General features: G+C 49.0%; 394 protein-coding genes, 12 tRNA genes, 13 pseudogenes and 1 riboswitch (1 of these 420 running past the window's edge). Of the genes and pseudogenes, 229 read left to right on the top strand and 190 right to left on the bottom strand.

What is annotated here, in order from left to right; translation table 11 throughout:
• The first annotated feature begins 1 nt into the window (after position 1).
• Positions 2 to 289, top strand: a complete 288-nt coding sequence (locus tag ACTHTS_RS03145; RefSeq protein ID WP_128582310.1) for a ComEA family DNA-binding protein — start codon at positions 2 to 4, stop codon at positions 287 to 289.
• A 266-nt stretch (positions 290 to 555) separates the two neighbouring features.
• Positions 556 to 969: a type IV pilin protein gene (locus tag ACTHTS_RS03140; RefSeq protein ID WP_440369188.1), complete on the top strand. Its 414-nt coding sequence runs from the start codon at positions 556 to 558 to the stop codon at positions 967 to 969.
• A 72-nt stretch (positions 970 to 1,041) separates the two neighbouring features.
• Here the strand turns inward: ACTHTS_RS03140 and ACTHTS_RS03135 are convergent, their stop codons facing one another.
• From ACTHTS_RS03135 to metK, 7 genes are all read right to left on the bottom strand, one after another.
• The gene (locus ACTHTS_RS03135; RefSeq protein ID WP_440369172.1) at positions 1,042 to 1,866 is read right to left on the bottom strand and encodes an undecaprenyl-diphosphate phosphatase; all 825 of its coding nucleotides are present in this window, start codon (positions 1,864 to 1,866) and stop codon (positions 1,042 to 1,044) included.
• A 44-nt stretch (positions 1,867 to 1,910) separates the two neighbouring features.
• Positions 1,911 to 2,552: a thiol:disulfide interchange protein DsbA/DsbL gene (locus tag ACTHTS_RS03130; RefSeq protein ID WP_440369171.1), complete on the bottom strand. Its 642-nt coding sequence runs from the start codon at positions 2,550 to 2,552 to the stop codon at positions 1,911 to 1,913.
• An 11-nt stretch (positions 2,553 to 2,563) separates the two neighbouring features.
• The gene (locus ACTHTS_RS03125) at positions 2,564 to 3,670 is read right to left on the bottom strand and encodes an SPOR domain-containing protein (protein ID WP_440369170.1); all 1,107 of its coding nucleotides are present in this window, start codon (positions 3,668 to 3,670) and stop codon (positions 2,564 to 2,566) included.
• A 154-nt stretch (positions 3,671 to 3,824) separates the two neighbouring features.
• On the bottom strand, positions 3,825 to 5,321 hold the full coding sequence (locus ACTHTS_RS03120) for a YifB family Mg chelatase-like AAA ATPase (RefSeq protein WP_440369169.1): 1,497 nt from the start codon (positions 5,319 to 5,321) through the stop codon (positions 3,825 to 3,827).
• 13 nt (positions 5,322 to 5,334) lie between these two features.
• Positions 5,335 to 5,655 (bottom strand): accessory factor UbiK family protein, encoded by a 321-nt coding sequence (locus tag ACTHTS_RS03115; protein WP_003684455.1) that lies wholly within the window; start codon positions 5,653 to 5,655, stop codon positions 5,335 to 5,337.
• A 124-nt stretch (positions 5,656 to 5,779) separates the two neighbouring features.
• On the bottom strand, positions 5,780 to 6,844 hold the full coding sequence (locus tag ACTHTS_RS03110) for a DUF1176 domain-containing protein (RefSeq protein WP_440369168.1): 1,065 nt from the start codon (positions 6,842 to 6,844) through the stop codon (positions 5,780 to 5,782).
• Positions 6,845 to 7,015: 171 nt separating this feature from the next.
• On the bottom strand, positions 7,016 to 8,185 hold the full coding sequence (gene metK / locus ACTHTS_RS03105) for a methionine adenosyltransferase (RefSeq protein WP_440369167.1): 1,170 nt from the start codon (positions 8,183 to 8,185) through the stop codon (positions 7,016 to 7,018).
• A 173-nt stretch (positions 8,186 to 8,358) separates the two neighbouring features.
• A riboswitch (SAM-I-IV-variant riboswitch) is annotated at positions 8,359 to 8,469 on the bottom strand.
• A gap of 108 nt (positions 8,470 to 8,577) precedes the next feature.
• Between metK and ACTHTS_RS03100 the strand changes: the two genes are divergently transcribed.
• Positions 8,578 to 9,459: a lysophospholipid acyltransferase family protein gene (locus ACTHTS_RS03100; protein WP_440369166.1), complete on the top strand. Its 882-nt coding sequence runs from the start codon at positions 8,578 to 8,580 to the stop codon at positions 9,457 to 9,459.
• Positions 9,460 to 9,508: 49 nt separating this feature from the next.
• On the opposite strand, the gene ACTHTS_RS03095 is transcribed toward ACTHTS_RS03100, so the two are convergent.
• Positions 9,509 to 9,585, bottom strand: a tRNA-Pro gene (locus tag ACTHTS_RS03095).
• Positions 9,586 to 9,784: 199 nt separating this feature from the next.
• Between ACTHTS_RS03095 and recC the strand changes: the two genes are divergently transcribed.
• Complete coding sequence (gene recC / locus ACTHTS_RS03090; protein ID WP_440369165.1) at positions 9,785 to 13,078, top strand: exodeoxyribonuclease V subunit gamma; 3,294 nt, start codon at positions 9,785 to 9,787, stop codon at positions 13,076 to 13,078.
• Between the two features lie 9 nt (positions 13,079 to 13,087).
• A complete protein-coding gene (locus ACTHTS_RS03085) occupies positions 13,088 to 13,594 on the top strand; it encodes a thioredoxin family protein (protein WP_440369164.1) in 507 nt (168 codons plus the stop codon).
• A 116-nt stretch (positions 13,595 to 13,710) separates the two neighbouring features.
• Here ACTHTS_RS03085 and lapB read toward each other — a convergent pair whose 3' ends face one another.
• Together lapB and ACTHTS_RS03075 are read right to left on the bottom strand one after the other, a co-directional pair.
• Complete coding sequence (lapB, locus tag ACTHTS_RS03080) at positions 13,711 to 14,880, bottom strand: lipopolysaccharide assembly protein LapB (RefSeq protein ID WP_003684462.1); 1,170 nt, start codon at positions 14,878 to 14,880, stop codon at positions 13,711 to 13,713.
• 25 nt (positions 14,881 to 14,905) lie between these two features.
• Positions 14,906 to 15,229, bottom strand: a complete 324-nt coding sequence (locus tag ACTHTS_RS03075; protein ID WP_070583678.1) for a LapA family protein — start codon at positions 15,227 to 15,229, stop codon at positions 14,906 to 14,908.
• Between the two features lie 213 nt (positions 15,230 to 15,442).
• On the opposite strand from ACTHTS_RS03075, the gene ilvE reads away from it, so the two are divergent.
• Positions 15,443 to 16,441: a branched-chain-amino-acid transaminase gene (gene ilvE, locus ACTHTS_RS03070; RefSeq protein ID WP_049323817.1), complete on the top strand. Its 999-nt coding sequence runs from the start codon at positions 15,443 to 15,445 to the stop codon at positions 16,439 to 16,441.
• A 1,092-nt stretch (positions 16,442 to 17,533) separates the two neighbouring features.
• Entirely contained in the window at positions 17,534 to 19,774 is a 2,241-nt protein-coding gene (locus ACTHTS_RS03065; protein WP_440369187.1) for a right-handed parallel beta-helix repeat-containing protein, read from the top strand.
• A gap of 92 nt (positions 19,775 to 19,866) precedes the next feature.
• On the opposite strand, the gene metE is transcribed toward ACTHTS_RS03065, so the two are convergent.
• From metE to iscX, 3 genes are all read right to left on the bottom strand, one after another.
• Positions 19,867 to 22,143 (bottom strand): 5-methyltetrahydropteroyltriglutamate--homocysteine S-methyltransferase, encoded by a 2,277-nt coding sequence (gene metE, locus ACTHTS_RS03060; protein WP_070583672.1) that lies wholly within the window; start codon positions 22,141 to 22,143, stop codon positions 19,867 to 19,869.
• Positions 22,144 to 22,232: 89 nt separating this feature from the next.
• Positions 22,233 to 23,114: a methylenetetrahydrofolate reductase gene (gene metF / locus ACTHTS_RS03055; protein ID WP_070838637.1), complete on the bottom strand. Its 882-nt coding sequence runs from the start codon at positions 23,112 to 23,114 to the stop codon at positions 22,233 to 22,235.
• A gap of 170 nt (positions 23,115 to 23,284) precedes the next feature.
• Positions 23,285 to 23,482 (bottom strand): Fe-S cluster assembly protein IscX, encoded by a 198-nt coding sequence (iscX, locus tag ACTHTS_RS03050; RefSeq protein ID WP_003682097.1) that lies wholly within the window; start codon positions 23,480 to 23,482, stop codon positions 23,285 to 23,287.
• A 300-nt stretch (positions 23,483 to 23,782) separates the two neighbouring features.
• Between iscX and ACTHTS_RS03045 the strand changes: the two genes are divergently transcribed.
• On the top strand, positions 23,783 to 24,403 hold the full coding sequence (locus ACTHTS_RS03045) for a hypothetical protein (protein WP_440369163.1): 621 nt from the start codon (positions 23,783 to 23,785) through the stop codon (positions 24,401 to 24,403).
• A gap of 76 nt (positions 24,404 to 24,479) precedes the next feature.
• On the opposite strand, the gene fdx is transcribed toward ACTHTS_RS03045, so the two are convergent.
• The 4 genes from fdx to hscA all read right to left on the bottom strand — a co-directional run bounded on the left by fdx (position 24,480) and on the right by hscA (position 27,839).
• Complete coding sequence (gene fdx, locus ACTHTS_RS03040) at positions 24,480 to 24,821, bottom strand: ISC system 2Fe-2S type ferredoxin (RefSeq protein WP_003686005.1); 342 nt, start codon at positions 24,819 to 24,821, stop codon at positions 24,480 to 24,482.
• 92 nt (positions 24,822 to 24,913) lie between these two features.
• Entirely contained in the window at positions 24,914 to 25,276 is a 363-nt protein-coding gene (locus ACTHTS_RS03035) for a TIGR02328 family protein (protein ID WP_440369162.1), read from the bottom strand.
• A gap of 61 nt (positions 25,277 to 25,337) precedes the next feature.
• Positions 25,338 to 25,913 carry a hypothetical protein gene (locus tag ACTHTS_RS03030; protein WP_440369161.1) on the bottom strand — a complete coding sequence of 192 codons (576 nt, stop codon included), beginning with the start codon at positions 25,911 to 25,913 and terminating at the stop codon, positions 25,338 to 25,340.
• Between the two features lie 66 nt (positions 25,914 to 25,979).
• Positions 25,980 to 27,839, bottom strand: a complete 1,860-nt coding sequence (hscA, locus tag ACTHTS_RS03025; protein WP_440369160.1) for a Fe-S protein assembly chaperone HscA — start codon at positions 27,837 to 27,839, stop codon at positions 25,980 to 25,982.
• Between the two features lie 245 nt (positions 27,840 to 28,084).
• Between hscA and rpsF the strand changes: the two genes are divergently transcribed.
• The 5 genes from rpsF (at position 28,085) to mltB (ending at position 30,749) form a co-directional block, all read left to right on the top strand.
• Entirely contained in the window at positions 28,085 to 28,456 is a 372-nt protein-coding gene (gene rpsF / locus ACTHTS_RS03020; RefSeq protein WP_003686150.1) for a 30S ribosomal protein S6, read from the top strand.
• On the top strand, positions 28,453 to 28,755 hold the full coding sequence (gene priB, locus ACTHTS_RS03015) for a primosomal replication protein N (protein ID WP_180947864.1): 303 nt from the start codon (positions 28,453 to 28,455) through the stop codon (positions 28,753 to 28,755). Before rpsF ends, priB begins: the two co-directional genes overlap by 4 nt.
• 6 nt (positions 28,756 to 28,761) lie before the next feature.
• Positions 28,762 to 28,992, top strand: a complete 231-nt coding sequence (rpsR, locus tag ACTHTS_RS03010) for a 30S ribosomal protein S18 (protein WP_003678863.1) — start codon at positions 28,762 to 28,764, stop codon at positions 28,990 to 28,992.
• Between the two features lie 16 nt (positions 28,993 to 29,008).
• Positions 29,009 to 29,461: a 50S ribosomal protein L9 gene (rplI, locus tag ACTHTS_RS03005; protein WP_003678862.1), complete on the top strand. Its 453-nt coding sequence runs from the start codon at positions 29,009 to 29,011 to the stop codon at positions 29,459 to 29,461.
• Between the two features lie 208 nt (positions 29,462 to 29,669).
• Positions 29,670 to 30,749 carry a lytic murein transglycosylase B gene (mltB, locus tag ACTHTS_RS03000; protein ID WP_440369159.1) on the top strand — a complete coding sequence of 360 codons (1,080 nt, stop codon included), beginning with the start codon at positions 29,670 to 29,672 and terminating at the stop codon, positions 30,747 to 30,749.
• Between the two features lie 57 nt (positions 30,750 to 30,806).
• Here mltB and ACTHTS_RS02995 read toward each other — a convergent pair whose 3' ends face one another.
• Positions 30,807 to 31,520 (bottom strand): aldose epimerase family protein, encoded by a 714-nt coding sequence (locus tag ACTHTS_RS02995; RefSeq protein ID WP_254321551.1) that lies wholly within the window; start codon positions 31,518 to 31,520, stop codon positions 30,807 to 30,809.
• A 198-nt stretch (positions 31,521 to 31,718) separates the two neighbouring features.
• Between ACTHTS_RS02995 and dnaX the strand changes: the two genes are divergently transcribed.
• From dnaX to ACTHTS_RS02975, 4 genes are all read left to right on the top strand, one after another.
• Entirely contained in the window at positions 31,719 to 33,722 is a 2,004-nt protein-coding gene (gene dnaX / locus ACTHTS_RS02990; protein WP_128581495.1) for a DNA polymerase III subunit gamma/tau, read from the top strand.
• A gap of 90 nt (positions 33,723 to 33,812) precedes the next feature.
• On the top strand, positions 33,813 to 34,148 hold the full coding sequence (locus tag ACTHTS_RS02985) for a YbaB/EbfC family nucleoid-associated protein (protein ID WP_003678854.1): 336 nt from the start codon (positions 33,813 to 33,815) through the stop codon (positions 34,146 to 34,148).
• Positions 34,149 to 34,440: 292 nt separating this feature from the next.
• Positions 34,441 to 35,007, top strand: a complete 567-nt coding sequence (locus tag ACTHTS_RS02980) for a hypothetical protein (RefSeq protein WP_440369158.1) — start codon at positions 34,441 to 34,443, stop codon at positions 35,005 to 35,007.
• 35 nt (positions 35,008 to 35,042) lie between these two features.
• On the top strand, positions 35,043 to 35,234 hold the full coding sequence (locus ACTHTS_RS02975; protein ID WP_440369157.1) for a hypothetical protein: 192 nt from the start codon (positions 35,043 to 35,045) through the stop codon (positions 35,232 to 35,234).
• Positions 35,235 to 35,268: 34 nt separating this feature from the next.
• On the opposite strand, the gene ACTHTS_RS02970 is transcribed toward ACTHTS_RS02975, so the two are convergent.
• Both ACTHTS_RS02970 and ACTHTS_RS02965 read right to left on the bottom strand, forming a co-directional pair.
• Positions 35,269 to 35,344 (bottom strand) — tRNA-Asn (locus ACTHTS_RS02970).
• Between the two features lie 139 nt (positions 35,345 to 35,483).
• Complete coding sequence (locus ACTHTS_RS02965) at positions 35,484 to 35,969, bottom strand: NemA protein (protein ID WP_070583654.1); 486 nt, start codon at positions 35,967 to 35,969, stop codon at positions 35,484 to 35,486.
• 180 nt (positions 35,970 to 36,149) lie between these two features.
• Between ACTHTS_RS02965 and dapF the strand changes: the two genes are divergently transcribed.
• The 4 genes from dapF (at position 36,150) to ACTHTS_RS02945 (ending at position 39,294) form a co-directional block, all read left to right on the top strand.
• Positions 36,150 to 37,001 (top strand): diaminopimelate epimerase, encoded by an 852-nt coding sequence (gene dapF, locus ACTHTS_RS02960; protein WP_440369156.1) that lies wholly within the window; start codon positions 36,150 to 36,152, stop codon positions 36,999 to 37,001.
• Positions 36,998 to 37,600, top strand: coding sequence for a hypothetical protein (locus tag ACTHTS_RS02955; protein ID WP_070461321.1), 603 nt, complete (start codon positions 36,998 to 37,000; stop codon positions 37,598 to 37,600). Before dapF ends, ACTHTS_RS02955 begins: the two co-directional genes overlap by 4 nt.
• A 106-nt stretch (positions 37,601 to 37,706) precedes the next feature.
• The gene (gene cysK / locus ACTHTS_RS02950; RefSeq protein ID WP_156474253.1) at positions 37,707 to 38,639 is read left to right on the top strand and encodes a cysteine synthase A; all 933 of its coding nucleotides are present in this window, start codon (positions 37,707 to 37,709) and stop codon (positions 38,637 to 38,639) included.
• 154 nt (positions 38,640 to 38,793) lie between these two features.
• Positions 38,794 to 39,294, top strand: a complete 501-nt coding sequence (locus ACTHTS_RS02945; RefSeq protein WP_440369155.1) for a membrane lipoprotein lipid attachment site-containing protein — start codon at positions 38,794 to 38,796, stop codon at positions 39,292 to 39,294.
• A gap of 822 nt (positions 39,295 to 40,116) precedes the next feature.
• Here ACTHTS_RS02945 and ACTHTS_RS02940 read toward each other — a convergent pair.
• Positions 40,117 to 40,500, bottom strand: coding sequence for a YkvA family protein (locus ACTHTS_RS02940; RefSeq protein WP_049329785.1), 384 nt, complete (start codon positions 40,498 to 40,500; stop codon positions 40,117 to 40,119).
• A gap of 462 nt (positions 40,501 to 40,962) precedes the next feature.
• On the opposite strand from ACTHTS_RS02940, the gene sdhC reads away from it, so the two are divergent.
• From sdhC to ACTHTS_RS02860, 16 genes are all read left to right on the top strand, one after another.
• Positions 40,963 to 41,340, top strand: a complete 378-nt coding sequence (sdhC, locus tag ACTHTS_RS02935; protein ID WP_003686156.1) for a succinate dehydrogenase, cytochrome b556 subunit — start codon at positions 40,963 to 40,965, stop codon at positions 41,338 to 41,340.
• Complete coding sequence (sdhD, locus tag ACTHTS_RS02930) at positions 41,334 to 41,675, top strand: succinate dehydrogenase, hydrophobic membrane anchor protein (RefSeq protein ID WP_004519264.1); 342 nt, start codon at positions 41,334 to 41,336, stop codon at positions 41,673 to 41,675. Before sdhC ends, sdhD begins: the two co-directional genes overlap by 7 nt.
• A 2-nt stretch (positions 41,676 to 41,677) precedes the next feature.
• Complete coding sequence (gene sdhA / locus ACTHTS_RS02925; RefSeq protein ID WP_440369154.1) at positions 41,678 to 43,441, top strand: succinate dehydrogenase flavoprotein subunit; 1,764 nt, start codon at positions 41,678 to 41,680, stop codon at positions 43,439 to 43,441.
• Between the two features lie 119 nt (positions 43,442 to 43,560).
• Complete coding sequence (locus ACTHTS_RS02920) at positions 43,561 to 44,268, top strand: succinate dehydrogenase iron-sulfur subunit (RefSeq protein ID WP_003678833.1); 708 nt, start codon at positions 43,561 to 43,563, stop codon at positions 44,266 to 44,268.
• 3 nt (positions 44,269 to 44,271) lie between these two features.
• Positions 44,272 to 44,520: an FAD assembly factor SdhE gene (locus tag ACTHTS_RS02915; protein ID WP_003678830.1), complete on the top strand. Its 249-nt coding sequence runs from the start codon at positions 44,272 to 44,274 to the stop codon at positions 44,518 to 44,520.
• A 122-nt stretch (positions 44,521 to 44,642) separates the two neighbouring features.
• Positions 44,643 to 45,926 carry a citrate synthase gene (gene gltA, locus ACTHTS_RS02910; RefSeq protein WP_440369153.1) on the top strand — a complete coding sequence of 428 codons (1,284 nt, stop codon included), beginning with the start codon at positions 44,643 to 44,645 and terminating at the stop codon, positions 45,924 to 45,926.
• 209 nt (positions 45,927 to 46,135) lie between these two features.
• The gene (locus ACTHTS_RS02905) at positions 46,136 to 48,964 is read left to right on the top strand and encodes a 2-oxoglutarate dehydrogenase E1 component (protein WP_440369152.1); all 2,829 of its coding nucleotides are present in this window, start codon (positions 46,136 to 46,138) and stop codon (positions 48,962 to 48,964) included.
• Between the two features lie 99 nt (positions 48,965 to 49,063).
• Positions 49,064 to 50,245, top strand: coding sequence for a 2-oxoglutarate dehydrogenase complex dihydrolipoyllysine-residue succinyltransferase (gene odhB, locus ACTHTS_RS02900; RefSeq protein WP_002217383.1), 1,182 nt, complete (start codon positions 49,064 to 49,066; stop codon positions 50,243 to 50,245).
• 257 nt (positions 50,246 to 50,502) lie between these two features.
• A complete protein-coding gene (gene lpdA / locus ACTHTS_RS02895; protein WP_440369151.1) occupies positions 50,503 to 51,936 on the top strand; it encodes a dihydrolipoyl dehydrogenase in 1,434 nt (477 codons plus the stop codon).
• Positions 51,937 to 52,060: 124 nt separating this feature from the next.
• Positions 52,061 to 52,348 carry a hypothetical protein gene (locus ACTHTS_RS02890; RefSeq protein ID WP_004519272.1) on the top strand — a complete coding sequence of 96 codons (288 nt, stop codon included), beginning with the start codon at positions 52,061 to 52,063 and terminating at the stop codon, positions 52,346 to 52,348.
• A 71-nt stretch (positions 52,349 to 52,419) separates the two neighbouring features.
• Positions 52,420 to 53,586: an ADP-forming succinate--CoA ligase subunit beta gene (gene sucC / locus ACTHTS_RS02885; protein ID WP_003675098.1), complete on the top strand. Its 1,167-nt coding sequence runs from the start codon at positions 52,420 to 52,422 to the stop codon at positions 53,584 to 53,586.
• A 10-nt stretch (positions 53,587 to 53,596) separates the two neighbouring features.
• Complete coding sequence (gene sucD / locus ACTHTS_RS02880; protein ID WP_440369150.1) at positions 53,597 to 54,487, top strand: succinate--CoA ligase subunit alpha; 891 nt, start codon at positions 53,597 to 53,599, stop codon at positions 54,485 to 54,487.
• A gap of 188 nt (positions 54,488 to 54,675) precedes the next feature.
• Positions 54,676 to 55,044 carry a DUF883 family protein gene (locus tag ACTHTS_RS02875; RefSeq protein WP_070583639.1) on the top strand — a complete coding sequence of 123 codons (369 nt, stop codon included), beginning with the start codon at positions 54,676 to 54,678 and terminating at the stop codon, positions 55,042 to 55,044.
• A gap of 110 nt (positions 55,045 to 55,154) precedes the next feature.
• Complete coding sequence (locus ACTHTS_RS02870) at positions 55,155 to 55,568, top strand: phage holin family protein (RefSeq protein WP_070461328.1); 414 nt, start codon at positions 55,155 to 55,157, stop codon at positions 55,566 to 55,568.
• Positions 55,549 to 55,815, top strand: coding sequence for a hypothetical protein (locus ACTHTS_RS02865; protein WP_049330958.1), 267 nt, complete (start codon positions 55,549 to 55,551; stop codon positions 55,813 to 55,815). Before ACTHTS_RS02870 ends, ACTHTS_RS02865 begins: the two co-directional genes overlap by 20 nt.
• 225 nt (positions 55,816 to 56,040) lie before the next feature.
• Positions 56,041 to 56,853, top strand: a complete 813-nt coding sequence (locus ACTHTS_RS02860) for a phosphatidylserine decarboxylase (protein WP_070583637.1) — start codon at positions 56,041 to 56,043, stop codon at positions 56,851 to 56,853.
• Positions 56,854 to 56,937: 84 nt separating this feature from the next.
• Here the strand turns inward: ACTHTS_RS02860 and znuD are convergent, their stop codons facing one another.
• From znuD to ACTHTS_RS02845, 3 genes are all read right to left on the bottom strand, one after another.
• Positions 56,938 to 59,226, bottom strand: coding sequence for a TonB-dependent zinc receptor ZnuD (gene znuD, locus ACTHTS_RS02855; RefSeq protein ID WP_440369149.1), 2,289 nt, complete (start codon positions 59,224 to 59,226; stop codon positions 56,938 to 56,940).
• A gap of 219 nt (positions 59,227 to 59,445) precedes the next feature.
• Positions 59,446 to 59,928, bottom strand: coding sequence for a cupin domain-containing protein (locus tag ACTHTS_RS02850; protein ID WP_440369148.1), 483 nt, complete (start codon positions 59,926 to 59,928; stop codon positions 59,446 to 59,448).
• A gap of 99 nt (positions 59,929 to 60,027) precedes the next feature.
• Positions 60,028 to 61,437, bottom strand: coding sequence for a leucyl aminopeptidase (locus tag ACTHTS_RS02845; RefSeq protein WP_440369147.1), 1,410 nt, complete (start codon positions 61,435 to 61,437; stop codon positions 60,028 to 60,030).
• 157 nt (positions 61,438 to 61,594) lie between these two features.
• Between ACTHTS_RS02845 and lptF the strand changes: the two genes are divergently transcribed.
• The 4 genes from lptF (at position 61,595) to hflX (ending at position 66,321) form a co-directional block, all read left to right on the top strand.
• The gene (lptF, locus tag ACTHTS_RS02840) at positions 61,595 to 62,710 is read left to right on the top strand and encodes an LPS export ABC transporter permease LptF (RefSeq protein WP_004519285.1); all 1,116 of its coding nucleotides are present in this window, start codon (positions 61,595 to 61,597) and stop codon (positions 62,708 to 62,710) included.
• On the top strand, positions 62,707 to 63,777 hold the full coding sequence (gene lptG / locus ACTHTS_RS02835) for an LPS export ABC transporter permease LptG (protein WP_063075941.1): 1,071 nt from the start codon (positions 62,707 to 62,709) through the stop codon (positions 63,775 to 63,777). The genes lptF and lptG overlap by 4 nt, the downstream gene beginning before the upstream one ends.
• 118 nt (positions 63,778 to 63,895) lie before the next feature.
• Complete coding sequence (locus ACTHTS_RS02830; RefSeq protein WP_239661346.1) at positions 63,896 to 65,116, top strand: glycosyltransferase; 1,221 nt, start codon at positions 63,896 to 63,898, stop codon at positions 65,114 to 65,116.
• Between the two features lie 44 nt (positions 65,117 to 65,160).
• On the top strand, positions 65,161 to 66,321 hold the full coding sequence (gene hflX / locus ACTHTS_RS02825; protein WP_440369146.1) for a GTPase HflX: 1,161 nt from the start codon (positions 65,161 to 65,163) through the stop codon (positions 66,319 to 66,321).
• Positions 66,322 to 66,389: 68 nt separating this feature from the next.
• Here hflX and ACTHTS_RS02820 read toward each other — a convergent pair whose 3' ends face one another.
• A complete protein-coding gene (locus ACTHTS_RS02820; protein WP_003678791.1) occupies positions 66,390 to 66,515 on the bottom strand; it encodes a hypothetical protein in 126 nt (41 codons plus the stop codon).
• Between the two features lie 361 nt (positions 66,516 to 66,876).
• On the opposite strand from ACTHTS_RS02820, the gene ACTHTS_RS02815 reads away from it, so the two are divergent.
• Both ACTHTS_RS02815 and ACTHTS_RS02810 read left to right on the top strand, forming a co-directional pair.
• Positions 66,877 to 69,363, top strand: a complete 2,487-nt coding sequence (locus tag ACTHTS_RS02815) for a heavy metal translocating P-type ATPase (RefSeq protein WP_440369145.1) — start codon at positions 66,877 to 66,879, stop codon at positions 69,361 to 69,363.
• A gap of 36 nt (positions 69,364 to 69,399) precedes the next feature.
• Positions 69,400 to 69,840, top strand: coding sequence for a DNA polymerase III subunit chi (locus ACTHTS_RS02810; protein WP_440369144.1), 441 nt, complete (start codon positions 69,400 to 69,402; stop codon positions 69,838 to 69,840).
• Between the two features lie 76 nt (positions 69,841 to 69,916).
• On the opposite strand, the gene ACTHTS_RS02805 is transcribed toward ACTHTS_RS02810, so the two are convergent.
• The 7 genes from ACTHTS_RS02805 to rph all read right to left on the bottom strand — a co-directional run bounded on the left by ACTHTS_RS02805 (position 69,917) and on the right by rph (position 74,949).
• Entirely contained in the window at positions 69,917 to 70,351 is a 435-nt protein-coding gene (locus tag ACTHTS_RS02805; protein ID WP_440369143.1) for a hypothetical protein, read from the bottom strand.
• A 187-nt stretch (positions 70,352 to 70,538) separates the two neighbouring features.
• Complete coding sequence (locus tag ACTHTS_RS02800; protein WP_440369142.1) at positions 70,539 to 70,949, bottom strand: hypothetical protein; 411 nt, start codon at positions 70,947 to 70,949, stop codon at positions 70,539 to 70,541.
• Between the two features lie 93 nt (positions 70,950 to 71,042).
• Positions 71,043 to 71,366 (bottom strand): dimethyl sulfoxide reductase, encoded by a 324-nt coding sequence (locus ACTHTS_RS02795; protein ID WP_440369141.1) that lies wholly within the window; start codon positions 71,364 to 71,366, stop codon positions 71,043 to 71,045.
• Between the two features lie 69 nt (positions 71,367 to 71,435).
• The gene (locus ACTHTS_RS02790; RefSeq protein WP_223168895.1) at positions 71,436 to 71,762 is read right to left on the bottom strand and encodes a purine permease; all 327 of its coding nucleotides are present in this window, start codon (positions 71,760 to 71,762) and stop codon (positions 71,436 to 71,438) included.
• Positions 71,763 to 71,841: 79 nt separating this feature from the next.
• Entirely contained in the window at positions 71,842 to 72,492 is a 651-nt protein-coding gene (locus tag ACTHTS_RS02785; RefSeq protein ID WP_440369140.1) for a hypothetical protein, read from the bottom strand.
• 336 nt (positions 72,493 to 72,828) lie between these two features.
• The gene (locus tag ACTHTS_RS02780) at positions 72,829 to 74,049 is read right to left on the bottom strand and encodes an aspartate kinase (RefSeq protein ID WP_004519299.1); all 1,221 of its coding nucleotides are present in this window, start codon (positions 74,047 to 74,049) and stop codon (positions 72,829 to 72,831) included.
• Between the two features lie 171 nt (positions 74,050 to 74,220).
• Complete coding sequence (gene rph, locus ACTHTS_RS02775) at positions 74,221 to 74,949, bottom strand: ribonuclease PH (RefSeq protein WP_440369139.1); 729 nt, start codon at positions 74,947 to 74,949, stop codon at positions 74,221 to 74,223.
• Positions 74,950 to 75,087: 138 nt separating this feature from the next.
• Here rph and ACTHTS_RS02770 point away from each other — a divergent pair, with 138 nt between their 5' ends.
• Entirely contained in the window at positions 75,088 to 75,975 is an 888-nt protein-coding gene (locus ACTHTS_RS02770; protein WP_440369138.1) for a YicC/YloC family endoribonuclease, read from the top strand.
• A 206-nt stretch (positions 75,976 to 76,181) separates the two neighbouring features.
• A complete protein-coding gene (locus ACTHTS_RS02765) occupies positions 76,182 to 77,132 on the top strand; it encodes a bile acid:sodium symporter family protein (RefSeq protein WP_070583619.1) in 951 nt (316 codons plus the stop codon).
• A gap of 69 nt (positions 77,133 to 77,201) precedes the next feature.
• Here the strand turns inward: ACTHTS_RS02765 and ACTHTS_RS02760 are convergent, their stop codons facing one another.
• A complete protein-coding gene (locus tag ACTHTS_RS02760) occupies positions 77,202 to 77,747 on the bottom strand; it encodes a TIGR00645 family protein (protein WP_308887660.1) in 546 nt (181 codons plus the stop codon).
• A 196-nt stretch (positions 77,748 to 77,943) separates the two neighbouring features.
• Here ACTHTS_RS02760 and ACTHTS_RS02755 point away from each other — a divergent pair, with 196 nt between their 5' ends.
• The gene (locus ACTHTS_RS02755) at positions 77,944 to 78,714 is read left to right on the top strand and encodes a sulfite exporter TauE/SafE family protein (RefSeq protein ID WP_440369137.1); all 771 of its coding nucleotides are present in this window, start codon (positions 77,944 to 77,946) and stop codon (positions 78,712 to 78,714) included.
• Between the two features lie 138 nt (positions 78,715 to 78,852).
• Positions 78,853 to 78,963 (top strand): annotated as a pseudogene (locus tag ACTHTS_RS02750) (IS3 family transposase); the annotation flags it as partial.
• 24 nt (positions 78,964 to 78,987) lie between these two features.
• On the opposite strand, the gene copM reads toward ACTHTS_RS02750, so the two are convergent.
• The 5 genes from copM to ACTHTS_RS02725 form a co-directional block, all read right to left on the bottom strand.
• The gene (gene copM / locus ACTHTS_RS02745; protein ID WP_070843383.1) at positions 78,988 to 79,371 is read right to left on the bottom strand and encodes a CopM family metallochaperone; all 384 of its coding nucleotides are present in this window, start codon (positions 79,369 to 79,371) and stop codon (positions 78,988 to 78,990) included.
• 241 nt (positions 79,372 to 79,612) lie between these two features.
• Entirely contained in the window at positions 79,613 to 81,208 is a 1,596-nt protein-coding gene (locus ACTHTS_RS02740) for a peptide chain release factor 3 (protein ID WP_440369136.1), read from the bottom strand.
• 212 nt (positions 81,209 to 81,420) lie between these two features.
• Positions 81,421 to 82,563: an NADH-dependent flavin oxidoreductase gene (locus ACTHTS_RS02735; RefSeq protein WP_440369135.1), complete on the bottom strand. Its 1,143-nt coding sequence runs from the start codon at positions 82,561 to 82,563 to the stop codon at positions 81,421 to 81,423.
• 118 nt (positions 82,564 to 82,681) lie between these two features.
• Positions 82,682 to 83,746 carry a 2,3-butanediol dehydrogenase gene (locus tag ACTHTS_RS02730; RefSeq protein WP_003745670.1) on the bottom strand — a complete coding sequence of 355 codons (1,065 nt, stop codon included), beginning with the start codon at positions 83,744 to 83,746 and terminating at the stop codon, positions 82,682 to 82,684.
• A 233-nt stretch (positions 83,747 to 83,979) separates the two neighbouring features.
• On the bottom strand, positions 83,980 to 85,038 hold the full coding sequence (locus ACTHTS_RS02725) for a histone deacetylase family protein (RefSeq protein WP_440345733.1): 1,059 nt from the start codon (positions 85,036 to 85,038) through the stop codon (positions 83,980 to 83,982).
• Positions 85,039 to 85,215: 177 nt separating this feature from the next.
• On the opposite strand from ACTHTS_RS02725, the gene yajC reads away from it, so the two are divergent.
• The 4 genes from yajC (at position 85,216) to ACTHTS_RS02705 (ending at position 89,557) form a co-directional block, all read left to right on the top strand.
• A complete protein-coding gene (yajC, locus tag ACTHTS_RS02720; protein ID WP_003675720.1) occupies positions 85,216 to 85,482 on the top strand; it encodes a preprotein translocase subunit YajC in 267 nt (88 codons plus the stop codon).
• Positions 85,483 to 85,557: 75 nt separating this feature from the next.
• Complete coding sequence (gene secD, locus ACTHTS_RS02715) at positions 85,558 to 87,411, top strand: protein translocase subunit SecD (protein ID WP_440369134.1); 1,854 nt, start codon at positions 85,558 to 85,560, stop codon at positions 87,409 to 87,411.
• 3 nt (positions 87,412 to 87,414) lie between these two features.
• A complete protein-coding gene (gene secF, locus ACTHTS_RS02710) occupies positions 87,415 to 88,350 on the top strand; it encodes a protein translocase subunit SecF (protein ID WP_188213765.1) in 936 nt (311 codons plus the stop codon).
• A gap of 325 nt (positions 88,351 to 88,675) precedes the next feature.
• Positions 88,676 to 89,557: a carbohydrate kinase family protein gene (locus tag ACTHTS_RS02705; RefSeq protein WP_440369133.1), complete on the top strand. Its 882-nt coding sequence runs from the start codon at positions 88,676 to 88,678 to the stop codon at positions 89,555 to 89,557.
• A gap of 78 nt (positions 89,558 to 89,635) precedes the next feature.
• Here ACTHTS_RS02705 and ACTHTS_RS02700 read toward each other — a convergent pair whose 3' ends face one another.
• The 5 genes from ACTHTS_RS02700 to rimP all read right to left on the bottom strand — a co-directional run bounded on the left by ACTHTS_RS02700 (position 89,636) and on the right by rimP (position 98,245).
• A complete protein-coding gene (locus tag ACTHTS_RS02700; RefSeq protein ID WP_440369132.1) occupies positions 89,636 to 90,193 on the bottom strand; it encodes a nitroreductase family protein in 558 nt (185 codons plus the stop codon).
• Between the two features lie 110 nt (positions 90,194 to 90,303).
• Positions 90,304 to 93,042 (bottom strand): calcium-binding protein, encoded by a 2,739-nt coding sequence (locus ACTHTS_RS02695; protein ID WP_440369131.1) that lies wholly within the window; start codon positions 93,040 to 93,042, stop codon positions 90,304 to 90,306.
• A gap of 350 nt (positions 93,043 to 93,392) precedes the next feature.
• A complete protein-coding gene (gene infB, locus ACTHTS_RS02690; RefSeq protein ID WP_440369130.1) occupies positions 93,393 to 96,269 on the bottom strand; it encodes a translation initiation factor IF-2 in 2,877 nt (958 codons plus the stop codon).
• An 11-nt stretch (positions 96,270 to 96,280) separates the two neighbouring features.
• Positions 96,281 to 97,786 carry a transcription termination factor NusA gene (gene nusA / locus ACTHTS_RS02685; RefSeq protein WP_070713315.1) on the bottom strand — a complete coding sequence of 502 codons (1,506 nt, stop codon included), beginning with the start codon at positions 97,784 to 97,786 and terminating at the stop codon, positions 96,281 to 96,283.
• Between the two features lie 27 nt (positions 97,787 to 97,813).
• Positions 97,814 to 98,245 carry a ribosome maturation factor RimP gene (gene rimP, locus ACTHTS_RS02680; protein ID WP_003685973.1) on the bottom strand — a complete coding sequence of 144 codons (432 nt, stop codon included), beginning with the start codon at positions 98,243 to 98,245 and terminating at the stop codon, positions 97,814 to 97,816.
• Between the two features lie 343 nt (positions 98,246 to 98,588).
• Between rimP and serC the strand changes: the two genes are divergently transcribed.
• Positions 98,589 to 99,695 carry a phosphoserine transaminase gene (gene serC, locus ACTHTS_RS02675; protein ID WP_440369129.1) on the top strand — a complete coding sequence of 369 codons (1,107 nt, stop codon included), beginning with the start codon at positions 98,589 to 98,591 and terminating at the stop codon, positions 99,693 to 99,695.
• A gap of 63 nt (positions 99,696 to 99,758) precedes the next feature.
• Here the strand turns inward: serC and ACTHTS_RS02670 are convergent, their stop codons facing one another.
• The 4 genes from ACTHTS_RS02670 to rnhA all read right to left on the bottom strand — a co-directional run bounded on the left by ACTHTS_RS02670 (position 99,759) and on the right by rnhA (position 102,184).
• A complete protein-coding gene (locus tag ACTHTS_RS02670; RefSeq protein ID WP_440369128.1) occupies positions 99,759 to 100,952 on the bottom strand; it encodes an LD-carboxypeptidase in 1,194 nt (397 codons plus the stop codon).
• Between the two features lie 74 nt (positions 100,953 to 101,026).
• Positions 101,027 to 101,425 carry an HIT family protein gene (locus ACTHTS_RS02665; RefSeq protein WP_003686086.1) on the bottom strand — a complete coding sequence of 133 codons (399 nt, stop codon included), beginning with the start codon at positions 101,423 to 101,425 and terminating at the stop codon, positions 101,027 to 101,029.
• Positions 101,422 to 101,736: a hypothetical protein gene (locus ACTHTS_RS02660; protein WP_070765124.1), complete on the bottom strand. Its 315-nt coding sequence runs from the start codon at positions 101,734 to 101,736 to the stop codon at positions 101,422 to 101,424. Before ACTHTS_RS02660 ends, ACTHTS_RS02665 begins: the two co-directional genes overlap by 4 nt.
• A gap of 10 nt (positions 101,737 to 101,746) precedes the next feature.
• Positions 101,747 to 102,184 (bottom strand): ribonuclease HI, encoded by a 438-nt coding sequence (gene rnhA / locus ACTHTS_RS02655; RefSeq protein WP_036473212.1) that lies wholly within the window; start codon positions 102,182 to 102,184, stop codon positions 101,747 to 101,749.
• Between the two features lie 119 nt (positions 102,185 to 102,303).
• Between rnhA and ACTHTS_RS02650 the strand changes: the two genes are divergently transcribed.
• Together ACTHTS_RS02650 and tehB are read left to right on the top strand one after the other, a co-directional pair.
• Positions 102,304 to 102,693: a PH domain-containing protein gene (locus ACTHTS_RS02650; RefSeq protein WP_049323867.1), complete on the top strand. Its 390-nt coding sequence runs from the start codon at positions 102,304 to 102,306 to the stop codon at positions 102,691 to 102,693.
• 12 nt (positions 102,694 to 102,705) lie between these two features.
• Positions 102,706 to 103,575, top strand: a complete 870-nt coding sequence (tehB, locus tag ACTHTS_RS02645; protein WP_063075963.1) for an SAM-dependent methyltransferase TehB — start codon at positions 102,706 to 102,708, stop codon at positions 103,573 to 103,575.
• A 56-nt stretch (positions 103,576 to 103,631) separates the two neighbouring features.
• Here the strand turns inward: tehB and ACTHTS_RS02640 are convergent, their stop codons facing one another.
• Both ACTHTS_RS02640 and ACTHTS_RS02635 read right to left on the bottom strand, forming a co-directional pair.
• Positions 103,632 to 104,132, bottom strand: a complete 501-nt coding sequence (locus ACTHTS_RS02640; protein WP_440369127.1) for an N-acetyltransferase family protein — start codon at positions 104,130 to 104,132, stop codon at positions 103,632 to 103,634.
• 13 nt (positions 104,133 to 104,145) lie between these two features.
• On the bottom strand, positions 104,146 to 104,682 hold the full coding sequence (locus ACTHTS_RS02635) for an isochorismatase family protein (RefSeq protein ID WP_440369126.1): 537 nt from the start codon (positions 104,680 to 104,682) through the stop codon (positions 104,146 to 104,148).
• Between the two features lie 153 nt (positions 104,683 to 104,835).
• Here ACTHTS_RS02635 and argS point away from each other — a divergent pair, with 153 nt between their 5' ends.
• Positions 104,836 to 106,554, top strand: a complete 1,719-nt coding sequence (gene argS, locus ACTHTS_RS02630; protein ID WP_440369125.1) for an arginine--tRNA ligase — start codon at positions 104,836 to 104,838, stop codon at positions 106,552 to 106,554.
• A 157-nt stretch (positions 106,555 to 106,711) separates the two neighbouring features.
• Here the strand turns inward: argS and ACTHTS_RS02625 are convergent, their stop codons facing one another.
• Together ACTHTS_RS02625 and ACTHTS_RS02620 are read right to left on the bottom strand one after the other, a co-directional pair.
• Entirely contained in the window at positions 106,712 to 107,068 is a 357-nt protein-coding gene (locus ACTHTS_RS02625; protein ID WP_063067994.1) for an STAS/SEC14 domain-containing protein, read from the bottom strand.
• 18 nt (positions 107,069 to 107,086) lie between these two features.
• The gene (locus ACTHTS_RS02620; protein WP_440369124.1) at positions 107,087 to 107,977 is read right to left on the bottom strand and encodes a DMT family transporter; all 891 of its coding nucleotides are present in this window, start codon (positions 107,975 to 107,977) and stop codon (positions 107,087 to 107,089) included.
• A 175-nt stretch (positions 107,978 to 108,152) separates the two neighbouring features.
• Here ACTHTS_RS02620 and ACTHTS_RS02615 point away from each other — a divergent pair, with 175 nt between their 5' ends.
• On the top strand, positions 108,153 to 108,500 hold the full coding sequence (locus tag ACTHTS_RS02615) for a hypothetical protein (RefSeq protein ID WP_003686176.1): 348 nt from the start codon (positions 108,153 to 108,155) through the stop codon (positions 108,498 to 108,500).
• A gap of 73 nt (positions 108,501 to 108,573) precedes the next feature.
• Here the strand turns inward: ACTHTS_RS02615 and ACTHTS_RS02610 are convergent, their stop codons facing one another.
• Positions 108,574 to 109,326: a CPBP family glutamic-type intramembrane protease gene (locus tag ACTHTS_RS02610; protein WP_440369123.1), complete on the bottom strand. Its 753-nt coding sequence runs from the start codon at positions 109,324 to 109,326 to the stop codon at positions 108,574 to 108,576.
• 206 nt (positions 109,327 to 109,532) lie between these two features.
• Here ACTHTS_RS02610 and ACTHTS_RS02605 point away from each other — a divergent pair, with 206 nt between their 5' ends.
• The 9 genes and pseudogenes from ACTHTS_RS02605 (at position 109,533) to ACTHTS_RS02565 (ending at position 117,814) form a co-directional block, all read left to right on the top strand.
• Entirely contained in the window at positions 109,533 to 109,931 is a 399-nt protein-coding gene (locus ACTHTS_RS02605; protein ID WP_039861961.1) for a DUF350 domain-containing protein, read from the top strand.
• Between the two features lie 50 nt (positions 109,932 to 109,981).
• Positions 109,982 to 110,995 carry an SPFH domain-containing protein gene (locus ACTHTS_RS02600; protein ID WP_070838552.1) on the top strand — a complete coding sequence of 338 codons (1,014 nt, stop codon included), beginning with the start codon at positions 109,982 to 109,984 and terminating at the stop codon, positions 110,993 to 110,995.
• A gap of 162 nt (positions 110,996 to 111,157) precedes the next feature.
• Positions 111,158 to 112,675, top strand: a pseudogene (locus ACTHTS_RS02595) (DUF4178 domain-containing protein); the annotation flags it as partial.
• Positions 112,676 to 112,679: 4 nt separating this feature from the next.
• Entirely contained in the window at positions 112,680 to 112,826 is a 147-nt protein-coding gene (locus tag ACTHTS_RS02590; protein WP_004519337.1) for a hypothetical protein, read from the top strand.
• On the top strand, positions 112,823 to 113,206 hold the full coding sequence (gene speD / locus ACTHTS_RS02585; protein ID WP_070849336.1) for an adenosylmethionine decarboxylase: 384 nt from the start codon (positions 112,823 to 112,825) through the stop codon (positions 113,204 to 113,206). The genes ACTHTS_RS02590 and speD overlap by 4 nt, the downstream gene beginning before the upstream one ends.
• Before the next feature lie 167 nt (positions 113,207 to 113,373).
• Positions 113,374 to 113,814 (top strand): hypothetical protein, encoded by a 441-nt coding sequence (locus ACTHTS_RS02580; protein WP_440369122.1) that lies wholly within the window; start codon positions 113,374 to 113,376, stop codon positions 113,812 to 113,814.
• Positions 113,815 to 113,984: 170 nt separating this feature from the next.
• Positions 113,985 to 115,700 (top strand): DUF4178 domain-containing protein, encoded by a 1,716-nt coding sequence (locus ACTHTS_RS02575; protein ID WP_440369121.1) that lies wholly within the window; start codon positions 113,985 to 113,987, stop codon positions 115,698 to 115,700.
• Between the two features lie 66 nt (positions 115,701 to 115,766).
• Positions 115,767 to 117,377 (top strand): NAD(P)-binding protein, encoded by a 1,611-nt coding sequence (locus ACTHTS_RS02570; RefSeq protein ID WP_188211399.1) that lies wholly within the window; start codon positions 115,767 to 115,769, stop codon positions 117,375 to 117,377.
• 68 nt (positions 117,378 to 117,445) lie between these two features.
• The gene (locus ACTHTS_RS02565) at positions 117,446 to 117,814 is read left to right on the top strand and encodes a hypothetical protein (RefSeq protein WP_107723591.1); all 369 of its coding nucleotides are present in this window, start codon (positions 117,446 to 117,448) and stop codon (positions 117,812 to 117,814) included.
• Between the two features lie 104 nt (positions 117,815 to 117,918).
• On the opposite strand, the gene ACTHTS_RS02560 is transcribed toward ACTHTS_RS02565, so the two are convergent.
• Entirely contained in the window at positions 117,919 to 118,557 is a 639-nt protein-coding gene (locus ACTHTS_RS02560; protein WP_107858278.1) for a bifunctional 4-hydroxy-2-oxoglutarate aldolase/2-dehydro-3-deoxy-phosphogluconate aldolase, read from the bottom strand.
• A 90-nt stretch (positions 118,558 to 118,647) separates the two neighbouring features.
• Positions 118,648 to 120,483, bottom strand: coding sequence for a phosphogluconate dehydratase (gene edd / locus ACTHTS_RS02555; RefSeq protein ID WP_254342805.1), 1,836 nt, complete (start codon positions 120,481 to 120,483; stop codon positions 118,648 to 118,650).
• A gap of 481 nt (positions 120,484 to 120,964) precedes the next feature.
• Between edd and zwf the strand changes: the two genes are divergently transcribed.
• From zwf to pgi, 5 genes are all read left to right on the top strand, one after another.
• On the top strand, positions 120,965 to 122,410 hold the full coding sequence (gene zwf / locus ACTHTS_RS02550; RefSeq protein ID WP_036491638.1) for a glucose-6-phosphate dehydrogenase: 1,446 nt from the start codon (positions 120,965 to 120,967) through the stop codon (positions 122,408 to 122,410).
• 63 nt (positions 122,411 to 122,473) lie between these two features.
• Positions 122,474 to 123,169: a 6-phosphogluconolactonase gene (pgl, locus tag ACTHTS_RS02545; protein ID WP_036491640.1), complete on the top strand. Its 696-nt coding sequence runs from the start codon at positions 122,474 to 122,476 to the stop codon at positions 123,167 to 123,169.
• A complete protein-coding gene (locus tag ACTHTS_RS02540) occupies positions 123,150 to 124,130 on the top strand; it encodes a glucokinase (RefSeq protein WP_039861966.1) in 981 nt (326 codons plus the stop codon). The genes pgl and ACTHTS_RS02540 overlap by 20 nt, the downstream gene beginning before the upstream one ends.
• A 77-nt stretch (positions 124,131 to 124,207) precedes the next feature.
• Positions 124,208 to 125,056: a DNA-binding transcriptional regulator HexR gene (hexR, locus tag ACTHTS_RS02535; RefSeq protein WP_004519348.1), complete on the top strand. Its 849-nt coding sequence runs from the start codon at positions 124,208 to 124,210 to the stop codon at positions 125,054 to 125,056.
• A 143-nt stretch (positions 125,057 to 125,199) separates the two neighbouring features.
• Positions 125,200 to 126,843 carry a glucose-6-phosphate isomerase gene (gene pgi / locus ACTHTS_RS02530; protein WP_049344390.1) on the top strand — a complete coding sequence of 548 codons (1,644 nt, stop codon included), beginning with the start codon at positions 125,200 to 125,202 and terminating at the stop codon, positions 126,841 to 126,843.
• A gap of 51 nt (positions 126,844 to 126,894) precedes the next feature.
• Here pgi and ACTHTS_RS02525 read toward each other — a convergent pair whose 3' ends face one another.
• The 7 genes from ACTHTS_RS02525 to ACTHTS_RS02495 form a co-directional block, all read right to left on the bottom strand.
• Positions 126,895 to 127,992 (bottom strand): NnrS family protein, encoded by a 1,098-nt coding sequence (locus ACTHTS_RS02525; RefSeq protein WP_440369120.1) that lies wholly within the window; start codon positions 127,990 to 127,992, stop codon positions 126,895 to 126,897.
• A 295-nt stretch (positions 127,993 to 128,287) separates the two neighbouring features.
• Positions 128,288 to 128,902, bottom strand: a complete 615-nt coding sequence (locus ACTHTS_RS02520) for a CadD family cadmium resistance transporter (protein WP_036491903.1) — start codon at positions 128,900 to 128,902, stop codon at positions 128,288 to 128,290.
• 309 nt (positions 128,903 to 129,211) lie between these two features.
• Complete coding sequence (locus ACTHTS_RS02515) at positions 129,212 to 129,904, bottom strand: ATP-binding cassette domain-containing protein (RefSeq protein WP_440369119.1); 693 nt, start codon at positions 129,902 to 129,904, stop codon at positions 129,212 to 129,214.
• Positions 129,904 to 130,701, bottom strand: coding sequence for an ABC transporter permease (locus tag ACTHTS_RS02510; RefSeq protein WP_440369118.1), 798 nt, complete (start codon positions 130,699 to 130,701; stop codon positions 129,904 to 129,906). The genes ACTHTS_RS02515 and ACTHTS_RS02510 overlap by 1 nt, the downstream gene beginning before the upstream one ends.
• A gap of 103 nt (positions 130,702 to 130,804) precedes the next feature.
• The gene (locus ACTHTS_RS02505; RefSeq protein WP_107723584.1) at positions 130,805 to 131,647 is read right to left on the bottom strand and encodes a GIY-YIG nuclease family protein; all 843 of its coding nucleotides are present in this window, start codon (positions 131,645 to 131,647) and stop codon (positions 130,805 to 130,807) included.
• A gap of 147 nt (positions 131,648 to 131,794) precedes the next feature.
• The gene (locus ACTHTS_RS02500) at positions 131,795 to 132,772 is read right to left on the bottom strand and encodes an ABC transporter substrate-binding protein (protein ID WP_440369117.1); all 978 of its coding nucleotides are present in this window, start codon (positions 132,770 to 132,772) and stop codon (positions 131,795 to 131,797) included.
• A gap of 58 nt (positions 132,773 to 132,830) precedes the next feature.
• Positions 132,831 to 134,750 carry a TonB-dependent receptor gene (locus ACTHTS_RS02495; protein WP_440369116.1) on the bottom strand — a complete coding sequence of 640 codons (1,920 nt, stop codon included), beginning with the start codon at positions 134,748 to 134,750 and terminating at the stop codon, positions 132,831 to 132,833.
• A gap of 323 nt (positions 134,751 to 135,073) precedes the next feature.
• Between ACTHTS_RS02495 and fumC the strand changes: the two genes are divergently transcribed.
• Positions 135,074 to 136,462 carry a class II fumarate hydratase gene (fumC, locus tag ACTHTS_RS02490; RefSeq protein WP_070823307.1) on the top strand — a complete coding sequence of 463 codons (1,389 nt, stop codon included), beginning with the start codon at positions 135,074 to 135,076 and terminating at the stop codon, positions 136,460 to 136,462.
• Between the two features lie 50 nt (positions 136,463 to 136,512).
• Here fumC and ACTHTS_RS02485 read toward each other — a convergent pair whose 3' ends face one another.
• Together ACTHTS_RS02485 and argH are read right to left on the bottom strand one after the other, a co-directional pair.
• Positions 136,513 to 137,037 (bottom strand): hypothetical protein, encoded by a 525-nt coding sequence (locus ACTHTS_RS02485; protein WP_440369115.1) that lies wholly within the window; start codon positions 137,035 to 137,037, stop codon positions 136,513 to 136,515.
• A 167-nt stretch (positions 137,038 to 137,204) separates the two neighbouring features.
• Positions 137,205 to 138,584 carry an argininosuccinate lyase gene (gene argH, locus ACTHTS_RS02480; RefSeq protein WP_440369114.1) on the bottom strand — a complete coding sequence of 460 codons (1,380 nt, stop codon included), beginning with the start codon at positions 138,582 to 138,584 and terminating at the stop codon, positions 137,205 to 137,207.
• A 93-nt stretch (positions 138,585 to 138,677) separates the two neighbouring features.
• Between argH and ACTHTS_RS02475 the strand changes: the two genes are divergently transcribed.
• Together ACTHTS_RS02475 and acnB are read left to right on the top strand one after the other, a co-directional pair.
• Positions 138,678 to 139,715 carry a sensor histidine kinase gene (locus ACTHTS_RS02475; protein ID WP_107723579.1) on the top strand — a complete coding sequence of 346 codons (1,038 nt, stop codon included), beginning with the start codon at positions 138,678 to 138,680 and terminating at the stop codon, positions 139,713 to 139,715.
• Positions 139,716 to 139,915: 200 nt separating this feature from the next.
• Positions 139,916 to 142,501 carry a bifunctional aconitate hydratase 2/2-methylisocitrate dehydratase gene (gene acnB, locus ACTHTS_RS02470; RefSeq protein WP_440369113.1) on the top strand — a complete coding sequence of 862 codons (2,586 nt, stop codon included), beginning with the start codon at positions 139,916 to 139,918 and terminating at the stop codon, positions 142,499 to 142,501.
• 180 nt (positions 142,502 to 142,681) lie between these two features.
• Here acnB and ACTHTS_RS02465 read toward each other — a convergent pair whose 3' ends face one another.
• Positions 142,682 to 144,076, bottom strand: a complete 1,395-nt coding sequence (locus ACTHTS_RS02465; protein ID WP_440369186.1) for a DEAD/DEAH box helicase — start codon at positions 144,074 to 144,076, stop codon at positions 142,682 to 142,684.
• Positions 144,077 to 144,506: 430 nt separating this feature from the next.
• Between ACTHTS_RS02465 and ACTHTS_RS02460 the strand changes: the two genes are divergently transcribed.
• Positions 144,507 to 144,857 (top strand): hypothetical protein, encoded by a 351-nt coding sequence (locus tag ACTHTS_RS02460; RefSeq protein WP_440369112.1) that lies wholly within the window; start codon positions 144,507 to 144,509, stop codon positions 144,855 to 144,857.
• Positions 144,858 to 145,066: 209 nt separating this feature from the next.
• On the opposite strand, the gene clpX is transcribed toward ACTHTS_RS02460, so the two are convergent.
• Entirely contained in the window at positions 145,067 to 146,332 is a 1,266-nt protein-coding gene (gene clpX, locus ACTHTS_RS02455) for an ATP-dependent Clp protease ATP-binding subunit ClpX (protein ID WP_440369111.1), read from the bottom strand.
• Positions 146,333 to 146,645: 313 nt separating this feature from the next.
• On the opposite strand from clpX, the gene ACTHTS_RS02450 reads away from it, so the two are divergent.
• Both ACTHTS_RS02450 and ACTHTS_RS02445 read left to right on the top strand, forming a co-directional pair.
• Positions 146,646 to 147,554: a serine hydrolase gene (locus ACTHTS_RS02450; RefSeq protein WP_371440889.1), complete on the top strand. Its 909-nt coding sequence runs from the start codon at positions 146,646 to 146,648 to the stop codon at positions 147,552 to 147,554.
• A gap of 109 nt (positions 147,555 to 147,663) precedes the next feature.
• Entirely contained in the window at positions 147,664 to 148,437 is a 774-nt protein-coding gene (locus tag ACTHTS_RS02445) for a M48 family metallopeptidase (RefSeq protein WP_371493198.1), read from the top strand.
• Positions 148,438 to 148,500: 63 nt separating this feature from the next.
• Here the strand turns inward: ACTHTS_RS02445 and ACTHTS_RS02440 are convergent, their stop codons facing one another.
• Entirely contained in the window at positions 148,501 to 148,995 is a 495-nt protein-coding gene (locus ACTHTS_RS02440) for a DMP19 family protein (RefSeq protein WP_440369185.1), read from the bottom strand.
• Positions 148,996 to 149,107: 112 nt separating this feature from the next.
• On the opposite strand from ACTHTS_RS02440, the gene ACTHTS_RS02435 reads away from it, so the two are divergent.
• On the top strand, positions 149,108 to 149,305 hold the full coding sequence (locus tag ACTHTS_RS02435) for a zinc-finger domain-containing protein (protein ID WP_003745781.1): 198 nt from the start codon (positions 149,108 to 149,110) through the stop codon (positions 149,303 to 149,305).
• Between the two features lie 3 nt (positions 149,306 to 149,308).
• The gene (locus ACTHTS_RS02430) at positions 149,309 to 149,665 is read left to right on the top strand and encodes a hypothetical protein (protein WP_036473192.1); all 357 of its coding nucleotides are present in this window, start codon (positions 149,309 to 149,311) and stop codon (positions 149,663 to 149,665) included.
• Positions 149,666 to 149,671: 6 nt separating this feature from the next.
• Here the strand turns inward: ACTHTS_RS02430 and mutY are convergent, their stop codons facing one another.
• A complete protein-coding gene (gene mutY / locus ACTHTS_RS02425) occupies positions 149,672 to 150,706 on the bottom strand; it encodes an A/G-specific adenine glycosylase (RefSeq protein WP_440369110.1) in 1,035 nt (344 codons plus the stop codon).
• Between the two features lie 162 nt (positions 150,707 to 150,868).
• Here mutY and ACTHTS_RS02420 point away from each other — a divergent pair, with 162 nt between their 5' ends.
• Positions 150,869 to 151,909, top strand: a complete 1,041-nt coding sequence (locus tag ACTHTS_RS02420) for a zinc-dependent alcohol dehydrogenase family protein (RefSeq protein WP_107858123.1) — start codon at positions 150,869 to 150,871, stop codon at positions 151,907 to 151,909.
• A gap of 69 nt (positions 151,910 to 151,978) precedes the next feature.
• Here the strand turns inward: ACTHTS_RS02420 and trmA are convergent, their stop codons facing one another.
• From trmA to ACTHTS_RS02385, 7 genes are all read right to left on the bottom strand, one after another.
• A complete protein-coding gene (trmA, locus tag ACTHTS_RS02415) occupies positions 151,979 to 153,061 on the bottom strand; it encodes a tRNA (uridine(54)-C5)-methyltransferase TrmA (protein WP_440369109.1) in 1,083 nt (360 codons plus the stop codon).
• Positions 153,062 to 153,178: 117 nt separating this feature from the next.
• Positions 153,179 to 154,681 (bottom strand): phosphate acetyltransferase, encoded by a 1,503-nt coding sequence (gene pta, locus ACTHTS_RS02410; RefSeq protein WP_440369108.1) that lies wholly within the window; start codon positions 154,679 to 154,681, stop codon positions 153,179 to 153,181.
• A 149-nt stretch (positions 154,682 to 154,830) separates the two neighbouring features.
• On the bottom strand, positions 154,831 to 155,907 hold the full coding sequence (gene prfA, locus ACTHTS_RS02405; protein ID WP_440366160.1) for a peptide chain release factor 1: 1,077 nt from the start codon (positions 155,905 to 155,907) through the stop codon (positions 154,831 to 154,833).
• A gap of 156 nt (positions 155,908 to 156,063) precedes the next feature.
• The gene (locus ACTHTS_RS02400; protein ID WP_440369107.1) at positions 156,064 to 157,332 is read right to left on the bottom strand and encodes an Nramp family divalent metal transporter; all 1,269 of its coding nucleotides are present in this window, start codon (positions 157,330 to 157,332) and stop codon (positions 156,064 to 156,066) included.
• A gap of 287 nt (positions 157,333 to 157,619) precedes the next feature.
• Positions 157,620 to 158,387 (bottom strand): TatD family hydrolase, encoded by a 768-nt coding sequence (locus ACTHTS_RS02395; RefSeq protein ID WP_440369106.1) that lies wholly within the window; start codon positions 158,385 to 158,387, stop codon positions 157,620 to 157,622.
• 13 nt (positions 158,388 to 158,400) lie between these two features.
• Positions 158,401 to 159,384 carry an asparaginase gene (locus ACTHTS_RS02390; protein WP_440369105.1) on the bottom strand — a complete coding sequence of 328 codons (984 nt, stop codon included), beginning with the start codon at positions 159,382 to 159,384 and terminating at the stop codon, positions 158,401 to 158,403.
• Between the two features lie 66 nt (positions 159,385 to 159,450).
• Positions 159,451 to 160,113 carry a DedA family protein gene (locus tag ACTHTS_RS02385; RefSeq protein ID WP_296117197.1) on the bottom strand — a complete coding sequence of 221 codons (663 nt, stop codon included), beginning with the start codon at positions 160,111 to 160,113 and terminating at the stop codon, positions 159,451 to 159,453.
• 249 nt (positions 160,114 to 160,362) lie between these two features.
• Between ACTHTS_RS02385 and ubiD the strand changes: the two genes are divergently transcribed.
• Entirely contained in the window at positions 160,363 to 161,841 is a 1,479-nt protein-coding gene (gene ubiD, locus ACTHTS_RS02380) for a 4-hydroxy-3-polyprenylbenzoate decarboxylase (RefSeq protein ID WP_440369104.1), read from the top strand.
• Between the two features lie 267 nt (positions 161,842 to 162,108).
• Here the strand turns inward: ubiD and ACTHTS_RS02375 are convergent, their stop codons facing one another.
• The 4 genes from ACTHTS_RS02375 to nirK all read right to left on the bottom strand — a co-directional run bounded on the left by ACTHTS_RS02375 (position 162,109) and on the right by nirK (position 166,956).
• Positions 162,109 to 164,202 (bottom strand): AsmA family protein, encoded by a 2,094-nt coding sequence (locus ACTHTS_RS02375; RefSeq protein WP_440369184.1) that lies wholly within the window; start codon positions 164,200 to 164,202, stop codon positions 162,109 to 162,111.
• A gap of 176 nt (positions 164,203 to 164,378) precedes the next feature.
• Positions 164,379 to 164,648 (bottom strand): 30S ribosomal protein S15, encoded by a 270-nt coding sequence (gene rpsO, locus ACTHTS_RS02370; RefSeq protein WP_036491726.1) that lies wholly within the window; start codon positions 164,646 to 164,648, stop codon positions 164,379 to 164,381.
• 209 nt (positions 164,649 to 164,857) lie between these two features.
• Positions 164,858 to 165,613, bottom strand: a complete 756-nt coding sequence (locus ACTHTS_RS02365) for a formylglycine-generating enzyme family protein (RefSeq protein WP_003745813.1) — start codon at positions 165,611 to 165,613, stop codon at positions 164,858 to 164,860.
• Positions 165,614 to 165,786: 173 nt separating this feature from the next.
• Entirely contained in the window at positions 165,787 to 166,956 is a 1,170-nt protein-coding gene (gene nirK, locus ACTHTS_RS02360; RefSeq protein ID WP_440369103.1) for a copper-containing nitrite reductase, read from the bottom strand.
• Positions 166,957 to 167,355: 399 nt separating this feature from the next.
• Here nirK and ACTHTS_RS02355 point away from each other — a divergent pair, with 399 nt between their 5' ends.
• The 3 genes from ACTHTS_RS02355 to ACTHTS_RS02345 all read left to right on the top strand — a co-directional run bounded on the left by ACTHTS_RS02355 (position 167,356) and on the right by ACTHTS_RS02345 (position 171,569).
• Positions 167,356 to 169,611 carry a nitric-oxide reductase large subunit gene (locus tag ACTHTS_RS02355; protein WP_063067952.1) on the top strand — a complete coding sequence of 752 codons (2,256 nt, stop codon included), beginning with the start codon at positions 167,356 to 167,358 and terminating at the stop codon, positions 169,609 to 169,611.
• A 95-nt stretch (positions 169,612 to 169,706) separates the two neighbouring features.
• A complete protein-coding gene (gene prmB / locus ACTHTS_RS02350; protein WP_440369102.1) occupies positions 169,707 to 170,606 on the top strand; it encodes a 50S ribosomal protein L3 N(5)-glutamine methyltransferase in 900 nt (299 codons plus the stop codon).
• A 225-nt stretch (positions 170,607 to 170,831) separates the two neighbouring features.
• Positions 170,832 to 171,569: a toxin-antitoxin system YwqK family antitoxin gene (locus tag ACTHTS_RS02345; protein ID WP_003686026.1), complete on the top strand. Its 738-nt coding sequence runs from the start codon at positions 170,832 to 170,834 to the stop codon at positions 171,567 to 171,569.
• Positions 171,570 to 171,614: 45 nt separating this feature from the next.
• Here the strand turns inward: ACTHTS_RS02345 and ACTHTS_RS02340 are convergent, their stop codons facing one another.
• Positions 171,615 to 172,175: an adenine phosphoribosyltransferase gene (locus tag ACTHTS_RS02340; protein WP_003682296.1), complete on the bottom strand. Its 561-nt coding sequence runs from the start codon at positions 172,173 to 172,175 to the stop codon at positions 171,615 to 171,617.
• 168 nt (positions 172,176 to 172,343) lie between these two features.
• Between ACTHTS_RS02340 and gmk the strand changes: the two genes are divergently transcribed.
• From gmk to ACTHTS_RS02325, 3 genes are all read left to right on the top strand, one after another.
• Positions 172,344 to 172,961, top strand: coding sequence for a guanylate kinase (gene gmk, locus ACTHTS_RS02335; protein ID WP_440369101.1), 618 nt, complete (start codon positions 172,344 to 172,346; stop codon positions 172,959 to 172,961).
• A gap of 53 nt (positions 172,962 to 173,014) precedes the next feature.
• Positions 173,015 to 173,221 carry a DNA-directed RNA polymerase subunit omega gene (gene rpoZ, locus ACTHTS_RS02330; protein ID WP_003682294.1) on the top strand — a complete coding sequence of 69 codons (207 nt, stop codon included), beginning with the start codon at positions 173,015 to 173,017 and terminating at the stop codon, positions 173,219 to 173,221.
• A 104-nt stretch (positions 173,222 to 173,325) separates the two neighbouring features.
• Positions 173,326 to 175,482, top strand: a complete 2,157-nt coding sequence (locus ACTHTS_RS02325; RefSeq protein WP_440369100.1) for a RelA/SpoT family protein — start codon at positions 173,326 to 173,328, stop codon at positions 175,480 to 175,482.
• A 117-nt stretch (positions 175,483 to 175,599) separates the two neighbouring features.
• Here ACTHTS_RS02325 and ACTHTS_RS02320 read toward each other — a convergent pair whose 3' ends face one another.
• The 3 genes from ACTHTS_RS02320 to ACTHTS_RS02310 form a co-directional block, all read right to left on the bottom strand.
• Positions 175,600 to 175,761 (bottom strand): hypothetical protein, encoded by a 162-nt coding sequence (locus tag ACTHTS_RS02320; RefSeq protein WP_308904055.1) that lies wholly within the window; start codon positions 175,759 to 175,761, stop codon positions 175,600 to 175,602.
• A gap of 75 nt (positions 175,762 to 175,836) precedes the next feature.
• Positions 175,837 to 176,298 carry a recombination regulator RecX gene (gene recX, locus ACTHTS_RS02315; protein WP_440369099.1) on the bottom strand — a complete coding sequence of 154 codons (462 nt, stop codon included), beginning with the start codon at positions 176,296 to 176,298 and terminating at the stop codon, positions 175,837 to 175,839.
• A 100-nt stretch (positions 176,299 to 176,398) separates the two neighbouring features.
• Positions 176,399 to 177,112 carry a phosphoglycolate phosphatase gene (locus ACTHTS_RS02310; protein ID WP_440369098.1) on the bottom strand — a complete coding sequence of 238 codons (714 nt, stop codon included), beginning with the start codon at positions 177,110 to 177,112 and terminating at the stop codon, positions 176,399 to 176,401.
• Between the two features lie 421 nt (positions 177,113 to 177,533).
• On the opposite strand from ACTHTS_RS02310, the gene ACTHTS_RS02305 reads away from it, so the two are divergent.
• From ACTHTS_RS02305 to ACTHTS_RS02290, 4 genes are all read left to right on the top strand, one after another.
• Positions 177,534 to 178,799 carry a Glu/Leu/Phe/Val family dehydrogenase gene (locus ACTHTS_RS02305; RefSeq protein WP_070504425.1) on the top strand — a complete coding sequence of 422 codons (1,266 nt, stop codon included), beginning with the start codon at positions 177,534 to 177,536 and terminating at the stop codon, positions 178,797 to 178,799.
• Between the two features lie 160 nt (positions 178,800 to 178,959).
• Positions 178,960 to 179,775 (top strand): FKBP-type peptidyl-prolyl cis-trans isomerase, encoded by an 816-nt coding sequence (locus ACTHTS_RS02300; protein ID WP_070504422.1) that lies wholly within the window; start codon positions 178,960 to 178,962, stop codon positions 179,773 to 179,775.
• A gap of 96 nt (positions 179,776 to 179,871) precedes the next feature.
• Positions 179,872 to 180,498: a phosphoribosylglycinamide formyltransferase gene (purN, locus tag ACTHTS_RS02295; protein WP_440369097.1), complete on the top strand. Its 627-nt coding sequence runs from the start codon at positions 179,872 to 179,874 to the stop codon at positions 180,496 to 180,498.
• A gap of 28 nt (positions 180,499 to 180,526) precedes the next feature.
• The gene (locus tag ACTHTS_RS02290) at positions 180,527 to 181,195 is read left to right on the top strand and encodes a DUF3108 domain-containing protein (RefSeq protein WP_440369096.1); all 669 of its coding nucleotides are present in this window, start codon (positions 180,527 to 180,529) and stop codon (positions 181,193 to 181,195) included.
• Between the two features lie 55 nt (positions 181,196 to 181,250).
• Here the strand turns inward: ACTHTS_RS02290 and ACTHTS_RS02285 are convergent, their stop codons facing one another.
• Positions 181,251 to 182,744: an Rne/Rng family ribonuclease gene (locus ACTHTS_RS02285; protein WP_107858142.1), complete on the bottom strand. Its 1,494-nt coding sequence runs from the start codon at positions 182,742 to 182,744 to the stop codon at positions 181,251 to 181,253.
• Between the two features lie 237 nt (positions 182,745 to 182,981).
• Here ACTHTS_RS02285 and grxC point away from each other — a divergent pair, with 237 nt between their 5' ends.
• The 3 genes from grxC to recG all read left to right on the top strand — a co-directional run bounded on the left by grxC (position 182,982) and on the right by recG (position 185,836).
• A complete protein-coding gene (grxC, locus tag ACTHTS_RS02280) occupies positions 182,982 to 183,239 on the top strand; it encodes a glutaredoxin 3 (protein ID WP_003684090.1) in 258 nt (85 codons plus the stop codon).
• Positions 183,240 to 183,260: 21 nt separating this feature from the next.
• Positions 183,261 to 183,695 (top strand): protein-export chaperone SecB, encoded by a 435-nt coding sequence (gene secB, locus ACTHTS_RS02275; RefSeq protein ID WP_003745844.1) that lies wholly within the window; start codon positions 183,261 to 183,263, stop codon positions 183,693 to 183,695.
• 101 nt (positions 183,696 to 183,796) lie between these two features.
• Complete coding sequence (gene recG, locus ACTHTS_RS02270; protein ID WP_440369095.1) at positions 183,797 to 185,836, top strand: ATP-dependent DNA helicase RecG; 2,040 nt, start codon at positions 183,797 to 183,799, stop codon at positions 185,834 to 185,836.
• Positions 185,837 to 185,900: 64 nt separating this feature from the next.
• Here recG and gdhA read toward each other — a convergent pair whose 3' ends face one another.
• A complete protein-coding gene (gdhA, locus tag ACTHTS_RS02265) occupies positions 185,901 to 187,235 on the bottom strand; it encodes an NADP-specific glutamate dehydrogenase (RefSeq protein ID WP_440369094.1) in 1,335 nt (444 codons plus the stop codon).
• Between the two features lie 414 nt (positions 187,236 to 187,649).
• Here gdhA and ACTHTS_RS02260 point away from each other — a divergent pair, with 414 nt between their 5' ends.
• The gene (locus tag ACTHTS_RS02260) at positions 187,650 to 188,444 is read left to right on the top strand and encodes a thymidylate synthase (RefSeq protein WP_440369093.1); all 795 of its coding nucleotides are present in this window, start codon (positions 187,650 to 187,652) and stop codon (positions 188,442 to 188,444) included.
• A gap of 59 nt (positions 188,445 to 188,503) precedes the next feature.
• Here the strand turns inward: ACTHTS_RS02260 and ACTHTS_RS02255 are convergent, their stop codons facing one another.
• Complete coding sequence (locus ACTHTS_RS02255; protein WP_440369092.1) at positions 188,504 to 189,943, bottom strand: transferrin-binding protein-like solute binding protein; 1,440 nt, start codon at positions 189,941 to 189,943, stop codon at positions 188,504 to 188,506.
• Between the two features lie 362 nt (positions 189,944 to 190,305).
• On the opposite strand from ACTHTS_RS02255, the pseudogene ACTHTS_RS02250 reads away from it, so the two are divergent.
• The 3 genes and pseudogenes from ACTHTS_RS02250 to smc form a co-directional block, all read left to right on the top strand.
• Positions 190,306 to 190,680: pseudogene (locus tag ACTHTS_RS02250) on the top strand (AAA family ATPase); the annotation flags it as partial.
• 459 nt (positions 190,681 to 191,139) lie between these two features.
• On the top strand, positions 191,140 to 193,893 hold the full coding sequence (locus ACTHTS_RS02245; protein ID WP_440369091.1) for an autotransporter domain-containing protein: 2,754 nt from the start codon (positions 191,140 to 191,142) through the stop codon (positions 193,891 to 193,893).
• 377 nt (positions 193,894 to 194,270) lie between these two features.
• Positions 194,271 to 197,756: a chromosome segregation protein SMC gene (smc, locus tag ACTHTS_RS02240; RefSeq protein WP_440369090.1), complete on the top strand. Its 3,486-nt coding sequence runs from the start codon at positions 194,271 to 194,273 to the stop codon at positions 197,754 to 197,756.
• Positions 197,757 to 197,849: 93 nt separating this feature from the next.
• Here smc and ACTHTS_RS02235 read toward each other — a convergent pair whose 3' ends face one another.
• From ACTHTS_RS02235 to pmbA, 3 genes are all read right to left on the bottom strand, one after another.
• Entirely contained in the window at positions 197,850 to 198,359 is a 510-nt protein-coding gene (locus ACTHTS_RS02235) for a cold-shock protein (RefSeq protein WP_440369089.1), read from the bottom strand.
• A gap of 154 nt (positions 198,360 to 198,513) precedes the next feature.
• Entirely contained in the window at positions 198,514 to 199,683 is a 1,170-nt protein-coding gene (locus tag ACTHTS_RS02230; RefSeq protein WP_440369088.1) for a glycosyltransferase, read from the bottom strand.
• An 87-nt stretch (positions 199,684 to 199,770) separates the two neighbouring features.
• Positions 199,771 to 201,102, bottom strand: a complete 1,332-nt coding sequence (pmbA, locus tag ACTHTS_RS02225) for a metalloprotease PmbA (protein WP_128580838.1) — start codon at positions 201,100 to 201,102, stop codon at positions 199,771 to 199,773.
• 124 nt (positions 201,103 to 201,226) lie between these two features.
• On the opposite strand from pmbA, the gene yjgA reads away from it, so the two are divergent.
• From yjgA to ACTHTS_RS02205, 4 genes are all read left to right on the top strand, one after another.
• Positions 201,227 to 201,760 carry a ribosome biogenesis factor YjgA gene (yjgA, locus tag ACTHTS_RS02220; RefSeq protein WP_440369087.1) on the top strand — a complete coding sequence of 178 codons (534 nt, stop codon included), beginning with the start codon at positions 201,227 to 201,229 and terminating at the stop codon, positions 201,758 to 201,760.
• Positions 201,761 to 201,831: 71 nt separating this feature from the next.
• Positions 201,832 to 202,542 (top strand): hypothetical protein, encoded by a 711-nt coding sequence (locus tag ACTHTS_RS02215; protein ID WP_440369086.1) that lies wholly within the window; start codon positions 201,832 to 201,834, stop codon positions 202,540 to 202,542.
• A 102-nt stretch (positions 202,543 to 202,644) separates the two neighbouring features.
• Positions 202,645 to 204,345, top strand: coding sequence for a single-stranded-DNA-specific exonuclease RecJ (recJ, locus tag ACTHTS_RS02210; protein WP_440369085.1), 1,701 nt, complete (start codon positions 202,645 to 202,647; stop codon positions 204,343 to 204,345).
• 18 nt (positions 204,346 to 204,363) lie between these two features.
• The gene (locus ACTHTS_RS02205; protein WP_440369084.1) at positions 204,364 to 205,299 is read left to right on the top strand and encodes a DMT family transporter; all 936 of its coding nucleotides are present in this window, start codon (positions 204,364 to 204,366) and stop codon (positions 205,297 to 205,299) included.
• Positions 205,300 to 205,394: 95 nt separating this feature from the next.
• On the opposite strand, the gene ACTHTS_RS02200 is transcribed toward ACTHTS_RS02205, so the two are convergent.
• Positions 205,395 to 206,873, bottom strand: a complete 1,479-nt coding sequence (locus tag ACTHTS_RS02200; RefSeq protein ID WP_070584307.1) for an aldehyde dehydrogenase family protein — start codon at positions 206,871 to 206,873, stop codon at positions 205,395 to 205,397.
• Between the two features lie 340 nt (positions 206,874 to 207,213).
• On the opposite strand from ACTHTS_RS02200, the gene adhP reads away from it, so the two are divergent.
• Entirely contained in the window at positions 207,214 to 208,257 is a 1,044-nt protein-coding gene (gene adhP / locus ACTHTS_RS02195; RefSeq protein WP_003681279.1) for an alcohol dehydrogenase AdhP, read from the top strand.
• 69 nt (positions 208,258 to 208,326) lie between these two features.
• Here adhP and ACTHTS_RS02190 read toward each other — a convergent pair whose 3' ends face one another.
• Positions 208,327 to 209,250: an RluA family pseudouridine synthase gene (locus tag ACTHTS_RS02190; protein ID WP_440369083.1), complete on the bottom strand. Its 924-nt coding sequence runs from the start codon at positions 209,248 to 209,250 to the stop codon at positions 208,327 to 208,329.
• A 239-nt stretch (positions 209,251 to 209,489) separates the two neighbouring features.
• Here ACTHTS_RS02190 and ACTHTS_RS02185 point away from each other — a divergent pair, with 239 nt between their 5' ends.
• From ACTHTS_RS02185 to ACTHTS_RS02065, 25 genes are all read left to right on the top strand, one after another.
• Positions 209,490 to 210,143 carry a hypothetical protein gene (locus tag ACTHTS_RS02185; RefSeq protein ID WP_440369082.1) on the top strand — a complete coding sequence of 218 codons (654 nt, stop codon included), beginning with the start codon at positions 209,490 to 209,492 and terminating at the stop codon, positions 210,141 to 210,143.
• Between the two features lie 179 nt (positions 210,144 to 210,322).
• On the top strand, positions 210,323 to 210,976 hold the full coding sequence (locus ACTHTS_RS02180) for a hypothetical protein (protein ID WP_440369081.1): 654 nt from the start codon (positions 210,323 to 210,325) through the stop codon (positions 210,974 to 210,976).
• A 179-nt stretch (positions 210,977 to 211,155) separates the two neighbouring features.
• A complete protein-coding gene (locus ACTHTS_RS02175) occupies positions 211,156 to 211,809 on the top strand; it encodes a hypothetical protein (RefSeq protein WP_440369080.1) in 654 nt (217 codons plus the stop codon).
• Complete coding sequence (locus ACTHTS_RS02170) at positions 211,806 to 213,083, top strand: lipase (RefSeq protein WP_440369079.1); 1,278 nt, start codon at positions 211,806 to 211,808, stop codon at positions 213,081 to 213,083. The genes ACTHTS_RS02175 and ACTHTS_RS02170 overlap by 4 nt, the downstream gene beginning before the upstream one ends.
• 142 nt (positions 213,084 to 213,225) lie before the next feature.
• Positions 213,226 to 214,521 carry a histidine--tRNA ligase gene (hisS, locus tag ACTHTS_RS02165; protein ID WP_440369078.1) on the top strand — a complete coding sequence of 432 codons (1,296 nt, stop codon included), beginning with the start codon at positions 213,226 to 213,228 and terminating at the stop codon, positions 214,519 to 214,521.
• A complete protein-coding gene (locus tag ACTHTS_RS02160; RefSeq protein WP_070461416.1) occupies positions 214,522 to 215,151 on the top strand; it encodes a YfgM family protein in 630 nt (209 codons plus the stop codon).
• A 141-nt stretch (positions 215,152 to 215,292) separates the two neighbouring features.
• The gene (gene der, locus ACTHTS_RS02155) at positions 215,293 to 216,750 is read left to right on the top strand and encodes a ribosome biogenesis GTPase Der (RefSeq protein WP_049331367.1); all 1,458 of its coding nucleotides are present in this window, start codon (positions 215,293 to 215,295) and stop codon (positions 216,748 to 216,750) included.
• A 296-nt stretch (positions 216,751 to 217,046) separates the two neighbouring features.
• A complete protein-coding gene (gene hfq / locus ACTHTS_RS02150) occupies positions 217,047 to 217,343 on the top strand; it encodes an RNA chaperone Hfq (RefSeq protein ID WP_036493792.1) in 297 nt (98 codons plus the stop codon).
• A gap of 78 nt (positions 217,344 to 217,421) precedes the next feature.
• Complete coding sequence (locus tag ACTHTS_RS02145; RefSeq protein ID WP_440369077.1) at positions 217,422 to 217,991, top strand: tRNA (mnm(5)s(2)U34)-methyltransferase; 570 nt, start codon at positions 217,422 to 217,424, stop codon at positions 217,989 to 217,991.
• A 55-nt stretch (positions 217,992 to 218,046) separates the two neighbouring features.
• Positions 218,047 to 218,421, top strand: coding sequence for a SirB2 family protein (locus ACTHTS_RS02140; RefSeq protein WP_313971638.1), 375 nt, complete (start codon positions 218,047 to 218,049; stop codon positions 218,419 to 218,421).
• A 15-nt stretch (positions 218,422 to 218,436) separates the two neighbouring features.
• Positions 218,437 to 218,925, top strand: a complete 489-nt coding sequence (gene folK, locus ACTHTS_RS02135) for a 2-amino-4-hydroxy-6-hydroxymethyldihydropteridine diphosphokinase (protein WP_440369076.1) — start codon at positions 218,437 to 218,439, stop codon at positions 218,923 to 218,925.
• A gap of 97 nt (positions 218,926 to 219,022) precedes the next feature.
• Positions 219,023 to 219,658, top strand: coding sequence for a deoxynucleoside kinase (locus ACTHTS_RS02130; RefSeq protein WP_440369075.1), 636 nt, complete (start codon positions 219,023 to 219,025; stop codon positions 219,656 to 219,658).
• Between the two features lie 36 nt (positions 219,659 to 219,694).
• Entirely contained in the window at positions 219,695 to 220,138 is a 444-nt protein-coding gene (locus tag ACTHTS_RS02125; protein WP_003683206.1) for a peroxiredoxin, read from the top strand.
• 76 nt (positions 220,139 to 220,214) lie between these two features.
• Positions 220,215 to 221,093: a site-specific tyrosine recombinase XerD gene (xerD, locus tag ACTHTS_RS02120; protein ID WP_440369074.1), complete on the top strand. Its 879-nt coding sequence runs from the start codon at positions 220,215 to 220,217 to the stop codon at positions 221,091 to 221,093.
• Positions 221,094 to 221,320: 227 nt separating this feature from the next.
• Complete coding sequence (locus tag ACTHTS_RS02115; RefSeq protein ID WP_003681978.1) at positions 221,321 to 221,521, top strand: (2Fe-2S)-binding protein; 201 nt, start codon at positions 221,321 to 221,323, stop codon at positions 221,519 to 221,521.
• A 131-nt stretch (positions 221,522 to 221,652) separates the two neighbouring features.
• On the top strand, positions 221,653 to 221,886 hold the full coding sequence (locus ACTHTS_RS02110) for a glutaredoxin family protein (RefSeq protein WP_036472354.1): 234 nt from the start codon (positions 221,653 to 221,655) through the stop codon (positions 221,884 to 221,886).
• 69 nt (positions 221,887 to 221,955) lie between these two features.
• On the top strand, positions 221,956 to 222,564 hold the full coding sequence (scpB, locus tag ACTHTS_RS02105; protein ID WP_004519443.1) for an SMC-Scp complex subunit ScpB: 609 nt from the start codon (positions 221,956 to 221,958) through the stop codon (positions 222,562 to 222,564).
• A gap of 250 nt (positions 222,565 to 222,814) precedes the next feature.
• On the top strand, positions 222,815 to 224,830 hold the full coding sequence (locus ACTHTS_RS02100) for a BCCT family transporter (protein ID WP_039861995.1): 2,016 nt from the start codon (positions 222,815 to 222,817) through the stop codon (positions 224,828 to 224,830).
• A 199-nt stretch (positions 224,831 to 225,029) separates the two neighbouring features.
• Positions 225,030 to 226,691 (top strand): DNA repair protein RecN, encoded by a 1,662-nt coding sequence (gene recN / locus ACTHTS_RS02095; protein WP_440369073.1) that lies wholly within the window; start codon positions 225,030 to 225,032, stop codon positions 226,689 to 226,691.
• A gap of 115 nt (positions 226,692 to 226,806) precedes the next feature.
• Positions 226,807 to 227,763 carry a glutathione synthase gene (gene gshB / locus ACTHTS_RS02090; protein ID WP_440369072.1) on the top strand — a complete coding sequence of 319 codons (957 nt, stop codon included), beginning with the start codon at positions 226,807 to 226,809 and terminating at the stop codon, positions 227,761 to 227,763.
• 68 nt (positions 227,764 to 227,831) lie between these two features.
• The gene (locus tag ACTHTS_RS02085) at positions 227,832 to 228,215 is read left to right on the top strand and encodes a diacylglycerol kinase (RefSeq protein WP_440369183.1); all 384 of its coding nucleotides are present in this window, start codon (positions 227,832 to 227,834) and stop codon (positions 228,213 to 228,215) included.
• A gap of 131 nt (positions 228,216 to 228,346) precedes the next feature.
• Positions 228,347 to 228,829 (top strand): copper chaperone PCu(A)C, encoded by a 483-nt coding sequence (locus ACTHTS_RS02080; protein WP_049348010.1) that lies wholly within the window; start codon positions 228,347 to 228,349, stop codon positions 228,827 to 228,829.
• 126 nt (positions 228,830 to 228,955) lie between these two features.
• Positions 228,956 to 230,059 carry a tRNA 2-thiouridine(34) synthase MnmA gene (mnmA, locus tag ACTHTS_RS02075; RefSeq protein ID WP_440369071.1) on the top strand — a complete coding sequence of 368 codons (1,104 nt, stop codon included), beginning with the start codon at positions 228,956 to 228,958 and terminating at the stop codon, positions 230,057 to 230,059.
• A gap of 93 nt (positions 230,060 to 230,152) precedes the next feature.
• Entirely contained in the window at positions 230,153 to 231,808 is a 1,656-nt protein-coding gene (locus ACTHTS_RS02070; RefSeq protein ID WP_049331343.1) for an AMP-binding protein, read from the top strand.
• A 124-nt stretch (positions 231,809 to 231,932) separates the two neighbouring features.
• The gene (locus tag ACTHTS_RS02065; protein WP_004519451.1) at positions 231,933 to 233,567 is read left to right on the top strand and encodes a CTP synthase; all 1,635 of its coding nucleotides are present in this window, start codon (positions 231,933 to 231,935) and stop codon (positions 233,565 to 233,567) included.
• A gap of 63 nt (positions 233,568 to 233,630) precedes the next feature.
• Here ACTHTS_RS02065 and ACTHTS_RS02060 read toward each other — a convergent pair whose 3' ends face one another.
• Complete coding sequence (locus tag ACTHTS_RS02060; protein WP_440369070.1) at positions 233,631 to 234,377, bottom strand: carbonic anhydrase; 747 nt, start codon at positions 234,375 to 234,377, stop codon at positions 233,631 to 233,633.
• A 387-nt stretch (positions 234,378 to 234,764) separates the two neighbouring features.
• Here ACTHTS_RS02060 and ACTHTS_RS02055 point away from each other — a divergent pair, with 387 nt between their 5' ends.
• The gene (locus ACTHTS_RS02055) at positions 234,765 to 235,880 is read left to right on the top strand and encodes a porin (RefSeq protein ID WP_128580860.1); all 1,116 of its coding nucleotides are present in this window, start codon (positions 234,765 to 234,767) and stop codon (positions 235,878 to 235,880) included.
• 63 nt (positions 235,881 to 235,943) lie between these two features.
• Here ACTHTS_RS02055 and ACTHTS_RS02050 read toward each other — a convergent pair whose 3' ends face one another.
• Positions 235,944 to 236,555, bottom strand: coding sequence for a CNP1-like family protein (locus ACTHTS_RS02050; protein WP_440369069.1), 612 nt, complete (start codon positions 236,553 to 236,555; stop codon positions 235,944 to 235,946).
• 109 nt (positions 236,556 to 236,664) lie between these two features.
• On the opposite strand from ACTHTS_RS02050, the gene ACTHTS_RS02045 reads away from it, so the two are divergent.
• From ACTHTS_RS02045 to pyrC, 3 genes are all read left to right on the top strand, one after another.
• Entirely contained in the window at positions 236,665 to 236,889 is a 225-nt protein-coding gene (locus ACTHTS_RS02045; RefSeq protein ID WP_003681929.1) for a sulfurtransferase TusA family protein, read from the top strand.
• Between the two features lie 12 nt (positions 236,890 to 236,901).
• A complete protein-coding gene (locus ACTHTS_RS02040; RefSeq protein WP_440369068.1) occupies positions 236,902 to 237,495 on the top strand; it encodes an NMCC_0638 family (lipo)protein in 594 nt (197 codons plus the stop codon).
• A gap of 99 nt (positions 237,496 to 237,594) precedes the next feature.
• Positions 237,595 to 238,629, top strand: a complete 1,035-nt coding sequence (pyrC, locus tag ACTHTS_RS02035; protein ID WP_371459372.1) for a dihydroorotase — start codon at positions 237,595 to 237,597, stop codon at positions 238,627 to 238,629.
• A gap of 131 nt (positions 238,630 to 238,760) precedes the next feature.
• Here pyrC and ACTHTS_RS02030 read toward each other — a convergent pair whose 3' ends face one another.
• The gene (locus tag ACTHTS_RS02030) at positions 238,761 to 239,324 is read right to left on the bottom strand and encodes an RBBP9/YdeN family alpha/beta hydrolase (protein ID WP_440369067.1); all 564 of its coding nucleotides are present in this window, start codon (positions 239,322 to 239,324) and stop codon (positions 238,761 to 238,763) included.
• 232 nt (positions 239,325 to 239,556) lie between these two features.
• Positions 239,557 to 240,498: a sulfate adenylyltransferase subunit CysD gene (gene cysD, locus ACTHTS_RS02025; RefSeq protein ID WP_440369182.1), complete on the bottom strand. Its 942-nt coding sequence runs from the start codon at positions 240,496 to 240,498 to the stop codon at positions 239,557 to 239,559.
• A gap of 189 nt (positions 240,499 to 240,687) precedes the next feature.
• On the opposite strand from cysD, the gene trhA reads away from it, so the two are divergent.
• Entirely contained in the window at positions 240,688 to 241,314 is a 627-nt protein-coding gene (trhA, locus tag ACTHTS_RS02020) for a PAQR family membrane homeostasis protein TrhA (RefSeq protein ID WP_440369066.1), read from the top strand.
• A 59-nt stretch (positions 241,315 to 241,373) separates the two neighbouring features.
• Here the strand turns inward: trhA and ACTHTS_RS02015 are convergent, their stop codons facing one another.
• On the bottom strand, positions 241,374 to 242,804 hold the full coding sequence (locus ACTHTS_RS02015; protein ID WP_440361813.1) for an alanine/glycine:cation symporter family protein: 1,431 nt from the start codon (positions 242,802 to 242,804) through the stop codon (positions 241,374 to 241,376).
• Positions 242,805 to 243,169: 365 nt separating this feature from the next.
• Between ACTHTS_RS02015 and ACTHTS_RS02010 the strand changes: the two genes are divergently transcribed.
• Complete coding sequence (locus ACTHTS_RS02010) at positions 243,170 to 243,898, top strand: YebC/PmpR family DNA-binding transcriptional regulator (protein WP_003745951.1); 729 nt, start codon at positions 243,170 to 243,172, stop codon at positions 243,896 to 243,898.
• Positions 243,899 to 243,958: 60 nt separating this feature from the next.
• Here ACTHTS_RS02010 and ACTHTS_RS02005 read toward each other — a convergent pair whose 3' ends face one another.
• From ACTHTS_RS02005 to tgt, 4 genes are all read right to left on the bottom strand, one after another.
• Positions 243,959 to 244,450 (bottom strand): disulfide bond formation protein B, encoded by a 492-nt coding sequence (locus ACTHTS_RS02005; protein WP_440369065.1) that lies wholly within the window; start codon positions 244,448 to 244,450, stop codon positions 243,959 to 243,961.
• A 203-nt stretch (positions 244,451 to 244,653) separates the two neighbouring features.
• Complete coding sequence (locus tag ACTHTS_RS02000; RefSeq protein WP_308881436.1) at positions 244,654 to 245,052, bottom strand: c-type cytochrome; 399 nt, start codon at positions 245,050 to 245,052, stop codon at positions 244,654 to 244,656.
• Positions 245,053 to 245,172: 120 nt separating this feature from the next.
• Positions 245,173 to 246,183, bottom strand: coding sequence for a ferrochelatase (gene hemH / locus ACTHTS_RS01995; protein ID WP_440369064.1), 1,011 nt, complete (start codon positions 246,181 to 246,183; stop codon positions 245,173 to 245,175).
• Positions 246,184 to 246,268: 85 nt separating this feature from the next.
• The gene (gene tgt, locus ACTHTS_RS01990) at positions 246,269 to 247,384 is read right to left on the bottom strand and encodes a tRNA guanosine(34) transglycosylase Tgt (protein ID WP_063067901.1); all 1,116 of its coding nucleotides are present in this window, start codon (positions 247,382 to 247,384) and stop codon (positions 246,269 to 246,271) included.
• Positions 247,385 to 247,618: 234 nt separating this feature from the next.
• Here tgt and ACTHTS_RS01985 point away from each other — a divergent pair.
• The 11 genes from ACTHTS_RS01985 (at position 247,619) to accD (ending at position 257,421) form a co-directional block, all read left to right on the top strand.
• Positions 247,619 to 247,695: transfer RNA gene (locus ACTHTS_RS01985), tRNA-Val, on the top strand.
• A gap of 52 nt (positions 247,696 to 247,747) precedes the next feature.
• The gene (gene thrS, locus ACTHTS_RS01980; protein WP_070838676.1) at positions 247,748 to 249,661 is read left to right on the top strand and encodes a threonine--tRNA ligase; all 1,914 of its coding nucleotides are present in this window, start codon (positions 247,748 to 247,750) and stop codon (positions 249,659 to 249,661) included.
• 17 nt (positions 249,662 to 249,678) lie between these two features.
• On the top strand, positions 249,679 to 250,200 hold the full coding sequence (gene infC, locus ACTHTS_RS01975) for a translation initiation factor IF-3 (RefSeq protein ID WP_079453677.1): 522 nt from the start codon (positions 249,679 to 249,681) through the stop codon (positions 250,198 to 250,200).
• A gap of 142 nt (positions 250,201 to 250,342) precedes the next feature.
• Positions 250,343 to 250,540: a 50S ribosomal protein L35 gene (gene rpmI / locus ACTHTS_RS01970; protein ID WP_003675505.1), complete on the top strand. Its 198-nt coding sequence runs from the start codon at positions 250,343 to 250,345 to the stop codon at positions 250,538 to 250,540.
• Between the two features lie 12 nt (positions 250,541 to 250,552).
• Positions 250,553 to 250,912 carry a 50S ribosomal protein L20 gene (gene rplT, locus ACTHTS_RS01965; protein ID WP_003675502.1) on the top strand — a complete coding sequence of 120 codons (360 nt, stop codon included), beginning with the start codon at positions 250,553 to 250,555 and terminating at the stop codon, positions 250,910 to 250,912.
• 248 nt (positions 250,913 to 251,160) lie between these two features.
• Positions 251,161 to 252,150 carry a phenylalanine--tRNA ligase subunit alpha gene (pheS, locus tag ACTHTS_RS01960; RefSeq protein ID WP_063067900.1) on the top strand — a complete coding sequence of 330 codons (990 nt, stop codon included), beginning with the start codon at positions 251,161 to 251,163 and terminating at the stop codon, positions 252,148 to 252,150.
• 104 nt (positions 252,151 to 252,254) lie between these two features.
• The gene (gene pheT / locus ACTHTS_RS01955) at positions 252,255 to 254,618 is read left to right on the top strand and encodes a phenylalanine--tRNA ligase subunit beta (RefSeq protein ID WP_063067899.1); all 2,364 of its coding nucleotides are present in this window, start codon (positions 252,255 to 252,257) and stop codon (positions 254,616 to 254,618) included.
• A gap of 115 nt (positions 254,619 to 254,733) precedes the next feature.
• Positions 254,734 to 255,036, top strand: coding sequence for an integration host factor subunit alpha (locus ACTHTS_RS01950; protein ID WP_003680933.1), 303 nt, complete (start codon positions 254,734 to 254,736; stop codon positions 255,034 to 255,036).
• Positions 255,020 to 255,367, top strand: a complete 348-nt coding sequence (locus tag ACTHTS_RS01945; protein WP_004519475.1) for a hypothetical protein — start codon at positions 255,020 to 255,022, stop codon at positions 255,365 to 255,367. Before ACTHTS_RS01950 ends, ACTHTS_RS01945 begins: the two co-directional genes overlap by 17 nt.
• Before the next feature lie 326 nt (positions 255,368 to 255,693).
• Complete coding sequence (trpA, locus tag ACTHTS_RS01940) at positions 255,694 to 256,479, top strand: tryptophan synthase subunit alpha (protein ID WP_063067898.1); 786 nt, start codon at positions 255,694 to 255,696, stop codon at positions 256,477 to 256,479.
• Between the two features lie 75 nt (positions 256,480 to 256,554).
• The gene (gene accD / locus ACTHTS_RS01935) at positions 256,555 to 257,421 is read left to right on the top strand and encodes an acetyl-CoA carboxylase, carboxyltransferase subunit beta (RefSeq protein WP_049331298.1); all 867 of its coding nucleotides are present in this window, start codon (positions 256,555 to 256,557) and stop codon (positions 257,419 to 257,421) included.
• A gap of 63 nt (positions 257,422 to 257,484) precedes the next feature.
• Here accD and ACTHTS_RS01930 read toward each other — a convergent pair whose 3' ends face one another.
• The 6 genes from ACTHTS_RS01930 to ACTHTS_RS01905 all read right to left on the bottom strand — a co-directional run bounded on the left by ACTHTS_RS01930 (position 257,485) and on the right by ACTHTS_RS01905 (position 263,898).
• The gene (locus ACTHTS_RS01930) at positions 257,485 to 257,931 is read right to left on the bottom strand and encodes a GatB/YqeY domain-containing protein (protein WP_049331296.1); all 447 of its coding nucleotides are present in this window, start codon (positions 257,929 to 257,931) and stop codon (positions 257,485 to 257,487) included.
• Positions 257,932 to 258,033: 102 nt separating this feature from the next.
• Positions 258,034 to 258,246: a 30S ribosomal protein S21 gene (rpsU, locus tag ACTHTS_RS01925; protein WP_003680926.1), complete on the bottom strand. Its 213-nt coding sequence runs from the start codon at positions 258,244 to 258,246 to the stop codon at positions 258,034 to 258,036.
• A 276-nt stretch (positions 258,247 to 258,522) separates the two neighbouring features.
• Complete coding sequence (locus tag ACTHTS_RS01920) at positions 258,523 to 260,370, bottom strand: transglycosylase SLT domain-containing protein (RefSeq protein WP_440369063.1); 1,848 nt, start codon at positions 260,368 to 260,370, stop codon at positions 258,523 to 258,525.
• A gap of 178 nt (positions 260,371 to 260,548) precedes the next feature.
• Positions 260,549 to 261,016, bottom strand: coding sequence for an FxsA family protein (locus tag ACTHTS_RS01915; RefSeq protein ID WP_440369062.1), 468 nt, complete (start codon positions 261,014 to 261,016; stop codon positions 260,549 to 260,551).
• Positions 261,017 to 261,182: 166 nt separating this feature from the next.
• A complete protein-coding gene (locus ACTHTS_RS01910) occupies positions 261,183 to 262,700 on the bottom strand; it encodes a polyamine aminopropyltransferase (protein WP_440369181.1) in 1,518 nt (505 codons plus the stop codon).
• A gap of 124 nt (positions 262,701 to 262,824) precedes the next feature.
• Positions 262,825 to 263,898 (bottom strand): porin, encoded by a 1,074-nt coding sequence (locus ACTHTS_RS01905; protein ID WP_440369061.1) that lies wholly within the window; start codon positions 263,896 to 263,898, stop codon positions 262,825 to 262,827.
• 329 nt (positions 263,899 to 264,227) lie between these two features.
• Here ACTHTS_RS01905 and ACTHTS_RS01900 point away from each other — a divergent pair, with 329 nt between their 5' ends.
• The 5 genes from ACTHTS_RS01900 (at position 264,228) to ACTHTS_RS01880 (ending at position 271,481) form a co-directional block, all read left to right on the top strand.
• Complete coding sequence (locus ACTHTS_RS01900; RefSeq protein WP_063068242.1) at positions 264,228 to 265,847, top strand: ABC transporter substrate-binding protein; 1,620 nt, start codon at positions 264,228 to 264,230, stop codon at positions 265,845 to 265,847.
• Positions 265,848 to 265,922: 75 nt separating this feature from the next.
• A complete protein-coding gene (locus tag ACTHTS_RS01895) occupies positions 265,923 to 267,719 on the top strand; it encodes an aminopeptidase P family protein (protein ID WP_440369060.1) in 1,797 nt (598 codons plus the stop codon).
• A 231-nt stretch (positions 267,720 to 267,950) separates the two neighbouring features.
• Positions 267,951 to 268,871 carry an oligopeptide ABC transporter permease OppB gene (oppB, locus tag ACTHTS_RS01890; protein ID WP_036490316.1) on the top strand — a complete coding sequence of 307 codons (921 nt, stop codon included), beginning with the start codon at positions 267,951 to 267,953 and terminating at the stop codon, positions 268,869 to 268,871.
• Positions 268,872 to 268,943: 72 nt separating this feature from the next.
• Positions 268,944 to 269,852, top strand: a complete 909-nt coding sequence (oppC, locus tag ACTHTS_RS01885; RefSeq protein WP_003683112.1) for an oligopeptide ABC transporter permease OppC — start codon at positions 268,944 to 268,946, stop codon at positions 269,850 to 269,852.
• A 24-nt stretch (positions 269,853 to 269,876) separates the two neighbouring features.
• Entirely contained in the window at positions 269,877 to 271,481 is a 1,605-nt protein-coding gene (locus ACTHTS_RS01880) for an ABC transporter ATP-binding protein (protein WP_440369059.1), read from the top strand.
• Between the two features lie 145 nt (positions 271,482 to 271,626).
• Here the strand turns inward: ACTHTS_RS01880 and ACTHTS_RS01875 are convergent.
• Together ACTHTS_RS01875 and yaaA are read right to left on the bottom strand one after the other, a co-directional pair.
• A tRNA-Ser gene (locus tag ACTHTS_RS01875) sits at positions 271,627 to 271,717 on the bottom strand.
• A gap of 79 nt (positions 271,718 to 271,796) precedes the next feature.
• Positions 271,797 to 272,576: a peroxide stress protein YaaA gene (gene yaaA / locus ACTHTS_RS01870; protein WP_440369058.1), complete on the bottom strand. Its 780-nt coding sequence runs from the start codon at positions 272,574 to 272,576 to the stop codon at positions 271,797 to 271,799.
• Between the two features lie 170 nt (positions 272,577 to 272,746).
• Here yaaA and ACTHTS_RS01865 point away from each other — a divergent pair, with 170 nt between their 5' ends.
• Entirely contained in the window at positions 272,747 to 273,136 is a 390-nt protein-coding gene (locus tag ACTHTS_RS01865) for a RidA family protein (RefSeq protein ID WP_440369057.1), read from the top strand.
• A gap of 70 nt (positions 273,137 to 273,206) precedes the next feature.
• Positions 273,207 to 274,037 (top strand): symmetrical bis(5'-nucleosyl)-tetraphosphatase, encoded by an 831-nt coding sequence (locus ACTHTS_RS01860; protein ID WP_107848823.1) that lies wholly within the window; start codon positions 273,207 to 273,209, stop codon positions 274,035 to 274,037.
• Between the two features lie 53 nt (positions 274,038 to 274,090).
• Here ACTHTS_RS01860 and ACTHTS_RS01855 read toward each other — a convergent pair whose 3' ends face one another.
• Positions 274,091 to 275,464 (bottom strand): FAD-binding oxidoreductase, encoded by a 1,374-nt coding sequence (locus ACTHTS_RS01855; RefSeq protein WP_440369056.1) that lies wholly within the window; start codon positions 275,462 to 275,464, stop codon positions 274,091 to 274,093.
• Between the two features lie 95 nt (positions 275,465 to 275,559).
• Positions 275,560 to 275,817 (bottom strand): hypothetical protein, encoded by a 258-nt coding sequence (locus tag ACTHTS_RS01850; RefSeq protein WP_440369055.1) that lies wholly within the window; start codon positions 275,815 to 275,817, stop codon positions 275,560 to 275,562.
• A gap of 508 nt (positions 275,818 to 276,325) precedes the next feature.
• Here ACTHTS_RS01850 and ACTHTS_RS01845 point away from each other — a divergent pair.
• The 4 genes from ACTHTS_RS01845 (at position 276,326) to ACTHTS_RS01830 (ending at position 286,238) form a co-directional block, all read left to right on the top strand.
• On the top strand, positions 276,326 to 276,808 hold the full coding sequence (locus ACTHTS_RS01845; RefSeq protein WP_440369054.1) for an FKBP-type peptidyl-prolyl cis-trans isomerase: 483 nt from the start codon (positions 276,326 to 276,328) through the stop codon (positions 276,806 to 276,808).
• Between the two features lie 217 nt (positions 276,809 to 277,025).
• Positions 277,026 to 281,312, top strand: a complete 4,287-nt coding sequence (gene glgB / locus ACTHTS_RS01840) for a 1,4-alpha-glucan branching protein GlgB (protein ID WP_440369053.1) — start codon at positions 277,026 to 277,028, stop codon at positions 281,310 to 281,312.
• Between the two features lie 145 nt (positions 281,313 to 281,457).
• Positions 281,458 to 283,443, top strand: a complete 1,986-nt coding sequence (gene glgX / locus ACTHTS_RS01835; RefSeq protein WP_440369052.1) for a glycogen debranching protein GlgX — start codon at positions 281,458 to 281,460, stop codon at positions 283,441 to 283,443.
• Positions 283,444 to 283,757: 314 nt separating this feature from the next.
• A complete protein-coding gene (locus ACTHTS_RS01830; protein ID WP_049335548.1) occupies positions 283,758 to 286,238 on the top strand; it encodes a glycogen/starch/alpha-glucan phosphorylase in 2,481 nt (826 codons plus the stop codon).
• 154 nt (positions 286,239 to 286,392) lie between these two features.
• Here the strand turns inward: ACTHTS_RS01830 and ribBA are convergent, their stop codons facing one another.
• Positions 286,393 to 287,733, bottom strand: coding sequence for a bifunctional 3,4-dihydroxy-2-butanone-4-phosphate synthase/GTP cyclohydrolase II (gene ribBA / locus ACTHTS_RS01825; protein WP_440369051.1), 1,341 nt, complete (start codon positions 287,731 to 287,733; stop codon positions 286,393 to 286,395).
• Positions 287,734 to 287,931: 198 nt separating this feature from the next.
• On the opposite strand from ribBA, the gene ACTHTS_RS01820 reads away from it, so the two are divergent.
• The gene (locus ACTHTS_RS01820; protein WP_440369050.1) at positions 287,932 to 288,531 is read left to right on the top strand and encodes a DUF4230 domain-containing protein; all 600 of its coding nucleotides are present in this window, start codon (positions 287,932 to 287,934) and stop codon (positions 288,529 to 288,531) included.
• A 65-nt stretch (positions 288,532 to 288,596) separates the two neighbouring features.
• On the opposite strand, the gene ACTHTS_RS01815 is transcribed toward ACTHTS_RS01820, so the two are convergent.
• Both ACTHTS_RS01815 and tsaE read right to left on the bottom strand, forming a co-directional pair.
• Positions 288,597 to 289,844, bottom strand: coding sequence for an N-acetylmuramoyl-L-alanine amidase (locus ACTHTS_RS01815; RefSeq protein WP_440369049.1), 1,248 nt, complete (start codon positions 289,842 to 289,844; stop codon positions 288,597 to 288,599).
• Positions 289,832 to 290,302 (bottom strand): tRNA (adenosine(37)-N6)-threonylcarbamoyltransferase complex ATPase subunit type 1 TsaE, encoded by a 471-nt coding sequence (tsaE, locus tag ACTHTS_RS01810; protein WP_440369048.1) that lies wholly within the window; start codon positions 290,300 to 290,302, stop codon positions 289,832 to 289,834. Before tsaE ends, ACTHTS_RS01815 begins: the two co-directional genes overlap by 13 nt.
• 171 nt (positions 290,303 to 290,473) lie before the next feature.
• Between tsaE and pheA the strand changes: the two genes are divergently transcribed.
• The 3 genes and pseudogenes from pheA to ACTHTS_RS01795 all read left to right on the top strand — a co-directional run.
• On the top strand, positions 290,474 to 291,562 hold the full coding sequence (gene pheA, locus ACTHTS_RS01805; protein WP_440369047.1) for a prephenate dehydratase: 1,089 nt from the start codon (positions 290,474 to 290,476) through the stop codon (positions 291,560 to 291,562).
• A 397-nt stretch (positions 291,563 to 291,959) separates the two neighbouring features.
• Positions 291,960 to 293,093 carry an RNA ligase RtcB family protein gene (locus tag ACTHTS_RS01800; RefSeq protein WP_440369046.1) on the top strand — a complete coding sequence of 378 codons (1,134 nt, stop codon included), beginning with the start codon at positions 291,960 to 291,962 and terminating at the stop codon, positions 293,091 to 293,093.
• A gap of 2 nt (positions 293,094 to 293,095) precedes the next feature.
• Positions 293,096 to 293,437 (top strand): annotated as a pseudogene (locus ACTHTS_RS01795) (peptide chain release factor H); the annotation flags it as partial.
• 136 nt (positions 293,438 to 293,573) lie between these two features.
• On the opposite strand, the gene ACTHTS_RS01790 reads toward ACTHTS_RS01795, so the two are convergent.
• The 6 genes from ACTHTS_RS01790 to ACTHTS_RS01765 form a co-directional block, all read right to left on the bottom strand.
• The gene (locus tag ACTHTS_RS01790; protein ID WP_440369045.1) at positions 293,574 to 294,803 is read right to left on the bottom strand and encodes an HlyD family type I secretion periplasmic adaptor subunit; all 1,230 of its coding nucleotides are present in this window, start codon (positions 294,801 to 294,803) and stop codon (positions 293,574 to 293,576) included.
• An 89-nt stretch (positions 294,804 to 294,892) separates the two neighbouring features.
• Positions 294,893 to 297,106 (bottom strand): type I secretion system permease/ATPase, encoded by a 2,214-nt coding sequence (locus ACTHTS_RS01785; protein WP_440369044.1) that lies wholly within the window; start codon positions 297,104 to 297,106, stop codon positions 294,893 to 294,895.
• A gap of 43 nt (positions 297,107 to 297,149) precedes the next feature.
• Positions 297,150 to 298,379, bottom strand: coding sequence for a TolC family protein (locus ACTHTS_RS01780; protein ID WP_440369043.1), 1,230 nt, complete (start codon positions 298,377 to 298,379; stop codon positions 297,150 to 297,152).
• Between the two features lie 304 nt (positions 298,380 to 298,683).
• Complete coding sequence (locus tag ACTHTS_RS01775; protein ID WP_440369042.1) at positions 298,684 to 299,943, bottom strand: RsmB/NOP family class I SAM-dependent RNA methyltransferase; 1,260 nt, start codon at positions 299,941 to 299,943, stop codon at positions 298,684 to 298,686.
• A gap of 35 nt (positions 299,944 to 299,978) precedes the next feature.
• Positions 299,979 to 300,848 carry a DUF1853 family protein gene (locus ACTHTS_RS01770; protein ID WP_440369041.1) on the bottom strand — a complete coding sequence of 290 codons (870 nt, stop codon included), beginning with the start codon at positions 300,846 to 300,848 and terminating at the stop codon, positions 299,979 to 299,981.
• Positions 300,849 to 300,887: 39 nt separating this feature from the next.
• Entirely contained in the window at positions 300,888 to 301,703 is an 816-nt protein-coding gene (locus tag ACTHTS_RS01765; protein ID WP_440369040.1) for an RNA methyltransferase, read from the bottom strand.
• 175 nt (positions 301,704 to 301,878) lie between these two features.
• Between ACTHTS_RS01765 and ACTHTS_RS01760 the strand changes: the two genes are divergently transcribed.
• The 6 genes from ACTHTS_RS01760 to ACTHTS_RS01735 all read left to right on the top strand — a co-directional run bounded on the left by ACTHTS_RS01760 (position 301,879) and on the right by ACTHTS_RS01735 (position 306,579).
• Complete coding sequence (locus ACTHTS_RS01760; RefSeq protein WP_036490235.1) at positions 301,879 to 302,664, top strand: inositol monophosphatase family protein; 786 nt, start codon at positions 301,879 to 301,881, stop codon at positions 302,662 to 302,664.
• A gap of 263 nt (positions 302,665 to 302,927) precedes the next feature.
• The gene (proB, locus tag ACTHTS_RS01755) at positions 302,928 to 303,731 is read left to right on the top strand and encodes a glutamate 5-kinase (RefSeq protein ID WP_440369039.1); all 804 of its coding nucleotides are present in this window, start codon (positions 302,928 to 302,930) and stop codon (positions 303,729 to 303,731) included.
• 9 nt (positions 303,732 to 303,740) lie between these two features.
• Positions 303,741 to 304,991 carry a glutamate-5-semialdehyde dehydrogenase gene (locus ACTHTS_RS01750; RefSeq protein WP_440369038.1) on the top strand — a complete coding sequence of 417 codons (1,251 nt, stop codon included), beginning with the start codon at positions 303,741 to 303,743 and terminating at the stop codon, positions 304,989 to 304,991.
• Between the two features lie 88 nt (positions 304,992 to 305,079).
• Complete coding sequence (gene grxD, locus ACTHTS_RS01745) at positions 305,080 to 305,391, top strand: Grx4 family monothiol glutaredoxin (RefSeq protein WP_003681608.1); 312 nt, start codon at positions 305,080 to 305,082, stop codon at positions 305,389 to 305,391.
• A gap of 146 nt (positions 305,392 to 305,537) precedes the next feature.
• Complete coding sequence (gene upp / locus ACTHTS_RS01740) at positions 305,538 to 306,164, top strand: uracil phosphoribosyltransferase (protein ID WP_440369037.1); 627 nt, start codon at positions 305,538 to 305,540, stop codon at positions 306,162 to 306,164.
• Between the two features lie 97 nt (positions 306,165 to 306,261).
• Positions 306,262 to 306,579 carry a DUF2322 family protein gene (locus ACTHTS_RS01735; protein ID WP_440369036.1) on the top strand — a complete coding sequence of 106 codons (318 nt, stop codon included), beginning with the start codon at positions 306,262 to 306,264 and terminating at the stop codon, positions 306,577 to 306,579.
• 62 nt (positions 306,580 to 306,641) lie between these two features.
• Here ACTHTS_RS01735 and trxA read toward each other — a convergent pair whose 3' ends face one another.
• The 9 genes from trxA to ACTHTS_RS01690 all read right to left on the bottom strand — a co-directional run bounded on the left by trxA (position 306,642) and on the right by ACTHTS_RS01690 (position 314,884).
• Positions 306,642 to 306,974 carry a thioredoxin TrxA gene (gene trxA, locus ACTHTS_RS01730; protein WP_004520846.1) on the bottom strand — a complete coding sequence of 111 codons (333 nt, stop codon included), beginning with the start codon at positions 306,972 to 306,974 and terminating at the stop codon, positions 306,642 to 306,644.
• 126 nt (positions 306,975 to 307,100) lie between these two features.
• Positions 307,101 to 308,666 carry an ABC transporter ATP-binding protein gene (locus ACTHTS_RS01725; protein ID WP_440369035.1) on the bottom strand — a complete coding sequence of 522 codons (1,566 nt, stop codon included), beginning with the start codon at positions 308,664 to 308,666 and terminating at the stop codon, positions 307,101 to 307,103.
• Positions 308,667 to 308,747: 81 nt separating this feature from the next.
• Positions 308,748 to 310,301: a fatty acid--CoA ligase gene (locus ACTHTS_RS01720; RefSeq protein WP_440369034.1), complete on the bottom strand. Its 1,554-nt coding sequence runs from the start codon at positions 310,299 to 310,301 to the stop codon at positions 308,748 to 308,750.
• Positions 310,302 to 310,620: 319 nt separating this feature from the next.
• Positions 310,621 to 311,406, bottom strand: a complete 786-nt coding sequence (locus tag ACTHTS_RS01715; RefSeq protein ID WP_049335570.1) for a TatD family hydrolase — start codon at positions 311,404 to 311,406, stop codon at positions 310,621 to 310,623.
• Positions 311,407 to 311,410: 4 nt separating this feature from the next.
• Complete coding sequence (locus ACTHTS_RS01710; protein WP_003682949.1) at positions 311,411 to 311,764, bottom strand: PilZ domain-containing protein; 354 nt, start codon at positions 311,762 to 311,764, stop codon at positions 311,411 to 311,413.
• A 10-nt stretch (positions 311,765 to 311,774) separates the two neighbouring features.
• A complete protein-coding gene (locus ACTHTS_RS01705; RefSeq protein WP_440369033.1) occupies positions 311,775 to 312,755 on the bottom strand; it encodes a DNA polymerase III subunit delta' in 981 nt (326 codons plus the stop codon).
• A gap of 322 nt (positions 312,756 to 313,077) precedes the next feature.
• A complete protein-coding gene (locus ACTHTS_RS01700; protein WP_440369032.1) occupies positions 313,078 to 314,394 on the bottom strand; it encodes an MFS transporter in 1,317 nt (438 codons plus the stop codon).
• A complete protein-coding gene (gene ccoS / locus ACTHTS_RS01695; protein WP_003681462.1) occupies positions 314,391 to 314,579 on the bottom strand; it encodes a cbb3-type cytochrome oxidase assembly protein CcoS in 189 nt (62 codons plus the stop codon). Before ccoS ends, ACTHTS_RS01700 begins: the two co-directional genes overlap by 4 nt.
• Positions 314,579 to 314,884 (bottom strand): HLGFF motif protein, encoded by a 306-nt coding sequence (locus ACTHTS_RS01690; RefSeq protein ID WP_254323827.1) that lies wholly within the window; start codon positions 314,882 to 314,884, stop codon positions 314,579 to 314,581. The genes ccoS and ACTHTS_RS01690 overlap by 1 nt, the downstream gene beginning before the upstream one ends.
• 234 nt (positions 314,885 to 315,118) lie before the next feature.
• Between ACTHTS_RS01690 and ACTHTS_RS01685 the strand changes: the two genes are divergently transcribed.
• Positions 315,119 to 316,315: an acetate kinase gene (locus ACTHTS_RS01685; protein ID WP_440369031.1), complete on the top strand. Its 1,197-nt coding sequence runs from the start codon at positions 315,119 to 315,121 to the stop codon at positions 316,313 to 316,315.
• Between the two features lie 264 nt (positions 316,316 to 316,579).
• Here the strand turns inward: ACTHTS_RS01685 and ACTHTS_RS01680 are convergent.
• Both ACTHTS_RS01680 and ACTHTS_RS01675 read right to left on the bottom strand, forming a co-directional pair.
• Positions 316,580 to 317,599, bottom strand: a pseudogene (locus ACTHTS_RS01680) (IS5 family transposase).
• Positions 317,600 to 317,682: 83 nt separating this feature from the next.
• Complete coding sequence (locus ACTHTS_RS01675) at positions 317,683 to 318,144, bottom strand: c-type cytochrome (protein ID WP_440369030.1); 462 nt, start codon at positions 318,142 to 318,144, stop codon at positions 317,683 to 317,685.
• A gap of 132 nt (positions 318,145 to 318,276) precedes the next feature.
• On the opposite strand from ACTHTS_RS01675, the gene ACTHTS_RS01670 reads away from it, so the two are divergent.
• The 6 genes from ACTHTS_RS01670 to ACTHTS_RS01645 all read left to right on the top strand — a co-directional run bounded on the left by ACTHTS_RS01670 (position 318,277) and on the right by ACTHTS_RS01645 (position 323,628).
• Positions 318,277 to 319,101, top strand: coding sequence for an SDR family oxidoreductase (locus ACTHTS_RS01670; protein WP_440369029.1), 825 nt, complete (start codon positions 318,277 to 318,279; stop codon positions 319,099 to 319,101).
• A gap of 113 nt (positions 319,102 to 319,214) precedes the next feature.
• Entirely contained in the window at positions 319,215 to 319,688 is a 474-nt protein-coding gene (locus ACTHTS_RS01665; protein WP_049329244.1) for a Fur family transcriptional regulator, read from the top strand.
• Positions 319,676 to 320,605 carry a CobW family GTP-binding protein gene (locus ACTHTS_RS01660; RefSeq protein ID WP_003682934.1) on the top strand — a complete coding sequence of 310 codons (930 nt, stop codon included), beginning with the start codon at positions 319,676 to 319,678 and terminating at the stop codon, positions 320,603 to 320,605. The genes ACTHTS_RS01665 and ACTHTS_RS01660 overlap by 13 nt, the downstream gene beginning before the upstream one ends.
• Positions 320,606 to 320,704: 99 nt before the next feature.
• Positions 320,705 to 321,760, top strand: coding sequence for an ABC transporter permease subunit (locus tag ACTHTS_RS01655; protein WP_003746080.1), 1,056 nt, complete (start codon positions 320,705 to 320,707; stop codon positions 321,758 to 321,760).
• 36 nt (positions 321,761 to 321,796) lie between these two features.
• Positions 321,797 to 322,837, top strand: coding sequence for an ABC transporter permease (locus ACTHTS_RS01650; protein ID WP_049333261.1), 1,041 nt, complete (start codon positions 321,797 to 321,799; stop codon positions 322,835 to 322,837).
• A 110-nt stretch (positions 322,838 to 322,947) separates the two neighbouring features.
• Positions 322,948 to 323,628: a sulfite exporter TauE/SafE family protein gene (locus tag ACTHTS_RS01645; RefSeq protein WP_295861832.1), complete on the top strand. Its 681-nt coding sequence runs from the start codon at positions 322,948 to 322,950 to the stop codon at positions 323,626 to 323,628.
• 85 nt (positions 323,629 to 323,713) lie between these two features.
• On the opposite strand, the gene ACTHTS_RS01640 is transcribed toward ACTHTS_RS01645, so the two are convergent.
• From ACTHTS_RS01640 to xseA, 3 genes are all read right to left on the bottom strand, one after another.
• Positions 323,714 to 324,523: a sulfite exporter TauE/SafE family protein gene (locus ACTHTS_RS01640; RefSeq protein WP_440369028.1), complete on the bottom strand. Its 810-nt coding sequence runs from the start codon at positions 324,521 to 324,523 to the stop codon at positions 323,714 to 323,716.
• Position 324,524: 1 nt separating this feature from the next.
• Positions 324,525 to 325,301, bottom strand: coding sequence for a CDP-diacylglycerol--serine O-phosphatidyltransferase (gene pssA, locus ACTHTS_RS01635; RefSeq protein ID WP_440369027.1), 777 nt, complete (start codon positions 325,299 to 325,301; stop codon positions 324,525 to 324,527).
• 123 nt (positions 325,302 to 325,424) lie between these two features.
• The gene (xseA, locus tag ACTHTS_RS01630) at positions 325,425 to 326,774 is read right to left on the bottom strand and encodes an exodeoxyribonuclease VII large subunit (RefSeq protein ID WP_440369026.1); all 1,350 of its coding nucleotides are present in this window, start codon (positions 326,772 to 326,774) and stop codon (positions 325,425 to 325,427) included.
• A 182-nt stretch (positions 326,775 to 326,956) separates the two neighbouring features.
• On the opposite strand from xseA, the gene lpxK reads away from it, so the two are divergent.
• The 11 genes from lpxK to rfaD all read left to right on the top strand — a co-directional run bounded on the left by lpxK (position 326,957) and on the right by rfaD (position 335,282).
• Positions 326,957 to 327,967 (top strand): tetraacyldisaccharide 4'-kinase, encoded by a 1,011-nt coding sequence (gene lpxK / locus ACTHTS_RS01625; protein WP_440369180.1) that lies wholly within the window; start codon positions 326,957 to 326,959, stop codon positions 327,965 to 327,967.
• A 64-nt stretch (positions 327,968 to 328,031) separates the two neighbouring features.
• Positions 328,032 to 328,697, top strand: a complete 666-nt coding sequence (locus ACTHTS_RS01620) for a hypothetical protein (protein WP_440369025.1) — start codon at positions 328,032 to 328,034, stop codon at positions 328,695 to 328,697.
• A gap of 49 nt (positions 328,698 to 328,746) precedes the next feature.
• Positions 328,747 to 329,322, top strand: a complete 576-nt coding sequence (locus tag ACTHTS_RS01615; RefSeq protein ID WP_440369024.1) for a DUF2059 domain-containing protein — start codon at positions 328,747 to 328,749, stop codon at positions 329,320 to 329,322.
• Positions 329,323 to 329,416: 94 nt separating this feature from the next.
• Complete coding sequence (locus ACTHTS_RS01610) at positions 329,417 to 329,599, top strand: Trm112 family protein (protein WP_002238882.1); 183 nt, start codon at positions 329,417 to 329,419, stop codon at positions 329,597 to 329,599.
• Positions 329,596 to 330,357: a 3-deoxy-manno-octulosonate cytidylyltransferase gene (kdsB, locus tag ACTHTS_RS01605; RefSeq protein WP_440369023.1), complete on the top strand. Its 762-nt coding sequence runs from the start codon at positions 329,596 to 329,598 to the stop codon at positions 330,355 to 330,357. The genes ACTHTS_RS01610 and kdsB overlap by 4 nt, the downstream gene beginning before the upstream one ends.
• 11 nt (positions 330,358 to 330,368) lie before the next feature.
• Positions 330,369 to 330,887 carry a 3-deoxy-manno-octulosonate cytidylyltransferase gene (locus tag ACTHTS_RS01600; RefSeq protein WP_440369022.1) on the top strand — a complete coding sequence of 173 codons (519 nt, stop codon included), beginning with the start codon at positions 330,369 to 330,371 and terminating at the stop codon, positions 330,885 to 330,887.
• A gap of 71 nt (positions 330,888 to 330,958) precedes the next feature.
• On the top strand, positions 330,959 to 331,606 hold the full coding sequence (gene adk, locus ACTHTS_RS01595; protein ID WP_003746105.1) for an adenylate kinase: 648 nt from the start codon (positions 330,959 to 330,961) through the stop codon (positions 331,604 to 331,606).
• A 111-nt stretch (positions 331,607 to 331,717) separates the two neighbouring features.
• Positions 331,718 to 332,449 carry an orotidine-5'-phosphate decarboxylase gene (gene pyrF, locus ACTHTS_RS01590; protein WP_440369021.1) on the top strand — a complete coding sequence of 244 codons (732 nt, stop codon included), beginning with the start codon at positions 331,718 to 331,720 and terminating at the stop codon, positions 332,447 to 332,449.
• A 13-nt stretch (positions 332,450 to 332,462) separates the two neighbouring features.
• The gene (locus ACTHTS_RS01585; protein ID WP_440369020.1) at positions 332,463 to 333,134 is read left to right on the top strand and encodes an NAD(P)H-binding protein; all 672 of its coding nucleotides are present in this window, start codon (positions 332,463 to 332,465) and stop codon (positions 333,132 to 333,134) included.
• Between the two features lie 41 nt (positions 333,135 to 333,175).
• A complete protein-coding gene (rfaE1, locus tag ACTHTS_RS01580; protein WP_440369019.1) occupies positions 333,176 to 334,138 on the top strand; it encodes a D-glycero-beta-D-manno-heptose-7-phosphate kinase in 963 nt (320 codons plus the stop codon).
• Between the two features lie 139 nt (positions 334,139 to 334,277).
• Positions 334,278 to 335,282 carry an ADP-glyceromanno-heptose 6-epimerase gene (gene rfaD / locus ACTHTS_RS01575; RefSeq protein ID WP_440369018.1) on the top strand — a complete coding sequence of 335 codons (1,005 nt, stop codon included), beginning with the start codon at positions 334,278 to 334,280 and terminating at the stop codon, positions 335,280 to 335,282.
• A gap of 196 nt (positions 335,283 to 335,478) precedes the next feature.
• On the opposite strand, the pseudogene ACTHTS_RS01570 reads toward rfaD, so the two are convergent.
• From ACTHTS_RS01570 to ACTHTS_RS01540, 7 genes and pseudogenes are all read right to left on the bottom strand, one after another.
• A pseudogene (locus tag ACTHTS_RS01570) lies at positions 335,479 to 335,718 on the bottom strand (transposase); the annotation flags it as partial.
• 125 nt (positions 335,719 to 335,843) lie between these two features.
• Positions 335,844 to 336,008: a hypothetical protein gene (locus ACTHTS_RS01565; protein ID WP_440369017.1), complete on the bottom strand. Its 165-nt coding sequence runs from the start codon at positions 336,006 to 336,008 to the stop codon at positions 335,844 to 335,846.
• Positions 336,005 to 336,391, bottom strand: a pseudogene (locus ACTHTS_RS01560) (N-acetylmuramoyl-L-alanine amidase); the annotation flags it as partial. The pseudogene ACTHTS_RS01560 and the gene ACTHTS_RS01565, both read right to left, overlap by 4 nt.
• Before the next feature lie 340 nt (positions 336,392 to 336,731).
• The gene (locus tag ACTHTS_RS01555; protein WP_049358176.1) at positions 336,732 to 337,451 is read right to left on the bottom strand and encodes an AAA family ATPase; all 720 of its coding nucleotides are present in this window, start codon (positions 337,449 to 337,451) and stop codon (positions 336,732 to 336,734) included.
• A gap of 62 nt (positions 337,452 to 337,513) precedes the next feature.
• Positions 337,514 to 339,106: a Mu transposase C-terminal domain-containing protein gene (locus ACTHTS_RS01550; RefSeq protein WP_440369016.1), complete on the bottom strand. Its 1,593-nt coding sequence runs from the start codon at positions 339,104 to 339,106 to the stop codon at positions 337,514 to 337,516.
• Positions 339,107 to 339,711: 605 nt separating this feature from the next.
• Entirely contained in the window at positions 339,712 to 339,969 is a 258-nt protein-coding gene (locus ACTHTS_RS01545; RefSeq protein ID WP_049352586.1) for a helix-turn-helix domain-containing protein, read from the bottom strand.
• Between the two features lie 63 nt (positions 339,970 to 340,032).
• Complete coding sequence (locus ACTHTS_RS01540; protein ID WP_049352588.1) at positions 340,033 to 340,245, bottom strand: hypothetical protein; 213 nt, start codon at positions 340,243 to 340,245, stop codon at positions 340,033 to 340,035.
• 323 nt (positions 340,246 to 340,568) lie between these two features.
• On the opposite strand from ACTHTS_RS01540, the gene ACTHTS_RS01535 reads away from it, so the two are divergent.
• Complete coding sequence (locus ACTHTS_RS01535; protein WP_440369015.1) at positions 340,569 to 341,333, top strand: S24 family peptidase; 765 nt, start codon at positions 340,569 to 340,571, stop codon at positions 341,331 to 341,333.
• Positions 341,334 to 341,510: 177 nt separating this feature from the next.
• Here the strand turns inward: ACTHTS_RS01535 and ACTHTS_RS01530 are convergent.
• The 13 genes and pseudogenes from ACTHTS_RS01530 to ccoG all read right to left on the bottom strand — a co-directional run.
• Positions 341,511 to 342,191: pseudogene (locus tag ACTHTS_RS01530) on the bottom strand (IS5 family transposase); the annotation flags it as partial.
• Positions 342,192 to 342,281: 90 nt separating this feature from the next.
• The gene (locus ACTHTS_RS01525) at positions 342,282 to 344,291 is read right to left on the bottom strand and encodes an LTA synthase family protein (RefSeq protein ID WP_440369014.1); all 2,010 of its coding nucleotides are present in this window, start codon (positions 344,289 to 344,291) and stop codon (positions 342,282 to 342,284) included.
• 439 nt (positions 344,292 to 344,730) lie between these two features.
• Complete coding sequence (locus tag ACTHTS_RS01520) at positions 344,731 to 345,396, bottom strand: SAP domain-containing protein (RefSeq protein WP_440369013.1); 666 nt, start codon at positions 345,394 to 345,396, stop codon at positions 344,731 to 344,733.
• Between the two features lie 128 nt (positions 345,397 to 345,524).
• A tRNA-Leu gene (locus ACTHTS_RS01515) sits at positions 345,525 to 345,614 on the bottom strand.
• Positions 345,615 to 345,635: 21 nt separating this feature from the next.
• A tRNA-Cys gene (locus tag ACTHTS_RS01510) sits at positions 345,636 to 345,713 on the bottom strand.
• A gap of 10 nt (positions 345,714 to 345,723) precedes the next feature.
• Positions 345,724 to 345,797 (bottom strand) — tRNA-Cys (locus tag ACTHTS_RS01505).
• Between the two features lie 31 nt (positions 345,798 to 345,828).
• A tRNA-Gly gene (locus tag ACTHTS_RS01500) sits at positions 345,829 to 345,904 on the bottom strand.
• A gap of 21 nt (positions 345,905 to 345,925) precedes the next feature.
• A tRNA-Gly gene (locus ACTHTS_RS01495) sits at positions 345,926 to 346,001 on the bottom strand.
• A 24-nt stretch (positions 346,002 to 346,025) separates the two neighbouring features.
• Positions 346,026 to 346,101, bottom strand: a tRNA-Gly gene (locus tag ACTHTS_RS01490).
• Positions 346,102 to 346,135: 34 nt separating this feature from the next.
• Positions 346,136 to 346,211 (bottom strand) — tRNA-Gly (locus ACTHTS_RS01485).
• Between the two features lie 96 nt (positions 346,212 to 346,307).
• Positions 346,308 to 346,868, bottom strand: a complete 561-nt coding sequence (gene pgsA, locus ACTHTS_RS01480) for a CDP-diacylglycerol--glycerol-3-phosphate 3-phosphatidyltransferase (RefSeq protein WP_003679552.1) — start codon at positions 346,866 to 346,868, stop codon at positions 346,308 to 346,310.
• 676 nt (positions 346,869 to 347,544) lie between these two features.
• Positions 347,545 to 348,111: a FixH family protein gene (locus ACTHTS_RS01475; protein WP_003746123.1), complete on the bottom strand. Its 567-nt coding sequence runs from the start codon at positions 348,109 to 348,111 to the stop codon at positions 347,545 to 347,547.
• 3 nt (positions 348,112 to 348,114) lie between these two features.
• A complete protein-coding gene (gene ccoG / locus ACTHTS_RS01470) occupies positions 348,115 to 349,599 on the bottom strand; it encodes a cytochrome c oxidase accessory protein CcoG (protein WP_440369012.1) in 1,485 nt (494 codons plus the stop codon).
• 443 nt (positions 349,600 to 350,042) lie between these two features.
• On the opposite strand from ccoG, the gene tkt reads away from it, so the two are divergent.
• Complete coding sequence (gene tkt, locus ACTHTS_RS01465) at positions 350,043 to 352,022, top strand: transketolase (RefSeq protein WP_440369011.1); 1,980 nt, start codon at positions 350,043 to 350,045, stop codon at positions 352,020 to 352,022.
• A 264-nt stretch (positions 352,023 to 352,286) separates the two neighbouring features.
• Here tkt and ACTHTS_RS01460 read toward each other — a convergent pair whose 3' ends face one another.
• The 3 genes from ACTHTS_RS01460 to ACTHTS_RS01450 all read right to left on the bottom strand — a co-directional run bounded on the left by ACTHTS_RS01460 (position 352,287) and on the right by ACTHTS_RS01450 (position 355,055).
• Entirely contained in the window at positions 352,287 to 353,708 is a 1,422-nt protein-coding gene (locus ACTHTS_RS01460) for a surface lipoprotein assembly modifier (protein ID WP_440369010.1), read from the bottom strand.
• Positions 353,709 to 353,829: 121 nt separating this feature from the next.
• Positions 353,830 to 354,687, bottom strand: a complete 858-nt coding sequence (locus ACTHTS_RS01455; RefSeq protein WP_371492418.1) for a factor H binding protein domain-containing protein — start codon at positions 354,685 to 354,687, stop codon at positions 353,830 to 353,832.
• Positions 354,688 to 354,884: 197 nt separating this feature from the next.
• A complete protein-coding gene (locus tag ACTHTS_RS01450) occupies positions 354,885 to 355,055 on the bottom strand; it encodes a YegP family protein (RefSeq protein WP_049332664.1) in 171 nt (56 codons plus the stop codon).
• Positions 355,056 to 355,067: 12 nt separating this feature from the next.
• On the opposite strand from ACTHTS_RS01450, the gene ACTHTS_RS01445 reads away from it, so the two are divergent.
• Positions 355,068 to 355,286 (top strand): hypothetical protein, encoded by a 219-nt coding sequence (locus ACTHTS_RS01445; RefSeq protein ID WP_440369009.1) that lies wholly within the window; start codon positions 355,068 to 355,070, stop codon positions 355,284 to 355,286.
• A 165-nt stretch (positions 355,287 to 355,451) separates the two neighbouring features.
• Here ACTHTS_RS01445 and clpA read toward each other — a convergent pair whose 3' ends face one another.
• Positions 355,452 to 357,731 (bottom strand): ATP-dependent Clp protease ATP-binding subunit ClpA, encoded by a 2,280-nt coding sequence (clpA, locus tag ACTHTS_RS01440; RefSeq protein WP_440369008.1) that lies wholly within the window; start codon positions 357,729 to 357,731, stop codon positions 355,452 to 355,454.
• A 3-nt stretch (positions 357,732 to 357,734) separates the two neighbouring features.
• Positions 357,735 to 358,046: an ATP-dependent Clp protease adapter ClpS gene (gene clpS, locus ACTHTS_RS01435; protein WP_063067889.1), complete on the bottom strand. Its 312-nt coding sequence runs from the start codon at positions 358,044 to 358,046 to the stop codon at positions 357,735 to 357,737.
• A 257-nt stretch (positions 358,047 to 358,303) separates the two neighbouring features.
• Between clpS and ACTHTS_RS01430 the strand changes: the two genes are divergently transcribed.
• The 4 genes from ACTHTS_RS01430 (at position 358,304) to ACTHTS_RS01415 (ending at position 359,801) form a co-directional block, all read left to right on the top strand.
• The gene (locus ACTHTS_RS01430) at positions 358,304 to 358,507 is read left to right on the top strand and encodes a cold-shock protein (RefSeq protein WP_002217533.1); all 204 of its coding nucleotides are present in this window, start codon (positions 358,304 to 358,306) and stop codon (positions 358,505 to 358,507) included.
• Positions 358,508 to 358,582: 75 nt separating this feature from the next.
• On the top strand, positions 358,583 to 358,798 hold the full coding sequence (locus ACTHTS_RS01425; protein WP_063067888.1) for a hypothetical protein: 216 nt from the start codon (positions 358,583 to 358,585) through the stop codon (positions 358,796 to 358,798).
• Positions 358,799 to 358,882: 84 nt separating this feature from the next.
• Complete coding sequence (gene smpB, locus ACTHTS_RS01420; RefSeq protein WP_440369007.1) at positions 358,883 to 359,329, top strand: SsrA-binding protein SmpB; 447 nt, start codon at positions 358,883 to 358,885, stop codon at positions 359,327 to 359,329.
• Positions 359,330 to 359,408: 79 nt separating this feature from the next.
• Complete coding sequence (locus tag ACTHTS_RS01415) at positions 359,409 to 359,801, top strand: hypothetical protein (protein ID WP_440369006.1); 393 nt, start codon at positions 359,409 to 359,411, stop codon at positions 359,799 to 359,801.
• Positions 359,802 to 359,873: 72 nt separating this feature from the next.
• Here the strand turns inward: ACTHTS_RS01415 and ACTHTS_RS01410 are convergent, their stop codons facing one another.
• From ACTHTS_RS01410 to ACTHTS_RS01385, 6 genes are all read right to left on the bottom strand, one after another.
• Positions 359,874 to 360,359 carry a DUF4189 domain-containing protein gene (locus ACTHTS_RS01410; RefSeq protein WP_440369005.1) on the bottom strand — a complete coding sequence of 162 codons (486 nt, stop codon included), beginning with the start codon at positions 360,357 to 360,359 and terminating at the stop codon, positions 359,874 to 359,876.
• A gap of 171 nt (positions 360,360 to 360,530) precedes the next feature.
• A complete protein-coding gene (gene trxB / locus ACTHTS_RS01405; RefSeq protein ID WP_440369004.1) occupies positions 360,531 to 361,481 on the bottom strand; it encodes a thioredoxin-disulfide reductase in 951 nt (316 codons plus the stop codon).
• Positions 361,482 to 361,589: 108 nt separating this feature from the next.
• A complete protein-coding gene (locus ACTHTS_RS01400) occupies positions 361,590 to 362,885 on the bottom strand; it encodes an NAD(P)/FAD-dependent oxidoreductase (protein WP_440369003.1) in 1,296 nt (431 codons plus the stop codon).
• Between the two features lie 148 nt (positions 362,886 to 363,033).
• Positions 363,034 to 363,921, bottom strand: coding sequence for an ABC transporter permease subunit (locus ACTHTS_RS01395; RefSeq protein ID WP_003679574.1), 888 nt, complete (start codon positions 363,919 to 363,921; stop codon positions 363,034 to 363,036).
• Positions 363,921 to 364,886 (bottom strand): ABC transporter permease subunit, encoded by a 966-nt coding sequence (locus tag ACTHTS_RS01390; RefSeq protein WP_049335897.1) that lies wholly within the window; start codon positions 364,884 to 364,886, stop codon positions 363,921 to 363,923. Before ACTHTS_RS01390 ends, ACTHTS_RS01395 begins: the two co-directional genes overlap by 1 nt.
• 15 nt (positions 364,887 to 364,901) lie before the next feature.
• Entirely contained in the window at positions 364,902 to 366,026 is a 1,125-nt protein-coding gene (locus ACTHTS_RS01385; protein WP_070823535.1) for an ABC transporter ATP-binding protein, read from the bottom strand.
• Positions 366,027 to 366,501: 475 nt separating this feature from the next.
• Here ACTHTS_RS01385 and radC point away from each other — a divergent pair, with 475 nt between their 5' ends.
• Positions 366,502 to 367,176, top strand: a complete 675-nt coding sequence (gene radC, locus ACTHTS_RS01380) for a RadC family protein (RefSeq protein ID WP_440369002.1) — start codon at positions 366,502 to 366,504, stop codon at positions 367,174 to 367,176.
• 59 nt (positions 367,177 to 367,235) lie between these two features.
• On the opposite strand, the gene ACTHTS_RS01375 is transcribed toward radC, so the two are convergent.
• The 4 genes from ACTHTS_RS01375 to ACTHTS_RS01360 all read right to left on the bottom strand — a co-directional run bounded on the left by ACTHTS_RS01375 (position 367,236) and on the right by ACTHTS_RS01360 (position 372,067).
• Positions 367,236 to 367,514: an NF038104 family lipoprotein gene (locus tag ACTHTS_RS01375; RefSeq protein ID WP_440369001.1), complete on the bottom strand. Its 279-nt coding sequence runs from the start codon at positions 367,512 to 367,514 to the stop codon at positions 367,236 to 367,238.
• Positions 367,502 to 367,834, bottom strand: a complete 333-nt coding sequence (locus ACTHTS_RS01370; RefSeq protein ID WP_004520787.1) for a hypothetical protein — start codon at positions 367,832 to 367,834, stop codon at positions 367,502 to 367,504. Before ACTHTS_RS01370 ends, ACTHTS_RS01375 begins: the two co-directional genes overlap by 13 nt.
• Before the next feature lie 148 nt (positions 367,835 to 367,982).
• A complete protein-coding gene (aqpZ, locus tag ACTHTS_RS01365) occupies positions 367,983 to 368,678 on the bottom strand; it encodes an aquaporin Z (RefSeq protein ID WP_063067881.1) in 696 nt (231 codons plus the stop codon).
• A gap of 338 nt (positions 368,679 to 369,016) precedes the next feature.
• The gene (locus ACTHTS_RS01360; RefSeq protein ID WP_440369000.1) at positions 369,017 to 372,067 is read right to left on the bottom strand and encodes a DNA translocase FtsK; all 3,051 of its coding nucleotides are present in this window, start codon (positions 372,065 to 372,067) and stop codon (positions 369,017 to 369,019) included.
• 164 nt (positions 372,068 to 372,231) lie between these two features.
• Between ACTHTS_RS01360 and ACTHTS_RS01355 the strand changes: the two genes are divergently transcribed.
• Positions 372,232 to 372,909 (top strand): energy-coupling factor ABC transporter permease, encoded by a 678-nt coding sequence (locus tag ACTHTS_RS01355; protein ID WP_440368999.1) that lies wholly within the window; start codon positions 372,232 to 372,234, stop codon positions 372,907 to 372,909.
• Between the two features lie 81 nt (positions 372,910 to 372,990).
• On the top strand, positions 372,991 to 373,350 hold the full coding sequence (locus ACTHTS_RS01350) for a CrcB family protein (RefSeq protein ID WP_003679592.1): 360 nt from the start codon (positions 372,991 to 372,993) through the stop codon (positions 373,348 to 373,350).
• A 76-nt stretch (positions 373,351 to 373,426) separates the two neighbouring features.
• On the opposite strand, the gene ACTHTS_RS01345 is transcribed toward ACTHTS_RS01350, so the two are convergent.
• From ACTHTS_RS01345 to ppx, 6 genes are all read right to left on the bottom strand, one after another.
• Positions 373,427 to 374,116, bottom strand: a complete 690-nt coding sequence (locus ACTHTS_RS01345; RefSeq protein ID WP_107857188.1) for a suppressor of fused domain protein — start codon at positions 374,114 to 374,116, stop codon at positions 373,427 to 373,429.
• Between the two features lie 112 nt (positions 374,117 to 374,228).
• Positions 374,229 to 374,855 carry an NAD(P)H-hydrate epimerase gene (locus tag ACTHTS_RS01340; protein ID WP_440368998.1) on the bottom strand — a complete coding sequence of 209 codons (627 nt, stop codon included), beginning with the start codon at positions 374,853 to 374,855 and terminating at the stop codon, positions 374,229 to 374,231.
• A 22-nt stretch (positions 374,856 to 374,877) separates the two neighbouring features.
• The gene (gene truB / locus ACTHTS_RS01335) at positions 374,878 to 375,792 is read right to left on the bottom strand and encodes a tRNA pseudouridine(55) synthase TruB (RefSeq protein ID WP_440368997.1); all 915 of its coding nucleotides are present in this window, start codon (positions 375,790 to 375,792) and stop codon (positions 374,878 to 374,880) included.
• Positions 375,793 to 375,857: 65 nt separating this feature from the next.
• On the bottom strand, positions 375,858 to 376,721 hold the full coding sequence (locus ACTHTS_RS01330) for a hypothetical protein (protein ID WP_440368996.1): 864 nt from the start codon (positions 376,719 to 376,721) through the stop codon (positions 375,858 to 375,860).
• Between the two features lie 10 nt (positions 376,722 to 376,731).
• Positions 376,732 to 377,103, bottom strand: coding sequence for a 30S ribosome-binding factor RbfA (gene rbfA, locus ACTHTS_RS01325; RefSeq protein ID WP_003685554.1), 372 nt, complete (start codon positions 377,101 to 377,103; stop codon positions 376,732 to 376,734).
• An 87-nt stretch (positions 377,104 to 377,190) separates the two neighbouring features.
• Positions 377,191 to 378,699 carry an exopolyphosphatase gene (gene ppx / locus ACTHTS_RS01320; protein WP_440368995.1) on the bottom strand — a complete coding sequence of 503 codons (1,509 nt, stop codon included), beginning with the start codon at positions 378,697 to 378,699 and terminating at the stop codon, positions 377,191 to 377,193.
• A 173-nt stretch (positions 378,700 to 378,872) separates the two neighbouring features.
• Between ppx and ACTHTS_RS01315 the strand changes: the two genes are divergently transcribed.
• The 16 genes and pseudogenes from ACTHTS_RS01315 (at position 378,873) to ACTHTS_RS01240 (ending at position 398,767) form a co-directional block, all read left to right on the top strand.
• Complete coding sequence (locus ACTHTS_RS01315; RefSeq protein ID WP_039863563.1) at positions 378,873 to 379,496, top strand: lytic transglycosylase domain-containing protein; 624 nt, start codon at positions 378,873 to 378,875, stop codon at positions 379,494 to 379,496.
• Positions 379,497 to 379,697: 201 nt separating this feature from the next.
• Entirely contained in the window at positions 379,698 to 381,080 is a 1,383-nt protein-coding gene (locus ACTHTS_RS01310) for an MFS transporter (protein ID WP_440368994.1), read from the top strand.
• A 1-nt stretch (position 381,081) separates the two neighbouring features.
• Entirely contained in the window at positions 381,082 to 381,609 is a 528-nt protein-coding gene (locus tag ACTHTS_RS01305) for a single-stranded DNA-binding protein (RefSeq protein ID WP_254323803.1), read from the top strand.
• 471 nt (positions 381,610 to 382,080) lie between these two features.
• On the top strand, positions 382,081 to 383,031 hold the full coding sequence (locus tag ACTHTS_RS01300) for a site-specific integrase (RefSeq protein ID WP_440368993.1): 951 nt from the start codon (positions 382,081 to 382,083) through the stop codon (positions 383,029 to 383,031).
• A 144-nt stretch (positions 383,032 to 383,175) separates the two neighbouring features.
• A complete protein-coding gene (locus ACTHTS_RS01295) occupies positions 383,176 to 384,537 on the top strand; it encodes a site-specific integrase (RefSeq protein WP_440369179.1) in 1,362 nt (453 codons plus the stop codon).
• Between the two features lie 2 nt (positions 384,538 to 384,539).
• A complete protein-coding gene (locus ACTHTS_RS01290) occupies positions 384,540 to 386,579 on the top strand; it encodes an integrase (RefSeq protein ID WP_440368992.1) in 2,040 nt (679 codons plus the stop codon).
• 1 nt (position 386,580) lies between these two features.
• Positions 386,581 to 386,991: a hypothetical protein gene (locus tag ACTHTS_RS01285; RefSeq protein ID WP_064087667.1), complete on the top strand. Its 411-nt coding sequence runs from the start codon at positions 386,581 to 386,583 to the stop codon at positions 386,989 to 386,991.
• Positions 386,992 to 387,555: 564 nt separating this feature from the next.
• Positions 387,556 to 388,338, top strand: a complete 783-nt coding sequence (locus tag ACTHTS_RS01280) for a hypothetical protein (protein ID WP_440369178.1) — start codon at positions 387,556 to 387,558, stop codon at positions 388,336 to 388,338.
• 112 nt (positions 388,339 to 388,450) lie between these two features.
• A pseudogene (locus tag ACTHTS_RS01275) lies at positions 388,451 to 388,639 on the top strand (phosphoesterase); the annotation flags it as partial.
• Between the two features lie 79 nt (positions 388,640 to 388,718).
• Positions 388,719 to 388,931, top strand: a pseudogene (locus ACTHTS_RS01270) (IS5/IS1182 family transposase); the annotation flags it as partial.
• 14 nt (positions 388,932 to 388,945) lie between these two features.
• Positions 388,946 to 389,197, top strand: coding sequence for a hypothetical protein (locus tag ACTHTS_RS01265; protein ID WP_440368991.1), 252 nt, complete (start codon positions 388,946 to 388,948; stop codon positions 389,195 to 389,197).
• A gap of 212 nt (positions 389,198 to 389,409) precedes the next feature.
• On the top strand, positions 389,410 to 389,613 hold the full coding sequence (locus ACTHTS_RS01260) for a helix-turn-helix domain-containing protein (protein WP_440368990.1): 204 nt from the start codon (positions 389,410 to 389,412) through the stop codon (positions 389,611 to 389,613).
• Positions 389,613 to 392,903: a helicase-related protein gene (locus ACTHTS_RS01255; RefSeq protein WP_440368989.1), complete on the top strand. Its 3,291-nt coding sequence runs from the start codon at positions 389,613 to 389,615 to the stop codon at positions 392,901 to 392,903. Before ACTHTS_RS01260 ends, ACTHTS_RS01255 begins: the two co-directional genes overlap by 1 nt.
• Positions 392,900 to 393,598: a DUF4391 domain-containing protein gene (locus ACTHTS_RS01250; protein WP_440368988.1), complete on the top strand. Its 699-nt coding sequence runs from the start codon at positions 392,900 to 392,902 to the stop codon at positions 393,596 to 393,598. The genes ACTHTS_RS01255 and ACTHTS_RS01250 overlap by 4 nt, the downstream gene beginning before the upstream one ends.
• A gap of 38 nt (positions 393,599 to 393,636) precedes the next feature.
• Entirely contained in the window at positions 393,637 to 395,649 is a 2,013-nt protein-coding gene (locus ACTHTS_RS01245) for a site-specific DNA-methyltransferase (RefSeq protein WP_440368987.1), read from the top strand.
• Between the two features lie 10 nt (positions 395,650 to 395,659).
• The gene (locus tag ACTHTS_RS01240; RefSeq protein WP_440368986.1) at positions 395,660 to 398,767 is read left to right on the top strand and encodes a type III restriction-modification system endonuclease; all 3,108 of its coding nucleotides are present in this window, start codon (positions 395,660 to 395,662) and stop codon (positions 398,765 to 398,767) included.
• Positions 398,768 to 398,824: 57 nt separating this feature from the next.
• Here ACTHTS_RS01240 and ACTHTS_RS01235 read toward each other — a convergent pair whose 3' ends face one another.
• The 4 genes and pseudogenes from ACTHTS_RS01235 to ACTHTS_RS01220 form a co-directional block, all read right to left on the bottom strand.
• The gene (locus ACTHTS_RS01235) at positions 398,825 to 399,565 is read right to left on the bottom strand and encodes a hypothetical protein (protein WP_440368985.1); all 741 of its coding nucleotides are present in this window, start codon (positions 399,563 to 399,565) and stop codon (positions 398,825 to 398,827) included.
• 132 nt (positions 399,566 to 399,697) lie between these two features.
• A complete protein-coding gene (locus ACTHTS_RS01230) occupies positions 399,698 to 399,934 on the bottom strand; it encodes a DUF2924 domain-containing protein (RefSeq protein ID WP_152984993.1) in 237 nt (78 codons plus the stop codon).
• Positions 399,935 to 400,034: 100 nt separating this feature from the next.
• Positions 400,035 to 400,160, bottom strand: a complete 126-nt coding sequence (locus ACTHTS_RS01225; protein ID WP_440368984.1) for a hypothetical protein — start codon at positions 400,158 to 400,160, stop codon at positions 400,035 to 400,037.
• A gap of 13 nt (positions 400,161 to 400,173) precedes the next feature.
• Positions 400,174 to 400,305: pseudogene (locus ACTHTS_RS01220) on the bottom strand (lysozyme); the annotation flags it as partial.
• A 236-nt stretch (positions 400,306 to 400,541) separates the two neighbouring features.
• Between ACTHTS_RS01220 and ACTHTS_RS01215 the strand changes: the two are divergent.
• The 4 genes and pseudogenes from ACTHTS_RS01215 (at position 400,542) to ACTHTS_RS01200 (ending at position 402,449) form a co-directional block, all read left to right on the top strand.
• On the top strand, positions 400,542 to 400,865 hold the full coding sequence (locus ACTHTS_RS01215) for a hypothetical protein (protein WP_440368983.1): 324 nt from the start codon (positions 400,542 to 400,544) through the stop codon (positions 400,863 to 400,865).
• 31 nt (positions 400,866 to 400,896) lie between these two features.
• A pseudogene (locus ACTHTS_RS01210) lies at positions 400,897 to 401,253 on the top strand (transposase); the annotation flags it as partial.
• A gap of 48 nt (positions 401,254 to 401,301) precedes the next feature.
• A pseudogene (locus tag ACTHTS_RS01205) lies at positions 401,302 to 401,968 on the top strand (IS630 family transposase); the annotation flags it as partial.
• A gap of 199 nt (positions 401,969 to 402,167) precedes the next feature.
• Positions 402,168 to 402,449, top strand: coding sequence for a carboxylesterase family protein (locus ACTHTS_RS01200; RefSeq protein ID WP_440368982.1), 282 nt, complete (start codon positions 402,168 to 402,170; stop codon positions 402,447 to 402,449).
• A 195-nt stretch (positions 402,450 to 402,644) separates the two neighbouring features.
• Here the strand turns inward: ACTHTS_RS01200 and ACTHTS_RS01195 are convergent, their stop codons facing one another.
• Positions 402,645 to 402,986 carry a hypothetical protein gene (locus ACTHTS_RS01195; RefSeq protein ID WP_440368981.1) on the bottom strand — a complete coding sequence of 114 codons (342 nt, stop codon included), beginning with the start codon at positions 402,984 to 402,986 and terminating at the stop codon, positions 402,645 to 402,647.
• 55 nt (positions 402,987 to 403,041) lie between these two features.
• On the opposite strand from ACTHTS_RS01195, the gene ACTHTS_RS01190 reads away from it, so the two are divergent.
• From ACTHTS_RS01190 to ACTHTS_RS01175, 4 genes are all read left to right on the top strand, one after another.
• On the top strand, positions 403,042 to 404,607 hold the full coding sequence (locus ACTHTS_RS01190; protein WP_440368980.1) for a recombinase family protein: 1,566 nt from the start codon (positions 403,042 to 403,044) through the stop codon (positions 404,605 to 404,607).
• Positions 404,608 to 404,609: 2 nt separating this feature from the next.
• The gene (locus tag ACTHTS_RS01185; protein ID WP_440368979.1) at positions 404,610 to 405,497 is read left to right on the top strand and encodes a plasmid partitioning protein RepB C-terminal domain-containing protein; all 888 of its coding nucleotides are present in this window, start codon (positions 404,610 to 404,612) and stop codon (positions 405,495 to 405,497) included.
• Positions 405,484 to 406,383, top strand: coding sequence for a plasmid partitioning protein RepB C-terminal domain-containing protein (locus tag ACTHTS_RS01180; protein ID WP_049260830.1), 900 nt, complete (start codon positions 405,484 to 405,486; stop codon positions 406,381 to 406,383). Before ACTHTS_RS01185 ends, ACTHTS_RS01180 begins: the two co-directional genes overlap by 14 nt.
• A gap of 146 nt (positions 406,384 to 406,529) precedes the next feature.
• Positions 406,530 to 406,616: a helix-turn-helix domain-containing protein gene (locus ACTHTS_RS01175; RefSeq protein ID WP_420898803.1), complete on the top strand. Its 87-nt coding sequence runs from the start codon at positions 406,530 to 406,532 to the stop codon at positions 406,614 to 406,616.
• A 477-nt stretch (positions 406,617 to 407,093) separates the two neighbouring features.
• On the opposite strand, the gene ACTHTS_RS01170 is transcribed toward ACTHTS_RS01175, so the two are convergent.
• From ACTHTS_RS01170 to argB, 5 genes are all read right to left on the bottom strand, one after another.
• The gene (locus ACTHTS_RS01170) at positions 407,094 to 407,801 is read right to left on the bottom strand and encodes an SIMPL domain-containing protein (protein WP_440368978.1); all 708 of its coding nucleotides are present in this window, start codon (positions 407,799 to 407,801) and stop codon (positions 407,094 to 407,096) included.
• Between the two features lie 112 nt (positions 407,802 to 407,913).
• The gene (locus tag ACTHTS_RS01165) at positions 407,914 to 408,405 is read right to left on the bottom strand and encodes a DUF1841 family protein (protein ID WP_440368977.1); all 492 of its coding nucleotides are present in this window, start codon (positions 408,403 to 408,405) and stop codon (positions 407,914 to 407,916) included.
• 101 nt (positions 408,406 to 408,506) lie between these two features.
• Complete coding sequence (gene ftsB, locus ACTHTS_RS01160) at positions 408,507 to 408,782, bottom strand: cell division protein FtsB (RefSeq protein WP_254342362.1); 276 nt, start codon at positions 408,780 to 408,782, stop codon at positions 408,507 to 408,509.
• A 23-nt stretch (positions 408,783 to 408,805) separates the two neighbouring features.
• Positions 408,806 to 410,092 (bottom strand): phosphopyruvate hydratase, encoded by a 1,287-nt coding sequence (eno, locus tag ACTHTS_RS01155; protein ID WP_440368976.1) that lies wholly within the window; start codon positions 410,090 to 410,092, stop codon positions 408,806 to 408,808.
• Positions 410,093 to 410,353: 261 nt separating this feature from the next.
• Positions 410,354 to 411,241, bottom strand: coding sequence for an acetylglutamate kinase (gene argB, locus ACTHTS_RS01150; RefSeq protein WP_049332715.1), 888 nt, complete (start codon positions 411,239 to 411,241; stop codon positions 410,354 to 410,356).
• 174 nt (positions 411,242 to 411,415) lie between these two features.
• Here argB and ACTHTS_RS01145 point away from each other — a divergent pair, with 174 nt between their 5' ends.
• Both ACTHTS_RS01145 and lgt read left to right on the top strand, forming a co-directional pair.
• Positions 411,416 to 412,546, top strand: coding sequence for a M14 family metallopeptidase (locus ACTHTS_RS01145; protein ID WP_440368975.1), 1,131 nt, complete (start codon positions 411,416 to 411,418; stop codon positions 412,544 to 412,546).
• A gap of 74 nt (positions 412,547 to 412,620) precedes the next feature.
• Complete coding sequence (gene lgt, locus ACTHTS_RS01140) at positions 412,621 to 413,481, top strand: prolipoprotein diacylglyceryl transferase (protein WP_004520768.1); 861 nt, start codon at positions 412,621 to 412,623, stop codon at positions 413,479 to 413,481.
• A gap of 77 nt (positions 413,482 to 413,558) precedes the next feature.
• Here lgt and trkA read toward each other — a convergent pair whose 3' ends face one another.
• From trkA to ACTHTS_RS01115, 5 genes are all read right to left on the bottom strand, one after another.
• Positions 413,559 to 414,971: a Trk system potassium transporter TrkA gene (trkA, locus tag ACTHTS_RS01135; RefSeq protein WP_440368974.1), complete on the bottom strand. Its 1,413-nt coding sequence runs from the start codon at positions 414,969 to 414,971 to the stop codon at positions 413,559 to 413,561.
• Between the two features lie 94 nt (positions 414,972 to 415,065).
• Positions 415,066 to 416,517, bottom strand: a complete 1,452-nt coding sequence (locus ACTHTS_RS01130) for a DASS family sodium-coupled anion symporter (protein WP_107857577.1) — start codon at positions 416,515 to 416,517, stop codon at positions 415,066 to 415,068.
• A gap of 212 nt (positions 416,518 to 416,729) precedes the next feature.
• Positions 416,730 to 417,983 carry a complex I 51 kDa subunit family protein gene (locus ACTHTS_RS01125; protein WP_440368973.1) on the bottom strand — a complete coding sequence of 418 codons (1,254 nt, stop codon included), beginning with the start codon at positions 417,981 to 417,983 and terminating at the stop codon, positions 416,730 to 416,732.
• Positions 417,980 to 419,608: an FAD-binding protein gene (locus ACTHTS_RS01120; RefSeq protein WP_440368972.1), complete on the bottom strand. Its 1,629-nt coding sequence runs from the start codon at positions 419,606 to 419,608 to the stop codon at positions 417,980 to 417,982. Before ACTHTS_RS01120 ends, ACTHTS_RS01125 begins: the two co-directional genes overlap by 4 nt.
• Positions 419,608 to 420,246, bottom strand: coding sequence for a 2Fe-2S iron-sulfur cluster-binding protein (locus ACTHTS_RS01115; protein WP_070608671.1), 639 nt, complete (start codon positions 420,244 to 420,246; stop codon positions 419,608 to 419,610). The genes ACTHTS_RS01120 and ACTHTS_RS01115 overlap by 1 nt, the downstream gene beginning before the upstream one ends.
• Before the next feature lie 852 nt (positions 420,247 to 421,098).
• Between ACTHTS_RS01115 and ACTHTS_RS01110 the strand changes: the two genes are divergently transcribed.
• Together ACTHTS_RS01110 and ACTHTS_RS01105 are read left to right on the top strand one after the other, a co-directional pair.
• Positions 421,099 to 422,622: a fumarate hydratase gene (locus ACTHTS_RS01110; RefSeq protein ID WP_440368971.1), complete on the top strand. Its 1,524-nt coding sequence runs from the start codon at positions 421,099 to 421,101 to the stop codon at positions 422,620 to 422,622.
• Positions 422,623 to 422,776: 154 nt separating this feature from the next.
• Positions 422,777 to 422,853, top strand: a tRNA-Pro gene (locus tag ACTHTS_RS01105).
• 154 nt (positions 422,854 to 423,007) lie between these two features.
• Here the strand turns inward: ACTHTS_RS01105 and ACTHTS_RS01100 are convergent.
• Entirely contained in the window at positions 423,008 to 423,799 is a 792-nt protein-coding gene (locus ACTHTS_RS01100; RefSeq protein ID WP_440368970.1) for a formate/nitrite transporter family protein, read from the bottom strand.
• Between the two features lie 244 nt (positions 423,800 to 424,043).
• Positions 424,044 to 424,478 (bottom strand): acyl-CoA thioester hydrolase YciA, encoded by a 435-nt coding sequence (gene yciA, locus ACTHTS_RS01095; RefSeq protein ID WP_004520760.1) that lies wholly within the window; start codon positions 424,476 to 424,478, stop codon positions 424,044 to 424,046.
• Between the two features lie 124 nt (positions 424,479 to 424,602).
• On the opposite strand from yciA, the gene pip reads away from it, so the two are divergent.
• The 8 genes from pip to cas1c all read left to right on the top strand — a co-directional run.
• Positions 424,603 to 425,532: a prolyl aminopeptidase gene (gene pip, locus ACTHTS_RS01090; RefSeq protein WP_440368969.1), complete on the top strand. Its 930-nt coding sequence runs from the start codon at positions 424,603 to 424,605 to the stop codon at positions 425,530 to 425,532.
• A 153-nt stretch (positions 425,533 to 425,685) separates the two neighbouring features.
• The gene (cas3, locus tag ACTHTS_RS01085; protein WP_440368968.1) at positions 425,686 to 428,157 is read left to right on the top strand and encodes a CRISPR-associated helicase Cas3'; all 2,472 of its coding nucleotides are present in this window, start codon (positions 425,686 to 425,688) and stop codon (positions 428,155 to 428,157) included.
• A 7-nt stretch (positions 428,158 to 428,164) separates the two neighbouring features.
• Positions 428,165 to 428,887, top strand: a complete 723-nt coding sequence (gene cas5c, locus ACTHTS_RS01080; RefSeq protein WP_440368967.1) for a type I-C CRISPR-associated protein Cas5c — start codon at positions 428,165 to 428,167, stop codon at positions 428,885 to 428,887.
• Entirely contained in the window at positions 428,884 to 430,884 is a 2,001-nt protein-coding gene (gene cas8c, locus ACTHTS_RS01075; protein ID WP_440368966.1) for a type I-C CRISPR-associated protein Cas8c/Csd1, read from the top strand. The genes cas5c and cas8c overlap by 4 nt, the downstream gene beginning before the upstream one ends.
• A 22-nt stretch (positions 430,885 to 430,906) precedes the next feature.
• Positions 430,907 to 431,800, top strand: a complete 894-nt coding sequence (gene cas7c, locus ACTHTS_RS01070; protein WP_440368965.1) for a type I-C CRISPR-associated protein Cas7/Csd2 — start codon at positions 430,907 to 430,909, stop codon at positions 431,798 to 431,800.
• Between the two features lie 21 nt (positions 431,801 to 431,821).
• Positions 431,822 to 432,472 (top strand): CRISPR-associated protein Cas4, encoded by a 651-nt coding sequence (gene cas4 / locus ACTHTS_RS01065; protein WP_440368964.1) that lies wholly within the window; start codon positions 431,822 to 431,824, stop codon positions 432,470 to 432,472.
• 85 nt (positions 432,473 to 432,557) lie between these two features.
• Entirely contained in the window at positions 432,558 to 433,433 is an 876-nt protein-coding gene (locus ACTHTS_RS01060; protein ID WP_440368963.1) for a toll/interleukin-1 receptor domain-containing protein, read from the top strand.
• A 167-nt stretch (positions 433,434 to 433,600) separates the two neighbouring features.
• Positions 433,601 to 433,857, top strand: partial view of a type I-C CRISPR-associated endonuclease Cas1c gene (gene cas1c / locus ACTHTS_RS01055; protein WP_440368962.1) — the 5' portion only. Its footprint extends 757 nt past the window's final position; only the first 257 of its 1,014 coding nucleotides appear in the window; its start codon is at positions 433,601 to 433,603; its stop codon lies beyond the right edge, outside the window.

Below are 433,857 nucleotides of genomic sequence, written 5' to 3'. Positions count from 1 at the left end.
GATGAAGAAATTTTTATTTGGTGCGTTTGCCGCCATCTGTGCGGCGTTCTCTTTAGCTGCCGTGAACATCAATACCGCGTCTTCTGCCGAACTGGAGGCATTGCCGGGTATCGGTCCGGCTAAGGCGAAGGCGATTGTGGAATACCGTCAGAAGAACGGTGCGTTCAAATCGGTGGAGGAACTGAAAAACGTGAAGGGCATCGGTGATGCGGTGCTGAATAAGTTGAAGGCGGAGGCGACGGTTTCTTCTGCCGCGCCTAAGGCCGCCCAGCCTGCCGTGAAAAAATAAGTCTGACGGACGTTTGTGCCGTATATGCCGCCCCGAGGCCGAACCGTTTGCCGGTTCGGGCTGACGGGCGGCTTTGTATGGGCAGTGGCAATAAAACTTGGGCTAATGGGGCTTTCATTGGGTAAAGGGATAAACGGATAGCCTCTTGTCGGATAGGGGATATAAAAGATAAAGGGAATAAAGATATGTACTCAAAGGCATTTAACGGAAAACGGAATAGGGCAACTGTGCAGAGGGGGTATTCTTTGATACAGCTGTTGGTGGTGATGCTGTTGGTTTCGATATTGGCGACGGCTGCCTTTACGGTCTATCGGGAATCGGTCCGCTCGGCCAACCTGCGTGCAGCGCATGCCGCGCTGCTGGAAAATGCGCGCTTTATGGAGCAGTTCTACGCGAAAAAGGGCAGCTTTAAGCTGACGTCGACGAAGTGGCCGGAACTGCCGGTGAAGGAGGCGGGCGGTTTCTGTATCAGGATGAGCGGTCAGGCTAAGGGCATCCTGGAGGGTAAGTTTACCTTGAAGGCGGTGGCGCTGGATAGGGAAGCGGAGCCGAGGGTGCTGCGTTTGAACGAGTCGCTGACGGCGGTGGTGTGCGGGAAGATGAAGGGGAAGGGCAGTTGTACGGACGGTGAGGAGATATTTAGGGGTAATGATGCGGAGTGCCGGCCTTTTATGGGGTAGAAATCTGATCTAAAGGGAGGAAGCGGATAAAGAAAAAAGGACGTGCACAGGCACGTCCTTTGGGGAAAGGGGTTATTCGCTCCAGCTGACCCAGCCCAGTATCCAAGTAAGGAGAATCAGACCACCAAATACAATACGGTAGTAGGCAAAAGGCACATAGTTTTTACTGGAGACAAATTTCAGCAAAGCTTTTACTGCCAATAAACCGGCGATAAATGCAGCGATAAAACCGATGGCAATTTGTCCGACATCTTGCAAGGTAAAGAGTTTGTAGTTTTTTAAGATGTCGTAACCTGTTGCCGCAATCATCATCGGTACAGCAAGGAAAAATGAGAATTCGGTAGCCGTTTTACGTTCCAGCCCCCACAACATACCGCCCATGATGGTACTGCCTGAACGTGATGTGCCAGGGATAAGGGCGCAGATTTGGGCACATCCTACAACAAATGCGTCGATTGGGCGCATATCATCTACATGGTTGACTTTAGGTTTGACTGTTGTTTGGCGTTTTTCAACCCATAAAATGAAGAAGCCACCGAGTACCAGCATGGTAGCAACAGTAATCGGGTTGAAAAGGTGTAATTTAATTTGTTTGCTGAATAATAGACCCACAATTGCGGCAGGTATGAAGGCAATAAATAAATTCAGTACAAAGCGATTGGCTGTCCGTTCTTTACCGAGTCCTTTTATAATATGGGTAAATCGTTGGCGGTATTCGAATACGACGGCTAATACGGCACCGAGCTGGATGGCAATTTCGAATACTTTACCGTTACTTTGGAAATTCATTAAGTCGCCGAATACGATCAAGTGACCGGTACTGGAAATAGGGAGGAACTCGGTTAAACCTTCGATAATACCGAGAATAAGTGCTTTAAATAAAATCAGAATGTCCATAAGTTTTCAGACGGCCTTGAGGCCGTCTTTCTTTTGTTGAATAGTTAAAGTGGTTTTGAGGATTGTTCGCGACGGACTTTGACGATGAGGTCATCTATGGTTTTCATACCGACTTTCCAGTCGCTACCATTGAAATTGACTTTGTATTTACCACCGACAATGACAGTTGGTGTGTTTTCAATTCGATAAGTTTCCGTCAATTGCTGCATTTTTGCAGCAGTCGACGCGGCAGCAGGGCTATTGTAGGCTTGAAGCAGTTTTTGACTGTCAAAACTTGTCTGTTTGCCGACCCATGATCGGAATACATTTGCATCAGCCAGGTTGATTTTTTGTTCGTAAACTGCTTTGAAGATGACTGGATTGGCTTGATATTTCAAACCTGAAAGATTGACGGCTGCGGCAACCTTGGCCAAGCCTAACATTTCAGGCATCCAAACGACGTGTTCTGTCCGTAAGGAAACATCTTTGGCAAAGGTTTTGCTGTGTTGCAACAAAACGGGATCGAGATGGTAACAATGGACGCAGAAGTAGCCGAAAAATTCTAGCACTTCAATTTTTCCGGCTTGTTGCTGCGGAATAGGGCGACTGAGGACAGTATAGTCCACGCCCTCGGTAGCAGCCTGCGCACTCAGACTGAGCAGGCTCAGGCTGAGTGCGGCAATGGTTTGTTTTATATGCTGCTTCATCAGTGATTCCATTATTTGCTAGAACGAATCAAGCTGTTGATATTATGGCCTTGCAGGTTTTTTTGCAGTTTCACAGCGGCTTCCTGCGGCATGGTGTTACTTTGAACTCGGTAAATGGTTTTGTCGCCGTTTTGCGATTCAACCACTCTGGAAGAAACACCTAAAATAGCCAATTTCGCACGTTGTGAATCTGCGCTGGAACGGTCTGCATATGAACCAAGTTGCAGGAATGCCTTTTTACCGCTATTGGCAGTCGCTTCGGCTTTTTCTGCTGACTGTTTACTTGCAGTGTTGCTGCTTTCTTTTGTTGCAGAGGCATTTGCTACTTTACGTGCTTTTTCGATGCTGCCGCTGTTGAGGATTTGCTCAGGTGTCGGCTTGTTTTGTTTTTTGGCTTCGGCTGCTTTTTTCTCAGCCAATTTGCGCTCGGCACGCTCTTTTTGTTTGTCGGTCAGTTGGTCGGCTGCTTTTTTATCTTTTGCAGTTTTATCAGTAGCTTCTTTTTCAGCTTTGGCTTTTTCTGCGCGTTTTTTCTCTAATTCGGCTTTTTTCTCGGCCAGTTTTTTCTTGGCGGCCTCTTTTTCTGCTTCCGTTTTTGCGGCTTTTTCTTTGGCTTCACGTTCGGCTTTATCGGCGGCAGTTTTGTCTGCTCTTTCTTTGGTTTCGCGTTCAGCTTTGTCGGCGGCGGCTTTTTCAGCTTTTTCTGCTTCAGCTTTATCCGCTTTTTCTTTGGCTTCACGTTCTGCTTGTTCAGCTTTTTCCTGAGCTTCTTTTTCCGTTTGAGCTTTTTCTTCAGCTTCTTTGGCAGCCTTTTCAGCCTCTTCTTTAGTTTTGGCTTCTTTCTCTGCTGCTTCTTTTTCAGCAGCTTCTTTTTCTGCTTTGGCTTTTTCTTCATCTGCTTGGGTAGATGAAGTGTCGGTAGCTAGGCGTTTCTCTGCTTTGTCTTGAGGTTTCAGGATTTCAGGTTCTTCGCTTTGTTTAGACTGAGTCAGCTCTTTGAAAACGTTTTGGTTGCCTTGGTTCAAGAAGAACAAAATACCGGCAATAATACCTGTTGCCAGTATCAGGCCGAAAAAGAAACCGGCCAAGCCTTTGCCATATTGTGTAGATTTTTTCATGACTTACCTTGTAATAATGGGTTCAGACGGCCTGAAGGGAGACTGTCTGAGTTTGGATTCGATATTTTATCAATAACCGTTATAGACGGCAAAATCCTGATGCTTTGTTTACTCTAGTTTTACTTAAACATAAAGATTCAGGTCGTCTGAAAAGTTAAAGGGCGCGACGGAAGCCGATGGCTTTCATCACATGGGTTTTGCTGACTTCTTCGTCGCCTGCCAAATCGGCCAGTGTACGGGCGACGCGCATGATGCGGTGGAAACTTCGAGCGGAAAGAGACAGTTTTTCAAGCATGGTTCCCAAGGCTTCTTGCGCTTCTTTTTGGATACGGGCTTTACCATCGAGCTCGCTGACACTCAGGTCGGCATTGACTTTGCCTTGTCGGTTATATTGGATTTTGCGCGCGGCGGTAACGCGTTCTAATACGGCGGCACTGGATTCTCCGGCTTCTTGTTGCATCAGCTCGGCGGCGGAAAGGCTGGGTACTTCGATGGTTAAGTCAATACGGTCGAGCAATGGCCCTGAAATTTTGTTGCGGTAGCGGGCAACGCTTTCAGGCGTGCAGCGGCAAGGTTTGGATGGATGGCCAAGATAGCCGCAAGGGCAGGGGTTCATGGCGGCGACAAGTTGGAACTTTGCCGGATAAACTGCTTGGCGTGCGGCGCGAGAAATATGGATTTCGCCGTTTTCCAAAGGTTCGCGCAACACTTCTAATACTTTACGGTCAAACTCGGGTAATTCGTCTAAAAACAACACACCATGGTGCGCCAATGAAATTTCGCCCGGACGTGGGTCTGAACCGCCACCTACCATGGCTGCCGAGCTGGCACTGTGATGAGGGCTGCGGAAAGGACGGTTGTTGTCGAGTTGCTGTTGATGGTTGGGCAGGAGCGAACGCAATGCCCATACTTCGACTAATTCGTCTTCGGTCAAAGGCGGAAGGATGCCAGGCAAACGTTGCGAAAGCATGGATTTGCCCGTACCCGGAGGACCCATCATCAGCAGGCTGTGTCCGCCTGCCGCTGTGATTTCCAAAGCAAGGCGAGCGGTATGCTGGCCTTTAACATCAGCTAAATCAGGAATTTTACTTTGTTCAGACGGCCTTTGTGGCAGTTTGCATTCGGTTTGTGTCAACGGTTCGATGCCGTTTAAATGGGCGGCCACTTCGCCCAAAGAACGCGCTCCATAAACCGCGATACCGCGCATGACGGCAGCCTGGTCAGCATTTTCTTGTGGCAATACGAACGAACGGCCTGCCTGCATTCCCTGCCATGCCATGGCCAGCGCGCCGCGTACGGGACGCAGCAGGCCGGACAGTGCTAATTCTCCGGCAAACTCATATTGCGCGAGCTTTTCAGGATTGATTTGTCCCGAAGCGGCAAGAATGCCTAAGGCAATCGGTAAATCGAAACGGCCGGATTCTTTTGGGAGGTCGGCCGGTGCGAGGTTGACGGTAATTTTCTTGGCGGGAAAGTCGAAGCCGCTTTGGATGATGGCGGCACGCACACGATCGCGGCTTTCTTTGACTTCAGTATCGGGCAAACCGACGATATTGAAATGTGGCAAGCCGTTGGCAAGGTGGGCTTCCACTTCGACCAACGGCGCATTCATGCCGCTTAAGGCGCGGCTGTAAACCAAAGCAAGCGACATGTTTCAGACGGCCTTATTCGGCAGCTTCAGTTTGTTGTTTGATTTCGGCAACAGCTTCTTCAGCAGCGGCTTCGGCAGCTTTCAAAGCCGCTTCTTCAGGCTCTTGAGCAGCTTCGAGTTTGGCCAAACGGGCTTCCAATTCGGCCAGTTTGGTACGGGTTTTAATCAAAACCTGTTGTTGGATGTCGAATTCTTCGCGGGTCACCAAATCCATGCGGTTGAACGCGCTGCCGAGCATGGCTTTAACGTTTTTTTCCATGTCTTTGGCAGGGCTGTTGGCGATGGTTTCGCTGATTTTGGAGCTGACTTCTTCAAAAAGTTGTTTGCCGAACATAATCCGTATCCTTTATTCAGAATGTATATAGAAATTCAAGTGGCTATTGTATAAGGAAAAAGGCCGTCTGAAAACGGGAATTTTGAGACGGCCTTTGCTTTCTATCGTAAATATTCCGTGTATTTTAACGTTCAACACGGGCTTCAAAAATAGGCATCAGCCACGCGCCGCCTGTGAAGCCTTTGCATGAACCGGTGGTGTGTTCCTCACTGCGGACAAACGTTTTACCGTCCCACACTGCGGCATTGCCCGACCAGCAGTCGCCGATTCCTCGGCCTTTGAAGCTGCCGCTAAGGGTGGCTGTTTTCTCATCGAATCCGCCGTGTCCGCCGTATGTCATTGGTGGCAGCACTTGTTCGATTTTGGTTAATTTTTTGTCGGCAATGACATAGTAGCCGCTGGTTTGATAGGCTCCGCCGATACAGACGGCCTCCACTAAAACTTGTTGTTTGTTGAGCGGATAAATATTTAGGCTGCGGTTCCAATCCATTTGCTCTTTATTGTGCAGGGCGTAACAGTAATTATTGTCGCCTTCGGAAACGCGGTTGCTGTCGCTCAAGAGCTTCATGACGGCGCTGTGGCGCGGTGTGCCTTGTTCCAGCATATCGCCCTCTTTTTTCGGCACGGCAACGGCGCGGATGACGGGTTTGGGCTGCGGGCTGAGGACTGCCTGACTGCTGCCACCTTTGCGAATCAGCGCGGAAGGCGTATTCAGACGACCTTGGAATTCGTCCGCTTTCAACATTGCCGCCGCCGCGCCTTTATCGGACAAGTGCCATTCATATTTTCCCGCGCGGATGCTGATTTTGCTTTCTTTTTTCAACGCTTCGAGCAAGGCGTTGGTTTGCGCGCTGCTCAATTTGCCTGTGCCTTTTTTGTTCAACGCCAATTTGCCCAGTGATTTGCCGTTCAGCATCAATTCGCTGCGGGCTGCCACGCGGGCGAGTTGGAGGTCATCGTCGTTAAATGGCAGCAGGGAAACTTCGCCAATTACGGCGGCATTCGCCCCTGCTTGTCGGGTAAACAGGATAGAAACCGGCGGTTCTATTTCATCTGCTTGGTATCCGGCAAGACGGCAGGTGCCGGTATTGTCGCAAGCAATGTCCCAGTCTTTGTAATTTTGATAAAAGCCTTGAGGCGGAGCAGCCAGTGCGGTGGCAGGCAAAACAGCCAGCAGCCATTTTTTCATGATGCATTCTTTCAATTTTATTTGGTAGCTTCACAAAAACATTACGGCAATCCAAAATTTCGTTGCGCTGTTTTTGTGAAAATACGATGTGTCGTTCGTAAAAAGGTTTTGAATGTTTAGATGTAAAAAGGCCGTCTGAAACTCCCGTTCAGACGACCTTTATTATTTTTTTTATACGCCTGCGGCTGCTTTCAATGCGCCTGCTTTGTCAGTGCGCTCCCAAGTAAATTCAGGCTCCTCGCGGCCGAAGTGGCCGTAGGCAGCGGATTTACTGTAAATCGGGCGCAGCAGGTCGAGCATTTGGACGATGCCTTTAGGGCGCAGGTCGAAATGTTCGCGAACCAGGGCAATCAGTTTTTCTTCGCTGATTTTGCCGGTGCCGAAAGTATCGATGGAAATCGAAGTCGGTTCGGCAACACCGATGGCGTAGGAAACTTGGATTTGGCATTGGGTTGCCAAACCGGCGGCGACGATGTTTTTTGCAACATAGCGGCAGGCGTAAGCGGCGGAACGGTCCACTTTGGACGGGTCTTTGCCGGAGAATGCGCCGCCGCCGTGCGGAGCTGCGCCGCCGTAGGTATCGACGATGATTTTACGGCCGGTCAAACCGCAGTCGCCTTGCGGGCCGCCGATAACGAAGCGGCCGGTCGGGTTGATCAGGTATTTGGTTTCGTCGGTCAGCAGTTCAGACGGCAGAACCGGTTTGATGATGTGTTCGATAACAGCGTTTTTCAGCTCTTCGTAACCGATAGATGGATCGTGCTGGGTAGACAGGACGACGGTGTCGATGCGTTTTACTTTGCCGGTTTCGCTGTCGTAAACCACGGTCAGTTGGGCTTTGGCATCAGGGCGCAGCCAAGGCAGGCGGCCGTCTTTGCGCAATTCGCTTTGGCGTTGCATCAGGCGGTGGCTGTAATAGATGGCAAACGGCATCAGGGTAGGGGTTTCGTCGCAGGCATAGCCGAACATCAAACCTTGGTCGCCTGCGCCTTGGTTCAAGTCGATGCCTTCGCCTTCGTTCACGCCTTGGGCAATGTCCGGAGATTGTTGGTCGTAGTACACGCCGACCGCGCAGCCGTTGGCATCAAAGCCCAGCTCGGAGGAGTTGTAGCCGATGCGTTTGATGGTTTCGCGTGCGACTTTGATGTAGTCCACTTGGGCAGTAGTAGTAATTTCGCCTGCCAATACGCACAAGCCTGTGTTGACCAAGGTTTCCGCGGCGACACGTGCTTTGGGGTCTTGCGCCAAGATGGCATCCAAAATCGCATCGGATACTTGGTCGGCAACTTTATCCGGATGGCCTTCGGATACCGATTCGGAAGTAAACAGATATTCGCTCATTGCTATTCTTTCATTAAAAACAGGCTGCTGTGTTTTCAGACGGCCTTTTATTTCGGACAGCGGAAATCATAACAAAAACTCCGCTTTTTCTCTATACAAGTGAGAAACATTCGCACTTGCCTGCTGTTTCGGAATCCTGTTGCACGTTTCTTACAGGCAAAAAAATTCCCGCATTAAGCGGGTTTGGATTGCTCTGGCGAGCCACATCGGTTTTTCAACCGTCCACCTTACCTTTCCGTTTGAAAAGCAGGTTGGCATGGAATTCCCAACTCTTAATGCAGCGCGGATAGTAGCAGAAAAGCAGGTGTGCCGCAATATATTTGCCCGAAGTCTGTTTTGTTCAGACGGCCTGTTTCGTTTACAATCTGCTCACTTCATTTTGGTAAAACCTTATGCAAACGCTTGTTACCTTTGTTTTTAAATTTTTGGCCGCGCTGCCTTTGGCTTGGTTGCACAAATTAGGCAACCTGCTCGGCAGTTTGGGTTTCCGCGTGTTGTTGAAAGATCGCCGAAGGGTATTTGAAAACATGACACTTGCCGGCTTGAACCCGACGGACGAGGCAGTGAAAAAAGTTTTCCGTGAAACGGCAAAAGGCGGCTTGGAATTGCCGGTGGCGTTTTCCAGACGGCCTGAGGAAATTGAAAACCTGTTTGTCAGCGTCAACGGTTGGGAACATGTTCAGACGGCCTTGAATGCGGGTGAAGGTTTGCTGTTTATCACGCCGCACATCGGCAGCTATGATTTGGCGGGCCGCTACATCAGCCAGCAACTGCCGTTTCCGCTGACGGCGATGTACAAGCCGCCGAAAATCAAGGCTTTTGATGCGGTGATGCAGGCAGGGCGCGTGCGCGGCAAGGGTAAGACTGCGCCAACCAGTATTCAGGGCGTCAAACAAATCATCAAGGCCCTGCGCGGCGGAGAAGCGACCATTGTGTTGCCGGACCATGTACCGTCTCCGGAAGAAGGGGGTGACGGCGTGTGGGTGGACTTTTTCGGCAAACCTGCCTACACCATGACGTTGGCAGGCAAGCTGGCGCAAGTCAAAGGCGTAAAGGCTTTGTTTTTTTGCGGTGAGCGTTTGCCCGACGGTAAAGGCTTTGTCTTGCATATAGAGCCTTTGCGCGGCGAGTTGAACGGCGATAAGGAGCACGACGCGCGTGTGATCAATGAAAATACCGAATATTGGATACGCCGTTTTTCGGAACAATATTTGTTTATGTACAACCGCTACAAACATCCCGAAGGCGCGCCTTTCCCTCCGCCGGAAGTATAGGCTTGCCGAATGTAAAAAAACCTGCTTGGACTCAAGCAGGTTTTGTATTTGGTCGGAATGAGAGGATTCGAACCTCCGACCCCTTCGTCCCGAACGAAGTGCGCTACCGGGCTGCGCTACATTCCGAATGTGGGAAATTATAGGATAGGAGAAGCCGGTTTGTACAGGGGTCGATAAATAATTAATAATTGGCTGTCGATGAGTTTGTTTTAGGCCGTCTGAAGCGATGTGTTTCAGACGGCCTGTGTTTTTGTTTGCTGCTTCTGCTGAAGCATTTGTCCTAATGGCATTATAATGTGGGCAATTGTTTTTTAGATTGTCTGCTATGTTTTATCTTTATCAGTCCGACCGTTTGGAAGCGCTTGCCGAAATGTGCGCGCATATTCATCAGGCCTTGCCTTTGGATGCTGTATTGGCACAGGAAGAAGTGGTGGTGCAGAGCCAGGGGATGCGGCGTTATCTGAATGTGTTTTTCGCGCGCAAACTCGGCGTGGCGGCGAATTTGAAGTTCAGCCTGCCGGCCGGTTTGGCGTGGCAGCTGATGCGTAAATTGGTTCCCGATGTGCCGCCGCTCAGTCCGTTTTCGCCTGAAGTCATGCGTTGGCGTTTGCTGGATTTGTTCCGCAGCGAAGCGTTTCAGACGGCCCCAGAATACGAAAACGTGCGCTTGAAGTTGGAAAGTTATTTGCACAGCTCGGCATCGGCGGATTATCAGCTTGCCGGACAGATGGCGGATATTTTCGACCAATATTTGGTGTACCGTCCGGATTGGATTGATGCGTGGCAGGCTGGGAAGCTGCTGGGTTTGGGCGATGATGAGGATTGGCAGGCGCGGCTGTGGCGTTATTTGGACGATGGCAGCCAATCTGCGCCGCACCGCGTGGCCTTGTGGGAAAAGCTGTTGGCGCAGTTGGATAAATCGGTCTTGCCGCAAAGGTTGTTCGTATTCGGCATTTCGACAATGGCGCCGATGTATCTGCAACTGCTGCACCAAATTTCCAAGCATTGCGATGTGTTTGTGTTTGCGCTTAACCCGAGCAGCCAATATTGGGGCGAGGTCATCGACGAGGCGCAGATTTTGAAAAGGGGCGATGAGGCGGATTTGTCGCAGGCAGGGCATCCGCTGTTGGCTTCTTTGGGCAAGCAGGGGCGCGATTTCTTTGATTTTCTGTCGGAAGTGGAAACCGAGCAGGATATTCAGGTTTATGAAGAGGGAAAAGACGATACCTTGTTGCATTGCCTGCAAAACGATATCCAAAACTTGATCATGCCGTCTGAACGCTTATATCAACAGGAAGAAGGCGAAGCAGGCGCGCAGCCGGCTTTGGTTCAGGTTCACGATGCGGACGGCAATCCAGTGTGTGTCGAGCCGGACAAGCTGTTGAATGACGGCTCCGTCAAAATCGTTGCGGCACACAGCCCTTTGCGCGAATTGCAGATTTTGAAAGAAGAGCTGTCGCTGGTGTTGCAAAATAATCCCGATTGGCAACCGCACGATATTGCCGTGTTAACACCGAACATCGAGCCGTACAGTCCGTTTATCGAAGCCGTTTTTGGACAGGAGCAGGAAGGCAGCCAGGCTTTGCCGTATTCGATTTCGGATGTGAAGCTCAGCCGCCGTCAGCCGTTGCTGTATGCTTTGGCGCAAACGTTGGACTTGCTGGAAAGCCGGTTTGAAGTGGACAAGGTTTTACCTTTGCTGGAAAGCCGGTTGGTGCTGCAACGCTTCGGTTTGAGCGAGGAAGATGTGCCGCTGCTGCATGAGGCTGTTGCCGGATTGAATGTGCATTGGGGTTTGGATCAAACCATGCGCGAGGGCAAAGACAACCTCTTTACTTGGCAGCAGGCGATAGAGCGTTTGACCTTGGGCTGGATGCTGCCTGAAGGCAGCAACGGCATGTGGCAGGGCGTGAGTGCGTGGCATAGCAACGTCAACCAGTTGGACGTGTTCAGCGGTTTTGCCGAATTTATCCGTACTTTGGCCGATATGGCGGCGCAATGGCAAGAGCCTGCCGATGTGGAAGGCTGGGTGCAGCGTTGCCGCGATTTGCTGGAGAAACTGTTTGCTCCGGATACGGACGACCAATACGCCAAGCAGCAGTTCGAGCAGTCTTTGGCGAAATGGCAGGAAGAGGCGCAGTTGGCCGAATTTGACGGATTGTTGCCGTGTGAAACCGTTATCCGCCATATCCGCCGCTTCTTGGACAGCGAAAGCCAAGCCGGATTTTTGAGCGGCGGCATCACTTTTTGCAGTATGGTGCCGATGCGCAGCCTGCCGTTTAAAATGGTTTGCCTGTTGGGTTTGAATGACGGCGATTTTCCGCGCAATACCAAAGCGGCTGTGTTCGACCTGATTGCCAAACATCCGAAAAAAGGCGACCGCGCCCGCCGCGACGACGACCGTTATCTATTCCTCGAAGCCTTAATCAGCGCGCGCGAAATGCTGTATTTGTCTTATATCGGCCGCGATATACGCAATGATGCTGAGTTTGCGCCGTCTTCGTTAATCAGCGAGCTGCTGGATACCATTGCCGCCATGACGGGGAAAAGCGGGCGTGAGTTGTCGGAGAAATGGGTGAAACATCATCCTTTGCAGGCGTTTTCGCGCCGTTATTTCCAAAAGGACGCGTTTTCAGACGGCCTCTTCAGTACGCGCCAAGATTACGCTGATGCGCTGAACCAACCGCCAGCGGAAGCGCAGCCGTTTTTCCGTGAGGCTTTAAGTCAGGAAGAGCCGGGTAAAACCATTCAACAGGGCGAGCTTGTCAGTTTTTGGCGCAACCCTGTCAAAGTTTGGCTGAAGAGAAATTTAAGCTGGGATCAGCCGTATTTGGACGACGCATGGGAATCTGCCGAACCGTTTGAGCCGCAACATGAGGGCCGGATTGCCGATGCCTATTTGGATGCGCGGCGCGCAGGGGAAGATTTTGAAGATACGGCCATTCGGCTGAATGCAGAAAGCCTGATGCCGGTGGGCGAGTTGGGCGGCTTGTGGCAGAAGCAGTATCAGATATCTGCGAAAAATGTGGATGCCGGGTTGATACGCAGTAACAAAAGGCCGTCTGAACCTTATGAAGAACACTTTGACGATTTGGTTTTACAAGGCACCATCGGCAATCTTTATGAATGCGGCCGCATTGTGTTCCAAAACCAAAAAGACAATGCGCCCAACCGTGTTGCCCGTTTATTGGAGCATTTGATTTTTTGCGCCGTCGCCCCTCAATCCGTTGAAAACCGACAAACCCATATTGTCAGCTTGGGGCAGACCGAAACCTATGCCGCCATCGGGCAAGAGGCGGCGAGGGAGCTTTTGAAAGAATGGCTGGTATATTTCCGAATCGGACAAAATACCCCTTTGCCGTTTTTCGCCAAAACCAGCCTTGCCGCTGCGGAGGAGTACAGCAAGAAAGAGGATTGGGATGCCGCCTTGAGAAAAGCCCATGAGGTTTTTAACGGCAATAAAATGAGTAAAGGGCAGAAAGAATATACCGAAGTGAAGCTGGTGTTTGGCCATTCGGACGAATCGCCGCTTGATGAGCCGTTATTTGAAAACCTCGTCGTCAATCTGCTTGTTCCGCTTTTGACCGGCGTGGCAGGGAAAACCGATACAACAGAATAGGAGTAAAGCATGGCCGCTTATGCAGAATATTTGGATTTTGATACCGAAGAAGACAAATTGAAACAGCAGCAGCTCTATCAGGCAACCGAGCTGTCGGCGCAAACGGTAGCGGCGGTCAAAAAGATCAGCCGTCCGCAAAACTGGCTGCTTGCCGCTGCGCCATATTGCCCTGATTGCTGCGTATTTGTGCCGTTTATTCAAAAAATGGCGGAGTTGAACCCCAATATCCGCGTCAACTATATTGCTCGCAACGATTTTGACGACAGCAGCCGTTTCGATAATCCGAGCCAACAGGAAATCGTCCGCGCCAATCAAAAAATCCCTGCGCTGTTTTTGATGGGTCATGAAGAGGCCGGGCCTGTGTTTAATGAGTTTCCGCAAGTGGTGTTAAACCAAATTGCGGCAGATGAAACCCGTCGCACAGAATTGCGCGATGCGTACCGTGCCGGCGAGTTTAATGCCGATATTGAGGCTCAGATTGTAGCGGCGTTGGTATGGGCAGAGCAGCGTTGTTGAGCAAACATTGCTGGTGTGTACAGCCATGTTTTGAAGCGCTTTGATATTTTGCTTTGTAATAAAAAGGCCGTCTGAAAAGATTTCAGACGGCCTTTTTTTTAATGCTTAACGCTTTATCAAATCTCGATTTTATTCGGCGTAAAGGTTTGCCATTTGTTGCAGGCTGGGCAGTGCCAGAAGAAGACTTGGGATTTGAAGTGGCAGTTGCGGCAGCGGTACATGACGCTTTTTTGCAGCTGGCGGCCGATAATGGAACGAATCATATCGGTGTCGGCTTTCCACTCCGGATTCATACTGCTGAGTTTCAAGCCAAGCAGGCGGTACACGCCGTTGAGGTCGGGTTTTTGGCGGACAAGTTCGACAGCGATTTGCGCCGCTTCGGTTTCGCCTTTGAGCAGCAGGGCCTTCTCGTAGATGACGTTGATCAGGTCAAGATCGGGGAAGGTTTGCATATAGCCGATCAGGCGGTTGAGACCTTCTTCCTGTTTGCCTTGCGCGGCATAGGCTTCATAGAGTTTTTCGCCGACCATGCTCAGATAGGCGTGGTTTTGCTGCTCGATGGCGGAATACGCTTCCACTGCAGCAGGGAAGTTGCCCTGACGGTATTCAATGTCGCCGAGAATGATGTTGGCGCGCGTACATTTCTTGTTGGCTTCGAGTGCTTTGCCGATGTTGTAGCGAGCGGCATCGAAGTTGGATTTGAACAGTGCGGCTTGGGCGATTTCGCAATAGAACTGGGCGATTTCAAACTGGTAGGTTTGTTCGTCATGGCTCAAGAGCTGCGCCATTTCGATGGCCTTTTCCCAGTCGCGGTCTTGTTGGTAGATGCTCAAAAGGTGTTGGCGGGCTTCGCGTGCCATATCGCCTTCCTGCAAACCGAGGAAGATTTGTTCGGCGCGGTCAACCAAGCCTGCACTTTGGTAGTTTTGCGCCAATTCAAAAAGCACGCGCGCGCGTTTTTCGTTGACAGTGTCGGGCGAATCGAGCAGGGCGCGGTGCATATTGATGGCTTTGTCGTTTTCGCCGCGTTGGCGGTAGAGCTTGCCTAGGGTCAGGTTTAGGTCGTATGACTGCGGCTGTTGGTCAATCACTTCCGCCAATTCGCGCGCGGCGCGGCCGCTGTTGCGGTCAACGAGGGCGTCAAGGCTTTTGTAAAAGCCGGCCGGTATGCTTTTGGCCTGTTTCAGAACGGTCTTCATATCGACGCGCGCAGCAAACCAGCCCATAGCGAAGAAAACGGGGAGGAGGACGATGGGCAGTAAGATGACCCACAATTCGTTGTCCATGGTATTCCTTTATTGATTGGTGGCGTTACGCTTTGGGAGTGGCTTCGGAAGTCGTTGCCGGTGTTTCGGTTTTGACCGGGGTCAGGTCTTTTTCGGAAAGGTGGGCGTATTTTTTCACTTCGGCACGCAGGCGGTTGTTTTCGCTGCGCAGGGACAGCAGACGGCCGAAGAGGGCAAACATACCGAACACGATGCCGATAATAAAGGCACCGAAAAGCACGACAATCAGTGGCAGATTGACGTTTTGGCCGGGCAGGTAGAAGAAGGATACGGTGTGGGTATTGGTGATGGCCAGCAGGAGGAAAACAAGAAGAATCAGGATTTTGATGATGGTAGAGATGAGTTTCATGGGTTGCTCCGGGTGGGCCGCGGTTGGGGCAGGCCGTCTGAAAAATGGTATCAGTTTAAACGATTTGCCGGATTTCGGATAGGACGGCATGTTTCAGACGGCATGGGAAGGGTATCTTTAATGCTGACGGGTACTTGTCAAACCCATATTGAAAGGCGTATTGTTCAGTCTTTAGTTATTATCTTACAAATCAGAATAAGAAAGGCAATCATCATGAGCAGACCAGTCCCAGCCGTATTCGGCAGCGTTTTCCACGCTGAAATGCCCGTTATCGCTTATCGTGAAGGTAAATGGCAACCGGTAGAATGGCAATCTTCCAAAGACCTGACACTCGCCCCCGGCGCACATGCTTTGCATTACGGCAGTGAATGTTTTGAAGGTTTGAAGGCATTCCGTCAGGCAAACGGCAAAATCGTGATGTTCCGCCCGACCGCCAACATTGCGCGTATGCAGCAAAGCGCAGATATTCTGCACCTGCCGCGTCCTGAGACAGAGGCTTATTTGAATGCTTTGATCGAATTGGTCAAACGTTCCGCCGAGGAAATCCCTGATGCGCCTGCCGCTTTGTACCTGCGTCCGACTTTGATCGGTACCGACCCTGTGATCGGTAAAGCCGGTTCTCCTTCCGAAACTGCTTTGCTGTACATTCTGGCTTCTCCTGTCGGCGACTATTTCAAAGCCGGTTCGCCCGTTAAAATCTTGGTGGAAACCGAACACATCCGTTGCGCCCCACATATGGGTCGTGTGAAATGCGGCGGCAACTACGCTTCCGCCATGCCTTGGGTATTGAAAGCCAAAGCCGAATATGGTGCAAACCAAGTGTTGTTCTGTCCGAATGGCGACGTTCAGGAAACCGGCGCGTCTAACTTTATCCTGATTAACGGTGATGAAATCATTACCAAACCGTTGACAGACGAATTCCTGCACGGCGTTACCCGTGATTCCGTACTGACAGTTGCCAAAGATTTGGGCTACACCGTTACCGAGCGCAACTTTACTGTCGATGAGCTGAAAGCAGCTGTGGAAAATGGTGCAGAGGCGATTCTGACCGGTACGGCTGCTGTCATTTCTCCGGTAACTTCTTTCGTGATTGATGGCAAAGAAATCGAAGTGAAGAGCCAAGAGCGCGGTTACGCAATCCGTAAGGCGATTACCGACATTCAATACGGTTTGACAGAAGACAAACACGGTTGGTTGGTCGAAGTTTGTTAAATAGAGCGTATTTAATAAAAAAGGCCGTCTGAAATATTTTTTCAGACGGCCTTTTTTTATTGGATTTTAGATAGGGAAAACAATAATAAAATGCTAAATTTTACAAACAAACGGTAGCGTTTTAAGATAATCGGTATATAATGCGCAATTATGTTGTAAAAATACACATTGAAAATATCGAATTTTATTGATTTTTCGATGAACTTAAAAACATTTATAGATATTTATTTTGTATATTTTGTAAATTTAGTTAAATAGGGAATGCTAAAAACATATCGTGTTAGAATTCCCCTCCTTTTTGGCTTCGCGGGATTAACTCTGTCACGCCAAAAAAGAAAAACAATGCAAGATAAAACCATTTTTATTTTGCTATAAAAATCAAAAATAACTTAACTTTGGATGAACTAATCAATTAAAAAGGGACTCTGATACATTTCCGTCAAAAATAACCGGATACATGGTGCGCGGACAGATTGCCTATAAAAGTCATCCAAGGGTTCTGTCTAAACACCATTACCGTTTCTAATTAGAAAACCGGCAGAAGGGGAAACGCTGCCGAGTTTCTCAAAGTGGCCAGCTTCAGTTTGGCCTTTATACAGGCAATTGCTGTTACGACAGAATCCGTCTTACCTCTTTATTCAATCGAACTTTTTTGTTGCACGCTTGTGCGGTGGGAAAGGACGATATTTGATACAAGGAAATACGCTGATTATGTCACATAAACTTGCTCCTCTTGGTCGTACCCATATCCGTCACGGCTCCTCAACTCCTGAAACCACTTCCAAATCATCTTCTCCGCTAAAAGAATGGATACACACTCAAAATTGGGGGGATAGTCCGTCGGTTTTTCCAGAACCCAAGCGATTAAGCGGTAAAAATACTGTAACGAGAGAGGCGGTTCATGTAGCTGAGGCAGAAAGATTGGACAGCACTTCATCATCTTCAGACGGTCTTGTGACAAAAATGCATGTCGCACGGGCCAGCGTTGCTTCTGTAAGCAGCGTTTCCAGTAAAAACACCATTGCGCCTAAAGTAACAAATAAACCTGCCGCTACCGATAAAGCAACGGCAGCCAAACCAGTCAATAAATCGATGGAAAAAGTCCTGGCTGAAAGGCAAAAAATTTACGAAGAGGCTAAAGCAAAAAAAATAGCCGAAGCCGCCGCAGCTAAAGCAAAGGCGGTTGAGCGCGCAAAAGAAGCGCATAAAGCGGCAGTCGAAAAAGCGATTGAAGAGCGTAAAGCCAAACAAGAAGCCGCCCGCAAAGAGAAAGAGGCAGAAGACAGAATTGCCGAAGGAAAAGAAACAGTCGAAATTACCCATAAAAAGAGTTTGAACGATTCAGACGGTCATCATAAAGTTACGAGCGTTTCTTTCGGCAAAAAAACAGCCATGAGTCACGATAGCCACCTCAGCTCAAGCAAAGAAAACAAAATTGACGATCATGCCGAAAGCAGGGCCGGTGTATCTGGAAAATACCGCGTGTATCAATCTAAAGAGTACGGCAATTATGTTCGTGTGAATGATTTTGGTGCCGATGCGCAGGGTAAAAAAGACAGCCTTCAGGCATTTAAAGCGGCTTTAGAGGCGGCTCATAAAGAAAAAGCCATGGTCTTTTTGGATGGTACTTACTATATTTCCAACCAGATTGTGATGGATAAAACCGTTTCCGGCGCGCGTGGTTTGTTTGGTTCGGGGATGGGTAAAACCAAAGTAACGTTTGATAAGGCGCAGACGGGCGTGTTCAATCCGGACACCAACCATGATGATATTCGCCAATTTGCCGGTATTTTAGTCGATGGACAAAACAATAAAACCATTGCCGACTTGTCGGTTCAATATACCAACCCTGATTTTTACCGAAAAGGCTTAAGCTATTTTGGCAAGGTAAACGGCATTTTGGTGAACGATGCGGACAATACTTTAATCAGCAAAGTAGAGGTTTCCGGTGCCAACCGCGCTGGTGTGATGTTTACGTCGACCGCTTCTTTGGAAACGGAAAAAGGGCATAAGTTGACCTTTAAAGCGCGCGTACAAAGCGGCGAAATTGATGAAACATACGAAGCGCTGCCTTTGGGTGAAAACAACCGTATTATCGATTCGTATTTACACCACAACCGCGTTGCCGGTGCGCTGATCGGTTTTCAACAAAACTTTATCGGCGAGGGCAACCGCTTGGATTGGAACGGCCACGAAGCGGATGGCGGTACCGGCTACGGTATGGCTGTGGCTGCCGGAAGCTACAATTACGGCATCACATACCGTAAAAACACGACCGACCACAACTACCGCAAAGGTTTGGATGTGCATGATGGTACAGGTATTGTTATTGAAGACAATGTGTTAACGGGTGACCGGCTGTATGGCATTGCTGCCTACAACCGCCAGTTTTCTATGGATAAAGTCAAAATTACGGGCAATACCATTATCCAAGACCCGAGCTTCCGTTTAAATGTTGATGATGACTTGGGTAAGTACTACCACATGTATTCAGGTATCCAGGTGCAAACCAATACCCAATACAAAGATTTGCACTCGGCTGACAAAGGCTATTTCGATATCAGCAATAATGTCATTAAAAATCTGACGGTTTATCAAAACAATATTCAGACTTACGCGATTGAGTTCCGTAACCATGAAAGCAAAATGGATTACACGCTCAATATGGCAAACAACAAGATCAGCGGCGAATCTACAAAATATCTAATTGCCGTCATCAACGATACTTACGACCGCGTTTTATCTAAAAACGGCATTGGTAGCGGTACCATTACCATCAGCGGCAATGATGCCGATATCGGCAAGATTATGAAAGGCGCAGTACCGGTTTATGTGGAAGAACACCATGGTAATGTCGCTATGCATGGTGCGGTGACCATTCACAACAACAAAATTTCCGTGCGTGAAAAATCTGACGGCTATGTCGAATTTGCTTATTTGAAAAGCAATGCCAAAGAGTACAACATCACCAATAACACATTGAAGCTTGGTGGTGCTCTGGATGATGTTTTGGTAGACGTACACAGTACCAACCCTAAGGGCAAGGCATCTTTAAATGTAGCTAACAATAAAATCATGACGGACATTAAAGGTGAACTGTATGATTCATGGCTGCGCTTTGAAAATAACATCAAAACGTATTCAGAAGGCAATAGCCATAACGGCGAAGCACAGAAAAAGGTGAATACGACCGGCAGTAAAGTTGCATTGAGTGATATCTTGTCAGAAGCCAACCATATTGTTGAAACGACTAAAGAGACTGTGTATCACCATACTAAGAACGTGTATACATCAGGAGTGGAAGAACATCATACAACGACAGGGATTTTGTAAGCTGTTGAAGTCGTAATCTTTATAGTTTAAATATCGATAAATAAAAAAAGGCCGTCTGAAAATTTTCAGACGGCCTTTTCATCTAACTCACATTATTTAGCCAGTTCGGCACGCAGTTTGTGGGTTACGTTCATCATCACTTGGAGTTGTTCCAGAGTTTCTTTCCAACCACGTGTTTTCAGGCCGCAGTCTGGGTTCACCCACAGACGTTCAACCGGTACAACCTCGATGGCTTTGCGCAACAGGTGCTCAACTTCAGCTTCAGTCGGTACGCGTGGGCTGTGGATGTCGTAAACACCTGGGCCGATGTCGTTCGGGTATTTGAATTCGCCGAACGCAGTCAAGAGCTCCATATCGGAACGTGAAGTTTCGATCGTGATGACGTCAGCGTCCATAGCGGCGATGGCTGGCAGGATGTCGTTGAACTCGGAGTAGCACATGTGAGTGTGGATTTGAGTGCTGTCTTCGCAACCGGTAGAGGACAGGCGGAAAGATTCACCGGCCCAGTTCAGGTAGGCGTCCCAATCGGCACGTTTCAAAGGCAGACCTTCGCGGATGGCAGGTTCGTCAATTTGGATGACTTTGATGCCGGCTTTTTCCAGATCCAATACTTCGTCGTTTAAAGCCAGTGCGATTTGTTTGCACACGGTAGAGCGAGGAATATCGTTGCGGACGAAAGACCATTGCAGAATGGTTACAGGGCCGGTCAACATACCTTTCATCGGGCGTTTGGTCAGGCTTTGTGCGTAAGTAGACCAAGCCACGGTCATGGCTTCAGGACGGCTTACGTCACCGAAGATGATAGGTGGTTTAACGCAGCGTGAGCCGTAGCTTTGTACCCAGCCGTATTGGGTGAATGCAAAACCGCTCAACAGTTCGCCGAAGTATTCAACCATGTCGTTACGCTCGGCTTCGCCGTGTACCAGTACGTCCAAGTCCAGTTTTTCTTGCTCTTCAACCACCAAGGCGATTTCTTTTTTCATCGCGGCTTCGTAATCGGCGGCAGACAGTTCGCCTTTTTTAAAGGCTGCACGTGCTTGGCGGATTTCGGTAGTTTGTGGGAAAGAACCGATGTTGGTAGTCGGCAGCAGAGGCAGGTTCAACCATGCTTGTTGCGCTTTGATACGGTCGGCAAATGGAGATTTGCGTTGGTCTGCGTTGGCAGGCAAATCGGCCAGGCGTTTGGCAACGTCTGCACGGTGGATTTCGCTGCTGTTGGCACGGGAGTCGGCAGCAGCTTGGCTGGCAGCCAGTTCTTCTGCAACAGAATCACGGCCTTCGTTCAATGCGGCTTTCAGAACGCGCAATTCTTGAGTTTTTTGCAGGGTGAATGCCAACCAAGAGTACAGGTCAGGTTTGTTGGCTTTCAGTTTTTCTTCAACTGACAAGTCAAATGGAGTGTGCAGCAGAGAGCAAGAGCTGGAGATCCACAAACGGTCGCCCAGTTTGGCTTGCAGAGGCTCGACAGTTTCCAAAACTTTGTTCAGGTTGGCGCGCCAAATGTTGCGGCCGTCGATAACGCCGGCAGACAGAACCTTGTCGTAGTCGGCAAATGCGTCCAGTTGCTCAGGGGCGCGTACCAAGTCGATGTGCAGGCCGTCAACAGGCAGGGATTTCAGCAAAGCAGCGTGTTCGGCAACAGAACCAAAGTAAGTGCTCAGCAGGATTTTGGCGCTTACTTTGCTCAAAGTAGCGTAAACGTCTTTGTATGCTTCTACCCATTCTTTAGGGAGGTCAACAGTCAAAGCAGGTTCGTCGATTTGAATCCACTCGGCACCGGCTTCAACCAAAGCAGTCAGGATTTCAACGTAAACAGGCAACAGTTTAGGCAACAGGCTCAGACGGTCGAATTCAACAGCGCCTTTTTCTTTACCAACCCACAGGAAAGTCAACGGACCAACAACGGTCGGTTTGGCTTTCAGACCCAAAGCTTGGGCTTCTTGCAGTTGTTGAACGTAGTGTTTGGCGTTCGCTTTGAATTCGGTATCGGCGTGGAATTCAGGCACCAAGTAGTGGTAGTTGGTGTCGAACCATTTGGTCATTTCGATAGCGAATTGGTCTTTGTTACCACGGGCCAGTTGGAAGAATTGTTCCAAAGACAGGTTTTGGCTGTCGAAGCCGAAGCGGGCAGGGATGGCACCGGTAGCAACTTGCAGGTCGAGTATGTGATCGTAGAAAGTGAAATCGCCTACAGCAACGTAATCAGCGTTGGCAGCAGCTTGGTGTTTCCAGTTTTTCTCGCGCAAGTCTTTAGCAACAGCCAGCAATTCTTGCTCGCTGATTTCTTTGCGCCAGTATTTTTCTTGTGCGAATTTCAATTCGCGGAAGGCACCGACGCGCGGGAAGCCTGAAAAATGTAATGTTGTCATGTTAACTCTCCTAGTTGGAATTTTGAATCAGGCCGGTATGGTCTGAATGTTCGATATTGTAAATCAGAATGGGGAGGCCGTCTGTTTTATTAACGGGGGCGTACACCCAAAATATGGCAGATGGCGTAAGTCAGTTCGCTGCGGTTGAGGGTGTAGAAGTGGAAGTCTTTGACACCTTCACGCGAGAGGACTTTGACCATGTCGATGGCGATGCTGGCGGCAACAAGGTTGCGCGTGCCTTGGTCGTCATCCAAACCTTCGTACATTTTAGACAGCCAGCTTGGGATTTTGACGTTGGTCACTTGAGCCATTTTGGTCAATTGTTTGAAATTGGTTACAGGCAGGATGCCGGGAACGATTTCAACGTCAATGCCCATCATCACGCAACGGTCGCGGAAGCGCAGATAGCTTTCCACGTCGAAGAAGAATTGGGTAATAACGTGGTTTGCACCCGCATCAATTTTGCGTTTCAGATTGATTAAGTCGGCTTGTGCGGATTTGGCTTCCGGGTGCACCTCTGGATAGGCCGCTACGGAAATATCAAAGTCGGCCACGGAGCGCAACAGTTTGACCAAATCTTCGGCATAGAAAGGTTTTTTCTCGTAGCCAGGCGGCTCGTCGCCACGCAGGGCAACAATGCGGCGGATACCGTTGTCCCAATAGTCTTTGGCGATTTGGCGCAACTCGTCAGGGCTGGCATCGATACCTGTCAGGTGGGGGGCGGCGTCAAGGCCGGTTTCTTGTTTGATGCGTTTGACGATGCTGTGTGTGCGGTCGCGTTCGCCGGAGTTTGCACCGTAGGTTACGGAAACGAATTTCGGATGCAAAGTTTGCAGGCGATGGATGGAATCCCATAGCATGGTTTCCATTTGTTCGTTTTTCGGCGGGAAAAATTCGAATGAAACATTGATGTCGCCTTTCAAATCAGAAAGGCTGTTGTTTAAAGCGGCGATTTCTCGAGCGTGATTCATGGTTATGCACCTTCTGCATATCTTTTATTTGTTGTCAGACTGCATAATAAATTTGAGGTTAACATGAGTCAATTTCGAAATTTTCCGAAATTGTATGAATAGATTTAATAAAGACCTCAGGCCGTCTGAAAAACAGCCTGAGGTCTTGTTTGATAGGGAAGGGAGAAAGATTATTCTGCTTCATCTATCCATGCTTGTTGCACGGCTTCGAGAATACGCTCGCCGCAACGCGCCGGATCATCGTCAAATTCAGGCAGAGCCATAATCAAATCACGTAGTTGGGTGAAACGCACGGTTTTCGGATCGATGCTGTCGCCGTGTAAGTCGTAGAGTTCTTCGGCGATGCGTTGGGTATCTGTCCATTTCATGATGTGTTCCTTTATTGGGTTTGGGCTATTAGTAATTATTTTAATCAAGAAGAAGTCGGACTGCCAGATTGTTTTACGGAAGATGGGCAGATAAATGATGGCGCTATTTTTTAACAAAATAGCATAGTTGCGTTAAAATACGGCAAGACACTTAAAATTCACGGCAATCTGCCGTTTTATACTTTCTATTCCGCTTTGTATGATTTGGTTTTCATACAAAATTTACATTTTGTTATGCAACCAAATTTTTTGGAATGGCTCTTAAGAAAATCCATCGCTTAAAAATAAAAGGAAAAAAAGATGAATAACGCACTCAACGCCAAGCTGTCCAAACTGATTTACGCGCTTGCTTCCGATGATCCGGAGTATCTGTCTAAAGCAGGCGCATTTGACCGTTTGCTGTTGTTGGTTCGCGAATTTTATCGGATGCTGGATGAAACAGAAGGTTTGAAGCAGCTGGTGTTCCGTCTGTATTACGGCAAGCATTATGGTTTGATTAAACTGGATGCCGCTTCACCCAATGACGATGCAGGCGCGTTGAGGCTGAAACGTTGGATGGTTTATTCGCGTATCGCCGAGCGTATCGAAAATTGCGGCAAACATTTGTCGGTCGTACTTGAGGATGTGGTGTTGGAAAATGGCGCAAACAAATCTCATTATATAGATGAAGCCAATGCCATTATCGAGCGTTTCGGTTTGGTAAGGGATGAGGCTGCACTCTCGGCCATCAAGGCAGAGGAAGCGTTGAAAGCAGAGGCTGAACTGCCGACCGTAAACAAATCTCAGAATGCTGCTCCCCGTTATAACGGCAATATGCATCAAATCAGAATGCAAGAAAAAATTGAAAATTATTCCGCTACGCAGAAAGTGGCCTCCATGCAGATTTCGCGTATGCGTTTTATTTTTCCTCATATCAAATAATTTGCTGTATCACCAAAAGGCCGTCTGAAAACCATGAATTTGTGGTTTCAGACGGCCTTTTTCATTAAGCCTTGTTTTAGTGGTCTTCACGCGCGTGGTTGATCGTATATTTAGGAATTTCTACGACCAAATCTTCATCGGCAACGACTGCCTGACAGCTCAAGCGTGAATCGGCTTCCAAGCCCCATGCTTGGTCGAGCAGGTCTTCTTCCAATTCGGTTGGTTCTTCCAAGCTGTCAAAACCTTTGCGGATAATCACGTGGCAGGTTGTGCAGGCACAGGATTTTTCACAGGCGTGATCGACTTCGATATCGTGGTCGAGCAGTACGTCAAGGACGGTTTGGCCTTCCGGTGCGTCTTCGATAACCGCGCCTTCGGGGCATAATGTCGCGTGTGGGAGTACGGTAATTTTTGGCATTTTTATTGTCTCAGTTGTTTAAGAGTGGTTGTGGTTAAAGCGGTTTCAGACGGCCTTGGATATTCAATATTCAGGCCGTCTGAAAAATGGGTTTATAACATGATGCCTTTACTTTTTAAATTTTCCAGGCATTCGTCCAAGTAGGCATCATCATGTTCGGTATAAATCGGCGAAGTAGCTGTTTCAGCCGCGTGCGAATGGTATGGGGCAACGGCTTTACCACGATATAGCGGGTCTTTCCATAAGGCATCGGGTTTGTAACCGCGCTTTTTCATCTCTTCCATAATCAACGCGTGATATAGATAGAGTTTGTAGGGCGAATGGGTAAAAACGTAATTAACCGTCGCATGCGGCCTGCCCCAGCCTGCTCCGCGTAAAGCGGCGCATTCGCGGTGTTGCCCCAAAAGCTGGGCTCGGGGGAGTAGGGGGATAAGGGTTTGGTGCCAGAGTCTCATGTTTCGCGGAGTGGTTAAAGTGTCTCAATGGTCAACGGAAGTAGGGTAAAGTCTAGGGCGATCAGTTTTTACGTTGTTTAGTTATTCTCGCTTGCTTGGCTGCTGCCTGAATTTCTCTGTCGCGTCGCCACAGGCGGTAAAAAAGAGGCGCCAAGGTCAGAAGCAGGGTAATTAAGGCTGCTTTTAGTCCTGCTGATAATCGTCGGATAAGTGAATTTGAGGTAAAAGACAAAGGTTCTACACGACCTTCCGTTAAACGATAATGACTGGTTCTCGTTTCTGCGATGATGGGGTCAATATAGATGAGTTCGTATTCTTCAGTACGTATGCGTTTTAAACTGCAAGTGGTTTTCAAAGGTGCGATGCAATTATCGTTATTAGAGATTGATGTACACACTTTGTCCTTCTTAGCATCGAACTGATTCCATAGTTTCATGGTACAACTACTATTGTCGGTTGTGAGAATGGCGATTTGAAACGAGGCATTTACTTTATTACCTTGGGTGTAAGTTTCGTGTTCAGGTGGTAAAAAATGAGATACGGCGTCTCCAATTAGAATGGATACGGTCAGTCGCCAAACGAGAAACCAAACGACACTCAGTATTTTCAGTATTATTAGTCGAAATCGATTGGACATTTTTTACTATTCTTTCTTTTTCAGACGACCTCTCTATTTCCAAAGGCCGTCTGAAACCATTTGCCGTCAAATATTATCAACACTTTGACCTGTCAGCGCACGTTGGATGTTACGGTTCATGCGCTTGGCGGCGAAGTTGTCGGTGCTGTGGCTGAGTTTGGCAACGGCGGCACGGATGTCTTCGGCTTTGCCGTCTTTCAGACGGCCTTGCAAGTTGGCGATGTCTTGTTGAATCTGTTGCAATTCTTCGGCTTCCAACAAGTCGCTATCCAACTCAAGGGCGGCGTTGACAGCGTCGGTCAGGCTTTCGGCTTCGACGACGGCTTCGGCGCGTGCGCGTGCGGCCATGTCTTCGGCGGCGTTGCTCATGCTGTCTTTGAGCATTTGGGTGATGGTGCTATCGTCCAAGCCGTAGGAAGGTTTGACTTCGATTTGCGCCTGTACGCCGGTGCTTTGTTCTTGGGCGGAAACGGACAGCAATCCGTCGGCGTCAACTTGGAAGGTCACGCGGATACGCGCTGCGCCTGCTGCCATGGGTGGAATGCCGCGCAGGGTAAATTTGGCAAGGCTGCGGCAGTCGGAAACGAGTTCGCGCTCGCCTTGCACGACGTGTATCGTCATAGCGGTTTGACCGTCTTTGAAGGTGGTGAAGTCCTGCGCGCGCGCGGTAGGAATGGTGGAGTTGCGAGGAATGATTTTCTCGGCAAGACCGCCGTAGGTTTCCAATCCGAGCGACAAAGGTGTAACGTCAAGCAGCAGCCATTCGCCGTCGGTTTTGTTGCCGGCAAGGACGTTTGCCTGTATGGCGGCACCGAGTGCAACCACTTCGTCGGGGTTGAGGTTGTTCAGCGGAGTCTGACCAAAGAAGGTGGCAACTGCTTGTTGAACGTGCAACATGCGGGTAGAGCCGCCAACCATAATCACGCCCTTGACATCGGCCTTGGTTACGCCGGCATCTTTCAAAGCCTGTTTGACGGGCTCGATGGTTTTTTGTACCAGATTTTGGGTCAGATTGTGAAACTCTTGGCGGGTAATGACGGTATGAACTTTATGGCCGTCTGAAAGTGTGGCCTCGATGACGGCTTCGGTTTGAGTGGTCAGTTTTTCTTTGGCAGTACGGACAAGGGAAAGCAGAAGTTGGCTGTCTTGTTCGTTGAGTTTGGAAAGGTCGTTTTGTTCGAGCAGGTGGCAGAACAAACGATGGTCGAAGTCATCGCCGCCCAATGCGCTGTTGCCGCCGGTGGCTTTAACTTCAAACAGGCCTTTGGTCAGTTGCAATACGGATACGTCGAATGTGCCGCCACCCAAGTCGTAAACGACAAACGTGCCTTCTGATGCGTTGTCCAGTCCGTAGGCGATTGCGGCGGCGGTCGGCTCGTTGAGGAGGCGCAATACATTCAAGCCTGCCAAACGCGCAGCATCTTTGGTGGCTTGACGTTGGGCATCGTCAAAATAAGCGGGTACGGTAATGACGGCACCGACCAAATCTCCGCCCAATGATTCTTCAGCACGCGATTTGAGGGCTTTGAGGATTTCTGCCGATACTTCGATAGGCGTTTTGGCACCTTGACGGGTGTTTAACTCGACCACGCGCTCATTGGGTGTAAATCGATAGGGCAGGTATTGCGCCTCTTGTGCGAGGTCGGTAAGGGTGCGGCCGATTAGGCGTTTGGCGGAGCTGACTGTATTTAGCGGATCGGTTTTTTGGGCAGAAAGGGCGTTTTTGCCGACTTCAACTTCGCCATCTAAATAACGGACAACCGAAGGCAGGGTGGCGCGGCCGTCTGAATCGGGCAGGCAGACTGCGCTACCGCTGCGGACGGTGGCAACCAAGCTGTTGGTTGTACCTAAATCAATGCCTACGGCGAGGCGGTGTTGATGGGGGGCGGCGGACATGCCGGGTTCTGAAATCTGCAAAAGAGCCATGATTGTGTGCCTTCTGATGCTGTATTTATTAGGATGGGGCAGATTTTAGCAGATTTTTGGCAGATAGTTGAGTGGTTTGCTAGGAAATAACCATAAGGCCTAATGTTGTTTTTTAATTGAAAAGAAAGTGGATTTTGAATTCAGACTTGTATTTTTTAAGAAATGCGGATAAAATTCGACCTCTTTGCCTTGCCTTTTACTTCGCATGGTGAAAGGCTGTTTTTAATCATCCATAAGGAGATAACATGCGTCATTACGAGATCGTGTTTATCGTTCATCCTGATCAAAGCGAGCAAGTGCCTGCTATGGTTGAGCGTTACAAAACCATGATTACTGAAGCCAGCGGTAAAATCCACCGTTTGGAAGACTGGGGCCGTCGTCAATTGGCTTACCCAATCAACAAAATCCACAAAGCACACTATGTTTTGATGAATATCGAAACTACTCCTGAAGTGGTTGAAGAGCTGGAAACTGCTTTCCGCTTCAATGATGCCGTACTGCGTCACCTGACCATCAAAACAAAACACGCTGTAACTGAAGCTTCCCCAATGCTGGGCGGCGAAAAAGCAAAAAACTTGCTGAACGGTGCAGCTGAAGAAGTTGCAGCAGCTGAATAAGATTGAACAATCTGATTAAGCTTACCGCCCGTATCTTGCAGGTTCAGCCCTTGAGATATACGCCGGCAGGAATTCCTGTTTTAGATATTGTGTTGCAACATGAGTCTTGGCAGGAAGAAAACGGACAGAAATGTCTGGTCAAGTTTGAAATCCCTGCGCGGATTTTAGGTAAGCAGGCTGAGGAATGGCAGTATCGGCAAGATGCCGTCATCGAATCGGAAGGTTTTTTGGCGCAACGCAGCCAACGCTTCCCCAAGCCGGTACTACGCATACAGAACATTAAAGAATATAAAGGTTAAACGACAATGGCTCGTCAATCATTCAAACGTAGAAAATTCTGCCGCTTTACGGCTGAAAAAATCCAAGAAGTTGATTACAAACAAGTTGATTTGTTGAAAGACTTCATCTCTGAAAACGGCAAAATCATCCCTGCTCGCATTACTGGTACTAAAGCACACTACCAACGTCAGTTGGCTACTGCTGTGAAACGTGCCCGTTTCCTGGCTCTGTTGCCTTACACCGATCAACACAAATAATTTTGGAGTTTAAATCATGCAAATTATTCTGTTAGAAAAAATCGGCGGTCTGGGTAACTTGGGTGACATCGTTACCGTTAAAAACGGTTACGCACGCAACTTCCTGATCCCTGCCGGTAAAGCAAAACGTGCAACCGAAGCCAACATGAAAGAATTCGAAGCACGCCGCGCTGAATTGGAAGCCAAACAAGCTGAAATCTTGGCTGATGCTAAAGCCCGTCAAGAAAAACTGGAAGGCCAAACCATTACTGTTGCTCAAAAAGCCGGTGTTGATGGTCGTCTGTTCGGTTCTGTTACCAATGCCGACATCGCTGAAGCGATTGTTGCTGCCGGTATCCAAGCTGCTAAAGCAAACGTACGTCTGCCTAACGGTCCTTTGAAAGCTGTTGGCGAATACGAAGTTGAAGTGGCTCTGCACACTGACGCTGTTGCTAAAATTACCGTTGCTGTTGTTGCAGCCGCTGAGTAATTGATTCATTCAAGGCCGTCTGAAAATCAAGGGTTTCCTTGGATTTCAGACGGCCTTGTTTATGTGCTTGAGCCGAAGCAAATCGATGTCGAGTTGCCTATATTTTTGGCTGATTAAAAAGTATGGCGGTTGGCATAGAGAGATGATGTGTTGGACGAATATTCTTTCGTATTCGGATTTGTCATGGTGTTTAATAAAGAGATTATTTATGAATAAAATCAAAATCTTTGGGATGGGTCTGGCTGCTTTGGCTCTGGCTTCATGTAGTACCCCACAAAAGCCTGCTGTTGATACGGCAAAACCTGTCGAGCCTGTTTCCTCTGTAAAACGCCCTGTATTTGATGCAGCGGCTGAATCTGTTGCCAGCAGCGGTTTTAATGAAAACGTCAATGTTCAGCAGTTTATCCAATATGAAGTGAAAAACCGTCGTTTTAGTGCGGAAGAATTGCGTAACTTCTTCAATGGCGTGGTGTATAAAGGCAATATTATTACCATTATGTACCGCCCAAGCACTTCGCGTCCGTGGTATGAATTCCGTACCGGTAACTCCGGTGCAGTCAAATTTAACGGCGGCAGACAATTCTATGCGGCAAACCGTGCCGTAATCGATGATGTGGCGCGCAAATACGGCGTACCTGCCGAATTGATTGTGGCGATTCTCGGTATTGAAACCAATTACGGCAAAAATACGGGCAGCTTCCGCGTTGCCGATGCCTTGAGTACATTGGCCTTTGATTATCCCCGCCGTGCCGAATTTTTCCAAAACGAATTGAGCGAACTTTTGCTGATGGCAAAAGAAGAAAAAGAAAATATTTTTGACTTCAAAGGCAGCTATGCTGGCGCGATGGGCATGCCGCAATTTATGCCTTCAAGCTACCGTAAATGGGCGGTGGACTATGATGGTGATGGTCATCGCGATATTTGGAATAATGTCGGCGATGTGGCAGCTTCTGTCGCCAATTATATGAAACAGCATGGTTGGCAGACCGGCGGTAAGATGGTTGTGCCGGTAAGTCTGACGATTACCCCACACTTGCAGGCGATTATCGATGAGAAAACTGCCTTGACGCGCACTGTCGCAGATTTCAAAGCTTTGGGTGTCGTGCCTCAAGCTGCTGTTGCGGATAATGAAAAGGCTGTATTGTATGCTTTGGAGACCAGCCCGGGCGTATTTGAATACTATTTGGGCCTGAATAACTTCTACACAGTATGGCAATACAACCACAGCCGCATGTATGTAACAGCGGTACGCGATATTGCGAATGCAATCAATAACAATGGACTGTAAGCTATAAGAAAACCACCCTTTGGGGTGGTTTTTAAATATTGAGGATTTGTAAGGGGGTTAAGCCATCAGTCTGATTTTCATGGCGTAACGTTTTTTACTGTGTCCTGAAACAAACTGTCCTCCTCGGGCAGGGGATAAAAACGCATTGCCTTCTGCGGTTGGCTCTGCACAAGTATATTGGCCGTTTCGATCGCTCCAGAGTGCGTACACAGGCAGATTGTGGGTGCGGATATCTAGTTTCAAGCCGTCAAATGCAACGTGTGCATCCTGGTCGGAGGAAACAAATTCGGTATGGGAGATATAGTCGGCATCGTATGGTGCGCCGTTGAAATCAAATTGTGTGCCGGCAGCGGTAAAGTAGGGGTGGAATCCCGGAGACGTGCGGACGGGCGATTCGCCGTAATTGCAGACGGTCAGGATGGCAATGGCTTCATTTTCGTTAGGTAGGCTGTAATCGAGCAACCATTCGACGTGTTCATAGCCTTTTTCTGTGCTGATTAATTTCAAGCCGATATCCGATTCATTTTGATGACGGATTTCCCAGTCTGAAGTTCTGCCGAAACCATGTTGGGCCAGATGATTTTTGCTGTCCGGTCCGAATTGGGGTAAGCAAACGTGCATGCCGCCGCGTAATTTTGTATCATCGCCCACGTGGACGCTGGTTTTCGGAAATAAGACTTCCCGTCCTTTTAGAATCAGGGAGTCAATATATCCGCCTATTGTATTGACTTGCATAGTGGCTGATTTGTTGTGTAGTATGATTTCAGTCATAATGATTTGAGTTTCAAATTGTTTATCATTTATGTAGTATTATAACATTGCGATGACATGCTGTCGCTGTCGGCTTGATAGAAAATCCTTAATAAAAATCAAAAAAATGCTAGAATATATGCCATTTTCTGAGGCCGTCTGAAAAGCGGATAATTCTTTTCAGACGGCCTTCCGATTTATTTCCCGTAGAGAAACAACATGGCTTATCAAGTTCTTGCACGAAAATGGCGCCCGAAAACCTTTGCCGATTTGGTCGGTCAGGAACACGTCGTCAAAGCCCTGCGCAACGCGCTGGACGAAGGCCGTCTGCACCATGCCTATCTGCTGACAGGGACGCGCGGTGTGGGTAAAACCACGATTGCCAGGATTTTGGCCAAGAGTTTGAACTGCGAAAATGCCGTGCATGGCGAACCATGCGGTCAGTGTGAAAGCTGTACGCAAATCGACAGCGGCCGTTATGTGGATTTATTGGAAATCGACGCGGCATCGAATACCGGTATCGATAATATCCGCGAAGTGTTGGAAAACGCCCAATACGCGCCGACAGCGGGTAAATACAAAGTCTATATCATCGACGAAGTGCATATGCTTTCCAAAAGCGCGTTCAATGCCATGCTGAAGACTTTGGAAGAACCGCCTGAACACGTTAAATTTATTTTGGCGACCACCGATCCGCATAAAGTCCCCATTACCGTATTGAGCCGCTGTTTGCAGTTTGTTTTGCGCAACATGACAACCCAGCAGGTTGCGGAGCATTTGGCGCATGTCTTGGATCGTGAAAACGTTCCTTATCAGCCGCAGGCTTTGCAGCTTTTAGGACGTGCCGCCGCCGGTTCGATGCGCGATGCGCTGAGCCTTTTGGATCAGGCGATTGCCATGGGTTCGGGTAAAGTGGCCGAACAAGATGTCCGCCAGATGATCGGAGCGGTCGATAAACAATACTTGTTTGAATTGCTTGAAGGAATCATCAATCAAAACGGTGAGGCCTTGCTGGAAAAAGCTCAGGAAATGTCCGCCAGAGCGATTGGTTTTGACAGCGCATTGGCAGAATTGGCCATGCTGTTGCAACGTTTGGCTTTGATTCAAACCATTCCTTCCGCCTTGGCGAATGACGACCCTGAACGTGAAACTTTGCTGCGATTAAGTCAGGCTTTGAGTGGCGAGCAGATTCAGCTTTATTATCAATGTGCTATTCATGGTAAACAGGATTTGCCGCTGGCTCCGGATGAGTATGCCGGTTTTGTCATGACGCTTTTGCGCATGCTTGCATTTGCGCCGTTGGCTGCTTCGGGTTGCGATACGCAAAGTCAGATTGAACACACGAATTTGCATTCCGACCATCAGAAAGCTGAGGCCGAAAAAAAGCCTTTTCAGCTGCTGAAATCTGAGCCGATAGCAGCACCGGCGGTTGAGAAAGAGGCTGTTTCTGCCAAGCAGGATACCGTTGAAAGGCCGTCTGAAGAAACGGTTCAGCCTGTTCAGCAACAACAGGCGGATGTGCCGCCTTGGGAAGATATGCCGAGCCAAGTATCGGCTGAGCCGCCTCAAACACAAACGGCGCAGATGCAAGAAACTGCGGAGCCATTGCCTGTTGCAAAAGTTCAGACGGCCCCTGAGCCGGAAGCATATCCGCACATGGATGATGAAATTCCGCCTCCGTATTTTGATGAAGCATATGCATATGAAGATTCACACCGTGCTGATGTGATAGAAGTGCCGCAGCCGGTTGTGTCTGCTGAGTCTGAAGAAGAGGAGGGGGATGAAGAAGAGCTTCAGTTCGCTCCTTTGCCTGAGTTTAAAACTGAGAATTGGCACAGCATTATCGAACGCTTCGCCCGTAAATTAGGCGCAGCGCAGATGTTGGCACAAAATGCGGCATGGACGAGTTATGATGCGGAAGCAGGTTTAATCATGCTGTCGTTGACGGATGAGGCCAAAGCCACCGCTAATAAAGAGCGCTTGGACAAAATCTGCCAGACATTGAGCGAGGCCTACCATCTTGGTAATTTAAGGTTGCAAACCGAGCCTTGGCAGGATGATAAAGGCTGGGAAACGCCGGTGATGCGCCGCAAACGTATTCAAGAAGAAGGACGGCAGCAGGCGCAAGATTTGCTGGAAGCGGATACAACGGCGCAGAAAATTTTGCAAACCTTTGAAGCGCAATGGCTGCCGGATTCTTTAGAATTAGCAGGACATTCTTAAAATACTGACATACAAGGCCGTCTGAAAGGCAATAGTGTTTTTCAGACGGCATGAGTGAAACCCATTTATTCAAACCCATAGGAGTAAAACATGTTCGGAAAAGCCGGATTAGGCGGCCTGATGAAACAGGCTCAACAAATGCAGGAAAACATGAAAAAGGCACAAGCCAAGCTGGCTGAAACCGAAGTTGAAGGTGAAGCAGGCAATGGTTTGGTGAAAGTTGTGATGACGTGTTCGCATGTTGTCCGCAAACTTGAAATCAGCCCTGATTTGATTCAAGAAGCCGCTGACGACAAAGAAATGCTGGAAGATTTGGTATTGGCCGCTATCAATGCCGCTTCTGAAAAAGCCGAAGAAACCACCAACAAAACCATGGGTGCATTCACCCAAGGCCTGCCGGCAGGTATGGGCGACTTCTTCCGCTAAACCCGCTCCGCAAAGCAAACAAAGGTCGTCTGAAACGCCAAAAATCAGTTTCAGGCGGCCTTTGGATTATCTGTTTTGCAGATTGAAATCAACATATCGGCAGTTATTCCGCCGAAGGTATATTGAGTGTTTATTGCATTCAAACCCGCTCAATCAATATTATAGTGGATTAACTTTAAACCAGTACGGCGTTGCCTCGCCTTGCCGTACTATCTGTACTGTCTGCGGCTTCGTCGCCTTGTCCTGATTTAAATTTAATCCACTATAAAAACCAACCGATACACTAAACAAAATGAAACCGTCCCTTCCCATCCGCTCACTTCTTTTAAGCTGTATGTTCGCCTCTGCAAGCGCAAACAGCCTTGCTAGCGAAACCGTCATTACTTCTCCGGACAAGCAGTTCAGCGTCAGAAAAATCTGCAACCACAAAACCCAAGAATGCTCTTTCTTTGCAGGCAAAAAAGCCATCGAAAAAAATCTTCCCGAAGACAGGACAAGTCATGAATGGCTTGGCAATACCTTCGCATTAAGAATCAGCTTCGGATCGTATGATTCCTACACCACCTTCGCCGACCGTACCCATAAGCCCCATACGCTTTCCTCCGTCATCGCCACTGACAGCAAAACGCAATGCGCAGTGACCGCAGATAATAAAGGCGTTTCTTTCTATTCGTTATTTCATGAAAAACCGGTCAAATTTATTGCCGTAAACGACAAAAAATTCGGCTTTCCCCAAGATGTTGTCACGCTGGAATCTGTCGTTGAAGCAGAGTTCAAAGGCAAGAAAGTCCACATGACTTATATGAACAAAGCCGAACGCAATGTCTCGGTCGTTTTAGACAATCCGTGTGTGAAATGATGTGCCAAGTTTGATGGACAAGGCCGTCTGAAAAGATGCCGTTCATTCAAAAAAACGAAACAGCCCGAAACCTGATTGAAAAAGGTTTCGGGCTGTTTGCACCTGTTCGCCAGATGAAGCGGGTAGGGCGTAAGGTTGCCAGTTTGGCAGATAGAGACTTTTACAAAGGTCTCATGAGGATTCATGGGCTTTCTTTGGGAAAGAACAAGCGTTTCTTATTGATGTAAAGAAGCCTGAACAGAAGTTCAGGCTTTTTAAATTTGGCTCCCCGACCTGGGCTCGAACCAGGGACCTGCGGATTAACAGTCCGTCGCTCTACCGACTGAGCTATCGGGGAATGGGGCGTATTATAATGGCTGGAAAAAATGTGTCAATCAATATTTTCAAGAAAATGGTGCAGAATATTTCAAATATTTGAATGTTAAAAATATTTTGTAATCAAGTTTCACATGCTTTCCAGCCGTTTCAGACGGCCTTTAGTATTTGGCGTTAACCAATTTGCCGTTTTGGAACACTTGCTGCTGCATTACCGTACCGTTGTAGGCGTAAGTGGTTAATGAGCCGTTGCTTGGCGTGGCGCGGAACTGCATTAGTTGGTTGCGGCTGAGGACGTAGGGGTCCGTGCGTTTTTGGCTGTTGTCGCTGTAAAAGTCTTGGACGACATATTCGTTGTTGCGTTTGCTGATCAGTTGGCGATGGAAGCCGCCTTTGACTGCGCTATTGCTGGGTGTGCCGTGTGCATCAAAATAGGTCACGATTTGTTCTTCTGAGATACGGATGCCGTCTGAATCCGTGCCTTTGGTGGTTTTGTCCAAGCCGACAGGGATGTTGATGGATGTACCCAGGCCGACATGGCGGCCGATGCTGGTGCCGACGCCTAAGCCGACGGAAACGCCGGGCGTGCCGACTGTACATGCGCTGAGTGAAGCGGCCAAAAGGGCAGGTAAGAGAACTTTTTTCATAATGTGTATCCTTGTAATAAGAAATGTTTGTAATGTGGGAAGTATAGTATTTTTGCGGGGTGGCTGGTGTTAGTATTGGTAAAAGGGCGCAAGGCCGTCTGAAAAACAAGATAGAAACGAATATATCATTCTGGTGTAGAATGTGCCGAAATAATGATTTAATAAGAATGTGAATGAATAATGAAAACTTTGAAATTTACGAAGATGCACGGCTTGGGCAATGATTTTATGGTGGTCAATGCCATCGAACAGGATTTTGATCCATTGGCTGCGCCGCTTGCCCAATGGGCAGACCGCTATCGCGGCGTGGGTTTTGATCAGTTTTTGGTAGTGGAGAAGCCTTCTTCCGATGCGGTCGATTTTCGGTACCGCATTTTCAATGCCGATGGTCGGGAAGTAGAGCAGTGCGGCAATGGAGCGCGTTGTTTTGCGCGTTTTGTCGCGGATAAGGGTTTGACGAATAAAACGGAAATTTTAGTCGAAACGGCCAAAGGGATTATTGTGCCGAAGCTGTTGGATAACGGTTTGGTTACCGTCAATATGGGTAAACCGCGTTTCATGCCGTCTGAAATTCCGTTTGTGCCTGCACATGGTGAAAATGAAGATGCGCTGACACATATTGTCTTAGTCGGTTTGGAATCTGTACCGATAAGCTGCGTGAATATGGGTAATCCGCATGCGGTGATTTTGGTTGATGATGTGGAGGCTGCACCGGTGGAGTATTGGGGCAGTGCCATTGAATCGCACGAGCAGTTTCCTGAACGGGTCAATGTCGGCTTTTTGCAGGTTGAAGATGAACTGTCAGTCCGCCTGCGCGTGTTTGAACGCGGGGTGGGGGAAACTCAGGCTTGCGGCACTGGAGCGTGTGCGGCAGTGGTGGCAGGCGTGCGCAATGGCTTGCTGAAAGCGGGTGCGCCTGTGCGTGTTACTCTGCCTGGCGGCGAATTGTTTATCAGTTGGGAAGAAGGTGGCGATGTGCAAATGACCGGCCCTGCTGAAACCGTTTTTGAAGGCGAGTTGCAGTATTCATGATGGTTTCTTTGGATTTTTGGTTTGCCGTCGCGTATGCTGCGGTATCGTTGGCATTTATTTTTCGTGCGCAGCGGTTTCAATGGCTTTGGGCTACGGTGTTATTGTGGCTGGGGATTTCGGCACTGGGCGCACGCTTGTTGCCCGGGATGTGGGGCTTTACGCATACGGGCCCTTTGTTTATCCCTCATTTTTATCTGACAATCGCCAGTATTTTCTTCTTTATTGATGACTGCAGTAAAACGGAAGACAAAAAGTTTTGGTCGGCAGGCGAATATGCCGGTTTGACCTTATTTGCGGTTTCCAATGTCGTCATGACTTTGGCTTTTGTTTTCTTGGCAGGCGTGGTTTATTTCATCTTGCCGCTGGCAGGCTCGGTTTTTGCATGGGTGGCCTTACTGAAAATTTATGCTTTGAAACCCATTTATTGGTTTGTCTTGCAGGGCGTGTTGATGCTGGTGTTTTATCTGCACCGTGTGGTTGTTTGCAAGCAGTCTGCCTCTCTTTTCAGTATGCGGCAGATGTGGGCAGGCTGGATGGTTGCCGTCGTGATGCAGGCTGTGGTTGCCGTTACATTGATTTTTGAGCGCAGTGGATATTGACCGCGCTTGAACCAAAAGTTATAAAGAAAGAAATTTTCGATATTGGTTTTTCAGACGGCCTGAGTTTAATATGCAGGCTGTATTACATCTAAATCAGGAGCAGGAAATGAAAATTGCAAATAATATTACCGAGCTGATCGGCAACACACCTCTGGTGAAACTGAACCGCCTGACCGAAGGTTTAAAAGCGCAAATCGCCGTTAAACTTGAATTTTTCAATCCGGGCAGCAGTGTAAAAGACCGTATTGCCGAAGCCATGATTGAAGCGGCCGAGCAAGCCGGTAAAATCAATAAAGATACCGTTATCGTTGAGGCGACCAGCGGCAATACCGGTATCGGTTTGGCAATGGTGTGTGCGGCCCGCGGTTATAAATTGGCGATTACTATGCCTGAAAGCATGAGTAAAGAACGCAAAATGCTGCTGCGTGCGTTTGGTGCAGAATTGATTTTGACTCCTGCTGCCGAAGGTATGGCAGGCGCTATCGCTAAAGCCCAGTCTTTGGTGGACGAACATCCAGATACTTATTTCATGCCGCGCCAATTTGATAACGAGGCCAATCCTGAAGTTCACCGCAAAACCACTGCCGAAGAAATTTGGCGTGATACAGACGGCCAAGTTGATATTTTCGTGGCCGGTGTGGGTACTGGCGGCACGATTACCGGCGTGGGCGAAGTATTGAAAAAACACAAGCCCGAAGTTCAAATCGTGGCTGTCGAGCCTGAAGCTTCCCCGGTATTGAGTGGTGGCGAAAAAGGCCCGCATCCGATTCAAGGTTTGGGCGCAGGCTTTATCCCTAGCGTTTTGAATACGACTGTTTACGACAGTATTGTCAAAGTACCTAACGAAGCAGCGTTTGAAACTGCGCGCGCTATGGCTGAAAAAGAAGGTATTTTGGTAGGTATTTCTTCCGGTGCCGCGGTATGGAGTGCATTGCAACTGGCTAAAAAACCTGAAAACGAAGGCAAGCTGATTGTTGTCTTGTTGCCATCGTATGGTGAGCGCTATCTTTCTACGCCTCTGTTTGCCGATTTGGCATAATATAGGATTGTTGTTAAAAGGCCGTTTTCAGACGGCCTTTTTTGTGTATAGGCTTGAGATATCATATGAAATCTGTTGTAATTCAGTTAATGAGCTTTGAATACCGTTATTCAAAAGTTGGTTTCTTCAACGAATCATGCTTATAATGCGCATTATGAAAAAATACATTCTTCCTATCCTTGCTGTGGCGGCACTTGCCGGTTGTGAATCGATTTATGTTCCAACATTGAAAGAAGTGCCAGTTCGACCAACCAACGTCAAGAAGCCTAAGGCTGATTCACAAGTTTCAGCTGCCGGTTATCATTTGGCTCCTTCGCATTGGGCAGATGTTTCCAAGATTCATGATGAAGCACGTCGCTTGAGTACACAAGTGAGCCAAGGTAGTCTGACCAAAGTTCAGGCTGCCCAATATTTGAACCGCTTCCGTATCCAACAAGTAGGACGCAACTCCGTCGATGACAGTATGTACGAAGTTTATCTGCGCTCTGCCGTTGACAGCCAACGTGGTGAAATTACTACCGAGCAATCCAAACAGTACATCCAAAGTGCTTTGCGCGGATGGCAGCAACGTTGGAAAAACATGGATACCAAGCCAAGCAATCCTGCGTTTACCAATTTCCTGATGGAAGTTATGGGTATGCAACCTTTGAAATAAAAAAAGTCATAAACTGAGAAGGCCGTCTGAATATTCAGGCAGCCTTCTTTTTATATGTATGTGTGTCGTTGAATTCTATTTAATATTATGTTTTTAAAATTTCAAAACAAACAACAGCGTTTTTTCTATTTATTGACTACGGCTGTTTTTATTTCGGTCGTTATGGTTATATGGTCTTATGCATGGTCGAAATATTTTGATTTAGGAGCGAATGAGTCAAGAGAGGCTGTAGAGATTGCAGGATTGAGTCTGTTATTGCAGTTTTTTTATGCCTACCCTATTTTTGTTTCAAGAGATATATTTTTACTTCTCTTGCGATTACATCGATTATTAATGGAGTATATCTGTATTCGTATTGGACGTTTTCTACACCCCCTTGTTGCGGAGATATGGGGCAGGGTTTGATTACTATGCTATATATGTTTATTTCAGGTGTATATTTCGTTGTTTCATGTGGGATTATTATTGACTATTTGTATTCTAAGAAGGTTCAAAAAAATAGGAAGTCATCATAAGTTGAGATATGATGGAGAAAAGGCCGTCAGAAACCTAGATTTTAGGTTTCTGACGGCCTTTTATTTTGCTGTATTGTAAACGTTGTTTGCCGATGCAACACAAGTCTGTCTGTTCTAGTGGTGCACGATATCGCCAGTAATAAGCCTATAAGGTTTTTCGAAGTGAAATTCTTACACTGCGAGAGCTAAGGTCAGGGATTTACCCTGGCTGTTGTTAAGGTAGGCAGAAAGTGCAGAGTGGTTTTTCATAGGCGATTTAGGTGTATTTGAAGAAAAAGTGTGTCCGACTTGTGGTCGGTGCGTGTAATTAAGAACCAAACAGCTTGTCAGCCGCTTGACGGGCTTTTTCTTGAATATCTTCGGTCAGATAGTTTTTCATCTGAGAATAAACCAAAGCAATGACGGCAATGTCATCACTGAAGCCAAATGGAATCAAAAGGTCGGGAATGCTGTCGATAGGGCTGAGAAAATAAACCAGTGCACCGACAATAATCATTTTAGCCCGTTTGGGCGTGTGTTCGGATTCCCAAAGGTAATAAAGTGCATAAAGCTGTCGGACGACAGGTTTGCCCAGGCGGCCGGCAAAGCGTCCGAGTTTTTTCATAAAACCGGATGTGTCCAAGTTTCGACGGCGGAAGGAGGGGATGTAGTCTTCCGGATCGGGTGTGTTTTGATGAGGGGAGTGTGTCATGATGCAGCTTCCTTATAAGGTATGGAAACATTGTTGGTGTTGTGCCGTATTTTAGTCCATCTAGAGATGGATGAAATGTCTTTGAATGTATAACTATGTAAGAGTAGTGGTGATAATGCAATGGTAATAAGTTAAGAATGGCTTATGCCTTTGTAAAGATTAGGTATCAAGAGTGAGAATTTATCTCACAATAGATACAATTCTCAAGCAATAATGATGTTATCGTAAGTGCTTTGATGGGGAGATGGCTTAATTGCAGGAAAGTAACAAAAAAGGCTAGCCACGCAAAAAAAAATCTAAGAATGATTGTTTGATTTTATTAGTCTTTTGGTAAAAATCATTAGAGCATTCATAAATTGCACTGTTCAAAATGAGATAAAACAGGTAAATTATGGTTTATGTAGCTTATTGTAGTGCTGAGCTATAGGTTTTGAGCTGATAATAAATCTAGAGGAACTGACCATGTCCGCCAAATCACGCCCGGTATTTTTGGAAATTCCGAATATCCGATTGCCCATACCGGGGATTGTATCTATTCTTCACCGTATCAGCGGCGTCGGCTTGTTTGTGATGCTGCCTGTTCTCTTGTATTTCTTCTCTGGAACGCTGGATCGCGAAGCGTCGTTTGAAGCATATCGTTCTGCTATCTCCAATCCGTTTGTGAAGCTGATCCTTATCGGTCTGTTGTGGGCATATCTGCACCACTTTTTCGCCGGTATCCGCTTTCTGTTTTTGGATGTACACAAAGGCTTGGAATTAAATACTGCCCGTGCTACTGCTAAAGTTGTATTTGCTTCTGCTTTGATTCTGACCGTCGTTTTGGGAGCTTTGTTATGGTAGAACGTAAATTGACAGGTGCGCATTACGGTTTGCGCGATTGGGCAATGCAACGTGCAACTGCGGTCATCATGTTGGTGTATACCGTAGTTCTTTTGGTTGTTTTGTTTACATTGCCTAAAGAGTATTCGGCATGGCAGGCATTTTTTGATCAGACTTGGGTGAAAGTATTTACCCAAGTGAGCTTCTTGGCCGTATTCCTGCATGCGTGGGTAGGTATCCGCGATTTGTGGATGGACTACATTAAGCCTTTCGGCGTGCGTTTGTTTTTGCAAGTTGCCACCATCGTTTGGTTGGTCGGCTGCTTGGTATATTCAGTTAAAGTAATCTGGGGGTAAATATGAGTTTTCCTGTTCGCAAGTTTGATGCCGTGATTGTTGGCGGTGGTGGTGCAGGTTTACGCGCAGCCCTCCAGTTGTCTAAATCCGGTCTGAATTGTGCTGTTTTGTCTAAAGTATTCCCAACCCGTTCTCATACTGTAGCGGCTCAAGGCGGTATTTCTGCTTCATTGGGTAATGTGCAGGAAGACCGTTGGGATTGGCACATGTACGATACCGTGAAAGGTTCCGACTGGTTGGGAGACCAAGATGCGATTGAATTTATGTGTCGCGCAGCGCCTGAAGCCGTAATTGAGTTGGAACACATGGGTATGCCTTTTGACCGTGTGGAAAGTGGTAAAATCTACCAACGTCCTTTCGGTGGCCATACTGCCGAACACGGTAAACGTGCGGTAGAACGTGCATGTGCGGTTGCTGACCGTACCGGTCATGCGATGTTGCATACTTTGTACCAACAAAACGTCCGTACCAATACACAATTCTTTGTGGAATGGACGGCGCAAGATTTGATTCGTGATGAAAACGGCGACGTAGTCGGTGTAACTGCCATGGAAATGGAAACCGGCGAAGTTTATATTTTCCACGCTAAAGCTGTGATGTTTGCTACCGGTGGTGGCGGTCGTATTTATGCTTCTTCTACCAATGCTTATATGAATACCGGTGACGGTTTGGGTATTTGTGCTCGTGCGGGTATTCCGTTGGAAGACATGGAATTCTGGCAATTCCACCCGACCGGTGTGGCCGGTGCCGGTGTATTGATTACCGAGGGTGTACGTGGTGAGGGTGGTATTCTGTTGAATGCCGACGGCGAACGCTTTATGGAACGTTACGCTCCAACCGTAAAAGACTTGGCTTCCCGTGACGTGGTTTCCCGTGCGATGGCGATGGAAATCTACGAAGGTCGCGGTTGCGGTAAAAACAAAGACCACGTATTGTTGAAAATCGACCATATCGGCGCAGAAAAAATTATGGAAAAACTGCCGGGCATCCGCGAGATTTCCATTCAGTTTGCCGGTATCGACCCGATTAAAGACCCGATTCCTGTTGTGCCGACTACCCACTACATGATGGGTGGTATTCCGACTAACTACCATGGCGAAGTTGTCGTTCCGCACGGTGAAGATTACGAAGTGCCTGTAAAAGGTCTGTATGCGGCAGGTGAGTGCGCTTGTGCTTCTGTGCACGGTGCGAACCGCTTGGGTACCAACTCCCTGTTGGACTTGGTGGTATTCGGTAAAGCTGCCGGCGACAGCATGATTAAATTCATCAAAGAGCAAAGCGACTGGAAACCTCTGCCTGCTAATGCCGGTGAGTTGACCCACCAACGTATCGAGCGTTTGGATAACCAAACCGATGGTGAAAACGTTGATGCATTGCGTCGCGAACTGCAACGCTCTGTACAACTGCACGCCGGTGTGTTCCGTACCGATGAGATTCTGAGCAAAGGCGTTCGAGAAATCATGGAGATTGCCGAGCGCGTGAAACGTACTGAAATCAAAGACAAGAGCAAAGTGTGGAATACTGCACGTATCGAGGCTTTGGAATTGGATAACCTGATTGAAGTGGCGAAAGCGACTTTGGTGTCTGCCGAAGCGCGTAAAGAATCGCGCGGCGCACACGCTTCAGATGACCATCCTGAGCGCGATGACGAAAACTGGATGAAACATACCCTGTATCATTCAGATACCAATACTTTGTCTTACAAACCGGTACATACCAAGCCTTTGAGCGTGGAATACATCAAACCGGCTAAACGCGTTTATTGATGAGTTTTCAGACGGCCTTTACCTTAAAGGCCGTCTGAAACCTAACCATACCCACATTGAACTGCTTGAATTCATAATACAAAATCATTGAGCAGTTTATGAGAAAAGGAACACTTCTCATGGAAAAAATGAGTTTTGAAATTTACCGTTACAACCCGGACGTTGATGCCAAACCTTATATGCAACGTTACGAGTTGGAATTGGAACCAACCGACGTTAAGCTTTTGGACGCTTTAGTGCGCCTGAAAGCACAAGACGATACATTGTCTTTCCGCCGTTCTTGCCGCGAAGGTATTTGCGGTTCTGACGGTATGAACATCAACGGTAAAAACGGCTTGGCATGTCTGACCGATCTGCGCAGCCTGAAACAGCCGGTTAAAATCCGCCCTCTGCCAGGTCTGCCTGTTATCCGCGACCTGATTGTGGATATGACCCAGTTCTTCAAACAATATCACTCAATCAAACCTTACGTTGTCAACGACAACCCTATCGATGCGGACAAAGAGCGTCTGCAAACTCAGGAAGAGCGTAAAGAGTTGGACGGTTTGTACGAATGTATTTTGTGCGCCTGCTGTTCGACTGCCTGCCCGTCATTCTGGTGGAACCCTGATAAATTCGTTGGCCCGTCCGGTTTGCTGAATGCTTACCGTTTCATTGCGGATAGCCGTGATACCATTACTAATGAGCGTTTGGATAATCTGAACGACCCATACCGTTTGTTCCGTTGCCACACCATTATGAACTGCGTAGACGTATGTCCTAAACACTTGAATCCGACCCGAGCCATCGGTAAGATTAAAGAAATTATGTTGAAACGAGCCGTTTAAGAAATGATGGTTTTTGACGATATTGCCAAACGGAAAATCCGTTTTCAAACTCGCCGAGGATTGTTGGAATTAGACTTAATCTTCGGCAGGTTTATGGAAAAAGAATTCGAGCACCTGAGTGATCAGGAGTTGTCCGAATTTTCCGAAATCCTCGAATTTCAAGACCAAGAATTGCTTGCCTTGATTAACGGACATTCGGCGACGGACAAGAAGCACCTGATTCCCATGCTTGAAAAAATCAGACAGGCATGATGTGTTATAGAGCTTGTTTGCGATACCGATCCGAACAAGCTCTTTCCATACGGAGGCCGTCTGAAAAAAGACCGTGCCGCTTAGACGGCAACGAAAGCCCCAACCTACAAAGGAGTTTAAGAATGTCTAAATCAGTCAAGCTCACCACCCCAAATCAAGAGGCTTTGGAGCTGCCAGTATTGGAAGCAAGTATCGGCCATGATGTGGTTGACATCCGTGCGTTGACAAAAAATACAGGTCTGTTTTCATTCGACCCAGGATTCGTGTCCACTGCAAGTTGCGAATCCAAAATCACTTATATTGACGGCGATAAAGGTCTGTTATATTACCGTGGTTATCCTATCGAGCAGTTGGCCGAAAAATCCGATTACTTGGAAGTTTGCTACCTGTTGATCTACGGCGAGCTGCCTACGCCCGAACAGAAAAAAGAATTTGATGCTACAGTCAGCCACCATACTATGGTGCATGAACAGTTGACTTGGTTCTTCCGCGGTTTCCGTCGCGATGCGCACCCGATGGCGATGATGGTGGGTGTGGTTGGCGCTTTGTCTGCTTTCTATCAAGACAGCTTGGATATTACCAATCCTGAACACCGCAAAATCGCGATTTACCGCTTAATCTCCAAAATTCCGACCATTGCGGCAATGTGTTACCGTTATTCCAACGGTTTGCCGTTCAATTATCCAAAAAATAACCTTTCCTATGCTGAAAACTTCTTGCACATGATGTTTGCCACACCGTGTGAAGAATACAAACCTAATCCAGTCTTGGCCCGCGCGCTCGACCGCATCTTTATTTTGCATGCTGATCACGAGCAAAACGCGTCAACTTCAACCGTGCGTTTGGCCGGTTCTTCCGGCGCGAACCCGTTTGCCTGTATCGCTGCCGGTATCGCCTGTCTGTGGGGTGCTTCACACGGCGGTGCAAACGAAGCTGTGTTGAAAATGTTGGATGAAATTGGCGATGTGTCTAATGTTGCTGCATACATGGAAGGTGTGAAACAACGCAAATACCGTCTGATGGGCTTCGGTCACCGCGTATACCGCAATATGGACCCACGAGCCAGCATCATGCGCGAAACCTGTTATGAAGTCTTGAAAGAATTGGGCTTGGAAGACAGTCCTAAATTCAAGCTGGCGATGGAATTGGAACAAATTGCACTGAAAGATCCATTCTTTGTTGAGCGCAAGCTGTATCCAAACGTCGATTTCTACTCCGGTATCGTCTTGTCCGCATTGGGCATTCCAACTGAAATGTTTACCGTTATCTTCGCATTGTCGCGCAGTGTAGGTTGGATTTCTCATTGGCATGAAATGATTAGCGATCCGGCACTGAAAATCGGTCGCCCACGTCAACTGTATACCGGTGCAGAACGTCGCGATTACGTTCCGGTAGATAAACGCTAATAGACAATACATTAATATATTGTTGAAAAGTCGTTTGAAAAAATCGAATTGCCGTTTTCAATGAGGTTGGTCGTAATTAATTAAGTTGATAGCAGGTAATTTGATTTGAAATAGGGTAGAATAAAGTGTCATTTCAGACGGCCTGAATTCCGTTCGGAGAACACGGGATTCTACCCTTTGTTTATATTTTAAAGAAAAGAGCTCACGCCATGATGGACGAAAAACTCAATTTCTCTTATCTGTTTGGTTCTAATGCGCCATACATCGAGGAGTTGTATGAAAAGTTTCTGGATAATCCGGAATCTGTCGATGAAAAATGGAAACAGTACTTTACCGATTTGAGTAAACAGCCGGGCGCAGTCGCTGTCGATGTTGCCCATACACCGATTCGTGAATCATTTGCCACTTTGGCTAAAAAGAAAATTGCCGCAGCCGTCGCAGGCGGTGTGGATGAGGCAATGATGAAAAAGCAAGTCAGCGTTTTGCGACTGATTTCTGCCTATCGTATCCAAGGCGTGGGTGCAGCCCAACTTGATCCGCTCAAACGTATCCCTCCTCAAAATATCGAAGCTCTCGATCCTAAATTCCACGGTCTGTCAGATGCCGATATGGCGCTTCAGTTCAATATGGGTGAGGGCGATTTTTCCGGTCAGAGCAAACTGCCTCTGTCCCAAATCATCAGCAACCTCAAACAAACCTACTGCGGCCATATTGCGGTAGAGTACATCTACATTCCAAATACCGAAGAGCGCCGCTGGGTTCGCAATTATTTTGAAAGCGTACTGTCTACGCCAAGCTACAACGTTGAACAAAAACGCCGTATCTTGAAAGAAATGACTGCTGCCGAAACTCTGGAACGCTACCTGCATACCAAATATGTCGGTCAAAAACGCTTTGGTGTAGAAGGCGGCGAAAGCGCGATTGCCGGTTTGAATTACCTGATTCAAAACGCCGGTAAAGACGGTGTGGAAGAAGTCATCATCGGTATGGCACACCGTGGCCGTCTGAATGTTTTGGTTAACATTTTGGGCAAAAAACCGGCTGATTTGTTTGCTGAATTTGAAGGCCGTGCCGAAATCAAATTGCCTAGTGGTGACGTGAAATACCATATGGGCTTCAGCTCCGACATCGCTACGCCACACGGCCCAATGCACGTTTCTTTGGCATTCAACCCATCACACTTGGAAATTGTTAACCCAGTAGTGGAAGGTTCTGCGCGCGCTAAACAAAAACGTTTGGGCGAAAACGGCCGCGATAAAGTTTTGCCGGTATTGATTCACGGTGACTCTGCATTTATCGGTTTGGGTGTTAACCAAGCAACATTCAACCTGTCTAAAACACGCGGTTATACCACCGGCGGTACTGTTCACATCGTGATCAACAACCAAATCGGCTTTACGACTTCCGATACCCGCGATACCCGTTCAACCGTACACTGTACCGATATCGCGAAAATGGTTTCCGCTCCGGTTATCCACGTGAACGGCGATGACCCTGAACGCGTTTGCTTTGCTATCCAAGCCGCTTTGGATTACCGCAAAAAATTCCATAAAGACATCGTGATCGACGTTGTCTGCTACCGTAAATGGGGCCACAACGAGGGCGATGATCCGACCCTGACCCAACCGATGATGTACAAAAAAGTATCGCAACACCCGGGTGCGCGTGCTTTGTACACCGAACAACTGATTGCCGAAGGCGTGGTAACTCAAGCTGAGGCTGACGGCTACATCCAAGCTTACCGTGATGCTTTGGACAAAGGTGAACATGTTGAACAAACAACTTTGAGCAACTTCCAACGCACACAAATCGATTGGAGCAAATACCAAGGTAAAGATTGGCGCGAACACATCGAAACCGGTTTGCCTGCCGCGGATATTGAGCGCCTTACCGAGAAGTTTACCGCTGTACCGGAAGGCTTTGCCCTGCATCCGACTGCAAAACGTGTGATTGAAGCGCGTAAAGCAATGGCATCCGGCAAACAAGCCATTGACTGGGGTATGGCCGAAACCTTGGCATACGCAAGCCTGCTGACTAAAGGTCATGGCGTGCGTATCTCCGGTGAGGACTCCGGCCGCGGTACATTCTCACACCGTCATGCAGTATTGCACGATCAAAACCGTGAAAAATGGGACGACGGTACTTATGTTCCTCTGCGCCATATGGGCGAAGGCATGGGCGAGTTCCTGGTTATCGACTCCATTTTGAACGAAGAAGCCGTGATGGCGTTCGAGTACGGCTTTGCCTGCTCAGCTCCTGACAAGCTGACCATTTGGGAAGCTCAATTCGGTGACTTCGCCAACGGCGCGCAAGTGACTATCGACCAATTCCTGTCTTCAGGTGAAACCAAGTGGGGTCGTTTGTGCGGCCTGACCACCATCCTGCCGCACGGCTACGACGGTCAAGGCCCTGAGCACTCTTCTGCACGCGTGGAACGTTGGTTGCAACTGTGTTCTGAGAACAATATGCAAGTCATCATGCCGTCTGAAGCGTCGCAAATGTTCCACCTCTTGCAACGTCAAGTCTTGGGTTCATACCGCAAACCGCTGGTGATTTTCATGTCCAAACGCCTGTTGCGCTTCAAAGGTGCAATGAGCCCGCTGGAAAACTTCATCGAAGGTTCGACTTTCCGTCCGGTTATCGGCGATACCGCAGAACGCGCAAGCAACGACAGCGTGAAACGCGTAGTATTGTGTGCCGGTCAGGTTTACTATGACTTGGAAGCAGGCCGTGCCGAGCGTAAACTGGAAGATGATGTCGCTATCGTCCGCGTTGAGCAGCTGTATCCGTTCCCATACGAGGAGGTTAAAGCTGAACTGGCGAAATATCCGAACGCAAAATCTGTGGTTTGGGCACAAGAAGAGCCGAAAAACCAAGGTGCGTTCTACCAAATCCGCCACCGCATTGAAGACGTTATCAGCGAAGAGCAAAAACTGTCTTATGCCGGTCGTCCAAGCAGCGCATCGCCTGCAGTGGGCTACTCAAGCAAACACATTGCTCAATTGAAACAATTGGTTGAAGACGCTTTGGCGTTGTAAGCCTAGTGGCATTCCGTTTGAAATTGTTCAGGCGGAATGCCCATATGCAGAATTAAAAACACACAACAGGCCGTCTGAAAGGGCCATTGGAGACACAAAATGATTATTGATGTAAAAGTACCTATGCTGTCTGAAAGCGTATCTGAAGGCACGCTCTTGGAATGGAAGAAAAAAGTTGGCGAAGCCGTTGCCCGTGACGAAATCCTGATCGATATCGAAACTGACAAAGTGGTTTTGGAAGTACCTTCTCCACAAGCCGGCGTATTGGTTGAAATCGTAGCTCAAGACGGTGAAACCGTTGTTGCCGACCAAGTTTTGGCACGCATCGATACAGCTGCTACTGCCGCTGCTGAAGCCCCAGCCGCCGCGCCTGCCGAAGCTGCCCCAGCCGCCGCTCCTGCTGCTGCACAAAACAACGCCGCTATGCCTGCTGCCGCCAAATTGGCTGCCGAGACCGGTGTTGACGTAAACGCATTGCAAGGTTCCGGCCGTGACGGTCGCGTATTGAAAGAAGACGTACAAAATGCCGCTGCCAAACCTGCCGCAGCCGCTGCTCCTGCTGTTGCACTTCCTGCCGGCGCACGTCCTGAAGAACGCGTACCAATGAGCCGCCTGCGTGCCCGTGTTGCAGAACGCCTCCTGGCTTCTCAACAAGAAAACGCCATTTTGACTACATTCAATGAAGTCAACATGAAACCGATCATGGACTTGCGTGCGAAGTACAAAGAAAAATTCGAGAAAGAACACGGCGTGAAACTGGGCTTTATGTCCTTCTTCGTTAAAGCCGCTGTTGCCGCCCTGAAAAAATACCCGGTTGTGAATGCTTCTGTTGACGGCAAAGACATCGTGTACCACGGCTACTTCGACATCGGTATCGCAATTGGCAGCCCACGCGGTTTGGTTGTACCAATCCTGCGCGATGCCGACCAAATGAGCATTGCCGACATCGAACAAGCAATTGTTGATTACGCGAAAAAAGCAAAAGACGGCAAAATCGCTATCGAAGATCTGACCGGCGGTACATTCAGTATTACCAACGGTGGTACTTTCGGTTCTATGATGTCTACCCCGATCATCAACCCGCCTCAATCTGCGATTTTGGGTATGCACGCTACTAAAGAGCGCGCTGTGGTTGAAAACGGTCAAGTTGTTGTCCGTCCAATGATGTATCTGGCTCTGTCTTACGACCACCGTATCATTGACGGCCGCGAAGCCGTATTGACCTTGGTAGCCATTAAAGACGCGTTGGAAGACCCAGCCCGCCTGTTGTTGGATCTGTAATCGTTTCAGACGGCCTTTTATTTATTAATGAAAAGGCCGTCTGAATTTTTATTTAGATGTAGCGTAATGTAGTATCGTGCTACAATAGGCTCAACGAACGATTGAGGCCGTCTGAAACATTTGATTCGAATGAATCGACAGATATGGACTTTCAGACGGCCTTTTCTTAAAACCATCAAAAGCAGTCATTCAAAATAAAAAAGAAACAAAAAGTATCGTTTTTATTTTGAGATACTGCAAAAACAAAGGATGACACGATGTCTCAATATGATGTAGTAGTGATTGGTGCAGGCCCGGGCGGATACGTTGCCGCCATCCGTGCAGCGCAACTGGGTTTCAAAACCGCTTGCGTTGACGCAGGCGTTAACAAAGCAGGCAATGCCCCTGCATTGGGCGGTACTTGCTTGAACGTAGGTTGCATCCCTTCCAAAGCCCTGTTGCAATCCAGCGAACATTTCCATGCTGCGCAACACGATTTTGCTGAACACGGTATCACTGTCGGCGACGTAAAATTCGACGCGGCCAAAATGATTGAGCGAAAAGATGCCATCGTGACCAAGCTGACCGGCGGCGTGAAATTCCTGTTCCAAAAAAATAAAGTAACCAGCCTGTTCGGTACTGCTTCTTTTGCCGGTAAAAATGGCGATGCTTACCAAATCGAAGTCGACAACAAAGGCGAGAAAACCGTTATCGAAGCCAAACACGTCATCGTAGCCACCGGTTCCGTACCGCGTCCGCTGCCACAAGTCGCTATCGACAACGTGAACGTATTGGATAACGAAGGCGCATTGAACCTGACTGAAGTACCTGCCAAACTCGGCGTGATCGGTTCCGGCGTGATTGGTTTGGAAATGGGTTCCGTATGGAATCGTGTGGGTGCAGAAGTTACCATTCTTGAAGCTGCGCCGACCTTCCTGGCTGCCGCCGACCAGCAAATCGCCAAAGAAGCCTTCAAATACTTCACCAAAGAGCAAGGCTTGAGCATCGAATTGGGCGTGAAAATCGGTGACATCAAGTCTGAAGGCAAAGGCGTTTCCGTTGCTTACGAAACTGCTGCCGGCGAAGCCAAAACCGAAGTATTCGACAAACTGATCGTTGCCATCGGCCGTATTCCAAACACCAAAGGCCTGAACGCGGAAGCCGTAGGCTTGGAAAAAGATGAGCGCGGCTTTATCAAAGTGGACGGCGAATGCCGTACCAACCTGCCTAACGTATGGGCAATCGGCGACGTGGTTCGCGGCCCGATGTTGGCACACAAAGCCAGCGATGAAGGCGTTGCCGTTGCAGAGCGCATTGCCGGTCAAAAACCGCATATCGACTTCAACAACGTACCGTTCGTGATTTACACCGACCCTGAAATCGCTTGGGTAGGTAAAACCGAAGAGCAGCTCAAAGCCGAAGGCGTGGAGTACAAAAAAGGTACTTCAGGTTTCGGTGCAAACGGTCGCGCATTGGCCATGGGCAAAGCCAAAGGTACGGTTAAAGTATTGGCAGATGCCAAAACCGACCGCATCTTGGGCGTACACATGATTGGCCCGGTTGTCAGCGAATTGATTACCGAAGGCGTGACTGCGCTCGAATTCTTCGCCAGCAGCGAAGACATCGCCCGCATTATCCATGCCCACCCAACCTTGTCCGAAGTGGTTCACGAAGCTGCATTAGCGGCCGACAAACGCGCTTTGCACGGTTGATAGACATTAAGGCCGTCTGAAATTTTTCAGACGGCCTTAAGGCCTTCGACAAATTGAATGTTCCGAGAGCTTCGTTTTCTGATTTATAATTCCGTCAGACAAACAAACAGTATTTACATTCATTATGAACAAAGAAATAGTCGGTATTTTCTTTATACCGATGGGCATCATCAGCATGTGTATGGCCGCATTGTGGCAGATGTATGTGATGATGACCGAAACTTATACGCTCAACCGTTTCAAAGATAAAGAATTGGTTTGGCGCGTGGCATTGTTGTTTATCAGTTTCAGCCTTGCCGTTTATCTGCTCTGCCCGAATTCGCGTAAAAAAGGCATTGTCTTTTTTATTCTCGGAGGAGGCGGCGCAACCATGTATCTGCTGGCGCGGATGTGGTTGCCCTTCAGTAAATAGTAGGGCCGTCTGAAAATATGGGATTGGCCGCAGGGCGATTCCTAAAACCCACTCACCTTAAGGAGAAATCCATGAATTTACACGAGTATCAGGCTAAAGAACTGCTGGCTAGCTACGGTTTGCCCGTACAAGGCGGTATTTTGGCACACAACGGCGAAGAAGCCGCTGCAGCTTACGACAAATTGGGCGGCAAATTCGCTGTTGTCAAAGCACAAGTACACGCCGGCGGCCGCGGTAAAGCGGGAGGCGTAAAAGTCGTTAAAAGCCGCGAAGAAGCTAAAGAAGTGGCTGAAAGCCTGATTGGCACCAACTTGGTAACTTACCAAACCGATGCCAACGGCCAACCTGTCAACAGCGTTTTGGTTTGCGAAGATATGTATCCTGTTCAAACCGAGCTGTATTTGGGCGCAGTGGTTGACCGTTCTACCCGCCGCGTTACATTCATGGCTTCTACCGAAGGCGGCGTGGAAATTGAAAAAGTTGCTGCCGAAACTCCAGAAAAAATCTTCAAAGTAACCGTTGATCCGCTGGTCGGCCTGCAACCTTGCCAAGCTCGCGAAGTTGCCTTCCAACTGGGCTTGAAAGACAAACAAATCAACGAGTTCGTCAAACTGATGACTGGCGCGTACAAAGCGTTTATCGAAAACGACTTCGCCCTGTTTGAAGTAAACCCATTGGCAGTTCGCGAAAACGGTGCACTGGCTTGCGTGGACGGCAAAATCGGTATCGACAGCAATGCGCTCTACCGCCTGCCAAAAATCGCTGAATTGCGCGACAAATCTCAAGAAAACGAACGTGAGCTGAAAGCTTCTGAATTCGACCTGAACTATGTTGCCCTGGAAGGCAACATCGGCTGTATGGTTAACGGTGCCGGTTTGGCGATGGCCACTATGGACATCATCAAACTCAAAGGCGGCCAACCTGCCAACTTCTTGGACGTTGGTGGCGGCGCAACCAAAGACCGCGTGGTTGAAGCGTTCAAACTGATTCTGGAAGACAAATCCGTTAAAGGCGTATTGATCAACATCTTCGGCGGTATCGTACGTTGCGACATGATTGCGGAAGCCATCGTGGCAGCCGTGAAAGAAATCAACGTCAACGTTCCTGTCGTTGTTCGTTTGGAAGGTAACAATGCCGAACTCGGCGCGAAAATCCTGAACGAATCAGGTCTGAAACTGACTTCTGCAGACGGCCTGAATGACGCAGCCGAAAAAATTGTTGCAGCCGTAAACGCCTAAGGAGAAAAGAATGAGCGTATTGATTAATAAAGACACCAAAGTATTGGTTCAAGGTTTCACCGGTAAAAACGGTACTTTCCACTCCGAACAAGCTCTGGCTTACGGCACTAAAGTTGTCGGCGGCGTTACCCCGGGCAAAGGCGGTCAAACCCACCTGAACCTGCCCGTGTTCAACACCATGAAAGAAGCCGTTAAAGAAACCAGCGCAGACGCATCTGTAATTTACGTTCCAGCTCCGTTTGTATTGGACTCTATCGTTGAAGCAGTTGATTCAGGCGTAGGCTTGGTCGTTGTGATTACCGAAGGCGTGCCTACTTTGGACATGCTCAAAGCCAAACGTTACTTGGAAACCAACGGCAACGGTACTCGCTTGGTCGGCCCTAACTGCCCGGGCGTGATTACTCCAGGTGAGTGCAAAATCGGCATTATGCCGGGCCATATCCACCAACCTGGCCGCATCGGTATTATTTCCCGTTCCGGTACATTGACTTACGAAGCCGTGGCACAAACCACCAAACTGGGCTTGGGTCAATCAACCTGTATCGGTATCGGCGGTGACCCGATTCCTGGTATGAACCAAATCGACGCACTGAAACTCTTCCAAGAAGACCCAGATACTGACGCCATCATCATGATCGGTGAAATCGGCGGTACTGCGGAAGAAGAAGCAGCCGAATACATCCAATCCAACGTAACCAAACCTGTTGTAGGTTACATTGCTGGTGTTACCGCTCCTAAAGGCAAACGCATGGGCCACGCCGGTGCGATTATCTCCGGTGGTAAAGGTACTGCCGAAGAAAAATTCGCCGCTTTCGAAAAAGCCGGTATCGCTTACACCCGCAGCCCTGCCGAGTTGGGCACTACCATGCTGGAAGTGTTGAAAGCAAAAGGTTTGGCATAAGACTCAAGTCTTTAAGCTGAATTGAAAAGGCCGTCTGAAGTTTTCAGACGGCCTTTTTTAATTTCATTGGGTTGCTTTCGTTATAGGAACTTAATTTAATTTAAATTAACGTTTATTTGGAAATAAATGGTTATAATACTATTAACAGATAAACAATCTGTGATCATATCAATCTATAGGAGAGTAGTATGAAAAAACATAATTTTGAAAAACGTCGTGATGCTTTGTTGGAAGATATCCGAGAAGTAATGGATGATGTGGATGAACTGTACCGCAATGGTGTTGAAGCCGGTTCGGAAGAGGGTAGTAAAATTCGCGCTAAATTGGAAGCAAAATTGGCAGAAGCCAAAGAGCGTTTTAGCAGCTTCGAAGAAGAAATTAGCGAACGATTTAAAGATGGTAAAGAGCTTTTTTCCGATTTAGAATCAGATGCTGGTGCACGCTTGAAACGCGGTGCCAAACAAGCTGATGAAGCGGTACATGAAAAACCATATTATGCAATGGGTTTTGCCGCATTGGCCGGTTTGGTTGTCGGTGTGTTGTTGAACCGCCGTTAATGCGAATATGTTAAGGCCGTCTGAACAGGCGTGTACATGAAATCATGGATTTCATTGCGCCGTACAGACGGCCTCTGCCTTATGTTTTCCTGAAAAAAAGGATAGTTAAGATGGGAATTCGCCAGCGTTTTGAACATGGCAAGGCTTTGTTGAATCAGGGCGCGGATTTGCTGTTGCTGCGTTTGCAGGTATTGAGCTTGGATTTGACACGTCAGGCTGAGAATGTGTTCCGTTTAGCGATATGGCTGGTGTTGTCCGGCGCGCTGTTGATGGTGGGCTTGGTCGGTTTGCTGTTTGGCTTGAACCGCATGCTGTCGGATGTGGCCGCTTTGTGGGTATTTTTCGGCATTTTCTTTGTAAGCCTGCTGATTATTGCCGTATTGTTCCGCAAAGTATCGGCGGACTATCGGGAGCAGGGCAGTCGTGTGGCTGAAACCTTGCAGGATATTCGATCGGATATTGCGTATTTGCGCGGTGAGGGTGAGATAGATAAGGATGCGGACGATGAAGCAACAGGAGTATGAAGAAGAGCGTGAGCTGCTGCTTTTAGAGGCTAAGCTGGTGCGGCTGCGGATTGAAGCGGAAAATTTGAAACTGCGTAAAGTGGAAGAAAGCAAAACACGACAGGGCAATCAGTTGATTAAGCTCGCAGATGTGGCGTATCAGTTGAGCCAAACGCGTTTGCTGTCTCAACGCTCTTTGTTCTCTACATCGCGCCGTCGGCATTGGATTTGGCTGGTATTGGCGGTCATACTGGGCTTGTCGAGATAATCGAGGGAAGAGGTTTGGTCAAAATGATATTTGCGCCGAGTTGTTGTCTCGTGTGAGCCGCTTGTTGAGGACGCTGCGTCATTGTGTTGCCGAAACTGAAACTTTATCTATGTTGAGTATTTTTTACAAAAGACACCGGCCGTCTGAACATTTCAGACGGCCTCAATGTTTGGAGTTTCAGATATAATGGCGGCAATTTTGAAATTATTAAATGAAGGATAAGTGATGAACCGTTTGTATCCCCACCCGATTATCGCCCGTGAGGGCTGGCCGATTATCGGCGGCGGTTTGGCTTTGAGCCTGCTGGTGTCGATGTGCTGCGGCTGGTGGTCTTTGCCGTTTTGGGTGTTTACTGTATTTGCTTTGCAGTTTTTCCGTGACCCTGCGCGTGAGATTCCGCAAAATCCTGAAGCGGTGTTGAGCCCGGTTGACGGCCGTATCGTGGTGGTTGAGCGTGCACGCGATCCGTATCGTGATGTCGATGCTTTGAAAATCAGTATTTTTATGAACGTGTTCAACGTGCATTCGCAAAAATCGCCTGCTGATTGTACGGTAACGAAAGTGGTCTATAACAAAGGCAAATTCGTGAATGCGGATTTGGATAAGGCCAGCATGGAAAATGAACGTAATGCGGTTTTGGCGATTACGGCTTCTGGTCGTGAAATTACTTTTGTTCAAGTGGCCGGTTTGGTGGCGCGCCGTATTTTGTGCTACACCCAAGCCGGTGCGAAACTGTCCCGTGGCGAACGCTATGGCTTTATCCGCTTTGGTTCGCGCGTGGATATGTATCTGCCTGTCGATGCGCAGGCGCAAGTGGCGATTGGCGATAAAGTTACCGGCGTCAGCACTGTATTGGCGCGTTTGCCGCTGACTGCGCCGCAAACTGAATCTGAGCCTAAAGCCGCAGCTCCACAAGCCGCGCCTGCTTCTCAAGCAGCCCCGGTTGAAACAGTGGCAAACCCATCTACCGAACAGCAGCAAATCGAAGCAGCGGCGGCTAAGATTCAAGCGGCTGCGCAAGATGTGTTGAAAGATTAATAGTCAGTTTTAAATGATTGGTTAAAACAAGAAAAAGGTTTTCAGACGGCCGTCTGAAAACCTTTTTTGTTTGTCTATCTGATTTTAAAACTTCACGTTCACACCGCCGGTAAAGCTGCGGCCCATTTGCGGCGTATCAGAGAGGAAGCTGCTGTGGGCGTAAACGGATTGGTTGAGCAGATTGTCGGCTTTGACGTACCAATTCCACTCGCCATAGCGCGTATTGCGGCGGTAGTTTGCGCCGAGGTTGAGCATATGGTGTCCGGGTGTGCGCGTTTCGTAGCGGGCGAGTTTGTTTTGGGCGAACACGCGGTAGTAGTCCAAATTGGCATCGATGCGGTCGGTCAGCGCGGCTTTTAGGTGGACACCGAGGCGCGCAGCCGGAACGCGGGGGGCGTTTTGGTCGTCCTGTGCGATGAAAGGACGGTTGCCGTAGGCATCTTCCCTGCCGGGTAGGGACGGCAGGTTTTTCAGACGGCCTCGAACATAGTCGCCGGAAACGCCGATGCGGTAGCGCGGTGTCGGTTTGAAGTAGATTTCGCCTTCTGCGCCGTAGAAGTCCGCGCCGGATTGGTTGTAGCGCACGAGCTTCATTTCGCTGTCGTCTTCGATGGATTTGGGGCCCCGTCCGTCGTTTAAGGTTTGGGCGTAGATGTAGTTGCCGAAGCGGTTGCGGTAGAGTGCCAGATTGTATTGCCAGCGGTCGCCTTCGTAGCCCAGCGCGAGTTCGATGTTGTTGGAACGCTCTTTGTTGAGGTGTTTGTTGCCGACTTCAAAGGTATTGGTGGCGACGTGTTTGCCGTGTGCGTACAGCTCTTGCGTTGACGGCAGGCGTTCTTGATGGGAGGCGGTCAGGCTGAGTTTGTGTTGTGGCGTGAAATACCAGTTGCCAGAAAGCGCGAACGAGCGGGCGGTTTGGCGGTGCGCGCCGAGGTCGGGCAGGGGCTGGTTGTAGTAGTTTTCCCGATCAATCAATGCTTTGTCGTACTGGATGGAGGCTTTTTGTTTTTCCACGCGTACGCCGCCTTCAAGCGTGAAGTTGTCCCAGTTTGCTTGTTCTACACCGAAAAAGCTGTAATGACGCACATTGTTGTCAATCAACATCGGTTGTTGGACGGTTTCGGGAATGGCGGAAAGCGCGCTGGATTTTTGTCCCAAATATTGCACGCCCCAGCTGCCTTTCAGACGGCCTATGGGTTGATGGCGCAACTCGATACGGGCGTTGTGTGTTTTGTCGTTGAAGAAGTTTTCTACTGCATCGCCTGCTTTTTCGTCGTGGTGGTAGTCGTTGCGGTTCAGATGTACGCGCAGGGCTTCAAAACCGGGGAATGGCTGTTTCCATTCGGCGCGGAGTTCGTAGCGTTTGTTGCGCAGGTCTATCCAAGGTTTGCCGTTGTGGGCATGGGCGTGTGCATTATCGTCGTCGTGGAAGCCGCAGCTCAAGCCCGGATTGTCGTAATCAACATCTTCTTCGGTCAACAAGTGCGGATAAAGCTGCAAATAGCGTTTGTTAATCAAGCTCTTTTGCCAGATGATGTCGGCGTGGCAGTCGTCGTAGAGATGGCTGTGGGCAGGCAGGCCGTAGCGGTCGCGACGGTCGCTGTACGCCACGCCGAGGAAACCTTTATCCCCCACCCAAGACAGGCCGATGCTGCCGGTTTTTGAATCGGCATGGCTGTCGGGCAGTCGTTTCAGACGGCCTTCTTCTTTTTGATAGCGCGGTACGGCATAATCGCCCGATTTACGGTACAAGCCTTCGGTATGCAGCAAGAAGTTGTTGCCCAGTCCGATATTGATGCCTGCGGATGTCAGTTTTTCCAAATTGCCGCTGCTCAAACGTAATCCGGCTTCGCCCGATACGCCGTTTTCAGGCATTTTTTCGGGGATTTTGCCATCGGCAACATCGACCAAACCGGCTACATTGCCCGAGCTGTACAAGAGCGTAACCGGACCGCGTAGGATTTCGACCTGTTGCGACAAGGCGCTGTCCACCATCAAGGCATGGTCGGGAGAGAAGTCCGCCATGTCGCCCGTTTCGCCATGATGGTTCAATACTTTAATCCGTCTGCCTGTTTGACCGCGAATAACGGGAGCGGATGCGCCGCCGCCGTATTGCGAGGCATGAATGCCCGGTACGCCGTCCAAAGCATCGCCCAAGTTGACGGCTTTTTGGCGCAATGTATCGCCGGAGATGATTTTGTCGGAGGCAGTCGAAGTGTGCAACAGCCCCGAAGTGGCGCGCGGACGGCTTTTACCGACGACGGTAACCTCTTCTAAGTCAAACGACTGCTCGGTTTCATGCGCTTGAGAGAGGATAGGGGTGCTGATTAAAAGAATAGATAAAACAATGGGCTTGAGTGTGGTTTGTGTCATTTTAGTTTCTCATCATATTTTGAAAGGCTGTTATTATATAACATTTCATTATTTATATGATAAGATTTTTGAGAAAAAAAGGCCGTCTGAAAACGAAGCGTGGTTTTCAGACGGCCTTTAGCTTGTATGTAGGTTTAAATGAAAACGGAACAGTCTCTCTGCTGCCGGATTTGGGTAAGGCAGAAAATCACGGCAGATTATTTGTTTTCATTGAAAGCATTACTTGGTTTCGGCGGCTTTAGCGCCAGCAGTCTCTGCAATCAAATCTAAGAATACCAACGGCTTTTTGCCGATATTTTTGAGTGCGTGGGACTGGCCGGGGCGGGCGATGGTAATGTCGCCGGCGCCGACTTCGGTTTGTTTGCCTTCGCTGTCGGTAAACAGGCCTTTGCCGGATACGATGATGTAAACGTCTTCATTGCCGGTATGTTTGTGCTGACCGATGTAAGCACCCGGCGGTAATGTGAGCCAGCCGATTTCTTTGAATGCGTCTTGGTCGGCGGTTTGATGGCGCGTGAAGGCAAAGCTGCCGAGCAACGGGCCTTGGCCTCCGGCTGCATTTTCGCGGTTCCATTCTGCTAAGTCGGCTTTTTTGTACACTTGGATGTTGCGGTCGGTGGGGGTGGTTTGTTCGGCAGCTTGAGCGCTTATGGATGTGCCGAGCAGAAAGGCGACAGATAATGCGGCAAATAGTGGTTTCATGGTGGTTCTCCGTTTGTCAGGTTGAGTCAGATAATGCGGATTCCGTTTTCAGACGGCCTGCAGGGTTGAAACGATTAACCCCGCAGGCTTCCCCAAGATTTATTTCACATTGCGCAGATAGTTCAACAATAAAGGAACAGGGCGGCCGGTCGCACCTTTTTCACCGCCGGATTTCCATGCGGTACCTGCGATATCGAGGTGTGCCCATGGATAGTCTTCGGTAAAGTAAGACAGGAATGTTGCGGCGGTAATCGTGCCTGCACCCGGCGTGCCGATGTTTGGAATGTCGGCAAAGTTGGATTTGAGTTGGTCTTTGTAGGTCTCAAAGAGCGGCAGTTGCCATGCTTTGTCGTCCACATTGCGGGAAGCGGCCAGCAGGCTGTCGACCAAATCTTGATTGTTGCCCATCACGCCGCTGACGTCATGACCCAAGGCGATAATGCACGCGCCGGTCAGGGTGGCGACGTCGATAACGGCTTTGGGTTTGAATTGTTCGGCGTAAGTGAGCGCGTCGCACAAAATCAGACGGCCTTCGGCATCGGTGTTCAACACTTCGATGGTCAAGCCTTTCATGCTTTTCACGACGTCGCCCGGTTTGTTTGCCGCGCCGGAAGGCATGTTTTCACAAGTGGCGACGACGGCGATGAGGTTGATCGGCAGTTGCAGTTTGACGGCGGCGCAGAAGGTGCTGATGACGGTTGCCGCGCCGCACATGTCAAACTTCATTTCGTCCATGTTCAGGCCGGGTTTGAGGGAGATGCCGCCGGTGTCGAAGGTAATGCCTTTGCCGACCAATACCACAGGCGCGGCTTCTTTGTCGGCCGCACCGAAATAGCTCAATTCGACCAAATATGGGTCTTCGACGCTGCCTTTGGCGACAGACCAGAACGAACCCATGTTTTCTTTGATGTAGTCTTTTTCGATGATTTTAGCGTGTGCGCCCAATTTTTCGGCTTCGGCTTTGGCGGTACGCGCGAGGAATTCAGGCGTGCATTCGTTTGGTGCGGCATTGCCCAAGTCGCGGCAGAGGCTTTGTCCGTAAACTTGCGCTTCGGCAATGCGCAGGGCTTCTTTGACGGCGGCTTCGTGCGCGCTGTGGAACACGGCTTCTGCAAATTTGGCCGGTTTGGCTTCTTTTTTGTAGCGGTCGAAACGGTAGGCGGCATTGCCGAAAGCAATCGCAAACGCTTCGGCAATGGCTGCTGCTTGCGCTTCTTCAAAGGCGTGAACGTCCACATTGACCGTTTCTTGGTTTTGCGCCCATTTGGCGGCTTCGGCTGCGGCTTTGTTCAATGTGGCGCGGTCGGTTTTTTCGAGGCGGGCAACGGCAATGGCTTGCAAACCGTTGTCCGTCGGGATTTTGGTGTCGGCGAAATTTTGACCTTCTTCAAGGGAAGCGAAGAGGGCGAGGGCAGTCGGGTTGCTCAGTTGCGATGCGTCGGCGCAGACAAATAATTGCGCACCTGCCTGTTGAGCCTGCAAAGTTTCGGCTTTTGTGCTAAATTTCACGTTTATTCTCCTGATTGGAACGGTTGTCGGTTGTTCAGACGGCCTGTGACCAACCGTCCGAACAGATGAAAATCATTGTACTCCATTTGTGTCATGCCGTCTGAAGCCTTATTAATAAATATAGGTTTCCCATAAACCGTATACCACGCTCAATCTTATGATTTACCAAAGAAACTTTATTAAAGAACTTTCCTTTACCGCCGTCGGCATCTTTGTCGTCCTCTTGGCGGTATTGGTGTCCACGCAGGCCATCAACCTGCTTGGCCGCGCAGCCGACGGGCGTGTCGCCATCGATGCCGTGTTGGCCTTAGTCGGCTTCTGGGTAATCGGCATGACACCGCTTTTGCTGGTGTTGACCGCATTTATCAGTACGTTGACCGTATTGACCCGCTACTGGCGCGACAGTGAGATGTCGGTTTGGCTTTCCTGCGGATTGGCATTGAAACAATGGATACGCCCGGTCATGCAGTTTGCCGTGCCGTTTGCCATTTTGATTGCCGTCATGCAGCTTTGGGTGATGCCGTGGGCAGAGTTGCGCAGCCGCGAATATGCCGAAATCTTGAAGCAGAAGCAGGAATTGTCTTTGGTGGAAGCCGGCGAGTTTAATAGCTTGGGTAAGCGTAACGGCAGGGTTTATTTTGTCGAAACCTTCGATACCGAATCCGGCATCATGAAAAACCTGTTCCTGCGCGAGCAGGACAAAAACGGCAACGACAACATCGTTTTTGCCAAAGAGGGCAATTTTTCGCTGACCGACAACAAACGTACGCTTGAATTGCGCGACGGCTACCGTTACAGCGGTACGCCCGGCAAAGCCGATTACAACCGCGTTTCTTTCCAACACCTCAGCCTGATTATCAGCACTACGCCGAAACTCATCGACCCTGTATCACACCGCCGTACCATTCCGACAGCCCAACTGATTGGCAGCAGCAATCCCCAGCACCAAGCGGAATTGATGTGGCGTATTTCCTTGACCGTCAGCGTTTTGTTGCTGTGCCTGCTCGCCGTGCCGCTTTCCTATTTCAATCCGCGCAGCGGCCACACCTACAATATCTTGATTGCCATCGGTTTGTTTTTGGTTTACCAAAACGGGCTGACCTTCCTGCGTAACGCCGTGGAAGATGGCAAAATCCATTTTTGGCTCGGACTGCTGCCTATGCACATCATCATGTTTGTGATTGCCGTCGTCCTGCTGCGCGTGCGCAGTATGCCTAGCCAACCCTTCTGGCAGGCGGTTGCCAAAAGTCTGACATTGAAAGGCGGAAAATGAACCTGATTTCACGTTACATCATCCGTCAAATGGCGGTTATGGCGGTTTACGCCCTCCTTGCCTTCCTTGCTTTGTACAGCTTTTTTGAAATCATCAACGAAGTCGGCGATCTTGGAAAAGGCAGCTATAACGGCGCAAAATTGGGGCAGTATGTTTTAATGCAGATGCCTGCGCGCGCATATGAACTGATGCCGCTTGCCGTTTTGATCGGCGGCCTAATTTCTCTCAGCCAACTGGCTTCGGGCAGCGAGCTGACCGTTATCAAAGCCAGCGGCATGAGTACCAAAAAGCTGCTGTTGATTCTGTCGCAGTTCGGTTTGATTTTCGCCATTGCCACCGTTGCGCTTGGCGAATGGGTTGCACCCACGCTGAGCCAAAAAGCTGAAAACATCAAAGCTGCCGCCATCAACGGCAAAATCAGTACCGGCAATACCGGCCTTTGGCTGAAAGAAAAAAACAGCATTATCAACGTGCGCGAAATGCTGCCCGACCATACGCTTTTGGGCATTAAAATTTGGCAGCGTAATGATAAAAACGAACTGATCCAAGCGGCAGAAGCCGAATCAGCCGTTTTGAATCCTGACGGCAGCTGGCAGCTGAAAAATATCCGCCGCAGCATATTGGGCGAAGATAAAGTCGAGGTTTCTACTGCTGCCGAAGAAAACTGGCCGATTTCCGTCAAGCGCAACCTGATGGATGTATTGCTCGTCAAGCCCGATCAAATGTCTGTCGGCGAATTGACTACCTACATCGACCATCTGGAAAAAAACAACCAAAATACCCAAGTCTATGCCATCGCATGGTGGCGCAAGCTGGTGTATCCCGTAGCCGCATGGGTGATGGCGCTTGTTGCCTTCGCCTTTACGCCGCAAACCACGCGCCACGGCAATATGGGTTTGAAACTTTTCGGCGGTATCTGCCTCGGGTTGCTGTTCCACTTTGCCGGACGGCTCTTCGGTTTTACCAGCCAGTTGTACGGCGTGCCGCCGTTTTTGGCCGGTGCATTGCCGACGGTTTTGTTTGCACTGTTGGCGGTGTATCTGATACGTCGTCAGGAAAAAAGATAAGCAAAATAAACTTTAGGCCGTCTGAAAGGCAATCTTCAGACGGCCTGAGTATTTTGTGTGCAAAAAACAAAATGCTAAAGTAAAATAATACCTTTCCAAACCAATGCGGCTATTGAAAATGTCCCAAACCATCTGCTTGAATATGATTGTCAAAAACGAAGCGGCAATCATCGAAGAAACACTGGCCAACATCACCGACCACATCAAACTTGACTACTACGTCATCAGCGACACCGGTTCGACCGATGATACCGTCGGCGTGATCCGCCGCTTTTTCGATGCAAAGGGTATCGCGGGTGAGATTCATCATGATGGTTGGCAAAATTTTGCATACAACCGCAATCAGGCATTGAAACATGCAAAAGGCAAAACCGATTACGTGTTGATTTTTGATGCGGACGACCGCTTTGAAGGTAAATTGGAATTGCCCGAGCTGACCGCCGACCGTTACCGCCTCCGCATGAGAAATGCCATGGGCAGCGTGGTTTATTACCGTCCGCTGTTGTTGCGCAATGACGGCACATTCTACTGGCGCGGCGTGTTGCACGAGTTTATCGAAACCGACAAACAAGATACCAGCGAAGCCACACTTCATGGCGACTATACGGTTCTCAGCGGCCGTTTCGGCGCACGCAGCAATATGGCGAACAAATACCTGCTTGACGCCGTTTCTTTGGAAAAAGCGTTTTACAGTCCTGAAGATGAAGACCTGAAACCGCGTTACGCCTTTTACGCGGCGCGTTCTTATTGGGATTCTGATATGCCCGAGCGTGCGAGCGAATGGTTTAAAAAACGCATCGAGTTGGGCGGTTGGATCGAGGAAGTGTCGGTTTCTTACCAACAGCTGGGCGAGTGCTACAAATTAATGGGCAAACGCGATGAAGCCTTGGCGACTTGGTTGGCAGGCTACGATTACAATCCGCGCCGTGCCGAGTGTCTCTACCTTGCGCAAACCATGCTGCGTCAGGAGGGAAAATACCGTATTTCCCATGCAATCGGTCTGATGGCGAAACGGATTCCGTTTCCGAACGACGATATTCTTTTTGTCCAAAGCAATGTTTATCAGTTGGACATCGACTATGAATTGTCGGTTACCGCCTATGCGGCCGGCGATTTGCGTCAAGGCTATGAGTCTTGCCGACACTTGCTCTTGCTGAATGTACGCGAGGAATTGACCACGGTGACCATGCAAAATATGTGGCTCTACCGCGAACACGCGCAAACCGAAACGCGCGAAGTATTGGAGCAGCTGGTGGCCGTCATGCAGCCTTATGCCGAGCAGGGTGGACGTTTGGCGGAAGTGACCGAATATTTTGCCGATATTTTGAAAAACCGTTAATCAGCACTTTGACCCAGCCGTCAGGCCGTCTGAAAGGAAATTTTTTGAGCAAGCGCAATCTGTTTTCCGTCGATAAATCTTTGGAAAAGCCCGAACGCGTCCTCTTGGTCGGCGTGATGCTGACGGCGGACTATTCCGGCGCAAACGAAACGCGCGAGCGCAGCTTTCAGACGGCCTTGACCGAAGCGGCAGAATTGGTGGGCGCGGCCGGCGGCGATTTGGTTTTTATCGAAACTTCACGCCGCGACAAACTGCATCCCGCTTTGTTTGTCGGTACGGGCAAGGCGGAAGAGTTGGCGGCAGTGGTTAAGCAGCATGATGTCGGGTTGGTTGTGTTCAACCACGAACTCACGCCGACACAAGAGCGTAATCTGGAAAAAGAGCTTCAATGCCGCGTCCTCGATAGAGTGGGTTTGATTTTGGCGATTTTTGCCAAACGCGCCCAATCGCAGGAAGGTAAGTTGCAGGTGGAGCTGGCTCAGTTGAACCATTTAAGCGGACGGCTGGTACGCGGTTATGGGCATTTGCAAAGTCAGAAGGGCGGTATCGGCTTGAAAGGGCCAGGCGAAACCCAGCTGGAAACCGACCGCCGTTTAATCGGACAAAAAATCACGGCATTGAAAAAACAGCTTGCCGATGTCCGCAAACAACGCGCCACGCGCCGCAAATCGCGCATGAGCGGCCGTCTGAAAACCTTTGCCATTGTCGGTTATACCAATGCCGGAAAATCCAGCCTGTTCAACCGTTTGACTAAAGCGGACGTATTGGCGAAAGACCAGTTGTTCGCCACTTTGGATACCACTGCGCGCCGGCTTTTCCTGTCGCATGAGGCGAGCGTGATTTTGACCGATACCGTCGGCTTCGTCCGCGATTTGCCGCACAAGCTGGTGTCGGCGTTTTCCGCTACTTTGGAAGAGACGGCGATGGCGGATGTGCTATTGCACGTCGTTGATGCGTCCAATCCCGATTTTGAACGGCAGATGGACGATGTCAACGAGGTCTTGGAAGAAATCGGCGCGCATGAAATTCCGCAATTGGTGGTGTACAACAAAATCGATTTGCTGCCGTCGGGTATGCGTGAAGCAGGCATTTTGCGCGACAATTCCGGACAGGCGGTCGGCATGAATGTTTCCGTTGCCGAAAGTTTGGGCTTGGACGGTTTGCGCGAAGCAATGATTGAATTGGCCGTACAGCCGAATGCTTGATAGTATGGAATGAAACAAGGCCGTCTGAATGTTCAGACGGCCTTACCGTAAAATTCTAAATCTGAGGATTATGCCGATAGAGGGCTTTTCTTTTTGAACACGCTTTCGTAAAGCATCCAAGCGGCGAGGCTCAGGTATACGGTGCTGGACAAAATGCCGATAACGGCGAAGATAGGCATAAGGCGATCAATCATGGTGAGGTTTCCCAATAAGTTAGTTTTATAAGTAAATGTGTGTTTTTTGATTTCCGTCTTCGCGGAATGCCTAAAGTATGCTGCTTAAATGGGCTGAGGTCAACAAAGAATGTATCGGAATTTTTAAAAAAGTTCCATTTTTACATTAAAATAATCGGAAGTTTTTAAAGATAAACGGTATTTATATGTTACCGTTCATCGTTTGATGAACGGTCAATACTTTGTTTTCCATATTTTTTACAAAGTCCGACAGCCTGTTAATTCAAAATTGAATGAAAAGAGGCGGAAAAACGCTTTTTGCTAAAATGTAACACCCTGGGACGGTTGTTTCAGGCCGTCTGAAAAATAAATCGAACACATTATGACATCTTCCACACATCCCCAAAAAAACTGTTTCCATTGCGGACTTGAAGTCCCGGAGCATCTGCATCTGACGGTTCGTTTTGAAGACGAAGAACACGAAACCTGCTGTGCCGGTTGTCAAGCAGTGGCGCAGAGTATCATCGATGCAGGTTTGGGCAATTATTACAAACAGCGTACCGCAGACGCGGAAAAATCCGAATTGCCGCCACCGGAAGTGTTGTCGCAATTAAAGCTATACGATTTGCCCGAAGTGCAGGCGGATTTTGTCGAGGTCGGCGCAGGGGATGAACGCGAGGCGGTGTTGATGCTGGGCGGCATTACCTGCGCCGCGTGCGTGTGGCTGATTGAGCAGCAGTTGTTGCGCATGAAGGGCGTAGTGCGCGTGGATTTGAATTACAGCACCCACCGCTGCCGCGTGGTGTGGGACAGCGCCCACATCGAATTGTCGGACATTTTGCTTAAAATCCGCCAAACCGGTTATACCGCTGCGCCTTATGATGCGCAAAAAATCGAAGTGCAGGCGCAGAAGGAACGCAAACAGTTTATCGTCAGATTGGCCGTGGCCGGTCTGGGTATGATGCAGACGATGATGTTTGCCCTGCCGACTTATTTTTACGGCGGCGACATCGAGCCGCTTTATTTGGAAATCCTGCATTGGGGCGGCTTTTTGATGGTGTTGCCCGTTGTGTTTTACAGCGCGTTGCCGTTTTACCGCGGCGCATGGCGTGACTGGAAAAACCGCCGTGTCGGCATGGATACGCCGATTGCCATTGCCATTGTGATGACCTTTATCGCCGGTATTTACAGCCTGGCTACCAACGCAGGGCAGGGTATGTATTTTGAATCCATCGCCATGCTGCTGTTTTTCCTGTTGGGCGGGCGTTTTATGGAACAGATTGCCCGACGCAAAGCAGGCGATGCGGCGGAGCGGTTGGTCAAACTGGTTCCGGCATTCTGCCACCGTTTGCCGGCTTATCCGGAAAGCGAAGCCATCGAGGAAGCCGCGGTCGTCCGCCTCAATATCGGCGATACGATTGTTGTGAAACCCGGCGAAGTTATTCCGGTGGACGGTACGGTTTTGTCCGGCGAGAGTGAGGTTAACGAAGCCATGTTAACCGGCGAAAGCCTGCCCATTGTGAAAAGGCCGTCTGAAAAAGTAACCGCCGGCACGCTTAACACCAGCAGCCCTTTAATCATCCGCACCGATCATACCGGCGGCAACACGCGCCTGTCCCATATCGTCAAACTACTCGACCGTGCATTGGCGCAAAAACCGCGTGCCGCCGAGTTGGCCGAAAAATATGCGTCCAGTTTTGTGTTTGGCGAACTCTTGCTTGCAATTCCTGTTTTTATCGGCTGGGCTTGGTATGCAGACGCACACACCGCCTTGTGGATTACCGTTGCCCTGCTGGTCATTACCTGCCCGTGTGCCTTGTCGCTCGCTACTCCGACCGCGCTGGCCGCTTCGACCGGTGCGCTTGCCAAAGACGGCATTCTTATCAGCGGCAAACAAAGCCTGGAAACGCTTGCCCAAATTGACGATGTCGTGTTTGACAAAACCGGTACGCTGACCAAAGGACAGCTCTCCGTCAGCCGTATGTTGTCCGCAGGCCGTCTGAACGAAGTCCAAGCCCTTACTATCGCCCAAGCATTGGAACAGCAATCCGAACACCCCATTGCCCGTGCCATTTTGAACCATACGCTTTCAGATGGCCCTGTATCCGCGCTTGATGTAAAAGTGCAGCAACGGGTCAACCGTATCGGACACGGCGTCAGCGCGCAAATCGAATTTGATGGCGAAACCCAAGTTTGGGCTTTGGGCAAAGCAGCGTTTGTCTCGGAAATTGCCGGTAATCTTCCCGAAGCATTTGCCCATATCGACCACACCGGCGGCATTATTTTCTTGGGCAATCAAAGCGGTTTTCAGACGGCCTTTTTGTTGGAAGACCAAATCAAAGACAGCGCCGCTGAAATGTTGCAAAACCTGAAACAACATGGCATCCGTCTGCACCTTTTAAGCGGCGACCGTCAGGCTGCCGTAGCCCAAGTCGCGCAAGAGCTGGGTTTGGATGCTTATTGCGCCGAAGCCACGCCTGAAGACAAGCTGGCTTATGTGGAAAATCTGCAAAAACAAGGACGTAAAGTCATGATGATCGGCGACGGTATCAACGATGCCCCCGTCCTTGCCCAAGCCGACGTGTCGGCCGCCGTGGCAACGAGTGCCGATGTGGCGCGAGACGGTGCCGATGTGGTTTTACTCAATGATGATTTGAACGTTTTGCCCGTGATGATGGAACAGGCACGCCGCACCCATCAAATCATCCGCCAAAATCTGACTTGGGCGAGCGCATACAATCTGGTTGCCGTTCCATTGGCCGTGTTTGGTTACGTTACCCCATGGATCGCCGCGCTCGGCATGAGTTTCAGCTCGCTGCTGGTGTTGGGCAATGCCTTGAGATTGTTGAAAACCAAAAAGGCCGTCTGAAAACGGCAATCCATTGCTCAAACGAAAGAATACACCATGCCTAAAGCCACTTTTTATACACACGTCGCCCAACCGGCCGCCTTTGCCTGCCGCCTGATTGCGCGCGCCATACGCGATGGCGGGCAGATTTTGGTGTGGTCGGATTCTTCTGCGGCAGTGCAGCAACTCGACGTTGATTTATGGCAGCAGATTCCCGAAAGCTTTATTCCGCATGAAGTTTGGCTGCCTACCGACCCCATGCCGTCTGAAACGCCGGTATTGCTTGCGTTTGGAAATACATTGCCGAATATTCCGCAGGATTGGACAGTTTTGAACCTGTCTGCCGATTTCTGGAGCCAAGCCCCGGCCATTCCAAACCGTATCCTTGAAATTGTGGGCAACAGCTTAGAAGATTTGGCCGAAGCCCGAGACCGTTTCCGAGCTTATCGTCAGAGCGGATTTGAGATTGAGCATTTTTCGAGAGAAGGGAAGGATTGAGTATTGAAGATATTCAAGGCCGTCTGAATATAAACAAAGGGACATTTTGATGATGTCCCTTTATTTTTTAGATTGATTATCGGAAGGCTTCGTGCCATATGCCATAAAATATGAGGCAACAGCAGAAAGAGTAGAAATAGTGGAAAAAGCGTTCAAAAAGGGAGGTGTTGGCAAGATACCATTGAACAGACTGATGGTGGTGTTGGGGATTTTTGAGGATTAAGTTGGGGAAACGGACAATCGAAGGTACGGCAAGCAAGTCAAATAGATTGAGGAAGACTGTAACCAATAATGAAAAACCGATTGTCTCATGAAATACGTCGAATGGCTGCAATGACAGGGTGTGTGCAAATAGGGAGGTCAGGGTAGATTTGTTGGACATCCATAAATAAAACAGCCCACCGATAGATAGGTAAAGCGCTAGACGAATCCATATGGATAGTTTGCGTGGCAAATAAAGGATGAAGAATAAGTTGAGCAGGATAAAGAAAATAGGAAAAACTGATTTCATGGGTTTGTTTGCTTACAGTTTGGTATTTAAAGCTGCTAAAGGAAACGCATTATTGCTTGTATGAAGGGCTGCCTTAGGAAAAGACAGTCTGAAAAGGCCATTCTATTTTAGGCCGTCTGAAAAAGATTTGCGTAAGGGCAAGGGTTTCAGACGGCCTTAAGTTTTTTTGAAGTCAAAATCCGATGGTTCAGGATTCGGTTTTTGAAGCCGAGTTGGCGAAATAGCGGTTGGATACCGGATTGAAGATAAGGAGCAGCAAAACAGGGTGGAGAATGGATTGAATAATGATTTGTTGAGAACTATAGCTCGCCATATCGCTATACACCATGATTAGCGAAGCGGCCGCCAGCACAATAGCCAGCCAACGGGTAGAACGGTTGCCTGAAAGCAGGCCGACAGCAATAAATACCGGCAAGGAAAGGAGGATGAAGTATAGGGGCATAGACAGCCACCAAGGCAGGAAAGGGAATGCCAAGGCTGCAACCTCTATCAGTAAATCGCCCGAATAAATCGCAAGAGCAACAGTGGTAAAACAGACAAGGGCAGTTAGGATGAAATAGAGAGCTGCGGCGATGGTAACAGGGACTGGACGTTTCATGTAATAAAAGCCTTGGAGGGAATATTGGGGATAAGGATTAAAATCGGTATTGGCCAAACCTTGTCATTAAAGGCGATGGCCGTCTGAAACAGGCTATTCGTCTTTCTCAAATGAAGAAAGCTTGATAATGGCAGGCTGGAAGACAGCAACCAAATAAATCACGATAGGGAGGATGAGATACGCAAAAGGAATATCCGCGCGAAATAGTGCAATCAGAAAGGCAAGGTATAAGGTAAGCAGGGCGATGAAAATAACGCTCTTTTTCCATGTCGCTTGGCGGATTTCTTTTGCAGTCGGCTGCTTATAGCGGACTTTTTTGTGGCAGGTCGGGCACTCTTTAATGCTTTTCAGTCCTTTGAATGCACTACCCCGAATCGGATTGGAACAATGAGGACAAGAAAATGGGGACGATTTCATTATTTTTTTATTGGGCCGTATAAGGTATTGCCCATCCGGTAAAGTAGATTGGATGGGCAACGTATATGTTTATTCGTCTTTTTCAAAAGATGAAAGTTTGTTTTGAATCGGGATAATGTAGTAGACAAGAAAGCCTATAACTAATGCCGTACTGATATATGGGGGAAATGTACCAAACAGGCTGATCAGTATTGCCGCTACGATGCAGACAACTACTACAAAAATAGCAAAAGGCTTCAGTAAAGCTTTGAAATATTCGCCAACAGGCGGCTTTTTGAATTTGACTTTTTTATGGCAGGAAGGGCATTCTTTGACTGCGGCCAATCCTTTAACCAATCCGCCTTGGATCGGGGCATGGCAATGTGGGCAGGGGAGTGAAGGATTAAGATTATTCATTGTATTCGGCCTGACTTAGGGTTTGGAAAGGTGGTATCGATATTACCGATACCACCGCTATTTATCGGAAACAATAGGCTTATTGGGAATATTTTTTGCCTAAAGCTTCGGCAGCTTTTTGTACTTCTTGATTGGCTGCACGCAGGGTTTCTTGCAATTTTTGAGATTTTTCTTGGAAATCATTGGCAAATTTGAGCGAATCTTTATCTTTGCCGTTGATAGTCAGCTCAGAAGCATGTTTGCCTGCATAAATCATCATGTTGTTGGCAGCACTGCTGACTTGTAATGCACGATCCAGAACTGCTTTGATTTCAGGATCTTTGATGTCGAGGGCAGCTGCGCTCTGATGGAATTGTTCCAGTGCGGCCGTCAGTTTGTTCATCTGCTCCAAAGCTTCTTTTTCTTTATTTTGGTTAGCCAAGTTTTGCAATTCTAGGCCTAGCTGAGTAATTTTTTGAGCTTCTTCACCAGTGGTAAAGTGAATGAATTTTTGCAATTCGGCAAGACCGTCTGGAGATTTTTTATCGGAAATGACGATAGGTTCGGCCAGTTTAGGATCTGCTTCCGGGAATTCGCTCAGGGCTTTTTCGTATTTGTTGGCCGGGCTAGATTCGCTTTGGGCAACTTGTTCTGCCGGTTTGTCGCTGCTGCCTTTATTACCGGAGTCGCCGCAGGCTGCCAGCAGGGAAGCGGTCAAGATTAGCATACCGAATTTGTTTAATACGTTCATATTAGGATTCCTTCTTAAGTTAGGAGAAAATTGGGGGAAATTTGTTTTTATTGATGAGCGTAGATAATTGTTTGTACTTTTGTTCTATTTTATTACAGATTTGTGTATTTTTCATAAATTAGGTTAAGTGGTATGTTTTTGGAATTAAACGGCGAAGGTGGATGGTTGTAAAATATTGAACATATAATGAAATTAACAAGGGTAACAGTAAGCCAGGATACGCTGTTTTGAGCTAAAGTAGATTTTTTTATTAAGATGTTTTTGATTAATGCGAAAGGAATAAAAAAGGCCGTCTGAAACAATAAAGTTTCAGACGGCCTTTTTGATTGGCTGGAATTAGTTGCCTAAGTCGAATGCTTTATGTAGAACTCGGGTGGCCAGTTCCATGTATTTTTCGTCAATCAGGACGGATACTTTGATTTCGGAAGTTGAAATCATTTGGATGTTGATACCTTCTTCTGCGAGGGTGCGGAAGATTTTGGCGGCCACGCCGACGTGTGAACGCATGCCCAAGCCGACTGCGGAGACTTTGCATACGGTGTCGTCGCCGTCGATGTAGGCGGCACCGATGCTGTCCTGGCGTTGTTGCAGCAGTTCGATGGTTTGTTTGTAGTCGCCGCGTGGAACGGTGAAGGAGAAGTCGGTTGTGCCTTCGCTGCCAACATTTTGGATGATCATGTCGACTTCGATGTTGGCATCGGCAACTGCGCCGAGGATTTGGTAGGCAACGCCGGGTTTGTCAGGTACGCCGCGTACGTTGATGCGTGCTTGGTTTTTGTCGAATGCGATACCGGTTACGGCTGCTCTTTCCATGTTGTCGTCCTCTTCAAAGGTAATCAGGGTGCCGTTGCCGCCATCTTGCAGGCTGCTGAGTACGCGCAGGCGTACTTTGTATTTTCCGGCGAATTCTACGGAGCGGATTTGTAAAACTTTTGAGCCGAGACTGGCCAATTCGATCATTTCTTCAAAAGTGATCGTGTCCATGCGGCGCGCTTCGGGTACGACGCGTGGGTCGGTGGTGTAAACGCCGTCTACGTCGGTATAAATTTGGCATTCGTCAGCCTTGAGGGCTGCGGCAATGGCAACGGCGGAGGTGTCGGAACCGCCACGACCGAGGGTTGAGATATTGCCTTCGCTGCTGATGCCTTGGAAACCGGCTACGATAACGACTTTACCGGCGGCCAAATCGGCACGCATTCTTTCGTCGTCGATGTTTTCGATGCGGGCTTTGGTGTGGGAAGTGTCGGTTTGGAGGGCGACTTGCCAGCCGGTGTAGCTTTTGGCGTCAACGCCGATGTCTTTCAGCGCCATGGCCAGCAGGCCGATGGTCACTTGTTCGCCGGTGGCAAGGACGACGTCCAGCTCGCGCGGATCGGGATGTTCTTGCATTTCGTGCGCCAGGGCGACCAGTCGGTTGGTTTCGCCGCTCATGGCAGATACGACGACTACGATGTCGTGTCCTTCGGCGCGGGCTTTGGCGACACGTTTGGCTACGTTTTTGATGCGTTCGGGCGAGCCTACTGATGTGCCGCCGTATTTATGTACGATTAACGCCATGTTTCGTGCTTTCTTGTGGGGGTTGTCGGGCAGCTTGGTTTGCTGGAAAAAGGGTTATTATTACTATTTTTTACATGGAATTCAAGGATAGAACGCGCTTTTTTGAGTAAATGCGCATAAATGGACGGGGTTAAAAAAGGCCGCCTGAAATCTTTCAGACGGCCTTGCTGCTTATCGGGACAAAAGGGCGGCCTGCTGGTGTTGCACCAATTCGGTAATACCTTTGTGCGCCAAGGCAATCAGCTTGCCCAATTCTTCGATGGTAAACGGCGCGCCTTCGGCCGTACCTTGGATTTCGATAATTTTGCCGGATGCGGTCATGATGATGTTAACGTCGCTCTCGCAGCCTGAATCTTCGGGATAGTCCAAGTCCAAAAGCGGTACACCGCCCACCACGCCGGCGGAAACGGCAGCAACGGCTTCACGGATCGGGTTTTCGCTGATAAGGCCGTCTGAAAGCAGTTTGTCCACAGCGATTTGCAGGGCAACGTAGGCGCCGGTAATGGAGGCGGTACGCGTGCCGCCGTCGGCTTGGATGACGTCGCAGTCAATCAGGATTTGGCGTTCGCCGAGTTTTTCCATATCGACGACGGCGCGCAGCGAGCGGCCAATCAGGCGTTGGATTTCTTGTGTGCGGCCGGACTGTTTGCCTGCGGCGGCTTCACGACGCATACGGGAGGCGGTAGAAGCCGGCAACATGCCGTATTCGGCCGTTACCCAGCCTTGTTCTTTACCACGCAGGAACGGTGGGACATTTTCGTCGATGGAGGCAGTGCAAATCACTTTGGTGTTGCCACACTCGATAAGGCAGGAGCCGTCGGCGTGTGGCAGGAAATTGGGCGTAATTTTGATGTTGCGCAGGCTGTCGGCGGCGCGGCCGGTGCGGGTGTAGTCGCTCATGATGGTCCTTTGGGGGAAATAAAAAACAGGTTGCCTTGAATTATAGAGGAATTTGGCACCAAAGGCCGTCTGAAAATCGTCGGTCGGGTGTGTTATAGTATCCGTACTTTCACTCGTATTTGGAAACGGAGTAAAACCATGGCTACAAGACGAACTATTCAAATCCACAGCATGACCGGCTTTGCCAATGCCGCAGGCGAATGCGGAGGCAAACGGATTAATTTGGAAATCCGCGCGGTCAACCATCGTTATTTGGATGTCCAATTCCGTATGCCGGAAGAGTTGCGCTATTTGGAAGGAGCGTTGCGCGAGCAGATTGCCGCGGCCGTGGCACGCGGTAAATTGGAATGCCGCATCCAGCTGCAGGATGCCTCCTCGGGCGGGCAGACTTTGGAAGTCAATCAGGATTTGGTCGCACAGCTGGCGCATTTGAACAAAGAATGGCGCAAGGAACACAATTTCGGCAAGCTGAGCGTGGCCGACGTTTTGCGTTTCCCCGGCGTTTTGGCCGGACAGAGCGAAGATTCGGAAGCTTTGGCGAAAGGTGTCAAAGATTTATTGACCGGCGCGTTGAAAGAGTTTACCGCCGCCCGCAAACGCGAAGGCAAAAAACTGGGCGAACATTTATTGCAACGTCTGACCGCTATGGAAGAGATTGTGGATGCTTTGAACGAGCTGTTCCCAAGCCTTTTGCAGGCGCATATGGACAAAGTCAAAGCCCGTTTGTCAGAAGCCGTCGGCAATATCGACAACGACCGCCTGCAACAGGAATTTGCTTTGTTTATTCAAAAATCCGATGTGGATGAAGAATTCAGCCGTTTACGCACCCATATCGCCGAGGTACGCCGTATCGTTACCGAAGGCAAGGGCAGCGCAGGCAAACGTTTGGATTTCTTGATGCAGGAACTCAACCGCGAGGCCAATACATTGGGCAGCAAAGCCATTGCTGCCGAATGCACGCAAGCGTCGGTTGAACTGAAAGTCTTAATCGAACAAATGCGCGAACAGGTTCAAAATATCGAATAAATCGATAACGAACAGATAAAACAAGGCCGTCTGAAAAAGTTTCAGACGGCCTTTGTGTTGATATTGGGTGGAGTTAGTGTGGTTTGTTTTTAAACATTATTGGATGATGGATTTCCTGTTTCGTTACTGTAATTGCGCATAAGAGTTAACATGTGTTAAATTATGGCAATTATTGTCATGATAAGAACATACAAAGGAGTAAAAACATGAACTTTCTGACCGCTATCAGTCGGCAAATGACCCGCTTCACCGCCCTGATTATCGTCCTTGCCTCCATCATAGCCTTTATTGAGCCTGCCACTTTTTCATGGGTAAAAGGCGATACGCAAGTCGTTGTGCTCGGCATCATCATGCTCGGCATGGGCATGACTTTGGGTAAAGAAGATTATCAAATTCTGGCACAACGTCCGCTCGATATTTTTATCGGCGCCATCGCCCAATACACGATTATGCCCCTGCTTGCTATCGGTATTGCCAAAGCCTTTGACCTTTCGCCCGGATTGACGCTAGGTCTGGTTTTGGTCGGTACCTGCCCGGGCGGCGTTTCGTCCAATATCATGAGTTTTTTGGCTAAAGGCGATGTGGCCTTTTCGGTCGGCATGACCACGGTTTCCACCGTCCTCGCGCCTGTGATGACGCCGCTGTGGATGACTTATTTGGTCGGACAAACCGTCGAAATGGACGGCTGGGGTATGTTCAAATTTATGCTGCTCGTTACCCTGTTGCCTGTCGTTATCGGTTCTGTCGCCAATATATTGCTGCATAAAAAACATTGGTTTGAAGACGTGCGCGCGATTATGCCAGCCGTTGCCGTTGTCGCGTTTGCCTGCATCGTTGGTGGCGTTGCTGCCGTTCATGGCCACCGCTTTGCTGAATCCGCCTTCGTGATGGTACTCGCCATCGCTGCCCACAACATTGGCGGCTACATCCTTGGCTATTACAGCGGCGCACTGACCGGCATGAACACCGCCAAAAAACGCACCCTTGCCATCGAAGTCGGCGTACAAAATGCCGGACTTGCCACCGGTTTGAGCGCTAAATTCTTCCCCGGTAATGCCGAGTCTGCCGTTGCCGCCGCCGTTGCCTGCGTTTGGCACTCTGTATCGGGAACGGTTTTGGGTAACTTGTTTGCTTGGTGGGACAAGCGTAAGCAATAAGCCGGTAAACATTGCCAGATAACAAAAGGCCGTCTGAAATATTTCAGACGGCCTTTTGATTGCTTTTTATCAATGCGCTTTATGCGTCGTGCTGTACACGATTTTGTCCGTTAAAGCCATGGCGAGGGCGGAAATCAGGAAACAGATGTGGGTAATACATTGCCACATGATTTGTTTTTCCGACAGATTGGCGGCGTTGAGGAAGGTTTGCAGCAGATGGATGGAGGAAATGCTGATGATGGACATCGACAGCTTAACCTTCAAAACCGAAGCATTGACATGGCTGAGCCATTCGGGCTGGTCGGGATGTTCGTCAACGTGGAGGCGGGAAACGAAGGTCTCGTAGCCGCCGACAATGACCATGGTCAGCAGGTTGGCAATCATCACGACATCAATCAGGTTCAATACGGCGATCATGATGGTGTTTTCATCCATAATGCTGAAATTGGATACCAAGTGCCACAATGATTTGAGGAACTTACAGGCATAAATGACTTGGGCGATAATCAAGCCTATATAAATCGGCAGTTGCAGCCAGCGGCTGGCGAAAATGAAATGCGCGAAGATGCCCATTCGGTCGTGGGCTGTGCGTTTGGTCGGGGAGGAATGTTCCATAAAATGTGTTGTGTGTAGGAAAGATAAGGGGCGGCATTTTAATGGAAAAATTTTTAAGCTGCAATTTGAGCGGCTGAATTTAAAAAGAAAGGCCGTCTGAAAACAGAATATCGTTCCTTGTTTTTCAGACGGCCTTGTAGGTTGTCAGGACAGGCAAACATGCGCAAAATCGCTTTGCTTTTTAGAGATGGACATCATGCTTGCAGATTCGTTTTTTTATTATCTGGTATTGGTCGGCTTTGCCGCTGGGTTGATGGATGCGGCGGTTGGTGGCGGCGGGCTGTTGCAGATTCCCGGATTGTTCAACCTATTGCCAAACGCTACGCCTGTGGCCTCGGTGATGGGTGTCAATAAATTTGCTTCCTGCTGCGGCACGTTGACCGCGACGGGGCAATATCTGCGCCGAATCCCCGTACCGTGGAAAATGCTGCTGCCTGCCGCGGCGTTGGCATTTGCCGCTTCATATTTGGGCGCGAAAACGGTGGTGTATTTCCCTGTGCAATACATGAAACCGGCAATGTTGGTCATCATGATTGCCATGTGTTTGTACACTTTTTTGAAAAAAGACTTGGGGCAGACGGTGCGCACTGAAAAGCTGACGCGCCGCGAAACTTTATGGGGCTTATTTTTCGGCGCGTTAATCGGGTTTTACGACGGCGTGTTCGGGCCGGGAACGGGCAGCTTGTTGGCTTTTGTGTTTGTCCGCTTTTACGGCTATGATTTTTTAGCGGCCAACGCCTCGGCAAAGGTCATCAATTCGACCACCAATCTTGCCGCGCTGACGTTTTTTATTCCGCAAGGCCATGTTGTGTGGGCATGGGCGATACCGTTGGCGGTGGCGAATTTATGCCGCGGCGTGGTCGGCGCGCGCTTGGCAATACGCGGCGGCACCAAGCTGCTACGTTATGGATTTATGTTGCTGCTGTGCCTGACCATTGGGAAGTTTGCTTGGGATTTATTGGGTTGATATCGAATGAAAAAAAGGCCGTCTGAAAGTTTCAGACGGCCTTTGCATTTTACAGTTTAACCGAATGCTCGCGTGTTTCGTGGAATACGATATCCGGCCAGCGTTCTTGTGTCAGATTAATGATTTGAGACGTTCTAACAACTGGAAAAAACGATTCATGAGTACATTCATTATTACAACCATGAGCGCATTCAGGGGAAACTAAAAGGACTGAGCTCTGTGAATTACAGAACTCAGTCCTTGAACTAAATCAGTCTAACTTTTGGGGTCAGATCATTTTACGGAGCTTTTTTTGTTGTGTGCTTTAAGCCATTTTTGCATTTGTTCAATTTCCGCTTGTTGTGCGTTAATAATATCCTCAGCAAGCTTACGCATCTCAGGATCCTTTCCGTATTTTAATTCAACTTCCGCCATTTTTACTGCGCCAATATGGTGTGGCAACATACCTGCTGCAAAAGCAACATCAGGATCTTTATATTGCGCAGCTGCCATCATGTCTTGATTCATTTGATCCATACCTTGCATTAATTCTTGTTGCATTGCAGAATCTGCCGACATTGACATATTCATGTGTGCTTGATGAGGTTGTCCATTAGCTTGGGCATAATTTGAAATTGCAATAGCGCTAAGTGTGATAAAAGTCATAAGTTTTTTCATGTTTTTAGCCTATGTGATAACTGAAGGAGCACAAATTATGAACTTTGACCTAAGGTTAAAGTCAACATTTATTCCGAAAATGTTTGGTGAGGTACTAAAAGCTAAAATAAGACAATATTTGAGCTGCGTTACGGATTTATGTTGCTGCTGTGCCTGACCATTGGGAAGTTTGCTTGGGATTTATTGGGTTGATATCGAATGAAAAAAAGGCCGTCTGAAAGTTTCAGACGGCCTTTGCGTTTTACAGTTTAACCGAATGTTCGCGTGTTTCGTGGAACACGATATCCGGCCAGCGTTCTTGCGTCAGGTTCAGGTTGACGCGGTTAGGCGCGAGGTAGGCGAGGTTGCCGCCAGCGTCTATCGAAAGGTTGCCTGCGTTGGCTTTTTCAAATTCCGCCAGTTTTTTCTTGTCTTCGCACGATACCCAGCGCGCCGACCAGATGGATGCGCTGTCGAACACGGCTTCTACGCCGTATTCGTTAGCGAGGCGCGAGGTAACGACTTCAAACTGCAATACGCCGACCGCGCCCAAAATCAAATCCGCGCCGCTCATCGGTTTGAAAACCTGTACCGCGCCTTCTTCGCCAAGCTGTTGCAAGCCTTTTTGCAGTTGTTTGATTTTCAGTGGGTTTTTGATGCGGACGCTGCGGAACAATTCGGGCGCGAAGAATGGGATGCCGGTAAATGCCAGTTGTTCGCCTTCGGAGAAGCTGTCGCCGATTTGGATGTTGCCGTGGTTCGGGATACCGATAATATCGCCGGCGTAGGCTTCTTCCACCAGCTCACGGTCGTGCGACATGAAGGTTACCACGCTGGAGGCGGCGATTTCGCGGTTGATACGCAGGTGTTTCATCTTCATGCCGCGCTCGAATTTACCGGAGCAGACGCGCAAGAAGGCGATACGGTCGCGGTGTTTCGGGTCCATATTGGCTTGGATTTTGAAGATAAATCCGGAAAATTTCGGCTCGTCCGGCTCGACCATGCGTACGGTCGCGTCGCGCGGTTTCGGCGCAGGCGCCCATTCAATCAATGAGTTGAGGATTTCCTGAATACCGAAGTTGTTAATTGCCGAACCGAAGAATACGGGTGTGAGTTCGCCGGCAAGGAATTCGTCGAGATTAAATTCGTTGGAAGCCGCCTGCACCAATTCGATTTCGTCGCGCAACTGTTGGATTTCCAATGGAAAGCGTTGTTCCAATTCAGGATTATCTATGCCTTTGATGATGTCAAACTCGTGCGGCAGGCGCTCGCCACCTGCGTTGAAGAGATAGATTTCATCGTTCAGGATGTGGTACACGCCCTTGAAGTTTTTGCCCATGCCGATCGGCCAGGTTACGGGTGCGCAGCGGATTTGCAGGATGTTTTCCACTTCATCCAGCAATTCCAGAGAATCGCGCACTTCGCGGTCGTATTTGTTCATGAACGTAACAATCGGCGTATTGCGCAGGCGGCAGACGTTCAAGAGTTTGATGGTTTGCGCTTCCACACCTTTTGCCGCGTCGATGACCATCAAGGCGCTGTCCACGGCGGTCAATACGCGGTAGGTATCTTCGGAGAAGTCTTGGTGTCCCGGTGTGTCCAAGAGGTTGACGGTATGGTCTTTGTAGTCGAACTGCATCACGGATGAAGCCACGGAAATGCCGCGCTGCTTCTCGATGTCCATCCAGTCGGAGGTGGCGAATTTGCCGGTTTTCTTGCCTTTTACCGTACCCGCGCTTTGAATCGCACCTGAAAACAGCAGCAGTTTTTCGGTCAGCGTGGTTTTACCCGCGTCAGGGTGGGAGATGATGGCAAACGTGCGGCGGCGGCGCACTTGGTCGAGGATTTCTTGGGACATGGTTTTCTTTGCAAAAAGTTTCAGGCCGCTTTTTCAGACGGCCTGAAGGATATGGGTGTTGGAAAACAGGCTAAAATAAGGGGTGTGCAACACGCCCTGCAATAGATTGAAAGATGCGGAATTGTACAAAAAAATGCTTGATAATTCAATGTTTGCACTAAGACAAAGGCCGTCTGAAAAGTTTCAGACGGCCTTATGCTATGAATCGATGATTAAATATCCATCGGTTTCCATTCTGCGCCTTTTACCGGCGGCAGCCATGATTGCGTACCGCTGGAGGCAAATCCCCACAAGGTGTCGGGTAAGCCGTAATGGTCGGCGCGTGTCGGGTCGAGTTGCGTTTCGATTTCATCTTCGCGGCCTTCACGGATTTGCGTGGCGATGTGCGGATTAATCATCACGGTTTTGCCCAATGCGATAAATTCTGCCCAGCCGGTTTCATAAGCGGCCAAAATTTGGTCGGCGGTAAACAGGTTGCCCACGCCGATAAGCGGCAGTTTGCCGTTGATGCGTTCGTGGATGAACTGCATACGGGTTTGGGCGGTATCGCCGCCGCGACGGATTTTTTTATCAAATTCCCACAAGGAAACGTGCAGATATTGCAGCGGTTTTTGTACCAATGCGTCAATCAGTGCGCCGGTTTCGATCATGGTTAAGCCGTTGTCGCCCGGTTCTTCAGGGGAGAAGCGGTAGCCGATAATGAAGTCGTCGCGCTGGTGTTTTTCACGGACGGCAACCACGGCATCGATAACGGCCAGAGGGAAGCGCATTCTGTTTTCCAAGCTGCCGCCCCATTGGTCGTTGCGGCGGTTGCTTTGGGCAGAGTAAAACTGTTGGATCAGATAGGTATTGGCACCGTGGATTTCCACGCCGTCAAAACCGGCACGAAGCGCCAAATCGGCGGCTTGTGCATAAGAAGCGATGAGTGCTTCGACTTCTTCTGCGGTCGCTTCGCGTGCGTGTTCGGCTTCGCTGGCGGAAGCGCTGATTTTGTCGAGACCGTCCAAAAGGTCATCAATGGCTTTGGAGCCGCCGTGATGGATTTGCAAAATCGCTTTTGCGCCTTGTTGTTGCAGGATTTGTGCGGTTTTTTTCAGGCTGTCGAGGCAGTGTTCTCCTGTGGCTTCAGGTTGGCCGTGAAAGGCTTTGCCGTCTTTTTGAACCAAAGTGGCGGCAGTGATAAACATGCCCATATCGCCTGCGCGGTTGCTGAGGAAGGTACGCTCTTGGTCGCTGATCAAACCGTCGGCTTGTGAGCCGAAATGGGTCATGGGGGCGACGACAAGGCGGTTTTTGATGGTTACGCCGTTATTGAGGGTGTATGTTTGAAAGAGTGGGGCGTATTTTGGATTCATGAGATTTTGCTCTTGATAAGTGAATGGTTGGCAGAGGATTGGGCCATTCGGGAATTTATCAAGTAAACAGGCCGTCTGAAAAGTTTCAGACGGCCTGTTTATTCTTTAAGCCTTAGGATTAAAGATTAGGATTGACAATGATTTTTACTGCGGATTCGTTGTTGTGGATCAAGCGCTCGAAGCCTTCGGAAATTAATTCGTCCAGTTTGATGCGTTGGGTGATGAAAGGCTCAAGGTTGATTTTGCCTTCTTCAACCAATTTGATGGTTTCGGCGTGGTCGTTGCAGTAGGCAATGGTGCCGCGCACGTCCAACTCTTTCATCACAACGCTGTGGACGTTGATGGTAGCGGGGTGGCTCCAAATGGATACGATGACGACTTTCGCAGTCGGACGGCACGCTTCGACCATGGTGTCCAGCACTTTGTTGACGCTGGTGCATTCGAATGCAACGTCTACGCCTTCGCCGTTGGTCAGTTTTTTCACTTCTTCAACGACATCGACTTCGGATGGGTCGAGGATGTAGTCGGCCACACCGGCTTCGCGTGCTTTGTCTTTACGTGCTTTGCTCAATTCGGTGATGATGACTTTGATGCCTTTGGCTTTCAGTACGGCAGCCAACAGCAAACCGATTGGGCCTGCGCCGCCAACTAATGCGACATCACCTTCTTTCGCGCCACTGCGTACATAAGCATGGTGGCCGACAGACAGAGGCTCAATCAAAGCAGCTTGGTCTAATGGGATTTTGTCGGAAATAGGGTGTACCCAACGGCGTTTAACGGCAATTTTTTCAGACAAGCCGCCACCGCAGCCGCCCAAGCCGATGAAGTTCATGTCTTTGGAGAGGTGGTAGTTGCTGCCTTCGCCGGTCGGTACGTCGTCGCGGATGATGTATGGTTCAACGACAACGTGTTGGCCGACTTTGATGTCGTCCACGCCTTCGCCTACGGCATAAACCACGCCGGAGAACTCGTGACCCATGGTTACAGGGGCTGACTCGCCGGAGATTGGGTGTGGATGACCGCAAGGCGGAATGAAAATCGGGCCTTCCATGAATTCGTGCAGGTCGGTACCGCAGATACCGCACCACGCAACATTGATGCCGACAGTACCCGGAGCTACGGTTGGCTCGGGAATGTCTTCGATGCGGATGTCGCCTTTGTTGTAAAAACGTGCTGCTTTCATTGTAACGCTCCTTTTTTTAAGTGGAGGCCGTCTGAAAAAGACGGTCAATTGGGGAAAGGGAAGCAGTGTGGCGTGTGAAATGTTTTTATTGATATGTTTTATGTTTGTTATTTTACTACTGATAATATGGAAATGGTTTGTCTTTGCTCAAATTAAAGTTTGTAAATGAAAAAAAAGGCCGTCTGAAATGGATAATCTGTTTTCAGACGGCCTGGGGCAATAGTTTGAATGCGTTATGGTGTAGGATTGTTACTTTTGCCGCGCTTCAGATGCTTTTGGTAGGCGATGACGTAGTCGGCCTTGCTTAAGCCAGCCAATACGCGGATGTGGGCGGCGGCGGATTTAGACATGGATTCCAAGGTATATCCGCCCTCCAGTACGGAAACGACACGTCCTTGACAGCTTGCCGTTGCTTGGACGATTTTGTGTGTCAGCCAGGCAAAATCGGCTTCATGCAGGTTCAGACGGCCTGTTTCGTCTTGTTTGTGCCCGTCAAAACCTGCCGAAAGCAACACCAACTCGGGGCGGAAGGCCGTGAGCTTGGGCAGCCATTGTTCGCGGATGGTCGTGCGGAAGATACGGCTGCCTGTGCCCGGTTTGAGGGGCGTATGCAGCATATTTTTATTGCCGGCGTATTGTTCCGCCTGAGGGAAGGGGAAGATGTCGGTTTCAAACAGGTTGAAAAACATCACGCGCGGATCGTCTTGGAGAATCTCCGCCGTACCATCGCCGAAGTGGACGTCGAAATCGATGACGGCGATGCGTTGCAAGCGGTATTGGGCAATGGCGTGCATCACGCCGGCGGCAACGTTGTTGATCAGGCAAAATCCGCCGGCGCTGTTGCTGTGGGCATGGTGACCTGGCGGGCGGATGGCGCAAAAAGCATGCCAGGCTTTTTTATTCATCACCATATCGACTGCCTTGACAACGGCTCCGGCCGCAAAACGGGCGGCTTGAAGGGAGTCGTGGCAGATGACCGTATCGTCATCGATGCGGTGGATTTTGCCGGGGAGCGGCTGGGCGGCTTCCAACTCGTGCAGATAGTTGCGCGAGTGGACCAATGCCAGCTGCGCATCTTTGATTTCCGGTGCTTCGGTGGTTTGCAGGCGACGCCAAATGCCTTCTTGTTTTAAGGCGGTTTGAATGGCGCTGATGCGTTCGGGCCTGTCGGGATGGTTGGACCCCGGCTGGTGCTGTAGGAATATCGGATGCGAAATCCATACGGTGCGGGCGTTTTTGCCAAACAAACGGCGTAGGCGGGTGCTGATGCGCCAAAGGATTTTTTTGAACATGGAACAGTATGTGTCGGACAAGTCGTAAAGACTGCTAAATATGGTTAATAAATACGGAAATACTTGGAAATTTTTCAGACGGCCTTTAGAATAGCTCAATTTTGCAGTCCAACCAATGTATTTGATTGCAGTGTGCAGTTTTTTACTTAATCTAAAACTTGAAAGAACGGATATATTATGAATCAAGCAGTGGCTCAATTTGCCCCTTTAGTGCTGATCATGGTGGTGTTCTACTTCCTGATTATGCGTCCTCAACAAAAGAAATTCAAAGCGCACCAAGCGATGTTGGCCGCTTTGAAAGTCGGCGATAAAGTCGTTTTGGCAGCAGGTTTCAAAGGCCGTGTGACCAAAGTCGGCGAGCAATTCTACACTGTCGACATCGGTCAAGGTGCGAAAATCGAAGTGGAAGTTGAGCGCAACGCGATTGCCGCGAAAGCCGAATAATCCGTTTTTTTGCAAAAAGCCGCCTCATTTTCCGAGCGCGGCTGTTTGCCTTTATAAATAAAGCAAAGGTTTACCATGAACCGTTATCCTTTATGGAAATACCTGCTGATTGCGTTCACGATTGTGGTTGCGGCTGTTTACTCGCTGCCCAACCTTTTCGGTGAAACGCCTGCCGTACAGGTATCGACCAACCGACAAGCCATCGTGATCAACGATCAAACCCAGTCTAAAGTGGATGCCGCGCTGAAACAGGCAGGTATTCAGACTGATGGTATGTTCATCGTCGACAACTCGCTGAAAGTGCGTTTCAAAGATACCGAAACGCAATTGAAAGCGCGCGACGTCATCGAAAATACTTTGGGCGAGGGCTATATTACCGCGCTCAACCTGTTGGCAGACAGTCCTGAGTGGATGGCGAAAATCAAAGCCAATCCGATGTTCCTGGGTCTGGACTTGCGTGGCGGCGTGCATTTCACCATGCAGGTGGACATGAAAGCCGCGATGCAGAAAACGTTTGAACGTTATTCCGGCGATATCCGCCGCGAATTGCGCCGCGAAAAAATCCGTACCGGCACGGTGCATCAGACTGAAAACGGTCTGACCGTGCCTTTGCAAGATGCTGCCGATGTACAAAAAGCCTTGCCTCAGTTGCAAAAATTGTTCCCTGAAGCCACTTTAGTTGCAGACGGCAACAATATCGTGCTGACTTTGTCTGAAGAGGCAATCAATAAAGTACGTTCTGATGCAGTTAAACAAAACATCAATACGTTGCACAACCGTGTGAACGAATTGGGCGTAGCCGAACCGGTTATCCAACAATCCGGCCTGGACCGTATTGTCGTACAGCTGCCGGGCGTGCAAGATACTGCCAAAGCCAAAGACATTATCGGCCGTACCGCGACTTTGGAAGTACGCATGGTGGAAGACGATCCGATCAAATTGCAAGAAGCTTTGAACGGCAATGTGCCGACCGGTTACGAATTGCTGTCAAGCGGTGGCGATCATCCGGAAACTATCTTGGTCAACAAACAAGTTGAACTGACCGGCGACAATATCAACGATGCGCAACCTAGCTTTGACCAAATGGGTGCGCCTGCCGTGAGCCTGAGCCTGGACAGCGCAGGTGGCAGCATTTTTGGCGAATTGACTTCGGCCAATGTGGGTAAACGTATGGCTATGGTGTTGATCGACCAAGGTAAATCCGAAGTCGTGACCGCGCCTGTCATCCGTGCCGCCATTACCGGCGGCCGCGTGGAGATTTCCGGCAGCATGACGACAGCCGAAGCCAACGATACTTCATTGTTGCTGCGTGCCGGTTCGCTGGCCGCGCCGATGCAGATTGTCGAAGAACGTACCATCGGCCCGTCTTTGGGTAAAGAAAACATTGAAAAAGGTTTCCACTCTACCTTGTGGGGCTTTGCCGCTGTTGCTGCATTCATGGTGATTTACTATCGCTTGATGGGTTTCTTCTCTACCATTGCCTTGAGTACCAATATCTTGTTTTTGGTGGGTATTTTGTCTGCCATGCAGGCAACGCTGACCTTGCCGGGTATTGCCGCCTTGGCTTTGACCTTGGGTATGGCGATTGACTCCAACGTGTTGATTAATGAACGTATCCGTGAGGAACTGCGTGCCGGTGTCGCACCGCAGCAGGCCATCAACCTCGGTTTCCAACACGCTTGGGCAACCATTGTCGACTCCAACTTGACCTCCCTGATTGCCGGTATCGCTTTGTTGGTATTCGGTTCCGGTCCTGTACGCGGTTTTGCCGTTGTACACTGTATCGGTATTCTGACCTCGATGTATTCATCTGTGGTCGTGTTCCGTGCTTTGGTTAACCTGTGGTACGGCCGCCGTCGCAAATTGCGGAATATTTCCATTGGTTCGGTATGGAAGCCGAAAGCTGAAATGGCAGAAGGCAAGGAGTAAAACATGGAATTATTTAAAATCAAACGCGATATTCCGTTTATGAGCTACGGCAAACTGACGACCTTTATTTCGTTGGTTACGTTTATCGCCGCCGTGTTCTTTTTGGTAACCAAAGGCCTGAATTTCTCCGTCGAATTTACCGGCGGTACGGTAATGGAAGTCCAATATCAGCAGGGCGTGGATGTGAATAAAACGCGCGAACGCCTCGATACGCTGAAAATGGGTGATGTACAGGTTCAGGCATTGGGTACGAACAAACACATCATGATTCGCCTGCCGAACAAAGAAGGTGTAACGTCAGCCCAGCTGTCCAACCAAGTGATGGATTTGCTGAAAAAAGACAATCCTGACGTTACTTTGCGCCAAGTTGAATTTATCGGCCCTCAGGTTGGTGAAGAATTGGTTACCAATGGTTTGATGGCATTGAGCTTCGTGGTGGCAGGTATTATTATTTACTTGTCCATGCGTTTTGAGTGGCGTTTTGCAGTGTCCGCGATTATTGCGAATATGCACGATATCGTGATTATTCTCGGCTGTTTCGCCTTCTTCCAATGGGAATTCTCTCTGACTGTCTTGGCAGGTATTTTGGCAGTTTTGGGTTACTCCGTGAACGAATCTGTGGTTGTGTTTGACCGTATTCGTGAAAACTTCCGTAAGCCGCATATGCGCGGTCACACTGTGCCGGAAGTCATTGACAACGCGATTACTGCAACCATGAGCCGTACTATCATTACCCACGGTTCGACCGAGGCAATGGTTGTTTCTATGCTGGTGTTCGGTGGTGCAGCCTTGCACGGTTTCTCTATGGCGCTGACCATCGGTATCGTGTTCGGTATTTACTCTTCCGTATTGGTTGCCAGCCCGCTCTTGCTGATGTTTGGCTTGAGTCGTGAGAACATTGCCAAAGAAGTGAAGAAAAAAGAAGAAGTTGTAGTCTAAACATTGCAATAATTCGATAAAGGCCGTCTGAAAATTGATTGAATCAGTTTTCAGACGGCCTTTTGTATTTAAATTTCAGAATATTTTGTTTTAATGAAATGAGAGGGGATAAATGTGACAGAAAAAGAAAAAAATAGGAACAATATAATTTTGTGATGAATCAAGTTTATTGTCTGATATCCCCTTAATTGCTTGTCAGTCACAATATTTTAAAACATAATACTTTTGCCCCCGATACTGGAGTTTTACTACAAGAACATGATTTGCAAAAAATCTGTCGGGTGTGCAGACCCTGCCAATCAACCTCAAAAAAGGAAGGCCAAGAATGAAAGTAACCAGTTTCGGCGAAGTGCTGTGGGACGATTTTCCAAATGGAAAGGTATTGGGTGGTGCACCCCTGAATGTTACCGTTCGTTTGCAGTCTTTGGGTATTGATACTGCCATCATCAGCCGTCGTGGCGATGATGCCGATGGTGAAGAATTGCTACGCCAGATTCAAAGTAAAAACGTCAATACTGATTATTTGCAGGTTTGCCATGAATGTGCGACCAGCTTGGTGAAAGTACACTTGGACAAGTATGGCAGTGCGTCTTATGAGATTGTTTACCCTTGCGCGTGGGACAGGATTGCGGTTGATGATGCGGCAATCAAACGTGTGGCAGAGTCCGATGCTTTCGTTTTTGGCAGCTTGGCAACCCGTGATGAAATTTCGCGTAAAAGCTTGGCTATTTTGCTGAAAGAAGCCAAATTCAAAATTTTTGACGTTAATCTACGCAAGCCTCATTACGATATTGACCGCTTGTTAGAGACCATGAAACAGTCCGATATGGTCAAACTCAATGATGATGAGTTGTATGAATTGGCTGCGGCTTATGGCTCTCCTTATCACAGTATCGAGCAAAATATCGGCTACCTCGTTGAGCTGACCGGCGTCAAAATCTTGTGTGTGACTTTGGGTAGTCATGGCGCGGTTTTGTATAAGGACGGCGAGGTGTACCGCCATTGCGGTTTCCGCGTCAAAGTGGTGGATACTGTCGGCTCCGGCGACAGCTTTCTTGGCGGTTTGACTTACAAGCTGCTCAATAATGCGCCTCCTCAAGAAGCCATTACTTTTGCTTGTGCGCTGGGTGCATTGGTTGCTTCGCGTCATGGTGCAACGGCGGATATTTCTTTGGAAGAAGTTGAAGCGTTTATGAATCCGGCTTGATATTTTGACAAGAGACATAAAAAGGCCGTCTGAAAACCATTAAATCAGGTTTTCAGACGGCCTGAGTGTTTTTAGGCTTTACCAATAAGTGGTAAAACATTCCAAGTTGGTATTTTTTGGGCCGCTGCCTTCTTCAGTCGGCGAACCAATCATAATCAGGCCGATGATTTTGTCTTTGTCGGCACACTCAAATGCTTCGCGCAACAATGGGCTGTTGACCCACATGCCCGTAATCCAAACATTGTCGAAGCCTTGAGCAGAAGCAGCCAGTTGTAAAGCATAGGCGGCGCAGCCGGCAGTCAGCATTTGCTCCCATTCAGGTTTGGGTTTTGCCACTTCACGGTTCGGCGCGAATGTAACGCCGATAATCATAGGCGCCATGTTGCCGACACGTTCGGCTTTTTTCATGGCATCATCGCCGAAGTTGAGTTCGGTAACGGTCTTGCTCAAAAGCTCACGGAAACGTTGTAAACCGGCTTCGCTTTGAATAACGGTAAAGCGGAAAGGGCGCATATTGCCGTGATCGGGTACTTGTGTTGCCGCTTGCAGCATTTGTTCCAGTTGCTCGGCATTGGGTGCCGGAGCAGCCAGTTTTTTGGAAGATCGACGCGTGGTGAGGAGATTTAAGGCATCCATTTTTATTCTTTCTTGTGAATTCGAATGAGAATAATTATATAACAGAACGATAAATAAATCAGCAAAGGACTAAGGCCGTCTGAATTAAGGTTTCAGACGGCCTTTGGGTTTTACAGGATACCGTTGTTTTGTGTATTTTCAGTAATCAGTGCTTTGCTGATTTCGTCGGTGGTGTAGCTCTTACCGTTTCCGAATACAAAGCTGTCAACATTATTGTTGGCAATGTCATGGATGGTCAGGGTGTCGCCTGTATCTTTGATGGTTAAGACCCAATCATCGCCGGTTTTCAACTGTAAATCTTTCAGTGTCAGCCTTTCTTTGAAAAGGACTTGGGTATCGCTGCCACCATACGGATTGAAGGTGTCGTTGCCGCTGTTTCTGCCAAACATGATAACGGTGTTGTCGGCACCCGGGTCGGTAATGGTATCGTTGCCGCCGGCCGTATCAACGATGTTGATGCCTCGGCCCAAAGTAATGGTTTCATCGCTGCGATTGCCCCTGTATTCGACAACAGAAGTGTAACGCGACAAATCTAAATCGCTGTTGTCGCTATCGGCGTGGATGGTGTGGTTGAAGTTGTTGTACACATCACGGTTGAGTTCTTCAACGGGTTGGCCGGTGTATTGGGCGATGTTTGTGTTACCGATCATGTGCGGGATAGACAGTTTGAAGTGGTTGATTACCTCTCCCGTGCTGTATGAGGTATTGCCGTCAAACTGAAACTCGGAAATCGCACCATAAATACCGCTTTGGTTTTTGATGGTTAAAACATCGTCTGTGCCTTTAATGCGGATATGCCATGTGTCGCCATCCAACAGGGGATTGGATACAAATTGGTTGCTGTCGGGCATGTCGGCAATCCCGGTTTTGTCGTAACCTTTTTCAATGGTAATTTCAAGGTCGTCAAGAGTAATGCCGCCGGTAAATTTCACGACGTTGGCGTTGAGCGTGTGCAGGCCGGCCTCGCTGTCGAAACCAAAGTTGTAGTCGAAAATGGTGTCGTGACCGTAACCTTTGCCGAAGATATAGGTATCGTTGTGTTCGCCGCCTTCCAGATAATCATTGCCTGCGCCGCCGTCAAGCAGGTCGGCACCTACATGGGCATAGAGTTTGTCATTGCCATTGCCACCATAAAGTTTATCGTCGGAATCCGGCTCAGTGCTGTAATAGGTTGCACTGTGTTCGCGCAAGATGTCATCGCCATCGTGGCCATAAAGGGTGTCATGGCCGTCGTTGCCGCCGTCGATTTCATTGTTGCCTGCATTGCCATGCAAGGTATCGTCGCCGTTTGTGCCGGCAAATTTAATGGCTTCGACCTTCAGCGCTTGGAAGACTTGTTGGAATTGTGCGGCAGTGTAAGTTTTGTCGCTGAACTGGAAACGGTCGATGGAAATACTGCCATCCGCGCCGATTTGGTTTTGAATCAAGGCTGAACTTTGCTCCGAAGTAATTTCCCAGCTTTGGCTGCCATCGTCGTTATGAATGGTCTTCAGGTTGAGCTTGGCATTGTTCAGGCCGTCTGAAAACTTGAGGGTATTGATGCCTTGGTTATCGATAATGGTATCGTTGTCGCCGTAGATATAGGTATCGTTTCCAGCGCCGCCTTTCAGAATGTCTTTGCCGTTGCCGCCCACCAAAACATCGTTGCCTGCATCACCGTTGATGAGATCGTTACCGTCGCCGCCATCTAGATAATCGTTGCCATCGCCGCCGTTTAGGCTGTCGTTGCCGCCCATGCCGTAAACGGTATCATTACCGCGTCCGCTATTGAGGCGGTTGCGGCCTTCGTTGCCGGTCAGGATGTTATTGCTGTTGTTGCCGGCGGCAAAAATATTGGCCGAGCCGGTCAAGGTAACATTTTCGACGTGGGTAGCGGCAGTATGGGAAATGCTGCTGAATACGGTATCTTCGCCGCCGCCAGCTTGTTCAATCACCACGTCTTTTACATCATCAACGTAGTAAGTGTCATTGCCGTCTCCGCCTTCCATAATGTCGGCACCAGCCTTGCCGTCGATAATATCATCGCCGGATGTGCCGATCAGGTGGTCATTGTCGTCGCTGCCATCGATGGTCTGGCCGTTTTCGGTATGTTCAGTCAGGGAAATATCGAAATATTTGGCAAAGCTGTTTACATCCAGTTTTTGTGTGCCGATGATGAATTGGGAGACTGCCGGTGTTGTACCGTTTTGAGTGTATTGGTTTTTGATGGTTAAAACGGCGTTGCTGTTTTTCACGGCGATCAGCCAGTCTTGACCGCCGGTTTCGTTGTTTCGGGCTTCAACGGTCAAATCGTTAAGGCTTAGGTCGGTATGAAAGCGGATGCTGTTGTGACCTTGATTGTCGATGATGGTGTCTTGCTCACTTTTGGCAGAAAAAAGATAGGTGTCGTCACCTTCTCCACCTTCAAGCACATCATTGCCTGCTTCGCCGTTGAGGGTGTCATTGCCTGTTTCGCCGAAAAGACGGTCGTTGCCTTCGCCGCTGTTGATGAAATCGTTGCCGCCACCGCCGTAAACAATGTCGTCACCGCGGCCGCTGTTGAGGCGGTTGCGGCCTTCATTGCCGATGAGGATGTTGTTGCTGTTGTTGCCTGCGCCGAAGATGTCGGCTGTACCAGTCAAAACAAGATTTTCAACGTGGTTTGGAAGGGTATAGCTGACGTTGCTGTAAACCGTATCATCGCCTCCATTTGGGTTTTCAATGATTTTATCGTCGCTGCGGGTTACATAATAAACGTCATCTCTCGAAGTACCTGTTGTTGCTTGTGCAAGGGGAGATGGCTGCAATTGCTCTAAATGTCGTAATTCAAATTGCGCATTGCGGATGCGCATTGCTTTTTCGATTGTCATGATATTTTCTTTAGATATTGATGAGAGTAACAAGGAAGTAAACGTATCCGGCATATGGCCGGTATTGCTTAATTTGTATTGTGTTTAGGCTGTATATACTAGTGCCGAAATTTGAGAAAAACAACAGAAACGTTAAGATATGACAATATATAGAGAGCCTTATCAGGCTTAGTTTGCCGTCTATTCTTTTGCCAAATGGCTTTGCCTTGTGCGGCTGTTTTGTTTCTTACATACCACACATCAATTTCCATAGTTTCAAACTATGAATGGTTGTAAAAAGGCCGTCTGAAAAAAAGAAGCAGGTTTCGCATTGCAAAACCTGCTTCTGATTTTTCAGACGGCCTGTCTGATTACAGAGTACGGGCAACTTCGACGATGTCGAAACATTCGAGTTGGTCGCCTTCCATAATCTCGTTGTAGCCTTTGAGCATCAGACCACACTCGAAGCCCATACGGACTTCTTTGACGTCGTCTTTGTAGCGCTTCAAAGAAGACAGCTCGCCGGTATGGATAACCACGTTGTTGCGGATGAGGCGGACATGGGAATCGCGTTTGACCACACCGTCGGTAACCATACAGCCTGCAATATTGCCGACTTTGGAAACGGAGATAACCTGACGGATTTCGACCGTGCCGGTTACTTGCTCTTTCTCTTCCGGAGAGAGCATACCGCTCATGGCGGCTTTCACGTCGTCGATGGCATCGTAAATGATGTTGTAGTAACGGATTTCCACGTTTTCATTCTCAGCCAGTTTGCGTGCGGAAGCATCTGCACGGACGTTAAAGCCGATGATGAATGCGCCGGAAGCGATGGCCAAGTTGACATCAGATTCGGTAATGCCGCCAACGCCGCTGTGCAACACGTTCACTTTCACTTCGTCTGTGGACAGTTTTTTCAGGCTGCCCGCCAAAGCTTCGTAAGAACCTTGTACGTCTGCTTTGATGATGACAGACAAGGATTGGGCTTGGTTTTCGCCCATGTTGTTGAACATGTTTTCCAGTTTTGCGGCCTGTTGTTTGGCCAAGCGTACATCGCGATATTTGCCTTGACGGAAGAGGGCGATTTCGCGCGCTTTTTTCTCGTCGGCCAATACCATTGCATCTTCGCCTGCGTTCGGAACGTCGGACAAGCCGAGGATTTCGACAGGGATAGACGGGCCGGCTTCATTGATGGCTTTGCCGTTTTCGTCAACCATTGCACGGATTTTACCGAATGCAGTACCGGCCAGCAGCATATCGCCTTTTTTCAGCGTACCGCTTTGAACCAGTAATGTGGCAACCGCGCCGCGGCCTTTGTCCAAACGTGCCTCAACAATGATACCTTTGGCAGGTGCATCGACTGGGGCAGTCAGTTCCAAAACTTCAGCTTCGAGCAAGACGGCTTCGAGCAATGCATCGATGTTCAGGCCTTTTTTAGCGGAAACGTCGATAAACTGTACATCGCCGCCCCATTCGTCAGGCACAACTTCGTGTGCAGTTAGCTCTTGGCGGATACGCTCTGGGTTGGCGGCTTCTTTATCGATTTTGTTGACGGCAACCACCATCGGTACACCCGCGGCTTTAGCGTGGGCAATTGCCTCGATGGTTTGCGGCATCACGCCGTCGTCGGCTGCAACCACAAGAATCACGATATCGGTTGCTTTCGCACCGCGCGCACGCATGGCAGTAAACGCTTCGTGACCCGGAGTATCCAAGAAGGTAATCACGCCGCGTGGGGTTTCAACGTGGTATGCACCGATGTGTTGGGTAATGCCGCCTGCTTCGCCTTGTACCACTTTGGCGCGGCGGATGTAGTCCAGCAGGGAAGTTTTACCGTGGTCAACGTGACCCATCACGGTAACAACCGGTGGACGCGGCAATGCTTCGGCTTCTACTGCTTCAACGCCTTCATCCAAGAATGCTTCAGGATCGTCGGCGGCTGCAGGTTTACCGATGTGGCCGAGTTCTTCCACCACAATCAGAGCAGTGTCTTGGTCGATAGATTGGTTGATGGTTACCATCATGCCCATTTTCATCAGGGCTTTCACCACTTCGACGCCTTTAACGGCCATTTTGTGTGCCAAGTCGGCAACGGTAATGGTTTCAGGTACCAAAACTTCGTGTACGACAGGTTCGGTCGGCGCTTGGAAGGCGTGTTGGTTTGGCTCAAGTTTGAGTTTTTTGCCTTTTTTACCGCCGCGTACGCGCTCGTCGTCGCCATTGCGTGCATTATTGCGGTCACGGCCGCCTTTGCCGCCTTTGCCTTTGGCGTTACGGCCTTGGTTTTCTTCGTCACGGTCACGACGGTCTTCTTTTTTACCGCGCGCGTTGTGTTCGGATTTGCCTTCGCCGGATGCCGCTTTTGCTTTCTCGGCAGGTTTGTTGCGTTCGCCTAATTTGGCTTCTTTCGTAGGTTTTGAGTCTTGATCGGCCTGTTGTTTCATGGCTTCACGGCGTGCTTGACGCTCTTGTTTTTCTTTCAACAAAGCTTCTTGATGCGCACGCAGGGCGGCGGCACGACGGGCCTCTTCATCGCGTTGAGCCTGTTCTTCCACGCTGACGACAGGTTGCGGTACGGCAGGAGCGGCAGGTTTGGCTGCCTTTTTCGCTTCTTTGCCTTTGCTGCCTTTGTCTTGTTTGGCTTTGGCAGGTTTTTTGGCTTCAACGGATTTTTCAGACGGCTTGTTGTCTGCTTTAGCCTCAACTTTTGCTTCGACCTTAGCTTCTACGGCTTCAACCGGTTTGGCTTCTTCTTTTTTGGCTTCGGCAGGTTTGCCTTCCGCTTTGGGTGCGGTTTTGGCTGCTTTCAGTCTGGCTGCTTCGGCCTCTGCTTTGGCACGGGCTTCGGCTTTGGCGGCAGCTTCTGCTTCAGCTTTGGCTTTTTCTTTGGCAGCTTGGGCGGTTGCTTTTTCTGCTTCGGCTTTTTGGTTTTCCGCTGCTACTTTGGCTTTGGCTTCCGCTGCCAATTCTTCGGAAGAAGGAATGGTAACGGCACGGCTGCGGCGGCGTGTTTCCACTTTTACGCCGTCAACGGTGCTGACTTCGGTTTTTTTGCGGCGGATGCTGATGGTGCCACTGTTGCTGCCGTTTTTCTTTTGCAGGTAAGCGGTCAGCAATTGTTTGTCGTCAGTGGTTATGCTGTCATTACCGCTGTTTTTATTGACCCCGGCTTCTTTCAATTGTTTAAGCAAATCATCGACGGGGCGGTTTAGTTCGGCGGCAAATTGCGCTACGGTTGTATTACTCATTCAGTACCCCCTTAGTTGTTTTCTTCAGTAAACCAGTGTTCGCGTGCAGCCAAAATCACTTTTTTGGCTTCTTCTTCGTCAATACCGGTAATTTCGACCAATTCGTCAACAGACAATTCGGCCAGATCGTCGCGTTGGGTAACGCCGGCTTCGGCCAGTTTGCGCAACATGTCGGAATCTACGCCGTCCAAATTGCGCATGTCTTCAGACACTTCACCCAGTTTTTCTTCTGCGGCGATGGTAATGGTCAGGATCGCATCGCGTGCGCGATTGCGCAGGGTTTCAACGATTTCTTCGTCAAAACCGTCAATCGAGAGCAATTCTGCCGCTGGAACGTAAGCAACTTCTTCCAAAGTGGCAAAGCCTTCTTCCACCAAGATATCGGCGGTTTCGTCGTCGATGTTCAAGTGGGTGGTGAAGAGGTTGCGGATAACCGCATCTTCGGCGGCATTGCGCTCATCAGCTTCTTCAACGGTCATAATGTTCAGCTGCCATCCGGTCAGGATGGAAGCCAGACGGACGTTTTGACCGCCGCGGCCGATGGCCAGCGCCAGTTGGTTTTCGTCAACGATTACATCAACCGCGTGTTTGTCTTCGTCAATCACGATGCGGCTCACTTCGGCAGGAGACAGCGCGTTCATCACGAATTGGGCAGGCTCAGGAGACCACAATACGATGTCGATGCGTTCGCCGGACAATTCGTTGCTCACGGCGTTAACACGGGAACCGCGCACGCCGATACAAGTACCTTGTGGGTCGATGCGTTGGTCGTTGGCTTTAACGGCAACTTTGGCGCGTTGGCCGGGGTCGCGTGCTACTTCGCGGATTTCCAACAGGCCGTCTGCAATTTCAGGTACTTCGTTGGCGTAGAGTTTAGCCAAGAAGTCGCCGCTGGTACGGCTCAAAATGACTTGTTTGCGGCCGGTATTGCCGATTTCATCCACACGCAGGAAGAGGGCGCGGATGCGGTCGCCGCTGCGGAAGTTTTCGCGCGGAATCATTTCTTCGCGCGGAATCAGGGCGTCAAGTTTGCCCGCGACGACTTCAACGATGATGCCGTGGCGCTCGACACGTTTTACCGTACCGGAAACGATGTCTTCTTTAGAAGCGAGGAACTCGTTCAGGTTTTGCTCGCGCTCTGCATCGCGAATGCGTTGCAGGATGATTTGTTTGGCAGTTTGCGCGGCTTGGCGGCCGAAGCCTTCGTTTGGCAGCTGCTCTTCGTAGTATTCGCCGATTTGGATGGTTGTGCCGGGAATTTCTTCTTGGATTTCCTCGATGGTTTTTTCTACGTCGGGGTAGGTGTAGTCTTCATCGGCAACAATCAGCCAGCGGCGGAAGGTTTGGTATTCGCCGGTATCGCGGTCGATTTCGACGCGCACGTCCATGTGCTCGCGGTCGGCTTTTTTCTTGGCAGCAGTAGAGAGGGCGAATTCAAGGGCTTTGAATACGACTTCCGTTTCAACGTTTTTTTCACTTGCCAGCGCTTCGGCCAGCTGTAACATTTCGCGACTCATTTTCTAGAATCTCCAAGTAATCGGTTTTTAAAATTTAAATTCGGGGCGCAAACGGGCTTTGTCGATGTTGCTCAATTCGATTTGGGCAGTTTTGCCGTCGAAAGAGACGGTAACGATGTCGTTTTCGCAAGATTCGATGCGGCCGATGAAGTTTTTCTGACCGTCAATCGGCAGGCGTGTTTTGATTTTGGCATTCTGGCCGGCAAAGCGCACGAAGTCGGCGGCTTTTTTCAACGGACGGTCAAGGCCCGGGCTGGAGATTTCCAAACGTTTGTAGTCGATGTCTTCAACCATAAACACGCGGCTCAGATGGTTGCTGACAGTGGCGCAGTCTTCGACGGTGATGCCGCCTTCTTTATCGATGAAAACGCGCAAATCGCCTTGTGCGGTCAGTTCGAAATCGACCAGCTCGTAGCCCAAGCCGGGCAGGGTTTTATCAAGAATGCTTTGAATATCCATGCTTCTCCAGAAGTACATAAACAAAAAAATGGCCGCGCGGCCATTTTTCGTGTGATTTGAAAAATTGGCCTATTATAACTGTTTTCAAGATAAAAGAAAAGTGTTGATTTGGCGTGGATTTTTTGAAGTGATTGCTTAAATGTAAAGGGGAGGGTTGAGGCCGTCTGAAAAGGAAATTGTTGACAAGTTTTGGTGTGGTGTTTCTTAAATTAGTTTGGAAAACAAATAATTGGTATTGCTTTGTTTTCAGACGGCCTTGGATTTTCTGATTTTTCGTGCTTGCACAATGTGCAAGGCGGTTCTACAATTTCTTCATACCCACCGAATAAGAAAGAAGGCCGCCATGTCCGCACACCCGATTTACAATTTTTCCGCCGGTCCTGCCGTATTGCCGGAAGCGGTATTGCGTACCGCGCAACAGGAAATGCTCGACTACAACGGTACGGGCTTTCCCGTGATGGCGATGAGCCACCGTTCGGATATGTTTTTGAGTATTCTGCATCATGCCGAACAAGACTTGCGTCAGCTTTTGAATATTCCGTCCAACTATAAAATCCTATTTTTACAGGGCGGTGCGACCACGCAATTCAATATGGTGGCCATGAATTTGGCGCATGGTTTTGCGACTGCCGACGCGGTGGTAACGGGCAACTGGAGCCGCATTGCCTATGAACAGATGAGCCGTTTGAGCAATGCTGAAATCCGTTTGGCCGCGCATGGCGGCGAGCAATATGCCTATAAAAACCTGCCTGCGGTTGAGGATTGGGATGTCAACCCGAATTCTGCGTTTGTTCATTTTGCGATTAATGAAACCGTAAACGGCTTGCAGTATCAAAACGTCCCCAAACTTTCAGACGGCCTGCCGCCGTTGGTATGCGATATGTCGAGCGAGATTTTGTCGCGTGAGTTTAATGTGTCTGATTACGGCTTGATTTATGCCGGCGCGCAAAAAAATATCGGCCCTGCCGGTGCGACCGTGGTCATTATCCGCGAGGATTTGCTGGAGCGTTGTCCAAAAGATATTCCCGATGTGTTCAACTACCGTTCGCACATCAACCGCGACGGTATGTACAACACGCCTTCCACTTATGCGATTTATATGTCGGGTTTGGTGTTCCGCTGGCTGCAAACGCAGGGCGGTGTGAAAAAAATTGAAGCGGTCAATCGAATAAAGGCGCACACCTTGTATGAGACGATAGACGGCAGCGGCGGTTTTTACATCAACGATATCCATCCTGATGCACGCTCCAAAATGAACGTGGTCTTCAAAACCGCAAGCGAAGACTTGGACCGCCGCTTTGTGTTGGAAGCCGAGTTGCAGGGCTTGTGCCTGCTCAAGGGTTATAAAACCGTCGGCGGTATGCGTGCCAGCATTTATAACGCGATGCCGCTTGAAGGTGTGAACGCGTTGGCCGACTTTATGAAAGATTTCCAACGACGTTACGGTTAAGATGAAGATATAAAAAGGCCGTCTGAAACTGGGTTTCAGACGGCCTTTTGATTTGAACAAGCCTTATTCGGTGACTTCTTCAGTGATGCTGTCGCGGTAGATGGTGCTGTCGTAAGTCGGAACAGGAGGCGGCAGCAGGCTGTCGAGTGTCAGCGCGGACGGGTTCAGCGTAGGATAGCCGCTGAAGGTTACGGAATAACCGCCGTTGCCGGTACTGCGGACTTTGGCATGCGCGCCCAAAGGGAAAGTGGTTTTATTGGTGATGTGGCCGAATGGGAAGCCGGTCAACACAGGAATCTTGGCGGTGCGCGAAATGTGGTTGACGACGGCGGAGAAATCGTAGCTGGAGTCGTACACGTCGCGGATGGTGCCCATGCGGAAATCGCCGAAGATGATGGCGCGTTGTTTTTGCAAAACACCTGACAGATAAAGCGTGTTGAGCATGCGCTCGATGCGGTAGGGTTGCTCGCTGACGTCTTCGATAAAGAGGATGCCGCCTTGAATATCGGGCATGTAAGGCGTACCGGCGAGGGAGGCGAGAACGCTGAGGTTGCCGCCCCACAATGTGCCTTCTACGTTGACATCGGCGCGTTGGATGGTTGGAACATCAACGATGTTGACGTTGTTGGTTGTGCCGCGGATGAAAGAATCCATGGTAAAGACGCTGGGGTCTGCTTTGCCGAATTCGCTGTACACCATCGGGCCTGCAAAGCTCATCATATTGCCTTTGGCCAACAGGGCGAGTTGGACGGCGCATACGTCGCTGAAACCGAAGAACAATGTGCCGCGTTCGCGCATTCTTGCGCCGAGTGAGGCAAAGTCGATTTGCGGTAGGATGCGTGCCGCGCCGTAGCCGCCACGCAGGCCCATCAAGACTTTGGGCGTTTCGATACGGCCGCTGGCAACTTCTTGAAAGTCGGCGGCGCGTTGGGAATCGCTACCGGCAAAGCGTTGGTAACGGCGGCTGCCTGCCTGTTGGTTGGTCACGGTAAAGCCTGCGTTGTAGAGGCGGGTCAGGCCGGTGGTCACGCGGTTGGGGTCTTCGGCGAAGCCTGACGGCGCAACAACGCGTAGGAGGTTGTCGCCGGAACGTGGCGGATGGGGTTGCTTAGGTTGCACGGTTTTGGCTTTCGCGGTGGTAGATGTGGTTTTGGTTTGCGGCGTGGTGGTCGTGCCGGTGCCGCAGGCTTGCAACAATCCTGCACCTGCCGCGGCAGAGCAGGTACGCAGGAAATGGCGGCGCGTGGTGGAGTTCATTGAGGTTTTCCTTTCGTTATATGTTCAGACGGCCTGAAGCTTGGTGTGTCGGACCTTACAGGCCGTCTGAAAGTTTAAGCAATTAAGTTTTTGATTTGTTGCGGCCAATTTTCAGGCAAGGCCATACCGTGTTCGCGTACGGGCGCGGCCCAAATCGGCGCAGGAAAGTTGGCGTCGTTTTCAAAACGGGCGATGACGTGCCAATGCAGGTGGGGCACAACATTGCCGAGACTGGCCAGATTGATTTTGGCCGGGCGGAAGACTTGGCGCATTGCGGCTTCAACCTGATACACCATTTCCATGATTTCGTTGCGTTCGGCAGGGGAAAGGTCGGTCATCTCGGAAACATGGTCATTCCAAATAACGCGGCAGAATGCCGGTGCGCCGGCTTCGTTGTGGACGGCGATAACGCGCAGATTGGGCGTTTGCAGCAAAATGTCTTCGTTGTCGGCAGTGCAGATGGGGCAGGTCATGGGTTTTTCTTTCTCAGTCTGAATAGGAATCGGATGATTTCAATCAGGATTTTTAGAATGAGGTAAATAGCAGTCAGCGTGATGAATGCGAAAAGCCACGGTTTGGGTATAAACCACCAAAATAAATAGGAAGGCGTGATTAAGTCGTCACATTCTTCGGCACTCTCAATGTGATCGCACAATCCAAAGTTAAAATAATCATTGACATCATGAAAGGGCGAATAGGCGAACATAAGCGCTATGGGCGTCACACAAATCAATGCAATGATGGCAATCCAAAAGAATGGTTTGAGATATTTGAGTACAGTCATGGGTGAAGTGTTATGCAAATTTTGCCGCCCCTTGATTAGCGAGTTCGTCGGCTTTTTCGTTTTCAGGGTGTCCGGCGTGGCCTTTTACCCACGTCCAGCGGACATCGTGTTGTTGAACCAAACTATCCAGCTCTTTCCATAAATCGTCGTTTTTAACCGGTTTTTTGGCGGCGGTTTTCCAGCCGTTTTTTTTCCAGCCGTGTATCCAGCTTTCCATGCCGTTTTTGACGTATTGCGAGTCGGTGCAGATGACGACTTGGCAGCGGCGTTTTAAGGATTTTAGGCCTTCGATGACGGCGGTCAGCTCCATGCGGTTGTTGGTGGTTTCGGCTTCTCCGCCAAACAATTCTTTTTCGTGTGTGCCGTAGCGCATAAATACACCCCAGCCGCCTGCGCCGGGGTTGCCTTTGCATGCGCCGTCTGTGTAGAGGTAAACGGGTTTATCCATGGGCATGTCTTTGTCGAATAAGGCGGTATCATAACATAAGGCCGTCTGAAATATCGGCAAATACGGTTTGCGCGTGTAAAATACCCTGCACTTATCACTCGTATAGAAAGCAGGCAGATATGGGATTATTCAGCGGCCTTTTGGGCAATGCTTCGCAAAAAGACGCCGATGCGGTGGAACGCGATTTGGCGAATATCCTGATTGATGGCGAACAGGTAAAAATGGCATTCAGCCTGGTGCGCGATTTGATTGTGTTTACCGAATATCGGCTGGTGTTGGTGGACAAGCAGGGTTTGACCGGCAAGAAAGTGTCTTACCGTTCGATTCCGTACCGTTCAGTATCGCGCTTTTCGGTGGAAACCTCGGGTCATTTCGATTTGGATGCTGAGCTGAAGATTTGGGTTTCTTCCAGCGAAGTGCCGACTGAAACCTTGCAGTTTAAAAGCGACAAGAGCGTGATTGCCATTCAAAAAGCCTTGGCAGAAGCCGTGTTGAAACCGTCAAAATAGAAAGGAAACATGATGAGCGAACAGCAAGAATTGTTTTGTTACAAACAGATGCCGGTGTGGACGGCGGATGAGATTCCCGAAGCCTTGTTGTCCAAACACAATACCGCTGCCGGTACTTGGGGCTGCCTCAATGTCCTCCAAGGCCGTCTGAACTTCAATGAAGTGGACGAGGCGGGCAATGTTACGGCCACGCACGAGCTGACGCCTGAAAGCGATGATTGGATTATCCATCCGCAAGCATGGCACTTTATCGCGCCGCAAACGCAAGACACGGAAATCCAACTGTCGTTTTATTGCGAGGCGGCGGACTATTTCAATAAGAAATACGGCATGAGCGCGACACATTCGGCCGTCCGCGCCGCCGAAGGCATCGTGCCTGTCGGCAAGGTTTTGGATATGGGCTGCGGTCAGGGCCGCAATGCGCTGTATCTGGGTTTGAAAGGTTTTGACGTTACCGCTGTCGATAATAATCCGAACGCGGTGCAAAACGTGGAAGAGCTGGCGCGTATCGAAGAACTGAATGTCCGCGCGTTTGAATACGACCTCAACGCCGCCAATATTCAGGAAAACTTCGATTATATGGTGGCGACCGTGGTGTTTATGTTCCTGATGCCGCGTTACGTTCCTGACGTGATTGCCAATATGAAGGAACACACCAACCCCGGCGGCTACAACCTGATCGTGTCTGCGATGGATACGGAAGATTTCCCTTGCCCGATGCCGTTCCCGTTCAAATTCAGCGAGGGCGAGTTGCGCGAATACTATAAGGATTGGGAATTGGTAGAATACAAGGAAGAGCTGGGCTCGATGCACGCGAAAGACGAATTCGGCAATCCGATTCAGTTTAAATTCGTCACCATGCTGGCGAAGAAACCGGAATAAAGGTTTTACCGTAAAAAGGCCGTCTGAATTCAGTTTTCAGACGGCCTTTGTCGTAATCAATCCACAATCTTTTTACCTAAAATCACGACGTCTGCCAACATGGTGTCCAAATCGCAGACTTGCGGCAGCCGCCCCCATTCTTCAAAACCGAAACGGTGAAACAGGTTCAGGCTCGGATAGTTGTGGCCGAACACAAGCGCGATGACGTTGCGGATGCCTAAGGACGGCGCGCGTTCGAGCATGTGCCGCAACAGGATTTTGCCCACGCCTGCGCCGCGCATATCGTGGCGGACATAAATGCTGACTTCCGCGCTGATGTGGTAGGCGTAGCGCGGATGGTAGTCGCTGAAACTGCCCCAGGCCAATACGGTGCCGTCGGCATCGTAAAGGGCGTAGATCGGGCGTTTGTCCGTGTGCGCGGCAAACCACATTTCGCGTTCGGCAACCGTGGTCGGCAACAAATCGGCGGTGGATTGGCGCGTGGACACGGTGCTGTTGTAAATATCGACGATGGCGGGCAAGTCTTGGCGCAGGGCAGGGCGGATGGTGTATTGCATTTCAGACGGCCTGTTATTGAATCAGTTTGGAGATAGTCTTAAAGGCCGGATGTTTGGCATCGCCGAGCAGTTGGAACAAAATACTTTCGACATTGGAAATGATAATGCCCTGACGGCTCAGTTGCGCCAAACCATTGTCGCGGTTGGCCGTTGTGCGCGAGGCGGTGCATTCAAAAGGCAGGGATACGGCGTAACCTTGTGCTTTCAAATCCAAGGCCGTCTGAAGCATACAGATATGCGCTTCTGCACCCACCAAAATAACGCTTTTAATGTTGTTTTTGCGTAAGATTTCCTGAATTTCGGGTAAAAATGCCGAAAATCGGGTTTTCTCGACAACAGGCGTACCTTCGGGCAACAGCAGCGATACGGCGGACACAGTGTTGCCCAAACCTTTCGGATATTGTTCGGTTACGGCAAAGGGTACGTCCAAAGCTGTCAAGCCTTGAATCAACAGGCGGCAGCGTTCCAACATTTCGTCCGCGCCGGAGAGGGCGGGCAGTAGGCGTTCTTGAATATCGACAATCAGACAAAGCGTATTTTTTGGGTTCATGGCTTTTCCTTTCAGACGGCCTTTACAGCAAAATCGTTGAATCAGAATGCAATCATATAACAAGCCGCTGGAAAAGTATTGCAGCTTGCCCTGTTTTAAAGCCCGAAATTCTTTTAAAATACCGCCTGATTTGAATTGATAGAGACCGATAACATGAATTTATACCAAACCGTCGAACGTGAAGCCCAAGCAGCCTTTGCCGCTGCCGGTTTGTCCGACAGCCCCGTCGTATTGCAGGCGGCGAAAAATCCCGATTTCGGCGATTTCCAAATCAACGGCGTGATGGGTGCGGCGAAAAAAGCCAAACAAAATCCGCGCGAGTTGGCGCAAAAAGTGGCCGAAGCATTGGCCGACAATGCCGTGATTGAAAGCGCGGAAGTAGCCGGCCCGGGCTTTATCAACCTGCGCCTACGTCCTGATTTCCTCGCCCAAAACATTCAGACGGCCTTGAACGACGCGCGTTTCGGCGTAGCAAAAACTGATAAACCGCAAACCGTCGTTATCGACTATTCTTCGCCTAATCTGGCCAAAGAAATGCACGTCGGCCACCTGCGTTCCAGCATCATCGGCGACAGCATTTCACGCGTGTTGGAATTTATGGGCAACACCGTCGTCCGTCAAAACCACGTCGGCGACTGGGGTACGCAGTTCGGCATGTTGGTCGCTTATTTGGTTGAGCAGCAAAAAGACAATGCCGCGTTTGAGCTGGCGGATTTGGAGCAATTCTACCGCGCCGCCAAAGTACGTTTTGACGAAGATCCTGCCTTCGCCGACACCGCACGCGAATACGTTGTGAAGCTGCAAGGCGGCGATGAAACCGTATTGGCATTGTGGAAACAGTTTGTCGATATTTCGCTCTCGCACGCCCAAGCCGTTTATGACACGCTGGGCTTGAAACTGCGTCCTGAAGACGTGGCAGGCGAATCGAAATACAACGACGATTTGCAACCCGTAGTCGATGATTTGGTCGAAAAAGGTTTGGCAGTCGAAGACGACGGCGCGAAAGTCGTGTTCTTGGACGAGTTCAAAAACAAAGACGGCGAACCTGCCGCATTTATCGTGCAAAAACAAGGCGGCGGCTTCCTTTATGCTTCCACCGACTTGGCATGTTTGCGCTACCGTGTCGGCACGCTTCATGCAGACCGCTTGCTGTACGTCGTCGACCACCGCCAAGCCCTGCACTTTGAGCAACTCTTTACCACTTCCCGCAAAGCAGGCTATCTGCCGGAAGATGTAAAAGCCGAGTTTATCGGCTTCGGCACCATGATGGGCAAAGATGGCAAGCCGTTCAAAACACGCAGCGGCGACACCGTGAAACTGGTTGACCTGCTGACCGAAGCAGTTGAGCGCGCTACTGCTTTGGTAAAAGAGAAAAATCCTGAATTGGGCGCGGACGAAGCCGCTAAAATCGGCAAAACCGTCGGCATCGGCGCAGTCAAATACGCTGATTTGAGCAAAAACCGCACCAGCGATTATGTGTTCGACTGGGACGCCATGCTTTCGTTTGAGGGCAATACCGCCCCTTACCTGCAATACGCCTACACACGCGTACAAAGCGTGTTCCGCAAAGCAGGCGAATGGGACGCAACCGCGCCAACTGTTTTGACCGAACCTTTGGAAAAACAACTGGCCGCCGAGTTGCTGAAATTTGAAGACGTATTGCAAAGCGTGGCAGATACCACGTATCCGCACTACCTCGCTGCCTACCTCTATCAAATCGCTACCTTGTTCAGCCGCTTCTATGAGGCCTGCCCAATCCTGAAATCAGAAGGTGCAACTCGTAACAGCCGCCTGCAACTGGCGAAGCTGACCGGCGACACGCTGAAACAAGGCTTGGAGTTGTTGGGCATTGATGTATTGAGTGTTATGTAAGTTTTTGAATAAAAACGATGAAAGGCCGTCTGAAGCTTTGTAGATTACAAGGTTTCAGACGGCCTTTTTTATGCTTTGAAAAATATTGTGATACCGTTGATTTTGAGCCTAAGCAGCTTTGAATTTGCTTAGGTAATGTGTTCAGACGGCCTTGTCTTTATTTCAAATTGCTTGCCAACAACCAAGCCTGTGCTTCGGCAGCGTCGCTGAAATATTTGGGATGTTGGTTGGTCAGGAGGCTGGAAAGGCGCGCGCCGAGTTTGATCCAAATGTCGTCGGTAATGACGGCAACGCGGCCAAAGTCGGTTTCATGTTGGTTGAGGAATTTGATTTGTTCGACCGCCATATCGATGGTGAAGTCTTTCAGCATGGATAAATCCAGCAGGATGTCGGGCAGATGGATTTTTTGTTTTGCGGCCAATAAGGCTTCTTCCAATTGGCGGAAATCGTCCAAAGTGAACTCGTTGTACAGCGCTACGTTTAAGCCGTAAGATTGTTCGCGGATGGAAATCATGGTGTTCTCCTTGTTAAATTATTGCTTCATCAGAAATTTTTTGATTGAGGCCGGAGTAAAACTGCTGAACACGCCGCCTGCAACAATGATAACCATGCCGGCGGCTTCCTGCCAAGTGATTTTATCGCCGAAAAGCAGTACGCCGGATAGGGCGGAGAAAACGACGGTCAGATAGGAAAGCGAGGCAACGGTAAATTTCTTGCCGACCTTGTAGGCGCGGGTCATGGCTAGTTGGGCAATCATGGCGGAGATGCCGATGCTGGCCAGATAGGGTAGGGAAGAGATGGTCAGCGGATGCCAGCCTGTGATGGTGCTCCAGACTGCGCCCATAATCAGGCCGGTAAGCGAGAGGTAAAACACCACGCGCCAGCCCGGTTCGCCCAAAAGCGAGAGTTCGCGCACCTGCAAATATGCCCAGCCCGACATGGCGCCGCCTGCCAAACTGACCAGCGCGGCAAATTCCTGCCCGCCTTGAAAAGATGGGTTGAGCAAGAGGATAACGCCGATAAAGCCCATAACCAAGATGGCTTGGGTATAAAGCGTAATTCGTTCTTTTAAAATGAAAAATGAAAAAATGGCAAGCCAGATGGAGGACGTGTAGTTGAGTGTGACGCCTGTTGCCAGCGGCAGGTGCATGACGGAATAAAATGTGCACATCATGGCAAGCGTGCCGATGACGCTGCGGTTGAGATGGGTTTTCCAATGCGGCGTGGAAAACGTGTTGCCTTGCGCTTTGGCCATGATGCCTAAGAACAGGGTGGAGACCAGCATGCGCCAAAAGACCAGCTCGCCGCTGGAAAAGCCGAAATGTGTAGAGGCGGCTTTGACGGAGAGGTTCATGACGGTAAAGCCGAGCGCGGCAATAACCATCCATGCCGAGCCGAGCGGATCTTTTCTGACGGTTTCCATTTGATGGGTATGTAAAGCGATTTTATTAATAAGAAAATATTATACAGGTCAATCAGGCCGTCTGAAAAATATCGTTGGGTTTCAGACGGCCTTTTTATTGGAAAATGAGAATTATTATTGAACAATGAAGTGGGTTTTTATAGAATGGGGGTTCTGTTTTTAAGAAAGGCTTATCATGAAAGTTTCCAATATTTCTGCCGTATTGCTGTCCGCTTTGTTTTCCGTTGCCGTTTCTGCCGCGCCTTTGGGAGAGGTTTCTTCCGAAAACGGTAAGATTTTCAGCGGCGAAAATTACATGGTCGTTAAGAAAGACATGAAGAAAGGGGAGCAGATTAAGCCGCACGATCATCCGGGTTTTAAAACGTTGATTTTTGCCGTTGGAAAAGGAAGCTTTGACGTGACGTTGAATCAGACTGAAAAACATACGGTCGGCGCAGGATCGGTGTTGCGTTTTGGCGGCGATGCAGTGATTGAGGCAGTTGCAACCGAAGATGCCGATGTAGCAATTACTTTGATTAAGTAAACCGATAGAGGATAAAAGGCCGTCTGAAAAATGATGTTTCAGACGGCCTTGTTTATTCATCCAACCGTTGCTATTAAGCGCAAATCAAATAGATGAAGCCGGAGCCGAAGATATCTGCCAAGGCGTGAATCAGGAAAAACGGCAGCAGGTTTTTAACTTTGTATTTGTAGAAGAAGTAGTACATCAAGCCGAAAACAACGCCGATAACGGTCGCCCAAAGCATACCTTGATAAGTATGGAAGGAGATGCGCACCAAGGTCGAATAGGCCAATGCCTGCCATTTGTATTTGTCTTCCACGCAGGTCAAGAGGCCGAGGAAACAGAATTCTTCGTAAAAGCCGTTTAAAAGGCCGTAGAGGATGGCCATCGGCGCAAGGGCGGCGAATTTATCGAAGATGGATAATGGTTTGATGTATTGGAAGATTTCAGTGGTAAAGTAATTGTAGCCGCCGCTTAATGAAGTTACCGCATCGGCGGTCAGACCCATCAGGATAAAAATCACAGGCGTCCAAAACAATACGCCTAAATTAAAGCGAATCGGCAACTGTTTGAAGTCGAAACGGCGGATAATGAGGTAGACCAGAGCAATAGCAAGCAGAGTCAACTGCAGGCTCATGTTTTCAGAATAAGCCACGCCGGTTACCGCAGTATCGCGAGCCTCTTCGGCAACGGCGGCTGTTTCTACTTGCGGCATCAGGCTGGCGATATAAAGTTGGGTAGAACGGTAGGCAAATTGACCGAACAGGATAGCGGTCACAATTAGCATGTCAAACCAGCGCAGATGGCGCAAAGGCTCTTTAGGGCGGATAGCGGCAAGTATGTTCATATTCTTACTCTTTGCTCTAATAAATAGCGGTGCGCAATAGTTACATAAACATACAAAAATCGTCAACAATTATCACAATAAAACATGAATTAAAAATCAGACCGTTTCAGACGGCCTGAAGCGCTTCTAAAAATGCCATATTTTCCGAAGGGTTTATCTTCAAAAATATGGCATAATCACTTTATTGCAAACCAAGGAATCTTATCGTGAGTATTTCTCTGTCCCAATATCTGCTCTACCTGCAATACATGTTGGCAGGTATCGCCATGACCGTTGTTTTTGCTGCCGTATATCTGCGGATTACACCCGTTGAAGAATTGCGCCTGATTAAAAACGGCAACCTTGCCTGCGCCTTATCATTTGGCGGCGCGTTGGTCGGTTTTTGTCTGACACTGGCTTCAAGTATTGCCCACAGCGTCAGCTTCATCGATTTTATCCTGTGGGCCCTTGCCGCAGCCGTAATTCAGATTTTTGTCTATTTCGCTGCGACAATGATGATTAAAGGCGCTACCGCAGAACTCATCGGCAACAATGTTGCCGTCGGCGCGTTATTTGGCGCAGTGTCCATCTCGATCGGCATTTTGAATGCTGCTTGCTTGACTTGAATACCCATACCTTGAATTTTGTATCCCTATTTATTTTATAAGGAGTTGAAATGTTCAACTTTATCAAGAAACAGTTTATCGACGTCATTCAATGGCCGAATCCCGATGACAGCCTGCTGATGTGGCGTTTTCCGATTGCCGATGAGGAGATCCAAAACGGTGCAAGCCTGACTGTGCGTGAGGCGCAGATGGCGATGTTTGTCGATGAAGGCGTAACCGCCGACGTGTTCGGGCCGGGGCGTTACACGCTCAATACGCAAACGCTGCCAGTGCTGACCAACTTGAAAAACTGGGACAAGCTTTTTGAATCCCCGTTTAAATCGGATGTTTATTTTTTCAATACCAAACAACAGCTTGCACGAAAATGGGGGACGTCTCAACCTGTTACCGTACGCGATGCCGAGTTTGGCGCGGTGCAACTGCGTTCATTCGGTATGTATTCTTACCGTATCAGCGATCCGGCAAAATTCTTCAAAGAAGTCAGCGGCGTGGCGGCGCAATACAGCGGCGTAGACTTGGAAAACCAACTGCGCAATATTGCAGTCACCCAGTTGGCGGCAGCGTTTGGCAGCTCCGGTATCCCATTCTTGGATATGGCGGCGAACCAAGTTTTGTTGTCGCAAAAAATCGGCGAATTGCTCGGTGCGGAATTTGCCAAGCTGGGTTTGGCGCTAGAAAACTTCACTGTTGAAAGCATTACCTTGCCTGCGTCTATTCAGGCTGCGTTGGATAAGAAAATTTCGATGGGCGTTATCGGCGATTTGGGACGCTACACCCAATATCAAACCGCCGAATCCATCCCGCTTGCGGCACAAAATGAAGGCGGACTTGCCGGAATCGGTGCCGGTTTGGGCGTAGGTGCCGGTATTGGTCAGGCGATGGCGGGTGCTATGTCAGGCATGATGCAGCCGAATGCGCAACAGGCTCAGCAAAATGTTCAGCCGGCTGCCGAAGATCCGCAGGCGAAATTGGTGAAACTCAAGTCTTTGCTGGATGGCGGTTTGATTTCGCAAGAAGATTTTGATAAAGCCAAGGCTGAGGTGTTGAAGCAGCTGATTGGTTAATCAATTGAAGGCCGTCTGAAAAATATCATTCAAAAGAAGCATTGAGCTGCTTCTGTGGAAAAGGTTTCAGACGGCCTTTCGAATGATTTGATTAAGCCTGTCCGACTTCAAAAACGTTAAGGCCGTCTGAAACATCCCAACCCATTCTGAAAAAGCAAACCCATGTCTCAAACCCCTTTCTTCAAAACCGACTGCCCAAGCTGCGGCGCGCCTGTCGAAGCGCATTCTGCTTCCGCCGTGACGCTGGTGTGCGGCTATTGCAACAGCATGCTGGTGCGGCAAGATAACGGCGTTGTCGACTCCGGCCGCGATTCCGCGTTGCTGGAAGATTTTAGTCCGCTGCAAATCGGAACCAGCGGCACATTTGTCGCACAACGCTTTACCTTGGTCGGACGGCTTCAGGTGCAATACGACGATGGCGCGTGGAACGAATGGTATGCGCTGTTTGACGACGGCAGGGCCGGTTGGCTTTCTGAGGCGGGCGATTTGTATGTGATGACCATGCCGGTCGAAATCGATAATCCGCCGAGATTTGAAGACACGCGAGCAGGGTTTAGCGAGCTGATTTTTCAAGATAAACGCTATATTGCCTCCGATGTCCGCAACATCAGCTTGAAACATGCGGCCGCGCAGGGTGAGTTGCCGTTTGTTTTGAAAGAGGATACAGAAAATCGGGTTTCCGACTGGCGTTGCGAAAACCTTTTCATCACGCTCGATTACAGCAGCGAAACACCTGAAGCCTTCTTCGGGCGGATGGTAAACCTAGATGATTTGAAGCTGGAAAACACCCGCAGCGAAGACGAAATCAAAGAAAGCGCAGGCCGTCTGAAAGGCAGTATTTCCTCAGAAAACTGTCCCAACTGCGGCTCGTCCGTCCACTGGGTCAACGGCCTCACCGCCCATCTCAACTGCCCAAGCTGCGGCAGCGAATTGGCAATCGGCAAAGACAAAGCCGAACTCATTACCGCCAACGCCATGCGAACGGCGCAGCAAAGCCTGTTTACCCTGCCCGTCGGCAGACAAGGCCGTCTGAAAAATCGCGAATTTTACGTTATGGGCGCAGTCAGATACGCCGAAACCGACGCACAGGAAACATTCGAAAACCTGTTCAGCGGCCTCAACCGTACGCTCACTCCCGAAGGACAATGGACGGAGTATCTGCTTTACAACCCTACACAGGGTTTCTTATGGTTGGTTGAAGCTGATGAAGGTTGGAATATTTCCGAAACCTTGAACGATTGGCCGCGCCTCGACCGCAACCACCAACCGCAAGGCTATGGCAAACTTTATGACTATGGCGGACAGGTTAAGGTTGCCAGCGGAGCGTTTTATTGGCGTGTCCGAAACGGTGATTTGAACTATTACAGCGATTACCGAGACGGACAAAGCCGTAAGATTGGCTCCGAACTAAACAGTCACGAAATGGCATGGACTAGAAGTGCCCCAATTGCTTATCGGGAGATTGCAGATGCGTTTAATCTGACCAGCCAAGCTCCGCATTACACTGCAAACATGGCGGCGGACGGCATTGATAAATCATTAAGAATCATAATGACCGCCATCTTGGTTGTCGTCAATCTCCCTGCGCTGCTGACAGGCGACAGTTCTGCTGCACTTACCGTCATCTTTATAGGATGCTGGTTATTGTGGAGCATGGGCAAAAAAGACGAGGACGAGGATTAATATGTCAAGAATCACTTACATCATTTTCAGCACCATCATCATCGTCATCTCCATGATCATCAGCTACGGCTCTTCCGACTCCGACGGCTCGCGTATGCACTCCGGCGGCTATTACGGCGGCAGCGGTTTCTCCGGAGGCCATAAATGACCCATGCGCCCGGTAATCATGGCCTATTGGACTTATACGGTTGCGATGAAGCCATCTTAAAAGATGAAGGCCGTCTGAAAACCGCTTTGGCAGCTGCCGCACAAGCCGCAGAAGCCACCATATTGACCGAACACTTCCACACCTTCGGCGGCGCAGGCGGCGTAACCGGCGTTTTACTGCTCGCCGAGTCTCATATCAGTATCCACACTTGGCCGGAACACCGTTTTGCCGCCATTGACGCATTTATTTGCGGCGGTATGAAATTGGAAAAAGTGAAGGAAGTGTTGTGCAGGGAATTGGCGGTGGAACGGGTAGTTTGGACGGTTGCGCAACGTGGCGAAGGTATACTGGACGATATACAACCATCGGTTGAACAATAAAATCTGTCAGGCCGTCTGAAAAAAATCGGCTGATAGCAAATTAGATAACAAATTTAGTATAAGAAGGCTTTTAAACAAAATGCTTAAAATAAAAAATTGGAATAGAAACAGAAGTTTACCATTGGTTATTTACTTGCTTGCAGGTTTGTTTTTGCTTGGAGTGGAAAGTGCCGAAGCAAAAAAAATTAACACATGAACGTACTGAGTATTGCCGTAATCAAGTTTATGTCAGTAATAACCAAGGCACATCCCTACAAGTTCAGCCAGGCGATAAGGCATCTTCAATCGCTCAATTGCACTATATGCAATACCTTTGCGTTGTCGGTAATGACAGCAAAAATACCGAAGAAGGATACTCTTGGATAAAAGTAAAAAAAGTACCTTTGGCAATCAAAGAAAACCAAATCAGTTGCCATGATATGAGCCTACCTGACAACTGCACCAAACCTACCGATTTCCCGACTGAATGGAAAATCAAACCGCCTAAAGGTAAAAAATGCCGTCTTTCCACTCATGTTGATGATGAAGGTCAGTTGCTTATTGTCGCAAAAGGCGTTTGCCCGACCGGATGGGTAAAAGAAAGAGATATACAATTTTTTGCCGATTAATAAACTTGGCTTTAGTTAAAGAAAAAAACAGAGTTCATCATATAGCAGAACAATCAAGAAAAAAGATTTAACGTATTCTTTATTAAAAGACAGGCCGTCTGAAAGCATATTCGATCCGTTTTCAGACGGCCTTAAACCTTGTGCTGCTTAAACTGAAATATTGACGTTATATGGAAAAAACGCCTTTTTTTAAAACCGATTGTCCAAGCTGTGGTGCGCCTGTTGAGGCGTATTCCGCTACTGCCGTGACGCTGGTGTGTGGCCATTGTCACAGTATGCTGGTAGTTAGAAAAGGAAAGAAAAAAAGCGGGAGCATTGTCTCATATTCGGAGCGGGATTCTGCGCTCTTGGAGGATTTCAGTCCGTTGCAAATCGGTACGAGAGGTGTTTTTGCGCATCGGAATTTTACGCTGATCGGAAGATTGCAGGTGCATTACGATGTCGGCGTATGGAACGAATGGTATGCTTTGTTCGATGATGGTCTGACCGGTTGGCTGTCTGAAGTTGGTGATTTATATGCTATGACCTGTGAGGCTTCAGGCAAGGCAAAAGGGTTGCCGACAACTTTTGAGTCAGTTCGCCTTGGGCAGAGCTCTTTCGAGTTGGACGGTAAAACTTTTGTCGTTTCAGACGCACGCGCCATCCATTACTGCAATACTGATGCACAAGGAGAGTTACCGTTTAACCTGACCGCAAAAAAGGCGACAGGTAAGGTTTGTGATTTTCGTTGTGGCAAGCTGTTTCTGACCATAGATTTTACAGTATCGCCACTCACCATTTATCTTGGCCGCGTTGTCAGTTTGAATAGCCTGAAGCTGGAAAACTTACGCAGCGATGATGAGATCCAGGCAAGTGCAGGTCGTCTGAAAGGAGAAATTCACGCCGAAGCCTGCCCTAATTGTGGCGCATCGGTTCATTGGCCAAGTGGCGTAACTTCTTTTCTTCTTTGTTCCTCTTGCGGCAGCAGTCTGAATACGACGAAAGATACTGTCGAATTGATGAAGGAAAATACAGCACGGCAGGAACAGCAGAACTTGTTTACGCTGAATATTGGCACAGTAGGCCGTCTGAACGATACGGAATATCGGGTGATTGGCGCCGTACAATATGCCGAAATCCCTTTCGGCAGTATTACCCGTAACTATGTTGTCAAGGAAGAGCGGTTTGGGAAGTGGACGGAATACCTGCTTTACAATGCGCAGCAGGGCTTTGCTTGGTTGGTAGAATCGGGAAATAGCTGGCGGTTTTCGGAAACTTTGCAAGCATGGCCGGAGTTTGATGTCAACGGCAACCCTATCGATGAGAAGGTGGTTGATCGTTACGGTGGGCGGGTTGAAACAGCAGCGGGAGCGTTTTATTGGTGTGTCAAAAGCGGGGATTTGATTGACTATACCGAATACCGTTCAGCAACAGATTATTCTGACAATTCCAGATTGTGTGCCGAACAGGACAAGGATGAAACGGTTTGGAGCAGAAGCAAACCTATTCCTTACAGCCAAATGAGAAAGGCATTCGACCTGCCGCGTGATTCGGTAGGTGCGTTTGGCTTATGGCTGACAAACGAAGAGAGGCGTCCTGAAGATCGTGATGACAGAATCCGTGCTTTTGCTACGTTGATTCTCATCGTTATCAATCTTCCAGCGTGGTTGTCTCCAGATTTGTTGAGCTTTGAAGGCATTGGGGTTAGTTTGTTTACATTGGGGTGGATATGGATAGCGGAGAGATTTAAAGATGATGACGATTATGAAGAAGAGAGGGGTATTATGATTCTTGGTTTCTTCTTTCTGATTTTTATTGCTACATTATTCAACTATTTTCTCGTAGCCGAAGGAGATTCGTCTTATTCGGGCAGCGGCTACAGTGGTTATTCTGGTGGACATAAATAGTACGAAGTGCACTTAAACTAAAGCAACCGCTATCTCATTTTTTTCAGACGACCTTTTTTATAAAACATGCTAACTCGCCGTCAATTTCTCAGCTATACCGCCGCGCTTGGCGCTGCCTCTGCTTTTTCTTGGCAAACTTACCAATATCTCAACCGCAAACCGCCGGTTTCTATTAACCGTGTCGGCTTACCGTTGGGGCATTTGTTGCGCGATGGGGAATTGCTCAGTCCGCCGACCCGTCGTTATGAATGCAATACGTTGATACTCGGCGGCGGTGCGGCGGGTTTGGGGGCGTTGTGGTATTTGGCGAAGCATAATCACCGCGATGTATTGTTGGCAGAAGGGTTTGAGCGTAATGGCAACAATGCCGCCTATACGTCTTCAGACGGCCTGAAAGCGCCGAGTGGTGCACATTATTTGGCTTTGCCGTCGAAAGAAAGCGTGTATGTGCGCGAGATGTTGGCGGATTTCGGTATTTTGCAGTCGGATGGCAGCTTTAGGGAAACCGATTTGGTCTATGCGCCCGAATCGCGCCTCTTATATCAGGATAAATGGGTGGAACATTTATTGCCGAAAGAAGATGCGGATTCCAAACGGTTTTTTGATTTGATAGGCCGTCTGAAACAGGCTTACGGCGATGACGGTAAGAAAATTTTTGCTATTCCGATTGCGCTGTCATCGGCAGATGAGACATGGCGAAAGCTCGATCATCTGACGTTTCAACAATGGCTTGAGCAAGAAGGTTACCACTCGCCCGAGCTTTTTTGGTATCTCGATTATTGTTGCCGCGACGATTACGGACAGGGCATCGCGCAAGTGTCTGCCTTTGCCGGACTGCATTATTTTGCCGCCCGCAACAATGCAGAAACCGTCCTCACTTGGCCCGAAGGTTTGGCACATCTTTCTGAAAGCCTGCGCCGTCATGCCGGTTTGCAGGAAGGCTGGCAATGGCTGTCTGAAAATAGTATCCGTTTGGAGAAACCTGCTTCAATTAATGCTTCCGCCGTCAAAATCAAACCGCTTTCAGACGGCTGGATTGAAGTGTGGCTGCGTGAAAATGCAAAAGGGGAAACCGTTGCCGTTACCTCGCAACACGTTATCTCCGCCATGCCGCTGATGGTTGCCGCCCGCGTTATTGAATCTCCTGAACAATTTGGTCTGGACATCCCCGAATACGCGCCATGGCTGGTTTCCAATTTTGAACTGCACAGTTTCCCGAAAGAAAAAAACAACAGCGAACTTGCGTGGGACAATGTGGTTTACGGCAGTCAAGGGCTAGGCTATGTTGTTGCGACCAACCAGTTTATCCGGGTTGCCCGTCCTGAACGTACGATTTTTACCGCCTACGCCGCGCTCAATCACGATACGCCACAAGCCGTCCGCCGCCAGCTGCTTGAAGCAAGCGACGAAGAGCTGCTCCAGCTTGCCGCTCAAGATCTGCTTACCGCTTACGGCGAAGGCTTTTGGCGGCACGTTTCCCATGTTGACATTACCGTCCGCGGGCATGGCATGAGCGTGCCGAAACCCGGCTATTTAAGCGATGAGGCTTTATTAAAAATCAGAAACCGAAATGGAGGATTGCTGTTCGCACACAGTGATTTAAGCAGTTATTCGGTATTTGAAGAGGCTTTGTATTGGGGTGTGGAAGCGGCACGGAAAGTGTTGGGAAAAGGATAATTAGAATGAGGCGTATATTCGGCTAAATTTCTGTTTACATTCAAATTTCAATTTTAAAAGGAAACTATATGAAATATTTGAGCTTTTCTCTGATTGTTGCCTTAGGGTTAGGGAGCGCGGCATTTGCCTCTGCTGAAAAAATGCTGCCTCTGAACGAAACAGGCTGCATTGACCAACCCTTACAGGTTAAACGTGGCCAAGTGTATGGTTTTAATAGTTCGGCAGATGCCGGTTTAGTGCTTTCATTCGCGCCTGTCAGTCCCGGTGTCGTTGTGAAAGACCCGAAAGGCAAACGGATTGCTTTGGAAGTAGGGGCTGATGGTGATGCGCCTGAAAACCGCTTCAGCTTTGCCGAAATCGATCAAAAAGGACGTTACACCATCCGCTTCCCGAGAGCAGGTAAGATTGAATCTTTGTGTGTTAATGCTGCCAGTTAGGATAAATATTAAGCCGAATAATGCTTGATTCGTATGCTTGCAGTAAAAAAAGGCCGTCTGAAATCATATTCAGACGGCCTTTCTTTTTTAACCTTATAACCTAATTAGGCTTTTGGTTTCAAAGCGGCAGCTTCGCGAGCCAGACGGGTGATGGTATCCCAGTCTTTGTTTTTGATGGCTTCTTTCGGAGTCAGCCATGAGCCGCCGACGCACAAGACATTAGGCAGTGCCAAGTATTCGGGAGCAGTTGCCAGGCTGATGCCGCCGGTCGGGCAGAAGCGCACGTCGGCGTAAGGGCCGTAGAGGGCTTTGAGCATGGCTTTGCCGCCAACGACTTCGGCAGGAAAGAGTTTGAGTGTGTCGATGCCGTGTTCCAAAGCCAGTTGGACTTCGCCCGGAGTGGCAACGCCGGGAATCAGGGGGATGCCGCTGTCGTGGCTGGCTTTGGCGAGGGATTCGTGCAAACCTGGGCTGATGGCGAAAACCGCACCTGCGTCTTCGACGGCTTTGAGCTGCTCGGGATTGGTTACCGTACCTGCGCCGACGATGGCGTTGGGCACTTCTTTGGCAATCAGACGGATGGCGTCGAGGCCAACAGGGGTGCGCAGGGTGATTTCGAGGGTGGGAATGCCGCCTTCGACAAGGGCGTGGGACAAATCGACGGCAGTACTCAAGTCGTCAATCGCCATTACCGGCACAACTGCGCCGGCAGTCAGAATTTCACGAGGGGTCAGTTTAGACATTTTAGGTCTCCGTTGGGGACTGTATCGTAATAGGGTCGTTAACATGGTTTCAGACGACCTGATTGTTTTAAGAGGCCGTCTGAAAAGGGTTTAGGCAAATTCGCCGCCGAAGCTCATGGCACCGGTTTCTGCGCTGCTGGTCATGCTGCGGAAGTTGGCGAAGAGTTCGCGGCCGCAGCCTTGTTGGTTGGCGCTTAAGTCGATGCGTTCAACTTCGCGGGCGTTCCATTCGGCTTCGTTAATCAGGACGTTGAGTTCGCCGGTAACGGAGTCGAAGCGGATCAAGTCGCCGGTACGGATTTTGGCGATGTTGCCGCCCATCAAGGCTTCGGGCGTCATGTGGATGGAGGCCGGAACTTTGCCGGACGCGCCGGACATACGGCCGTCAGTCAGCAGCGCCACTTTGAAGCCGCGGTCTTGCAGAATGCCCAAAGGCGGGGTCAGTTTGTGCAATTCGGGCATACCGTTGGCACGCGGGCCTTGGTAGCGGACAACACAGACGAAATCACGTTCCAACTCGCCGCGTTCAAATGCAGCCAATACTTCGCGCTGGTCGTTGAACACGATGGCAGGCGCTTCAATAATGCGGCAGCCTTCGCGCACGGCGGATACTTTAATCACGCCGCGACCGATGTTGCCTTTCATCAGGCGCAAACCGCCGTCTGGGGAGAATGGGTTGTCGGCTTTGCGAAGGATGTCTTCATTACCGCTGGTTTCAGGGGCTTCGCGCCATTCGAGTTTGCCGTCGATGAGGAAAGGCTCTTTGGTGTAGTGGCGCATACCGTGTCCGACAACGGTATCAACATCGTCGTGCAACAGGCCTGCGTCCAGCAATTCGCGGATAACGAAAGGCAGGCCGCCGGCAGCAGTAAAGTGGTTTACGTCGGCTTTGCCGTTTGGATACACACGGATCAGCAATGGGATGATGGAGGAAATTTCGTCGAAGTCGTCCCAGTTCAAAATCACGCCTGCGGCACGCGCCATGGCGACGAGGTGCATGGTGTGGTTGGTCGAGCCGCCGGTTGCCATCAGACCGATCAGGGCGTTGATGAAGGATTTTTCGGTCAACATTTCGCCCAATGGTTTGATGGTGCCGTTTTTAATGCCGCGTGCAAGGTGTCCGGCTGCGTAGCGGGTCAGAGCTTCGCGCAGGTCGGTATAGGGATGGACGAAGGCGGCGGCAGGAAGGTGTACACCCATCATTTCCATCATCATTTGGTTGGAGTTGGCGGTGCCGTAGAAAGTACAAGTACCCGGGCTGTGGTAAGAGCCCATTTCGCTTTCAAGCAAGGCATCGCGACCGACTTTACCTTCGGCAAAAAGCTGGCGGGTACGGGCTTTTTCTTTATTGCCGATACCGCTGGACATCGGGCCTGCCGGAACGAAGATGCCTGGAATATGGCCGAAAGACAACGCACCGATCATCAGGCCGGGAACAATTTTGTCGCACACGCCCATAAACAGGCTGCCGTCAAACATTTGATGCGACAGACCGATGGCGGTACTCATGGCAATCACGTCGCGGGAAAACAGCGACAATTCCATACCGGCATAACCTTGCGTGATGCCGTCGCACATGGCGGGTGTGCCGCCGGCGACTTGCGCGGTCGCACCGTTTTTCTGCGCTTCGTCTTTAATTTGGTCGGGGAAGTCTTTAAACGGCTGGTGTGCGGAAACCATGTCGTTGTAGGCAGTGATGATGCCTAAGTTGGGAACGGTGTCCTGAAGCATTTCGATTTTGATGCTTTTGGGCATGGAGGCGTAGCCGTGCGCCAAGTTGCTGCAGCCGAGTTGGTTGCGCTCTAAGCGTCCCATCTGTTTGGCGCTGCGGATTTTCGCCAGATACTTTTCACGCGTCGGGCGGCTGCGCTCGATGATGCGCTCGGTAATTTCGGCGAGTTTCGGGTGAATAGGAGTGGGGTTCATGTGCGGTCTCCTGTCTAAACGATATGATAGGGATTTTGTTTGCGCGTTTCTGATTTTTGTATTGGGTATGTTTCAGACGGCCTTGAGCTGTGGGAATAAATAATGAGTGCAGTCTGAAATGTTGAAGATTTCTCTTCGAAGCGTCTGCGTATTATAGTACAAATTCTGTAATTTTGTTACAAAATAATTTACTAAGTGGAAGAAATTTGATTTAAATCGAGGTATGGTCAATTCGTAAAACGATGGGCTGCAAAAGTCATCAAACTTTTATGTTAAATCAAACAATTCGTAAAAATGAGAATAGACAAAATCTGTAGCCATGTGTAGTATTACTACTCATTAGCTCGCTTGTTTGAAATTTTGGTGCAGGCGATTGGTTTTTTACTGCTTGTTGCTTAAAGGCTTTTGATTTTAATCGATTTTTATAGATGACGACAGTCCAAAAGTTTTGAAGCAAGCTTCCTCAACGAGAGATGAAACGATGAGTACACAGACAAATTTTGATTTGGTGTTGTTTGGCGCGACCGGCGATTTGGCAATGCGTAAACTTTTGCCTTGCCTGTATCAGGCGCATGTAGCCGGTTTGCTTCATCCCGAAGGTCGTATTTTGGGCGTAAGCCGTAGCGAATTGGATACCGCCGGCTTTTTGGCCAAAGTGGAAACGAATTCTAAAATCCATGTCAAACAAAACTTCTCAGATGAAGCGTGGGCATCGTTTATCCAACGTCTTGAGTATTTGAAAGTCGATGTGACAAAGAAAGGCGATTTCATTGCCTTGGGCGACTTGGTAAAAGCACGAAAGAATACTGAAAATGTCGTGATCTACCTCTCAACTGCGCCGAAATTCTTTGCGCAAGCCTGTGAAAACCTTGCCGAAATCGGTTTGAATGCCGATAACGTACGCGTGGTTTTGGAAAAACCATTGGGTACGGACTTGGCTTCTTCTCAACAAATCAATACCGATGTGGCCCGTTATTTCAAAGAAGAACAAATCTACCGTATCGACCATTATTTAGGTAAAGAAAGCCTGCAAAACCTGCTGGCCTTGCGTTTTGCCAATGTGATGTTCGAGCCTTTGTGGAACAACAAATATATTGAGAGCGTACAGCTGACCATCGCCGAGCAGTTGGGCGTGGAAGAACGCGGCGAGTTTTACGACATTACCGGCGCGTTGCGCGATATGGTGCAAAACCACTTGATGCAAATGCTTTGTATGACTGCAATGGAAGCACCGGCAAGCTTGGATGCCGATGCCGTACGCGACGAGAAAGTGAAAGTCATCAAATCGCTGAAACCGCTGACCATCGAATCCGTCAACGAAAATGTTATTCGCGGCCAATATGTTGCAGCAAACGGCATGAACGGCTATCTAGAAGAAGTCGATGTACCGAAAGACAGTTTCACTGAAACCTATGTCGCCATCAAAGCCGAAATCGAAAACGAGCGTTGGAAAGGCGTACCTTTCTACCTGCGTACCGGTAAACGCATGGCAGGCAAAGTGGCGGAAATCGTGTTGAACTTCCGTCCGCTGCAAAACCATATTTTTGACAACAGCCAACCTGCGCCGAATCGTTTGGTTATTGAACTACAACCGACCGAATCCGTCCGCCTTTACACTCAAGTAAAAACCCCGGGTGCAGGCAACAAAGTCGAAGTGACACCGATTGGCGTGGACTTGGGCACAGCCGTAGAGGGTCGCCGTGCCGAGGCTTATGAGCGCCTGCTGCTGGATGTGATTAACGGCAAACTCGCTTTGTTCAACCGTCGTGACGAACTTGAAGCCGCTTGGGAATATGTGATGCCGATTTTGGAAAACTGGGCGAACAATACAACGCCTCCGCATGCTTACGAAGCCCATTCTTGGGGCCCTGAAGCTGCGCGCGTGCTGTTGGCCCGTGACGGCAACAAGTGGCACGAAGAGCAATAATATTTCTTTCAGACGGCCTTGTTTTCCAACAAAAGGCCGTCTGAAACCATGAAAGGACGAAACATGTTTGTTTGGCACGAACAAGAAAATGCTGCAACTGCTGCGCAAGCTCTCGCCGATGCCGTTGCCGCCGCATTGCAAGCCGCGTTGAATGAGAAAGGCCATGCGGTTTTGGCCGTTTCTGGCGGCCGTTCGCCGATTGCGTTTTTCGAGGCTTTGTCGCAAAAAGATTTAAATTGGCAAAACGTCGGCATTACTTTGGTGGACGAGCGTATTGTCCCGACTACGCATGCCGACAGCAATACAGGCTTGGTACGCGAATATCTGCTCAAAAATAACGCGGCCGTTGCTACATGGATTCCTGTTGTTGAAGACGGAAAGTCTGAAACTGAATTACAACCTGAAGTTGTCGTTGCTTATGCATTGAAACATTACAAGCAACCTGACGTGCTGGTGTTGGGCATGGGGTCAGACGGGCATACAGCGTCGTTGTTCCCTCAAGCGCCTCAATTACAGGCAGCAATCAATGAAGCCAATGACCCGACATTGATTCATACTACGCCGGTTACCGCGCCGCATGAGCGTGTGAGCATGACTTTGGGTGCGATTGCCAAAACGCCGAATGTGTTTTTGGCTATTCAAGGCGCAGAGAAAAAAGCAGTATTTGATAAAGCCGCCGCAAGGGCCGATACCGAATATCCGACCAGTCTGATTCTCAATCACCAAGGAATTAACTGCCATGTCTACTATGCACACTGAAGCTTATCCTCGTTTGGTCGCCGATATCGGCGGTACGAATGCCCGTTTTGCACTTGAAACTGCACCACAGGTCATTGAAAAGGCTGAAGTCTTGCCTTGCCAGGATTACGACACCATTGTCGATGCCGCCAAAACTTATTTGGAACGCGCAGGCAGTCCGAAAGTCTTGCACGCCGCCTTTGCGATTGCCAATCCGATTTTGGGCGACTGGGTGCAGATGACCAACCACCACTGGGCATTCTCCATCGAAACCACCCGCCAGGCTTTGGGTTTTGAAACGTTGATTCTGTTGAACGACTTTACTGCCCAGGCTTTGGCGGTAACAAAAACCGATAAGAAAGACTTGATACAAATCGGCGGTCAAAAACCCATCGAATTTGCGCCTAAAGCCGTTATCGGTCCGGGTACCGGTTTGGGTGTCAGCGGTTTGGTGCACAGCGCTGCCGGCTGGGTGGCGTTGGCAGGCGAGGGCGGCCATACCAGCTTCCCGCCGTTTGACGATATGGAAGTATTGATTTGGCAATACGCTAAAAACAAATACGGCCATGTTTCTGCCGAGCGTTTCTTGAGCGGCGCAGGTTTGAGCCTGATTTACGAAGCATTGGCCAAACGCGACAACATCAAACAATGCCGTCTGAAGCCTTCTGAAATCACCGATAAGACATTGAGCGGAACATCGCCGATTTGCCGTCAGACTTTGGATATTTTCTGCGCCATGCTGGGTACGGTTGCTTCCAATTTGGCTTTGTCATTGGGTGCGCGCGGCGGCGTGTATTTGTGCGGCGGCATTATCCCGCGCGTGTTGGATTACTTTAAAACGTCTCCATTCCGCAGCCGCTTTGAAAACAAAGGCCGCTTTGAAGCTTATCTTGCCGCTATTCCCGTGTATGTCGTATTGAGCGAATTTCCGGGCATCGTCGGCGCGGCGGTCGCATTAGACAATCATTTAAATAACGTTTAAACACACAAACGGCGGTGCAGAGCAGGGGGTGGAAAAAACCCTTGTCCTGAACGTCAAAAAATCAAAGGGTAGAGTATATGTTAAGCAAAATCAGCGAATCATTGTCCAACCTCTCCGGCGCGGAACGCAAAGTTGCCGAATCTGCGCTGGCCGAGCCGAAATGGTTCGTTCATGCCGCCGTGGCGGAAATCGCCGAGCGTGCATCCGTCAGTCAGCCGACTGTAATCCGTTTCTGCCGCAGCTTGGGTTACAAAGGCTTGCCTGAGTTCAAACTCGCTTTGTCTGCCAGCATCGGCCACGAAGGCATGCCTTACGTTCATGAAGAATTAAACGCCGATGACAACATGGGCAGCGTGGTCGAAAAAGTATTGGGCAATGCCGCAGCCTCCCTTTTGGGCGAGCGCCGCTTCCTGAAAGAATCCGAGCTTGAAAACGCGATTGCCATTCTGATGCACGCGCGACGCGTTGAGTTTTATGGTGTCGGCAACTCCGGCATCGTTGCCCAAGATGCGCAACACAAATTCTTCCGCTTCGGTATGTCCACCGTTGCCTATGTTGATACGCATACCCAGCTGATGGCGGCTTCCGTATTGACCGAGCAGGATGTGTTGGTGGCGATTTCCAATACCGGCTCATCTATCGAATTGTTAGACGCGGCCAGTATCGCCAAAGAAAACGGCGCAGCCGTTATCGCGCTCACCCGTAATGATTCGCCGTTGGCTCAAATGGCCGACTGCGTATTGAGCATTGCCACTCAGGAAAATGCCGAGCTTTATACGCCTATGGTGTCCCGTCTTCTGCAGCTGGCCGTTATCGACATTCTTGCCATCGGCTTGGCCTTGCGTTTGGGCGATACCGCCAGCACGCAACTGCAGAAAAGTAAAAAAAGCATACATAACAAACACATCGAATACGATAAAGATTGATTCTTCACTGACATTTTCAGACGGCCCCAACCCACATCAAGGCCGTCTGAAACCTCAAAAAACGGAAACCACCCCGTTCCCGTTTCAGACGACCTCACGGCCGTTTTCTCAACAAAACTGTCCACTATCCAGGAGAGCATCCGATGAAACACCTTCACGATTTACCAGCTTGGTCAAAATTATGGATACATTTTGACGAAACCAAAGAACAACACATGCGCGAAATGTTCGAGCAAGATCCCGAACGTGCCGAGCGCTACTGGCTGCAGGTTGGCGGCCTGACTTTGGATTATTCTAAAAACCGTATCAACGACGAAACCATGTCGCTTTTGTTCGAGTTGGCGCGTGAAGCAGGCGTACCGGAGCGGATGCAGCAAATGTTCCACGGCGAAAAAATCAATACGACAGAAAACCGTGCCGTACTCCACGTTGCCCTGCGCAACCGTACCAACGCCCCTATCGTCGTGGATGGCGAAGATGTCATGCCTAAGGTCAACCATGTCCTGCAACGCATGGGCGAGTTCGCGCATGAAGTCCGCAGCGGCAGCTGGTTGGGCTATACCAATCAAGTCATTACCGACGTCGTCAACATCGGTATCGGCGGCTCTGACCTCGGCCCTCTGATGATGTGTACCGCGCTCAAGCCTTTCGGCCATCCGCGTTTGAACATGCACTTCGTCTCCAATGTGGACGGCTCCCAACTGCGCGACGTATTGTCCAAAGTCCACCCTGAAACTACGCTGTTCATCATTGCGTCCAAAACCTTTACCACCCAAGAAACCCTGACCAACGCCCTGACCGCGCGTAAATGGTTCTTGGATCATGCAGGCGATGAAAGCGCCGTGGCCAAACACTTCGTTGCCGTATCGACCAACCAAAAAGCCGTTGCCGAATTCGGTATCGATACCGCCAATATGTTTGAATTTTGGGACTGGGTCGGCGGACGATACAGCCTCTGGTCAGCCATCGGCCTGCCGATTATGCTGTATCTCGGCGAAGAAAACTTCATCGAAATGCTCAACGGTGCGCACCTGATGGACCAACACTTCATCAACACGCCGCTAGAGCGCAACATGCCCGTCATCCTCGCCCTTATCGGCATCTGGTACATCAACTACTACGGCGGTGGCAGCCACGTTATCGCGCCTTACGACCAACATCTCCACCGTCTGCCTAAATTCATCCAGCAGCTCGATATGGAGAGCAACGGCAAACAAGTTACCCTTGACGGTAAACCGGTCGGTTACGAAACTTCCCCGATTATTTGGGGCGAAACCGGTATCAACGGCCAGCACGCCTTCTTCCAACTGCTGCACCAAGGTACGCACATCACACCGATTGACCTCATCGCCTCTCTTGAAAAACGCAGCAATTTGCAAGGCCATCACGAAATCCTGTTGGCCAACGTCTTTGCCCAAGCCGAAGCCTTTATGCGCGGCAAAACGCCTGACGAAGTACGCGCCGAGCTTCAAGCCCAAGGCATGGAAGCAGAGCGTATCGAAGAGCTGGTTCCGCATAAAACCTTCTCCGGGAACCGTCCGACCAACCTTATCCTCATGGACAAAATCAACCCGCGCAATATGGGCAGCCTAATTGCCATGTACGAACACAAAACCTTCGTACAAGGCATTATTTGGGGCATCAACAGCTTTGACCAATGGGGCGTAGAACTCGGCAAACAACTAGCCAAAACCATTCTTGCCGAATTGACCGGCGAGACCGAAGTGCAAAAACACGACAGCTCCACTACACGCCTAATTAATCTTTATTTGAACGCCAACAAATAAAGCATTTATTTAAAGCAAAGGCCGTCTGAAAGTTTCAGACGGCCTTTTGTGTTATTCCGGATCATCCGTAAACGCATTTTCCCGAAATATTGGTACAAAAGTGAAAAGATACAGTACGAACACGGCGATGGTCAGAAGCGCGGGGACGGTGATGAAAAATATCGGGTTCACGTTCATCAAGAAAGCGCGCGAGACGGCAGCCATAAAGAGCAGGGGGACGGCAATGCGGCAGAGCTTGGGGTAGTCGAGCTTGGTAAAGCCGCTGTGCCACAGTCCTGCGGTCAGCCACACCATCATCACGCCGCCCATCATGCCGCCGAGGGTAATCAAATGCAGGGGGGCAGAGGAGGGCAGATTTTGCAGTTTCTCCACGCCTGCCCACAGATAGCCTGCGGCGGCAAAGAGCTGGAGCAGGTAATAAGTGCAGACGTAGTGTTTGCGCAGGAGTTCGTGATGGTGGAGCTCACGCAGCTTGGCGAGCAGGATGAATCCGACGGCAAGCGCGGTAAAACCGGCGGTTTGCGCGGGCAGCCAAAGTTCGGCGGCGGCGTGCAAGAGCAGGAAAGTAATGGCGATGTTTTTATAAACGATATTTGGAATAAAAACAGGGTCTTTCAGACGGCATTCTTTAAGGGCTTCCGCGCCCAAAAGAATACTGACGCGGACGGATACAAACATGACCGCCGCCATGTTCAGATGTACTTGCGCGCGCAACAGGTTCAAATCACCGCTGACGGCATAGGCCGTCTGAAAAACGGTGAACGCGGCAAGTAACATTAGCAGGGCAAAGTTGTCGGTGTTGCGGTCGAGCCAAATCAGCCAGGCGCAGAACAGCAGCAACACCAGCCAATAGGCGGCGACGAAAAACGAGGCAGTTTGCGGCGAAAAGGGCAGTATGGCAGATGCGGCGAGCAGTAATGCCGCCATCAAAGTAGCGACAGGTTTCAGACGACCTTTATAACCCGTCCATTCGAGCATGGCTGCAGTCAGGAAGCCGCTGTATGCCGCAGGCAGCATGAGTTCTAAGAAGATTTGGCGGTGCAAAATGACAGCACCGGGGCTGATGAAAAACACCAACGCGCCGAGTATGGCAAGCACCGCCGCGCCGACGAAAAACGGCCGCATGGGGTGGGTGAAAAACTTATTCATGGTTTGGCTTGATTCTGCATGAAGATGCTTTCGGATATAGATTTATTGGGAGGACAGGGTTGTATCTTGTATTGAAGAAGCAAACCTTCGGCTTGCTTGCCCTCTCCCTAACCCTCTCCTACGGGGAGAGGGGATTAAGCTGTCGAGCCCGAACATTTTTAGGTTTACCTGCCATCTAATTCCCTATCCTGCAGTCTCTGATTTCCAGCAACTTGATCCCCTCTCCCCGTAGGAGAGGGTTAGGGAGAGGGCAACGAACCGCAAGGTTTGTCAGATACTCAAATGCCCGTATCATTCATATTATTGATATTATTGTTTGAATTGTATTATTTTCAATAATAATAAATAATCCTAAACCAATATAAATAACAGCCATTATCCAACGACTAAACTTCTCTACAATTTCACCAACACCTGAAATATTAGCCAATCTTTGTGCTGTATATACTAAAACAAAAATCAATATTAAAAATACAAGAAGAGTAACTAATAAGTCGACAAGATCTAAAGTCACAAAGTAAGGAACAAAAAGTCCAATATTATCTGCACCACAACTAGCAACTGTAACCAAAGCAACAATACCGACTAATTTTGACAACCCTTTTTCATCCAATTCTTTTTTAGCTCTTTTTTCGCCCTCACAATCGTCGTAAATAGCAACTTTAATACCTAAGTAAATCGGTATTAAACCTAATAAACCCAACACCCATTTTTCCGGAACATAATGCAAAACAAAAGCTAGAAATAAACTAACTAATATTAAAATTACAGAACCTAAATATTGTCCGATATAAATATCTCGATATTCTTTTCTAGTATTTGCTCTAGCAAAAAATATTAATAGTATTACCAACAAATCTACTGCTGTAGCAATATATAAAACAGCAGCAGTAATCACAGTCGAAAACATAAAGCACCTCATAATGAATCCCCTGCCCCCTTGGCACCACGGCTTTTTCAAAAACCGAATCGCGTTCGGATAACAGATTCGTATCTTTCGCTAAAGAGTCAAGCCTGCGGCTTGCTTACCCTCTCCCTAGCCCTCTCCCACGGGGAGAAGGAATTGGGCTGTCGAGCCTGAACATTTTCAGGTTTACCTGACATCTGATTCCCAATTCTACGGCTCTCTGATTTTGAGAAACCTGATCCCCTTTCCCCGTGGGAGAGGGTTAGGGAGAGGGCAACGAACCGCAAGGTTTGTCAGAAATTTAAATTCCTATCACTCATAATAATGAATCCCCTGAAACTCTCTTGCCACCACGGCTTCTTCAAAAGCCGAATCGCGTTCGGACAGCGGCGTAGGCAGGGTAATCACGTTTTGCACGTTCATGCCCTTAGTGGAAAGCAGCATGATTTCATGGCTCAGGCGTGCGGCTTCGAAGCGGTCGTGCGTTACCAGCATACACGCCATGCCCTGCCGCTCGATTTTTTCCACCAGCATGGCGACCAAAATATCGCGCAAATCGCGGTCCAAACCGACGAACGGCTCGTCCAGCAAGGCAAGGTCGCAGCCGCACAGCAGCAGGCGCAAAAATGCTACCCGTTTCGCCATGCCGCCGGACAATTCGGTCGGATATTTGTTCAAATCGCCCGCAGTCAGCCCGACTTTCGCCGCCAGCGCGATGATTTCGCCTTCATCGGGTTTGTCCATAAAAATAGCGATATTCTGCATCGCGGTCAAGTTTTCCGGCAGGCGGTTTTCCTGAAACAGAAAACCCGTTTTGCGGAAAGTATTGCGTAACGTGCCCGATTTTGGCGTTTCCAAGCCCGCGATCAACCGCAAAACCGTCGTCTTACCGCAGCCGCTCGGCCCGAACAAAGCTTTCACTTCGCCATGTTGCAGGTTCAAACTGAAATCGCGCACGATGGAGTCGCGGAGAATTTCAAAACGCATGTTTTCAAGACAGAGCATCATCTTCTCCACGGCATAAATAAAATTTCCAAAGGCTTGGTAATCAGGTATTCAAACAGCGACACAAACACGATAACCAGCACCACATAAGCCATCACCGTCGAAGTCTCCAGCATCGCCCTTGCGTCTGCAATCCGCGCGCCCACGCCTTCGCTCGCGCCCAAGAGTTCCGCCATAATGACCACCTTCACTCCCATCGCCACCGCAACACCAATACTGGAAATCACATAGCCCGTCAGATGCGGGATATACAGATAACGGATTTTTTTCAGACGGCCTAATTTATAAGCGTCAAACAACTCCTCATGCTGCCTGTTCACGCTCGCCATCCCGACCGCCGCACTCGCAAACGTCAGCGGCGCAACCAACACAATGATGGTAAACAACACGCTCGGATTGCCGAAACCAAACCAAAACAACGCCATCACTACCCAAATAATCGGCGGCATCGCCAACAAAATCGTAATCACAGGCTTGAGCAACGCCATCGCCGTCTTAAAACTGCCCGCCACCAGCCCTGCCGCCAATCCCGCTACCAAAGCAACCGAAATCCCCGCCACAGACCGCCACAGCGAAATCCCGATTTCGTTTTCCTGAAAATGTTTCAATAAATCCAATGATTTTTGAAATACCTCCACCGGCGCAGGCAGCATAAACTCGCCGAACACGGCACTACCCCACGCCCACAACGCCACCACCACCATCGCCACGCTCAGCCCGGCAAAGCCGCTCCAAAGGTAGTCGATGATGTAAAACACCGCAGGCTGCGGTTTGCGTATTTTGTCGGTTTTAATCATGGTTTGAGTGTTGGTTTGTATTTTGAAATCAGCAGGTTGGGTATGTGGATGCTTTAATCCAATTTTCAGATTATTAGTGTTATTTTCAGGTAGTCAACAGTAACTACGGTGTACTGCAAATTGTATTGAGTTTTGCAATGGCGTTATAGTTATGGAAACGTGCATAAACACTGCATTTGTTGCTGTCTTTCAAATTAAATAAAGAGTCATACCAATAAGCAATTAATGCACGTCTGACCCCATCTTTTTTTAAAAAATCTAGCGCGATATCAAAGGTACCATTTAAAAAAATGGAAACCGCTCTCGGTAAAACTGTTTTGTAATAACTCTTTTCAATATATCCATGTTGTTCAATCCAAGAAATTGTTTCTGGAAAATCTAAAATTAATTTATCTAACAATATCATATGGGTGCTTTGTGTATTCTTTCTATTTAAGGTACTAAAAGCTACCTCATGAGACCCGATATTCAACGTAAAATATCTGCCGCCATTTGTTGACGGGAAAAGTGAAAATGTCCATACCCCTTGGTATTCCAACCAGTGTACTAATCCAGACAATATGAATAAATTCTTTAGATAAGAACATAAATATTCATCTTGAAACATCCTATCTACTTTGGGTTTGTGAATAATCAGGTTTTCATCCAAATCATTCAAAGCATCAGATGCTTCTTTAACGCTTAAATAAAAAAGCTCCTTTTGGTTAGCCTGATTTGTATTTAGACAGCTTCTAAATCGATAATGCAAATAATGTTCTACTTTCCGCCAATTATTTACTTGTCTAAAATCTGCCAGTTCCCATTTTCCTAATTTTTTATAAGGTTCAGTTTGGTTGATTTCTTTAATACGCTTAATCGGTGGATAATTACTACCTCCAATTTTTACACTATCACAATTTTTAGAAGTCAAAATATAGACATATCCTATAGATTCAGTATCAAACATAATTTAAAGCACGCTTCTTCAAAATATATTTCTTTTATATTCATAATAGCAAATTGGGTTATGACCAAACATCTTATTATATCCGTTTGATGTTGTTAGTTTTAAAGCACCAAACTTTGGTGGGCGGGGATGCCCACCCTGAGGTTTTTAAGCCAAGAAGAACCCATTATCCGGCAGCTTGCCGCCCAAAAGTTTCGGGTTAAACTGCATTAGGATTTCGTAAAACTTCAAAATCTCGTTCTTCACTTCGCTGCCTTTAGTTACTGTCAGCCGCGCGCCGTCCAAGCCCATGACTAGGGCGGGTTCGGGGGCGGGGAGGTAGTTTTTGCCGATTTTCGCCGCGCTTTGGCGGTTGGCAAGTATCCAGTTGAGCGCGTTTTTCAAATCCTGATGGAAGATGTCGAACTGCGCCTTGTGTGCGTGGAAATATTCTTCGTTGGCGATGATGCCCGCCATCGGAATCAGCGGTTTGGTGTCAAACGCCTGTCCCCATGCTTTCACCAAGTCAAAACCGCGCACGACGTTTACGCCCATGGTTTTGCCTTTCAGTAGGCTGGCGGTTGCCATCGGTTCAGGCAGGATGGCGGCGTGGTAGTCCTTGCTCAAAAACAGTCCCACCGCTTCGGGCGGCGTGGCGGTGTAAGTGATGCCGACTTTGTGCGTGTCGATTTTCAGTTTTTTCAGCAAGGCTTGCAGTACGATGTCGGGCATATCGTTTTTAAACGGTACGAGGATTTTTTTGCCGACCAAATCCTGCGGTGAGGTAATCGCGCTGCCTTTGCACATCAGCTGCGTGATGCCGTTGGTCAAAATATTGACCATGCCGACTTTCTGCCCTTGGTTGCGCAGGTTTACGCCGACATTGCTCGGACTCATCATTACTTTAAATTGTCCGCTCGCTACGCCTGCGCGCAGTTGGTCGGGCGAACGCCAGATTTTCAGCGATACATCCGCCTGCTTCGCCAGCTTGCCTTGCAACGCCGCTACGGCAATGGTTACGCTGGGCATTGCCGGTGCGCCGTACACTGTAAATTGTTCTTTACCGGCAGCCAACAATGAAGGCGAAACGCCTGCCGCTGCCAGAGCGGCGGTCATTTTTAAGAAATCGCGTCTTTTCAGTTCCATTTTTTTATCTCCTAATTCTTAATAAGCCAGTGTAGGCATTCTTTCAGACGGCCTGATTTTAAAATGCCGCATGCAAACTCAACCAATATGTCCTGCCTGGTGCATATACTACACTGGGCGACAGGGCGAGGACGTGGTCGCCGCTGATGTGTTCGGCGTATTTTTTGTTGAACACGTTGTTCACGCCCAAGCGTAAGCCGTATTTGTCTTTGATGTTTACGCCTGCGTACACGTCGGCAACGGTAAAGCCTTTGGCGGCTTCGCGTTTGTCTATGCCCAGACCGCTTGCCGCGTCAAAATCGCCGCGCGTTTGTTCGGCGACAAAGCGTGTTGCGGCGCCGATGTTGTAGCTGCCGTGGGCAAAGTAGTTTTTGTAGTCGGCTTGGACGGCGGCTTCAAACGGACGGATTTGATAGAGCGGCCTGCCGTCGGTTTCATTGTGTCCGTAGTTGTAGGCGGCTTTGATGCCTGCCGCCCAATGCGGATTGAAGTTGTAACGCGCGTAGGCCTGCGCGGTAAACAATCGTGCGTCCACATTGCGTGTGATGATGCCGCCGCCTTTGGAAGCCGTGCCGCTTTGTCCGTGTGCGCGGTCAAAAATAATCAGATCTTTGACTTTGTCCGCCACAAGCGTGCCGCCCACGTTCCAGCCTGCGCCTGCCAACGAGTTCATGTAGCCGTTGTAGTAGTCGTTGCGGCTGTCGGCGGTGAGCTTGATACGGTTGTGTTTTTCGGTTTTCAGCAGGGGATTGCCTGCGATGGCGGCGGCTGGGTTTGGGTTCATCATCATGCCGTTCATACGGTTTTGCACGATGGCGGCAAGCGAGTTGAAGCGTTCGGTGTTGTCGCCGATGCGTTCTAAGTGAGCAAGGGAAACGCTGTATTTTTGCGTTTCAGACGGCGTGAAATCGTATTTGAGTTCGCCTGAGAAGGCATGACGGCGCACTTTGCCGTTGAAGTCGTAGCCGTAATGGGTTTTCCAGATTTGTTGTGATGAGGCGAAGGCAAGGTTGCGGTTTATCGGATGGGCGGGCTGCGCCGTATTTTTGCGTACGTCCGCTTCGTTGATTTCGTAGCTTAAGCCCAAGCCCAGTTTGTGTCGGTCGTCAAACTTGTAAGACAGGGTATCGGCAATGCGCCAGCGGTCGAGGTGTACATCGGCGAAACGGTAGCCGTTGAGGAAGTCGCGCATGGTGGTGTGGGCGTTGCGCTCGCCGTTTTGGCTGTCGTTACGGTAGCTGACGGCGGCATTGTTGTGGAACTTGCCGAAATCCGCGTCATGTTTGAGCGAGAAGTCGTACACTTTGCGGTCAAGCTCTACGAACACTTGCTGCGGCGTGTTGTTTGGGCGCAGGGAGTAATTGTCGGCATGGCGTTTGAGTTTGATGACACCAGCTTCTGCGCTGACCGTATTGCTTAAATCGGCATTGCCCCAACGCGCGTTGAGTTTGGCGATGTGGCGTTCGGTGTCCAATGCATCGTTGACGAACTGCGGTTGGCGGTCGTTGTCGATGTCGTCGTGTAGGTAGGTAAGGCGGTATTCCTGGTTTTCAGACGGCACGAAACCGAGTACCAAAGCTTGATTAAAACGGCTGTATTTCCAATCGGTCTGATTGCCGTCGCCGTCTTTATAGCCGTTGGCCTTGGTGTGATTGAGGTTGGCCACGCCGTACACCTTTGCCCCGCGCGCTTGAGCGGTAACGGAGTTGTAAAAGCTTTTGCCGTAAAAGCCGCTGTTTGCTTTCAACGGACGTAAGGCTTGGTCTATGTTTTCGGTAACAAAGTAATGATCGCTGCGGTCGGTGCGGTCGAATTGGTTTTCGGGGAAATAGCCTTGTGCTGCGGTCGGTGCAATCGGTTTGGGAGGGGAGAAGGTTTTGACAGGCTGGATTTCATCAGGGTCTGCCAAGGTTTCGGCAAAGCCGTTTGCAGCGGCAAAACTGCTCATTAATAAGCAAATCAAATGGTTTTGTTTCATGATCTATATCCTGATAATCATTTTTATTTATTATGCTCTTAGAGAGAAGCAAAGTAAAGAAACGATAAAGTGTCTGAAGCCGATAAAACTTTATTGTCGGCAAGGAAAGCTTTAGCCTTGAACACAAGCCGATACGGACTAAAAACTTTTAGAAGAGGGGAGTGGTAGCGAGGTTTGCATTTGAGTTTCATCTTGCGTTAGTGTTTTCCGTTTATAAAGCAGATAGGCCGTCTGAAAAAATATCTCTCTTTTCAGACAGCCTATTGCTGGTTATAATAATTTTACGAATCATTATTATTTTTATTCAAGTATAGGAGAAACGCATGAGTACCCGTACCGAACACGACACCATGGGCAATGTCGAAGTCCCATCCGAAGCCTATTGGGGCGCGCAGACCCAGCGTAGCCGCAACAATTTCAAAATCGGCGGCGAAACCCTGCCGCAGCCGTTGATTTACGCTTTGGCGCTGGTGAAAAAAGCCGCTGCCGCCACCAATGTTTCCCTTGGCAGGATTAAGCCCGAACAGGCGGATTTGATTACGCAGGCGGCGGACGACGTGTTGAACGGCAAGCTCGACGGGCAGTTCCCATTGGTGGTGTGGCAGACCGGCTCCGGCACGCAGTCCAATATGAACATGAACGAAGTGCTGGCAAACCGCGCCAACGAAATTGCCGGTACAGGTTTGGCGGCGTATCAGCCCGTCCATCCCAACGACCATGTGAACCACGCGCAATCGACCAACGACGCGTTCCCGACCGCCATCCACGTCGCCGCCGCGATTGAAATCAACCGCCACCTTATTCCGGCGGTAAAAGCCTTGCGCGATACATTGGACAAAAAAGCCAAAGAATTCGCCCCCATCGTCAAAATCGGCCGCACCCACTTGCAAGATGCGACGCCGCTGACTTTGGGTCAAGAATTTTCCGGCTACGTTTCCCAGCTCGATCATGGCTTAGGTCGTCTGAACGATGCGCTTAAAGACTTATATGAACTCGCTTTGGGCGGCACGGCGGTCGGTACGGGTTTGAACAGCCATCCCGAATACGCCGAAAAAGCCGCTGCCAAACTCGCCGAATTGTCCGGCTTGCCGTTTGTCAGCGCGCCGAATAAATTTGAAGCCTTGGGCGGACGCGATGCTGCCGTTGCCGCTTCGGGTGCATTGAAAACACTTGCAGCAAGCCTGAACAAAATCGCCAACGACATCCGCTGGCTGGCAAGCGGCCCGCGTTGCGGTTTGGGCGAAATAAAAATCCCTGAAAACGAGCCGGGTTCGTCCATCATGCCGGGCAAAGTCAACCCAACCCAATGCGAAGCGATGACCATGGTGTGCTGCCAAGTGTTCGGCAACGACGTTACCATCGGCATGGCAGGCGCATCGGGCAACTTTGAGCTGAACGTCTATATGCCCGTTATCGCCTACAACCTCTTGCAATCCATCCGTCTGTTGGGCGATGCGTGCAACAGCTTCAACGAACACTGCGCCGTCGGCATCGAACCCGTACCGGAAAAAATCGACTATTTCCTGCACCATTCCCTGATGTTGGTTACTGCGTTAAACCGTAAAATCGGCTATGAAAACGCCGCCAAGGTCGCCAAAACCGCCTATAAAAACGACAAATCGTTGCGCGAAACCGCCATCGAATTGGGCTTGCTGACAGGCGAAGAGTTTGACGAATTGGTCGTTCCTGCCGATATGGTTCATCCGCGTTAAGCTTTAATAATGAAACATGCCGTCTGAAAATGTTTTCAGACGGCATGTTTTTATGCTGCGGTTGTTTTTTCCTCGAATAGGGTAAAAATCATTGGCGTCAGATTGACGACCATTAGAAACATTATTGAGCTCAAAAATGTACGCCAGGCATAATGCCACGCTTCCGTTCTGTCTGCTTGGGGGAGGAGCGATGCAGTATAGTGGTTGTGTAGGGTTTTTGCGGTGTCATTGTTTTCCAAATAGTCCAACGAAAGTACCAATAATTTGCCCGTGTCTTTGTGTTGCAAGAATTTGGCATGTTCAACCCAGATTCCTGGCTTGGCGTGTTCGCATAAAGATTCAATGCCGACGCAAGAGGCTAAGCTGTTTTGGTTGTTTTGCAAAATCGACAGCTCGTTTTTTTCAGCCTGCATGGCTGCGGGGGAGGTTTGATGAAGGTATACGCTCATGCCGTTGCTCTCTATTGCTTGAAAATCATGGAGCTGGCTGAATCCGCCATTTTCCCAGGCAACGAATACGGCATAGCATCCGCAGCATAAGCAGATCATGATCAATTTTAAGACAATGTTTTTCATCCTTGCTCCTTTAGTATGAAGATGGCGGCAAAGTCAGGAGGCGTGTTTTCTCGTTTGAAGGTAAGTTTAGGTTTATCTGTTTTTATTGTGCGGTTGAGTGTAACACAGGTAATCAAAAGGCCGTCTGAAAATTTTCAGACGGCCTTTTATTATGTGTTTAGATGGGTTTAAGCCAATAATTCACGCCAGCGTTTCACTTGGAAACGGACTTGTTCAGGCGCAGTGCCGCCCAAGTGGTTGCGTGCGTTTAAGCTGCCTTCGGGTGTCAGCACGCTGTAAACGTCGTCGGCAATCAAATCGCTGAAACCTTGCAGGACTTCAAGCGACAATTCGCTCAAATCAACGCCAGCTTCATCGGCATGGCGCACGGCTTGGGCAACGACTTCATGGCTGTCACGGAAGGGCATGCCTTTTTTCACCAAGTAATCCGCCAAGTCGGTAGCCGTTGCAAAACCCTGCATTACGGCGGCGCGCATATTGTCGGGTTTGACGGTCACGCCGCGCATCATGTCGGCGTAAATGCGCAGGGTGTCGATAAGCGTGTCGGCAGTGTCAAACAAAGGCTCTTTGTCTTCCTGATTGTCTTTGTTGTATGCCAAAGGTTGCGATTTCATCAGGGTAACCAGGCCGATCAGGTGGCCAATCACGCGACCGGACTTGCCGCGTACGAGTTCGGGTACATCGGGGTTTTTCTTTTGCGGCATGATGGACGAGCCGGTGCAGAAACGGTCGGCAATATCGATAAAGCCGAAACGCGGGCTCATCCACAAAATCAATTCTTCGGAAAGACGGCTCAGATGAACCATAATCAGGGAAGCGGCGGCCGTGAACTCAATGGCAAAATCGCGGTCAGATACGGCATCGAGCGAGTTTTGGCAGATTTGCTCAAATCCCAACAGCTCGGCGGTAATTTTGCGTTGAATCGGGTAGGTGGTACCGGCCAGTGCGGCAGCGCCGAGCGGCATACGGTTGACGCGTTTGCGGCAGTCGGCCATGCGCTCGAAATCGCGGCCGAGCATTTCAACATAGGCGAGCATGTGATGCCCGAAGCTGACTGGCTGGGCAACTTGCAGATGGGTAAAGCCGGGCATGACGGTTTCCGCGTGTTGTTCCGCCAAATCAATCAAGGCCGTCTGAAGGTTTTGAATCAGGCTTTGAATAACGGTAATTTGATCGCGCAGCCACAGGCGGATGTCGGTAGCGACTTGGTCGTTGCGGCTGCGGCCGGTGTGCAGGCGTTTGCCGGCATCGCCGATTTTGTCGGTGAGGCGGCGTTCGATGTTCATGTGGACATCTTCCAAATCCAGAGACCAGGAAATCGTTCCTTCTTTGATTTCTGCTATAATCTCGGCCATGCCCTGACGGATGGCGGAGAGGTCGTCTTCGCTCAAAACGCCTGACTGTGTCAGCATTTGCGCGTGTGCTAGCGAGCCTTGGATGTCCCATTCTGCCAGTCGTTTGTCAAAATCAATCGAGCCGGTATATTTTTTGACCAGCTCGGAAACAGGTTCGTTAAAACGGCCTGACCAGGTTTTGTCCTTGCTCATATCAGCATCCTTAAAATATAAATAAAAAAACAGGGTCTACGTCTTCAATATAGCAGACCCGTCTATACATTATGAAAGAAAACGGTTGAAATTATGTCTATTATACGTCAAATAAACCAGAATTTCGCAGTGCCGGATTTGCGTAATTCCGCAACTCTGGTGCGCCTGCTCATTGTTTTGTTAATCAGTTTGTTTATCTTTCCGTTGATGACGGTATCGGGCGTGCCTTATCCGGAACAGATTTTCCAACATTTTTCATGGGCTTGCCCCGTCATCCTCTTAATTTTACTCAAGGTCTATTTCTTACAGGCATTTGCGCCGTCCCTGCTTCGCTCGCAGTACAGCGTTGTGGTTTCCTACGTCTCCAATCTGCTGATTTTCTTGTTTGTCGATTTAGTGATTTTGAAGACAGAGATTTGGCCGCTGATTCAACACTTCTTCTTGCTGACCTTTTTTTGTTTCAGTTTCATGTACATCGAAGCATCCCGTCGCAACAGCCTTGCGCCTTCCATTTCCGAAGCCAGATTGAGCGCGTTGACGGCGCGTATCCGTCCGCATTTCTTGTTTAACAGCCTGAATGCCGCCATCAGCTTAATCCGTCTACGTCCATATGACGCGGAAACTTTGCTGGAAAATCTGGCCAACCTGTTCCGCGCGCAACTGCGCGATGGTAGTCAAAACAGTACCTTAGGGCAGGAGATTGAATGGGCGCAGGAATATATTGCCATCGAACAAATCCGCATGGGACATATGCGTGTACAGGTTATGTGGCAGCATCATGCGCCCGATGATGCCGAAACGCCACATCTGTTGTTGCAACCGCTTTTAGAAAATGCCGTATTTCATGGTGTCGAATCCATCCACCGTCCAGGGATAATTACGGTATTAACAAAATTGGAAAAATCATCTATTTTCATCAGTATCGAAAATCCGTGCGGAACAGAACCTAACGAAAATACCAAGCCGCATAAAGGCAATTCTATGGCCTTACGCAATCTGAAAGAGCGCTTGACTTTGATGTATGACACCGACGCGAAAATCAGATATATCCAATCAGACGGCCTGTTCCGCGTTGAAATCATATTGCCGTACCGTAAAAAATCAGCCGAAGTTTCCCGTCTGTTTGGCTAAAACGCCTAGAAGAGGGCGGCTTTAGATAGTTTGAACTATTAATACATTAAACAAAATAGTTTAAATTTATTACATTCAGCAACATAACTGTTCCCATTTTTTGAAAACTGGTCTATGATGGTCAAAAGGATTGTTCACAATCCTTAATTGCAAATCATTTGCAACTGCCCAGAAGAAAAAACAGAAAAAGGAACAAAGAGATGTTAGAAGCCTATCGTAAAGCCGCCGCCGAGCGCGCCGCCCTTGGTATTCCCGCCCTTCCTCTGACTGCTCAGCAGACTGCTGATTTGGTTGAGCTGCTGAAAAATCCACCTGCCGGTGAAGGCGAATTCTTGGTTGAGCTGTTGGCTCACCGCGTACCACCCGGTGTGGATGATGCCGCCAAAGTTAAAGCCTCATTTTTGGCAGCCGTTGCCGAAGGTAGCGCATCCAGTCCGCTGATTTCCCCTGAGTATGCTACCGAGCTGTTGGGTACCATGCTTGGCGGTTACAACATTCATGCACTCATCGAACTCTTGGACAACGACAAACTTGCGCCTATCGCTGCAAATGGTCTGAAACACACTCTGTTGATGTTTGACTCTTTCCACGATGTTCAAGAAAAAGCCGAAAAAGGCAACAAATACGCGCAAGAAGTATTGCAATCTTGGGCAGATGCCGAATGGTTCACCTCACGCGCCAAAGTTCCAGAAAAAATCACTGTTACCGTCTTCAAAGTCGACGGCGAAACCAATACAGACGACCTCTCTCCTGCACCTGACGCATGGAGCCGTCCTGATATCCCTCTGCACGCGCTGGCGATGTTGAAAAACCCGCGCGACGGCATCAATCCTGACAAACCGGGCGAAGTCGGTCCGATTAAATTGTTGGAAGAACTCAAAACCAAAGGTTATCCTGTTGCTTACGTTGGCGACGTGGTCGGTACCGGTTCTTCACGTAAATCTGCTACCAACTCCGTGATTTGGCATACAGGCGAAGATATTCCGTTCGTACCGAATAAGCGTTTCGGCGGTGTGTGCTTGGGTGGCAAAATTGCTCCTATTTTCTTCAATACTCAAGAAGACTCCGGCGCATTGCCGATTGAAGTCGATGTATCTGCTCTGAAAATGGGCGATGTCGTCGATATCCTGCCATATGAAGGCAAAATCGTGAAAAACGGCGAAACCGTTGCCGAGTTCAGCCTGAAATCACAAGTATTGCTGGACGAAGTGCAAGCCGGTGGCCGTATTAACCTGATTATCGGTCGCGGTTTGACTGCCAAAGCGCGCGAAGCACTGAAATTGCCTGCTTCTACTGAGTTTCGTCTGCCTCAAGCGCCAGCTGAAAGCAAAGCCGGTTTCACATTGGCTCAAAAAATGGTTGGTCGCGCCTGCGGTTTGCCGGAAGGCAAAGGCGTGCGTCCGGGTACTTACTGCGAACCACGCATGACTACTGTCGGCTCGCAAGATACTACCGGCCCGATGACTCGCGACGAATTGAAAGACCTGGCTTGCTTGGGCTTCTCAGCAGATATGGTGATGCAGTCTTTCTGTCACACCGCGGCTTATCCAAAACCTGTCGATGTGAGAACTCATAAAGAATTGCCTGCTTTCATCTCTACCCGTGGCGGTGTATCCCTGCGTCCGGGTGATGGCGTGATTCACTCATGGCTCAACCGTCTGCTGTTGCCTGATTCAGTTGGTACAGGCGGCGACAGCCACACCCGTTTCCCTATCGGTATTTCTTTCCCTGCCGGCTCCGGCTTGGTTGCTTTCGCAGCAGCTACTGGTGTGATGCCGCTCGATATGCCTGAGTCCGTATTGGTACGCTTCAGCGGCAAACTGCAACCGGGTGTAACCCTGCGTGACTTGGTGAACGCCATTCCGTTGTACGCGATTAAACAAGGTTTGCTGACTGTTGCTAAAGCTGGTAAGAAAAACATCTTCTCCGGCCGCATCCTCGAAATCGAAGGCCTGCCTGATTTGAAAGTGGAACAAGCTTTTGAATTGACTGACGCATCTGCCGAACGCTCCGCCGCAGGCTGTACTGTGAAGCTCAACAAAGAGCCGATTATCGAGTACATGAAATCCAACATTGTGTTGATGAAAAACATGATTGCCAACGGCTATCAAGATTCGCGCACTTTGGAACGCCGTATCAAAGCCATGGAAGCATGGTTGGCAAATCCTGAATTGCTCGAAGCGGATAAAGATGCCGAATACGCCGCCGTGATTGAAATCAACATGGACGACATTAAAGAGCCAATTATTGCCTGCCCGAACGACCCTGACGACGTGTGCTTCATGTCTGAACGCTCCGGCACCAAAATCGACGAAGTGTTCATTGGTTCTTGTATGACCAACATCGGCCACTTCCGCGCAGCTTCCAAACTCTTGGAAGGTAAAACCGACATCCCGGTGCGTCTGTGGATGGCGCCTCCAACCAAAATGGATGCGAAAGAGTTGTCTGACGAAGGTCACTACGGCGTACTCGGCCGTGCAGGTGCGCGTATGGAAATGCCGGGTTGCTCATTGTGTATGGGTAACCAAGCACAAGTACACGAAGGCGCGACTGTAATGTCCACTTCTACCCGTAACTTCCCGAACCGCTTGGGTAAAAACACCTTCGTTTACCTCGGCTCAGCTGAGTTGGCGGCGATCTGCTCTAAACTGGGTAAAATCCCGACTGTTGAAGAATACCAAGCCAATATCGGTATCATCAACGAGCAGGGCGACCAAATCTACCGCTACATGAATTTCAACGAAATCGACAGCTACAACGAAGTAGCCGAAACCGTGAATGTTTAATATAGCAAGGTAAACCGATTTTCAGACGGCCTTAAATAATAAAGGCCGTCTGAAACGGAAAAATAAAGGACGTGTTCATCACGTCCTTTATTTTTAGTTTAATAAAAGGCCGTCTGAAAGATAAGTTTCAGACGGCCTTTGTTAGGATAAATAATCAGAAAACCGATTAATCAGCGTTGTTTACTTTACGCCAAAACCAGGTTGGAGCAGGGCGCAAGGCTGACGCTCGTGACGGCTGCGGCGTGTTCTGCCGGCAATTTTGCCGCAGACAATACCTGGATCGTTTTTCTCTTCTGCTTTTTTCGAGTTTTTGTCTGACTTGCTCGCGTATTCGTTGCGTTTGTTTCTATCATCGCGCCGAGAGCGACTGTCGTTGTGCTGAACCGGTTGTGCTTCGGCTTCATCTTGATTGTCGGTACCCCACCAGTGCGGCTCAAAGCCTTCGATGCGTTCCACATTCAAATCGCTGCCGGTCAGCTCTTTAATGGATTCAAACATTTTCTGTTCGGTTTTATCCATCAAGGAAATGGCAACGCCGTCAGCACCGGCCCGGCCGGTGCGTCCGATGCGGTGGACGTAGTCTTCAGGTTGGGTTGGCAGCTCGTAGTTGATGACGAAAGGCAACTCGGCAATATCCAGACCGCGTGCGGCAACGTCGGTGGCCACCAAAACGCGTAATGTACCTTCTTTAAAGGCGTTAAGGGTTTCCAGTCGGCTTTGTTGGGATTTGTCGCCGTGGATGGATTGGGCGGCAATGTTGCGGCGGACGAGGTCGCGGGTAACTTGATCGACGCTTTGTTTGGTTTTGCAGAATACAATGACTTGATTCATATGCAAATCAACAATCAGACGTTCGAGCAGGTTGCGTTTTTTGAGCGCATCAACGGCAATGATGTGTTGCTCGACATTGGCGTTGGTGGTGTTTTGCGCGGCCACCTCGACCATTTCAGGCGTGTGCATAAAATCTTGCGCAAGCTTGCGGATAGGCGGTGAGAAAGTGGCGGAAAAAAGCAGGGTTTGTCGCTGTTTGGGCAACATCTGCATGATTTTGCGGATATCGTCGATGAAACCCATATCAAGCATACGGTCGGCTTCATCGAGTACGACGATTTCAACTTTGTTTAAATTAATGTTTTTTTGTTTGACGTGGTCGAGCAGTCGGCCAACCGTAGCGACAACGATTTCACAACCAGCGCGCAAGTCGGCAGTTTGTTTGTCCATATTGACGCCGCCGAAGAGGACGGTATGGCGCAAAGGAAGATTTTTAATGTATGCCTGCACGTTTTGATCGATTTGATCGGCCAGTTCGCGGGTAGGGGTTAATACCAACATGCGGACAGGGTGCATGGCAGGGGAGGTGCTGGATGTGGCGTAGCGTTTCAGGCGTTCGAGGCTGGGCAGCATAAAGGCGGCGGTTTTACCTGTGCCGGTTTGTGCTGCGGCCAAAAGATCGTGTCCCGCCAAGGCTTTAGGAATCGCTGCGGCTTGGATAGGCGTCGGGTTTTCATACCCTTGATCGGTCAGGGCAGAGACTAATTCGCTGCCTAAACCGAGTGAAGAGAAAGGATTCATGATGGTGGCTTTCTGTTCAGACGGCTTTTTGAATGGTGAGGCCGTCTGAAAAATCTGATTCTGAAATGGATAAACCGCAGTATGATTTTGATTCTGCGGTTTGAAAAAAATGGGGAGCGGAATAATCCGTCAAGTAGCCCATTATGCCATAAAAAGAGGGACTCCCCAAATGATGGTTGCGGCTAGAATTGACCAAGTTTTGATATTTTTACAGTTCAAAAACAGAAAAATTTACTGGCCTGCAAGGTTTTGAGTTTATTGAGGATTAAGCATTTGTCTTAACGTCAATAGAATTAATTTATCAAAAACTTACAGGCTGAAATGAAACTAAATTGTACTCACGTACTCAATATTGAGGTGCAGAGCTTGTTTTGTAGCCTGTATCTCCCGTTTAACGGTAAACCATAAAATCAAAATTTAGGAATATACAATTATGAAAACTTTATTGATCGCTCTTGCAACCGGTAGCCTGATGTTGGCAGCTTGTTCTTCTTCCAAACCTGCTGAAGAAGCGGCAGCGCCACGCGTCACTGTTGAAGAAGCAATGACCCAATGCCAACAGGCATCTGGTGAAAATGCTGACCGCGCTGTGTTTGACGCCTGCATGAAAGACAAAGGCTATCAACGTACCGCTGAATCAGCTGCTTCCGAGCCTGCTGCCTCTGAACCTGTAGCAGCGCCTGAGGCTGTTACTCCTGAAGCTGCCGCATCCGAGCCTGCTGCTAAAGCTGCTCCTGCTAAAGCCGCTCCTGCAAAAAAAGCTGCTAAAAAAGCAAAAAAATAAGCTTCATAAAATTCAAGGAAGTCACTCTCATCAATACTCCGGATGAAGACAGACTTAGAGCAACTTGAAAACAAAGGCCGTCTGAATATGTTTCAGACGGCCTTTGTTTTTTTTATGTATAAGGATATTATTAGAAAATATGGTTTTGGTTTTATTAAGAAAATAAAAAAGACGTGTAACGGGTACACGTCTTTTTCGGAGAATAAATCTTATTGCTTATATTCGCTGCCATCTTCTCGGAAAAGTTTTGGTTGATCGCCTTTTTCAACAACCTCTTTATTGATGACAACTTTTGCTACGTCTTTCAAATCTGGCAGAGTGTACATGGTGTCCAAGAGGCAACGTTCGACGATAGAGCGCAGGCCGCGCGCACCGGTTTTACGTTCCATCGCCAGTTTGGCGATGCTGCGCAAGGCGTCTTCTTCAAACTCAAGGCCGACATTTTCCATTTCAAACAAAGTTTGATATTGTTTGACCAAGGCATTTTTCGGTTCGGTCAAAATGTTGACCAAAGCATCTTCGTCCAATTCTGCCAGTGTGGCAATCACAGGCAGACGGCCGATAAGCTCGGGAATCAAGCCGAATTTAATCAAGTCTTCAGGCTCGACTGTTTCAAACAGGGCTGAAATATCGGCGTTTTCATCTTTGCTGTGTACCGCCGCACCAAAGCCGATACCGCCTTTTTCAGTACGTTGACGGATGACTTTTTCCAAGCCGGCAAATGCACCGCCGCAGATAAAGAGGATGTTGGTGGTATCAACGTTGATGAATTCTTGGTTCGGATGTTTGCGGCCTCCTTGAGGGGGAACGCTGGCTACCGTGCCTTCAATCAGTTTCAGCAGGGCTTGTTGCACGCCTTCGCCGGATACGTCGCGCGTGATGGACGGATTGTCGCTTTTACGTGAAATTTTATCGATTTCATCGATATAAACGATGCCGCGCTGGGCTTTTTCAACGTCAAAATCACATTTGCCCAAAAGTTTGGTAATGATTTGTTCGACGTCTTCACCAACATAACCGGCTTCGGTCAAAGTTGTGGCATCCGCCATGACAAAAGGTACATCCAGTTTGCGCGCCAAAGATTGCGCCAACAGGGTTTTACCTGAACCGGTAGGGCCGATGAGCAGGATATTGGATTTGGACAATTCAACTTTGCCCTCTGCTTTCGGATGGCGCAGGCGTTTGTAGTGGTTGTAAACCGATACTGCCAACGCTTTTTTTGCGTGTTCCTGACCGATAACGTGGTCGTTGAGGTTGGCAACGATTTCGGCCGGGGTAGGCAGTTTTTTTTCGGCGTTTTCTTCTTTCGCTTTGACAAGCTCGTTTTCAATCTCGCCTGATTCGTTGTCTTGCAGCATCATGCCGCAAGTTTCTACACATTCGTTGCAGATGAAGGCGTGTTCGCCTTCGATCAGGTTTTTAACGTCGTTTTCGGACTTCCCGCAGAATGAACAGGTGCGTTTTTCTTCAGACATAATAATTTCTTCGTATGGTTGTATGGAGGCTGTGTTGTAAAGGGGGAACAGATATTTCGGGCGTATTGCCGGATTGAGGGAATGCCTCTGACAAAGGAGTCTAAGTATAATGACTATCTTGTGTTTTTTCAAATCAGAGCAGGCATTGTGCCGTATCGTCTAAGAAACAGATGAGGGCGCTGGATTTGAATATCTCGCAAACAAACGCAAAGTTTTCTCAACTCGCTTTACAATTGTCGAAAAATTTAACAGAATGTTGAATTAAATGTATTTTTTTGAATTGGCAGATATGAAAATCTATAAAACTTTAGGAATGGTATGGACAGGTGTGGCATTGGCCTTTGCTTCTGCGCCTGCCGTTGCCGATGATATGGATGTGTTGGGACAATTTTTGGAGCAAAATTTCCCAGTTCAAAATGACCCGATGGAAGCTTTTGCGTTGAGTCATGCCGACCAAGTCGAAGCTCAGGCCGCTTTGGCAGGTCCTCTGCTTTCTTCGCAATCTGCTTTGATTTTCAATAATAAAACCGGTGAAGTGCTGTATCAGAAAAACCCTGATCGTGTCATGCCGATTGCCTCTATTTCTAAATTGATGAGTGCGATGGTGGTGTTGGATGCGCATCTCGATATGAACGAGCCGATTACGATTACCGAGGCTGAAATCGACCGCCTGAAAGGTACGGGCAGCCGTTTGAGCATCGGCACGACGCTGACACGCGGCGAACTGTTGCACCTGAGCTTGATGAGCAGTGAAAACCGTGCCACTCATGCGTTGGGCCGTACCTATCCGGGCGGTATGAGCGCGTTCGTTGCGGCCATGAATGCCAAAGCGCAAAGCTTGGGCATGACCAGCAGCCGTTTCTATGAGCCTACCGGTTTGAATTTCCAAAACGTTTCAACCGCACGCGATTTGAACCGCATGGTTGCGGCAGCAAGCAAATATCCGCTGATCCGTAAAAATTCTACTTCAAATTACGGCTCGGTTTGGACGGCAAATGGTCGTCAAAACTACAAAAACTCCAATGCCTTGGTGCGTGAGGGCAGCTGGAATATCGAATTGCAGAAAACAGGCTATATCCGCGAGGCAGGACGTTCTATGGTGGTTAAAGCCAATGTACAGAATCAGCCGATCACCATTGTATTGCTCAACTCTCCGTCTTCCACAACCCGCGTGAACGATGCGCGTAAGATTGAGTCTTGGATGTTGCAGCGCCGTTCTTAAAATATTACGCTTAAAGGCCGTCTGAAACCGTTCAGACGGCCTTTTGTGTAAAGTGTATTAAATTTGGGTACAATGTCGTTACATTAACTTAAAAACACAGAGAGAAAACATGTTGGGAAAATTAAATAAAAAATATTTATTTAGTATTTGTGCAATTTTGACTTTGGCTGGTTGTAGTTCAGTAGCAAATATGGTTGGCTATGACACTGCAACAATGAACGAAAGCGCGGCACAAAATTACTCTCAAATCATTCAACAAGTACATGATCAAAAAGCTTTGGATGTTGCATCTCCAACTGCACAACGAGTTCACCGTGTATTCTCACAACTGCTTCCTTATGCTGATAGTGCCAACAAAACCGGCATACCTTTTAATTGGCAGATGAATGTTATTCGCAGTGATGAGATGAATGCGTGGGCAATGCCGGGCGGTAAAATGGCTGTATACACCGGTATGGTGGAAAAATTGAAGCTGACTGATGCTGAAATTGCCGCTGTTATCAGTCATGAAATGACCCATGCTTTGTTGGAACACGGTAAAAAAGCCTTGGGTGGGCAAGTATTGACTGATTTTGGTGGGATAGTTTTAACCAAAGTAATGGGTATGAATAGAAATTTAGTTGGTGTAGGTGCAGAATTATTATCAATCAAACCGTTTTCACGTCGTCAAGAAAGTGAAGCGGATGCCGGTGGTGTGCGTTTGATGGCTGCAGCTGGATACAACCCTGAGGCTGCGATAAGTGTTTGGGAAAAAATGAATAAATTAGAAAGCGGTAGTCAAATGACTCTTCTGTCGACCCACCCGACCAATCAGGCGCGTATCAATGCAATCCGCAAAATGTTGCCTGAAGTGATGCCGATTTATCAGAAAAACAAACGTTAATTTGACGTATTGATGATTTTGCCGGTTTGAACAGATGATTCAAACCAGCAAAGTTTTATGGTTTCAATCTGACAGTTTGGCAAATTTATCCCAATTTACCTGAACATACGCTGCTGCGGTTTCCAAGTCTTCGTCGGCAACGTCATAATAATCGCCGTCAAGCTCTTCAAAATCGGGAAAAGTTTTGCGGATTTCATCGAAATCCCTCTGCTCGTCTGCCATTTTTTCAATGGCTTCGCCGTGTTTTTCGTACAGGGCTTTGGCTTTGTCTAAGATTTTCGGTGTAGGCTTGATGCGCCAGCGGCGCAGGCTGTCGGCAACCGGATTGCCGAAGATGTATTCTCCGTATCCTGAAGCGATAAGCTGTACGAAGCCGCCTTCTTGAACTTGGCTGTCGAGATAGCAAAGGGCGGTCAATGTATGCTGTTCGTCGTTGAGGCCGGACATTTCCTCATCTCCTGCCTGTTCGGTGTGATCCAAATAGGCTGCGCTGAGTGTATAAAGAAATGAAGCGGAATCGGAAGTATCGAAATCTTGAAGGCGGAGCGAGATAGTCATCATCATCAAAGGCCGTCTGAAAAAAGTGATTATATAATGTTTTCAGTCGAACCTAGCGGCCATTTTGCTTTACAATATCGGAAGATAAGAAAACATAGTGAGGAACCAAACCATGAGTACACAGTCTGAAAAAAACGTTGTAGTCATCAAGCCGCAGGATTTGCCGCTGCATTGCTCCGGCCCTAATCATGAAACATGGAACGGCCATCCGCGTGTGTTCCTGCCGATTCAGTCCAATAGTGAGATTGAATGCCCGTATTGCGGCACTTATTACCGTCTTGATGGCGAGATTCCGCATCATCATTACTAATCTATGCCTATGTTGAACAAAATCATCTGCGCTTTGTGCGTGAGTTTGTGCGCTGCGTGCGGTTCGTATAAGGCCGTGCGTCCAGACGCGCCGTTACCGGTCATTGCACAGGCGCAGACGTATTCTGTCCGTTATCAATCCGCACAAGGTCGGACGATTACTGCAATTTATATCAACAGCCACAGCCCGATGATGGTTGAGTTGCGTGAAGGCAATACGGTTGAGAAACTGGTGCAAGTCCGCTTGCGCAGTCAGGGCGTCGAGTACGCCAATCCAAGCTCGCGTTGGCAGATTGGCGATGGGTTTGCCGTACTGATTCGTGGCGGAAAAGAAGTTGTATTTAAAGAGATTGTGGAATAGGGCGGTTTAGCCTTTCGCTAAATATTTGATTAAAGGTTTGGGCAAACCATAATCCGCCAACTGTTCCGCTGATATCCAAAGGCCGTCTGAAAGATGTTCAGACGGCCTTTGTTGCGTCTGAAAAGGGGTAATCATCAATAAGCGGTGGGTCAGGCGGTGGGTAAATGTGGTTTGTTCTTCAAGGCCGTCTGAAGTGATACCGAAGCGTTTGGCGTAGGCATACAAATCGTCTAATTTTTCAAAACAGGGTACGCAATACAGACCGCCCCAAATACCTTTGGCAGGGCGTTTTTCAAGCAATAATGCGCCGTCAGTGTTATGAATAATCAGCCAATAAAGTGGTAGGGTTTGCACTTCGGGAACAGTTTTTTTACGGGGCAGTTCGTCAATGCGGTTTTGTTTTTTTGCTTCGCAGATGTCTGCCATAGGGCATTGATGGCACAAAGGTTTTGTCCGTTTGCAGACGGTTGCGCCCAAATCCATCAAGCCTTGCGTGTAGGCAGGCATATCGATGTTTTCAGACGGCATCAGGCTTTCGGCAAGCGCCCAAAGCGAGTTTTCAAATTTCTTATCTTGCGGATTGCCGTCTTGAGCAAAGACACGGCAGAGAACGCGTTTGACGTTGCCGTCCAAGATGGTTTCTCGTCGGTTGAAAGCAAAGGCAGAAATGGCGGCGGCGGTACTTCTGCCTACGCCGCAGAGCGTTTCCAAGTCTTTGCGTTCGGATGGAAAGATACCGCCGAATTGTCCGACGACTTGTTGCGCGGCTTTGTGCAGGTTGCGTGCGCGGCTGTAATAGCCCAAGCCTGCCCACAAGGATAAAACCTCGTCTTGCGGCGCAGCGGCAAGCGATTGTACGGTTGGAAATTTGGCTAAGAAACGCGGATAGTAGTCCAATACGGTAGCAACCTGTGTTTGCTGGAGCATGATTTCTGAAAGCCAGACGGAATAAGGGTCTTTGACCTGCCAAGGCAAGTTGTGACGGCCATGCTGCCGTTGCCAATCGATGAGTCGTCGCGCGAAGGATGTGGGTGTGTTCATTAATATTTACTTTTTAATTATTTATTTTTAAAACAGCATGTTACACTATAGCATACAAAATAATAATCAGGATTGACTTATCTGGTGGAGGGGTATATAAATATAGTTAACGTGGATTTACGCTGTATTGTTAAAGTTTATTAACTGCTCAAGGAGATTCACATGAAAGCAATGGTTTATCATGGCGCAAACGACATCCGTTTCGAAGAAAAACCCCGCCCTCAAATTATCGATCCGACCGATGCAGTCGTCAAAATCGTTAAAACCACGATTTGCGGTACTGACTTGGGTATTTGGAAGGGAAAAAACCCTGAAGTTGCCGACGGTCGTATCCTCGGTCATGAGGGCATCGGTATTGTAGAAGAAGTCGGCGATGCTGTAAAAAACATCAAAGTCGGTGATAAAGTCATTATTTCATGTGTCAGCAAATGCTGTACTTGCGACAACTGTAAAATCCAACTTTATTCACACTGCCGCAACGGCGGTTGGATCTTGGGCTATATGATTGACGGTACTCAGGCCGAATACGTCCGTACGCCTTATGCAGACAACAGCTTGGTTCCGCTGCCTGACAACGTCAACGAAGAAGTTGCCCTGCTGTTGAGCGATGCCTTGCCGACTGCCCACGAAATCGGCGTGCAATACGGTGATGTGAAACCTGGCGATACCGTATTCATCGCCGGTGCCGGTCCTGTTGGTATGTCTGCGTTGCTGACTGCGCAACTGTATAGCCCTGCCGCCATCATCGTTTGCGATATGGACGAAAACCGCTTGAAACTGGCGAAAGAATTGGGCGCGACCCATACCATCAACCCTGCTTCCGGCGATGTAAGCAAGCAAGTTGCTGATATCGTTGGCGAAGACGGCGTAGATTGCGCCATCGAAGCGGTCGGTATCCCTGCAACTTGGAATATGTGCCAAGACATCGTGAAACCCGGCGGCCATATCGCTGTGGTTGGCGTACATGGTCAATCCGTTGATTTCAAACTGGAAAAACTGTGGATTAAAAACCTTGCCATTACTACCGGCCTGGTTAACGCCAATACCACCGAAATGCTGATGAAAGCCATTTCCAGCAGCTCAGTGGATTACACCAAAATGATGACCCACCATTTTAAATTCAGCGAATTGGAAAAAGCTTACGATGTGTTCAAACACGCTGCTGAAAACCAAGCCATGAAAGTGGTTTTGGAAGCGGATTGATTTGAAAATCGCTTAATATGCTGTTAATTAAAGGCCGTCTGAACATTCAGACGGCCTTTTTGTGTGGTTTTATTTTTTCTTCAACCAAACGCCGCTTTCGATATGGTAGGTAAATGGGAATTGGTCGAACAGGGCGGCGCGTTCGATAGTATGGGTTTGACAGAGCGTATCGAGGTTGGCGCGCAGGGTCTCAGGGTTGCAGGAAATATAGAGGACGTTGTCGAATCGGGCAACCAATTTGAGCGTCTCATCATCAACACCGGCGCGTGGAGGATCAACGAAAATGGTTGAAAAATCATAGTTTTTCAAGTCGATGCCTTGTTCTTGCAGGCGGCGGAATTCACGGTTTTGCGTGTAGGCCTCGGTAAACTCTTCCGCAGACAGACGAGCGATTTTGAGATTGGTAATTTGGTTGGCTTCAATATTCCATTGGGCGGCGTTGACGGAAGTTTTGGAAACTTCGGTTGCCAGCACCTGATTGAAATGTTGCGAAAGCGGCAGGGTGAAATTGCCGTTACCGCAGTACAGCTCAAGCAGGTCTTTGCCTAAGTTTTGCGCGGCATCACACGCCCAAGTCAGCATTTTTTGGCACACTTGGGCATTGGGTTGGGTAAAGCTGCCCTCGATTTGACGATAGCGGAAGGTCTTGCCGTTGACTTCCAATGCTTCGGTCACAAAATCTTGGCTCAATACGATTTTTTGTCCGCGGCTGCGGCCGATGATATGAATGCCCAAATTGTGCGCCAGCTCTTGCGCGGCTTGTTGCCATGCGTCGTTCAGCTTCTTGTGGTAAATCATGGTAACCAGCATTTCGCCGCTTAAAGTAGATAAAAATTCGACGGCGTACCAGCGGTTTTTCAGCTCGGGATGATTGGATGCGGCTTCAATCAGTTTCGGCATCAAGGCATTGATGGATTCGGATGCGGCAGAAAATTGGTCGCAACGGATCAGGCTTGCCCTGCTTGCCTTTTGCCCGCGCTCAAACATGGCGTAAAACATTTCGCCGCCTTCATGCCAGATGCGGAACTCGGCACGCATTCTGTAATGCTGTTCCGGAGATTTAAAGACTTCGATTTCAGGGAAATCCAGTCCTTGGAAAAGTTGCTGAAGATATTGCTTTTTGTCGGCTAGTTGTTGCTGGTAGGCAGTCATCGGGGCAGTCTTTCAGAAAATAATGGTGAATTATAATATAGTTGGCGCAAAGATATGAAAGGCCGTCTGAAACATCGGTTTCAGACGGCCTTTGATTTCAAAGCATCAGCTTGTCAATCAGCCTTGCATTTGTTTGGCTTGAACGGCAGTCAGGGCGATGGTGAAGACGATGTCTTCAATCAATGCGCCGCGGGACAAGTCGTTAACCGGTTTGCGCAAACCTTGCAACAACGGGCCTACGCTCAGGACGTTGGCGCTGCGTTGTACGGCTTTGTAAGTACAGTTGCCGGTATTGAGGTCTGGGAAAACCAAAACGGTTGCTTGACCGGCAACAGCGCTGCCCGGAGCTTTAGATTGGCCGATAGATGGAACAGTAGCCGCATCGTATTGCAACGGACCTTCGATGGCCAAATCAGGGCGTTTTTCATTAGCCAGTTTGGTTGCTTCGATTACTGCATCGACATCAGGGCCGCTGCCTGAGTTGATGGTGGAGTAGGAAATCATGGCCACTTTGGGATCGATACCGAAGGCTTTGGCGCTGTCGGCAGATTGGATGGCGATGTCGGCCAGTTGTTCAGGCGTTGGGTTCGGGTTAACCGCGCAGTCGCCGAATGCCAAAACTTGGTTAGGCAGCAACATGAAGAATACGCTGGATACGAGGCTTGCACCCGGAGCGGTTTTAATCAGTTGCAGGGCAGGACGGATGGTGTTGGCAGTAGTGTGGACTGCGCCGGAAACCAAACCGTCAACGTCGTTTTGAGCCATCATCATGGTACCGAGTACGACGGTGTCTTGCAGCTGTTTGCGTGCATCTTCAGGAGTCAGGCCTTTGGATTTACGCAATTCGCACATCGGCTCAACGTATTGTTCAACCAAAGTAGCAGGATCAATGATTTCCAAAGAATCAGGCAGGGAAATGCCGCGTTCTTTAGCAACGGCTTCAACTTCTTCGCGGGTCGCCAACAGTATGCAACGGGCGATGCCTTTTTCGTGACAGATAGCAGCGGCAGCGACGGTGCGTGGTTCGGCGCCTTCAGGCAGAACGATACGCATATCGGCTTTGCGTGCGAAATCGATCAGGTTGTAACGGAATTGAGCTGGAGACAGGCGTTTGGCTTCGCGTTTGGCCAAAGCGGAGACATCTTGCAGTTTGTCGCTGGAGCCGAAGAAAGTCAGGCCGGTTTGCTCGGCAACTTGTGCGCCTAAAGCAGCGGCTGTGCCGTCAATGATGAAACCTTCCAATAAGCCCGGGGAGTTGGTGTAGAGCTGTTTGGTGAGGTTTAATTGTTGGGCGATGGCGGCCGCGTCAGTATTGTCGGATTTCAGCGCCAATACAACGCCTGCGTCCAAAGACAACGCCAATTCGACGTTTTTGCCTGCCAAGAACAATTTGTCTGCATCAGGAGTGATGCCTTCGATAACGAGGTTATCTGCGTTCAATGCTGCAACTTTACCGACAAGCGCGTCAAACCAGTCGTCGCTCTTGCCTTGAGCCAACAGGGCTTCTGTAGTGGAGTCAACGGCTTGGAAAACTTGCGCATTCAATGCCGCTGCAAATGCTTTTGCCGCTGCATCGGCGCTCAGGCCGGTAGATACCGGTGCGATCAGGATTTTTGCCATTTTGTGTCCTCTCTTTCGGTGATTGTAGAAGGGTGTTGCTGTTGTGCAGCTGGTGCTGCATTTTATCACTTTGGGATAACATATACACGGCCATATTGACATATGTCATCAGGCCGTCTGAAAAGTATAAACGCAATGGGCTAAATTCATCAATCCCCCATTGCCGCCAAAAGCTCGGCTTGATGCTCGGCAATCAGGGCATTGGTGATTTCTTCCAAGTCGCCGTCCATCACAAAATCCAGTTTGTGCAGGGTAAGGTTGATGCGGTGGTCGGTCACGCGGCCTTGTGGGTAGTTGTAGGTGCGGATGCGTTCGCTGCGGTCGCCGCTGCCGATGAGGGATTTGCGTTCGGCGGCTTCTTTGGCTTGGGCTTCGCGTTTTTGTGCGTCGTTTAAGCGGGCAGCGAGGACTTTCATCGCCTGCGCTTTGTTGGCGTGTTGGCTGCGGCCGTCTTGGCATTCGACTACCATGCCTGTCGGTAAGTGGGTAATGCGGACGGCGGAGTCGGTTTTGTTGATGTGCTGACCGCCTGCGCCGGATGCGCGGAAGGTGTCGATGCGCAGGTCGGCGGGGTTCAACTCGATGTCTTCCAGTTCGTCCGCTTCAGGCATGACGGCAACGGTACAGGCGGAGGTGTGGATACGACCTTGGCTTTCGGTGGCAGGAACGCGTTGTACGCGGTGGCCACCCGATTCAAATTTCAGACGGCTGTATGCGCCCAAGCCGATAATGCGGGCGATGACTTCTTTATAGCCGCCCAATTCGCTTTCGTTGGCGGAAACGATTTCAACCTGCCAGCGGTTGCGCTCGGCGTAGCGGCTGTACATACGCAGCAAATCGCCTGCAAACAGCGCGGCTTCGTCTCCACCGGTACCGGCGCGTACTTCGATAAAGATATTTTTATCGTCGTCGGCATCTTTGGGCAGCAGCAGTTTTTGCAATTCGGTATCGAGTTTGTCGATTTTGGCTTTGGCCGCTTCGATTTCTTCGGCAGCAAAGTCTTTCATTTCAGGGTCGGACAGCATTTCTTCGGCATCTGCCAAGTCGCTTTGCGCCAGCTGATAGTTTTGGAAGACTTCGACGACGGGGGTCAGTTCGGCGTGTTCGCGTGTGAGTTTGCGGTAGTTGTCCATGTCGGACGTGGCTTCAGGCTGACCGAGCAGATGCGTGACTTCTTCCAGTCGGTCGCTGAGTTGTTGTAGTTTTTCTAAGATAGACGGCTTCATAAATTTTCCAAAATACGGATGCCGTCGAGTGGTCTGCAACGGCGAAATAAGGAGTCATTATAATGGGTTTGAATGAAAATTCAAAAAGATATGATGGATTGGAAAGGCCGTCTGAAACCTGTTTTTAAGTTTCAGACGGCCTTTTTTTATATGTGCTTATTTAGGCGCAGCCAAGATGCCTGTTTGGTTCAGCAGGAACAAAACGGTAAAGCTAGTCAAATAAATCAAACCGATAATGGCGAGGAAGTTCATGCCCATGGTCAGTTTGTGACGTTTATCGCCTTTGACGAGGCGGTAGTTCAACCAAGCGAACACTGGGGCGGCAACGAAAGCGGTGATCATGGCGAATTTGAGCAGCTCTGCCATCGCGCTGTTGAACCAGAAAATTACGGCCAAGCCTGAGCCTGCAACCCAGACGTTCCAAGCAAACAGTTCGACATTGCCGGTTTTGTCTTTACCGCGCAACAGGCGTACCGGTTCGGCAATCGCGCGCGCGTAGCCGTCTACTACGGTAATGGTGGTGCCGTACATGCAGGCGAAGGCGATAAATGCCACCAGAGGACGCGACCAGTCGCCGATGGTCACGGCGTACATATTAATCAGCTGGCCGACATATTTGCCGCCCGCCATTTGTACGGCTTCGCCGTTGCCGTATTGGACATATGCACCCAAGGCCAAGAAGACGACCGCCAACACTGCGCTGGTGATGTAGCCGACGTTGAAGTCGAAAATGCCGTCTCGGTAGCTGGAAGGGTTGATGCGTTGTTTTTCGGTAACCCACAAAGAGTTGATGGCGGAAATTTCAATCGGTGCAGGCATCCAGCCCATCAGCGCGATGAGGAAGCCCAAGCCTGCCAGTGTCCACGGGGTAGGCTCGATAAAGTCAGGTTTCATCTGCATGCCGCGAGACATGGCCACGGCTGCTGCGGCGACGGTGGCGATGGTCAGGCTGACGATGATGATTTTGGAAACGTTGTCCAATGCTTTATAGCGGCCGCTTGCCAAAATCAGTAGGCAGGAAACCATAATCATGACGGACACCATGCCGGCATCGAAAGTCAGCGATGGGATCGCCATTTTGACGATGGCGGCGGTAACGATGGCGACTGCACCGGCATTAATCGTTGCCGATGCAATACACAAAATCAAAAATACCCACAAATAAACGCGGCTTTTTTCGGCATAGCCCTCAATCAGGCTTTTGCCCGTGTCCAGCGTGTAATGTGCGCTGAAGCGGAAAAAAGGGTATTTGAACAGGTTGGTCAGAATGATAATCAGCGCAAGCTGCCAGCCGTAAAGTGCGCCTGCCTGCGTGGAGGCAATCAGGTGCGAGCCGCCGACTGCCGCCGAAGCCATCATGATACCCGGGCCGAGAGCATTGATTTTGCTCTTCCAGGTGGAAGCGTGTGTATGTTGTTCAGCCATAATTAGTTTCCGCCTTTTTCAGACGGCCTTATTATCAAAAAAAGGCATATTTTAACGTAAATAAAAAGTTTGCCCAATAATATGCGTAATACTTTTTATCAATCAAAGGGAAAATACGGTGTTAAAAAGCCGAGATGACGGAGTGAACGATATTTTGTGCCAAAAACATTTTTTCAGACGGCCTTGTATCGCTTTTTATTCATGAATATGGGGTAGGGAGGGCAGAGTGTGTCGGTTTGGAAACGAAATGGCCGGGCAAGGCTTTTTGATGCCTTGAGGTCGGCATATCAAGGGGAAGTATGGAGCAGGGAATCCACGTTTTGCTCGGTTATTTCAGCCAGTTGCGCCAGCGGTATGCCGCGCAGTTCGGCTGCAATTTCGGCGATACGGCGGATGTTGGCTGGTGTATTGGTTTCATGGCCGAGCATAAAAGGGCTGTCGGTTTCGAGAACAAAATCCGTGTCATCTAAGGCTTGTAAGGCGGCACGGACTTTTTTGGCATTGGGATTGAGCAGTAGCGAGCCTATGCCGATTTTGAAGCCGAGTTTCACCAAAATCCGCGCTTCTTCTACGCTGCCGGAGAAAGCGTGAACGATACCGCCTCGTGTGAAACCGGCGGTTTTGACGGCGGCGGCAATGGCGGCGGTAGCTTTCAGATTATGGATGATGACGCGGCGGTTGAGGTTTTGGGCGAGGGTGAGTTGGCGGATAAAGACGTCGGTCTGCGTGTCGCGTTGCGCTTGGGTTTGCTCTTTGCCATAAAAATCCAAGCCGATTTCGCCAACCCATGCTTGCGGATGCCGGATTAATTCTTTCTCTAACTCTTGGAATGCCGCTTCGTTGAGGCCGTCTGAAAACCATGGATGAATGCCCAAAGCAATATGGATGTTTTCAGACGGCCTTTCCAACTGCGCAACGGAATGCCAATCCTTGGGGGACGTAGCCGGTACGATAAAACGCGCTACGCCGGCGGCTTGCGCTTCGGCAAGCACGGCAGGCAGCGTGTCGGCAAGTTTGGGGTCGGCAAGATGGCAGTGGGTGTCGGTAAAAGTCATATTAAATAGTGGTTTACAGTAGATTTAATTGTTGCAATTCTTGTTGCACCTTATCCGCATTCCAGTCATGAGATACGGCAAGGGTCATCAGCGCGGTGGCCGTTTCGAGATTGCATTTGCCGCTGTTGATAATACCTGCCTGACGCAAAGCATCGCCTTGGGCATAGACGGCGGCGGCACAACCTTGCGGCACTTGGCTGATGTTGAGCAGCAACTTGCCTTGTTGTGTAAAGGTTTGGACGGCTCGTACAAACGCATCGTTACTCGGCGCATTGCCGTGGCCGTAGCTTTGCAGAATCAGGGCTTGAGCGCAAAGGTTGGGCAGGCCGTCTGAAAGTTCTTGCGCGGCATAACCGGGAATCAGCGTGCGGACGGAAACTTTGGCTTCAGGATTGGGAAGACGCGGTTTGAGGCCGTCTGAATGTTGGGTCGGGGTGGTACGGATATTGTGCCAACCTTTATTTTCATCCCATTCGGCGAGTGCGCCAAAATGCAGGTTGTCGAAACCTGCGGCGGTCTCGGTGCTGACCTTGCTGCTGCCGACAGCGGGGAAGAGTTTGCCGTCAAAGGCAATCGCCACTTGTTTGAGCTTGAGCGAGAAAGCGGAAACGGCGGTGGCCAGGTTGCGCGGCGCATCGCTGTTGGCGGCATCGTAAGGCCATTGCGAGCCGGTCAGGATAACGGGTTTGTCCAAACCTTGCAGCGAGAGGGCGAAGAGGTTGGCGGTGTATGCCATGGTATCCGTGCCGTGCAACACCAAAATGCCGTCATAGTCAGGCAGCTTGGCGATAATAAGCTCCAGCCAGTCGCGTTGGTTTTGCAGCGTTACCGCGGAAGAATCGATGAGCGGCTGGCAAACGTGCCATTCGAAATCAAGGCCGTCTGAAAAGGGGGCGAGGGCTTTATCGACGAGAGCGGTATCGGGACGCAGGCCAGTGCTGCTTTGGGTCATGCCGATGGTGCCGCCTGTGTAGAGGACAAAGATTTTTTGTTTCATGGTGTTTCTGATGAATGATTGAGGCCGTCTGAAAGAGGGGAAGTGTTTCAGACGGCCTGGAATGGTTTATTGATTGGTTTGTTTTTTGGCTTTTGCCGCGCGTTTTTCGTGCAGTTTCTCGCGGAAGAAGGTGTGGCGGCGGTGTTTTTTCCACCAAATCCAGCCGACAATGACTGCGCCGATGCCCAGTACGATAAAGATACCGGATTGCAGGCTGTGCATTTTTTTCATCAGCCAGTCGGTATTGCGTGCGCCGTATTCACCCAAATAAATCCAAACCGGAACGGAAATCAGCGCGGCCAAACCGTCCATCAGGATGAAGCGCAGGTAGGAAACCTTGCGGCTGATGCCTGCGGTCACGAAAACTGCAGTACGCAGGCCGGGCAGGAAACGGGCGACGAATAAAACCCAGTTGCCGTATTTGTCGAATTTTTCCTGTACTTGGGCGTAGCGTTTGGGCGTCATCACGCGTGCAATCGGTTTGAATTTAAGGATTTTTTGCCCCCAAATCCGGCCGGCCGCAAACATAAAGCCGTCGCCTGCCAATACGCCGAGCATACCGACAAGAAACATAAGATGAGGGTTGGTATAACCCAAGCCGGAAATCACACCGCCGGTTACCAGCGTCAAATCTTCAGGAATCGGCACGCCGAAGCCGCAAATAACCAAAACGAAAAACACGGCCGCATAGCCGTATTCAACGAAAAAAGATTCTAAAAATGCAAACATGGCCGCCGTCCCACGATAGATATTGATTGATGACTGGATTAAGTTGGAATTCTACCAAAGATAAGGCCGTCTGAAAGCAATCACAAGCAGATATTGTTCAAATTTGACGGTAGTTTGCAAAAAATATGGAAATTCGGACGTGGAAAGTTGGGATTTGAACAGATTTGGCAGGTACAATAGCCGCTGGTTTATCTTTCAAACCCGAAATGGCGGTCTGCTTTCAGACGGCCTGTTCAGGAAAATGAAATCATGAAATACAGAGATCTGCGAGAATTTATCGCCGGATTGGAAGCCGATGGCAAACTCAAGCGCATTCAGCATCCGGTGTCGCCGCATTTGGAAATGACCGAAATCGCCGACCGCGTGCTGCGCGCCGAAGGGCCGGCGTTGTTGTTTGAAAACCCGATTAAGCCCGACGGTACGCGCTACGATTATCCCGTGTTGGCGAATCTGTTTGGCACGCCCGAACGCGTGGCGCTGGGCATGGGCGCGGACAGTGTGTCCAAGCTGCGCGAAATCGGACAGACGCTGGCGTATCTGAAAGAACCTGAACCGCCCAAAGGCATTAAAGACGCGTTTTCCAAACTGCCGTTGTTGAAAGATATTTGGAGCATGGCGCCGAACGTAGTGAAAAACGCGCCGTGTCAGGAAATCGTGTGGGAAGGTGAAGACGTTGATTTATATAAACTTCCGATTCAGCATTGCTGGCCGGAAGACGTTGCGCCTCTGGTCACATGGGGCTTGACCGTCACGCGCGGACCAAACAAAAAACGCCAAAATCTCGGCATTTACCGTCAGCAATTAATCGGCAAAAACAAGCTGATTATGCGCTGGCTGTCGCATCGCGGCGGCGCGTTGGATTATCAGGAATTCCGCAAACTCAATCCTGATACGCCGTATCCCGTCGCCGTCGTGCTCGGCTGCGACCCTGCCACCATTTTGGGCGCGGTAACGCCCGTTCCCGATACCTTGAGCGAATACCAGTTTGCCGGACTGCTGCGCGGTTCGCGGACGGAACTGGTGAAATGTATCGGCAACGATTTGCAAGTGCCTGCCCGTGCCGAAATTGTATTGGAAGGCGTGATTCATCCGAACGAAACCGCGCTGGAAGGCCCATACGGCGACCACACGGGCTATTACAACGAGCAGGACCATTTCCCCGTATTCACGGTCGAACGCATCACCATGCGTGAAAACCCGATTTACCACTCCACCTACACAGGCAAACCGCCCGATGAGCCTGCCGTTTTGGGCGTGGCGTTGAACGAAGTGTTCGTGCCGCTCTTGCAAAAGCAGTTCCCCGAAATCACCGATTTCTACCTGCCGCCCGAAGGCTGCTCCTACCGCATGGCGGTGGTCAGCATGAAAAAACAGTACGCCGGACACGCTAAGCGCGTGATGATGGGCTGCTGGTCGTTCCTGCGCCAGTTTATGTACACCAAATTCATCATCGTGGTGGATGACGATGTGAACGTGCGCGACTGGAAAGAAGTCATCTGGGCGGTAACCACGCGTATGGATCCAGTACGCGATACCGTTTTGATGGAAAACACGCCTATCGACTACCTCGACTTCGCCAGCCCCGTCAGCGGACTCGGCGGCAAAATGGGCTTGGACGCGACCAACAAATGGCCGGGCGAAACCGACCGCGAATGGGGTCGTGTGATCAAAAAAGACCCTGCCGTTACGGCCAAAATCGATGAGATTTGGGAGCGTTTGGGTTTGTAGATGTCATTTCTATTGGAATTTATACTTCAAATCGTGATGGAAATGATTGGGTCTATGTTGGAAGGTACGATAGAAATATTGAGGCTCGATTGGAGAAAAAGAAAACTTTCCAAAAAAGGCTTGATAATGTTGGCGATATGGTTTGCCATCATTGTTGCACTGATTGTGTATATAGTTATTCCTAAGTAAACATCTTATTCTGACAATGTATCTGTTAAAAGGCCGTCTGAAACTTTTTGGGTTTCAGACGGCCTTTGATTTGAAAACCTAGCGTGGTTTGAGCCACTTCCATTGTTCTTGTATGGTTTCTTGCAGGGCTTTTTGTTTTTCTGCAGACGTGTTCATGCCATTGGTCAAGCGGCTGTAGTCAAGGGTAATGGACGGGTTTTGTACGGTTCCGCCGATTTTGAGGGGAATCGGTTTGTTTTTGGGTTGCAGTACGTTGCTGATAAGCAGGTTTTCGGACAGCTTTTGGGTATTCAAATCGGTATAGCCGCTGCTGACAACGTGCAGGCTGTCGGAAAACAGTTCGGTATTGATATGATGGCTGATGCCTTTCTCGATTTCGCTATTGAGAATGAAATGATGGAAAGGGGTTTTGAGGTTGCTGTTGTCAATTTTTTCCGAAGAGATGCCGTTTTTCAGAATGCTGTCCATATCGATGCCGTGCCATGCGCCGTTGGTAATATCGAGGAGCAGGCTGCCGTTTAGGGCTTGTATCATTTGGGCACGGTCGTTGCCGGAAGTTTGAATGTCGATAACGGCATCGCCGCTGCCGCTGAAGCTGTGGAAGCCGAACAGGTCTTGCAGCAGCGGCTGAATTTGTATGCCTTTTGCGTTTTGCTGAAGGTGGTAAGAAGCGGGTTGGGTGGCCGCAATACTCAGTCCGCCCTCTGTTTTGCCGCCATAAAGCCCGGCTTTGAAACGGTGCAGGGCGATATGTTCTTTATCTGCGGTAAGCAGGGATTCGACGTTTTCAAGTTGCAGGCCGGCAGTTTGAATGGTGCCGATTTGGAGGTTGGCCTCAATGTCGGGCAGCCAGGATTTGGCCAGCAGGGAAGGGAGATTGAGTGACGGCTGGGTTTTCAGGTCTTCTAAGTAAGGGGTTAGATTAAGTTTTTGTAAGGCGATACCGGCGTCAAGGTGCGGACGCGGTTGGGCATCACGTTGGTATTTAAAGGCTAAGGCGAGGGCTTGTCTGTCAAATGCGCCTTTCAGACGGCCTTCCCATGTATTCAGGCTGAAGTTGGCCTGCCCTTCGAGTGTGCTGATGAAGCGTGGACGGGGAAGGCGGTTGATGGTGTCTTGCAGGGTACTGAGGTGCAGTTTGGGCGCATCGATGCCTTTGCCTTTTTGCCAAACCAACGGGCTGGAAAAGGTAAAGTTGGTTTGGAGGCGGTCGTTTTTATGGCTGCCTTTGAGTTCAAAATTGGCGGCGGTTAAAACGGTTGCGTAGAGGTTGGCTTTGTCCAGTTTGAATGAGCCGTCCCATTGGTTGTTTTCGCTGCCGGCAGTCAATGCGCCGTTTAGTGTATTAAGGTGTAAATAGCCGTTTTTGAATTGCAATAGGGGAGAACGTGCGTTGATATGCAAGTTTTGAAAGCCGCTTTCGGCTTGCAGATTAAAGTCGCGGAGTAGGGCGGTTTGGTTTTGCCAATTAAGGCTGCCTGCGATTTGGGCATCCAGCTTGTTTTTGAGTAATACGGTTTGCAGGTTCAGCTTAAGGGTGGGAACACTCCAACCGGCATTGTTGGGTACCAGATAGCCTGCACCCTGCCAACTGATGGGGTTACCGATGTTTTGCAGTGTGCCGCTGATGTCGAAGGGGCGGCCGTCTGAATCGGTTTGCTGCAGGGAAAATTGCAGATTGTTTAAGGCAATATTTTGCTCTTTAGTGTGATAACGGATGTTGCCGTTATTGATGATGATGCGGTTGAGCTGGAAACTTTCTTTTGACGAAGGGTCTTGTTGCAGGCAGGCGGGCAGGTGGTGTTTTGAGTCCAGTGTCAGTGTCGGGTTTAAAAGAATCCATTTCTCAAGTATGGGGGCATCCGACCATAGGCTGCTCCAGCCAAAGCCCATTTTGGATTCGGCGATGTTCAGCGTCGGTGTGTCAGGTTCGGAAGAGGAAAGGCTGAGGTCTTTTAAGATTAGCGTGGGACGCGGCAGCCATTTTCTGCCGATAGTGGCGTTGTATTTGATTTGGCAGCCATGGGCGGAAAAGTTTTTTTGTATGAATACGTCTATGTTTTCTGTATTGAATATGCGGAACATTAAGGCACTCAATACCGCCGCGAGGCATAAAAGCGCGGTAATGCTGAAAACCAGGGTTTTCAGCCAAAATTTTCCTGAGTGCAACATCGAATGAACAGACAATTCAGATTCTCGCTTTGATGGGAGCTTTAAGGAGTGATTGGGAGTTTAAGCCTTGCTGCTTAAGCGTGTGGAAGTATAACACAGAGTGGGCCTGTGTTTCAGACGGCATGGGCATATGAATAAAAACACCGCCCAAAGGCGGTGTTGATTTTAAGCATAAATTATTTACGCAGACCCAGGCGGGTAATCAGTGAACGGTAAGTATCAGGCTGAGTACGGCGCAGGTAAGACAGCAGGCGACGACGTTGGCTAACCATTTTCAACAGGCCGCGACGGCTGTGGTGGTCTTTAGGGTTGGCTTTGAAGTGAGGAGTCAGGTCGTTGATGCGGAAAGTCAACAGAGCGACTTGTACTTCAGAAGAACCGGTATCGCCTTCTTTGCGTTGGAAATCTTTAACAATTTGTGCTTTTTGTTCTACGGTCAATGCCATGATGGATAACTCCGAAAATAAAAGAACCTTTTCAGGTTCGGACAAGTTTGCCAAGCCAAACGACCTAAGCAAACTCCTAAATATCTTTTTATAAAGACGGGCGGATTATGCCACAATTTGTCTTTGTGTGCCACATCTTTTCAGACGGCCAAAAAAAGCGGCGATACCTTTCAGTACCGCCAAAGCTGCTTTGGTGATAAAACTAAACTTTATTTGCTTGCGCAGCGGAAGCCCAAGTTATTTAAAACATATTTGGACTGCAGGCTGGTGCGGATGCCGTAGCGTAAGAATGCCGCATAGTTAGACGGGTCGCTTGAGCCTACGGATGCGCCGCTACAGAACATTTGTGTGTTGGACGAGCCGGCTGAGAGTTGGCTGCTGTTGAAGTCTTCAGTCCATTCCCAAATCAGGCCGTGCATATCGTATACGCCCCAGTAGTTGGGTTTGTTTTTACCGATGTCGTGCAGGCCGTTGCGGCCGCCGTCTGCATACCAATCCAAGATGGTGCGGTTGTAGCCGGGTTCGGCAGAGCCGTCTTTTTGAGTGGCAGAGGCCAAACCTGCAAATTCCCACTCGTCAATAGTCGGCAGGCGTTTGCCTTTGGAAACGCAGTAGGCATTGGCGGCAAACCATGAAACATTGGTTACCGGATGTTTGAGTTCGCTGGCTTTAGGCGCATAACTGTTGCTGCCGTTTTTTACCCAATGTTTCAGGTAAGCTTTTTCAGCTTGTTTGGAGCTGATTTTGTCTTTTTGCCATTGTGGATGTGTTTTCAAAAATTCGGCAAATTCGGCATTGGTTACCGGATATTTGTCAAGCTGGAAGGGTTTGACTTTAATAAGGGAAGTCTCTTTTTTGAGATAGAGAGGGCGATAGCTGCCTCCTTCGATTTTTACCATTTCGGCTGCAAATGTATTGCCGCAGATTAAGGCACTGCCTAAGAGGAGGAGTCGTATGAGTTTCATGGTACGCCCTTATTATCGTTTGAAAACAGAAAATTCATTTTTGAGATAGCCTAATCATAACAAGGCCGTCTGAAAAATCAATCTGTCTGATTGAATAGGAAGATTAATTGTGATGGAAGCCACTGCGACTCTAAGAGAAGAGTAGCAGTGGCTTGGCGTATTAAACCGAGGGATTATTTAGCGGCTTCAGAAGCAGCAGGTGCGGCAGACGCAGCGGCTGGGGCAGAAGCGGCAGCACCGGCAGGTTGGTAAGCGGTGTCGCTCAGTTTTTTGGTCATGATTTCAGGGTTTTCGTTACCCTCAACTTTCAATTGACCCAAAGCACCTTTGTTGAACGCACGGAAGATAGAGTGGTCAACTATAGTGTAGCTGCCTGGAATATCGACTTTGAATTCGATCATGGCGGCGCCACCGGCAGGAATCAGAGTACTTTGTACGTTTTCGTTAATCAGTTTACCACCTTCAACATATACTTTGTCGAAGATTTCGCCGATAACGTGGAAAGAAGATACCAAGTTAGGACCACCGTTACCAACGTACATACGAACAGTTTCACCAGCTTTGGCTTTCAGGGCGTTGTCACCGGCGATAGAGCCTACGTGACCGTTGAATACAACGTATTCAGGTTGTTCGGCAATTGCTTTGTCCATATCGAAAGGTTGCAGGCCTTGAGCGCCTTTTTTACCTTTAGTATAGAAGTCGCCTTGTACGATGTAGAACTCTTTATCTACTTTAGGCAGGCCTTCTTTAGGTTCAACCAAGATCAAACCGTACATACCGTTGGCGATGTGCATACCTACAGGAGCAACGGCACAGTGGTAAATGTACAAACCGGCTTGCAGAGCTTTAAAGCTGAAAGTAGAAGTGTGGCCTGGGGCAGTGAAAGAAGCTTCTGCACCACCGCCTTGACCGGTAGCAGCGTGGAAGTCAACGTTGTGAGGAACAGTAGAAGAAGGATTGTTAGAGAATTCTACTTCTACGGTATCGCCTTCGCGTACACGAATCATTTGGCCCGGAACGTCGCCGTTGAATGTCCAGTAGTGGTATTCAACACCGTCTTCCATAGTCATGGTTTTTTCGACGGTTTCCATTTTAACGCGTACTTTAGCCGGATGATCGCGATCGATTGCAGGTGGAACTTCCGGAGCGTGAGTCATGATGGCATCGACTACAGGCAATTCTGAAGAAGGAGTCTCGGCAGCAGCTTGTGAGTCAGAAGCAGCAGCAGGAGCTTCGGCAGAAGCGGTGGCAGCCGGAGTTTCAGCTGGTTTAGCAGCTTGTTCGCCGCATGCGGCCAGTGCAAATACAGAAGCGATAAGTGCAGCTAAGGTTTGGCGTTTCATGTTTAAAGTTTCCTTATTGTAAGAAAAGTTAAGTATCCTGATAGGATGGTTTGAAATTTTGTATGATTATGTAGGCGCTTGTTTGGGTGTATTTTGACATAAATCAAATTGTTCAATGAATATGAATCTTTTAATCCTTAAATACTCCTTTAGTAGTATAAAAAACTAAACCGAAAAGTTTATTTTTGTGTGAAAATGTTAGTGTGGGCTTAACACAAAATATAACAAAGGAGGAGTTATACAAGATAATAGGAATCAATATCATGTAAGTTAATGGTTTTAAAGGAATATTATTGACAAAATATTTCTTTACTTTTAAAACCGTGATACAATCTTTAACATTCATATTTGATGAATTAATACCCAACCACTTTTTACCAAAATCAAGGAGTACTCAAAATGGGACAGTACAAGAAGCTTTGGTACTTGCTGTTTGCCGTACTGGCAGTATGCTTTACCATTCTTGGTTATATGGGTAGCGAGGTCTATAAAAAGGCTCCGCCATACCCTGAACAAGTCGTTTCTGCATCCGGCAAAGTCCTGATGACCAAAGACGATATTTTGGCAGGTCAATCTGCATGGCAAACTACCGGCGGTATGGAAGTTGGCTCTGTATTGGGTCACGGTGCATACCAAGCTCCGGACTGGACTGCCGACTGGCTGCACCGCGAGCTGGTTGCATGGTTGGATCTGACTGCGCAAGAAACTTACGGCAAAAAATTTGACGAAGTTTCTCCTGAGGAACAAGCTGTTCTGAAAACCCGTTTGGCTGACGAATACCGCAACCAAAGCCGTATTAAGGAAGACGGTTCTGTCGTTATCAGCGATACCCGCGTGAAAGCGATCGAAAGCATTCTGCCTTACTACCACGGTGTGTACAGCGACGATCCTAAGTTCCAAACCACTCGCGAACACTTTGCAATGAAAAACAACACATTGCCAAGCCAAGAAGCGCGTGAAAAACTGTTCAACTTCTTCTTCTGGACTTCTTGGTCTGCTTCGGCCAACCGTCCTGACGAGAACTTCACTTACACCAACAACTGGCCGCACGAGCCTTTGATCAACAACGTACCGACTACTGAAAACTACATGTGGTCCTTCACCAGCGTGGTATTGTTGCTGATGGGTATCGGCTTGCTGATGTGGGGTTACTCTTTCTTGACCAAACATGAAGAGGTTGAAGTACCTACTGAAGATCCTATCTCTAAAGTACAACTGACTCCTTCTCAAAAAGCGTTGGGCAAATATGTATTCCTGACTGTTGCGCTGTTTGTCGTACAAGTACTGTTGGGTGGTTTGACCGCTCACTATACTGTCGAAGGTCAAGGCTTCTACGGTATCGATACCGCACTGGGCTTTGAAATGGCCGACTGGTTCCCATATGCGCTGACCCGTACTTGGCACATCCAATCCGCTATTTTCTGGATTGCAACCGGCTTCCTGACAGCAGGTCTGTTCTTGGCTCCGATTGTGAACGGCGGTAAAGATCCTAAATTCCAACGTGCCGGTGTGAACTTCCTGTACATCGCCCTGTTCATCGTAGTCGGCGGTTCTTACGCAGGTAACTTCTTTGCTTTGACTCACATCATTCCGCCTGAGCTGAACTTCTGGTTCGGTCACCAAGGTTACGAATACTTGGATTTGGGTCGCTTCTGGCAACTTCTGCTGATGGTCGGCTTGCTGTTGTGGCTGTTCTTGATGTTGCGTTGCACCATTTCTGCCTTTAAAGAAAAAGGTACAGACAAAAACCTGTTGGCTATCTTTGTAGCTTCTATGGTTGGTGTGGGTGTGTTCTACGCTCCTGGCCTGTTCTACGGTGAGAAATCTCCAATCGCTGTGATGGAATACTGGCGTTGGTGGGTGGTTCACCTGTGGGTAGAAGGCTTCTTCGAAGTGTTCGCTACTGCTGCCTTCGCATTCATCTTCTACAACATGGGCTTTGTTCGCCGTAGTACTGCTACTGCTTCTACTCTGGCCGCTGCTGCAATCTTCATGTTGGGTGGTATTCCAGGTACATTGCACCACTTGTACTTCTCTGGCTCTACCTCTGCCTCTATGGCAATCGGTGCATGTTTCTCTGCTTTGGAAGTTGTACCTTTGATTCTGCTGGGTCGTGAAGCTTACGAACACTGGTCTTACCAACACCTGTCCGACTGGGCGAAACGTCTGCGTTGGCCTCTGATGTGCTTCGTAGCAGTTGCCTTCTGGAACATGATCGGTGCCGGCGTATTCGGCTTCCTGATTAACCCGCCGATTTCCCTGTTCTACATCCAAGGTCTGAACACTACTGCAGTTCACGCTCACGCGGCTCTGTTTGGTGTGTACGGTTTCTTGGCTCTGGGCTTTGTATTGCTGGTTGCACGTTACCTGAAACCTAATGTTCAATTTGACGACAAACTGATGACTTGGGGCTTCTGGCTGCTGAACGGCGGTCTGGTCGGTATGATTGCCATCAGCCTGTTGCCGGTCGGCGTGATCCAAGCTTACGCTTCTATCACTCATGGTCTGTGGTATGCTCGTAGCGAAGAATTCCTGCAAATGGAAATTCTGGATACCCTGCGTTGGGTTCGTACCGCTGCTGACTTGATCTTTATCGGTGGTGCTGTCTGCGTTGCTATCCAAGCTACTAAAATCGTATTCAGCCGCGATAAATAATCTTAAGCTGAATTAAATCGAAGGCCGTCTGAAAAGTTTTCAGACGGCCTTTCTGTTATAATTTCAATATTCTTAAATCGACAAGACAAAACATTATGTTCAACCAAGCTGCTCAAGAGCTGACCACTGTTCGCGATTTATTGCGTTTCGCCGTCAGCCGTTTTAATGATGCCGGACTGTTTTTCGGACACGGAAGTGATAATGCCCATGACGAGGCAGCCTATCTGATTTTGCACACTTTGAACCTGCCTTTGGATACGTTGGAGCCTTATTTGGATGCCAAATTGTTGCAAAGTGAGAAGGAGGAAGTGTTGTCGATTATCGAACGCCGCGCAGTTGAGCATATTCCTGCCGCGTATCTGACGCATCAGGCATGGCAGGGCGAGTTTGATTTTTATGTCGATGAGCGCGTTATCGTGCCTCGTTCTTTCATTTACGAATTGCTGGGCGACGGTATCCGTCCTTGGATTGAACACGATGAGTTGGTGCATCGAGCTTTGGATTTGTGTACCGGTAGCGGCTGTTTGGCCATTCAAATGGCGCACCACTATCCCGATGCACAAATCGATGCCGTTGATTTAAGCCTGGATGCGTTGGAAGTGGCCGCCATCAATATCGAAGATTATGGCTTGGAAGACCGCATCAGCTTGGTGCATACCGATTTGTTCGAAGGTTTGGATGAAACCTACGACTTAATTGTTTCCAATCCGCCTTATGTCGATGCGGAATCTGTGGAAGCATTGCCTGATGAATACCTGCACGAGCCCGAATTGGCTTTGGGCAGTGGCGAAGATGGTTTGGACGCTACACGTCAAATCATTCTGCAAGCGGCGAAATATTTGAATCCGAAAGGTATATTGCTGGTTGAAATTGGTCACAATCGTGAAGTATTGGAGGCTGCTTATCCCGAATTACCGTTTACTTGGTTGGAAACCAGCGGTGGCGATGGGTTTGTATTCTTGTTGACCCGTGAGCAATTATTGGGTGAAGAGTAGTTTATTTTGATATAAATAAAACAAAGGCCGTCTGAAAAAGTTTCAGACGGCCTTTGTTTTGTATAACCTTTAATATTTTAAGAAAATACAAATGCCTATGGTATGCCGAATATGAAATCCAAGCAGGCTTTGAAACTATGGCTTATAATATTTGCCATAGTTTTTAATGTCAGTGGATTCTTATTACTGACTGTTTGTAGAACATATACTGCCAAACTCTATATTATGAATAATTATTTAAAATCAGGCCTGTTGGCTGCTGCCTTGTTCAGTATGCCCGTTGCCGCCTTTGCCCAGCAACATACCGTTTATTTCAATCAAAACGGTAAACTGACGGCGACCATGCCTTCGGTTGCTTACGTCCGCCAATACAAGATTGAGGCAGGCAAGGCGCAAGTGCAGGATTTTTACTATCCATCGATGAAAAAATATTCTGATCCTTATGAAGTACCTGCCGGTCAGATTAAGGTTTTTGTGCCGGCGTTGGATAATGGTACGCTGACCCTGTGGCATTTCAACGGTCAGAAAAAGATGGTTGGCAGCTATCGCAACGGCAAACCGCATGGCGAATGGGTCAACTGGTATCCAAACGGCAAAAAATCTGCGGTGATGCCTTATCAAAATGGCCTGAGTGAGGGCGTGGGTTCCCGCTATTACCGAAATGGTGTGAAAGAAAGCGAAATCCAATTTAAGCACGATAAAGCCAATGGTCATTGGAAACAATGGTATTCAGACGGCAGTCCGAAAACTGAAATGATGATGAGCAATGACAAACCGACGGAGATCATCAGTTGGGATGAAAATGGCCGCATCGTGTCTGAATTGAGTATTCGCAACGGTAAACGTAGCGGCATTATTTTGGATTGGTATGATGATGGTGCGAAGAAATCCGAGTTGGTTTATAAAGACGACCAGTTGGTGAAAAAAACTTTCTGGGATACAGACGGATACGTCCTTGAATAATTTTGATTATAAAAAACCGCAGGCTGATCAGCTTGCGGTTTTTTATTACATACAGCCTTTGTTTTGACATAGGGTAAATAACGGAGCGCCGCTTTCACGGATTTTTTTGCCGCCGTCCAAGTCGGTAAATTCCAAAATGGCAGCCGCTTCGATTACTTCGCCGCCCAATTTGCGGATCAGCTCGACACCTGCCAGCATTGTGCCGCCGGTTGCTACCAAATCATCTACCAACAAAACGCGTGCGCCCGGCTTGATGGCGTCGGTATGGATTTCTACCGTTGCTTCGCCATATTCCAAAGCGTAACTTTGAGAAACCGTATCAAACGGCAGTTTGCCTTTTTTGCGGATGGGGACAAAGCCGACGTTCAGCTGATAGGCCAAAGCTGCGCCAATGATGAAGCCGCGCGCATCCAAGCCCGCAACGACATCAACTTTTTGCCCCATATAGCGGTAAACCAGTAAATCGACCAGCAGGCGGAAATATTCTGCGCTTTGCAAAACGGGAGTAATGTCATGAAACAAAATCCCTTTTTGCGGCCAGTTTTCAATTTTACGGATTTTGTCCGCCAAAGCTTCTACGCCCATTACTTCAGGATGAATCAACATCTCGACATTCCGAAATCAAAAAGTTTTTAACACGATATTGTAGCGGTCATATGCGGACTTGCCAAATTAATCGATACAATAGCCAAATTTTGCAACATGCCGTCTGAAATTCCGAGAAACATTGTGTTGTGTTATAATTTACAGATACATACCATCGGCTGAACCACCATGCAAAATCATAAAAAAGGCAATATTTACATCATTTCTGCCGCTTCCGGCACAGGTAAAACGACCTTGGTGTCGCGCCTGTTGAAAAATCATGACGACATTCGTGTTTCCATTTCTCATACTACGCGCCAGCCGCGTGAGGGTGAGGCACATGGTGTGCATTACCACTTTGTTCCCAAAGAAGAATTTGAATCGCTGATTGATCAAAGAGCCTTTTTGGAACACGCCAATGTATTCGGCAATTATTACGGCACCAGCATCGCCGGCGTAAATTCGTTGAGCGAAGAGGGCTATGACGTAATTTTGGAAATTGATGTGCAAGGTGCGGCGCAAGTGCGTAAATCGTTGCCTGAAGCCAGTAGTATTTTTATCCTGCCGCCTTCCTTTGAAATTTTAGCGCAACGTTTGATCGGCCGTGGTACAGACAGCGAAGAAGTTATTCAAACACGCCTTTCAAAAGCCCGTCATGAGATTGAGCAATCCGTTTTGTTCGATTACGTTGTCGTGAATGACGATTTGGATCGTGCCGAAGCCGATTTGTTCCACATTATTAAAGCAGGCCGTCTGAAAAAATCCTCTCAACAGGGGTTTATCTCAAACCTGTTGGAAAATTCGTAAAAAACAGCGAAAATAACCGTTTTATTTGAAACATAGAAAGAAAGCAAGCAAACATGGCCCGTATTACTACTGAAGATTGCACAGGTAAAATCCCTAACCATTTCGACCTTACACTTGTTGCCGCCCGTCGCGCACGCCAATTAGAAAACGGCAATACGCCTTTGGTTGACGACATCCGCAACAACAAACCAACCGTAACCGCCCTGCGCGAAATCGCTGCCGGACAAATCGGAACCGAGCTGCTGACCCGCAATAAATAAACCAACCGGCAAACCGATAAAACCGCCGCGCGGACTGTATCGGTGCGATATCACAACCGATACAGTCTGACGGCTTAAAAATAGCCATAAAAGGCCGTCTGAAAATGCCAGCCCCACTGCCTACCGCCCCCTATGATCCGTTGACAGCAGAAGCGCGCGAGCTTCTGTTTCGCACCGCATCCTATCTCAATACCAATGAGCAGGCCGAGCTTGAAAGAGCCGTTGCCTACGCTTTCCACGCCCATGACGGACAAACCCGTAAAAGCGGCGAACCCTACATCACCCATCCCCTTGCCGTTGCCACGCAGCTTGCGATTTGGCACATGGATGTTCAAGGCCTCTGCGCGGGCGTTATGCATGATGTATTGGAAGATACGGGTGTAACCAAAGTCGAAATGGCAGCAGAATTCGGCGATACCATTGCCGAAATGGTAGACGGCCTCTCCAAACTGGAAAAGCTCAAATTCGAAGATCATGCCGAGCATCAGGCGGAAAGTTTCCGCAAGCTTATCCTCGCCATGACTAAAGATGTTCGCGTCATCGTCGTCAAACTTGCCGACCGATTGCACAATATGCGCACCCTTGGCTCTATGCGTCCGGAAAAACGCCGCCGCATCGCCAAAGAAACCCTCGAAATCTATGCTCAAATCGCCAACCGCATTGGCCTGAACAATGCGTATCAAGAGCTTCAAGACTTATCGTTCCAAAACCTCCACCCAAGACGCTACGAAACCCTAAAAAAAGCCATGGACAACAGCCGCAAAAATCGCCGCGATGTTGTCGGCAAAGTGTTGCGTGCATTCAGTCAGCGTTTGGTCGGTATCAATATTGAAGCCAAAATCAAAGGCCGTGAGAAAAACTTGTACAGCATTCATCAAAAAATGCTGGCTAAAAAGCTGCGTTTTGCCGAAGTGATGGATATTTACGGCTTTAGGGTCATTGTAAACAGCATTCCTGCCTGTTATGCCGCGTTGGGTGCATTGCATAATTTATACCACCCCAAGCCCGGCCGTTTCAAAGACTATATCGCTATTCCGAAAAGCAACGGCTACCAAAGCCTGCACACGACCTTGGTCGGCCCTTACGGTTTGCCGATTGAAGTGCAAATCCGTACGCGTGAAATGGATGCTGTGGCTGAGGGCGGTATTGCCGGCCATTGGATTTACAAATCCGGTGAAAATACTCCGGACCAAGCCGTCCTCCATATGAACCGATGGATGAAAAATATTCTTGACCTGCAAGCCAGCAGCTCAAATGCCATCGAGTTTCTGGAGCATGTCAAAGTCGATTTGTTCCCCAACGAAGTCTATATTGTTACCCCGAAAGGCGATATCCTTACCTTGCCTAAAGGAGCGACGCCGATTGACTTTGCCTATGCCGTTCACACCAATATCGGTCATAAAACTGTTGCTGCGCGTATCAATAACGTCATGATGCCGTTGCGCACCAAGCTGAAAACCGGTGACACGGTAGAAATCATTACTTCCGAACACGCCAAACCTAATGTGGCATGGCTGAACTTTACCGTTTCCAGCCGTGCGCGCAGTGCCATCCGCCAATACATTAAAAATCTGAATCGTCACGATGCCGTTGTTTTGGGTGAGAACCTGCTGCAAAAAGCTTTATCCAGCCTGCTGCCTAAAGATGTTTTGCTTTCAGACGACCTCAAAGAAAAATACCTTGCCGATTTGAATACCAAACAAACCTCGTTTGAAGAGGTTCTCTACAATGTCGGTATGGGACATACTTTGCCGGTACACGTTGCCATGCACATTGCCGAGTTGGCTGGCCAACATTTTGGTAGCGCGGTCAAACTCAGCCCGATCAAAGTCAACGATCAGGAAACCGGCCGGATTCATTTTGCCGAATGTTGCCATCCGATTCCAGGTGATGCGATCCGCGCTCTATTGGTCAAAGACAAGGGTATGATTATCCACCGTGATACCTGTCAAACTTTGGTCAAAGCCGATCCGGAAGAGCAACTTGATGCGGGTTGGGACAGTTTGCGCAATCAAACGTATCGTACCATCCTCAATGTCAAATCCGAAGATGCGCATGGTTTGCTGGCTTCAATGGCGCAAGCGATTTCCAATTCCGGTGCGGATATCGAATCTGTCGATACGCCAACCAAAGCGCAAGCAGGAACGGAAGGTTTTGTGGAATTTAAATTCACAATTAAAGTCAAAGACTTGGATCAGGTTAATCAGATTATTCATGCAATGCATGCCAATCCGAATATCCGCAAAGTGATTCGAGGATAATCTCGTTATAAGCAAAGGCCGTCTGAAAGTGTTTTCAGACGGCCTTTTTGATGTTTATAAATAAAAGCTGTTGGCTTTTTTAAGAGGGTTTATGGCTTTTTTGTAATTGGATTGGGTTTAATTCAACCAAAAACGGAAAACCAAGAAGAAAACCAAGGCCAAAACGCCGGCCCAAACCAGCAACATGAACCCGGCTACTGCCTGACCCAAGCGGTAAACAGGGTTTTTGCGTTCGTCTTCGAGTAGGGGATTGGATGTATCGTGTGGTTTGTCGGACATAATGAAGCTCTGATTGAATTATTGAATAAAAGTGTAAGGTTACGCCGATAGAAGCAAAGATTCAAGTGGGAATGATTATTGATAGAAGTCTTCGTCTTCATTCCACGCGGTTTTTAAGGCCGTCTGAATGGTGTCGGCACCAAAGCCGCGATAGGCAAGGAAACGCGCTTGTTTTTGTTTTTCTTTCAAATCTTGGGCTTCTTGCTTGAATTTTTTACGCAAGACCGAAATGGCGGTTTGCAACTCGTCCTCCCTGTCGGGTAGGAACTCCCGACAGTCGTCTGCATCGATACCTTGTTGCGCCAAGGCTTGCTTGAGGCGGAGCGTGCCATAACGGTTGCTCTTACTGTGAATATAGGCTTCTGCGTAACGTTGGTCGGATTGCCAATTCCGTTCGGCAAATTCGTCCAAAACCTTTTCCAATTCTTCTTCGCTTTCAGCGTGCGGAGCCAGTTTGCGTTTCAAGCCGACACGGCTGACTTCCTGACGAGAAAGAATATCCAAGGCGTGGGCGCGTAAGGTTTTGGGAGGTTTCATGGGGATATGGAAGAGGAGGGAGTTTAACTACATTGAATTACATTTCAGACGGCCTGATTAGGTGAAAGCACCGAAAAGGCCGTCTGAAAATAAAGCCGAACTATTCTTCGTCTTTGTTCTTTTGTGGTTGTAGATTTTCGTAGATTTCAGGCAGGGCTCGAATCAACAAATCAGGTTTGGTCGCTTTGTCTTGAGAGAGTAAGGTCATGTCGCCGTAGCCGAATGTTACGCCGACACTGAAGCAACCGGCCGCTTTGGCGGCAATAATGTCATTTTTGGAGTCGCCCACCATCAGCATATTGGCAACGTCGATGCCCAAAACTTCGGCCGCATGTTGAAGCGGCAATGGGCTGGGTTTTTTCTCAGTCAGGCTGTCTCCGCCGAGAACCAAGCTGAAATAGCCGTCGAGATTGAGCTGCTTCAGCAACTCAGCAGCTAGAATTTCATTTTTATTGGTAATGACAACCAATGGAATACCCAAGGACTTGAGCAGGCCGAGACCGGCTTCGGTTTCAGGGTAGGGGCGGGTAAAGTCGCTCAAGTGTTCGCGATAATATTTCATAAAGAACACAAAACCTTTTTCCCAGATTTCAGGATTGGCTTCTTTTTCACGATCATTGCTAATGACGCGATGAACCAACTTGCTGATGCCGTCGCCGACATAACTTTCAACCGTTTGGGTAGGCAAAACAGGTAAACCCAAGTGCGCACACATGGCTTGGGCTGCTGCGGCCAAATCAGGAACGGAATCACATAAGGTACCGTCCAAATCAAAGGCAACGGCTTGAACGTGTTCTAAAGCAGCAGTGGTCATTGAGTAGCTTTCTGTCATATTATTTAAGTGGTTATTTTAACATTGTTTGCCTGATTTGCCGATGTTTTGCTGATTCTTTAAAGGGATATTTGTTTAAATTGTTAACAATTTTTGCTGGTGTGAGGCTGTTAGCCTATTTGGAATATGGAAGGGATTTTGTCAACAAAAAGGGTGGTTTGGTAGGCATTAAAAAACAAAGGGTTTGTGTGTTTTTTTGAATGGTTTGATGAGCATTTATACTAGGCCGTCTGAAAATTTTTTGGTCGGCATGCCGATATTTTCAGACGGCCTCAAACTAAATTTATATATAAATGAATGGATTTGCTTTTTATCGACTACATGCTATTACATTTTTTCCTGTTTTTGTATATAGTAACAAGTATGGCTCTCGTCTAATCATGTGTATGAAAAGGAAAAATACATGTCCGCATCTGCTGTTAAAGAAACACTGAATCCGTTTGAAATTGCACAAAAACAAGTAAAAATTGCCTGCGATCGCCTGAATGCCGACCCGGCAGTATTTGAAATCTTGAAAAAGCCGCAACGTGTTTTGGAAGTCAACTTCCCTGTCAAACTCGACAACGGTACAGTAGAAAACTTCACCGGCTATCGTTCACAACACAATAATGCCGTCGGCCCTTACAAAGGCGGCGTGCGCTTCCATCCCAATGTAAATCTGGACGAAGTCAAAGCACTGTCTATTTGGATGACCATCAAATGCTGCGTGGCCGGTATTCCTTACGGCGGCGGTAAAGGCGGTATTACTTTGGATCCGCGTAACTATTCCGAAGCGGAATTGGAACGCATTGCTCGCGCTTATTCCGAAGCCATTTCTCCGCTGATCGGCGAGAAAATCGATATTCCTGCCCCTGATGTGAACACCAACGGCAAAATCATGTCTTGGATGGTTGATGCCTATGAAAACGTGGTGAAACATTCCGCGCCGGGCGTATTTACCGGCAAACCGGTTGAGTTTGGCGGCTCCTTGGCGCGTACCGAAGCCACCGGTTATGGTGTAAACTTCGCCGCCGTCCAAGCTTTGGAAAAACTGGGCAAAGACGTGAAGGGTGCCACTTACGCCATTCAAGGTTTCGGTAATGTGGGTTACCACACCGGTTACTATGCACACAAAGCCGGTGCGAAAATCGTTGCTGTATCTACTGTTGACGTTGCCATCTACAATGAAAACGGCTTGGATATGGAAGCAATCATCAAAGAATTCCAAACCAAAGGTTTCATCACCAACGAAGCCGGCTACGGCAAAGAAATCAGCAATGCCGAACTTTTGGCTTTGGATGTGGACGTACTCGCCCCTTGCGCGCTGGAAAACCAACTGACTTCTGAAAACGCCGGTAAAGTCCGCGCGAAAATCGTGGTTGAAGGCGCAAACGGCCCGACTACTCCTGAAGCAGACGTTATCCTGCGTCAAAACGGCGTATTGGTTGTTCCTGATATTTTGGCAAACTGCGGCGGCGTGGTGGTATCCTATTTTGAATGGGTACAAAACCTGCAAGGCTACTACTGGGAGTTTGACGAAGTTCAAGAGAAAGAAACCGTTGTCCTGCGCCGTGCGTTCCGCGATATTTGGAACTTGGCTCAAGAATACGATGTCGACCTGCGTACCGCTTCTTACATGATGAGTATCCGTCGTGTTGAAAAAGCAATGAAACTGCGCGGCTGGTATTAATCGTTTGAGCGATAGCTAAGAGTAGGCCGTCTGAAACCTGTTTTCAGACGGCCTTAATGTTTTTGATAAGAGCCTTTACAAATTTTAATCCACCTTGATTCCATTTCAATCAAACTCAGCTATAATCCCCTTTTTTGACCTTTCCGGAAAAGACATAATCATGAACAAAACTTTCAAATTCAGCGCATTGGCTTTGTCTGCTTTGTTGGCACTGACTGCTTGCAACCAAAAAGACACTGCCGCTAAAGATGCTCCTGCTGCTTCCGCAGCTTCAAATGCGACTGCAGATGCTTCCGCCATCGGTTCTACTGCCCAACAAGCCAGCTACGCAATGGGTGTGGACATCGGCCGTTCATTGAAACAAATGAAAGACCAAGGTACAGAAATCGATTTGAAAGTCTTCACCGAAGCCATGGAAGCCATGTTTGAAGGCAAAGAAGTTAAAATGACTGAAGCCCAAGCTCAGGAAGTGATGATGAAGTTCCTGCAAGAGCAACAAGAAAAAGCGGCTGCCAAACGTGCTGAAGATGCCAAAGTAAACTTGGAAAAAGGCGAAGCGTTCTTGAAAGAAAACGCGACTAAAGAAGGCGTGAAAACCAGCGCTTCCGGTCTGCAATATAAAATCACCAAAGAAGGCGAAGGCAAAAAACCGACTAAAGACGATATGGTTACCGTTGAATATGAAGGCCGTCTGATTGATGGTACCGTATTTGACAGCAGCAAAGCCAACGGCGGCCCTGTAAGCTTCCCTGTAAGCCAAGTGATTCCAGGTTGGACTGAAGGTATCCAACTCTTGAAAGAAGGCGGTGAAGCAACATTCTATATCCCTGCTAAATTGGCTTACCGCGAAGTGGGTGCCGGCGATAAAATCGGCCCGAACGCTACTTTGGTATTTGACGTGAAACTGGTTAAAGTCGGCGCGCCTGATGCTGCTGCGCAACAACCTGTACAAGTTGACGTACAAAAAGTTCAATAATCCGAATCAAGGCTTACGCCCTTAAACAACGGATAAAAGGCCGTCTGAAAAATTCCGTTTCAGACGGCCTTTGTTCCAAACCAACAAGGAATTATGATGAAAAATATCGTCATCCTTATTTCCGGACGCGGCAGCAATATGCAGGCGATTGTGAATGCTAATATTCCTGATGTCAACATTGCAGCCGTATTGAGTAACAGCGAGACCGCAGTCGGATTGGCATGGGCGGCAGAGCGCGGTATTGCCACCGACAGTTTGAACCATAAAAATTTTAACTCGCGCCTGGCATTCGATCAGGCCATGATGGAAAAAATCGATGCCTATCAGCCGGATTTGGTGGTGTTGGCGGGTTTTATGCGCATTTTGACTCCGGAATTCTGCGCCCATTATGAAAACCGCCTGATCAATATCCATCCGTCCATCCTGCCTTCCTTTACCGGTTTGCATACCCATGAGCGCGCATTGGAAGCAGGTTGCCGAGTGGCAGGCTGCACCATCCATTTCGTAACCCCTGAGCTGGATTGCGGCCCGATTATTTCGCAAGGCATTGTGCCTATTTTGGACGGCGATACTGCCGACGACGTTGCCGCACGCGTGCTGACGGTTGAACACCAGCTTTTTCCGCAAGCCGTTGCTGATTTCGTTGCAGGCCGTCTGAAAATTGAAGGCAACCGCGTTTTGAATGCACAACGCAATGCCACTGGTCAAAGCCTGTTGGCTTAATTAACACTATACACACAAGGAAAACATCATGAATCCGATTAAAACGACCTTATTGACACTTTCCTTACTCACTGCCTCTATCGGCGCACAAGCCGCTAAATTGCCGCAATCTGCCGTTTTGCAATACTCAGGCAGCTACGATATTCCTGCGACCATGACTTTCACCCGCAGCGGCAGCCAATACAAAATCGTTTCTACCATCAAAGTACCGCTTTACAATATCCGCTTTGAATCCGGCGGCAGTATCAACGGCACGACCTTGTATCCGTCTTACTACAAAGATGTACGCGGCGGTGAATTGTATGCCGAGGCCAAATTTTCTGGCGGTAACATTACTTACGGCAAAGCAGGTAATTTGAAAACCAAAAAATCCGGTCCGGCCATGGACTTGTTCACTTTGGCATGGCAACTGGCCGCAAATGACGTGCGTCTGCCGTCAGGTTTAAAGATTACCAACGGTAAAAAACTGTACACTCTTGGCAGCATGAACAAAATCGGCAGTGAAAGCTATAAACTGAACGGCGACACAACGCCTGTGAGCAAATATCGCGTTCGCCGTGGCGATGATACCGTTACTTACTCTTTTGCTTCCGATATCAACAATATCCCTGCGCAAATCAGTTATACCGATGACGGTAAAACCTACAACCTGAAACTGACTTCCGTCAAAATCAACGGTAAAGTAGTGAAACCGTAATCTTTATTTGCTCAAACAAGAAGGCCGTCTGAAAAGTTTTCAGACGGCCTTATCTTTACAGCAACACAATATCGTATTGTTCCTGCGTGTAGGCGGTTTCGACTGCCAGCGAAATCGGCTTGCCGATAAAGTCTATCAACATCGCCAGCGATTGTGATTCTTCGTCTAGGAACAAGTCGATGACATTCGGAGCGGCCAAAATGCGGAAGGCTTGGACATCGTAGCGGCGCGCTTCGCGGACGATTTCGCGTTGGATTTCGTAGCACACGGTTTGCGGCGTTTTCAGACGGCCCCGGCCTTGGCAGGAAGGGCAGGGTTCGCAGAGGATTTGGCTTAAGTTTTCACGCGAGCGTTTGCGGGTCAGTTCGACAAGGCCCAGACTGGTAAAGCCGTTGAGGGTGACGCGGGTGCGGTCGAAACTGAGGGCTTTGGCAAGCTCTTGCAGGACGGCTTCGCGGTGGACTTCCTGCGCCATATCGATGAAGTCGATGATGATGATGCCGCCGAGATTACGCAGGCGAAGTTCGCGGGCGATGGTGTGGCAGGCTTCGAGGTTGGTGCGGAAGATGGTTTCATCAAAATTGCGCGCTCCGACAAAGCCGCCGGTGTTGACATCGATGGTGGTCATGGCTTCGGTGGACTCGATGATGAGGTAGCTGCCGAAGTTGAGATTGACGCGCGGTTGCAGGGCGCGGGCGATTTCCTGCTCGATGTTGTGGGTTTCAAATAGGGGGCGTTCGCCTTTGAACAGCTCGATTCTGCCCAATGCGCCTTGAACGTATTGTTCGGCAAACTGGGTCATGCGGCGGTGGTTTTCAGTCGAGTCGACCAGGATTTTGTGCGTATCGAGGCTGAACATATCGCGCAAAACACGCAGGCTCAATGGCAAATCTTGATAGAGCAGGGTTTCAGGCGGTTGGATTTTCGCCTGTTTTTGAATGTGTTCCCACACTTTGGTCAGATAGTTGATGTCTGATTGTAGTTGGTCATCGGAGGCGTTTTCGGCGTTGGTACGGATGATGTAGCCGTGGCAGGCGTTTTCGGGCAGCAGGTTGTTGAGGCGCTCCCTCAAACTGCTGCGTTCGGCATCATCCTCGATGCGTTGGGAAATGCCGATGTGGTCTTCTTGCGGAAGATGGACGAGGAAACGGCCGGCCAATGAGATTTGGGTGGACAGGCGCGCGCCTTTGGTGTTGATGGGGTCTTTAATGACCTGAACCAAGACAGACTGGCCTTCAAAGAGCATGTGTTCGATGCGTTGGGTTTCGTCCGGATTGCGGCGTTGTTCGAGGACGTCGACGATATGCAGAAACGCGGCGCGCTCCAAGCCGATATCGATGAACGCGCTTTGCATGCCGGGAAGGACGCGTTTGACGACGCCTAAATAAATATTGCCGACCAAGCTATGGCCGCTGTTGCGCTCGATGTGCAGCTCGCAGATATTGTTCTCTTCCAAAACAGCCACACGCGTTTCTTGCGGAGTGATGTTGACGAGGACGGTTTCGGACGGACGCACGGCGTCCTTGGGGATGGGAATTCCTGAAAGCATGGGGATACCTGATTTTGAATAGAAAAACTTTTGCGATGTGTTCTTCTCCAAAAAACAAATGGCAAAAGTCATTCTGCGAAAGCGCTTATCATACTTTAATTATGGTTTTTCCGCATCTGCACAAATGTTTATAGCTAAGAGGCCGTCTGAATGTTTTTTACAACCGTACGGCGGGAACACTTGTAAAATAGCACCTATGCCCATATAGTCATGAACATTGGTATTTTGGAAGAAATCATGCAAACCGTTACTGTTTATACCGGTCCATATTGCCCGTACTGCACCATGGCGAAAAGGCTGTTGCAGGCGGTGGGTGTGAAAGAAATCAACGAAATCCGCATCGACGGCAATCCGGAAGTTTTTGCCGAAATGCAGCAGCTTTCCGGCCAGCGCAGCGTGCCGCAGATTTTTATCGGCGACACCCATGTCGGTGGCTTTACCGATTTGTACCGCTTGCAGCAGGAAGGCAAGTTGGACGAATTACTGAATCCTTAACCCTTAACTTAGGAAAATAAAATGAGCGAAGAATTGCAACCCGTATTCAGCGTTGAGCGTCTGTATGTAAAAGACTTGTCTTTGGAAGTGCCTCACGCACCACAAATCTTCTTGGAACAAGGCGAGCCTGAAGTCGATATGCGCGTTTCTACCGGCAACACCAAACTGGAAGACGGTTTCTACAGCGTTGACGTTACCGTTACCGTGACTGCCAAACTGAACGAAGAGCGCACCATGTTCTTGAACGAAGTTACCCAAAGCGGCATCTTCCGTTTGGAAAACATTCCTGAAGAAGACGTACAACTGCTGCTGGGCGTTGCTTGTCCGAACATCCTGTTCCCTTACGCACGCGAAGCCATTTCCAACAGCGTAACCCGCGCAGGCTTCCCGCCTGTACTGCTTGCCCCGATCAACTTCGAAGCCATCTACCAACAACAACAGGAAGCTAACGCTTAATCGCGTTATACCTAAATTAAGGCCGTCTGAAACATTGCGTTCAGACGGCCTTTTTGTTTTCGGATAAAATACAGCAAACTTTAAATCAGCTGCCTTTTAAGATGACGCCCGAAACCCAAAAACAGCTCAAAATTACCGATGTTTCCGCCAAGAAGCTTGAAAAACTCAACCTCCATACTGCATGGGATTTGGTGTTGCACCTGCCGTTGCGTTACGAGGACGAGACGCACATCATGCCGATTAAGGATGCACCGATCGGTGTGCCGTGTCAGGTCGAGGGAGAAGTTATTCATCAGGAAGTGACATTTAAACCGCGCAAGCAGCTGATTGTCCAAATCGCCGACGGTTCCGGCAGCATCCTTTTTCTGCGCTTCATCCACTTTTACGCCAGCAATCAGAAACAGATGGCGGTCGGCAAACGCATCCGCGCTGTGGGCGAAATCAAACACGGGTTTCATGGCGACGAGATGATTCACCCTAAAATCCGCGATGCAGAGAGCAGCGGTTTGGCAGAAAGCCTCACGCCGATTTATCCGACCGTAAACGGTTTAAACCAACCTACTTTGCGCCGCATTATTCAGACGGCCTTGGATGTTACGCCGCTGCACGACACCTTGCCTGATGCTTTATTAGGCCGTCTGAAACTGCCACACCTCGCCGAAAGTCTGCGCCTTTTGCACTCGCCGCCGCCGAGTTTCACTATTCATCAACTTTCAGACGGCACGCTGCCTGCATGGCAACGGCTCAAATTTGACGAACTTTTGGCGCAACAGCTTTCCATGCGCTTGGCGCGGCAAAAGCGTGTCAGCGGCTCGGCCACAGCATTGGGCGGCGACGGCACATTGACTCAAGCCCTGCGCAACGCCTTGCCGTTTGCCCTGACCGATGCGCAAGAAAAAGTTGTTTCCGAAATCTGCCGTGATATGGCGCAAACCCACCCCATGCACCGCCTGCTGCAAGGCGATGTCGGCAGCGGCAAAACCATTGTGGCGGCTTTGTCTGCGTTGACGGCTATCGAATCTGGCGCGCAGGTGGCTGTAATGGCGCCGACCGAAATCCTTGCCGAACAGCATTTCATCAAGTTCAAACAATGGCTTGAGCCTTTAGGCCTTGAAGTCGTCTGGCTTTCCGGCAGTCAGCGCAAAAAAGCCAAAGACGAAGCCAAAGCCAAACTGGCTGACGGCTCTGTCAAAATCGCCGTTGGTACGCACGCCCTGTTTTCAGACGACGTCGAGTTTCAAAATCTCGGCTTGGTGATTGTAGACGAACAACACCGCTTCGGCGTCGCCCAACGCCTCGCCCTTAAAAACAAAGGGCGCGACGTCCATCAATTGATGATGTCCGCCACGCCCATCCCGCGCACGCTCGCCATGAGTTTCTTTGCCGACTTGGACGTGTCCGTCATCGACGAATTGCCGCCTGGGCGCAGCCCGATTAAAACCCGCCTCGTCAACAACGTCCGCCGCGCCGAAGTCGAAGGCTTCGTCCTCAACATCTGCCGCAAAGGGCAGCAGGCATACTGGGTCTGTCCGCTGATTGAAGAAAGCGAAACCCTGCAACTGCAAACCGCCACCGAAACCCTCGAGCAGCTTCAGACGGCCTTGCCCGAACTCAGCATCGGCTTGGTACACGGGCGCATGAAAGCCGCCGAAAAAGCCGAAGTCATGGCGGAATTTGCCGCAGGCCGTCTGAACGTATTGGTAGCCACCACCGTCATCGAAGTCGGCGTAGATGTGCCCAACGCGGCCCTGATGGTGATCGAACACGCCGAACGCATGGGCTTGGCGCAGCTGCACCAATTACGCGGGCGGGTAGGGCGCGGCGCGGCAGAAAGCGTGTGTGTCCTCCTGTTTGCTGAACCCTTGAGCGAACTCGCCAAAGCGCGGCTGAAAGTCATCTACGAACACACCGACGGCTTTGAAATCGCCCGTCAAGACCTCAACATCCGCGGCCCCGGTGAATTTCTCGGTGCGCGTCAAAGCGGCGTTCCCATGCTGCGCTTCGCCAACCTTGAAGAAGACTTACACCTTTTGGAACAAGCGCGCGAAATCGCCCCTTTGCTGATTGAACAAAACCCTGAAATCGTCGAAGCGCATTTGGCAAGATGGCTTTCCAGTAGGGAAGGTTATTTGGGCGTATAAAATTTGCATGAAAAGAAAAAGGCCGTCTGAAAACAGACGGCCTTTAGTTTGGCTGGATAGGGGTTTAGAAACCTTGCGCCAACATGGCATCGGCAACTTTGACGAAACCGGCAATGTTCGCACCATTGACGTAGTTTACTGTGTCGCCGACTTTGCCGTATTTCAGGCAGGATTCGTGGATGTTGTGCATGATGTCGAACAGGCGTTGGTCGACTTCTTCGCGTGTCCAAGACAGGCGGATGGCGTTTTGACTCATTTCCAAACCTGAAGTTGCTACGCCGCCGGCGTTGGAGGCTTTGCCCGGAGCGTAGAGGATGCCGGCTTTGATAAATTGTTCGACTGCGCCCAAAGTTGACGGCATGTTCGCACCTTCTGCAACCACATAGCAACCGTTTGCCAACAGGATTTTGGCAGCATCTGCATCCAATTCGTTTTGGGTGGCGCAAGGCAGGGCGACTTCGGCCGCGATGTTCCACGGTTTTTGGTTTTCAAAGTATTGCAGGCCTTGTTCTTTGGCGTAAGTGGCCACGCGTTCGCGGCGTACTTCTTTCAGCTCGATCAAAGCGGCCAGTTGTGCTTCGGTCATACCGCTGTCAGGGAAGAGGACAAAGCCGTTGGAATCGGAAACGGTCAATACTTTTGCACCCAGTTGGATGGCTTTTTCGGCAGCGTATTGCGCCACATTGCCGGAGCCGGAAATCAACACGCGTTTGCCTTCGATGCTGTCGTTGCGGGTTTCCAACATGGCTTGGGCAAAATACACGCAGCCGTAGCCGGTGGCTTCAGGGCGAATCAGGCTACCGCCCCATTCGAGACCTTTGCCGGTCAGGACTGAAGCAAATTCGTTGCGGATTTTTTTGTATTGGCCGAACAGATAGCCGATTTCGCGGCCGCCTACGCCGATGTCGCCGGCAGGAACGTCAGTATCGGCGCCAATGTGGCGGTAGAGTTCGGTCATAAAGGCTTGGCAGAAACGCATTACTTCGGCATCTGATTTGCCTTTAGGATCAAAGTCGGAACCGCCTTTGCCGCCGCCCATAGGCAGGGTGGTCAGCGCATTTTTGAACACTTGTTCAAAGGCGAGGAATTTCAATACGCCCAAATCGACGGTCGGGTGGAAACGTAAACCGCCTTTGTAAGGGCCGATGGCGGAACTCATTTGAATGCGGTAGCCACGGTTGACTTGGACTTGGCCTTTGTCGTCCATCCAAGTGACGCGGAACATGATCACGCGCTCCGGTTCAACAATACGCTCAAGCAGGCTTTGTTGGGTGTATTTTGGGTTTTTCGCCAAAAACGGATCCAAACTCATGAACACTTCTTCAACGGCTTGATGGAAGGGTTCTTGGTTGGGGTTGCGTTGTTTGAGATTGGTAAATAGAGTGTTCAGATCGGTCATTTTTCTACTCCTATTGAGTGAGATATTTCAATATTTATGTTTTGAAATATAGCCGTAAAAATTTTACTTGCCAAGAAAAATTTTGCCTAGATTGTTGACATTATTTTTTTACCAATTTGTAAAAATAGAATTATATTTCAAATTTAATCAAAAATATTTAAAAATATTTTATTAAATATATTATAATAAAAATAAAATGCTTAGTAATTAAACTAGAAAATATTGAAAATTTTTTTGTAAAAATTTCATTCAGCTCAAAAATTTGTGTAAATCGGTGCTGAATTGTCAACATTGTTAATGAGTGTATTACGCGAATATGGGGAAGGTCGCCCCATTGAAGACAGAGAGGCAGGCCGCCTGAAAATTCGGTACAATACACACGAAATTCCCACAACACATACATTAAGGAAACACATGAAAGCCTATCACGACCTTATGCGCCATGTTCTCGACAATGGTATCGACAAATCCGACCGTACCGGCACCGGCACGCGTTCCGTGTTCGGTTACCAAATGCGTTTTGATTTGAGTGAAGGCTTTCCGCTGTTGACCACCAAAAAACTGCATCTGCGCTCGATTATTCATGAGCTGCTTTGGTTTCTCAAAGGCGATACCAACATCAAATACCTGAAAGACAACAACGTTTCCATTTGGGACGAATGGGCGGACAAAAACGGCGATTTAGGCCCGGTTTACGGCTACCAATGGCGCAGCTGGCCTGCACCCGACGGCCGCCATATCGACCAAATTGCCAACGTGGTGGAACAAATCAAGAAAAATCCCGACTCGCGCCGTCTGATTGTATCGGCATGGAATCCGGCTTTGGTCGACGAAATGGCCTTACCACCTTGCCACGCGCTGTTTCAGTTTTACGTTGCCAACGGCAAACTGTCTTGCCAGCTTTACCAACGCAGCGCCGATATTTTTCTTGGCGTACCGTTCAACATCGCCAGCTACGCATTGTTGACCATGATGATGGCGCAAGTGTGCGGACTGGAAGCCGGTGAGTTTATCCATACGTTCGGCGATGCCCATTTGTACAGCAACCATATCGAGCAGGCCCAACTGCAATTAAGCCGCGATTTCCGAAGCCTGCCAACCATGAAAATCAACCCTGAAGTCAAAGACTTGTTTGCCTTCAAATTTGAAGACTTTGAGCTTGAAGGCTATGATCCGCATCCGCACATCAAAGCAGCCGTATCGGTGTAATTCAAGTTAAAAATAAAAAGGCCGTCTGAAACTTCAGACGGCCTTTTGTTTAGGCAGGGTTATTGACGTTTCGCGCCATAGCCACCGATTAAGTGTTCGGTTGCATCTTTGTTTTTTAAGCCGTAAGTGCCGCCGATTTCAGCAGCATTGGGGCCATAGAATTTGCCGTTCAGGTTGCCGCTTAATTTGTCATCAGCCGTGCTGACTTTACCGGAGAAGAGGTTGCCGTCTTTCCAGCTTGCCGTACCTTTGAAATCGTAGTTTTTATCTGCTTTGGATACGCGCTTACCATTTTCCAAAGTATGGAAGTGTGAGTTTGACGTTTCAAAACGGACACCTTTGAGGCCGAAATCAACGATAGCCATGACATTGGAAGTCAACTGACGATTGTTATTGTCGGTAACCACATAGGCAGTGGAAATACCTTTATAGGTGGCTGTACCTTTAGCAGGCAGGGTCGTGAAGACAGTTTCATCGCCCAAGCTTTGATAGCCTTGATATACATGTCCTTTAGGGTCGGTGTAATGTGCGAAGGTTTGATATGTCCAGCCGGCCGCAGAAGGATCATGCAACACAATTTTGGTGCCGTCATCAAAATTGATGACATAGACACCGTCGAATTGTTTGTCAAAAACTAAGCCGTTTTTATCGGTGCGGAAGTAGGCTAAATTATCGCTGTCAATTTTATTAAAGGTTGCCAGATTAGTGCGATGTTGCAGATTTTTTTTGTATAAAGCGTCTAAGTCTCTAATTTTAGCTTCAATTTCCTTTATTTTGTCATGATCAATTTGGCCAGACTCTGAGTTTTGTTCTTTTTTTAGATTTTCTTCTTCGGCTTTTAACTTTTTATAAAGTTCAACAATACGTTCATCCAAAGTTGATTTACCGTATGCGAATTCGGTATTTTTCTCTTTGCCTGTTTGTTCGCTGACATCAGTTTGAGTATTGCCTTTTGAATATACTTTGGCAATAACAGAAGCATAGCTTGTCCATGTAGGTTGGGTTGCGTTGCCATCAGTGGTCTTGTTAAATAACACAACGCCGTCCATTTTGACTTCATCATTGCTGTTAAAGTCAATAGAACTGATCAGGCCATTTTGGTTGCGGTCTTGATTGTCCGTTTGGAACATTTTGCCTGCGGCATCTCTGCGGATTTGTACGTTGGGGTTGGATTGCTGCGCACCTTTGGAGGAGATGAAATGTGTGTGCAAAGGCTGGCTAACGTTGGCCGGATCGATTGGAGCTTCATCGGTCAGTTCGGCAAGCTTGTCGGCACTGTTGGTGAGCGTAGTAGACGGCGCTTTCGGAGTGTTGGCATTGCTGTTATTGTTGGTAGGATTACCATTGTTGCTAGCAGAGTTGCCGGTATTATTGGTAGGGGTCGAGCCGGTGCTTAAAGCAGATGAACCGCCGCCTCCGCCACCACCGCATGCGGACAAGATGGCTGCGCTGGTGGCTGTAAAAACGATGGTTTTAAGTTTGGTTTGGATGTTTGACATGAGATTCCCTGTATAGTTATTCGCTTGATGAAAAGGTCGGAGAGATCGTTTATCTGATTTTTAAACCTTTAATGCCCGATAATAACCATAAATCATAAAAAAATAAACAGTTTGTTTTCATTTCTGTACAAAAATTAATCAAAGGGAAGGTGGTTGGGTGGGTGTTTTTTTAGTTAATTGTTTTATATGGATTTATTTTGAATATTTTAGTGAGTTCGATAGCTGGTCTGTTTCTTTTTAACAAACTTTTCAGACGGCCTTTTGAAGATAAAAAAGCAGTCGGACTTTATGGATGCTTTTCTCTCAACGGATAAGCGTATTTCCGTTAAAATACGCCTTCTTTTCCGATTCGAAACATTGCCATGCGCCTTACCCACATCAAACTCTCCGGCTTCAAATCTTTTACCGACCCGACCACGATTCATGTGCCAGGGCAGCTTGTTGCGGTCATCGGGCCGAACGGCTGCGGCAAGTCGAATGTGATTGACGCGGTGCGTTGGGTGTTGGGCGAGGCTTCGGCGAAGCAGCTTCGCGGCGAGAGTATGCAGGACGTGATTTTTAACGGTGCGGCGACGCGCCGTCCTGCGCCGAGGGCTTCGGTGGAGCTGGTGTTTGACAACAGCGATCACAGTTTGCAGGGGGCGTGGGGGCAGTATGCCGAGGTGAGCATCAAGCAGCAGCTGACGCGTCAGGGCGAATCGACATATTTCATCAACAATCAGGCCGTGCGCCGCCGCGTATAGAAACAAAGTAGTACAAAATTAATCAATAATAATATCATTGCTTTGAAACTTAGTTAAAATGAGGCAACACTACGAATATCATAAGATTGTATAAATCTTTGAATTTTAAGTGGAGTGTAAATGGTATATTTCCATAGAATTTTCAAAGAAAGCAGGATTTGTTGTAGTTAAAGAATACTTCTAACAAACCACTGAAGATAATAAATGTACCGATAATCTAAAAAATCACACCGCTTGATAAATTGTTATAAACTTATTATGATAAACCAGTAGTTTGAAATAAAAATAGCAAAGCGATACGCTTTGGTATAGCACAAAGATTTATTATTAAGGTGGTAATCAATTTGCTGTGGATATTTCAGAGATCTTTCCCCTTAGGCTTACGGTAACGCAGTAATTTTTTATTTAAGTCGTATTCTTCACATTTGCCATCAATTTCTAAAGGAACAAAACATGCGTATTAAAAAAACTAACTCGATTATGACAAAAAACAATAATCATCAATTGAGTACAGCATTAACTACTCTTACTTGTATGTTGGCAGGTATGTTTCCGATATATACCCAGGCAGCATCGATTTATGGATGTAGTGAAAGTTTTTTTAGCAATGAAAATGCCAACGGTTGCTCTGCATCAGTAGGACTAAGACAGAAATTAGATGGTGATGTTATTGGTGGTAGTGCCTACAAAGGCTCTGCTAATAAGAATCGTGTCAATATTGCACACAAAGCCCATGTTTCAGGCGCTGTTATTGGCGGAAGCTCCACTCGGAAAGAAGCTAATCACAATGAAGTGGTGATAGGAAACAATGTCCAAATTGGTACGGAAAAAGATAATGGATTTGTTGAGGGCGGTTCATCGAACGAATCCAGTGCTATTTTCAATGCTGTGCGTATTGGAGCTAATGCAATAATAAATGGTTTTGTTGAAGGTGGTTCTGCTAGTCCCGTAAAGACAGATGAAGCCGGCCTCAAAAATATTGAAATAGATTCCTCCAGCAACAGTGTTCATATTGGAGATAATTCGGTTGTAACAGGAAGTGTCTCTGGCGGTTCGGATGGGATGCTATCTTCCTTCAACGAAGTCTATATCGGTAACAATGTCAGGGTGGGTCCGAAACTTCCCGACGATCAGTTGATACTTGGTGGAATTGTTACAGGCGGCAGCGCAGGACATCAAACTGATTATGTTCCTGTTGTCACTAACTCCAATATCGTTCATATCGGAGATGATTTTTATGCCGCACAGGTATTGGGTGGTAGTTCAGGCAAAGAATCCAGTGTCATCCCTGATAATACAGAAAACGAAAACCGCGTGACTATCGGAGACCGTAGCAGAATATTTAATGTTGTTGCGGGTAATGGCACAGAGAAAGCTATTGTAAACAAAAATGAACTCAGAATCGGCAAAGATGCAAATATTAATAGGATACGTGGCGGTTACGCTTGGAATGGCAGCAATGTTTCTGAAAATTTGGTAACGATAGGTGCAAACCTGACTGCTGATGAGGTTATGGGCGGTCAAGCTGGCTTGGAGAGCGAGGCAAACAACAATACTGTTATGCTCGGCCGTAATGCGACAGTGAGAGATAAGCTTGTCGGAGGGGTGGCAGTCACACGTGCAAATGGCAATAAAGTTCTGCTTAATAGAGATTTCAAGATTGCCAACCTCTTAGGAGGGGGGGCAACAGAAGAAGCTAATAATAATATCGTTACGCTTTTGGGCAGAGGCGAAGTTTCCGGTAAGCTCTATGGTGGTGTCAGCAATAATAAAAGTGTCGGTAATACGTTGAATTTGGGTAACATCAACGAACCGATAGAAATGAACAGCATATCTGCTGGTAAAGTTGGATATTTCAATACCTACAATTTTTATCTGCCCAACAATACCCGTAATCAAGATATCGCATTGAAACTGTTAGGTATTGAAGGGGATTTTGATTCAGTTATAGATTTGGGTAATGCTACCGTTAACAGCTATGTGCCGGGAGATACTGCTTTGAAAGCAGGAGATATTGTACATTTGATACAGGTAGATCCCACCAGGGAAATCGCATGGAAAGGGCAAGGAAAGGTATATCAAGGCGTTACTCTGACTCATGATTTGGCAGATATTAGAGTGGACGAGCAGTCAAGAAACCTAGATTTAGTATTCCAAAAAAATAATATTAAGGACAGCATAAACGTTCCAGCTAACAACAATGGCTCTGTGAATAATACTGGTACAGGGGATAAGAACAATGCCTCCAACAATACTGACACCACAATGCCATCTGCTAACGTCAACCCAAAAACCAAATCTTTGTTGCAAGGTCGTTTGGTTGCGCCAGCATTGATTAATGGTGGTTCAGCTTACCTTTTGGAAGGCGGTTTGGAATCATTCTATCAAAATACCAATGTAGATAAAAACAAAGCAAATACCGGTTCTAATGGCTTTGCTAATGTCCGTGCTGATAACCGTGAAGTAACGACAGGCAGTCATGTAAAACTGAAAGGTATGACATTTGATGCAGGTTATGCATGGAATAAACCTTTAGGCTTGGGTAATCTAACATATGGTATCGCTGCTGAATACGGTTATACTCGTTATACATCACATTTGGACGACGGTACCAGAGGTAAGGGTAAAGCTTGGTACTTAGGTGCAAATACATTTGGGAATTACTTGTGGAACAATGGCTTGTATATACAAGGCAGCCTTCGTATCGGCCGTGTTTCAGGAGACTACCGCAGTAACGATTTCGTGCATGCTAATGGCAACCAGGTCAACTATGACAGCAAATCCAATTACATAGCGGGCCATATCGGTGCAGGTAAGATTTGGCAGCTAGGCAGTCTAAATTCATTAGACACTTATATTAAATACTTTGACTCCCATACATCTAGTGATAAAGCTAAGTTGAATTCAGGCGAAACGTATCATTTTTCTTCAGTTCGTTCTCAAAGAGGCCGTATTGGTGTGCAATATAACCATCAGTTAGCCAAAACAAAATTGCATTTTGGTTTAGCTCATGAACGAGAATGGAGTGGTCATGTACGCGCTCAATATCAAGGCTTATCCTTACCTAGTCCGACTATGAAAGGAGGGACCACTTTGGGTGAAGCAGGAGTAAATTACCAATTGGGCGGTAAACAATTGAATACGGCCTTGCAGGTTTACGGCGGTCGCCAACGAGGTGCAGGTCTTCATTTGGGCGTTAAATTCTGATTAATTCATGGAATTGATACTTATTTGAAACAATCTGCAACGGTTTCGTCAACGACGTTCTACGCAGATAATCTTCAAACTATATCTTTCCAGATGACATTAAAACCTGAATCCAGTGAAAACTGGACTCAGGTTTTTTCATTTTTGATTTTTAAATTTCCATCTTTATATCTCTCATTAATAAAATAAGAATATAATATTTATGCATTAAATAAACTCAAGATGCAAAAATCAAAATGCAAAGCGTACTAAGCATGCACTTCGTAAGCTAGAGCGTAATTTCGTTTTACAGGCATAATACTTCCATGATTGAATTGTCGGTTTCTTCTACTGTTTTAGTATAAAATCCCACTTTATTTTTTTCCCGTCCTTATCTCATGCGCCTTACCCACATCAAACTCTCCGGCTTCAAATCTTTTACCGACCCGACCACGATTCATGTGCCGGGGCAGCTTGTTGCGGTCATCGGGCCGAACGGCTGCGGCAAGTCGAATGTGATTGACGCGGTACGCTGGGTATTGGGCGAGGCTTCGGCGAAGCAGCTTCGCGGCGAGAGTATGCAGGACGTGATTTTTAACGGTGCGGCGACGCGCCGTCCTGCGCCGAGGGCTTCGGTGGAGCTGGTGTTTGACAACAGCGACCACAGTTTGCAGGGGGCGTGGGGGCAGTATGCCGAGGTGAGCATCAAGCGGCAGCTGACGCGGCAGGGCGAATCGACTTATTTCATCAACAATCAGACCGTGCGCCGCCGTGACATTACCGATTTGTTTTTGGGTACAGGCGTGGGTGCGCGCGGTTATGCCGTTATCGAGCAGGGGATGATTTCGCGCATCATCGAAGCGCGGCCGGAGGAGTTGCGCGCCTATATAGAAGAGGCGGCGGGCGTGTCCAAATATAAGGAACGCCGCAAGGAGACGGAAGGCCGTCTGAAAGACACGCGCGAGCATTTGCAGCGTTTGGGCGATTTGCAGAACGAATTGGCGCGTCAGGTGGAAAAGCTGGAAAAACAAGCCGAAACCGCCGAACGCTACAAATCCCTGACCGCACAGCTGAACCAGCAACAGGATTTGCTCGATTACGCCCAATGGCAGCAATCGCTTGCCGCCGCCGACAAAGCGACCGCGCAGCATCAGTCTTTGCAGGCGCAGCAGGACGAAACCGCCGCGCAGGTTCAGGCGTTAAATGACGAAGTACACGCCTTGCAGACCGCCGAACAGTCGCAGCAACAGGCGGTACACGAATTGAGCAACAAACGCGGCGTGTTGCGCGAGCAGATTGCCCGTTTGGAAGAGCAAATCCGCCATCAGCAAAACCTGCACCAACGCATCGAGCGCGACAAGCAGGCGGCGCAGGCGCAGTTGCAGCGCATCCATCAAGAACAGCAGCAAATCCGCGTCAAGCTGGAAGAAAACGAGTTATACGTCGAAGAAAAGCAAACCGAATTGGCGGAATGGGCGATGCAGGTTGCTGAACACGAAGAGCGTCTACCCGAATTGGAAGAAGCCCAAGCCACGCTTAACGCCGCCTTCCAAACCCAGCAGGACGAGGCAAACCGCATCCGCCGCGAACTGGCGTTGAAGCAGCAGCAGCTTGCCCATGCTGAACAAACCGTTGCCAAGCACGAAGAGCGCAAAGGCCGTCTGAAGCAGGAAAACCAAGCCCTGAATCTGCCCGATGAGGCCGAAACCGCCGCCGTGCAGGAAGCCGCCGCTTTGTTGCAAAGCCAGCAAGAGTATTACGAAGAACAAATCATCGCCGCCGAAGAAGCCTTACACGCCGCCCGCGAGGCGTTTCAGACGGCCTCAAACCGCTTCCAAAGCCTGAAGCAGCAACACATTACCTTGCAGGCGCAGCAGCAGGCGTTGTCGCAAATCCTGTCGCAACAGCAGGAAGCCGCCGACTTCTGGCAGGCAACCGACCACGCCGCCGCGCCGCAACTGTGGCAACACATCACCGCGCCCGCCGAGTGGCAGCACGCCTTGTCCGTCATCCTTGCCGAACGCCTGCACGCCCGCGCCGTGCCGCACGGCTTCGTGCCCCCCGCGCCTTTGCCGCAAGGGCAGGCAGCATGGCTTTCAGACGACCTCTCCGGCGGCATCAAAAAATCCCTACCCGTACAGGCATTGCTGAACCAAATCCAAGCGCAGCCGCCGTTTCAGACGGCATTGCATCACTGGCTCGACGGCGTATTGTGCGCCCCCAATTTGAATTACGCCCTCGCGCATCAAAGCGATTTGGGTGTACACCAAATCTGGCTTACGCCCGAAGGCCATCAGGTCGATAAAGCCAGCGTCCTGCTCTATGCCAAACCCGCGCAGGAAAGCCTGATTGCCCAAAAAGCGCGCCTCGACGGCATCGCATCCGAACTGGAAAACCTAGCCCCCGAACTCTCCACCGCCGAAGCCGCGTTCAAACAGGCGGAAGCCGCCGTGCGCTCGTCCGAAGTGCAGCACAAAAACCTGATGCAGCAGCAACAGCAGCACACGCGCCAATACAGCCAAGCGCAGCAACGCGCCGCCGAACTTCTGGCGCGCACCAACCAAGGGCAAATCCGCCGTGAACACATTGAGCGTGAACTGGCGCAGTTGGCGGAAGAGCAGACCGTGTTGAAACATACTTCAGACGGCCTCGCAGACGACATCGCTACTTTGCAGGAAGCCGCCGCCGAACTCGAACACCAACAGCAAACCGCCGCACACAGCCGCCAAGAACAGCAAGGCCGTCTGAAACAGGCGCAGCTTGCCCTGTTGGAAGCCAACCGCCAATACGGATTGGCTGAAGTCACCGTTCACAAGCTCAACCAACAAAAACAAAACTACCAGCAGCAAATCGCCCGGCTTGAGCAGCAAACCCTCGACTGGCAGGAACGCCAGCAAGAGCTTGCCCTCGCCTATGAAACCGAGTTCCAAAACGACGAGCAGCACATCAAGCTCGACGAGCTGACCGAAGCCGTACACACGCTGGACGAAGAATACATCGTCGTGCAGGACAAACTCGCGCAGATTCAGGAGCAGGGCAGGGAGCAATACGCTAAAGTGCAAGCCCTGCAAACCAAGCTGCCGCAGCTTCAGGCCGCCACCCAAACTGCCCTGTTGCAGCAGCAGGAAGCCCTGATTAACGCCAAACGCTACCATCAAAATCTGACCGAACGCGCCGCCGATCTGGACGCGCTCGAAGCGTTGGCGAAAGAATCGCCGAAAGTATTGAACAGCAGCATCGGCAGCCTCACCCAGCAAATTGAAGCCCTCGGTGCCGTCAACCTCGCCGCCCTGCAAGAACTCGAAGAAGCGCGCGAACGCGACGGCTACTACCGCAGCCAGAGCGAAGACGTGCAGGCCGCCATCACCCTTTTGGAAGAAGCCATCGCCCAAATCGACGACAAAACCAAAGCGCGTTTCAAAGAAACCTTCGACGCCGTCAACGGAAAAGTCCAAACCTTCTTCCCGACCCTGTTCGGCGGCGGCGAAGCCACCCTCAAAATGATAGGCGACGACCTCCTGACCGCCGGCGTGTCCATCATGGCGCGTCCGCCCGGCAAGAAAAACAGCACCATCCACCTGCTCTCTGGCGGCGAAAAAGCCCTCACCGCCATGAGCCTCGTGTTCGCCCTGTTCAGCCTCAACCCCGCCCCCTTCTGCCTTTTGGACGAAGTCGACGCTCCGCTGGACGACACCAACACCTCGCGTTTCTGCAACCTGGTCAAAGAAATGTCGGCGCAAACCCAGTTCCTCTACATCTCCCACAACCGCCTGACCATGGAAATGGCAGAGCAGCTCGTCGGCGTAACCATGCAGGAAAAAGGCGTCTCGCGCGTCGTCGCCGTGGACATCAAACAAGCGTTGGAAATGGCGGAGCAGAATTGAGGCAAGAACAAAGGCCGTCTGAAAGAATGAGGAAGAAATCTATAATTTCATCTTCCTATTTTTTCAGACGGCCTTTTTGTATTGGATAAAGCGTTATTGTTTTGACGCATCATCTTTGGCTCGTTGGGGCTGCCCCGAGCGTTGGTTGCTGCCATTGACGGCATCGCGCCATGCTTTGCGTTCGGCTTCGATTTTGGCGGCTACTTCGTGAACCATGGTTTCTTGTTTTTTGACGGCCGGCTCTTCCGGTGTGTTGTCGGAAAAGTGGAGGCCGTACCACAAGGCGGCGAAAATGCTGCAGACGAAGATAACGGCGATCAGGCCGATGATGGCCTGTTTGCCGGCAAGGGGTTTTTCAGGGGGAGGGACGAGGACATCGAAGCAGTCGGCGCAATCGAGGGCGAAGCAGACGTTTTCGGCTTCTTTGCGGCCGCGTCGGCCTTCTGTGATGTTGAAGGAGATGTGTTGCCCTTCGGCCGGAAGGCGGGTAAGGGTGGTGAAGGCGGCAAGGGCAAGAAAGATTTCTTGGCCTGTGTCTTCTATGGTAGCGGCGCCGAAGCCGCGCTTGCTGTTCCAGCGAGTAATCGTTCCGTAATAGCGCATAATGTATGTGGGGATATTATTATAGGTAACAATTTTTCCTTGGACTGATTTTAAATCAAAAAGTTTAGTTATTGTCTTAATTTTACACTAGATTTGTCTTGTTGGAAGCAGGCAGGCCGTCTGAAGGATTTCAGACGGCCTGTATGGTTTATGCCTACTTATTAAGCACTTTTTGGAAGGTATCGATCAGGTGTTGTGCAATGGCACGGCTGCCGAATTGTTGCAGGCAATCTTGGCGCAAGCGGACGGGATCGTATTGTGCATGGTTTTCGTAGAGGGTGAGCAATGCTTTGGTCAGCTCCGGTATGTTTTCGATTGGTACCAGCAGGCCGTTGTTGGAAGTGACGATGGATTCGGGGCCGCCGCAACGTGTGGCGATAACGGGCAAACCTTGCGACAGTGCTTCGATATAGACGACGCCGAAGGTCTCGGTACGGCTGGCGAGGACGAATGCGTTGCTGTGGCGCATGAGGTCTAGGGTTTGGTCGGTGGTTAATGCGCCGGTAAAGGTAACGGCGTGGTTGATGCCTAAGTCGCTTGCCAGTTGTTTCAGACGGCCTTCTTCTGCGCCGCTACCGCCGATTTTGAGTTTGAGCTGCGGATAGGTTTTGAGTGCTTCGGCAAAAGCAGGCAGGAGCAGGTCGTGGCCTTTGAGGTGGCGCAGATGGGAGACGCTGCAGAAGGTGAAGTCTTGATTGTTTTTTTCGGGGAACTCGAAATCCTGTTCAAAATTGCCGCCTAGCATATTGGGCAGGTATTGCCAGTCTGTACCGGCGTAGGTTTTTTCGAGAATATGGCAGAAATCACGGCTGACGGCGAACCGGGCCGCGCTGTGGCGCACGGCTTCGTGCATGGACGGCCATTGGTTTTTGCGGACAAGGCCGCGTGAAATGGCGCTGCTGTGTTCGGTAATCACATAGGGAATGCCGTATTTTTTGAAGATGGCGCAGGCCAAAATGGCGGCATAGTTGACGCAATGGGCGTGAATTACGTCGGGTTTACCGTTGTCTGCGATATAGGCTTCAAAAGCTTTCATGCCTGCGTTGACCCAGCGGATGCGGTCGATATCGACAACAGGGCAGCGCGGGAAGAAATACATGCTGTCGTAGGCGTAAGTATTGAGTCCGCCTTGCTGATGGCGGCGCAGGCCGTAGAAGCGCGAGAAGATGGTTTTCGGCTGGCTTCTCAAATAGCGGAACATGGGTACGACCATGCCGATTTTCATGCCTTCGCGTTGCAGGGCTTGGGCTTGGAGGCGGAAAAAGATTCCGTCCACGTCGGTTTCGGAAGAAGGATACCAAGAGGGGATAACGACAATATGCATGATGTGTTTTTTATGGAAGTAGGTAACGGCGAGGCCGTCTGAAAAGAAAAGATATCTTTCAGACGGCCTTTTGTATATTTAGTTCAATCAGTTGCCGGCAACCGTCATTTTGGAAACCAAGATGGAGCCGATTTGGTTGGACGAACGGCGTAATGCGTCGTCTGCCACGCCGGTGATGTCGCGGTACATATCCTGCAAACGACCGGCAATGGTGATTTCCTGAACCGGATAGGCAATGACGCCGTTTTCCACCCAAAAACCGGCCGCGCCGCGCGAGTAGTCGCCGGTAATGCCGTTGACACCTTGTCCCATCAATTCGGTAACCAGCAAACCTGTTCCCATTTCTTTCAACAGGTCGGCCTGCGTGGCGTGGGTGTGGTTCAGATACAGATTGTGCGCGCCGCCGGCATTGCCCGTTGTCTGCATACCGAGTTTTTTCGCGCTATAACTGCTGAGGAAATAGCCTTCGACTATGCCGTCTTTCACTACAAAACGCGGCTGCGTGGACACGCCCTCGGCATCGAAATAAGTGCTGCGAAACGAGCGCAGGATATGCGGTTCTTCGCGAAGGCTGAGAAATTCGGGAAGCACTTGTTTGCCGATGCTGTCAATCAGGAAGCTGCTTTGACGGTAAAGCGCACCGCCGCTGAGTGCGCCGATAAGGTGGCCGATTAAACCGACGGCGACAGTGGTGTCAAACAGTACAGGATAGCTGCCGGTCGGAACGCTGCGGCTGTTCAGACGGCGTAAAGTCCGTTCGGCTGCAGTTTGGCCGATGAGTTCGGGCGCGTCCATGTCTTCGTGACGGCAGGAAGAATCATACCAATAGTCGCGCTGCATGCCGTGTTCGTCGCTGGCAACCACGCTGCAAGAAATGCTGTGGTGCGTGCTTTGCTGGTGTGCCGCAAAGCCGTGGGTGTTGCCGTAAACATATTGGTAATGGCCGGTATGAACCGATGCGCCTTCGGAATTTTCAATGCGTTTGTCCGTTGACAGAGCGGCCTGTTCGCATTGCTTGGCCAAATCAATGGCGGATTCGGTACTCAAATCCCATTCGTGGTAGCGGTCGAGGTCGCCGATATGGGTTGCCATTAGGGCAGCATCAGCAAGGCCGGCGCAATCGTCTTCGGCGGTATAGCGTGCAATATCGATGGCAGCTTTGACCGTATCTTGCAGTGCGCGTTCGGAGAAGTCGGCAGTGCTGGCACGGCCTTTGCGTTGGCCGACATAGACCGTAATGTCTAAAGATTTGTCTTGTTGGAACTCGATTTGTTCGATTTCGCCCAAGCGCACGCTGACGCTTTGACCGAGCGACTCGCTGAAATCGGCTTCGGCCGAGGTAGCGCCGGATTGTTTGGCCAAATCCAGCGTGTGTCCGCACAAGCGCAACAGCTCGTCCGGTGTGTGGTTAAACAGCATAAAAAGGTTTCCTGACAGGGTTTTGCGGCATTTTAACCGTTTCAGACGGCCTCTGCAAAAATCGCACGGAAAGGCCGTCTGAAAACTGATAAAATAGGCAGATTCAGAAAATCAGGGAAACACAATGTTTGAACAAGAAGACGAATGGGTCAGCAAAACCCAAATGAAAAAGCAGATGAACGATTTGCAGGCTTTGGGTATGGAATTGACCAAACTCTCCAGCGATACGTTGAAAAAAATCGGCTTGGACGAAGAGCTGTTCGAGGCCATCGTTACCTATAAAAAAATCACGTCCAACAGCGCGCTCAAACGCCAAGCTCAATTTATCGGCCGCCTGATGCGCGATACCGACCCCGCACCCATCGAAGCCTATTTGGCCAAACTGCGCGGCGACAATACGGCGCACAATGCCTTTTTGCAACGCGTCGAGCAGGCGCGTACCCGACTGTTGGTAGACGATGGCGCGATTACCCAATTTATGGCCGATTTTCCGCAAGCCGACGCCGGTAAATTACGCACCTTGATCCGCAACACCAAAAAAGAGCAGGAACAAAACAAGCCGCCTAAAAACTTCCGCGCGCTGTTCCAAGAAATTAAAGCAGTGATGGAGGCCGGTCAATCCGACGCTTCAGAAGAAGGGCAGGATTGGGAAGAATAAACCTTAAGGCCGTCTGAAAACGGATTGCGGTTTTCAGACGGCCTGTATCGTAATATCGAAGGAGGATGACCATGAAATTTCGCCGCTTTGTACCTGCCTTGTTAATTAGTGCACTAACCCTGAATGGTTGTACTGTCTTTCTTTGGGGAGAGAACAACCCGTTCCATAAAACCACAACCGAAAAAACCGTTGCCAAAGACAATATTCAAGCATTTGGCGTGGTTGCCAAAGACAATACGCAACTGGAAACAGGCAGCCTGGTCATGATGGGCAAAAAATATTGGTTTGTCGTTAATCCTAAAGATTCGGCCAAGTTGAAGGCGGTCTTAGATGTTAAATTGGATAAACAGTTTCAAATGGTTCAGCAAAACCCAAGATATGCGTATAAGGCTTTGCCGGTCGAATTGAAATCCCCTGAAGCGCAAACTTTCCGCTCAAAATTCTGCCTGCGTTACGATACTCAAAAAGTTGCCGAGATTGCCAAGTTGAAACAGTTGGCGTTTAAGCCGGTTGAGCTCGATGACAAAACTGTCTACACGCGGTGTATTTCTACCGAAGGTCATTATTATGCGACGCCGAAAAATGTTGCCGAAGACCGCCGTTTTGACACTGCCGTCCCGGTCAGAATTTATTATACGGAAACCAAAAAAAGCACTGACGTTCAGAAGTTGACGGAGAATATCCTGCAAACGCCATTTACATTGGCTTTGGACGCAGTCGGCGCAGTGATAGCAATCCCCTATGTCGTAGTCAGTGAAATTATCGATGCTTCACGCAAATAATATCCAAGGCCGTCTGAAAACGGATTGCAGGTTTCAGACGGCCTCCACCTTAAAATAAACGCTTCAAAAAGATTAATCTTCTTTCTTTAAACCCCACACACCATGTCCGTCAAAATCCAAACACGTTCCATTAATCCGACTGTTTTCAACGACTTGCTCACTGCCGGTACCGATCCTTTGATTGCGCGGCTGTGTGCTGCGCGTGATGTGCAAAGTCCGGCCGAGTTGGACGACAAGCTTGCAGCGCTTTTGCCGTATCAAACGCTGACAAACTGCGAAGCCGCCGCCGGACGTTTGGCGGATGCGATTGAGCGTCAGGAAAAAATCCTGATTGTCGCCGACTATGACGCCGACGGTGCGACGGCGTGTTCCGTCGGTATGAGCGGTTTGGCAGCGATGGGGGCGAAAGTGGATTTCCTTGTGCCCAACCGCTTTGAACACGGCTACGGCTTAACGCCCGAATTGGCCGAAATCGCTGCCGAGCAAGGTGTGGATTTATTGGTGACGGTGGATAACGGTATTGCCAGCATTGCAGGCGTGGCGCGTGCGCAGGATTTGGGCTTGGATGTGATTGTGACCGACCACCATCTGCCTGCCGAGACCGTGCCCGACTGCATCATCGTCAATCCAAACCAAAAAGGCTGCGGTTTCCAAAGCAAAAGCTTGGCGGGCGTGGGCGTGATTTTTTATGTATTGATGGCTTTGCGTGCCGAACTGCGCCGCCGCAATTATTTTTCAGACGGCCTGAAAGAGCCGAATTTGGGCGACCTCTTGGATTTGGTTGCACTCGGTACCGTCGCTGACGTCGTCACTCTAGACCACAACAACCGTATCCTCGTGTCTCAAGGTTTGAAACGGATGCGTTTGGGCAAGATGCGACCCGGCATCCGCGCCTTGTTTGAAGTAGCGCGGCGCGACTGGCGCAAAGCGCAGCCATTTGATATGGGTTTTGCGTTGGGGCCGCGCATCAATGCGGCCGGACGGCTGGACGATATGTCGGTCGGTATTGCCTGTCTGTTGGCACGAGATGATGCCGAGGCGCAGGAACTGGCGGCCCAGTTAAACAACCTCAATATCGAGCGCCGTGAAATCGAGCAGTCTATGCTGCAAGACGCGCTGAATGATTTTCCCGAAACCCTGCCTTCAGGTCAGACGACGTTGGTGGCGTATCGCGACGATTTCCATCAAGGCGTGGTCGGCATCGTTGCCAGCCGCCTCAAAGACCGTTTTTATCGTCCGACCATCGTGTTTGCGCCTGCCGACAACGGCGAAGTGCGCGGTTCGGGACGCTCCATTCCCAATCTGCACCTGCGCGATGCTTTGGACTTGGTGTCCAAACGCCATCCCGATTTGATTTTGAAATTCGGCGGACACGCGATGGCGGCGGGTTTGAGCATACTTGAACACAATATCCCCTCATTTCAGACGGCCTTTGAAGAAGCCGTGCGCGAGATGGTGTGCGAAGACGATTTGTCGCAAACCTATATTACTGACGGCAGCCTGCCTGCACGCGACATTACGCTGGAACAGGCGCAAAACCTTGCTAAACACGTTTGGGGGCAGGGTTTCGCGCCACCGAGTTTTACCGACGAATTTCATGTTGTCCGCCAGCAGCCTTTGGGCGCGGAGGGTAAACACAAAAAAGTCTGGCTGCAAAAAGACGGCTATGAATTTGAAGCCATGTTTTGGCGTTGCAGCGAAGACATTCCCAAATACATCCGCACGGTGTACCGCCCCGTTGCCAACGAATGGCGGAATAATCTCGAATTACAGCTTTATATCGACTACTGGGAAGCCGCGTAAACAAAGGCCATCTGAAAAATGAAGAAACAAAAACCTTGGCTCGGCTTTTCATTGGCGCTGCTTGCCACCATGACTTGGGGCTCGCTGCCGGTTATCGCCCAACAGGCCTTAAAAGCCGTCGATGCGCCCACGCTGGTGTGGATACGCTTTTTAGTGGCTTCGCTGGTGTTGTTTGTGCTGTTGGGTTTGACCGGCAAGCTGCCGAGGCCGTCGGAATTTTCTAAGCAAACCTTGTTTTTATTGGTGTTGGGCATTATCGGCATTTCTGCCAACTTCGTTCTTGTTGCCATGGGTTTGCACTATATTTCTCCGACAACCACGCAGGTGTTGTGGCAGCTCTCGCCCTTTACCATGATTTTGGTCGGCGTAGGCGTGTTTAAAGAAGCCTTTACGCACTGGCAAAAAATCGGCTTGATGCTTTTGTTGACGGGTTTGGTCATGTTTTTCAACGACAAATTCGGCGAATTTTTCAGCTTGGGCGGCTATGCGGTCGGCGTGATGATGGCGGCTTCGGGCAGCATGATTTGGGTGTGCTACGGTGTGGCGCAAAAACTCTTGTCCAAACATTTCAATTCTCAACAAATCCTGTTGATGATTTATTTTTGCAGCAGCTTTGTTTTCCTGCCGTTTGCCGAACCGTCGCAAATCGCCCATATCAGTAATCTGTTTTTATGGAGCTGCTTTATCTATTGCTGCCTGAACACGCTGATCGGCTACGGTTCATTCGGCGAAGCGCTCAACCATTGGGACGCTTCAAAAGTCAGTATCGTCACCACGCTGATTCCTGTATTCACCATGATATTTTCCACCATCGGCCATCATCTCACCCCCGATTATTTTGCCGCTTCGGATATGAATATTGTCAGCTATGTGGGTGCCATGGTGGTTGTGACCGGAGCATTGCTGGCTGTGGCCGGAGAGAAAGTGATGGGGCTTTTTTTGAGAAAGATATGAAGCATTTATTGCAAAACAGAATAAAACAAGGCCGTCTGAAACAGGTTTCAGACGGCCTTTATATTTTCTAAATCAGATTAATGTGAAACGGCAAATCAATAGAAGCCTTCGCGTTCTTCACGGGTGCTGATGTAGATGTTTTTCACTTGGGTGTAGGCGGCGAGCATCATTTTGTGGGTCTCGCGGCCGATACCCGAAGTTTTGTAGCCGCCAAACGGCGCGCCGGCAGGCAGGCGGTTGTAGCAGTTTACCCAAACGCGGCCGGTTTCCAATGCGTTGGAAACGCGCAGGCAGCGGTTGATGTCGGTACTCCACACTGCGCCGCCCAAGCCGTATTCGCTGTCGTTGGCCATTTTGATGACTTCTTCTTCGGTTTTGAATTTAATCACGGTGGCAACCGGGCCGAAGATTTCTTCTTGGGAAACACGGGCTTCGTTGCTGGCCTCAATCAAAGTAGGTTCGACAAATTCGCCTTTGCCCAATTCGCCTTCGATTTTTTTACCGCCGGTAATGATGCGGCAGCCTTCTTGTTCGCCGATTTTGACGTATTTCAAAATGGTCTCGAGTTGACCGGCATTGACTTGAGAACCCATTTGGGTGTCGTCTTCCCAAGGTAGGCCGACTTTGATTTTTTTGAATTCTTCAGCCAAAGCATTGACGAATTTGTCGTAAATGCCTTCTTGTACAAAAATGCGCGAACCGGCGCAGCACACTTGGCCTTGGTTGAACAAAATACCTTTTTGCGCGCCTTCGAGTGCTTTGTCGAAAGGCATATCGTCGAAGAAGATGTTGGCAGATTTGCCGCCCAATTCCAAAGTGGACGGAATCAGCAATTCGGCGGCGGCGATGCCGACGCGGCGGCCGACTTCGGTTGAGCCGGTAAAGGCCAGTTTGTTGAAGCCTTTGTGGTGCAGCATGTATTCGCCGGATTTAGAACCGCGGCCGGTAATCACGTTCAACACGCCTTTAGGCAGCAAGTGGTTGATTTTTTGAGCGAGGGACAACAGGCTCAATGAAGTGCTGGAAGAAGGGTGGATGACGATGGTACAACCTGCGGCCAATGCCGGAGCGATTTTCCATGCGGCCATCAAGAATGGGAAGTTCCAAGGAATGATTTGGCCGACAACGCCGATCGGTTCGCGCAAAACGATGGACAGGTCTTCGGCGTCAAGCTGGGTCGCAGTGCCTTCTTCGCCGCGGATCACGCTGGCGAAATAGCGGAAATGGTCGGAAGCCAAAGGCACGTCGGCGGCACGGGTTTCGCGGATCGGTTTGCCGTTGTCCAAGGTTTCTTGCAGGGCAAACAATTCGGCGTTTTCATCAATCACATCGGCGATTTTGTTCAAAATGGCCGCGCGTTCGGCAGTCGTGGTTTTGCGCCATGTTTTGAATGCTTCTTGTGCAGCGGCTACGGCAGCATCGACATCAGCATCGGTTGCGTCTGTGAACTTGGCCAACTCATCGCCATTGGCAGGGTTGTAAGAGGATAAAAGTTTGCCTTCGCTACCTTTCGTCCATTCGCCGTTGATTAAAAGACCATATTCTTTATCAAACACATTTAAATCTTTTGCCATAATGCTGTCTCCTTAATGAATGGGAATAGGTGGTTCAACACCATGAAAGCAGCTTATGCTTTTTTCTTTTTAAGTTCAAGTACTAAAAATGAGAATGTTCTTAAAATTTACATTTGCAATGTTGTTTCATGTAGCAGGCCGTCTGAAAAATTAAGGATTTGATTGAAATGAAAGTGCATTTGTTAATATATTTAAAGATTCAGGCGACCTGAATAGGATTTGTTATGGTATAACATCATAACTCGTTGTTTTGAAAAAGATTATGGGTTGACGGCTTAGGGTATGGGGAGTATTCTCATTCATAGCTAAACAGTTTTTCAACACCCTAGGAGACTCTCTCATGAAAATGCATGCTGTGGTAGTAAATAAAGATGTAGCAGGTGATGTAGAAGTTGTTGAACGCGAACTGCGTCCGCTGGAATACGGTGAGGCGTTGGTGGAAGTCGAGTATTGCGGCGTGTGCCACACCGACTTGCACGTTGCGGCAGGCGATTACGGCGACAAACCGGGTCGCGTATTGGGACACGAAGGCATCGGTTTGGTTAAAGAAGTTGCCGACGGTGTGAAAAATCTGAAAGTCGGCGACCGTGTCAGCATCGCATGGCTGTTCCAAAGCTGCGGTTCTTGCGAATACTGTAATACCGGCCGCGAAACCTTGTGCCGCTCTGTATTGAACGCAGGCTATACTGCCGACGGCGGCATGGCGACCCACTGTATCGTGAGTGCCGATTATGCGGTCAAAGTTCCTGAAGGCTTGGATCCTGCGCAAGCTTCCAGTATCACTTGTGCCGGCGTAACTACTTATAAAGCCATTAAAGTTTCCGGCGTCCGTCCGGGCCAATGGATTGCGATTTACGGCGCAGGCGGTTTGGGCAACTTGGCGGTTCAATACGCGAAAAAAGTGTTTGGCGCGCACGTTGTTGCCATTGATGTTAATGACGACAAACTGGCTTTTGCCAAAGAAACCGGTGCGGATTTGGTAATCAATGCTGCCAAAGAAGATGCGGCTCAAGTCATCCAAGAGAAAACCGGTGGCGCACACGCAGCCGTTGTAACAGCCGTATCCGCTGCTGCTTTCAATTCAGGTGTTAACTGCGTCCGCGCAGGCGGCCGTGTCGTTGCAGTCGGCTTGCCACCTGAGTCTATGGACTTGTCTATCCCACGCTTGGTATTGGACGGCATCGAAGTGGTCGGTTCTCTGGTCGGTACCCGCAAAGATTTGGAAGAAGCATTCCAATTCGGTGCAGAAGGTTTGGTTGTGCCTAAAGTCGAATTGCGTGCTTTGGATGAAGCGCCTGCCATCTTCCAAGAAATGCGCGAAGGTAAAATTACCGGCCGTATGGTGATTGATATGAACAAAGAGTGCAGCTGCATTCATCACTAATCAAATGATTCCGTGACAAAAAGGCCGTCTGAAAAATTTCAGACGGCCTTTTTTATTGGATTGGATAACTTAAAGCGCAAAATCGCTTTCAAATACGCGGATTTCTCCGCTGACAGGATCGGTAAACTCAATTCTTTTGGCCAGAAGTTTTAAAGGTTTGTCGTAGTCTTCATCACCGGCCGCCAATGGGGTAGGGTAAAGCGCATCGTTCATCAGCGGCATATTCAAACTCATCATATGCACGCGGAGCTGGTGTTTCTTTCCGGTATGCGGCGTGAGGCGGTAGAGGCTGAATGCGCCGCGGTTTTCGATAAGTTCGATAGTCGTGTGGGCGTTGGGTTCTCCTTCCGTTTCCCGCGTGAGAAAGAATTTTTCGCCGCGTTCCATTCGGGATGAAATATCCAGCGGATAGTCCAAATCCGTCCGCGTCGGCGCCACCGCTTCATAAGTTTTTTGTACAGTTTTTTCTTGGAACATGGTCTGATAATCGCGACGCGTGGCAGGGTTGAGTGAAAGCAGCATAACGCCTGCCGTATCTTTATCCAAGCGATGAATCGGCGTAATGTCTTCAACATTCAAATGCTGCAACTCAGGCCGCAAACGCAGGCGCGTGAGCAGGGTTTCCCGCAAAAACCTGCCGCTGGGGATGACGGGCAGAAAATGCGGTTTGTCCACCACAATCAAATGCTCGTCAATATGCAAAATCTTTTCTTCAAACGGAATACGCGGCTCGCTCTCACGGCTGGTTTCACGGTAATAAAACATCGTCTTGCCGGGTTCGAACAAGGTATTTTCATCAAACGGCACACCATCCGCGCCCACCACAAAACCGCTGTTCAGCCGCCGCCGCCAGTTTTCTTCGCCGACAAAGGGAAAATGAGCGCATAAAAAATGCAGCAGCGGCAAGCCGTAAAACTGCTTTTCATGCGGCAAAACCAAGTAGCTGGGTTTGACACCGTCTAAAAGGGGTAGGGGATTGGTACGTTTTTTCATGTGGCGGATTGTACTCGGTTTTTAGGATTTTTTCAGATGGTGTTTCGGATTGAGAAAGTGCGGCAGATCATCATTTATGTCTAATGTTTATATGGTCTATCGAACATAAGTGCTTGTACAATGTGGAAACTACCGTTTGTATGCCAGTAAATCCGCTTATACATCACTTCTGCTATAATTAAGGCCGTCTGAAACCTGTTTTTCAGACGACCTTTTGCCAGTCCAAGAAGGGGAAACCGATGAAACCGATGAACGCCTTAATGACCGCTGCCGTATTTTCAGTACTCAGCCTGAATGCCTGCGGCAGCTCGGAGAAAAGCATGAGTATTCAGGAAAAAACCGAAGCAAGATTTCAGCTAAACCCCCATCCCAAACAGGCATACCGCCTTAAAATCAAAATTAACGATGCACCCGGACCGTTGAAGTTGATGGGGAGTATGAGTGTAGGTTATGGAGCAAGGAATTGCTCGTATATTATTAATCGCATTGAAGGAGTGGCTGCCAATCCGGAAAAAGATTTGGAAATTGAAGTTCGCCAGCTAGGGGAGTTTGAATACGAAGCCATTGTCTATACTGATGCAATGCAGGATGAAAATTACTTTAATGAAGGTGTCTGCCATTGGCAGATAGAGGGATTCGGCTTGGGTTTTAAAGCAACAGGAGAGCCATCAGAGACTAGATTTAGTTTTGGAAATATTTTCAATGATTTGATAGAGAAAAAAACATTAACCAAATATTATTGGAAATGGTCATATCCTTATTTTACACGGGAAGATGGTTCCATTTCTCCGGATTTTGTCAATTTCGGCATTACCTCTCCTGAATTGTATAGTGCCGAAGAACATAAAGAAATGTTTACCATAACTGTAACCTTTGAGGAAATTCAATCATGAGTAATATTACTAGACAGCAGCAGGCCAATCTTGCAGTAGACGCCTGCAATACCTGTGCCTTTACCGTTAATCTGTCGACAAATTCGCTTATACATAACTTCCGCTATAATTGAGGCCGTCTGAAAACCTTTTGTATTTGGTTTTCAGACGGCCTTTGCCAGCCCAAGAAGGGAAACCCGATGAAACCGATGAACGCATTAATGACCGCTGCCGTATTTTCAGTCCTTAGCCTGAATGCCTGCGGCGGTTCGGAGAAAAGCATGAGTATTCAGGAACAAACCGAAGCAAGATTCCAGCTAAATCCCCATCCCAAACAGGCTTACCGTCTTAGAATCAAAATCAACGATGCGCCGGGGCCGTTAAAACTGATAGGTAAATTTGGGGTTGGCTATAAAGCCGAAAATTGTACGTACATCATCAATAAAATCGAAGGAGCCCCTGCAAAACCTGAAAAGAACTTACAGACCGATATCCGCCAGCTTGGGGAGTTTGAATATGAAACTGTGGTTTATGCTGACGCATTGTTGGATGAAGACTATTTCGGAGAAGGCGTCTGCCACTGGCAGCCTGAAGGCTTCGGTTTTTCGCTGAAGGAAACAGGAAGTCCTGAAGAAACAGAGTTTAATTTCAGCGATATAATGAAATATTTATTAGAAAAAAAGACGCTGACTAATTATTATTGGAAATGGTCATATCCTTATTCTAGAAAAGAAGATGGTACTCTTTACACCGATTCCGTTGATTTTGGAATTGAATCGCCCGAAATTTATAGTGCCGAAGAACATAAAGAAATGTTTACCATAACTGTAACCCTTGAGGAAATTCAATCATGAGTAATATTACTAGACAGCAGCAGGCCGATCTTGCAGTAGACGCCTGCAATACCTGTGCCTTTACCGTTAATCTGTCGACAAATTCGCTTATACATAACTTCCGCTATAATTGAGGCCGTCTGAAAACCTTTTGTATTTGGTTTTCAGACGGCCTTTGCCAGCCCAAGAAGGGAAACCCGATGAAACCGATGACCGCATTAATGACCGCCGCCGTATTTTCAGTCCTTAGCCTGAATGCCTGCGGCAGCTCGGAGAAAAGCATGAGTATTCAGGAACAAACCGAAGCAAGATTCCAGCTAAATCCCCATCCCAAACAGACATACCGCCTCAGAATCAAAATCAACGACGCACCGGGGCCGCTGAAACTGATAGGTAAATTTGGGGTCGGCTATAAAGCCGAAAATTGTACGTACATCATCAATCAAATCGAAGGTGCACCAGCTAAACCTGAAAAGGATTTACAAACCGATATCCGCCAGCTTGGGGATTTTGAATATGAAACTGTGGTTTATGCAGACGCATTATTGGATGAAGACTACTTCGGGGAAGGAATCTGTCACTGGCAGCTTGAAGGTTTTGGAGTTTCATTGAAAGCTACAGGAAGTCCTGAAGAAACAGAATTCAATTTCAGCGATATAATGAAACACTTATTAGAAGAAAAGACACTGACCAAATATTATTGGAAATGGTCATATCCTTATTTTACACGGGAAGATGGTTCCATTTCTCCGGATTTTGTCAATTTCGGCATTACCTCTCCTGAACTGTATAGTGCCGAAGAACATAAAGAAATGTTTACCATAACTGTAACCCTTGAGGAGGCTAAACCATGAGCAATATTAGCAGGCAGCAGCAGGCCGATCTTGCAGTAGATGCCTACAACACCCGTACAGTAACCAAAGGAAATAAAACCATCACTATTGGAAACAATGAATATAAAGTTCTAGCCGTCCGCAACAACCCTGTAACAGGTTATCAAGGAACGGTGTACCAAGATGTCCGAACCAATGAAATTGTCGTTGCCCACCGAGGAACGGCCAGCGTTACGGATGGTATCATTGACCTTGCGATGGTAACCAGTTGGGCAAATCTTCAGGCTGCTGATGCGGAAAAGCTGACTCGTAAGGCGATCAAGCTAGCTAATGACATACATCGAAACGATCCTCAAATTCCCATCCCAAAAATCACTCATACAGGTCATTCCCTCGGCGGTGCACATGTCGAAATCCAAGCCCACCGTTTCGGGCATGAAGGCGCAACCTTCAACGGCTACGGCGCGGTCGGAATGCACGGCGTTCCCAAAGGCGGCAGCACGGTAACCAACTATGTAAAAGCTGCGGATACGGTTTCCGCCGCCTCCGCCCATTACGGCAAGGTCATCGTATTGGCCGGACAAGACGACATCGCGCTGTTGCAAAAATTCGGTTACAACAATCAAAGCAATACCAGAGCCTATAAAGCCGTCGGCGTAGCGGCCCGTTCTATCAAAGTTCATTCTTCCGACAACTTCGTGGGCAAAAACTCCATCCTCTCCGAACGCAATTTCAACCAGGCACTTCAACTCGCCGAATCGAATAAAAACATGATTCAGGATTACCGAGGCGATGTAGCGGTAAGTAAAGCAGCCATTTCGATTGCCGCTTTCGGCGCTGCACCGCTGGCAGAAAAAGTCCGTATCCTCAGTAACCATCCGCATAGGCAAAAAGATGAACAAGCGGAAAAAATCCAAGAAATCATCAACAGTGTACCGCCGCCGAAATCCCTGTTCGACAACAGGATGTTTATGATGCAGAACGACGGCACACGTCCCGATGCAGGGAAGGAGGCCTATGCCGACGCAGGCAAACCCGACATCAGCAAACCCTTAGTCAAAAACGCTTCTGCCAACGAATTCCGCGAATACGGTTTTGCAGCCTTGCTGTCAGATGACGATAACAAAAGGTATGCCGCTTTGGATAGCATGCTGGATTCTAATGTCGGACGCGGTTTGCGGCAAAACGTAGACAAGGTTTATGCTACGCAGGAACGCGAGCAGGAAATGGCGCGCTTGGCGGAAGAGCAGGTGCGGCAGGTTGATGCGCCTGTGATGCGGATGGGCCGCGGTTAGTAGGTTGGATAAATAAAAGCGTTAATCGATCAAAGGCTGTCTGAAACTTTCAGACGGCCTTTTGATTTGTTCCCAACCTCACAAGCCCTTAAAAATCAGCTATAATGCCCAACTATTTGATTTTCGCTTATCCCATATTAAAATGGCACAAAAAATTCAATCTGTAAAAGGTATGAACGACCTTTTACCTGTCGAACAAAAAGATTTCAAACTGACGGCTGCGTTTTGGCAGGCGTTTGAAGATACGGTCGGCCGTTGGACACGCGCTTACGGCTATCAGCAAATCCGTACGCCGATTGTCGAGCAAACCGGTTTGTTTGTCCGCTCCATCGGCGAGGAAACCGATGTGGTCGGCAAGGAAATGTACACCTTCTCCGATTCAAACGATTCTTTGAGTTTGAGCCTGCGTCCTGAAGGTACGGCTTCTTGTTTGCGTGCGGTGGTCGAACACAACCTTCTGTACAACAGCCCGCAAAAGCTGTGGTATATGGGGCCGATGTTCCGCCGCGAGCGTCCGCAAAAAGGCCGTTATCGTCAGTTCCATCAGGTCGGTATCGAGGCTTTGGGTTTTGAAGGGCCGGATATTGATGCGGAAATCATCGCGATGTCTGCCGACTTGTGGGAAAAATTGGGTATTCGCGAATACCTGACTTTGGAAATCAACAGCTTGGGCAACCGTGAGGAACGCGCGGCACACCGTGCGGCATTGGTTGAATATCTGACCCGTTATGAAGATAAATTGGACGAAGACAGCAAACGCCGTCTGAAAACCAATCCTTTGCGCGTTTTGGATACGAAAAACCCTGATTTGCAGGAAATCTGCAACGCGGCGCCGCGTCTGGTGGATTATTTGGGCGAGGCTTCGCAAAACCACTATGCACGCTTCAAGGCGATGTTGGACGGTTTGGGTATTCAGTATATTGAAAATCCGCGCTTGGTCCGCGGTTTGGATTACTACAATCAGACGGTTTTTGAGTGGACGACCGACAAACTCGGCGCGCAGGCGACTGTGTGCGGCGGCGGCCGTTACGATGGTTTGATTGAAGAGCTTGGCGGCAAACCTGCGCCGTCTATCGGCTTTGCGATGGGTATTGAGCGCCTGCTGCTTTTGGTGAGCGAATACGGCTCATTGGAAGTGAACGCTGCGCCTGATGTCTATGCAATGCACCAAGGCGAAGGTGCGGACTTGCAGGTGATGAAATACGCACAAGCCTTACGCGCTCAAGGCTTCAATGTGATGCAGCATTCCGGCTATCAGAGCCTGAAAGCGCAAATGAAAAAAGCAGACAACAGTGGCGCAAGCTTTGCCCTGATTGTGGCTCAGGATGAGCTGGCAAACGGTACGGTTACCCTGAAAGATATGCAGGGCAAACATGAACAACAAACCGTTGCCGCCGCTGATTTGACAGACACTTTACAACAATGGAAGAACGCATAAATGGCAGCCCATTTGGAAGAACAACAAGAGTTAGACAACTTTAAATATTTTTGGAAAAAAACAGGCCGTTGGATCTTTGCCTTGCTGATCGTGGCGGCTTTGGGGTATTTGGGTTACACCATTTACCAAGGCCAAAAAGCTTCAAAAGATCAGGAAGCTGCCGCCGTGTTGGCGCAAATGGTGGAAAAGGCGCAGCAAAAAACCGACCAAAAAGCCATCAACGCCGATTTGGCCGAATTGCAAAAAAACTATCCTGATTCCATTTCGACAGCCCAAGCTACTTTGATGGTAGCGGCGACCGAGTTTGATGCCGGCCGTTATGATGTGGCGGAAGGTCATTTGAATTGGGTGCTGAAAAACCAAAACGCACCGTTGGTTCAAGCTTTGGCAGCGCAGCGTTTGGGCGTTGTCCTGTTGCAACAGAAAAAATACGATGCCGCCATCAATGCCCTGAATACTCAGGTTGAGGCTGATTTCGAGCCTTTGATGCTGGAAACCAAAGGCGATGTTTACGTTGCCCAAAATAAAACCAAAGAAGCCGTACAAAGTTACGAAGCTGCTTTGAGCAAAATGCCGCAAACCGCAGTAGGCCGAGAATTGCTGCAAATGAAAATCGACAGCTTGAAATAAGTTTGTTTAAAATCAAGGCCGTCTGAAGTTGCAATGACTTTTCAGACGGCCTACACTTATCCTTATCAACCGTGTTTTTAAAACACCTGCTTGTGTTCCGCTCCCGTTTTTAGGCGGCACTTGACACAGAAAGACTCCATCATGAAACCAACCATCGCGCTTGTCGGCCGCCCCAATGTCGGCAAATCTACTTTATTCAACCGTTTGACGCGCACCAAAGACGCGCTCGTGCATGACTTGCCCGGCCTGACGCGTGACCGACATTACGGTCATGGCAAAGTCGGCAGCAAACCTTATTTGGTCATCGATACCGGCGGTTTTGAGCCAGTTGTGGACAGCGGCATTTTGCACGAAATGGCAAAACAAACCTTGCAGGCTGTCGATGAAGCCGATGCAGTGGTGTTTTTGGTGGACGGCCGCACCGGTTTGACGCCGCAAGACAAAATCATTGCCGACCGTTTGCGCCAAAGTCCGCGTCCCGTTTATTTGGCCGTGAATAAAGGCGAAGGCGGCAATAGGGCCGTACTTGCCGCCGAGTTCTACGAACTTGCTTTGGGCGACCCTTATGTTATTTCAGGTGCGCACGGCGATGGCGTGTATTATCTGATTGAAGATATTTTGGAAACCTTCCCTGAGCCTGAAAAGGAAGAGGAAGAAGCGAAACATCCTGTTTTTGCTGTAATCGGCCGTCCAAATGTCGGTAAATCGACCTTGGTAAACGCCATCCTCGGCGAAGAACGCGTGATTGCTTTCGATATGGCAGGCACGACGCGCGACAGTATCCATATCGATTTTGAACGTGAAGGCAAGCCGTTTACCATCATTGATACCGCAGGTGTGCGCCGTCGCGGCAAAGTGGATGAAGCGGTGGAAAAGTTCTCCGTTATCAAAGCCATGCAGGCGGTTGAGGCGGCAAACGTTGCAGTTTTGGTATTGGATGCGCAACAAGATATCGCTGACCAAGATGCGACGATTGCAGGTTTTGCTTTGGAAGCAGGCCGTGCCTTGGTGGTGGCGGTCAATAAGTGGGACGGCATCAGCGAAGAGCGTCGCGAGCAAGTGAAACGCGATATCAACCGCAAACTGTATTTCCTTGATTTTGCTAAGTTCCACTTTATTTCTGCGTTGAAAGAACGCGGTATAGACGGTTTGTTTGAAAGCATTCAGGCTGCCTACAACGCGGCGATGATTAAGATGCCGACGCCGAAAATCACGCGCGTATTGCAAAGCGCGATCGAGCGTCAACAGCCTCCGCGTGCTGGCTTGGTGCGTCCGAAAATGCGTTATGCCCACCAGGGTGGCATGAATCCGCCGGTGATTGTAGTACACGGCAATTCGTTGCACGCCATTTCTGACAGCTACACACGCTATCTGACACAAACGTTCCGCAAAGCCTTTAATCTTCAAGGTACACCGCTCAGAATTCAATACAATGTTTCGGAAAACCCGTATGAAAATGCGGAAGACAAACCGAAGAAAAAACCGCTGCGCCGTGTCAGCCTGAGCAACCGTATTGAGAAACGCGAAGGCCGCAAGGAAGAGAAAAACCGCTTCAAGAAGAAAACCAAAGTCAGCGTGAAAAAACAATTCAGCAAATAAGCACAAAGGCCGTCTGAACAATTTTAGACGGCCTTTTTATAATAAAAAACAGCTCATTAGAGCTTCATGGCATATTTTCGATAGGGTTTGCCGAATTTAAAAAACATCAAATTTGAATTTGGAATTGTTGTGAATATGAAAATGAAACAGTCGGTTTGATGGGAGGTTCCCTTATTGCTGGATTCCTAAACGGTGTGATAGAAAAAAATAGTTGGTAATTTATCCTATTCGGGGCTACAATCCCATCAAACGCCGATTTTGGCGTCTTTACAATCATAATAATGGAGCTCAAGAATATGACAGCTAAAGGACAAATGTTACAAGATCCTTTTTTGAATGCGTTGCGTAAAGAGCACGTTCCGGTTTCAATCTACTTGGTAAACGGCATCAAGCTGCAAGGTCAAGTGGAATCATTCGACCAGTACGTTGTTCTGCTGCGTAATACTTCCGTCACTCAAATGGTTTACAAACACGCTATCTCAACAATCGTTCCTGCACGCGCAGTCAGCCTGCAACACGAAAACAAGCAACCTCAAGCCGCTGCTGCAGCTGCTCCGGTTCAAGTTGAGACTGTGCAACAACCTGCCGAATAAATGATGTAACGCATTCCTGTTTTTCAATACCTTACCGCTTTTGCGGTAGGGTATTTTTATTTTCAGACGACCTTTATCATGCTGCTTGAAAACATTCTTCCTTTTGCACATTCCCTGTTACGACAAGCCTTAAAATCAGGCGGCCGCGCTTTGGATGCGACGGCCGGAAACGGGCATGATACTTTGCTGTTGGCGCAGTCGGTTGGCGAGACGGGTAGGGTGTGGGCGTTTGATGTGCAATCCAAAGCATTAATGCAGACTCAAGGCCGTCTGAAAGAAAACGGCGTAGATGGCCGGGTAGCCCTGATACATGACGGCCATGAAAACCTTTTGTCTTATATTGACGAGCCTTTAGATGCCGCAGTATTTAATTTTGGTTGGCTGCCGGGAGGCGATAAAAGCTGCACGACTGAAGCGGTAAGCAGTATCCGTGCGCTGACGGATACTTTAGGTTTGCTGAAAGAGGACGGGCTTGCCGTGGCGGTATTGTATCCGGGGCATGAAGCCGGCCGAATAGAGGCTGAAGCGATTGTGCAATGGGCGGAAACTTTGCCGCAGGAAGCCTTTGCCGTGTTACGCTATGGCTTTGTCAACCGCCGCAATGCGCCTCCCTATCTGCTGGCGATTGAAAAGTTGCGTCAGAAATAGATGTTTGCGGTAAAATAGCTGCTTTGTTTTTCAACCCTTAACATAAGAAACTGCCATGCAATATCTGTTTGTAAAATACAGCCATCAGATTTTCGTTGCCATTACCATCCTGTTGTTCAACATACGTTTTTTCCTGCTCTGGCGTCATCCTGAGAAGCCATTGGCTGGCATTTGGAAAGCCATGCCGCATTTGAACGACACCATGTTGCTGTTTACCGGCTTGTGGCTGATGAAGATTACCCATTTTTCGCCGTTCAATGCGCCGTGGCTCGGCATGAAAATCCTGCTGTTGCTGGTTTATATTGTGTTGGGCATGATTATGATGCGTTCGCATCCGCGTTCGCCGAAATTCTATATCGTCTATGTTTTGGCCATGTCGTGTGTTGCCACGATTGTTTTCCTTGCCAAAACCAAAACGCTGCCGTTTTAAAAGAGGCCGTCTGAAATGTATCCTCATTTTGCCGTTATCGCTTTGGGCAGCAATCTCGCTAATCCTGCCGAACAGGTTCGCGCTGCTTTGGCCGAATTGGCCGCGCATCCGCATATCCGGCTTGAAAAGACTTCTTCCTTATATCTGACTGCGCCGGTCGGCTATGACGATCAGCCTGATTTTGTGAACGCCGTTTGTGCGGTGAAAACTTCATTGGACGGCGTGGCGCTGTTGGCAGAGTTAAATCGCATCGAGGCCGAATTTGGGCGCGAACGTACCTTCCGTAATGCGCCGCGCACTTTGGACTTGGATATCATCGATTTTGACGGTATCCGCAGCGATGACCCGCATCTGACCTTGCCGCATCCGCGCGCGCATGAACGCAGTTTCGTCATGTTGCCGTTGGCCGAAATCCTTCCGGATTTCGAGTTGGGCAAGCATGGCCGTGCGGCTGAGTTGGCTCAGGCTTTGGGAGGGCAGGGTATTCGCCTGTTGAAAGAATAAAGGCCGTCTGAAAAACGGACGAAAACAAGAAAGGGCGTGTTGGACACGCCTTTTTTGCTATAAAATATTGTTGGGAAACACATTACAAAGAGTTACTATGAATCCTCGTTATATTGTTGTCGAAGGCGCCATCGGTAGCGGCAAGACCGCTTTGAGCCGCCGCTTGGCAGAGCATTTCAGCGCGTTGCTGTTGTCGGAGAATCCGGATCACAATCCGTTTCTCATGAAGTTTTACAGCAATGTTTCCAATAATGGATTGGCTGCCGAACTTTTCTTCCTGACGCGCCGCGCTGAAAGCGTGAATATTATTGAAGACCAATGCGCGCAAGGTGGAATGGTGGTGACTGATTTTCTGCCGGAAAAAGACCGTATTTTTACGCCTATCGTTTTGAATGATGACGAGCAGCAGCTTTTTGCCGATATGAAGCAACGCATTCTGCCGCAATACGCGGAGCCCGATGTGGTGATTTATCTGCAAACCGCTGTCGAAAACAACCGCAAACGTCTGCAAAAACGTCACGAAGGCATCATCAGCTTGTTCCCCGAAGGCTATTTGGGACGGGTGCATGACGAATACAGCCATTTCTTCCATTTGTATCAAAGCGCGCCTTTGCTGACCGTCAATGCCGATGAGTTGGATCTGGCCGGCAATGACGACCACTTCCAGCTTTTGTTGCGCGCACTGGAAGATTTTCAAGGTACGCGCAGTTATTTGAATTTAAGCGAAAAATAAACGCAGGCTAGGTTTAGGCCGTCTGAAAGGAATAATATGTCAAAATATCAATTCACACTCCCATCTTCTTCCGGCAGCGATTTTAACTCCGCCGAACATTTGCCGTTGGTTGTCTATTTTTATCCTAAAGACAGCACGCCCGGCTGTACCACCGAAGGTTTGGATTTCAATGCCCGATTGGAGCAATTCAAAGCATTGGGCTATACCGTTGTCGGTATTTCGCGTGACGGCGTTAAATCGCATCAGAATTTCTGCGCCAAACAAGGCTTCCAGTTTGAATTATTGAGTGACAAAGAAGAAACTGTTTGCAAACTGTTTGACGTGATCAAGCTGAAAAAGCTTTACGGCAAAGAATCCCTCGGCATTGAGCGCAGCACGTTTGTGTTGGACGAAAACGGCGAAATCGCCCATGAATGGCGCAAAGTCAAAGTGGCCGGACACGCGCAGGAAGTTTTGGATACAATTTCTCAAGCCTCTTAAATAGGGCTTTGAAAACATAAGGCCGTCTGAATGGATGTAAAGTCATGCCGTTCAGACGGCCTTTCAATACAGTTTGATGAGTATGGACGATTTAATAGACAAGCTGCTTGAATCCCTTTGGCTGCAAGACAGGCTCAGCCACAATACGCTGCAAAGTTACCGCCGTGATTTGGTCAAAGTCGCCGTGCGGTTGGCTAAGGGCGGGCAGGATTGGTTGAGTGCCGATGAGTTTGCCCTGTCTGATGCCGTGTATGCGGAAGGGGAAAAAAACACGTCCCAAGCGCGGGCATTGTCGGCTTGCAAGCGCATGTACGGCTGGTTAGAAGAAACAGGGCAGAGAGCAGACAATCCCACCCGTTTTCTCAAGGCGCCGAAATCGGAACGCAAACTGCCCACGCTGATTACCGAAGCCCAAATCGACGTGCTGCTGGCTGCGCCGGATGTGGAAAAGCCGCACGGGCTGCGCGACAAAGCCTTGCTTGAAGTCATGTATGCAACAGGTTTGCGCGTGACCGAAGCCGTCAAATTGACGCTCAGCGATATCGATTTACATCGCGGCAGTATCCGTACCATAGGCAAGGGCGACAAATTGCGTCTGGTTCCGCTGGGGCAGGAAGCGGCGTATTGGGTGGAACGCTATTGCAACGAATCGCGCCCGTTGTTGCTGAAAAACAAAATCTGCGACGAAGTGTTTGTCAGCCAGAAACGCAGCGGCATCAGCCGTCAGCTTGCGTGGATGATAGTCAAAGAATATGCCGAAGCGGCCGGTATTGCTTCGCTCAGTCCGCACGGTTTGCGCCATGCTTTTGCCACGCATTTGGTCAATCACGGCGTCGATTTGCGCTCAGTCCAGATGATGTTGGGACATTCCGATATCAATACTACGCAGATTTATACCCATGTTGCCAATATTCGTTTGAAAAACATGGTCGATGAACACCATTCCCGTTCATAAATAAAGGCGGCATCTCGAAGATGCCGCTTTTTGTTATTGAGGCCGTCTGAACGGTTATAAAGTTTATTATTTATAAAATAACAATCAAAATGCAAATTTAAATAGAAAAATTTCAAAACAAAAGGACAGTGCCAATATTGCAATGCAAACCGTTTTTATTTATATTTACGTTCAAGAATAAATCCTACTCTCAATTACAGAGGGTAACAAAATTATTGGAGCACATCATGTTTGTCTGCATCTGCAACGCCATTACTGACCACGATATCAAAGAGACCATCGCCGCCGGTGCAACCACCATGAGCGATTTGCAGGCTCAATTAGGTGTGGCGACTTGTTGCGGTTGCTGCGGCGAATTGGCAGCGTCATTTTTGACAGCAAGCAGTGCCCAAAATACCGTGACTGCCGGTATTAACGTTCAGTCTTAATTTTAGAATATACACAAAGGCCGTCTGAAGGCGTCGTCTTGCGCCTGTTCAGACGGCCTTTGTCATGCCTGTATGGTTTGGAGGCATTTTGCTATACAATGGCCGCTTTTGTCCCTCCGAGAGTAACCGTCATGAAACTGACCTTGATGTTTCGGGAATATTGCAGCCTGTGCCACAAAATGCGCGAACAATTAAAGCCTTATCAGGAGCAGTTTGGATTTGAGCTGGATATTGTCGATGTTGATGAAGATCCGGTTTTAGAAGAAAAATACAATGAGTTAGTGCCTGTTTTGTTGGATGGCGATACCGAAATCTGCCATTGGTTTTTGGACGAAGAAAAACTGAAAGCGCATTTGAGCGCGTAACAAACCGTTGACCATATTATCTTTCAGACGGCCTTCGGCTGTTTATGCCGTCTGAACATTGATTTTATTATGACTGAAAAACTTTCTCCCGATGCGCTGATTGAAGCGGCGCTGTTGACGCAAGTCGAACCCTTAAACGAAAAAGCCATGCGCGAATTGTGCGTGCCGCCGTTGTCGCAAGACAAGCTGATTGATGTGTTGGCGCAACTGAAGGCCCGCTGGCAGGGCAGGGCTTTGCAACTGGTGCATACCCATGAGGGCTGGCGTTTCCAAATCGCCCAAGCCGCATTTGAACGACTGGGCAGCCTGCAAGAGCAGCGCGCGCCGCGTTATTCCCGCGCCGTGATGGAGACGCTGGCGATTATTGCCTATCAGCAACCGGTAACGCGTGGCGATATCGAAGGCATACGCGGCGTGGCGGTGTCGCAAAATGTCATGCAAACCTTGCAAGATCGGGGCTGGATTGAAGTCATCGGCCACCGTGATTCTGTCGGCCGTCCGGCTTTGTGGGCAACAACGGCAACATTCTTAAGCGATTTGCGTTTGGAAAGTTTGGAAGAATTGCCGCCGCTGACTGAATTGGGCGAGCTGGTGTTGCCTGATTTGATGGAAACGCCGCCGACAGGCGATGAAGAAGCCGAAGAAGCAGTAGAATCAGGAAGCAGACTGATTAACTGATTTGAATGTAAAGGCCGTCTGAAACAATCGTGTTTCAGACGGCTTTTATTGTTGTGTAACATTATGATTTTAAATAAAATTTTCGTTTAGTTTTGTAACTTATTGATTTTGTGATATAATTTAAAAATTATTAGAATAAATATCTCTCATTCTGTAATAGTTTGAGAAGGCATACGGAAACGTTTCCCTCTTTATCAATCGGCAGCCCGTTTGTTCTTCAAATATGCGCTGTATCAACTACGGAACCGATATGAAATTCAAACAATTCATTCAAAACAAATCTTCTTTCAACCCAAGCGTGGTCGGTATTACGCTTTTCTTCGTCCTTTTGCTTTTGTCAGCTGCTTTGGTTTGGCCTCAAAATACTGAGGCTTTGTTAAATGCCATGAAGCAGTTTATTTTTCAAAATGTCAGTTGGTTTTACATTCTGACTTTCTCTGTATTCCTTATTTTCTTATTGGCGCTTCCCATCAGCAGCTTCGGCAGTATCAGGTTGGGTACAAACGAGGATGAACCTGAGTTTTCGTTTTTATCATGGCTGGCCATGCTGTTTGCAGCCGGCATGGGCGTGGGCTTGATGTTTTTCGGTGTGGCCGAACCTTTATCGCATTTCTCTTCCCCGATTGCCAAAGGCAATGCGCAAGAGGCGATTCTGCATACGGTGTTCCACTGGGGGATTCATGCCTGGGCAATCTACGGAATCATTGCACTTGCCTTGGCGTATTTCGGTTTCCGCTATAAATTGCCGCTGGCGTTGCGCTCCTGCTTTTATCCGATTTTAAAAGACAAAATCAACGGCAAAATGGGCGATGCCATCGATGTGATGGCTTTGATTGCGACTTTGTTCGGTATTATCACAACCTTGGGATTTGGCGCGGCACAAATGGGTTCCGGTTTGCTGAAGATGGGCTGGGTGCAGGACAACAGCTATGTCTTGCAGGTCGGCATTATCGTTGTTGTGATGGCGATTGCCATATTTTCCGCAACTTCGGGCGTGGGCAAAGGCGTCAAAATTTTGAGTGAAACCAACTTGGTATTGGCACTGTCATTGCTGTTGTTTGTCTTGTTGAGTATGCCAACGACGTATTTGATTTTCGCATTCAGCGACAATTTGGGCACTTATTTGAGTAACTTCGTTTCGTTCAGCTTTAAGTCATATACCTACGAGCCTGAGCATACAAAATGGTTTACCGGCTGGACGGTGTTGTATTGGGCTTGGTGGTGTTCGTGGTCGCCTTTTGTCGGTTTGTTCATTGCCCGAATTTCGCGAGGCAGAACCATCCGCGAATTTATTTTTGGTGTATTGGCAGTGCCTAGCCTGATGAGTATTTTGTGGTTTACCGTATTTGGCAATTCAGCCTTGTGGCTGGACACGCATGTGGCAAACGGCGCCTTGTCTGCCTTGACCAACGAGCCTGAAAAATTGTTGTTTGCCTTTTTGAATTATTTGCCGTGGCCGGTTGTCAGCAGCTTGGTAGCATTGCTGGTGATTTCGCTGTTTTTTATCACTTCTGCCGACTCGGGCATTTATGTGCTGAACAATATTGCTTCGCGCGATAAAGGGCTGGCTTCGCCCAAGTGGCAATCGGTTATGTGGGGCGTGTTGATTTCGGCTGTGGCTATTGTGTTGCTGGGCGCCGGCGGTTTGCCTATCTTGCAAACCATGACCCTGATTGCGTCTCTGCCGTTTGCGGTGCTGATGATTTTTATGATGGTTTCTTTGTGGAAAGCCCTGAACAACGATGCCAACTATTTTGCAACCGCCGTCAATCCGAGCAGTATTTTCTGGTCGGGCGATCATTGGAGGGAACGCCTTGGCCAAATGATGAATCAGACGCAGGAAGTCGATATCATCAAATTTATGAAAAATACGGCGCTTCCGGCAATGCAGGAATTGAAAAACGAATTGACCGAAAAATACAATATGGACGTAGAAATCCGTTGCCTGTTGCAACAGGATGAGCCGTCGGTGGAGCTGGTGGTGCATAAAGGGACGGTAAGGGATTTTGTCTATGGGATTAAATCCGTAAAGCGGGAAATTACCGACCAGTTGATTCGTGAAGACAGCCTGCCTCATTTCAAATATGCAGCAACGTTCATACCGTTGACGTATTTTTCGGATGGGCGCGATGGATACGATGTGCAATATATGACGCAAAAAGAATTGATTGCCGATATGCTCAAGCAGTATGAGCGTTATCTGAACCTGCTTGCCGGAGTGGGGCAGGAATTGATGGGGCATGAACAAGTAGAGCTGGCAGAGTAAAGCAAATTTAGGCCGTCTGAAAATGTAGCAATATTCAGACGGCCTTTTTATTGCCTGCTTAAAAAATAATTTGTTTAAAATAAATATCTTAGATAAATCATAAGAAAAATCTGATTTAAACTATAAAAAATCTTAGTTATAATCAGCTTATCTAAAGCTATTCCGCATAGGTGCGGGTAATTTACTAAGGAATACTGCAATGCTGTTGGCACTTTCTTTACGTGATTTTGTCATTGTTGAAAACCTGAATCTTGATTTTCAAAACGGCTTTACCGTATTGACGGGCGAGACCGGCGCAGGCAAATCGATTACTCTGGATGCGATTGGCCTGTTGTTGGGCGATAAAGCCGATTACAGCCAAGTGCGCAGCGGCGCCAAAGAAGCGCAGTTGTCGGCTTTGTTCGACATCAGCGGTTTGCCTGAGCTGAAAGCGCAGCTGCAGGAACAAGGTCTTTTGGAAGAAGATGCCGAAGAGCTCAGCATCCGCCGTATTATCGATGCCAAGGGCAAAAGCCGTAGTTATATCAATAATCAGGCAGCAACATTGGCGCAGCTGAAAGCCATCGGCGAGCAGTTAATCGATATTCACGGCCAAAATGCCCATCATTCGCTGAATCAAGAGTCTGCGCAACGCGAGTTGTTGGATGCGTTTGCTGGCAGCAAAGAGCAGGCAGAAACAGTCAAGCAGCTTTATCAAAATTGGGTCAATGCAAAAAAGGCACTGCAAGAAGCGCAAGAGCAGGCAGAAACCATGGCCATCGAGCGCGAGCGTTTGGAATGGCAGTTTAATGAATTGAACCAATTGGAGCTCAAACCCAACGAATGGGAAACCTTAAGCCAAAGTCACGACAGCCTGGCGCATTCGGCCGAGTTGCTGCAAACCGCTGAGCAGGTGGGTGAAAGCATAGACGGCGACAACGGCATCCAACGTCAAATCTACCAATGCCAAAAACTGCTGGGCAATCTGCAAAACATTGAACCGCGCTTTGCCGAGAGCCTGAATATGTTGGCAAGTATTGAAGCCGAGTTGGGGGAAATCAGTGCCAATATGCGTGATGTGGCCGGTCGCAGCGACATCGATCCTAATGAATTGGCCGCACAAGAAAGCCGTATGGGCGAATTGATGAGCATAGCGCGCAAATACCGCATTGAGCCGGAAGAGTTGCCGCAAAAGCTGGCGGAAATTGATGAGCGCCTGCAAAACCTGCAAGCGGCCGCTGATTTGGAAACCTTGGAAAATACGGTTGCGCGCAATCTTGCCGAATACCACGAAGCCGCCCACGTTCTCTCCGCCATGCGCCATCAGGCGGCTGGCCGTTTGGGCGAAGAGACCACCGAGCATATGCAGCATTTGGCCATGAAGGGCGCACGTTTTGACATCGTCTTGTTGCCGTCTTCGCCGACCGCGCATGGTCTGGAGCAGGTGCAATTCCAAGTAGCAGCGAATAAAGGCAATCCGTCCCGTCCGTTGAACAAAGTGGCTTCCGGCGGCGAATTGGCGCGTATCAGCTTGGCTTTGCAAGTGGTTGCCAGCCAATACACGCAAGTGCCGACATTGATTTTTGACGAAGTGGATACCGGTATTGGTGGCGGTGTTGCTGAAATGGTCGGTAAAGCTTTGCGTGCCTTAGGTAAAAAACATCAAGTCTTGGCGGTAACCCATCTTCCTCAAGTCGCCTCTTGCGGTGAAAACCATTGGCAGGTCCGCAAGCATAGCGAAGGGGAGCAAACCGTCAGCGAAATCAGCGTCTTGAACCATCATCAGCGCATTGAGGAAATCGCGCGTATGCTGGGTGGCGAAATCATTACCGATACCACACGCAGCCATGCCGCCGAACTCTTGCATTTGGCAGCCGCCTAAAAGCTTCAAGGCCGTCTGAAAATAGGATTCAGACGGCCTTTTCTATATTTTGCCACCTTTTCAGGCAGGCAGAATACAAGGTATGATTATATCGTCTGTTTACAAGGAAATTTTGATGAAAGTCCTGTTTATCGCCGATCCAATGGCAAGTTTTAAAACCTATAAAGACACTACTTACGCCATGATGCGTGAAATGGCAAAGCGCGGTTGGCAGCTTTTTCATACCTTGAGCGGAGAATTGTCCGTCCGTGAAGGTTTGGTAGTGGCTCAGGCGGCGGCATTTGAGTTTGTCGGCGCGAAGAATGATGACGATCACGAATGGTTTAAAGCAGAGACAAAAGTTCAGACGGCCTTGAAAGATTTCGATGCGGTCATTATGCGCACTGATCCGCCGTTTGATATGCAATATCTGTACGCGACCCAGTTTTTGACGTTGGCAGAGCAGCAGGGCGCAAAAGTATTTAACAGCGGGCAGGCAATGCGCGATTTCAATGAGAAATTGGCGATTTTGAACTTCAGCCAGTTTACCGCGCCGACTTTGGTTACCACACGTTCCTCCGATGTCCGTGCCTTTTTGAAAGAATACGGCGACATCATCATCAAACCGTTGGACGGCATGGGCGGTATGGGCATTTTCCGCCTGACCGAATCCGACCCCAATATCGGCAGTATTTTGGAAACCCTGATGCAGCTTGATTCACGCACCATCATGGCGCAACGTTATATTCCTGAAATAGTACATGGCGACAAGCGCATTCTGATTATCGGCGGGGAAGTTGTTCCGTATGCTTTGGCGCGTATTCCGCAAAACGGCGAAACGCGCGGCAACTTGGCTGCCGGCGGCCGCGGCGTGGCGCAGGAGTTGAGCGAACGCGACCGTGAAATTGCAGAAACCCTTGCACCTGAATTGAAGCGCCGCGGCATCTTGCTTGCCGGTTTGGATGTCATCGGCAGCAACCTGACCGAAGTCAATGTAACCAGCCCGACCGGCTTCCAAGAAATCATGAAGCAAAAAGATTTCGACGTTGCCGCCATGTTTGCAGATGCCGTGGCATCTTGGGCAAAACAATAAACCCAAAGGCCGTCTGAAAATTGACCCGACCGTTTCTTTTCAGACGGCATTCTAATGTTGAGCATATGATGAAACCATCTTCCTACGCTTCCGAGAAAAAAGGCAAAAACGGCATCAAGCGCATCATTAATGCGTTTGGTTATTCCAAAGACGGACTGGCTGCCGCGTATCGTTATGAAAGCGCATTTCGCCAAGTTTTTTGGTTGAACCTGATTTTAATTTTTTTGGCTTTGTTCCTTGATTTCGGCCCGGTCACCAAAATGGTGCTTGTTGTCGCATCGTTTATTTCACTGATTACCGAATTGTTTAATACCGCCGTCGAGGCAGCCGTTGACCATACCTCTACTGAAAAACACGAGCTGGCCAAGCGTGCCAAAGATGCCGGTTCGGCCGCGCAATTGATGGCTTTGTTCATGTTATTTATTGTTTGGATTATTGCATTAACTGCTTAAAAATGTGGTAATATGGTAATTCGTTAGGATTAGATAGTATTAATTAATCTATATCAAAGTTTTCAGACGGCCTTTGGTTGTAAGATGAAGGCTGTATATCCCAGCCATTTGGCAAACACAAGGAGCAAAACATGAAAAAATTAATGGCAACCCTGATTCTGGCAGGCTTGGCAACTTCCGTATCTGCAGCCGGTATCCATATTGAAGATGGTTGGGCACGTGCCACTGTCGAAGGTATGAAAATGGGTGGCGCATTCATGAAAATCCAAAACGATGAAGCCAAACAAGACTTCTTGGTAGGCGGCAGCAGCCCTGTTGCAGAACGCGTTGAAGTACACACCCATATTAACGACAACGGCGTTATGCGTATGCGCGAAGTTAAAGGCGGCGTGCCTTTGGCGGCAAAAGGCGTAACCGAGCTGAAACCGGGCAGCTACCACGTTATGTTCATGGGTCTGAAAAAACAATTGAAAGAAGGCGAAAAAGTGCCTGTAACCCTGAAATTCAAAAACGCGAAACCTCAAACTGTCGAGCTGGAAGTAAAAACCGCACCACAATCCGGTATGGATCACGGTCACGACCACGGTGCTCACGGTGGCGCGCATCAGCACTAATTGATTGAATTTGCATATAAAGGCCGTCTGAAAGTCATTGGGCTTACAGACGGCCTTTTCTGTCGTCAAATCAAAATGTGCTAAAATCACGCTTTAAAAAATGTATTTGAAACCCACATTCCGCTCATGAATACTCACAACACACCAGCAAACATCATCGTCGGCCTTTCCGGCGGCGTCGATTCATCCGTTACCGCGGCCCTGCTCAAACAGCAAGGCCATCAAATCAGCGGCGTGTTCATGCAGAACTGGGAAGATGACGACAACGACGAATATTGCAGCATCAAACAAGATTCCTTTGATGCCATTGCCGTTGCCGACATCATCGGCATCGACATCGACATCGTCAATTTTGCCGCGCAATATAAAGACAACGTATTTGCTTATTTCCTCAAAGAATACAGCGCGGGCCGCACGCCGAATCCGGATGTCTTGTGCAATGCCGAAATCAAATTCAAATGCTTTTTGGACTATGCCATAGAGCAGGGTGCCAATACCATTGCCACCGGACACTATGCTCGCAAAGAAGTTCGCAACGGCGTGCATTACCTGCTAAAAGGTTTGGATCAAAACAAAGACCAAAGCTATTTCCTATACCGCCTCAAGCCTTTCCAACTCGAGCGCGCGATTTTCCCATTGGGCGAGTTGGAAAAGCCTGAAGTCCGCCGTCTTGCCGAAGAATTCAAATTACCAACTGCAACCAAAAAAGACAGTACCGGCATCTGCTTTATCGGCGAACGCCCGTTTCGCGAATTTCTGCAAAAATACCTGCCGACCAATAATGGCAAAATGGTTACCCCTGAAGGCAAAGTAGTCGGCGAACACGTCGGCTTGATGTTTTACACGCTGGGCCAACGCAAAGGATTGGGTATCGGCGGCGCAGGCGAACCATGGTTTGTCGCGGCCAAGGATTTGACCAAAAACGAACTGATTGTCGTCCAAGGCCATGACCATTCTTTGCTTTATACACAAAGCCTGATTATGAACGATTTGAGTTTCACATTGCCCGAACGTCCGAAAGAAGGCCGCTATACCTGCAAAACGCGCTACCGCATGGCTGATGCACCTTGTACGTTGCGTTACTTGGATGATGAAACCATCGAGCTTGTTTTTGACGAGCCGCAATGGGCGGTAACCCCAGGCCAATCTGCGGTACTGTACGACGGAGACGTATGCTTGGGCGGCGGTATCATCATGTCCACCGACAAGCCTGTCATTATTACAGCTTAATAAAAGGGCCGTCTGAAAACGAAGCGGTAGATTGAATAAAGCCTTTCAGACGGCCTCGATTTCAAAAAACGACTAAATAAAAGACTGATCAATATGGAAAAACTCTGGCTCAAAAGCTACGAACAAGGCGTAAACCCTGAAATCGATATTTCTCAATACAGCTCCATCAGCGACGTATTCCGTCAAAGTGTTGAGAAATTCTCGGATAAACCTGCTTTTCAAAACATGGGCAAAACGCTGACTTATGCCGAAGTGGGCAAGTTGGCGACCGATTTTGCGTCTTACCTGCAAAACGTATTGAAACTGCCGCGCGGTGAGCGTGTGGCGATTATGATGCCGAACGTTTTGCAATATCCGATTGCGCTTTTCGGTATTTTGCAGGCAGGTTTGGTGGCAGTGAATACGAATCCGCTTTATACGCCGCGCGAGTTGGAGCATCAGTTGAAAGACAGCGGCGCGACAACGATTGTCGTGTTGGAGAACTTTGCCAATACGTTGGAGTTGGTGTTGCCGCGTACGCAAATCAAACATGTGATTGTCGCGTCGGTCGGCGAGATGTTCGGCATGATTAAGGGCGCGTTGATGAACTTCGTCATCCGCAAAGTGAAAAAAATGGTGCCGGAATACCGCATTCCCAATACCGTGACTTTTCAGACGGCCTTGAAGCAAGGTGCAGCAAATACGTTCAAACCAGTCGAGTTGACACGCGACGATACTGCCTTGTTGCAATATACAGGCGGCACGACCGGTTTAGCAAAAGGCGCCGTCCTCAGTCACGGCAATATCTGCGCCAATATGTTGCAGGCAAAAGAATGGATTAAAAACAGCCTGCACGAAGGCAAAGAAACGGTTATTGCCGCGTTGCCGCTTTATCATATCTTTGCCTTGACGGTAAACCTGATGATTTTCGCCAATACCGGTTCTAAAATCATCCTGATTACCAACCCTCGCGATATGAAAGGATTTATCGGTGAATTGAAAAAAGAGCCGATTAGCGTGTTCATCGGTGTGAATACCTTGTTTAATGCGATGGTCAACCGTCCGGATTTCGCCGAAGTCGATTTTTCCCGTTTGAAGCTGACTTTGGGCGGCGGTATGGCAACGCAAAAAGCCGTGGCGGAAAAATGGAAAAAAATCACCGGTACGCCGATTGTGGAAGCTTACGGCTTGACCGAAGCCAGCCCGGGCGTATGTTGCAATCCTTTGAATATCGAGGCTTACAGCGGCGGTATCGGTTTGCCGGTTCCTTCGACCGAAGTCGAATTGCGCGATGCGGACGGCAAAGAAGTGCCTATCGGACAGCCGGGCGAATTGTGGGTACGCGGTCCGCAAGTGATGAAAGGCTATTGGAACCGTCCTGAAGAAACCGCCAAAGCAATCGATGCACGCGGCTTTTTAGAGACCGGCGACATTGCCGTGATGGATGAAAAAGGCTGGCTGAAGTTGGTGGACCGCAAAAAAGATTTGATTGTGGTATCCGGTTTCAATGTATATCCGAACGAAATCGAAGAAGTGGTGGCCAGCAACGACAAAGTCTTGGAAGTCGCCTGTATTGGCGTGGCAAGCGAGAAAACCGGTGAAGCGATTAAGGTCTTCGTCGTACGCAAAGACCCGTCTTTGACCAAGGAAGAGCTAATCGATTTCTGCCGCAAAGAACTGACTGCTTATAAAGTGCCGAAAGACATCGAATTCCGCGACGAGTTGCCAAAATCCAACGTTGGCAAAATCCTGCGCCGCGAGCTGCGCTGATACATAAAATCAGTATGATAAGGCCGTCTGAAAACGCTATTTTCAGACGGCCTGAAGCTTTTGCCGTTTGCCAGAATATGCTGCTTCAAGTTAAAATCACACATTCCAACATGGGTATCACATCATGACTAAATTTATTTTCGTAACCGGCGGCGTTGTATCTTCTTTGGGTAAAGGTATCGCCGCCGCTTCTATTGCTACTATTCTCGAGTCGCGTGGCTTGAACGTGACCATGCTTAAGCTCGACCCGTATATCAACGTTGACCCGGGTACCATGAGCCCGTTTCAACACGGTGAAGTATTCGTGACCGATGACGGCGCGGAAACCGACCTCGACCTCGGTCACTACGAGCGTTTCATTAACGCCACCATGACCCGCCGCAACAGCTTCAGTACCGGCCAAGTCTATGAAAACGTGATTGCTAAAGAGCGTCGCGGCGACTATTTGGGCGGTACTGTACAAGTGATTCCGCACATTACCGATGAAATCAAACGCCGTATCCATGAAGGCGCGGCCGGTTATGATGTGGCGATTGTCGAAATCGGCGGTACAGTCGGCGATATCGAATCGTTGCCTTTCTTGGAAGCCATCCGTCAAATGCGCAGCCAGCTCGGCCGCAACAATACATTGTTTGCCCACCTGAGCTATGTTCCTTACATTGCCGCTGCCGGCGAAATCAAAACCAAACCGACCCAGCATACCGTTAAAGAAATGTTGAGCATTGGTTTGCAACCGGACATCCTAATCTGCCGTATGGACAGAGAAATGCCTGCGGACGAGCGCCGTAAGATTGCTTTGTTCTGTAACGTTGAAGAACGTGCCATCGTGGGCAGCTACGATGTGGACAGCATTTACGAATGCCCTGAAATGCTGCACAACCAAGGTATCGACAGCATTATTACCGAGCAGCTTCAACTGAATGTCAAACAAGCCGATTTGACCGAATGGAAGAAAATCGTTCACGCGATTCAAAATCCGAAACACACCGTCAAAATCGCAATGGTCGGCAAATACGTTGATTTGACCGAGTCCTACAAATCGCTGATCGAAGCCCTGAAACACGCCGGTATTCATACTGAAACCGACGTACAAATTACCTTTGTCGACAGTGAAAGCATCGAGAAGGGCAATGGCGACGTTTCCATGCTCAAAGACATGGATGCGATTTTGGTGCCGGGCGGCTTCGGTTCACGCGGCGTAGAAGGCAAAATTGCCGCCGTACGTTATGCACGTGAAAACAACGTACCATACTTGGGCATCTGCTTGGGCATGCAAATTGCCCTGATCGAATACGCCCGCGATGTTGCAGGCTTGAAAGGTGCGAACTCTACCGAGTTTGACTTGAAATGCGCCGCGCCTGTCGTTGCCCTGATTGACGAATGGCAAACTGCCGACGGCAGCGTAGAAACCCGTGACGAATCTGCCGATTTGGGCGGTACCATGCGTTTGGGTGCGCAAGAAGTTGACCTCAAACCGGGCAGCCTTGCCGCAAAAATCTACGGCAGCGAACATATCCGCGAACGTCATCGCCACCGCTACGAAGTCAACAACAACTATGTGCCTCAGTTGGAAAAAGCCGGTTTGGTCATTGGCGGCGTATCCGCAGGCCGCGAGCGTTTGGTTGAAACCATCGAATTGCCAAATCATCCTTGGTTCTTCGCGTGTCAGTTCCATCCGGAATTTACTTCCAATCCGCGCAAAGGCCATCCTTTGTTTAGCGCGTTTGTGAAAGCCGCGTTGGGTAACAAAAAAGCCTGATTGATGTGATTGAAAAAGCACCCGTTATCCGGGTGCTTTTTTGTTTTCAGACGGCCTTAGAAGTTATTTGTCTTCATTGACTTCGCGGTCGTTCAAAGGTTGTACGGGACGGTTGTTTTCGCCGCCGATAATGTCGCGCATGGCTTTAAACTGCGCCGCATCTGCTTGAACCGGAGTTTTTAAGACAACCCAAGTCACGTTTTCGCTGCAAGGCGGCGTTGTCAGCGATCCTTTCAGTTGGAAGGACTTGCTATCTTTAGGCAGCAGGGCTTGGATGTTCAAGTTTTTCAACGTTACGGATTCGCCCACTTTCAGTTTTTTTGCAGTGAGTGCAGACAAGGCAGGGTTGTTTTTGCCCGGTTTAAATACAGAGCCGATGACCGCCAAAGTGCCGTCTTCGGATTGATGGACAAAATGCGCTTCCATCGGGAAATGTTTGCCTTTGAAAGTATGTTCGCTCGGCGTATGGAAGTGGAATTGTTTGAAGGTATAGGTTTTACCGTTGATCACGATGGTTTGGGCCTTGCCTTGCGGCGTGGCTTGAAGGGTATGGCCGTTATTTTCTACTTTGTAGTCGGCGACGTTGTAACGGTATGCCAGTTGTTTGCCTTTTACTGCTTTTGTTGTGGAGAAGTCCACTGGAGATTGCTGTTTGCCTGTTTTGCAGACGGCAAAGTCTTCACTCAAATCGCCCCAGTGTGCAGCATCGTTTTCACCTGTGTAAGACCAATGTGCATGATGGGTTTCGGCGGATACCGTTGCAGTAGAGACAGCCATTAGCAAAGATAAAAAGAGATGTTTGTTCGACATAAGGACTCCTATTTATTTATATTAGGTAAAAGGAAAATTTATACCAAATAAATTGTTGATATAAAAAAGCTTCTTCATAATAAGAAAGTTAATGATAGTGGCAATTTGGGAATATTAGGTTGATATATGGCAAACATTTATCAAGCAATCATTTTTGATTAAATGATTACAATAATAGGGATGATTGTCCTTGCTATGATTTTGAATGGGAGAGGCCGTCTGAAATTTCTTTCAGATGGCCTGTTTTATTTGAAAATGTTGTAAAAAGTCTAAACTCTAATGAATAAAAGTATCTATCAAGATGAAAGTAGTTGTTTGTAGCGTTGGAAAACATTAATATTGCTAAACGTGTTTTCACGAGATTTTAACTTTGTTTTGGAGAGAATAATGAAAAAATCGATTATCGCTTTGGTTATTGCCGGTTTGCCGCTGGCTGCATCTGCAGAAGTGATTCTGTATGGTCAAATCAAAAGCAGCGTGACCGTCGGTCAAGTAAAAATCAAAGGTGATGCAGGTTCTGAAACCAGCTCTACCGCAACCAGCATCAATGACAATACTTCCCGTATCGGTTTCAAAGGCAGCGAGAACTTGGGCGGCGATTTGAAAGCCATCTGGCAGGTAGAACAAAAAACGGCCATTACCGGCGGTTCCCAAGGTTTTGCCACTCGGGACTCCTTCATCGGTCTGCAAGGTAACTTCGGTAAGATTCGCGCCGGTAAACTCAGCAATATGCTGAACGAAATGGACACCATCGATCCATGGATGTACAAAACCAATGCCGCAGGCTTGGGCATCTTTACCCGTACCGGCAACCGCAACGCCGCTGTACGCTACGACAGCCCGGATTTCGGCGGATTCAAATTCAACGTGTCTTACGCACCGCGCGACAACCGCAATCCTTCAGACAAATACACGCACAGCAAACCGGCCAAAGACCAATACACCGGCGGCGTGAGTTTCTCTAAAAACGGCTTTACCGCCAATGCGGCTTACGGTCACTACAACGGCGCGTACACCGACAAATCAGGCAAAGTCAAAGCGGCGCAAATCGCCAAAGTCGAAACTTATTACGATAAAGACAATCTCTTTGTCGGCGGCGGCGTACACTATGCCAAAGGCCATGAGACAGGCAACGAATATTTAGGCTATTTCACCGATGGTTTTAATGAGTACAAGGGTAGTGACATTACTGTCGATACAGGCAAATCTGAAGCCGTAAAAGTAGTTGATGCAGCGGTAACAGTCGGCTACAAATTCGGCAACGTGACCCCACGCATTACTTACGCACACGGCTGGCCTGCCAAGGGCGTGAACAGCGGCGAGAAATTGGTGGATAAATTCGACCAAGTCGTTGTCGGCGGCCAATACACCTTCAGCAAACGCACCGGCATCAATGCCCAACTGGCGTATCTGAAAGTCGGCAACAAAACCCGTCTGACTGCAGCCAACAAAGGCGGCGTTGAACAAAAAGCCGCTTCTGTGGGCCTGTATCACAAATTCTAAGCCGTCTTGAAAGACAAGGCCGTCTGAAAAATTTCAGACGGCCTTTTTCTTGATTAAAGCAGTTTATTTGTCGTGGTTGGTCAGCGTTGTACCGTGACGGCCGCCGCGTTCTTTCAAACGTTGTACCAAGCCTTCGACCGTTGTCGGCATGCCGTCGATACAGAATGCCTGATACAGGGCGGTGTGCAGGGCATCATTGCGGCTGAATGTATTGCCGATCAGCTTCCAATCGCCTTTACGCGGCTCGATCCAGCGGTGGTTTACTGTGTCGCCGTAAGCGAATATTTTGTAAGAAGAACGCTTGTCGTTGCTGTAAGTAAAGGACGTACGGGCGCAATAGAGGCCTTCGACGGAGAGGTTGTCGTAGCCTTTGTCGGAGCGCACGTTCAAGACGTAGCGGATGCTGTTGTCCGGCTCAGGCATGATTTGCAGGCTGCTGAGCAGGATTTTGGGCTGCTTGCCGTAAGTTTCGTTAACGTAGAGGTCGAACCAATCGCCCGATTGGGTATCGGGCAGGGGCGGCAACTCGGCTTTGTGTTCTTTAAATTCGCGTGCGGCAACTTCTTCAGGGCTTTCCTGATAACGCGTGTTGGTCAGCGTATCCTTTTGGCTGAAACCCAAAGCAAATGCTTGAGTCGCGGCAAGGCTGAGAGCGAGAAGGGCAAAACGGCGCATAGACAGCTCCAAAGTGAAAAACGGCTTTATTTTATGGGCTTGCAGGGTGGGGTGCAAGTAAGTGCGGTATAATTGACGTTAATTCTGATTAATATGACGAGTTTTCATCATGAATACACAAACTCTGGATGTCATTGGTTTGAAATGCCCTCTGCCGATTTTGCGTGCTAAAAAAGCTTTGGCGCAAATGCAGGAAGGCGAAGTGCTGACCGTATTGGCTACCGATGGTGGCGCGCCCGGCGATTTTGAAGCGTTTTGCCGTCAGACCGGACATGTCTTGTTGGAATCGAGCGAGGCCGACGGCGTGTTCAAGCTGGTGTTGAAACACAAATAAAGGCCGTCTGAAATGTCTAAAGCCGTCGCGTTGTCTGCCGCTGTATTGGCCGTCTGCCTGAGTGCATGCGGCAATGAAGGCGTTTCACCGCAGAACGCTGCCGATTATGCCCAAAATGTAACCGACTTGTTCCGCCAAAGCTGCGTAGCCGCAGACGGCGATGCTGCCCTTGTCGGCGAGTTTGCCAATGCCAACAAACTGGTTTTATTGTCGAAAAAAGATATTGCCGATTTGCCTGCCGGAATGATGGATTTGGAGGCATTAAGCATTTGGAAGAAAACGGTAAACGGCGCAGATTATTATTTGAGCCTGACTGAAGACAGTTGCAGTGTGCGTACGGCCAAAGCCGACGATCATCTGATTTTCAAACAATTTTTGGCTTTGGCAGAAAATCCGCCGCAAGGTTTGAACGCTGAGTTGCGTGCCGATAATTTGTCGGAAGCCCCGTTGCCTATGCGCCAGATTTCCTACGCATGGCGCGCGTCCGGCAGTCCGAAAGAAACCTTGCTGACCGTCAAAACAACGTCGTCCGAGCATTTTCCGGTACAGGCTGTTTTTTATTTGACCCATCATTCTTACGACAATAAGGCCGCCGTTTTGCCTTAGGCCGGTTGACGATTAAAAAACATCAAATCGATAGAAACCGTTACCGCCGAATAGAGGCCGTCTGAAACATTATCAAACCAAACCACTCGAAAGTAAGCTATGCAAACCCTGACCATCATCCGCCCCGACGATATGCACTTACACCTGCGCGACGGCGACGCGCTCAAAGCCGTTGCCCCGTACACCGCCCGGCAAATGGGCCGCGCGGTTATCATGCCCAACCTGAAGCCGCCCGTTGTCAGCGTTGCCGATGCCCAAGCATACAAAGAGCGCATTATGGCTGCCCTGCCAGAAGGCAGCGCCTTCCAGCCGTTGATGACGCTTTATTTGACCGACAACGCCACTCCCGAACTCGTGCGTGAAGCCAAGGCTGCCGGTATTGTGGCTTTCAAACTTTATCCTGCAGGCGCGACCACCAATTCCGATTCCGGCGTGACCGACTTGTTCAAACTGATTCCCGTGTTGGAAGAAATGGCGAAACAGGGCATTTTGTTCTTGGTTCACGGCGAAGTGACCGATGCTGAAATCGATATTTTCGACCGCGAAGCCGCCTTTATCGAGCGCGTGATGAAGCCGGTTTTGGCGCAAGTGCCCAACCTCAAAGTCGTGTTTGAACACATCACCACTGCCGAAGCAGCCCGACTGGTATTGGAAGCAGGTGATAATGTGGCCGCGTCCGTGACGCCGCAACACTTGCTGCTCAACCGCAACGACCTTTTGGTCGGCGGCGTGCGCCCTCATCATTTCTGCCTGCCTGTACTCAAACGTGAAACCCACCGTCAGGCTTTGGTTGCCGCCGTTACCGGCGATAAGGCGCACAAATTCTTTCTCGGCACGGACTCTGCGCCACATGCTAAAACCGCCAAAGAAAATGCTTGCGGTTGCGCCGGTATGTTCAGCGCGATGACTGCCATTGAGCTTTATGCTGAAGTGTTTGAGAAAGCAGGCGCGTTGGATAAACTGGAAGCCTTTGCTTCTAAAAACGGCCCACGTTTCTACGGTCTGCCTGAAAATTCCGATACCATCACATTGCTTAAACAAACGCAAACCGTACCTGCCAGCGTACCTTACGGCGATGGCGAGCTTGTGCCGATGAGGGCCGGCGGTGAGATTGAATGGACGGTGCAATATTAAATTTGTTGTCAATAAGGCATAAAAAGAAACAACCTGCTTGAAAGGGCAGGTTGTTTTTTATTGTCGTTCAGACGGCCTGTCATGGAGAGGGAGGCAGACAAGGCCGTCTGAAAACTGGATTAGATGTGTGTTTATTCAGTCAACATGGATTTCAGTGCTTCCCAAGCCTGTGGCAGTTGGGTAAAGCCGTCCGAAGCCATCAAATGGCCGCCTTCGGGAATATGGGTAACAGGACTTTTGAGTTTGGCCGCCATGTCCAAAGTCAGTTCGGGCGGAACATGGGTATCGTTGTCGGAAACTAGACAGTGTTTGGGCATGTCGATTTTGCGCAGGATGTCGAAATCGGGGGACGCTGCTTTGATGTAGGCATCGAGTGCGGGCAGGGGAGGCAACGTATCGGCAAAACCTGCGGCAAGCAGCAGACCGCCGATTTTTTGCGGCTGTTGGCGGCTGAGGAAGTGAAGGAGGGTAATGCAACCGAGGCTGTGGCCGACTAGGAAGGTATGGGCATCGGGCTTGCCAATGTGCTGGTCAAGGGTAAACTGCCACGCGGTCGTGCTTGGTTTGTCGGGATTGGGCATGGCGAGGGAGATTGCTTGTGCGCCGGTGCTTTTGACTTGGGCGCAAAGCCAGTCAAACCAGTTGCCGTGCGGATTGCCTTCAAAGCCATGTACGATATAAACGCGTCGATTCATGTTTTTCCTCCTTCAGACGGCCTGAGACTTTTGTCTAAATCTCTGCCTGTAAACATTCATTATACCATGTTTGTTTATGTTTTATTGTTTGTCGCTTAGTAAGGATTTTTGATTAAGCTTTTGTTGTTAAATGATATTTGCAAGAATAATAAAGCAAACAACACGGCAGGGGCGGATGGTTTTACCGTGTTGTTCGGGTTTGAAATATATATGTGCCGTCTGAAAAAACAGTTTAGAAATAGCCTTGTTTTTTGCGCTCTTCCATTGCCGCTTCTGATACGCGGTCGTCCATGCGTGTGGCGCTGCGTTCGGAAATGGTTGCGGCGGCGGTTTCGGCAATGATGTCTTCGGGCGTGGCGGCGGTACTGGCAACAGGGCAGGTGCAGGAAATATCGCCGACGGTGCGGAAACGGACATCGCGGATTTGGGCAACTTCGCCTTCGCGTTTTGGGGTCAACGGGGTAACGGGAACGAGCAGGCCGTTGCGTTCGACGACTTCGCGTTTGTGGGTGTAATAAATCGGCGGCAGGGCGAGTTTTTCGCGTGTGATGTATTGCCAGATGTCCAATTCCGTCCAGTTGGAAATCGGGAACACGCGCATGTTTTCGCCTTGGAATAGGCGCGTATTGTAGAGCGACCATAATTCGGGACGTTGGTTTTTAGGATCCCATTGGCCGAACTCGTCGCGGAAAGAGAAGATGCGTTCTTTGGCGCGCGCTTTTTCTTCATCGCGGCGTGCACCGCCCATTAGCGCATCAAAGCCTTGTTCTTCGATGGTTTCAACCAGTGTAACGGCTTGGGCGGCGTTGCGCGAATCGGTTTCGCGGCGCAAGACGATGCTGCCTTTGCGGATGGATTCTTCTACGCTGCCGACCACAAGTTGTACGCCGGTACGCGCGACCGTATCGTCGCGGAACCGAATCACTTCGGGGTAGTTGTGGCCGGTATCGACGTGCAGGAGTTTGAACGGCAGCTTCAGCGGACGGCCTTCGATTTGGAAGGCTTTGGCGGCAAGCGCCAGCAATACGACGGAGTCTTTACCGCCGGAAAACAGCAAGGCCGGATTTTGGGCATTGGCAATCACTTCGCGGATGATGTAGATAGACTCGGCTTCGAGCCAGTCGAGGTGGTGGTTTTGGATAGACATTTTTTCTCTCTTTGCAACCTTGGCGATAGCCGATACTTTAGTGAGGCCGTCTGAAAAAGGGAAAGAATGGTTTGTTTGTTGCAAAGATGTTTTTGTTATATTGCAAGGCCGTGTTTTTCAGACGGCCTTTGCGCTTTAACTTATTTTTAACCCGATTTCTCTGACGAAGCGCCTGTCTTAGCGTACACTTTGGTTTTTTATAAATGAGAATGGTTTATGTATCACGGCGAGAGATTTAATGCGTACAGCCATTTGGCCGGTTTCTTGTTGGCAGTGGCGGCGTTGGTGCTGATGCTGGTGAAAGCGGTGGAATCGGCGGACGGCTATCGGATTGCCGGTGCACTGACTTACGGAGTTTGCCTGCTGCTTCTGTATTTGGGCTCAACCTTATACCACAGCATTCCGCAGCCGAAGGCCAAGGCGATTTTGCAAAAGGTCGATCATTGTATGATTTATCTTTTGATTGCGGGCAGCTATACGCCGTTTACGCTGATTACCCTTCACGGTGGCTGGGGCTGGTCGCTTTTCGGCGTGTCGTGGGGCCTGGCTTTAGTGGGTATCATTCAAGAGCTGACGGTTGGGCGCAAAAGCGAGAAGCGGCTGCTGTCGATGGTGATTTATGTGTTGATGGGCTGGCTGATTGTGGTGGCGGTATGGCCGCTGATACAGTCGCTTTCGGCCGGTGGATTATTTTGGCTGGTGTTGGGCGGCGTATTGTATAGCGCGGGGATTTATTGGTTTATCAACGATACGAAAATCCGCCACGGCCACGGTATCTGGCACTTGTTTGTCTTAGCAGGCAGTTTGACGCAATTTATCAGCATTTATTTTTATGTGTTGTAGTTTCAGACGGCCTGAAATAAAAAAACCTCTCAGTTTGACTGAGAGGTTTTTGTTTGTCGCTAACCTGGGTTTTTGTCGTGAAATTCGTGGAATTCATAGTTGTAGGTCAGCTCTTTGCCGGCTTTGGTTTGCGCCAGATAATCGTCGTAAACCGCACGGATTTCCTTACGCAGCAGGAAGAGGGCGATTAAGTTCGGCAAGACCATAAAACCATTGAACATATCGGACATGCTCCAAACCAAATCCACTTTGCCCAATGTACCCAATACGATGGCCACCAAAACCAGTGCGCGGTAGATGCCCAAGTGTTTGCCGCGGAACAGGAAGCGGATATTGGATTCGCCGAAGTAGTACCAGCCGATGATGGTGGTAAAGGCGAAGAAGGTCAGACAGACGGCGAGCAGTTGCGAACCGAAACCCGGGAAGGCCTTGTTAAAAGCCAGTTGGGTAACTGCCGCACCAGTTTCGCCGGACAGGTTGGCGTCGGTCAGCAGGATAATCAACGCAGTTGCCGTGCAGACCATCAGCGTATCGATAAAGATACCGATAAACGCGGCCATACCTTGTTGAACAGGGTGTTTGACGTTGGCAGTCGCATGAGCGTGCGGGGTAGAACCCATACCGGCTTCATTGGAAAACAGGCCGCGTGCCACACCGAAGCGGACGGCCTCGCGCATACCGATACCGGCCGCACCGCCCAATACCGCTTCAGGATTGAAGGCGGCGACAAAGATACTGTGGAACATCGGGATGATGTGGTCGGAGAATTTGAACAAAATAATTACGGCACACAAGATGTAAATCACCGCCATAAACGGCACGACAAATTGCGCGATACCGGCAATACGGTTGATGCCGCCGATAATGATCAGGCCGGCGAATACTGCCAAAGCAATGCCGACAGCCATCGGAGGAATATCGAAAGCCAAATTCATGGCCGAGGCGATAGAGTTGGACTGGGTCGCGTTACCGATGAAACCCAGCGCGATAATCAAGGCGATGGAGAAAAAGCCGGACAGGAAACGCGCCGCGCCACGGCCGATTTTCGGGGTCAGGCCGTGCGTGATGTAAAACGCAGGGCCGCCGATGTATTTGCCGTGGCTGACCACACGGTATTTTTGCGCCAAAACAGCTTCTGCAAAAATGGTAGACATGCCCAGAATGGCAGACAACCACATCCAAAAAATGGCACCCGGGCCGCCGGCAGTAATCGCAGTGGCGACGCCGGCCACGTTACCAGTACCGATTTGTGCGGAAATCGCCACGGCAAGCGCTTGAAATTGAGACAGGGATTTGCCTTCGTGGTCTTTGTCTTTTTTGCTGAACAAGCCGCCGAAAACGGATTTGAAACCCGTCCCCAATTTGGTCACTTGCGGCGCGCCCAAGTACAGGGTAAAGAACAGGCCAATACCGATTAAGGCATAAATCAGCAGGTAGTCCCAAAGAACCTGATTGACTGCACCCACCAGAGCAGACAATATTTCTTCCATAATAAAACCTTTAATAAAAACAATAAAAATAAAATGATACGGGTAACTACTCCCACTCATTTTTCATGGTTGGCAACATCGGCGAGCAGGCCGTTTTGCCATTCGATACCGGTTAAGTTGTTAACAATTTTGACCGATTTTGTCATCATACCGTAAACCTTCGTGAATTAAAACGAAAAACTGACAAAGGTTTGCCGCAAATGTGCTTCTTTATTTAAAAAAGGTTTCTTTGTTTTCAGACGGCCTTTTTTTGTAAATGTTTGGGCCGTTCGAATATTTTGGGTAAAGGCAACTTATGATAAAATGCACGCCTTACAAATGAAGCAAATTCCGCCTCAACGCGTGAAAAAACGAAAGGAATCAACATGGCAGGCCATAGTAAGTGGGCAAATATCCAACACAAAAAAGCCCGACAAGATGCCAAACGCGGCAAAATCTTTACCCGTCTGATTAAAGAAATTACCGTTGCTGCTCGCATGGGCGGCGGCGACCCCGGCGCGAACCCGCGCCTACGCCTGGCTTTGGAAAAAGCCGCTGAAAACAATATGCCTAAAGACAACGTGCAACGTGCCATCGATAAAGGTACGGGCAATCTGGAAGGCGTGGAATACATCGAGTTGCGTTACGAAGGCTACGGCATAGGCGGCGCGGCTTTGATGGTGGACTGTCTGACCGACAACAAAACCCGTACCGTTGCCGATGTACGCCATGCGTTCACTAAAAACGGCGGTAACTTGGGTACCGACGGTTGCGTAGCGTTCAACTTCGTTCATCAAGGCTATTTGGTGTTTGAACCGGGCGTTGACGAAGATGCGCTGATGGAAGCAGCTTTGGAAGCTGGTGCGGAAGACGTCATCACCAACGACGACGGCTCCATCGAAGTGATTACCGCGCCGAACGACTGGGCAGGCGTGAAAGCGGCATTGGAAGCCGCAGGTTATAAATCTGTTGACGGCGACGTTACCATGCGCGCCCAAAACGAAACCGAGTTGAGCGGCGAAGATGCGGTTAAGATGCAAAAACTGATTGATGCATTGGAAGATTTAGACGACGTACAAGACGTTTACACTTCTGCTGTGTTGAATCTGGACTAAACAGTTTAAAGAACAAAAGGCCGTCTGAAATTTCAGACGGCCTTTTTATATCGAAACCAATCAGATTTTTCTGGTTTTCAACCAAGCCCAAAGCAGCAGCAATACGACGAAGCTGAAATACAAAATACTCCATACCGGCAGGGCGATGCCGAATAGATAGTCCGGCTCGGCGCAGTTGCCAAAGCCACGGACGATGGGTTCAAACCAATCGAACAAAGGCCAGTCGCGCAGGCGGAAGGTCCAAGGTGCGCCGCAAGAAGGGGCGGTGCCGGGCGGCAGGCTTTGCAGCCAAATTTGATAGGCGGCGACACCTGCGCCGTAAACGGCCGGGGCGGCAATCAACAATGCTGAGAGCGAGCGGGCAAATTTGGAAGATTGAGAACTGAATGCCGTAACAATGGCCAACAGTCCGACAGCCAATACGCACAAGCGTTGCAGGATGCACAATACGCACGGGTTCATGCCCAAAACGTATTGGGAAATAAAGGAGCCGCAGGCGGCAAATATGGAGAGGACGACTAAAAATAAAACAGTCTTGCGGAAAAAGTTCATAATATAAAACCTTTCATACGGCCTGGACGCAAAACAGCCGATAAATAATGTTTACTTTAACACAAAACGCATATGCTTTTTTTGGTTTGACGGTTTTTTGCGTATGTTTGTTGATGTTGCGTAACCATAAATATAGAAACAAGAATGTGTCGTACAGAAAAGGCCGTCTGAAATATTCAGACGGCCTTTAGGGGAGAGACGTTTTATTTTTTCCCGTGAGATTTTTTGACATCTGCTTCAGTAATCGTACCGCCGCCATTATTGAAGGCGTTCATGATGTAAGTGGCAACGGCGGCAACATCGGCATCGTTGATGGCGGTAGAAGGCATAAAGCCGTTGTAGGATTTGCCGTTTACTTTAATCGGGCCGTTGATGCCTTTGGTCATGCTTTGCAACAGCACTTGCGGTTTTTTATTGATATAGTCGGACTGGAATAAAGGTGGGAACATGGCACCCCGGCCTTCGCCTTTTTTCCCGTGGCAGGCAGCGCAGTTGGTTTCGTAAATTTTTTGTCCTTTGCTCATCAACGCAGCATCAGCGGCAAAAGCGGTTGGGATGCTGAATGCGGTCAGAAGGAGCAGGATAGGGCGGAGTGCAGTCATGATGTGTTCCTTTTTGAGTGGTATTTTTGATGGCCACACGCTTGGTTTGCGTTTTAATAGCTTGATGATAACGCTAAAGGCCGTCTGAAAGTAGATTTTTCAGACGGCCTTTGGTTTAGGTCAAATCCAGCCTTGCAGATTAGCCCGACTTAATTGTGCAAGTGCGGCAATCCAGTCGGCGGAATCGTTGAGGCAGGGGATGTAACGGTATTCTTTGCCGCCTGCGGCGTGGAATTGTTCGCGTCCCATAATGGCGATTTCTTCCATGGTTTCGAGGCAGTCGGCCAGGAAGCCGGGGCAGAATACATCGAGTTTGGCTGTGCCTTGTTTCGGCAGCTGATCAAACAGGGCTTGCGTACTGGGCTTGACCCATTGGGATTTGCCAAACTGGCTTTGGAAAGAAACGATATATTCTTGTTCGGACAAGCCCAATGCCTGCGCCAGCAGTTTGGCAGTATGGTGGCACTCGTCAGGATAAGGGTCGCCGTCGTCGTGATGCTTTTGCGGAATACCGTGGAAACTCAACATCAGTTTTTCGCTGCGTCCGTTTTGGGCCCAATAGGCTTCAATATGCTGCTTCATGGCTTGAATATAGGCGGCATCGTCGTAATAACGGGAGACAGTGCGGACGCTCATTTGGTTGCGTTGCAGCAATAACTCTTGGAACACTTTATCCAAAGCCGCGCCGGTAGACGAGCCGGCATATTGCGGATAGAGCGGAATGACCAGCAATTTGCCCACGCCTTGGGCTTTAAGTTCCGCCAAAACATCGGCAACGCTTGGATTGCCGTAAGTCATGGCATGACGGACGATGACATCGGGCAAGTGTTTAGCCAGGGCTTCTGCTTGGCGGCGCGTGTAAACCTCAAGCGGCGAACCTTCTTTAAACCAAACTTTTTCATAGGCATGCGCGCTTTTTTTCGGACGAAAAGTCAATACCAAGCCGCGCAATATCGGTTGCCATAAGAGCTTGGGCAGTTCGACAACACGTTGATCGGACAGAAACTCTTTCAAGTAAGGCTTGACTGCGGCAGCCGTCGGCGCGTCAGGCGTGCCAAGGTTGAGCAGCAGGACGGCGGTACGGTTTTGTGCGGTGTAGGCTAAGGGAGGTTCGGTATGGAAACGGGACATGATTGTGCTTTATTAATTAAGAATATTGAGGCCGTCTGAAAAGCAGTTTGAATTAAAACCTGATTTCAGACGGCCTTTAAAAGGATTAATCCACACCGCGGGCGCGGTTTTCATTGAATTGCGCCTGCCAATCGGCAAATTTGCCTTGTTCGATGGCTTCGCGCATTTCTGCCATGATGACTTGGTAGAAGTGCAGATTGTGGATGGTGTTGAGCTGTGCGCCCAAGATTTCGCCGACACGGTGCAGATGGTGCAGGTAGGAGCGGCTGAAATTCTGACAGGCGTAGCAGGTGCAGCTTTCATCGATCGGACGCTTGTCGAGTTTGTGTTTGGCGTTTTTGATCTTCAAATCGCCAAAACGGGTAAACAGCCAGCCGTTACGCGCATTGCGGGTGGGCATGACGCAGTCGAACATATCCACGCCGTGTGCCACGCCGTACACCAAGTCTTCAGGCGTGCCGACGCCCATCAAATAATGAGGTTTGTGTTCCGGCAGGATAGGGCCGACGGCGCGCAACATACGGTACATTTCGGGCTTAGGTTCGCCAACGGACAAGCCGCCGATGGCCAAGCCGGGAAAGTCGAGTTCTTCCAAACCTTTCAGCGACTCTTCGCGCAAATCTTCATACATCGCACCTTGGACAATACCAAACAGCGCATTTGGGTTTTTCAGGTCTTCAAAAGCCTTTTTGCTGCGTTCCGCCCAGCGCAGGCTCATTTGCAGCGATTTTTGCGCTTGGCTGTGCGTTGCTTCGCCAGGGGTGCATTCGTCTAACTGCATCACAATGTCGGAATTCAACACAGTTTGGATTTTCATCGACACTTCGGGCGAGAGGAACAGTTTGTCGCCGTTGATCGGGCTTTGGAATGTACAGCCTTCTTCGGTCAGCTTACGCATATCGGACAACGAAAATACTTGGAAACCGCCTGAGTCGGTCAAAATCGGCTTATCCCAGCCGATAAATTCGTGCAGGCCGCCGAATTGTTCGATGACTTCCAAACCGGGGCGCAGCCACAGATGGTAAGTGTTGCCTAAGATGATTTGTGCTTTGATGTCATGCAGGTTTTGTGGGTTCATCGCTTTGACCGAACCGTAAGTGCCGACCGGCATAAATACCGGCGTTTCGATTTTGCCGTGGTTCAGTTCCAAAGTGCCGCGTCGGGCATGACCGTCTTTTTTGTGTAAGGTAAATTTGAGCATAGTAATAGATTGGACGTTCACGTGTGTGCGAAATGAAAGGGCAGATTATAAAGGATTTTTCGTTGGTTGACGGCTGGATTTTATCTTTGTCAAAACAATGCTTCAGGCGGCCTGAATGATGGAGGAAATAAAAAATGAGGTATAAATCAAACAAAAATATTCAGGCCGTCTGAAAAGTATTTACAGATGCTTGCAAAAGGGAACACGCTTCGTTACAATAAGCGACTTAGATGAAGGCACATAGCTCAGTTGGTTAGAGCACCACCTTGACATGGTGGGGGTCGTTGGTTCGAGTCCAATTGTGCCTACCAAATTTCCATAACGGCTTTATGCCGTTATTTTTTAATGTTTTGGAGCTTTCTAATGTTGAACATTACCTTGCCGGACGGTTCGGTCCGCCAATATGAATCACCCGTTACCGTGGCGCAAATCGCAGCGTCTATCGGTGCAGGTCTGGCAAAGGCAACGGTAGCGGGCAAGGTTAACGGTAAATTGGTGGATGCTTGCGATCCGATTACCGAAGATGCCCATGTTCAAATCATTACGCCTAAAGACAAAGAAGGCGTGGAAATTATCCGCCACTCCTGCGCGCACTTGGTTGGTCATGCGGTCAAGCAGCTCTACCCAGATGCCAAAATGGTTATCGGCCCGGTGATTGAAGACGGGTTCTATTACGATATTGCGACTGAAAAACCGTTTACGCCTGATGATGTGGCCGCCATCGAAGCGCGCATGAAAGAGTTGATTGCACAAGACTATGACGTCATTAAAGTGATGACGCCCCGTGCAGAAACCATCAAAATTTTCCAAGATCGCGGCGAAGAGTACAAATTGCGTCTGATTGAAGACATGCCTGAAGTGGAAGCAATGGGTATGTATCATCATCAGGAATACGTCGATATGTGCCGCGGTCCTCACGTTCCCAATACCCGTTTCTTGAAAAACTTCAAGCTGACCAAACTGGCAGGCGCATACTGGCGCGGCGACAGCAATAATGAAATGTTGCAACGTATTTACGGTACGGCTTGGGCAAGTAAAGACGAATTGAAAGCCTATATCCAACGCATCGAGGAAGCAGAAAAACGCGACCACCGTAAGCTGGGTAAACAATTGGATTTGTTCCACCTGCAAGATGAAGCGCCGGGTATGGTGTTCTGGCATCCTAAAGGCTGGGCTTTGTGGCAGGTGATTGAGCAGCATATGCGCAAAGAGTTGAATGCTGCCGGTTATAAAGAGGTGAAAACGCCTCAGATTATGGATAAAACCTTCTGGGAAAAATCTGGCCACTGGGAAAACTATAAAGACAATATGTTCGTGACCAGTTCAGAAAAACGCGAATACGCGGTTAAACCGATGAACTGTCCGGGTCATGTACAAATTTTTAATAACGGCCTGCGCTCATATCGCGATTTACCAATGCGTTTGGCTGAGTTTGGTTCTTGCCACCGCAATGAACCAAGCGGTGCATTGCATGGTCTGATGCGTGTTCGCGGTTTTGTGCAAGATGATGCGCATATCTTCTGTACCGAAGATCAAATCGTTGATGAAGCACGTGCATTCAATGAATTGCTGGTTCGCATTTACAAACAATTCGGTTTCCATGATGTTGCTGTGAAGCTGTCCCTCCGCCCTGAACAACGTGCAGGTTCTGACGAAGTTTGGGATAAAGCCGAACAAGGTCTGCGTGATGCATTGACCGCTTGCGGCGTAGAATGGGAAGAGTTGCCTGGCGAAGGCGCATTCTACGGTCCTAAGATTGAGTATCATGTCAAAGATGCCTTGGGTCGCTCTTGGCAGTGCGGTACCCTGCAGTTGGACTTTGTATTGCCGGAGCGTTTGAATGCAGAATATGTAACTGAAAACAACGACCGTGCGCGTCCTGTAATGTTGCACCGTGCTATTTTGGGTTCGTTGGAGCGCTTCATCGGTATTCTGATTGAAAACCATGCAGGCTCATTCCCATTGTGGCTTGCGCCGGTTCAAATGGTGATTATGAATATCACCGAGAACCAAGCAGATTATTGTCGTGAAGTGGCTGCCAAATTGCAGGCGGCAGGCTTCCGTGTCGAATTGGATTTACGTAACGAAAAAATCGGTTACAAAATCCGCGACAACAGCCAATACCGTTTCCCTTATCAAATCGTCGTCGGCGATAAAGAGAAACAAGAAAACAAAGTTGCGGTACGCCGCAAAGCAGAAGACTTGGGTTCTTTGAATGTAGATGATTTTATTGCGCAATTACAGCAAGAAATCACTGATGCCCTCGTCAATCATTAATTTTTATAGGAGTATTCATCATCGCTCAAGAACGCGAAGCACGAATCAATGGTGAAATTACCGCCAAAGAAGTGCGATTAATCAGTGAGTCAGGCGATCAGCTTGGTGTCGTTTCAGTTCGTGAAGCTCTGGCTATGGCCGAAGAGCAAGATGTCGATTTGGTAGAAATTTCCCCGACTGCCAAACCGCCCGTATGCAAACTGATGGATTACGGTAAATACAAATACCAACAAGCCAAGAAGCGCGACGAAGCCAAGAAAAACCAAAAGCAGGTACAAATCAAGGAAATTAAATTCCGTCCGGGTACTGATGAAGGCGACTATCAAATCAAGATGCGCAACATCAACCGCTTCCTCGCCGATGGTGACAAAGTCAAAGTGACATTGCGTTTCCGCGGTCGTGAGATGGCCCACCAACAATTGGGTGCCCAACTGCTTGAACGCGTAAAAGAAGAGTTGGCTGAAGTGGCACAAATCGAATCCTTCCCTAAAATGGAAGGCCGCCAAATGGTGATGATGATTGCACCTAAGAAAAAATAAAGCTATAATGCAAGGCTTATTTCGATTGCCGCTCGAAATAAGGTTTAATTAGCGGCAAAAACCGTGGTATTTTGGGATCCAAGTGTTTGAAATTTATTTCAAAACCCCTTATACCTTATCTAATAACGAATGGAGTTTTCCAATGCCTAAAATGAAAACCAAGTCTAGCGCGAAAAAACGCTTTAAAGTACTGGGTAACGGTGGTGTAAAACGCGGTCATGCGTTCAAAAGTCACATCCTGACCAAAAAAACCACTAAAACTAAACGTCAATTGCGCGGCACCGCTATGGTGGATTCACGCGATTTGGCTTCTGTTGCTAAAATGTTGCCCTACGCTTAAGGAGTTTAGAATATGCCACGCGTAAAACGCGGTGTTACCGCTCGTGCTCGTCACCAAAAAGTCTTCGCGTTAGCCAAAGGCTACCGCGGTCGTCGTAAAAACGTTTACCGTGTTGCCAAACAAGCGGTAATGAAAGCCGGTCAATACGCATACCGTGACCGTCGCCAACGCAAACGTCAATTCCGTCAACTGTGGATCGTTCGTATCAATGCAGGTGCCCGTGAAAATGGTCTGTCTTACAGCAAATTCATGAATGGCCTGAAACGCGCTGCTATCGAAATCGACCGTAAAGTATTGGCTGATTTGGCTGTATTCGACAAAGCTGCATTTGCACAATTGGTTGAAAAAGCTAAAGCTGCTTTGGCTGCTTAATTCGATAAGATTATTTAAAAAGGAAGCTTATGCTTCCTTTTTTCTTTTCTTAAAGAAATCCTATGTAGTTGATTTTCTTTCTTTAAACTCTATTTTTTTATACTAATTTGCGATAAAATAGGCCACTCTTATCAAACGGATTGGCCGCAGTAAGACAAAAGGCCGTCTGAACGGGTTTGCAATCAAATCCAACAGACGGCTTTGTTGTTTCAGACGGCCTGCCATCAACAAACAGACGATAAACCACTATGGAAAATGTAAACCGTATCGTTGCAGAAGGTATTGCCGCTATTGAAGCCGCGCAAGACTTCAATGCCTTAGAACAAATTAAAGCACGCTATCTTGGTAAAACTGGCGAATTGACCGGACTTTTGAAAACTTTGGGTCAAATGTCTCCTGAAGAGCGTAAAACCATAGGCGCGCACATCAACGAATGCAAAAATCAGTTTCAGACGGCTTTTAATGCCAAACGCGATGCCCTGAATGAAGCCAAGTTGCAGGCTCAATTGGCTGCAGAAGCCTTGGATATTACGTTGCCGGGCCGTGCACAAGAGCATGGCGGTTTGCATCCGGTTACTTTGACTTTGCAACGTGTGGTTGAGCTGTTTCACGGTATGGGTTTTGAAGTGGCGGACGGCCCTGAAATCGAAGACGATTTCCATAATTTCCAAGCCTTGAATATTCCTGCAAATCACCCAGCGCGTGCGATGCAAGATACTTTCTACGTTGAAAACGGCGACGTTTTGCGTACACACACTTCGCCTATTCAAATCCGCTATATGCTCGACAAAAAAGAGCCGCCTATCCGCATTATTGCCCCTGGCCGCGTTTACCGTGTGGACAGTGATGCCACTCACTCGCCTATGTTCCATCAGGCCGAAGGTTTGTGGGTGGAAGAGGGTGTCACTTTTGCCGACTTGAAAGCAGTGTTCACTGATTTTATCCGTCGCTTCTTTGAACGTGATGACCTGCAAGTGCGTTTCCGTCCGTCTTTCTTCCCGTTCACCGAGCCTTCTGCCGAAATTGACATTATGGGCGAAAACGGCAAATGGTTGGAAGTAGGCGGTTGCGGTATGGTACATCCTAACGTATTGAAAAACGTTAATATCGACTCTGAAAAATATACCGGTTTCGCTTTTGGTATTGGTCTCGACCGCTTTGCCATGTTGCGTTACAACGTCAATGACCTGCGCTTGTTCTTCGATAACGATTTGAACTTCTTGAAGCAGTTTAAATAAATTTCAGATGGTCTTTTGATAGGCCGTCTGAAAAAGCGAATAGATATTACTGATTTCGTCTGATAAAAATTTGTTTCAGACGGCCTGATAGTAGAGAAAATAATATGCAATTTCCTTATTCATGGCTGAGAACCCAAGCCAATCCTGATCTTTCTGCCGATAAACTGGAACATCTTTTGACCATGGCCGGTTTGGAAGTGGAAGAAATCGATACTGCTGCCCCTGCTTTCAGTGGCGTGGTTGTTGCCGAAGTAAAATCCGTTGAAAAACATCCTGATGCAGACCGTTTGAACGTTACCCAAGTTGATGTCGGTACGGGCGAGTTGGTTCAGATTGTTTGTGGTGCGCCGAATGTCAAGCTGGGTATTAAAGTCCCATGTTCGTTGCCGGGTGCCGTTTTGCCGGGCAATTTCAAAATTAAGCCGACTAAAATGCGTGGCGTACCATCAAACGGTATGCTGTGTTCGACCAACGAACTGGGTTTGCCTGATGATGGTGTAGACGGTCTGCACATTCTGCCTAAAGATGCGCCTGTCGGTACCAATATCCGCGAATACTTGGATTTGGACGATACGCTGTTTACGTTGAAAATTACGCCTAACCGCGCTGATTGCTTGAGTGTTAAGGGTATTGCGCGTGAGGTTTCTGCGTTGACTCAATGTGCGTTTACGCCTGTTGAAATTCAGACGGCCTCTATCGACAGTGAGAAAAAACAGGCTGTCCGTATTGATGCACCGACCGATTGCGGTCGTTTTATCAGCCGCGTTATTGAAAATGTCAATGCGAAAGCGGCTACTCCCGATTGGATGAAACAACGTTTGGAACGCAGCGGTATCTGCAGCATTTCCGCATTGGTGGACATTGGTAACTATGTGATGCTGGAAATCGGTCAGCCTATGCATGTTTTCGATGCTGACAAGCTGTCAGGCAGTTTGATTGTCCGCCGTGCTCAAAATGGCGAGACTTTGGCGTGTCTGAATGAGAAGACGGTTACTTTGGCTGACAATACACTGGTGGTCGCTGATGAAAAAGGTGCGTTGAGCTTGGCCGGCTTGATGGGCGGCGAGGCAAGCGCGGTTTCTGATGAGACACAAAATATTGTGTTGGAAGCTGCTTGGTTTGCTCCGGAGATTATTGCAGGTAAATCCCGTCAATACGGTTTTGGTTCGGATTCTTCTTTCCGTTTTGAGCGTGGTGTGGATTACCGCTTGCAAGCTGATGCCATTGAGCGTGCTACCGAATTGGTGTTGCAGATTTGCGGTGGTGCGGCCGGTGAAATGGTTGAAGCACAAGGTAAATTGCCTGAGACAAAACAGGTTGAATTGCGTTTAGGCCGTCTGAAAACGGTATTGGGCGTTGAAATCCCTGCCGAGCAAGTTGAAATTATCTTGCAACACTTGGGTTTACAGCCTGAGAAAACCGAAGAAGGCTTCCGTGTCACTTCTCCTAGCTTCCGTTTCGATATCGAGATCGAAGCCGATTTGATTGAAGAAATCGGCCGCGTTTACGGTTATGAAAATATTCCCGACGACTATACTTCAGGCCGTCTGAAAATGTTGGCATTGCCTGAAACCAAACGCCCGCGTTTTGCGGTTTATAACGAAATGGCGGCTCGCGGTTACCGCGAAGTGGTCAGCTATGCGTTTGTGGATGAGCAATGGGAGCAAGACTTTGCTGCCAATACCAATCCTATCCGTCTGCAAAATCCGTTGGCGGCGCAGTATGCCGTTATGCGTTCTACGCTTATCGGCGGTTTGGTGGAAGTTTTGCAAAACAATTTGAACCGCAAGCAAAACCGAGTACGCGTATTTGAAATTGCCCGTGTGTTCAGCAAAGATTCGGCTGATCAATTTGTTCAAAACGAACGTATCGGCGGTTTGTGGTATGGCTCTGTGCTGCCTGAGCAATGGGGTGAGAAAACACGCAACGTAGATTTCTACGATATGAAAGCCGATGTTGAGAGTCTTTTGAAAAACAAGGAAGTATCCTTTGTTAAGACCGAACATCCGGCATTGCATCCTGGACGTGCCGCCAATATTGTTTCAGACGGCAAAGTAGTTGGTTTTGTTGGCGAGTTGCATCCGAAATGGCTGCAAAAATATGACTTGCCACAAGCGCCGCTGGTATTTGAAATCGATATGGATGCGGTATTGGGTCGTGAGAAAACCCGTTATCAGTCTGTATCCAAATTCCAACCTGCGCGCCGAGATTTGGCATTTGTAATGCCTGAGGCTGTGACGCATGATGATTTGTTAAATGCCCTGAAAGCGGCAGCAAACAAGCTGGTTCAAGAAATCAGCGTGTTTGACGTTTACCGCGGTACGGGCGTGCCTGAAGGCATGAAGAGCGTTGCCGTCAAAATCATTTTGCAAGATATGGAAAACACGCTGACAGATGAAGTCATCGAGCCTTTGGTTGCGAAAATGATTAAAGCGGCAGCCGAAAAAGACGCACAGCTTCGCGCTTAAAATTAAGATAAAAGTTGTCGCCAAAAATCACCAATAATGTTTGATTTTTTGGTGAGGACTTGATTTTTAAAAGAATTTTGGTAATAATTGCACCAGTTTGAATAAAGGTAAACACATGACACTAACTAAAGCAGAATTGGCTGATATTTTGGTCGACAAAGTCAGCAACGTCACCAAGAATGATGCCAAAGAAATCGTCGAGCTCTTTTTTGAAGAAATCCGTAGCACTTTGGCGCGTGGTGAAGAAATTAAAATTTCCGGTTTCGGCAATTTCCAATTGCGCGACAAACCTCAACGCCCTGGCCGTAACCCTAAAACAGGCGAAGAAGTGCCGATTACCGCACGCCGTGTGGTAACTTTCCATGCCAGCCAAAAACTCAAAGGCATGGTGGAGCATTACTATGACAAACAACAATAATCCGGTTATTCCTGCCAAGCGTTATTTTACGTTGGATGAGATGTGCCAATTGGTGCAAATCAGCCCGGCTCAGTTTGCCCAATGGCAGCATGAAAATAATGTTGTGATTGGATACGGTGGCGATAGATATACGCGCTCAGATGTGGTTAAGTTGTTGAAACTTAAAGATACGTTTGAACCGTATATCGATACGTTCAGCCGTGGTGCTTTGGATGCAAACGGCAATCCTGCCGCTAATGCGGAAGAAGTCCGTCATGGTCTGACGCAGATTTTGTCTGATTTGGAGCGTCATCTAGGTTCTGAACAACAAAACCATCATGTTGAGCTGTAATCGATAGGGAAACTCTGATCAAAAGTGCGAAGGCATACAAAGATTTGCATAATTGATTCTAATAAAGGCTGTTTGAATGATTTTCAGACGGCCTTTATTGTTTTATATTGCTTTCAAAATATCAGAATCTTGATTGCAAATGATTCTATGAAATAGCCGTAAATGTTATACTTAGCCTCTTGTTTGCCGATTGGGAAGAAACAGTCATTAGATAATGCGGATAGATACCGCCTTTTCATGGCAGACTGAGGTTTTTAAAACAAATGTAACGGCAGAATAAACAGGCTGCCGGACAACATTCAAATCGATGAAATGGATAGCAGAAAATGAGCAGAATCCAACAAACTTTCTCAGCGCTCAATGGCGCAAAAGCACTGATTCCTTATATTACGGTGGGTGATCCCAGCCTTGAGACAACCTTGGTATTGATGCATAGCCTGGTGGCTAATGGTGCTGATATTTTGGAACTGGGTGTGCCGTTTTCTGACCCGATGGCGGATGGTCCGACCATTCAGCGTGCGGCCGAAAGGGCGTTGGCAAATCATGTTTCTTTGCACAACGTATTGGAAACAGTACGTTTGTTCCGCCAAACCAATGATAAAACGCCGATTGTGTTAATGGGTTATTTGAACCCAGTACATAAAATGGGTTATCAAGCATTTGCACAAGCGGCTGCCGACGCGGGCGTGGATGGCGTATTGACTGTGGATTCTCCGGTAGAAACCATTACCCCGCTGCATGACTCGTTGAAAGCGCAAGGTATTGATTGTATTTTCCTTATTGCGCCAACAACAACTGAGGAGCGTATTCAAACGATTGCCAAAGTAGCCGGCGGTTTTGTGTATTATGTATCGCTCAAAGGTGTAACCGGTGCTGCAAGTTTGGATACTGAAGAAGTTTCGCGTAAAATAGAGCTTTTGCGCAAATACATCGATATTCCGATTGGTGTCGGCTTCGGCATCAATAATGCGGAGAATGCGCGTAAAATTGGTGCGGTAGCGGATGCCGTTATTGTCGGCAGCCGTATCGTCAAAGAGATTGAAAGCCACGCAGGTAGCGAGGCCGAAGCGGTAGGCGTGTTGGTTAAAGAGTTGAAAGACGCGATTCGCTAATATTTTTTATTCCATTATTTCAGACGGCCTTACGTTCAACAGGCCGTCTGAATTCTGAATTCCAAGGAGTCATTCATGAGCTGGCTAGATAAAATTCTTCCTCCGAAAATTAAAAACCGAAGCAGTTCGTCCAGCGTCCCTGAAGGCCTGTGGCACAAATGTCCGTCTTGTTCGGCAACGGTTTACTCAACCGAGTTAAAACAAAACAGCGAAGTCTGCCCGAAATGTAATCACCACAATCCGCTTTCTGCGCGCGAACGTTTGAATCTACTTTTGGATGAAGAAGGCCGTGAAGAGATTGCAGCCAATATTAAACCGACCGACCCGCTGAAATTCAAAGACAGCAAAAAATATCCTGACCGCCTCGCGGCTGCGCGTAAAGCAACCGGCGAAGACGATGCATTGGTTGTTATGAAAGGCACCATGAACGGCCTGCCTGTCGTTGTGGCTGCGTTTGAATTCCGTTTTATCGGCGGCTCTATGGGTTCGGTCGTGGGTGAGCGTTTCGTTCAGGGTGTACGTCGTGCCGTTGCAGATAATTGTTCGTTTATTTGCGTGGCGGCTTCCGGTGGTGCGCGTATGCAGGAAGGGATTAACTCTTTGATGCAGATGACGAAGACCAGCGCGGCTTTGCATTTGCTGACTGAAAAACGTCTGCCGTTTATTTCCGTATTGACTGACCCGACCATGGGCGGCGTGTCTGCCAGCTTTGCCTTCTTGGGCGATGTGGTTTTGGCAGAACCGAATGCGCTGATTGGTTTTGCCGGTCCGCGCGTTATCGAGCAGACTGTACGTGAAACCTTGCCGGAAGGTTTCCAACGTGCAGAATTCTTGTTGGAGAAGGGGGCAATCGACCAAATCGTCGATCGCCGTTCCATGAAAAAACGTATCAGCGATTTGATTACTTTGTTGCGTCATGAAGGTAAAGTAACTGCTGCTTGATTGGCACAATAAGAAAGGCCGTCTGAAAATAATATTTCAGACGGCCTTTTTGATTATTGATGATTAAGCAGTCAATGCGGCTTTCAAAACCTTGTTGACTTCGCCCATGTCGGCTTTGCCGGCCAGGCGGGTTTTCAGTACACCCATGACTTTGCCCATATCTGCCATGCCTGATGCACCGGTTTCTGCAATGGCTGCTTCAACGACAGTCTTGATTTCTTCTGCAGACATCATCTGCGGCAGGTAGCGGTTGAGGATTTCGATTTCCGCGTTTTCTTTGTCAGCCAAATCTTGGCGACCGGCTTCGGTGTAGATTTTGGCGCTGTCTTTGCGCTGTTTTACCATTTTGGTTAGGATAGAGATGACTTTTGCGTCATCGGCTTCGGTGCGCTCATCTACTTCAAATTGTTTGATGGCGGCATTAATCAGGCGGATGGTGCTTAAAGACACTTGGTCTTTGGCACGCATGGCGGTTTTCATGTCTTCGGTTAATTGTGTTTTTAGGCTCATAATGTTCTCACTTTATATCAATAAAAAGGTGCCGTCTGAAAAACAAAACACACCGCAAAGCTGCCCTTGCGGTGTGTCGTTTATCACAGGGCAGGCCTGTAATTAGTACATTTTAGGAGGCAGTTGTTGGCTGCGCAGACGTTTTTGCAGACGTTTGGCTGCAGCAGCTTTTTTGCGTTTGCGTTCAGTAGTTGGTTTTTCGTACGCTTCACGGGCGCGCAACTCAGTCAACAGACCGGTTTTTTCTACGGCACGTTTGAAACGACGCATAGCAACTTCAAATGGTTCATTCTCTTTAACACGAATAGCAGGCATTTTATTTCCTTTAAATTTTGTTCAATCAAACCGTTTTAAGAAATAGAGGACGGTTTGTCATAATAGGGGAGTTGTTGTATCGCTGGTTTGCCTAGGGCAGGGCGGGATACGCGCCGTGATGTAAACATCACCTCCTAACAAGTCGGCTTTTGCCGTGCAAGTGACCTTTTCGGTCAGAAACAATCGGGCGATTATCTTATAAACCCGATAGTCTGTCAAGGTTGCAGGCCGTCTGAACGTTTGATTCTGTCTCACTTTTCAGACGGCCTATCGGGATTAATAACGGCCGGGAACCGTACCCATACGTTGTTTCAACGAAGTTTGCGGTTCGTTGAACAATGACGCGTAATAAGTCGCGTTGGTCATGACTTTTTTCACGTAATCGCGGGTTTCGGTAAATGGGATGGTCTCGGCGTAGATGGCGCCTTCCAAAGGAGAAGAAGCCTGCCAGTTGCGGGCGCGGCCGGGGCCGGCGTTGTAGCCTGCGGTGGCCATCACTTCGTTATTTTGCAGGCGGCGTTTGGCATCTGCCATGTACCAAGTACCCATGCGGATATTGCCATCCATGGTGTAGAGTTCGCTGCTGCTCATGCCGATTTTGCCGGCGATTTCGCGGGCGGTTGCAGGCATGACCTGCATCAGGCCTTGTGCGCCGACGCTGGATTGCGCACCCATGACAAAGCGGCTCTCTTGGCGAATCAAACCGTAAACCCATGCCGGGTCAACGCCTGCCTGTGCGGCATAGCGGACGGTCAGGTCTTTAAACGGAGAGAGATAGCGTAGCTTGTAGTTGAGTTTTTGGTCGGTACGGTCTGCGCTGTTGATTGCCATGTCGTAGAACTGGTTGTCAAAAGCGACTTGCGCGGCAGTCAGCAGGTTGTCTTCGTTGAAGTCGCGAGTGGCAAAACGCCATTCCGCCTGTGCCTGACGGCGCATTTTGGAGTCACCGTTGCTTTGGCTGTTTTTAAACAGAACCAATGCGCGTTTGATGGCACCGTCCTCGCTCATGCGGCGGACGTCTCTGGCATCAGCATCGGAAACGTTGTTGCGCGTATTGATGCGGCGACCCAATTCTTCACCTGCCATTACGGCGTAGAAATTGCGGCCGGAGGCGGCGGTTTTTTCATACATTTCTTTGGCTTGGCCGCTTTTGCCTTGTGCGGCAAAGCTGCGGCCCAGCCAATATTGCCATGTCGGGTCTTTTTGCAGTTTTTCAGGCATATGCTGAATCACGCTTGCCAATTCGTCCCAACGTTGCAGGCGCAAAGCGGCGCGTGCGTACCATTCCAATTGTTCGTCGGTCAGTTGTTTGCGGTCGGAAACGCGGCCGTAGTAGCTCAAAGCGGTCGGCATATTTTGGCTTTGTGCATGGTAGTGGCCCAATACGCCCCATGCGAAGCTGCGTTGTTCGCGGCTGAGGCCTGATTCCATGTCGGACAGGGTAGCGGCGGCAGAAGCGGATTTGCGTGCATCTTTGCCGATTACGCTCAACAGGCTGTATTCGGTTGCGCCTTGCGCGCCACCTTCAAAGGGGCTGCCCAATGCGGCGGCGAGGTTGCGTGCATCTGTGGTTTGGCTGTTGCTCAATAAGCCGCGTACGCGACGCCATGCATCGTTGGCGTTCAGACGGCCTGAAGCTGCCGCGCTTTCAACCAAGCGGGTACAGCCGGCAGGCAGTTTGCCGGTAACGCGAACCAGCTCGGCGGCTTTGCTGTAATTGCCGCTGCTCAAATCGGCATAACATTGCACTTCTTGTGCGACGCCGGCGGCGTTCAATTTGCCGAATTCTTGACGGAACAAATCCCATTGGCCGCGCGCGCCCAAGGTTTTCAGCCATTCGTTGCGGACATTTTCAGCCATTGCGCTGTCGCTGGCTTGGGATAAAAATTGTTGTACCCAAGCATCGTCACCGCGTTTGGCGGTATCGATGGCGCTTTGGTATTGGCTGTAATCGGACAGGACTTTGGATTCACTGTCGGCGCGGCGTGAAGGAATAGAAGTAGATTTAGGCTGAACGACGGTTTCGGTTTTCGAAGCAGTCGGTGTGTTTTGGGTGGCGCACGCCGATAAAACAGCGGCGGTAATCAAGCTGAGGGAGAGAGGGAAAAGACGTTGAACGTTCATTGGGTACCGTGTCGTTTTTAGAATCAAAATAACTGCTTATTTTAAATGATTTATGCGGAATAACCGAATTACAAACCGATATTTACATTTTCAAAGCCTGGAGATGACTAAGGCCGTCTGAAATATGAAACACTTTTGAGGTATTTTTATTTCAGACGGCCTTTTATGAAGGAAGTCGTCAATCGGGTTTGTGTTCGATATAGTCTTGCGGCTTGTCGGCTTTGCTGGTGCGCGTAACCGTATATTCACCTTCGATAATGTCTTCATCATCTTTGGCAGAGCTGTAAGTCTGGCGGCTTTGGAAAGACTGCGTAGAAGAAACGGCCGTGTTGCCTTTAAACGGAATCAGCAAGAGCAGGGCAACGGCGGTTGAAATAAAACCGGGGCTGAGCAGGAAAACCGCGGCGGCAGTATAGCGAATCGGCCACAGCATCTGATAGAGGGAAATATTTTGGCCGCTGCGGACGGCTGCGCCTGCGAGCAAAAGGCCGGAAATGCCGGTATGGCGCAGCATAAAGATACCGCTGATAAAGCTGAGAGCCATCACAAACAGCGTCCAGCCGCCACCTATCCAGTCGGCAACCCAGACGATGGACATGATTTCCAAAAAGATTAAAACCAAAAAACCGATTCCAAAATACTGCATAAGTGTTTGTTCCTTCATTCAACGGATAGTGTCGATTGTGTTTTATCTAGATAAAGATAAACCTTATTTTTTCAAGCAAATGCTGTGTGAAAAAGGGTAAACAGGCGATGAGGCCGTCTGAACGGAGATAAAAGAAGACAGATGTTTCAGACGGCCTTTAGATATTTTATCGCATCACATTGTTCCAATCGCTTTCAAAATAACTGACGAGAATTTGGTTGTTCAAATAATTTGCTTCCACCTTGCGCCTTGCCATATCGGGCGGAAAGCGGAACATTTCGGCGACGGTCTGAGCATTGAGATAGCGGGTGGGTACGTCGAATTTTTGCGGAATGGGGAAGTTTTGGTCAAGCCCTGCCAACACAAATCCCCATTCGCCAAATGAGGGGACGTAAACATGATAGGGCGCGGTATTCAACTTGGCCGCTTCGAGGGTGGCAACGACCGACCAGTAGGCATTGGGTGCGAAATAAGGCGAAGTGGATTGCACAACAATCTTGCCATGCGGTTCAAGATGGCGGGCAACGAGGCGGTACATGGGGACGGAGTAGAGTTTGCCCAGCGAGAAATTGGAAGGGTCGGGCAGGTCGATGATGATAACGTCGAATTTTTCAGACGACCCTTCCAGCCATTTAGCGGCATCGTCGTTGACAACGTGCATTTTGGGATGGGACAGCGAGCCTTGGTTGAGTGCGCTCAAGGTGGCAGAGGTTTTAAAAGTGGCGGTCATGTCGGGGTCGAGATCGACCAAAGTAACATTTTTGACCTGCGGATATTTTAAGACTTCGCGTGCCGCTAATCCGTCGCCGCCGCCGAGAATCAGGACGCGTTCGGCATTGGGAACCATCTGCATGGCAGGCAGGACAAGTGCTTCATGGTAACGGGCTTCGTCGCGTGAGGAGAATTGCAGGTTACCATTGATGTAGAGGCGGGTGTCGTCTTTCCAGCGTGTAACGACCAGCCGTTGGTAGGGAGAATGGCTTTGATAGACGACGGGATCGCCGAAATAGCTTTGTTCGGCTTTAAAGGAAATACGGTCGGCGTAGACGAAGAGCGTAATGAGCGCGGTCAATACGATAAACGCACGCGTACGGATGGCGTGATAGCGGGGTAATTCGGATTTGAATACGCGGGCGGTCAGATAGGCGACGGCGGCGTTGAAGATGCCAAACAACAAGGCGGAACGCGCCATGCCGAGTTTGGGGGCGAGCAGGAGCGGAAATAATAACGAGACGGCAAGTGCGCCCAAGTAGTCGAAGGTCAATACTTTAGAAACGAGTTCTTTAAATTCCGCCCCTTTTTGGTTTAACACGCGCATGACCAAAGGAATTTCCATGCCGACAACCATGCCGACAATCAGTACAAAAGCGTAGAGCAGGGTGCGGAACGGGGCGGCGGATAAACCGAAGGCCACAAATAATGCCAGCGCGGAAATACCGCCAATGATGCCGACCAAAAGTTCGATTTCGATAAAGCGGTGCAACACGTCTTTATCTTTGATGTATTGGGTCAGGTGGGCACCGATACCCATTGAAAACAGATAAAGCCCGATGACGGAGGAAAACTGCAAAATACTGTCGCCCAAAAGATAGCTTGCGAGCGCAGCGATGATGAGCTCGTAAGCGAGGCCGCAGCTGGCGACGATAAAAACGGAGATGATGAGGGTGCGGTGGGCGTTCATGATGACGTTTTTGTTGCTTGAGTGTGGGCAATGTAATGATTTTTAAGGTGGGCTGCAAGTTTAATTATAGGATGTAGAAAAGGCCGTCTGAACAAATTGTTTCAGACGGCCTTTAATCTGTCAGGCATTAATAGCGGTGTTTGAATACCATGCCTACGGCGTAAGAAGATTTTTTCGGCAAATCTTCGTCGTATTTCGGATTGACGTTTTCTTTCAACCAGCCGGCGCCGAGTGTGGCGGTCGTCCGTTTGGAGAAGCTGTAATCGGTGCTGACGGCGACGTGTTTGTAGTCTTCGCCGATAGAGCTTTTACCGTAGGCGAAGCCGATTTGAGGTTTGAAATTGCCTACTTTGTATGAGCCGGACACCATAAATTCTTTGGTGTTGTTGATTTCTTTGTCTTCGTGTTTTATTTTTATACCATTCTTCTCCTCCTCCCATGGCCCCCAGCAGCTGAAGCCGTCGCAAGTGTTTTTGGCGTATTGGAACGCGGCATCGACGGAGATTTTGTCTTTGCTGTATCCGGCCATGAATGCATGGGCTTGGAAGTCTTTGGTTTCGGTCGGAGAGTCGTTGGGTGCGTATTCGGCAGCGTAGTGCGCGTTAAAGCCGTTGCTTGGGTGGTAGTAGTCCATGCCCCAGCCGAAGACCCAGTCGCCGTCACGTTTTTTATCCGGCTTCCAGCCGTTGTTGTTACGCGGAGCATTGGAACCTGGGGAAACGTTGAATTTGAATTGGAAACCGTTTTTCCAAGGAGACTCATAAGCCATAGAAACGCGACGTTGGCCGAAGCGAGAAATTTTGCCGAATTCCAAAATCGAGCTGTTGGTGTCGAACGGGTTCAGATAAATGCTGTTCATGGGTGTACTGATGTAGCCCATTTTGACGGTGCCAAGGTTTTTGTAGCTGTTGAGTGCGACGTATGAGTCGGCAGAGCCCCAGCCGCTCCAGCTGTCTGAATCGAAGTAAATAAAGGAGCCAAGTTGCCATTTCAGCCATAAGTCGTTGTTGAGTCGTACTTCATCGGAGAGATAAAGACTGGAACTTTTATCGGAAATGGTTGTATTGGTTACGCCGGTTTTATTGTTGTGTTCGACCTCGGTCATGAGGTAGATGGTACCGCTCATTTTAGGTTCGGCGTGGGCGATGCTTATGGAAGAGCCTATGAGGGTGGTGGCAATAAAGTAAGATAACTTCTTCATTTGATTCTCCTTTTTATGTCTTTTTCTTGCTTATGGCGAAAGAGTTCGGATAATCTTATTTGACAAATCATAAAAAATCAATACATTTGTAACTTATCGTAGGATAAATTGAAAAATAGTTTTCAGTTACGTATTTTTGTGTTAATTTGCCGACAATCTTGGATGGCTCATTATTATTCTGATGGAATATGCAGTTTAAAACACTATTTTCATGACTTGAAATAGACGATTTAACTGCATTGGAAAAATTCTAACTAAATGTAGTCGAGTGTAGTTTGAATAATCAGGCCGTCTGAAAAAGAAGAATACCCAAAAAGAAGGAATGAAATATGGCCGGAAAAACCTATCCGCTGTTGGCTGCATCATTGGCTGCCGTATTCGCGTTGTCGGCGTGCAGCCGCGATGTTAAGCCTGCTCCTGAGTTTAAACGTACCGATTATGAGCGTGTAGTGGTCAGCAACGGCGTTGAGCCGGGTACGCTGGATCCTCAGATGAGCGGCGATATGGCGGCTGGTGCGATTATCCGTCAGTTGATGGATGGTTTGGTCGGTACGGATGCCGAAGGCAAAACCATTCCTGCTTTGGCGGAAAAATGGGAGAGCGAGGGCGAGCGTATTTGGACCTTCCATCTGCGTGATGCTAAATGGAGCAATGGCGATCCGATTACTGCCGAAGATTTTGTATACAGCTTCCGTCGTCTTGCCGATCCGGCCACTGGCGCACCTTTCGGCAGCTATTTGGTCGATGCACAAGTGGAAAATGCGGAAGATATATTAAACGGCAAAGCCAAGCCTGAGACATTGGGCGTCAAGGCGTTGGACGCGAAGACCCTGCAATTTACGCTGATTGCGCCCGTGCCTTATTTCCCCGATATGCTGATTCAGCAATTCACATTTCCGGTTCACCGCGCCACTGTTGAAAAATACGGCAATAAGTGGACGCAGCCCGGTCATTATGTTTCCAGTGGCGCTTATCTGTTAACGGATTGGAAAGTCAACAGCCACATTAATATGGAACGCAATCCCAATTATTACGATAAAGACAAAGTAGCCATTCCGAAGGCGGTTTTCTTGTCAGGCAGCGGCGAGTACAACCGTTATCGCGCCAATGAAATTGATGTGACCTACGGTATTCCCAGTGATCAGGTCAAAGTGGCGGATATTGAGTTTCCGGGACAAGTGAAACGTACAACTTCTTTATGTAGCTGGTATTTGGAGCCGAACCACGAAGCAGCGCCGTTTAACGATCCGCGCGTCCGCAAGGCGCTCAATATGCTGACGCGCCGCGACATCGTCGTCAAAGTGGGCGGTCGTGGCGATACGCCTGCGTTCCAATTGACACCACCGCAAATGCAGGGCGTGATTCCTGTTTATCCTGAGTGGAAAGAGTGGACGCCTGAAAAACGCATCGAAACCGCACGCAAACTGTTGAACGAAGCAGGCTACAACGATGACCATCCGCTTGAGTTTGATATTTTGTACAGCACCAGCGAAGCGTCCAAAAAACAAATTACTGCCGTGCAGTCGGTGTGGAAAGCCGCCATTCCGTTTATCCGTCCGACTTTGTCCAACGAGGAATGGAAAACTTATTTGGATACGCGCGCGCAAGGCAATTTCAAGGTTTCGTTCAGTGGCTGGTGTTCTGATTTTAACGACCCGGCGGGCATGCTCAATATCTTGAAATCCAACAACTCAAACAATGCATTCCGCTACAAAAGCGCGGCGTTTGATACATTTATGAACAATACGCTGAAAGATGGTGTCAGCAAGGAAGCGCGCAGCCAGCTCTATGCCGATGCGGAGAAGCAGCTTCAAGAAGACGCTGCACTGATTCCGCTGTATCATCAGGTTGAAGTGCGTATGGTCAAACCCGATATTATCGGCTATTCCGACAAAGACCCTTTGCGGAACTATACGGTCAAGAGCTGGTCGTTCGCACCGAAAAAATAGATTGATTATAGATAGCACAAGTTTTCAGACGGCCTTAATGACAGAGGCCGTCTGAAACAACAGGAGACATAACACATGAAATCTGTACAACAACGTTTGTCCGCTTTGCGCGAAGCCATGAAAAAACATGGTGTGGACGCGTTTGTCATTCCTTCCGCCGATCCGCACCTTTCCGAATACCTGCCCGAGCATTGGCAGGCACGCCGCGATTTTTCCGGCTTTACCGGTTCGGCCGGCACTTTGGTGGTGACCGCCGATAAAGCAGGCGTGTGGACGGACAGCCGCTATTGGGAACAGGCAGGCCAACAGCTTGCGCCAAACGGCATCGAGCTGCAAAAAATGGGCGTTGATGCGCCTTATACCGAGTGGTTGGCACAAAATCTGCCCGAGGGTGCAGTGGTCGGTGCGCCTGCCGATATGTTCGCACTCAGCGGCGAGCGCGGTTTGAAACAGGCACTTGCCGCCAAAAACATCCGCCTCGAATATCCTGAAACCTTGTTGGACGAAGTGTGGGACGACCGTCCTGCATTGCCGACTCCGGAAATCTACGTCCACCATCCCGACTATGTTTCCGAAACGGCGGCCGAAAAACTGGCCCGTATCCGTGCGGCCATGAAAGAGCAGGGCGCAGAGGCGCATTTGGTTTCTTCTTTGGACGACATCGCTTGGATTACCAATCTGCGCGGCGATGATGTACCGTTCAACCCCGTGTTCTTGTCCCATCTGTTTATCAGCCAAGACAAAGCCGTATTGTTTACCGATGCAGGCCGTCTGAAAGCCGAATCTGCCGAAGCTTTGAAAGCGGCAGGTTTTGAAGTATTGCCTTATGCGCAAGCGGCGGACTATTTGGCAGGCGTTAACGGCGCATTGCTGATTGATCCGAACAAAACTGCTGTCGGTACTTTGCGCCGCCTGCCTGAAGACGTCCGTTTGATTGAAGCCATTCACCCAAGCACATTCTTCAAATCTGTTAAATCCGATGCCGACATCGCCCATATCCGCAATACCATGGCGGAAGACGGCGCGGCATTGTGCGGCTTCTTTGCCGAGTTTGAACAAATCTTGGCAGACGGCGGCGAATTGAGCGAGCTGGACATCGACGGCATGCTCTATAAATACCGCAGTCAACGTCCCGGCTTTATTTCGCCAAGTTTCGACACCATTGCCGGCTACAATGCCAATGCCGCCTTGCCTCATTACAGCGCGACGCCGGAAAACAACAGCAAAATCAAAGGCGACGGTATGCTGCTGATTGATTCCGGCGGCCAATACTGGGGCGGTACGACCGACATCACGCGCGTGGTGCCTGTCGGCAATCCGAGTGCGGCCATGAAGCGCGATTACACTTTGGTGTTGAAGGCGCATATTTCTCTGGCGGAGACCATTTTCCCTGAAAACATCAAAGGCCCGATGATTGATGCCATCTGCCGCAAATCGCTCTGGCAGGCGCAATGCGATTACGGTCACGGTACAGGCCATGGCGTGGGCTATTTCCTCAATGTGCATGAAGGTCCGCAAAGCATTGCCGTTGCTGCCGTGCCGCAACCGCATCACGGGATGAAGTCAGGCATGCTGACTTCTAACGAGCCGGGTCTTTACCGTCCGGGCAAATGGGGTATCCGTATCGAAAGTCTGGTAATCAACCGTCCGGTTGAAAACCCAGAGGAAACCGAGTTCGGCAAATTCCTGTATTTTGAAACCGTTACCCTCTGCCCAATCGATACGCGCCTCATCGATACCAAACTGATGACCGGTAGCGAAATCGAATGGCTGAACCAATATCACGCTGAAGTACGCCGCCGTCTTGAGCCTTTGACAGAAGGCGCGGCCAAAGCATGGCTGATTGAACGCACCAAACCTTTGGCGCGTTAACGTGAAAGGCCGTCTGAAACGGCGGATACAAAGTTTCAGACGGCCTTATAACAACAATTATCTAAAAACTAAAAAACCTTACCCGACTCCGAATAAAAACAATAACCCGGTCGGAATAGAGAGAGAAACCGGCGCGGCGACGTTACAGATGCCTGCTGCCATTCATCCGATTTCCGCTTCAGGTCAGCTTGTTTTCACGAGTCCGGTATGTTCAGACAGGACAGCCTGATTATGTTGAAATTCATCATCAAACGGATATGTGCTTCCATCCCGACCATGCTGGTGTTGATTACCGTATCTTTTTTCCTGATGCGGCTTGCACCGGGTAGCCCGTTCACAGGTGAGCGCAATTTGCCGCCTGCGGTCATGGCCAACATTGAAGCCAAATATCACCTCAATGATCCGATGTACCTCCAATATTTCCACTACCTCAAGCAGTTGGCGCAGGGGGATTTAGGACCGTCGTTCAAATATAAAGATTTCAGCGTTAATGAGTTGCTTGCCCAATCCCTGCCGGTATCGGCAGAACTCGGCTTCTACGCCTTTTTGATTGCCGCTATCTTCGGCATGTTTATCGGCATTATCGCTGCCTTAAAACAAAACAGCTGGCTGGATTATGCGCTGATGAGCGGTGCGATGACCGGTATCGTCGTTCCCAGCTTTGTGATGGCGCCGGTATTGGTGCTGGTGTTTGCCGTCAGACTGCAATGGCTGCCTGCGGGCGGTTGGAACGATGGCGCACTGATGAACTTGATTTTGCCCGTCGTTACTTTGTCCATCGGTTATGTATCCAGTATCGCGCGGATTACGCGCGGCGCGATGATTGAAGTATTGAACAGCCCCTTTATCCGCACGGCACGCGCCAAAGGCCTGCCTATGAGCCGCATCATCCTGCGCCATGCGCTGCGTCCCGCCATGCTGCCGATTGTTTCTTTCTTAGGCCCGGCATTCGTCGGCATCATTACCGGCTCCATTGTGATTGAAAACGTGTTCGGTATTCCCGGCGTCGGACAATTATTTGTCAACGGCGCGCTCAACCGCGACTACGGCATGATTTTGGGTTTGACGATTTTGGTCGGCATCATGACCATTTTGTTCAACGCCATCCTCGATATTCTGTATGCCATTATTGACCCGAAAATCCGTTATTAATCCCATTTGCGCAAAGGCCGTCTGAAACGTTCAGACGGCCTGAAGAAAGAATAAAAAGCGAGAGAGAATATTATGTTATTCAAAAAGAAGCAGACTCAGGCCCTCGCAGAGGCAGCAGAATACGCCCAAGTACACGGCAAAAGCCTGTGGAGCGACGCATGGCGGCGTTTTAAACAGAACAAAGCGGCGGTGTACAGCATTATCATCCTGTTGCTGATCAGCATTTTTGTGATTGTGGCGCCATGGATTGTCCGCTACACCTACGACTTCACCGACTGGGACAATATGCAGATTCCGCCGTCCTTTTCTACCCATCACTATCTGGGTACGGATTTGCTCGGCCGCGATTTGCTGTCGCGTGCGGCAACCGGCGGACGTATTTCCTTGCTGGTCGGTGTGGCCGGCGCATTGGTGGCCGTTGTCATCGGTACGCTTTATGGCGCGATTGCCGGCTTTATCGGCGGTAAGCTCGATTCGCTGATGATGCGCTTTTTGGAAATTTTGAACGCATTTCCGTTTATGTTTTTCGTGATTCTGCTGACCACGTTCTTCGGCCGTAATCTGCTTTTGATTTTTGCCGCCGTGGGTTTAGTGTCTTGGCTGGACGTGGCACGTATTGTGCGCGGCCAAACCTTGAGCTTGAAGCATAAAGAGTTTGTCGAAGCGGCGCGTGTGAGCGGCGTGGCAAAACGTAAAATCGTAACGCGCCACATTATTCCGAATGTTTTGGGCGTGGTGATGGTGTATGCCTCTTTGTTGGTGCCGGGCATGATTATGTTTGAATCCTTCTTGAGCTTCTTGGGCTTGGGCGTGCAAGAGCCGATGACCAGTTGGGGTTCGATGTTGCAAGAAGGCGCGATTTCGATGGAAGCCGCACCTTGGCAGCTGCTCGTGCCAAGTTTCTTCTTGGTAACCACCTTGTTCTGTTTCAACTTTATCGGCGACGGCCTGCGCGATGCGCTCGACCCGAAAGACCGCTAAACCACAACCAAAAGGATAATCAAAATGACAAAACAGTTACTGGTTGTAGAAAATCTGGACATCAATTTTGAATTGCATGAAAAGAACGTGCACGCCGTGCGTAATGTCAGCTTTAAAGTGGCAGAGGGCGAAACATTGGCTTTGGTCGGCGAGTCCGGTTCGGGCAAGTCTGTAACATCTATGTCCGTTATGCGCCTGCTACCTGAGAAATTTGCCCGATACAGCAAAGATTCGCGCATTACTTTTGACGGCATTTCCATTTTGGATGCTGATGAGAAAACCCTGCGTGATTTGCGCGGCAACCGCATCAGCGTGATTTTCCAAGAGCCGATGACCTCGCTCAATCCGTTTATGCGTATCGGTATGCAACTGATTGAAGCGGCACGTGTGCACAATAAAAAGCTTGGCAAAAAAGAAGCAGGGCAGAAAGCATTGGCATTGTTGGAACGTGTGGGCATTAAAGAAGCCGAACGCCGCATGAAGCAGTATCCGCATGAGTTTTCCGGTGGTCAGCTGCAACGCATCATGATTGCCATGGCGCTCATCAATGAACCTGACTTGCTGATTGCCGACGAACCGACCACGGCTTTGGATGTGACCATTCAAGCCGAGATTCTTGATTTGCTCCACGATTTGCAACAGCAAATGGGCATGGCGATTATCTTCATTACCCACGATTTGGGTTTGGCGGAACACTATTCCAAAACCGTCTGCGTCATGCGTAACGGCGAAATTGTCGAGCGCGGCAAAATCAAAGAAGTATTTGCCCATCCGAAACACGAATATACCACCGAACTCATCAATGCCATTCCCAAGGGCATGAAAGAGCCGGAAGAAACCAGCGCCGGAGTGTTAATCGATGCCGATAATGTCAATGTTTCTTTCGTATTGAAGCAAAACTTTTTCGGCAAGCCGCTCAAAACTTTTGACGCCGTCAAAGGCATCAGCCTCAAAATTAAAGAAGGCGAAACATTGGGCGTCGTCGGCGAGTCCGGTTCCGGCAAATCTACGCTGGGCAAAGCCGTCATGCAGATGCTGCCTTATACCGGCCATATCTCCTTTGAAGGCAAAGACCTGAAAAACTATACCGCCGAAGAAGCACGCCGTCTGAAATCGCAACGGCAAATTGTGTTCCAAGATCCGTTCGGTTCGCTTTCTCCGCGTTTGACCGTTGGAGAAATTATTGGCGAAGGTTTGACGGTTCATCATCCTGAAATGACCAAAAAAGAACGTATCCAGCGCGTTTTGGAAGTCATGAAGGAAGTGTCCCTGCCGCTTGACGCGCTCAACCGTTATCCGCATGAGTTCTCCGGCGGCCAGCGTCAGCGTATCGCCATTGCACGCGCCGTTATCCTGCGCCCTAAATTCATCCTTTTGGATGAGCCGACTTCTGCACTTGACCGCTCCGTGCAATCCAAAGTAGTCGAACTTTTGCGCGATTTGCAAAAGAAATACGGCCTGACTTATATGTTCATTAGTCATGATTTGTCTGTCGTGCGCGCTGTCAGCGACAATGTAATTGTGATGAAGCAGGGCGAAATGGTTGAGTACGGCAGCGCGGATCAGATTTTCCACCATCCGCAAAACGATTACACCAAACGTTTGATTAACGCCGCATTTGATTTGTAGAAAAGGAAAAGGCCGTCTGAAAAGAAATTTTCAGACGGCCTTTGGTTTATCGATAATGTTGACCTGTCAAAATAAACTTAAATTTCAAAAGGACAAAAATAAAAAAAGACTTGAATCAATCAAGTCTTTATATCCTTATCAAGAATGGCGGAAGCGGTGAGATTCGAACTCACGGAGGGCTATCAACCCTCGACGGTTTTCAAGACCGTTGCATTAAACCGCTCTGCCACGCTTCCATTCTTGAAGCCGTAATATTAATGGAACTTACGGCCTTTGCCAAGTGGTATTTTAGGGAAAATATCTAGTATTTTGTTTTTATTTGGATTGTTTTTCACGCATGAATACCCATTCGGCTTCGTTTGAAGCTGCTTCATTGAATGAATAGCCCTCGTAGTCGAAATTTTTGAGCATTTCAGGCTCGGTAATGCTGTGTTCTGCCGCGTAGCGCACCATCAAACCGCGCGCACGCTTGGCGTAGAAGCTGATGATTTTGTATTTGCCGTTTTTCTCGTCTTTAAAAATCGGCGTAATCAGGCGTGCGTTGAGTTTTTTGGTGTTGACGGATTTAAAATATTCTTGTGAGGCGAGGTTGATTAAAACGTCGCTGCCGGCCTGCTTCAGTGTTTGGTTGAGCAGGTCGGTAATTTTGTCGCCCCAAAATTCGTAGAGGTTTTTGCCGCGTGTGTTGGCAAAGGCTGTGCCCATTTCCAAGCGGTAGGGCTGCATCAAGTCGAGTGGGCGCAGTACGCCGTATAGGCCGGAGAGCAGGCGGACGTGTTGTTGCAGGTAGTCGATTTGTTCCGGTTTGAGCGTATCGGCGGCGATGCCTTCATAGACGTCGCCGTTGAACATAAATACGGCTTGTTTGGCGTTTTCAGGCGTAAACGGCGTGTGCCATGCGGCATTGCGTTCGGCATTGAGCAGGGCGATTTTATCGGAAACATGCATCAGCTCGGCGATTTGTTGGGGGGCAAGCTGGCGCAACTCCTGCATCAGGATTTCTGCTTCGGGCAGAAGGTCGGGCAGGGTAAAGCTGCTGACGGGTGAGGAGTCTTTTTCGTTGAGGTTTTTGGCTGGGGATAAGACAAAAAACATGATAATTTCGGCTTTGAAATGAATAATGTGTGGGATTGTAGGTTTAAAATCGGGGAAGAACAAGACGGGATAAACGCATTAATTGAATGCTTTTATTGAAACGTATTTCTGTTGAAAGTAAAATTCGAAGCTTCCACCTGATTCTGACATTTCTATTTGAGGAGAATATCATGTCTAAAACCATTATCCATACCGACAAAGCCCCTGCCGCGATTGGCGCATACAGCCAAGCAGTCCGCGCAGGCGATACGGTTTATATGAGCGGTCAGATTCCTTTGGATCCGGCTACGATGACCGTGGTCGGCGATGGCAACTTCCGCGCCGAAGCAGTGCAAGTATTTAAAAACCTGCGAGCCGTAGCCGAAGCAGCCGGCGGTTCTTTAAACGATATCGTCAAACTCAATGCTTATTTGACTGATTTGGCCAACTTTGCCGTGTTCAATGAAGTGATGGCTGAATTTATCGAACAACCTTTCCCTGCGCGCGCGGCGGTTGGCGTGGCCAGCCTGCCTAAAGGCGTTCAGGTTGAAGCAGAGGCTGTATTGGTTTTAAATGCATAATTGATGTTTTCAGACGGCCTGGGCTGGTCTTGAGGCCGTCTGAAAAGAATAACAACGGAAAACAATAATAATGGCACATTACGCAATCGGAGACATTCAAGGCTGTTTTGACGAGCTGACTTTGTTGCTTGCCAAAATCGGCTTTAATCATGGTACGGACACCCTTTGGCTGGTCGGCGATATTGTTAATCGCGGCCCGAAGTCCTTGGAAACCCTGAGATTTGCCAAAGAGCATGACAGCAGCGTGCAAATGGTTTTGGGTAATCATGATTTACATCTTTTGGCAGTCGGTTGCGGTGAAGGAACGCTCAAGCGTAGTGATACGGTTGAGCCGATTTTGACCCATCCCGATAGTCATGCCATGCTTGACTGGCTGCGTCATCAACCGCTTTTGGTACGCGGCGACAGGCATGTGATGGTGCATGCTGGTATTTTGCCGCAATGGTCTGTTAATAAAGCCGAAAGCCTTGCCCGTGAAGCTGAGGATGAATTGCAAGGTAAAAAGTACAGGAAATTTTTTGGCAAAATGTACGGCAACAAGCCGACCGAGTGGACGGACGATTTGACAGGCTACGAGCGCCTACGCATGATTATCAACGTCTTTACCCGTATGCGTGCACTGACGTACAAAGGCGAATTGGATTACGAATATAAATCCACTTTGAAAAAAATGCCGCTTTACCTGCGCCCTTGGTTTAAAGCACCCGATAGGCAGAATTTGGATTATATTACCGTGTTCGGACATTGGTCGTCATTGGGCTACGTTAATACCGATCAGGTTATCGCTTTGGATACCGGCGCGTTGTGGGGCGGAGAGCTGACAGCGGTCAATTTGGATACCAATGAAGTGATACAGGTACCGTCGTTGGGCGGATTGGATTGGAAAACGGCATTGAAATAGTTTGGATAAGATAAAAGGCCGTCTGAAATGTTTCAGACGGCCTTTTGTATTGGTTAATCCAAAGAAGGCAGGAGTTTGTCCGGATTCATAATGCTATAAGGGTCAAGCTGATTTTTGATGGCATGCATCAGAACGAGTTCGGCCTGCGTACGTACACGGGGCAGCCAATGTTTTTTGATGATGCCTACGCCGTGTTCGGCGGCAATCGTACCGTGGCAGGCAAGGATGTTTTCATAAACGATGGTATTGACGGCGTCTTCGTATTGGTAGGCTTCGTTGCTCAATACGTTGGGCAGGAATGTATTGTAATGCAGGCTGCCGTCGCCTAAATGTCCGAAGCAGACAATTTGTATGCCGGGGAAACGGGTTTCCAAGGTAGGGGCGCATTGGCGGACAAAGGCGGCCACTTGGGCGATAGGGACGGCAATGTCGTGTTTGATGCTGGTGCCGAGTTTGCGTTGGGAAGCGGAAATATTTTCACGCAAGATCCATAAGTCGGAGCGCTCTTGCTCGGATTGCGCCAAGATACTGTTTTCCCATCCGTTTTGATAGAGAAATTCAGCAAGCTTTTCATCCAGTCCGGCATCGGGAACGGAATCTGCGAGTTCAATCAAAATATGCCATTCCGCGTCGGCAGGCTTTTTGAGTTGGCTGAATTCTGAAGATAAATCGAGGGCAAAGCGGCTGATCAGCTCGAAGCTGGTCAAGCGTTCGGCAAAATGGCCTTGCACCGCAGTTAAAAGCGAGACGGCGGATTCAATATCGTCTAAACCTACCCATGCGGTCGCTTTGGTTTTGGGCTGGGCAAAGAGTTTGAGTGTGGCGGCGGTAATGATGCCCAATGTTCCTTCGCTGCCGATAAAAAGATGGCGCAAATCGTAGCCGGTCGTGTTTTTGTGTAGGGGCTGAAGGTGGGAAACCAGTTCGCCGTTTGGTAAAACGACTTCCAAACCCAATACCAAATCACGCATGCTGCCATAACGCAAGACATTCAAACCGCCGGCATTACAGGCGATATTGCCGCCGATTTGGCAAGAGCCTTCGCTGGCAAGGCTGAGCGGAAACAGTCGACCGGCTTCGGCTGCTGCCTTTTGAGCATTCTGCAAAATTACGCCAGCTTCAACCGTCATGCTGTTGTCGGCAAGGTTGATATCGCGGATGCGGTTGAGCTTGGAGAGGTTGAGCAGTACGCCCTCAGTGGTTACCGTTGCGCCGCATAATCCTGTATTGCCGCCTTGCGGGGTTACACAGATGCGGTTTTCAAAACAGAAACGCATGATTTTCTGCACGCTCTCGACAGAGTTCGGCTGTAAGACAATATCCGGCGAAGAAACAAAGCGGCGGCGTTGGTCGTTTAACAAGGCCGGAGTGGCTTCGATGATTTCAGAGGCGGAAAGAAACTCAGTAAAACGGTCGTGAAGGTGCATGGCAGTCAGGCGAAAAAGTCGGGAAGGGGAGTGTGAGGAATGTAAAAAAGCAGGATACGCAATGGTATCCTGCTTTTCTTATATTCAAAAGAATATTATTTAGCAGCTTCAGAAGCAGCAGCTTCAGTAGCAGAAGCAGCAGCTTCAGTAGCTTCGGTAGCAGCAGAAGCAGCAGCTTCAGTAGCTTCGGTAGCAGCAGAAGCGGCAGCTTCAGTAGCAGATGCAGCAGCTTCAGTAGCAGATGCAGCGGCTTCAGAAGCAGCAGAAGCAGCAGTTTCAGCAGCTTTATCAGCACCGCCACAAGCGGCCAAAGCTAAAGACAACAAAGCAGCAGCAAACAGAGATTTTTTCATTTTTAAGAACCTTTTTTAAATCGATTTAAACTAAAAATAGCCGTCAAACGGCCTATACAGTAGAAATTCATTGCTGAATTTTTCAATATTATGCCCCACGGGATAGGTCAATGCAACGTTGCGTAACCGTTTGCCGGCTAAAATCAATACGAAAATAGTGAAAATAATGTAAATCATATTGGCGCGCGAAAAATCATCTGAAAATATTCATTATTAATGAAGATTTTAAAAATGTATTGTATTCAATGGGTTGTATATTTTTATTTGTTATTGGTTTTAAGGGTTCGGAATGTTTTTGCTTTGGGGAAGTTTTTTGTAATTTAATCACTTTGTGTTGTGAAAAAGCAACTTCTGCGTATTGAAATCATTTGATTTTGCTTTTTTATATAGGCTTTTATCTTTTTATCGTATTTGCACAAGGTATTTATTAAAGCAAGCCGATTGTTTGGTTGCGACTATGATAGAATAACCGTAGCGTAACTTTTAAATATTGATTAAGGACGGCATGATGTCTATTGTTAAAAATTCCGTAGTTTCCCTGCATTATGAAATGTACGATGCAAACAACCAGCTGCTGGACAAAACCGAAGAGCCGATTGCTTACCTGCATGGCGGTTATGACGGTATTTTCCCTTTGGTGGAAGAAGCGTTGCACGGCAAAAATGTAGGCGATACCGTTGAAGTGGCTTTGTCGCCTGATGATGCTTTCGGCGAGCAAGATCCTGAGTTGGTGCGCATTGAAGATGTAAGTGTGTTCCCTGTTGAAGTTGAAGTCGGCATGATGTTTGAAGCCGATGATCCGGAAACAGGAGATGTATTGATTTATCGTGTAACCGATGTTGCCGACGGTAAAGCCGTAGTAGACGGCAACCATCCTTTGGCCGGTATGAAAGTATTGTTCAAAGCGACCGTTGAAGATGTACGCGATGCGACTGAGGAAGAAATTGCCCACGGTCACGTACATGGCCCGCACGGTCATCATCACCACTAATCAGGCTTGAAGCATGATAAAGGCCGTCTGAAAAGGAATGAAACCTTCCTTTTCAGACGGCCTTTAAGTTTTTACAAGACAGATAAATAGGAAATTTTGGCGCAGGTCAAATCAAACAGGGAAATATGGATTTTGTTAGAGACTACAATGAATTACATGTAACGGTGCGACAAAATCTGTATTAAGATTCAGATATTGGTAAAACAGGCAGAATGCAATGAGTGAGACATTGGAGCAGCAGGCTGTAGAGACCGGTATTGATTTAGGCTACCACGACATCAACGGGACATATCATGCGACCAAACCTGAAGTTTTGGAATCGATCGTTGCTGTTTTGGATAAAAGCAAACCGGATTCAGACGGCCTTTATCTGAATACGATGGTCGCGCATGAAAACGGCGAAGAATCTTTACAGATGCCGTCTGAATTTCATGGTGCGGAAGCGGTCGTATTGATTGATGAGGCGGATGAGTGCCAGACCTTGACTTTATATCCGGGCGACAACGATACGCTTTGGATTAAGCTGCCCCAACTGGCTTGTGGTTATTACACTTTGTCGGCTGAGACCGGCGGCAAATGTCACCTTGTACGCCTGATTGTTGCTCCTGAATCGGTTTACCAACCCAAACTGCTTGCCAATGGCGGTCGGATGAATGGTTTGACCATGCATTTGTACAGCCTGCGTTCCAAGCGCAACTGGGGCATAGGCGACTTTACCGATTTGCTGAACCTGATGAAATACGCGGCGGATAAAAAGCTGGATTTTGTTGGTATCAACCCTTTGCACGCCTTGTTTACCAGTAAGCCTGCCTTTGCCAGCCCGTATAGCCCTTCTTCGCGCGAATGGCTCAATCCGATTTATTTAGATATTAAGAAAGTGGGCGCATTTACTTATAACGAGCAACTGAAAAACTGGCTGGCACAACCGAAAATCCGTCAGCGCATTGCCGCTTTGCGTGTTACGGAAACAGTGACTTATACGGCGGTTTGGGCATGCAAGCGTGATGCGCTGCAAATGGCGTTTAATGCATTTGAACAAGATACTTGTGAAGCCGCGGAAAATGAGCGCGCTGCATTTGAATCGTTTGTGATGGAAAAAGGCAAAGCCTTACAGGGCTTCGGTTTGTTTGAGGCTTTGGACCAGTATTACAGCCGTCCCGGACAAGTGGGCTGGCAGTCGTGGCCGTCTGAATTTCATCAACCTGATGGCGAAGCAGTAGAAAAATTCGCGCGCAGCCATGAACGTGAAATCCGTTTTTATATGTGGCTGCAATGGCTTTGTGCGGAGCAATTGCAAGAAGTCAACCAAGCCGCTGCCGAATACGGTGTCAAACTCGGCATTTACGGCGATTTAGCGGTCGGCGTGGCGCGCGGCAGTGCGGATACTTGGTTAAACCGTCAAGATTATTGTATGGACGTATCGGTCGGTGCGCCGCCCGATCCTTTAGGGCCGACAGGGCAGAATTGGGATTTGCCGCCGCTTAATCCGTCGATGTTGAAGCATACGGGCTATGAGAAGTTTGCCCATTTGTTGCGCGAAAACATGCGCCTGTATGGAGTATTGCGGATTGACCATGTGATGGCATTGTGTCGTTTGTGGTGGGTTTTAAACGATAAAACAGCGGATTTCGGCGCATATGTGCATTACGACGCCGAAGTGACTTTTGCCATATTGGCATTGGAAAGCCAGCGCAACCGTTGCGTCATTATCGGCGAGGATTTGGGAACGGTACCCGATCAAGCGCGTTATCTGCTCAACCGCTATCAAGTGTTCTCCTACAAAGTGATGTATTTCAGCAAGGGCTGGAACGGTTTCCAATTGCCTGAAGAATACCCCGAGCAGGCGATTACAGTTATCAGCACCCATGATGTCGCGCCCTTGGCAGGTTATTGGATAGGCAAAGATTTGGATACGATGTTCAAACTCGGTACTTTGCCTGATGCAGCCGCTTTTCAGACGGCCTTGGACGAGCGCGAACACGATAAAGCCGATTTACTGGACAAATTGAAATATACCGGCTGTCTGAGTGCGGACGTACAAATGCCGGCAAAAGCCAATGAAACCTTGCTGGCGGCTTTGCACAAATACGGTGCATTGAGCCGCAGCAAGCTTTACGCCGTGCAACTGGAAAACCTGCTGGGCGTCATTGACAATTTGAATGTCCCCGGCGTAACGGACGGCTATCCGAACTGGGCGCAAAAAATGCCGGTTTCTTTGGAAGATTTCCTACAACACCGCCTCATGGGCGGCCAACTTGCCATTATTGACGAGGTACGCATGAAAAAAAACAGCCAAATCAAGGCTTATCATGAACTTGACCAAATCGAGCGCGATACGGTCGAAAGCCTGTTTCTTGCCACCCACAGCGACTTGTTCGCTTATCTGGGACGACACCGCCTTGCAGAGGGCGATGAAGTGGTGCGCGTTTTGATTCCCGGCGCAGTAAGCGTGGATATTGTGAACCGCCGCAGCGGCGAACTCATCGTGCCGTCTGAAAAAGTTGATGAACGCGGTTTCTTTGTGGCTGTTTTGCCCGATGATGCGCCCGATTACGCTTTGAGTATCCGTTATACCGAAGACTCCGAGCCTGTGATTGAAGAAGACCCTTATCATTTCAGCTCCGCGTTGCAAGACATGGATTCCTGGCTGTTGGCCGAAGGCAAACACCTGCGTCCTTATGAGACTTTAGGCGCGCATTTTGCTGAGTTGGACGGTGTGAAGGGCGTACGCTTTGTCGTCTGGGCGCCAAATGCGCAACGCGTTTCCGTCATCGGTGAGTTCAACAACTGGGACGGCCGCCGTCATGTGATGCGTTTCCACTGCGACAACGGCATTTGGGACATCTTCATCCCTGCTGTCAAACTCAATGCCTTATACAAATTTGAAATCCGCGATGCCAACGGTAATGTACGTGAAAAAGCCGACCCGTATGCTTTCGGTGCGGAACTGCGTCCAACCACGGCATCTATCGTGCGCGGTTTGCCTGACGAAGTGGAAGAACCGGCCTTCCGCGCCCGTGCCAACGCCATTGATGCGCCCATCAGCATTTATGAAGTGCATTTGGGTTCGTGGAAGCGTAATCCGGAAAACAATTTTTGGCTGACTTATGAAGAGTTGGCCAAAGAATTGGTCGCATACGTCAAAGACATGGGCTTTACCCATATTGAATTTCTGCCTGTTTCCGAATATCCGTTTGACGGCTCATGGGGCTATCAGGCAACCGGTTTGTATGCGCCGACCAGCCGTTTCGGTTCTCCGGAAGAATTGCGCGCCCTGATTAAAGCCGCGCACGACGAGGGTATCAGCGTTATCCTCGACTGGGTGGTCGGACACTTCCCAACCGATGACCACGGGCTTGCCAAATTCGACGGCACCGCGCTGTATGAACACGCCGATCCGCGCGAAGGCTATCATCAAGACTGGAACACTTTGATTTACAACTTCGGCAGAAACGAAGTGAAAAACTTCCTGCAAGGCAATGCTTTGTATTGGATAGAACGTTTTGGCTTTGACGGTATCCGCGTTGACGCGGTGGCTTCGATGATTTACCGCAACTATTCGCGCAAAGATGGCGAGTGGATTCCGAACCAATACGGCGGCCATGAAAACCTTGAAGCCATCGCTTTCCTGCGCGATACCAACACCATGTTGAAAGAGGAAGTTCCGGCTGCGACTGAAATTGCTGAAGAGTCTACTTCATTCGCCAATGTAACCCGTCAAGAAGGTTTGAACTTCAGCTTCAAATGGAATATGGGCTGGATGAACGATACCTTGCGTTACATGATGGAAGACCCCATCAACCGCAAATATCACCACAACAAAATGACCTTCGGCATGATGTACCAGTACAGCGAAAACTTCGTCCTGCCACTTTCACACGATGAAGTCGTGCACGGCAAACGCTCGCTGCTCGGACGGATGCCCGGCGACTGCTGGCAACAATTTGCCAACCTGCGCGCCTACTACGGCTTTATGTACGGCTTCCCCGGCAAAAAACTTTTGTTTATGGGCAGCGAGTTTGCACAAGGTCGCGAGTGGAACTACAACGAAGGACTGGATTGGTTCCTGCTGGAGCAAGAGGGCGGCTGGCACAAAGGCGTGCAAGACTTTGTGCGCGAGTTGAACCATGTCTATAAAGACACTGCGCCGCTTTACCAATTAGACCAATGGCCTGAAGGCTTTGAGTGGCTGGTTGCTGATGACGGCGACAATTCCGTATTCGTCTTCGAGCGACGCGACTGCGAAGGCAACCGCGTTATCGTCATCAGCAACTTCACGCCAGTAGTACGCGAAGGCTACCGTTTCGGCGTGAACTCTGCCGGCGAATACCGCGAAATCCTCAATTCAGACGACCTGCATTACAAAGGTAGCGGCGTTTCTGCCGGCACAACGGTGGAGACAGAAGAAGTTTGGTCGCATGGCAAACCAAATTCCCTGTCTGTTACCGTACCGCCGTTGGCAACCGTTTACCTGTATCAGGCGGCAGTCAAAGAAGAAGCGTAAATCAACTTTGAGGGTGGGCATCATGCCTGCCTCATCAGCTGAAAATTAAAAGATAGTGATATCAATATGACTCAAGGCCGTCTGAAAGATTTTCAGACGGCCTTATATTGGACACGAAACCAAATACATACCAAGGAATCATTCTATGACTGCCAAATCATGGCATATCGAGGAAGGCAAGCCTTATCCCATGGGTGCGACCCTGACGAGCAAGGGCGCGAATTTCACCTTGTTTTCCATCAATGCCGAAAAGGTCGAATTGTGTCTGTTTGATAAGGATAAAGAAACCCGTTTGGAGATGCCTTCGCGGCGCGGTTCGGTATTTTACGGATTTGTGCCGGACGTTAAGGCAGGGCAGCGATACGGTTTTCGTGTGTATGGACGCGAAAACGCAGAATACGGCTCATGTTTTAATCCCAACAAATTGCTGATTGATCCGTATTCCAAAAAAATTGACGGCAAACCAAGCTACCGTACCGCCGAAGAAATGGCATGGTTCAGGCCGGAAGATGAGCGCGACAATGCCACCGTTGCACCGAAAAGCGTCGTGGTCGGACGCAGCCGATTCAATTGGGCCAAAGATTGCCGTCCGGAAATACCGTGGGGCAAAACTGTTATTTATGAAGCCCATGTCAAAGGGTTGACCAAGCAATTCCCCGATTTGAAATATGCAGGCACTTATAAGGCCTTGTGCGATAAACGGGTTTTAGCCTATTTGCAAGAGTTGGGGGTAACAACGGTCGAGCTGCTGCCGATTCATTATCATCTGGACGAATACCATCTTCAGCAGATGGGCTTGAGCAATTATTGGGGCTACAACACTTATTCTCATTTTGCCGTCGAGCCGTCTTATGCCGACAATCCCGAGCGTGCGGCGGCGGAGTTTAAACAAGCGGTCAAAGCCCTGCATCAGGCAGGTTTGGAAGTGATTTTGGATGTCGTGTACAACCACACGGCAGAACAGGATGACAAAGGCCCGATGCTGTGTCAGCGCGGTATCGACAACACCTTATGGTATTGGCACACCCCTTACGGCAATTATGAAAACTGGTCGGGTTGCGGCAATACGCTCAATATTGTCCGGCGCGACGTTACCCGTTGGGCGGCAGATAGCCTGCGCTATTGGGCTGAAGAGTTTCATATTGACGGCTTCCGTTTCGATTTGGGAACCGTATTGGGACGCGAACCCGATTTCCAATCGTACGGCCGTTTTTTCCAAGTCTTGTATCAAGACCCGGTTTTGGCCGGTTTGAAACTGATTGTCGAAGCATGGGACATCGGCGAGGGCGGCTATCACTTGGGCAATTTCCCGCAACCTTTTGCCGAATGGAACGGCCGTTTCCGCGATGATATGCGCGCGTTTTGGTCATGGGAAAGCGGCAATTTGGGCGCATTTGCCGAACGCTTGGCCGGGTCGTCCGATATTTTCAACCACAGCGGCCGTCACCCGTCTGCCAGCATCAACTTCATCACTGCACACGACGGCTTCACTCTGCGCGATTTGGTCAGCTATAACGAAAAACACAACGAAGCCAACGGCGAAAACAACCGCGACGGGCATAATGAAAACATCAGCTACAACCACGGCGTAGAAGGCGAAACCGATGATGAAGAAGTTTTGCTCAACCGCGAATACACTTCCAAAGCGCTGCTTGCCTCCTTGTTTTTATCCAACGGTACGCCCATGCTTTTGGCGGGCGATGAGTTTGGCAACAGTCAGCAAGGCAACAACAACAGCTACTGCCAAGATAATCCGATTACATGGTTGGATTGGCAAAATGAGCCTCATGAGTTACAAAATTACACTCAAGAGCTGATACGCGTACGCAGCCGAATCAAGTTGCTGACAGATGATTGCTGGTGGGAAAAAGAGCGTGTGCAATGGCTCAATGCCGATAGCAGCCCGATGACCGAATATTGTTGGCACAACAGGGGCAGCAAGGCGATTCAGGTTGTTTTGGATGATGAATGGCTGCTGTTGGTCAATGCCAAACGTAGTCGTCAGTTATTTAACCTGCCTCAAGGCAATTGGGAAATTTCTTGCGTACCATCTGAGAAATTTAATTACGAAGAATCAGGAAAATGTGTTGTTGAGCATATGGGGATTTGGATTTTACATAAAACAAATTAAATGAGAATCAAACTATTGGTTGATTAACTCTCTGATATTTTGTCGATATTTGTTCATTTTTGGCTTGGTGGTATAAATTGAAAATGCCGATAAGATGATGAATGGTTTAATTGTTAATTGAATGTTTTATAAAGAAAAATATATCCTTTTTTTGAATCTTTCCGCTATAATCTCCTTAGTTTGTAACAAATCTACGCACCATTCCTTTCAGACGGCCTGTTGTCGTTGTCAGGCCGTCTGAAAACCGAGTTTCGTTGTTTTTAATAAAACCATCAGGCGCGTTGTCCAGTGCCTCACGCTAGAGAAAGGCTTCCATGGCTAAGAAAAAACTCCCCATCTCCGGTTACGATTATGTAATGCCTAAACCGGACGCCGAAACCATCCGTAAATCCATCGTTTACAAGCTGATTTTCATCTTGGGCGTAGATCCGAAGGAGGCAACTTCACACCAATGGCTCAACGCCGCCATGCTTGCCGCGCGTGACCTGATTGCGGAAGATTTCCTTAAAACACGCCGTGCCCACATCGACAACAGCAAACGCATGGTTTATTACCTGTCTATGGAATTCCTGCTCGGCCGTTCGTTTGTTAACGCGCTGATTAACGAAGGCGTTTACGCCGAATTTGAAGAAGCCTTCAAGCAACTGGGCAAAGAATTTGCCGATGTCTGCGAACAAGAAGAAGATCCGGGTTTGGGTAACGGCGGTTTGGGTCGTCTGGCCGCCTGCTTCCTCGACTCTTTGGCAACCCTGCGCATTCCGGCCATGGGCTACGGCATCCGTTACCAATACGGTATGTTCAAACAAGAAATCGTGGATGGCCAACAAGTTGAAAAACCCGATTTGTGGCTCGACCAAGATTTGGCGTGGCAGTTTGCCCGTCCGAACAAACAATATTCCGTCCGTTTCGGCGGTCAAGTGTTGAACTTGGGCGACAAAAAAGAATGGCAGCCAAGCGAAGAAATTTCCGCTTGGGCATACGATGAAATCATTCCTGGCTATGGCGGCGAATGTGCCAACCCATTGCGCTTGTGGACTGCACACGCAGGCAACCTGTTTGACCTTGCCGACTTCAACCGAGGCGATTATGCCTCTGCCGTTCGCGCACAAAACAGTGACGAAAACATCTCACGCGTTCTGTATCCGAACGACTCTACCGATTCCGGCCGCGAATTGCGCCTGAAGCAAGAATACTTCTTGGTTTCCGCTTCCGTTCAAGACATCGTTGCACGTCACAAATGCCGTTTCCCAAGCATCCGCACTTTGGCGGACGAAGTCGCCATCCACTTGAACGACACCCATCCGGTGCTCGCTATTCCTGAATTGATGCGCATCCTGATTGATGAAGAGGGCATCGCATGGACTGAAGCATGGAATATGTGTTGTAAGATTTTCTCTTACACCAACCACACATTGATGAGTGAAGCCTTGGAAACTTGGCAGGTTGACCTGATGGGCCGTCTGCTGCCGCGCCACTTGGACATCATCTTTGAAATCAACGCCTACTTCCTCAATGCCTTACGTGCCATCGGCAACTTCGACGACGACTTTGTCCGCCGCGTATCCATCATTGATGAAACCCACGGCCGTCGCGTCCGCATGGCATGGCTTGCCGTGATCGGTTCGCACAAAGTCAACGGCGTGGCAAAAATCCACTCAGATTTGATGACCACATCCATCTTCGCCGACTTTGCCAAAGTGTTCCCAGAACGCTTTACCAACGTAACCAACGGCGTAACCCCGCGCCGCTGGATCAACATCGCCAACCCGGGCCTGACCAAATTCTTGGACAAACATCTGGGCGACGAAGACTGGCGTCTGCATTTGGACAACTTGACCAAGCTCAACGACAAAGTGGACGATGCCTCCGTACAGGCAGAATTCGGCGAAGTGAAAAAAGCCGCCAAAGAGCGCCTTGCCAAATACATCGAAACCGAGCTGGGCATCAAAGTTAACACCGATGCACTTTTCGACATCCAAATCAAACGTATCCACGAGTACAAACGTCAAGCATTGAACGTGATGCACATCGTCGACCGCTACAACAAAATCCTGGAAAACCCGGATTTCGATTGGCAGCCGCGTGTGTTCATCTTTGCCGGTAAAGCCGCTTCCGCCTATTACATGGCGAAGAAAATCATCCGACTGATTAACGACGTTGCCAAAGTCATCAACAACGACACCCGTATCCGCGACCTGATTAAAGTCGTTTACATCCCGAATTACAGCGTCAGCCTTGCCCAAATCATCATCCCAGCCGCCGATTTGCACGAACAGATTTCACTGGCAGGTACAGAAGCATCCGGTACCAGCAACATGAAATTCGCCCTCAACGGCGCAATCTGTATGGGTACACTGGACGGAGCGAACGTTGAGATTTTGGAAAAAGTCGGCGCGGACAACTGCTATATCTTCGGTAACACCGTCGAGCAAGTCGAAGAAATCCGCCGCAACGGTTATGACCCGTTGAGCTATATCGAGCGAGACAGCGACCTGCGCCGCGTCGTCAACCAAATCAGCCAAGGCACTTTCTCTCCGGAAGAGCCAAACCGCTACAACGACGTATTGCAACCATACGGCGACTTCTATCAACTGATGGCCGATTTCCGCAGCTACATCGACACGCAATACAAAGCGGACGAACACTACCGCAACGTATCCGCATGGCGTAAATCAGCCTTGATCAATATCGCCAACATGGGCTTCTTCTCATCCGACCGCTCCATCGCCGACTACTGCCGCGATATTTGGTACATCAAACCATTGAGCGAAAAAGAATTGCCCGGCAGAAATTAAGCGTTAAGCAGATAACGAAAGCCGATACATCGGAAAGGTGTGTCGGCTTTTTTTATATTCGCTGTTTTTGAATTGGATAATAAACTTAAAAGGCCGTCTGAAAACTTTCAGACGGCCTTTTGTTTCATTTGCTTTGAGAGATAATCAAGCAAGATTATTTTTCAGCTTCTTCAAAGCCGACGACTTCGAGGCCGAAGCCGGTGAGGCCGGTGAAGGATGAAGGCTGGCCGAGGACGCGTAGTTTTTTGACGTTGAGGCCGGCGAGGATTTGTGCGCCTATGCCGTAGCTTTTGCTGTCCCATTTGTAGGCTTGGTTTGCGCCTTTGGGCAGGGTGCGGTCGAGCAGGGTGGCGCCGTCTTCTGTGCGGTGCAGGAGGATGACTACTCCGCTTTCGGCTTGTTGGATGCGCTCAAGGGCTTTTGGCAATGACCATGAATGGCGCAGGTTGGCTTGGATGAAGTCCATGACGCTGAAGGGTTCGTGGACGCGGACGAGGGTTTCTTCGTCGGCGGTTGGTGTGCCTTTGACGAGGGCGAGGTGGGTTTCGCCGGAGAGTTTGTCGACGTAAACGTGTTGTTGGAACTCGCCCCACGGGGTTTGTACGGGTGCGTTGCCCATGTCTTCAAGCAGGCTTTCGGTACGGCTGCGGTATTCGATGAGGTCGGTAATGGTGCCGATTTTGAGATTGTGTTCTTCGGCAAATTTCATCAGTTCGGGCATACGCGCCATGGTGCCGTCGTCGTTGATGATTTCGCAGATAACGGCGGTGGGAATCAGGCCGTTCATTTGTGCCAGGTCAACGCCGGCTTCTGTGTGTCCGGCGCGGACGAGTACGCCGCCTTTTTGGGCGCGCAGTGGGAAGATGTGGCCGGGTTGGACGATGTCTTCGGGTTTGGCGGATGGGGAAACGGCGGTTTGAATGGTCAGGGCGCGGTCGGCGGCGGAAATGCCGGTGGTAATGCCGTGGGCGGCTTCGATGGAGACGGTAAAGTTGGTGCCGTATTGCGCGCCGTTTTTCTGGGTCATCATGGGTAGGCCGAGTTTTTCGACCATTTCGCCGTCCATCGGCAGGCAGACCAAGCCGCGTGCGTTTTTGATCATGAAGTTGATGGCTTCGGGGGTAACGAATTGGGCGGCCATCAGCAAGTCGCCTTCGTTTTCGCGGTCTTCGGCATCGGTGATGATGACCATTTTGCCGGCTTTGATGTCTGCTAGGATTTCAGGGATGGTGGAGATGTGGGACATGGTATTTCTTTCTTGGCTGATGGTGGGGGCGTGGCGGTCTTGGTGGTCTTGATCCAACCACATGTCAGGCATATTGGCTGCCTGCTCGATTTTTCGGGCTTTTTTCTCGCCGAAAGATTTGTTTTTCAGCAGGGCGGACAGCTCGCCTTGGTTGATGGCGATGGCTTGTGCAAACTTGGTTTGCTGGCCGTTGTGGTGTTGTGTTATCCATTGCCGTAGATTGTGGCGGCGCAGGTCGGTGGTATTCATGATGAGATGAAATTGAATTGTGTGTAATGGATTGTAGTCTTGTCTTTACCAAAAGGCAAACTTTGTTTGTGGGGATTTTTTATTACTTTTTAGTAATGAAATTTATTGTTTCAGACGGCCTGGGTATGGCTTGAAATTGACGGTTTTGGGAGAATATGGGGAATGTTTTGATGATTATTTTAACGGGGGATATTTGAAATGAAAATGTTTGGGCGCGGATTGGTCGTGCTGGTGTTGTGTGCGTTGACGGCTGCAGGCGGCTGGTATGCCCTGCATGGTCAGAACGAAGAACATCAGGTTTTGTCTCGTGAGGGGGTTTTGATGCAGATTAAGCAGATGAACCGCTTGGAAAGTACGGCATTTTATATCGATACGATTATCCGTACGGAGAAAAAAGGGGATTGGCGCAGGCTTTGGCAGGATTCTCAAAGCGGTATTTTTATTGTGCGCGGTAAGGTGTTGGCCGGTTTGGATTTGGACAAGTTAGGCGCGGACAATGTCAATATTGTGGACGACAAGGTATTGATCAGCCTGCCGGCGGTGGAAATCTTGAGCGTGGATTTGGAAAATATCGAAGTGTACGATATTCAGACCGGCTCGTTTAATTTGCTGCCTATGGATAAGTCAGTATTTAAGACGGTGCAGGAAGAGGCGAGACGGCAGGTATTGCAAAGCGCGTGCAAGGCTGAGATTTTGGAACATGCCAACCGTCAGGCGCAAATGCAGTTGGAAAACCTGTTTGCATTGACACAGACTAAGGTGTCCGTCTATCCGGCTGCGGTAGGGAAATGCGGTTAAATAGATTGCTTGAAAAGATAAGGCCGTCTGAAGAATTTTCAGACGGCCTTTGTTTCTTATAGCCATTAACCACGTCGTAAAACGGCGGTATTGATGTATTTTTGAATACCGGTGGCAATGGCTTGGGCGCATTGCTGGCGGAATGATTCGCTGCCGAGCAGCCGCTCTTCGGTAGGGTTGGAGAGGAAGGCGGTTTCCACCAAAATGGACGGAACATCCGGCGCACGGAGGACGGCGAAGTTGGCTTCATCAACGCGGCCTTTATGCAGTTGGTTGAGTTTGCCCAATTCGGTCAAGACGGAATGGCCGAGCTTGCGGCTGTCGCGCAGGGTCGCGGTTTGGGTCATGTCCAAAATAGCGTTGTCGACGTTACGGTTGCCACTGGATTGTACACCGCCGATGGCGTCGGCGTTGTTTTGGGTTTGAGCAAGGAATTTTGCCGCCGAGCTGGTCGCGCCTTTGGTATTGAGCATATATACGCCGGTACCGCGAGCGGACGGGCTGGTAAAGGCATCGGCGTGGATGGATACGAATACGTCGGCATTGCGTGCACGGCCTTTGGCAACGCGTACGCCCAATGGGATAAAGATGTCTTCGTTGCGCGTCATGAATACGTTGTAACCCAAGGCTTCGAGGCGTTTTTTGGTTTCGCGTGCGATGGAGAGTACGACGTTTTTTTCTTTGAGGCCGCTTGGGCCGATTGCACCGGGGTCTTCGCCGCCGTGACCGGGATCGATCATAATCACGGGACGGCGGTTGCCGCCGCCGCCGCGATTGTTTTTAGGGGCAGGGGTGTCGTATGCGATATTGGTATTCGGACGTTGTTTGGGAACATTGCCGTTGAGCAAGGCCATCATCGGGTCGTTGGCATCTGCGCCGTGCGGATAAAGGTCGATAACCAAGCGGTTTCTGAAATTGCCGACGGGGGCGAGCGCAAAGACTTGCGGATGGGTGCTTTGTTTGAGGTCGATGACGATACGCACGGTATTGGGCGTATTTTGACCGGCACGAATGCTGCGGATAAAAGGGTCGTTAGACAGCACTTTGCTGGAAATGCCTTGCAGGACGCTGTTGATTTCCGCTCCTTGAATATCCACGACCAACCGGCTGGGGTTGTCCAACATAAAATGTTGGTATTTCATTGAGTGGTTGCTCTCAAGGGTAACGCGTGTGTAGGCGTTCGCCGGCCAAATGCGGACGGCAAGGAATTGCGCAGGAGAGGCCGGTTTGGCCAATGCGGCACCAACGGGCGTGAGGGTGAGAAATAGTCCTGTGCCTTGACGGAGAATGTGTCTTCTAGTTAATTTGACCATGATTCTAAACTTTTTCGGCCTTGGTTTGTGTGGGCGGAAAAGGTGCAGGTTCTGCCCTTATCGGTGTACGTCAATGTAATGGTAATGTCTGCCGGAGGCGTGAATTCCCCGCCTTGCTGCGGCCATTCGATGAGGCAGATGCTGTCGGGCGCAAACAATTCGTCCAAACCGGCATCTTCCCATTCCTCTGGCATGGTAAAGCGGTAGAGGTCGAAATGGTGGAGGGTGAATGTATCCAGCGGATAAGATTCGACAATGGTGTAAGTCGGGCTTTTGACTGCGCCCGTATGTCCCAGTCCGCGCAAAATCCCGCGTGTCAGCGTAGTTTTGCCTGCACCCAGTCCACCTTCAATATAGATGGTCAGCGGAGCGGAAAGCTGCTTGCTCCATTCTTCACCCAGTTTCAGGGTTGCTTCTTCATCGGGCAGAAAACGGGTGTACAGTCCGTTTGAGTGCATGGAATAGGCCTTGTCGTTCAAAAGGCTTAATTATGATGGAATTGGCGGCGTTTGCAAACCTGATAGACGATAAAGTTAGATAAAGATAGTGTTGAGGCCGTCTGAAAACGGAATTCAGACGGCCTTTAATGTTAAAATGAAAATATCCCACACAAAATTGCGAGACAGCTTATGCCTTTATCCATAGACGAACAATTATTGCCGCACCGCAATGCCATCGACAGCATCGATGCGGAAATCCTCCGTTTGCTCAACGAGCGCGCCGGGCATGCGCATGCTATCGGCGAATTGAAAGGGACAGGCGCGGTGTACCGTCCTGAACGGGAAGTAGCCGTTTTGCGCCGGATTCAGGATTTGAACCGCGGCCCTTTGCCTGATGAATCGGTTACTCGGCTGTTTCGCGAGATTATGAGCGAATGTTTGGCGGTGGAGCGTCCGCTGACGATTGCCTATTTGGGCCCGAAGGGGACATTTACCCAGCAAGCCGCCATCAAACATTTCGGACACGCCGCACACACCATGGCGTGTACCACCATCGACAACTGCTTCAAACAAGTCGAAACGCGCCAAGCCGATTATTTGGTGGCGCCGGTAGAAAATTCGACCGAAGGCTCAGTGGGGCGCACTTTGGACTTGCTGGCCGTAACTGCGTTGAAAGCCTGCGGCGAAGTGGTTGTCCGCATTCATCACAACTTGCTGCGTAAAGACAGCCACGAAATCGGCGGCATTACCAAAGTTTTCGCCCATGCTCAAGCCTTGGCGCAATGCAACGACTGGCTCGGCCGCAACCTGCCCAATGCGGAACGTATCGCAGTAGCCAGCAATGCAGAAGCAGCGCGTTTGGTTGCCGAATCTGACAGCCCGAATGTGGCCGCCATTGCCGGACGTATCGCGGCGGAAATTTATCAGTTGAGCTTTGCTGCCGAGTGTATCGAAGACGAACCGAACAACACCACGCGCTTCTTGGTGATGGGCCATCAAGAAACCGGCCGCAGCGGCAACGATAAAACCTCTTTGGTCGTCTCCGCACCCAACCGTGCCGGTGCCGTTACTTCTTTGTTGCAACCTTTCACCGATTTGGGCATTTCCATGACCAAATTTGAAAGCCGTCCAAGCAAATCGGTTTTGTGGGAATACCTGTTCTTCATCGATATCGAAGGTCATCAAAGCGATGAAAATGTCCAAAAAGCCTTGCAGCTTTTGGGTGAACGCGCTTCCTTCGTGAAAGTTGTCGGCTCTTATCCGACCGTTGTTTTGTAAGGATTATTGGGTATCAAAGGCCGTCTGAAAAGTTTTCAGACGGCCTAAATCATGTTCTTAATAGTTGCTATTTATGCAACATCATTGGCAGATTGATGTCAGTAAGTTTGCATGATTGGAAATGAACCCTCTATAATCCGAACGTTTTTAATATTTTCATGCAAAGAAAGGAGCAAGCCATGACACGCAATACTTCAATCCGCTCAATCACATTCTTTGCAGCCCAAGCGTCGGTCTGACTTTCGGATAACGCTTTTCGCATTCCATGTCGCCCGCTTCGGGCTGCTTTCCCTACGATTATCGGCTAGAAACCAGGCCGTCTGAACATTTCGCAGACGGTGGATATTTATTGTCATCTGTTGTCGGTTTCTATCCGTTTTAAAGAAAGCATAAACACATGGGCAATTATCCCAATCATATTCAAATTATTGCCGATTCAAATACATGGATTGAAGGCAACGCTGTTGCACAGCTCGAAACCACCGCCCGATTACCGCATATGTTACGCGTTGCCGGAATGCCGGATTTACACGCAGGGCGCGGTTATCCGGTTGGTGCGGCATTTTTCAGCGACCGCCATTTTTATCCTGCCCTGATTGGGAACGACATCGGTTGCGGCATGGCGTTTTGGCAGACCAATTTACGCGCAGCCAAACTCAAACCGGCCAAACTCGCCAAACAGCTGGGTAATATCGATACGCCGCTAGACAAAGACGAACAGGTCGAATTATTAGGCGATGCTGTCGATATGTTCCCATTTTCAGACGGCCTTGCCGTAGGTACGATTGGCGGCGGCAATCATTTTGCTGAGTTGCAAACCGTTGATACCGTTTATCACGCCGATCTGCTTCCGCCCGATTTTGATGAAAACCATCTGCAACTGTTAGTACATAGCGGTTCGCGCGGATTGGGGCAGCAGATTTTGCAACGCCATATTGCCGCCTTTGGGCATCAAGGTTTGGCAGAAGGGGGCGAAGCGGCGGCAGCCTATCTTGCCGAACACCAAACAGCCCTTGAATTTGCCAGCCTTAACCGCCGTTTGATTGCGGCCAGAATGCTCGACCGTTGGCGCGCAGAAGGGACATGTCTGCTTGATGTCCATCATAATTTTTTGGAACAAACCGAGATTGACGGCACAACCGGTTGGCTGCACCGAAAAGGCGCAACGCCCACCGATAAAGGCTTGATCATGATACCCGGCTCGCGCGGCGATTACAGCTATCTGGTCCTACCTGCCGAAGACTGCCAAATTTCGTTGAATACTTTGGCTCACGGCGCAGGTCGGAAGTGGCAGCGCGGCGAATGCAAAGGCAGGCTGTCGCACAAATATACTGCCGACAGCCTGCGCCAGACAGAATTTGGCAGTGTAGTCGTCTGTCAGGATAAGGCCCTGATTTTTGAAGAAGCGCCGCAGGCTTATAAAAGCATCGACAGCGTTATTGCCGCCATGAAAAACGCTGGTTTGATTGAATTGGTTGCGCGGTTTAAACCTGTTTTGACTTATAAAACCGGCGGCGAGTGTGGAGCATAAAGATGAAACAGAATATACCAGCGGTTTATCTGAAAATTTCCACCGCGCAAGGGCCGGCAGAGTGCCGAATATTTGCCTGTTTCGTCTTGGGCAAGCTGCTTGCCGAAGCTCAAGCCAAAGGCATTGATGCCGAACTTGTTACCGAAACCGCCGATAAGCACGGCATTTTGTCGGCAACGCTCAAATTGGAAGGGCAGAAAGCCGAAAGTTTGGCACAAACTTGGCAGGGGACGCTCCAATGGATATGTCCCAGCCCTGTCCGCCCGAAACATCCGCGCAAAAATTGGTATATAGGCGTTTTCTGCCTGCCCGATATGCCGCAGATGTATGACATGCCATCTGAAATCCGAAAAGAACGTTTGTCGGATCTACGTTTAAGGAGAAATAATTTATCTGCCGGATAAGGAGGTATTTAAAACATAAACTAAAGGCCGTCTGAAAACGTTCAGACGGCCTTTTATCGTTTTATCGTTTTATCGATTAGCGTTCGCTTAGCGCTTGTTTCATACGCGTAATCGGTTTGATCAGGTATTGGAAGATGGTTTTTTCACCAGTTTTGATGTCCACCGTTGCAACCATACCCGGAATAATCGGCATAGGTTTGCCGTTTTTGTCTTTCAGTGAGTTGTTTTCGGTTTGGACGAGAACACGGTAATAGACTTGGTTAGGGTCGAGTTTCAGGTCGTTGGCACGGTTTTGCATGGAGTTGCTGACGGTATCGGCACCAACGAGGGTAACTTTGCCTTCCAAACCGCCGTAGATGGAGTAGTCGTATGCGCTGACTTTAACCAATGCAGGTTGGCCTGCGCGGATAAAGGCGATGTCTTGCGGACGGATATAGGCTTCGACCAGCAGTTTGTCGTCAACCGGGACAATTTGCATGATGTCTTCACCTGCGTTCACAACGCCGCCGATGGTCGTGACTTTTATGCCTTTGACGATGCCGCGCATAGGTGCGCGGATTTGCGAGCGTTCAACCGGATCGGCACGCATGGCAACGTTTTCTTTGGATTGAGCCAGCTCGGATTCGGCTTGCAAAAGTTCGTTGTTGGCATCGGTTTTGTAGCGGTTGCGGCGTTCGGAAATTTGGGTGGCCAAGTCGGCAGACTCACGGCGCATTCTTAAAAGTTCGACTTCGGAAACCACGCCTTCGGCAACCATGGGGGCGGTAATGGCGATTTCGCGGTCAAGTGCGGCCTTGCTTTGGGAAAGGCCGCTGACGGCGTCGGTCATGGCTTGACGGCGTGCTTTGTAGGCGGCGATTTCGCGACGGCGCAGCTCAGGGCCCACGCTGTCAGGGAAGGAGAGCTTGGTGCCGTAGGCTTCGGCTTTAAGGCGGGCAACGGTGGCTTCGAGGTTTTCGACTTTGGCTTCGCTTTCACGCAAAACGGCGGAGCTGCGCGTGTCATCGAGTTTCATCAGAATCTGATCTTTCTCGACCATATCGCCTTCTTTAACCATGATTTCGGTTACGATGCCGGGGTCGAGGCTTTGAATCACTTGCTCACGGCTGCTGGGAATGATATTGCCGTTGCCGCGGGTCACTTCTTCGACAGGGCTGTTGTATGCCCAGACGACGAAGACAACCAGGAAAAGGAAGAATAGGATGATGACCCAAAATTGGCCGCTGTGTTTTTCTTTTTGAAGGGCGGCATTGAGGTCGTTGATGAGGTGTAGGTCTTTGGATTTGACGTTGTTTTCGCGGCTCATAATCGTGTATCTATATTGTGTTTGGTGGATTTTAACCATTAGGGCAGGCCGTCTGAAAGGGTAAGTAGATTTTCAGATGGCCTTTTGCTTTATTGTGCTGCCGATTGAGGGGCTGTGGCAGCTTGTTGTTGCTGTTTGGCGGCGGCAGCTTGTTGCTGTTGTTGTTTGACGTTGGCTGCTTTGGCCTGTTCGTTTTGCATGAGTTTTTGCAATACCAGGTCGCGCGGACCGTCCATTACGACTTTACCATTGTCCATCACAATGATGCGGTTGACGATTTGCAGCACTTGCGGACGGTGGGTTACCAAAAGCATGGTGCGGTTGCGACCCCATTGGGCGATGGCATTGAGCGCCATACGTTCGGTAGCCTGGTCCAGACTGGTGGTCGGTTCGTCCAGTAGGACGACTTTCGGATTGCGCAAGGTCATGCGCGCCAGGGCGATGATTTGTTTTTGACCGCCGGACAAGCCCAAACCGTCTTCACCCAAAGGCATATCCAAACCGCGCGGATGGTTGCGGATGATTTTGTCGAGGCCGAAGCGGTTGAGCGCAGTCAGTAAGTCTTGGTCGGTAGAGTAGCTGCCGGTACGCGCCAAGTCCATGTTTTCACGCAATGTGCCGAGGAACAGGCGTGGCGATTGACTCAGCAGCAGGACTTGATCGCGCAGGAAGTTGGGGTCAAGTTGGCGCATATCGACGCCGTCAAGGGTAACGTTGCCTTTTTCAGTGTCGTACAGACCGCTGGCCAGTTTGAGCATGGTGCTTTTACCGCTGCCGATACGGCCCAAAATACCGACTTTTTCGCCCGGTTTGATGGTCAGGCGCAAGTCTTCGACCGCGCTGTTGTTGTCGGCTTGATATTTGAACGATACGTTTTCAAAGGTAATACTGCCTTGAACATTGTCCAAAGTAATGTATTTGCGTTCCGGGTTGCGCTCGATAGGGCGGGTAACGATGTCGTTTACGCCTTTGAGGGCAAGTTTGGCCTGTTGGAAGCGGGTAGCCAAACCGGCGATTTGTGCCAACGGCGCCAAGGCGCGACCGGACAGAATTACGGAGGCAATCAATGCACCCATGGTGATGCGTTCCGCATGGTTGTCGGCATGAATCAAATAGGTACCGACGACGACCAAAAAGACAGTATTGAGCTGCTGCATGGCAACGGCAAAGTTGACCATGAAGTTGCTGGTGTCTTTGACTTTGATGGAAGAGGCGGAAGTTTTGGCGGTGTATTCGTCCCAGCGTTGTTGCGCCCAAGATGTGGCGTTGTTGGTTTTCAGGGTTTCGATGCCTTCGATGGCTTCAACGGCAAGGCCGGAGCGTTGCGAACCTTCTTTCATCGATTCGTTGATGTGGCGAGAGAGTGGGCGTTGTACGACAAAACCGACAATCACGACAATCGGAATGATGGTCAGGGGAACGAGTGCCAGTTTGCCGCCAACCATGGAAATTACGAAGATAAACAGCAACAGGAAAGGCAAGTCGACGATGGTCAACAAGCTGGCACTGGTCATGAACTCGCGCACGGCTTCAAATTCGCGCAAATTGCTGGCGTATGAACCGGAGGAAGCGGGACGGTCTGCCAGACGCAATGCCATCACGCGGCGGAACAGGGCGGAGCTGATGATCAGGTCGGCTTTTTTGCCGGCAATATCGGTCAAGTGGCCGCGAATCATCTTGGCGGCAAATTCAAACAAAATCGCCAAGACCACGCCGATGCTCAATACCCACAAGGTTTCATAGGCTTGGTTGGGAATCACGCGGTCGTACACGTTCATCACATATAAAGAGCTGACGAGCGCAAGGAAGTTGATGATGATGGTGGCCAAGATGACTTGGTAGTAGTAGCTGCGGAAACGCCAAATGACTTTCCAAAACCATGCTTTGGGCAAATGGTATTCAGGCAGCTCCGAGCGCATATCGGTAGCCATTTTGGGTTTGATAAACCAGCAGTAGCCCAAATACAGGCCGGAAAGCTGTTCATGGCTGAGTTCCTGTTCCAAACCGTCAACTTGGCGGATATGGTATTTGCGCTCTTGGCCGGAGCCTTCGATTTGGGTGATGACCGCTGCTTCTTCGTTGTGCAGGATAATCATGACCGGCACGGCGAGCGAGGGGATATCTTCCAGATTGCGTTTGGATAAGGTGTTTTCAAAGCCGTGGTTGCGCAGGACTTCGACAAGTGAGTGATAGTTGACCTTGAGCTTTTTGTCGCGCACGACTTCGGCGGACAAAGCGGCTTCGGATACGGGCGCACCCAAAAGGCGGGTCACTAAAACGATGTGTTCAATGATGGCTTTCATATTTTTTCGCGTAATGTTTTTGGTTTAACCGGCGGATATGGCTTTATTTTTGTGCCAAACCGACCCAGGCGGAGATTTTGGCCTGGGTATTTAAATAGTCGAGCGCCGCATCGCGGAAATCGTTGCGGGCGGCAACGTAATCCTGTTCGATGGAGGATAACTCGCTATATGCGCTCAAAACGTCGGTCAGCGTACGTCGGGCGATTTTAAACTGCAATTCGTACACTTTGATGACTTCTTTTTGGGCGGCGATGTGTTGCGCCGTCAACGCGGTACGCTGTTCGCTTTCCTGCATATCAATGGCCGACGTTTGAACGCGTTCGTTCATATCGCGCAGGATTTGTTCGGACTTGGCTTCTGCGGCAATCAATGATTTGGCATTGCGCTCTACATTGTGTCGTGCGGCAATATCCAACATATTCCATGCAACGTTTAAATAAAGTTGTCTGGTGTTGCGCGTTGCACTGCCTTCCAAATTGAGGGCAGGCAGGCGTTCGGCTTTGGAGGCGTCCAAATCGGCACGGACACTGTCGCGCTCGGCCAATTGAGCCTGATAGGACGGATTGTTGTTGCGGTTGGGGTTGTTGAAGCGTTCGGTGATAGATTTTGCCGTGTCGTTTTTAAACGGATCTTCCAAGTCGTTGGCAGTCAGCTGGCGCGAGGTATAGCGGGACAGGCGGCTCAGTGCCAAATCCATGGTGCGGCGTTGTTGGGCAATGATGTTTGCCACTTGCAGTTGGCGTGCGCGCGCTTCAATCAGCTCGGAACGGCGGCCGGCATCATATTTGACGATGGTATCCAAGTCTTTTAAGAGGTTGTTGTGGCGCGCCAAAGTCTGTTCGTTGAGGATCAGGGTTTCTTTTGCGCGCAATGCGCTCAGGTAGAGGCGGCCGATATCGCTGCCCAGCTGCTCTTGGCTTTCGGTGTATTTGTGTTGATAGTATTCTTCGCGGCTGCGGTCGCGGCGGACGGCGGCTTCAATTGCACCCCATGAGTAGATGTTCAGGCTGCCGCGTACGCCGACGCCGTCATCCATATCGTTGCTGGTGTATTTATTGTGTTGTGCCAGTACTTTGGTGCCGGTCAGGGTAACAACGGGGTAATGGCGCGCACGCGTGGCTTTGGTCGTGCTTTGCGCTGCTTCTTGAGTGGCTTTGGCTTCACGCACAATCGGGTCGCTGATTAAAGCGTCCCTGAGGATGTCTTGCAGGCTGTATGCAGAGGCCGTCTGAAACGGCAACAGACAGCAGGCGACGGCAACGGCCGATGACAATAAACGGGGCTTTGTGGGTGAAGAATAAATATGCGACATGATTTTTAACCAAATGATTTATATATTATCGTTGTCTGTATCGGGTATCGCCTGAGGCATGACCGGGCGAATTTTGAACGAGAACACATACATTTACAAAGCATAAAGCATTTTTTCCAGCTTTTCACAATATTCTGATAAAAGGTCGAGATACATGCCTTAAAGTATATTATTGCAGAGCGCGACTATCGTATCTAATGATTTTAATGTAAAAAATCTATCAAAGAGGCCGTCTGAAAGGATTTCAGACGGCCTCTTTTCAACCTTAATTCTTACGTTGCAATACAGCGGCAAAGAAGCCGTCGGTTTGGTGTTCTCCTGAGTTGAGGCGCAGGTATTTTCCGGTATCCAAATCGATCTTCAGGCTTTGCAGCAGTTCGGCACAGTTGACGAGTTCAAACTCGGGATGCTCGGACAGGAAACGTTCGACTTGCAGCTCGTTTTCTTCCGGCAACACGCTGCAGGTGGCGTACACCAAGCGGCCTTGCGGTTTTACCAGTTTGGAGGCGGCATCGAGGATGCTGTGTTGCTGTTCCAAAAGGTTGGCCACGGTCTCGGCGGATTGGCGGTATTTGAGGTCGGGATTGCGGCGTAAAGTACCCAAACCGGAGCAGGGCGCGTCCACCAACACACGGTCGGCTTTGCCTGCCAATCGGGCGATACGGGTATCGTGTTCGCTGCTGATGCGTTCGGGATGGATGTTGGTCAGTCCGGCGCGGGTCATGCGCGGTTTGAGGTTGGCAAGGCGTTTTTCGGCGATATCGAAGGCGTAGATTCTGCCTTTGTTGGCCATTTGCGCGCCGACAGCCAAGGTTTTACCGCCGGCACCGGCACAGAAATCGACAACGATTTCGCCACGTTTTGCCCCCACCAATAAGGCAAGCAGCTGGCTGCCTTCGTCTTGGACTTCCAGCGTGCCGTCTAAAAACAGTTCGTGTTTGTTAAGCGCGATTTTGTTTTTCAGGCGGATGCCCCAAGGCGAATAAGGCGTTACCTCTGCATCGGCACTTTCAGCCTGCAACAGCGGCAGCACTTTATCTCGTTTGCCTTTCAAGGTATTGACACGGATGTCGAGCGGGGCAGGTTGGTTGATGCTGCGGCCGAAGGCGAGGATTTCTTCTTCGCTCCAATGCTGTTGCAGCTGTTCCACCAGCCATTGCGGCAATTCTGCGGCGGTATTCAGGCCGTCTGAAAACTCGGTTTTACGGGCTTTCAAATTGCCGAGAAACTCTGTTTCTTCTTCATCAAGCAGGTCTTTGATTTGGCTGATGTTGGTACTTCTGCCGAGAACCAGCGCGGCGAGAGCGGCCTTGCGCGGCTGCGCGTGCGGACGGCGCAGGGCGGTACTGATTTTTTGGTAGTGGCGCAGCGCGGCAAAGGCGGTTTCGGCGATTTCGTGGCGGTCTTGGCGGCCGAGTTTTTTGTGTTCGCGGAAATAGGCGGAGAGGACAGCATCGGAAGGCTGTTTGAAAGTCAGCATTTCAGTCAAAACTTTGGCGGTATGGTCGAGTTGTGCGGCGTTCATAATGTAATGAGTTCTCTTAAAGTTAGTAAAGGGTTTCAGACGGCCTTCATGATGCGTTCGATTTCGTGCCAAAAGCCGTCCGGCCGTAATTCCAAAACGGCAATCAAGCCTTGGTCGATACGGCGGATTTCGGTTTCGTTCAATGTTTCGGTTTCGACGACACGCGCAGGCGCAAGGTAGGCCATACGGTCGAGCAGATGGTAGCGCGCTTCTTGGCGTTCAAACCCGTATTCCGCCCAATCTTGAATATAGACGCCGCGCCAGCCGTATGGGTTAAGTGGCGGCTCAAAAGCATTGAAACCTTGTGGAAAAAAGCCGATGCCACGCATGATGGAAGCAGGGAGCGGATTTTCCGGCAGGCCTTGTGTGGCTAAGGTCGCTTTGCCTTGCGGCGTATGCAGCAGCTGGGATTGCTGCACCAGTTTGGCGGCTTTGTCCGTCAGCGTATCTTTAGGATTGAGGCCGCGCAGGTTTTGCGCTTGGTCTCCGCCGTAGTATTTACACGCCAGCTCGATATGGTAGGGCTGTTGGTTGAGGGAAACGACGAAATCCGCAGCACCTAAGGTTTGGCCGTCTGAAAAAACGGGCAGATTGTATGCGTGCAGTTTGATGTGCGGCGCGTTGGTAAACCAAAAAGCCAGCAGCTCTTCGGCATAAATGCCGAGACGGTGGCTGAACGGGGCGCGTTGGGTGAGATGCTCCTTCAGCGGCGTGGGGTCGGCATCCAATGTCAAAAGGTAACGGAAACCGAGTTCTCCCAATAGTTCGCGCACGCTCAATTCGCAACCGCTTTGCCACAAAGGTGGCGCAGTCAGCAGCGAGGCGAGGTCGCGGACGGGTTGGCTGGTGAGTTTCCACCATAATGCGTCTAGGGCGTAATTCATGCTTATCCGAATATCAGTCATGCCGTCTGAAAAGCTGGAAATGTTTTCAGACGGCCTTAATCAGTCTTTTTTATGGATACGGTGGCTGACGGTATTGAAAAAACCGCGCAGGATGTCGATGTCTTCGGTTTGCGTGTTGGCGCGTCCGAACAGGCTCTGCATACGGCGCATCAGGCGCTCGCCGTTGCGGCGGTTGAAAAAGCCGATGTCGTTCATCACGCTTTCCATGTGGGCGACCATGCCTTTGATTTGCTCGTGGGTCGCGGCGTGGTCTTCCTGTTGCAGATGGGTCATGGGCGAATCGGTTTGGCTGAAGATTTCGTAGCACACGACCTGCACGGCTTGGGCGAGGTTGAGCGAGAAATAGTCGGGATTGCCGTTGATGGTCATCAGTCGGTTGCAGGCTTGGACTTCTTCGATGCTCAAGCCGAAAGTTTCGTTGCCGAAGACCAGCGCCACTTTCTCGCCGCGGTTGGCGGCCTGCAGTAATTCGGGCACCAAATTGCGCGGCGTTTGCAGCGGCGCGGTGATTTCGCGGCGGCGGCTGGTCAGGGCGCAGGCGATGGTGGTGTCGGCAAGGGCTTCGTCCAAAGAAGCGGCAATGGTGGCATTTTCCAAAACGTCTGCCGCGCCGGAAGCGAGGATGAAGCTTTCTTCCGGTAATTTAAACAATTGCGGATGCTCCGGGTCGAACACGGGCGGATTTTCCGTCATCGGCGTTGCCATCAGATTGGGGGCGACGATGGTCAGTTTGTGCAGGCCCATTGTTTTCATGGCGCGCGCGGCGGAGCCGATATTGGCGGGATGGCTGGTGCGTGTGAGGATGATGCGGATGTTGTCCAGATAAGCGGGCAGGGCGGGTTTTTCGGAAGTCATGTTTTATTTTCTGTTTGTACGGGAATCAGGTATAATGCGCCATCTTTTTGTTTTCAGACGGCCTTTTTCCATGCCGTCTGAAATGTTCTTTAACAGCATCGGAAACGATTAACAGCCTCTTGTGTGCCTTGTTCGGCGCATTAGGGCGTATTTTACCTGAATTAGGAAGAAAACCATGAATCCGTTTTTAAATACCGCTTTCAAAGCCGCCCGTAAAGCAGGGCAAATGATGATTCGCGCCGCCGGCAATCTGGATGCCGTCAAAGTAGACAGCAAAGCATTCAACGACTTCGTTTCCGATGTTGACCGCAGCTCCGAGATGATTTTGGTGGAAGCGCTCAAAGAAGCCTATCCGCATCATAAAATCACTTGCGAAGAAGGCGGCTCCCACGGTAAAGCCACCGCCGAGTACGAATGGATTATCGACCCACTCGACGGCACAACCAACTTCCTCCACGGCCATCCTCAATACGCCATCTCTATGGCACTCCTGCACAAAGGCGTGTTGCAAGAAGCTTTGGTGTACGCACCTGAGCGCAACGACGTGTACATGGCATCCCGCGGCAAAGGCGCGTTGCTCAACGACCGCCGCATCCGCGTTTCCAACCGCATCGAATTGAACCGCTGCCTGATCGGTACCGGCTTCCCTGTTGTCGATCAAAGCATGATGGACAAGTATCTGGCGATTTTGAAAGACTTCTTGGCAAAAACCGCCGGCGGCCGTCGTGAAGGCGCGGCTTCTTTGGATTTGTGTGCCGTTGCGGCCGGCCGTTTGGACGGTTTCTTTGAGTTCAACCTTAAGCCTTGGGATATTGCCGCCGGTGCATTGATTGTCCAAGAAGCAGGCGGCATCGTTACCGATATGTCCGGCGATGAAGGCTGGTTGGAAAGCGGCGACATCGTTGCGGCCAATCCTAAGGTATTGGCGCAAATGCTGAAAATTATTTCTGATCACCAATAAGCGTTTGTAGGGAACGGTCTGTATTTATCGTGACAGGCTAGAGTTTCAACAATCGGTAAAAGGCCGTCTGAAACCTGAAATAGGGTTTCAGACGGCCTTTTGTTTTGTTGTTAACGGATTCGGATAAAAGCTGAAATACGGCTTTTAAAGGAGGAGTTTTTTAATTTTGTCTGTATTTTCTATTGCTACGCAGTTATGATGTGGATACGTTTGGCTGAAATAATGCCGCATGCAATCATAAAAATAGAAAGCAGAGGAGAATAATGAAACGAGATTTTGAAGCAGTAAAACGCATTGTCATTAAGATTGGAACCAGTTCTTTGGTGTTGCCAAACGGCAAAATCAATTTGGCAAAAATCGACCAACTGGCCTTTGTCATTTCCAGCTTGGTCAGTAAGGATAAAGAAATTGTGCTGGTGTCTTCCGGCGCGATGGGCTTTGGGCTGAATGTCCTTAATATGGAAAAACGTCCGGCGGAAATGGCGCAGCAGCAGGCTGTTTCCAGCGTCGGCCAAGTGGCCATGATGAGCCTTTACTCGCAGATTTTTTCCCATTATCGGATGACGGTATCGCAAATCCTGCTGACGCGTGATGTGGTCGAATATCCGGAAAGTTTGGCAAACGTTACCAATGCTTTTGAATCCCTGCTTTCCATCGGCGTCATCCCTATTGTCAATGAGAACGACGCTGTCAGTGTGGACGAAATGGACCATGCGACCAAGTTTGGCGATAACGACCGCCTGTCGGCAGTCGTGGCGAAAATCGTTAAAGCCGATTTGCTGATTATGTTGTCCGATATCGACGGTTTGTTTGATAAAAATCCGGCTGTTCACGCCGATGCCAAGCTGCGCAGCCATGTTACCGATATTACCGAAGAAATTATTGCTTCTGCCGGCGGATCGGGCAGTAAGTTTGGTACGGGCGGCATGCTCAGTAAGATTAAGAGCGCGCAGATGATGTTTGAACATCATGGCCAGATGGTGTTGATGAACAGCGCCAATCCGCGCGATATCCTTCAGGTTTTAGATGGCGCGCCTATCGGAACGTGGTTTGCACAAGAGAAATAGGGAGGTTTGATGAGCTATATCGAACAGTTGGGCAAGAATGCCCAAAAGGCCAGTAAAACGTTAATCAGCTTGGGAAGCGTGGAAAAAAACAATCTGCTGCGTCAGGTTGCGGCGGCTTTGCTTGAACAGGCTGAGATGATTTTGGCGGAAAATACCCACGATTTGGCCGCTGCAAAAGAAAACGGCATTTCGGATATTATGCTTGACAGGCTGCGCTTGAATCACGAACGCATCAAAGGCATTGTGGAAGGCGTTGAGCAGGTTGCCGATTTGCAGGACCCGATTGGGCAGGTTGTCCGCGGCTATACTAATCTGGACGGTTTGAAGATTGTTCAGAAGCGCGTGCCTTTGGGCGTGGTTGCCATGATTTTTGAAAGCCGTCCCAATGTTTCGGTCGATGCGTTTTCTCTGGCCTTTAAAACCGGCAATGCCATTATTTTGCGCGGCGGCCGTGATGCCATCCATTCCAATACCGCATTGATTGCCGTCATCAGGCAGACTTTGGTACAAGCGGGAATGGATGCCGATGTGGTGCAGCTGGTCGAAGATACCAGTCATGCTGCTGTCGAGGAATTGATGCAGGCGGTTGATTATATTGATGTACTGATTCCGCGCGGCGGCGCACGCTTGATTCAGACAGTGAAAGAGAAATCGAAAGTTCCCGTCATTGAAACCGGGGTCGGTAATTGCCATATTTATGTAGACGACAGTGCCGATTTGGAGATGGCGGTCGATATCGTCGTGAACGCCAAAACGCAACGTCCGAGCGTGTGTAATGCCGCTGAATCTTTGGTTGTTCATGAAAAGATAGCGGAAGCGTTTTTACCCAAACTGGAAGAAGCTATTGCCAAAGTGCATCCGGTCGAATTTAGAGCCGATCAGGAAGCATTGCGTATGTTTAAAAATGCTGTTTTGGCAACCGAAGAAGATTACAGTACCGAGTTTCTTGACTATATTATGTCGGTCAAAATAGTAAAATCAGTGGAAGAAGCCGTCGATTGGATTAACGGCCATACGACGCATCACTCGGAAGCGATTGTGACCCAAAGCATTGCCCATGCCGAGTTTTTCCAAGAAAGCATTGATGCGGCGGCGGTTTATGTCAATGCGTCCACTCGGTTCACCGACGGCTTTGTTTTCGGATTGGGCGCGGAAATCGGTATTTCCACCCAAAAAATGCACGCCCGTGGCCCGATGGGTTTGGAAGCGCTGACTTCGACCAAATTCTATATCAACGGCAGCGGTCAGATCCGACGTTGATAAACGCCCCTCAACTTCATCAATTTGCGTATAATGGCGGGAAATTTGATTTTCCCCGAACAACCGATTTAGTAAAAAGGAACACACCATGTCCTCTATCCACGATCAAATCAAAGAAGTCGTTACCACCCACCGCGTCGTATTGTTCATGAAAGGCACGAAGCAATTCCCGCAATGCGGCTTCTCTTCCCGTGCCGTACAAATCCTGAATGCGGCAGGTTGCACCGACTATGTGACTGTCAACGTATTGGAAAACGATGCCGTACGCCAAGGCATTAAAGAATACAGCGATTGGCCGACCATTCCTCAACTGTACGTTAATGGCGAATTTGTCGGCGGTTCTGACATTTTGATGGAAATGTACGAAGCCGGCGAACTGCAAGAATTGCTGAAAGCTTAATTATCCACAATATTCCGTAATGTAAAATTGTTGACAAAGGCCGTCTGAAACCCTGATTCAGACGGCCTTTCGCGTGAATACGCACTTTGCGCGCCATGCGAAAAAAAGTATAATCCCTCTCCATCAACGCAATTCGGAAAATCAACATGAACGTTACCGTTATCAACCACCCTTTAGTCCGCCACAAACTCACGCTGATGCGTGAAGCGGATTGCAGCACTTACAAATTCCGCACGCTTACCACCGAGTTGGCACGTCTGATGGCATATGAGGCCAGCCGTGATTTTGAAATTGAAAAATACATTATTGACGGCTGGTGCGGCTCTATTGAAGGCGATCGCATCAAAGGCAAAACGCTGACCGTCGTCCCGATTTTGCGTGCCGGTTTGGGTATGCTTGACGGCGTACTCGACCTGATTCCGACTGCCAAAATCAGCGTTGTCGGCTTGCAGCGCGATGAAGAAACTTTGAAACCGGTTTCTTATTTTGAAAAATTTGTCGACAGCATGGACGAACGTCCCGCGCTGATTATTGACCCAATGTTGGCGACCGGCGGCTCTATGGTTGCCACCATCGACCTTTTGAAAGCTAAAGGTTGCTGTAACATCAAAGCATTGGTATTGGTTGCCGCTCCGGAAGGTGTGAAAGCCGTCAATGACGCGCATCCTGATGTAACCATCTACACTGCCGCGCTCGACAGCCACTTGAACGAACACGGTTACATCATCCCCGGCTTGGGCGATGCCGGCGATAAGATTTTCGGTACACGTTAATTGAAATGTTTAAGGCCGTCTGAAAAGTGTCAAACATCAACTTTCAGACGGCCTTGTTATATGGTTTGTTTTAACACCCACATCAGAAAGGACAATCATGAGCTTCCAAGACAATCTGGCCGCCATGCCTGCCATCGATCATTTGAGCGGCTTGGATATTCTCGATAAAGAGGGCAATGTGGTTCATCACATTCCCAATGCACCCGGCAAACAAGGCTCGCTCAAGCTTTACCATGCTTTGGCGCAAGAGTTTTACGGTAAACTTGACGCAGCGGCGGCAGAACACGGCCTGGCATGGTTTGCCGAACATGTTGCCGATGCCGAAGCCAATCCGGGCAAACATCCGAATATTGATTTGCTGTTTAAAGTGAAGGCTGACAATATCAGCCTGACTTTGAAACCATTGGCTGCTTAATGAATACAAAAAAAGGCCGTCTGAAAACAATTTTCAGACGGCCTTTTTATATGCTTAAAACCTTAAGCGATAGAAGCTTCAACGAATGCAGTCAGTTGGCCTTTAGCCAATGCGCCGACTTTAGTTGCAACGTTTTTGCCGTTTTTGAACACCATCAGGGTAGGGATGCCGCGAACGCCGAATTTGGCAGGAGTGACTTCATTTTCGTCGATATTGATTTTAACGACTTTCAGACGGCCTTGGAATTCGGAGGCAATGTCGTCCAAGATTGGGGCGATCATTCTGCAAGGGCCGCACCATGGTGCCCAGAAGTCCAGCAATACAGGTACGTCGGATTTCAAAACGTCTTGTTCGAAGCTGGCATCGCTGGCGTGGATAATCAATTCGCTGCTCATGTTTGTTTCCTTTTAAATCGGGATTAATAAATACGTTGTTCAGAATAGTGGCAGACAGGGAAAATTTCAAGTGCCGCCGCCCGATAATAGTTTTTTTGAAATGCGTCTATCGTAATCCTTAAAGATTCAGACGGCCTCTTGAACCATGTGGCCGGAGTGTGCAATCAAATGGCGCGTGTAGTCGCTGCTTGGATTGGCAAACACATTTTCGCATTCGCCTTCTTCAACGATTTTGCCGTCTTTCAACACCATCACGCGGTGGGAAATGGCGCGGATGACGGCGAGGTCGTGGCTGATGATGATGAAGGCGAGGCCGTATTCTTTTTGCAGGCCGCTGAGCAATTCAAGGATTTGTTGTTGCCATTGGACATCAAGCGCGCTGGTTGGTTCGTCCAATACGAGGATTTTCGGGCGGACAATGATGGCACGGGCGATGGCGAGGCGTTGGCGCTGGCCGCCGGAGAATGCGTGCGGATAGCGTTCGAGTGCATCTTCGGGCAGGCCGACTTGTTTGAGGACTTCTTGAACGCGGCGGCGCATTTCTTCGCGCGGCATTTCAGGTTCGTGTACGCGTAAGGCTTCGGAAACGGTATCAAAGACGTTCATGCGCGGATTGAATGCACCGAACGGGTCTTGGAACACCATTTGGATTTCGCGGCGCAATTCATGTCGCCATGGCTCGCCGTTGATGTTCAGGCTGCCTTCGGAGTCGATAAGGTGCATAACGGCTTTCGCCAGCGTGGTTTTGCCGCAACCGCTTTCGCCGATAATGCCCAATGTTTCCCCCGATTTGAGATCGAAAGAAACGGGGTTGAGAATGGTTTTGTCGCGTTTTTTAAACCAGCCGTCTGATTCTTTGACGGAAAAGGCGATTTGTTCGGCCTTAAGGACGGTGGCAGGGTTTTCAGGCAAGGGAGCCACGCGTCGCGTTGTGCCGGCGTTGAGCAACATTTTAGTGTATTCGTGCTGCGGATTAGCGAAGACTTCGGCTGCTTTGCCGGTTTCGAGAATGCGGCCGTCACGCATAACGGCGACATCGTCGGCAAAACGGCGCACAAGGTTCAAGTCGTGCGTAATGTAGAGCATGGTCATGCCGTGTTCTTCCTGCAGGCGTGAGAGCAGGTCGAGGATTTGGGCTTGGACGGCAACGTCCAAAGCAGTGGTCGGTTCGTCGGCAATCAGAAGCTTAGGCTGGGCTGATACGGCCATGGCAATCATGGCGCGTTGGCGTTGGCCACCGGAAAGTTGGAAAGGATAGGCCTGGGCTTTTTGCTCGGGCTGGTGGATGCCGGTTTCGTCCAGGAGTTCGATAGCGCGCGCCCATGCCTGTTTTTTATCCAAACCCAAATGCAGGGACAGGACTTCGGCGATTTGTTCGCCGACGCGCATGACAGGGTTGAGGGCGGTCATGGGTTCTTGAAACACCATGCCGATTTCGCGGCCGCGCAGTTTTTGCAGGGCGCGTTCGGGCTGGGTCAGCAGATTGGTTCCGCAATATTTCAGACGGCCTTCAAAGGTAACCATCGGATTCAGGCGCATAATGCCTTGCGACAATACGGTTTTGCCGCTGCCGCTCTCGCCGACCAATGCCAGCTTGCGGCCGGGTTGCAAGGTCAGGTTGATATCGTGCAGGACTTGCTTGCTCGGAAAGGAGCCGTTTAGGTTTTCGATTTCGAGTATCGGTGTCGTCATGGTCGTGGCCGTCTGAAAAGTTTGTTGATGACAGGTTTTCAGACGGCCTGCATGAATCAAGAGGCCGTCTGAAACAGCGGTTTAGTCTTGAAACTGTTCTTTGAGTTTGCGTTTTAACACTTTGCCTGTGGCATTGCGCGGCAGCTCGTCTTGGAAGATGATTTGTTTAGGGATTTTAAAGTTTGCCAACAGGCCGCGCAGGTGGCTGCGGACTTCGGCTTCTTCCAACTTCATGCCTTCTTTGAGTTGGATAAAGGCAATGATTTCTTCATCGGCGTATTGGTCTTTCACGCCGATTACGGCGGCGGCTTCCACGGCTTCGAGTTTGTAGATGGCTTCTTCGATTTCGCGCGGATAGACGTTTTGGCCTTTGGAGATAATCAGGTCTTTTTTGCGGTCAACGATGAAGATAAAGCCGTCTTCGTCTATGGTGACGAAGTCGCCGGTTTTCAGCCAACCGTTGACAATGGTTTCATCTGTGGCATCAGGCATATTGAGGTAGCCCTGCATGACCGAACCGCCTTTGATGATGAGTTCGCCCACTTCTCCGCGCGGCACTTCGATTAATTCGTCATCGACGGCTTTTACGGTCAGGCCGGGCAGGGCGACGCCGACGCTGGCGGTTTTTTGGCGCTCAGGCGTATTGACGGCAACTACGGGCGAGCATTCGCTCAAGCCGTAGCCTTCCAGCAATTTGGCACGCGAGAATTTGGCTTTGAAGTCGTCAATGGTTTGTCCGGCCAAAGGCGCACCGCCGCTGATGAACAGACGGACGCGGTTGAACCATCTGAAATACCAAGGGATTTTGGCTTTGCTCATGGCAGTGTAAATAGCCGGTACACCGAGGAAAATGGTAGCGTGTTTGAGCAAAACCTGTTTCAACACGTTGGAGAACGGGAAGACGGATTTGACCAAAATAATCGAGCAGGCTTGAGATATCGGCAGCAAAACCATGGCAGTCAGCGTAAAGCTGTGGAACATGGGCAAGAAGACGACGAAGCGGTCTTTTTGCGAGATTTGGAAAATTTGTTCGATGCCCGAAAGGTTGGAAAACAGGTTGCTGTAACTGATTAATGCGCCTTTGGGGTGGCCGGTTGTGCCGGAGGTGTAGATAATGTGCGCCAAATCGTTGACGGACGGCTGACGGCTCAGATTCGGCTTGCCGGGGAATGTACGCGCGGCATCGAAATAGCTGTCATCGCCACTGGCGGCGTTGGTTTTACCAATCCAGATGATTTTATTGACTTTGGTTTTGGCTTTGATGTTTTTGAGTTCTTTGGCCAACGGCGAGGAGGCGAACATAAAGCGTGCGCCGCAGTCATTGAGGATGTAGGAAAATTCTTCGCTTTTCAAAAAGACGTTGAGTGGGACGGCTACCGCGCCGATGGAGGTAATAGCGAAATAGGCGGCAATAAATTCGGGAGAGTTGGAAACGACAAGGGCAACCCTGTCGCCATATTGTACGCCTTGGTGTTGCAGATAGGCGGCGACGGTTTCTACTTCGCGTTTGAGGGAGGAATAGCTGATTTTTTCTTTATCGTTGAAAATGACCGTGCCTTTACCGTTTTTTTGGCAGGCTGCAGTCAGCATAGCGTAAAAATTAGGGTGGGTGTGCATTTCGGAGTTTGTGTCCATATTGTGTCGATTGATGTACGGTTTCGATGAACCGTTTATTTCGAAGGATAGGTTTTACATCCTATCGGTAAAATAAGCAAGAGGCCGTCTGAAAATACTTTCAGACGGCCTTGAGCTTTGCTGGGCTTAGGAAAGCAATATTTTGAATTTAAACTTATTTATTGTGTTGATGGGAATATTCCCATTCTTCAAAGTCTGCCGTTCGGAAGATAGTGCAAGCCGATTGCGTTTCTGTCTCAAGCCATTTCGAGTTTACCGCTGTGTTTGAGGCAGAATCCGGATAACGGGTAGGCAGAGCCAATGTTAGAGACTTTGAGACCTAGCCGTTGTTCAGACGGCCATCGGGTACTTTCTTAAACAGGCGATAGAAATTGTCGCTGGTGTTTTGTGCCAATGTTTCCAAGCTCTCGCCGCGCAGATTGGCTAAGAACTCGGCTGTATAGCGGACGTAGGAAGGCTCGTTTTGTTTGCCGCGTTTGGGAACCGGCGCGAGGAAGGGCGCATCGGTTTCTACCAAGATTCTATCGGCAGGGACGTATTTGGCGGCTTCCTGTATTAGCGGCGCGTTTTTAAACGTCACAATGCCGGAGAAGGAGATGTATAACCCTAAATCCAAAGCGGCTTTGGCAAAGGCGACGTCTTCAGAGAAGCAATGAATCACGCCGGAATTAGTGTGGCATTCTTTCAAAATTCGCAACGTGTCTTCGGCCGCATCGCGCGTGTGGACGATAACGGGCAGGCCGCTTTCGTTGGCTGCTTGGATATGGTCGGCAAAGCGTTGATGTTGCCATGACAAATCGCCTTTGCACCAGTAATAGTCCAAACCGGTTTCGCCGATACCGACGATTTTGGGATGTTTGGCTGCCTCTACCATTTCGGCAATGGTAAATTCTTCTGCTTCTTGGCTGTCGGGATGTATGCCGATGGTGCAGTAGATGTGGTCGTTTGCCTGAGCAATGTCGAAGACTTCGGCAAAACTTTGTTTGCTGACGCTGATGGCAAGCGCCTGTTTGACGCTTTGCGCTTCCATATTGGCAAAGACTTCGGGCAGGCGGTCTTTTAAGCCGTCAAAATTGAGATGGCAATGTGAATCGATTAAGTACATGGTATTACAGGGTAAAAGTAGTGCGGTCGCTGCGCAGGCGCGGACCAAGTTCGGCTTCGATCAGGTTTTTTGCCTGCAGGCAGCTTTCGTGTTCGGAGAATGCAAGGCCTACGCCTTTGGGGCGATGGGCCGAGGTGCGCGCCGGATTGATCCAAACGACTTTAGTTGGCAGGAAGCGTTTGGGATAGTCGGCGATTTCGACGGCCAAGAGGATGTCTTCGCCTAGTGAGAATACGTCATCGGTCGGTACGAACAGGCCGCCGTGTTCTAAAAACGGCATATAGCAGTTGTACAACAGATTGGGGTCTTTGAGTTGCAAAGCCAACATCTTCGCCGGAATGTCTTTTTTATTCATCATTGATTACCTGTTAGGGTTTGTTTTGCCAAAAATCTAAATATTCGATAAGCAGATACTCAAGCTGCATTTTAACACTCAAGGTATGGTATCCGTAAGGGTTGAGCGCGTTCAGACGGCCCAATAGGGCAAACAGCTTGCGTGAATCGGTTTTAGAGGCCGTCTGAAGCAGGGCTTGGGCATGGTGCGGATAATAAAGCGGCGTCATGCTTTGTTGTGCCAAGCCGACATCCATCAGCCACTTTTGCAGCCAGTCGATGAAAACGGCCAGCGGTTGTTTTTGTTTGTCGAACGCGGCGGCGTAGTCGAGTATAGCCAACAGGCGCGGTGCAGCTAACAGCGTCAGCAACTCTTCACGCAATGCGTCCAATTCGGGAGTCGGTGTAAATAAAGGCGCGCCGCTGTGGAATGCCAACAAGGCTTCGGCATTTTCCACGCCCTGTTGACGCAGGTATGTCGCAGCCTGCTCATGGGTAGGCGAGGGCAGCACCATCTGGCGGCAACGGCTTTTGATGGTGGGCAGGAGTTTGTCGCGCGCATGGGTAACGAGCAGGAAAACGACGTGTTGCGGCGGTTCTTCCAAAGCTTTCAACAAACCGTTTGCCGCCTGTGTATTCATGCTTTCCGCCGGATGTACCAATACCACGCGCAGGCCGCCTCGGACAGCGGTCAGGTAAATGTTTTCCACAATATCGCGCACGGCATCGATTTTGATTTGCAGGAGTTTGCGTCCTGTTGCCTCGCCTTCGGGAATTTCCGGCGTGAGTTCGTAAAAGTCGGGATGCGTGTTTTGGTTGAACAAATGGCACGAAGCGCATTCGCCGCATGGCTCATGGCCGGATTTGGGCGATTCGCACAGCAATGCCTGCGCGACAAAGCGGGCAAACTCGGTTTTACCGGTATTTTCTTTGCCGGTAAACAGCCAAGCGTTAGGTCGGTTTTGCCAATGGGCGGCGAGCTGTTGCCATTGGGTTTCATGCCATGGATAAATCATATCGTTTGGGAACTATTAGGTAGGTGGTTATTATACTCTCAGGCCGTCTGAAAAAGGTTTCAGACGGCCTTTAATAAACTGCCTAAAAATTAATCAAATATCGTTCTTCTTTGAAATATCAATGAATAAGCTGATTTATTCACAGCCTTTGCACACGCTTGTTTGGGGAAAATGTGCATTTTGTTTGGGAGTAAAGTTGTGCTTAAAATTTAGGCAGATGTGTTTTTTAATTTTAAATCAGACAGTAATCTGATTTATGCACAAGCTGTCCACGCGATTGAACAGTGAAAATGTGCATGGTGGGGATATATTTCAGACGGTCTTATTTGCTGATTTTCAATAAAGCGGTCAAATCCCCGATAAATTTTGGTTCCCGTTTGATGAGGTAAACAATCAACGGAAGATTACCCACGGCAACAATCAAATACAGCAGCGTGATGCTGTCGAACAACATCAGCAAAACCGCGCTCAAAATGGCGGCTGACACCATAAATACGCCGTTGATGATGTTGTTGGCAGCAACAGCGTGGGCGCGGAAGGTTTCGCTGCTGGCAGTTTGCAGCCAAGTGTAGAGCGGTACGGAGAAGAAACCGCCGAAAAAGCCGATGGCCGACATCACGAGCATAATCGGATACGCCTTTGCTTGCGATAAAAACCAAATAATGCCGTTTAATTCGGTAAAGCGTTGGCCTTGGGTCAGCCACACCAGCAATAATCCACAGACCGTCAGCCCCAGCGTGCCGATGGTAACCAAGCCCAAAATCAGGCGCTCATGGCTGAGTTTGGCGCATAATACCGAGCCGATGGCGATACCGATGGAGAACAGCGCCAACATCAGGTTGAACACATTATCGTTGCCGCCCAAATGGATTTGCGTGAACGTCGGCAGTTGGATGGTATAAACCGAGCCGATAAACCAAAACCATGAAATACCAATGATGGACGTGAATACGGGACGATCGGCTGCTGCTTCACGAATCAGTGAATTCGTGCCTTTGATGATGTTCCATTCGATTTTTGTGTCCGGCATTTTAGCGGGTACAGACGGCATAAACAGGCTGGTCATCGTGCCGCCGACGGCGACTAATAACACCAAACCGCCAACAATATACGGTGAAACGCCTGCGACTGCTGTGCCCAAAATCTGGCCGAGCAAAATGGCGATAAACGTACCCGATTCAATTAGGCTGTTGCCCATAATCAGCTCTTTGTCGTTGAGGTAATCGGGCAAAATTGCGTATTTCAGCGGGCCGAACAAAGTCGATTGCGTACCCATGCAAAACAGGCAGATTAAAAGCAAAGGCGCGGATTGAATATAGAAGCCATATGCCGCCACTGCCATGATGATGATTTCCAACAGCTTGATCCAACGCGCTAAAACTGCTTTATCGAATTTGTTGCTCAGCTGCCCTGACAGTGCGGAAAACAGGAAGTAGGGCAGAATAAACAGCATTGCGCCCAAATTCAGCATTTGGCTGGGCGGCAGAAAGTCGTTTTTACCCAAACCGTAAAAACTGATCATCACGAATAATGCGGTTTTGAACATATTATCGTTCAACGCGCCCAAAAACTGCGTCCCAAAGAGCGGCGCAAAACGGCGGGTTGTGTGGAAATTCAGATTGTCTTTTTTAAGGCTCATTGTTTGGATTCTTTGTCTTCGTCTTTTTCGATCAGTTTTTCAGTGGAGTCGTCGTCCATCAAAATGCGGTGCGCAGGTCCTTCAAGGTCGTCAAACTGTCCGTTTTTACCCGACCACCAGAAAAACCAGCCGATGATAAAGGCCAAAATAATGCTGATGGGGACAAGGATAAACATACTTTCCATTACATCGCTCCGGTCAAATCGGTCAGGATAAAGGTTTTACCGTTGATGGTCAGATATTCGTTGCGCAACGCACCGATATTTTTATCGTCAAAAAACAATTCGATACGGTCTTTAACCACGCGCCAGTATTGTGGGATATCGGTTTGCTCAAAAGGCGACAATACCGCTGCTTCGGCTGCGTCTTCGCTTTGCAGCTTGATTGCGAAGCGTCCGCTTTGCGGCGGATTTTGCGATTCATCATCTGCTAACATAATAAAAAATCCGGCATGTTCGCCGTCTTGAGTGTGGATACTGAAATAATGCATATCGGGAAATCTTCAAAACCGCCGTCATTTTTTCAGACGGCCTAAAATAAAATTCCGTCCATTTTACATCAAATATTAAGTCAAGCAGCCGATTACATTTTTTGTTAGAATACGGCGTTTACTTTGTTAATCTGTTCAGACCGCTACCCACTACGTCCCACAAGGGGTGCAACATAGCCGGAGCCGCAGTCAGGTCCCGACAAAAATGCCGTCTGAAACCTCAAGGAGCATAAAATGACACAAAAATTAATCTTGGTTTTGAACTGCGGCAGCTCTTCCCTCAAAGGTGCCGTATTGGATAACGACAGCGGCGAAGTATTGTTGAGCTGCTTGGCAGAAAAACTCAATCTGCCTGATGCCTATATCACCTTTAAATTCAACGGTGAAAAACGCAAAGTCGATCTTTCTGCCAAACCTGACCATACCGGTGCCGTTGAAGCCCTGATGGAAGAACTGAAAGCGCATGATCTCGACAGCCGTATCGGCGCCATCGGCCACCGTGTCGTCAGCGGCGGCGAGTTGTACAGCGAATCCATCCTCGTTGATGACGAAGTTATCGCCGGCATCGAAAAATGTATTCCGCTCGCTCCGCTGCACAACCCTGCTCACCTCTTGGGTCTGCGTGCCGCACAAAGCATTTTCAAAGGTTTGCCTAACGTTGTCGTATTCGACACCGCTTTCCACCAAACCATGCCGGAACATGCCTACACCTACGCTGTTCCACATGAATTGTATGAAAAATACGGCTTGCGTCGCTACGGCGCGCACGGTACCAGCTACCGCTACGTTTCTGATGAAACCGCCCGTTTCCTCGGTAAAGACAAAAAAGACCTGCGCATGGTGATTGCCCACTTGGGTAACGGCGCATCTATTACCGCCGTCGCCAACGGCGAATCACGCGATACCAGCATGGGTCTGACTCCGCTGGAAGGTTTGGTCATGGGTACCCGCAGCGGCGATATCGACCCTTCAGTTTTCAGCTTCTTGGCTGAAAATGCCAACATGACCATCGCCCAAATCACCGAAATGCTGAACAAGAAATCAGGTCTGCTCGGTATTTCAGGTTTGTCTAACGACTGCCGCACCATCGAAGAAGAAGCTGCCAAAGGTCATCCAGGCGCCAAACTGGCTTTGGAAATGTTCATCTACCGCTTAGCTAAATACATTGGCAGCATGACAGTAGCGGCAGGCGGTTTGGACGCATTGGTCTTTACCGGCGGTATCGGTGAAAACTCCGACATCATCCGCGAACGCGTATTGGGCTACTTGGGCTTCCTCGGTCTGCACATCGACCAAGAAGCGAACCTGAAAGCCCGCTTCGGTAATGCTGGTGTGATTACCACTGCCGACAGCAAAGCTGTTGCCGTTGTGATTCCTACCAACGAAGAATTGATGATTGCACACGATACTGCCCGTCTGAGCGGCCTGTAATCCGTCATTATTGAAAACCTGCCCGCAAGGGCAGGTTTTTTATTGTGTATAGATGAAGAAAATTTTGAAATGGTACTTATGAAGAAAAGGCCGTCTGAAAATGATATTTCAGACGGCCTGAGACCTTTGCAAAATTCCTTTTCCTCCGACAGCCGAAACCTAAACAAAGATTTTCGGCTGTTTTTGTTTCAAATATCCACTGACTCTACTCAAATACCCTCTTAATCCTCTTGGATACCTGATAATCAGGCATCCGGTCACCTTTTAGGCAGCAACAGGCACACTTAGCCTGTTAGCGGCTTTCAATAGGTTCAAACACATCGCTTTCAGATGGCTTTGTGCACTCACTTTAATCAGTCCGAAATAGGCTGCCCGAGCATAGCGGAACTTACGGTGCAGCGTACCGAAGCTTTGTTCGACCACATATCGGGTCTTCGACAAATACCGGTTACGTTTGGTTTGCGTTTCCGTCAGCGGACGGTTGCGGTGGGCTTTGCGCATAATGCCGTCCTGCAACCGATGTTCTTCCAGATATTGCCGGTTTTCCGTACTGTCATAGCCTTTGTCGGCATAGACGGTCGTACCTTTGGGCAGTCCTTCCAATGGGCAGTCCTTCCAACAAAGGCGACAGGTGTTTGCACTCATGGGCATTGGCGGGGGTAATATGCAGTTTCTCGATATAGCCTTCCGCATCGGTACGGGTATGCTGTTTGTAACCGAGTCTGTATAAACCGTTTTTCTTTATCCAACGGGCATCGCTGTCTTTACTCGGTGTGGTTTGGCCGCTGACTTGTCCTTCTTCATCGACTTCTATGGCCTGGCGCTGTTTGCTGCCGGCGGTCTGAATAATGGTGGTGTCAATGACGGCGGCGTATACTTTCTCTACTTTTAGGCCTTTTTCGGCCAGTTGGCAGTTAATCAGTTTTAGCAGTTCGGACAGTGTGTCGTCTTGCGCCAGCCAGTTGCGGTAGCGGCATAAGGTGCTGTAATCGGGGATGCTCAGTTCGTCAAAACGGCAAAACAGGTTGAAATCGATGCGGGTGGTGAGGCTGTGTTCGAGTTCGGGATCGGAGAGGCTGTGCCATTGTCCGAGCAGGACGGCTTTGAACATGGATAACAGGGGATAGGCGGGACGGCCGCGGTGGTCTCTAAGGTAACGGGTTCTTTGACGATTCAGGTATTGTTCGATCGGCTGCCAATCACCTGATCCAACTTCAATAGCGGGAAACGGTCGATGTGTTTGGCGATCATGGCTTGGGCGGTTTGCTGAAAGAAGGTGGTCATGGAAAATCCCCTAAATGTCTTAGTGGGAATTTAGGGGATTTTGGGGAATTTTGCAAAAGTCTCGGCCTTTATTGCTTTAAGCCTTATTCCGGACCGCGGAATGTGTCGTGGCAGGATTTACAGCTTGCACCGGTTTCGCCGTAAGCGGCTTTGATTTCTTCCAATTTGCCGGTTTGTGCGGCGGCGTTGAGTTTCTCAACTGCAGCGGCAAATTTTTCTTCTTCGGCTTTGAAGGTTGCCGTGTCTGTCCAGATGGCAGGCAGGGCGCGGCCGTTGCCTTGAGGGTCGGATTCAAACAGGGTGAACGGTTTTTTGCTGTTTTCGGCGAAGGTTGCGGCGGCTTGTTTGAATTTTTCTACGTCGTAAGGCTCTTCGTCTTTGACCATTTTGCCCATGCGGGTAAACTCGGGCATCATGGATTTGAACGCGGCCGTACGGTCTTCGGAAATCGGGCCTTTAGGCTGGGAAGGCGCGTCGCTGCCGCCGCAGGCGGAAAGGGTAAGCACCACTGTTGCCAAAGCAACAGGGAGAAAACGGGTTTTCATATGGAGTGTGTCCTATTGTAATGATATGATTATCGTTAAATTTAAAATCAGCCGGCCAAACACTCAGGCCGTCTGATAAGGCGTTATCATACCTTAAACCCAAGTCTGAAACGAGTACAGAAAGGAAACGATATGGCAATTTTGATTACCGGAGCATCGGTAGGATTCGGCGCGGCAATGTGCCGTACTTTTGTTGCGGCAGGCTATCATGTCATTGGCGCGGCACGGCGCGAAGACAAATTGCAGCAGTTGGCAGAGGAATTGGGCGAGCAGTTTTACCCGTTGGAAATGGATGTTTCTCGTACGGAGTCGATTCAAAACGCTTTGAACAGCCTGCCCGAGCATTTATCCGAAATCGATTGCCTGATCAACAACGCCGGTTTGGCTTTGGGTTTGGATACTGCCGATAAAGCCGATTTTGGCGATTGGGAAACCATGATTCAAACCAATATCATCGGCCTGACTTTTCTGACCCGCCAGATTTTGCCGCAGATGGTAGCGCGCAAACAGGGCTACATCATCAATTTGGGTTCGATTGCCGGCAGTTATGCTTATTCCGGCAGTAATGTCTATGGTGCAACTAAGGCTTTTGTGCGCCAATTCAGTATGAACCTGCGCGCCGAATTGGCAGATAAAAATATCCGCATTACCAATATCGAACCGGGTTTGTGCGGCGATACCGAGTTTTCCAATGTCCGTTTCAAAGGCGACGACCAGCGTGCGGCCGAGGTTTATGAGAATGTCGAGTTTATCCAGCCGCAAGATATTGCCGATACCGCTTTATGGCTCTATCAACGTCCTGCGCGGATGAACGTCAATTCCATCGAAATCATGCCGGTTGCCCAGACCTTTGCAGGCATGAAAGTTTACCGCGATGAGCCTGCTCCAGTGAAGGAAGAAACGTTTGAAAAACAAAGCATGTCTTTGTTTGGAAAAATTAAATCTTGGTTTAAGTAATCGGCATCAGGCCGTCTGAACGTTTCAGACGGCCTCTTTGTTATCTGAAATTGAACAAACACGTTATAATGTAATTTTTTATTAACAAGGCCGTCTGAAAGGCTGTTTCAGTTATGAACGCAATCAAACAAAAAATCTTAGAACAAGCGCAGCGCGATGGCGTGCAGGTAACCGCATTGCGCGAGCAAGTGCTTGATATTGTTTTGAAACAAAGCGGCGTGATTAAAGCCTACAACGTTCTGTCGCAGATGCAGCAGCAAAGCGAGGGCGTGGTTGCGCCGCCGACGGCCTACCGCGCCCTTGATTTTTGGGCGGAGCAGGGCGTTTTGCACAAAGTGGCGGCGGTCAACGGCTATATTCTGTGCAGCCACGCGCAGCATGAGTGCAACGACCATTGCCATGACCACGAAGAAGCCGAAGCGCACCACAGCGCGTTTATTTTGGTTTGTACCGAATGCGGTACGGCAGATGAGCAGACCTTGAGCCAAGAATGGGCGGCATTGCGTGCGGGCGTGGCCGAAACCGGTTTCTCATTAAAAGAAGAACATGTTGTTTTAACAGGAATTTGTAAAAAATGTCAGAAGTAAAAAAGACTAAAGTCCACCTGATTTCAGGCTTCCTCGGAACAGGCAAAACCACTGCACTCAAAAGCCTGATGGCGCAAAAAGACCCGAATGAAAAATGGGTCATCATCGTCAACGAATTTGGCGAAATCGGCATTGACGGCGCCGTCTTGAGCGACAACGGCATTCCCGTGGCAGAAATTGCCGGCGGCTGTTTGTGTTGTACTGCCGGCGCGCAAATGGGTACGACCGTACAAAAAATGCTGCGCGATGCCCAACCCGACCGCTTGATGATTGAGGCCAGCGGTCTGGCGCATGCCGCCAGCGTTATCGATGAATTGAAAGCCAAGCCGCTCGACAGTATGTTGGAAATCGGCGCGGTCTTTACCGTTGTCGATCCGCGCCAATTCATTAATCCCGATTACGCGCAACAAGCATTGTATAAAGACCAAATCGGCATTTGCGACGTATTGGTCGCTAGCAAAACCGACTTGTGCACGCCGGAGCAACTGGCCGAATTTCATGATAAAGCGGCCAAACTGTTCCCACCCAAAGCCAAAGTCGTTGAAGTACAAAATGCTCAACTCGACATCCAATGGCTTGATATTCCCGTGGTCGAAAAATCGCGCTACCGCCTAAAAGCCTTGCCGGACAACACCATGGGCTTCCAGTCTCAAGGTTTCACTTTCCCTGCCGGACGTGATTTCGACGGCGAAAAACTGACTGATTTCTTCAACGACCTGCCTAAATTTACAGACGGCCTCGTGCGTGCCAAAGGCGTGTTCCAAGTGCTCGGTACTTGGGTATGGCTCAACTGGGTGGACGGACAATGGGGCGCAAATCAGGTTTCATGGCGCCGCGATTCACGCTTTGAGCTGATTGCCAAATCGTTTGACGCGGATTTAATTGAGAAAAAATTGCAGGAGGCTTTGGAGAAGTAAATCATCGGCCAAACGCTTATTAATCAGTTACGATAACGCCGTCTGAAGCAAGCGGTTTCAGACGGCCTTCAAATCAAAAAAATAGAGGAACACTTAACCATGTGGCGTTATATCTTTCATCGTTTGCTCCTTTTGATTCCCACGCTGTTGGGGATTTTGGCGATTACCTTCGCCGTGATTCAGTTTGTTCCCGGCGGCCCGGTGGAGCAGATGGTTCAGCAGCTGACGCAGGGCGCGGTTGGCGGCGAGACGGCGGGACACAGTATGCCCGGAACTTTGGCTAAAAACGGCAACCGCATCAGCGCGGAAGATTTGGCCGCGTTGAATGCTTTATACGGTTTCGACAAGCCGCCTTTGACGCGTTTTGCCGATATGGTATGGAAATTCGCCCGTTTCGATTTGGGCGAGAGCTTTTTCCATCACCAAACCGTATTTGAGTTGGTGAAAGAGAAAATGCCGGTATCGATGAGTTTGGGTTTGTGGACGTTTTTCCTAACTTATTTGATATGTATTCCGTTGGGTATTGCCAAGGCGGTCAGGGATGGCAGCCGTTTCGATACGATTACGGGTATGATCATTTTGGTCGGCTATACTGTACCGCCGTTTGTCTTGGGTTTGGTGTTGCTGGTGTTGTTTGGCGGCGGCAGCTTTTTTGCCTGGTTTCCTCAGGGCGGCTTGGTCGGCGATGATTTTGATACGCTCTCTTGGGCAGGTAAAGTCAAAGATTATTTGTGGCATATGGCCTTGCCGATTACCGCTTCGGTAGCAGGCAACTTGGCGGTGATGACCGTATTGACGAAAAACGTGTTCCTTGAAGAAATCCGCCGTCAATATGTTTATACCGCACGAGCCAAGGGCTTGCCTGAGAAACAGATTTTGTGGAAGCATATTTTCCGCAACGCCATGATTCCTTTGATTACCGGTTTCCCGGCCGCATTTATCGGCGCATTCTTTACCGGAAGCCTGTTGATTGAAACGCTGTTCTCGCTGGATGGTTTGGGTTTGTTGTCTTACGAGGCAGTGATGAAACGTGATTATCCTGTCGTAATGGGTACGCTGTATGTGTTTACGCTGATGGGGTTGTTGGCTAAACTGGTGTCGGATATTTCTTATTCGTGGGTCGATCCGCGCATTCACTTTGGCGGACAGAAATAAGGCCGTCTGAAAATATCTTCAATCCATTATTCAAGAATGTTTCGAACCATGAAAAAGAAAAAATCTACTTCAAACCCTACTTGGCAGGCCTTTAAGCAACATAAGCGCGGTTGGTTGGCTTTGCGGATTTTGGCCGTTTTGTTTGTCGTCACTTTGCTTGCTCCTTTGTGGAGCAACGACAAACCTTTGTGGATACGCTATCAGGGCGAGTATTTCTTCCCCTTGGTAAACGAATATAACGAAACCGCATTTGGCGGCGATTTTGATACGCCTGCGGATTATCTGGATCCGCTTATCCGCCACAACATCACTTCAGACGGCAATTTTGCCCTGTATCTGCCCAATCCTTACGATGCCGATACCTTAAACGATTTTGATACGGCACCCGATCCGGCCAAACCGTCCGAACGGCATATCTTGGGAACGGACGACCGCGGCCGCGATCTGTTGGCGCGCTTGGTTTACGGTTTCCGCGATTCGCTGTTGTTTGCCTTGGTGTTGACTGTGGTGACTACCGTAATCGGCGTGGTTGCAGGCGCGGTACAGGGTTATTTCGGCGGCAAAACCGACCTTCTGATGCAGCGTTTTATCGAGGTTTGGGGCGGTATGCCGGAGCTGTACCTCTTGATTATCCTGTCTTCGTTCTTTAATCCGGGACTGTTGATTTTGCTGGTGTTACTGTCGCTTTTCGGCTGGATGGGTTTGTCCGACTATGTCCGCGCCGAGTTTTTAAAAAACCGTCAGACCGATTACGTTTTGGCGGCGCGCGCGATGGGCGTGGGCAACCGTGAAATCATGTGGCGCCATATCCTGCCCAACAGCTTGACGCCGGTATTGGCTTTCCTGCCTTTCCGTATTTCCGGTGCCGTACTTGCCCTGACCAGTTTGGACTTCTTGGGCTTGGGCGTACCTGCCTCACAGGCGAGCTTGGGTGAGTTGCTGGCACAAGGCAAGGACAACTTGGACGCATGGTGGATCGGTCTGTCTGCCGTTGCTACGCTGACGGTAATGCTGCTTTTGCTGGTCATGATCGGCGAAGGTTTACGTCAGGCGTTTGACGTACGCGCACGCAGTTAATTGCTTTTCTAAAGCGTGAAGAGGGTGGGCGGAAAAGTCTGTCCTTCATTCTCAAGGCCGTCTGAAAAGTTTCAGACGGCCTCATCCATTCGTTTGAATCATTAAAAACCATGAATCAAGAAATCACATTTCTTACGCTTTTTTTGCTCGGTTTTTTTGGCGGAACGCATTGCGTCGGCATGTGCGGCGGATTAAGCAGCGCATTCGCTTTGCAGCTGCCGCCACATTTAAACCGAATCGGGCTGATTGTATTGTTGAACTTGGGGCGCATCAGCAGCTATGTCGTCATTGGCCTGTTGGTCGGTTTGGTCGGGCAGGTCGGCATTTCCTTGGATGATACGCGCGCAGTTCAAAACGGTTTGTATATTGCCGCCAATGTCTTATTGCTTTTGCTTGGACTGTATCTTGCCGGTATTTCGACTGCCGCAACCAAAATCGAAGGCATCGGCAAACCGATATGGAAACGCCTGAATCCTTTGCTGAACAAATTGTTGCCGATTAAATCAGTGCCAGCCTGTTTCGGCGTGGGCGTGCTTTGGGGCTGGCTGCCTTGCGGTTTGGTGTACAGCGCGTCTTTGTATGCCTTGGGCAGCGGCAATGCCTTGCACGGTGGGCTGTATATGCTGGCGTTTGCATTGGGGACATTGCCGAACCTGCTTGCGATGGGCATATTTGCAGCGCAGTTGAAAACCTTTCTTCAAAAACGCATGGTTCGTTTGTGTGCCGGATTATTGGTGGCAGGATGGGCAATATGGCGCTTGGCCGTATTTACAATGGGGCAAATCGGGTAAGGTAAAAAGGTTTTATTTAGTTTGTTGTTTTGCAATTAAAAAGCCGTCTGAAAGATTTTCAGACGGCCTTTTCACAAGAAAGATTTTAATGTATCAAATTCCAAGTCATCTTGGCGGCAATCAGCAGCAACATAATGCCGAAGGCAATTTTGAGTTTTCGGGCGGGCAGCTTGTGCGCCATTTTTACGCCGAGCGGAGCAAAGAGGATGGTGGCAACGCTCAATATGGCCACGGCCGGAAGATAGATAAAGCCTGCCGCACCTTCAGGCAGGTTGGCAATATGCAAACCGTTGGCAAAATAGCCGATGGTGCCGGCAATCGCAATCGGCCATGCTAAACCTGAAGATGTGCCGATGGCGCGGTGTGCCGGAAAGTTGCAATACAGTAGAAATGGAACGGATAGCGAACCGCCGCCGATACCGACCCAACTCGAAGCCGCCCCAAAAAGCGTGCCGACGGCTGTCAGGCCGGGGAGGGCAGGCAGGGTGCGTGAAGGTTTGGGTTTGGAATCGCGTAGGGTTTTGAGTGCGATAAAGGCAAGAAATGCAATAAAGAAAACTTGCAAAGCCAACGTCGGCATATATTTTGCCGACACCGCGCCGAGGAGTACGCCAAGTATCATGCCCGGCGTCATCCGGCGGACGGTCGCACAATCGATGGCGTGTTTTTTATGCTGGGCATACATGCTGGAGAAGGTGGTAAACACCATTACGGCAAAGGAAGTGCCGATGGCAAGATGCTGGGCATAGGGGTGGCCGCCTATGCCTTGCAGCTGCAACGCCCATAAGACAACGGGAACAATCAACGTGCCACCGCCTACGCCGAATAGTCCGGCAATAAAGCCCGCCGCGCTGCCGACGGCGAGCAGGGCAAAGATGATGTCCCAAGACCACATTTCAGACGGCCTTGTCGTGTTTGTGTGCTTTATGGCGTTTTTTAAACCAACGGATGATTGCCATCACATAACCGGACAGGCTGTAACCGAGGAAGAACAGGAAGAGGACGAGCGAAGGCTCCCAGTTAATGAGCAGCAATACCAACACGGCCAACACCATGCCCATAAACGGTACTTGGCGGCGGATGTTGATTTCTTTGAAGCTCCAAAACGGAATCTGCACAATCATGGAAATGCCGGCAAACAGGGTAATGCCCAATGCCCACCAATGCACGCCGGGGAAGCGTTCGACGTGGTGGACCCAAATCAGGCCGACAATCAACGCAGCGGCGGTCGGGCTGGGCACGCCGATAAACCAGCGTTTATCGACTTTGCCGATAAGCGTGTTGAACAGCGCCAAACGCAGGGCAGCACAGGCGCAGTAGATAAAGGCGACGGAATAGCCGATTTTGCCAAACTGCCAAAGTTGCCATTTGTAGGCAATCAGGGCAGGCGCGACGCCGAAACTGACCATATCGGCAAGGCTGTCGAGCTGTTCGCCGAACGCGCTTTGGCTGTTGGTCAGCCGCGCCACGCGTCCGTCCATGCCGTCGAGCAGCATGGAAAGGAAAACTGCAATCGCCGCTGTTTCATAACGTCCGTGCATGGACTGGGTAATGGCGAAGAAGGCGCAAAACAGCGCGGCGATGGTAAAGGAATTGGGCAGCAGGTAAATGCTGTTTTTGCGGATGGAGTTACGCGGAGGAATCGGATTTTCTGTATTTTGTGAGTTGTCCATAATGTTTCCGTATATGCTGCGGGTGCAGATAAGGCATTATACCGCATTGGCAGGTTAAGGATTTTTAATAGGCAAACATAGTTTCACTTCAATCGCATAAAGTTTCAGACGGCCTTTATTGCGTCAGTCAAACAACTCACCCTGTGCCTGCTCTTTGGTCACGCGTACGTCAGTTTCGCCGTCGGCAAAAGTGATGTGCAGTTTTTGACCTTGTTTCAATGTATCGGCATTGCGGATGACTTGTCCGCGTGTGTTTTTGACGACCGAAAAGCCGCGCTCCAGAATATGTTGCGGCGAGACGGCTTCGAGCAATGCAGCTTGGGCGGTCAGGCTTTGACAGCGGTGGGTAAGCAGCTGGCGGAAGGAATGCGACAAGGCCGTCTGAAAGCGGTCGATGTTGTGTTTGTAAACGGAAACATCAGGACGGCAATGCTTCAGGGTTTGGGTTTGGCGTTCAAAACGGGCGGTATGGGCGCGGAGGTTTTGCGTCATCGAGTAAGACAGCATTTGCGCCAGCTTGCTGATTGAGGCGCGCTGCTCGTCAAGTTTTTGGCGCGGATGACGGATTTGCCGCGCCAGCCAGTCGAGTTTTTGGCTGGCATCGAAATAGCGTTGCTCCAAAACGGTTTTCAGACGGCCTTGCGCTTGGGCTAGACGATGTAGCGATTCTTGGCGGTTGGGGCTGACCAATTCTGCTGCGCCGGTCGGTGTCGGTGCGCGAACGTCGGCGACGAAATCGGCAAGCGTGAAATCGGTTTCATGTCCTACGCCGCTGACAACGGGAATTGCGCAGGCCTCAATGGCACGCACAACCGGCTCTTCATTAAACGCCCACAAGTCTTCAATGCTACCGCCGCCACGGCAGACAATCAATACGTCACACTCGGCGCGTTGCGATGCGGTTTTAATAGCTTGGGCAATTTGCAACTCGCTGCCCGTGCCTTGAACGGGCGTCGGATAAACGATAACGGGGATTTCGGGCGCGCGGCGGTTTAAGGTGGTTACAACATCGCGCAATGCCGCCGCCGCCAGACTGGTGACGATGCCAATACATTGCGGACGGGCAGGCAACGGTTTTTTGCGTTCCGCCGAAAACGCGCCCTCTGCCTGCAACTGTGCCTTCAATCGCTCATAGGCTTCGTAAAGCTGCCCCAAGCCTTTGAGCCGTACTTCGTTTACGGTAATTTGAAATTCGCCCCGCGCTTCATAAATACTGATTTTTCCTGATACCTCGATATGGTCGCCTTCTTTCAAAGGCTTCTCCAAGCGCATGGCCGCACCCCTAAACATCGCGCAACGCACCTGAGCGCGGCTGTCTTTGAGCGAGAAGTAATAATGTCCGCTGGCGGCACGGGTTAGGTTGGATACTTCGCCGGCAATCCACAAGCCTGCGAGATGGTCTTCCAGCAAAGCTTTGGCAAGGGCGTTGAGTTCGGATACGGAAATGGAGGAGGGCGCGAAAAGTTCGGACATTGCGAAACAGGAAAAAATTTGGGAAAGCTGAATTATAAGGGTTTTAGAGCGATTCGTTGTATTCGTTTTTATGAAACTTGCGCCCTTTGTTTTAATATTATCAAAGGCGCATGTTCAGACGGCCTTGCCTGGGCGGGCTTGTGTTATATTATCGTTTGATTTTCGCTCCAAAAGCCGTGCGTATGCTCAAACTCCACCAAATTATCGAACGCCATTGGCAATCCCCCAATCCGTTTTTGTCTTTGCTGTTAAAACCATTGTCCAAGCTGTTTGCCAAAATTGCGGCGAAACGGCGCGATGATTTTGTTTCAGGCCGTCTGAAAAGCGAAAAATTGCCTGTGCCTGTGGTGGTAGTCGGCAATATCCATGCAGGCGGGACGGGGAAAACGCCGATAGTCGCCGCGCTGGTGTCGGGGTTGCGGGAAAAGGGCGTTAAGGTCGGCATCATCAGCCGAGGTTACGGGCGCAAGAGTAAGGCGGTTCATGTATTGAATACAGCCAGCAGTGCGGCAGATGCAGGCGATGAGCCTTTATTGCTGTTTCGCCAAACCGGTGCGCCGACGGCGGTAGGCAGCAGTCGTGTAGAAGCAGGCAGGGCATTGCTTGCGGCGCATCCTGAGCTTGAATTGATTGTGGCCGACGACGGCTTGCAACATTATGCCTTGCAACGCGATATGGAAATTGCCGTATTCTCGGCGGCAGATACTGGACGCACCAATTTGGATTTACTGCCCAACGGCAGCTTGCGCGAACCTTTGTCTCGGTTGGCTTCCGTTGATGCGGTCGTCGTCAGTGGCGGAAAAGCAGATACGGCATTCAGGCCGTCTGAAAATATGTTTGCCAGCCATATTGAAACAGGGCAGATTTACCGTTTGAACAGGCCGTCTGAAAAATTGAATTTGGCAGGTTTGGGAAATCAAACCGTCGCTGCCGTCGCCGGTATCGCCAAGCCGGAGCGTTTTTTCAATACGTTGCAAAGCCTGAATATCGCTTTGAAACAAACCGTTGCCTTGCCTGATCATGCAGATATTACGGCAGCGGATTTGCCGGACGCAGATGTGGTGATTATCACGGAAAAGGATGCGGTCAAATTTTCAGACGGCCACGGCCTGAATCATGTGTGGGTCTTGCCTGTTTATGCGATAATTGAGCCGGACTTGGCGGCGTTTGTATCCGCGAATGTTTCAATCTAAATGCTTATAGATGTTTCACAGATGTTTTAAAGATGATCTTCAAACTACGCGATAGGAGTAAATCATGAAGTTAAAATATTTGTTGGTCGCTTGTGCAGTTTTATTTGTATCCACTCAAAGCTTAGCTGCTAAACCAAGTGATGAATCTGCAATGAAATGGTTGGAGATTCAAGGGATAAGCAATAATTATAGCGAGAAAGTACAACGTTCTTTGGAGATGGTGAATAAAGAAGACAATGAACGCTTGTTAACGATGACGCCCAAAGCTCAAAAAGCGCAGATGAAGGCGGTCATCAGTCGTTATATGAAAAACATGCAAGACGATTTGAGCCGCCCTGAGTTGAAAAAACAATGGTTGGATGAAGAAAAGCGTGCCGTACAGAAAGTATTTACACAAGAAGAAGTGGATGTGTTCAACCGCTTTTTCTCTTCCCCTCGGGGCAAGGGTATTTTGAAAAAAATCAATCATCTCAGGCAGCATGGCGGAGATATTGACAATGTGCTGAGCCAAGCAGACGTGGACAGCATGGCAAAATTGTTTGAGCATGGGGCCGGTAAGTCTGCATTTGAAAAGATAGAACGTTTCGACAAATTGAATGATGAGATTGTTGAAAAGACAATGAGCAACAACTATATCAACGCAAGCAGGAAATATACGCCCGCTTTTAAAGCGCAAACGCGCGATATTTTGTGTAAGGGCAATAAACATTCTTCGGAATGTGCCAAATAATTTTCCGACTATCTGAAATTATTTATTTTTTGTTGAAAGGTAGAAAAAGATGAAACTGAAAACCTCATTATTATCCTTCGCCGCTCTGGTATTGTGTGCCAATGCGTTTGCCGCCACACCTAGCGATGAGTCGCTGGAGCGTTTGTATCAAGTACAGAAGATGGATGCTCTGTTAGACCAGTCTTTCCAAAGCATGGAGAGCATTGTGCTTTCCGATCCGAATGCACAGAAATTTTTGAAAGATGCGCCGGAAGACAAACGTCCGCAGTTGGAGGCGGTATTGAAAAAGTATGCAAACCAATCAATTGCCGAAATCAATACGCCGCAAGTGCGCGCCCAATTGCGTAAAGCGACTTTAGACGGCATGAAGACGGTTTATACGCAGGAAGAAGTCAACGCATTGATTGGCTTTTACAGCACGGCGGTAGGTCAATCGATAATGGACAAAACGCCGCGCTATCTTGAGGCAACGGTGAAACCTATGATGGACATCCTTGCCGGCAAATACACCCAATCCAACCAAAGCGCAAACCTGAGACGTGAAATCCGCCAAATCATGTGCGAAGGCAAAAATCCTGCCCAAGCCTGCGCCAAACAGCCTAACAAACCGGCACGGAAAAAATAATGCCGCTTGAGGTCGTCTGAAAACGAGCGAAGCAAGTTTCGCCAAAACGAGCGAAGCGAGCTTCGCTAAAACCATCAAACCCGAAAGAAACCCCATGGAAAAAAAATTCTTAGACATCCTCGTCTGCCCCGTTACCAAAGGTAGGCTGGAATATCATCAGGACAAACAGGAATTGTGGAGCCGTCAGGCGAAGCTGGCTTATCCGATTAAAGACGGCATTCCCTATATGCTGGAAAACGAAGCGCGCCCGTTGAGCGAAGAGGAACTCAAAGCATGACCGAATTTGTCGTATTGATTCCGGCGCGGTTGGATTCTTCACGTCTGCCGGGAAAGGCTTTGGCCGATATTCACGGTAAACCGATGGTTGTACGCGTCGCCGAACAGGCGGCAAAAAGCGAGGCTGCGCGTGTTGTTGTTGCCACCGATCATCCCGATATTCAGACGGCCTGTCAGGCGCATGGTGTCGAAGTGGTCATGACTTCCAATCAACATGAAAGCGGTACAACGCGCCTTGCCGAAGCGGCCAATACGCTGAAACTGCCGCAGCATCTGATTGTTGTGAACGTACAAGGCGATGAGCCTTTAATTGATCCCGAGCTCATCAACCGTACAGCTGAAGTTTTGGTTGAAAACAATGTGCAAATGGCAACTGCCGCCCACGAATTGCACTATTTTGACGAGTTTATGAATCCTAACGTTGTCAAAGCCGTTCTCGATAAAAACCGCAACGCCATCTATTTCAGCCGCGCCCCGATTCCTTATCCACGCGACGCCATGCGCGCCAAAAAACGCGAATTGCCTTCCGAAACAGCCGTTTTACGCCATATCGGCATTTATGCCTACCGCGCAGGCTTCCTGCAACGCTATTCCGAAATGGAAGTTTCTCCTTTGGAAACCATTGAATCGCTGGAACAATTACGCGTCCTGTGGCACGGTTATCCGATTGCCGTTGAAATTGCCCAAGAAGCGCCAGCCACCGGCGTGGATACGCAGGAAGATTTGGACAGGGTAAGGGCTGTGTTCGAGGCCGTCTGAAAGGAAAAAACATGAATGATTTACGCCATTTGAGCCGTGACGAACAAAAACTGCTTGCCGATGTCACTTTGCTGGTCAAAGACGACGATCAAGAGTTCAACTACGAAATGTTGAAAGTGGCCGCGCCCGACGAGGCCAGCGGCGAATTTTGGTTTCGCATGGCAGAAATGCTCAGCACCCTGCCGCCCAACCAATCCTTAGATTTGCGCATGACCGGCGGACGGTTGGCGGTCGCCGTATCGATTTTGTCGGTATTGCTGCAAGACAATCCGGATGTTCCGCAGCTTTGGGCACAAAAAATCATTGCGCTCAACTATTTGGCTCATGGCCATCAAACCCGTGCAATCGGTTTGGCGCAGCAGCCTGACAAAGCGGCCGAAGCCAATGAGGAAGAATATTTGGCGAAAGCCTTATCGCAAAACTTGCTTTCCACTTTGAAAGACGCGATAGAGCGATTCCCTGAAGACGCATGGTTTATCGGAATGCGCGACGATGCATGGAAGCATTTCGGCCCGAAAGAGGCCGTCTGAAGTTTTGAACGATAAACACAAGCCGTGTAAAATTATCTGAACATTAAATCCGTCAACCAAAAGGACTCATCATGAAAGTATTATTGTTGGGCGCACCAGGCGCCGGCAAAGGCACACAGGCTCAATTCATCACTGCTGCATTCGGCATTCCTCAAATCTCTACCGGCGATATGCTCCGTGCTGCCATCAAAGCAGGCACTCCGCTGGGTTTGGAAGCAAAAAAAATCATTGATGAAGGCGGTTTGGTACGCGACGACATCATTATCGGCATGGTTAAAGAGCGCATTGCTCAAGACGACTGCAAAAATGGTTTCCTGTTTGACGGTTTCCCTCGCACATTGGCACAAGCCGAAGCCATGGTCGAAGCCGGTGTGGATTTGGATGCCGTGGTTGAAATCGATGTACCTGACAGTGTGATTGTCGACCGCATGAGCGGTCGCCGTGTGCATTTGGCTTCCGGCCGTACCTACCACGTTACCTACAATCCACCTAAAGTCGAAGGCAAAGACGACGTTACCGGCGAAGACTTGATTCAACGCGACGATGACAAAGAAGAAACCGTGAAAAAACGCCTTGCCGTTTACCACGAGCAAACCGAAGTTTTGGTTGATTTTTACAGCAAACTGGAAGGCGAACACGCGCCTAAATACATCAAAGTTGACGGCACTCAAGCAGTAGAAGCCGTGAAAGCCGAAGTATTGAAGGGTTTGGGCAAATAAGTTTTGCCAAAGTAAAATCATGAAGGCCGTCTGAAAAAATATTTTCAGACGGCCTTTTGTGTACAAAAGCTGTTAAAATCGAAGCTATAACCGTTTATCCGCAGGCATCTTATGAATCCTTTGATCTCCGACTTCCAAACTCAGCAACAACGCACCCCCGTTATCGTCGCCCTCGATTTTGCCAACGAAAAAGATACGCTCGGATTTGTCCGTAATCTTGACCCGGCATTGTGTCAAATCAAAATCGGCAAAGAGCTGTTTACCGCAACCGGCCGTAATTTGGCAGAAAGCTTAATCAATCAAGGTTTCAAACTTTTCCTCGATTTGAAATACCACGATATTCCCCACACAGTTGCTCAGGCCTGTAAAGTTGCCGCCGATATGGGCGTTTGGATGGTCGATATGCACGCCTCCGGTGGCCGCCGTATGATGGAAGCCGCAGCAGAAGCCGTTGCCGGATATCAAACCAAGCCGCTTTTGATCGGTGTAACCGTGTTGACCAGTATGGAACAAAGCGACTTGGCAGAAATCGGTTTGAATATCGCTCCCGAAGAGCAAGTCATCCGCTTGGCAAAACTGACACAAAGTTCAGGCTTGGACGGCGTGGTATGTTCCGCTCAAGAAGCCGCGCCACTGCGCCGCGAATTGGGACAGGATTTTGTCTTGGTCACACCGGGTATCCGCTTGGACGTTGCCGGCAATAATGACGACCAACGCCGTATTATGACGCCGGCCGAAGCCTTGGCTGCAGGTTCAACCTATTTGGTAATGGGTCGTCCGGTAACTAAAGCTGCCGATCCGGTAGCCGTATTGCGTGATGTTAATTGGGTAGCCAACGCTTAAGGCCGTCTGAAGTATGAAGGCGATTGTGATTGGCGCGACAGGCGCAACAGGAAAAGCCTTGTTGCCTCTGCTTGCAGCCAGTTCAGAGGTTGAGCCTATTGACTGTTTTGGTCGCAGACATCCTGATTTTACCCACCAAAAGCTAAATAGCCGTCAGATTGATTTTTCTCATCCTGATGATTGGCGTGAAGAAGTGCAGGGCGATGTATTGTTTGCCTGCTTGGGAACAACCCTGAAAGCAGCAGGAAGTAAAGAAGCGCAATGGGCAATCGATTATGAAGCTAATCTTGAATTTGCCAAAGTAGCCAGACAAAACGGCGTCAATGCTTTGGTTTTGATTTCTGCTTCTGGTGCAAATTCTGCTTCACGCCTGTTTTATCAACGGATGAAGGGCGAATTGGAGCAAGCAGTCATTGCTTTGAATTTTCCACGCCTTATTATTTTCCGCCCGCCCTTATTGATTCGTCCGAATAGCGATCGATTGGGTGAGAAAATAGCCGAACGGATTTTGCATGGATTCGACCGTATCGGCCTGATGAAAAGCCAACGTCCGCTTGCTGTCGAAAAATTGGCGCAAGCCATGCTGAAAGCGGTGTTGTTGTCATATCATGAACAGGCGTCGTACTCGAAAAACCATATGCAGGTATATGAGCCTCAAGATATTTTTAGGCTGTTAGATCAATAATCTGATAACAAGCCTTATACAGAGATTTTAATGGAGCCAGTATGGTAACCAAGTTCCAACAAGAAACCCTCAAATCCCGTTTTGCACAAGCCAAAGTCCTGGTTGTCGGCGATGTGATGCTCGACCGCTATTGGTTTGGCGATGTATCCCGTATTTCTCCTGAAGCCCCCGTACCGGTGGCGAAAATCGCCCGTATCGACCAGCGGGCAGGTGGAGCAGCAAACGTTGCCCGCAATATCGCCTCATTAGGCGGTAAAGTAGGGCTGTTGTCCGTGACCGGCGATGATGAAGCTGCAGATGCGCTAGACGCATTGATGGTGCAAGACGGCGTTGCTTCCTATCTGATGCGCGACAAGCAAATTGCGACTACTGTGAAATTGCGCGTTGTTGCCCGCAACCAGCAGCTTATCCGACTGGATTTTGAAGAGTCGCCTCATCGTGAGGTGTTGGAACAAATCAAACATCAATATCGTGAAGTGTTGCCCGAATATGATGCCATTATTTTTTCAGATTACGGTAAGGGCGGTTTGTCGCATATTTCCGATATGATCGATTGGGCGAAACAGGCCGGTAAACCCGTTTTAATCGACCCCAAAGGCGATGATTACGAAAAATATGCCGGCGCTACGCTGATTACGCCTAACCGTGCAGAATTGAAAGAAGTGGTGGGAAGCTGGAAAAACGAAAACGATTTGACCGAGAAAGCCCAAAATCTGCGCCGCCATCTCGACTTGACCGCTATTTTGCTGACCCGAAGCGAAGAGGGTATGACCCTGTTCAATGAGGGTGAGCCGATTTATCAGCCTACACGGGCCCAAGAAGTCTATGATGTATCCGGTGCGGGCGATACCGTTATTGCTGGAGTGGGCTTGGGTTTGGCCGCTGGTTATACCATGCCTGAAGCAATGCACCTTGCCAATACTGCGGCAGGTGTTGTCGTAGCGAAACTTGGTACGGCGGTTTGCTCGTTTGCTGAATTGACTAAGGCATTGGAAGAGCAATAATTGCTGTTTCAGACGGCCTTAAAATCTAAATGCCGTCTGAAAATAGAGTTGGAAAATAATCCAGACAGACAAGTTTTTATTTTCAGACGGCATGATTACTTAAAGGCCGTCTGAAAAATCAAAATAAAGGAAACTCATTATGACCATTATCGTAACAGGCGCGGCCGGCTTTATCGGCAGCAACATCGTCAAAGCACTTAACCAGCGCGGTATTACTGACATTGTTGCCATTGACAATTTGAGCAGAGGCGAAAAATTTAAAAACCTTGCCGAGTGTGAAATTGCCCACTATCTTGATAAACAAGAATTTATCCGCCAAGTGCGCGGTCATCTTCTGCCTTACGACGATATCGAAGCCGTTTTCCATCAAGGCGCATGTTCCGATACCATGAATCATGACGGCCTTTACATGATGGACAACAACTACCAATACACGCTCGATCTCTTGGACTGGTGTCAGGATGAACGTATTCCGTTTCTTTATGCCTCCAGCGCCGCTGTATATGGCAAGGGAGAAATCTTCCGAGAAGAGCGTAAACTTGAAAAACCGCTCAATGTGTACGGCTACTCTAAATTCTTGTTTGACCAAGTATTGCGCCGTCGCATGAAAGAAGGTTTGACCGCCCAAGTTGTCGGTTTCCGCTACTTCAATGTTTACGGACAACAGGAGCAACACAAAGGCCGTATGGCGTCCGTCGCCTTCCACCATTTTCATCAATATCGCGAGCATGGCTATGTTAACCTGTTTGGTGCTAATGACGGCTATGGTAACGGCGAGCAAACACGCGACTTTGTCAGCGTAGAAGACGTTGCCAAAGTTAACCTTTACTTCTTCGATCATCCCGAGCTTTCAGGTATCTTTAACCTCGGTACAGGCCGCAGCCAACAGTTTAACGAACTTGCCGCCGCCACCGTCAACGCCTGTCGTGCAGCTGAAGGCAAGCCTGAAATGAGTTTGAAAGAGTTGGTTGAAGAAGAACTTATTCGCTATATCCCATTCCCCGATGCACTTAAAGGCAAATATCAGAGCTTTACTCAAGCGGATATTACCAAGCTGCGCGAAGCCGGGTATAAAGAAGAATTTTTGGATGTAAAACAAGGCGTCAGCCGTTACGTTAAATGGATGCTGGAGAAATTGGTTTAATCCCTTTGCTTAAATGATGAGGACGTCTGAAAAAGGGTTTTCAGACGGCCTGAGACCTTTGCAAAATTCCTTTTCCCCAACAGCCGAAGCCCAAAACAGGATTTCGGCTGTTTTTGTTTCAAATATCCACTGATTCTACTCAAATACCCTCTTAATCCCCCTTGGATACCTGATTAATCAGGCATCCGGCCGCCTTTTAGGCAGCAACAGGCGCACTTAGCCTGTTGGCGGCTTTCAAAAGGTTCAAACACATCGCCTTCAGATGGCTTTGTGCACTCACTTTAATCAGCCCGAAATAGGCTGCCCGCGCATAGCGGAATTTACGGTGCAACGTACCGAAACTTTGTTCGACCACATAACGGGTTTTCGACAAATACCGGTTACGTTTGGTTTACGTTTCCGTCAGCGGACGATTACGGTGGGCTTTGCGCATAATTGTAAGGTCGCGGCGGATTTGTCATAGTTTCGCGGAAATTTTGACACTTTTAAAAATATCGGCTGTGCCAAATAAATTGCAATTCAGAAATGAAAACAAAAGCGACGATACCGTCGCTTTTTATTTTACCAATTACATATGACCAGCTCGCCGCTTGTTTTACCGGTTTTGTCTCTGCCAACCGTAGACGGATGTTGTTTCAAATAGCCAATACTGGCAGGCTTAATCTCAAATTCAGGCAGCTGCGGTTTCAACACAGACAGAGCCAAAGCAATCAAAGACTTTTTCATACCTTCGCCGCTCCCAATTCCACCGCAATCGCGTCTGCAATCGCGCGGCAGATGCCCCATTTAGTAGTCTTAAACAAAGCCAAATCAGTGTCGTTGCTGATAAAAAAAGGCTCAAACACAATGCCGCCGGCCTGCGCATAAGCCAGGCGTGAATGCTGGCCCGCATTGTCAGGCTTAAAGCCGTCTTCGCCGCGCAGTTTCCAGCCGGTCGCCTTCGCAACAGCCTTGCTCAACACCTGACACCAGCGTTTGTTTTTTAGCGTGGACAGAGCTTCGATGCCTGTCGCCGCCTTACTGACGGCTGCGTTGGTGTGAAACTCAATCGCCACATCCGAGCCGCGAATCAGCTTGACTGCATCGCGCAAGGGCATATTGCCTTTGCCTTCAGGCTGTCCAAGTCAAAGGTTTTCAAAATCCGCATCGTCCGCCACAAGGCTTCCGTTACCGGACATTTCAACGGCTGACCGTCATCAGACAAGCGGGGCGCATCCACACCCGCATCCCGCTCCAGTCGGTATCCGTACGGTCTGCAAAAGTCCGAACCCTTCTGTATCGACACAAACCCGCCTTTATTAAGAGCTATCAGATACTTGTACACCGTATTCCCGCTCAGTTGACAGGCTTTGGCTATTTCAGAGACAGTCTGAAGCCTGTCCTTATTGCCCCGCAGACAGTTCCAAATCTCTTGTCGGCGGTTGTGGGGCTTCGTCAATGTCGTCACGCTCATAATTTGACTCCGCGTTTAGGTGCTTCGCCCTTGTACAGGTCGGCTTTCGCACAAACCTCGCGCGTTACCGTATCCAAGCCTTGCTGGTTGGCAAGCTCCAACAGATTGACCAGATTGACCGTTACGCGGCGTACCGAACCGTGCGCCAAATCCACCAAATAAGACAGCGCATCTTTTTCAAACGTCAAATCAGGCGCGTAAACCTTCGCCAACTCTTCCGCGTCTGCCAAATCGACAGGTTGCGCAGGTACCCAAGCCAGCACGCGGCCGTGGAAACGCTCGAATTTCTTCAGTTTGGTCGGCAACATTTCCTCGCCCACCAACATCAGCGGGGCTTGGCTGCCCTCGTAGATGTCGCGCACTAGTTCGACCAATCCCTTATGCGTAACCAAATAGTCCGCCTCATCCAAAATCAACGGACGCTGACTGGCGGCCAACTGTTCGCAGATTACATCCAAACAACCCGCCGCCGTCCGGGCAGGCGGCAAGCCCATCTCGAAGCAGATCTTTTCCAAAAGCGTCTTTTTGCTCCATGCGCTGCGCAGCTGGACATAGTAAGCGCGGGTCTCATTTGCCACCGCCACCGTCGCCGTCGTCTTACCGAAACCGGAAGGGCCGTACAACACACCCAAACCCGGCAAACCGTCCTGACGGTTAACCAAACGCTCCATCGCAACAGAGACCAAAGACAGATTGTTGATATTTGCAATTTTCATTTTTAAAATCCTTTTAAAATAGTAAATAAACCTTGTTTAAAACCCCGAAAGGTCGTCTGAAATCAAGCCATCATCGCCCGTTTGGACAACGCCTTATACTCATTGCTTTGCGGATACCGCTCCAGCCATCTTTGCGCCTGCGGCGGCAAATCCGCCTGACCGCAAAGACGCTGATACAGCGCAAACCGCTCCGATGCTTCGGACGGTACCGACCAGCCCGCAGCAGCTTCCGTTTCAGACGGTTTTTCAACCGCCTTCACTGCCGCCACTTCTACAACCACATCGTCCTCGCGGCTTCGGCGTTCTGACAATGCGGCAGCCTTAGCCTTGATTTGACTCATATCCAGCACCATCCCCCCGATATTGACCGAGTCCTGATGTTCGATGGTCGGTACGCGGCGTTCTTTCAGGATGTTTTGCTGTTGAAGCTCGTTGCGTTTCAGACGCTCGTCGTTGCGTTTGTCTTCCGCGCGCTCCAAGACGCTGACAGGCATATAATCCGTCGAATTTCCATGCCATTCCGCCTTGCAGATAAGCCGTCCCAAATCGTCGTAAATCCAAACCCAAAGCGCGTCCTGCACGTCGTAGCCGACCCTGACCGTTTCGCCGTTGAACTCCATCAGCTCGGCGGAATAATAGGTATTGCTGAACAGCGATACCTCTCCGCGCCGTACCGTGCGCATCACCTGCGGTCGGAACAAATACCCTTCCTCCTCCGGCGACACCCTCGGCGGCTCGCCAAACTCCGCCACCTTCAAAGCCCAAAACTCATTAGGTGACATATGCCGGCGTTTGCCTTCACGGTCAGTAAACTTAGGCAGCGAGCGGTGCGGTCGGTCGTTATATTCGTCCACCACCCGTTCGATATAACCCTTAAACTCATCCCAAGTCGGAATCGGCGAATTCAAAATCTTCCCGTGCAGGCGGACTTCCTTGCGCGACAGCTTAAACAGCTTCTGCCGCGCCTCGTCGTCCATATTTTTCCCCACAAAAGACGGCAGGTTCGCTGCCGCTCGTGTGAAAATATTATGGCTGCGTTCCGACGCGCCCTTCGCTTGCGAGTTATAAGCCCGCGAATGCGTCATCGTCATGCCCAGCCTGCCCATCAGACCCGTTGCCTCATCCGTCATCATCAAGTTTTCAAAGCCACGACCCCAGTCCACATACCAAAGCGCACCGATGGCCGCGCGGCTCGCGTGGCTTAAAGCCTCAAGCACGGTAAACCGACTTTCCGCCAGCCCCACGCTCCAGCCCATACACCGTCTTGTGCCAACGTCCAAAACCGTCGTAATTTCAGGCCTGAACGGCAGCCCCGATAACGGATTCAACACCTCCGCGTCAAACGTATGACCGTCGGCGGTGTAGATGGCGGCAGGTTTCAAGTGCAGGAAATCGCGCCGTTTGTGTGGCAGGATATTTTTCAAATCCCGCGCACCGCGTCGTCCGCGCTCACGCTCCACATTACCAAGCTTGCCCAACCACCGGCGCACTTGATGAATACTTGGCACATCGCCCACTCTCCCCGTGGAAGAGGGTTGGGGAGAGGGCAAAGCCTCCAGCCTGCTCACAAATAAGCGGTAAGCTTCGGAAACAGAAGGCTTCATCGGCAGCCGGTAGCATTCCAAAAACACAGGCAGCCAAGACGGGACGTTCATATCCTCGGTTCTGGATTTCGGCGCGAGGCTGTTAGATTCCCGTGCCGCAAACCACCGTTTGATTGTCCGTACGCTCGGCAGTTTCCCACCGCCGCCACGCCCGTCGGCAGCCAAAGAAAACAGCTTCGCAATATGCTCGAAGCCAGGCATCTTCGCCTGCGTTAAAACAGTCGTCATCGCCGCCTCCTTCGATACGCCCGATTCCGCCATTACCCACTCGACCGCGGAAAGAACCCCGCGTCGTGCCGATTCGCACAGCCGTTGTTGCTCCGTCGAGCCGTCCGCAACGCCGATGGTCAACTCTCCCCCTCTCACATCGGGAGAGGGCAGCCCCGCCGCCTCACTGCTTTTTTCTTCAGAAGACGACAGAGGGGCGGGCAAATCTGACAAACCGCCCAAAACCTCGTTCAACTTCTTCGCCTGAATCAGTTTCAACACCTCCGGGGGCGGTGCATATTCGCGGCGTTTGCCGTTTTTCCCACCCTGACAAGAGGCTTCAATAAAAGACCACTTCTCTCGTTCGACCTTATATAAGATTGCTCTGTTCGTCTTAGGAAATTTTTCCAAGTTCATTTCCAATAACTCGGAAATCGAATAATGCGTTTTCATGCTGCCGCCTCTTTATATAAATAAGCATAGCGGGGGCGGATGCGCCGCCCGTCTTTCGTCCACCGTTCAGGCCACAGCTCATACAAGGGCTTGCCCAACACTTTCGCAATCGCCATCTCGCCGGCAGTCGACGGCTTTCTCAAAGCCTGACGCACTGTGCTTTCGCCTATACCTGCCATCGCAGCCACATCGGCAAGCGACAGTCCCTTCATTTTGATTTCCGCCCGTATCATTTCAGGATGCATACCACTCATCGTTTTCCTTTCTTTATTATCTAGACAGGTCGTCCGCCGTTTCAGACGACCTGTTTAACCTTATTAAATTCGACGAATAAAGTTCCAAGTATCAGCATTCAAACCTATAGCACAGGCATCGTAATAACCGCCTTTCACTTCGGTTTTCTCTCCACCCAACCATTCGATGACGAATTTTTTAGTCTTCCCGCGACCATATTCCAATATCCGCCCCACTGTACTTTCTTGATTCATATCCCAATCGTTCATCTGCATAATATTTGCAATGTGCTTCATTTTGATTCCTTTCTGTATAAAGTATCTAAGCAAAACCGCTTAATCGGTCGTCCGAACCGTTTCAGACGACCTGTTAAACAGTCTCCTTCCTGACGGGTCGAATACCCGTCATTTTTTTGGCTATTTCCAAATTGTTAAAGAACTCTGCAAAATCGGTTATACTGTTTTAAAGTCGCCGTTTTGCTGTTTTTAAAATTATATAACTTGGAAATTATTTCGCAACTAAAATTTCCATGCTTTTCCATGCTTTTTTAACAAGTGATTGTTTTAAATATGAAAATAATTTCTAAGATTTTTTCCATGTTTTTGATTGGAGCATGGAAATGAAAGAGCCGAAATTCAGTATCTCTGAAATTCAGAATTTGATTACCCAGTTGAACCTAATAAGTCTGCCGAATACAACACGCGCCATTCAATACAGGGCAGAAAGAGAGCATTGGGAATATGAAGAAGCACCTTCACAAGGTGGGAAGAAAGGGGTTAAAAGAATCTACCCTCTTCCTCCTTACGTTATTGAAGAATTGGAACAAAAAGGCTTGCTCCATTTGATAGATGGCGCGGATACAGACACGCCGCTTGAAGTCCGCGACACTCAGCCCGATGTGCCGCATCTCGAAAATATGGATTACGCCGACTGGGCGGCGCGTCAGGATACGCGCGACATCGTACCCGTCCGCTATTACAAAGAAGTCTTCGCCAGCGCAGGCAGCGGCGCAATACCGTGGGATACCGACCCCGAGGCCATGTGGTTCCGAACCGCCTTCTTCAAACACCTGCAGCTCTCCCCAGCAGACTGCTTCTGTACCCGTATCGACGGGGACAGCATGTTTCCAACCCTAATCGACCAAGGCACCGTCCTATGGCAAACCGCCACGCGCTACACCCGGGAAGGAATCTACCTATTCCGGCAACAAGACGAACTCCGAGTCAAACGCCTGCAACGCCTGACCGCCGATACACTCAACATCATCAGCGACAACCCAAATAAATCCATCTACCCGACAACCCAACTGACCCTGTCCGCCTCCACCCCCGCCGACTTCCAAATCCTCGGCAAATACCTCTGGAGCTGCGGCATATCAAAATAAACAACTTCCCGATAATTCCCATGACAAAAAAGCGCGAAACCGACAAAAAACCGTCAGATTTCGCGCTTTTTTCGCAATTCTAAAATTTCCCCCACTTTTTTAAATTTCCTTAGCCTTTCAATAATTTCCGCCTTTTTTTCTCGTTATATATCTATGACAAAACTAACACCACCCCACAATGCCTTCCAGCAAAGGCAACAGGTGTTTGCACTCATGGGCATTGGCGGGGGTAATGTGCAGTTTCTCGATATAGCCTTCCTCATCGGTGCGGTTATGTTGTTTGTAACCGAGTTTGTAGAGGCCGTTTTTCTTTGTCCAGCGGGCATCGCTGTCTTTACTCGGTGTGGTTTGGCCGCTGACTTGCCCTTCTTCATCGACTTCTATGGCCTGGCGCTGTTTGCTGCCGGCGGTCTGAATAATGGTGGCATCAACGACGGCGGCGGATGCTTTCTTTACTTTTAAGCCTTTTTCGGTCAGTTGGCGGTTGATCAGTTCCAGCAATTCGGACAGGGTGTTGTCTTGCGCCAGCCAGTTACGGTAGCGGCATAAGGTGCTGTAATCGGGGATGCTCAACTCGTCAAAACGGCAAAACAGGTTGAAATCGATGCGGGTGATGAGGCTGTGTTCCAGTTCGGGATCGGAGAGGCTGTGCCATTGTCCGAGCAGGACGGCTTTGAACATGGACAACAGGGGGTAGGCGGGACGGCCGCGGTGGTCTCGAAGGTAACGGGTTCTTTGACGATTTAGGTACTGTTCGATCGGTTGCCAATCAATCACCTGATCCAACTTCAATAGTGGGAAACGGTCGATGTGTTTGGCAATCATGGCTTGTGCGGTTTGCTGGAAGAAGGTGCTCATGGAAAATCCCCTAAATGTCTTGGTGGGAATTTAGGGGATTTTGGAGAATTTTGCAAAGGTCTCAGATAGTATAAAAACTTAGTTGTATTCTTAGTGATGGGTAGTTGCAATACGGTTAATTTGCCAATCTAAAAATTGAGTGTAAACACTGCCTCGTTCAATAAAAGGTATATCTTCAGCAGGTGGTTGGCTGATTTCAGCTTCTGCCGTCTGCAGTCCCTGATTGTTCCAACGATGGAACTCCTGATTGCTTAAATTATAAAAACCATGTTCAGTTACTAAAACTTCGGGATTATAACCATAGCCACACCATGAAGAATCACCAGTAGGTGCAGTCAAATTACAACCAGTTTGATAATAGGGTATTTCTGATAGGCTAAGATTATATAACGTTGGCAGAATGTCTTTATGTGAACCTGCACGCTCAGGATGATATTCTGCATTGGAGCGATAAGTAGGTGGAACATAAAGATAGAATGGTACACTGTGGCCAAGGGCAATTTCATTAGGTGCAGGATAACTGATTGCGCGCATATTATGGTCTCCAGTTGCAGCAATAATAGTATCCGGTGCAATAGATTTTGTATGACTAATGAAGCGTCCAAGTTGGTCGTTGCTATATCGGAATGTGTTAAAAATTTCATTCAATTCTTTTCCTGTCGCTAGACTGGAAAGTCGCTGTTTTTCTTGCTCTGTGAGATGAAAATCTTTAGCTTGGTTAGGTTTAGGTAATTGATAGGGGGGGTGATTAGTTACTGATAGCATCATGATGAATACGGGAGTATTATTTTTTCTTGCTTGTTTCAACTCGTCTTCTGCATATCGGAACATAAATTCATCAGGTACTCCCCATGTGCTTGATTGGGCTTCAGGGTAGCGTGCTTTAATCGCATTTTCATCAATAATTTCATGTACACCCAAATGACGCAGAAAACTATCAAAATCACGCCACCCCCCATTGCCGGCAGTGATATACACAATACGATATCCTGCATCAAGATATGGTTTAAACATGTTTCCAGGAAAAGTTTTATTTTTAGTGGCAGATTGGCTAAGGTTAAGGCGTGGGCTACGAATAAAAAAACGGTGTAGTGAGTCGCTAGTACCATCACCCTCAGAGATAAAACGTGAATAAACCCAATCTTCTTTCCAATGTTTATCTAATTCACCTAATAGATCTCGTTCAGGCGTATTTAGAGAAAGCAAGTGTGTGCTCATACTTTCCATAACTGCGAATACGACGTTGGGCTTACGTTGTTCAACAATTAAATTTTTATTAGTTTGTGTAAATAAGCGATTTAAATTGGCATCAGCTTTTTGATTTTGTAGACGATTCATCAGTTCAATACCATCTGAATCGGTAACTTCGACAAAATTATTACTGTTTCGATGTTCTGCAAAAGCCCAATTTAAAGAAATTAGTGCATTGGGAACTAATTTATTTATTTGCGGTAAGGTTGAAATTTGCATGGAAGTTTGACGTAAAGGGAATTTACCAAACGAACCACGTATACCAATACTTAAGATTAAGATAGGTATTATTATGATAGCCACCCAAGTTGCTTTGCTTGTAGTAGTAGCAGAAAAAGAGCATCTGTTAATTTGGGAAAAACATTTCCAAAAAAGGGTTACTGCTATGGCTAAAGCAATTAATCCCCAAATAATTGGGAAATCGGACCAAATAGTTTTGAGTACGGCTACAGTATCTTCCTCTGCAAGACCAAAAATAAAAACATCGAATTGGCGTTCGTAGACTCCATAATAAAACCAATTCCCTATAGCCAGAGCGGAAACGATAGATAACAATACTGTAGACAATAGTGCTTGAATCCGTCCATATATTACAACAGTTTTTGAATTTAATAAGCTGAATAACCCCAGTAAAAATGGTAATGCCGTTAATACAGAAGCAGATTTAATATCAAATAATAACCCTTTGATCATAAGCTGGATAATATCCTCGGAATAACGACTACGGATATCATCTGATAGATAATAGTGTGACATTAAACACCGTTCAATAAAAAGAATTAGAACGGTGCAAAGCCATAATGAAAAAGAATTGTATAGAATTTTTTTGTAGGCAAGTAGACGAGACATTTTGTAGATATGTAATAAATATTTAAAACGGCGTTATTTTATAACCCTTTGAGGTTTTAAACTAGCACATGATTTTTATAGAAATCATACGATATGATGATTTGAGTTTGGGAAGGAGATAGACATAAGATTTGTCTATTTGTTATAAAAAATGATATAATATATTGAATTTATTATATTATTTAGAGTAATTAGAGGAATTTGTTTTTTAATTGGTATCTATTATGGTAATACAATTAATCTAAAATAAGAATAATTTAGTGGTTTAAATGAATCTCTTGTCCTAGATAGAATAGTGGGTATTTATAACTACAAAGCTGTTAATGGGCTATCTTTACTATCATGAGGAACCATATCTATAATCCTTTAAAAGGTACGTAGAGGCTTTCGCAACAACGGATCAGATAGAAGACGGATCAGATAGAAGAAAGAGTAGTTGCTATTTAAGATACGCCTCTATTTTGTGGCTATGTTCTTTCAGAAGCTGTTTGGAATAAACTTTTTCATTCTTTGAATCTCGAACTTCCCTCCAAAGGATAGCAGCAACGGTTAACTTGTTAGCATACTGATGGCTACATTCATCCGTACAAAAGTCTTTTAAAAATTGATTCCACTGACAAGCCGAATGATCATACTTGGCGTAATCTGACTCTCCATAATAAATTTTAATCATATCTTGAATCGTGAATTTTAGATCATGATTCCTTTTTACTTTTCGCCAAGCGGTTGGCATATCCGCATTAAATTTAAACGGACTAACCCCTGTTACTGCAGCAAAATATTCTCTAAACTTCTGGTTAAAAGAAAACCCACAGTTCAGGAGCGGAGTCTCTAAAGTGATTACTTCGGATTGAGTTTTGAGACCTTTCCTCAAAGATTTCTCTATTTTATTTCCCTGAAAATATTGTTCAATAATAAAAGTCAATTCTTTCTTCGTACCTCGATACTCTAAACCAAGAGACTTACAAATTTGGGAAAGTTCCTCTCGATACCAATAGTATTGGTTAAATTCTTCAAATGATTTGATTTCTTTAAAACTAGGTCTGTTTTCTACCAAACCATCACCTCCACCCTTCATATCTATAACAGTAACGTCAATCTGCATGTCACGTCAACGTATGATCATACACCTATATATACGATTATTTTATTACAACCGTTTCTTCCCATCGTCTAAGCACCTCTATTAGGCGTGGATACTAGACAAAAAAATAACCGCTTAAAAGCGGTAAATGGTGCCCGGAGCCGGAATCGAACCGGCACGGCCGGTTTAGGGCCGACGGATTTTAAGTCCGTTGTGTCTACCTATTTCACCACCCGGGCGTAGACAGTAAATTGAGAAATTGGAGGCGGGGGCGCGGATTTGAACCGGCCTATATAAGGGTTGCACCCCTTATAGCATAAACACTCTGCCACCCCGCCATGAAAGGGATGGAGGCGAGAGTCGGAATCGAACCGGCGTAGACGGATTTGCAATCCGCTGCATAACCACTTTGCTATCTCGCCAAAACTACGTTTGAGTGTTGTAGTATGAAACTGGAGCGGGAAACGAGTCTCGAACTCGCGACCTCAACCTTGGCAAGGTTGCGCTCTACCAACTGAGCTATTCCCGCGTATTCGGATGCATGATTTAATGGAGCGGGAAACGAGTCTCGAACTCGCGACCTCAACCTTGGCAAGGTTGCGCTCTACCAACTGAGCTATTCCCGCATTTGAGTGCATCTGAAATTAAACTGGAGCGGGAAACGAGTCTCGAACTCGCGACCTCAACCTTGGCAAGGTTGCGCTCTACCAACTGAGCTATTCCCGCATATTGAAAAAGAACAATCAACAAGTAATCAGAATGGAGCGGGAAACGAGTCTCGAACTCGCGACCTCAACCTTGGCAAGGTTGCGCTCTACCAACTGAGCTATTCCCGCTCTGATAGTTTGTTGCTTCGTATATCGACGAAGACGCAATTATTATGGATTTAATCGTGTGCGTCAAGTGTTTTGTTTTTATTTTTTTAAAAAATTTTATTTGAATTCTTTCCATGCCATTTTCAGGTAGTAGCACATAGACCAGATGGTCAATACAGATGCTATAAACATCAATATGTTACCAATGAGATAGAAGGGGTCGTTATATTTGTCCGTGCCGATAAGCAAAAGGAAGATGGCGATCATTTGGGCAGTAGTTTTGAATTTGCCGATAGTAGCCACTGCAACGCTGCCACGTTTGCCCATTTGTGCCATCCATTCGCGCAAGGCGGAAATGGTAATTTCTCGGCCGATAATAATCATGGCGAAGATGGCGTATGTTCTGCCAAGGCTGACGAGCAGGAGTAGGGCAACGGCAACCATGAGCTTGTCGGCAACGGGGTCGAGGAATGCACCGAAGTCGGAGGTTTGTTTCCAGCGGCGTGCTAAAAAGCCGTCGAACCAGTCTGTAATAGCTGCAAGTGCAAAGATGATAGCGGCTGTCCAGTTGACGGTTTGTGGTTGAATCCATGTGTTTGGTAAATAGAATAGGATGGTGAACACGGGGATTAATAGGACGCGCATCCAGGTAAGTAAAATAGGTATGTTCCAAGGCATGGTTTGGGATCTTTTGGATGATGTGTCGGGTTGTTCATTATAGCTTATTTGTTCACTCTGCTTTTTGAAGTGTTGTTTTTTTGCCGACAAGTATCTTGGGCATAGATTTTTGTCGTGTGGGTTGTGAAGAAAATCTGCTAAGGCCGTCTGAAAAATAGGCTGTTGCGGGGTGTAAATGTTTTTGGGTAGAAAAGTAGCTGCGAAATAGTGAGCAATAAGGTCTGCCTGCTGTTCGATATTTAATTGGTTGATGTGGGGTAAGGGGATAGGGTAGGCGTAAGCTTTGCGTTTTCTGTATCCGCCTTTGAGCATGATGAATAGGCCGGAAAGCCAAACTTTGTGACCGCGCTGGTGTTGCCAGACATGTGTCAGCTCATGAATCAGCCAGATTTTGTAGGCGATGCCGGCTTGAGTGAAATCATCAGGGCAGTGTTTACGAGGAAAGTATATGTTTCCATTGGGCGCAATGGCGGTATTGGCGTTGGGTATAAGTGGAATGCCGCGATATATTTTGATGTGGTGGAAGTTTATGCTGTCCGCAAAAACTTGTTTTGCCATACGGACTTCATTTTCGGTCAGTCTGCGCCAATCGGAAAAAATCATATTTGGAAGGGAATATAAGAGGGTATGAAGATTTCAGGCCGTCTGAAAGGTTTCAGACGGCCTGGGTCGGGATTTATTGTTCTGTTGAAGCGGCTTGTTTTCCGTTGTCGAACAATTTGTCCATGGGGGTCAGGTTGACTGCATTGCCTTGGCTGACTATCCATTTGTTTTCAACACGCCATACGCCTGAGGCATCTTCAACGCGTAAGTACCAATGATTGGTTGGGCGTAAAGGTTTAAAGACGGCTTCGTATTCCATGCGGCCGTTTTGTGGTTCGGCTGTTACGGCGCGCAGCTTGACGGTTTGGTCATCGGCTTTGCGCGTTGGGTGCATCAACAATAGGTTTAATGGCTGTTTGGTATCGAATTGTCCGCTGACGAATACTTTGGCGGCATTCATATCTGGACTGATTAAAACCTGCACCTGAATTTGCCGTTTAACGGCTTCTTCATCGCGGTGAAGTTGGATTTCGATGTGCTTGCCGTCTTTGTAGTAATCGTCAGACACCAAGTCTGTCGTATGTTCTTTTGCGACGAAGAACATGGAAACGCTGGCGATAACGACGAAGATGGGGCCGGCCATCAGCACCCAGGGCCAAATATGTTTGTACCAAGGTTTAATTTGGGGTTGTGGGGACACCGTTTATTCTCCGATAAAGGTTGCTTTTTCTTCTAAAGTAGTCGGTTTGGAGTCGGCAGAGCCGGTCTCGCGATAGATAAAGGTAAATTCAATCGGATGGCTGCCTTTGTCGGCGTATTCGGGAATGGTAGATACCTGTACCGGGATGGTAACGGTTTCCCGCGGCGCAATTTTAATACCGTTTTCAGGCAGGCCGGTCAGCGCGATTTCATCAAAGCCTTTGACGGTTGCGGTCATCAGTTGTTCGTTTTCACTATTGTTGATAATGCGCAGGTTATAGGCATTTTCCAACCAGCCTTGGCTGTTTTCGCGAACCATGACGCCACGGTCTTTCAGGATATCGACTTCGACCATTTTTCGGGTGGAAATGCCGACCAGGAAGGCGATGATGACCACCAGGAGTACTGCGCCATAACCAGCTACGCGCGGACGTTTCAAGCGTTTTTTGATGTCGCTTTCAGGGTATTCGTGTTCCAACGCGCCTTCGGTTGTATAACGGATCAAGCCGCGCTCGTAGCCCATTTTGTCCATGATTTCGTCGCAGGCATCGATACACGCCGCGCAGCCGATACATTGGTATTGCAAACCGTCGCGGATGTCGATACCGACGGGGCAGACTTGCACGCACATGGTGCAGTTGATGCAGTCGCCCAAGCCGCTGTCTTCTTTGTTGGCGGTTTTCTTGCGTGCGCCGCGCGGTTCGCCGCGTTCGGTATCGTAAGAAATAATCAGCGTGTCTTTGTCAAACATTGCACTTTGGAAACGTGCATACGGACACATATGCAGACACACTTTTTCGCGCATGATGTGGGCGAAGAAGAAAGTCATGAATCCGTAAAATGCTGCGGCAAACATTGCGCCGCCGCCTGCTGCTCCGGTGAATAAATCGGGAACAAATTGGCGGATCGGGACAAACCAGCCTGCAAAAGTGATACCTGTCCATGCGCAGACAAGGAAAATCAGCAGGTATTTGGTGGCCTTAATGCGAATTTTAGTAAAGTTCCAAGGCGATTTTTCCAGTTTTAGTCGTTTGTTTCTATCGCCTTCGACTAAGTTGTCAATCCACAGCATAATTTCGGTGTAAACCGTTTGCGGGCATGAATAGCCACACCACAAACGACCGGCAATGGTTGTCCACCAAAACAATCCAAATGCGCAAATCATCAGCAGTAAGGCAAGATAAATCAAATCGCCCATACCCAGCGACAGTCCGAAAATGAAGAAATGACGGTCAGGGATATTGAATAAAACCGCCTGACGGCCGCTCCAGTTGAACCATGGAATAACGTAAAATACAAACTGGGTCGCCAATACTGCGGCGATACGCAGTTTGGCAAAGCGTCCTTCCGCCTTTTTAGGATGGATGCGTTCGCCTTCGGGATGGATTTGAATCACGCTGGATTTGGGTTTGGAAGGTTTGGGCGCAGTGGCTTTTGCTGTTTTTTCTGTTGAGGGTGCGGTGTTTTCAGCTTGGTTTTCTGGTGACATTTCAGTGTTCCTTGATGAAGTGCACACAAGCCTGTTGTCATGGTAGTAGTTTGATGTGAATATTTTCAGACGGCCTTTCGCGTGCATACAAATCATAACATTTGACTCTATTCAAAGCAAAAGAGGGACTTCGTCTTAACGATGGATTCCTTGCGGCCGTTTGATGTAGGGCCGTCTGAAAAGGGCAGTATTCAAAGGTTTACGAATCAGCCTGTATGCAAACTTATAGTGATTTGCTATTTACACGATAAAAATATATAAAGCACTGTTTCAAAACGAAATAACAGTTAATATCATCTATCCTGTCCGTTTCAGACGGCCTATTGGAAATCATGCCGTCTGACAATGCAAATATCAAAGGCTATTCTTGAAAGCACGGCTGATTCAGGCGATAATCGGCACACTTTTTCATATTTCCAATCTTGTCCAAGGAAGGTCAAACCATGTCTCAACTGGCAAACGCAATCCGTTTCCTCTCAGTCGATGCCGTACAAAAAGCCAACTCCGGCCACCCGGGTGCGCCTATGGGTATGGCGGAAATGGCGGAAGTATTGTGGACGAAGTTCCTCAATCATAATCCGGCCAACCCAAAATTCTACAACCGCGACCGTTTTGTCCTCTCCAATGGTCATGCTTCCATGATTCTTTACAGCCTGTTGCACCTGACCGGCTACAACGTCTCCATTGATGATCTGAAAAACTTCCGCCAACTGCACAGCAAAACCCCCGGCCATCCAGAATATGGTTACACCGACGGTGTGGAAACCACGACCGGCCCATTGGGACAAGGTATTGCCAACGCAGTGGGCATGGCTTTGGCCGAAAAAATCTTGGCTGCCGAATTTAATAAAGACGGCTTGAACATCGTTGACCACCACACCTACGTCTTCATGGGCGACGGCTGCATGATGGAAGGCGTGTCGCACGAAGCCTGTTCGCTTGCCGGTACTTTGGGCTTGGGCAAACTGATTGTTTTATATGATGACAACAATATTTCCATCGACGGCAAAGTGGACGGCTGGTTTACCGAAAACATCCCACAACGCTTTGAAAGCTACGGCTGGCATGTGATTCCAAATGTAAACGGTCATGATACTGATGCCATTCAGACGGCCATTGAGGCGGCCAAAGCCGAAACCGGCAAACCTTCCCTGATTTGTTGCAAAACCTTAATCGGCAAAGGCAGTGCCAACAAAGAAGGCAGCCATAAAACCCACGGTGCGCCTTTGGGTGCGGACGAGATCGAAGCCACGCGTAAACATTTGGGTTGGGCTTATCCTGCGTTTGAAATCCCTCAAGAAATCTATGCAGCATGGAATGCAAAAGAAAAAGGCGCGAAACTTGAGGCCGAATGGAACGAACTCTTCGCTCAATATCAAGCCAAATATCCTGCCGAAGCCGCAGAATTTGTGCGCCGCATGGATAAAAAACTGCCTGAAAACTTTGACGCTTACATTCAAGCCGCATTGAAAGAAGTGTGCGCCAAAGCGGAAACCATCGCCACCCGTAAAGCCAGCCAAAACAGCATCGAAATCTTGGCCAAAGAGCTGCCTGAATTGGTGGGCGGTTCTGCAGACTTGACCCCGTCCAACCTGACTGACTGGTCAAACAGCGTTTCCGTTACCCGAGAACACGGCGGCAACTATATTCACTATGGCGTGCGCGAGTTCGGCATGGGCGCAATCATGAACGGCCTTACCCTGCATGGCGGTGTGAAACCCTTCGGCGCGACTTTCCTGATGTTCAGCGAATACGAACGCAATGCCCTGCGCATGGCTTCGCTGATGAAAATCAACCCTGTATTTGTGTTCACCCACGATTCCATCGGTTTGGGCGAAGACGGCCCAACTCACCAACCTATCGAGCAAACTGCCACTCTGCGCCTGATTCCGAATATGGATGTATGGCGTCCATGCGATACTGTTGAATCTTTGGTGGCGTGGTCTGAAGCCGTTAAAGCGGCCGATCATCCGTCCAGCTTGATTTTCAGCCGTCAAAACCTGAAATTCCAAGCGCGTGATGAGCAACAGCTGAACGACATCAAACGCGGCGGCTACGTCATCAGTGAAGCTCAAGGTAAGGCGCAAGCTGTTGTAATTGCAACCGGTTCTGAAGTTGAATTGGCTCTGGAAGCGCAAAAAGTATTGGCAGAACAAGGTATTGCCGTGTGCGTCGTTTCTATGCCGTCTACCAATGTATTCGACCGCCAAGATGCCGCCTATAAAGCCGCTGTTCTGCCGGAAGGCTTGCCACGCGTAGCCATAGAGGCCGGACATGCCGACGGTTGGTATAAATACGTCGGTTTGAACGGCGCAGTGGTCGGTATCAACCGCTTCGGCGAGTCTGCACCTGCTGACTTGCTGTTCAAAGAATTCGGCTTTACCGTAGACAATGTGGTTGCCACTGTTAAATCCGTTTTGTAAATCGGATTTTTGATTGAGATAAAAAGGCCGTCTGAAATTTCAGACGGCTTTTTTCTAGGTCTTACCGTTTGGATTTGCGAATACAATGATTTGTAATTCAAATAGAAACACTTTAATCAACATCATTTACGAGTATGTGGGGAATTTCTTTTAATTTAGCAACTGTTTTTCAAATACCTGTTTCTTAGAATTTTTGACGATCTTCCACCTGTGTAGGAAAAAAGGCTGATTGAAACGGCATGTTTTGTTCCCATCCCTGTTACATTAAAACTGTTTCTCCACACTGATGAATGTCTGCATATTCTTGCGAGAATAGAAGCCGCTCATATTACTGTCGATTTTCAGATAACGGAAATTCAAATGCGGCACTAAGCCTTTCCATGAAATTTTATTGTGCCAAATAGAGGCATTTGCCTGATATTCATGATCTTTACGGGTCAGACGATACACCAGGCTACCCGGCGCATCAAAGGTACGATGGGCGTAGCGCAGGTTGGTACGGATGCCGAATCCGTTCTCAAACGCTTTCGCCGTGCCAAAGCGTATGCCCTTGCGTACGGATGCCTGCTCCGCTTCTTTGGTCATGTCATGCGACCAGTCCACGCCTCCGTAAATCAGCCAGTTTTTCGGCGCAGAGTATGCCAGCGTTGCTCCCACTAGCGGCATATGGCTGTTGTAACGCGCAGCCGTGTTGCTGTTTTGATAGTATTTTTTGATATAGCCTGCATTGAACGAGAGCCGCCATTTTTCGTTCAGACGACGTGAAAAGTCGGTATGGATACCGGTTTCACGATTATAGCGTTTGCCGCCCAGCCAGTTTTGCTCGGCAAACGGTACAACCCCGAAAGATTGCACCGCCGAACGGTTTTTATAGCCTGCCGCCAAGCGCAGGCTTTGCTCGTTAAAATCCTGATTGTTCCAATAATGCACGCCGTCGCCGCTCAGGTTGCCGTAAACAAAATGATGCCCGCCCATGTTGATTTCGCGCGATACGCCGGCGCCGTAGCGGATACCATGCGCCTTTTGCGGCAGGCTCTCAGCGGTTTTATTCCAGCGTCTGCTGTTCCATTCTATAACGCGCTCGGACGAGGCATTGTTCACATTATCGGTTTGCTCGTATTGCAGCGAAACATCGGGCTGCCAGCTTTGCGCCGATGCAATGGAAGCAAGATAGCGTTCGGCAAGTTGCTGCATGGGTGGCTGCAAATCCGGTTTTGCCCGTTTCAATTCAGCTTTTGCCTCGCGGTACTGCTTGTTTTCAAACATCATGACGCCCAAATCGAAACGCGGATACGCCAAATCGGGATGTTTCTCCAAAATGCCGCGATAGAGCGAGACAGCTTCATCATGCCGCAACTGACTGCGCCTCAACGCACCTAAAGCATAATCGTATAAAACGGCATCACGGTCGGGTGCGGCTTTATATTGCGCCAACACGCCTTCCAGCGTCTTCCAGTCCCGTCCGATTAATGAATGGTTGATTTGTGCTTCCAATGAGGAATCGGTAGATAGGTCGTCTGAAAGCCTCTGTTCTGCAGGTTTGTCGTCGGTAAAATCTTTTGAGGGCGTTTCGCTATTGGGTTGCTTGTCAAAAAATACAGGCGTAGGCACATGGACAGTGGGGGTATCGGCAAGGGCGGCTGATGTGAAGGAGAATATTAGTAAGACGAGATGGTTTTTATTCATTTTATTCAGTGGGATATGGGTCGTAGGAATATTCTGTCATTATAAGGATAACACGGTGAAAATGGTCGAAAAGGTCGTCTGAAACGTTTTCAGACGACCTTTTGGTCATATCACATTACTATTAGCGGGAGCCGGCAAAGCCGATTTCACCGTCATTAACCGTACCGACGATTTCTTCCGCATTAGGGCCGAAGAAGCCGAGCGCATAATCGCCACGGTTGGAAGAGCCTTGAATACCGTATCCCTTAATTTCGGTGTTATCGATTTCGTTGGTGTAGCTGCCTTCTCGAATAGACGCTTCGTGCAGATTGATGTCGCTGCCGACACCGGTAATTTTACCGCTGCCTTTTCTGCTGTCAAAGTCAACAGAATACGCTAATTTACCTTGGCTTGCGCCATCGCTTGCAATACCTGAGTAGTCAAATTTGCCCGCAGTCGGCAGGGTTTGGGTAGTTTGACCTTTAATCAGGATATAAGAATCGTCAAAATTTTCAGATTTGTTGATGTCTGGACCTCTAAGAGTAGCTTTTGTCGGATTGATGCCCGCAATCAAAGAGTAGTTTTGACGGTAGATATGAGCTTTACCGCTTTGGGTAATGGTGTAATTTTTACCTTCGGCACGCGCAATGGCAGTTTCTTGGAAGTCTTGATTGAGTGCTAATTTTTTGAGCGGGTATCCGGACAAATTAAGTTCCTTGCCCTTACTGGTTTGATTACCTAATTTCACAGTATATGATTGAAGGGCAGCATCATCAACACCAAACTCTTTTGCTAGGTGTTGAACAGCTTCATTAGCATTGCTTTTTAAACCTTCGTATGAAACTGAAAAATCAACGCGTGGTGTAGCATTGGCATTAGATGGGTTAGTAACGGATGGATTTACATTAGGCTGGTTGTTGCCGTTGGAATCGCTGCCGCTGCTGCAAGCCGCCAGACTCAAGGCGATAACAGTTACTGCACTTATTTTTTGTAAAGACATAGATGCTTCCTTTGTAATGATTTGGTTGATAATTGAAATGCAGACGTATTATCAAATAGTCATTTAAAAATATCAAGTGAATAATTTACAAAAATAATTAATTTGTTAAATTATTAGATATTTTGCTATTTATGACCACTATTCGGCGACTGACAAAAAAGCCCGCGTAGGGCGCGGGCTTAGGGTAAAAGCGGATTTTATACCTCTTTTACAGGGGTCGCGGCGGTAGTGCTTTTCAGCAAATCGACTGCGTGCTGGCAGTTTTGCTTGCTGGTGTAGCCTTGGCCCTGAGCGATGATTTCATGGTTGGCTGCTTTCAAATGCCAACGGTATTCGCCTTTTGCGTCTTTATAGATTTCAAAATACATAAGGTTTCTCCTATGAATGAGTACATGTTTTCTTACCGCTTTGGCGGCAAGTCCTGGTCATTGAGCATTTGGGCGGACAGCCCTGAGGAAGCCCGGGCAAAATTTCGGGCTGCACGGGAAAATGCGCAGTATGACGGCGAAGTTGTAACAAAGATTTATACATTTGTAAATATTTCGTGGGTTAAGAAGTTGTACAGACGGATAAAATATTTAATGGGTATCAAAGAATGACCTACCGTGAATTAGTTGAACGTCAGTTGGCTGTGCGCCATGCCGATTTGGAATTGGGCTTAAGCCGCTCCCGCGAACAAGAATAGATGAGAATTGGATGTTAATTACAAAAAGGTCGTCTGAAAACGGAAATTTCGTTTTCAGACGACCTTTTGCCTTTATCCGTCAAACCGCTGCTGCTTCAGGTTTGACCTTGCTTTTCTTAAACTTCAACACGGCTTCTTCTTTCGCTGCATCCCAGTCTATACGCACGAAGCCGCCGTTGGCGAGTTTGCCGAACAGGAGTTCGTCGGCGAGCGGTTTGCGGATTTTTTCCTGAATCAGGCGGTTCATCGGGCGTGCGCCCATTTGCGGATCGAAACCTTTTTCCGCCAGATAGTTGCGCAATGCCGGTGTGAATTCGGCTTCGACTTTTTTGTCGAGGAGCTGATGTTCGAGCTGGAGCAGGAATTTGTCCACGACTTTGGCGATGACGGGTTCGGACAAGGGTGCAAACGGGATAATCGCGTCCAAGCGGTTGCGGAACTCGGGCGTGAAGAGTTTGTTGATCGCCTGCATTTCGTCGCCGCGTTCGCGCTTGGCGGTAAAGCCGAGACTGGGGCGGCTGAGGCTTTCCACACCGGCGTTGGTGGTCATAATCAGGATGACGTTGCGGAAATCGGCACTCTTACCGTTGTTGTCGGTCAGTTTGCCTGCGTCCATGACTTGCAGGAGGACGTTGAAAATGTCGGGGTGGGCTTTTTCGATTTCGTCCAAGAGCAATACGCAATGCGGCTGTTTGTTGACGGCTTCGGTCAAAAGGCCGCCTTGTTCAAAGCCGACGTATCCCGGCGGTGCGCCGATGAGGCGCGATACGGCGTGGCGTTCCATGTATTCGGACATATCAAAGCGTTGCAGCGGTACGCCCATCGAGTAGGCAAGCTGTTTGGCGACTTCGGTTTTGCCGACACCGGTCGGGCCGGAGAAGAGGAAACTGCCTATTGGTTTGTCGGGCAGGGCGAGGCCGGAGCGCGACATTTTGACGGCGGCAACCAGCGCGTCAATGGCATTTTCTTGACCGTAAACCATGTTTTTCAAATCGCGGCCGAGGAATTGCAACACTTGTTTGTCGTCATGCGACACGGTTTTTTCGGGAATCCGCGCGACTTTGGCGATGACGGTTTCGATTTGCGCTTTGCCGATGACTTTTTTCTGTTTGGATTTGGGCAGAATCCGTTGTGCCGCGCCTGCTTCGTCCATTACGTCGATGGCCTTGTCGGGCAGGAAACGCTCGTTAATGTAGCGGGCAGAGAGTTCGGCTGCAGCTTCAAGTGCGCCTTGCGTATAGCGCACTTGGTGAAAATCTTCAAACATCGGTTTCAAGCCGCGCAGGATTTGTACGGTTTCGGAAACGGTGGGCTCGACCACATCGATTTTTTGGAAACGGCGGCTTAAGGCGTGGTCTTTGTCGAAAATGGTGCGGTATTCGTCATAAGTGGTTGCGCCGATACAGCGCAATGAGCCTTTCGCCAATGCGGGTTTGAGCAGATTGGACGCGTCCATCGTGCCGCCGCTGGTGCTGCCCGCGCCGATGATGGTGTGGATTTCGTCGATAAACAAAATGGCGTGCGGGATTTTTTCGAGCTGTTTCAGGACGGATTTAACCCGCGCTTCAAAGTCGCCGCGGTATTTCGTGCCCGCCAAAAGAGAACCCATATCCAGCGCATACACTTCGGCTTCTTTAAGCGCGTCGGGAATGTCGCCGTTGACGATTTGGTGTGCTAAGCCTTCCGCCAGTGCAGTTTTGCCCACGCCTGCCTCGCCGACCAAAAGCGGATTGTTTTTGCGGCGGCGGCACAGGATTTGCACCAGCCGTTCCATTTCGTGTTTGCGACCAATCAAAGGGTCGATACGGCCGGCTTTGACTTCGGCGTTGAGGTTGACGGTGTAGTCGGAAAGGGAGCCGGTTTTTTGTTCCGCTTCTTCTCCTTCGCGTCCTAGGCCGTCTGAATCATTACCGTCTTCGTCATCGGGCGAGCCATGGGCAATGCAACGCAAGACTTCAAAGCGCGTAATGGATTGCAATTTGAGGAAATAAACGGCATGGCTTTCGGATTCGCTCATCATGGCAACCAAAATATCCAAAGGCTCTACTGCGGCTTTACCGGCAGACTGGGTATGCACCATCGCCCGTTGGATGACGCGTTGGAAGCCTAATGTCGGCTGGGTTTCGACTGTATCCAGAAGATGATCGGGAATTTGTGGCGTATTTTCTGCAACGCTGGCGGCAAGCTGCTCGGACAGGACTTTTAAATCCGCACCACACAGTTTCAAGACGTTCGGCACAGCCGCATCTTCTTCTATCAGCACCAAAAGCAGGTGTTCCAAGCTGATAAACTCATAACGAGCGTTGCGTGCTTCACGGTAGAGCAGTTGCAGGATGTGTTCCAATTCGGGTGAAAGCATGGTTTAAACCTCTTCGACTATACATTTGAGCGGATGCCCTTCAGCTTTGGCACGTTCCATGACCTGATGTTGCTTGGTCTGGGCAATATCGCGCGTGTAGGTGCCGCACAGGCCTTTGCCTTCGTGGTGCACCAGCAACATGACGGCCACTGCCTGTTCCTGTGCAAGCATAAAGACTTCGGTCAGGATTTCGACGACAAACTCCATGGTGGTGTAATCGTCGTTCAATAAAAATACGCCGTAACGTTTCGGCGACTGTGTGTTGATATCGCTGAGCAGGGTATCGGATTGGTGGTCGGTATTCGGATGGTTCATAAGCTTAGGTTTCAGTTTTCAGACGGCCTGTTTTAGAGTGTAAACAGTTTTCTGTTGTATTTCGGCAATTTTTTTCTATTTTCCCACTTTTTTGAAAACATAGCTTGACGTTTTGTCTTAACAAATGTAAAAAGACGGTTAAGCAGAAGTTGGCACTCGACCGCGTATGCAATACGGGGGAGAAACGCTGAACGTTTTAGTTTGCTGTATGCCTTGTTTTGCTGATTTTGTTAATTTTTAAGTATAGGAAGTTTCTAATGGCAACCGGTATCGTAAAATGGTTTAACGACGCTAAAGGTTTTGGTTTCATCACTCCTGATGAAGGTGGCGAAGATTTGTTCGCTCACTTCTCAGCGATCAACATGGAAGGTTTCAAAACCCTGAAAGAAGGCCAACGCGTGTCTTTCGACGTAACCACCGGCCCTAAAGGCAAACAAGCTGCTAACATTCAAGCTGCTTAATCAAATGCGCGGCGTAAGCCGTAAAATCATGGCGGGGTTTCCCGCCATTTTTTATGGGCGTTCGAGTCAAAAATTATGAATCAAAATTCATCTTATCAAAATGCTTTAAACCAGTTGGACGAGCTTATCCGTCATTTTCGCAGTGAAGGAGAGGTCAGCTGCGCCGTTGCCGAGCGTGAAGACCAAATCTTGATCCGCCTTGCTGATTTGAAACTGGATTTGAGCCCTGAAGATGAAAAAGCCATTGCCGATATCGACCGCTTTTACCGCCGCCATGTTTTAAGCGAATAAACGTTTCAAAACCGTTTGCCGTTTTATTTTTTAAGCATGCCTGATAAAATAGGCCGTCTGAAAAGTTTGTAAAGAATCAGCATAATGAGTATTGCCAATAATAAAAAAGCCTTTCACGATTTCTTTATCGAAGACCAAATCGAAGCCGGTATAGTATTGGAGGGATGGGAAGTCAAAGCCATCCGCGCTGCACGCGTGCAATTAAAAGAAAGCTATATCTACTGGAAAAAAGACGCATTCTATTTGGTGGGCTGCCACATTACCGCATTGCCCACTGCCTCGACACACGTCAAACCCGACCCTGTCCGCCCGCGTAAATTGTTGTTGAAACAATCGGAAATCAACAAGTTAATCGGCAAAACCGAACGCGCCGGTTATACGATTGTGCCCTTAAACTTGCATTACACCCACGGTAAAATCAAAGTAGAAATCGGTTTGGCCAAGGGTAAGAAACAGCATGACAAACGCCAAAGCTTGAAAGAAGCAGATTGGAAGCGTGAGAAACAGCGTTTGATGAAAAACGTACGTTGATTTTTTCAGACGGCCTTTTATAAGGGCCGTCTGAATATTTATTGTTTGGAAATTTTAAAAAGGAAAACAGAGAGTAACAATGGTTCTGGCTGCGGCTTCCGCTATATTAAAGCCTAAAGAACTTACCAGTATCAAACATGTCTGCATCATTCAAAATACAAAAGTAAGACCGCATGATTTGGATCGTGCTTTGTCTAAAGCTTTGGCAAAATGCGGCATTGGCAGCACTATTGTAACCGCAAACAACCATGGCAAACTGTATGATTCTTCTTGCCCGTATAACCTGCGTTACAAAACCAAAGGCAATGACGAAATCTTGCGTAAAGGCGTATTTGTGTTGCGAAGCACGAAATATGCGGTTTCTACTGTCAGCTATTCTTTGAACGATGAAAACCACTTCCGAACTAATCCTGATTTGGTGAAACAGGCTGAAGGTGTTGTGGCCAAATTGTTGGAAAAAAACAGCAAATAAAAGCCAGAATAAAAAACCGGCTTGCCGTGATATGGAGAGTATCGGGCAAGCCGGTTTTATTTTCAGACGGCCTTAAATGGATTTGATTTTTTCCCAAAGGGTTTTGACCGTACCTTGATAGTAGGTTTCGGAAGTGCAATAGGCTGTTTCTAAAGCACATTGTCCTTGTGAGCCGTATTTTTTGATGCACTGGTTCAAGGCAATTTGATGCACGGTTTTGAAACGTGGGGAGGTAATGGCCACTACGTTTTGAGCAGTCAATTTGCCCATGGCTTTAGGGTAGGCAACAGCGATACAGGTGTTGTGCAGAGGGACAACTGTTTTACAGCCTGTTGCTTGGCCTGCGCTGATACCGGCTAAGGCATCTTGGCCTTTGCAGAATGTTTCGAGTTCGGCTGTCGCATCCAATTGAGTGGCATTTTCTTTGGTGGTTTTGATTTGCAGCGCTTCATTGCTGTCGGCAGGATTTTGCCACATGGCCAGGTAGCCGTAAGTATCGGCAGCCAGGGCGGCAGGAGTCAGTGCGCAAAGGATAAGTGTCATTAGTGTTTTTTTCATGTTTGTTCCCTGTTTGTTGGGTATTTGTCGTTATTATAAAGCAAAAGTACTTATTTGATATAAATTTGCTTTTAAAATGAATATTTGAGTGTGGCAGATAGATTATAGGCCGTCTGAAATTTCAGACGGCCTTTTGATTATGTTTTAAAGAGTAGGGCGTAGCTTATAGGCTCATACGCCGTGGCGGTCGAGCCAACGTTCGGCATCAAGCGCGGCTTGGCAGCCGGAAGCGGCGCTGGTGATGGCTTGACGGTAGGTATGGTCTTTGACGTCGCCTGCCGCCCATACGCCTTCGATATTGGTTGCGCCGACATTGTCACCGGTGCCACCTTTGGTTTTCAGGTAGCCGGTTTCATCCATATCGAGTTGGCCTTTGAAGATGTCGGTGTTGGGTTTGTGGCCGATGGCGATGAAAACGCCTTTGACGGTGATTTCTTCAGTGCTGCCGTCATTGTGTTTCAGGCGTGCACCGGTAACGCCGCTTTCGTCGCCCAAGATTTCATCAACCGAGCTGTTGAGCTTGAGGATGATTTTGCCTTCTTCGACGCGTTGCATCAGTTTGTCCACCATGATTTTCTCGGCGCGGAAGCTGTCGCGGCGGTGAATCAGGGTAACGGTGTTGGCGATATTGGCAAGGTAGAGTGCTTCTCCCACAGCGGTATTACCACCGCCTACTACGGCAACATCTTGTTTTTTGTAGAAGAAACCATCGCAAGTTGCACAGGCGGAAACGCCTTTGCCGGCAAAGGTTTCTTCGCTTGGCAAACCTAAATATTTGGCGGATGCGCCGGTGGCAACGATGAGCGCATCGCAGGTGTATTCGCCCATATCGCCTTTGAGGGTAAACGGACGGTTTTGCAAATCAACGGTGTGGATTTGGTCGAAAATCATTTCAGTGCCGAAGCGTTCGGCATGAGCTTGGAAACGGGCCATTAGTTCCGGACCTTGTACGCCTTCTGCATCGGCAGGCCAGTTGTCCACTTCGGTGGTGGTCATCAGTTGTCCACCTTGCTCAACGCCGGTAATGATTACAGGGTTTAGGTTGGCACGGGCGGCATAGACGGCGGCAGTATAGCCGGCAGGGCCGGAGCCGAGGATGATGAGTTTATGATGGTTGCTCATGATGGTTTCCTTGCTGATAAATGATTGAATTTTGTCGTATCTAAGCTTTCAGACGGCCTGAATTTTACTTGAATCTGCCGCCGTCTGAAATATGTTTGTTGCTTGGGTTTAGTGGCTGTCTTTCCATTGATAGTATTTTGAGCCGAGGAAAGAGCCGAGTTTGCGTAGGAAAGGCTGGGTAATAATGTTGCTGTGGCGCAGTTGCTCAAAAGGTTTCAGACGGCCGTCATCGCCCATGATGGCTTCGGCAATCGCCAAACCGGCAATGCCGGTAATCGCCATGCCGTGTCCGGAATAGCCTTGGGCGTAGAAAACGGTAGGGGCGAGGCGGCCGAAATGTGGGGCGAGGTTGCGCGTAATGTCGCATTCGCCGCCCCAGGAATGCTCGATTCTGACGTCGGCAAGTTGTGGGAAAACTTTCAGCATGTCTTGGCGGACGAGTTCGGTCATGCGGTCAGGATCGTCGATAAACTCGTTGTCTTTGCCGCCGAAGAGCAGGTGGCCGTCGGCGCTGAGGCGGTAGTAGTCGAGGACGTGGCGGTTGTCGCAGATGGCCATATTGTTGCGGATCAGGTCTTTGGCACGTTCGCCCAGTGGCTCGGTGGCGATGATAAAGGTGCTGACTGCAATGGCTTTTTGTTCCAATACTTTGAATTTTGGGTGCAAGCCTGCATAAGTATTGACGGCATAAACGAGGTTTTTGCACTCGACGCTGCCATTAGGTGTATGAACCAGCCAGCCGTTATCGCATGGCTCGATACGCGTCATCGGGGATTGCTCAAAAAGTTGTGCGCCTGCATCGGCTGCCGCTTTGGCAATGCCTAGGGTGTAATTGAGCGGGTGTAAGTGGCCGGATAAAGGATCAAATTGCGCACCTTGATACATATCGCTGGCAAGTTGCTGCTTCAGCGTGGCTTTATCCCAAAGCTGGTAATGGCTTGCGCCATAATGTTTTTGAGCGTGTTCGTGCCATTGTTGCAATTCTTCCCAATGCTGAGGACGGACGGCGACGGTAGCGTAGCCGCGTTGCCAATCGCATTGGATATTGTGTTTTTGAATGCGAGAGTCAACCAGTTCAACGGCTTGCAGAGATTGCTGCCAGAACCATTGGGCCTGTTCCAAACCGACTTGTTTTTCGATTTCTTCCATGCCGCAGGCAAAGTCGCTGATGACTTGTCCGCCGCTGCGGCCTGATGCGCCGAAACCGATACGGGCGGCTTCAAGTAAGATGACTTCATGGCCGTTTTCGGCAAGAGGTAGGGCGGTGCATAAACCGGTCAAGCCGCCGCCGATAACGCAGGTTTCAGTTTTCAGACGGCCTTCAAGCGTCGGATAAGACGGATGGGGATTGGCCGTGCTGACATAGTAGGAAGGAAGGTATTCTTTGAAGCTGGGATTGATCATGATTTGAGCTTTAAGTTGGTTTTCACTTCATTGAAATTGGTTTTCAGACGGCCTTAAATGTGGGCTTAGATTCAGGCCGTCTGAAAGGATAAGATGCAGTTAATAAAACAGGCTGTTCCGACACTTTATCGGACAGCCTGTCTGCATATTAGGCGGCTTTCTCGGCTGCCAATTTTTCTTGGCGGTAGGCTTCGGCAGCCTCGCGTTCCCGTTTGGTTGCCTGACGCATCATCCAGTAGTTAACGACAATGACCAGCGTACCGATGATACCGATCAGGATGGTTGCCAAAACGTTCATCTGAGGGTCAAGGCCGAGTTTGATTTTGGAGAAAATCACTTGTGGCAATGTCGATGAACCCGGGCCTGACAGGAAGGAGGTAATCACCAAGTCGTCCAAAGACAGGGTGATGCCCAAGAGGAAGCCGGAAGCAATCGCAGGGGCAATCAGCGGCAGGGTAATCACGAAGAAAATCTTCAGCGGACGGGCACCCAAGTCCATTGCAGCTTCTTCCAAGGATTGATCCAATTCCACCAAGCGCGAGCGGATAACGACGGTAATGTATGCCATGCAAAGCGTAGTGTGACCGAGGAAGATGGTGAAGAAACCGCGATCGAAGTAGAGCGATTGCAGCAATTCACTGCCTTGCAGGAACATTTGTACCTGAATAATCAACAGCAGCATGGACAAACCGGTAATCACGTCAGGCATTACCATAGGCGCGGAAATCATACCGGCAAACAGGGTGCTGCCGCGGAAGCGCTTGATACGCGCCATGGCGTAACCTGCCAATGTGCCGAGTGCCACGGCGGCAAGCGAGGAAACGATGGCGATACGCAATGACAGCCAGGCCGCTTCCAAGATGGTGTCGTTTTCCATTAATGCGCCGTACCATTTGGTCGAGAAACCGCCCCAAACGGTAACCAGCTTGGATTCATTGAAAGAATAGATGACCAAAACCACCAGCGGAATATAGAGGAATGCCAGCGAGAGCAGGAGCATCAGTTTCAAGAACCAGGATAATTTGGTTTTCTGCATTATTTGCCTCCTTCTTCCAATTCGCGGTTTTCATAGTGCTGGAACAGGGCAATCGGTACAACCAGCAGGGCAACCATGACGACGGCGACAGCAGAAGCCAGCGGCCAGTTGTTTTGGTCGAAGAATGCCTGCCACAATACTTTACCGATCATCAGGTTTTCAGAACCGCCCACTAATTCAGGAATCACAAATTCGCCGACAGCCGGTACGAAGACCAGCATAGAGCCTGCAATGATGCCTGTTTTGGATAAAGGCAGGGTAATGGTAAAGAAGGATTTGATCGGACCTGCGCCCAAGTCGGAAGCGGCTTCGAGCAGACGGTTGTCCAGTTTTACCAGTTGTGTGTACAGCGGCAAAATCATAAACGGCAAATAGGCGTAAACCATCACCAAATTCAGCGAGAACGCATTGTAGAACAGGTCTAAAGGCTCGCTGATGATTCCATATTTGATTAAGAAATTATTGATAATGCCGTTGTGTCCCAATAAGCCCATCCATGCGTAAACACGCAACAGGAAAGAGGTCCAGAAAGGCAGCATGATTGCCAATAGCAGGCCGTTGCGCGCAGCCGGATTGGCGCGTGAAATGGCATAAGCGGTCGGATAACCAATCAACAGGCAGATGATGGTCGTTGTCAGCGCAGTCTTAATCGAAGACCAGTAGGTCATCAGATAGATATTGCTGTTTTCACTGTCGCCAAACGGATTGAGCGTATTCCAAAAGTTTTGGAAGATGTCGGCGTAGTTCTGATAGCTGATGGCAATGTTCAGACGGCCTAAGTCTTCATCAATCGTTGTCAACGGCGTAAATGGCGGAATGGCGATTTCTTGTTCGGCAAAGCTGATTTTCAAGACGATGGCGAACGGAATCAGAAACAGCACCAAGAGCCAGATATACGGCACGGCAATAACTGCACGCTGTCCAGGACGGCGAAACAGTTTCTTTTTCAGTTTTTTAAGGTCCATTGCATTTCCCTCAAATTAACTGTACAGAGGTGTCGGTTGGTTTTCAGGCCAGCTGATATAGACAGTTTCGTCCCAAGTCGGCGGTGTAATGTTGCGCACATACCAATAAGGTGCGGGAACTTGGCTTTTGACGACACGGCCGTTGGCGAGTTTGATGTGGTAAATTGCGAAGCTGCCCAGATAGGCAATTTCTTTAACCGTGCCTTGGGCCCAGTTGTGCGCGCCTAAGTGTTCCGGTTTTTCTTTGTGCAAATCAATGTCTTCAGGGCGGATGCTGATCCAGATTTCATGATCATTCGGAACGCCCAAACCGTGGTCGATGCGGACGTGGTTTTCCAAGCCGTCACATTTGACGATAGAGAAATCGGCGCGGTCGTCAACAACGACGCCGTCAAAAATATTGGTTTCGCCGATAAATTCAGCGGTAAAGCGGCTATTAGGGTAATCGTACACGTCGCTAGGTGTGCCGACTTGGCGTAATTGGCCGTCGGACATAATGGCGATACGGGTAGCCATCGTCATCGCTTCTTCTTGGTCGTGGGTAACCATGATACAGGTTACGCCGACTTGTTCCAGCGTGTTGACCAATTCCAGTTGGGTTTGTTGGCGCAGTTTTTTATCGAGTGCGCCCAAAGGTTCGTCAAGCAGCAGGATTTTCGGACGTTTTGCCAGGCTGCGCGCCAAAGCGATACGTTGTTGTTGACCACCGGAAAGTTGGTGCGGCTTGCGTTTGGCGTATTTGGTCATTTGCACCAGGCGCAACATTTCTTCGACACGGGCGTCGATTTCGCCTTTAGGCATTTTATCTTGTTTCAGGCCGAAAGCGATGTTTTGTTCAACACTCATGTGCGGGAACAGGGCATAGCTTTGGAACATCATGTTGATTGGGCGCTCATACGGGGCAAGCTTGGTAATGTCTTGACCGTCGAGAATGATTTTGCCCTGATTGGGACTTTCCATGCCTGCCAACATGCGCAGCAGTGTGGATTTGCCACTGCCTGAGCTGCCCAAAAGGGCGAAGATTTCGTGTTGATAGATGTCCAAGTCGATGTTATCGACAGCGTAATTGTCACCAAACTTTTTCACCAAGCCTTGGATTTGCAAATAAGGTTTGGCTGAAGACGCAGTGGTTGCGGTCATAATGGCAATACTCCAAAAAGAAAGACGAGTACCGGCAAAACGGATTTTCGAATGGGTGATAAAAAGCTGTTTGATTGCTGGCGGGAGTCGGACGGAGGCCGTCTGAAACTCTTGTAAAGCGCACGGGCAGCGTGGATAGAAAGCAGTTTAAGCCTAAGCTTTTGCTCTCGGCAAACTCAATATTATATTAGCCTAAGCCTCATAGGGGCAATATGAAATTGCTTGTAGCGGCTGATTTGAAACAAATAGGAAAGGAAAGGCAGGCAGGGGAACAAGATAGCGAAAATGGGTAACGTTGTTTTTCTGCACAAAAGGATTTAATTTATATTCAAATGTCTTAAAAAATAATTCAAGATAGAATAAAATACGCAAATTGCATTAATTTTAATAAAGTCGTGCGGATTGCGTTTTATGCGGGCAAGATGGTTTTGTTCTGAATAAAAATCAAATCCGCTATATGAATAAAAGGGAAAACATGAGTATCAAAGAATGGCCCGAAGGGGAACGGCCGCGCGAGAAGCTCTTGGCGCATGGTGCTGCGGCGTTGAGTGATGCGGAGTTGCTGGCAATTTTGTTGCGTGTCGGAACGCGTGGTATGAGCGCGGTCGATTTGGCGCGTTATTTGTTGAGTGAGTTTGGCAGCTTGGGGAAGCTGATGAGTGCGGATGCCAAAACACTCGCTGCTTATAAGGGCATGGGTTTGGCGAGCTATACTCAATTTGCCGTGGTCAAAGAAATCGGGCGGCGGATTTTGGGTGAAGATTTGCAGGAGCAGATTGTTTTGTCAAACCCGCAATCGGTTGCGAATTATTTGCGCCTGCATATTGGGCATGAAAAAATTGAGGTCAGCGTCGCGTTGCTGCTCAACCGTCAAAATCAATTGATTGCGGTACGGGAATTATCGCGCGGTACGGTGGCGGAAAACACGGTTTATATCCGTGAAATCGTCAAATTGGCATTGGATGAATATGCCGATAGTTTGATTTTGGCACACAATCATCCGGGCGGTTCGGCAAGGCCGTCTGAATCTGATGTGCAGTTTACAGAGCGTTTGCAACAGGCTTTAAGTTTGGTTGATATTACGCTGTTGGACCATTTTATCGTAACGGCAAAAGAAACCTGCTCTTTGCGCGAACAGGGCTATATGTAAGGATGGATGTTCAGACGGCCTCAGTAGGATTGGTTACCTTAATGAGGCCGTCTGAAGGATTATTGCGCTACTTCGTCGGAGGACTCTTCCTTATTGACGATTTCTTCCGATTTTGGCTTTTCTTTGCTCTTTTCCTTCTCTTTTTCTTTATCCTTGTCTTTTTTACCGTCGGGAATGGCGGCATCAATCACTGCCCCCGTTCCTTTGACGACCAATTTTCCGGCAGTCAGGACGGTTGTGGCAGCCAAATCGACAGCCGCACCTACAACGCAGCTGTTAAGCGTCAAGCAAAGGGCAAGTGCCGGAAGCAGGCGTTTTGTACATCTCAATGGCTGCATCCGCAGTGTCCTTCGTGATGATGGCCGCATCCTAGTGCTTCTTGCCAAGCATCATCATCGCCGTCAAATTCTTCAACTTCGTCAAATTCACCGTTTTCTACCATGCTTACCAGCTCTTCCAAGCTTTCTGCACCTTCTACCCAAAAGCAAGGAATGTCGGGTGGTGTGTCGGGGGCAAGCAGGGCGGCTTGTTGGTCATGCCAAGCAATCCAATAGCCGTTTTGCGTTTGTACGAATACGGCATCGGGATGAATGGTTTCGTTTTCGGTATTGACCAGCATTCTGGCAGCGATATCGGTTTGAAAAGGTAAGGTTTGCATGATGGTTTGAGAATGTGAGAAAAGAAAGTATTGTAACATGGCAAAAACAAACGCACCGTCTGAGTCAGGCGGTGCGTTTGTGTCTCGGCAACTTGGGTGCGGTCAGTTTAGAAGTGTCAGCCGCACCGGGAATGTCATTCCGTCAAGATTATTTGTCGTCGTTAGCCAAAACGAAGCGGTAAATAGCCGCGCCCACTGCTGCGCCGGCAATAGGAGCCAACCAAAACAACCACAGTTGTTCAACAGCCCAGCCGCCTTGGAACAAGGCAACGCCGGTAGAACGTGCAGGGTTAACGGAAGTATTGGTTACAGGAATGCTGATTAAGTGAATCAGGGTCAGACCCAGGCCGATAGCGATAGGTGCAAAGCCGGCTGGAGCCAGTTTATCGGTAGAACCCATGATGATGATCAGGAAGAATGCGGTCAGTACGAATTCGATCAGCAAAGCGGCCATCATGTCGTAACCGTTAGGAGAGTGCTCGCCGAAACCGTTGCTGGCAAAGCCGGAGGCAACAGCATCAAAACCGGTTTTACCGGAAGCAATCAGATACAGAACGCCCGCTGCGGCAATCGCACCGATAACTTGGGATACGATGTAAGGCAACAGGTCTTTACCGTTGAAACGGCCGCCGATGAAAAGGCCGACGGAAACGGCAGGGTTGAAGTGGCCACCGGAAATGTGGCCGACGGCGTAAGCCATGGTCAGTACGGTCAAACCGAACGCTAAGGCGACACCGGCAAAGCCAATGCCAAGTTCTGGGTAGGCTGCTGCCAAAACTGCGCTGCCGCAGCCACCGAATACCAGCCAGAAAGTGCCGAAAAATTCTGCAAAATATTTTTTCATTTGTTTTTCCTCGTAAAGGGTGGGGTGTTGCCGAAGGCATGAATCATAATAAGATTGCTTCTAATCGAAAAACGGATTTACCTGTTTTTTCCGGTCTTGACAAAAGGCCGTCTGAAAATGGCGACAAATGAATAGGGATATATCTGGCAGGTCGAGTTTTGTTTATTGAGGCTGGGTTTATTTAATAGTAGAGCAAATACCGTTAATGCAAAAGCATTTTGTTTTGTAGGTAATATTATTTACAGATTATTTATTTAATTGGAATCTCTGAACCCATTATCTGATTTAAAAAGGCCGTCTGAAAAGTTTTCAGGCGGCCTTTTATTGATGGAGATAAGTTAATCTAAATGCTCGCTGCTTTGCGCCAAGATGGTGCGGTTGCCGTTGTTTTCCGCCGGGGAAACAATACCGTCGGCTTCCATTTGGTCAATCAGGCGAGCAGCGCGGTTGTAGCCGATGCGCAGTTGGCGTTGGATATTGGAAATGCTGGCTTTACGCGATTTTAAGACAACGGAAACGGCTTCGTCATACATGGGGTCGAGGTCGCTGTCGTTGCTGCGGCTGGTACCGGTAAAGTCCTCGGTCGAACCGCTGCTTAAAATATCGTCGATATAGTCAGGCGCGCTGAATTGTTTCAGGTATTCCACTACGCGGTGTACTTCATTATCGGATGCGAATGCGCCGTGTACGCGTTGCGGATAGCCGGTGCCGGGCGGCAGGAATAGCATATCGCCTTGACCGAGCAAGTTTTCCGCACCCATTTGGTCAAGAATCGTGCGGCTGTCGATTTTGCTGGACACTTGGAAGGCAATGCGTGTCGGAATATTGGCTTTAATCAGGCCGGTGATGACATCCACGCTTGGGCGTTGAGTGGCAAGAATCAAATGGATACCGGCTGCACGCGCTTTTTGGGCAAGGCGGGCAATCAGTTCTTCAATTTTCTTGCCTGCAGTCATCATCAGGTCGGCAAACTCATCTACCACGACCACGATAAACGGCAGTTTCTCCAATGGCTCAGGATTTTCAGGCGTAAGACTGAACGGGCTGCCGATTTTTTCGCCACGTGCGGCGGCCTCGGCAATTTTTTGGTTGAAACCGGCAAGGTTGCGCACACCCATAAAGCTCATCAGGCGATAGCGTTTTTCCATTTCGTTGACGCACCAGTTCAGGGCGTTTGCGGCCAGCTTCATATCGGTCACGACAGGGGCGAGCAGGTGCGGAATGCCTTCGTAAATACTCAGCTCCAGCATTTTCGGGTCAATCATGATCATGCGCACGTCTTCAGGCGTTGCTTTGAAGAGCATGGACAGAATCATGGCGTTCACGCCTACGGACTTACCCGAACCGGTCGTACCGGCAACCAGCAGATGCGGCGCTTTGGCCAAGTCTGTTACAACAGGCTGGCCGGTAATGTCTTGGCCGAGGGCCAGGGTCAGTTTGGATTTGGATTCGGTAAACGCAGGCGAATTGAAGATTTCGCTTAAGCGGATCATTTGGCGTTTCGGATTAGGCAATTCCAAGCCCATGCAGGTTTTGCCTGGGATGGTTTCCACCACGCGGATGGAAGCCACACCAAGTGAGCGCGCCAAGTCTTTTTCAAGATTTAAAACGGCACTGCCGCGCACGCCGACATCAGGTTCAATCTCATAACGCGTAATGACTGGGCCGGAATAGGAGTCCATCACTTTGACTTTAACTTTGAACTCAGCCAGTTTTTCTTCGATGGTAATGCTGTTTTCCAGCAACTGTTCTTCAGTTTGCGAGGCGCTTGGGTCAAACTGCGGCGGCAGAAGCAGGGCGGTAGTCGGCAGATGTGCCTCGGTCAGTGTTGCCGAAGTTGGAATAGCTATGCTTGGCGTACTCTCTTGAACGCTTGGTTCTACGCTTTGAACAGGTGTTCCAACGACTGTCTGTGTATATTCAGACGGCCTTGCGATTGTTTCAACAGATTCAACGGGTTCAATGGTTTCAACCGCTTGAATAGCTTCTGCTTCCGCTTGTACAGGAGCTTCCGCCTCACTATCGAATTCAGCTTCTTCGACGGCAGATTCGCTGATTAAATAATCGTGGATACTGCGTTCAGGCTGATTGCTGACATGCGCATTGACTTGCGAATCAAAAATCGGCACTTGGATTTTATGTTCAAAAGCAGGCGGCTCAGGGATATCAATCGGTGCAATCGAGGTTTGGAAAACGGGCGGCTCGGGAATATCGGTTTTAGCCATCGGGACAACCGGTACGGCAGGAGGCTCGACTACGGTTGCGTTTGGTGCGGCAGGCCGGGAGATATAAGGGGATTTTTTAACAGGCGCAGCCGGTTTCGGACGGGACGGCGTTGCCGGTGCGGCAGGTTGTGGTGCAACAGCTTCCGTGGCAGCTCGTTTACGCGCCCATCTTTCAGCGGCCGCTTCGGTATGGCGAACTTGACGGCGCAGGCTGGCAGGGCGGCTGATTTGTCCCAAGTTGGCCAGAATTTCGTCATTTTCGATGGTGCGCGGAGAGTAGTCGCGCAATGGGGCGACGGCTGCGGCCAGTTTGTGGCGTGCGGCGGTACGGCGGGCAAGGTTGTTGTGAATATCTTCCGCTTGGATTTCAGAAGGGAATGCCTGCATGGAAGTATAGGGGAGGATGGCTTCTTTTTCGGCAGTTCTTAAGGCCGTCTGAACGGTTTCGATATGTGGCGCATTGGCTTCTGCCACGCGGACATTATTGGCCCGCGCCAAGGCACGTTCGCGTGTGCGGCGCAAGATAGGGTCGTTGTAGTCGATGATTTCCATACCTGTCATCGGCAGGGATGAAGCGCGCAACAATGGAGTTTCGACTTCGTCTTTGTAAATTGGCGCATTTTTTTCGGCCAAATGCTCGTTCCATTCTTCAACCGCTGCTTCATGCAGGGAACGTGTGGCTTCTTCTAATGTGATTTCTTCAAAATTGCTGTTTTGCACCAAAGACGGGCTGTATTCGGGAGCTTCCATCTGTGCAAACGGCGTGATTTTAGGAATACGTTCCGGTTTGGCAGATTTGCGGGGTTTAGGCGCAACTTTGATTTCTTCTTCGGTAGCTGCGATGTGTTCCGGCTCTTCGGCCACTGGCTCTGCTGCGTGTTCTTCTGTTTCGGCGCGTTGCATTTTATTGTGTTCGAGTGCGGAAAGCAGGCGGATGCGGGCGATTTTATGATTGTCGGCAGTGCGCTTGTTCATGCTGAACAAACGTTTCAGGCTGTCCAGTTGGCCGGAAAAACCGACCGGGCTGTCTTCTTCGTTTATTTCTTGTTCGTCGCCACTGAGTCGTGCCAATTCTTGGCGCCACTTTTGCTCTTGTTTCTGGCGCCACCAGAACAAGCCGGCTATGACAGCCAGCAGAATTAAAGCCAATATTGTCCAAAGCATGCGTCCATCCCCTTAATTAAACGGCAAAGTTCGTTATTCTAACGCTTTTTTCGGGTAAACAAAACCAGCCGAAACAAGCTTTAACGGCAAAGGCAGGCAGGATTGTCAAAGCTATGGCTTGAGACGCGTATAATAGGCCGTCTGAACATTTTGCGGATGAGATGATGATTTTTCAAAACGGATGGTTTCCCGTTGGTATCGTGATGGCGGCATGGCCTGTGTTGCTGGTGATTTTTGCTTTGTGTGCAAAGCAGGCATGGGTGTCGGTATCGCAGCATCGTTCCGCTTTTTTGGTGGCTGCCGTGATGTTGCCGCTGGCTTGGAGTTTAAATGCCTCTCCCGAAAGCGGACAACTGGCCGGCATGAGCTATCATTTGCTTGCTTTAAACCTGACGGCTTTAATGCTGGGCACCTCTGCCGCGTTCTGCCTTGGCGTTTTGCTGTTTTTTCCGTATTTGTGGCTTTGGGGCGATTGGCATATGTTCCCCATCAACGCCTTGTCCGTATTGCTTCCGCCTTTGTTGGTGAACTTAGGTTTCCGCCATTGGGTGTCGCGTTTGCCTGCCAATATCTTTATCTTTATTTTTCTGAATGGTTTTTGGGCCGCGGCTGTCGGCATGGTGTTTACCGGCGTGGTTTTGGTCGGTTTGTTGGACTGGGCGGATGTATTTGATACGGCGGTATTGTGGAAAACCGCTTTTCCTGTTTTCTTCTTAATCGCTTGGGCAGAGGCATTTTTGAGCGGTATTTCAACAGCTATTTTTATCGCGCTCAAGCCGCAATGGATTTGTACTTTCGATGACGACAGGTATTTGAAATCCGCGCCTAAGATTTGGCAATAAGATATGAAGGCATCCTTGCTTGGTTTTCAGACGGCCTAATGACCGGATGGCCTGTTTTTTGAATTGAATTTTTAACTTGTTATGTTTGCTTATATTTTTCCCATTGTTTGCGGTGCCGCTGTCGGGGCTGTATTGCGTTGGCTGTTTGGCTTGGTGCTGGTGTCTTCTGCGCCTTTTTCTATCGGTACATTGGCGGCAAACTGGCTGGGTGCGTTGCTGATCGGTGTATTGGCGGAACTCTTAACCGATCCGCAATGGCGTTTGCTTTGGATTACCGGCTTTCTCGGCAGCTTGACCACATTTTCAGGTTTTTCAGTAGAAATGGTGGGTTTGATGCAGGCGCAACGTTGGGGCATGGCTTTGATGGCAACCTGTCTGCATGTTTTCGGTTCGTTTGGTTTGACGGCGCTGGGGATTAAATTGGCGCAGATTTGGAAGTAAGTTGCTATTTTTTATTTGAAATATAAACCGAAGGCCGTCTGAAAATCTGTTTTCAGACGGCCTTCGGTTTAATCAATTAGGGTTGTACATAGCTTTTTGTACGCGCTAAATCGGTAATCAACAGCGGATTGTCTTTGCGCATCATATCGATCAGCTCTTGGCAACGTTTGGTTGTTGGATCTTGCCAGAGCCAGTCAAGCTCGGGCTGGGTAAGGCCGACTATCTGCAGAAATTGAACTTCGCCGTTTGGCGTTTTGATAGCGGGCAGCTTGGGGTCTGGTGCGAAGGCTACGCCGACGATGGCGGTTTCTGTATCCATTCGGATAGGGCCGTTAGTTGAAGTAAAGTGGTAGGCTTCAAACCAGTTGCCGCTTTCAAAAACGTAACGGCCAAGGTTATTCATCATATTGACTGCCCAATAAGGCTCGTGTTTGGTGTTGTAGTCGGAATCTGGATCCTGATCGTAAGGAGGAGTGCGGAAGGTAAATTCAAATCCCCATTTACTGTAATCTGCACCGGCAAGTTCTGGATTAAAGTAAAGTTCGCTCATGCCGTAGGAAACAATATGGCGATGGAAGGTTTGCTCTTCACAATCAAAAATGTCGCTATTGTCCAGTGGATCGGTGCCTCCCAACCAATACTTGATTATAGGACCATAGGAGCGTGGTTTGACATCTCCATAAAGTGCTTTAAGCGCAGAATCGATAGCTTCCCAGCCGACAGCCTGATCTTCTTTAAAAGTTTGGCGGTATTCTTGTTCGTTCATTGTCTGTTTCCGTGTTGTTGATGATTGGCTTGTAAATTAATTCGCGTGTTTTTTTTAGAATGTGTTGTTTCTAAAAATAAAGCGATTTAAATATGACATATTATTTGCTTTTTTAATCAATGCCAATAGGCAAACAGACGGTTTCTTGACAATAGGTTTTGCCGGATTCGCTTAAGTGTGCCGGTTTGTAGGCGGCAAAGGTGTAGGTAAGGTCTGTGCGGAATGTGTCAGGATCGGCTTCGGCGGTGTCGCAGTTGAGGCCGGTGGGAATATCGAGGGCAACTTTCAGGCCGTCTGCATGATTGAGTTGGCGGCAGAGGGCGGCGATTTCGGTTGGAAGGGCGCCGCTGAAGCCTGTGCCGAATATGCCTTCGATAATGATGTCGTAACCTTTTTTCAGACGGCCTTCCAGTTCTTGGACGGATATCAATTCAATATGGGGCAAACCGTTGAGTCGTTCACGATTGGTTTGAGCCAAAGGGGAGAGGTTTTCTCCGAGTGAAAACAGAATATCGATGTGCCAACCTTGCGCCTGCATATATCTTGCCATGACTAAGCCGTCGCCGCCGTTGTTGCCTTTGCCGCAAACGATCAGAGCGCGTCCGGCTTTGGGATAACGCTGCATGAGGTCTCGGGCGGCAGAGCTGCCGGCGTTTTCCATCAGTTGGTCGAAGCTTGTGCCTTTATCGACGGCTGCTTGTTCGCGTTCGCGCATTTGGGCGGCGGTATAGACTTTCATGATCGGCTCTCTTTGCAGGAAGTTATTTGTCGGCGGTATTCATCAGGCGCAAGGCTTTCAGACGGCCTATTTCTTTTTGATATTCCACCAGTCCGATAAATGCGCCGTCTCGGCTGTATACGCGGATGGGCTGTTCGGCGGAAATGTCTTCGGTAAACTGGGGGCGTTGGCCGTGTTTGAGCATGGTAACGGCGTAGTCGTTCAACTCAAGTTTGGGGAAATGTTGTACCAAAACATCGCAAGGCAGCAATAGGGCATCGCGTTCAGCTTCGTCCAATTCTGCCAAGGCTTCGAGCGTGTGGCTTTGGGTAATGGTAAATCCGGCGGTTTCAGTACGGCGCAGGGCGGTCAGGTGGGCGAATGTGCCGATGTGTTTGGCGATGTCTTCGCTGAGGGTGCGGATGTAAGTGCCTTTGCTGCAACGTACGTCTATCACGGCTTTGGGTGCATCAAACTCATTGATATTAATGGAGTAAATGGTGATGTCTCGTGCTTTACGTTCGATAACGATGCCTTTGCGCGCGTATTCGTACAGCGGTTTGCCTTCGTGCTTGAGGGCGGAAAACATGGGAGGTACTTGGCGGATATCGCCCGTTAAGGCTTGGCAGGCTGTCTGAAATTCGGACAATGAAATATCGGCGCGTGCGGTGGCAACGATTTCGCCTTCTGCATCACCCGTACTGCTGGCTTCGCCCAGTTTCAGCGTGGCCGTATAGGCTTTGTCGGCATCAATCAGATATTGGGCGAACTTGGTCGCTTCACCGAAACAAACAGGCAGAAGCCCTGTGGCCAAAGGATCGAGTACGCCGGTATGCCCGGCTTTTTCTGCACGGAACAAACACCGCGCTTTTTGCAGGGCGGTATTGCTGGAAAGGCCTTCGGGTTTGTCGAGGAGAAGAACGCCGTTGACCGGGCGTTTGGTGGGTTTGGCTGTCATAGCGTTTTTTTAAGGAACATGCCGTCTGAAAAAAGAGTTTTATATTTTCAGACGGCATTTTATTATCAGTTGAACCATTTAAAGCGATAAGTTGTCCGCTTGATTTTTATAAATGGAAATGAAGAAACTTCAGAAACCTCTACAGATTTTGGTTGCATGGTTTGCTTTGCCAATGTTGCGGTTACCGTTACACTTTTGAAAAGTTGGTCTGCATCTATCATTTCTTTCGTAGTTACCTTATCTGTTTTCAAGAAGCTTTCGTTGCTGATATCGGCAGTCTGATCCATATTAACTTGAGATTGGTATCGTAATGTTATCTCTTGATCAGTCTGATTTATCAATTCATAAGAACTTGTTTGAATATACGGTATGCCTAAGATAGAAAAATTTTTCTGAGATGGGGCAGGTAGTTTGTCAGGGTTAATATCCGCCCAAAGCCATATCCAGTAACCCCATGGATTGTCCATCTTTTTTTGTTTTATGGCATTTTGTATTTCTAGATTGTTTAATTCCTCCAAGTCATCTTTACTAATACTTTTCTTCTCAAGGCTTATTTTCTTTGATTGAGTGTAAAAATCTTTCCAGTTGATAATATCAACAGCTTGTCCTGATTGATTAATTAGTAAAACAAGGGGTGGCAGAGTTTGCGAAGAGAGTACATCTTCTTCGCTAGGTTTGTAATTATTGATAGAAATAATATTACGGTTGCCGTAAGACAGTACAAAGTTGCTTATTCCCCGTTTGGTTAATTGAATGAAATACCTATACTCTATCACGTCGGATGAAACATCATTTGTTTCTGTCACGCCATATGGAATATCAGTTATCTCTGTTACTTCGGCTTTATTTTGCTTCCAATTAAAAGATAAAGGCGTGGAAAAGGCATAGGACGCTGTTGCAAATAAAATAGATATAAGCCATTTTTTCATCATAGATTTCTTAATCTTCAACCGGTTTTTCTGCTGCCACTTGGTCGATCAGGCTGGAAATGCTCATGCCGCGTTCGAGCGATTCGTCGTATTTGAAGTGCAGTTCAGGCGTTTTGAAGAGTTTGATGCGTTTGGCCAATTCGCTGCGCAAATGGCCTTTGGCGTGTTCCAAAGCTTCTTCGGTAATGTCGCGTGTGCTGTCGTCAAGGACAGTGTAGAACACGGTTGCGTGGCTGTAATCGCGGGTGACTTCGACTTCGTTGATGGTGATGAAGCCTGCACGCGGATCTTTCAGGCCGGTGCGGACGAGTTCGGCAAGCTCGCGCATGATTTGTTCTTTGACACGGTCTTGGCGGGCGTAGCCGCGTTGGGGTTTTCTCATGGTTTTCCTTGATGTATGGCAGGCTGTCGTTTTCAGACGGCCTGCGGTTTGGATTTTGAAAAACTGCCTATTATAACGGAGCGCGGTTTATTGTGCTTGAACCGAGAAAGGCATATCGATTTTTTGCCATTGCGCGCTTTCGTAGTCCAGCGCATCGGCAATGAGGGGGTGTTGCTCCAGCCATTGGGCGTTGATGCGCAAGATGAAGCTGTGGTTGTTTTCATCGACGCGAAGCTGGGTTTGCGGCGGCAAATCAAGCGGCAGGCGCGAACGGCAGAAGAGGGCGGCCAGGCGCAGAGACAACACGGCACACCACATGATTTCGTTGCTGCCGATAATGTCCGCCATTTTCTTAAGGTCGCCGCGATGGCCGATAACCAGTTGCGCCAGAATGGTTTGCTCTTTGCGTGAGAAGCCCGGCATATCGGCGTTTTCGAGAATGTAGGCGGAGTGTTTGTGATAACCGGTATGGGCAATATCCAAGCCGATTTCATGCAGACGGCCTGCGCGGCTGAGGTATTGGTTCCACAGGGCAAGCTCTTGAACGGTTACGTTTTTGGCGTGGCACAGGCTGTTCATAAAGGTTTGCGCGGTATCGGCAACGCGTTTGGCTTGGTTGAGGCTGACGTGGTAGCGTTTTTGGAACTCTGCCGTTGTCTGTTCGCGCATATCGACATTGAGGCTGCGGCCGATTAAGTCGTAGAACACGCCGTCGCGGAGTGCGGCTTCGGTAACGGTCATTTTGGTCAGCGAGAGTTCTTCAAAAGCGGCCATCATCACAGCCAATCCGCCCGCAAAAACTTCGATGCGTTCGGGTTTGAGGTTTTCAAATTTGGCTTTTTTGACCGAACCGGCTTCGATAATCCTATCGGCAAGATAACGCATGCCTTGGGCGGTAATGTCGGCTTCCTGCGGCAATTCGGCCGCCAAAACGTCGCGTATGGATTTGGCCGAACCAGACGTGCCGATGGCGAAATCCCAACCGGTGCGCTTCATTAGTTTGCTGATGCGTTGGATTTCGATACGCGCGGCGGAAACGGCGGCTTGGAAATCTTTGGCAGTCACTTTGTTTTGGAAGAAGCGCATGCTGTACGTTACGCAGCCTAAAGGCAGGCTTTCTGTGGTCAGTGGTTGCAAATCCGAGCCGATGACAAATTCGGTCGAACCGCCGCCGATGTCGATAACCAGCATTTTGTCGCCTTTGGGCGGCAGGGTATGCACTACGCCAGTGTAAATCAGACGCGCTTCTTCACGGCCGGCGATGACTTCGATGGGGAAGCCCAGCGCCGCTTCGGCACGGGGCAGGAATTGGGCGATGTTTTTGGCGACACGGAAAGTGTTGGTGGCCACCACGCGCACGTTTTCAGGCTGGAATCCGCGCAGGCGTTCGCCAAATTTTGCCAAACATTCCAATGCTTGTTCTTGAGAGGCTTCGCTCAGGTTTTTTTGTTCATCCAAGCCGGCGGCAAAGCGAACCATTTGTTTGAACGAGTCGATGACTTTCAGCTGGCCGTTGTTGTTTTCACAAATTTGCAGGCGGAAACTGTTGGAACCCAAGTCGACGGAGGCTAAAACGTTGGCGGGAGTGGTGGTCATAAAAAATACCGGTTGATTAGAAAAACCTAAATGTTACTTGAGGCGCTATCACTTGACAATAAAAGGTATACAGCTCTTTGATTCTGCTCATAGATGTATTTTATAATGCCGATTTTAAGCCAATATATCAAAGGCCGTCTGAACTTTTCAGACGGCCTAAAAAGAGAAAACGCATGAAATCGGAAAACCAAGATTCCTTATTTTTATCGCGCCGCCGCCTGTTGCAAGTCGGCGGAGCCATGCTTTTGACGCCTGCGACCGCATGGGCGGGGGCGCAACGTGAAGAAACGCTGGCGGATGATGTGGCTTCCGTGATGCGCAGTTCGATTAATAGCGCCAGCCCTGCGCGGCTGGTGTTTGCCGATTCGAGGGAAGGGGAACGTTGGTTGGCGGCGATGTCTTCCCGATTGGCACGCTTTATTCCCGATGAGGGCGAGCGCCGCCGCCTGTTGGTCAATATCCAATACGAAAGCAGTCGTGCCGGACTCAACACTCAAGTGATTCTGGGTTTGATTGAAGTGGAAAGCGCGTTTCGCCAATATGCCATCAGCGGCGTGGGCGCGCGCGGCTTGATGCAGGTAATGCCGTTTTGGAAAAACTATATCGGCAATCCGTCGCACAACCTTTTCGATATCCGCACCAATCTGCGCTATGGCTGCACCATTCTGCGCCATTACAACAATATTGAAAAAGGCAATATTGTCCGCGCGTTGGCAAGGTTTAACGGCAGCTTGGGCAGTAACAAATATCCAAACGCCGTGTTAGGCGCGTGGCGAAATAGATGGCAGTGGGGTTGATTCGGGATAAATGGGATAGGGCAGATCTTGCGTGACTTTGGTTTCTGTTGAAACCTTTTTATACCGATGAAGCAGGTTTGCGATAAACGGCTTGCGATTTGACCCCATGCAATTCCTTTGAATCCTGTATAATCAGAAAATCTGTTAATTCACACTTTCAGACGGCCTTTCGCAAACTTAAGGCCGTCTGAAACATTCTTTATGGCAAGAGATAACCGCATTCAAATGTTTCCGCACGAGTGGCGTGCCAGTACCACACTTTCCGGCGTTTACGCACTGCGTATGTTGGGGATGTTTTTGGTATTGCCTGTTTTGGCGATGTATGCCGCTTCGTTGCCCGGCGCAGAAAACAATAAAGCGCTGGTCGGTATGGCGATGGGTATTTACGGGCTGACACAAGCTTTGCTGCAACTGCCTTTGGGCATGGCTTCTGATAAGTTCGGCCGTAAAAAAGTGATTTATACCGGCCTGATTGTGTTTGCGGCGGGTAGTTTTTTGGCCGCAGTTGCCGACAGCCTGCAGATGTTGGTTGTCGCGCGTGCCATTCAAGGCGCGGGTGCCGTCAGTGCCGCGGTAACGGCTTTGCTGGCGGATTTGACCCGTAACGAAGTGCGGACGCGTGCGATGGCGATGATCGGCCTGAGTATCGGCTTGACTTTCTCCGTCAGCCTGGTGCTTGCGCCGATGATTGCCAGCTTTATCGGTGTATCCGGCCTGTTTGCGCTGACCGGTATTTTGACTGTAATCAGTATCGGCGTGGTTGCCTGGATGACCCCTGATCCGGAAGTGTCAAAAATGCACGAAGACACGCAGGCGCAGCCTTCGCGTATGGGCGAGGTATTGAAAAACCGCCAACTGCTCAATCTCGACTTCGGTATTTTTGCCTTGCATGCGGCACAAATGGCTTTATTTACCGCATTGCCGTTTGCTATGACGCAGTTGGGTTTGGAAAAAATCCATCACTGGCAAGTCTATCTGCCGTCAACCATTACCGGCCTGATTATTATGGTGCCGCTGATTATCGTCGGCGAAACGCGTAACAAACTTAAACAAGTGTTTATCCTTGGTATCGTCTGCATTGCCGCGGCGCAAATCGGTCTGCTGTTTGGCATGCACTCGGTATGGTTGATTACCGCTTATCTGATTGTTTATTTTATTGGTTTCAATGTATTGGAAGCCAGCCTGCCGTCTATGGTGTCGAAAATCGCCCCGTCCGATTTGAAAGGCACCGCGATGGGCGTGTATAACACCATGCAGTCGGTCGGCTTGTTTGTCGGCGGCGCAACCGGTGGTTTATTGTTCCAAAAATATGGTTTTGTAGGCGTATTTGCCTTTTGTAGCGTATTGATGTTGCTGTGGCTGGTATTGGCAGTCATTTCGCCGGCACCAAAACCTGTCAAAAACCTCAGCTATCCGCTTAACGCTGAATGGCAACAAAATCCGGATTTGCTCTACCAAAAATTGACCGAAATTGAAGGCGTTGAAAGCATCAGCTTTAGCGCAGACAAACAAACCATTTATATCAAGGCCTTGCAAAAAGGATTCGACCAAGAGGCCGCCGAAAAAATCATCACAGGAGTGTAAAATGTCATTGAATAAAGTTATCCTCATCGGCCGCCTCGGCCGTGACCCGGAAGTCCGCTATATGCCCAACGGCGAGGCCGTCTGTAATTTCAGCGTTGCCACCAGCGAAACTTGGAACGACCGTAACGGCCAACGCGTAGAACGTACCGAATGGCACAACATCACCATGTACCGCAAACTCGCCGAAATCGCCGGTCAATACCTGCGTAAAGGCAGCCAAGTGTACCTGGAAGGCCGTATCCAAAGCCGTAAATACCAAGGCAAAGACGGCATCGAGCGTACCGCTTACGACATCATCGCCAACGAAATGAAAATGCTCGGCGGCCGCAACGACAACAGCGGCGGCGCACCATACGATGACGGTTACAACCAAGGAGGTCATTCAAGCCAAAGCAGCTACCAACAAGTGCCACAACAGCAATACCAATCTGCTCCGGCTCAAGAACCCCCAGCCGCCCCAGCCCGTCGTCCTGCTCCGGCACAACCGACCGCTCCGGTTGATGATATCGACGACGATATTCCATTCTGAATTCCATATATATAATTATGTAAAAATACATCATAAAGATCAGAGAGAAACCTTACAAAACAAGGTTTCTCTTTTTTTACATTAATTTTGACACAATATCTTTAATTTTATAGTATTTATATATGAAATTTTTGTAAATTAAATAGATATGTATAGACTAGAAACAGTCCTTTTTTCAAATGGAGAACGTTTTCCTCTATTGGTTAATGAGAAAACTGGTATTCCTGATTTTTATTCTACCTTATGGGTAACTGTAGAACTACGTAATCAATCCGCAGTAAACACAATTAGAAATAAACTGGGAACTATACAATGGATAATGAATTGGGAAAAACGGAATAATCTTGTTATTAGTAATCTAATTCATAACAAAGTACTCTTAACAGAAAGCCAATTAGAATCCCTTATTCGACATATGAGAATAAATGTAAAAAAGCAAAAGAATGTAATCAATACAAAAAAAGTGTGTTAATGAAAGGCGGGAGTCAATTTATTGATATTTATTCTTCAGTATCTCTTAGTCATCAATATAATAGACTAACAACGCTTTCAGAATACATATTATTTCTATCTAAAGTAATTAATGAATCTAACGAATATATCGAAAAATTGACGAAACTAATTAAGTTAATTAAAGAGTCAAGACCTAAAAATCATAAACCATTATCCATAGAAAGTGAGCTACCTGATGGAGTGTTAGATGAGTTTATGTCTATTGCGAACTTTTCTAATCCTAATAATCCATTTCAAGATATTGGAATCAGAAAAAGAAACCATTTAATGTTTATCTTATTAAAGGAATTAGGGATTAGAAGAGGAGAATTATTATCAATTCAAATCCCGTTTATTGATATAGGAACAGTTAAATCCTCAATCACAATTAGACGAACGCATGATGATAAATTTGACACAAGAAAGAAACAAGCTGTAAGTAAAACGAAAGAGAGACGTCTTCCTATTTCGCAGAAAATAGCTCAACTTATTGATGATTACATTATGAATTATCGTTCTAAAATTCCACAGGCAAATACACATCCATATTTATTTGTTACTCATCGAAAAGGAAAAACTCAAGGATGTCCAATTAGTACAAGTTCTTTTGATAATGTTATTGTACCAGCAATGAAAAAAGTAGATCCTAAGTTCTCTATCATTCACCCACATATTTTCCGTCATGAATGGAACTTAGATTTTTCACGAAAGGTGGATGAAAATAATCAAAATGTAAATCATGATTCTTCTCATAAAGATTTTATTTCTCCCGAAAAAGAAGCAAAGATGAGACAACATCTTATGGGACATACATCAGAAAAATCCGGGAATGTTTATAATCAACGTTATATTAGAGAAAAAGCAAACAAAATATTATTAGATCTTCAAATTGAGTTCCAAAAAAAAGTTGATAATTATGAGTCAGAATAAACGGTTTAGACAGTCAAGAGATGGGTATGTATTTGATGAAAATGAAAACTTTTGGCGTATAGGCAAAGACAAAACAATTAACTTTTCTCAACCCATATTAAATATAAATAAAAAACATTAGACGGGTTTAGAAAAACATTAGCAATATATGCCGAAAAATACTCAAGTTATCACGTATCTCACATGTATCAACAGTTTCAACGATTAGTAATTTCAACTAATTTAGAAATCATTAATGTGTCAATAATCTTGGATTGGAAAAATAAACTGGGAAAAGAGCATGAATGGTATTTAGGAGCATTAAAGGGTTTTTTACTGTCATGGCATGAGTATGGCTATTATGGAGTTGATAAATCTGTTGTGTCGTTGCTAGAAAGCTTTACGTTGACTGGAAATGATAAAGGTAAATCGGTCATAATGAGATGCCCTTATACAGGAGCATTTACCGAAAATGAAATTTTGGCTTTAATGGCTGAACTAGCTAGACTTTGGAGAGAAGAACTTATTTCATTTGAAACATATGCATATATTCACTTACTTCAAACTACAGCTAGAAGACCTATTCAAATACGCCATTTAAAATTTGAAGACCTAAGAAAGGAAATTTCTCAAGGAACATGGAATTATTTTTTAAATATCCCTAGTGCCAAAAAGAGAGGAATATTATTTAGAGAAACGTTTAAAAAGCTTGCTATCACAGAGGACTTATATTTAATTCTCCTAAATTTTATGGAATATCAATATAAGAAATTGCTTAGTCTGGTTGATAAAACCTTTATTTCTGGTTATAAAATGAAATTACCAGTGTTTATTGATTGGAGCTGTTTGAAGAAGAATATCAAAAATAGGAATTTTGATCTTTCATTATTAAACAAAGATATTTTTCATTATTCAGCTTCTTCATTGGAGCAAAATGCATTACGAAAATTCTGTATACATCAAAAAGCTGTTTCAGAGCGAACAGGTGAAATCATTCATGTTAATGCAAGACGTTTTCGTCATACAAGGGGAACGAATCTAGGAAGAAAAGGAGTTGGAGCAACGATTATAGCAGAACTCCTAGATCACACAGATACACAGAACGTCAAAGTCTATACTGAAAATACAGCTGATACAGTGCAATACATTGATCGTGTTATAGGTGCTGAAATGGGAAAACTCGCTCAAGCCTTTACAGGTAAAATTATTTCTAACTTAAATGAAAGTGAGAGAGGGTACGATCCAACATCTTTAATAACCAATAACGGAATAGATACGATAGGTGCTTGTGGAACAAATGATTTTTGTATAACCGGCTATGAAACTTGTTATTTATGTCCTAAGTTTAGGCCACTCATTGATGGCCCTCATCAACAAATCTTAAATAAGTTGTATGAAGAAAAGGAAGAACGTTTAAAACAAACTAAAAGTATAGATTATGCATCATCCAAAGATCGTATTATTTTAGCTGTTGAATATGTTGTTCAAGCTTGCAATGATATGAAAAGAACTATGGGAAGCCATTGATTATGAACAATCTAATTTTCACTCCAAAAGATAATAATCCTAAATCTAATTTAGAGCAATTTATTAATTTCAGTAAAAATCAGCTTACTATCTTTGGAAATGATTGCTGGGAAAACAACCAATGGAAAACAACATTCAGCATTTATCCAGTTCAGGTTCGTTTTTCCACAGAAAGAATTAAATCTACAGCTTATAAATATGAGCCATTAGCTGCACCATTCATTGAATTTGCTAAAGCATATATTCGCTATACTTACTCCTTGCATCCAATCCGTCAATTAGCTAGACATATGGAAGCATTACGTATAGTTGAAATGGCTTTGTATGCTGTTAAAAAGAATGCTGATATATTACAACTTGATTATTTGGTTATTCATGAAGTAGAAAATATCGTATCAAAGAAATATAAAAAAGGTACGAAATCAGTCAATAAATTAGGTTATCAACTTCAAAAGTTATTTGATTTTTGTAGAGAAAATCAAATTACACCTCAACTACCTTTATGGAAAAATCCTTATAAACGCCCTAGAGATTTGACTATACTACTGGATGAAAAAGGGAAAGAATACCGTTCAAGTAAAATGCCAACTGATGAAGAAATGATGCTGGTTGCTAAACTCTTTCATGATGCCCCCAATTTAGACAAAGAAACTGAATATTATACAGCTGTTATGGCTCTACTTATGGTCGCTCCATCTCGTTGTTCTGAGTTGATGTCTTTATCTGTCAATTGCTTAGAATGGGAGGATGATAGCTTGGGAAATAAGCAATTAGGTATTCGATGGATACCAGCAAAAAATGGTAAAGAGGGATTAAAGTGGGTTCCTAGCTGTATGCAAGATATTGTTGTTGAAGCGGTTAAGCGTTTAACAAAAATAAGCTCCTTGGCAAGAGAAGCAGCTAAATTTGCAGAAGAAAATCCTAATATATTGATGTTATTTGATAAAAATCTTGCAACAGTCTATTCTTTATACAAAAAGCCTTTGACTAAAAGTGAAATAGCTGAAGTGTTAGATATTGATGCCCAAAATATCTGTAGCACCAAATGGTTTAAAAATTTAATAAGTGAAAACGATGGAATTATAACTTATGAGATACTAGGAAAATTTTTGTATAAAAAATACACATCAAAATTTAATAATTGGCCCTATGTAGATAAACATAAAAACGTTAAGGCTTCTGAAGCTTTGTTATTATTCAGAGAAAATGAATTTCATGATGACTTTTCCCCTAAACGTTTCTCTTTTGTGTTACCAACAGTGAACCAAATTAATGATAGATTTTGCTATTCAGAAACTCGCCCTAAAACATCATTATGGGAAAAACATTGTATAGGTACATCTAAAGGAGAATTTATTAGATTACCATCGCATAATGCAAGGCATTGGTTGAGTACAAAAGCTGAGCGAGGTGGAATGGATGAATTAACTTTAGCTAACTGGGCAGGCAGAGCTAGAGTGGCAGATAATAAAGCTTATGATCACAGAACAGAAGAAGAAAAAAGTGAGGCAGTTCGAGATTTACTCATTTCGGAGGATATTTCAATATTAGATAAAATTCATTTAAATCTTCCTGTTACCTATGAAGACTTAGGAAAAAATAGAATCGGAATAGCAACCGTAACAGAAATAGGCATTTGCGAACACGATTATGCGATGTCTCCATGTTCTCGTCACGGTGATTGTGAAACATGTAAAGAGCTTGTTTGTATTAAGGGTTTAGAATCATCTTTAGAAATATTAAAGCATAGAGAAATTCAGCTTACAGAGCAAATTAATAAAGCAAAAGAACACCATAAATTAGGAGCTTTTGGTGCAGATCGTTGGATAAGTAACCTAGGGTGGAGATTGGCACATATAAGAACCAAAATTGCATTCTTGGAAAATAGTGAAATTCCAAATGGTGCACTATTACGAATACCTGACGAATATGATCCTTCACCAGTCAAGTTAGCCTTATTGGAAAAAGGGATGGATATAGATGTTAAAAAACCAGAAACGGCTAAACTTGATGATGATTTATATAGGTTAATGGAGATGTAGTATGCCTAAAATTCTTATTACAGAAGAAAATTTGGAAGATATCATTATGTTGATTAAAACCTGGGAGGGGAAGTTAACATGGAATTTACTTTGCTCTAAAGTTTCAGAGTTATTGAATATTAAGAGTATTGAGAGGCAGTCACTGGCTAATTATCCTGATATACAAAAAGCCTTTAGCCAACAGAAGCAAAAAATAAAAGAAGATGCAAAAAAAGAACCAGTACCAAATGTAACGATGGATTATTTGCTAAAACAAGTTAATAATTTGAAGGCTCAGGTACAACGCTTGGAAGAAATTAATGAGCGATATAAACAGCAATTTATTGTATGGCAATATAATGCATATATGCATGGGATGACACAAGATACACTAAATAAACCTCTTATTGCTGTTAACCGTCAACGTAGGTAATTTATAGGATGTAAGGTAAATTATTTTTACTATAGTAGTCTCTACAAAAGATCGTCTGAAAATCAATTTTCAGACAATCTCTTCACACCTATTAAACTTCTTGATGGGTAGAGTAGAAAACAATTTTCGTCAACATCTACTTTTTCTGGCCGGAGAGATACAGCAGTTTAATGGCGCGTCAAACACTATTGTACTGAACTACTTTCTGCTCAAACCCGCACCGCAGCTTGCAGCAGTCTCCACTAAATCTTTATTTTGTTAACAATATGGATTTGCTCAGCTTTGCTCACGTCTTGCCGGAGACAAGCATACGGTCATGTATGCAAAAATTTAAGGCTGCTGTATAGTCATTAATCCCAAAGGTATTCCAAAAAAATAATTGTGCAAACTGGTTATCGGAACAGGAGCGCGATTGAAGTGTAACGCGAAATTTCAGGCAATCTGCATACCCCGCAATGACTGTGACTGTCTAAACCCAGCCATTTCAAGAATGAACCTATGCCAAACACCTACACTCATACCATTCAATCAACGCATGTCTACGACTGTACAATATCCACTTGCATGCTGGCTGATTGGACCTTCACCCGCTACCACACGCCCGAAAAATCCGAGTATGCCGTGGTATACGGCACAGTCGCCCAAGATGGGTCGGGGCGCTTTGCCGCAGGCGGCCGAATCCGCACCTCGCCCGTTACCCTATGGGCTGCACCGCTGGCCCATACGCACAACTCGGTGTACTGCCTGCCGGACGGTGCAGGCTGCTTTTGCGACCTGCCCGCAACCTTGCAGCCTGCCATAGACAGTTTGGGTATTGACCCTGCCGAAGCGGCCATTATCCTGCAAAACACCTTCATGCAGCCTGCACATGCCTTGCCTGAAACCGCTTGTTTCGGCGTTCCGGTAATGCGGCCGGCAGGACAGGGCGATTGTCCGGTCGTCATGGAGCACCACATCGCCGAATTGCCGTTCTACCCGTTTTGGCGGGACAGCAGCATCGGTTCCGCCCAAAACCTGATAGACGGGCAAGCCGCCGTGTTTTTGCACGATTGGAACGCATTCTGCCGTCTGTTTGTCCGTACCGGTAAACACCGCTGCCAAACCGGCTACACAGGCAATCAAGCGGAAGACGGCCAATACAGCTATTTCGGACTGCCGATTGTGCATACGCCAGGACAAGACAATGCCCCTGCCGTATCGGAAGCCGACATCGCCAAACTACCGTTTTACACCTATTGGCACACCGCCTGCGCTTCCGATATACATCTGTTAGCAGACGACACACGCGTTGTGCCCCTTGCCGATTGGGAAGCCTTCTGCCGACGGTTGGTATTGACCGGCAGATAGATGGGCAAAAAAGTGCAGGCTGCTTTTTATCGTCCCAACCCTGTTTCAGACGGCCTCTAAAGCAGCCTGCACCTTGTTGTTCATTGTCAGATGACCAGAAACCGAGTATCCCATGCCCCAAACCTATTTCACCGCCGACTGGCACTTCTCCCATCCCAACATCGCCCGATACTGCCCGCAATTCCGCCTACAAAGCGATAACACCGACGAGCTGAACGAATACCTGATCGACTGCTGGAACCGCGTCGTTACCCCGCAAGACACTGTGTACAACCTCGGCGATGTCTGCTTTGCCAAAAAACAAAAGGACGGGTTTTTAATCCGTCCTTTCCGCATCAGCAATACCGCCAAGTGTACTGCATAAAATGAAAGATCTCGTTTACAGCACCTTATGCCGCTACCGCAACTGGCTGGCGCAAGACGACCCTCTGTCCGAATTGCTGGAACTGATTAACTGCCAACTGGCCGAAAAAAAACTAAAAGTAGAGAAAGCATCCGCCGCCGTCATTGACGCCACCATTATTCAGACCGCCGGCAGCAAACAACGTCAGGCCATAGAAGTCGATGAAGAAGGACAAGTCAGCGGCCAAACACACGGAGGCAATCTATGCAAATCATCAATATCGACACCTTGCCCGATACCGCGCAATTAACCATAGCCGAACTGGAAACCAGCCAAGCCAAAGGCCGTCTGAAAAACACTTTCAGACGGCCTAAAATATTCGACCTCTACATAGGACAAAGCATGACCCCTCAAGAACAAAAAAACCGTTTGAACGACATCATGTTTCATGCGCAGCGTTGCGAACTGTACGACGACGAACACAGGCTGTGCCAAAAAACACAGAAATGGAGATAAGTATAGGATACTTATCGGATATCTTGGTGGCGGAGTACGGAACCGAACCCGCGTTCGCAATCCGAGCCAGATAGTAACGCCTTGGCCTTGAGGGCGTGGATTCAACGATTTGGCCGTTATTTTCTTCACCCGGCCTCTGGTCAAGTTCGCCATCATATGGGAAAATTGGCAACTCTTGGCAATCCCTATTCATCATCGGCAAAGGCGAAACGATGGCAGACCCGGAAGGTGAAATCCTAACCCTAGACAAGGTGGCCGCCTACTTGAAGGCTGGCAAGCGCACCGTCTACCGCCTCGCGGCCGAAGGCAAGCTTCCCGCTTTCAAGCTCGGCGGCACGTGGCGCTTCCGCCGCAGCGACCTAGATGAGTGGATTGCCGCCAATCTGACCAACAAGGATTCGGGGGCAAGCGACTGATGGAACTGATCGACAACATCAGCAGGTTGCTTGGCGACGATCTCAAGCAGACCCTCTGGCCAGGAGCGCGCCTGAAGGTCGCGGCCTCGTGCTTTTCGATGTACGCCTTCGAGGCGCTGAAAGCCGAGCTGGAAAAGATTGACGAGTTGAACTTCATCTTCACCTCGCCCACCTTTGTTGCCAACGAGGTCACCGACAAGATTCGCAAAGAGCGAAAGGAATTCCACATCCCCAAGCTCGACCGAGAGCGCAGCCTCTACGGCAGCGAGTTTGAAATCCAGCTGCGCAACAAGCTCACCCAGCGGGCGGTGGCCAAGGAGTGCGCGGAGTGGATACGGCGCAAGGCCACATTCAAGAGCAACCGCACCAAAGCGCCGATGCAGCAGTTCGCCTGCGTGCAGGCTGGCGGCACCGACACGGCTTACATGCCCCTGCACGGGTTCACGGCTGTCGATCTCGGTTACCAGCAAGGCAATGCGGTATCCAACCTCGTCAACAAGATGGACGATGCACCCTTTGCCGCCACGTACCTGAGCCTGTTCGATCAGATCTGGAACGACCCCGAAAAGCTGGAGGACGTGACCGCGCAGATTTGCGAGCACATCGCCTCGGTCTACCAAGAGAACTCACCCGAGAGCATCTATTTCCTGATGCTTTACAACATCTTCAACGAGTTCCTCGACGACATCGACGAAGACGTCCTGCCCAACGACCGCACGGGCTACCAGGACACCCTGATCTGGAACAAGCTGTTCAACTACCAGAAAGATGCTGCCACCGGGATCATCAACAAACTGGAAACCTACAGCGGCTGCATCCTTGCCGACAGCGTCGGCTTGGGCAAGACCTTCACCGCACTGGCCGTCATCAAGTATTACGAGCTGCGCAACCGGTCAGTGCTGGTGCTCTGCCCCAAGAAGCTGGCGGATAACTGGCTGAACTACAACCGCAACCTCAAGACCAACATCTTCGCCCGCGACCGGTTCAACTACGACGTCCTCTGCCACACGGATCTGTCCCGCACCAGCGGCGAGTCCTTCGGTACGCCGCTGAACCGGATCAACTGGGGCAACTACGACCTCGTCGTCATCGATGAGTCGCACAACTTCCGCAACAACGACGCCTACAAGGATAAGGAAACCCGCTACCAGAAGCTGATGCGCAAGGTGATCCAGGAAGGAGTCAAGACCAAGGTGCTGATGTTGTCGGCCACGCCAGTCAACAACCGCTTTACTGACTTGCGCAACCAACTGGCGCTGGCCTACGAAGGCGACTCCGAAAACCTCACAAAAAAACTGCGCACGGACAGAAGCGTTGAGGAGATTTTCCGAGGCGCACAAGCAGCCTTCAATGCGTGGTCGAAGCTCCCCCCGGAAGAACGTACTGCGCGTGCGATCCTCGATTCACTGGACTTCGACTTCTTCGAGCTGCTCGACAGCGTCACCATCGCACGCTCGCGTAAGCACATCCAGACCTTCTACGACACCAAGGACATCGGTCAATTTCCGGAGCGCCGCAAACCGCTGTCGTTTCACTGCCCGTTGACCGAGCGGTCGGACGTGTTGGGCTTCAACGAAATTTTCGAGCAACTCTCACTGCTCAAGCTGGCCGTATATGCGCCCATCAGCTACATCCTGCCCAGCCGTCTGAAGAAGTACGAGGAGATCTACGACACCAAGGTAGGCGGCAAGGGCACGCTGCGCCAAGCCGACCGTGAAAAGAGCCTGCAGGCCCTGATGACGGTCAACCTGCTCAAACGGCTTGAAAGTTCGGTGCAGTCGTTCCGGCTAACGCTGCAATCGCTGCGAGCCAACAACGAAGCCACCCTCGCCAAGATCGCCGCGTTCAATCCATCCCGCGGCGCGGTCACGGTGGGCGACCTCACGGAAGTGCTGGAAGGGCTGGATGCAGAGGACGATGAGCTGCCCATGCCCAGCGACGAGGGCGGCGAGATCGGCAGCAAGATCAAGATCAGCCTCGCCGACATGGACTTGCCGTCCTGGGAGCACGAACTGAAGGTGGACTTACAGGTCATCGATGCCTTGCTGGCTTCGATGAACAAGATCACGCCGCAGGACGACGCCAAGTTACAGCACCTCAAAGCGCAACTGCTCGGCAAGATTGCAAACCCAATCAACCCCGGCAACAGGAAGGTACTGATTTTCACAGCCTTTGCCGACACCGCTGATTACCTGTACGCCAACCTTGCGCCGGAGCTGCTGGCCACGCTCGCCATTCACACCGCCAAGGTCACCGGCAAGGGAGCGCCGCAGTCCACCATCAAGAGCAAAACTCAGAAGCGCAGCTATGACTTCCAGGAGCTGCTCACCCTGTTCTCCCCTCGCTCTAAAGAGAAGGCGGTGGTACTGCCGGACGAGCCGCACGAGGTGGATCTGCTGATCGGCACCGATTGCATCTCCGAAGGCCAGAACCTGCAGGACTGCGACTACCTGATCAACTACGACATCCACTGGAACCCAGTACGCATCATCCAGCGCTTTGGCCGGGTAGATCGCATTGGCTCGCCCAACAGCAGCATCCAGCTAGTCAATTACTGGCCCGACATTTCGCTCGACGAGTACATCAACCTCAAGGAGCGCGTTGAGAGCCGAATGATGATCGCTGACGTGACCGCCACAGGTGACGACAACGTGCTGTCTGCGCAGGCCAACGACGTGTCGTACCGCAAAGAGCAACTGCGTCGCCTGAAGGAGGAAGTCATCGAGCTGGAGGATTTGAAGACCGGCGTCTCTATCACTGACTTGGGCCTCAACGACTTCCGCATGGATTTGCTCAACTACGTCAAAGCCCACGGCGAACTGAGCAATGTGCCTAACGGGATGCACGCAGTGGTTCCCGCCAGACCGGAGATGGGCCTACGGCCGGGCGCGATCTTCACGCTGCGCAATCGCAATGCCGGGATCAACCTCGACCAGCACAACCGCCTGCATCCGTACTACCTCGTCTACATCAACCGCGAGGGAGAGGTCATTCATGACCACACCGAGGTGAAGCGCCTACTGGATCTGGTGCGCACCTGCTGCAAAGGCCAGGACAAACCCATCGTTGACGTGTGCCAGCGCTTCAATCAGGAAACGGCAGATGGCCGCCGGATGCAGCCCTACTCCGATCTGTTGGGCAAGTCCATCCGTTCGATGATCGAGGTAAAGGAAGAAAAGGATTTGGACAGCCTGTTCAGCGGTGGCAAGACCACGGCACTGACAGACACCATCTCCGGCCTGGACGACTTTGAACTCATTAGCTTTCTCGTGATTCAGGAGGCTGGATGAGTCAAGGAGCGACCGCACAAAAACCGGCGCTGATCGCCTACCCCAAGCAAGCTGCTTTCGGGCGCGTTCTGCCCAAGAACAAAATCTATGAGCACAGCGGGGCCAACACCCGGCTGAAGGAACTGTTCGTCAAGCAGGTCGAGCAGATTGTCTGGCAGTACAAGCTCGCCCCTGAGACGATCAACCTGCCTGCGCGGCCCGGTGTGCCGGAAATCCAGGTCTTCAGCATTCAGCTCAAGTCCACCGAGCTGCACGAAGACGTGCTCCGCTGCATTGATGGCGCAGTGCAGTTCCCTATCCTGTTTGAACTGAACCAAGGCCAGGGCGATCAGGCGAAAACGCGAGTAGTGGCGGCTTACAAGCGCCCGAGCGAAGCCGACGCCAGTCGCTGGGTGCTGTCCAGCTACTTCACCAGCAACTGGATGCCAGCGGCAACTGCCCGCACGGCTATGCCGCTGGCCCTCGACATGGCCCACCTGTACTCCGTTCTGCTGCAAGGCTTAATGCCGCTGCCAGCACGTCCGCAGGAGGCCTTGCCCGACTGGATTGCGCGTATCGAGCAGGCGGCAAGCAAGCGCCGCGAAGTCGAGAAAACCCAGGCGAGACTGGCTAAGGAAAAGCAATTTAACCGTAAGGTCGAGATCAACGCGACCTTGCGGCAACTGAAAATTGAACTTGAACAATTGAGCCGCTGAACCCCGATATCGGAAGCGCAGCGACTAGAGGATCGAACATGGACAAACTGAAAATGCACTCGCCCAATCTCACCCAAGACAACATTGCCCGTATCCGCGATCTGTTTCCGGGTTGCGTGACGGAAGCCAAGGGTGAAGACGGCAACGTGAAGCTGGCGGTCGATTTTGACCAGCTTCGCCAAGAGCTAGCCGATTCGATTATTGAGGGTCCGCAGGAGCGCTACCACCTTAATTGGCCAGGCAAGCGCGAGGCACTGCTCACGGCAAATGCACCGATTGCAAAGACGCTCCGTCCAGTACGCACGACAAAAAATTCAAAAGGCGAACAAATTGAAGAGAGCGTCAACTTCGACACTACCAAAAATATCTTTATCGAGGGCGATAATCTCGACGCGCTGAAGCTGCTTCAGGAAACTTATCTTGGCAAAATCAAGATGGTCTATATCGACCCGCCGTACAACACGGGCAACGATTTTGTTTACGCTGACGACTTTGCAGACGAAGTCTCTGAATTTTTTCTCCGCTCAAATCAAGTGGATAGCAAAGGAAATCGCTTGACAGCCAATCCTGAAACAAGTGGGCGCTTTCACTCGGACTGGCTGTCCATGATGTATTCGAGACTAAAGTTGTCGCGCAACTTGCTGCGAGATGATGGACTCATCGTAATTCATATTGACGAGAATGAATATCCCAACTTGGAGAAGCTTCTGGCCGAAATATATGGCGAGAAGAATAATCTCGGAACTATTGTGTGGGATAAAAGAAATCCAAAAGGTGATGCCACCGGCGTCGCGCAGCAGCATGAACTAATTTGTATTTACTGCAAAGATCGAGAATTCTTCAAGGCGACCTGCGAGTTTCAGCGTCCCAAAGAGAACGCGGGAAAAATGCTTGCAAAAGCCAAGCAGATTCTTGGCAAGGAAGGCGGGGTCACTGAAAAAGCAAGGAAAGAATACAAAGACTGGGTAAACCAGCAAGATCTCACTGGGGGCGAAAAGGCATATAACCAAATCGATGACAATGGCGACGTCTTCCGTCCGGTTTCGATGGCGTGGCCGAATAAGAAAAAAGCACCGGAAGATTACTTCATCCCGCTAATTCATCCCGTAACAGGGAAGGAGTGCCCTGTTCCTGGGCGGGGATGGCGCAACCCTCCTGCAACAATGCAAGAACTCCTGAAGTCTGGGTTGATTATTTTCGGCTCAGACGAGAAGACGCAGCCGACGAGAAAATATCGGCTGAAAGATAATTTATTTGAAAACATCCCTTCGCTGCTTTACTACGGCGGCAGTGACGACGCCTTGCTTGCTGACCTCAGTATTCCTTTTGATACACCAAAACCGGTTCAGGTAGCAAAGAGACTAATTCAATCAATTTGCAAGAATGACGATATATTGATCGACTTCTTCGCTGGCTCGTGCACGGCGGCGCATGCACTTATGCTTTTGAATGCAGAAGATGGGGCAAATCGCCGATTCATAATGGTTCAATTGCCCGAGGAATGTGACGAGAAGTCCGAGGCCAGAAAACTTGGATACTCAGTAGTTTCCGAGATTGGAAAAAATCGCATTCGGAGAGCGGCACAAAAAATTCGAGAAGAATTCTCAGACACCTTGCCTACGAGAAATACGGATCTTGACTTAGGATTCCGCCTACTTAAAGTTGATACATCGAACATGGCTGACGTCTACTACGCCCCCGATGCGCTGGACAAAGCCAATCTCGACTTGTTTGTCGACAATATCAAGCCTGACCGCACGGCGGAAGACTTACTGTTCCAGGTGATGATGGACTGGGGCGTTGATCTTGCGCTGCCGATTGCTAGGAAGTCCATTCAGGGCAAGGAAGTTTTCTTTGTCGATGATAACGCACTGGCTGCCTGCTTTGACGCACACGGCGGCATAGACGAAGCCTTCGTGAAGGAACTAGCCAAGAGCCAACCGCTGCGAGTGGTGTTCCGCGATGCTGGCTTCAAGGACAGCGCTATCAAGATCAACGTCGAGCAGATCTTCAAGCTTTTGTCGCCTGCCACCGAAGTGAAGTGCATTTGAGGAGGCTGCAATGAAGCTGAAATTCAAGACGCAGGCCTACCAGACAGCGGCCGTGCAAGCAGTAATCGACTGCTTCAAGGGACAGGTTCCGCATCACGGCGGCGTTCGCTACCGGCTCGATCCCGGCAGCCAGAAAGCAGCCCTAGCAGGCCCGCAAGGAGCGCTCACGCTGGAAGCCGCTACGCATGAAGCCGCAGCGGAAAAGGAAGCGGCGTTCCGCAACGCCGACTTCAATTTGTCGGACACGGCGCTGCTCGAAAACATCAGAGCCGTGCAGCAGGGCCAGAACCTGCCGATATCGGACGCACTGGTTAAGACCAAAGTGGCCAAGGTTAACCTCGACGTCGAGATGGAAACAGGCACCGGCAAGACCTACTGCTACATCAAAACCATCTTTGAGTTGAACAAGCAATACGGATGGAGCAAGTTCATCATCGTGGTGCCCAGCATCGCCATCCGTGAAGGCGTGGCCAAGTCGCTGCAGATCACCTCCGAGCACTTCCTTGAAACGTATCAGAAGAAGGCACGCTTCTTTATCTACAACTCGAAGCAGCTGCACCACCTGGAGAGTTTTTCGTCGGACGCGGGGATCAACGTGATGGTGATCAACGTACAGGCCTTCGCCGCACGAGGAGCCGACAATCGCCGAATTTATGACGTGCTGGATGACTTCCAGTCGCGCAAGCCCATCGACGTGATCAGCGCCAACCGCCCCATCCTGATCCTGGATGAGCCTCAGAAGATGGAAGGCGCGGCGACGCTGAAGTCGCTGGAGGAGTTCAAGGCGTTGATGGTGTTGCGCTACTCGGCCACCCATAAGACCACGCACAACAAGATCCACCGCCTCGATGCGTTGGACGCTTACAACCAGAAGCTGGTGAAAAAAATCGCCGTGCGCGGCATCGCGGTAAAAGGGCTAGCGGGCACGGCGGGCTATATGTACTTGCAGTCCATCGAGATATCGAGCAAGAAGCCGCCCGAGGCGCGTGTGGAGTTTGAGCAGAAGCTGGCAGGCGGGAACATCAAGCGGGTGGTGAGGAAGCTCTCCAAAGGCGACAACCTGTTCGATCTGTCGAACGGGCTCGATCAGTACCGCGATGGCTTTGTCGTGGCCGATATCAACGCCAACTCCGACACCCTGAGCTTCACTAATGGGGTCGAACTAACCGTTGGGGATGCGACCGGTGACGTGACCGAGGCCGCGCTGCGCCGCATCCAGATCCGCGAGGCCATCAAGGCGCACTTCGACAAGGAACAAGCGCTGTTTCAACAGGGCGTGAAGGTACTCACGCTCTACTTCATTGACGAAGTGGTCAAGTACCGCGACTACGATTCACCGGACGAGAAAGGCGATTACGCCCGCATCTTCGAGGAGGAGTATCAGCTCTACCTCAACGAGGTGCTGGATCTGGGTGAAACGCCGTACGTCAAGTATCTAAGAGGCATTTCTGCCGAAAAGACTCACAGCGGCTATTTCTCCATCGACAAGAAAAGCAAGCGGCTGGCCGACCCCACGGTCGCGGCGCGTGGCGAGAACGCGGGGCTTTCCGACGACGTGGATGCCTACGACCTGATCCTGAAGGACAAGGAGCGACTGCTGTCATTCGCCGAGCCGGTGCGCTTCATCTTCTCCCATTCGGCACTTCGTGAAGGCTGGGACAACCCGAACGTGTTCGTGATTTGCGCTCTCAAGCACAGCGACAACACTATTTCCCGCCGTCAGGAGGTGGGACGTGGCTTGCGGCTGTCCGTAAATCAAAGCGGAGACAGGATGGATCACCCAGCCACGGTACACGATGTGAACGTGCTGACCGTGGTGGCAAGCGAGAGTTATAAGGACTTTGTCGCGGCGCTGCAGAGGGACATCAGCGAGTCGCTGTCGGCGCGTCCGCGAGTAGCGGACGAGGCCTTCTTCACCGGCAAGGTGCTGAAGACGGAGTCTGGCGATGTCGCGATCACACCGCAGCTCGCGAAGCAGATCTACAAGTACCTGCTTAAGCACGACTACATCGACGACGCTGATCGGATCACCAGCAAATACCACGAGGCGAAGAAGGACGGCGCGCTGGCTGCGTTGCCACCTGAGTTGGTGCCGCACGCGGAGCAGGTCTTCAAGCTGATCGACAGCGTTTTCAGCGAGAACCAGTTGCCCGAAATTGGCGACGACCGCAAGCCCAAAAAGAACCCACTCAACGCCAACTTCGAGAAACAAGAGTTCACGGAACTTTGGAATCGGATCAACCGCAAGGCGGCATACAGCGTGGACTTCGACCACGACGAACTGGTGCAGAAAGCGGTCAAGACACTCAACGACAAAGATGCCGGGCTTCGTGTGACCCCGCTGCAATACACCATCCAGCACGGTGAACAGGCAGCTGCCGTGACCTACGATGGGATTAAGGGCGGCACTGCATTCGAATTGAAGGACTTTGAAACGGAAGATAACCGCGTCTCAATCCATTCAGCGGTCAGGTACGACCTGATCGGCAAGCTTGCAGAAGGCACCCAGCTAACAAGGCGCACGGTGACCGACATTCTGAAGGGACTTAACGCCGCAGTATTCGCGCAGTTCAAAACCAACCCGGAGAGCTTTATTGCCGAGGCGATACGCCTGATCAACGAGCAGAAGGCTACCATCATCATCGAGCATCTGGCCTACGATCCAGTCGAAGACAAGTTCGACCTCGACATCTTCACCGCCGGACAAACCAAGCAGGACTTCAGTAACGCGGTAAAGACACCCAAGCACCATATCTATGACTTCGTATTGCCTGACTCAGGCTCGAAGCCCGAGCGGGAATTTGCCGAAGCGTTGGAGGCCAGCGCTGAAGTCGTTGTGTATGCGAAGTTGCCACGCGGCTTTCTGATTCCAACACCTGTCGGTGACTACAACCCAGACTGGGCCATTTCATTCAAAGAAGGATCGGTGAAGCACATCTACTTCGTTGCTGAAACCAAGGGATCGATGTCGTCGATGGATCTGCGCGAAATCGAGAAAACCAAGATCAAATGTGCCCGTAAGTTCTTCGACGAGATGAACCGTCGCTTCGCACCGGAAAACGTTAAGTACGACGTAGTAGATAGCTTCGGTCGGCTAATGGAAGTGGTTAGGCAATAACAGTTGCCTACTTCATGGATGGTTGGCGCAAATCAAATCAAACCTTGCGCCAACTAATCAATAAATTCCGGTCAAAAAATCACTGTAGCTGAATTGCCCAATCCTAACGGGCGAGTTAATGGCCGCATAGGAAAATAGCGCAAGCCGGGATGCATTATCATTAAATACAGGCTTGGTTTGTCTTACGTTGTACGCGATGGTCATCCTCATCGCCGACTGATTGCATACAGCCAAAAGCAAATTAAAATTTACGTAATCAACGGGATAGGGATTCCATTCCTGCAAAGGAGAGAAAGACCGTTTCAGTTCGATAGCCTCAATCGGCTCCCCTTCAGCGCTCAATCGAATAAGGTCAATGTCAGTCACCTTGATCGAGCCGAGGCTGCTCCGCTGCCAGTTATGATAAGCACTACTTGTGGCATCGTTGACACTTTTTCCGCAGGCTCCACTTTTGACCGGTAAACCTATCTTATGGAACTCATCTTTAAGCTGATCTAAGGTGAGCTCGCAAGGTTGTTGTCCTGGCTTGCCAAAGCCGACTTTGTCAATGAAATTGGCTGAGTCATCAAATTTGACGAAAAAGAGGGGGATGCCAGATTTTGAGGATATCTTCTTTGCTGCTTGAATGACATCTTCCTGAAGAGACCACGACTTTCCGAATGCTAAAACAAGAGCTCTTGGGGTGGCAGACTGATCACCGTAAATAAGCATCCAGGCATTTCCAGACACCCAAACAAATGGATGCTCCTGTTCGGATTCTAATAATTTATAGACAGCATTTGTTTTATAGTAGCCCACTGACATCACTCCTTGAAGCATGCACCTCAACCCGGTGCAAATTAGATTGAAAGGATGGCTGTCCAGCCAACCTGATGATTGAAATTCTGATTTCTTAGTCCGCGCCGTTCCTTGCACGAAAATTGCAGAATTCTATTTTCGAGGGCGTTGTTTTTTCAGGCCCCAATAGGTCCAGCCATTAGCTGCCGCGCCAGATAAAGCTTGTGCCGCAGAAGACAACGAGGGATAAACCTTATCGCCAACTCGCAGAGAGATAGCACCACTCTTTTTATCTACAGAAACCACCTCTGCTTCAGCATGCCCAGGTTTTTTCCGGTACTGGTGGATAAGCCTGTCGCCTACTCGAGGCCATTGTCTATCTTGATCCATCGTTGCTTTTCCTTACCACAATCTCACATTGCATAGATCATACTGCTTGAGTAGCTCTTCGAGCTACCAGCGTTAGCGCAGGTAGTTGTCCAGCAGCATTTCAATGTCTGGCAGACACCATCTCTTTGGCCCACGCCTGAAACGCTCTCAGTTGCTCGGCGTTTTCGTGACAGGTCTGGTAGTTGGCGGCAAGGGTTCCGGCGACGGCAGAGAGTGCAGTCCGCATCAGCATCTCGTGCGGGCTCTGGCAGGGGCACGGTCACACATTGCTTGAGCGCTCCCTCGAATTGCTGTACGTCGGTGAGTGCCCGAGCCAGCGCCTTCGGCGGCGTGGTGGTGTCGCCCAGCTTCACCCCGGTGGTGGTACCGAACCCGGATGTCGTTAGTTAGAGAAGGCCATGGGGGCTCCTTAAATAATCTGTAAATAAGTTCATCTAAGAATTACTTCAGAGAAAGTATCATAAATACTTTAATTTATCAATTAATATCCACAAGTTTAATTATGCAATATTATTGACAGAATTCTACAAATCTCACTAGATGATTTTGTTTAGCATAGATACTTACAGTAGAATCAGTTCTGTTATCCGTAGATGACTCTTGGAAAATGATTGAACAAAAAGAATCAGAGAAAGAATTAGTTGTATTTGACTCAGCGCATTTGGCAGCTTGGTCTGCCCGAAAAATGCGCAAGGTAGCGAAGGCCGAGAAGGAAGCTGCCACCATGGAGGAAGAGTGGAGTGAGCAGATCCTGTTAAACGAGATCCTGAGGGTCTACCTGCAGAAGGCGGCCGATCTGCTTGGCGTATACAATCCAGATGGCTTAGCCATTACCATGAACGACTGTATCACCTGGGCCGTGGAGGCTGCCATCGCTAAAACAGCTGAGCAGTACCAATTTTATGACAATACATTTAATTTTAGGGGCTGACGTAGATTAGCAGTTATGCTAGGCTACAAAAATGCAGATAACCAATTGTAAATTAAGCAAGAGAGTTCAAAAGAAACTACTTGAATTTTTTGTGCTCCAAGTTACCGCCCGTTCCGCTGCCGATATTTTAGACATTCAGCCCAACTCCGCCATTCTGTTCTACTGCAAAATCCGTATGGTCATCAGCCATCATTTGGCCTTGGCTGCCGATGAGGTTTTCGAGGGCCCCGTCGAGTTGAACGAAAGCTATTTCGGCGGACGGCGTAAAGGCAGACGTGGTCGCGGTGCGGCAGGAAAAGTGGTTGTCTTCGGCATCCTGAAACGCAACGGACGGGTCTATACCGTTGTCGTAAATAATGACAAGTCCGATACTTTGATGCCTGTTATAGTCAATTAAAAACAAAATAGTACAATACTCAACTTTGAAGGTCTAACCATGGCATATTCTACGGACTTAAGAAACAAAGCTTTAAACTATTACGAACAATGCAAAAACATCAGCCAAACCGCAGCAACGTTTAACTTGTCAAGAAACACGCTTTACCTATGGATTCGCCTTAAAAAACAAACAGGCAGCCTAAAACATCAAGTTACCGGTCTAAATGCCGTTAAATTGGATAGGCAAAAACCGGCTCAATATGTTGGGCAACACCCGGATGCCTATCTGCATGAAATCGCCAAACATTTTGATTGTACGGCAGCCGCCGTTTGCTATGTACTCAAACAGATGGGAATGACGCGCAAAAAAAGACCACCACTTACAAAGAACAAGACCCGGCCAAAGTAACGCATTATTTGACACAGCCGGCCGGATTTTCCGACTACCAACATGTTTATTTGGATGAAACAGGATTTGACCGCTACCTGTTCCGTCCCTATGCCGCAGCCTGAAAGGGCAAATAGTGAAAGCGCAGATAAGTGGAAAAAGATACCAACGCCTATCTCTGGTGTCCGCACAAGTCGGCAACCGGCTGATTGCTCCGATGGTTTATCAAAATACGATGACCGGAGTCTTTTTTGAAGCATGGTTTCAGCAATGCCTACTGCCCGCATTGACTCAAAAATCGGTGATTATTTTAGATAATGCACGATTTCACCGTATGCTCGGGAAACATGGGGATAATGTGTTTTGCCAGTCTGCGTTTGCCGCCCATCCAAGGCACCAAGGGTTGGGGTTTTTGTGTCATTTTGTCTCCTGAATATCGAAGGTAAAACGGCACTCTCGGTGCTCTAAACGGTTGTCTGAAAGTTTTGGGGTGGCGGCCGGAAAAACCGTATGTTCCGCTTCTCGGCGGATTTGCCATGAGCTACCACACTGCCGAAATCCCCTTTGTGATGAACAGCCTTGCCCTGACTGAAACCATGCACGGCAACGGCAGCGAAGCCAAAGCACTGGCAGACAAAATGAGCCGCGCATGGGTGGCATTTGCCCGCACCGGCAACCCGAACATCGAAGGGTTGCCGCAATGGGAAGCCTATACGCCCCAAAACGGCGCAACCATGATTTTTGACGATAAGCCCGTGATCAAATACCAGCACGACGCCGAACTTTTGCGCCTGCTCAAACCCGATGGACGGTTCTAAAGGGATAAGGCAGCCTGAAAGCTGATGAAGACTACCTGAAAGCAGCCTGCACGTGGAAAACCAAATGTACAGGCTGCTTTTTGATGCTTTCAGACGGCCTATCAGGCTACAGCTTCAATTTTGCCCTGTATTGGAGCCGGCTGCGTGCCGGCGATATGCGCCTGACCTACTAAGGGTATGCCTGTTTTACCAGTATCAGTCTCTCAGATATGCTTCTGATGAAGAAAGAAACTTTTTGAATTCACACACGAACATTGCCGCCTTCAAGTTTTCGCTTAAACAGATCTGAGTGAGTACGATTTGACGGACAAAGCTTGAATGCTGCATCAACCTGATCATAGCCAAGCTGTCAGGCATAAATCTTTTTTCCAACCAGTTTTTGACTGTTCGCTCTGATACACCTGTCCAATGTGCAAGGTTTTTGACATTGACATGATTTTTCTGCAATTCTTTGTATAAAGCGCTTGAGAGTAACTCTTTCCACATATCTTCATTGATATTCTTCAAGGGAAGTTTTTTTCCATTTGAGTGCAACATTTTTCCTAACTGTTCCTTTATATTTTGTTAATCAATAAATTACCTACCATTTGTTATGGATCCAAAGGAACAGTTATCAAAACAGCAAAAAGCGGTTCTGTATATCCGTATGTCCACGGATCATCAGAAATATTCGCCTGATAACCAGAAAGCTTTTTTGCTGGAATATGCCAATAAGAATGGACTGACCGTTGTTGGTGAATTTATTGACGAAGGCATCAGCGGAGTCGTGACGCAAAAACGGTATCAGTTCTTGAACTTAATTGATTTGGTCAGAAGCGGCAAAGCAGATTTCGGTCATATTTTGGTTTATGACGCGAGTCGCTGGGGACGCTTTATTGACCCGCAAGAATCTAGTTATTACCAATACCTCTGTCAGCAGCAAAACATCATTCTGCACAAATGTGCGGAACCGATTCCAGTGGCAACAGAAGAGTTGGATCCGGTAGTAACAGGTATCATAGATGTATTCCAGCAAACTTCAGCCGGTCTCTTTAGCAAGGGACTATCAAAGAAGGTTTTTCTCGGGCAAGAAAACTTGATCAGGCTCGGTTTTCGACAAGGTGGCTCTGCAGGGTACGGATTGCGCCGCTTGTTGGTAGACGAGAATAGGCAGCCAAAATTTGAGCTTAAGGCCGGGGAACATAAGAGTATCCAAACCGACAGGGTAATTCTGATTCCCGGCCCGGAACATGAACAGGCCGTTATCCGGAAAATTTACGAGGACTTCGTTTACCAAAAAATGAGCGAACAGGCGATAGCTGATGATTTAAACAGACAGCACATTTTGACCGACCGTGGCACCTCTTGGACTAGAGGTGTTGTGCATCAAATCCTGATTAACGAAAAATACATCGGCAATAATGTCTGGAACAAAAGCAGCTATTCGCCCTTCAAGCCACATAAAGGCAAGAATGCCTCCGAACAATGGGTACGGGCTAATTCAGTCTTTCAACCCATTGTTTCCACCGTACTGTTCAATGCCGCCCAAAGCATTATCCACCAAAGAAGCCGGCATTGGAGCAATGAAGAAATGCTGGATAAATTAAAGGAGCTACTCAGAATTAACGGCAAGCTGTCTGGTTTGATCATTGATGAAGCCGCAGATTGCCCTTCCAGCAGTATGTTCCGTAGCCGCTTCGGAAGCCTACTTAAGAGCTATCATGAAGTAGGTTATACACCCAGCCGAGACTATCGCTATCTGAAAATCAATCGCGCCTTGAGACGGACTCATGCAGATCTGGTTGAGCAGACGATTGCAGAAATTGAGCGGCTGGGGGGAGCGGTATCCCGCATTCCGGAAAACGATTTACTCCATATTAATCAGGAGTTTTTTGTTTCTCTAGTGCTGGCACGCTGTCGGATAACCGATGCTGGTACCAAACGCTGGTTTATACGTTTTGACAGTAGCCTTGCTCCTGATTTGACCATAGCTGTTCGGCTGGATGAAACGGCGGAGAAAATAGTAGATTACTATCTACTTCCTTCCGAAAAAACCCATTGTGCCAAAGTGAGATTGACGGAACAAAACCCAATTGACTGGGATTGTTATCGCCATAAAGATTTGAGTCGTTTTTTTGCCATGAGTAAACGGGTATTGATTAAGGAGGCAATTTTATGAGGATGGTGATTCAAACACTACCGATCAATCGAATCAAGGTTCTGAACCCACGCAGCAGGAACCCAAAAGTGTTTAACCAATTGGTCGCCAGCATCGCGGCAGTCGGTCTAAAGCGTCCGATTACCGTTACCAAATCGGAAATATTGGATGGAGAACAATGGTATGGCCTATTATGCGGCGAAGGAAGATTGACCGCCTGCAAAGAGCTAGGTGAAGAGTACATACCGTGTCACATTGTGGAGGTTAGTGGTGACGAAGGATTTTTAATCAGCCTAGCTGAAAATATTGCTAGACGTAAGCACACCAATTTGGAAATACTGTCTGCCATTCGGGTGTTGTATGAACGTGGATATTCCGAAAAAGATATTTCACGAAAAATTGGCCTTCATCAAGCATACATACGAGGAATTTTACATTTGTTGCGAGAAGGTGAGGTACGCCTGATTGCAGGCGTAGAAAAAGGCTATTTGCCGATTGACGTTGCTGTCGATATTTCCCGTGCAAAAGAAAAAGAAGTTCAAACGGCTTTATCCGATCTCTACCAACAACAGAAGCTAAAGCGCGGAGATATTGCCAAAATCAGGAGACTGATCCAACAGAGAAAGCGTGATGGTAAAACTTACCACTTCACTCTGAGGCGTAATACACCTATCAATAAGGAGAAGCTACTTCAAATGTATGAGAATGAGATTAAGCGAAGACAGTTGATGGCAACACAGGCTGAATTTTGCCAACAACAGCTGCTGATCATTCTTTTCGGGTTAAATCGTTTGTTTGAGGATAATCATTTCAAAACACTGCTTCGGGCAGAGAGAATCGTAGATATGCCTGAGAACCTCAGTAAATGTCTGAGCCATTATAGGGAAACATATATCAATGAATCAGCCTAAACACATCGCTTATGCTTTTCAAGCATCATTGAAGAACATCGCGCTCAAAGATATTCAAACCATGCACCCCTTCCCCGAAGGGATACGGGAGAGCGTGAAGTTCAAAAGCATCTTGGCCTCAGTAGAGGAAATTGGTGTTATTGAGCCGCTGGCTGTTTATGAAGAAAACGGTAAGTACCTCTTACTGGACGGGCATCTCCGTCTGCTTGCCTTACAAGAACTAGGAATCGACACGGTAGTATGTTTGCTGTCCACAGACGATGAAGGATTTACCTATAACCGGCAAATTAACCGGTTAAGCCCAATTCAGGAATACCGGATGATCAGCCGTGCAATTAGCAAAGGCATACCAAGGGAGAGGATTGCCAAAACCCTGAATATTAACTTATCCGGAATCGAAAGCAAGTTGAATTTGCTGAATGATATCGCGCCCGAAGTAGCCGCGAAACTTGCAGACAAGCATCTGGCACAAGATACATTTCGGATCCTCCGAAAAATGAAACCCATCCGACAGATGGAAGCTGCAGATATGATGATTGCAGCCAATAAGTTTACCAAGTCCTATGCTGAGATGATCTTGGTGGCATCCTCCCAGGAAGACTTGGTTGATCATGCTCAGAAAAAGAAAAAGCACTCGGATAGTCTAGAAAAACTTTCACTGTTAGAACAAGAAATGAACAGGTTGAAGGAGGACTATACCCGGACAGAGAAAGAAATTAGTGATACCAATCTGTCTTTGATTGTGGCTGGTGGTTATTTAAAAAGATTGTTAGATAACTCTGCCGTGAAAGAGTTCATTAGCTTGTATTATGCGGACATCCTAACCGCATTAGATACGGTTTCCCAGCAATTGCAACAAGCCCCGATGTCTCTTGAGAAAGAGTAAAGTATCAAAAAAAGCTGCCTCATTTTTGAAAGATGTCTTTTTTAGCTTTGTTACTCCAATCACAAAAAGTACGCCACCCTCCGAAAAAGTAGTGGCTAATGAAAACACACTAGAAAATCAATCTTCTGTGTGAAACCCAGAACCGGGTGCTGGGAGACATAGCTGAAAAAATGGGAATGTCTCCTAGCAGCTATGCCAAGATTGAACGGGGAAGCACAAATCGCAAGATTTGATTGTTGAAGTAGAAAAATTGAAGGCGAGCTTGCTGCATAAGTTGGAACTGCTTGTGGTTGACGGAGGTGTTGTGGGAAATGTATAGAGGGGCAGACTAAGCGTTTCTTTTGTTTTGCATAATGAAGATATTGGTTTTGTGCAAATTTGAATTTAACTTCGATACAATGTCTCGGCAGCTTAAAATTTTGCTGGATTGATGTGTTGTATTCTAGGGTTCTCTATGTCAGCCCCAAGTTTTAATCAAAACCCTATGTTAATTTTGTAAAATATAATGCTATTATTATTCTATTCTTGGCATTATTTTTACGTATTTTGAAGAATTATACTAATTTTCAGAAATAATAAATTGAAATCATTGTGATTTTATTTTTACGGTTTCTATTATATAGAAACAACCCTTTTAATTGTTGAGCAACACAAAGGCCGTCTGAAAAATATACTTTCAGACGGCCTTTAAAATGATTTCAAAGAAAATCCTACAATTGCACCGAGCCGCTGACGGTCAGGCTGATCTCTTCCGAACCTGGGGAGGCTGGTACGCCATCTTCTATTCCTGCAGCCACTTCTGCAGCAGGGATTGCACGCAGCATTTTGGCGTGTGCGAAATCGCCGCCGACTTGGCGGTTGCCGATGTGGCCCAGGTTGAGTTTAACGATTTTGTAGCTGGAGAAGCCGAGCGTTTGGGCGAGGTTTTGGGCGCGGTCTTTGAAGCGCAGGATGACGGTTTTGCTCAGTTGATCGACGGTTTCTTCGCGTTTTTCTTTGGATACGGAAAACGAGGAGCTTTCCAAAACGGCGATATTGATGCTGTCGGCAATCAGGCGGTTGAGTGCTTCAAAGTCTTTGCTTTCTACTTTGAAGTAGGCGTGTTCTTCCCAGCCGGTTTGGGTGCGTTTGCCGTTGGTGTATTGATAGCGTGGGGAAGCGTTGCGCTCCATTAGCTCGGTTTTAAATTTGCTGTTTTGGGAGATTTTGTTGAACTGGTTGAATTTCTTCATGAAGGCTTGGTTGACGGCTTGACGGTCTTTACCTTCTGCATTGACGCTGAAATGCGCAGTCATGGTATCCCGCGGCACTTCCATGTTGGCGGATTCGGAAAATTCAACGATGTTGTAGTTGAGGCTTTCTGCTGCTACGGGCAGGGAGGCAGCTAGCAGTAGGGCGGTAATGGCTGGGCGGAGCATTTTGGTTTTCCTTGTAATGCGGATTTTAAAAAAATAATTTAGCATGAAATATGGAAACGTTGGCTTTGGCAAGCGTAAGGATTTGTATGGGTTGAGGCCGTCTGAAAAGAAGTTACTTTGTATCCATCAGGCCGACTTCATGGGGATTGAGGCGGGCTTTTTCTTCTTGGCCCAAGCCGACCAATTTCCGCAAGCGGGTCATGTAGGCATTGACGTCAAGGCCTCGTCCGTAGCGTTGTGCTTCCCAGATGGTTTCTGCCAAGGCTTCCATCATGTCGTGTTCGGCTTTGACCCAGTCGCCGTTGTAATGGGCGCAAAGTTGTTGGTGGATGGCACGGATGCCCGGTGGCTGGTCGATGGCGCTTTGTTCTTGCAGGGAAAGGTGTAGCGACATATGCAGGAATGGGTTGCTTTCGCCGTCTTCGGGCAGCCATTCTTTATCTAAATATTGCTCGATGTCTTCGAGATAGTGTCCGTATTCGGGATGGGCTTCGATAATGCGCAATGCTTTTTGTTGCAGGCCGTCCAATTGGAGCGGTGCGAGCCTGTGTTGCCAGACGTGGGCAAAGAATCGGCGGACATCGTGGGTGTTTACGTCATACATGATGGGTGTGATTTGATTTTGGGATATGTGATTATATAGCGATTGCGATAAAAAAGGCCGTCTGAAAAATATGTTTTCAGACGGCCTTTGTTTTGCAAGGTTTAACGGCGGTCGATGATTCGGTAATACACTTCGCCGTCTTGGACATAGCCCAATTCGACGCGGGCAATTTCGGCGATAGCCTCTTGTCCGTGTGCCAAATCTTCAACTTCCGCATTGAGGAAATTGTTGCGCAAAGTGAGCGTTTGGTTTTTTTCCTCCTGACGGACGAGCTGCTCCTGCAATTCTTCCGTATGCCCGACGCTGCCTTTACCGAACCAAAGGCTGTACTGACAGCACAAAAGTGTGAAGGTTAAAACAAAAGTTACCCACTTCATACAATCAATATCCTATATTCTGCTTATTTGCCCAGTTGGTAGAATGCGGCTTTGCCAGGGTAGTAAGCGGCTTCGGCCAATTCTTCTTCAATGCGCAACAATTGGTTGTATTTTGCCATGCGGTCGGAGCGGGACAGGGAGCCGGTTTTGATTTGCATACAGTTGGTGGCAACGGCCAAGTCGGCAATGGTGCTGTCTTCGGTTTCACCGGAACGGTGGCTCATTACGCTGGCGTAGCGGTTGCGTTTTGCCAAGTCAACGGCTTGCAGGGTTTCGCTCAATGTACCGATTTGGTTGACTTTAACCAGCAATGCGTTTGCCACGCCTTTTTCGATGCCTTCAGCCAAGATTTTTGGATTGGTTACGAACAAATCGTCGCCGACCAATTGAACTCGGCCACCCAATTTTTCAGTCAGCAGTTTCCAGCCTTCCCAGTCGTTTTCGTCCATACCGTCTTCGATGGAAATGATTGGGAATTCGTTAACCAGGCCTTCCAAGTATTCGGCAAATTCTGCGCTGGTGTAAGAGCGGCCTTCGGCTTCCAGATGGTATTGGCCGTCTTTGTAGAACTCACTGGATGCACAGTCCAGGGCGAACAATACGTCTTCGCCTGCTTTGTAGCCTGCAGCTTCGGTAGCTTCCACCATCAATTGCAGGGCTTCTTTGTGGCTGTTCAGGTTGGGTGCAAAACCACCTTCGTCACCAACGGTAGTTGGGAAGCCTTTGGAATCACACAGTTTTTTCAGTGCGTGGAAGATTTCGGCGCCGCAACGCAGAGCTTCGCGGAAAGATTTTGCGCCGACAGGCATGATCATGAATTCTTGGATGTTCAGGCTGTTGTTGGCATGTTCGCCGCCGTTGATAACGTTCATCATTGGAACAGGCAGAGCCATTGGGCCTGCGCCGCCCAAGTAACGATACAGAGGCAGGCCTGCATCTTCAGCGGCCGCGCGTGCTACGGCCATAGAAACGGCCAAAGTGGCGTTGGCGCCCAAGTTGCCTTTGTTTTCAGTACCGTCCAATTCGATCATGATTTGGTCGATATAAGATTGTTCGCTGGCATCGATGCCGATGAGGGCTTGCGCGATTTGGTTGTTGACGTGGTCAACGGCCTTCAATACGCCTTTGCCCAAGTAACGGGATTTGTCGCCGTCACGCAGTTCCAAAGCTTCTTTTTGGCCGGTTGATGCGCCGCTAGGTACGGCTGCGCGTCCCATGACGCCGGATTCCAACAATACGTCACACTCTACGGTAGGGTTGCCGCGGGAGTCCAAAATTTCGCGTGCAAAAATATCAACGATTGCGCTCATGAATATCTCCAAATAGGATGGTAAAAGAAAAGTAGCTTTGTTACGTTTCAGACGGCCTTAAGGATGATTGCCAAAGTCTGATGAATGCAGACATTATACCGTCTTTGCCAAGTATGGCATCGGAGTCGGTATGAAACCGATTGTAAGTTTGTTTCACATCAATATCGCTCAAACAAACATAAGCCGTATAGTGTAACATTTTTTACCCTTTTTAGGGTGAAAAGCTGATTAAATCAGGCATAAGGCCGTCTGAAAAACGGATTAGCCTTCGCCCAAAATCATTGAGCCTACGCCGTCATCGGTCAGTACTTCCAAGAGCAGGGCGTTGGGAACGCGGCCGTCTATGATATGCGTGGCTTTGACGCCGCTTTTGGCGGCTTCGACGGCGGAGGCAATTTTAGGCAGCATACCGCCGTACAGCGTGCCGTCTTCAATCAGTTCGTCAATGCGGCTTGGCGTCAGGGTGGTCAATAATTTGCCTTCTTTATCCAGTACGCCGGGGATATTGGTCATCATCAGCAGTTTTTCGGCCTGAAGTTTTTCCGCCAGTTTGCCGGCAACCAAGTCGGCATTGATGTTGAACGCTTCGCCGTCTTGGCCTACGCCGATGGGTGCGATGACCGGAATACAGCCGCGCTCGACCAAGCCTTCCACCAAACGGGTATCGATGTCGGCCACTGTGCCGACTTGGCCGATGTCCACGCCTTTTTGTTCGGGCGTGTCGATCAGGAGTTTTTCCGCTTTGATGAAGTGGTTGTCGCGGCCGGTAATGCCGACGGCGCGACCGCCGAAGGTGGTAATCATGGAAACGATTTCTTTATTGACGTGTCCGCCCAAAACCATTTCTACGATGTCCATGGTTTCGCTGTCGGTCACGCGCATGCCTTGAACAAACTCTCCTTTTTTGCCGACTTTTTCCAACATTTCATTGATTTGCGGACCGCCGCCGTGAACGATGACGGGATGCAGGCCGATTAGTTTGAGCAGGACGACATCGCGTGCGAAACCCTCTTTTAAGGCAGGTTCGGTCATGGCGTTGCCGCCGTATTTGATGACGATGATGGAGCCGGAAAAACGGCGGATATAAGGTAAAGATTCGGCAAGGACGCGCGCTTTGATGGCAGGGGAGACAGATTGTTGCTGAGTCATGGTTTCAACCTTGTTTCATGATTTCGGCCTTTATCTTAATCCCAAAGGCCGTCTGAAACAATATTTCCAGACGCTTGAAATCCTGTTAAATCAGTTAAATGGTTGAAACCAGCCTCATGCAAACGGTAAAATGACGGTTTGCTTCGGCCTCTTTGCCGATTACTAAGGATACCCATGATGAAAATCAGCACCCAATTCGATGCCGGTTCGGTCGTTGTCAAAGACTTGAGCAACCCTGCCGATATCCGCCTCGCCCTGCGTCCCGACAATGCTTCGGAGTTTGTACAATGGTTTTACTTCCGTTTGCAGGGTGCGGCCTATCAAAACTGCGTGATGCATTTTGAAAATGCGGCGGACGCTGCGTATCCTTTGGGCTGGGAGGACTATCAGGCTTGCGCCTCTTACGACCGCCAAAATTGGTTCCGCGTGCCGACCAGCTACGAAAACGGCGTGTTGACCATCAACCATACGCCCCTGTCCAACAGCGTTTACTATGCTTATTTCGAGCCTTATTCCAACGAGCAGCATTTGAACCTTTTGGGCGATGCTCAAGGCAGCGGCTTGTGCCGTATCGACGATTTGGGCAGCACTGTTCAAGGCCGCGATATTAATCTGTTGACCATCGGCAACCAAGTCGAAAGCGACATGAAAGTCTGGATTATCGCCCGTCAACATCCGGGCGAAACCATGGCGGAATGGTTTGTCGAAGGTTTGCTGGGTCGTTTGCTTGATCCGCAAGATCCGACCGCGCGCATGCTGCTTGACCGTGCAACTTTCTACATTGTGCCGAATATGAATCCGGACGGTTCGGTTTTGGGCAACCTGCGCACCAATGCCGCCGGCGCTAACCTCAACCGCGAATGGGAAAACCCGACTTTGGAGCGAAGCCCCGAAGTCTTTTCCGTCCGCGAAAAAATGATGGAAACCGGCGTGGATTTGTTCTTGGATATTCATGGCGATGAAGGTCTGCCGTTTGTCTTTGTGGCCGGTACCGAAGGCGTGCCGAACTACAACGAGCGCATCGAAGCCTTGGAAGACCAATTCAAACTCGCGTTGCTCAATGCCAGCCCCGATTTCCAAGACGATTACGGCTATGACAAAGATGCGCCGGGTCAGGCAAACATGACTTTGGCGACCAACTGGGTCGGCAATCATTTCAACTGCCTTGCCTATACTTTGGAAATGCCGTTTAAAGACAATGCCAACCTGCCGGACGACGATTTCGGCTGGAACGGCCAACGCTCGCTACGCTTGGGCGAGGCAATGTTGTCGGCTATTTTGAATGTGGTTGACGATTTGCGTTAAACCATCCGACACCGCATACAGGCCGTCTGAAAGTTCAGGCTTTCAGACGGCCTTTGAGATAAGGAACACACATTATGATGATACATCCCCAGTTTGATCCGGTGCTGATCAGCATCGGCCCGCTTGCCATCCGCTGGTATGCCTTGAGCTATATTGTCGGCTTTATCCTGTTTACGATTTTGGGCCGCCGCCGTATCGCGCAGGGCAATTCTGTGTTTACCAAAGAAACACTTGACGATTTCCTGACTTGGGGTATCTTGGGCGTGATCTTGGGCGGCCGTATCGGCTACGTTTTGTTTTATAAATTTTCCGATTATCTTGCCAACCCGTTGGATATTTTCAAAGTTTGGGAAGGCGGCATGTCGTTTCACGGCGGCTTCTTGGGCGTGGTCGTTGCCATGTGGTTGTTTGGCCGCAAGCACAACATCAGTATCTTGAAATTGATGGATACCGTTGCGCCGCTCGTACCGCTGGGCTTGGCTTCCGGCCGTATCGGCAACTTTATCAACGGCGAACTTTGGGGACGCGTGACCGAACTCAATGCTTTCTGGGCGATGGGTTTCCCACAAGCGCGTTACGAAGATGCGGAAGCTGCGGCGCACAATCCTTTGTGGGCCGAATGGCTGCAACAATACGGTATGCTGCCGCGCCACCCGTCTCAGCTTTACCAGTTTGCCCTTGAAGGCATTTGCCTGTTTGTCATCGTTTGGATTTTCTCGAAAAAACCGCGTCCGGCCGGTCAAACGGCGGCATTGTTCTTGGGCGGTTACGGTTTGTTCCGTTTTATTGCCGAATTTGCCCGTCAGCCTGACGACTATCTCGGCCTGTTGACTTTGGGTTTGTCTATGGGGCAATGGTTGAGCGTGCCGATGATTGTATTGGGTGCGATTGGTTTTGTTTGGTTTGGCCGTAAAAACAGCGTTGCCAAAGCATAAATAAAACAATAAATAAAGGCCGTCTGAAAAGGTTTTCAGACGGCCTTTTTATGGCTTCAAGCAAACGGATTTCGGGTTTAACCGAAAAAGCCCATTTTGACTTGAATGAGTTTTTCCAACTCCGGCAGGACGCGGCGGCGTGAGACGAAGAAGATAATGTGGTCGCCGTCTTGGAGGATGGTTTCGGTGTGGTGTCCCATGATGACTTCGCCGGTTGCACCGCGGACAATAGCGGCGATGTAGCAGTCGCTCGGCCATTTGATGCCGCTGATACGGCGGCCGACGATGGCGGAAGTGTTTTTGTCGCCGTGTACCACCACTTCAATGGCTTCGGCTGTACCGCGGCGCAAAGGATGGACGGCAACGACGTCGCCGCGGCGAATGTGGGCGAGGATGGAGCCGATGGTAATCAGGTGGGGGGAAACGACGATATCGATTTTGTTGCCTTCGAGCAAATCGACGTAGCTTGAGCGGTTGACAATGGTGATTACGCGTTTGGCGCCAAGGTTTTTTGCCAACAGGCTGGACATGATGTTGTTTTCGTCATCATTGGTCAACGCGCAGAAGACGTCGATTTCGTCGATGTATTCTTCGTCCAGCAGGGTTTCGTCGGTGGCGGAACCTTGCAGGACGAGGGTATTGTCCAGATTCTCGGCCAGCCATTCGGCGCGCTGGGGTTTGTATTCGATGATTTTGATGTCGTATTTAGATTCGAGCTGCTTGGCGAGGCGGTAGCCGATGTTACCGCCGCCGGCAATCATGATGCGGCGGGTACGCGCTTCTTTCGGACGCAATTCGCGCATGATGGCTTCAACGCTGTTGATGTCAGCAGCAAACAGGACTTCATCGCCTTCGATGATGACGGTTTGCGGCGTTGGGACGATCAGGCGGTTGTTGCGGTAGATGGCGCAGATTTGGCAGTCCGCACCTTCGAGCAGGTGTTGGTTGATGTCGGCAATTTCACGGCCGATCAGCAAACCGCCTTTGCGTGCCTGAACAATCACCATGCGGACTTGGTCGTTGGCGAAACTGAGTACCTGCAATGAGCTGGTGTAGTTGAGCAGGCCGACAAGTTGTTCGGTAACCAGTTGTTCGGGGCTGATGGTTTCGGTAATGCCGAAGATATTGAGGCTGCCTTCTTCGGGTTTGTCGCTGCCGGCAACCGGATATTCGAGGTATTCGCTTGAGCGCACGCGTGCGATGCGGCTGGGGATGTTGAACAGGTCGGCGGCGATTTTGGAGGCAACAATGTTGGTTTCGTCACTGCGGGTCAGGGCAAGCAGGAGGTCGGAGTCCGCCGCGCCTGCCTGTTCAAGGGTAAAGGGCGATGCGCCGTTGCCGACGATGGTTTGGACATCGAGGCGACTGCTGATGCGGTTGAGCGCTTTTTCATCGATGTCGATGATGGTAACGTCGTTGCTGGGAACGGAGGCGAGGTTTTGGGCGACGGTCGAGCCGACTTGGCCGCTGCCGAGAATAAGTATTTTCACGGTAATCGAGTGTGTTCGGTAAAAATGAAATTGTAACAAAAGGCCGTCTGAAATTGGAGTTTCAGACGGCCTGATTTTTCAATCGGCTAAAGGATTACCAATAGCCCAAGGCTTTCCACCACAAGATGCCGACAGTGCTGAAAATCAGAATTTCGACCACGCTCATGATGAAGCCGGCTTTCCACCATTCGGTCATGTTGACGTAGTTCGAGCCGTAAATGACAGGTGCAGAACCGGTGGCGTAGTGGGTCAGTGACATCATGATGCCGGTAGCGGCTGCCATAATCAGGGCAAACAGCATCGGTGGTGCGCCCAAGGCCAAGCCTGCGCCGTAGAATGCGCCGAACATGGCGGTAACGTGTGCCGTGCCGCTGGCGAAAACGTAGTGGGCGTAGAGGTAGGCAAGCATCAACAGGGCACAACCGGCTTCCCAACCCAAACCCATATGGGCGATACCGCTTTGCATGGAGTCGGACAACCAACTGATGAGGCCCAGTTTGTTGAGGAAGTTTGCCATCATAACCAAGGCAGCAAACCAAACAATGGTGTCCCACGCGCTTTTTTCTTTTAGCGCGTCGTCCCAAGTCAGTACGCCGGTCAAAAGACACAGGCTCAAGCCGAGGAAGGTGGTGGCAGTAGCGTCAACTTTCACGCCGAACAGCATCTCGGGAATACCCGCCCACAACAGCAGCAGAACCAGGAAAATACCCAGCATGATTTTTTCTTCACGCTTCATCGGCCCCATGGCAGCCAAATGCTCTTTTGCCAATGCAGTGGCGTTAGGGGTTTGTTTGATTTCAGGCGGATACAGGAAATACAACACCAGTGGCATCAGCAACATAGCAAGCAGGCCGGGTACGACCATTGCCAAGAACCAAGTACCCCAAGAGAGTTGGATTTGCGCATTGGTGGCTTTGGCAACCAATTCGACTACCAGCGGATTAGGTGCGGTGGCAGTGATAAAAATCAGACAGGTAATCACGTTGGAGTGGAAGTTGACCAGTGAAAGGTATTTACCGATTTTGCCTTCCGTACCCTTTTCAGGGTCGGAGTCGAAGCTTAAGGCAATGGATTTCATAATCGGATGCACGATGGCGCCGCCGCGCGCGGTATTACTCGGCGTTACCGGACCAATGACCAAGTCGGCCAAAGCCAAGCTGTAACCTACGCCCAGCGTGCGTTTGCCGAAGAGGGAGATCAGCAGGTAGCCGATACGCATACCCAAGCCGGTTTTCAACAGGCCGCGCGAGATGATGATGGCGATACCGATCATCCAGATGAGCGAGTTGTTGAGGCTGCTCAGAGCGTCTTTGGTTGCGTCGGAGGCTTTTTCGTTGGTCACACCGGTCAGTGCAACCAAGGTAATGCCCAAAATCGCCATTGCGCCGATAGGCATGGCTTTGCCGATGATGCCGGCAATGATGCCGACAAACAATGCCAAAAGATGCCATGCGTCAGGCGATACGCCTTGAGGAACGGGGATAACGAACCAGATAAGCAGCGTCAGCACAAGTGCGACCGCAGCAGGAATTGGCTTGAAGCCCATGTTGAATCTCCTAATTTGAGGATTAAAGTATTGGGAAATCTGTTTTCAGACGGCCTGAGTGTTGCTGAAGCCTGTCTAAACGTATTTTGGTAGGTTCGGAAGGTATTTTTCTTATTGGGTTTTTCTTCAATCTTGGAAAGAAGAGAAAGGGAGTCGGGTATCGTTTTTCAGACGGCCTTTACAGTAACAGGCCGTCTGAAAACAACGCCGTTTTACTCCTGTTCTTGCGGCAGGCCGTACTCTTCGGGGAAGGTACGCAGCGAGCTTTGCAACACGGTAACCGCGCCGTCAATCAAACCGCAACGGCCGCTTCGTGGCAACAGTTGGCACAGGCTTTGCAGGGCGCGCAGGTCGTCGGGAGTGCCGATGCCGGTGTCCACGCGGTTGAGCAGGCGGGAAAGCTGGAATGTGCCGCCTTTACACGGTGGGCATTGACCGCATGAGTTGGAAGCAAAAAATTCCACATACTCGGCCACTTTACGCACCACGCTGGTGCCTTCGGAAATCACAATCATCGCGCCGGTACCGAGGCTGGATTTGCGTTCGCGTACGGAAACGAAGTCCAAAGGCACATCCAAATCTTTTACGGTCAAAAGCGTGTTTGACGGGCCGCCGGTAAATACGGCTTTAAACGTACGGCCTTCGAGCATACCGCCGCCGTGATCATAAATCAGTGATTGCAGGGTTGTGCCCATCGGCAGTTCGTACAGCCCCGGATTCAATACGTCGCCAGAGAGCGAGTAGAGTTTTGTACCGGCCGCATCGCCCAAACCCAAAGATTTGTACCATTCCGCGCCTTTGGCAAGGATTTGCGGAATATTGGCGAAAGTTTCGGTGTTGTTGATAAGGGTCGGCTCACCGTTGACACCGCTTTCGGCTGGGAAAGGCGGCTTGCGGCGGGGGAAGGGGAAACCGCCTTCCAGCCATGAAATCACGGCGGTTTCTTCGCCGCCGATGTAGCGGCCTGAAGTTTCGACCAATTTCAGGTCCAAAGGTTTGCCCAAGTAGTTTTCGATGCGGATAAACAAATCGCTGTTTTTCCATTGCTCGATGGCCGGTGTGATGGAAGTGATGGATTCGGTTTGATGAGGGTTGACGTACAGAATCGCTTTGTTGGCACGACAGGCAACGGCGGCAATCAGAACTCCTTCGATGACTTGGTGCGGTGTATTTGCCAGCAGTACACGGTCTTTAAATGTACCCGGTTCGTCTTCGTTGGCATTGCAGACAACGTATTTGTCGCCATTTTTGCTTTGGGCGGCAACGGCGGCCTCCCATTTGCGCCAAGTCGGGAAACCTGCACCGCCCATACCGCAAAGATTGGCATCTTGCAGTTTGGAAACAATGCTTTGAGGATCGGCAAGCGCAGCCAGCAGGCCTTCGCCGCCGCCGACTTTGCGCCACGCGGCTAAATCCGCGCCGACTTGGCGGGAAGGATGCAGTAAGTTTTGATTGGCTTGATTCATGATTGTTGCTCCTGCAAACCGGCGTGTTCGCGCAAATCGAATTTGCCGTAGTCGGGATATAAAACGGGGGCTTTGATGTCGCTGGTCAGACCGGCGCGGGTCATTTCGCGTTGCAGATCGTGGACGTGTCCGACACCGCCGCGTACTTTTTTCAGCGGCAGGCCGCAATTTGCCGCGGCTTTACCGGCACGGCGGCCGAAGCTGATGATGTCCAAAAGCGCATTGCCCATCAGACGGTTGCGGCCGTGAATGCCGCCGGTTACTTCGCCGGCGCAATAGAGGCCTTCGACGCAGGTTGCGCCGTCGCCGTTGATTTCGATACCGCCGTTTTGATAGTGCAGGGTCGGATGAATCATGACCGGTTCAACGGCTGGGTCAATGCCGCATTTGTGGGCAACGTGGCCAAGTGTTACCAAACGGTTCAATACGTCGGGGTCGTTGGCAATCAGGCGCGGGGTGTCGAGGAATACGCCGACTTGTCCGTTGCGTACCACGCCGCGGCCTTCGCGGCATTCGCGCAGAATCGCAGCGGCAACAACATCGCGCGGTTGCAATTCGTCAACGAAACGTTCGCCCAAACCGTTGACCAGCTTGGTGCCTGCAGAGCGCACTGCTTCTGAAATCAGCGCGCCTGCCAAGTGAGGAGGGTGGGCAACGCCGGTTGGGTGATATTGGAAAGAATCGACATCGCGCAGTTTGGCGCCGATACGGTAAGCCATTACCAGGCCGTCTGCAGTCGCGCCATAGTGGTTGGAAGTGGCGAAACCTTGCAAATGCAGGCGTCCGCTGCCGCCGGTTGCCAATACCACGGCTTTGGCGTGAACCAACACCAAAGAACGTTTTTCCAAATCATACAAAATCGCGCCGACGCAGCGGCCGTGTTCGTCCGATAATAATTCGATGGCGGGGTGGCGGTTGAGCTGGGTGATGTTTTCGTCGAGTTCGACCGCCTCGCGCAGCACGCGCATCATTTCGAGGCCGGTAAAGTCGCGGTAGCTCAGGATGCGCGGCACGGTCGTACCGCCTGCGCGTTTACGGCTCAACATTCCGTTGTTGTCTGCACCTTTAGCCAAGTCAAAAGTCATACCCAAGCCAATCAGCCAGCGGATGGCAGATGGTGCATCGGTAACCATTTGCGCAACCAATTCTTTTTTGCCGACGTTGTGGCCGCCTTTGATGGTGTCGTCAAAGTGTTGTTGCAGGCTGTCTTCTGCGCCGACCGCTGCTTGAATGCCGCCTTCAGCCATCACGGTATTGCTGTCGCCGATACGCAGTTTGTTCGCCATGATGACGCGTGCGCCGGCTTCAGTAGCAGACAATGCCGCTGCCGCGCCTGCACCGCCGCCGCCAATTACCAATACGTCAATGTTCAAGTGTTCAGCGCCTGACAAATTATAGTCATCAATCAGAGGCTGACTGATTAAGAGTTTGGCCAAATCAGGATGGCAGTAATCGCCTTGGTTTGGGCCGATAGGCAGTTTCACACGCGCATTTGTCTGATAGTCAGGGTGAAATTGGCTCAGTAATTCGTTTTTTTCAGGTAAATCGCCGCGCAGCTCCAATGAGGACGCACGCAGGTTGGCAAGGGCAGTTTCGTAGTCTATGCCTTGGATTTTGTTAACCATTACACTGACTCCTCTTCAAATTCGACTTTCATTTTGCCGCTGTCGATTTCGCGTAGGCGGCGCATCAAATCCACAGGACGCAATGTGCGCGCCGCTTTCATACGGCGAGCGAACAGGCCTAAGTGGTTCGGACGGATGTGTTCGGGGCAGGAGAGGGTGCAGAGGTTGCACATCACGCATTGGTCGAAGGTCAGCGCAGCCGCGCCGAAATCGCCGGAAACTACTTGCGCTACGCCGTTTTCCACTTGCAAACCTTTAGGACAGGCGCGATTGCAGCCGCCGCAATGACGGCAGTTTTGTGCTTCAGGGAAAGCTTTAGCGGTATCGTCCAACCAGTTCCAGCCATCACCAATCTCGCCGACGTCGTAATATTGGATGTGCTCCGGAATAAAGTAATCCAAGAAGCTGACCTGCATGCCTTCTTCGACTTTAGTCTCGCATGCCAGTGCAGTGGTTACTTCGCGCTCGCCTTCTTTACGAATCATGCAGCGGCAGGAACCGCATACGCCTTGACCCATACAGCCGACATTGGCAGTAATCGCATTGCCTGAACGGGCATAGGCTTGGATGATTGACGAGTCGGCGGAAGCTTTGACTTCATGGCCGTCTATGGTCAGGGTTAACAAATTTTCACTCATGGCTTGTTCCTGTGAAATTGGAAGGTGGAATAGTGGGTAATTTGATTTATTGTATTTTTATTACATCTGTGGTGCGTGAGGAAATATCCAAGTGATTTACTCAAAAATTCTTTTAAAATCAATATTTATCTTTATGAGTTGAAGTGTATCAGAATTTAGTGGTTTTGAAGATAGGAGCAATCTAAGGTTTCATAGAGGAAAGATTGTAAACAAAATATGCCTATTATTTAGACAAAATTATTATGTTTATTTGATTTTAAAGGTAAAATAAAATTACTTTTTTAGTATAAATTTTAAAAAATTCGTCTATATACTAGTAAAAATCATTATTATATATTAGATAATTTTGCATAAATTGTTGTATATATTGAATAATATTTAGGTATATGAGTAAGTGAAAAGACTGTTATAAAATTTCAAAAAATCAAACAAGTTTGATATCAGTCAAGAAGATTGAGGGAGAAAATGACACAGATTTTACAATTGTGTATTGTATTGGAAAATAAGAAAGGCCGTCTGAAATTTAGGTAGTTTCCTTTTAAATACAGTATACTAAATTTTTCTCAGATACTTAAGGCAAACATTTTCAGACGGCCTTGGAATAAGATTATCATTTAAAAATAATGTAATTTTATTTCTATGTAAGTGAGTGGTCAGTGGATATAGATTATCAATAACCAAGTGATTTAATGCGATATTAAATTCTATTTAAATCAAGAAGGTATGAAAATGATATTGTCTGGGTCATTCATTTGAAAGCACTATTACACTATTGAAGGCCGTCTGAAAAAATCGGTCTCTTAAGAAATAAACAAACCCTTCCTACCATGACTCCCGAAAAGGAACACAATCATGACCGTCATCAAGCAAGAAGACTTTATCCAAAGTATTTTCGATGCTTTCCAATTCATCAGCTACTACCATCCTAAAGATTACATTCAGGCTTTGTATAAGGCTTATCAAAAAGAAGAAAACCCTGCTGCCAAAGATGCGATGGCGCAGATTTTGGTTAATAGCCGTATGTGTGCCGAGGGCCATCGTCCGATTTGTCAGGATACCGGTATTGCGACCGTATTCTTGAAAGTGGGCATGGATGTACAGTGGGATGCCGAGATGAGCGTACAGGAAATGGTTAACGAAGGCGTACGCCGTGCATACACCTATCCTGACAACAAATTGCGCGCCTCTGTATTGGCTGATCCGGCTGGCAAACGTCAAAATACCAAAGACAACACCCCTGCCGTTGTACACATGGAAATCGTAAAAGGCGACAAAGTCGAAGTCACTTGCGCAGCCAAAGGCGGCGGTTCTGAAAACAAAACCAAAGTTGCCATGCTCAACCCATCAGACAATATTGTTGATTGGGTCTTGAAAACCGTTCCACAAATGGGTGCAGGCTGGTGTCCTCCGGGCATCTTGGGTATCGGCATCGGCGGTACGCCTGAAAAAGCAGTATTGATGGCTAAAGAAAGCCTGATGAGCCACATCGATATTCAGGAACTCAAAGAAAAAGCCGATTCAGGTGCAGAATTGTCTACAACCGAAGCCCTGCGCTTGGAACTCTACAAAAAAGTAAATGCCTTGGGCATCGGCGCACAAGGTTTGGGCGGTTTGAGTACCGTGCTGGATGTCAAAATCCTTGACTACCCAACCCACGCGGCTTCCAAACCGATTGCCATGATTCCAAACTGCGCGGCAACCCGTCACATTGAATTTAAATTGGACGGCTCAGGCCCGGCCAAAATGGAAGCCCCATCTTTGGAAGACTGGCCGGATCTGACTTACAGCCCTGACAACGGCAAACGTGTCGATGTCAACAATCTGACCAAAGAAGAAGTGGCCACATGGAAAACCGGCGACGTATTGTTGCTGAACGGTAAAATCCTGACCGGCCGTGATGCTGCACATAAACGTTTGGTTGACATGCTCAACAAAGGCGAAGAATTGCCGGTAGATTTCACCAACAAACTGATTTACTACGTCGGCCCGGTTGATCCAGTCCGTGACGAAGTTGTTGGTCCGGCCGGTCCGACTACTTCCACCCGTATGGATAAATTTACCCGCCAAATGCTGGAACAAACCGGCCTCTTGGGTATGATTGGTAAATCCGAACGTGGCGCAGCAACTTGCCAAGCCATTGCCGATAACAAAGCCGTTTACCTGATGGCTGTCGGTGGCGCGGCATATCTGGTGGCCAAAGCCATTAAAGCATCTAAAGTTTTGGCGTTCCCTGAATTGGGCATGGAAGCGATTTACGAATTTGAAGTCAAAGACATGCCGGTTACCGTTGCGGTAGATAGCAACGGCGAATCGGTTCACGCTATTGCTCCAAAACAATGGCAGGCCAAAATCGGTATTATTCCAGTTGAAGCTTGATATTTGACTGAATAATCAAAGGCCGTCTGAACGATTTCAGACGGCCTTTTTTTGTTTACAAATAATTCAAATGTTTTCAAACGAGTAAATTTCCCTTTTTAAAAAGCACTTGTCAAAATCAGCGTTTGAAACTAAAATTCACGGCTTATCGAGTCGGAGTGTGGCGCAGTCTGGTAGCGCACTTGCATGGGGTGCAAGGGGTCGAAGGTTCGAATCCTTTCACTCCGACCAAAGAATTGGAAAGAGCCGTTTTAAAAACGGCTCTTTTTTCGTTTGGATGATTTATCTGCATAATGTGTCCGAATGGATTTTAAAACTTAATACCAATGCCGTCTGAAACAAAACCTGCTTTCTCAAAGCAGGTTTTGTTGTTTTCAAAGCAGAACTATTCGGCACTATCTTTCAGCGTGTCTTTATAAGTATAGAGATAAGACGCTCCGACAAAGGATGCGCCACCGACGACATTGCCCAGGAATACGGGAATCATATTGAAGAAAAACTGCCCCCAAGTGATGTTTGCTCCTGCCAGAATACCTGCGGGGATAACGAACATATTGGCGACAAGGTGTTGGAAGCCGTTTAATACGAAAATCATGACGGGGAACCAAATGGCTAGCATTCGTCCGGTTGTGTTTTTAGCGGCAAAGTGCAGCCACGCGCCCATACAGACCATCCAGTTACATGCTACTGCCGATACAAAAGCGCGGCCGAAATCCATATGGATTTTTGCTTCCGCCACGGCAATGGTTTTTTCTGCCACGCTGCCTTCAATCATGCCGACATAGTATCCAAGGAAAAAAGCCATTGCCAGCGTGCCCACCAAATTGCCCATGCAGACGATAACCCAGTTGCGTAGCAGCATTTTGGAGGAAATCCGTCCGGCCAATCTGCCTAAAGACATGATCATCATGTTGCTGGTTACCAGCTCGCCGCCGCCAAGTAGGATACAAATCAAGGCGATAGGGAATACTGCGGCGCCGAGTAAAGTTGCGACTCCACCCCATTCATGCGGAATGCCGCTGACTACTTTTAAATAGGCAAGATAACCGAAGCCGATGTATCCGCCGGCTAAAACGCTCAAAATTGCCAGTGTGGGGATGCTGGATTGTGCTTTGGCGCAGCTTTTGTCGAGAACAACCTGTAAAATTTCCTGTGGGTATAAATCGCGCGAAGCCATGATGTTCCTTAAAGTAGGTTGAGGAGGAAACGTTGTTTTAAAGATGGTACAAACTGTCGCGGTAGGGCAGTGTTATAGGGAGCCGGTGTACGGTCTTTGTCTTATCAATCAGCCTGAATTAAACCTAAAAAACAGATACTTCGCCTTGCTTTAGCTCAAAAGAAATATTATTACATTTTGCTTCTGTATTAAAAAAGCCGTCTGAACATTGAGGTTTCAGACGGCCTTGTTTTGATTTTTAAACTTACAAATGTGCCAGCTTTGCATTGCCTTCGCGAGGAATAGGGCGCGGATTGCCTTGTGCATCGATGGCGACGTAAGTGAACACGGCTTCGGTGACCAGTTGGCGGTCTTCCGTTACCATATCGTTCATCAAAGTCTTCACCCACACTTCGATTTTCAGTTGCAAAGAAGTATTGCCTACGCGGACGCAATGACCGTAGCAGCACACGACGTTGCCGACCTTTACCGGTCTGATGAAATTCATTTCTTGAACAGCCACGGTTACAATTCGTCCCTGTGCGATTTCTGCCGCCAAAATACCGCCGCCCAGATCCATTTGCGACATAATCCAGCCGCCGAAGATATCCTGATTAGGATTGGTATCGCGCGGCATGGCTACCGTACGCAATAAAAGTTGCCCTTCGGGTGCAGCATGTGTTTGTTTGTTGTCAGTCATAAAAAATCCTGTCAAAAAAGTGCTATTTTACGCCATTTGTGGCGATAAACCTATGTAGGCCGTCTGAAAAATCAGCAGGCAAAGTGTTACAATCAACATATTCATCAGACAAAGGAGAAAGCTCATGCATCCGATTCAAGAACCACGAAATAGCGGCCTTTTGCGCGTATCCGACATTCACGAAATCTACTGGGAAGAATCAGGCAATCCTGATGGCCACCCCGTGATTTTCCTGCATGGCGGACCCGGAGCAGGCGCATCACCTGCCTGTCGCGGCTTTTTTAATCCAGAGCATTTCCGCATCGTTATTATCGACCAACGCGGTTGCGGACGCTCCAAACCGTATGCCTGTATCGAAGACAACACCACATGGGATTTGGTTGCCGATATTGAAAAAGTACGTGAAATGCTCGGCATTCAAAAATGGCTGGTTTTCGGCGGCTCATGGGGCAGCACCTTGTCGCTGACTTATGCCGAAACCCATCCTGATCGCGTCAGCGGCTTAGTTTTGCGCGGTATTTTCCTGTGCAGGCCGTCTGAAATGGCATGGTTGAATGAAGCAGGCGGCGTCAGCCAAATTTATCCGGCGCAATGGCAAAAATTCATTGCCCCCGTAGCCGAAAACAAACGCCAAGCCCTAATTAAAGCCTACCATGAAATGCTATTCAGCGAAGATGAAGCCACGCGCCTCAAAGCGGCTAAATCATGGGCAGACTGGGAAAGCTACCTTATTCAGTTTGAACCCAAAGATGTAGATGAAGACCCGCAAGCCTCCCTTGCCATCGCAAGAATCGAAAACCATTATTTCGTGAATGAAGGCTGGTTTCAGGGCGATAAAGCCATCTTGGCAAACATCGACAAAATCCGCCATATCCCAACCATCATCGTCCAAGGCCGCTACGACCTATGCACCCCGATGCAAAGCGCGTGGGAACTCTCGCAAGCCTTCCCTGAAGCAGAATTGAGAATCGTCCAAGCAGGCCACTCTTCTTTTGATCTTTCGCTTTCCGAAGCTTTAGTGAAAGCAGTAGAGGATATTAGAAGCAAGTTATAAAGGTTAATAAATGACAATGCCGTCTGAAAAAGTTTCAGACGGCATTTTTTAGTTAGAATAAATGTAATTTAAATATATTTAAGAAATTATATTGCAGTTGAATATTTGCAAGTATATGATTGGTGGTAAGTTACGGTAATAGTATTGTATGTCATGAAATTTACTTTTATTGCACATGTTCGTCAAACGGATAAGTGCCCTCAATCTGTTCAAACTCATTTAGTAGAAACGTCAGAACTTGCAAAAATATTTGCTCGAAAACTAAATTTAGAACCAGTGGGAGAGTTGCTTGGCCTCATGCACGATTTTGGCAAATATTCCCGAAAATTCCAAAAATATATCCACGATGAAACGGGGTTGTTCAATCCTGACTTGGATGATGAAGAAAGTACGCCGAACGGCAGTAAAGTGGATCATTCCACCGCTGGCGCGCAATGGGTTTACCGCGAATTGAGAAAGTTTGGCGCGGAACAGGGTATCGGCGAATTGTTCGGACAAATGTTGGGCTTATGCATTGCTTCGCACCACGGTGAAGGTTTGATTGACTGTTTGGACGGAGGAGGCAATGCCGTTTGGAAAAAACGGTTTGAAAAAGAGGACGAACTGACGCATCTGGCAGAATGTGAGCAAAATGCCGATGAAGTCGTTCGGCAAAAAGCACATGAATTGGCAGGAGAAAACCTGATTCGCAGTCTGTTGAATGTGGTGAAACCGATTTTTTCCAATCAAACAATCAATAATAAAATCAAAGAATTTTATCTCGGCTGTCTGACCCGTTTCCTATTCAGTTGCCTGATTGATGCTGACCGTATCAACAGCTCGGATTTTGAGCGGGAAGATCAAAAGGATGTCCGCCGTTTGACAGAAAAACCTGATTGGCAATCAGCAATTGATCAATTGGAAGCCAAATTAGCAGGTTTTGAAAACCGTTATCCCATTGACGAAATTCGCCGTCGAATTTCAGACGACTGCTTAAAAAGAGCGGTCGATTCTCAAGGCATTTATACGTTGACCGTACCGACAGGTGGTGGCAAAACATTAGCCAGTCTGCGCTACGCTCTACATCATGCACAAAAGCACAATCTCGACCGCATTATCTACATCATTCCCTATACTTCCATCATCGACCAAAATGCCCAAGCCGTGCGTGAAATTCTCGGCGAAGATTGGGTGCTCGAACACCATTCTAATTTAGAACCTGAAAAACAAAGCTGGCAGGACAAATTATTGTCCGAAAACTGGGATAAGCCCATTGTATTTACCACGATGGTACAGTTCTTGGATGCTTGGTTCGGCGGCGGTACACGCGGTGCACGCCATATCCACCCGATGACCAATGCGGTGCTGATTTTTGATGAAATTCAAACCTTGCCTGTGAAATGCGTGCATTTGTTTTGCAATGTACTGAACTGGTTGACGACATTTGGCAAAAGCACAGCAGTTTTGTGCACGGCGACGCAGCCTTTGCTCGGCAAATCAGGCTTGCAGAATTTTCCTGAAGATAAAAGGGGGGCCATTACCGCACGCGGTTTGTTAAGACTGTCAGAAGATGCTGAAATCATGGGTAAACATCAGGATTTGGATAAATTATTTGATGAGTTATCCCGAGTAGAAATCCGATTTAATGAAAAAGCAGGCGGCTGGAATGTAGATGAAGCGGGCGCGTTTTTACTGGAACAGTTTGCCACGACCCAAAGTTGCCTATTTATTGTCAATACTAAAAAGTGGGCGCAAGAGCTTTATCAATATTGCAAGGCGCAGAACGTACCGCCTGAAGCCTTATTCCATCTCAGCACTAATCAATGCGCGGCGCACCGCAAAGTGATTTTCGACACCATCAAAGCTCGTCTGGAAAACAAACAACCCGTTATCTGCATCAGCACCCAGTTAATTGAAGCCGGTGTGGATATTTCCATGGCTTGCGTGATTCGCGCCTTGGGTGGGTTGGATAGCATTGCACAAGCGGCTGGACGTTGCAACCGACATGGAGAGAAGGAAGGCAAAGGGCAGGTTTGGGTGTTGAATTTGCAGGAGCAGGATTTTACGCGGATATTGCCCGATATTCAGGCAGGCAAAACCCATGCCGAACGTGTGTTTCGCGATTTTGTCGGACAAGATATTTTGCAGCCTGCCGCGATGGAACGTTATTTTGAATACTACTTTTACCAGCGCAGCGATGAAATGTCGTATTCCGTCAAAAACAGCGCAACGGGTTCACTGCTAGATTGGCTGAGCGATAACGCGCTGAATCCTTATGGCGAAAAAAACAATAAAAGAAGCAAACCGTTGCCGTTACTGATGCAATCCTTCAAAAGTGCAGGGCGCGTTTTCCAAGCCATAGATGCGCCAACTCATGCTGTAATCGTACTGTATGGCGAAGGCGCGGAACTCATTGCCAAACTCTGCGGCGAATGGAATCCCCAAGAAATGTACCACACTTTGCAAAAAGCCCAGCATTACAGCGTGAATGTCTTTCCCAATGTCTGGGATAAATTGCAAAAAGAAAACGCCCTGCATGAAACCATTGAAGGCTCGGGCATTTATTACCTGAATGAACGCTATTACAACGATGAATTCGGCTTGTCTTTAGATGAAACAAGCGAAATGACTTTTTACGACTTATAGGAGCAATATGGACAGCAAAATCAGTTTCCGCGTATGGGGGCGGCAAGCCTTGTTTACCGACCCCGTTACCAAAATCGGTGGCGAAAAATTCAGCTACCAAGTACCAACATACGAAGCTATTAAAGGCATTGTCAAAAGCATTTACTGGAAGCCTACGTTGATTTGGCATATCGACCGCATCCGTGTGATGAAACCCATCCGCACCCAAAGCAAGTCCACCAAGCCGCTGGATTGGAACGGCGGCAACACTTTGGCAATTTACACCTTTTTGCAGGACATGGAATACCAAGTAGAAGCCCATTTTGAATGGAATGAGCATTGGGAAGAATTGGCGGGCGACCGCAATTTCGGCAAACATATCGCCATTCTCAGAAGAATGTTGGAACGCGGCGGGCGACAGGATATTTTTCTCGGCACGCGCGATTGCCAAGGCTATGTCGAGCCGTGCACTTTCGGCGAAGGCAAAGGATTTTACGATGAAATCGATAATTTAGATTTCGGTCTGATGTTCCACAGCTTCGGCTACCCCGAAGAAACCGGAAAGCCCGAATTGGTCAGCCGTTTTTGGATGGCGAATATGCAAAACGGTGTGATTGAGTTTCCAAGTGTCAACGATACAGAAGGCCGTCTGAAAACTCGATTTATCCGCAAAATGCAGCCTGAAAAACCGTTCAAGCGCGGCGAAAACGTCAAGCCTGTGGAAGATGAAGCCAAGGAGCTGGAATTATGAGCTGGATGCAGAAACTTTATCGAACTTATGAAAGTATTTTAGAACAGGGTGTTACTGATGATACTGAGCCACTGACACCGGTTGGGCATACCATCCAAAATGCGCACATCGTCATCGTGATTGACGGTCAGGGTAATTTTCAGACGGCACGCGTTATGCCGCCGAAAACAGCGATTCTGCTGCCTGCTACTGAGTCCTCAGAAAACCGAACCAGTGGCGAAGCCCCACATCCGCTTGCCGACAAAATCCAATATGTCGCTAAAGATTACGCTAATTACGGCGGTGAGAAGAAAGCCTATTTTGACGGCTACCTGAAACAACTCAAAGCATGGTGCGAATCACCCTTTACCCATCCCAAAGTGCAGGCTGTGTTGAACTATGTTGCCAAAGGGCGGGTGGTTGCTGATTTGGTGGAAGCAGGTATATTTCCGCTTGATTCGGAAGGCAAAGTGTTGAACAAATGGGAGGGCGAAGGCGATGCACCGCCGATTTTTTCAGTGTTGCCCAAAACCAAAGGCGAAATCGAGTTCGGTTCGGCATTGGTTTGCTGGCAGGTGGAAATTGCGAGCGACGTACACAGCCAAACTTGGACGGATAAAACCATACAGCAATCTTGGGCGGATTACGCCGCTTCGGAAAAAGCCGAAAAAGGCTTTTGTTTGGTGCAGGGCAAAGAAGCCGTCATTTCCACCATGCACCCTGCCAAATTGCGCCACACAGGCGATAAAGCCAAGCTGATTTCTTCCAACGATACAGCGGGCTACACCTTTCGCGGGCGTTTTGCTACCGCTGAAGAAGCTGCCAGCATATCGGCAGACGTATCCGCCAAGGCACACAGTGCGCTGCGTTGGTTGATTTCACGCCAAGGCATCCGAAACGGCGACCAAGTTACCGTCGCATGGGCAATCAGCGGCAAACCCATTCCGTCGCCGATGAAAGATATTTCCACCGAACTGGATTGGGCGGATATGGAAAACTGGGACATCAGTGCGGTTAAAAATTCCGATGAAACCGCCGTGCAAAGGTTACCTGAAAATTCGGAAGCATCCCCCGATTGGTCGGTGAATATCGGGCGTGCTGCTGCACAAATTATCAAAAAGAAACTGCACGGATATCAGGCAGAATTGAAAGACCACGAACAAATCTCCCTGATTATGCTCGATTCTGCCACGCCGGGGCGTATGGCACTGACCTATTACCAAGAATTTCTGCCCGCCGACTATTTCGCCAATTTAGACGCATGGATTGACGATTTTTCTTGGTATCAGCGTTACAGCATTGAAGTCCCAAACGGCAAGAAAACCGACAAGCGTACCCAATGGCGCTTCGTCCCACCATCGCCTTACAGCATTGCCGATGCCGTGTATGGCAAATCCCTGTCCGACACGCTCAAAAAACAGCTTTACGCCCGTCTTCTGCCTGTTATCGTAGGCGGAACATCCATGCCGATTCCTGAAGATTTGGTGCGTCAAAGTTTTCAGGCAGCCTGTAATCCTAATGGCTGCGAAAACTGGGAATGGCAAAGAAACATCGGCGTTGCCTGCGCCCTATACAAAGGCTGGCGCGCTCGTCATCACGATTTATCACAACGGAGAACTTATCCTATGAGTTTGGATATCCAAAACCGCTCACGCGACTACTTGTACGGCAGGCTGCTTGCTGTCGCCGAAAACACAGAATCCTACGCCCTGTATTTGGCGGGTGAAAAACGCGCCACCACCGCCGAACGCTATATGCAGCGTTTTGCCGAACACCCGTTTGCCACATGGCGCAATATTGAGCTGGCATTGAAACCCTATCAAGAACGCCTGCGCAACAACGGCAAGGATACCGGCGCACAAGCAATCGGCGAAATTATGGAATTATTTGCCATCAACGATTTCACTTGCGATGACAAATTAAGCGGCGAATTTCTCTTGGGCTATCACTGCCAAAAAATGGAAATAGCCCGCCGTATTGCCGAGCTTTCCGCCAACAAATCCAAAACTGATGAATAACCCAACTTAAAGGAAAACCAAAATGAGCTTAACCAAAAAAATCGACTTCGCCCTCATTCTGAAAGTAACCAACGCCAACCCTAACGGCGACCCTTTAAACGGCAACCGCCCGCGTGCCGATTTCCAAGGCTTTGGTGAAATGACCGACGTGTGTCTGAAGCGCAAAATACGTGATCGCCTGCAAGACAGTGGCGAGAGCATCTTCGTACAATCGGATGAAAAGAAAACCGACGGCATAACCAGCCTAGCCAATCGCGCCAAAGACAAAGATGTCGGCTTGGGTGCGGATGCCTTTAACGCTAAAAAAGCCAACAAAGACGACACTGCCAAAAAAGCCTGTGAAAAATGGCTGGATGTACGTAGCTTCGGACAGGTCTTCGCATTCAGCGGCGATGGCAGCAGTGGCATATCCATCGCTGTGCGCGGCCCCGTTACTATTCAATCCGCATTTAGCGTTGAGCCGATTAACATCACCAGCACCCAAATTACCAAAAGCGTCAGCGGCGAAGGGGATGGCACGAAAAAAAGCTCCGACACCATGGGCATGAAGCACCGCGTCGATCAGGGCGTGTACGTTGCCTTCGGTGCAATGTCGCCGCAGCTTGCCGAGCGCACCGGTTTTTCAGACGACGATGCCGAAAAAATCAAAGCCGTTCTCACCAAACTCTTTGAAGGCGACGCATCATCCGCCCGCCCCGAAGGCAGCATGCAGGTGCTGAAACTCATCTGGTGGGAGCACAACAGCAAAGCAGGGCAATACTCTTCTGCCAAAGTGCATGGTAAGTTAAAAGAAATTATTGAAGAAAAAATAAAAAATAAATCCATTGATGGACTGATTGGGGATATAACCGAAGAAAAACTTACCGTTACGGGAAATGGAGCGTCATTGAAACCCGAAATCCTTGATGGTTTTTAACTCCTAAAAACGTTCAAAAAGATGACCGCACTTTTAACCGAAACCCAAGGGGAAAATCAGGATACCCGCCTGATTCCCCTTTCCGCTCTGCAACACTACGCCTTTTGCCCGCGCCAATGCGCCTTGATTCACAACGAGCAGGCGTGGGCGGAGAATTATTTAACCGCGCAGGGCAAGGCGCTGCATGAGCGGGTGGATTCGGGCGAGCCCGAAACGCGCAAGGGCGTGCGTTTCGAGCGGACGGTGCATGTGTCGGCGGAAAAACTGGGCATCAGCGGCGTGTTGGATTTAGTGGAAGTGGAAACAAAGACAGGTCGTCTGAAACCCGTGGAATACAAACGCGGCAAGCCCAAACCCGACCCGATGGACGAAATCCAGCTTTGCGCCCAAGGTTTGTGTTTGGAAGAAATGACGGGGCAAACCGTCTCTGAGGGCGCGCTGTGGTATATGCAAACCCGCCGCCGCGTCCCCGTCGTGTTTTCAGACGACCTGCGCACCCAAACGCTCGCAACCATCGCCGCCGTGCGCGAACTCCTAAACAGCGGTCAAACCCCACCGCCCGACTACGGTAAACGCTGCAAAGCCTGCTCGTTAGTGGAAATCTGCCAGCCGGAGCTGCTGGAGAAACGGGGTAGGAGTGTGGGGTATGTGGTGGGGTTGTTTGGGGAATAGGGGAAATCTTTCGATCTCTTATTCTTAACGAGTATTTATTATAATATGCAAATTATTCAATTTTTTAATTCTGAGGATAACTAGTATGGATTTTCAATCTATTTCGAATCGAGCATTTGAACATGCTCCTGCAGGAGAAAATGGAGATAAAGACTTAAAAGATATTGCGTTTTCAGCTTATAAGATTTATGTAGAAAGTTGTTTTCCAAACTTAGTGGGATATTGGCCTGTTATAGCTGGAACACATTATAAATTAGGAATTTTTGATAAATATTATGTTGTAGTATTGATAGATCAGGGGCCGACATCTTTCATACAAACATTAGGTATTGGTAATATTAAATTAAATTTAAATGAAATAGATCGCACTAATCCACATATGATTCGGAAGGAATTATTTAGTTTGCTAAATCTAAAAAAACGAGATGCTATATTTTTGTTTGATAAAACTAATAATTATAGTAATTGGCGTACTGATCTAGAAAGGGATTTGAAAGAAAATTTTTTACAACACAAAATGGTGATGAATATGGAACCTATGAAAATATTTTTAAGCCACAAAAGCATTAATAAGGATAAAGTCCGTAACTTTAAAACTATACTTGAACTATTAGGATTTTCCCCGTGGTTAGATGAAGAAGCAATGAGTGCAGGAGCAAATTTAGAACGATCTTTACAAAGTGGAATGACTGATTCGTGTGCTGCTATATTCTTTATTACCCCAGACTATAAAGATGAGAAGTATTTAGCTAGTGAAATTGACTATGCAATTTCAAGAAAACGACAAGATGAAAAATTCTCAATTATTACATTGGTTTTTTCAGATGAAAATGGAGAAAAGGGAGTTGTACCTAATCTGTTACAACCATATGTTTGGAAAGAACCTACAAATGATTTAATTGCACTTGCTGAAATATTAAAAGCATTACCATTAGAGGTGGGAGATATACGATTTAAATAGAAAGTCAGCGTAGGTCGGATACTTGTATCCGACAATTCGTTGATCTTTATGCGACTTTGAGATTATTACAGCGGATTGGAGATGTCGGATTCAAGAATCCGACCTACCGATTTTCAGGTAGCCTAACCGTCTTCAAAAGCACGGTCAAAACCCAAGGAGTTTCCCCCATGCGCAAACTACAAAACACGCTCTACATCACCACCCAAGGCAGCTATCTGCATAAGGAGCGGGAGACGCTGGTGGTAGAGCAGGAGCGCAAGAAGGTGGCGCAATTGCCGGTGCATTCCATCGGGCATATTTTCTGTTTCGGGAATGTGCTGGTGTCGCCGTTTTTGCTGGGGTTTTGCGGTGAAAATAATGTAAATTTGGCGTTTTTTACGGAAAACGGACGTTATTTGGGGCGGCTTCAGGGGCGGCAGAGCGG

The sequence above is a fragment of the Neisseria sp. P0019.S003 genome (assembly GCF_051957115.1).
In the GTDB taxonomy this organism is placed as follows: Bacteria; Pseudomonadota; Gammaproteobacteria; order Burkholderiales; family Neisseriaceae; genus Neisseria; species Neisseria flavescens_D.
This window is presented reverse-complemented; position numbering and strand designations above follow the sequence as displayed.

Coding starts and splice junctions, on each gene's coding strand:
- ACTHTS_RS03145 (WP_128582310.1), top strand. CDS start 2: ATGAAGAAATTTTTATTTGGTGCGTTTGCCGCCATCTGTGCGGCGTTC.
- ACTHTS_RS03140 (WP_440369188.1), top strand. CDS start 556: ATGCTGTTGGTTTCGATATTGGCGACGGCTGCCTTTACGGTCTATCGG.
- ACTHTS_RS03135 (WP_440369172.1), bottom strand. CDS start 1,866: ATGGACATTCTGATTTTATTTAAAGCACTTATTCTCGGTATTATCGAA.
- ACTHTS_RS03130 (WP_440369171.1), bottom strand. CDS start 2,552: ATGAAGCAGCATATAAAACAAACCATTGCCGCACTCAGCCTGAGCCTG.
- ACTHTS_RS03125 (WP_440369170.1), bottom strand. CDS start 3,670: ATGAAAAAATCTACACAATATGGCAAAGGCTTGGCCGGTTTCTTTTTC.
- ACTHTS_RS03120 (WP_440369169.1), bottom strand. CDS start 5,321: ATGTCGCTTGCTTTGGTTTACAGCCGCGCCTTAAGCGGCATGAATGCG.
- ACTHTS_RS03115 (WP_003684455.1), bottom strand. CDS start 5,655: ATGTTCGGCAAACAACTTTTTGAAGAAGTCAGCTCCAAAATCAGCGAA.
- ACTHTS_RS03110 (WP_440369168.1), bottom strand. CDS start 6,844: ATGAAAAAATGGCTGCTGGCTGTTTTGCCTGCCACCGCACTGGCTGCT.
- metK (WP_440369167.1), bottom strand. CDS start 8,185: ATGAGCGAATATCTGTTTACTTCCGAATCGGTATCCGAAGGCCATCCG.
- ACTHTS_RS03100 (WP_440369166.1), top strand. CDS start 8,578: ATGCAAACGCTTGTTACCTTTGTTTTTAAATTTTTGGCCGCGCTGCCT.
- recC (WP_440369165.1), top strand. CDS start 9,785: ATGTTTTATCTTTATCAGTCCGACCGTTTGGAAGCGCTTGCCGAAATG.
- ACTHTS_RS03085 (WP_440369164.1), top strand. CDS start 13,088: ATGGCCGCTTATGCAGAATATTTGGATTTTGATACCGAAGAAGACAAA.
- lapB (WP_003684462.1), bottom strand. CDS start 14,880: ATGGACAACGAATTGTGGGTCATCTTACTGCCCATCGTCCTCCTCCCC.
- ACTHTS_RS03075 (WP_070583678.1), bottom strand. CDS start 15,229: ATGAAACTCATCTCTACCATCATCAAAATCCTGATTCTTCTTGTTTTC.
- ilvE (WP_049323817.1), top strand. CDS start 15,443: ATGAGCAGACCAGTCCCAGCCGTATTCGGCAGCGTTTTCCACGCTGAA.
- ACTHTS_RS03065 (WP_440369187.1), top strand. CDS start 17,534: ATGGAAAAAGTCCTGGCTGAAAGGCAAAAAATTTACGAAGAGGCTAAA.
- metE (WP_070583672.1), bottom strand. CDS start 22,143: ATGACAACATTACATTTTTCAGGCTTCCCGCGCGTCGGTGCCTTCCGC.
- metF (WP_070838637.1), bottom strand. CDS start 23,114: ATGAATCACGCTCGAGAAATCGCCGCTTTAAACAACAGCCTTTCTGAT.
- iscX (WP_003682097.1), bottom strand. CDS start 23,482: ATGAAATGGACAGATACCCAACGCATCGCCGAAGAACTCTACGACTTA.
- ACTHTS_RS03045 (WP_440369163.1), top strand. CDS start 23,783: ATGAATAACGCACTCAACGCCAAGCTGTCCAAACTGATTTACGCGCTT.
- fdx (WP_003686005.1), bottom strand. CDS start 24,821: ATGCCAAAAATTACCGTACTCCCACACGCGACATTATGCCCCGAAGGC.
- ACTHTS_RS03035 (WP_440369162.1), bottom strand. CDS start 25,276: ATGAGACTCTGGCACCAAACCCTTATCCCCCTACTCCCCCGAGCCCAG.
- ACTHTS_RS03030 (WP_440369161.1), bottom strand. CDS start 25,913: ATGTCCAATCGATTTCGACTAATAATACTGAAAATACTGAGTGTCGTT.
- hscA (WP_440369160.1), bottom strand. CDS start 27,839: ATGGCTCTTTTGCAGATTTCAGAACCCGGCATGTCCGCCGCCCCCCAT.
- rpsF (WP_003686150.1), top strand. CDS start 28,085: ATGCGTCATTACGAGATCGTGTTTATCGTTCATCCTGATCAAAGCGAG.
- rpsR (WP_003678863.1), top strand. CDS start 28,762: ATGGCTCGTCAATCATTCAAACGTAGAAAATTCTGCCGCTTTACGGCT.
- rplI (WP_003678862.1), top strand. CDS start 29,009: ATGCAAATTATTCTGTTAGAAAAAATCGGCGGTCTGGGTAACTTGGGT.
- mltB (WP_440369159.1), top strand. CDS start 29,670: ATGAATAAAATCAAAATCTTTGGGATGGGTCTGGCTGCTTTGGCTCTG.
- ACTHTS_RS02995 (WP_254321551.1), bottom strand. CDS start 31,520: ATGACTGAAATCATACTACACAACAAATCAGCCACTATGCAAGTCAAT.
- dnaX (WP_128581495.1), top strand. CDS start 31,719: ATGGCTTATCAAGTTCTTGCACGAAAATGGCGCCCGAAAACCTTTGCC.
- ACTHTS_RS02985 (WP_003678854.1), top strand. CDS start 33,813: ATGTTCGGAAAAGCCGGATTAGGCGGCCTGATGAAACAGGCTCAACAA.
- ACTHTS_RS02980 (WP_440369158.1), top strand. CDS start 34,441: ATGAAACCGTCCCTTCCCATCCGCTCACTTCTTTTAAGCTGTATGTTC.
- ACTHTS_RS02975 (WP_440369157.1), top strand. CDS start 35,043: ATGCCGTTCATTCAAAAAAACGAAACAGCCCGAAACCTGATTGAAAAA.
- ACTHTS_RS02965 (WP_070583654.1), bottom strand. CDS start 35,969: ATGAAAAAAGTTCTCTTACCTGCCCTTTTGGCCGCTTCACTCAGCGCA.
- dapF (WP_440369156.1), top strand. CDS start 36,150: ATGAAAACTTTGAAATTTACGAAGATGCACGGCTTGGGCAATGATTTT.
- ACTHTS_RS02955 (WP_070461321.1), top strand. CDS start 36,998: ATGATGGTTTCTTTGGATTTTTGGTTTGCCGTCGCGTATGCTGCGGTA.
- cysK (WP_156474253.1), top strand. CDS start 37,707: ATGAAAATTGCAAATAATATTACCGAGCTGATCGGCAACACACCTCTG.
- ACTHTS_RS02945 (WP_440369155.1), top strand. CDS start 38,794: ATGAAAAAATACATTCTTCCTATCCTTGCTGTGGCGGCACTTGCCGGT.
- ACTHTS_RS02940 (WP_049329785.1), bottom strand. CDS start 40,500: ATGACACACTCCCCTCATCAAAACACACCCGATCCGGAAGACTACATC.
- sdhC (WP_003686156.1), top strand. CDS start 40,963: ATGTCCGCCAAATCACGCCCGGTATTTTTGGAAATTCCGAATATCCGA.
- sdhD (WP_004519264.1), top strand. CDS start 41,334: ATGGTAGAACGTAAATTGACAGGTGCGCATTACGGTTTGCGCGATTGG.
- sdhA (WP_440369154.1), top strand. CDS start 41,678: ATGAGTTTTCCTGTTCGCAAGTTTGATGCCGTGATTGTTGGCGGTGGT.
- ACTHTS_RS02920 (WP_003678833.1), top strand. CDS start 43,561: ATGGAAAAAATGAGTTTTGAAATTTACCGTTACAACCCGGACGTTGAT.
- ACTHTS_RS02915 (WP_003678830.1), top strand. CDS start 44,272: ATGATGGTTTTTGACGATATTGCCAAACGGAAAATCCGTTTTCAAACT.
- gltA (WP_440369153.1), top strand. CDS start 44,643: ATGTCTAAATCAGTCAAGCTCACCACCCCAAATCAAGAGGCTTTGGAG.
- ACTHTS_RS02905 (WP_440369152.1), top strand. CDS start 46,136: ATGATGGACGAAAAACTCAATTTCTCTTATCTGTTTGGTTCTAATGCG.
- odhB (WP_002217383.1), top strand. CDS start 49,064: ATGATTATTGATGTAAAAGTACCTATGCTGTCTGAAAGCGTATCTGAA.
- lpdA (WP_440369151.1), top strand. CDS start 50,503: ATGTCTCAATATGATGTAGTAGTGATTGGTGCAGGCCCGGGCGGATAC.
- ACTHTS_RS02890 (WP_004519272.1), top strand. CDS start 52,061: ATGAACAAAGAAATAGTCGGTATTTTCTTTATACCGATGGGCATCATC.
- sucC (WP_003675098.1), top strand. CDS start 52,420: ATGAATTTACACGAGTATCAGGCTAAAGAACTGCTGGCTAGCTACGGT.
- sucD (WP_440369150.1), top strand. CDS start 53,597: ATGAGCGTATTGATTAATAAAGACACCAAAGTATTGGTTCAAGGTTTC.
- ACTHTS_RS02875 (WP_070583639.1), top strand. CDS start 54,676: ATGAAAAAACATAATTTTGAAAAACGTCGTGATGCTTTGTTGGAAGAT.
- ACTHTS_RS02870 (WP_070461328.1), top strand. CDS start 55,155: ATGGGAATTCGCCAGCGTTTTGAACATGGCAAGGCTTTGTTGAATCAG.
- ACTHTS_RS02865 (WP_049330958.1), top strand. CDS start 55,549: ATGAAGCAACAGGAGTATGAAGAAGAGCGTGAGCTGCTGCTTTTAGAG.
- ACTHTS_RS02860 (WP_070583637.1), top strand. CDS start 56,041: ATGAACCGTTTGTATCCCCACCCGATTATCGCCCGTGAGGGCTGGCCG.
- znuD (WP_440369149.1), bottom strand. CDS start 59,226: ATGACACAAACCACACTCAAGCCCATTGTTTTATCTATTCTTTTAATC.
- ACTHTS_RS02850 (WP_440369148.1), bottom strand. CDS start 59,928: ATGAAACCACTATTTGCCGCATTATCTGTCGCCTTTCTGCTCGGCACA.
- lptF (WP_004519285.1), top strand. CDS start 61,595: ATGATTTACCAAAGAAACTTTATTAAAGAACTTTCCTTTACCGCCGTC.
- lptG (WP_063075941.1), top strand. CDS start 62,707: ATGAACCTGATTTCACGTTACATCATCCGTCAAATGGCGGTTATGGCG.
- ACTHTS_RS02830 (WP_239661346.1), top strand. CDS start 63,896: ATGTCCCAAACCATCTGCTTGAATATGATTGTCAAAAACGAAGCGGCA.
- ACTHTS_RS02820 (WP_003678791.1), bottom strand. CDS start 66,515: ATGATTGATCGCCTTATGCCTATCTTCGCCGTTATCGGCATTTTGTCC.
- ACTHTS_RS02815 (WP_440369145.1), top strand. CDS start 66,877: ATGACATCTTCCACACATCCCCAAAAAAACTGTTTCCATTGCGGACTT.
- ACTHTS_RS02810 (WP_440369144.1), top strand. CDS start 69,400: ATGCCTAAAGCCACTTTTTATACACACGTCGCCCAACCGGCCGCCTTT.
- ACTHTS_RS02805 (WP_440369143.1), bottom strand. CDS start 70,351: ATGAAATCAGTTTTTCCTATTTTCTTTATCCTGCTCAACTTATTCTTC.
- ACTHTS_RS02800 (WP_440369142.1), bottom strand. CDS start 70,949: ATGAAACGTCCAGTCCCTGTTACCATCGCCGCAGCTCTCTATTTCATC.
- ACTHTS_RS02795 (WP_440369141.1), bottom strand. CDS start 71,366: ATGAAATCGTCCCCATTTTCTTGTCCTCATTGTTCCAATCCGATTCGG.
- ACTHTS_RS02790 (WP_223168895.1), bottom strand. CDS start 71,762: ATGAATAATCTTAATCCTTCACTCCCCTGCCCACATTGCCATGCCCCG.
- ACTHTS_RS02785 (WP_440369140.1), bottom strand. CDS start 72,492: ATGAACGTATTAAACAAATTCGGTATGCTAATCTTGACCGCTTCCCTG.
- ACTHTS_RS02780 (WP_004519299.1), bottom strand. CDS start 74,049: ATGGCGTTAATCGTACATAAATACGGCGGCACATCAGTAGGCTCGCCC.
- rph (WP_440369139.1), bottom strand. CDS start 74,949: ATGAGCGACTACACCCGCACCGGCCGCGCCGCCGACAGCCTGCGCAAC.
- ACTHTS_RS02770 (WP_440369138.1), top strand. CDS start 75,088: ATGGCTACAAGACGAACTATTCAAATCCACAGCATGACCGGCTTTGCC.
- ACTHTS_RS02765 (WP_070583619.1), top strand. CDS start 76,182: ATGAACTTTCTGACCGCTATCAGTCGGCAAATGACCCGCTTCACCGCC.
- ACTHTS_RS02760 (WP_308887660.1), bottom strand. CDS start 77,747: ATGGAACATTCCTCCCCGACCAAACGCACAGCCCACGACCGAATGGGC.
- ACTHTS_RS02755 (WP_440369137.1), top strand. CDS start 77,944: ATGCTTGCAGATTCGTTTTTTTATTATCTGGTATTGGTCGGCTTTGCC.
- copM (WP_070843383.1), bottom strand. CDS start 79,371: ATGAAAAAACTTATGACTTTTATCACACTTAGCGCTATTGCAATTTCA.
- ACTHTS_RS02740 (WP_440369136.1), bottom strand. CDS start 81,208: ATGTCCCAAGAAATCCTCGACCAAGTGCGCCGCCGCCGCACGTTTGCC.
- ACTHTS_RS02735 (WP_440369135.1), bottom strand. CDS start 82,563: ATGAATCCAAAATACGCCCCACTCTTTCAAACATACACCCTCAATAAC.
- ACTHTS_RS02730 (WP_003745670.1), bottom strand. CDS start 83,746: ATGAAAGCAGCACGTTTTTACAACAAAGGCGACATCCGCATCGAAGAC.
- ACTHTS_RS02725 (WP_440345733.1), bottom strand. CDS start 85,038: ATGTTCAAAAAAATCCTTTGGCGCATCAGCACCCGCCTACGCCGTTTG.
- yajC (WP_003675720.1), top strand. CDS start 85,216: ATGAATCAAGCAGTGGCTCAATTTGCCCCTTTAGTGCTGATCATGGTG.
- secD (WP_440369134.1), top strand. CDS start 85,558: ATGAACCGTTATCCTTTATGGAAATACCTGCTGATTGCGTTCACGATT.
- secF (WP_188213765.1), top strand. CDS start 87,415: ATGGAATTATTTAAAATCAAACGCGATATTCCGTTTATGAGCTACGGC.
- ACTHTS_RS02705 (WP_440369133.1), top strand. CDS start 88,676: ATGAAAGTAACCAGTTTCGGCGAAGTGCTGTGGGACGATTTTCCAAAT.
- ACTHTS_RS02700 (WP_440369132.1), bottom strand. CDS start 90,193: ATGGATGCCTTAAATCTCCTCACCACGCGTCGATCTTCCAAAAAACTG.
- ACTHTS_RS02695 (WP_440369131.1), bottom strand. CDS start 93,042: ATGACAATCGAAAAAGCAATGCGCATCCGCAATGCGCAATTTGAATTA.
- infB (WP_440369130.1), bottom strand. CDS start 96,269: ATGAGTAATACAACCGTAGCGCAATTTGCCGCCGAACTAAACCGCCCC.
- nusA (WP_070713315.1), bottom strand. CDS start 97,786: ATGAGTCGCGAAATGTTACAGCTGGCCGAAGCGCTGGCAAGTGAAAAA.
- rimP (WP_003685973.1), bottom strand. CDS start 98,245: ATGGATATTCAAAGCATTCTTGATAAAACCCTGCCCGGCTTGGGCTAC.
- serC (WP_440369129.1), top strand. CDS start 98,589: ATGTCCGCACACCCGATTTACAATTTTTCCGCCGGTCCTGCCGTATTG.
- ACTHTS_RS02670 (WP_440369128.1), bottom strand. CDS start 100,952: ATGAACTCCACCACGCGCCGCCATTTCCTGCGTACCTGCTCTGCCGCG.
- ACTHTS_RS02665 (WP_003686086.1), bottom strand. CDS start 101,425: ATGACCTGCCCCATCTGCACTGCCGACAACGAAGACATTTTGCTGCAA.
- ACTHTS_RS02660 (WP_070765124.1), bottom strand. CDS start 101,736: ATGACTGTACTCAAATATCTCAAACCATTCTTTTGGATTGCCATCATT.
- rnhA (WP_036473212.1), bottom strand. CDS start 102,184: ATGGATAAACCCGTTTACCTCTACACAGACGGCGCATGCAAAGGCAAC.
- ACTHTS_RS02650 (WP_049323867.1), top strand. CDS start 102,304: ATGGGATTATTCAGCGGCCTTTTGGGCAATGCTTCGCAAAAAGACGCC.
- tehB (WP_063075963.1), top strand. CDS start 102,706: ATGAGCGAACAGCAAGAATTGTTTTGTTACAAACAGATGCCGGTGTGG.
- ACTHTS_RS02640 (WP_440369127.1), bottom strand. CDS start 104,132: ATGCAATACACCATCCGCCCTGCCCTGCGCCAAGACTTGCCCGCCATC.
- ACTHTS_RS02635 (WP_440369126.1), bottom strand. CDS start 104,682: ATGAACCCAAAAAATACGCTTTGTCTGATTGTCGATATTCAAGAACGC.
- argS (WP_440369125.1), top strand. CDS start 104,836: ATGAATTTATACCAAACCGTCGAACGTGAAGCCCAAGCAGCCTTTGCC.
- ACTHTS_RS02625 (WP_063067994.1), bottom strand. CDS start 107,068: ATGATTTCCATCCGCGAACAATCTTACGGCTTAAACGTAGCGCTGTAC.
- ACTHTS_RS02620 (WP_440369124.1), bottom strand. CDS start 107,977: ATGGAAACCGTCAGAAAAGATCCGCTCGGCTCGGCATGGATGGTTATT.
- ACTHTS_RS02615 (WP_003686176.1), top strand. CDS start 108,153: ATGAAAGTTTCCAATATTTCTGCCGTATTGCTGTCCGCTTTGTTTTCC.
- ACTHTS_RS02610 (WP_440369123.1), bottom strand. CDS start 109,326: ATGAACATACTTGCCGCTATCCGCCCTAAAGAGCCTTTGCGCCATCTG.
- ACTHTS_RS02600 (WP_070838552.1), top strand. CDS start 109,982: ATGTTCAACTTTATCAAGAAACAGTTTATCGACGTCATTCAATGGCCG.
- ACTHTS_RS02590 (WP_004519337.1), top strand. CDS start 112,680: ATGTCAAGAATCACTTACATCATTTTCAGCACCATCATCATCGTCATC.
- speD (WP_070849336.1), top strand. CDS start 112,823: ATGACCCATGCGCCCGGTAATCATGGCCTATTGGACTTATACGGTTGC.
- ACTHTS_RS02575 (WP_440369121.1), top strand. CDS start 113,985: ATGGAAAAAACGCCTTTTTTTAAAACCGATTGTCCAAGCTGTGGTGCG.
- ACTHTS_RS02570 (WP_188211399.1), top strand. CDS start 115,767: ATGCTAACTCGCCGTCAATTTCTCAGCTATACCGCCGCGCTTGGCGCT.
- ACTHTS_RS02565 (WP_107723591.1), top strand. CDS start 117,446: ATGAAATATTTGAGCTTTTCTCTGATTGTTGCCTTAGGGTTAGGGAGC.
- ACTHTS_RS02560 (WP_107858278.1), bottom strand. CDS start 118,557: ATGTCTAAACTGACCCCTCGTGAAATTCTGACTGCCGGCGCAGTTGTG.
- edd (WP_254342805.1), bottom strand. CDS start 120,483: ATGAACCCCACTCCTATTCACCCGAAACTCGCCGAAATTACCGAGCGC.
- zwf (WP_036491638.1), top strand. CDS start 120,965: ATGAGTACACAGACAAATTTTGATTTGGTGTTGTTTGGCGCGACCGGC.
- pgl (WP_036491640.1), top strand. CDS start 122,474: ATGTTTGTTTGGCACGAACAAGAAAATGCTGCAACTGCTGCGCAAGCT.
- ACTHTS_RS02540 (WP_039861966.1), top strand. CDS start 123,150: ATGTCTACTATGCACACTGAAGCTTATCCTCGTTTGGTCGCCGATATC.
- hexR (WP_004519348.1), top strand. CDS start 124,208: ATGTTAAGCAAAATCAGCGAATCATTGTCCAACCTCTCCGGCGCGGAA.
- pgi (WP_049344390.1), top strand. CDS start 125,200: ATGAAACACCTTCACGATTTACCAGCTTGGTCAAAATTATGGATACAT.
- ACTHTS_RS02525 (WP_440369120.1), bottom strand. CDS start 127,992: ATGAATAAGTTTTTCACCCACCCCATGCGGCCGTTTTTCGTCGGCGCG.
- ACTHTS_RS02520 (WP_036491903.1), bottom strand. CDS start 128,902: ATGTTTTCGACTGTGATTACTGCTGCTGTTTTATATATTGCTACAGCA.
- ACTHTS_RS02515 (WP_440369119.1), bottom strand. CDS start 129,904: ATGCTCTGTCTTGAAAACATGCGTTTTGAAATTCTCCGCGACTCCATC.
- ACTHTS_RS02510 (WP_440369118.1), bottom strand. CDS start 130,701: ATGATTAAAACCGACAAAATACGCAAACCGCAGCCTGCGGTGTTTTAC.
- ACTHTS_RS02505 (WP_107723584.1), bottom strand. CDS start 131,647: ATGTTTGATACTGAATCTATAGGATATGTCTATATTTTGACTTCTAAA.
- ACTHTS_RS02500 (WP_440369117.1), bottom strand. CDS start 132,772: ATGGAACTGAAAAGACGCGATTTCTTAAAAATGACCGCCGCTCTGGCA.
- ACTHTS_RS02495 (WP_440369116.1), bottom strand. CDS start 134,750: ATGAAACAAAACCATTTGATTTGCTTATTAATGAGCAGTTTTGCCGCT.
- fumC (WP_070823307.1), top strand. CDS start 135,074: ATGAGTACCCGTACCGAACACGACACCATGGGCAATGTCGAAGTCCCA.
- ACTHTS_RS02485 (WP_440369115.1), bottom strand. CDS start 137,037: ATGAAAAACATTGTCTTAAAATTGATCATGATCTGCTTATGCTGCGGA.
- argH (WP_440369114.1), bottom strand. CDS start 138,584: ATGAGCAAGGACAAAACCTGGTCAGGCCGTTTTAACGAACCTGTTTCC.
- ACTHTS_RS02475 (WP_107723579.1), top strand. CDS start 138,678: ATGTCTATTATACGTCAAATAAACCAGAATTTCGCAGTGCCGGATTTG.
- acnB (WP_440369113.1), top strand. CDS start 139,916: ATGTTAGAAGCCTATCGTAAAGCCGCCGCCGAGCGCGCCGCCCTTGGT.
- ACTHTS_RS02460 (WP_440369112.1), top strand. CDS start 144,507: ATGAAAACTTTATTGATCGCTCTTGCAACCGGTAGCCTGATGTTGGCA.
- clpX (WP_440369111.1), bottom strand. CDS start 146,332: ATGTCTGAAGAAAAACGCACCTGTTCATTCTGCGGGAAGTCCGAAAAC.
- ACTHTS_RS02450 (WP_371440889.1), top strand. CDS start 146,646: ATGGTATGGACAGGTGTGGCATTGGCCTTTGCTTCTGCGCCTGCCGTT.
- ACTHTS_RS02445 (WP_371493198.1), top strand. CDS start 147,664: ATGTTGGGAAAATTAAATAAAAAATATTTATTTAGTATTTGTGCAATT.
- ACTHTS_RS02440 (WP_440369185.1), bottom strand. CDS start 148,995: ATGACTATCTCGCTCCGCCTTCAAGATTTCGATACTTCCGATTCCGCT.
- ACTHTS_RS02435 (WP_003745781.1), top strand. CDS start 149,108: ATGAGTACACAGTCTGAAAAAAACGTTGTAGTCATCAAGCCGCAGGAT.
- ACTHTS_RS02430 (WP_036473192.1), top strand. CDS start 149,309: ATGCCTATGTTGAACAAAATCATCTGCGCTTTGTGCGTGAGTTTGTGC.
- mutY (WP_440369110.1), bottom strand. CDS start 150,706: ATGAACACACCCACATCCTTCGCGCGACGACTCATCGATTGGCAACGG.
- ACTHTS_RS02420 (WP_107858123.1), top strand. CDS start 150,869: ATGAAAGCAATGGTTTATCATGGCGCAAACGACATCCGTTTCGAAGAA.
- trmA (WP_440369109.1), bottom strand. CDS start 153,061: ATGACTGCCTACCAGCAACAACTAGCCGACAAAAAGCAATATCTTCAG.
- pta (WP_440369108.1), bottom strand. CDS start 154,681: ATGGCAAAAATCCTGATCGCACCGGTATCTACCGGCCTGAGCGCCGAT.
- prfA (WP_440366160.1), bottom strand. CDS start 155,907: ATGAAGCCGTCTATCTTAGAAAAACTACAACAACTCAGCGACCGACTG.
- ACTHTS_RS02400 (WP_440369107.1), bottom strand. CDS start 157,332: ATGGCTGAACAACATACACACGCTTCCACCTGGAAGAGCAAAATCAAT.
- ACTHTS_RS02395 (WP_440369106.1), bottom strand. CDS start 158,387: ATGACTTTTACCGACACCCACTGCCATCTTGCCGACCCCAAACTTGCC.
- ACTHTS_RS02390 (WP_440369105.1), bottom strand. CDS start 159,384: ATGAAACAAAAAATCTTTGTCCTCTACACAGGCGGCACCATCGGCATG.
- ACTHTS_RS02385 (WP_296117197.1), bottom strand. CDS start 160,113: ATGTTTGCATTTTTAGAATCTTTTTTCGTTGAATACGGCTATGCGGCC.
- ubiD (WP_440369104.1), top strand. CDS start 160,363: ATGAAATACAGAGATCTGCGAGAATTTATCGCCGGATTGGAAGCCGAT.
- ACTHTS_RS02375 (WP_440369184.1), bottom strand. CDS start 164,202: ATGTTGCACTCAGGAAAATTTTGGCTGAAAACCCTGGTTTTCAGCATT.
- rpsO (WP_036491726.1), bottom strand. CDS start 164,648: ATGGCATTGACCGTAGAACAAAAAGCACAAATTGTTAAAGATTTCCAA.
- ACTHTS_RS02365 (WP_003745813.1), bottom strand. CDS start 165,613: ATGAAACTCATACGACTCCTCCTCTTAGGCAGTGCCTTAATCTGCGGC.
- nirK (WP_440369103.1), bottom strand. CDS start 166,956: ATGAAACGCCAAACCTTAGCTGCACTTATCGCTTCTGTATTTGCACTG.
- ACTHTS_RS02355 (WP_063067952.1), top strand. CDS start 167,356: ATGGGACAGTACAAGAAGCTTTGGTACTTGCTGTTTGCCGTACTGGCA.
- prmB (WP_440369102.1), top strand. CDS start 169,707: ATGTTCAACCAAGCTGCTCAAGAGCTGACCACTGTTCGCGATTTATTG.
- ACTHTS_RS02345 (WP_003686026.1), top strand. CDS start 170,832: ATGAATAATTATTTAAAATCAGGCCTGTTGGCTGCTGCCTTGTTCAGT.
- ACTHTS_RS02340 (WP_003682296.1), bottom strand. CDS start 172,175: ATGTTGATTCATCCTGAAGTAATGGGCGTAGAAGCTTTGGCGGACAAA.
- gmk (WP_440369101.1), top strand. CDS start 172,344: ATGCAAAATCATAAAAAAGGCAATATTTACATCATTTCTGCCGCTTCC.
- rpoZ (WP_003682294.1), top strand. CDS start 173,015: ATGGCCCGTATTACTACTGAAGATTGCACAGGTAAAATCCCTAACCAT.
- ACTHTS_RS02325 (WP_440369100.1), top strand. CDS start 173,326: ATGCCAGCCCCACTGCCTACCGCCCCCTATGATCCGTTGACAGCAGAA.
- ACTHTS_RS02320 (WP_308904055.1), bottom strand. CDS start 175,761: ATGTCCGACAAACCACACGATACATCCAATCCCCTACTCGAAGACGAA.
- recX (WP_440369099.1), bottom strand. CDS start 176,298: ATGAAACCTCCCAAAACCTTACGCGCCCACGCCTTGGATATTCTTTCT.
- ACTHTS_RS02310 (WP_440369098.1), bottom strand. CDS start 177,112: ATGACCACTGCTGCTTTAGAACACGTTCAAGCCGTTGCCTTTGATTTG.
- ACTHTS_RS02305 (WP_070504425.1), top strand. CDS start 177,534: ATGTCCGCATCTGCTGTTAAAGAAACACTGAATCCGTTTGAAATTGCA.
- ACTHTS_RS02300 (WP_070504422.1), top strand. CDS start 178,960: ATGAACAAAACTTTCAAATTCAGCGCATTGGCTTTGTCTGCTTTGTTG.
- purN (WP_440369097.1), top strand. CDS start 179,872: ATGAAAAATATCGTCATCCTTATTTCCGGACGCGGCAGCAATATGCAG.
- ACTHTS_RS02290 (WP_440369096.1), top strand. CDS start 180,527: ATGAATCCGATTAAAACGACCTTATTGACACTTTCCTTACTCACTGCC.
- ACTHTS_RS02285 (WP_107858142.1), bottom strand. CDS start 182,744: ATGCTTTCAGGAATTCCCATCCCCAAGGACGCCGTGCGTCCGTCCGAA.
- grxC (WP_003684090.1), top strand. CDS start 182,982: ATGCAAACCGTTACTGTTTATACCGGTCCATATTGCCCGTACTGCACC.
- secB (WP_003745844.1), top strand. CDS start 183,261: ATGAGCGAAGAATTGCAACCCGTATTCAGCGTTGAGCGTCTGTATGTA.
- recG (WP_440369095.1), top strand. CDS start 183,797: ATGACGCCCGAAACCCAAAAACAGCTCAAAATTACCGATGTTTCCGCC.
- gdhA (WP_440369094.1), bottom strand. CDS start 187,235: ATGACCGATCTGAACACTCTATTTACCAATCTCAAACAACGCAACCCC.
- ACTHTS_RS02260 (WP_440369093.1), top strand. CDS start 187,650: ATGAAAGCCTATCACGACCTTATGCGCCATGTTCTCGACAATGGTATC.
- ACTHTS_RS02255 (WP_440369092.1), bottom strand. CDS start 189,943: ATGTCAAACATCCAAACCAAACTTAAAACCATCGTTTTTACAGCCACC.
- ACTHTS_RS02245 (WP_440369091.1), top strand. CDS start 191,140: ATGCGTATTAAAAAAACTAACTCGATTATGACAAAAAACAATAATCAT.
- smc (WP_440369090.1), top strand. CDS start 194,271: ATGCGCCTTACCCACATCAAACTCTCCGGCTTCAAATCTTTTACCGAC.
- ACTHTS_RS02235 (WP_440369089.1), bottom strand. CDS start 198,359: ATGCGCTATTACGGAACGATTACTCGCTGGAACAGCAAGCGCGGCTTC.
- ACTHTS_RS02230 (WP_440369088.1), bottom strand. CDS start 199,683: ATGCATATTGTCGTTATCCCCTCTTGGTATCCTTCTTCCGAAACCGAC.
- pmbA (WP_128580838.1), bottom strand. CDS start 201,102: ATGCTGTTTAACCACACACCGGACGAGCTGTTGCGCTTGTGCGGACAC.
- yjgA (WP_440369087.1), top strand. CDS start 201,227: ATGTTTGAACAAGAAGACGAATGGGTCAGCAAAACCCAAATGAAAAAG.
- ACTHTS_RS02215 (WP_440369086.1), top strand. CDS start 201,832: ATGAAATTTCGCCGCTTTGTACCTGCCTTGTTAATTAGTGCACTAACC.
- recJ (WP_440369085.1), top strand. CDS start 202,645: ATGTCCGTCAAAATCCAAACACGTTCCATTAATCCGACTGTTTTCAAC.
- ACTHTS_RS02205 (WP_440369084.1), top strand. CDS start 204,364: ATGAAGAAACAAAAACCTTGGCTCGGCTTTTCATTGGCGCTGCTTGCC.
- ACTHTS_RS02200 (WP_070584307.1), bottom strand. CDS start 206,873: ATGGCAAAAGATTTAAATGTGTTTGATAAAGAATATGGTCTTTTAATC.
- adhP (WP_003681279.1), top strand. CDS start 207,214: ATGAAAATGCATGCTGTGGTAGTAAATAAAGATGTAGCAGGTGATGTA.
- ACTHTS_RS02190 (WP_440369083.1), bottom strand. CDS start 209,250: ATGAAAAAACGTACCAATCCCCTACCCCTTTTAGACGGTGTCAAACCC.
- ACTHTS_RS02185 (WP_440369082.1), top strand. CDS start 209,490: ATGAAACCGATGAACGCCTTAATGACCGCTGCCGTATTTTCAGTACTC.
- ACTHTS_RS02180 (WP_440369081.1), top strand. CDS start 210,323: ATGAAACCGATGAACGCATTAATGACCGCTGCCGTATTTTCAGTCCTT.
- ACTHTS_RS02175 (WP_440369080.1), top strand. CDS start 211,156: ATGAAACCGATGACCGCATTAATGACCGCCGCCGTATTTTCAGTCCTT.
- ACTHTS_RS02170 (WP_440369079.1), top strand. CDS start 211,806: ATGAGCAATATTAGCAGGCAGCAGCAGGCCGATCTTGCAGTAGATGCC.
- hisS (WP_440369078.1), top strand. CDS start 213,226: ATGGCACAAAAAATTCAATCTGTAAAAGGTATGAACGACCTTTTACCT.
- ACTHTS_RS02160 (WP_070461416.1), top strand. CDS start 214,522: ATGGCAGCCCATTTGGAAGAACAACAAGAGTTAGACAACTTTAAATAT.
- der (WP_049331367.1), top strand. CDS start 215,293: ATGAAACCAACCATCGCGCTTGTCGGCCGCCCCAATGTCGGCAAATCT.
- hfq (WP_036493792.1), top strand. CDS start 217,047: ATGACAGCTAAAGGACAAATGTTACAAGATCCTTTTTTGAATGCGTTG.
- ACTHTS_RS02145 (WP_440369077.1), top strand. CDS start 217,422: ATGCTGCTTGAAAACATTCTTCCTTTTGCACATTCCCTGTTACGACAA.
- ACTHTS_RS02140 (WP_313971638.1), top strand. CDS start 218,047: ATGCAATATCTGTTTGTAAAATACAGCCATCAGATTTTCGTTGCCATT.
- folK (WP_440369076.1), top strand. CDS start 218,437: ATGTATCCTCATTTTGCCGTTATCGCTTTGGGCAGCAATCTCGCTAAT.
- ACTHTS_RS02130 (WP_440369075.1), top strand. CDS start 219,023: ATGAATCCTCGTTATATTGTTGTCGAAGGCGCCATCGGTAGCGGCAAG.
- ACTHTS_RS02125 (WP_003683206.1), top strand. CDS start 219,695: ATGTCAAAATATCAATTCACACTCCCATCTTCTTCCGGCAGCGATTTT.
- xerD (WP_440369074.1), top strand. CDS start 220,215: ATGAGTATGGACGATTTAATAGACAAGCTGCTTGAATCCCTTTGGCTG.
- ACTHTS_RS02115 (WP_003681978.1), top strand. CDS start 221,321: ATGTTTGTCTGCATCTGCAACGCCATTACTGACCACGATATCAAAGAG.
- ACTHTS_RS02110 (WP_036472354.1), top strand. CDS start 221,653: ATGAAACTGACCTTGATGTTTCGGGAATATTGCAGCCTGTGCCACAAA.
- scpB (WP_004519443.1), top strand. CDS start 221,956: ATGACTGAAAAACTTTCTCCCGATGCGCTGATTGAAGCGGCGCTGTTG.
- ACTHTS_RS02100 (WP_039861995.1), top strand. CDS start 222,815: ATGAAATTCAAACAATTCATTCAAAACAAATCTTCTTTCAACCCAAGC.
- recN (WP_440369073.1), top strand. CDS start 225,030: ATGCTGTTGGCACTTTCTTTACGTGATTTTGTCATTGTTGAAAACCTG.
- gshB (WP_440369072.1), top strand. CDS start 226,807: ATGAAAGTCCTGTTTATCGCCGATCCAATGGCAAGTTTTAAAACCTAT.
- ACTHTS_RS02085 (WP_440369183.1), top strand. CDS start 227,832: ATGAAACCATCTTCCTACGCTTCCGAGAAAAAAGGCAAAAACGGCATC.
- ACTHTS_RS02080 (WP_049348010.1), top strand. CDS start 228,347: ATGAAAAAATTAATGGCAACCCTGATTCTGGCAGGCTTGGCAACTTCC.
- mnmA (WP_440369071.1), top strand. CDS start 228,956: ATGAATACTCACAACACACCAGCAAACATCATCGTCGGCCTTTCCGGC.
- ACTHTS_RS02070 (WP_049331343.1), top strand. CDS start 230,153: ATGGAAAAACTCTGGCTCAAAAGCTACGAACAAGGCGTAAACCCTGAA.
- ACTHTS_RS02065 (WP_004519451.1), top strand. CDS start 231,933: ATGACTAAATTTATTTTCGTAACCGGCGGCGTTGTATCTTCTTTGGGT.
- ACTHTS_RS02060 (WP_440369070.1), bottom strand. CDS start 234,377: ATGTCGAACAAACATCTCTTTTTATCTTTGCTAATGGCTGTCTCTACT.
- ACTHTS_RS02055 (WP_128580860.1), top strand. CDS start 234,765: ATGAAAAAATCGATTATCGCTTTGGTTATTGCCGGTTTGCCGCTGGCT.
- ACTHTS_RS02050 (WP_440369069.1), bottom strand. CDS start 236,555: ATGCGCCGTTTTGCCCTTCTCGCTCTCAGCCTTGCCGCGACTCAAGCA.
- ACTHTS_RS02045 (WP_003681929.1), top strand. CDS start 236,665: ATGAATACACAAACTCTGGATGTCATTGGTTTGAAATGCCCTCTGCCG.
- ACTHTS_RS02040 (WP_440369068.1), top strand. CDS start 236,902: ATGTCTAAAGCCGTCGCGTTGTCTGCCGCTGTATTGGCCGTCTGCCTG.
- pyrC (WP_371459372.1), top strand. CDS start 237,595: ATGCAAACCCTGACCATCATCCGCCCCGACGATATGCACTTACACCTG.
- ACTHTS_RS02030 (WP_440369067.1), bottom strand. CDS start 239,324: ATGAATCGACGCGTTTATATCGTACATGGCTTTGAAGGCAATCCGCAC.
- trhA (WP_440369066.1), top strand. CDS start 240,688: ATGTATCACGGCGAGAGATTTAATGCGTACAGCCATTTGGCCGGTTTC.
- ACTHTS_RS02015 (WP_440361813.1), bottom strand. CDS start 242,804: ATGGAAGAAATATTGTCTGCTCTGGTGGGTGCAGTCAATCAGGTTCTT.
- ACTHTS_RS02010 (WP_003745951.1), top strand. CDS start 243,170: ATGGCAGGCCATAGTAAGTGGGCAAATATCCAACACAAAAAAGCCCGA.
- ACTHTS_RS02005 (WP_440369065.1), bottom strand. CDS start 244,450: ATGAACTTTTTCCGCAAGACTGTTTTATTTTTAGTCGTCCTCTCCATA.
- ACTHTS_RS02000 (WP_308881436.1), bottom strand. CDS start 245,052: ATGACTGCACTCCGCCCTATCCTGCTCCTTCTGACCGCATTCAGCATC.
- hemH (WP_440369064.1), bottom strand. CDS start 246,183: ATGTCCCGTTTCCATACCGAACCTCCCTTAGCCTACACCGCACAAAAC.
- tgt (WP_063067901.1), bottom strand. CDS start 247,384: ATGCTCAAATTTACCTTACACAAAAAAGACGGTCATGCCCGACGCGGC.
- thrS (WP_070838676.1), top strand. CDS start 247,748: ATGTTGAACATTACCTTGCCGGACGGTTCGGTCCGCCAATATGAATCA.
- rpmI (WP_003675505.1), top strand. CDS start 250,343: ATGCCTAAAATGAAAACCAAGTCTAGCGCGAAAAAACGCTTTAAAGTA.
- rplT (WP_003675502.1), top strand. CDS start 250,553: ATGCCACGCGTAAAACGCGGTGTTACCGCTCGTGCTCGTCACCAAAAA.
- pheS (WP_063067900.1), top strand. CDS start 251,161: ATGGAAAATGTAAACCGTATCGTTGCAGAAGGTATTGCCGCTATTGAA.
- pheT (WP_063067899.1), top strand. CDS start 252,255: ATGCAATTTCCTTATTCATGGCTGAGAACCCAAGCCAATCCTGATCTT.
- ACTHTS_RS01950 (WP_003680933.1), top strand. CDS start 254,734: ATGACACTAACTAAAGCAGAATTGGCTGATATTTTGGTCGACAAAGTC.
- ACTHTS_RS01945 (WP_004519475.1), top strand. CDS start 255,020: ATGACAAACAACAATAATCCGGTTATTCCTGCCAAGCGTTATTTTACG.
- trpA (WP_063067898.1), top strand. CDS start 255,694: ATGAGCAGAATCCAACAAACTTTCTCAGCGCTCAATGGCGCAAAAGCA.
- accD (WP_049331298.1), top strand. CDS start 256,555: ATGAGCTGGCTAGATAAAATTCTTCCTCCGAAAATTAAAAACCGAAGC.
- ACTHTS_RS01930 (WP_049331296.1), bottom strand. CDS start 257,931: ATGAGCCTAAAAACACAATTAACCGAAGACATGAAAACCGCCATGCGT.
- rpsU (WP_003680926.1), bottom strand. CDS start 258,246: ATGCCTGCTATTCGTGTTAAAGAGAATGAACCATTTGAAGTTGCTATG.
- ACTHTS_RS01920 (WP_440369063.1), bottom strand. CDS start 260,370: ATGAACGTTCAACGTCTTTTCCCTCTCTCCCTCAGCTTGATTACCGCC.
- ACTHTS_RS01915 (WP_440369062.1), bottom strand. CDS start 261,016: ATGCAGTATTTTGGAATCGGTTTTTTGGTTTTAATCTTTTTGGAAATC.
- ACTHTS_RS01905 (WP_440369061.1), bottom strand. CDS start 263,898: ATGAAGAAGTTATCTTACTTTATTGCCACCACCCTCATAGGCTCTTCC.
- ACTHTS_RS01900 (WP_063068242.1), top strand. CDS start 264,228: ATGGCCGGAAAAACCTATCCGCTGTTGGCTGCATCATTGGCTGCCGTA.
- ACTHTS_RS01895 (WP_440369060.1), top strand. CDS start 265,923: ATGAAATCTGTACAACAACGTTTGTCCGCTTTGCGCGAAGCCATGAAA.
- oppB (WP_036490316.1), top strand. CDS start 267,951: ATGTTGAAATTCATCATCAAACGGATATGTGCTTCCATCCCGACCATG.
- oppC (WP_003683112.1), top strand. CDS start 268,944: ATGTTATTCAAAAAGAAGCAGACTCAGGCCCTCGCAGAGGCAGCAGAA.
- ACTHTS_RS01880 (WP_440369059.1), top strand. CDS start 269,877: ATGACAAAACAGTTACTGGTTGTAGAAAATCTGGACATCAATTTTGAA.
- yaaA (WP_440369058.1), bottom strand. CDS start 272,576: ATGTTTTTTGTCTTATCCCCAGCCAAAAACCTCAACGAAAAAGACTCC.
- ACTHTS_RS01865 (WP_440369057.1), top strand. CDS start 272,747: ATGTCTAAAACCATTATCCATACCGACAAAGCCCCTGCCGCGATTGGC.
- ACTHTS_RS01860 (WP_107848823.1), top strand. CDS start 273,207: ATGGCACATTACGCAATCGGAGACATTCAAGGCTGTTTTGACGAGCTG.
- ACTHTS_RS01855 (WP_440369056.1), bottom strand. CDS start 275,464: ATGCACCTTCACGACCGTTTTACTGAGTTTCTTTCCGCCTCTGAAATC.
- ACTHTS_RS01850 (WP_440369055.1), bottom strand. CDS start 275,817: ATGAAAAAATCTCTGTTTGCTGCTGCTTTGTTGTCTTTAGCTTTGGCC.
- ACTHTS_RS01845 (WP_440369054.1), top strand. CDS start 276,326: ATGTCTATTGTTAAAAATTCCGTAGTTTCCCTGCATTATGAAATGTAC.
- glgB (WP_440369053.1), top strand. CDS start 277,026: ATGAGTGAGACATTGGAGCAGCAGGCTGTAGAGACCGGTATTGATTTA.
- glgX (WP_440369052.1), top strand. CDS start 281,458: ATGACTGCCAAATCATGGCATATCGAGGAAGGCAAGCCTTATCCCATG.
- ACTHTS_RS01830 (WP_049335548.1), top strand. CDS start 283,758: ATGGCTAAGAAAAAACTCCCCATCTCCGGTTACGATTATGTAATGCCT.
- ribBA (WP_440369051.1), bottom strand. CDS start 287,733: ATGAATACCACCGACCTGCGCCGCCACAATCTACGGCAATGGATAACA.
- ACTHTS_RS01820 (WP_440369050.1), top strand. CDS start 287,932: ATGAAAATGTTTGGGCGCGGATTGGTCGTGCTGGTGTTGTGTGCGTTG.
- ACTHTS_RS01815 (WP_440369049.1), bottom strand. CDS start 289,844: ATGGTCAAATTAACTAGAAGACACATTCTCCGTCAAGGCACAGGACTA.
- tsaE (WP_440369048.1), bottom strand. CDS start 290,302: ATGCACTCAAACGGACTGTACACCCGTTTTCTGCCCGATGAAGAAGCA.
- pheA (WP_440369047.1), top strand. CDS start 290,474: ATGCCTTTATCCATAGACGAACAATTATTGCCGCACCGCAATGCCATC.
- ACTHTS_RS01800 (WP_440369046.1), top strand. CDS start 291,960: ATGGGCAATTATCCCAATCATATTCAAATTATTGCCGATTCAAATACA.
- ACTHTS_RS01790 (WP_440369045.1), bottom strand. CDS start 294,803: ATGAGCCGCGAAAACAACGTCAAATCCAAAGACCTACACCTCATCAAC.
- ACTHTS_RS01785 (WP_440369044.1), bottom strand. CDS start 297,106: ATGAAAGCCATCATTGAACACATCGTTTTAGTGACCCGCCTTTTGGGT.
- ACTHTS_RS01775 (WP_440369042.1), bottom strand. CDS start 299,943: ATGAACGCCGCACAACTCGACCATACCGCCAAAGTTTTGACTGAAATG.
- ACTHTS_RS01770 (WP_440369041.1), bottom strand. CDS start 300,848: ATGACTGATATTCGGATAAGCATGAATTACGCCCTAGACGCATTATGG.
- ACTHTS_RS01765 (WP_440369040.1), bottom strand. CDS start 301,703: ATGACTTCCGAAAAACCCGCCCTGCCCGCTTATCTGGACAACATCCGC.
- ACTHTS_RS01760 (WP_036490235.1), top strand. CDS start 301,879: ATGAATCCGTTTTTAAATACCGCTTTCAAAGCCGCCCGTAAAGCAGGG.
- proB (WP_440369039.1), top strand. CDS start 302,928: ATGAAACGAGATTTTGAAGCAGTAAAACGCATTGTCATTAAGATTGGA.
- ACTHTS_RS01750 (WP_440369038.1), top strand. CDS start 303,741: ATGAGCTATATCGAACAGTTGGGCAAGAATGCCCAAAAGGCCAGTAAA.
- grxD (WP_003681608.1), top strand. CDS start 305,080: ATGTCCTCTATCCACGATCAAATCAAAGAAGTCGTTACCACCCACCGC.
- upp (WP_440369037.1), top strand. CDS start 305,538: ATGAACGTTACCGTTATCAACCACCCTTTAGTCCGCCACAAACTCACG.
- ACTHTS_RS01735 (WP_440369036.1), top strand. CDS start 306,262: ATGAGCTTCCAAGACAATCTGGCCGCCATGCCTGCCATCGATCATTTG.
- trxA (WP_004520846.1), bottom strand. CDS start 306,974: ATGAGCAGCGAATTGATTATCCACGCCAGCGATGCCAGCTTCGAACAA.
- ACTHTS_RS01725 (WP_440369035.1), bottom strand. CDS start 308,666: ATGACGACACCGATACTCGAAATCGAAAACCTAAACGGCTCCTTTCCG.
- ACTHTS_RS01720 (WP_440369034.1), bottom strand. CDS start 310,301: ATGGACACAAACTCCGAAATGCACACCCACCCTAATTTTTACGCTATG.
- ACTHTS_RS01715 (WP_049335570.1), bottom strand. CDS start 311,406: ATGTACTTAATCGATTCACATTGCCATCTCAATTTTGACGGCTTAAAA.
- ACTHTS_RS01710 (WP_003682949.1), bottom strand. CDS start 311,764: ATGATGAATAAAAAAGACATTCCGGCGAAGATGTTGGCTTTGCAACTC.
- ACTHTS_RS01705 (WP_440369033.1), bottom strand. CDS start 312,755: ATGATTTATCCATGGCATGAAACCCAATGGCAACAGCTCGCCGCCCAT.
- ACTHTS_RS01700 (WP_440369032.1), bottom strand. CDS start 314,394: ATGAGCCTTAAAAAAGACAATCTGAATTTCCACACAACCCGCCGTTTT.
- ccoS (WP_003681462.1), bottom strand. CDS start 314,579: ATGGAAAGTATGTTTATCCTTGTCCCCATCAGCATTATTTTGGCCTTT.
- ACTHTS_RS01690 (WP_254323827.1), bottom strand. CDS start 314,884: ATGCATTATTTCAGTATCCACACTCAAGACGGCGAACATGCCGGATTT.
- ACTHTS_RS01685 (WP_440369031.1), top strand. CDS start 315,119: ATGACACAAAAATTAATCTTGGTTTTGAACTGCGGCAGCTCTTCCCTC.
- ACTHTS_RS01675 (WP_440369030.1), bottom strand. CDS start 318,144: ATGAAAACCCGTTTTCTCCCTGTTGCTTTGGCAACAGTGGTGCTTACC.
- ACTHTS_RS01670 (WP_440369029.1), top strand. CDS start 318,277: ATGGCAATTTTGATTACCGGAGCATCGGTAGGATTCGGCGCGGCAATG.
- ACTHTS_RS01665 (WP_049329244.1), top strand. CDS start 319,215: ATGAACGCAATCAAACAAAAAATCTTAGAACAAGCGCAGCGCGATGGC.
- ACTHTS_RS01660 (WP_003682934.1), top strand. CDS start 319,676: ATGTCAGAAGTAAAAAAGACTAAAGTCCACCTGATTTCAGGCTTCCTC.
- ACTHTS_RS01655 (WP_003746080.1), top strand. CDS start 320,705: ATGTGGCGTTATATCTTTCATCGTTTGCTCCTTTTGATTCCCACGCTG.
- ACTHTS_RS01650 (WP_049333261.1), top strand. CDS start 321,797: ATGTTTCGAACCATGAAAAAGAAAAAATCTACTTCAAACCCTACTTGG.
- ACTHTS_RS01645 (WP_295861832.1), top strand. CDS start 322,948: ATGAATCAAGAAATCACATTTCTTACGCTTTTTTTGCTCGGTTTTTTT.
- ACTHTS_RS01640 (WP_440369028.1), bottom strand. CDS start 324,523: ATGTGGTCTTGGGACATCATCTTTGCCCTGCTCGCCGTCGGCAGCGCG.
- pssA (WP_440369027.1), bottom strand. CDS start 325,301: ATGGACAACTCACAAAATACAGAAAATCCGATTCCTCCGCGTAACTCC.
- xseA (WP_440369026.1), bottom strand. CDS start 326,774: ATGTCCGAACTTTTCGCGCCCTCCTCCATTTCCGTATCCGAACTCAAC.
- lpxK (WP_440369180.1), top strand. CDS start 326,957: ATGCTCAAACTCCACCAAATTATCGAACGCCATTGGCAATCCCCCAAT.
- ACTHTS_RS01620 (WP_440369025.1), top strand. CDS start 328,032: ATGAAGTTAAAATATTTGTTGGTCGCTTGTGCAGTTTTATTTGTATCC.
- ACTHTS_RS01615 (WP_440369024.1), top strand. CDS start 328,747: ATGAAACTGAAAACCTCATTATTATCCTTCGCCGCTCTGGTATTGTGT.
- ACTHTS_RS01610 (WP_002238882.1), top strand. CDS start 329,417: ATGGAAAAAAAATTCTTAGACATCCTCGTCTGCCCCGTTACCAAAGGT.
- kdsB (WP_440369023.1), top strand. CDS start 329,596: ATGACCGAATTTGTCGTATTGATTCCGGCGCGGTTGGATTCTTCACGT.
- ACTHTS_RS01600 (WP_440369022.1), top strand. CDS start 330,369: ATGAATGATTTACGCCATTTGAGCCGTGACGAACAAAAACTGCTTGCC.
- adk (WP_003746105.1), top strand. CDS start 330,959: ATGAAAGTATTATTGTTGGGCGCACCAGGCGCCGGCAAAGGCACACAG.
- pyrF (WP_440369021.1), top strand. CDS start 331,718: ATGAATCCTTTGATCTCCGACTTCCAAACTCAGCAACAACGCACCCCC.
- ACTHTS_RS01585 (WP_440369020.1), top strand. CDS start 332,463: ATGAAGGCGATTGTGATTGGCGCGACAGGCGCAACAGGAAAAGCCTTG.
- rfaE1 (WP_440369019.1), top strand. CDS start 333,176: ATGGTAACCAAGTTCCAACAAGAAACCCTCAAATCCCGTTTTGCACAA.
- rfaD (WP_440369018.1), top strand. CDS start 334,278: ATGACCATTATCGTAACAGGCGCGGCCGGCTTTATCGGCAGCAACATC.
- ACTHTS_RS01565 (WP_440369017.1), bottom strand. CDS start 336,008: ATGAAAAAGTCTTTGATTGCTTTGGCTCTGTCTGTGTTGAAACCGCAG.
- ACTHTS_RS01555 (WP_049358176.1), bottom strand. CDS start 337,451: ATGAAAATTGCAAATATCAACAATCTGTCTTTGGTCTCTGTTGCGATG.
- ACTHTS_RS01550 (WP_440369016.1), bottom strand. CDS start 339,106: ATGAACGTCCCGTCTTGGCTGCCTGTGTTTTTGGAATGCTACCGGCTG.
- ACTHTS_RS01545 (WP_049352586.1), bottom strand. CDS start 339,969: ATGAGTGGTATGCATCCTGAAATGATACGGGCGGAAATCAAAATGAAG.
- ACTHTS_RS01540 (WP_049352588.1), bottom strand. CDS start 340,245: ATGAAGCACATTGCAAATATTATGCAGATGAACGATTGGGATATGAAT.
- ACTHTS_RS01535 (WP_440369015.1), top strand. CDS start 340,569: ATGAAAGAGCCGAAATTCAGTATCTCTGAAATTCAGAATTTGATTACC.
- ACTHTS_RS01525 (WP_440369014.1), bottom strand. CDS start 344,291: ATGTCTCGTCTACTTGCCTACAAAAAAATTCTATACAATTCTTTTTCA.
- ACTHTS_RS01520 (WP_440369013.1), bottom strand. CDS start 345,396: ATGCAGATTGACGTTACTGTTATAGATATGAAGGGTGGAGGTGATGGT.
- pgsA (WP_003679552.1), bottom strand. CDS start 346,868: ATGCCTTGGAACATACCTATTTTACTTACCTGGATGCGCGTCCTATTA.
- ccoG (WP_440369012.1), bottom strand. CDS start 349,599: ATGTCACCAGAAAACCAAGCTGAAAACACCGCACCCTCAACAGAAAAA.
- tkt (WP_440369011.1), top strand. CDS start 350,043: ATGTCTCAACTGGCAAACGCAATCCGTTTCCTCTCAGTCGATGCCGTA.
- ACTHTS_RS01460 (WP_440369010.1), bottom strand. CDS start 353,708: ATGAATAAAAACCATCTCGTCTTACTAATATTCTCCTTCACATCAGCC.
- ACTHTS_RS01455 (WP_371492418.1), bottom strand. CDS start 354,687: ATGTCTTTACAAAAAATAAGTGCAGTAACTGTTATCGCCTTGAGTCTG.
- ACTHTS_RS01450 (WP_049332664.1), bottom strand. CDS start 355,055: ATGTATTTTGAAATCTATAAAGACGCAAAAGGCGAATACCGTTGGCAT.
- ACTHTS_RS01445 (WP_440369009.1), top strand. CDS start 355,068: ATGAATGAGTACATGTTTTCTTACCGCTTTGGCGGCAAGTCCTGGTCA.
- clpA (WP_440369008.1), bottom strand. CDS start 357,731: ATGCTTTCACCCGAATTGGAACACATCCTGCAACTGCTCTACCGTGAA.
- clpS (WP_063067889.1), bottom strand. CDS start 358,046: ATGAACCATCCGAATACCGACCACCAATCCGATACCCTGCTCAGCGAT.
- ACTHTS_RS01430 (WP_002217533.1), top strand. CDS start 358,304: ATGGCAACCGGTATCGTAAAATGGTTTAACGACGCTAAAGGTTTTGGT.
- ACTHTS_RS01425 (WP_063067888.1), top strand. CDS start 358,583: ATGAATCAAAATTCATCTTATCAAAATGCTTTAAACCAGTTGGACGAG.
- smpB (WP_440369007.1), top strand. CDS start 358,883: ATGAGTATTGCCAATAATAAAAAAGCCTTTCACGATTTCTTTATCGAA.
- ACTHTS_RS01415 (WP_440369006.1), top strand. CDS start 359,409: ATGGTTCTGGCTGCGGCTTCCGCTATATTAAAGCCTAAAGAACTTACC.
- ACTHTS_RS01410 (WP_440369005.1), bottom strand. CDS start 360,359: ATGAAAAAAACACTAATGACACTTATCCTTTGCGCACTGACTCCTGCC.
- trxB (WP_440369004.1), bottom strand. CDS start 361,481: ATGAGCAACCATCATAAACTCATCATCCTCGGCTCCGGCCCTGCCGGC.
- ACTHTS_RS01400 (WP_440369003.1), bottom strand. CDS start 362,885: ATGATCAATCCCAGCTTCAAAGAATACCTTCCTTCCTACTATGTCAGC.
- ACTHTS_RS01395 (WP_003679574.1), bottom strand. CDS start 363,921: ATGCAGAAAACCAAATTATCCTGGTTCTTGAAACTGATGCTCCTGCTC.
- ACTHTS_RS01390 (WP_049335897.1), bottom strand. CDS start 364,886: ATGGACCTTAAAAAACTGAAAAAGAAACTGTTTCGCCGTCCTGGACAG.
- ACTHTS_RS01385 (WP_070823535.1), bottom strand. CDS start 366,026: ATGACCGCAACCACTGCGTCTTCAGCCAAACCTTATTTGCAAATCCAA.
- radC (WP_440369002.1), top strand. CDS start 366,502: ATGAGTATCAAAGAATGGCCCGAAGGGGAACGGCCGCGCGAGAAGCTC.
- ACTHTS_RS01375 (WP_440369001.1), bottom strand. CDS start 367,514: ATGCAGCCATTGAGATGTACAAAACGCCTGCTTCCGGCACTTGCCCTT.
- ACTHTS_RS01370 (WP_004520787.1), bottom strand. CDS start 367,834: ATGCAAACCTTACCTTTTCAAACCGATATCGCTGCCAGAATGCTGGTC.
- aqpZ (WP_063067881.1), bottom strand. CDS start 368,678: ATGAAAAAATATTTTGCAGAATTTTTCGGCACTTTCTGGCTGGTATTC.
- ACTHTS_RS01360 (WP_440369000.1), bottom strand. CDS start 372,067: ATGCTTTGGACAATATTGGCTTTAATTCTGCTGGCTGTCATAGCCGGC.
- ACTHTS_RS01355 (WP_440368999.1), top strand. CDS start 372,232: ATGATTTTTCAAAACGGATGGTTTCCCGTTGGTATCGTGATGGCGGCA.
- ACTHTS_RS01350 (WP_003679592.1), top strand. CDS start 372,991: ATGTTTGCTTATATTTTTCCCATTGTTTGCGGTGCCGCTGTCGGGGCT.
- ACTHTS_RS01345 (WP_107857188.1), bottom strand. CDS start 374,116: ATGAACGAACAAGAATACCGCCAAACTTTTAAAGAAGATCAGGCTGTC.
- ACTHTS_RS01340 (WP_440368998.1), bottom strand. CDS start 374,855: ATGAAAGTCTATACCGCCGCCCAAATGCGCGAACGCGAACAAGCAGCC.
- truB (WP_440368997.1), bottom strand. CDS start 375,792: ATGACAGCCAAACCCACCAAACGCCCGGTCAACGGCGTTCTTCTCCTC.
- ACTHTS_RS01330 (WP_440368996.1), bottom strand. CDS start 376,721: ATGAAAAAATGGCTTATATCTATTTTATTTGCAACAGCGTCCTATGCC.
- rbfA (WP_003685554.1), bottom strand. CDS start 377,103: ATGAGAAAACCCCAACGCGGCTACGCCCGCCAAGACCGTGTCAAAGAA.
- ppx (WP_440368995.1), bottom strand. CDS start 378,699: ATGACCACCACTCCCGCCAACGTTTTAGCCTCCGTCGACTTGGGTTCC.
- ACTHTS_RS01315 (WP_039863563.1), top strand. CDS start 378,873: ATGAAATCGGAAAACCAAGATTCCTTATTTTTATCGCGCCGCCGCCTG.
- ACTHTS_RS01310 (WP_440368994.1), top strand. CDS start 379,698: ATGGCAAGAGATAACCGCATTCAAATGTTTCCGCACGAGTGGCGTGCC.
- ACTHTS_RS01305 (WP_254323803.1), top strand. CDS start 381,082: ATGTCATTGAATAAAGTTATCCTCATCGGCCGCCTCGGCCGTGACCCG.
- ACTHTS_RS01300 (WP_440368993.1), top strand. CDS start 382,081: ATGAAAGGCGGGAGTCAATTTATTGATATTTATTCTTCAGTATCTCTT.
- ACTHTS_RS01290 (WP_440368992.1), top strand. CDS start 384,540: ATGAACAATCTAATTTTCACTCCAAAAGATAATAATCCTAAATCTAAT.
- ACTHTS_RS01285 (WP_064087667.1), top strand. CDS start 386,581: ATGCCTAAAATTCTTATTACAGAAGAAAATTTGGAAGATATCATTATG.
- ACTHTS_RS01280 (WP_440369178.1), top strand. CDS start 387,556: ATGCTGGCTGATTGGACCTTCACCCGCTACCACACGCCCGAAAAATCC.
- ACTHTS_RS01265 (WP_440368991.1), top strand. CDS start 388,946: ATGCAAATCATCAATATCGACACCTTGCCCGATACCGCGCAATTAACC.
- ACTHTS_RS01260 (WP_440368990.1), top strand. CDS start 389,410: ATGGCAGACCCGGAAGGTGAAATCCTAACCCTAGACAAGGTGGCCGCC.
- ACTHTS_RS01255 (WP_440368989.1), top strand. CDS start 389,613: ATGGAACTGATCGACAACATCAGCAGGTTGCTTGGCGACGATCTCAAG.
- ACTHTS_RS01250 (WP_440368988.1), top strand. CDS start 392,900: ATGAGTCAAGGAGCGACCGCACAAAAACCGGCGCTGATCGCCTACCCC.
- ACTHTS_RS01245 (WP_440368987.1), top strand. CDS start 393,637: ATGGACAAACTGAAAATGCACTCGCCCAATCTCACCCAAGACAACATT.
- ACTHTS_RS01240 (WP_440368986.1), top strand. CDS start 395,660: ATGAAGCTGAAATTCAAGACGCAGGCCTACCAGACAGCGGCCGTGCAA.
- ACTHTS_RS01230 (WP_152984993.1), bottom strand. CDS start 399,934: ATGGATCAAGATAGACAATGGCCTCGAGTAGGCGACAGGCTTATCCAC.
- ACTHTS_RS01225 (WP_440368984.1), bottom strand. CDS start 400,160: ATGCGGACTGCACTCTCTGCCGTCGCCGGAACCCTTGCCGCCAACTAC.
- ACTHTS_RS01215 (WP_440368983.1), top strand. CDS start 400,542: ATGATTGAACAAAAAGAATCAGAGAAAGAATTAGTTGTATTTGACTCA.
- ACTHTS_RS01200 (WP_440368982.1), top strand. CDS start 402,168: ATGAGCTACCACACTGCCGAAATCCCCTTTGTGATGAACAGCCTTGCC.
- ACTHTS_RS01195 (WP_440368981.1), bottom strand. CDS start 402,986: ATGTTGCACTCAAATGGAAAAAAACTTCCCTTGAAGAATATCAATGAA.
- ACTHTS_RS01190 (WP_440368980.1), top strand. CDS start 403,042: ATGGATCCAAAGGAACAGTTATCAAAACAGCAAAAAGCGGTTCTGTAT.
- ACTHTS_RS01185 (WP_440368979.1), top strand. CDS start 404,610: ATGGTGATTCAAACACTACCGATCAATCGAATCAAGGTTCTGAACCCA.
- ACTHTS_RS01180 (WP_049260830.1), top strand. CDS start 405,484: ATGAATCAGCCTAAACACATCGCTTATGCTTTTCAAGCATCATTGAAG.
- ACTHTS_RS01170 (WP_440368978.1), bottom strand. CDS start 407,801: ATGCTCCGCCCAGCCATTACCGCCCTACTGCTAGCTGCCTCCCTGCCC.
- ACTHTS_RS01165 (WP_440368977.1), bottom strand. CDS start 408,405: ATGTATGACGTAAACACCCACGATGTCCGCCGATTCTTTGCCCACGTC.
- ftsB (WP_254342362.1), bottom strand. CDS start 408,782: ATGAAGTGGGTAACTTTTGTTTTAACCTTCACACTTTTGTGCTGTCAG.
- eno (WP_440368976.1), bottom strand. CDS start 410,092: ATGAGCGCAATCGTTGATATTTTTGCACGCGAAATTTTGGACTCCCGC.
- argB (WP_049332715.1), bottom strand. CDS start 411,241: ATGACTCAGCAACAATCTGTCTCCCCTGCCATCAAAGCGCGCGTCCTT.
- ACTHTS_RS01145 (WP_440368975.1), top strand. CDS start 411,416: ATGATGAAAATCAGCACCCAATTCGATGCCGGTTCGGTCGTTGTCAAA.
- lgt (WP_004520768.1), top strand. CDS start 412,621: ATGATGATACATCCCCAGTTTGATCCGGTGCTGATCAGCATCGGCCCG.
- ACTHTS_RS01130 (WP_107857577.1), bottom strand. CDS start 416,517: ATGGGCTTCAAGCCAATTCCTGCTGCGGTCGCACTTGTGCTGACGCTG.
- ACTHTS_RS01125 (WP_440368973.1), bottom strand. CDS start 417,983: ATGAATCAAGCCAATCAAAACTTACTGCATCCTTCCCGCCAAGTCGGC.
- ACTHTS_RS01120 (WP_440368972.1), bottom strand. CDS start 419,608: ATGGTTAACAAAATCCAAGGCATAGACTACGAAACTGCCCTTGCCAAC.
- ACTHTS_RS01115 (WP_070608671.1), bottom strand. CDS start 420,246: ATGAGTGAAAATTTGTTAACCCTGACCATAGACGGCCATGAAGTCAAA.
- ACTHTS_RS01110 (WP_440368971.1), top strand. CDS start 421,099: ATGACCGTCATCAAGCAAGAAGACTTTATCCAAAGTATTTTCGATGCT.
- ACTHTS_RS01100 (WP_440368970.1), bottom strand. CDS start 423,799: ATGGCTTCGCGCGATTTATACCCACAGGAAATTTTACAGGTTGTTCTC.
- yciA (WP_004520760.1), bottom strand. CDS start 424,478: ATGACTGACAACAAACAAACACATGCTGCACCCGAAGGGCAACTTTTA.
- pip (WP_440368969.1), top strand. CDS start 424,603: ATGCATCCGATTCAAGAACCACGAAATAGCGGCCTTTTGCGCGTATCC.
- cas3 (WP_440368968.1), top strand. CDS start 425,686: ATGAAATTTACTTTTATTGCACATGTTCGTCAAACGGATAAGTGCCCT.
- cas5c (WP_440368967.1), top strand. CDS start 428,165: ATGGACAGCAAAATCAGTTTCCGCGTATGGGGGCGGCAAGCCTTGTTT.
- cas8c (WP_440368966.1), top strand. CDS start 428,884: ATGAGCTGGATGCAGAAACTTTATCGAACTTATGAAAGTATTTTAGAA.
- cas7c (WP_440368965.1), top strand. CDS start 430,907: ATGAGCTTAACCAAAAAAATCGACTTCGCCCTCATTCTGAAAGTAACC.
- cas4 (WP_440368964.1), top strand. CDS start 431,822: ATGACCGCACTTTTAACCGAAACCCAAGGGGAAAATCAGGATACCCGC.
- ACTHTS_RS01060 (WP_440368963.1), top strand. CDS start 432,558: ATGGATTTTCAATCTATTTCGAATCGAGCATTTGAACATGCTCCTGCA.